The organism is Erwinia aphidicola, assembly GCF_024169515.1.
GTDB lineage: Bacteria > Pseudomonadota > Gammaproteobacteria > Enterobacterales > Enterobacteriaceae > Erwinia > Erwinia aphidicola.
Map to the genome: position 1 here is coordinate 1,489,762 of NZ_JAMKCQ010000001.1, position 461,373 is coordinate 1,951,134.

The 461,373-nt window shown below is 56.8% G+C and carries 404 protein-coding genes, 10 tRNA genes, 6 rRNA genes, 1 other RNA gene, 1 pseudogene and 1 riboswitch (1 of these 423 only partly in view); of the genes and pseudogenes, 217 read left to right on the plus strand and 205 right to left on the minus strand.

The features are described 5' to 3' along the window. The 5 genes from fhuE to J2Y91_RS06970 all read left to right on the plus strand — a co-directional run. Positions 1-481: the 3' end of a ferric-rhodotorulic acid/ferric-coprogen receptor FhuE gene (gene fhuE / locus J2Y91_RS06950; protein WP_253537703.1), read on the plus strand. Its footprint begins 1,694 nt before the window's first position; the window shows 481 of its 2,175 coding nt (coding positions 1,695-2,175); the start codon falls outside the window, past its left edge; its stop codon occupies positions 479-481. A gap of 124 nt (positions 482-605) precedes the next feature. Next, on the plus strand, positions 606-1,673 hold the full coding sequence (locus J2Y91_RS06955; RefSeq protein WP_133622491.1) for a diguanylate cyclase: 1,068 nt from the start codon (positions 606-608) through the stop codon (positions 1,671-1,673). A 134-nt stretch (positions 1,674-1,807) separates the two neighbouring features. Continuing rightward, entirely contained in the window at positions 1,808-2,773 is a 966-nt protein-coding gene (locus tag J2Y91_RS06960; protein ID WP_133622490.1) for a threonine/serine dehydratase, read from the plus strand. After that, entirely contained in the window at positions 2,770-3,711 is a 942-nt protein-coding gene (locus tag J2Y91_RS06965; RefSeq protein ID WP_133622489.1) for a Rossmann-fold NAD(P)-binding domain-containing protein, read from the plus strand. The genes J2Y91_RS06960 and J2Y91_RS06965 overlap by 4 nt, the downstream gene beginning before the upstream one ends. A gap of 1 nt (position 3,712) precedes the next feature. Then, a complete protein-coding gene (locus J2Y91_RS06970) occupies positions 3,713-4,339 on the plus strand; it encodes a helix-turn-helix transcriptional regulator (protein ID WP_133622488.1) in 627 nt (208 codons plus the stop codon). 201 nt (positions 4,340-4,540) lie between these two features. On the opposite strand, the gene J2Y91_RS06975 is transcribed toward J2Y91_RS06970, so the two are convergent. Both J2Y91_RS06975 and J2Y91_RS06980 read right to left on the minus strand, forming a co-directional pair. Continuing rightward, positions 4,541-4,930, minus strand: a complete 390-nt coding sequence (locus tag J2Y91_RS06975; protein ID WP_133622487.1) for a cupin domain-containing protein — start codon at positions 4,928-4,930, stop codon at positions 4,541-4,543. Between the two features lie 36 nt (positions 4,931-4,966). After that, positions 4,967-6,151 (minus strand): BaiN/RdsA family NAD(P)/FAD-dependent oxidoreductase, encoded by a 1,185-nt coding sequence (locus tag J2Y91_RS06980; protein WP_133622486.1) that lies wholly within the window; start codon positions 6,149-6,151, stop codon positions 4,967-4,969. 241 nt (positions 6,152-6,392) lie between these two features. Between J2Y91_RS06980 and pitA the strand changes: the two genes are divergently transcribed. After that, positions 6,393-7,892: an inorganic phosphate transporter PitA gene (pitA, locus tag J2Y91_RS06985; protein WP_133622485.1), complete on the plus strand. Its 1,500-nt coding sequence runs from the start codon at positions 6,393-6,395 to the stop codon at positions 7,890-7,892. Positions 7,893-7,998: 106 nt separating this feature from the next. Here pitA and uspB read toward each other — a convergent pair whose 3' ends face one another. Next, positions 7,999-8,334: a universal stress protein UspB gene (gene uspB / locus J2Y91_RS06990; RefSeq protein ID WP_048917778.1), complete on the minus strand. Its 336-nt coding sequence runs from the start codon at positions 8,332-8,334 to the stop codon at positions 7,999-8,001. A 79-nt stretch (positions 8,335-8,413) separates the two neighbouring features. After that, a complete protein-coding gene (locus J2Y91_RS06995; RefSeq protein WP_166643145.1) occupies positions 8,414-8,590 on the minus strand; it encodes a hypothetical protein in 177 nt (58 codons plus the stop codon). Between the two features lie 54 nt (positions 8,591-8,644). Between J2Y91_RS06995 and uspA the strand changes: the two genes are divergently transcribed. Next, positions 8,645-9,076: a universal stress protein UspA gene (uspA, locus tag J2Y91_RS07000; RefSeq protein WP_048917779.1), complete on the plus strand. Its 432-nt coding sequence runs from the start codon at positions 8,645-8,647 to the stop codon at positions 9,074-9,076. Between the two features lie 45 nt (positions 9,077-9,121). Here the strand turns inward: uspA and rsmJ are convergent, their stop codons facing one another. Both rsmJ and prlC read right to left on the minus strand, forming a co-directional pair. Beyond that, positions 9,122-9,880, minus strand: a complete 759-nt coding sequence (rsmJ, locus tag J2Y91_RS07005; protein ID WP_253537706.1) for a 16S rRNA (guanine(1516)-N(2))-methyltransferase RsmJ — start codon at positions 9,878-9,880, stop codon at positions 9,122-9,124. A gap of 5 nt (positions 9,881-9,885) precedes the next feature. Continuing rightward, entirely contained in the window at positions 9,886-11,934 is a 2,049-nt protein-coding gene (gene prlC, locus J2Y91_RS07010) for an oligopeptidase A (RefSeq protein ID WP_253537709.1), read from the minus strand. A 189-nt stretch (positions 11,935-12,123) separates the two neighbouring features. Between prlC and J2Y91_RS07015 the strand changes: the two genes are divergently transcribed. Together J2Y91_RS07015 and J2Y91_RS07020 are read left to right on the plus strand one after the other, a co-directional pair. Further along, complete coding sequence (locus J2Y91_RS07015) at positions 12,124-12,948, plus strand: CPBP family intramembrane glutamic endopeptidase (RefSeq protein ID WP_048917782.1); 825 nt, start codon at positions 12,124-12,126, stop codon at positions 12,946-12,948. Positions 12,949-13,042: 94 nt separating this feature from the next. Further along, positions 13,043-13,885 (plus strand): 23S rRNA (adenine(2030)-N(6))-methyltransferase RlmJ, encoded by an 843-nt coding sequence (locus J2Y91_RS07020; RefSeq protein WP_048917783.1) that lies wholly within the window; start codon positions 13,043-13,045, stop codon positions 13,883-13,885. 111 nt (positions 13,886-13,996) lie between these two features. On the opposite strand, the gene rnz is transcribed toward J2Y91_RS07020, so the two are convergent. Further along, the gene (gene rnz, locus J2Y91_RS07025; RefSeq protein WP_133622482.1) at positions 13,997-14,911 is read right to left on the minus strand and encodes a ribonuclease Z; all 915 of its coding nucleotides are present in this window, start codon (positions 14,909-14,911) and stop codon (positions 13,997-13,999) included. A 143-nt stretch (positions 14,912-15,054) separates the two neighbouring features. Here rnz and gorA point away from each other — a divergent pair, with 143 nt between their 5' ends. Further along, positions 15,055-16,407, plus strand: coding sequence for a glutathione-disulfide reductase (gene gorA, locus J2Y91_RS07030; RefSeq protein WP_133622481.1), 1,353 nt, complete (start codon positions 15,055-15,057; stop codon positions 16,405-16,407). Between the two features lie 67 nt (positions 16,408-16,474). On the opposite strand, the gene J2Y91_RS07035 is transcribed toward gorA, so the two are convergent. From J2Y91_RS07035 to J2Y91_RS07050, 4 genes are all read right to left on the minus strand, one after another. Continuing rightward, positions 16,475-16,717, minus strand: coding sequence for a hypothetical protein (locus J2Y91_RS07035; RefSeq protein WP_133622480.1), 243 nt, complete (start codon positions 16,715-16,717; stop codon positions 16,475-16,477). Positions 16,718-16,813: 96 nt separating this feature from the next. Beyond that, entirely contained in the window at positions 16,814-17,095 is a 282-nt protein-coding gene (locus J2Y91_RS07040) for a type II toxin-antitoxin system RelE/ParE family toxin (protein ID WP_133622479.1), read from the minus strand. Next, the gene (locus J2Y91_RS07045; protein WP_253537712.1) at positions 17,095-17,412 is read right to left on the minus strand and encodes a CopG family ribbon-helix-helix protein; all 318 of its coding nucleotides are present in this window, start codon (positions 17,410-17,412) and stop codon (positions 17,095-17,097) included. The genes J2Y91_RS07040 and J2Y91_RS07045 overlap by 1 nt, the downstream gene beginning before the upstream one ends. Before the next feature lie 157 nt (positions 17,413-17,569). After that, positions 17,570-17,761, minus strand: coding sequence for a hypothetical protein (locus J2Y91_RS07050; RefSeq protein WP_133622478.1), 192 nt, complete (start codon positions 17,759-17,761; stop codon positions 17,570-17,572). Positions 17,762-17,976: 215 nt separating this feature from the next. Here J2Y91_RS07050 and J2Y91_RS07055 point away from each other — a divergent pair, with 215 nt between their 5' ends. Next, complete coding sequence (locus J2Y91_RS07055; protein ID WP_166643144.1) at positions 17,977-18,147, plus strand: hypothetical protein; 171 nt, start codon at positions 17,977-17,979, stop codon at positions 18,145-18,147. Between the two features lie 48 nt (positions 18,148-18,195). On the opposite strand, the gene J2Y91_RS07060 is transcribed toward J2Y91_RS07055, so the two are convergent. Genes J2Y91_RS07060 through J2Y91_RS07070 form a run of 3 tightly spaced genes read right to left on the minus strand, consistent with a single transcriptional unit; the run spans position 18,196 to position 19,855 of the window. Then, the gene (locus tag J2Y91_RS07060; RefSeq protein ID WP_133622477.1) at positions 18,196-19,233 is read right to left on the minus strand and encodes a HipA domain-containing protein; all 1,038 of its coding nucleotides are present in this window, start codon (positions 19,231-19,233) and stop codon (positions 18,196-18,198) included. Further along, entirely contained in the window at positions 19,230-19,544 is a 315-nt protein-coding gene (locus tag J2Y91_RS07065; protein ID WP_133622476.1) for a HipA N-terminal domain-containing protein, read from the minus strand. Before J2Y91_RS07065 ends, J2Y91_RS07060 begins: the two co-directional genes overlap by 4 nt. Further along, positions 19,529-19,855: a helix-turn-helix domain-containing protein gene (locus J2Y91_RS07070; protein ID WP_133622475.1), complete on the minus strand. Its 327-nt coding sequence runs from the start codon at positions 19,853-19,855 to the stop codon at positions 19,529-19,531. Before J2Y91_RS07070 ends, J2Y91_RS07065 begins: the two co-directional genes overlap by 16 nt. Before the next feature lie 298 nt (positions 19,856-20,153). On the opposite strand from J2Y91_RS07070, the gene J2Y91_RS07075 reads away from it, so the two are divergent. Next, positions 20,154-20,975 (plus strand): alpha/beta fold hydrolase, encoded by an 822-nt coding sequence (locus J2Y91_RS07075; protein WP_133622474.1) that lies wholly within the window; start codon positions 20,154-20,156, stop codon positions 20,973-20,975. A gap of 73 nt (positions 20,976-21,048) precedes the next feature. Here the strand turns inward: J2Y91_RS07075 and J2Y91_RS07080 are convergent, their stop codons facing one another. From J2Y91_RS07080 to J2Y91_RS07095, 4 genes are all read right to left on the minus strand, one after another. Further along, the gene (locus J2Y91_RS07080; RefSeq protein WP_166643143.1) at positions 21,049-21,948 is read right to left on the minus strand and encodes an alpha/beta hydrolase; all 900 of its coding nucleotides are present in this window, start codon (positions 21,946-21,948) and stop codon (positions 21,049-21,051) included. Between the two features lie 188 nt (positions 21,949-22,136). Beyond that, on the minus strand, positions 22,137-23,060 hold the full coding sequence (locus tag J2Y91_RS07085; RefSeq protein ID WP_133624989.1) for a sugar ABC transporter substrate-binding protein: 924 nt from the start codon (positions 23,058-23,060) through the stop codon (positions 22,137-22,139). Positions 23,061-23,104: 44 nt separating this feature from the next. Then, on the minus strand, positions 23,105-23,887 hold the full coding sequence (locus J2Y91_RS07090) for a TIM barrel protein (RefSeq protein ID WP_133622473.1): 783 nt from the start codon (positions 23,885-23,887) through the stop codon (positions 23,105-23,107). A gap of 2 nt (positions 23,888-23,889) precedes the next feature. Continuing rightward, entirely contained in the window at positions 23,890-24,912 is a 1,023-nt protein-coding gene (locus J2Y91_RS07095) for a Gfo/Idh/MocA family oxidoreductase (RefSeq protein WP_133622472.1), read from the minus strand. Between the two features lie 188 nt (positions 24,913-25,100). Here J2Y91_RS07095 and J2Y91_RS07100 point away from each other — a divergent pair, with 188 nt between their 5' ends. Both J2Y91_RS07100 and J2Y91_RS07105 read left to right on the plus strand, forming a co-directional pair. Next, on the plus strand, positions 25,101-27,074 hold the full coding sequence (locus J2Y91_RS07100) for a sigma-54-dependent Fis family transcriptional regulator (RefSeq protein WP_133622471.1): 1,974 nt from the start codon (positions 25,101-25,103) through the stop codon (positions 27,072-27,074). 160 nt (positions 27,075-27,234) lie between these two features. After that, positions 27,235-27,906: a TerC family protein gene (locus J2Y91_RS07105; protein WP_048917795.1), complete on the plus strand. Its 672-nt coding sequence runs from the start codon at positions 27,235-27,237 to the stop codon at positions 27,904-27,906. A 132-nt stretch (positions 27,907-28,038) separates the two neighbouring features. Here the strand turns inward: J2Y91_RS07105 and J2Y91_RS07110 are convergent, their stop codons facing one another. From J2Y91_RS07110 to J2Y91_RS07120, 3 genes are all read right to left on the minus strand, one after another. Further along, on the minus strand, positions 28,039-28,536 hold the full coding sequence (locus J2Y91_RS07110; RefSeq protein WP_048917796.1) for a TIGR00645 family protein: 498 nt from the start codon (positions 28,534-28,536) through the stop codon (positions 28,039-28,041). A gap of 105 nt (positions 28,537-28,641) precedes the next feature. Continuing rightward, positions 28,642-28,851 (minus strand): hypothetical protein, encoded by a 210-nt coding sequence (locus J2Y91_RS07115; RefSeq protein ID WP_133622470.1) that lies wholly within the window; start codon positions 28,849-28,851, stop codon positions 28,642-28,644. Between the two features lie 13 nt (positions 28,852-28,864). Then, positions 28,865-29,197, minus strand: coding sequence for a helix-turn-helix domain-containing protein (locus tag J2Y91_RS07120; protein ID WP_048917798.1), 333 nt, complete (start codon positions 29,195-29,197; stop codon positions 28,865-28,867). A 279-nt stretch (positions 29,198-29,476) separates the two neighbouring features. Here J2Y91_RS07120 and J2Y91_RS07125 point away from each other — a divergent pair, with 279 nt between their 5' ends. Beyond that, a complete protein-coding gene (locus tag J2Y91_RS07125; RefSeq protein WP_099753337.1) occupies positions 29,477-30,385 on the plus strand; it encodes a LysR family transcriptional regulator in 909 nt (302 codons plus the stop codon). Here the strand turns inward: J2Y91_RS07125 and J2Y91_RS07130 are convergent. Next, positions 30,382-31,287, minus strand: coding sequence for a siderophore-interacting protein (locus tag J2Y91_RS07130; RefSeq protein ID WP_133622469.1), 906 nt, complete (start codon positions 31,285-31,287; stop codon positions 30,382-30,384). The two genes, J2Y91_RS07125 and J2Y91_RS07130, sit on opposite strands and share 4 nt — an antisense overlap. A 187-nt stretch (positions 31,288-31,474) precedes the next feature. Between J2Y91_RS07130 and J2Y91_RS07135 the strand changes: the two genes are divergently transcribed. The 3 genes from J2Y91_RS07135 (at position 31,475) to J2Y91_RS07145 (ending at position 36,792) form a co-directional block, all read left to right on the plus strand. Then, positions 31,475-32,602, plus strand: a complete 1,128-nt coding sequence (locus J2Y91_RS07135) for a GNAT family N-acetyltransferase (protein WP_133622468.1) — start codon at positions 31,475-31,477, stop codon at positions 32,600-32,602. Positions 32,603-32,780: 178 nt separating this feature from the next. Further along, the gene (locus J2Y91_RS07140; RefSeq protein WP_133622467.1) at positions 32,781-34,703 is read left to right on the plus strand and encodes a putative phage tail protein; all 1,923 of its coding nucleotides are present in this window, start codon (positions 32,781-32,783) and stop codon (positions 34,701-34,703) included. A 280-nt stretch (positions 34,704-34,983) separates the two neighbouring features. Continuing rightward, the gene (locus J2Y91_RS07145; protein WP_166643142.1) at positions 34,984-36,792 is read left to right on the plus strand and encodes a putative phage tail protein; all 1,809 of its coding nucleotides are present in this window, start codon (positions 34,984-34,986) and stop codon (positions 36,790-36,792) included. 189 nt (positions 36,793-36,981) lie between these two features. On the opposite strand, the gene J2Y91_RS07150 is transcribed toward J2Y91_RS07145, so the two are convergent. Then, positions 36,982-38,814: an ABC transporter ATP-binding protein gene (locus J2Y91_RS07150; protein WP_048916875.1), complete on the minus strand. Its 1,833-nt coding sequence runs from the start codon at positions 38,812-38,814 to the stop codon at positions 36,982-36,984. Between the two features lie 191 nt (positions 38,815-39,005). Further along, positions 39,006-39,782, minus strand: a complete 777-nt coding sequence (locus J2Y91_RS07155; RefSeq protein WP_133622466.1) for a DeoR/GlpR family DNA-binding transcription regulator — start codon at positions 39,780-39,782, stop codon at positions 39,006-39,008. 186 nt (positions 39,783-39,968) lie between these two features. Here J2Y91_RS07155 and J2Y91_RS07160 point away from each other — a divergent pair, with 186 nt between their 5' ends. The 9 genes from J2Y91_RS07160 (at position 39,969) to J2Y91_RS07200 (ending at position 49,160) form a co-directional block, all read left to right on the plus strand. After that, positions 39,969-40,991, plus strand: a complete 1,023-nt coding sequence (locus J2Y91_RS07160; RefSeq protein ID WP_133622465.1) for an SIS domain-containing protein — start codon at positions 39,969-39,971, stop codon at positions 40,989-40,991. Further along, on the plus strand, positions 40,988-41,926 hold the full coding sequence (locus J2Y91_RS07165) for an ROK family protein (protein ID WP_133622464.1): 939 nt from the start codon (positions 40,988-40,990) through the stop codon (positions 41,924-41,926). The genes J2Y91_RS07160 and J2Y91_RS07165 overlap by 4 nt, the downstream gene beginning before the upstream one ends. 188 nt (positions 41,927-42,114) lie before the next feature. Beyond that, complete coding sequence (locus tag J2Y91_RS07170) at positions 42,115-43,335, plus strand: extracellular solute-binding protein (protein ID WP_413449795.1); 1,221 nt, start codon at positions 42,115-42,117, stop codon at positions 43,333-43,335. 9 nt (positions 43,336-43,344) lie between these two features. Beyond that, a complete protein-coding gene (locus J2Y91_RS07175; protein ID WP_133622462.1) occupies positions 43,345-44,253 on the plus strand; it encodes a carbohydrate ABC transporter permease in 909 nt (302 codons plus the stop codon). Then, positions 44,243-45,082: a carbohydrate ABC transporter permease gene (locus tag J2Y91_RS07180; protein WP_133622461.1), complete on the plus strand. Its 840-nt coding sequence runs from the start codon at positions 44,243-44,245 to the stop codon at positions 45,080-45,082. The genes J2Y91_RS07175 and J2Y91_RS07180 overlap by 11 nt, the downstream gene beginning before the upstream one ends. Positions 45,083-45,410: 328 nt before the next feature. Continuing rightward, positions 45,411-46,490: an ABC transporter ATP-binding protein gene (locus J2Y91_RS07185; RefSeq protein WP_133622460.1), complete on the plus strand. Its 1,080-nt coding sequence runs from the start codon at positions 45,411-45,413 to the stop codon at positions 46,488-46,490. Between the two features lie 104 nt (positions 46,491-46,594). Continuing rightward, positions 46,595-47,497: a LysR family transcriptional regulator gene (locus J2Y91_RS07190; protein WP_133622459.1), complete on the plus strand. Its 903-nt coding sequence runs from the start codon at positions 46,595-46,597 to the stop codon at positions 47,495-47,497. 99 nt (positions 47,498-47,596) lie between these two features. Continuing rightward, positions 47,597-48,538, plus strand: a complete 942-nt coding sequence (locus J2Y91_RS07195) for a glutathione S-transferase family protein (RefSeq protein WP_133622458.1) — start codon at positions 47,597-47,599, stop codon at positions 48,536-48,538. Further along, positions 48,516-49,160: an alpha/beta hydrolase gene (locus J2Y91_RS07200; RefSeq protein ID WP_366521326.1), complete on the plus strand. Its 645-nt coding sequence runs from the start codon at positions 48,516-48,518 to the stop codon at positions 49,158-49,160. The genes J2Y91_RS07195 and J2Y91_RS07200 overlap by 23 nt, the downstream gene beginning before the upstream one ends. Positions 49,161-49,202: 42 nt before the next feature. Here the strand turns inward: J2Y91_RS07200 and J2Y91_RS07205 are convergent, their stop codons facing one another. From J2Y91_RS07205 to kdpF, 8 genes are all read right to left on the minus strand, one after another. Further along, entirely contained in the window at positions 49,203-50,105 is a 903-nt protein-coding gene (locus J2Y91_RS07205) for a DMT family transporter (RefSeq protein ID WP_224750557.1), read from the minus strand. A gap of 11 nt (positions 50,106-50,116) precedes the next feature. Continuing rightward, positions 50,117-51,265: a cysteine desulfurase family protein gene (locus tag J2Y91_RS07210; RefSeq protein WP_048918673.1), complete on the minus strand. Its 1,149-nt coding sequence runs from the start codon at positions 51,263-51,265 to the stop codon at positions 50,117-50,119. After that, positions 51,262-52,083, minus strand: coding sequence for a hypothetical protein (locus J2Y91_RS07215; RefSeq protein WP_133622456.1), 822 nt, complete (start codon positions 52,081-52,083; stop codon positions 51,262-51,264). Before J2Y91_RS07215 ends, J2Y91_RS07210 begins: the two co-directional genes overlap by 4 nt. A 357-nt stretch (positions 52,084-52,440) precedes the next feature. Next, a complete protein-coding gene (gene kdpD / locus J2Y91_RS07220) occupies positions 52,441-55,107 on the minus strand; it encodes a two-component system sensor histidine kinase KdpD (RefSeq protein WP_133622455.1) in 2,667 nt (888 codons plus the stop codon). A 91-nt stretch (positions 55,108-55,198) separates the two neighbouring features. Then, the gene (kdpC, locus tag J2Y91_RS07225) at positions 55,199-55,771 is read right to left on the minus strand and encodes a potassium-transporting ATPase subunit KdpC (RefSeq protein ID WP_133624987.1); all 573 of its coding nucleotides are present in this window, start codon (positions 55,769-55,771) and stop codon (positions 55,199-55,201) included. An 11-nt stretch (positions 55,772-55,782) separates the two neighbouring features. Continuing rightward, complete coding sequence (gene kdpB / locus J2Y91_RS07230) at positions 55,783-57,831, minus strand: potassium-transporting ATPase subunit KdpB (RefSeq protein WP_048917803.1); 2,049 nt, start codon at positions 57,829-57,831, stop codon at positions 55,783-55,785. An 88-nt stretch (positions 57,832-57,919) separates the two neighbouring features. Further along, the gene (kdpA, locus tag J2Y91_RS07235) at positions 57,920-59,593 is read right to left on the minus strand and encodes a potassium-transporting ATPase subunit KdpA (RefSeq protein ID WP_048917804.1); all 1,674 of its coding nucleotides are present in this window, start codon (positions 59,591-59,593) and stop codon (positions 57,920-57,922) included. Further along, positions 59,593-59,682, minus strand: a complete 90-nt coding sequence (gene kdpF, locus J2Y91_RS23045) for a K(+)-transporting ATPase subunit F (protein WP_099754023.1) — start codon at positions 59,680-59,682, stop codon at positions 59,593-59,595. Before kdpF ends, kdpA begins: the two co-directional genes overlap by 1 nt. A gap of 189 nt (positions 59,683-59,871) precedes the next feature. Here kdpF and J2Y91_RS07245 point away from each other — a divergent pair, with 189 nt between their 5' ends. Both J2Y91_RS07245 and J2Y91_RS07250 read left to right on the plus strand, forming a co-directional pair. Next, positions 59,872-60,156, plus strand: a complete 285-nt coding sequence (locus J2Y91_RS07245) for a damage-inducible protein J (RefSeq protein ID WP_133622454.1) — start codon at positions 59,872-59,874, stop codon at positions 60,154-60,156. Continuing rightward, positions 60,153-60,452 carry a type II toxin-antitoxin system RelE/ParE family toxin gene (locus J2Y91_RS07250; RefSeq protein WP_133622453.1) on the plus strand — a complete coding sequence of 100 codons (300 nt, stop codon included), beginning with the start codon at positions 60,153-60,155 and terminating at the stop codon, positions 60,450-60,452. Before J2Y91_RS07245 ends, J2Y91_RS07250 begins: the two co-directional genes overlap by 4 nt. A gap of 43 nt (positions 60,453-60,495) precedes the next feature. Here the strand turns inward: J2Y91_RS07250 and J2Y91_RS07255 are convergent, their stop codons facing one another. Beyond that, positions 60,496-61,968, minus strand: coding sequence for a UbiD family decarboxylase (locus J2Y91_RS07255; RefSeq protein WP_133622452.1), 1,473 nt, complete (start codon positions 61,966-61,968; stop codon positions 60,496-60,498). A 237-nt stretch (positions 61,969-62,205) separates the two neighbouring features. Here J2Y91_RS07255 and J2Y91_RS07260 point away from each other — a divergent pair, with 237 nt between their 5' ends. After that, on the plus strand, positions 62,206-63,234 hold the full coding sequence (locus J2Y91_RS07260) for an acyltransferase family protein (protein WP_133622451.1): 1,029 nt from the start codon (positions 62,206-62,208) through the stop codon (positions 63,232-63,234). Here the strand turns inward: J2Y91_RS07260 and J2Y91_RS07265 are convergent, their stop codons facing one another. Continuing rightward, entirely contained in the window at positions 63,235-64,152 is a 918-nt protein-coding gene (locus tag J2Y91_RS07265; protein WP_133622450.1) for a DMT family transporter, read from the minus strand. It lies immediately after the preceding gene. Positions 64,153-64,349: 197 nt separating this feature from the next. Between J2Y91_RS07265 and J2Y91_RS07270 the strand changes: the two genes are divergently transcribed. From J2Y91_RS07270 to J2Y91_RS07280, 3 genes are all read left to right on the plus strand, one after another. Continuing rightward, complete coding sequence (locus tag J2Y91_RS07270; RefSeq protein WP_133622449.1) at positions 64,350-64,745, plus strand: polyketide cyclase; 396 nt, start codon at positions 64,350-64,352, stop codon at positions 64,743-64,745. Between the two features lie 42 nt (positions 64,746-64,787). Then, positions 64,788-65,708, plus strand: coding sequence for a nucleoside hydrolase (locus J2Y91_RS07275; RefSeq protein WP_133622448.1), 921 nt, complete (start codon positions 64,788-64,790; stop codon positions 65,706-65,708). 209 nt (positions 65,709-65,917) lie between these two features. Continuing rightward, on the plus strand, positions 65,918-66,130 hold the full coding sequence (locus tag J2Y91_RS07280) for a YdgH/BhsA/McbA family protein (RefSeq protein WP_133622447.1): 213 nt from the start codon (positions 65,918-65,920) through the stop codon (positions 66,128-66,130). Positions 66,131-66,214: 84 nt separating this feature from the next. Here the strand turns inward: J2Y91_RS07280 and J2Y91_RS07285 are convergent, their stop codons facing one another. After that, positions 66,215-67,084, minus strand: a complete 870-nt coding sequence (locus tag J2Y91_RS07285; protein ID WP_166643141.1) for a helix-turn-helix domain-containing protein — start codon at positions 67,082-67,084, stop codon at positions 66,215-66,217. Then, on the minus strand, positions 67,081-67,695 hold the full coding sequence (locus tag J2Y91_RS07290; protein WP_166643140.1) for a TetR/AcrR family transcriptional regulator: 615 nt from the start codon (positions 67,693-67,695) through the stop codon (positions 67,081-67,083). The genes J2Y91_RS07285 and J2Y91_RS07290 overlap by 4 nt, the downstream gene beginning before the upstream one ends. 227 nt (positions 67,696-67,922) lie before the next feature. Between J2Y91_RS07290 and J2Y91_RS07295 the strand changes: the two genes are divergently transcribed. The 3 genes from J2Y91_RS07295 to J2Y91_RS07305 all read left to right on the plus strand — a co-directional run bounded on the left by J2Y91_RS07295 (position 67,923) and on the right by J2Y91_RS07305 (position 71,413). Next, positions 67,923-68,954 (plus strand): LacI family DNA-binding transcriptional regulator, encoded by a 1,032-nt coding sequence (locus J2Y91_RS07295; protein ID WP_133622444.1) that lies wholly within the window; start codon positions 67,923-67,925, stop codon positions 68,952-68,954. A gap of 351 nt (positions 68,955-69,305) precedes the next feature. Next, positions 69,306-70,226: a TIM barrel protein gene (locus J2Y91_RS07300; RefSeq protein WP_133622443.1), complete on the plus strand. Its 921-nt coding sequence runs from the start codon at positions 69,306-69,308 to the stop codon at positions 70,224-70,226. Between the two features lie 14 nt (positions 70,227-70,240). Continuing rightward, positions 70,241-71,413, plus strand: a complete 1,173-nt coding sequence (locus J2Y91_RS07305; protein ID WP_133622442.1) for a Gfo/Idh/MocA family protein — start codon at positions 70,241-70,243, stop codon at positions 71,411-71,413. A gap of 248 nt (positions 71,414-71,661) precedes the next feature. Here J2Y91_RS07305 and azuC read toward each other — a convergent pair whose 3' ends face one another. Then, the gene (gene azuC, locus J2Y91_RS23165; RefSeq protein ID WP_488175364.1) at positions 71,662-71,739 is read right to left on the minus strand and encodes a stress response protein AzuC; all 78 of its coding nucleotides are present in this window, start codon (positions 71,737-71,739) and stop codon (positions 71,662-71,664) included. Between the two features lie 266 nt (positions 71,740-72,005). Between azuC and J2Y91_RS07310 the strand changes: the two genes are divergently transcribed. After that, positions 72,006-72,641, plus strand: a complete 636-nt coding sequence (locus J2Y91_RS07310) for a LysE family translocator (RefSeq protein WP_133622441.1) — start codon at positions 72,006-72,008, stop codon at positions 72,639-72,641. On the opposite strand, the gene J2Y91_RS07315 is transcribed toward J2Y91_RS07310, so the two are convergent. The 3 genes from J2Y91_RS07315 to J2Y91_RS07325 all read right to left on the minus strand — a co-directional run bounded on the left by J2Y91_RS07315 (position 72,628) and on the right by J2Y91_RS07325 (position 74,921). After that, the gene (locus tag J2Y91_RS07315; RefSeq protein WP_133622440.1) at positions 72,628-73,398 is read right to left on the minus strand and encodes a helix-turn-helix transcriptional regulator; all 771 of its coding nucleotides are present in this window, start codon (positions 73,396-73,398) and stop codon (positions 72,628-72,630) included. The genes J2Y91_RS07310 and J2Y91_RS07315 overlap by 14 nt on opposite strands. A 33-nt stretch (positions 73,399-73,431) precedes the next feature. Next, positions 73,432-74,004, minus strand: a complete 573-nt coding sequence (mntP, locus tag J2Y91_RS07320) for a manganese efflux pump MntP (RefSeq protein WP_048917819.1) — start codon at positions 74,002-74,004, stop codon at positions 73,432-73,434. A 320-nt stretch (positions 74,005-74,324) separates the two neighbouring features. Continuing rightward, positions 74,325-74,921: a short chain dehydrogenase gene (locus J2Y91_RS07325; RefSeq protein WP_253537714.1), complete on the minus strand. Its 597-nt coding sequence runs from the start codon at positions 74,919-74,921 to the stop codon at positions 74,325-74,327. A 101-nt stretch (positions 74,922-75,022) separates the two neighbouring features. Between J2Y91_RS07325 and J2Y91_RS07330 the strand changes: the two genes are divergently transcribed. Continuing rightward, a complete protein-coding gene (locus tag J2Y91_RS07330) occupies positions 75,023-75,910 on the plus strand; it encodes a LysR family transcriptional regulator (RefSeq protein WP_253537717.1) in 888 nt (295 codons plus the stop codon). Between the two features lie 60 nt (positions 75,911-75,970). Beyond that, positions 75,971-76,213, plus strand: coding sequence for a DUF1158 family protein (locus tag J2Y91_RS07335; RefSeq protein ID WP_048917822.1), 243 nt, complete (start codon positions 75,971-75,973; stop codon positions 76,211-76,213). Positions 76,214-76,411: 198 nt separating this feature from the next. On the opposite strand, the gene mgtA is transcribed toward J2Y91_RS07335, so the two are convergent. Both mgtA and J2Y91_RS07345 read right to left on the minus strand, forming a co-directional pair. Next, positions 76,412-79,093, minus strand: a complete 2,682-nt coding sequence (gene mgtA, locus J2Y91_RS07340; protein WP_253537719.1) for a magnesium-translocating P-type ATPase — start codon at positions 79,091-79,093, stop codon at positions 76,412-76,414. 192 nt (positions 79,094-79,285) lie between these two features. Then, the gene (locus J2Y91_RS07345; RefSeq protein WP_048917824.1) at positions 79,286-79,984 is read right to left on the minus strand and encodes an MgtC family protein; all 699 of its coding nucleotides are present in this window, start codon (positions 79,982-79,984) and stop codon (positions 79,286-79,288) included. Positions 79,985-80,742: 758 nt separating this feature from the next. Between J2Y91_RS07345 and J2Y91_RS07350 the strand changes: the two genes are divergently transcribed. Continuing rightward, the gene (locus J2Y91_RS07350; RefSeq protein ID WP_133622435.1) at positions 80,743-82,071 is read left to right on the plus strand and encodes an MFS transporter; all 1,329 of its coding nucleotides are present in this window, start codon (positions 80,743-80,745) and stop codon (positions 82,069-82,071) included. Positions 82,072-82,354: 283 nt separating this feature from the next. Here J2Y91_RS07350 and J2Y91_RS07355 read toward each other — a convergent pair whose 3' ends face one another. Together J2Y91_RS07355 and pdeH are read right to left on the minus strand one after the other, a co-directional pair. Then, positions 82,355-84,412: an AsmA family protein gene (locus tag J2Y91_RS07355; protein ID WP_133622434.1), complete on the minus strand. Its 2,058-nt coding sequence runs from the start codon at positions 84,410-84,412 to the stop codon at positions 82,355-82,357. Between the two features lie 61 nt (positions 84,413-84,473). Next, on the minus strand, positions 84,474-85,247 hold the full coding sequence (pdeH, locus tag J2Y91_RS07360; protein WP_133622433.1) for a cyclic-guanylate-specific phosphodiesterase: 774 nt from the start codon (positions 85,245-85,247) through the stop codon (positions 84,474-84,476). Between the two features lie 285 nt (positions 85,248-85,532). On the opposite strand from pdeH, the gene kdgK reads away from it, so the two are divergent. Both kdgK and J2Y91_RS07370 read left to right on the plus strand, forming a co-directional pair. Further along, the gene (kdgK, locus tag J2Y91_RS07365; RefSeq protein WP_133622432.1) at positions 85,533-86,465 is read left to right on the plus strand and encodes a 2-dehydro-3-deoxygluconokinase; all 933 of its coding nucleotides are present in this window, start codon (positions 85,533-85,535) and stop codon (positions 86,463-86,465) included. Between the two features lie 374 nt (positions 86,466-86,839). Further along, the gene (locus J2Y91_RS07370) at positions 86,840-87,715 is read left to right on the plus strand and encodes an alpha/beta hydrolase (protein ID WP_048917829.1); all 876 of its coding nucleotides are present in this window, start codon (positions 86,840-86,842) and stop codon (positions 87,713-87,715) included. 459 nt (positions 87,716-88,174) lie between these two features. Here J2Y91_RS07370 and J2Y91_RS07375 read toward each other — a convergent pair whose 3' ends face one another. The 10 genes from J2Y91_RS07375 to bcsR form a co-directional block, all read right to left on the minus strand. Next, positions 88,175-89,665, minus strand: a complete 1,491-nt coding sequence (locus J2Y91_RS07375; RefSeq protein ID WP_048917830.1) for a M16 family metallopeptidase — start codon at positions 89,663-89,665, stop codon at positions 88,175-88,177. A gap of 272 nt (positions 89,666-89,937) precedes the next feature. Then, on the minus strand, positions 89,938-91,212 hold the full coding sequence (locus J2Y91_RS07380) for a dicarboxylate/amino acid:cation symporter (protein WP_253537721.1): 1,275 nt from the start codon (positions 91,210-91,212) through the stop codon (positions 89,938-89,940). Between the two features lie 204 nt (positions 91,213-91,416). Further along, complete coding sequence (locus J2Y91_RS07385; protein ID WP_253537724.1) at positions 91,417-91,902, minus strand: hypothetical protein; 486 nt, start codon at positions 91,900-91,902, stop codon at positions 91,417-91,419. After that, entirely contained in the window at positions 91,883-92,056 is a 174-nt protein-coding gene (locus J2Y91_RS07390; RefSeq protein WP_166643139.1) for a hypothetical protein, read from the minus strand. The genes J2Y91_RS07385 and J2Y91_RS07390 overlap by 20 nt, the downstream gene beginning before the upstream one ends. A gap of 107 nt (positions 92,057-92,163) precedes the next feature. Continuing rightward, positions 92,164-93,660 (minus strand): EAL domain-containing protein, encoded by a 1,497-nt coding sequence (locus J2Y91_RS07395; RefSeq protein ID WP_048917832.1) that lies wholly within the window; start codon positions 93,658-93,660, stop codon positions 92,164-92,166. A gap of 131 nt (positions 93,661-93,791) precedes the next feature. Further along, on the minus strand, positions 93,792-96,452 hold the full coding sequence (locus J2Y91_RS07400) for a cellulose synthase subunit BcsC-related outer membrane protein (protein ID WP_253537727.1): 2,661 nt from the start codon (positions 96,450-96,452) through the stop codon (positions 93,792-93,794). Continuing rightward, complete coding sequence (gene bcsB / locus J2Y91_RS07405) at positions 96,449-98,698, minus strand: cellulose biosynthesis cyclic di-GMP-binding regulatory protein BcsB (RefSeq protein ID WP_253537730.1); 2,250 nt, start codon at positions 98,696-98,698, stop codon at positions 96,449-96,451. The genes J2Y91_RS07400 and bcsB (J2Y91_RS07405) overlap by 4 nt, the downstream gene beginning before the upstream one ends. Next, positions 98,695-101,313, minus strand: a complete 2,619-nt coding sequence (bcsA, locus tag J2Y91_RS07410) for a UDP-forming cellulose synthase catalytic subunit (RefSeq protein ID WP_253539475.1) — start codon at positions 101,311-101,313, stop codon at positions 98,695-98,697. Before bcsA (J2Y91_RS07410) ends, bcsB (J2Y91_RS07405) begins: the two co-directional genes overlap by 4 nt. Next, positions 101,310-102,041, minus strand: coding sequence for a cellulose biosynthesis protein BcsQ (bcsQ, locus tag J2Y91_RS07415; protein WP_133622429.1), 732 nt, complete (start codon positions 102,039-102,041; stop codon positions 101,310-101,312). The genes bcsA (J2Y91_RS07410) and bcsQ (J2Y91_RS07415) overlap by 4 nt, the downstream gene beginning before the upstream one ends. A gap of 2 nt (positions 102,042-102,043) precedes the next feature. Further along, complete coding sequence (bcsR, locus tag J2Y91_RS07420; protein ID WP_133622428.1) at positions 102,044-102,235, minus strand: cellulose biosynthesis protein BcsR; 192 nt, start codon at positions 102,233-102,235, stop codon at positions 102,044-102,046. 177 nt (positions 102,236-102,412) lie between these two features. On the opposite strand from bcsR, the gene bcsE reads away from it, so the two are divergent. The 3 genes from bcsE to bcsG are packed head-to-tail and all read left to right on the plus strand — an operon-like array spanning position 102,413 to position 105,791. Beyond that, the gene (bcsE, locus tag J2Y91_RS07425) at positions 102,413-103,960 is read left to right on the plus strand and encodes a cellulose biosynthesis protein BcsE (RefSeq protein WP_133622427.1); all 1,548 of its coding nucleotides are present in this window, start codon (positions 102,413-102,415) and stop codon (positions 103,958-103,960) included. Next, positions 103,957-104,148, plus strand: coding sequence for a cellulose biosynthesis protein BcsF (gene bcsF, locus J2Y91_RS07430; protein ID WP_133622426.1), 192 nt, complete (start codon positions 103,957-103,959; stop codon positions 104,146-104,148). Before bcsE ends, bcsF begins: the two co-directional genes overlap by 4 nt. Then, complete coding sequence (bcsG, locus tag J2Y91_RS07435; RefSeq protein WP_133622425.1) at positions 104,145-105,791, plus strand: cellulose biosynthesis protein BcsG; 1,647 nt, start codon at positions 104,145-104,147, stop codon at positions 105,789-105,791. Before bcsF ends, bcsG begins: the two co-directional genes overlap by 4 nt. A 240-nt stretch (positions 105,792-106,031) precedes the next feature. Here the strand turns inward: bcsG and J2Y91_RS07440 are convergent, their stop codons facing one another. The 16 genes from J2Y91_RS07440 to J2Y91_RS07515 form a co-directional block, all read right to left on the minus strand. After that, the gene (locus J2Y91_RS07440) at positions 106,032-106,718 is read right to left on the minus strand and encodes an NYN domain-containing protein (protein WP_133622424.1); all 687 of its coding nucleotides are present in this window, start codon (positions 106,716-106,718) and stop codon (positions 106,032-106,034) included. A gap of 295 nt (positions 106,719-107,013) precedes the next feature. Next, positions 107,014-108,015 carry a glycosyl hydrolase family 8 gene (locus J2Y91_RS07445; RefSeq protein WP_208864902.1) on the minus strand — a complete coding sequence of 334 codons (1,002 nt, stop codon included), beginning with the start codon at positions 108,013-108,015 and terminating at the stop codon, positions 107,014-107,016. An 8-nt stretch (positions 108,016-108,023) separates the two neighbouring features. After that, a complete protein-coding gene (gene bcsD, locus J2Y91_RS07450; protein WP_133622423.1) occupies positions 108,024-108,488 on the minus strand; it encodes a cellulose biosynthesis protein BcsD in 465 nt (154 codons plus the stop codon). Positions 108,489-108,490: 2 nt separating this feature from the next. After that, complete coding sequence (locus J2Y91_RS07455) at positions 108,491-112,534, minus strand: cellulose biosynthesis protein BcsC (protein WP_133624982.1); 4,044 nt, start codon at positions 112,532-112,534, stop codon at positions 108,491-108,493. Continuing rightward, positions 112,534-115,044 carry a cellulose biosynthesis cyclic di-GMP-binding regulatory protein BcsB gene (gene bcsB / locus J2Y91_RS07460; RefSeq protein WP_133622422.1) on the minus strand — a complete coding sequence of 837 codons (2,511 nt, stop codon included), beginning with the start codon at positions 115,042-115,044 and terminating at the stop codon, positions 112,534-112,536. Before bcsB (J2Y91_RS07460) ends, J2Y91_RS07455 begins: the two co-directional genes overlap by 1 nt. Next, the gene (bcsA, locus tag J2Y91_RS07465) at positions 115,041-117,140 is read right to left on the minus strand and encodes a UDP-forming cellulose synthase catalytic subunit (RefSeq protein WP_133622421.1); all 2,100 of its coding nucleotides are present in this window, start codon (positions 117,138-117,140) and stop codon (positions 115,041-115,043) included. Before bcsA (J2Y91_RS07465) ends, bcsB (J2Y91_RS07460) begins: the two co-directional genes overlap by 4 nt. A 209-nt stretch (positions 117,141-117,349) precedes the next feature. Further along, positions 117,350-118,147, minus strand: a complete 798-nt coding sequence (gene bcsQ, locus J2Y91_RS07470; RefSeq protein WP_048917845.1) for a cellulose biosynthesis protein BcsQ — start codon at positions 118,145-118,147, stop codon at positions 117,350-117,352. After that, positions 118,138-118,839 carry a cellulose biosynthesis protein BcsO gene (gene bcsO / locus J2Y91_RS07475; protein WP_133622420.1) on the minus strand — a complete coding sequence of 234 codons (702 nt, stop codon included), beginning with the start codon at positions 118,837-118,839 and terminating at the stop codon, positions 118,138-118,140. Before bcsO ends, bcsQ (J2Y91_RS07470) begins: the two co-directional genes overlap by 10 nt. A 606-nt stretch (positions 118,840-119,445) precedes the next feature. Continuing rightward, the gene (gene dppF, locus J2Y91_RS07480) at positions 119,446-120,447 is read right to left on the minus strand and encodes a dipeptide ABC transporter ATP-binding subunit DppF (RefSeq protein WP_133622419.1); all 1,002 of its coding nucleotides are present in this window, start codon (positions 120,445-120,447) and stop codon (positions 119,446-119,448) included. Then, the gene (gene dppD / locus J2Y91_RS07485; protein WP_048917851.1) at positions 120,437-121,423 is read right to left on the minus strand and encodes a dipeptide ABC transporter ATP-binding protein; all 987 of its coding nucleotides are present in this window, start codon (positions 121,421-121,423) and stop codon (positions 120,437-120,439) included. Before dppD ends, dppF begins: the two co-directional genes overlap by 11 nt. Positions 121,424-121,431: 8 nt before the next feature. Continuing rightward, positions 121,432-122,334 (minus strand): dipeptide ABC transporter permease DppC, encoded by a 903-nt coding sequence (gene dppC, locus J2Y91_RS07490; RefSeq protein ID WP_099754325.1) that lies wholly within the window; start codon positions 122,332-122,334, stop codon positions 121,432-121,434. A gap of 9 nt (positions 122,335-122,343) precedes the next feature. Then, entirely contained in the window at positions 122,344-123,363 is a 1,020-nt protein-coding gene (gene dppB, locus J2Y91_RS07495; protein ID WP_253537733.1) for a dipeptide ABC transporter permease DppB, read from the minus strand. A 133-nt stretch (positions 123,364-123,496) separates the two neighbouring features. Further along, positions 123,497-125,107 (minus strand): dipeptide ABC transporter periplasmic-binding protein DppA, encoded by a 1,611-nt coding sequence (dppA, locus tag J2Y91_RS07500; RefSeq protein ID WP_253537736.1) that lies wholly within the window; start codon positions 125,105-125,107, stop codon positions 123,497-123,499. 889 nt (positions 125,108-125,996) lie between these two features. Next, positions 125,997-127,664, minus strand: a complete 1,668-nt coding sequence (gene eptB, locus J2Y91_RS07505; protein WP_253537739.1) for a kdo(2)-lipid A phosphoethanolamine 7''-transferase — start codon at positions 127,662-127,664, stop codon at positions 125,997-125,999. 327 nt (positions 127,665-127,991) lie between these two features. Continuing rightward, positions 127,992-128,423 (minus strand): organic hydroperoxide resistance protein, encoded by a 432-nt coding sequence (locus J2Y91_RS07510; RefSeq protein ID WP_048917856.1) that lies wholly within the window; start codon positions 128,421-128,423, stop codon positions 127,992-127,994. A 93-nt stretch (positions 128,424-128,516) separates the two neighbouring features. Further along, positions 128,517-128,975: a MarR family winged helix-turn-helix transcriptional regulator gene (locus J2Y91_RS07515; RefSeq protein WP_253537742.1), complete on the minus strand. Its 459-nt coding sequence runs from the start codon at positions 128,973-128,975 to the stop codon at positions 128,517-128,519. A gap of 64 nt (positions 128,976-129,039) precedes the next feature. Between J2Y91_RS07515 and J2Y91_RS07520 the strand changes: the two genes are divergently transcribed. Both J2Y91_RS07520 and J2Y91_RS07525 read left to right on the plus strand, forming a co-directional pair. Continuing rightward, complete coding sequence (locus J2Y91_RS07520; protein WP_253539477.1) at positions 129,040-129,630, plus strand: HD domain-containing protein; 591 nt, start codon at positions 129,040-129,042, stop codon at positions 129,628-129,630. Between the two features lie 131 nt (positions 129,631-129,761). Continuing rightward, the gene (locus tag J2Y91_RS07525; RefSeq protein WP_253537745.1) at positions 129,762-130,433 is read left to right on the plus strand and encodes a hypothetical protein; all 672 of its coding nucleotides are present in this window, start codon (positions 129,762-129,764) and stop codon (positions 130,431-130,433) included. Here J2Y91_RS07525 and J2Y91_RS07530 read toward each other — a convergent pair. Both J2Y91_RS07530 and J2Y91_RS07535 read right to left on the minus strand, forming a co-directional pair. Continuing rightward, complete coding sequence (locus J2Y91_RS07530; protein ID WP_253537748.1) at positions 130,401-130,859, minus strand: CaiF/GrlA family transcriptional regulator; 459 nt, start codon at positions 130,857-130,859, stop codon at positions 130,401-130,403. The two genes, J2Y91_RS07525 and J2Y91_RS07530, sit on opposite strands and share 33 nt — an antisense overlap. A gap of 72 nt (positions 130,860-130,931) precedes the next feature. Continuing rightward, positions 130,932-134,138, minus strand: coding sequence for an autotransporter outer membrane beta-barrel domain-containing protein (locus tag J2Y91_RS07535; RefSeq protein WP_253537751.1), 3,207 nt, complete (start codon positions 134,136-134,138; stop codon positions 130,932-130,934). A gap of 684 nt (positions 134,139-134,822) precedes the next feature. On the opposite strand from J2Y91_RS07535, the gene J2Y91_RS07540 reads away from it, so the two are divergent. Beyond that, complete coding sequence (locus J2Y91_RS07540) at positions 134,823-135,791, plus strand: metallophosphoesterase (protein WP_253537753.1); 969 nt, start codon at positions 134,823-134,825, stop codon at positions 135,789-135,791. Positions 135,792-135,806: 15 nt separating this feature from the next. On the opposite strand, the gene J2Y91_RS07545 is transcribed toward J2Y91_RS07540, so the two are convergent. Together J2Y91_RS07545 and J2Y91_RS07550 are read right to left on the minus strand one after the other, a co-directional pair. Beyond that, positions 135,807-136,832, minus strand: coding sequence for an alpha/beta hydrolase (locus tag J2Y91_RS07545; RefSeq protein WP_133622411.1), 1,026 nt, complete (start codon positions 136,830-136,832; stop codon positions 135,807-135,809). 19 nt (positions 136,833-136,851) lie between these two features. After that, the gene (locus J2Y91_RS07550; RefSeq protein WP_253537755.1) at positions 136,852-138,030 is read right to left on the minus strand and encodes an MFS transporter; all 1,179 of its coding nucleotides are present in this window, start codon (positions 138,028-138,030) and stop codon (positions 136,852-136,854) included. Between the two features lie 148 nt (positions 138,031-138,178). Here J2Y91_RS07550 and J2Y91_RS07555 point away from each other — a divergent pair, with 148 nt between their 5' ends. Continuing rightward, complete coding sequence (locus tag J2Y91_RS07555; RefSeq protein ID WP_133622410.1) at positions 138,179-139,063, plus strand: LysR family transcriptional regulator; 885 nt, start codon at positions 138,179-138,181, stop codon at positions 139,061-139,063. A 242-nt stretch (positions 139,064-139,305) separates the two neighbouring features. Here J2Y91_RS07555 and J2Y91_RS07560 read toward each other — a convergent pair whose 3' ends face one another. The 3 genes from J2Y91_RS07560 to J2Y91_RS07570 all read right to left on the minus strand — a co-directional run bounded on the left by J2Y91_RS07560 (position 139,306) and on the right by J2Y91_RS07570 (position 141,572). Beyond that, a complete protein-coding gene (locus tag J2Y91_RS07560; RefSeq protein WP_133622409.1) occupies positions 139,306-139,518 on the minus strand; it encodes a KTSC domain-containing protein in 213 nt (70 codons plus the stop codon). Between the two features lie 579 nt (positions 139,519-140,097). Next, entirely contained in the window at positions 140,098-140,310 is a 213-nt protein-coding gene (cspG, locus tag J2Y91_RS07565; RefSeq protein ID WP_048918687.1) for a cold shock protein CspG, read from the minus strand. 1,167 nt (positions 140,311-141,477) lie between these two features. After that, positions 141,478-141,572: transfer RNA gene (locus tag J2Y91_RS07570), tRNA-Sec, on the minus strand. A gap of 168 nt (positions 141,573-141,740) precedes the next feature. On the opposite strand from J2Y91_RS07570, the gene J2Y91_RS07575 reads away from it, so the two are divergent. From J2Y91_RS07575 to J2Y91_RS07590, 4 genes are all read left to right on the plus strand, one after another. Beyond that, complete coding sequence (locus J2Y91_RS07575) at positions 141,741-142,283, plus strand: cysteine hydrolase family protein (RefSeq protein WP_253537757.1); 543 nt, start codon at positions 141,741-141,743, stop codon at positions 142,281-142,283. A 1-nt stretch (position 142,284) separates the two neighbouring features. After that, complete coding sequence (locus tag J2Y91_RS07580; protein ID WP_253537759.1) at positions 142,285-143,205, plus strand: GlxA family transcriptional regulator; 921 nt, start codon at positions 142,285-142,287, stop codon at positions 143,203-143,205. A gap of 89 nt (positions 143,206-143,294) precedes the next feature. Next, positions 143,295-144,698 carry a D-arabinitol 4-dehydrogenase gene (gene dalD / locus J2Y91_RS07585; protein ID WP_253537761.1) on the plus strand — a complete coding sequence of 468 codons (1,404 nt, stop codon included), beginning with the start codon at positions 143,295-143,297 and terminating at the stop codon, positions 144,696-144,698. Further along, positions 144,695-145,141, plus strand: coding sequence for a SemiSWEET family sugar transporter (locus J2Y91_RS07590; RefSeq protein WP_253537763.1), 447 nt, complete (start codon positions 144,695-144,697; stop codon positions 145,139-145,141). Before dalD ends, J2Y91_RS07590 begins: the two co-directional genes overlap by 4 nt. On the opposite strand, the gene J2Y91_RS07595 is transcribed toward J2Y91_RS07590, so the two are convergent. Further along, complete coding sequence (locus J2Y91_RS07595) at positions 145,126-146,121, minus strand: acyltransferase (RefSeq protein ID WP_253537765.1); 996 nt, start codon at positions 146,119-146,121, stop codon at positions 145,126-145,128. The genes J2Y91_RS07590 and J2Y91_RS07595 overlap by 16 nt on opposite strands. 230 nt (positions 146,122-146,351) lie before the next feature. Here J2Y91_RS07595 and glyQ point away from each other — a divergent pair, with 230 nt between their 5' ends. From glyQ to J2Y91_RS07610, 3 genes are all read left to right on the plus strand, one after another. Next, positions 146,352-147,263 (plus strand): glycine--tRNA ligase subunit alpha, encoded by a 912-nt coding sequence (glyQ, locus tag J2Y91_RS07600; protein WP_012443081.1) that lies wholly within the window; start codon positions 146,352-146,354, stop codon positions 147,261-147,263. A gap of 9 nt (positions 147,264-147,272) precedes the next feature. Continuing rightward, positions 147,273-149,342 carry a glycine--tRNA ligase subunit beta gene (glyS, locus tag J2Y91_RS07605; RefSeq protein ID WP_048917864.1) on the plus strand — a complete coding sequence of 690 codons (2,070 nt, stop codon included), beginning with the start codon at positions 147,273-147,275 and terminating at the stop codon, positions 149,340-149,342. A 285-nt stretch (positions 149,343-149,627) separates the two neighbouring features. Beyond that, a complete protein-coding gene (locus J2Y91_RS07610) occupies positions 149,628-150,674 on the plus strand; it encodes an NAD(P)-dependent alcohol dehydrogenase (protein ID WP_253537768.1) in 1,047 nt (348 codons plus the stop codon). Between the two features lie 42 nt (positions 150,675-150,716). Here the strand turns inward: J2Y91_RS07610 and J2Y91_RS07615 are convergent, their stop codons facing one another. Then, complete coding sequence (locus tag J2Y91_RS07615) at positions 150,717-151,013, minus strand: HTH-type transcriptional regulator (protein WP_048917866.1); 297 nt, start codon at positions 151,011-151,013, stop codon at positions 150,717-150,719. Positions 151,014-151,343: 330 nt separating this feature from the next. Here J2Y91_RS07615 and J2Y91_RS07620 point away from each other — a divergent pair, with 330 nt between their 5' ends. The 8 genes from J2Y91_RS07620 to J2Y91_RS07655 all read left to right on the plus strand — a co-directional run bounded on the left by J2Y91_RS07620 (position 151,344) and on the right by J2Y91_RS07655 (position 160,002). Then, positions 151,344-152,060, plus strand: a complete 717-nt coding sequence (locus J2Y91_RS07620) for a DUF3053 domain-containing protein (protein WP_048917867.1) — start codon at positions 151,344-151,346, stop codon at positions 152,058-152,060. Positions 152,061-152,534: 474 nt separating this feature from the next. Further along, a complete protein-coding gene (locus tag J2Y91_RS07625) occupies positions 152,535-154,466 on the plus strand; it encodes a PTS mannitol transporter subunit IICBA (RefSeq protein WP_048917868.1) in 1,932 nt (643 codons plus the stop codon). 97 nt (positions 154,467-154,563) lie between these two features. Continuing rightward, positions 154,564-155,712, plus strand: a complete 1,149-nt coding sequence (mtlD, locus tag J2Y91_RS07630) for a mannitol-1-phosphate 5-dehydrogenase (RefSeq protein ID WP_133622403.1) — start codon at positions 154,564-154,566, stop codon at positions 155,710-155,712. Between the two features lie 74 nt (positions 155,713-155,786). Next, positions 155,787-156,332, plus strand: a complete 546-nt coding sequence (mtlR, locus tag J2Y91_RS07635) for a mannitol operon repressor MtlR (protein WP_048917874.1) — start codon at positions 155,787-155,789, stop codon at positions 156,330-156,332. A 72-nt stretch (positions 156,333-156,404) separates the two neighbouring features. Next, positions 156,405-156,767, plus strand: coding sequence for a YibL family ribosome-associated protein (locus tag J2Y91_RS07640; protein WP_048917870.1), 363 nt, complete (start codon positions 156,405-156,407; stop codon positions 156,765-156,767). Between the two features lie 307 nt (positions 156,768-157,074). Next, positions 157,075-157,722, plus strand: a complete 648-nt coding sequence (locus J2Y91_RS07645) for a response regulator transcription factor (RefSeq protein WP_133622402.1) — start codon at positions 157,075-157,077, stop codon at positions 157,720-157,722. Positions 157,723-157,792: 70 nt separating this feature from the next. After that, positions 157,793-158,272: a YuaE family lipoprotein gene (locus J2Y91_RS07650; protein ID WP_133622401.1), complete on the plus strand. Its 480-nt coding sequence runs from the start codon at positions 157,793-157,795 to the stop codon at positions 158,270-158,272. Further along, the gene (locus J2Y91_RS07655; RefSeq protein WP_253537771.1) at positions 158,269-160,002 is read left to right on the plus strand and encodes an FKBP-type peptidyl-prolyl cis-trans isomerase N-terminal domain-containing protein; all 1,734 of its coding nucleotides are present in this window, start codon (positions 158,269-158,271) and stop codon (positions 160,000-160,002) included. The genes J2Y91_RS07650 and J2Y91_RS07655 overlap by 4 nt, the downstream gene beginning before the upstream one ends. Before the next feature lie 69 nt (positions 160,003-160,071). Here the strand turns inward: J2Y91_RS07655 and J2Y91_RS07660 are convergent, their stop codons facing one another. Then, positions 160,072-160,323, minus strand: a complete 252-nt coding sequence (locus tag J2Y91_RS07660; protein ID WP_048917873.1) for a FaeA/PapI family transcriptional regulator — start codon at positions 160,321-160,323, stop codon at positions 160,072-160,074. 367 nt (positions 160,324-160,690) lie between these two features. Between J2Y91_RS07660 and J2Y91_RS07665 the strand changes: the two genes are divergently transcribed. Then, positions 160,691-161,443, plus strand: a complete 753-nt coding sequence (locus tag J2Y91_RS07665) for a winged helix-turn-helix domain-containing protein (protein ID WP_253537774.1) — start codon at positions 160,691-160,693, stop codon at positions 161,441-161,443. 8 nt (positions 161,444-161,451) lie between these two features. Further along, a complete protein-coding gene (locus J2Y91_RS07670) occupies positions 161,452-161,922 on the plus strand; it encodes a FidL-like protein (protein WP_166643138.1) in 471 nt (156 codons plus the stop codon). 57 nt (positions 161,923-161,979) lie between these two features. On the opposite strand, the gene J2Y91_RS07675 is transcribed toward J2Y91_RS07670, so the two are convergent. The 5 genes from J2Y91_RS07675 to J2Y91_RS07695 form a co-directional block, all read right to left on the minus strand. Beyond that, positions 161,980-163,041: a sugar ABC transporter substrate-binding protein gene (locus J2Y91_RS07675; RefSeq protein ID WP_048917877.1), complete on the minus strand. Its 1,062-nt coding sequence runs from the start codon at positions 163,039-163,041 to the stop codon at positions 161,980-161,982. 31 nt (positions 163,042-163,072) lie between these two features. Next, entirely contained in the window at positions 163,073-164,071 is a 999-nt protein-coding gene (locus J2Y91_RS07680) for an ABC transporter permease (RefSeq protein WP_253537776.1), read from the minus strand. Further along, positions 164,068-165,573 carry a sugar ABC transporter ATP-binding protein gene (locus J2Y91_RS07685; RefSeq protein ID WP_253537779.1) on the minus strand — a complete coding sequence of 502 codons (1,506 nt, stop codon included), beginning with the start codon at positions 165,571-165,573 and terminating at the stop codon, positions 164,068-164,070. Before J2Y91_RS07685 ends, J2Y91_RS07680 begins: the two co-directional genes overlap by 4 nt. Before the next feature lie 382 nt (positions 165,574-165,955). Beyond that, on the minus strand, positions 165,956-166,573 hold the full coding sequence (gene sodA, locus J2Y91_RS07690) for a superoxide dismutase [Mn] (RefSeq protein ID WP_062818519.1): 618 nt from the start codon (positions 166,571-166,573) through the stop codon (positions 165,956-165,958). Between the two features lie 291 nt (positions 166,574-166,864). Next, on the minus strand, positions 166,865-168,205 hold the full coding sequence (locus J2Y91_RS07695; RefSeq protein ID WP_253537782.1) for an aspartate aminotransferase family protein: 1,341 nt from the start codon (positions 168,203-168,205) through the stop codon (positions 166,865-166,867). A 180-nt stretch (positions 168,206-168,385) separates the two neighbouring features. On the opposite strand from J2Y91_RS07695, the gene J2Y91_RS07700 reads away from it, so the two are divergent. Further along, positions 168,386-169,162, plus strand: coding sequence for a DeoR/GlpR family DNA-binding transcription regulator (locus tag J2Y91_RS07700; RefSeq protein ID WP_133622396.1), 777 nt, complete (start codon positions 168,386-168,388; stop codon positions 169,160-169,162). Here the strand turns inward: J2Y91_RS07700 and fdhD are convergent. Then, a complete protein-coding gene (gene fdhD / locus J2Y91_RS07705; protein WP_413449796.1) occupies positions 169,159-169,962 on the minus strand; it encodes a formate dehydrogenase accessory sulfurtransferase FdhD in 804 nt (267 codons plus the stop codon). The genes J2Y91_RS07700 and fdhD overlap by 4 nt on opposite strands. Positions 169,963-170,132: 170 nt before the next feature. On the opposite strand from fdhD, the gene fdnG reads away from it, so the two are divergent. The 15 genes from fdnG to ghrB all read left to right on the plus strand — a co-directional run bounded on the left by fdnG (position 170,133) and on the right by ghrB (position 187,359). Then, on the plus strand, positions 170,133-173,180 hold the full coding sequence (gene fdnG / locus J2Y91_RS07710; RefSeq protein ID WP_166643137.1) for a formate dehydrogenase-N subunit alpha: 3,048 nt from the start codon (positions 170,133-170,135) through the stop codon (positions 173,178-173,180). A 3-nt stretch (positions 173,181-173,183) separates the two neighbouring features. Continuing rightward, the gene (gene fdxH, locus J2Y91_RS07715) at positions 173,184-174,074 is read left to right on the plus strand and encodes a formate dehydrogenase subunit beta (protein ID WP_133622393.1); all 891 of its coding nucleotides are present in this window, start codon (positions 173,184-173,186) and stop codon (positions 174,072-174,074) included. Next, positions 174,071-174,721: a formate dehydrogenase cytochrome b556 subunit gene (gene fdoI / locus J2Y91_RS07720; RefSeq protein WP_133622392.1), complete on the plus strand. Its 651-nt coding sequence runs from the start codon at positions 174,071-174,073 to the stop codon at positions 174,719-174,721. Before fdxH ends, fdoI begins: the two co-directional genes overlap by 4 nt. Next, complete coding sequence (gene fdhE, locus J2Y91_RS07725) at positions 174,721-175,647, plus strand: formate dehydrogenase accessory protein FdhE (RefSeq protein WP_133622391.1); 927 nt, start codon at positions 174,721-174,723, stop codon at positions 175,645-175,647. The genes fdoI and fdhE overlap by 1 nt, the downstream gene beginning before the upstream one ends. Before the next feature lie 2 nt (positions 175,648-175,649). Beyond that, entirely contained in the window at positions 175,650-176,261 is a 612-nt protein-coding gene (locus J2Y91_RS07730; RefSeq protein WP_133622390.1) for a glutathione S-transferase, read from the plus strand. Between the two features lie 3 nt (positions 176,262-176,264). Continuing rightward, positions 176,265-177,644, plus strand: a complete 1,380-nt coding sequence (selA, locus tag J2Y91_RS07735) for an L-seryl-tRNA(Sec) selenium transferase (RefSeq protein WP_133622389.1) — start codon at positions 176,265-176,267, stop codon at positions 177,642-177,644. Beyond that, complete coding sequence (gene selB / locus J2Y91_RS07740) at positions 177,641-179,479, plus strand: selenocysteine-specific translation elongation factor (RefSeq protein ID WP_133622388.1); 1,839 nt, start codon at positions 177,641-177,643, stop codon at positions 179,477-179,479. The genes selA and selB overlap by 4 nt, the downstream gene beginning before the upstream one ends. Positions 179,480-179,516: 37 nt before the next feature. After that, positions 179,517-180,098 carry a DNA-3-methyladenine glycosylase I gene (locus tag J2Y91_RS07745; protein ID WP_133622387.1) on the plus strand — a complete coding sequence of 194 codons (582 nt, stop codon included), beginning with the start codon at positions 179,517-179,519 and terminating at the stop codon, positions 180,096-180,098. Positions 180,099-180,204: 106 nt separating this feature from the next. Beyond that, positions 180,205-180,870: an OmpA family lipoprotein gene (locus J2Y91_RS07750; RefSeq protein ID WP_099754746.1), complete on the plus strand. Its 666-nt coding sequence runs from the start codon at positions 180,205-180,207 to the stop codon at positions 180,868-180,870. Positions 180,871-180,992: 122 nt separating this feature from the next. Further along, on the plus strand, positions 180,993-181,979 hold the full coding sequence (locus J2Y91_RS07755; protein ID WP_133622386.1) for a LacI family DNA-binding transcriptional regulator: 987 nt from the start codon (positions 180,993-180,995) through the stop codon (positions 181,977-181,979). 59 nt (positions 181,980-182,038) lie between these two features. Next, positions 182,039-183,073 carry a LacI family DNA-binding transcriptional regulator gene (locus tag J2Y91_RS07760; RefSeq protein ID WP_048917895.1) on the plus strand — a complete coding sequence of 345 codons (1,035 nt, stop codon included), beginning with the start codon at positions 182,039-182,041 and terminating at the stop codon, positions 183,071-183,073. 225 nt (positions 183,074-183,298) lie between these two features. Beyond that, on the plus strand, positions 183,299-184,048 hold the full coding sequence (locus J2Y91_RS07765) for a sugar phosphate isomerase/epimerase family protein (RefSeq protein ID WP_133622385.1): 750 nt from the start codon (positions 183,299-183,301) through the stop codon (positions 184,046-184,048). Positions 184,049-184,051: 3 nt separating this feature from the next. Continuing rightward, on the plus strand, positions 184,052-185,005 hold the full coding sequence (locus tag J2Y91_RS07770; protein WP_133622384.1) for a sugar kinase: 954 nt from the start codon (positions 184,052-184,054) through the stop codon (positions 185,003-185,005). A 72-nt stretch (positions 185,006-185,077) separates the two neighbouring features. Next, on the plus strand, positions 185,078-186,361 hold the full coding sequence (locus J2Y91_RS07775; protein WP_133622383.1) for an MFS transporter: 1,284 nt from the start codon (positions 185,078-185,080) through the stop codon (positions 186,359-186,361). A gap of 17 nt (positions 186,362-186,378) precedes the next feature. Next, positions 186,379-187,359: a glyoxylate/hydroxypyruvate reductase GhrB gene (ghrB, locus tag J2Y91_RS07780; protein ID WP_133622382.1), complete on the plus strand. Its 981-nt coding sequence runs from the start codon at positions 186,379-186,381 to the stop codon at positions 187,357-187,359. A gap of 48 nt (positions 187,360-187,407) precedes the next feature. On the opposite strand, the gene J2Y91_RS07785 is transcribed toward ghrB, so the two are convergent. Beyond that, entirely contained in the window at positions 187,408-188,616 is a 1,209-nt protein-coding gene (locus tag J2Y91_RS07785; protein ID WP_133622381.1) for an aldose 1-epimerase family protein, read from the minus strand. A 404-nt stretch (positions 188,617-189,020) separates the two neighbouring features. On the opposite strand from J2Y91_RS07785, the gene J2Y91_RS07790 reads away from it, so the two are divergent. Beyond that, positions 189,021-190,271: a valine--pyruvate transaminase gene (locus tag J2Y91_RS07790; protein ID WP_133622380.1), complete on the plus strand. Its 1,251-nt coding sequence runs from the start codon at positions 189,021-189,023 to the stop codon at positions 190,269-190,271. Between the two features lie 52 nt (positions 190,272-190,323). Here J2Y91_RS07790 and ibpA read toward each other — a convergent pair whose 3' ends face one another. After that, a complete protein-coding gene (gene ibpA / locus J2Y91_RS07795) occupies positions 190,324-190,746 on the minus strand; it encodes a small heat shock chaperone IbpA (protein WP_048917901.1) in 423 nt (140 codons plus the stop codon). A 304-nt stretch (positions 190,747-191,050) separates the two neighbouring features. Between ibpA and J2Y91_RS07800 the strand changes: the two genes are divergently transcribed. Next, positions 191,051-191,461: a YceK/YidQ family lipoprotein gene (locus J2Y91_RS07800; protein ID WP_133624980.1), complete on the plus strand. Its 411-nt coding sequence runs from the start codon at positions 191,051-191,053 to the stop codon at positions 191,459-191,461. Here J2Y91_RS07800 and J2Y91_RS07805 read toward each other — a convergent pair. The 10 genes from J2Y91_RS07805 to dnaA all read right to left on the minus strand — a co-directional run bounded on the left by J2Y91_RS07805 (position 191,439) and on the right by dnaA (position 204,287). Continuing rightward, positions 191,439-192,698 carry a YidR family protein gene (locus J2Y91_RS07805; RefSeq protein WP_133622379.1) on the minus strand — a complete coding sequence of 420 codons (1,260 nt, stop codon included), beginning with the start codon at positions 192,696-192,698 and terminating at the stop codon, positions 191,439-191,441. The genes J2Y91_RS07800 and J2Y91_RS07805 overlap by 23 nt on opposite strands. 108 nt (positions 192,699-192,806) lie before the next feature. Next, positions 192,807-193,616, minus strand: coding sequence for a sugar-phosphatase (gene yidA / locus J2Y91_RS07810; protein ID WP_133622378.1), 810 nt, complete (start codon positions 193,614-193,616; stop codon positions 192,807-192,809). A 91-nt stretch (positions 193,617-193,707) separates the two neighbouring features. Then, positions 193,708-195,012 (minus strand): MFS transporter, encoded by a 1,305-nt coding sequence (locus J2Y91_RS07815; RefSeq protein ID WP_133622377.1) that lies wholly within the window; start codon positions 195,010-195,012, stop codon positions 193,708-193,710. Then, on the minus strand, positions 195,009-195,500 hold the full coding sequence (locus J2Y91_RS07820) for a NanQ anomerase/TabA/YiaL family protein (RefSeq protein ID WP_133622376.1): 492 nt from the start codon (positions 195,498-195,500) through the stop codon (positions 195,009-195,011). The genes J2Y91_RS07815 and J2Y91_RS07820 overlap by 4 nt, the downstream gene beginning before the upstream one ends. 81 nt (positions 195,501-195,581) lie before the next feature. Next, complete coding sequence (locus J2Y91_RS07825) at positions 195,582-196,505, minus strand: dihydrodipicolinate synthase family protein (protein ID WP_133622375.1); 924 nt, start codon at positions 196,503-196,505, stop codon at positions 195,582-195,584. A gap of 43 nt (positions 196,506-196,548) precedes the next feature. Continuing rightward, on the minus strand, positions 196,549-197,754 hold the full coding sequence (gene rbsK / locus J2Y91_RS07830; protein ID WP_133622374.1) for a ribokinase: 1,206 nt from the start codon (positions 197,752-197,754) through the stop codon (positions 196,549-196,551). Between the two features lie 356 nt (positions 197,755-198,110). Then, positions 198,111-200,519, minus strand: coding sequence for a DNA topoisomerase (ATP-hydrolyzing) subunit B (gyrB, locus tag J2Y91_RS07835; protein WP_133622373.1), 2,409 nt, complete (start codon positions 200,517-200,519; stop codon positions 198,111-198,113). A gap of 17 nt (positions 200,520-200,536) precedes the next feature. Further along, positions 200,537-201,622 (minus strand): DNA replication/repair protein RecF, encoded by a 1,086-nt coding sequence (gene recF / locus J2Y91_RS07840; RefSeq protein ID WP_133622372.1) that lies wholly within the window; start codon positions 201,620-201,622, stop codon positions 200,537-200,539. A gap of 170 nt (positions 201,623-201,792) precedes the next feature. Further along, positions 201,793-202,893, minus strand: a complete 1,101-nt coding sequence (gene dnaN / locus J2Y91_RS07845) for a DNA polymerase III subunit beta (protein WP_253537785.1) — start codon at positions 202,891-202,893, stop codon at positions 201,793-201,795. Between the two features lie 2 nt (positions 202,894-202,895). After that, positions 202,896-204,287, minus strand: coding sequence for a chromosomal replication initiator protein DnaA (gene dnaA / locus J2Y91_RS07850; RefSeq protein ID WP_048917911.1), 1,392 nt, complete (start codon positions 204,285-204,287; stop codon positions 202,896-202,898). 629 nt (positions 204,288-204,916) lie between these two features. Between dnaA and rpmH the strand changes: the two genes are divergently transcribed. The 17 genes and pseudogenes from rpmH (at position 204,917) to J2Y91_RS07935 (ending at position 220,095) form a co-directional block, all read left to right on the plus strand. After that, the gene (gene rpmH, locus J2Y91_RS07855) at positions 204,917-205,057 is read left to right on the plus strand and encodes a 50S ribosomal protein L34 (protein ID WP_003023858.1); all 141 of its coding nucleotides are present in this window, start codon (positions 204,917-204,919) and stop codon (positions 205,055-205,057) included. Between the two features lie 17 nt (positions 205,058-205,074). Then, a complete protein-coding gene (gene rnpA, locus J2Y91_RS07860) occupies positions 205,075-205,434 on the plus strand; it encodes a ribonuclease P protein component (RefSeq protein ID WP_048917912.1) in 360 nt (119 codons plus the stop codon). After that, positions 205,398-205,656: pseudogene (gene yidD, locus J2Y91_RS07865) on the plus strand (membrane protein insertion efficiency factor YidD). The gene rnpA and the pseudogene yidD overlap by 37 nt, the downstream one beginning before the upstream one ends. A gap of 2 nt (positions 205,657-205,658) precedes the next feature. Then, positions 205,659-207,305, plus strand: a complete 1,647-nt coding sequence (gene yidC, locus J2Y91_RS07870; protein ID WP_253537788.1) for a membrane protein insertase YidC — start codon at positions 205,659-205,661, stop codon at positions 207,303-207,305. Positions 207,306-207,415: 110 nt separating this feature from the next. Beyond that, on the plus strand, positions 207,416-208,780 hold the full coding sequence (gene mnmE / locus J2Y91_RS07875) for a tRNA uridine-5-carboxymethylaminomethyl(34) synthesis GTPase MnmE (protein ID WP_048917914.1): 1,365 nt from the start codon (positions 207,416-207,418) through the stop codon (positions 208,778-208,780). 550 nt (positions 208,781-209,330) lie between these two features. After that, complete coding sequence (locus J2Y91_RS07880; protein ID WP_133622369.1) at positions 209,331-209,888, plus strand: fimbrial protein; 558 nt, start codon at positions 209,331-209,333, stop codon at positions 209,886-209,888. A 67-nt stretch (positions 209,889-209,955) separates the two neighbouring features. Beyond that, positions 209,956-210,489 (plus strand): fimbrial protein, encoded by a 534-nt coding sequence (locus J2Y91_RS07885; RefSeq protein ID WP_133622368.1) that lies wholly within the window; start codon positions 209,956-209,958, stop codon positions 210,487-210,489. Between the two features lie 46 nt (positions 210,490-210,535). Beyond that, the gene (locus tag J2Y91_RS07890) at positions 210,536-213,055 is read left to right on the plus strand and encodes an outer membrane usher protein (protein WP_253537791.1); all 2,520 of its coding nucleotides are present in this window, start codon (positions 210,536-210,538) and stop codon (positions 213,053-213,055) included. A gap of 45 nt (positions 213,056-213,100) precedes the next feature. Beyond that, on the plus strand, positions 213,101-213,853 hold the full coding sequence (locus J2Y91_RS07895) for a fimbria/pilus periplasmic chaperone (RefSeq protein WP_253537794.1): 753 nt from the start codon (positions 213,101-213,103) through the stop codon (positions 213,851-213,853). Positions 213,854-213,889: 36 nt separating this feature from the next. Then, positions 213,890-214,513 carry a fimbrial protein gene (locus tag J2Y91_RS07900; protein WP_253537798.1) on the plus strand — a complete coding sequence of 208 codons (624 nt, stop codon included), beginning with the start codon at positions 213,890-213,892 and terminating at the stop codon, positions 214,511-214,513. After that, positions 214,506-215,000: a fimbrial protein gene (locus J2Y91_RS07905; RefSeq protein ID WP_253537800.1), complete on the plus strand. Its 495-nt coding sequence runs from the start codon at positions 214,506-214,508 to the stop codon at positions 214,998-215,000. The genes J2Y91_RS07900 and J2Y91_RS07905 overlap by 8 nt, the downstream gene beginning before the upstream one ends. Then, on the plus strand, positions 215,000-215,497 hold the full coding sequence (locus J2Y91_RS07910) for a fimbrial protein (protein ID WP_253537804.1): 498 nt from the start codon (positions 215,000-215,002) through the stop codon (positions 215,495-215,497). Before J2Y91_RS07905 ends, J2Y91_RS07910 begins: the two co-directional genes overlap by 1 nt. Before the next feature lie 7 nt (positions 215,498-215,504). Further along, the gene (locus J2Y91_RS07915; RefSeq protein WP_253537807.1) at positions 215,505-216,047 is read left to right on the plus strand and encodes a fimbrial protein; all 543 of its coding nucleotides are present in this window, start codon (positions 215,505-215,507) and stop codon (positions 216,045-216,047) included. A gap of 95 nt (positions 216,048-216,142) precedes the next feature. Then, complete coding sequence (locus tag J2Y91_RS07920; RefSeq protein WP_253537810.1) at positions 216,143-216,913, plus strand: hypothetical protein; 771 nt, start codon at positions 216,143-216,145, stop codon at positions 216,911-216,913. A gap of 455 nt (positions 216,914-217,368) precedes the next feature. Then, complete coding sequence (locus J2Y91_RS07925) at positions 217,369-218,124, plus strand: hypothetical protein (RefSeq protein WP_253537812.1); 756 nt, start codon at positions 217,369-217,371, stop codon at positions 218,122-218,124. A gap of 204 nt (positions 218,125-218,328) precedes the next feature. Next, complete coding sequence (locus J2Y91_RS07930; protein WP_253537815.1) at positions 218,329-219,153, plus strand: hypothetical protein; 825 nt, start codon at positions 218,329-218,331, stop codon at positions 219,151-219,153. A gap of 198 nt (positions 219,154-219,351) precedes the next feature. After that, positions 219,352-220,095 carry a 4'-phosphopantetheinyl transferase family protein gene (locus tag J2Y91_RS07935; protein WP_253537818.1) on the plus strand — a complete coding sequence of 248 codons (744 nt, stop codon included), beginning with the start codon at positions 219,352-219,354 and terminating at the stop codon, positions 220,093-220,095. A 38-nt stretch (positions 220,096-220,133) separates the two neighbouring features. On the opposite strand, the gene J2Y91_RS07940 is transcribed toward J2Y91_RS07935, so the two are convergent. From J2Y91_RS07940 to J2Y91_RS07950, 3 genes are all read right to left on the minus strand, one after another. Further along, positions 220,134-221,447, minus strand: a complete 1,314-nt coding sequence (locus tag J2Y91_RS07940; RefSeq protein ID WP_062818525.1) for an NCS2 family permease — start codon at positions 221,445-221,447, stop codon at positions 220,134-220,136. 323 nt (positions 221,448-221,770) lie between these two features. Then, positions 221,771-224,137 carry a glycoside hydrolase family 31 protein gene (locus tag J2Y91_RS07945; RefSeq protein ID WP_253537821.1) on the minus strand — a complete coding sequence of 789 codons (2,367 nt, stop codon included), beginning with the start codon at positions 224,135-224,137 and terminating at the stop codon, positions 221,771-221,773. 6 nt (positions 224,138-224,143) lie between these two features. Beyond that, positions 224,144-225,457 carry an MFS transporter gene (locus J2Y91_RS07950; RefSeq protein ID WP_253537824.1) on the minus strand — a complete coding sequence of 438 codons (1,314 nt, stop codon included), beginning with the start codon at positions 225,455-225,457 and terminating at the stop codon, positions 224,144-224,146. A gap of 189 nt (positions 225,458-225,646) precedes the next feature. Between J2Y91_RS07950 and J2Y91_RS07955 the strand changes: the two genes are divergently transcribed. Further along, positions 225,647-226,732, plus strand: coding sequence for a LacI family DNA-binding transcriptional regulator (locus tag J2Y91_RS07955; protein ID WP_253537826.1), 1,086 nt, complete (start codon positions 225,647-225,649; stop codon positions 226,730-226,732). Positions 226,733-226,792: 60 nt separating this feature from the next. Then, positions 226,793-227,458 (plus strand): 6-phosphogluconate phosphatase, encoded by a 666-nt coding sequence (gene yieH / locus J2Y91_RS07960; protein ID WP_253537829.1) that lies wholly within the window; start codon positions 226,793-226,795, stop codon positions 227,456-227,458. A 166-nt stretch (positions 227,459-227,624) separates the two neighbouring features. Here the strand turns inward: yieH and J2Y91_RS07965 are convergent, their stop codons facing one another. The 6 genes from J2Y91_RS07965 to pstS all read right to left on the minus strand — a co-directional run bounded on the left by J2Y91_RS07965 (position 227,625) and on the right by pstS (position 233,546). Further along, on the minus strand, positions 227,625-228,866 hold the full coding sequence (locus J2Y91_RS07965; protein ID WP_253537832.1) for an MFS transporter: 1,242 nt from the start codon (positions 228,864-228,866) through the stop codon (positions 227,625-227,627). Between the two features lie 133 nt (positions 228,867-228,999). Then, positions 229,000-229,737: a phosphate signaling complex protein PhoU gene (phoU, locus tag J2Y91_RS07970; RefSeq protein ID WP_048917930.1), complete on the minus strand. Its 738-nt coding sequence runs from the start codon at positions 229,735-229,737 to the stop codon at positions 229,000-229,002. Positions 229,738-229,754: 17 nt separating this feature from the next. Then, on the minus strand, positions 229,755-230,522 hold the full coding sequence (gene pstB, locus J2Y91_RS07975) for a phosphate ABC transporter ATP-binding protein PstB (RefSeq protein ID WP_048917931.1): 768 nt from the start codon (positions 230,520-230,522) through the stop codon (positions 229,755-229,757). Positions 230,523-230,567: 45 nt separating this feature from the next. Then, the gene (gene pstA, locus J2Y91_RS07980) at positions 230,568-231,455 is read right to left on the minus strand and encodes a phosphate ABC transporter permease PstA (RefSeq protein WP_048917932.1); all 888 of its coding nucleotides are present in this window, start codon (positions 231,453-231,455) and stop codon (positions 230,568-230,570) included. Beyond that, positions 231,452-232,414, minus strand: coding sequence for a phosphate ABC transporter permease PstC (pstC, locus tag J2Y91_RS07985; RefSeq protein WP_048917933.1), 963 nt, complete (start codon positions 232,412-232,414; stop codon positions 231,452-231,454). The genes pstA and pstC overlap by 4 nt, the downstream gene beginning before the upstream one ends. A 91-nt stretch (positions 232,415-232,505) precedes the next feature. Further along, positions 232,506-233,546 (minus strand): phosphate ABC transporter substrate-binding protein PstS, encoded by a 1,041-nt coding sequence (gene pstS, locus J2Y91_RS07990; protein ID WP_048917934.1) that lies wholly within the window; start codon positions 233,544-233,546, stop codon positions 232,506-232,508. 263 nt (positions 233,547-233,809) lie between these two features. Here pstS and J2Y91_RS07995 point away from each other — a divergent pair, with 263 nt between their 5' ends. Further along, positions 233,810-234,925 (plus strand): NAD(P)-dependent alcohol dehydrogenase, encoded by a 1,116-nt coding sequence (locus J2Y91_RS07995; protein ID WP_253537835.1) that lies wholly within the window; start codon positions 233,810-233,812, stop codon positions 234,923-234,925. A 15-nt stretch (positions 234,926-234,940) separates the two neighbouring features. Beyond that, positions 234,941-236,251, plus strand: a complete 1,311-nt coding sequence (mdlD, locus tag J2Y91_RS08000; RefSeq protein WP_253537838.1) for an NAD(P)-dependent benzaldehyde dehydrogenase MdlD — start codon at positions 234,941-234,943, stop codon at positions 236,249-236,251. 42 nt (positions 236,252-236,293) lie between these two features. Here mdlD and J2Y91_RS08005 read toward each other — a convergent pair whose 3' ends face one another. Next, a complete protein-coding gene (locus tag J2Y91_RS08005; RefSeq protein ID WP_133622350.1) occupies positions 236,294-237,601 on the minus strand; it encodes a serine hydrolase domain-containing protein in 1,308 nt (435 codons plus the stop codon). A gap of 97 nt (positions 237,602-237,698) precedes the next feature. Further along, entirely contained in the window at positions 237,699-238,601 is a 903-nt protein-coding gene (locus tag J2Y91_RS08010; RefSeq protein WP_253537841.1) for a LysR family transcriptional regulator, read from the minus strand. A 109-nt stretch (positions 238,602-238,710) separates the two neighbouring features. On the opposite strand from J2Y91_RS08010, the gene J2Y91_RS08015 reads away from it, so the two are divergent. Together J2Y91_RS08015 and J2Y91_RS08020 are read left to right on the plus strand one after the other, a co-directional pair. Beyond that, on the plus strand, positions 238,711-240,093 hold the full coding sequence (locus J2Y91_RS08015; RefSeq protein WP_253537844.1) for an MFS transporter: 1,383 nt from the start codon (positions 238,711-238,713) through the stop codon (positions 240,091-240,093). Continuing rightward, on the plus strand, positions 240,090-240,467 hold the full coding sequence (locus tag J2Y91_RS08020; protein ID WP_253537847.1) for a DUF4440 domain-containing protein: 378 nt from the start codon (positions 240,090-240,092) through the stop codon (positions 240,465-240,467). Before J2Y91_RS08015 ends, J2Y91_RS08020 begins: the two co-directional genes overlap by 4 nt. Positions 240,468-240,527: 60 nt before the next feature. On the opposite strand, the gene glmS is transcribed toward J2Y91_RS08020, so the two are convergent. The 18 genes from glmS to ravA all read right to left on the minus strand — a co-directional run bounded on the left by glmS (position 240,528) and on the right by ravA (position 261,460). Further along, a complete protein-coding gene (glmS, locus tag J2Y91_RS08025) occupies positions 240,528-242,360 on the minus strand; it encodes a glutamine--fructose-6-phosphate transaminase (isomerizing) (RefSeq protein WP_133622348.1) in 1,833 nt (610 codons plus the stop codon). Positions 242,361-242,651: 291 nt separating this feature from the next. After that, complete coding sequence (gene glmU, locus J2Y91_RS08030) at positions 242,652-244,022, minus strand: bifunctional UDP-N-acetylglucosamine diphosphorylase/glucosamine-1-phosphate N-acetyltransferase GlmU (RefSeq protein WP_048917941.1); 1,371 nt, start codon at positions 244,020-244,022, stop codon at positions 242,652-242,654. Between the two features lie 166 nt (positions 244,023-244,188). Then, positions 244,189-244,608 (minus strand): F0F1 ATP synthase subunit epsilon, encoded by a 420-nt coding sequence (locus tag J2Y91_RS08035; RefSeq protein ID WP_048917942.1) that lies wholly within the window; start codon positions 244,606-244,608, stop codon positions 244,189-244,191. Between the two features lie 24 nt (positions 244,609-244,632). Further along, entirely contained in the window at positions 244,633-246,015 is a 1,383-nt protein-coding gene (gene atpD, locus J2Y91_RS08040; RefSeq protein ID WP_048917943.1) for a F0F1 ATP synthase subunit beta, read from the minus strand. 32 nt (positions 246,016-246,047) lie between these two features. Further along, positions 246,048-246,917 (minus strand): F0F1 ATP synthase subunit gamma, encoded by an 870-nt coding sequence (gene atpG, locus J2Y91_RS08045; protein WP_048917944.1) that lies wholly within the window; start codon positions 246,915-246,917, stop codon positions 246,048-246,050. A 54-nt stretch (positions 246,918-246,971) separates the two neighbouring features. Continuing rightward, positions 246,972-248,513, minus strand: coding sequence for a F0F1 ATP synthase subunit alpha (gene atpA, locus J2Y91_RS08050; protein WP_048917945.1), 1,542 nt, complete (start codon positions 248,511-248,513; stop codon positions 246,972-246,974). 16 nt (positions 248,514-248,529) lie between these two features. Beyond that, on the minus strand, positions 248,530-249,063 hold the full coding sequence (gene atpH, locus J2Y91_RS08055) for a F0F1 ATP synthase subunit delta (RefSeq protein WP_048917946.1): 534 nt from the start codon (positions 249,061-249,063) through the stop codon (positions 248,530-248,532). An 11-nt stretch (positions 249,064-249,074) separates the two neighbouring features. Next, positions 249,075-249,545 carry a F0F1 ATP synthase subunit B gene (gene atpF / locus J2Y91_RS08060; protein WP_048917947.1) on the minus strand — a complete coding sequence of 157 codons (471 nt, stop codon included), beginning with the start codon at positions 249,543-249,545 and terminating at the stop codon, positions 249,075-249,077. 100 nt (positions 249,546-249,645) lie between these two features. Continuing rightward, the gene (gene atpE, locus J2Y91_RS08065; protein WP_003849523.1) at positions 249,646-249,885 is read right to left on the minus strand and encodes a F0F1 ATP synthase subunit C; all 240 of its coding nucleotides are present in this window, start codon (positions 249,883-249,885) and stop codon (positions 249,646-249,648) included. 49 nt (positions 249,886-249,934) lie between these two features. Continuing rightward, complete coding sequence (gene atpB / locus J2Y91_RS08070) at positions 249,935-250,753, minus strand: F0F1 ATP synthase subunit A (protein WP_048917948.1); 819 nt, start codon at positions 250,751-250,753, stop codon at positions 249,935-249,937. A gap of 8 nt (positions 250,754-250,761) precedes the next feature. Next, a complete protein-coding gene (gene atpI / locus J2Y91_RS08075) occupies positions 250,762-251,145 on the minus strand; it encodes a F0F1 ATP synthase subunit I (protein WP_048917949.1) in 384 nt (127 codons plus the stop codon). Positions 251,146-251,972: 827 nt separating this feature from the next. Continuing rightward, positions 251,973-252,593 (minus strand): 16S rRNA (guanine(527)-N(7))-methyltransferase RsmG, encoded by a 621-nt coding sequence (gene rsmG, locus J2Y91_RS08080; RefSeq protein ID WP_133622347.1) that lies wholly within the window; start codon positions 252,591-252,593, stop codon positions 251,973-251,975. Positions 252,594-252,638: 45 nt separating this feature from the next. Then, positions 252,639-254,528: a tRNA uridine-5-carboxymethylaminomethyl(34) synthesis enzyme MnmG gene (mnmG, locus tag J2Y91_RS08085; protein ID WP_099754528.1), complete on the minus strand. Its 1,890-nt coding sequence runs from the start codon at positions 254,526-254,528 to the stop codon at positions 252,639-252,641. A gap of 466 nt (positions 254,529-254,994) precedes the next feature. Next, positions 254,995-255,435: an FMN-binding protein MioC gene (gene mioC, locus J2Y91_RS08090; protein ID WP_048914171.1), complete on the minus strand. Its 441-nt coding sequence runs from the start codon at positions 255,433-255,435 to the stop codon at positions 254,995-254,997. A gap of 258 nt (positions 255,436-255,693) precedes the next feature. After that, positions 255,694-256,155, minus strand: coding sequence for a transcriptional regulator AsnC (asnC, locus tag J2Y91_RS08095; protein WP_048914172.1), 462 nt, complete (start codon positions 256,153-256,155; stop codon positions 255,694-255,696). Between the two features lie 120 nt (positions 256,156-256,275). Further along, the gene (gene ovoA, locus J2Y91_RS08100) at positions 256,276-258,414 is read right to left on the minus strand and encodes a 5-histidylcysteine sulfoxide synthase (protein ID WP_253537851.1); all 2,139 of its coding nucleotides are present in this window, start codon (positions 258,412-258,414) and stop codon (positions 256,276-256,278) included. 95 nt (positions 258,415-258,509) lie between these two features. Further along, positions 258,510-259,970 carry an ATPase RavA stimulator ViaA gene (gene viaA / locus J2Y91_RS08105; RefSeq protein ID WP_133622345.1) on the minus strand — a complete coding sequence of 487 codons (1,461 nt, stop codon included), beginning with the start codon at positions 259,968-259,970 and terminating at the stop codon, positions 258,510-258,512. Continuing rightward, positions 259,967-261,460, minus strand: coding sequence for an ATPase RavA (gene ravA, locus J2Y91_RS08110; protein WP_253537854.1), 1,494 nt, complete (start codon positions 261,458-261,460; stop codon positions 259,967-259,969). Before ravA ends, viaA begins: the two co-directional genes overlap by 4 nt. Before the next feature lie 270 nt (positions 261,461-261,730). Here ravA and kup point away from each other — a divergent pair, with 270 nt between their 5' ends. Beyond that, a complete protein-coding gene (kup, locus tag J2Y91_RS08115; protein WP_253537858.1) occupies positions 261,731-263,599 on the plus strand; it encodes a low affinity potassium transporter Kup in 1,869 nt (622 codons plus the stop codon). 90 nt (positions 263,600-263,689) lie between these two features. On the opposite strand, the gene qseC is transcribed toward kup, so the two are convergent. Beyond that, a complete protein-coding gene (gene qseC, locus J2Y91_RS08120) occupies positions 263,690-265,036 on the minus strand; it encodes a quorum sensing histidine kinase QseC (RefSeq protein WP_253537861.1) in 1,347 nt (448 codons plus the stop codon). Continuing rightward, entirely contained in the window at positions 265,033-265,695 is a 663-nt protein-coding gene (gene qseB / locus J2Y91_RS08125; RefSeq protein ID WP_133622343.1) for a quorum sensing response regulator transcription factor QseB, read from the minus strand. The genes qseC and qseB overlap by 4 nt, the downstream gene beginning before the upstream one ends. A gap of 218 nt (positions 265,696-265,913) precedes the next feature. Between qseB and J2Y91_RS08130 the strand changes: the two genes are divergently transcribed. Beyond that, complete coding sequence (locus J2Y91_RS08130; protein WP_048914186.1) at positions 265,914-266,312, plus strand: YgiW/YdeI family stress tolerance OB fold protein; 399 nt, start codon at positions 265,914-265,916, stop codon at positions 266,310-266,312. Here the strand turns inward: J2Y91_RS08130 and J2Y91_RS08135 are convergent, their stop codons facing one another. Then, entirely contained in the window at positions 266,313-267,191 is an 879-nt protein-coding gene (locus tag J2Y91_RS08135) for a LysR family transcriptional regulator (RefSeq protein ID WP_253537864.1), read from the minus strand. 104 nt (positions 267,192-267,295) lie between these two features. Here J2Y91_RS08135 and budA point away from each other — a divergent pair, with 104 nt between their 5' ends. The 8 genes from budA (at position 267,296) to rbsR (ending at position 275,763) form a co-directional block, all read left to right on the plus strand. Continuing rightward, entirely contained in the window at positions 267,296-268,078 is a 783-nt protein-coding gene (gene budA / locus J2Y91_RS08140) for an acetolactate decarboxylase (RefSeq protein ID WP_133622341.1), read from the plus strand. A gap of 14 nt (positions 268,079-268,092) precedes the next feature. Beyond that, complete coding sequence (gene alsS / locus J2Y91_RS08145) at positions 268,093-269,772, plus strand: acetolactate synthase AlsS (protein ID WP_133622340.1); 1,680 nt, start codon at positions 268,093-268,095, stop codon at positions 269,770-269,772. Between the two features lie 184 nt (positions 269,773-269,956). Then, positions 269,957-270,376, plus strand: a complete 420-nt coding sequence (gene rbsD, locus J2Y91_RS08150) for a D-ribose pyranase (RefSeq protein ID WP_133622339.1) — start codon at positions 269,957-269,959, stop codon at positions 270,374-270,376. A gap of 7 nt (positions 270,377-270,383) precedes the next feature. Then, entirely contained in the window at positions 270,384-271,895 is a 1,512-nt protein-coding gene (rbsA, locus tag J2Y91_RS08155; RefSeq protein WP_253537867.1) for a ribose ABC transporter ATP-binding protein RbsA, read from the plus strand. Beyond that, positions 271,892-272,860 (plus strand): ribose ABC transporter permease, encoded by a 969-nt coding sequence (gene rbsC, locus J2Y91_RS08160; protein WP_133622337.1) that lies wholly within the window; start codon positions 271,892-271,894, stop codon positions 272,858-272,860. Before rbsA ends, rbsC begins: the two co-directional genes overlap by 4 nt. A 26-nt stretch (positions 272,861-272,886) precedes the next feature. Next, positions 272,887-273,768 (plus strand): ribose ABC transporter substrate-binding protein RbsB, encoded by an 882-nt coding sequence (gene rbsB, locus J2Y91_RS08165; RefSeq protein WP_224750575.1) that lies wholly within the window; start codon positions 272,887-272,889, stop codon positions 273,766-273,768. Between the two features lie 61 nt (positions 273,769-273,829). Continuing rightward, positions 273,830-274,759, plus strand: coding sequence for a ribokinase (rbsK, locus tag J2Y91_RS08170; RefSeq protein WP_048914188.1), 930 nt, complete (start codon positions 273,830-273,832; stop codon positions 274,757-274,759). 2 nt (positions 274,760-274,761) lie between these two features. Beyond that, complete coding sequence (gene rbsR / locus J2Y91_RS08175; RefSeq protein WP_208864864.1) at positions 274,762-275,763, plus strand: ribose operon transcriptional repressor RbsR; 1,002 nt, start codon at positions 274,762-274,764, stop codon at positions 275,761-275,763. Here the strand turns inward: rbsR and mdtD are convergent. Beyond that, positions 275,760-277,163, minus strand: coding sequence for a multidrug transporter subunit MdtD (gene mdtD / locus J2Y91_RS08180; RefSeq protein ID WP_048914184.1), 1,404 nt, complete (start codon positions 277,161-277,163; stop codon positions 275,760-275,762). The two genes, rbsR and mdtD, sit on opposite strands and share 4 nt — an antisense overlap. Before the next feature lie 547 nt (positions 277,164-277,710). Here mdtD and J2Y91_RS08185 point away from each other — a divergent pair. The 4 genes from J2Y91_RS08185 to rrf (J2Y91_RS08200) all read left to right on the plus strand — a co-directional run bounded on the left by J2Y91_RS08185 (position 277,711) and on the right by rrf (J2Y91_RS08200) (position 282,848). Next, a 16S ribosomal RNA gene (locus J2Y91_RS08185) occupies positions 277,711-279,251 on the plus strand. A gap of 73 nt (positions 279,252-279,324) precedes the next feature. Next, a tRNA-Glu gene (locus J2Y91_RS08190) sits at positions 279,325-279,400 on the plus strand. A 217-nt stretch (positions 279,401-279,617) separates the two neighbouring features. After that, positions 279,618-282,524: ribosomal RNA gene (locus tag J2Y91_RS08195) — 23S ribosomal RNA — on the plus strand. A gap of 208 nt (positions 282,525-282,732) precedes the next feature. Beyond that, positions 282,733-282,848, plus strand: a 5S ribosomal RNA gene (gene rrf / locus J2Y91_RS08200). The 16S, 23S and 5S rRNA genes sit together here with 1 tRNA gene alongside, the layout of an rRNA operon. Before the next feature lie 108 nt (positions 282,849-282,956). Here the strand turns inward: rrf (J2Y91_RS08200) and mobA are convergent. Continuing rightward, positions 282,957-283,532, minus strand: coding sequence for a molybdenum cofactor guanylyltransferase MobA (gene mobA / locus J2Y91_RS08205; RefSeq protein ID WP_133624976.1), 576 nt, complete (start codon positions 283,530-283,532; stop codon positions 282,957-282,959). Between the two features lie 57 nt (positions 283,533-283,589). Between mobA and J2Y91_RS08210 the strand changes: the two genes are divergently transcribed. The 5 genes from J2Y91_RS08210 (at position 283,590) to spfP (ending at position 289,142) form a co-directional block, all read left to right on the plus strand. Then, entirely contained in the window at positions 283,590-283,859 is a 270-nt protein-coding gene (locus J2Y91_RS08210; RefSeq protein WP_048914190.1) for a YihD family protein, read from the plus strand. A gap of 79 nt (positions 283,860-283,938) precedes the next feature. Beyond that, entirely contained in the window at positions 283,939-284,931 is a 993-nt protein-coding gene (locus J2Y91_RS08215) for a serine/threonine protein kinase (protein WP_253537869.1), read from the plus strand. A 45-nt stretch (positions 284,932-284,976) separates the two neighbouring features. Continuing rightward, positions 284,977-285,606: a thiol:disulfide interchange protein DsbA gene (gene dsbA, locus J2Y91_RS08220; protein ID WP_253537872.1), complete on the plus strand. Its 630-nt coding sequence runs from the start codon at positions 284,977-284,979 to the stop codon at positions 285,604-285,606. A gap of 408 nt (positions 285,607-286,014) precedes the next feature. Continuing rightward, entirely contained in the window at positions 286,015-288,804 is a 2,790-nt protein-coding gene (polA, locus tag J2Y91_RS08225; protein WP_048914193.1) for a DNA polymerase I, read from the plus strand. Positions 288,805-289,094: 290 nt separating this feature from the next. Beyond that, positions 289,095-289,142 carry a small protein SpfP gene (gene spfP / locus J2Y91_RS23170; RefSeq protein ID WP_071892919.1) on the plus strand — a complete coding sequence of 16 codons (48 nt, stop codon included), beginning with the start codon at positions 289,095-289,097 and terminating at the stop codon, positions 289,140-289,142. Between the two features lie 124 nt (positions 289,143-289,266). Here spfP and yihA read toward each other — a convergent pair whose 3' ends face one another. Further along, positions 289,267-289,902 carry a ribosome biogenesis GTP-binding protein YihA/YsxC gene (yihA, locus tag J2Y91_RS08230; RefSeq protein WP_048914194.1) on the minus strand — a complete coding sequence of 212 codons (636 nt, stop codon included), beginning with the start codon at positions 289,900-289,902 and terminating at the stop codon, positions 289,267-289,269. A 555-nt stretch (positions 289,903-290,457) separates the two neighbouring features. Between yihA and yihI the strand changes: the two genes are divergently transcribed. Together yihI and hemN are read left to right on the plus strand one after the other, a co-directional pair. Then, on the plus strand, positions 290,458-290,985 hold the full coding sequence (yihI, locus tag J2Y91_RS08235) for a Der GTPase-activating protein YihI (protein WP_133622333.1): 528 nt from the start codon (positions 290,458-290,460) through the stop codon (positions 290,983-290,985). A gap of 250 nt (positions 290,986-291,235) precedes the next feature. Next, positions 291,236-292,609 (plus strand): oxygen-independent coproporphyrinogen III oxidase, encoded by a 1,374-nt coding sequence (gene hemN, locus J2Y91_RS08240; RefSeq protein ID WP_253537875.1) that lies wholly within the window; start codon positions 291,236-291,238, stop codon positions 292,607-292,609. A 75-nt stretch (positions 292,610-292,684) separates the two neighbouring features. On the opposite strand, the gene glnG is transcribed toward hemN, so the two are convergent. The 3 genes from glnG to glnA form a co-directional block, all read right to left on the minus strand. Then, positions 292,685-294,094 carry a nitrogen regulation protein NR(I) gene (glnG, locus tag J2Y91_RS08245; protein WP_048914197.1) on the minus strand — a complete coding sequence of 470 codons (1,410 nt, stop codon included), beginning with the start codon at positions 294,092-294,094 and terminating at the stop codon, positions 292,685-292,687. Positions 294,095-294,101: 7 nt separating this feature from the next. Then, a complete protein-coding gene (gene glnL / locus J2Y91_RS08250) occupies positions 294,102-295,151 on the minus strand; it encodes a nitrogen regulation protein NR(II) (RefSeq protein ID WP_048914198.1) in 1,050 nt (349 codons plus the stop codon). A gap of 149 nt (positions 295,152-295,300) precedes the next feature. After that, positions 295,301-296,710: a glutamate--ammonia ligase gene (glnA, locus tag J2Y91_RS08255; RefSeq protein ID WP_133622330.1), complete on the minus strand. Its 1,410-nt coding sequence runs from the start codon at positions 296,708-296,710 to the stop codon at positions 295,301-295,303. Between the two features lie 434 nt (positions 296,711-297,144). Here glnA and typA point away from each other — a divergent pair, with 434 nt between their 5' ends. From typA to fabY, 5 genes are all read left to right on the plus strand, one after another. After that, positions 297,145-298,968, plus strand: a complete 1,824-nt coding sequence (gene typA / locus J2Y91_RS08260) for a ribosome-dependent GTPase TypA (protein ID WP_048914200.1) — start codon at positions 297,145-297,147, stop codon at positions 298,966-298,968. Between the two features lie 146 nt (positions 298,969-299,114). After that, positions 299,115-299,717, plus strand: a complete 603-nt coding sequence (yihX, locus tag J2Y91_RS08265; protein ID WP_133622329.1) for a glucose-1-phosphatase — start codon at positions 299,115-299,117, stop codon at positions 299,715-299,717. Then, positions 299,714-300,586, plus strand: coding sequence for a virulence factor BrkB family protein (locus tag J2Y91_RS08270; RefSeq protein WP_048914202.1), 873 nt, complete (start codon positions 299,714-299,716; stop codon positions 300,584-300,586). Before yihX ends, J2Y91_RS08270 begins: the two co-directional genes overlap by 4 nt. Then, positions 300,583-301,020 (plus strand): D-aminoacyl-tRNA deacylase, encoded by a 438-nt coding sequence (dtd, locus tag J2Y91_RS08275; protein WP_133622328.1) that lies wholly within the window; start codon positions 300,583-300,585, stop codon positions 301,018-301,020. The genes J2Y91_RS08270 and dtd overlap by 4 nt, the downstream gene beginning before the upstream one ends. Positions 301,021-301,079: 59 nt before the next feature. Beyond that, positions 301,080-302,018: a fatty acid biosynthesis protein FabY gene (gene fabY / locus J2Y91_RS08280; RefSeq protein WP_099754591.1), complete on the plus strand. Its 939-nt coding sequence runs from the start codon at positions 301,080-301,082 to the stop codon at positions 302,016-302,018. On the opposite strand, the gene rluF is transcribed toward fabY, so the two are convergent. The 8 genes from rluF to gmk all read right to left on the minus strand — a co-directional run bounded on the left by rluF (position 302,015) and on the right by gmk (position 312,496). Continuing rightward, a complete protein-coding gene (rluF, locus tag J2Y91_RS08285) occupies positions 302,015-302,887 on the minus strand; it encodes a 23S rRNA pseudouridine(2604) synthase RluF (protein ID WP_048914205.1) in 873 nt (290 codons plus the stop codon). The two genes, fabY and rluF, sit on opposite strands and share 4 nt — an antisense overlap. Positions 302,888-303,233: 346 nt before the next feature. Beyond that, entirely contained in the window at positions 303,234-304,913 is a 1,680-nt protein-coding gene (locus J2Y91_RS08290) for an AsmA family protein (protein ID WP_133622327.1), read from the minus strand. A 128-nt stretch (positions 304,914-305,041) separates the two neighbouring features. After that, entirely contained in the window at positions 305,042-306,430 is a 1,389-nt protein-coding gene (locus tag J2Y91_RS08295) for a nucleobase:cation symporter-2 family protein (RefSeq protein WP_062818041.1), read from the minus strand. 101 nt (positions 306,431-306,531) lie between these two features. Further along, complete coding sequence (recG, locus tag J2Y91_RS08300) at positions 306,532-308,613, minus strand: ATP-dependent DNA helicase RecG (RefSeq protein WP_133624975.1); 2,082 nt, start codon at positions 308,611-308,613, stop codon at positions 306,532-306,534. After that, on the minus strand, positions 308,613-309,308 hold the full coding sequence (trmH, locus tag J2Y91_RS08305) for a tRNA (guanosine(18)-2'-O)-methyltransferase TrmH (RefSeq protein WP_133622326.1): 696 nt from the start codon (positions 309,306-309,308) through the stop codon (positions 308,613-308,615). The genes recG and trmH overlap by 1 nt, the downstream gene beginning before the upstream one ends. 83 nt (positions 309,309-309,391) lie before the next feature. Further along, positions 309,392-311,521 carry a bifunctional GTP diphosphokinase/guanosine-3',5'-bis pyrophosphate 3'-pyrophosphohydrolase gene (spoT, locus tag J2Y91_RS08310; RefSeq protein ID WP_048914209.1) on the minus strand — a complete coding sequence of 710 codons (2,130 nt, stop codon included), beginning with the start codon at positions 311,519-311,521 and terminating at the stop codon, positions 309,392-309,394. Positions 311,522-311,540: 19 nt separating this feature from the next. Continuing rightward, positions 311,541-311,816 carry a DNA-directed RNA polymerase subunit omega gene (gene rpoZ / locus J2Y91_RS08315; RefSeq protein ID WP_016191359.1) on the minus strand — a complete coding sequence of 92 codons (276 nt, stop codon included), beginning with the start codon at positions 311,814-311,816 and terminating at the stop codon, positions 311,541-311,543. A gap of 56 nt (positions 311,817-311,872) precedes the next feature. After that, on the minus strand, positions 311,873-312,496 hold the full coding sequence (gene gmk / locus J2Y91_RS08320) for a guanylate kinase (protein ID WP_048914210.1): 624 nt from the start codon (positions 312,494-312,496) through the stop codon (positions 311,873-311,875). A gap of 260 nt (positions 312,497-312,756) precedes the next feature. On the opposite strand from gmk, the gene ligB reads away from it, so the two are divergent. Beyond that, the gene (ligB, locus tag J2Y91_RS08325; protein WP_133622325.1) at positions 312,757-314,421 is read left to right on the plus strand and encodes an NAD-dependent DNA ligase LigB; all 1,665 of its coding nucleotides are present in this window, start codon (positions 312,757-312,759) and stop codon (positions 314,419-314,421) included. Here the strand turns inward: ligB and J2Y91_RS08330 are convergent. After that, complete coding sequence (locus tag J2Y91_RS08330; RefSeq protein ID WP_048914212.1) at positions 314,418-315,035, minus strand: trimeric intracellular cation channel family protein; 618 nt, start codon at positions 315,033-315,035, stop codon at positions 314,418-314,420. The two genes, ligB and J2Y91_RS08330, sit on opposite strands and share 4 nt — an antisense overlap. Positions 315,036-315,477: 442 nt before the next feature. On the opposite strand from J2Y91_RS08330, the gene J2Y91_RS08335 reads away from it, so the two are divergent. Beyond that, positions 315,478-316,122, plus strand: coding sequence for a response regulator (locus J2Y91_RS08335; RefSeq protein WP_048914217.1), 645 nt, complete (start codon positions 315,478-315,480; stop codon positions 316,120-316,122). A gap of 230 nt (positions 316,123-316,352) precedes the next feature. Here J2Y91_RS08335 and J2Y91_RS08340 read toward each other — a convergent pair whose 3' ends face one another. From J2Y91_RS08340 to J2Y91_RS08350, 3 genes are all read right to left on the minus strand, one after another. Further along, positions 316,353-317,717, minus strand: a complete 1,365-nt coding sequence (locus J2Y91_RS08340; RefSeq protein WP_048914218.1) for an MFS transporter — start codon at positions 317,715-317,717, stop codon at positions 316,353-316,355. A 149-nt stretch (positions 317,718-317,866) separates the two neighbouring features. Then, the gene (locus J2Y91_RS08345) at positions 317,867-318,205 is read right to left on the minus strand and encodes a zinc ribbon domain-containing protein YjdM (protein ID WP_048914219.1); all 339 of its coding nucleotides are present in this window, start codon (positions 318,203-318,205) and stop codon (positions 317,867-317,869) included. Positions 318,206-318,375: 170 nt separating this feature from the next. After that, positions 318,376-319,239, minus strand: coding sequence for a YicC/YloC family endoribonuclease (locus J2Y91_RS08350; protein WP_048914220.1), 864 nt, complete (start codon positions 319,237-319,239; stop codon positions 318,376-318,378). A 155-nt stretch (positions 319,240-319,394) separates the two neighbouring features. Here J2Y91_RS08350 and J2Y91_RS08355 point away from each other — a divergent pair, with 155 nt between their 5' ends. Beyond that, positions 319,395-319,823: a DUF3574 domain-containing protein gene (locus J2Y91_RS08355; protein ID WP_133622324.1), complete on the plus strand. Its 429-nt coding sequence runs from the start codon at positions 319,395-319,397 to the stop codon at positions 319,821-319,823. Positions 319,824-319,874: 51 nt separating this feature from the next. On the opposite strand, the gene J2Y91_RS08360 is transcribed toward J2Y91_RS08355, so the two are convergent. After that, the gene (locus J2Y91_RS08360) at positions 319,875-321,059 is read right to left on the minus strand and encodes a NupC/NupG family nucleoside CNT transporter (protein WP_133622323.1); all 1,185 of its coding nucleotides are present in this window, start codon (positions 321,057-321,059) and stop codon (positions 319,875-319,877) included. Between the two features lie 209 nt (positions 321,060-321,268). Between J2Y91_RS08360 and rph the strand changes: the two genes are divergently transcribed. Together rph and pyrE are read left to right on the plus strand one after the other, a co-directional pair. After that, complete coding sequence (gene rph / locus J2Y91_RS08365; protein WP_048914223.1) at positions 321,269-321,985, plus strand: ribonuclease PH; 717 nt, start codon at positions 321,269-321,271, stop codon at positions 321,983-321,985. A 57-nt stretch (positions 321,986-322,042) separates the two neighbouring features. Continuing rightward, a complete protein-coding gene (pyrE, locus tag J2Y91_RS08370; RefSeq protein ID WP_133622322.1) occupies positions 322,043-322,684 on the plus strand; it encodes an orotate phosphoribosyltransferase in 642 nt (213 codons plus the stop codon). A gap of 58 nt (positions 322,685-322,742) precedes the next feature. Here pyrE and slmA read toward each other — a convergent pair whose 3' ends face one another. From slmA to coaBC, 3 genes are all read right to left on the minus strand, one after another. Further along, entirely contained in the window at positions 322,743-323,339 is a 597-nt protein-coding gene (slmA, locus tag J2Y91_RS08375) for a nucleoid occlusion factor SlmA (protein WP_099755044.1), read from the minus strand. 118 nt (positions 323,340-323,457) lie between these two features. Further along, positions 323,458-323,916, minus strand: coding sequence for a dUTP diphosphatase (gene dut, locus J2Y91_RS08380; protein ID WP_133622321.1), 459 nt, complete (start codon positions 323,914-323,916; stop codon positions 323,458-323,460). After that, complete coding sequence (coaBC, locus tag J2Y91_RS08385) at positions 323,894-325,108, minus strand: bifunctional phosphopantothenoylcysteine decarboxylase/phosphopantothenate--cysteine ligase CoaBC (protein ID WP_253537878.1); 1,215 nt, start codon at positions 325,106-325,108, stop codon at positions 323,894-323,896. Before coaBC ends, dut begins: the two co-directional genes overlap by 23 nt. A gap of 191 nt (positions 325,109-325,299) precedes the next feature. Here coaBC and radC point away from each other — a divergent pair, with 191 nt between their 5' ends. From radC to mutM, 4 genes are all read left to right on the plus strand, one after another. Beyond that, positions 325,300-325,983: a RadC family protein gene (gene radC, locus J2Y91_RS08390; protein ID WP_133622319.1), complete on the plus strand. Its 684-nt coding sequence runs from the start codon at positions 325,300-325,302 to the stop codon at positions 325,981-325,983. Between the two features lie 298 nt (positions 325,984-326,281). Then, positions 326,282-326,518, plus strand: coding sequence for a 50S ribosomal protein L28 (gene rpmB / locus J2Y91_RS08395; protein WP_034888493.1), 237 nt, complete (start codon positions 326,282-326,284; stop codon positions 326,516-326,518). A gap of 17 nt (positions 326,519-326,535) precedes the next feature. Then, entirely contained in the window at positions 326,536-326,703 is a 168-nt protein-coding gene (rpmG, locus tag J2Y91_RS08400) for a 50S ribosomal protein L33 (protein WP_001051798.1), read from the plus strand. Between the two features lie 107 nt (positions 326,704-326,810). Further along, positions 326,811-327,620 carry a bifunctional DNA-formamidopyrimidine glycosylase/DNA-(apurinic or apyrimidinic site) lyase gene (gene mutM, locus J2Y91_RS08405; protein WP_133622318.1) on the plus strand — a complete coding sequence of 270 codons (810 nt, stop codon included), beginning with the start codon at positions 326,811-326,813 and terminating at the stop codon, positions 327,618-327,620. A 2-nt stretch (positions 327,621-327,622) separates the two neighbouring features. Here the strand turns inward: mutM and coaD are convergent, their stop codons facing one another. From coaD to waaA, 3 genes are read right to left on the minus strand one after another with little or no spacing between them, the layout of a single operon-like run. Further along, entirely contained in the window at positions 327,623-328,099 is a 477-nt protein-coding gene (gene coaD, locus J2Y91_RS08410) for a pantetheine-phosphate adenylyltransferase (protein ID WP_099754955.1), read from the minus strand. Further along, positions 328,096-328,872 carry a glycosyltransferase family 2 protein gene (locus J2Y91_RS08415; protein WP_048914231.1) on the minus strand — a complete coding sequence of 259 codons (777 nt, stop codon included), beginning with the start codon at positions 328,870-328,872 and terminating at the stop codon, positions 328,096-328,098. Before J2Y91_RS08415 ends, coaD begins: the two co-directional genes overlap by 4 nt. Further along, complete coding sequence (gene waaA, locus J2Y91_RS08420) at positions 328,873-330,147, minus strand: lipid IV(A) 3-deoxy-D-manno-octulosonic acid transferase (RefSeq protein ID WP_048914232.1); 1,275 nt, start codon at positions 330,145-330,147, stop codon at positions 328,873-328,875. 398 nt (positions 330,148-330,545) lie between these two features. On the opposite strand from waaA, the gene J2Y91_RS08425 reads away from it, so the two are divergent. Next, a complete protein-coding gene (locus tag J2Y91_RS08425; protein WP_133622317.1) occupies positions 330,546-331,553 on the plus strand; it encodes a glycosyltransferase family 9 protein in 1,008 nt (335 codons plus the stop codon). A 39-nt stretch (positions 331,554-331,592) separates the two neighbouring features. On the opposite strand, the gene J2Y91_RS08430 is transcribed toward J2Y91_RS08425, so the two are convergent. From J2Y91_RS08430 to rfaQ, 3 genes are read right to left on the minus strand one after another with little or no spacing between them, the layout of a single operon-like run. Next, positions 331,593-332,702 (minus strand): glycosyltransferase, encoded by a 1,110-nt coding sequence (locus J2Y91_RS08430; protein WP_133622316.1) that lies wholly within the window; start codon positions 332,700-332,702, stop codon positions 331,593-331,595. After that, positions 332,699-333,829, minus strand: coding sequence for a glycosyltransferase family 4 protein (locus J2Y91_RS08435; RefSeq protein ID WP_133622315.1), 1,131 nt, complete (start codon positions 333,827-333,829; stop codon positions 332,699-332,701). The genes J2Y91_RS08430 and J2Y91_RS08435 overlap by 4 nt, the downstream gene beginning before the upstream one ends. Then, positions 333,826-334,893 (minus strand): putative lipopolysaccharide heptosyltransferase III, encoded by a 1,068-nt coding sequence (gene rfaQ / locus J2Y91_RS08440; RefSeq protein ID WP_133622314.1) that lies wholly within the window; start codon positions 334,891-334,893, stop codon positions 333,826-333,828. The genes J2Y91_RS08435 and rfaQ overlap by 4 nt, the downstream gene beginning before the upstream one ends. 176 nt (positions 334,894-335,069) lie before the next feature. Here rfaQ and J2Y91_RS08445 point away from each other — a divergent pair, with 176 nt between their 5' ends. Next, positions 335,070-336,032 carry a polysaccharide deacetylase family protein gene (locus tag J2Y91_RS08445; protein WP_133622313.1) on the plus strand — a complete coding sequence of 321 codons (963 nt, stop codon included), beginning with the start codon at positions 335,070-335,072 and terminating at the stop codon, positions 336,030-336,032. Continuing rightward, positions 336,029-337,114, plus strand: coding sequence for a glycosyltransferase family 9 protein (locus J2Y91_RS23050; protein WP_133622312.1), 1,086 nt, complete (start codon positions 336,029-336,031; stop codon positions 337,112-337,114). Before J2Y91_RS08445 ends, J2Y91_RS23050 begins: the two co-directional genes overlap by 4 nt. Positions 337,115-337,159: 45 nt before the next feature. Here J2Y91_RS23050 and galE read toward each other — a convergent pair whose 3' ends face one another. From galE to rfaD, 6 genes are read right to left on the minus strand one after another with little or no spacing between them, the layout of a single operon-like run. Further along, positions 337,160-338,170 carry a UDP-glucose 4-epimerase GalE gene (gene galE, locus J2Y91_RS08455; protein WP_133622311.1) on the minus strand — a complete coding sequence of 337 codons (1,011 nt, stop codon included), beginning with the start codon at positions 338,168-338,170 and terminating at the stop codon, positions 337,160-337,162. A 1-nt stretch (position 338,171) separates the two neighbouring features. After that, a complete protein-coding gene (locus tag J2Y91_RS08460; RefSeq protein WP_133622310.1) occupies positions 338,172-339,413 on the minus strand; it encodes an O-antigen ligase family protein in 1,242 nt (413 codons plus the stop codon). Then, positions 339,413-340,603: a glycosyltransferase family 4 protein gene (locus J2Y91_RS08465; protein ID WP_133622309.1), complete on the minus strand. Its 1,191-nt coding sequence runs from the start codon at positions 340,601-340,603 to the stop codon at positions 339,413-339,415. The genes J2Y91_RS08460 and J2Y91_RS08465 overlap by 1 nt, the downstream gene beginning before the upstream one ends. Then, entirely contained in the window at positions 340,600-341,568 is a 969-nt protein-coding gene (gene rfaC, locus J2Y91_RS08470) for a lipopolysaccharide heptosyltransferase RfaC (protein ID WP_133622308.1), read from the minus strand. Before rfaC ends, J2Y91_RS08465 begins: the two co-directional genes overlap by 4 nt. Next, positions 341,569-342,615, minus strand: coding sequence for an ADP-heptose--LPS heptosyltransferase RfaF (gene rfaF / locus J2Y91_RS08475; protein WP_133622307.1), 1,047 nt, complete (start codon positions 342,613-342,615; stop codon positions 341,569-341,571). It lies immediately after the preceding gene. A gap of 14 nt (positions 342,616-342,629) precedes the next feature. Continuing rightward, positions 342,630-343,562, minus strand: a complete 933-nt coding sequence (rfaD, locus tag J2Y91_RS08480; protein WP_099754394.1) for an ADP-glyceromanno-heptose 6-epimerase — start codon at positions 343,560-343,562, stop codon at positions 342,630-342,632. A gap of 230 nt (positions 343,563-343,792) precedes the next feature. On the opposite strand from rfaD, the gene kbl reads away from it, so the two are divergent. Together kbl and tdh are read left to right on the plus strand one after the other, a co-directional pair. Further along, a complete protein-coding gene (gene kbl / locus J2Y91_RS08485; RefSeq protein WP_133622306.1) occupies positions 343,793-345,001 on the plus strand; it encodes a glycine C-acetyltransferase in 1,209 nt (402 codons plus the stop codon). Then, a complete protein-coding gene (gene tdh / locus J2Y91_RS08490; RefSeq protein ID WP_099754404.1) occupies positions 345,001-346,029 on the plus strand; it encodes an L-threonine 3-dehydrogenase in 1,029 nt (342 codons plus the stop codon). Before kbl ends, tdh begins: the two co-directional genes overlap by 1 nt. Positions 346,030-346,160: 131 nt before the next feature. Here tdh and J2Y91_RS08495 read toward each other — a convergent pair whose 3' ends face one another. Next, positions 346,161-347,066 carry a divergent polysaccharide deacetylase family protein gene (locus J2Y91_RS08495; RefSeq protein ID WP_133622305.1) on the minus strand — a complete coding sequence of 302 codons (906 nt, stop codon included), beginning with the start codon at positions 347,064-347,066 and terminating at the stop codon, positions 346,161-346,163. Between the two features lie 2 nt (positions 347,067-347,068). Beyond that, entirely contained in the window at positions 347,069-348,376 is a 1,308-nt protein-coding gene (gene envC / locus J2Y91_RS08500; protein WP_048914246.1) for a murein hydrolase activator EnvC, read from the minus strand. 305 nt (positions 348,377-348,681) lie between these two features. Here envC and J2Y91_RS08505 point away from each other — a divergent pair, with 305 nt between their 5' ends. The 5 genes from J2Y91_RS08505 (at position 348,682) to cysE (ending at position 351,853) form a co-directional block, all read left to right on the plus strand. Then, the gene (locus tag J2Y91_RS08505) at positions 348,682-349,113 is read left to right on the plus strand and encodes a rhodanese-like domain-containing protein (protein WP_048914247.1); all 432 of its coding nucleotides are present in this window, start codon (positions 348,682-348,684) and stop codon (positions 349,111-349,113) included. Between the two features lie 33 nt (positions 349,114-349,146). Beyond that, positions 349,147-349,398, plus strand: a complete 252-nt coding sequence (gene grxC / locus J2Y91_RS08510; protein ID WP_048914248.1) for a glutaredoxin 3 — start codon at positions 349,147-349,149, stop codon at positions 349,396-349,398. Between the two features lie 82 nt (positions 349,399-349,480). Continuing rightward, entirely contained in the window at positions 349,481-349,948 is a 468-nt protein-coding gene (gene secB / locus J2Y91_RS08515) for a protein-export chaperone SecB (protein ID WP_048914249.1), read from the plus strand. Continuing rightward, positions 349,948-350,967, plus strand: a complete 1,020-nt coding sequence (gene gpsA, locus J2Y91_RS08520; protein WP_133622304.1) for an NAD(P)H-dependent glycerol-3-phosphate dehydrogenase — start codon at positions 349,948-349,950, stop codon at positions 350,965-350,967. Before secB ends, gpsA begins: the two co-directional genes overlap by 1 nt. 64 nt (positions 350,968-351,031) lie before the next feature. Then, positions 351,032-351,853 (plus strand): serine O-acetyltransferase, encoded by an 822-nt coding sequence (gene cysE / locus J2Y91_RS08525; RefSeq protein ID WP_048914251.1) that lies wholly within the window; start codon positions 351,032-351,034, stop codon positions 351,851-351,853. A gap of 37 nt (positions 351,854-351,890) precedes the next feature. Here the strand turns inward: cysE and trmL are convergent, their stop codons facing one another. From trmL to cpxR, 3 genes are read right to left on the minus strand one after another with little or no spacing between them, the layout of a single operon-like run. Beyond that, entirely contained in the window at positions 351,891-352,364 is a 474-nt protein-coding gene (trmL, locus tag J2Y91_RS08530; protein WP_133622303.1) for a tRNA (uridine(34)/cytosine(34)/5-carboxymethylaminomethyluridine(34)-2'-O)-methyltransferase TrmL, read from the minus strand. A 39-nt stretch (positions 352,365-352,403) separates the two neighbouring features. Then, complete coding sequence (gene cpxA, locus J2Y91_RS08535) at positions 352,404-353,783, minus strand: envelope stress sensor histidine kinase CpxA (RefSeq protein WP_048914253.1); 1,380 nt, start codon at positions 353,781-353,783, stop codon at positions 352,404-352,406. After that, on the minus strand, positions 353,780-354,478 hold the full coding sequence (gene cpxR, locus J2Y91_RS08540) for an envelope stress response regulator transcription factor CpxR (protein WP_048914254.1): 699 nt from the start codon (positions 354,476-354,478) through the stop codon (positions 353,780-353,782). The genes cpxA and cpxR overlap by 4 nt, the downstream gene beginning before the upstream one ends. 152 nt (positions 354,479-354,630) lie before the next feature. Here cpxR and cpxP point away from each other — a divergent pair, with 152 nt between their 5' ends. From cpxP to J2Y91_RS08565, 5 genes are all read left to right on the plus strand, one after another. Next, a complete protein-coding gene (gene cpxP, locus J2Y91_RS08545) occupies positions 354,631-355,143 on the plus strand; it encodes a cell-envelope stress modulator CpxP (RefSeq protein WP_048914255.1) in 513 nt (170 codons plus the stop codon). A 130-nt stretch (positions 355,144-355,273) separates the two neighbouring features. Beyond that, a complete protein-coding gene (gene fieF / locus J2Y91_RS08550; protein ID WP_133622302.1) occupies positions 355,274-356,176 on the plus strand; it encodes a CDF family cation-efflux transporter FieF in 903 nt (300 codons plus the stop codon). 210 nt (positions 356,177-356,386) lie between these two features. Next, positions 356,387-357,349 (plus strand): 6-phosphofructokinase, encoded by a 963-nt coding sequence (gene pfkA / locus J2Y91_RS08555; protein WP_133622301.1) that lies wholly within the window; start codon positions 356,387-356,389, stop codon positions 357,347-357,349. 153 nt (positions 357,350-357,502) lie between these two features. Continuing rightward, positions 357,503-358,492 carry a sulfate ABC transporter substrate-binding protein gene (locus J2Y91_RS08560; protein ID WP_133622300.1) on the plus strand — a complete coding sequence of 330 codons (990 nt, stop codon included), beginning with the start codon at positions 357,503-357,505 and terminating at the stop codon, positions 358,490-358,492. Positions 358,493-358,675: 183 nt separating this feature from the next. After that, complete coding sequence (locus J2Y91_RS08565; RefSeq protein ID WP_133622299.1) at positions 358,676-359,431, plus strand: CDP-diacylglycerol diphosphatase; 756 nt, start codon at positions 358,676-358,678, stop codon at positions 359,429-359,431. Positions 359,432-359,492: 61 nt separating this feature from the next. Here the strand turns inward: J2Y91_RS08565 and yhjD are convergent, their stop codons facing one another. Continuing rightward, complete coding sequence (gene yhjD, locus J2Y91_RS08570) at positions 359,493-360,506, minus strand: inner membrane protein YhjD (RefSeq protein WP_048914260.1); 1,014 nt, start codon at positions 360,504-360,506, stop codon at positions 359,493-359,495. 53 nt (positions 360,507-360,559) lie between these two features. Then, positions 360,560-361,459 (minus strand): LysR family transcriptional regulator, encoded by a 900-nt coding sequence (locus J2Y91_RS08575; RefSeq protein WP_048914261.1) that lies wholly within the window; start codon positions 361,457-361,459, stop codon positions 360,560-360,562. A gap of 115 nt (positions 361,460-361,574) precedes the next feature. On the opposite strand from J2Y91_RS08575, the gene J2Y91_RS08580 reads away from it, so the two are divergent. Continuing rightward, on the plus strand, positions 361,575-362,333 hold the full coding sequence (locus J2Y91_RS08580) for an SDR family NAD(P)-dependent oxidoreductase (RefSeq protein ID WP_133622297.1): 759 nt from the start codon (positions 361,575-361,577) through the stop codon (positions 362,331-362,333). A 161-nt stretch (positions 362,334-362,494) separates the two neighbouring features. Here the strand turns inward: J2Y91_RS08580 and J2Y91_RS08585 are convergent, their stop codons facing one another. Beyond that, positions 362,495-363,346, minus strand: a complete 852-nt coding sequence (locus J2Y91_RS08585; RefSeq protein ID WP_133622296.1) for a PhzF family phenazine biosynthesis protein — start codon at positions 363,344-363,346, stop codon at positions 362,495-362,497. A gap of 111 nt (positions 363,347-363,457) precedes the next feature. Here J2Y91_RS08585 and J2Y91_RS08590 point away from each other — a divergent pair, with 111 nt between their 5' ends. Beyond that, on the plus strand, positions 363,458-364,081 hold the full coding sequence (locus J2Y91_RS08590; RefSeq protein WP_048914264.1) for a glutathione S-transferase family protein: 624 nt from the start codon (positions 363,458-363,460) through the stop codon (positions 364,079-364,081). Between the two features lie 54 nt (positions 364,082-364,135). On the opposite strand, the gene J2Y91_RS08595 is transcribed toward J2Y91_RS08590, so the two are convergent. After that, the gene (locus J2Y91_RS08595) at positions 364,136-365,587 is read right to left on the minus strand and encodes an aminotransferase-like domain-containing protein (RefSeq protein WP_048914265.1); all 1,452 of its coding nucleotides are present in this window, start codon (positions 365,585-365,587) and stop codon (positions 364,136-364,138) included. A 136-nt stretch (positions 365,588-365,723) separates the two neighbouring features. Between J2Y91_RS08595 and J2Y91_RS08600 the strand changes: the two genes are divergently transcribed. From J2Y91_RS08600 to J2Y91_RS08615, 4 genes are all read left to right on the plus strand, one after another. Further along, complete coding sequence (locus tag J2Y91_RS08600) at positions 365,724-366,314, plus strand: LysE family translocator (protein WP_133622294.1); 591 nt, start codon at positions 365,724-365,726, stop codon at positions 366,312-366,314. 282 nt (positions 366,315-366,596) lie between these two features. Beyond that, on the plus strand, positions 366,597-367,319 hold the full coding sequence (locus J2Y91_RS08605; protein ID WP_133622293.1) for a hypothetical protein: 723 nt from the start codon (positions 366,597-366,599) through the stop codon (positions 367,317-367,319). Positions 367,320-367,355: 36 nt separating this feature from the next. Next, positions 367,356-368,546, plus strand: coding sequence for a cysteine desulfurase family protein (locus tag J2Y91_RS08610; RefSeq protein WP_133622292.1), 1,191 nt, complete (start codon positions 367,356-367,358; stop codon positions 368,544-368,546). Between the two features lie 3 nt (positions 368,547-368,549). Next, a complete protein-coding gene (locus tag J2Y91_RS08615) occupies positions 368,550-369,707 on the plus strand; it encodes an MFS transporter (RefSeq protein ID WP_133622291.1) in 1,158 nt (385 codons plus the stop codon). Positions 369,708-369,757: 50 nt separating this feature from the next. Here the strand turns inward: J2Y91_RS08615 and mqo are convergent, their stop codons facing one another. Together mqo and J2Y91_RS08625 are read right to left on the minus strand one after the other, a co-directional pair. Then, positions 369,758-371,353: a malate dehydrogenase (quinone) gene (mqo, locus tag J2Y91_RS08620; RefSeq protein ID WP_133622290.1), complete on the minus strand. Its 1,596-nt coding sequence runs from the start codon at positions 371,351-371,353 to the stop codon at positions 369,758-369,760. Positions 371,354-371,639: 286 nt separating this feature from the next. Then, complete coding sequence (locus J2Y91_RS08625; RefSeq protein WP_099753989.1) at positions 371,640-372,095, minus strand: carboxymuconolactone decarboxylase family protein; 456 nt, start codon at positions 372,093-372,095, stop codon at positions 371,640-371,642. A gap of 59 nt (positions 372,096-372,154) precedes the next feature. Between J2Y91_RS08625 and pdxR the strand changes: the two genes are divergently transcribed. Further along, positions 372,155-373,591 (plus strand): MocR-like pyridoxine biosynthesis transcription factor PdxR, encoded by a 1,437-nt coding sequence (pdxR, locus tag J2Y91_RS08630; RefSeq protein ID WP_133622289.1) that lies wholly within the window; start codon positions 372,155-372,157, stop codon positions 373,589-373,591. Between the two features lie 31 nt (positions 373,592-373,622). Here the strand turns inward: pdxR and tpiA are convergent, their stop codons facing one another. Together tpiA and J2Y91_RS08640 are read right to left on the minus strand one after the other, a co-directional pair. Further along, entirely contained in the window at positions 373,623-374,390 is a 768-nt protein-coding gene (gene tpiA, locus J2Y91_RS08635; protein WP_048914271.1) for a triose-phosphate isomerase, read from the minus strand. Between the two features lie 118 nt (positions 374,391-374,508). Then, a complete protein-coding gene (locus J2Y91_RS08640; RefSeq protein ID WP_133622288.1) occupies positions 374,509-375,102 on the minus strand; it encodes a DUF1454 family protein in 594 nt (197 codons plus the stop codon). 91 nt (positions 375,103-375,193) lie between these two features. On the opposite strand from J2Y91_RS08640, the gene J2Y91_RS08645 reads away from it, so the two are divergent. Further along, on the plus strand, positions 375,194-375,637 hold the full coding sequence (locus J2Y91_RS08645) for a DUF805 domain-containing protein (protein WP_048914297.1): 444 nt from the start codon (positions 375,194-375,196) through the stop codon (positions 375,635-375,637). Here the strand turns inward: J2Y91_RS08645 and fpr are convergent. Continuing rightward, positions 375,628-376,374 carry a ferredoxin--NADP(+) reductase gene (gene fpr, locus J2Y91_RS08650; RefSeq protein ID WP_048914272.1) on the minus strand — a complete coding sequence of 249 codons (747 nt, stop codon included), beginning with the start codon at positions 376,372-376,374 and terminating at the stop codon, positions 375,628-375,630. The two genes, J2Y91_RS08645 and fpr, sit on opposite strands and share 10 nt — an antisense overlap. A 310-nt stretch (positions 376,375-376,684) precedes the next feature. Between fpr and emrD the strand changes: the two genes are divergently transcribed. After that, the gene (gene emrD, locus J2Y91_RS08655) at positions 376,685-377,863 is read left to right on the plus strand and encodes a multidrug efflux MFS transporter EmrD (RefSeq protein WP_048914273.1); all 1,179 of its coding nucleotides are present in this window, start codon (positions 376,685-376,687) and stop codon (positions 377,861-377,863) included. Between the two features lie 67 nt (positions 377,864-377,930). On the opposite strand, the gene glpX is transcribed toward emrD, so the two are convergent. From glpX to J2Y91_RS08670, 3 genes are all read right to left on the minus strand, one after another. Further along, complete coding sequence (gene glpX, locus J2Y91_RS08660; protein WP_133622287.1) at positions 377,931-378,941, minus strand: class II fructose-bisphosphatase; 1,011 nt, start codon at positions 378,939-378,941, stop codon at positions 377,931-377,933. 98 nt (positions 378,942-379,039) lie between these two features. After that, positions 379,040-380,554 (minus strand): glycerol kinase GlpK, encoded by a 1,515-nt coding sequence (gene glpK, locus J2Y91_RS08665; protein WP_048914275.1) that lies wholly within the window; start codon positions 380,552-380,554, stop codon positions 379,040-379,042. A gap of 34 nt (positions 380,555-380,588) precedes the next feature. Continuing rightward, entirely contained in the window at positions 380,589-381,428 is an 840-nt protein-coding gene (locus tag J2Y91_RS08670; protein ID WP_133622286.1) for an MIP/aquaporin family protein, read from the minus strand. Between the two features lie 445 nt (positions 381,429-381,873). Between J2Y91_RS08670 and zapB the strand changes: the two genes are divergently transcribed. After that, positions 381,874-382,113, plus strand: a complete 240-nt coding sequence (gene zapB, locus J2Y91_RS08675) for a cell division protein ZapB (RefSeq protein WP_048914277.1) — start codon at positions 381,874-381,876, stop codon at positions 382,111-382,113. A 65-nt stretch (positions 382,114-382,178) separates the two neighbouring features. On the opposite strand, the gene rraA is transcribed toward zapB, so the two are convergent. The 7 genes from rraA to priA all read right to left on the minus strand — a co-directional run bounded on the left by rraA (position 382,179) and on the right by priA (position 390,346). Continuing rightward, positions 382,179-382,664, minus strand: a complete 486-nt coding sequence (gene rraA / locus J2Y91_RS08680) for a ribonuclease E activity regulator RraA (RefSeq protein WP_048914278.1) — start codon at positions 382,662-382,664, stop codon at positions 382,179-382,181. A 106-nt stretch (positions 382,665-382,770) separates the two neighbouring features. Next, entirely contained in the window at positions 382,771-383,697 is a 927-nt protein-coding gene (locus J2Y91_RS08685; protein WP_133622285.1) for a 1,4-dihydroxy-2-naphthoate polyprenyltransferase, read from the minus strand. A 161-nt stretch (positions 383,698-383,858) separates the two neighbouring features. Beyond that, positions 383,859-385,193, minus strand: coding sequence for an ATP-dependent protease ATPase subunit HslU (hslU, locus tag J2Y91_RS08690; RefSeq protein WP_048914280.1), 1,335 nt, complete (start codon positions 385,191-385,193; stop codon positions 383,859-383,861). A gap of 12 nt (positions 385,194-385,205) precedes the next feature. After that, positions 385,206-385,736: an ATP-dependent protease subunit HslV gene (hslV, locus tag J2Y91_RS08695; protein ID WP_048914281.1), complete on the minus strand. Its 531-nt coding sequence runs from the start codon at positions 385,734-385,736 to the stop codon at positions 385,206-385,208. A 90-nt stretch (positions 385,737-385,826) separates the two neighbouring features. Then, positions 385,827-386,744 (minus strand): cell division protein FtsN, encoded by a 918-nt coding sequence (ftsN, locus tag J2Y91_RS08700; protein ID WP_133622284.1) that lies wholly within the window; start codon positions 386,742-386,744, stop codon positions 385,827-385,829. Between the two features lie 154 nt (positions 386,745-386,898). After that, positions 386,899-387,936, minus strand: coding sequence for a DNA-binding transcriptional regulator CytR (gene cytR / locus J2Y91_RS08705; RefSeq protein ID WP_099753994.1), 1,038 nt, complete (start codon positions 387,934-387,936; stop codon positions 386,899-386,901). A gap of 208 nt (positions 387,937-388,144) precedes the next feature. Continuing rightward, a complete protein-coding gene (gene priA, locus J2Y91_RS08710) occupies positions 388,145-390,346 on the minus strand; it encodes a primosomal protein N' (RefSeq protein WP_048914284.1) in 2,202 nt (733 codons plus the stop codon). Positions 390,347-390,563: 217 nt separating this feature from the next. On the opposite strand from priA, the gene rpmE reads away from it, so the two are divergent. Next, complete coding sequence (gene rpmE / locus J2Y91_RS08715) at positions 390,564-390,776, plus strand: 50S ribosomal protein L31 (RefSeq protein ID WP_048914285.1); 213 nt, start codon at positions 390,564-390,566, stop codon at positions 390,774-390,776. Positions 390,777-391,802: 1,026 nt separating this feature from the next. On the opposite strand, the gene metJ is transcribed toward rpmE, so the two are convergent. Next, positions 391,803-392,120, minus strand: coding sequence for a met regulon transcriptional regulator MetJ (metJ, locus tag J2Y91_RS08720; protein ID WP_013200201.1), 318 nt, complete (start codon positions 392,118-392,120; stop codon positions 391,803-391,805). Between the two features lie 241 nt (positions 392,121-392,361). Here metJ and metB point away from each other — a divergent pair, with 241 nt between their 5' ends. The 3 genes from metB (at position 392,362) to metF (ending at position 397,139) form a co-directional block, all read left to right on the plus strand. Continuing rightward, complete coding sequence (gene metB / locus J2Y91_RS08725) at positions 392,362-393,522, plus strand: cystathionine gamma-synthase (RefSeq protein ID WP_133622283.1); 1,161 nt, start codon at positions 392,362-392,364, stop codon at positions 393,520-393,522. Between the two features lie 2 nt (positions 393,523-393,524). Next, the gene (locus tag J2Y91_RS08730) at positions 393,525-395,960 is read left to right on the plus strand and encodes a bifunctional aspartate kinase/homoserine dehydrogenase II (protein ID WP_133622282.1); all 2,436 of its coding nucleotides are present in this window, start codon (positions 393,525-393,527) and stop codon (positions 395,958-395,960) included. A gap of 276 nt (positions 395,961-396,236) precedes the next feature. Beyond that, on the plus strand, positions 396,237-397,139 hold the full coding sequence (metF, locus tag J2Y91_RS08735) for a methylenetetrahydrofolate reductase (RefSeq protein ID WP_048914288.1): 903 nt from the start codon (positions 396,237-396,239) through the stop codon (positions 397,137-397,139). Positions 397,140-397,389: 250 nt separating this feature from the next. Here metF and ppc read toward each other — a convergent pair whose 3' ends face one another. Both ppc and argE read right to left on the minus strand, forming a co-directional pair. Further along, positions 397,390-400,041, minus strand: a complete 2,652-nt coding sequence (gene ppc, locus J2Y91_RS08740; RefSeq protein WP_133622281.1) for a phosphoenolpyruvate carboxylase — start codon at positions 400,039-400,041, stop codon at positions 397,390-397,392. Between the two features lie 245 nt (positions 400,042-400,286). Continuing rightward, complete coding sequence (gene argE / locus J2Y91_RS08745) at positions 400,287-401,438, minus strand: acetylornithine deacetylase (protein ID WP_133622280.1); 1,152 nt, start codon at positions 401,436-401,438, stop codon at positions 400,287-400,289. Between the two features lie 122 nt (positions 401,439-401,560). On the opposite strand from argE, the gene argB reads away from it, so the two are divergent. The 3 genes from argB (at position 401,561) to argH (ending at position 405,042) form a co-directional block, all read left to right on the plus strand. Continuing rightward, positions 401,561-402,337, plus strand: a complete 777-nt coding sequence (argB, locus tag J2Y91_RS08750; RefSeq protein ID WP_133622279.1) for an acetylglutamate kinase — start codon at positions 401,561-401,563, stop codon at positions 402,335-402,337. 26 nt (positions 402,338-402,363) lie between these two features. Beyond that, positions 402,364-403,578 carry an argininosuccinate synthase gene (locus tag J2Y91_RS08755; protein WP_048914291.1) on the plus strand — a complete coding sequence of 405 codons (1,215 nt, stop codon included), beginning with the start codon at positions 402,364-402,366 and terminating at the stop codon, positions 403,576-403,578. A gap of 90 nt (positions 403,579-403,668) precedes the next feature. Beyond that, the gene (gene argH, locus J2Y91_RS08760) at positions 403,669-405,042 is read left to right on the plus strand and encodes an argininosuccinate lyase (RefSeq protein WP_048914292.1); all 1,374 of its coding nucleotides are present in this window, start codon (positions 403,669-403,671) and stop codon (positions 405,040-405,042) included. Between the two features lie 73 nt (positions 405,043-405,115). On the opposite strand, the gene J2Y91_RS08765 is transcribed toward argH, so the two are convergent. Then, positions 405,116-405,847, minus strand: coding sequence for a glutathione peroxidase (locus tag J2Y91_RS08765; RefSeq protein ID WP_048914293.1), 732 nt, complete (start codon positions 405,845-405,847; stop codon positions 405,116-405,118). Between the two features lie 135 nt (positions 405,848-405,982). Here J2Y91_RS08765 and oxyR point away from each other — a divergent pair, with 135 nt between their 5' ends. Next, the gene (gene oxyR / locus J2Y91_RS08770) at positions 405,983-406,903 is read left to right on the plus strand and encodes a DNA-binding transcriptional regulator OxyR (protein WP_048914294.1); all 921 of its coding nucleotides are present in this window, start codon (positions 405,983-405,985) and stop codon (positions 406,901-406,903) included. Here oxyR and sthA read toward each other — a convergent pair. After that, entirely contained in the window at positions 406,886-408,286 is a 1,401-nt protein-coding gene (sthA, locus tag J2Y91_RS08775; RefSeq protein ID WP_048914295.1) for a Si-specific NAD(P)(+) transhydrogenase, read from the minus strand. The two genes, oxyR and sthA, sit on opposite strands and share 18 nt — an antisense overlap. 191 nt (positions 408,287-408,477) lie before the next feature. Here sthA and fabR point away from each other — a divergent pair, with 191 nt between their 5' ends. Then, complete coding sequence (gene fabR / locus J2Y91_RS08780; RefSeq protein WP_048914299.1) at positions 408,478-409,119, plus strand: HTH-type transcriptional repressor FabR; 642 nt, start codon at positions 408,478-408,480, stop codon at positions 409,117-409,119. Positions 409,120-409,131: 12 nt separating this feature from the next. After that, positions 409,132-409,485, plus strand: coding sequence for a YijD family membrane protein (locus J2Y91_RS08785; RefSeq protein ID WP_048914300.1), 354 nt, complete (start codon positions 409,132-409,134; stop codon positions 409,483-409,485). A gap of 38 nt (positions 409,486-409,523) precedes the next feature. Here the strand turns inward: J2Y91_RS08785 and trmA are convergent, their stop codons facing one another. Further along, positions 409,524-410,624, minus strand: coding sequence for a tRNA (uridine(54)-C5)-methyltransferase TrmA (trmA, locus tag J2Y91_RS08790; protein WP_253537886.1), 1,101 nt, complete (start codon positions 410,622-410,624; stop codon positions 409,524-409,526). Between the two features lie 123 nt (positions 410,625-410,747). Continuing rightward, positions 410,748-410,929: riboswitch (cobalamin riboswitch) on the plus strand. Between the two features lie 67 nt (positions 410,930-410,996). Here trmA and btuB point away from each other — a divergent pair. The 8 genes from btuB to J2Y91_RS08830 all read left to right on the plus strand — a co-directional run bounded on the left by btuB (position 410,997) and on the right by J2Y91_RS08830 (position 419,477). Next, positions 410,997-412,880: a TonB-dependent vitamin B12 receptor BtuB gene (gene btuB, locus J2Y91_RS08795; RefSeq protein ID WP_253537889.1), complete on the plus strand. Its 1,884-nt coding sequence runs from the start codon at positions 410,997-410,999 to the stop codon at positions 412,878-412,880. Continuing rightward, positions 412,825-413,676: a glutamate racemase gene (gene murI / locus J2Y91_RS08800; RefSeq protein ID WP_048914303.1), complete on the plus strand. Its 852-nt coding sequence runs from the start codon at positions 412,825-412,827 to the stop codon at positions 413,674-413,676. The genes btuB and murI overlap by 56 nt, the downstream gene beginning before the upstream one ends. A 404-nt stretch (positions 413,677-414,080) precedes the next feature. Next, a 16S ribosomal RNA gene (locus tag J2Y91_RS08805) occupies positions 414,081-415,621 on the plus strand. A 73-nt stretch (positions 415,622-415,694) separates the two neighbouring features. Continuing rightward, a tRNA-Glu gene (locus J2Y91_RS08810) sits at positions 415,695-415,770 on the plus strand. Positions 415,771-415,987: 217 nt separating this feature from the next. Next, positions 415,988-418,893: ribosomal RNA gene (locus J2Y91_RS08815) — 23S ribosomal RNA — on the plus strand. A 208-nt stretch (positions 418,894-419,101) separates the two neighbouring features. Then, positions 419,102-419,217: ribosomal RNA gene (gene rrf / locus J2Y91_RS08820) — 5S ribosomal RNA — on the plus strand. A gap of 100 nt (positions 419,218-419,317) precedes the next feature. After that, positions 419,318-419,394 (plus strand) — tRNA-Asp (locus J2Y91_RS08825). A gap of 7 nt (positions 419,395-419,401) precedes the next feature. Next, positions 419,402-419,477 (plus strand) — tRNA-Trp (locus tag J2Y91_RS08830). 129 nt (positions 419,478-419,606) lie between these two features. On the opposite strand, the gene hdfR is transcribed toward J2Y91_RS08830, so the two are convergent. Then, positions 419,607-420,434, minus strand: a complete 828-nt coding sequence (gene hdfR / locus J2Y91_RS08835) for an HTH-type transcriptional regulator HdfR (protein ID WP_133622275.1) — start codon at positions 420,432-420,434, stop codon at positions 419,607-419,609. Between the two features lie 121 nt (positions 420,435-420,555). On the opposite strand from hdfR, the gene J2Y91_RS08840 reads away from it, so the two are divergent. Continuing rightward, positions 420,556-420,894, plus strand: a complete 339-nt coding sequence (locus J2Y91_RS08840) for a MaoP family protein (protein ID WP_048914333.1) — start codon at positions 420,556-420,558, stop codon at positions 420,892-420,894. Positions 420,895-420,928: 34 nt separating this feature from the next. Here J2Y91_RS08840 and J2Y91_RS08845 read toward each other — a convergent pair whose 3' ends face one another. Then, complete coding sequence (locus J2Y91_RS08845) at positions 420,929-422,449, minus strand: YifB family Mg chelatase-like AAA ATPase (RefSeq protein WP_133622274.1); 1,521 nt, start codon at positions 422,447-422,449, stop codon at positions 420,929-420,931. 340 nt (positions 422,450-422,789) lie between these two features. On the opposite strand from J2Y91_RS08845, the gene ilvL reads away from it, so the two are divergent. The 6 genes from ilvL to ilvA all read left to right on the plus strand — a co-directional run bounded on the left by ilvL (position 422,790) and on the right by ilvA (position 429,341). Further along, a complete protein-coding gene (gene ilvL / locus J2Y91_RS08850) occupies positions 422,790-422,888 on the plus strand; it encodes an ilv operon leader peptide (protein WP_071822090.1) in 99 nt (32 codons plus the stop codon). A 140-nt stretch (positions 422,889-423,028) separates the two neighbouring features. Beyond that, positions 423,029-424,675 carry an acetolactate synthase 2 catalytic subunit gene (gene ilvG / locus J2Y91_RS08855; RefSeq protein ID WP_048914344.1) on the plus strand — a complete coding sequence of 549 codons (1,647 nt, stop codon included), beginning with the start codon at positions 423,029-423,031 and terminating at the stop codon, positions 424,673-424,675. Then, entirely contained in the window at positions 424,672-424,929 is a 258-nt protein-coding gene (gene ilvM / locus J2Y91_RS08860) for an acetolactate synthase 2 small subunit (RefSeq protein WP_048914335.1), read from the plus strand. Before ilvG ends, ilvM begins: the two co-directional genes overlap by 4 nt. An 18-nt stretch (positions 424,930-424,947) precedes the next feature. After that, on the plus strand, positions 424,948-425,874 hold the full coding sequence (locus J2Y91_RS08865) for a branched-chain amino acid transaminase (protein ID WP_048914336.1): 927 nt from the start codon (positions 424,948-424,950) through the stop codon (positions 425,872-425,874). Between the two features lie 66 nt (positions 425,875-425,940). Further along, positions 425,941-427,791 carry a dihydroxy-acid dehydratase gene (ilvD, locus tag J2Y91_RS08870; protein ID WP_048914337.1) on the plus strand — a complete coding sequence of 617 codons (1,851 nt, stop codon included), beginning with the start codon at positions 425,941-425,943 and terminating at the stop codon, positions 427,789-427,791. Positions 427,792-427,796: 5 nt separating this feature from the next. Continuing rightward, positions 427,797-429,341: a threonine ammonia-lyase, biosynthetic gene (ilvA, locus tag J2Y91_RS08875; protein WP_048914338.1), complete on the plus strand. Its 1,545-nt coding sequence runs from the start codon at positions 427,797-427,799 to the stop codon at positions 429,339-429,341. On the opposite strand, the gene ilvY is transcribed toward ilvA, so the two are convergent. Further along, positions 429,338-430,219 carry an HTH-type transcriptional activator IlvY gene (gene ilvY, locus J2Y91_RS08880; protein WP_048914339.1) on the minus strand — a complete coding sequence of 294 codons (882 nt, stop codon included), beginning with the start codon at positions 430,217-430,219 and terminating at the stop codon, positions 429,338-429,340. The two genes, ilvA and ilvY, sit on opposite strands and share 4 nt — an antisense overlap. Before the next feature lie 160 nt (positions 430,220-430,379). Between ilvY and ilvC the strand changes: the two genes are divergently transcribed. Further along, positions 430,380-431,858, plus strand: a complete 1,479-nt coding sequence (gene ilvC / locus J2Y91_RS08885) for a ketol-acid reductoisomerase (RefSeq protein ID WP_048914340.1) — start codon at positions 430,380-430,382, stop codon at positions 431,856-431,858. A gap of 67 nt (positions 431,859-431,925) precedes the next feature. On the opposite strand, the gene ppiC is transcribed toward ilvC, so the two are convergent. Then, positions 431,926-432,207, minus strand: coding sequence for a peptidylprolyl isomerase PpiC (gene ppiC, locus J2Y91_RS08890; protein ID WP_048914341.1), 282 nt, complete (start codon positions 432,205-432,207; stop codon positions 431,926-431,928). Between the two features lie 285 nt (positions 432,208-432,492). Here ppiC and rep point away from each other — a divergent pair, with 285 nt between their 5' ends. Next, positions 432,493-434,511 carry a DNA helicase Rep gene (gene rep / locus J2Y91_RS08895; RefSeq protein ID WP_048914342.1) on the plus strand — a complete coding sequence of 673 codons (2,019 nt, stop codon included), beginning with the start codon at positions 432,493-432,495 and terminating at the stop codon, positions 434,509-434,511. Positions 434,512-434,548: 37 nt separating this feature from the next. Here the strand turns inward: rep and ppx are convergent, their stop codons facing one another. Both ppx and rhlB read right to left on the minus strand, forming a co-directional pair. Then, positions 434,549-436,033: an exopolyphosphatase gene (gene ppx, locus J2Y91_RS08900; RefSeq protein ID WP_253537892.1), complete on the minus strand. Its 1,485-nt coding sequence runs from the start codon at positions 436,031-436,033 to the stop codon at positions 434,549-434,551. 6 nt (positions 436,034-436,039) lie between these two features. Next, the gene (rhlB, locus tag J2Y91_RS08905; RefSeq protein ID WP_048914346.1) at positions 436,040-437,332 is read right to left on the minus strand and encodes an ATP-dependent RNA helicase RhlB; all 1,293 of its coding nucleotides are present in this window, start codon (positions 437,330-437,332) and stop codon (positions 436,040-436,042) included. A gap of 129 nt (positions 437,333-437,461) precedes the next feature. Between rhlB and trxA the strand changes: the two genes are divergently transcribed. The 18 genes from trxA to J2Y91_RS08995 all read left to right on the plus strand — a co-directional run bounded on the left by trxA (position 437,462) and on the right by J2Y91_RS08995 (position 451,536). Next, positions 437,462-437,791: a thioredoxin TrxA gene (trxA, locus tag J2Y91_RS08910; RefSeq protein ID WP_048914347.1), complete on the plus strand. Its 330-nt coding sequence runs from the start codon at positions 437,462-437,464 to the stop codon at positions 437,789-437,791. 364 nt (positions 437,792-438,155) lie between these two features. Then, a complete protein-coding gene (gene rho, locus J2Y91_RS08915) occupies positions 438,156-439,415 on the plus strand; it encodes a transcription termination factor Rho (RefSeq protein WP_048914348.1) in 1,260 nt (419 codons plus the stop codon). A gap of 288 nt (positions 439,416-439,703) precedes the next feature. Then, entirely contained in the window at positions 439,704-440,807 is a 1,104-nt protein-coding gene (wecA, locus tag J2Y91_RS08920; RefSeq protein WP_133622268.1) for a UDP-N-acetylglucosamine--undecaprenyl-phosphate N-acetylglucosaminephosphotransferase, read from the plus strand. Between the two features lie 28 nt (positions 440,808-440,835). Further along, a complete protein-coding gene (gene wzzE / locus J2Y91_RS08925; RefSeq protein WP_253537895.1) occupies positions 440,836-441,867 on the plus strand; it encodes an ECA polysaccharide chain length modulation protein in 1,032 nt (343 codons plus the stop codon). Between the two features lie 30 nt (positions 441,868-441,897). Then, positions 441,898-443,028: a non-hydrolyzing UDP-N-acetylglucosamine 2-epimerase gene (gene wecB / locus J2Y91_RS08930; RefSeq protein WP_253537898.1), complete on the plus strand. Its 1,131-nt coding sequence runs from the start codon at positions 441,898-441,900 to the stop codon at positions 443,026-443,028. Further along, the gene (gene wecC / locus J2Y91_RS08935; RefSeq protein ID WP_133622266.1) at positions 443,025-444,287 is read left to right on the plus strand and encodes a UDP-N-acetyl-D-mannosamine dehydrogenase; all 1,263 of its coding nucleotides are present in this window, start codon (positions 443,025-443,027) and stop codon (positions 444,285-444,287) included. The genes wecB and wecC overlap by 4 nt, the downstream gene beginning before the upstream one ends. A 12-nt stretch (positions 444,288-444,299) precedes the next feature. Beyond that, positions 444,300-444,995 carry a dTDP-4-amino-4,6-dideoxy-D-galactose acyltransferase gene (gene rffC, locus J2Y91_RS08940; protein ID WP_413449788.1) on the plus strand — a complete coding sequence of 232 codons (696 nt, stop codon included), beginning with the start codon at positions 444,300-444,302 and terminating at the stop codon, positions 444,993-444,995. Then, the gene (gene rffA, locus J2Y91_RS08945) at positions 444,992-446,122 is read left to right on the plus strand and encodes a dTDP-4-amino-4,6-dideoxygalactose transaminase (RefSeq protein WP_253537901.1); all 1,131 of its coding nucleotides are present in this window, start codon (positions 444,992-444,994) and stop codon (positions 446,120-446,122) included. The genes rffC and rffA overlap by 4 nt, the downstream gene beginning before the upstream one ends. Before the next feature lies 1 nt (position 446,123). Continuing rightward, the gene (gene wzxE, locus J2Y91_RS08950; protein ID WP_253537904.1) at positions 446,124-447,374 is read left to right on the plus strand and encodes a lipid III flippase WzxE; all 1,251 of its coding nucleotides are present in this window, start codon (positions 446,124-446,126) and stop codon (positions 447,372-447,374) included. Then, positions 447,371-448,447: a TDP-N-acetylfucosamine:lipid II N-acetylfucosaminyltransferase gene (gene wecF / locus J2Y91_RS08955; protein WP_253537907.1), complete on the plus strand. Its 1,077-nt coding sequence runs from the start codon at positions 447,371-447,373 to the stop codon at positions 448,445-448,447. The genes wzxE and wecF overlap by 4 nt, the downstream gene beginning before the upstream one ends. Beyond that, complete coding sequence (gene wzyE / locus J2Y91_RS08960; protein ID WP_253537909.1) at positions 448,444-449,790, plus strand: ECA oligosaccharide polymerase; 1,347 nt, start codon at positions 448,444-448,446, stop codon at positions 449,788-449,790. Before wecF ends, wzyE begins: the two co-directional genes overlap by 4 nt. Positions 449,791-449,824: 34 nt before the next feature. Next, the gene (gene wecG, locus J2Y91_RS08965) at positions 449,825-450,565 is read left to right on the plus strand and encodes a lipopolysaccharide N-acetylmannosaminouronosyltransferase (RefSeq protein ID WP_253537912.1); all 741 of its coding nucleotides are present in this window, start codon (positions 449,825-449,827) and stop codon (positions 450,563-450,565) included. Positions 450,566-450,743: 178 nt separating this feature from the next. Next, positions 450,744-450,820 (plus strand) — tRNA-Arg (locus J2Y91_RS08970). Positions 450,821-450,912: 92 nt separating this feature from the next. Then, positions 450,913-450,988, plus strand: a tRNA-His gene (locus J2Y91_RS08975). A gap of 26 nt (positions 450,989-451,014) precedes the next feature. Beyond that, a tRNA-Leu gene (locus J2Y91_RS08980) sits at positions 451,015-451,101 on the plus strand. 33 nt (positions 451,102-451,134) lie between these two features. Next, positions 451,135-451,211 (plus strand) — tRNA-Pro (locus J2Y91_RS08985). 89 nt (positions 451,212-451,300) lie between these two features. After that, positions 451,301-451,377: transfer RNA gene (locus tag J2Y91_RS08990), tRNA-Pro, on the plus strand. A 33-nt stretch (positions 451,378-451,410) separates the two neighbouring features. After that, positions 451,411-451,536, plus strand: a non-coding RNA gene (locus tag J2Y91_RS08995) — RtT sRNA. A 732-nt stretch (positions 451,537-452,268) separates the two neighbouring features. Here J2Y91_RS08995 and J2Y91_RS09000 read toward each other — a convergent pair. After that, positions 452,269-453,006, minus strand: coding sequence for an ApeI family dehydratase (locus tag J2Y91_RS09000; protein WP_253537915.1), 738 nt, complete (start codon positions 453,004-453,006; stop codon positions 452,269-452,271). Positions 453,007-453,124: 118 nt separating this feature from the next. Between J2Y91_RS09000 and J2Y91_RS09005 the strand changes: the two genes are divergently transcribed. The 5 genes from J2Y91_RS09005 to J2Y91_RS09025 are packed head-to-tail and all read left to right on the plus strand — an operon-like array spanning position 453,125 to position 457,146. Further along, on the plus strand, positions 453,125-453,877 hold the full coding sequence (locus J2Y91_RS09005) for an SDR family oxidoreductase (RefSeq protein WP_253537917.1): 753 nt from the start codon (positions 453,125-453,127) through the stop codon (positions 453,875-453,877). Further along, positions 453,874-454,257, plus strand: coding sequence for an acyl carrier protein (locus J2Y91_RS09010; RefSeq protein ID WP_253537920.1), 384 nt, complete (start codon positions 453,874-453,876; stop codon positions 454,255-454,257). Before J2Y91_RS09005 ends, J2Y91_RS09010 begins: the two co-directional genes overlap by 4 nt. Beyond that, positions 454,254-455,234 (plus strand): hypothetical protein, encoded by a 981-nt coding sequence (locus tag J2Y91_RS09015; protein WP_253537922.1) that lies wholly within the window; start codon positions 454,254-454,256, stop codon positions 455,232-455,234. The genes J2Y91_RS09010 and J2Y91_RS09015 overlap by 4 nt, the downstream gene beginning before the upstream one ends. 1 nt (position 455,235) lies before the next feature. After that, positions 455,236-456,519, plus strand: coding sequence for a beta-ketoacyl-[acyl-carrier-protein] synthase family protein (locus J2Y91_RS09020; protein ID WP_166643135.1), 1,284 nt, complete (start codon positions 455,236-455,238; stop codon positions 456,517-456,519). 3 nt (positions 456,520-456,522) lie between these two features. Then, positions 456,523-457,146: a 4'-phosphopantetheinyl transferase family protein gene (locus J2Y91_RS09025; RefSeq protein WP_133622256.1), complete on the plus strand. Its 624-nt coding sequence runs from the start codon at positions 456,523-456,525 to the stop codon at positions 457,144-457,146. Positions 457,147-457,277: 131 nt separating this feature from the next. Here J2Y91_RS09025 and hemY read toward each other — a convergent pair whose 3' ends face one another. The 4 genes from hemY to hemC are packed head-to-tail and all read right to left on the minus strand — an operon-like array spanning position 457,278 to position 461,301. After that, positions 457,278-458,468 (minus strand): protoheme IX biogenesis protein HemY, encoded by a 1,191-nt coding sequence (hemY, locus tag J2Y91_RS09030; RefSeq protein ID WP_048914360.1) that lies wholly within the window; start codon positions 458,466-458,468, stop codon positions 457,278-457,280. Positions 458,469-458,470: 2 nt separating this feature from the next. Next, a complete protein-coding gene (gene hemX / locus J2Y91_RS09035) occupies positions 458,471-459,610 on the minus strand; it encodes a uroporphyrinogen-III C-methyltransferase (RefSeq protein ID WP_133622255.1) in 1,140 nt (379 codons plus the stop codon). Positions 459,611-459,616: 6 nt separating this feature from the next. Then, positions 459,617-460,363, minus strand: coding sequence for a uroporphyrinogen-III synthase (hemD, locus tag J2Y91_RS09040; RefSeq protein ID WP_048914362.1), 747 nt, complete (start codon positions 460,361-460,363; stop codon positions 459,617-459,619). Next, the gene (hemC, locus tag J2Y91_RS09045; RefSeq protein ID WP_048914363.1) at positions 460,360-461,301 is read right to left on the minus strand and encodes a hydroxymethylbilane synthase; all 942 of its coding nucleotides are present in this window, start codon (positions 461,299-461,301) and stop codon (positions 460,360-460,362) included. Before hemC ends, hemD begins: the two co-directional genes overlap by 4 nt. Between the last annotated feature and the right edge of the window lie 72 nt (positions 461,302-461,373).

Here is a 461,373-nt window from a genome sequence, read left to right on the forward strand (position 1 = left end):
CACCTACATCCCGGGCAGCACCGAATACGCTTACGACGCTGTCGATGCGGTCAGCCGCGGCGTGGAATTTGAAGTTAACGGTGCCCTGACCGACAACTGGCAGATGACTTTCGGCGCCTCGCGCTATATTGCCGAGCAGCGCGATGGCACCGCCGTGATGCCGGAGATCCCGCGCACTACCGCCAAACTGTTCACCCGCTATCGCCTGCCGATGCTGCAGGACCTGACCGTGGGCGGCGGCGTCAACTGGCAGAACAAGACCTTTAATAACGTCGCCGGTGGCCCGGCTGGCAGCGACTACATCGATCAAAGCCCGGTGACGCTGGTCAATCTGTTCGGTCGCTACCAGGTGACGAAACAGGTTTCCGTACAGGCCAACGTCAACAACCTGTTCGACAAAGAGTACTACGACTATATGGGCACCTATGTGGTGTATGGCGCGCCGCGTAACTTCTCCGTTTCCGCTCATTACGCGTTTTAATCTGCGTTAAAAATCGGCCAGCCGCGCCCCTGCGGCTGGTTTTTTTTTACATATTAAGAAAAGTCCGATACGTTCTGATAATTTCCGATACACTGCTTTATCGACCCGCCCACATTGCTGATTCATGCACTACTACTCACCCGATGACAGCCAGTTAAAACTGCGCTCAACGCGTTTTATTCGTCGCATGTTCGCCATGCGTCAGCTGGGCACCTTTTTGTGTTTTTTCCCCTTTCAGTCGGTGCTTTCGGAACTGGATCGCAGCACGTGGTTCACTATTTTGCTGTTTATTAATGCCTTTATCTGGCCGTCGGTCGCCTGGCTACTGGCGCACTCCTCACCTGACCCGACTAATACTGAGCGCCACAACTTAACCATTGATGCCGCGTTTGGCGGCGCATGGGTGGCGCTGATGGCCGTCAGCCCGATGCCTTCGCTGATTATCATCGCTGTGCTGGCCTCTGACCGCTATGCGGCCGGCGGCTGGCCCCAGCTTAAACCGGCGATCGTGGCATTTATGCTGACCTTTATCCCACTCTGGGCAGTGCTCGGCCTGCCGCTGCAGCCGACCTTTAGCACGCGTACGGTGTGGCTGACGCTGCCACTGGCAACCTGCTATATGCTGGTGCTGAGTGCGGTGTCGTATCAGCTCACGCTTAGCCTGCGGCGGAAAAACCGCGAGCTGGAACGCATCTCGCTGATGGACCCGAGCCTGAAGATCCCCAACCGCCGCCTGTTTGACCGCCGTCTGGAGAGCGAATACCTGCGCACCCAGCGTGGCGAAGGCCGCGCCTGGCTGATGCTGATCGACGTGGATAATTTCAAGCAGGTCAATGACCGTTTTGGCCACGAAGCGGGGGATTATCTGCTGGCGGAGATCTCACGCCTGCTGCGCAGCGAAGTGGGCACCCGCGATATTCCGGCGCGCTTCGGTGGCGATGAGTTAGGGGTGATTGTGCGCGATGCCGACGATATCACTATCGTGATGCTGGCCGCGGCGCTGAAAGAGAAAATCGCCCGGATCCGCCTGCCCGCCTCTGCTGAATTCCAGTTCTCCGTCAGCATCGGTATTGCCCCGGCCAGTAACGCCGACTCCATCCACCAGTGGCTGCGCCATGCAGACCAGGCGCTGTACAGCGTTAAACGCACCGGCCGCGACGGCATTCACCTGTGGCAGGCTGCAGAAGTGTGATTTCCCTGCATTACACAATAAGCCGATATCCCTTGCCCCCTTACAGCCAGAGGCGCCTGACGCGCGGATAAATGCTGGATCGATGTGTACTAAATGTCTATAGTAGACTTTAAATACACTTACTGGATGCCATCATGCTGACCCTCTCTCAACTCTGCGCCAGCAGCCAGCAGGCGCACACCGCACTGCGTCCTCAGGTAAAAGTGACGCCGCTCGACCGCAGCCACGCGCTCTCCGCGCAGTATCATTGCGAGCTGTTTCTGAAGGGCGAGCATCTGCAGCACACCGGTTCGTTCAAGTTCAGAGGGGCGAGCAATAAGATGCGGCTGCTCTCGCCGCAGCAGTGCGTGCAGGGGGTGATCACCGCGTCATCCGGCAACCACGGCCAGGGCATGGCGCTGGCCGGGGCGATGGCGGGCATACCGGTGACGGTGTTTGCGGCGGCGACCGCCTCTCCGCTCAAGCTGGAAGCCATTGCCTCCTATGGCGCTAAGGTGGTGACGCTGGAGGGCGACGCGCTCAGCGTGGAGCTGGCCGCTGCCAGCAAAGCCGCCGCTGAGGGCATCACCTTTGTCTCCCCGTATAACGACGCACAGGTGATTGCCGGACAGGGCACTATCGCGCTGGAAATGCTCGAGCAGGAAGCGCCGCTGGATGCCGTTTTTGTCGCGGTGGGCGGCGGCGGGCTGATCTCCGGGATTGGCGCGGTGATGAAAACGCTGTCGCCAGAGACGCGCATTATCGGCTGCTGGCCTGCGGCCTCCGTCGCCATGTGCGCCTCCCTCGCGGCGGGCGAAATCGTGGAGCCGCCCGAGCACGACACGCTGTCCGACGGCACCGCCGGTGGCCTGGAGCCTGGCACCATCACCTTCCCGATCTGTCAGCAGGTGGTCGATGAGTGCGTGCAGGTCAGCGAGGAGGAGATCAAAGCCGCGATGAAGACGCTGGCGCGCTATGAGCGCTGGATGGTCGAAGGTGCGGCGGGCGTGGCGATGGCGGCGTTTATGCAGCAGGCAGAAAAATGGCGCGGCAAGCGCGTTGCGGTGATCCTGTGCGGCAAAAACATCACCCTGGAGAAGTTCTGCGGGGCGGTGAAATGAGGATTATTGAGCAGGCGGTGATTGAGGCGCATTACTTTGAGGCCGATGCGCTGGAAAAGCTCAAAGAGGGGTTTCGCGCTTTTTCAGCCGGCCGCGTGCAGCTGCCGCCAGCGCAGCAGTTTCTGTTTGCGCAGGCGGGTGGCGACTGCTGCATTAAATCCGCGTGGGTGGAGGGTTCAGAGAGCTTCTGCGTCAAAGTCTCCAGCGGCTTTTACCGCAACGGCGACCTCGGCCTGCCGGGCAACGACGGGCTGAATATGCTGTTTAGCGCGCAAACCGGGCAGCCGCTGGCCCTGCTAAACGACCACGGCTGGCTGACCGGGATGCGCACCGCGCTGGCCGGAAGGATTGCCGCCGAACTGCTGCTGCCGGAACGGGTTGAGCAGATCGCCATCTTCGGCACCGGGCTACAGGCCGAACTGCAGCTGCGCCAGCTGCTGGACCTGACCGCCTGCCGCGAGGTAATTATCTGGGGGCGCAGTGAGGATGCGCTGGTGCGCATGCGCCAGCAGCTGGCAGACTGCGACATCAACCTCATTACCACGCTGGAAGCCGAACAAGCGGCGCGCGCGGCCTCGATTATCGTCACCGCCACCCCCTCCTCCGTGCCGCTGCTGCGCCGGGAGTGGATCCGGCCGGGGACGCATATTACCGCCGTGGGTGCCGACTCGCCGGGCAAACAGGAGCTGGATGCCGCCATCATTGGCGCTGCCGCCTGCGTGCTGGTCGACTCGCTTACCCAGTGCAGCAGCTATGGCGAGCTCAGCCATCTGCCCGCTGCACAGCGCACGGGAAAAATCATTGAGATTGGCAGCCTGCTGAGCGATAGCACGCAGTATCAGCGTGCAGCGGATGCGATCACCGTCGCCGATCTGACCGGGCTGGGCGTGCAGGACGCGCAGATCTCCGCCAGTATTCTCGCGCAGATGGGGGCCTGAGATGAACCAGCAAAGTACAGCAGCAAGCCAGCAGTTCGCCACGCTGACAGCGATAGCGGACGGTATTGCCGCGCTGTTTTTCCCCATGGTGGAAGTGGCCATCCACGATGTCACCAGCAGTAAAATTGCTTACCTGGCGAATAACCTGTCGAAGCGCAGCATCGGCGACGATGCCGGGCTGGAGCAGCTGACGCTCAACGAGCTCGACACGCTGACCGGGCCTTACGAGCAGCTGAACTGGGACGGGAAGAAGATGCGCTCCGTCAGCATTCGCGCCAGCGTGCCGGGCAGTGCGGGCTACATTTTCTGCATCAACTTCAGTACCGCGATGCTGGAAGATGCGCGCAATGCGCTGGAGACGTTCCTGTCAATGAGCCCGCTGCAGCCCCAGCCTGCGCTGCTGTTTGCGCACGACTGGCGGGAAAAAATTAACACCGCCGTGCATCAGTGGCTGGCCGAGAACCACAGCTCGCTGACGATTCTGACGCGCAGCGACAAGAAAGCGCTGGTGACGGCGCTTTACGCTCAGGGAATATTTAACGTGCGCCACTCGGCCGACTATGTGGCGAACGTGCTGTCGCTGGGAAGGGCAACGGTGTTTAAATATTTGAAGGAGATTAAGGGTTGAGGGGGCGACGATTCTGTTCCTACTCTCAACCGTATCAGGATGGTCTTTCACTGCCCATGGGAAATAAAAAAAGCAGGGCTGATGAAGTTTGGTTTATATGCGGCCCCTCATTACAAAAATCTCACAAACCCAGCGCTGTGGGAGTTTATAGCTTACTCCCACAAAGAGCCGGAGGTCCACAGACTGTGTCAGCTGAACCTGTTAATACTCAGATTCCTCTCCCGGCAGTGGTACAGACAGCGCCATCCCTTTTGCACCTGCATAGAAGATGATGACATCGGTGCTTTGGTCGGTGGTGAATCCCCGGTGGGCAATATCGATGGACTCGTTGAAAGCCTCACCCGCGCTGAATGTCCTGGTATCCCCCGTCGCTTTATCCTCAATGGTCAGGGAACCTGACAGAATATACGCCGTGTTAGGAATGGGGTGGGTATGCCAGGGCAGCTCTGAATGCGCGGGGATGGTCATTTTCATCACCGTAATTTCAAGCTCACCCGAAGGGTAATTTTGCAAAGTCTGGCCATTCCACGCCTGGCCACTTTGAAGCAAGGTTTCGGTAGTGTTTTTATATCCGCTGGAAGAATTTTGCATTTTACCGCCTGAGAAACAGTTAAATCAGATTTCTCATTATAGCGCCTGCGCACACGCCCAGGCTGAGCTCCACGCCCACTGGAAGTTATAGCCGCCTAACCAACCGGTGACGTCAACCACTTCGCCAATAAAGTACAGCCCCGGTACATCACGCGCTTCCATGGTTTTCGACGACAGCTGGCTGGTATCGACGCCGCCGAGCGTGACTTCGGCGGTGCGGTAGCCCTCGGTGCCGTTGGGCTGGATTTTCCACTGGTGCAGCGCGCTGGCCAGTTCCGCCTGCTGGCGGCTATTGAGCTGCTTCAGCGTGCATTCCGGCACCCTCCCCAGCAGCTGCAGGCACTCGACCAGGCGCTTCGGCAGCAGTTTGGCAAGGGTGTTTTTCAGGCTCTGATTGGGGTGCTGCTGGCGCTCTTCATGAATAAAGGCATCGATATTCTGCGCCGGTGAGAGATCAACGCTGACAAATTCGCCCGGCAGCCAGTAGCTGGAGAGCTGCAACACCGCCGGGCCGGAGAGGCCGCGGTGGGTAAACAGCAGCGCTTCTTTAAATACCGTGCCGTCTTCGGCGGTCAGTACCGACGGCACCGAGACGCCGGACAGCGTCTGTAGCTGCTCCAGCAGCGGCTTATGCAGGGTGAACGGCACCAGCCCGGCGCGGGTCGGGAACACCTTCAGGCCAAACTGTTCGGCAATCTTATAGCCAAACGGCGATGCGCCAAGCCCTGGCATCGACAGCCCGCCGCTGGCGATCACCAGCTTTTCCGCCTGCACCTCTGCGCCGTTGAGCTGCAGCGTGTAGCCGCTGTCATCACGCGCGACCGCAAGCACTTCACTACGCAGGCGCAGCGTGACGCTGCCGGCTTCGCACTCTTTCAGCAGCATGTCGACCACCTGCTGCGCTGAGTCGTCGCAGAACAGCTGTCCGAGCGTCTTCTCGTGCCAGGCAATGCCGTGACGGTTAATCAGATCGATAAAATCCCACTGGGTATAGCGCGCCAGAGCGGATTTACAGAAATGCGGGTTATGCGACAGATAGGCCGCTGGCTCGGTATAGAGGTTGGTGAAATTGCAGCGCCCGCCGCCGGACATCAGGATTTTACGCCCGGCTTTTTTGCCGTTATCGATCAGCAGCACGCGCCGCCCGTTCGCGCCCGCCTGAGCCGCGCAGAACAGGCCAGCTGCACCCGCACCAATTACGATAACGTCAAATTTTTCCACCACAGACTCCGCGCCAAACCACAAAAACGCTGATTGTAGAGAGTTGGCGCCTGGGATACCAGCCTGACGCCAAATCGTAGCTGAAACATTTTGTAACCTTATGATTTCACGGTGGTTTCAGGGGTAACAGTCACTCAAATGACACATTAATGTCAAAAAAAGTCTATATTTCCCTTTCCCCAGGCGCGGTTTGTCGCTGATAATGCGCCGCGTTCATGTCCTCCAAAATGGCGTAACGCTTATGCTGCATCTGTTTGCTGGTCTTGATTTACATACCGGCCTGTTCCTGGTTCTTGCTCTGTTGTTCGTACTGGTTTACGAAGCAATCAATGGCTTCCACGATACGGCCAACGCGGTAGCTACCGTGATTTATACCCGTGCAATGCGATCGCAGTTAGCGGTGGTCATGGCCGGGGTATTCAACTTCTTTGGTGTACTGTTGGGCGGCTTAAGCGTGGCTTACGCGATTGTCCATCTGCTACCCACCGACCTCCTGCTTAATGTCGGGTCGGCTCACGGCCTGGCCATGGTCTTCTCCATGCTGCTGGCTGCGATTATCTGGAACCTCGGCACCTGGTATTTCGGGTTACCGGCCTCCAGCTCCCATACCCTGATCGGTGCCATTATTGGTATTGGCCTGACTAACGCGTTGCTGACTGGCACCTCGGTAGTGGATGCGCTCAATATTCCCAAAATGATCGGCATCTTTATGTCGTTGATTATCTCGCCGATCGTTGGCCTGGTGATTGCCGGCGGTCTGGTATTTATCCTGCGCCGTTACTGGAGCGGGAATAAAAAGCGCCAGCGTATCCATATGACTCCGGCAGAGCGCGAGAAGATCGACGGCAAGAAAAAGCCGCCGTTCTGGACGCGTATCGCGCTGATTGTCTCGGCGATTGGCGTCAGCTATTCGCACGGTGCCAATGACGGCCAGAAAGGTATTGGCCTGATTATGCTGGTGCTGATCGGCGTGGCGCCGGCGGGCTTTGTGGTGAATATGAACTCCAGCGGCTATGACATTACGCGTACGCGTGATGCCGTGAACCACCTGGAGCAGTATTATCAGCAGCACGCGGCCTCGCTGACGCACATCATCCAGATGGCGCCGCCAGCGTTACCGACGCCGGAACAGGTGCCTTCCGGCCCGCATGATTTCCACTGCGACGCTGCCCGTGCGCTGCCGGCTATCGAGCGTGTGCAGGGCCTGCTGAACAATCTCAGCAGCTACGATGCGCTGAACGTTGAGCAACGCAGCCAGCTGCGCCGCCTGCTGATGTGCATCTCGGATACCGCTGAGAAAACCGCCAAGCTGCCGGAAACCAAGCCTGACGACAAACGTTTCCTTAATAAGCTGAAGAGCGACCTGCTGAATACCGTTGAGTACGCGCCGGTATGGATCATCCTGGCCGTGGCGCTCGCGCTGTCGCTGGGGACCATGTTCGGCTGGCGTCGCGTTGCCACCACGATCGGTGAGAAGATCGGTAAGAAGGGCATGACTTACGCTCAGGGGATGTCGGCGCAGATGACGGCGGCGGTCTCTATTGGCGTGGCGAGCTATACCGGAATGCCGGTTTCAACCACGCACGTGCTCTCCTCTTCCGTGGCGGGCACCATGCTGGTTGACGGCGGTGGCGTTCAGGGCCGAACCATCAAGAACATCCTGCTGGCGTGGGTGTTCACCCTGCCGGTCTCGATTGTGCTGTCAGGTGGGTTGTACTGGATTGCGCTGAAGCTGATTTGATCGTGTTGCGGGCGGACCGAAAAAGAGGGTCCGCCCCTACAGTAAGAGTCGATGATTTTTTCCGATCGACCCGAAAAGGGCGACCATGTTTAATGGTCGCCCTTTTTTAATGCCAGATGGCCAGGCCAATCAGGCTAATCACCACCAGCCCACACAGGGCGCTGGTCAAAATAAACTGCCCGCGCAGGCGCTGACAGCGACGAATAAACTCATCATCGTGGTGGTCAAGGTAGCGCTGATACCAGATATAGCCAATCAGCCGCACCTGCTTGCCCGGCTGCCCGTGAGACGTGAAGAACCCCGCCCCATCCACATACTGATACAGCAGCGGATCGCAGCCGCGCAGCACCACTAACAGCGCACGCAGCGAAGAGAAATAGCGCGCCATATTCACCACACAAACGACACAAAGAGCCCAGAAAAGCGCGATGGTGCTGATCATGATCCCCTCCCGGACTTTCATCAGGAAATGCGATACGCGACGAGAACGGGATCAACTCCCGCTGGTTCGCCAACCCTTATTATTGAGATGATTGCTGCAGCAGGACGGCGTAACAGCGCTGCTTTCGTTGCCGTCTTTTATCAGTGTAGGAGATCTGCTTAAATTTTTTCCAGCGATGTTTTATTTCGCCGGGGCATTCAGACAAAATTTCATGTTGATCGCCCAGCCAAACCACGTCGGCTGCCACAACATTCATTAACAATTTTCGCTATACTCTGGGACAGGCACTTACGCGAAAAGGAGTATTCATATGGCTTACAAACACATTTTGATTGCTGTCGATCTGTCCCCCGAAAGCAAACTGCTGGTCGACAGAGCGGTATCCATGGCTCGCCCTTACGACGCCAAAGTTTCACTTATCCACGTTGATGTGAATTACTCTGACCTGTATACCGGGCTGATCGACGTCAATCTGGGTGATATGCAGAAGCGTATCTCTGAAGAGACGCACAGCGCGCTGACCGAGCTGTCAAACGGGGCTGGCTACCCGATTGCCGAAACCCTGAGCGGCAGCGGTGACCTCGGCCAGGTGCTGGTCGACGCGATTAAGCAGTATCAGGTGGATTTAGTGGTTTGCGGCCATCATCAGGATTTCTGGAGCAAGCTGATGTCGTCAGCGCGCCAGCTGATCAACACCGTGCACATCGATATGCTGATTGTGCCGCTGCGCGACGAAGAGTAACGCCGGGTGGTAGGGGTCGACCTTCTGTTTCGGTCGACCCGTTGTTTATCCCCCTGGGATGAGGGGGGCATAAATATCGAAACGGTGCCCCTTGGTCACCACCGCGTTCGGCGTGGCGACGTCCGCCAGCGGCGGCGCGTAATCCGGGCGCTTCACCACCACGCGCTTAGTCGCCAGCATCCGCGCCGGCTCCAGCAGGCCATCGGCATCGAGGTCCGGCCCCACCAGCGACTGAAACACCCGCATCTCTTTCTTGACCAGCGCGCTTTTCTGCTTGTGCGGAAACATCGGGTCGAGGTACACCACCTGCGGGCGCGGGGTAATATCGGTTAGCACCGTCAGGCTCGAGGCGTGCAGCAGCGTCAGCCGCTCGCGCAGCCATGGGCCAATCTCCGCATCGGCATAGCCGCGCGCCAGGCCATCATCCAGCAGGGCAGCCACAACCGGATTACGCTCCAGCATGCGCACGCGGCAGCCCACGGCGGCCAGCACAAACGCATCGCGCCCCAGCCCCGCCGTGGCATCCACCACCTCCGGCAGATAGCCGCTCTTGATGCCGACGGCTTTCGCTACCGCTTCACCACGCCCGCCGCCAAACTTACGGCGGTGCGCCATCGCCCCGCCAACGAAATCAACAAAGATGCCGCCGAGCTTTGGCTCATCGCGCTTGCGCAGCTCCAGATGCCCGGCCGTCATCACCAGCGCCATCAGCGCGTTTTCATCATGCACCAGCTGCCAGCGGGCAGCTAAAACAGATAAGGCGCCGTCTCCGGCGCCCGTTTCATCTAACAAACAGATGTTCACTAATCTCAGCCCTGCTCGGTAATACCGTAGTGTGCCAGCATCGCATCCAGCTGCGGCTCGCGGCCGCGGAAGCGGCGGAACAGCGCCATTGGCTCTTCGGAACCGCCGCGCGTCAGAATGTTGTCGAGGAACGACTGGCCGGTTTCACGGTTGAAGATCCCCTCCTCTTCGAAGCGTGAATAGGCGTCTGCCGCCAGCACGTCGGCCCACAGATAGCTGTAGTAACCCGCCGCGTAGCCGCCGGCGAAGATATGGCTGAAGGCGTGCGGGAAGCGGCCCCACTCTGGCCCAGGCATCACCGCCACCCGCTTTTTGATCTCTTTCAGCATCGGCAGGATCTGCGCGCCTTTCGCCGGGTCAAACTCGGCGTGCAGGCGGAAGTCGAACAGGCCAAACTCCAGCTGACGCAGGATAAACAGCGCCGCCTGGTAGTTCTTCGCCGCCAGCATTTTGTCCAGCAGCTCGCGCGGCAGCGGCTCGTTAGTCTCGTAATGGCCGGAGATAAACGCCAGCGCTTCCGGCTCCCAGCACCAGTTTTCCATAAACTGGCTTGGCAGCTCGACCGCATCCCACGGCACGCCGCTGATGCCGGAGACGCCCGGCGTTTCAATGCGCGTCAGCATATGGTGCAGACCGTGGCCAAACTCGTGGAACAGCGTGGTCACTTCGTTGTGGGTAAACAGCGCAGGCTTGCCGCTCACCGGACGGTTAAAGTTACAGGTCAGGTAGGCAACCGGCTTCTGCAAGGTACCGTCGGCTTTACGCATCTGGCCCACGCAGTCATCCATCCACGCCCCGCCGCGCTTGTTCTCGCGCGCATACAGGTCGAGGTAGAAGCTGCCGCGCAGCTCGCCGCTTTCGTCAAACAGGTCGAAGAAGCGCACGTCCGGGTGATAAACGTCCACATCGCTGCGCTCTTTAGCGGTAATGCCGTAGATGCGCTTCACCACTTCAAACAGGCCGTTCAGCGCGCGCTGTGCCGGGAAGTACGGGCGCAGCTGCTCGTCGCTGATGGAGTAGAGATGCTGCTTCTGCTTCTCGCCGTAATAGGTCAGGTCCCACGGCTGCAGGTCGTCGACGCCGTGCTCTTTTTTGGCAAAGGCGCGCAGCTGGGCCAGCTCCTGCTCCGCCTGCGGGCGGGCGCGCTTTGCCAGATCGGTCAGGAAGTCGGTGACCTGCGCCGGGCTTTCGGCCATTTTGGTCGCCAGCGATTTATCGGCATAGGAGTCGAAGCCCAGCAGCTGGGCGAGTTCGTGGCGCAGCGCCAGCTCTTCCGCCATCACCTCGCTGTTGTCCCACTTCCCGGCGTTTGGCCCCTGGTCGGAGGCGCGGGTTGAGTAGGCGCGATACATCTCTTCGCGCAGCGCCTGGTTATCGCAGTAGGTCATCACCGGCAGGTAGCTCGGGATATCCAGCGTCAGCAGCCAGCCCTCCTGCTCTTTCGCTTCGGCCTGCGCTTTGGCCGCGGCCAGCGCGCTTTCCGGCATGCCGGACAGTTCGCTCTCATCGGTAATCAACTTGCTCCAGCCCATGGTGGCGTCGAGCACGTTGTTGCTGTAGGTCGAACCCAGTTCGGACAGGCGCGCGGCGATCTCACCGTAGCGCTGCTGCTTCTCTTTCGACAGGCCAATGCCGGACAGCTCGAAGTCGCGCAGCGCGTTATCCACCGCTTTCTTTTGCGCAGTATCCAGCGCGGCAAAGTTTGCGCCCGCTTTCAGGTCGCGATACGCCTGATACAGCCCTTCATGCTGGCCAACCCAGGTGCTGTACTCGGACAGCAGCGGCAGCGTCTGCTCATAGGCCTGACGCAGTTCCGGGCTGTTTTTCACCGAGTTCAGGTGGCTGACCGGGGAGAACAGGCGGCTTAAACGGTCGTCGACTTCCGCCAGCGGCTGCACCAGATTATCCCAGCTGTACGGCGCGCCCTGCGCCACCACTTTTTCCACCGCGGCGCGGCACTCATCCAGCGCCTGAGTCACGGCGGGCACCACATGTTCAGGTTTGATGGCGGAGAAAGGGGGGAGCATAAAGGCAGAGAGTAACGGATTGGTCATAGCGCAGTCCTTTAATCGTTGTATGGGCAATCTGGTTAACATGAGGGTAACGGGTGAGAAAATCAATGGCGGGCCACGCAGACGCCCTGTTTCTGACCGCACTTTCCGCTTTGCCTCACTGCGTGACACATTGCATACTCCCCGGCGTTAATACGCCGTATTACTTCGTTACAAACAGGGAGTGTCTCTATGTGGTACGTACTGGCAGCATCGCTACTGTTCCTGCCGTTTTATCATCGCAGCGCACTGGTGCTGCTGGCCATCGCGCTGGGCCTTGCCATCTTTGAACAGGTGTTAATGCCACCGGCTATTGTGGCGCTGATCGTCATTGGCTTTGTTGCTGTCTATTCCGGTACGCACAAGCAGCCTTCTGCGTTCTCCCTACCGGGGGAGATTATTCTGGTGGTCAGCGCCTTTGCGCTGATGCTGCATACGATTCCGGGCTTCAACAATCAGCTGATCGAATCCGGGGTGCGCGCCGGGCCACAGAGCGCACCGTTTACCTTCTATTACAACCTCGACAAGGCGCTGGTGCCGTTTATCCTGCTGGCCTGCCTGCCGACCCTGCTTAAGCGGCCTTCGAAGCCACCTGCCAACGGGCTGTGGTGGCTGGTGCTGTTAATGTCAATGCCGCTGCTGCTGCTGCTGGCCACCTTTGCCGGGGGACTGAAGGTGGAACCGCACCTGCCCGAGTGGCTGGGTTCTTTTATGCTGGCCAATCTGTTTTTTGTCTCACTGGCGGAAGAAGCGCTGTTTCGCGGTTATATCCAGCAGCGGCTAAGCCAGCTGCTGGGCGACAAGCGTGCGCTGTTTATCGCCGCGCTGCTGTTCGGTTCGGTGCACTTCTCCGGCGGGCTGCTGCTGGTGTTCTTCGCCACGCTGGCCGGGCTGATCTACGGGCTGGCCTGGCTGTGGAGCGGGCGGCTGTGGGTCTCTACCCTGGTGCATTTCAGCTTTAATCTGCTGCACCTGCTGTTCTTTACTTACCCAATGTGGCAACGAATCCCTGCCTGATCGCGCTTTTTTAACCCGTTTTCGCTATAATCACCGCAACCTGTGCCGCCCACTGGCGGCACGCTCGCTTTTACCTTCCCGGATTTCCTAATACATGCTCAGTTATCGCCACAGTTTCCATGCAGGCAACCATGCCGACGTTCTCAAACACACCGTGCAGAGCCTGATCCTCAGCTCACTGAATGAGAAGGATAAACCCTATCTCTACCTCGACACCCACGCCGGTGCCGGGCGCTATCTGCTGAGCGGCGAGCACGCTGAACGTACCGGAGAGTATCTGGAGGGCATTGCGCGTATCTGGCAGCAGGACGACCTGCCGACCGAGCTGGAGCCGTATATCAGCGTGGTGAAAAACTACAACCCGGGCGGCAAGCTGCGTTATTACCCTGGCTCACCGCTGATCGCCCGCCATCTGCTGCGCGAGTACGACCAGCTGCAGCTGACCGAGCTGCACTCCAGCGACTTCCCAATGCTGCGCAATGAGTTCCAGAAGGATGACCGGGCGCGCCTGGCGCGTGCCGACGGCTATCAGCAGTTGAAATCCAAGCTGCCACCGCTGTCGCGCCGTGGTCTGATCCTGATCGACCCACCGTACGAAATGAAAAGTGACTATCAGGCCGTGGTGCAGGGGATTCAGGAAGGCTATAAGCGTTTCGGCACGGGTGTCTATGCGCTGTGGTATCCGGTGGTGCTGCGCCAGCAGATCAAACGTATGTTTAACGAGCTGCAGGCCACCGGCATTCGCCGTATTTTGCAGATCGAGCTGGGCGTGCGTCCGGACAGCGACCGTTTCGGCATGACCGCATCGGGGATGGTGGTGATTAACCCACCGTGGAAGCTGGAGCAGCAGATGAACAACGTGCTGCCGTGGCTGCAGAAAGTGCTGGTACCGTCAGGCACCGGCCACCATAAAGTCAGCTGGATTGTGCCGGAATAACGTTATCGCCCGCGGTTAATCTCCCACCCGATCGCGTAGGGGCGAGGCATGCCTCGCCCAGGGTCGGGCATGCCCGCCCCCTACAGCTGAAGTGCGAGGCATGCCCGCCCCCTACAGCGGAAATATCGCGAAATCATGCGCCATCTCGGTGGCGGCAAATACCGCCCGACACTCTGCCAGCAGGCGCTCGCAGTCATGGCGTAAATAGCGCGAGCTAAGGTGCGTGATAATCAGCCGCTTTGCGCCACTCTCCTGCGCCACTTTCGCCGCCTGTGCGGTGGTGGAGTGCCCACGGCTGTTGGCTTTCTCTTCCATTGCAATTTCCAGCGTCGCCTCATGCACCATCACATCGACATCCGCCGCCAGCTGCTGCGCCGCCGCCGTGGGTGCCGTATCACCGAAAATCGCCAGGCTGCGCCCCCTGATCGGCTCACCGACATAATCCCAGCCGTTTATCGTGCGGCCATCGTCCAGCGTTACGCTGCGGCCATGCTTCAGGTCATAGAAGTATGGCCCGGCAGGCACGCCGTGCGCCGCCAGCCTGGCCGCATCCAGCGCGCCCGGCTTGTCGTGCTCGTCGATACGGTAGCCGTAGCACTCCACCGGATGCGTCATCGGGTAAGCCGTCACGCGAAAATGCGCGTCATTGCACACCTCCCCCGCACCTATTTCCACGATCTCCAGCGGGAAGGTGACCCACGAACCGCTTAATGACAGAGTGGTTTCAACAAAGGTTTTCATCCCCACCGGGCCGTATAGGGTCAGCGGTTCGAGTGAGCCATTCATCGATCGGCTGGTCAGCAGTCCCGGCAGGCCGAAGATGTGATCGCCGTGCAGATGAGTAATGAAGATCTTCTCGATCCTGCCGGGCTTGATTGGCGTACGCAGGATCTGATGCTGGGTGCCCTCGCCACAGTCAAATAGCCAGGTGGCGTTACGCACCCCCTGTAAATCCAGCGCGATGCTGGTGACGTTGCGCTCGCGGCTCGGCGTGCCGGCCCCGGTGCCTAAAAACTGCAAATGCATAACTGTCATCCTTAAGCGAAAAGTGACAATGATAATCGGTATGAGGCTATCACAATCATAGACGCAACCTTTGCGGCTTTTCACCTTGTAGCGTTACACTCTACGCCAGCTGATTTAACTCACTTACTGAACTGGAAGACTCGATGACCAAACATTATGACTACCTTGCCATCGGCGGCGGCAGCGGCGGTATCGCCTCCATTAACCGTGCGGCCATGTACGGACAGAAGTGTGCACTGATTGAAGCAAAAGAGCTCGGCGGCACCTGCGTGAACGTCGGTTGCGTTCCGAAGAAAGTCATGTGGCACGCGGCGCAGATCGCCGAAGCTATCCACAACTACGGCCCGGACTACGGCTTTGATACCACCGTAAACCAGTTCAACTGGGACGTGCTGGTGAAAAACCGCAGCGCCTATATCGACCGTATCCACAGCTCGTACGACAATGTGCTGGGCAAAAATAACGTCGACGTGATCAAAGGCTACGCGCGCTTTGTCGATGCGCACACCGTCGAAGTGAACGGCGAGAAGATTACCGCCGACCATATTCTGATCGCCACCGGCGGCCGCCCGAGCCAGCCGACCATTCCCGGCGCGGAATACGGCATTAACTCTGACGGCTTCTTTGAGCTGCAGGCGCTGCCAAAACGTACCGCCGTCGTCGGTGCAGGCTATATCGCCGTCGAAATTGCTGGCGTGGTCAACGCGCTGGGGTCTGAAACGCACCTGTTCGTGCGCAAACACGCGCCGCTGCGCAGCTTCGATCCGCTGATCGTCGACACGCTGGTGGAAGTCATGAATACCGAAGGTCCGACGCTGCACACCGAATCGATCCCGAAAGCGGTAGTGAAAAATGCCGACGGCAGCCTGACCTTACAGCTGGAAAACGGTAAAGAGCAGACCGTGGACTGCCTGGTGTGGGCGATTGGCCGTGAGCCGATGACCGACAATCTGAACCTTGATGTGACCGGCGTGAAACTGAACGAAAAGGGTTACATCAGCGTCGATAAATACCAGAACACCAATGTAAAAGGGATTTACGCGGTGGGTGATAACACCGGCGCCGTCGAGCTGACCCCGGTGGCGGTCGCCGCCGGTCGTCGCCTCTCCGAGCGCCTGTTTAACAACAAGCCGGACGAGCATCTGGACTACAGCAACGTGCCCACCGTGGTGTTCAGCCACCCGCCAATCGGCACGGTCGGCCTGAGCGAGCCGGAAGCGCGTGAGAAGTTTGGTGATGACCAGGTGAAAGTGTACAAATCGGCGTTTACCGCCATGTACACCGCCGTTACCCAGCATCGCCAGCCGTGCCGCATGAAGCTGGTGTGCGTCGGTGCCGATGAGAAGATTGTCGGCATCCACGGCATCGGCTACGGCATGGACGAGATGCTGCAGGGCTTCGCGGTGGCGCTGAAGATGGGCGCTACCAAGAAGGACTTCGACAACACCGTGGCGATCCACCCGACCGGTGCCGAAGAGTTCGTGACGATGCGCTAAGTAGACGCTGAAATACTAAAAGCCAGCAGGGTCCTGCTGGCTTTTTTGATCGCGACCCAGCGCCTCTTCAGCTGCGGCTGGCACAGCCGCATTTATGCAGCGCACCGTGGGCCACGCGGCTGAGGTGCGAGTGGCGAACCTGGAGCTCGCCCTGACTCCATGCGCCATTTTCATCGGCGCGATCGTCCAGCAGGCGGTTCAGCGCCTCGGCGATTTGTAGTTCGCAGCGCGCGTACGTTTCAGATAGGTCATCATCGCCTGGTACGCCAGCTCGCGGTCGTAGCGCGTGCTGGCGGATGTGTGATCGCACAGCGGGCGGACCGAAAAAGAGGGTCCGCCCCTACATAGACTACGATAGCTGGTCCAGGGGTCGACTTGTGTTCAGGTCGACCCGATAGCGAGCACATCATCGAAACGTTAACGCTGCTCCCTGCCAGAACCGCAAAATCAGGATCGTGCTGCCCTGTATTTCATAGCGCAATTCATAATGTCCCAGAATTAAATGCCGTACTTCTCTTGGCTCATAGTCCGTCAACGCCGCACCGCTACGCGGCCAGGTAATGAGGTTTACAGGCGCAGCGACCAGGGTTTGTATCGCGGCGGCGGCAGCTACCGGGTCAACCTTTGCCAGAAAGCGATAAACGCGTTCTACATCTTCGATGGCTGGTTCCGTCCAGACAAAATGCATTACTTACGTCCAGCTTTTGGCAGCGCCAGCGGCGAGTCCGTACTTAAGCTATTTGCCCATTTCATCACGTCATCATGGGCAACGACACGCCCCTCATCTACCGCAGCCAGCGCTTCCAGCGTCATCTGATGGCGCCGCTCTTCCTGATCGATCATGGCTTGTATTGCCTGCTTCACCACCCCCCCCCTGGAACGATCATAGCTCGTCGCCAGCAGGTCCAGCTTTTCTGCCATTTCAATCGATAGATGCGCAGTAACGACGCGTGTGTTTGATTGCCCCATAACAGATGCCTCATAAAACGATTCAATTTTAATCATCCTGATTTAGTTAGCCAGTCAAGCCCCAAAAGCGACGGCTGGGTTTATGTCGTGTCTTATAGGCCACAGACGCTGTTTGAACTCCGTTCTGCCATTGAGTTAAACGAGGCAGCTCGCAAATAAGCGTAGGGGTCAGGCACGCCTGACCCGCCTGGTCTTACCCTTCCAGCCGACTTAACCGCACATCATTGAAACGGCTATTTAGCACCTGCAAACGCTCAAGCAGGATCCAGTTGAGCGTATCGCGTACGATGGGATCTACCAGTTCACTGATTGCCCAGGTCAATGCATAACACTGATCGCACAGCTCCGGCGTTTCAATTTCATTGATATCAAGCTGTTCAAACATGCGAGATCTCCTGTGCTGATGAAAAGGGGATCTGCAATTCAAAACGAGTTTGGGTACACTTGTTCACAGCCATAGCGTTAGCTCCTTAACGTATTGGTCAGACGCCTCGTCAGTGTTAGCGCACTGCCGGGGCGTTGTTTTTACAACTCCGGTTGTAATCAGGTATTACATACGTTGTAATTACAACACCTCCATGATGAAATTATGTAATTACAATGTCAACCGAGAAACCAAAAACCGATCAGTACCAAATCCGCATATCGCACGAATTGCGCCGTCAGCTTGAGGATGAGATGAAGAAGGATGGGGATACATCGCTGGCAACGTGGATTAAACGCGTGTTGCGCAAGGAACTTCAGGCCCGTGGGATCGAGCCAAAAGCCTGAAGAGTATTGAGTAAGGTGTGTAGGGGTCAGGCACGCCTGACCCGCTACTTACAGCGCTGGCTCATCCACTATTTGCAGGCGGCTCAGGCGTTGGCGATAACACTGCAACACGGCGGCCACCGCTTCTGGCTGCATAAATGATTGGTTATAGGTCGTTTCCACCTGCTGCTGCTCTTTCAGCAAGTTAGCGAGCAGTGCAACCACCAGCTTGCGGCTCAGCCCCATAATCAGCCCGAGCGTCAGGAAATCCATCCCGAGATACTCTCCATACTGGGTGGTGAATCCAGCCGCCAGCTCTCTGCCGCCCTCTTCACAGGCCAACAGAGGCAGTGCCAGATAGCTGCTTTGAAAATAAGCAGAGAAAGGCGCCACCGAGACAAAATCATAAAGAGGCGACAACTGTGGCGCAGCGCCACGCGGATGCAGCAGGCCAAAGTTGCGCAGATGCATATCGTTATTGCCCAGTAGATAAGCATAAATAATGCGCCGCAGCAGGTCGATTTTAAACGCCAGGTTATCGTTGACGTGCTGAATGAGGAACTGCGCGATCTGCTGATAGCTTACCCACGGAAGACCGTCATCGCGGTATTTCCCGTACTTTTCACCGACGTTCATCGCCGCATCCAGCGGCTCCTGATGCAGTGCATGACCCTCTCTGTCGCGATCAAAACGACGGATAACGAAAGCATATTCAATATCATAATCCGGGTGTTCAGGCCGGAAGGGCAGCAGTCCGTGCGCAGGTACGTCGAATCCGAGGCGTGCCATCAAGGTCATGGTGGCATGCTCATTTTCAGCCAGATGGGGAAACTCAACGGGTGATGGCTTAAGGATGTAGTCGCCCTGATAGCCCACCACGGCAAAGTCGCGCTGCCGCAATACCAGCTGCAGTTTCGGCTGGTAACCCGAGATACTCATACCCCGCTGCTGCTGCGGCAACTGCTGTACGAACTGCGTCCGGGTAAAGCCCAGATAGGGCTCAACGCGCGCGCTCCCTGTCAGTTTTTTCATCCCCCTGGTTGAATAGCCTGAGGTCTGTTCTGCCTCCGACTCCAGCCGGGTCAGCAGGATTCGACACCGATTCATGATGTTTCCTCAGCGCTGATGCGTACCGCGCCAATCAGGTTCTCACCGTTATGCAGCAGCATGCCGAGCAGATCCTGCTCATCAATTTTTTGTAGCTGGCTGTAGCGCATTTTCAGCCAGCCCTCCGGGGCCAAAGAAACAAAAAACGGGTGCAGCGTGGCGCTGGGGAATCTTCCTTTACTTACCGGCAGGCTGAGTGACAGTGCCGGGCCAAAATAATCCGGACGATAGGCAAACAGGTAGCCGTTGTCTTCCTGAGAAAGCACGCCGACGGCCTCATCGTACAGCCACACCGTTAAACGACGGCGCACAGTGACACTCCCAGCGCAGCAGCTACCGCATAGACACTGCCAAACTTCACTTGCTCAGGATCTTTGAACAGGCGCTTGAGAGTCGAGGCTGAGATCCCGGTTTGCAACTCCAGCGTAGCAATATCCAGGCCCAGCGCTTTACGCCTCTCATTCAGCTGCGCTCCCAGCGCCGCAAGCGATGTAATTTTATGCTGAGCCAGCTGCGAAAGCTGATCCTGCTCTGCCTGCTGCAACTCCTGTTTAAGCTCATTGAGCTGCGTGGCGATGGTTTGCAGCTTCAAGGAGATAACAAAGGGTTTCTCATGGCTCATATTTGACCCTTAAAAATTGAAGACTTAATAATATATCTCAATATTAGTCTATCGCGCGTGCCATATGTCACTTATGAGCTTTAAATGTATAAATAGATAAAAAAAAGGCCTTATACGAACGCATAAAGCCAGTAGTTAACTCCTGTGACCGCCGGGGCTTTGTGCACCAGCCTGTAGGCATAATTGGCGGCCATGCCGTGTGGCCGGCTGTGCTTCAAAATTGTTGCCTTGTCACTATACTTTTTAGGGGAGTCACGATAGCGACTACTTCACCACATTCACCCTTTGAGGAGTCAGAATGAGCACATTTAACACGGCTGACGGCACGCAAATTTATTTCAAAGACTGGGGCACGGGCCAGCCGGTCCTGTTCAGCCACGGCTGGCCGCTGGATGCCGATATGTGGGACAGCCAGATGAATTTCCTTGCCGAGCGCGGCTACCGCGTTATCGCCTTTGACCGCCGTGGCTTTGGCCGTTCGGATCAGCCGTGGAAAGGCTATGACTACGATACCTTTGCTTCGGATATCAACGACCTGATCACCCACCTCGACCTGCACGACGTCACGCTGGTCGGTTTCTCAATGGGCGGCGGCGACGTGTCGCGCTATATCGGCAACTACGGCAGCGAACGCATTGCCGCGCTGGTGCTGCTGGGGGCGGTCACGCCGATCTTCGGTAAAACCGCCGATCATCCGGAAGGGGTGGAAAAGGCCGTATTTGACGGTATTCGCGACGGGTTACGGCAGGATCGGGCGCAGTTTATCAAAGATTTCGCCACGCCGTTTTACGGCATTAATGCCGGGCAAACCGTCTCCGATGGCGTGCTAACGCAGACGCTGAATATCGCGCTGCTGGCCTCGTTGAAAGGCACCATCGACTGCGTGACCGCCTTTGCCGAGACCGATTTCCGCGCGGATATCGCAAAAGTGAACGTGCCGACGCTGGTGATCCACGGCAGCAACGACCAGATTGTGCCGTTCGAAGCCACCGGCAAGCTGGCCGCAGAGATGATCACAGGCGCCGAGCTGAAAGTGTATGACAACGCCCCGCACGGCTTCGCCGTTACCCACCAGGAGCAGTTGAATCAGGACCTGCTGGCGTTCCTGCAACAGATCTAATCTGACGTCACGGGGCGACCGGAAAAAAGGGTCGCCCCCTACGGGATTTGTAGGGGTTGACCCTCTTTTTCGGTCAACCCGCACGCGCCGCCAGCCACACCGCGTAGGCTTCATCCCAGATCGCCGCCGGAGTGCCCGCTTTACCCAAACCGAAACCGTGCCCGCCCTGTGAAATACGGATCATCTGCACCGGAACCCCGGCCTTGCGGCAGGTATCGTGCATGATCACGCTATTTTCCGGGTTCGAGGTGCGGTCATCCTCCGCCTGGGCGAGAAAAGTGGGGGGATAGGCGCGCGTAACGTAGTTTTGCACCGACCAGTTTGCTTCTTCCGCCGGGGACGGATTTTTGCCCACCATCGACAGATGCGTATTGGTATGGGTATAGGGCGGTTCGAGGGTGATCACCGGATAGATAAGCCCGACGCTGTCGACCTTCGGCACGATCTGGTCGAGGCTGTCCTGCGGCGCATAGGACGCGAAATCAGGCCGCGCGGCCGCCATGCCGAACAGATGCCCGCCGGCAGAAAAGCCGAGCAGATGCACGTGCGGCTCCATTGAGCGCACCAGGCGGATCGCACGCTGCGCATCCTGCAACGGTGCCAGATTACCGGCCTGCCAGTGTTCGCCGGGCAGCCGATAGCTCAGCACATAAGCAGTAAAGCCTTTGCTGGTGAGCCAGCGCGCCACCGGCCAGCCCTCGCGCCCCATGCCAATCCAGCGATAGCCGCCGCCCGCGGCAATCAGTACCGCTTTGCCATTGGGGTTCTCCGGCAGAAAGCGCTGGATCCCCGGGCTGACGATATTGGACCACGAGCCGTTAGCGGAAATACGCAATGCTCCGCTCGGACCGCCACCGCCCGGGGGTTCATCGGGCCACAGCGGATAGAAGTCCTGGCGGGCAAACAATTTATCGGTGCTCATGGCAAGCATAAACGCGCCACTCCCCAGCAATAACCGGCGGCGACTAATCATCGGGCATGTCCAGAATTCTCAACAGAAAACAGGGTAATGGATGTTGAGCGGCAAGCAGGCGCACTCAGTGGCGAAATAATATGCACTACGCCTAAAAATTGCTACAGGCGTCACACTTTTTTCAGCTGTTACGGGAAGAAAAAACGGAATGCGAGAGTTGCGGGTCCTGGGATCGGGACCCGCAGGCGTTACTTAACGTTTTTGGCACTAAACTCGGCGTAGTTTTCTTGCGTGACCACCTGATAGGGGATCCACATAAACTTATCGGCGTTTTTACCGTCCAGCACCTGCTTCGCCATCGTCACCGCCCCTTTGCCCTGCCCGGCGGCATCCTGGAATACGGTTAACGCCAGCTTGCCGCTCTTAATAAACTGCAGCGCATCCGGGGTGCCGTCGATACCGGCGACAAGAATATCTTTTTTACCGCTCTGGTTAAGCGCCATAATCGCGCCGATGGCCATTTCGTCGTTATTGGCGGCTATCGCGTCAATTTTATCGCCGGACAGCAGCCAGCTGGAGGTGACATCAACGGCTTCGTTACGCATCCACTGGGCGGACTGCTTTTCCACCACTTTCATCTCTTTGTATTTGGCAATGACCTCTTCGGTCGCCTTAGTACGCTGGCGCGCCTCTTCCGCCGACAGCGCGCCCATCAGAATTGCGACATTGCCCTTGTAGTTCATTCTTTTTGCCAGCGCTTCCATCTCCATGCGCCCGCCGAGCAGCGAGTCCGAGCCGACGTAGGCCATTTTACCGCTCAGTTCGACTTCCGGCTTGCGGTTGACGAAGATCAGCGGAATATTGGCGCGTTTTGCCGCGTCCATCATTGGCTTAACGCCCTGGGTATCCACCGGATTAAGGATAATCGCGTCCACGCCCTGGTTGATGAAGTTTTCGACCTGCTGCACCTGCACGGCCACATCGCCTTTGGCATCCTCAAACTGCCCCTGAATCTGCTCTTTCTCCATCTCTTTCGCCATCTGGGTACGCAGGATGGAGATAAAGTTAAGGTCAAAGTTGGCCAGCGCCACGCCGATACGCAGATCTTTCGCCTGGGTAGCAGGGGCGACGGCAAGCGCCAGAATCAACAATCCGCTCTTTTTTATATTCATCATATAACTCCTGTAGCTAGAGGTAAGTTATTATTTTTTATGCATTAACCGACATCAAAGTGAGCTTTAAAACGTGCCAGGGCCTCTTCACTCTCCCCGGATGCCCATCCCTCCAGCGCAATCACCCCCCGATAGTTCATCGCCCGTAGCGCTTTGGCGATGGCACGATAGTTAATCTCGCCGCTGCCCGGCTCACAGCGCCCCGGCACGTCCGCCACCTGAATTTCGCCAATGGAGTGGCCGCTGCGCTGTATCAGCGCGATCAGATTGCCTTCGCCGATCTGCGCGTGATACAGGTCGAGATTCATCTTCAGATACGGGCTGTTGACCGCTTCCACCAGCGCCAGCGTGTCGGCGGCGCGGGCAAACGGCGTGCCCGGGTGGTCGACGGCAAGATTGAGGTTCTCCAGCGTGAACACCCTGCCCGCTTTCTCGCCGAGTGCCGCCAGCTTCTCCAGCGTGCGCACCGCTTTTACCCACATCTCCCCGGTCACCACCGCCACCGGCTTGACCGGCAGGCCCCGGTTATCCAGCCCGGTGCCGTGCAGGTTGAGGCTCGGGCAGTTGAGCCGCGCCGCCACCGCCAGCGACGCTTCAGCGCTGCTCAGCAGTGCCTCGATCTCTGCATCGTCCGTCAGGTTGCCCGTCAGGTAACCGGTCATCGAGGTAAAGGTCGCGCCCGTTGCCGCCAGCGCGTCAATGTCTTTGTTGTTCCAGTGCCAGATCTCCACGGCGAAACCCAGCTGGTGAATGCGCTGCACGCGTTCAATAAACGGCAAATTAAGAAAAACCATTTCGGCCGAAACTGACAGACGATAATCCGCCATTGTCATACCCCTCTTAGCTGCACAGGTTTACCCTGCTGGACTGAAGCGATGCAGGCCAGCGCCACTTGCAGCGCGTTACGCGCGTCTTCACCGCTGGCACGCGGGGTCTCACCCGTGGCGGCACAGCGCACAAACTCGGTCAGCTCGGCGATATAGGCCTCGGCCAGCAGGTCGGTATCCTGGCGCGAGGTGTCGATGGAGATCCCCGCGGCGCCGTAGCGCACGCAGTTATTCACGTTGATATTGCCCATCTGCAGCATGCCGCTGCTGCCGAACACCTCGGCGCGTACGTCATAGCCGTAAACCGCCTGGAAGCTGGCGTCGGCCACCGCGATGGCCCCGTTATCAAAGCGGATGGTGACCACGGAGGTATCCAGCAGCCCCTTATCTTTAAAATCCGGGCGCACCAGCGCGTCGGCGATGGCGTAAACTTCCACCGCTTTCGCGCCGGGGTTGCAGTGCAGCAGCATGTCAAAATCGTGGATCAGCGTTTCCAGATAAATGGTCCAGGGCGGGATGCCGCTGGGGTCGCGCAGCGGGGCCGGGTCGCGGGTCAGCGAGCGGATCAGCTGCGGGGAGCCGATATCTCCGGCCTTGATCTCGGCCAGCGCCGCAGCAAATCCGCGGGCAAAACGGCGGTTAAAGCCGACCTGCAGCACCACACCTGCCTGTTTTGCCGCATTGATGCCGTGGTCAGCCTCTTCCAGCGTGATAGCCATCGGCTTTTCGCAGAACACATGTTTACCGGCGCGCGCTGCCGCCGCGACCAGCTGCGCGTGGGTCCGTGCCGGAGTGGCAATCAGAACCGCATCAATCTCCGGGTCGTCGAGCATCGCCTGCGGTTCACTGTAATACTTGCCCGCGCCAAGCTGCTCTGCCAGGCGTTGAGCCGCCCCCGTAACCGGGTCCGCCACCGCCGCCAGTACCGCTCCCGGCACCTTCTGCGCCAGCGAAGCGGCATGGAAGCTCCCCATGCGCCCGGCGCCAATTAATCCCACTCGTACGCTGTTATCTGTTGCTGACATCGTGATTTCCCTCTGGTTGATTCGCCTGCTGATGCGGCTTTAACAGACATAAGCAAACGCTATGCCAGAGTGCAGAGTCCCGCGCTGCGCGCGTTTCTCTGTCTGCCTCGCTCACAGAATGAACATAAAAAAAACATGTCAACTTTACATGTCGATAAAATGGACATTCCAATAGCGGGGAGAACACGATGAATCGACCAGAACTCGCCGGCGTCATTCAGGCTGAATATGATGGCAAGATGAGCCTGCCGGAAGGAAAGGAGGCCAGCCGCTGGGACAGCCTGCTGGAGCAGGCATGGCAGGATTTTAATCACGGTGAGCAGCCGGAATTCCTGCGCCCTGAGGTGCTGCGCTCCTGGCAGAGCAGCCGCGCCGCTGGAATTCATCCCGCGCACTTCGCCTACCGCTCTCCCCCGGAGGCGAAGCTGAAGCAGATCCTGGCGGAGAACGGGGAACTGATCGCGGTGGCGGGCAGCATTATGGAAAATCTGCTGGCGTATAACCCGGACGGCCACATTAATCTGACCGATGCGCAGGGCGTGACGCTCTCCTGCTGCGGGCGCGATCTCACCCCGGTCGGCAGCATCCTGCGCGAGTCTGAGCTTGGCACTAACTGCACCGGCCGCTGCCTGGAGCAGCAGCGGTTGGTCTATCTGCTGAGCGGCGAAAACTGGAAAATCGCCCTGCGCGAGCGCCATCTGCAGTGCGCCGCCGCCCCGATCCGCGATGCCGAAGGCCGCATGATCGGAGTGCTGACGCTGACCGCCAGCCAGGATAACTTTCACTATCACACCCTCGGCACCGTGCAGGCCGCCGCCGAAGCGGTTGGACAGCAGCTGATCCTGCGCGCGCTGCTGGCGGAGCAGAAGTCGATCCTCGAAACGCTTAACGAAGGGGTGATCGTGCTGGATCGGCGCGGGACGATCAAAACCATTAACCGCTATGCGCGCCAGATCTTCCACCGCGGGGTGCGCGCCGGGCAGCCGGTGGATGAGGTGCTTAACCCGGAGAACGCCCGCCTCGCCAGCATGACCTTCTGCAATGACCGCGAGGTGGTGTTTGTGCCGGCAGACAATCAGCGCGTCTCCTGCCTGGTGTCGGTGATGCCTGCACCGGGCGGCGGCAGGGTGATCGCCCTGCGGGAGAACCAGCGCATCCGGGCAATTACCCGCCGGGTGATGGGCACCAGCGCCAGCTACACCTTCGAGATGCTGTGCGGCAGCGCCCCGGCGCTACAGGCGGCGATGGATAAAGCGCGCAGCTGCTGCCGCAGCGACAGCACGGTACTGCTGACCGGCGAAAGCGGCACCGGCAAAGAGCTGTTTGCTCAGGCTATCCACAACGACAGCCCGCGCAGCGGTGAGTCGTTCATCGCCGTTAACTGCGGCGCGCTGCCGCGGGACCTGGTGCAGAGCGAGCTGTTTGGCTATGCCGACGGTGCATTTACCGGCTCGCGCCGCGGCGGTGCCGCCGGCAAGTTTGAACTGGCGGAGGGCGGGACGCTGTTCCTCGATGAGATTGGCGATATGCCGCTGGAGGCTCAGACCAGCCTGCTGCGCGTGCTGCAGGAGAGTGAAGTGGTGCGCATCGGCGCGTCGCAGCCGATCGGGGTCAACGTGCGTATTATTGCCGCCACCAACTGCAACCTGATCAACGCGGTGGAGAGCGGCGCGTTCCGCCGCGACCTTTACTATCGGCTGAATGTGATTTCGATTGCGATCCCGGCCCTGCGCGAGCGCAGCAGCGATATTCCGGCGCTGACCGAGTGGTTCCGCGAGAAGGTCTGCACCCAGCTGAAAAAGGTCAACGTGCAGTTCACCGCCGGGGCGATGGACGCCCTGACCCGCTACGACTGGCCAGGCAACGTGCGCGAGCTGGAAAATATTGTTGAGCGGGTGATCAATATGAACAATGGGCTGTTTATTGACGTGCAGGACCTGCCGGATGAGGTGACGCAGCGCGCGCAGCCGGGCAGTGCCAGCCGTCATGAACCGCAGCCGGCGGCCAGGCTCGACGCCCACGAGCGGGCGCATATCATCACCATGCTCGACTCGCTGAACGGCAACCTGCGCCAGGCGGCTCAGTTAATGGGGCTGTCACGTGCCGGATTATATAATAAACTCAAGAAGTACCAGATTAGCGCCGATGAGTTCCGCCGCTGACCTTTATCATACCCAAAATAATTCAGGTTGCAGGAAGGCGGCAAAGCTGTGAGTCCCCAGGAGCATAGATAGCTATGTGACTGGGGTGAACGGCTGTAGCCAACGCACCTGCAGCTTGAAGTATGAAGGGTATATTTCCCTGTAAATTGACTGAGTGCTTATGTGGTTTGAACATTTCGATATTGCCATCATCCTGCTGCAAATCGTGCTAATTGACCTGCTGCTGGGCGGCGATAATGCCGTGGTGATTGCCATGGCCTGCCGCAAGCTGCCGCCGCAGATGCAAAAGAAGGCGATTATCCTCGGCACGCTGGGGGCGATTGTTGCCAGGGTGATTCTGCTAGTGATTGCCGTGCAGCTGCTGGCGGTGCCGTGGCTGAAGATTGTCGGCGCGCTGCTGCTGCTGTGGATTGGCTTTAAGCTGGTGGCGAACGAAGAAGAGGAAGCGCACGTCGCCAGCGACAGCCGCCTGTGGAAAACCGTGCTGACCATTACCATGGCCGATGTGGTGATGTCGCTGGATAACGTGCTGGCGGTGGCCGCAGCGGGTAAGGGCAATGTCTGGCTGGTGTCGTTCGGCGTGCTGATCAGCATCCCGATTATCGTGATGGGCAGTAAGCTGGTGCTGACGCTGCTGGGGCGCTTCCCGTTTATCGTCATCGTCGGCGGCGCGCTGATTGGCTGGATAGCCGGCACCATGCTGGTGAGTGACCCGGCGGCGCTACGCTATACTGCGGCTATCCCTTATATCCACTGGATTGCCGGTGCGGTGGGCGCCCTGCTGGTTGTGGCGTTCGGCGCCGTCAGCAACCGACGCCGGGCAATGTCGTAGGGGGCGACCCGTGCCGATGGTTGGCACTGTGCTAGCGGGCTGACCGAAACAGAGGGTCAGCCCCTACAAATGCCAGGGCAACCCGTGCCGATCCCAAATGCCGGGGCGACCGGTGCCGATCGGCGAATAGCGTTAAATTTTCTCTTTGCGCGACATACTGTCCAGGTAACCCATCACAAACGCCGACAGCACGAAGGTCAGGTGGATAATCACATACCACATCAGCTTGTTATCCGGGATATTCTTCGCATCCATAAACACCCGCAGCAGGTGAATGGATGAGATCGCCACAATCGAGGCCGCCACTTTGTTCTTCAGCGAGCCGGAGTCCATCTTGCCCAGCCAGTTAAGCTTCTCTTTGTGCTCGCCAATATCCAGCTTCGAGACAAAGTTCTCATAGCCGGACAGCATCACCATCACCAGCAGGCCGCCGACCAGCGTCATGTCGATCATCGAAAGCAGCACCAGCACCATGTCATTTTCCGACATCTCCAGCACGTGCGGCAGCAGGTGGAACAGCTCCTGGAAAAACTTAATGGCGAGCGCCACCAATCCCAGCGACAGCCCGAGGTAAATCGGTGCCAGCAGCCAGCGCGCAGAGTAAATCAGGTTTTCGACGAAACGTTCCATAGCATCCAGTTCGCAATTCAACAGGGCGCACAGTATAGCCGATGCAGTATGAACTTTTTCAAGACGCGCGCTGATAAACAGCGGAATTTAAGCGATTTTACGTTCTCAGGAGCGTGACTCCTGCCCTTCCTGCACGTCGTCAGGGGGCAGCAGGTCGTTAATCGGGCGCATCACCTTTTGCAGCTGGCGCTCGTAGCTGAAAGGCGTGTCGGCCTGGGTGCTGGCCGCTGAGTGGTTGATCCCTTCGGCGGCCTGAGCGGTGGCACAAGCGCTGAACAGCGCGACGACGATGGCTGATTTAACAAGCTGTTGCATGATTTTCCCGAACTTAATGGTACTGACGGTGCTGGATACGGTAATCGCGCGGGGTCACGTTGAAGTGCTTTTTAAACACCCGCTGGAAACACTGCTGGGATGAGAAACCGAGATCCATCGAAATGGTCATAATGCTTTTGGTCGAGCTGACCAGACACTGCGCGGCCTGGTCGAGGCGGCGGCTGCGAATAAACGTCGCCAGGGTAATGCCTTTCTGCTCTTTAAATGCCCGCTGCAAATGCCACTTTGAGTAGCCAGATTTCGCCGCGACCGCCTCAATGTTGAGGCCCTCTTCCAGGTGATCGTCAATCCAGTCAACGATGACGTCGACAATTTCATGTTTCATTATGGATACTCCGCGATGATAGGCGACAGAAAGCGCCCACTCCTGCCTTACCCCTCATACTTCAAGCCGCAGGTGCGTTGGCTACAGCCGCCTGCCTGCACGCGAATTGTTTTGGGTAAAACGGAACAACAAGTTAGTTATTTTATTGATTTAGATAGTTTTTATAGCGATATGAAAAAAATGAAAGAACATATCAAATAATTATGGAAGGGATATTAGGTGAAGGATTAAAATAGTTCAAATAGATAATATGAATCTCCAATTATAGGATTCAACTATATGTCAGCCATGATGGATCTCAACCTGGTGCGGGTGTTTATCGCCATCTTTGAAACGCAAAGCGTCAGCGCCGCCGCTAACAGACTGTTTATCACCCAGCCCTCGGCCAGCTACGCGCTAGCCCGGCTGCGGGATGAAACGGGAAATGAGCTGTTTAAGCGCAGCCGCAAGGGGATGCTGCCCACCCCGGTCGCCAGCCAGCTCTATGCGGTATTTAAGAAGTCGCTAAGCGGGATAGAAAAAGCGGTGGCGGATACCCGTAGCTTCACCCCGGAAACATCTTTTCACAAATTCACCCTCGCGCTGTCCGATCTCGGGGAGCTGCTGCTGCTGCCACGGCTGGTAAAGCACCTGCGTGAAATTGCGCCCAACGTGCGCCTTGAAGTGATCCCCGTCGAGATGCGTAAGCTGGATGAGTGGCTGCTAACCGGGAAAATCGACGCGGCGCTGTGCAGCCGCAACGAGACGATTTCGCTGGCGCAGCGCGACCGCATTATGGATGAGCGCTATGTCTGCCTGCTCAACACGGCGCATCCGCGCATCGGCAACACGCTCTCCCTGCAGCGCTATCTGGAAGAACAGCACATTATCGTGTCAACCATCAGCGGGCATTACATGGTGGAGGAGCGCATCCGCGAGTACGGTTTTGAACGCAAAATCGCGCTGGAAGTGCCGCATTTTGCGGCGTTAGGCGAAGTGATTGCCGCCACCGAGCTGCTGGTGACGCTGCCGACCAGCGCGGCGAAGATTTACGTCGCGCGCGGCAACGGGCGCATTATCGAGCTGCCGTTTGAGCTGCCAAATCTGGAAGTTTACCTGTATGGCCATACCGAGATTGGCGATATCACCGCCAAAACCTGGTTCTACGACCTGCTGAAAAACGTCAGCCCGCAGCTGATGGTGCGTTAATCGTGGCGCATCGGGCCACGGCTCCAGTAAGCCATAAAGCTAATGCACTCCGGTGACAGGCCGCGTTCGCCAATCAGATAGCGACGCAGCTGCTTAACGGCGCTGGATTCGGCGGCCACCCAGCCGTGGAAGCGCTTGTCGCCGCTGTCGGCGCGATCCCAGAGGATATCGCCATCCTGCTCCTCATGCAGTTCGCCGCGCACCAGCGCACTTTCCGGCAGCTTAACCTGCTGCTTTACCGCGCTCAGCAGCGCTTCGCCGTGCGATGCCCCACTCTCTTCACGCGGCAGCCAGTGGACCTCGGCAAACCGATAGTGGCTGAGATCGACGCAGTCGCCGCGTTTCGGCATTTCAAGGAACAGCTGCAGCTGCGGCGGGTTCTGCCACCCGGCAAGCTGTTCGAGGATCGCCCTGGCCGCCGGCAGCGCGGTTTCATCCGCCACCACCAGCGCGCGCTCCACCTCCGGATGCGGGTCCCACTCATAGCCGCCGCTGCTGGTTGGACAAGCGCGGTTGGGCGCCACCAATTGCAGCGCCGCGCCCGGCTCGGCGTTTAGCGCCCAGGCAGACGCCGGGCCTTCGGTGCCGTGCATCACAAACTCCACCTCAACTTCACCCGCCCCGGCATTGAGGTGACGAAGGGTGTAGGTACGGGCAATCGGGCGCGTCTCCTGCGGCATCGCGCGCACTTTTTCCCACCAGGTCTTCTCGCCCTCATCGGTCAGCGTGGCAGGCGTGCCGTTGATCGACGGGAACAGCAGCTTGATGCGCTGGTCCGGCGCGTCCAACTTCATCTGGCGCACCTCGTCACCGCTGAACACACAGCGCAGCATCGAAGGAGAGAGTACCTGCTTGCGTGCCAGTACTACATTGAACAAGCGATAACCCTGAACATCCGCCATAAATCCGCCCTTAAACCGGTAAGCCGTGCGCGGCACAGCGCGCATAAGTTGCCCAAGAATAGCAAAGCCAAATGATAATGAGAATGAGTATGAGGTTCTTTACATGCAGCAGAAGCAGAGAAGCGATTGATCCGCGCAGGAAAAAGCGTCAGTTTAGGGGTTTGAGTTCTGCACGCGGAGTACGCCGATGTCCCTGACCCTTCTGACGCAGCTGGCCGATATCCCGGCCAGTCAGTGGGATGCCCTGACCCCGAATGCCCAGCCGTTTATGCGCCACGCCTTTTTATCGGCGCTGGAGGAGAGCGGCTCGGTCAGCCGTGCCACGGGATGGCAGCCGCAGCATCTGCTGTGGTGCGAGGGGGATAAGGTGCTGGCGGCGATGCCCGGCTATGCCAAAACCCATTCGATGGGCGAATACGTCTTCGACCACGCGTGGGCCGAAGCCAGCCAGCGGGCGCGTATTCCTTATTATCCCAAGTGGCTGTCGGCGGTGCCGTTCAGCCCGGTCAGCGGCGCGCGCCTGCTGGGGAATGAGCACGCGGGCGCCCTTCTGCTGCAGGCGCTGCCGCAGTTTCTTGAACAGCAGGCGCTGTTCAGCGCGCATATCAACTTTAGCGATGCGCGCGTGCATCAGCATTTAGCCGGTGATGAACGCTGGCTGCCGCGCCTGGGCTGCCAGTACCACTGGCACAACCGCGGTTTTCGCGACTTTCAGGACTTCCTCGATCTGCTGACCTCACGCAAGCGCAAACAGCTGCGCAAAGAGCGCGAGCTGGTCGCCAGCCAGGGCGTGGAGTTTGCCTGGTATGAGGGCGCGCAGCTGAGCGAGGCGCAGTGGGATTTTATCTACGACTGCTACGCCAACACCTACCTCGTACGCGGTCGCCAGCCCTATCTCACGCGGCTGTTCTTCAGCCTGCTGGCGCAAAGCATGCCCGCGGCCATCCGCGTCATCATTGCCAGCCAGCACGGCGACCCGGTGGCGATGGCCTTCAGCCTGGTGGATGGCGATACCTTCTACGGCCGCTACTGGGGCTGTCTGGAGGAGTTCAACCGCCTGCACTTTGAAACCTGCTTCTGGCAGGGGATGGAGTACGCCATCGCCCACGGTTTGCAGCGCTTTGATGCCGGGGCGCAGGGCGAGCATAAGCTGATCCGCGGGTTTGAACCGGTCCTGACCGAGTCGTGGCATCGGCTGCGCCACCCCGGCCTGCACGATGCGGTAGCCGACTTTCTTCAGCAGGAGCGCGACGGCGTGCGCGCCTGGGCGGAAGAAGCGCGTTCAGCGCTGCCGTGGCGTCAGTCCCTGGCGTAAATAGAATCGTACTAAGGATAATCTGGTAATATTTTTTGCAGAATAAGAATAACGCCAGACTGGTGTCTTATTCTGCTGATTTATTTTATTAACGCTGGCCCTGCCATGATGCAAAAAACTTCCCGGAATATACTTTAGTGGATTGTATCCATTCACGTTATATTCACTGGGAAATAAGATGCCAGCTAAAAAACCTGCCAGTCCTGCCAGTAATGAAGCCGTCACTGCTGCCACCAGCGGAAACAGTCTGAAGGTTTATGACACCAGCGGCAAAGCGATAGAGTTTGGCAAAGTGGTGATGGAACTCACTTCAGCCACCGGCGGCAATAGTGCCGTCACCACCTGCCGCACCGTGGCCGACCTGCGCCAGACCGAACCTACCGCCGTCGGTGAGCTCGCGGTGGTTCTGGAGTACAGCGAAAATCATAAAATGGGCGGCGGGGTGTTTGTTTATGATATCAGCGATACCACCACGCCCGATGATAACGGCGTGAATTTCGTCACGGCCAAAGGGGCGCGCTGGAAGCGTGCACTGACCGATCACAACGCCCTGACCGTGGTGGATTTTGGCGCGCTGGCGGACGGTAAAACTGACTGTATCGATGCTGTAAAATATATGTGGGCCTGGTCAAAAAAATATAACCCGGAAATCGGCATTAAATTCCCTGCCGGGAAATTTATGATGTCAAAATTCGATATTTCTGACGTCACCCCGGAAACGCCTAAATTCCGCGTATCGGGCCAGACCGTGACCTTTGGCTATCTGCCTGCCACCACGCTGCTGTCAGATAGAAAAGATGGCGAGGTGATGTTTAAGGTTAAAGCGCGCTATACCGAGATCTCCAGCCTGATTATCGACGGCGAAAATAACAAAGCTAAAAATACTAAGGGGTTCTATCAGAATATCGTCGAAGCCGGCCAGTTCGTCCGCGTCTCCTGCGTGATGTTCTATAACATGGGCGGCAAATCCATCAGCATGCTCGACACGCTCGACTGTAAGATCGACCAGTGGTACGCCCGCGACTGCTATGACTCGGTGATCCACGCCACCTGGTCTGATAATCCCCAGGGGAAATGGGATCACATCACTGCCATTGAGCTGACCAACTTCAATATTCAGCGCAGTAAAGAAAAACCGGCGATCGACCTGCAGCGCTCCGGGCAGTCATTTATCTGGAATGGCTGGATTGAGCACTCGGACGATCCGGGCACCATTGCCAACGGCCACTGGACGATTAACGGGCTGAACATTGAAACCTGTAAAGCGCCGCTGAAGTGCCATTACAGCCGCATTATCAACCTGCAGCACAATGAACAAAATAATAAGGATGCCGAGGGCAAGGCCTTCACCGCTATGGATTTTTCTCAGAGCGGAGATCGTTGGGAGGCAATATCGCTCTATGAGCAGGGTGATGTGCGTATTGAAAACCACGGCGTCAGAATTAACGGCTCGCTGAATTATCAGTATCTGACCTCGCCCGACCGGATGTTTAACAGCGGCAACGATGAGAAATGGTTTTATGTCGGCGAGCTGCTGCTGACGCAAAACTCCTTCCAGGCGCATCTGCGCGTCATCGGCTCTGCCACCTTTACCAAGCAGGATGTCCCGCAGCTTGGCTTCAGTGAAAACACCGCCGAGGGCGCTGCGGATATCTTTATCCAAAAGGTCACGCGCGGGTTTATCTCCAGCTGGTCCGGTCAGGGAGCCAGCCCGGTGAAGCGGGTGATGTTGCAGGCGGGCAGCAGCAGCTCGCACACGAAGCTGTATGTGAAGCTGGCCAAGCTCTCTAACGTGGTCGCTCTGTTGGATACCAACGCCAACGACCGCTATACCGGTGGCGTGCACTTTATGTTTAACAAAGGCTACCGCGCCGCCACCCCGGAGGAGAGCGCCACGCTGGAAGCGGCGCTGACCGACACCAATGTCTATCACCAGCACTGGGTGGGTAATAACAGCGTGGGCTTTGGTTTTAATCATGACAACGAGCTGCTGCTGCAGGGCAAGACGCTGGCGAGCACCCAGACGGGTACGGCTAATAAGGTGCTGAAGGTCTACGTTAACGGCGTGGCTTACGGCCTTGAGCTGAAACCGTTGATATAGACGGATAAATCGTAGGGGTCGGGCATGCCCGATCCCTTTTCACTCTACTCCAACCCTTCCCGGCAGTCCCTGCTATGAGCAGAATCGTACTAAGGTTATTCTGGTAAATATTCCAGCCCCAACAAAAATAATGAAACACAACAGTCTCATTTTAAGACATAAGGCAAATATACAGATTTTACCACTGCATTAACCCTGGCCCTGACGTATCGGTGACATTTTCTACGAATATACTTTAAAGGTTTTTACCTGTTCACCTTCCACTTTGCCGGGGTACCTTATGTCAGAGAATACGACCCGCTCTAACGATACGAATGGCACCATTCCTACCTCTATCATCACCTGTAAAACCATGGAAGATCTGCGCACCACTGAGCCCACCGATATGGGCCAGATGGCGATGGTACTGGAGTATAAACAAGGCTATAAAATGGGCGGCGGGCTGTTTGTTTACGATATGGTTGATACCACCACCCCGCACGATCACGGCGTCAATATTAAGACGCCGAAGGGAAAAATCTGGAAGCGCGTACTCACCGATCACAACGAAGTGACCGTAGTCCATTTCGGCGCGCTGGCGGATGGTAAGACCGACTGTAAACAGGCGGTAGAGTGGATGTGGGCTTGGTCGAAGCGCGTCAACCCGACCCTCGGCATCAAATTCCCAGCCGGCAAGTTTATGCTGTCGAAATTCGATATCTCTGCCGCAGAGGTACCAAAGTTTCGCGTGGCGGGCGAACACGTAAACTTCGGTTATTACCCCTCCACTGAATTAGTCTCAGATAAAAAAGATGACGTGATGTTTACCGTCAAAGCGCGCTATATGGAAGTCTCCAGCCTGATTATCGACGGCGAAAGTAAAGACGGCGCACGTAACACCAAAGGCTTCTTTAAAAACATTATTCCCGGCGGCCAGTTTGTGCGCGTCACCAGCGTGATGTTTTACAACATGGGCGGCCGCTCGCTCGATCTGGTCGACACCCTCGACTGTAAAATCGACCAGTGGTACGCCCGCGACTGTACCGGCACCGTGGTTTACGGCCACTGGTCCGGGCAGGTGCAGGGCAAATGGGACCATATCACCGCCATTGAGCTGTGCAACTTCAATATCCAGCGCAGCACCGGCCCGAATCCCGCCATCGATCTGCAGCGTGCCGGGCAGTCGGCAATCTATAACGGCTGGATCGAGCACACCGAATATCCCGGTAATATCTCCTACGGCCAGTGGAGCATCGAAGCTTTTAACCTGGAGACGTGCCCGAACCCGATGCGCTGCTACCGCGCGCGCATCGTCAATCAGCAGTTCAACGTGCAGGCAGGCAAGGGCTTCGATTTTGACGATGCCACCGGTATCGAAGAGTGGCCGGAGATGTCCGTTTATGAGCAGGGTCATGTCGACATTGAAAACCACGGAATTAAAATCACCGGCTCGCTAAATTACGATTATCTCACCACGCCGGGCACCGAGCGTATGGATAACCGCAGTGACAAGGAGAAGTGGTTCTACGTTGGGGAGCTGTTCTTCTCCCATAACACCACCCAGGCACGCATTCGTATTATCGGCTCGGCGTTTTACAGCGCGATGCCTACCACCCAGATTGACGCCACGGAACGCACCGCCGAAGGGGCAGCCGATATCTTCCTGCAAAAAACCGGGGATAAAAGCTACATTGCCACCTGGTCCGGTCAGGGCTCCTGCCCGGTGACGCGCGTGCTGTTACAGCCCGGAACCTCGGGTGAAAAAACTAAGCTGTTCGTCAAGATTGCGGTGTATACCGGGTTCTGTAGCGCCATTCTGGAGACCAACTCCCTCGACCGCTTCAGCGCCGGGGTACACTTTATGTTTGATAAAGCCTATCGTGCCGCAACTGCCGAAGAGATTGCGCTGCTGGATGCCGCACCGGACACGGCGTTCCACCAGCACTGGCAGGGCCGCCCGGCAGTGGGCTACGGCTTTAATAACGACAATGAGCTGCTGATGCGCGGCAAGGTGCTGAATAATGACCAGTTTAATGCATCGACTAAGCATCTGAAGGTCTACGTCAACGGCGTGGCTTACGGGCTGGAACTGAAACCTTACAAAGGCTGATGGCCAGGGGCGAGGCATGCCTCGCCCCTACCGGTTGAATAAACATCGTAGGGGTCAGGCATGCCTGACCCGCGGTGACGGTATCAATCCGATGCTACAGCACCTTCGCCACGAAACGCCGGGTGCGTGGGCGAGGCATGCCTCGCCCCTACGGGCTGATGTGCGGGTCGAGTGTAAAAAGGTTGCTCCTTACTCCTCGCCGACAAATCCGCCGGTCTGGTGCCGCCACAGGCGCGCATACAGGCCACCTTTCGCCAGCAGCTCGCTGTGGCTGCCGATCTCAACAATCCGTCCCTGCTCCAGCACCACCAGCCTGTCCATACGGGCAATGGTCGACAGACGGTGGGCAATGGCGATCACCGTTTTACCGCCCATCAGCGTTTCCAAGCTCTCCTGAATCGCCGCTTCCACTTCGGAATCCAGCGCCGAGGTAGCCTCATCCATAATCAGGATCGGTGCATCCTTCAGCAGCACGCGTGCGATGGCGATACGCTGTCGCTGGCCGCCGGAGAGCTTCACGCCGCGCTCGCCAACGTGCGCGTCCAGCCCGGTGCGCCCCAGCGAATCCGACAGCAGCGGAATAAATTCGTCGGCTTTCGCCTGATGGATCGCCTGCATCAGCTCCTGCTGGGTCGCATTTGGGCGGCCGTACAGCAGGTTGTCGCGAATGGAGCGGTGCAGCAGCGAGGTATCCTGGGTGATCATGCCGATCTGCGCGCGCAGGCTCTCCTGGCTGACGTCGGCAATATTCTGGCCGTCAATCACAATGCGCCCGCCGTTGAGGTCATACAGGCGCAGCAGCAGGTTGACCAGCGTCGACTTCCCGGCGCCGGATGGGCCAATCAGACCGATTTTCTCACCGGGGCGAATGGTCAGCTGCAGATCATCAATCACCCGGCGCTCGCCGCCGTAGTTAAAGCGGATAGCGTCAAAGTGGATCTCGCCCTGATTGACCTTGAGCGCCGCGGCGTTGGCTTTATCGCGCACCTTGACCGGCTGCGCGATGGTCGACAGCCCGTCCTGCACCATGCCGATATTCTCGAAGATGCCGTTCACCACCCACATAATCCAGCCGGACATATTGACGATGCGGATCACCAGCCCGGTCGCCAGCGCAATCGCCCCGACGCTAAGCAGCGACTGCGTCCACAGCCACAGCGCCAGCCCGGTGGTACTGACGATCAGCAGGCCGTTCAGCGTGGTGATCACCACGTCCATATTGGTCACCATGCGTCCCTGGCTGCGGGTTTTCATCGTCTGGTCGTCAATCGCCTCGCGCGCGTGCTGGCGCTCCAGGTCGCTGTGGGCGAACAGCTTTAGCGTGGTGATATTGGTGTAGCCGTCGACGATGCAGCCCATCAGGCGCGAGCGCGAATCACTCGACGCCACCGAGCGCGCTTTAACGCGCGGCACAAAATAGCGCAGACACAGAACGTAGCCGATAATCCAGATAATCAGCGGAATCGTCAGCCGCCAGTCGGCTTCGGCAAACAGCACCAGCGTGGTGACGGCGTAGATCACCACGTGCCACAGAGCATCCACCGCCTGCACTGCCGAATCGCGCAGCGCGTTACCGGTCTGCATAATGCGCTGGGCGATGCGCCCGGCGAAGTCACTCTGGAAGAAGTTGAGGCTCTGACGCAGCACGTAGTTATGATGCTGCCAGCGGATCATACTGGTCATGCCGGGGTTGATGGTCTGGTGTACCAGCAGGTCGTGCAGGCCGATAAACAGCGGGCGGAAGATGAGGGCCACCACCACCATCCACAGCAGCTCGCCGCCGTGGTCGCTGAAGAAGGTGGCTGCCGGTCCGGCATTGACCAGGTCGATAATGCGGCTGAGGTAGCGGAACAGCGCCACTTCAATCAGTGACGCCACCAGGCCAATCACCAGCAGCAGCGCGAAGCTTTGCCACACCTGGCGCAGATAAAAGCGATAGAACGCCCACAGACTATCCGGCGGCGTGTCGGCGGGGGCATCCCTGAAGATGTCGATCATCCTTTCAAAACGGCGATACAGCATAAAGCAGGCTCACTTATACGGCAGAAAACCTTCAGCTTAGTGCATTCCTGTGACGCGGGTCGACCGGAACAAATGGTCGACCCCTACGATTCGTGGCAACTTCAGCATCAATACGCGCTGACCGGACCAAATTGTCGCCCCCTACCGTTCGTGGCAACCTCGCCTTTGTAGGGGCTGACCCTCTTTTTCGGTCAGCCCTCTGTCGACGCCACCACCACTAAACGCTCGCCGTACTTCGCCCGATGCTTCAGCGCCGGGGAGGCCTCGGTAATAATCATCTCGATATCCGACAGCGGGCAGACGTGCGCCAGTGCGCGATAGCCCATTTTGCTGCTGTCGACCAGCACCACGGTCTTTTCCGCCGCCTGGATCATCGCCTTCTTCACCGGGATTTCGACGGTGTTGATATTGGTCACGCCACTGTCGAAATGCACCCCTTCGGCGCCGAGGAACGCCCAGTCAACGTGCAGGCTGTTGATCTTATCCACCGTCTCCTGGCCGATCAGCGTATAGACGTTGTTCAGCATCATGCCGCCGGCGACGTGAATGGTGATGCCCGGGCAGGAACTGAGCGCCACCGCCGTCAGCACATCATTGGTCACTACCGTCAGGTTGCGTTTATCGCGCAGCGCCAGCGCCAGCTCGTATACGCTGGAGCCATTATCCAGAATCAGCGACTGGCCGTCGCGCACCAGGCTGGCGGCATGGCGGGCTATCGCCACCTTCGCCGGGTTGTTCATCTGGTGACGCACGCTCCACGGGGTATCGAGATTGCTTTCCGCAACCGCCATCGACGGCAGCAGCCCGCCGTGGGTGCGCATCACCTGGCCGGTCTTCTCCAGCTGCGCGAGGTCGCGGCGGATGGTGGAGCTGTCAACGCCAAACTGCTCCGACAGCTCGGCGGCGTTCAGATAACCTTTTTCCCTGATCATCTCAACAATCTGTAATCGTCTTTGTGACGCGCTCATGTGTCCTTCCCGTTACGATAATTGCACGCTTTCATGCACATACTGTACGAACAATGCGCAAATGTCAGTATAGCAGACAAATTTACGGCAAAAAAATAAGCAATTGCGCGAAAATTGCACATTGACTGCACGAATTCGTGCAGCTATGTTTAATTCATCAGCAACATTAACGGGGAGTGAGTATCAATGACCGCAACAGTGCTCAGCGAATACGAAAAAGATATTGAGCAGCAGGTTGATGCGCTGCGCGATCAGCTGGCCAGCCAGCTGCCTGCGCAGCTCAACAGCCTGGATCTGAATAGCTACGATCGTATCGTTCTGGCGGGCATGGGATCCTCGGATTATGCGCTGATCCCCGTCGAGCGCGAACTGATCGCGCGCGGTTACCCGGTGTGGCGCATTGACGCCGGGCGGCTGCTGGATATGCCGCAGCTGGTCACCGCCGACAGCCTGCTGTGGGTAACCTCACAGTCGGGGATGAGCGGTGAAGTGGTGGCGCTGCTGGAGAACGTCAGCGCAGCGAAAACGCTGATTGGCGTGACCAACGATGCCGCCAGCGCCCTGGCGCAAAAAGCCGATGTGCAGGTGCTGCTGCACAGCGGGCCGGAGGCCACCGTCAGCGCCAAAAGTTATCTCAATACGCTGGTCGCCAGCTACCGCGTGCTGTACGCCCTGACCGGGCGCGACGAAAAAGATCTGCTGGCCGCGGTGCAGGCTGTTTTGCCCGCTATCGCCCACATTATCGGCCAGCGTGACGGGGTGCAGCAGCTGAGTGATGCTCTGCTGAAAGATGACAACCCGCGCGTGGCGATGGTCGGCATCGGTGCCGATGCGGCCACCGCGCTGACCGGCGCGCTGATCACCAAAGAAGCGTCCAAAGTGGCGGCAGAGGGCTTTATCGGCGGGCAGTTCCGCCACGGCCCGATGGAAACCTCGGGCGCCGGTATGCTGGCCCTGCTGTTTGGTGACGGCAGCGACAGCACGCTGAATACTCTGGCGGCTGACCTGCGCCAGAACGGCACGCTGGTGACCAGCGTCGGGCCGGTAGCCTATGGCGACAGCGTGCATCTGCCCACCCCCGCTGAACCGCTGCCGCGCTTACTCTGTGCAATGCTGTGGGTCCAGCATCTGACCGTCACGCTGGCGCGTGGCAACGGTCGGGTGCCGGGTGAGTTCCTCTACGGCCAGAAAATAACGGTAAAAATATGACAACTTCTGACGCGACTTCTCTCAAAGCAGGCATTGATATCGGCGGTACCGGTACGCGCATTATTATGCTGGCCGGAAAGCGTGAAATCGCGTCAGAAACCGTACCGACCGCATGGTTCGCCACCCTGCCCGCCTGGCAACGCGCCGGAGCGCTGGCGGATAAAGTGCGCCAGCTGGTGCCGGCGGGCCAGCGTATAGCCAGCCTCGGCATTGGCGCCAGCGGCCCGGTGAATATGCGTACTGAAGTGATTGAAAATCAGGATACGCTGGCCTGCTTCTCCGGCTTTCCGCTGGTGGCCCAGCTGCGCGAGCTGCTCGCGGTTCAGGTCGCCATTGATAACGATGCGGTAGCGGCGGCGCTCGGCGAGTTTCATCTCGGCGCCGGCCAGGGCAGCGGGCGCATGTTAATGGTGACGCTCGGCACCGGCATTGGCGTGGCGATGCTGGAGGGCGGAACGCCGTTTCGCAACGTCGACGGCAGCCACCCGGAAGCCGGCCATATCCCGGTATCGGACGATCCGGTCGTCTGCTACTGCGGCCTGCAGGGCTGCTGGGAAATGCTGGCCTCGCGCGGCTGGCTGCAGCAGGCACTGACGGCGGCACTCCCCGATCTGCGCTGGGACGCCACCCTCAGTGAGCGCATCGCCACGCTGTGCGCGGAGAACGCGCGCGTCAGCGGCATTCTGTATCAGTACGGTCAGATTGTGGGCCGCGGGTTAAATACCCTGCTGGCGCTGTACGGCCCGGATGTCACGGTGCTCAGCGGCAGCGCAGCCACGCTGTTTCCGCATTTTCAGGGAGGAATGGAGAAAGCGCTGGCGCGCGCCAGTGGTTATGCGGTTAACAAGCATATTATTCCATCTTCTCTGGGCGATGCGGCGGGCGCGCTCGGGGCGGCGATACTGCCAACACTTAGGGGAACCCGCCAACCATAATAAGCAAGACCTATAAGACACACTGATAATTAAGTATTTTAATTGAGTTATTTACGATAATAATAAATGTCTGAGCCGCTGACGTTTTACGGCTCAGCCATTTCATTGTTCCAGGCGAATAAGACCGTATATCTGACGCTTCCTTATCAAGGTTAAATGGAGAGTAAGTAATGAATAGCCGTTCTGCCATGTGTGTAATGACTCTGCTTGCTCTGAGCGCCTCCGGTGCCGTCTCAGCAAAAACGCAACTCAATGCCCTGTTTATGTCGCAGGCCGCCTACAGCGAAAGCGACGTGCGCGCCATGACCAGCGATTTCGAAAAAGCCCACCCTGACGTCAGCGTTAACCTCGAATTTGTGCCGTATGAAGCCCTGCACGATAAAATCATCGCGGCACGCGGGGCGGGCAGTAACGGCTATGACGTGGTGCTGTTCGACGATATGTGGCCCGCTGAATTTGCCAAATTTGGCCTGCTGAAAGATATCACCAGCACGGTCAGCGCCGACGAGAAAGGCAAAGTGTTTGACGGGGCCTGGAGCACGGTAAGCTGGGATAAAAAACTGTGGGGCATGCCGTGGATCCTCGATACCAAATACCTGTTCTATAACAAAGCAATGCTGGCTAAGGCCGGGATTGCCAACCCGCCCACCAGCTGGGCGCAGGTGATGGAGCAGTCGAAAATCCTGCAGGATAAAGGCATCGTCAAATATCCGCTGGTGTGGAGCTGGTCGCAGGCCGAAGCGCTAGTGTGCGACTACACCACGCTGGTTTCCGCATTCGGCGGCCAGTTCTATCAGAACGGCAAGCTCAACTTCAGCGATCCCGGCTCGGTGAAAGCCGTCACCTTTATGAAAGAGTCGCTGGATAAAGGCGTGACGAACCCGAACTCACGTGAATATCTGGAAGAGGACGTGCGCAAAGTGTTCTCCAACGGCGATGCCGCTTTCGCGCTGAACTGGACCTATATGTACAACATGGCCAACGATGCGAAGCAGAGCAAAGTCGCGGGCGAGGTCGGGATCGTTCCGGCGCCATCGGAAATGCCGGGCAAGGTAGCAGCGATGAACGGCTCGATGGGGCTGGGCGTGACGCAGGCCAGCGCGCATCAGGGTGAGGCGCTGGCGTTTGTGCGCTACCTGACCTCGCAGCCGGTGCAGGATAAATACGCCAAACTCAGCCTGCCTATCTGGAAGTCTTCATACGACGACCCGGCGGTGCAGAAAGGCCAGGAGCCGCTGATTGCCGCGGCGAAAAAATCCCTTGATGTGATGCTGATGCGGCCGATTACCGCGGACTATTCACGCCTGTCTAACGGCCTGCAGCAGCAGCTGCAGCAGGTATTACAGGGCCAGCAGACGCCGCAGTCGGCGATGGATGCCGTTACCAAAAGCGCGTCACGTCTACATTAAGAGGTCTTGATGCTCAGTCTGCAACACCGTGAGCAACGTCAGGCGTGGGTGCTGCTGGCACCCATGCTGATCGTCATGGGCCTGCTGACCGCCTGGCCGCTGCTGCGCACTATCTGGCTCAGCTTTACCGATGCTGAGCTGATTGGCAGCGGCGGCCAGACCGGTTATATCGGGCTGGACAACTACCTCTACGCTCTCACCGACCCGGATTTTCTGGCGTCTATCGGCCGCACGCTCTACTTCACCGTGCTGTCAGTGGCGCTGGAGGGCATTATCGGCGTGCTGGTGGCGCTGCTGCTTAATCAAAAATTCCGCGGTCGCAGCGTGCTGCGCGTGCTGGTGATCCTGCCGTGGGCGCTGCCTACCATCGTCAACGCCATGATGTGGCGGCTCAACTTCAACCCCGATTACGGCAGCATCAATGCCCTGCTGACCCAGCTGCATATTATCGACAGCTATCGCAGCTGGCTGGGTTCGCCGGATTCGGCGCTGAATGCGGTGATGCTGGCGGACGTATGGAAAAACTACCCGCTGGTGACGCTGCTGGTGCTGGCCTCCATGCAGTCGATCCCCGGGGACCTGTATGAAGCGGCGCGGCTTGACGGCGCTTCCGCGTGGCGGCGTTTTCGTGCCATCACTTTTCCGGCCATCGTCGGCGCGCTGAGCGTGGCGCTGATCCTGCGCACCATCGACGCGTTTAAAATCTTCGACATTATCTACGTGATGACGCGCGGCGGCCCGGTCGACAGCACCAAAACCCTCAGCTTCTATGTCTATCAGGAGTCGTTCAGCTACCTGCGCGCGGGCAGCGGCGCGGCTTACGCCATTCTGATGACCCTGATGTGCAGCGTACTGATCGCCATTTACATGGCGCTGCTTTATCGCCAGCGCCGCAGGAGCTTCGCCGATGAAACGTAAACTGCGCCGTATTGGGCTGTATGCCGCCGCCGTGCTGCTGGGGGTGTCGATCCTCGGGCCGATGCTGTGGCTGTTTCTGATGAGCGTCAGTTCCAACAGTGACCTGGCGCGCATTCCGCTGGCGTGGCTGCCGCGCCAGTGGGACTTCAGCCGCTACGCCGCGCTGCTGTCGCTGCAGCCGGGGCAGCCCGGCGAACTGTTCTTGCATGCGCTCGGCAACAGCCTGCTGGTGGCCTGTTTTGCCACGCTGATTTCGCTACTGCTGGCGATCCCGGCGGCGTTCAGCTTCTCGCGCTACCCGGGGCGCGACGGCTGGCTGATGGCGTCGCTGGCGATTTACATGGTGCCGCCGGTCGCCTTCGTCCTGCCGCTCTACTTCGTGCTGCAACAGCTCGGCCTGCTGAACACCCACCTCGGGCTGGTGCTGGTTTACTGCTCGCTGATCCTGCCGTTCCTCACCTGGATGCTAAAAAACCAGTTTGATGCGCTGCCGCGTGATATCGAACAGGCGGCGCGCCTCGACGGGCTGCGCTTTTGGCAAGTGCTGCTGCGCATTACGCTGCCGCTGGCGAAGCCGGTGCTGGGCGCCTCGGCGCTGTTCGGCTGGCTGCTGGCGTGGGATGAGTTTTTCTATGCGCTGCTGTTCACCAGCAATATCAGCGCGCAGACGCTGCCGGTGACCATCGCCGGATTTACCGCCGGGCGCGCCACCGATGACGGACTGATCGCCGCCGTCGGTATTCTCGCCTCGCTGCCGCCGCTGCTGATCGCCATCTGGCTGCAAAAAAGCCTGGTCGGCGGCCTGGCCAACGGCGGCAGTAAAGGTTAACGACAAACACCCGGTTGCGCAGGGGTCGGGCATGCCCGATCCGTACTAAAGGTTAACGACAGACACCCGGTTGCGCAGGGGTCGGGCATGCCCGACCCGTACTAAAGGTTAACGACAGACACCCGGTTGCGTAGGGGTCGGGCATGCCCGACCCCTACTAAAGGTTAACGACAGACACCCGGTTGCGTAGGGGTCGGGCATGCCCGACCCGTACTAAAGGTTAACGACAGACACCCGGTTGCGTAGGGGTCGGGCATGCCCGACCCGTACAGGGCCAAACAACCCGTACAGGGGCAAGGTGGCACAATTATCATGACGGGAACAGACTATGGCACGCGTTGAACTGGTGAAAGTCGCCAAACATTACGGCAAACAGACCGTATTACAGCCGCTCGATCTGACCATCGAAGACGGCAGTTTTACCGTGCTGGTTGGTCCCTCCGGCTGTGGGAAATCGACGCTGCTGCGCCTGCTGGCCGGGCTGGACACGCTGTCTGACGGCGCGATCCTGCTGGATAACCGTCAGATCAACGATCTCGATCCGGCGGATCGCGACATTGCGATGGTGTTTCAGAGCTACGCGCTCTATCCGCATCTGACGGTGGCCGAGAACCTGGCGTTTCATATGCAGGTCAAGCGGGTAAAACGCGACGAGCAGCAGAGCCGCATCGCGCGCATCGCTGGCATTCTCGGTATCGACAAGCTGCTGAACCGCTACCCGCGTGCGCTCTCCGGCGGCCAGCGTCAGCGCGTGGCGATGGGGCGGGCGATGGTGCGTAATCCGCAGGTGTTTCTGTTCGATGAACCACTGTCGAATCTGGATGCCCAGCTGCGTATGGAGCTGCGCGCCGAAATTAAATCGCTGCATCAGCGCTTTAAAACCACCATGGTCTACGTCACCCACGATCAGGTCGAGGCGATGACGCTGGCAGACCAGATCGTGGTGATGCGCGACGGCGTGATTGTGCAGCAGGGTAAACCGCTGGAGATTTACGACCGCCCGGTAAATACCTTTGTCGCGCGCTTTATCGGTTCGCCGCCGATGAACCTGCTGCCCGGCGAGCTGGAAACGCGTGGCGGCCAGCCCGGCGTGCACTGCAACGGGCTGTGGTTTGCGCTGCCGCAGCGCTGGCACGCGGCCGCGGAACGTCAGGGCGCTCAGCCGGTGATCGTCGGGCTGCGCGCCCACGATTTTGCGCTGGCCGCCGATTCTCCGTATCCTGCACGCCTTAAAGTGCTGGAAGTTACCGGTGAAGCCAGCCTGCTGCACGTTGACTGGCAGGGTTTTCCGCTGCACGTCCAGCTCAATGGCCGCGTCGATTTGCAGCCGGGCGACTCCCCGCATCTCGCCATCAACCCCGATAAAATTCATCTGTTTGATGCACAAAGCGGTGCGCGGCTGGTTTAAGCATCGCCATTAACCCGGGCGAGGCATGCCTCGCCCCTACGGGATAGGTGGCATCGTGTAGGGGTCGGGCATGCCCGACCCGTTTTTATTTAATGGGGTAAAACATGGAACGTCTGGAATGCGATCGGATGTTTGTCGCGGTGCTGGAGCTGGGCAGCTTTGCCAGGGCCGCCGCCCGCCTGGGCACCAGCAGCGGACAGGCATCAAAACTGGTTTCACGCCTGGAGAGCGAGCTGGGGGTGCAGCTGCTGAAGCGCAGCACGCGCGCACTGTCACCGACCGAAGTCGGCCAGGCGTATTATTCCCAGGTGAAAAACCTGCTCGACGAGTGGGATGCGCTCGACGCCTCGGTGCGCCATGCGGCGGGCAAACCCTCGGGCCGCATCAAGCTCAGCGCGCCGATCACCTTCGGTGCCAGCCAGCTTGCTCCGCAGCTTGTTGCCTTTGCGCAGGAGTTCGCCGATATCGAACTGGACGTCAGCTTCTCCGACCGGGTGGTGAATATCGTCGATGAAGGCTTTGACGTGGCGCTGCGCATCGGCAGGCTGAGCGACAGCAGCCTGATAGCCCGCCGCCTGTGTGATATGCGCGTGGTTATCGCCGCCAGCCCTGCCTATCTGCAGCAGCACGGCACGCCGGACGACCCTCAGCAGTTAAGCAATCATCACTGCATTATCGACACCAACTTTCGCGATCCGCACAACTGGCCATTTGGCAGCGGCGGCGCGACGGTGGCGGTCAGCGGTCGCCTGTACTTCTCCAACGCCGAAGCCTGCCTGACGGCGGCCGTTAGCGGGCTGGGCATTGCCAGGCTACCGACCTTTATCGCCGGCCCGGCCCTGAGCGCAGGCACCCTGCTGCCGCTGCTGCCCGCCAGCGAAATCCCGCCACTCGGCCTGTATGCTGTCTATCCGCCCGCCCGCCACCTTGCCCATAAAGTACGGGCGCTGATCGACTTTCTGGTCAGCCGTTACGCCGGGCAGCCGACGTGGGATCGGGACTGGTGATTCCTTCCATATCGGAAGGAATATTTGCAATTTTGACGGGATAATCGGCATAACGGAATGCGTGTAGAGTGTTCCTTAACAACTAATGAGGAACAAAACATGCTGGTAAACGGTAAATGGACGGCGGAATGGCACCCGGTGCAGGCCACTGATGAGAAAGGCGGCTTTGTGCGCCAGACTTCAAGCTTCCGCCACTGGGTCAGCGCGGACGGCAGCACGGCGTTTGCCGCCGAGCCGGATCGCTATCATCTGTACGTTGCGCTCATCTGCCCGTGGGCGTCGCGCACGCTGATAGCTCGCAGGTTAAAGGGGCTGGAAGCGGTCGTCAGCGTGTCGGTGGTTGAACCGCAGCTGACCGATGAAGGCTGGCACTTTGGCGACTTCCCCGGCGCCGACCGCGACACGCTAAATCACGCCGACTATCTGCACCAGCTCTATACCTGCGCCGACGACAGCTTTACCGGGCGCGCCACCGTGCCGGTGCTGTGGGACAAGAAAACCGCCACCATCGTCAGCAATGAATCGGCAGATATCGTGCGCATGTTTAACAGCGGCTTTGGTGCGCTGGCAACGGGCATTATTGACCTTTATCCTGCTGCACTGCGCAGCGAGATAGACCTGCTGAACGCCGAAATCTACCCGCGCCTGAACAACGGAGTTTATCGCGCCGGGTTCGCGACGACTCAGGAGAGTTACCTTGAGGCGTATCACGACGTGTTCGGCATGCTCGACGAACTTGAATCACGCCTGCAGCACGGCGGCCCTTATCTGCTCGGCAGCGCGCTGACCGAAGCGGATATCCGCCTGTTCGTCACGCTGATCCGTTTTGACGTGGCCTACCACGGTTTGTTTAAGTGTAATCAGCGCCAGCTGCGCAGCTATCCGGCGCTGGACGGCTATTTACAGCGCATGCTGGCCCTGCCCGGCGTGCGCGACACGGTGAATATTGACCATATCAAACACGGCTATTATTCGATTAAAGCCCTGAACCCGAACGGTATTGTTCCCGCCGGGCCGGATATGCAGGCTTACGGTTTTTAACGTTTACAGGAGGCCGCAAATGGCCGACAAATTAGTCATTTTACTCCACGGCGTTGGCAGCAGCGGCGACGATCTGGCAGGACTGGGCGACCACTGGTCAGCAGCCTTGCCCGACGTCAGCTTCGCCAGCCCCAATGCGCCGTTTCATTTTCCGCACGGTGCGGGCTGGCAGTGGTTCAGCCTCGACGGCATTACACCGCAGAATCGTCCGGCGCGGGTCGCTGCCGCGCGTGAAGCGTTTGACCAGACTTTGCAGGCGATACTCGACCAGCATCAGATGGGCGATCGGCTGCATAACGTGGTGCTGGTTGGCTTCTCGCAGGGGTCGATTATGGCGCTCGATGCGCTGGTCTCCGGGCGCTGGCCGGTCGCTGGGCTGGTAGCCTTTTCTGGCCGCCTCTCCTCGCCTGAGCCGTTTAGCCCCGCGCTGAACACGCCGGTACTGGTGATCCACGGTATGGCCGACGGAGTGATCCCGGTGCAGGAGAGCGAATCGGCCGCCCAGCGCCTGCGGGCTCATGGCGTCACGGTCGACAGCCAGTTTGAACCCGGCGTCGGCCACACCATTTCCGCGCAGGGCGCGCAGAAAGCGGCGGCGTTTATTGCGGCACGGTTAGCGTAAATCGGGCGAGGCATGCCTCGCCCCTACCCATGCCCAGCATCCTTATAACGCTGATGGCGTTTCCTGCTCCTTACGATGGCGGCCTGTCACCGTCGCGATCAGACCTGGAAGGCACATCCCCAGCAGGATAAGTCCTCCACCCAGTAGTACATTTCCAGACAAGTTCTCACGCAGCAGCCAGACGGCAAAAAGCGCCGAAAAGACGGGTTCGAGGTTATAAATCAGTACGGCACGTGTTGGCGTGGTATAGCGTTGATAATGTGTCTGCACCCAGAAAGCGATAACGGTAGAAAATAGAGCCGTTACTATCAGGGCAATCACCAGCGTGCTATCCCACACCTGCGGAAACCACTGTCCGCCCCTGATATGCTGAATAAACATAATCACCAGCGCCATGGTGGCAATTTGTAAAAAAGTGAGTGCCGTGTTGTCGTGTCGGGCACTTAATTTATCCAGTGCAAGGATATGCAACGCGGTAAACACCGAACCAATGACGACCAGGGAATCTCCCCACTGCAACTGCCAGCCGTGAATATCTGACATCAAAAATAACCCTGCCACGCCAAACAGCGTTGCCAGAATAGCGTCGATAGAGGGTAATTTTCCCGCCAGCGGTCCGGAAAGTAATAGCACCCAAATGACGGCCAGCCCGGCGAGAAAACCGGTATTCGATGCCGTGGTCATTTGCAATCCGAGGATCAGAAAGACAAAAGCGGCACCCAGCAGCAAGCCCAGCGCTACGCCAGCAGCCAATGTCCGGCGCCCAATGGCGACCAGGTTTCTGGCACTCAACGGCAACATCACCAGAGCAGAAAGCAGAAAACGTAATCCCAGCACCATCAGTACCGGATGCATATCCACGGCCTGCTTCATTACCGGAAAACCAATTCCCCACCCAGCCGCTACGCATACCAACAACAGCTCAGCCACCCAGCGTTTGCGCATTGATAATCTGTTCATGATGTGCCCCTCAAGCGGTGAGCAGTACTGGTTATTAGCTCAAGTGCGTGGCCAAGCTCATCAGCATTTGTCGTGTTGCTAAAGCTCAAGCGAATAGCAGACTCCAGGGACATTTCGCTTAACCCCATAGCGGTCAAAACGTGACTGAATTTCTGTTCTGCTGAATGGCAGGCAGATGCACTGCTTAATGCCACCTTCATCTTAAGCTTTTTCAATAAGGTGCTGGCTTTGATGCCGGGCAGGGAAAAATTAATCGTATTGGGCAGGCTTTTGTCGCGACAACCGTTAATGCTGGCGTCAGGAAATTGCGACAGCAGTTGCTCGATTGCTTTCTGCTTCATGTCACGGTGTCGGGCAAGGACAGCAACATGGTTGGAGATAAATAACTCTGCGGCCTTAGCCATTCCCGCCACACCCGGCAAATTAACAGTTCCGCTACGCACGCCCCACTCTTGACCGCCGCCATGAATGAGTGGCGAACCGAGGAGGAGTTCAGGCTTTGAACAATAGAGTGCACCGATCCCTTTGGGTCCGTAAAACTTATGTGCTGAGAAGCTGACAAAATCAGGCTGATATTCTCGTACGGAAAAAGGCAGTTTTCCAACAAACTGCGCAGCATCAGTGTGAAACAAAATACCGTGCTGTCTGGCAATCTCTCCAATCTCTCGCAGCGGTTGCAACGCACCCGTTTCATTGTTTGCTGCCATGATACTGATCAAACGGGTTTCTGGCCGGATGGCAGCAATTAGCCGATCAATCCTGATAACGCCCTGGAAGTCGACGGGCAAATAGGTCACTTCGCACCCCCGCTTTTCCAGATACTCGCAGGATTTAAGCAGGCACTTATGCTCAATGGCGCTGGTAATGATGTGTACTTTCCCCCGCTGGGAAAAAGAGTCAGCGACGGATTTGATCACCATATTGTTGGCTTCGGTCGCCCCGGAATTAAAGAACAGGTTTTCGGGTGCGGCTTCAATCATCTGTGCAACGACTGCGCGACACTCTTCAAGGTAAGTATTGGCCTTGATGCCCTCAAAATGATTGAGAGAGGCGGAGTTTGCATAATATTCCTCCATGCAATAAAAAACCGTCTCTCTGACTGCCGCAGCCGGGGCTGTTGTCGCGTTATTATCAAGGTAAATCATAACAGCGGACCCTTTTGACCATCGATACGGCAGATTTCACCCTCATCATCACCAAAGAATACATTTGTGATATCAACAGTAACTTTCTCCCTACTTAATCCACCCTGCAGAACTTGCAGCGCAATCTTTCCTTGTGAAATTTTATTTCTGTCTGCGAGATCGGACCAATCAACAATGAGAAAATGATCGCATTCAAAAAAACGTTGTCTTAATTTTAATAACACGTCCTTGTAATGCTGGGAGATAATTGCCGGGCACTTAGCGATAAAGGTACTCCCTTGCCTTTTGGCAAGCAGGAACTCACTGTCATCAGGTGCACGTACTTTAATCTCATCATAATTGCCATTTTCTGTCAGCATTAATCCATCACATCCATTTTTAATGGATTTTTTTATGGTATCAATGGCACGGTTTTTACTGGTGCGTTCCGAGAAAATCATAAGCTTATCGCGCTTTATTAACTTACTGGCCCCAATAAAAGCTTCCAGCTCTTCCGGCAGCGAGGCCACACTCTGCTGGCTGATAACAGGTGTGATAGTACATTGTTCGTCTGCGCACGAAAGGCCTAAATCATCTGCCAGAATGCCATAAACTAATTTAATATTTTTATTGTATTTCTTGATGAGTATTGAACCGATATGGACTGCATCTTTTAATGAATTGAGACAGAAATCGTCCACCCCGAATCCTGTATTGAAATGCCCAGCCTCAAGATAAACAACTAATTTACCCTCTGAATTTTTATAATTATCATCTATTGATGATAACAGCGGTTCAATATATGAAGATACAGCATGGTCGATACAAGATAATGACATGACTCGTCCTTGATTGACTAAATTATAATTTCAGCGGAAGATTAAATCGAGTAATTATTAATAATCTGGCAGGAAGGAAAAAATTAAAATCGGCTCCATGATTTTACAACTCCTTGAATTAGCTTATGCGTTTATTTAATAACTTTGTGCAAATTTCAGAAATAGTAAAACATGTTGGTTAAGCAGGTACAACCAAAACATGCAGATTTATTGACTAAAAAAAGGCACTTCCATTGCCATTTCAATCGCACAAATCAATAAAAACCCAATAAAACAACAAGTTGAAAAAACATAGTTTTCATCAAAAATTAATAAGCATTCACTTTTTTTAACTATTCAGTCAGCGTGTACGCTGCATTATTCGGCATAATCCGCAATCACCGGCGGCGGCGTCAGCGGCAGGTGGAGGATAAAACGCGCACCGCCCTGCGGGTGGTTCTCAACGTGAATCTCGCCGCCGTGCAGGGTGACAATCGCCTGGCAGATTGCCAGCCCCAGCCCGACGCCCGGCACCGCCGACTCTTTATTGCCGCGCGAAAACTTCTCAAAAATCAGCTGCTCCTGCCCGCCCGTAATGCCCGGTCCGCGATCCCACACTTCCAGCTGGAGCTGCCGTTCGGCGGCGCGGGCGCGGATACCGATCTCGGCCTGCCCGGCGTACTTGAGGGCGTTCTCCAGCAGATTGGTCAGCACCCGCTCCATCAGCGGGCCGTCAACGTCAATCAGCAGCAGCTCGCCCGGCAGATCGAGCTGCACCTCGCGCCCGGCCAGCGACGGAGCCATCTGGCGCAGCGTGCTGCCGATCAGCTCATCCAGCGCCATCCATTCGCGCTTCAGGTTGAAGCCGCCGGACTGCAGACGCGCCATATCCAGCAGGTTATTCACCAGCCGCACGGTGTTCAGCGTCTGCTCGCGCATCGCGCTGGCCTGCGGAGCATACGGTGAATTCTCGGCGGCGAGATCGAGGGTCAGGATTTCCGCCTGGCCGAACAGCACCGTCAGCGGAGTGCGCAGATCGTGGGAGAGCGCCGACAGCAGCGCGTTACGCAGCTGCTCGCGCTCGGCGGCCAGCCGTGATACCGCTTCGCGCTGGCTCAGGTTCATGCGCTCCAGCGCGTTGGCGATCAGCACGGTAAAGGTCTCTACCAGCCGCTGCTGTTCAGGGATCATCAGCTGGCGCAGGTTGCGCGGTTCGAGGATCAGCAGCCCAAGCGTCTCGCTACCGCTTTTTAGCGGCAGCATCTGCCACGGCACGCCGGGCAGCGTATCGGTGCCCGCGCCCGCGGGCTGGCCCTTATCGAAGCTCCAGCGCGCAATGGCACGGTCCGGCACCGCGCTGAGATGGGTTTCACCCACGGCCACCAGCTCGCCGTTTTCATCCGGCAGATAGAGCTCGCAGCTGGCCTGCAGGGTGCTTTCAACGCTGTGCTGGAGCGTAGCGGCAATATCGCGCTGGCTCAGCGCCCGGCTCAGGGATTTCGCCATCTCATACAGATGGTGCGCCCGCTGTTCGCGATAGCGCGCCACCCGCGCCTGATAGCGCACCCCGGCGGTGAGATTACCGACGATCATCCCCACCGCCAGCATCACGCCGAAGGTCACCAGATACTGCACGTCGGAGACCGCCATGGTGCCGGTCGGCGCAACAAACACCAGATCGAAGGCGACGATATTCAGCAGCGTGGCCACCACCGACGGCCAGCGCCCGTAGCGTAGCGCGACAATCACTACCGCCAGCAGATAGACCATCACCAGGTTGACTGAATCGACGGCGGGCAGCAGCCAGCGCCCGGCCACGGTCACCAGAGTACACAGCAGCAGCGCCGCCGCACAGCCGCGCAGCTGAGCCTGCCATTTGTGTTCACTGCTGCGCGGGGCCAGCGGGCTGGCGGCTTCCGGCGGCGGGTCATCCAGCGCGACAATCAGAATATCGAGGTCAGGCCCGAGTTCACCAAGCCGGTCGGCAAAACGTTCACGCCACCAGCGCCTGGTCGGGCGGCGGCCAATAATGATTTTGCCGAGGTTGTGCTGGCGGGCATAGCGCAGCACCGCGCTGGCTTCGCTCGGATCGGAAAGCGTTGCCGTCTCCGCGCCGAGATCGGCCGCCAGCTGCAGGGTGCGCAGGATGCCGCGCCGCCGCGCTTCGGACAGGCGATACAGCCGCGGGGTTTCGACATACACCGCGTGCCAGGCGCTGTCGAGCCGCGCCGCCAGCCGCGCCGCGCTGCGCACCAGCTTTTCGCTGCCGCTGTTGTCGCCGATGCACAGCAGAATAGCATCGCGCGTGTGCCACACTTTCTCCCGCCCCTGGGTGTCACGCCAGGCACGCATCTGGTCGTCGACGCGGTCGGCAGTACGGCGCAGGGCCAGTTCGCGCAGAGCGATCAGGTTGCCCTTGCGGAAAAAGTTTTCGATGGCGCGTTCGGCCCCTTCGCCAATGTAAACCTTGCCCTCTTTCAGCCGCTGACGCAGGTCGTCCGGCGGCAGGTCCACCAGCACCACTTCATCGGCGGCATCGAAAAACGGGTCCGGCACGGTTTCGCGCACGCGCACGCCGGTCACGCCGCCAACCACGTCGTTGAGGCTTTCCAGATGCTGCACGTTGACGGTGGTCATCACGTCGATGCCGGCATCCAGCAGCTCCTCAATATCCTGCCAGCGTTTGGGATGGCGCGAGCCACGGGCGTTACTGTGCGCCAGCTCATCCATCAGGATCACCGCCGGATGACGGGCCAGGGCAGTATCAAGGTCGAACTCCGGGTGGCGATGCTGGCCGGTGGCGCGGCGCGGCAGCAGCGTCAGGCCGTCGAGCAGCTCCGCCGTTTCGGCGCGGTTGTGGGTCTCCACCACGCCGACCAGCACCTCCAGCCCCTGCGCGCGCAGGCGCCGTGCCTCCTGCAGCATCGCGAAGGTTTTGCCCACCCCGGCGCAGGCGCCAAAGTAGATTTTCAGCTTGCCGCGCCCGCTGTGCGCCGTCTGGCGCAGCAGCGCATCCGGGTCAGGCCGCTGGAGTTCGTCGTTCATTGGTTTCCTTAAGGTATAAAACCTCGGGCGAGGCATGCCTCACCCCTACCAGATCGGCGTAGGGGGTCGGACATGTCCGACCCGATGTTATTTATCGCTGTAATTCATCCAGCGCCATATTCAGTGCCAGCACATTGACCCCCGGCTCGCCGAGAAACGCCGGGCGCGGCGTGACGGTGTTATCGGCGATCAGGCGCTGCACTTCCTCAATGGGCAGATGGCGCGCCGAGGCCACGCGAGCCGCCTGAAACGCCGCCGCCTGCGGCGAAATCTGCGGGTCCAGCCCGCTGCCGCTGGCGGTCACCAGGTCGACCGGCACCTGTTGCCCGCCCTGTGGATTTTCCGCGCGCAGTGCCATAACCCGCTGTGCCACCGCCTGGTCCAGTGCCGGGTTGCTGCCCGCCAGATTGCTGCCGGAAGAGGCCAGCGCATTATACGGCGCATCACCCGCCGCTGAAGGGCGCCCGTGAAAATAGTCGGCGCGGGTAAAGTTCTGGCCGATCAGCGCCGAGCCGCGAACGGTGCCCTGTTCGCGCAGCAGCGAGCCGTTAGCCTGCTGCGGAAACCACCACTGCGCAAGGCCAGTGGTTAACAGAGGATAGAGCAGCCCGGTGACCAGCGTAAGCAGGATCAGTAAAAACAGTGCGGGACGTAACTGACTCATCATTATTCTCCTTATGCCAGGCCGGTGACGGTCAACAGCATATCAATTAGTTTGATGCCTACAAACGGCACCAGCAGCCCGCCCACGCCGTACAGCCACAGGTTGCGGCGCAGCAGCGCGGCGGCACTCAGCGGGCGATAGCTCACGCCCTTCAGTGCCAGCGGGATGAGAAACACAATCACCAGCGCGTTAAAGATCACCGCCGAGAGAATGGCTGAATTGGGCGAGTGCAGCTGCATCACGTTTAGCCTGTCCAGCTGCGGATAGGTCGCGGCGAAGGCGGCCGGGATAATCGCAAAGTATTTCGCCACGTCGTTGGCGATACTGAAGGTGGTCAGCGAGCCGCGCGTCATCAGCATCTGTTTGCCGATGTGCACCACCTCCAGCAGCTTGGTCGGGTTAGAGTCGAGATCGACCATGTTGCCCGCCTCTTTCGCCGCCTGGGTACCCGAGTTCATCGCCACCGCCACGTCGGCCTGCGCCAGCGCCGGGGCATCGTTGGTGCCATCGCCGGTCATCGCGACCAGACGCCCTTCGGCCTGATACTGGCGGATCAGCGCCAGCTTGGCTTCCGGGGTCGCTTCCGAGAGGAAGTCATCCACCCCGGCTTCAGCGGCGATCGCGGCGGCGGTCAGCGGGTTGTCCCCGGTGATCATCACGGTTTTGATGCCCATTTTGCGCAGCTCGGCGAAGCGCTCTTTAATACCGCCTTTCACGATGTCCTTCAGCTCGACCACGCCCAGCACGGTCGGCCCGTCGCACACCACCAGCGGCGTACCGCCCGCGCGCGCGACCTGCTCCACCAGGCCGTTCACTTCCGGCGGGAACTGGCCGCCGTTGCTGTCTATATGGCGGCGCACTGCGTCCACCGCCCCTTTGCGGATCGCCCGCTGCTGCACGTTGACGCCGCTCATGCGCGTCTGCGCCGAGAATGGAATAAAGGTGGCGTCCATGCTGGCGAGGTCGCGTTCGCGCAGGTTAAATTTCTGCTTCGCCAGCACCACGATGCTGCGCCCTTCCGGGGTTTCATCCGCCAGCGAGGCCAGCTGTGCCGCATCGGCCAGCCGTTCTTCACTGACTCCCGCCGCGGGCAGGAACTGCGTGGCCTGGCGGTTGCCGAGGGTGATGGTGCCGGTTTTGTCCAGCATCAGCACGTCGACATCGCCCGCCGCTTCCACCGCGCGACCACTGGTGGCAATCACGTTGGCCCCCAGCATGCGGCTCATGCCCGCCACGCCAATCGCCGACAGCAGCCCGCCGATGGTGGTGGGGATCAGGCAGACCAGCAGCGCCACCAGTACCGTGACGCTCACCGCGCTGCCGCCCCAGGCGGAGAACGGATAGAGCGTGGCGGTCGCCAGCAGGAAGACGATAGTCAGCGCCACCAGCAGAATGGTCAGCGCGATCTCGTTGGGGGTTTTGCGCCGCGTAGCCCCTTCCACCATCGCGATCATGCGGTCGAGGAAGGTTTCGCCCGGGTTGGCGCTGCACTGGATAACCAGCCAGTCGGAGAGCACGCGCGTGCCGCCGGTCACCGAAGAGAAGTCGCCGCCGGACTCGCGGATCACCGGGGCAGATTCGCCGGTGATGGCGCTCTCATCCACCGATGCGCCCCCCTCCAGCACTTCGCCGTCGCAGGGGATAGTATCGCCCGCTTCCACCAGCAGCCAGTCGCCTTTGCGCAGGGATTCTGCTGCCACCGGCTGATGGCTGGCGCCATATTTCGCCTCCGCCAGCTTCTTGGCCATAATGGTTTTGGTCACGCCCTTCAGGCTGTTGGCCTGCGCCTTGCTGCGCCCTTCCGCCAGCGCTTCGGCGAAGTTGGCAAACAGTACGGTAAACCACAGCCAGACGGCAATCGCGCTGGTAAAACCGGTCTCGCCGGGGGTTTTGCCGCTGGCAATGGCGATCGCCAGCAGCGTGGTCACCACGCTGCCCAGCCACACCACAAACATCACCGGGTTGCGCCACTGGGTGCGCGGGTCGAGCTTTTTCAGCGCATCGACCAGTGCAGTGCGCAGCAGCGCGCCGTCAAACAGTGCCTGTTGATTACGACTCATGACTCATTCCGTCCTTACGACAATAACCAGGGGCGCGGCATGCCTCGCCCAATGGTCGCTAGCGGGTCGGGCATGCCCGACCCCCACGTTAACTCAGGTGTTCCGCCACCGGCCCTAAGGCCAGCGCCGGGATAAAGGTCAGCGCACCCACCAGCAGCACAGTGCCAATCAGCAGGGCAATAAACAGCACGCCGTGCGTTGGCAGCGTGCCCTGACCTGCGGGCTGAACCTTTTTCAGCGCGAGGGAACCCGCAATCGCCAGCACCGGAATGATGATGCCGAAGCGGCCAACCAGCATGCAGAACGCCAGCAGCAGGTTCCAGAACGGGGTGTTGGCGCTCAGGCCCGCAAAGGCGCTGCCGTTGTTGTTCGCCGCTGACGACACCGCGTACAGCACCTCGGAGAAACCATGGGTGCCTGGGTTCGCCATGCCGCTGCGCCCGGCCTCGGTCATCATTGCCAGCGCGGTGCCGAGCAGCACCAGGCAAGGCGTGACGAGGATCGCCAGGGCGGTCATTTTCATCTCCCAGACGTCGATTTTTTTCCCGAGGTACTCCGGTGAGCGACCGATCATCAGCCCGGCGATAAACACCGCCAGCAGCACAAACAGCAGCATGCCGTACAGCCCGGCCCCGACGCCGCCGAATACCACCTCACCAATCTGCATCAGCCACATCGGTACCATGCCGCCAAGCGCGGTAAACGAGTCATGCATGGCGTTCACCGCCCCGCACGAGGCCGCGGTGGTGATCACTGCAAACAGGCTGGAGTTGAGAATGCCGAAGCGCGTCTCTTTACCTTCCATATTGATGGCGCTATCGGCGCCGAGCGTGAGGAAATGCGGATTGCCATTTAGCTCGGCCCACATCACCACCACCACCGCCCCCAGGAACATCAGCGACATTGCCCACAGCAGCGTGTGCCCCTGACGGCGATCGCGCAGCACGTCGCCAAAGGCAAAGCACAGCGCGGCCGGGATCAGGAAGATCGCCAGCATCTGCACAAAGTTGCTATACACGGTCGGGTTTTCAAACGGGTGCGCGGAGTTGGCGTTAAAGAAACCGCCGCCGTTGGTACCGATCATCTTGATCGCTTCCTGCGAGGCCACCGGCCCCATCGGCAGCGTCTGCTTGACCCCTTCCAGCGTGGTCAGGCTCAGGTAGCCGTCGGTGTTTTGCAGCACGCCCTGGCTGACGAGGAACAGCGCCATCAGCAGCGACAGCGGCAGCAGCACGTAGAGCGTGATGCGGGTGATATCGCGCCAGGCGTTACCGAGGTCGCCCACTGCGCGGTTAACGAAGCCGCGCATCAGCGCAAAGGCCACGGCGATCCCGGTGGCGGCAGAGAGGAAGTTCTGCACCGTCAGTCCAACCATCTGGCTGAAATAGCTCAGGGTGCTCTCCCCGGCGTACGCCTGCCAGTTGGTATTCGTGACAAAGCTAACGGCGGTATTCAGCGCCAGGTGCCAGCTGAGGTTGGGCAGCTGCTGCGGGTTAAGCGGCAGCGACGCCTGGTTCATCAGCAGGATAAACAGCAGCAGCAGGCCGCAGGCGTTAAACAGCAGGATAGCCACAAGGTAGCGCTGCCAGTTCATGCCCGCCGGGCGCACGCCGCTTACGCGCCATAGCACACGTTCAAACGCGCCAAGGCCCGCTAACGGGCGATCCTCCACCAGCCGCGCCAGCCCTTTGCCCAGCGGGCGGGCCAGCAGCATCAGCAGCGCCAGATAGCTGGCAATCAGTAAGAATGCAGGGGCAGCCATCAGAACGCCTCCGCATTGATCAGGGCATACACCAGGTACGCCAACAGCATAAAGACCAGCACAATTCCGCTTATTACGGCAACGCTCACAACACACCTCCAGAGGCGTTTCAGGTTGCAGCTATTGTTGCGAGCGGCGTGCAAAGTTGATGTAAAAATAGGGGGGCGAGGTGTAAAAAAAGTATAAAAATGCGCAGGATTAGCACGAAATTTAATCTGACTGCACCAGGGAGTTCAGGCACAATGACAACACAAACGACACCACAAAGGATTCACCCCATGCCCACCATCCATTTCCGAATTGATGATGAGACGAAGCGTCTGGCGATGCAGGCCGCTGAACGCCGTAAGGTCAGCCTGACGGAACTGATGCGCCAGCGCGCAGAGGAACTTGCTGCCGAGGAGCGGGAATATCAAAACGACAGCCACGATCGCTGGCTGGAAATGCAAATTGCACAGGCGTTTAACCGCTTTGATGCGGGGGAAAGCGAATTTGTCAGCGATGAACAGGCGAATGCCCATATGGACAATCTCAAAGTGCTGGCGGCTAAAGGTGAGTTATGAAATATCAGGTCCGGTGGGCAACGGCCGCGCTCGCTGACAGGGAAGCAATCTTTCGCTATCTGTACCGTGAAGCCGGTTGCCCCGTTGCCACACAAACAGATGAGAAATTTGTCGCGATGAGTCGCCTGCTGGCTGAGCAGCCTCAAAGCGGTGTCGTTATCAGCGGCAATGACAAGCGCCGCAGGCTGACCCTGTCCCATCTGCCTTTTATCATGGTTTACGCCATCAGCGCGCAGCAGATATCGATTCTGCGCCTACTGCATACCTCACGCAAAGTGAGCGCCCTTTACCGCTGAACCAGCCAGCCAGCCAGGGGGTCGGGCATGCCCGACCTGCGGCTTATTCAAAATCTGGCAGAAACCGCTGAATGTCGACTTCCTGAAACTGGCAGCGCTGGAAGCGATCTTTCAGCGCATAGGGCACGGTACAGTCGAAAATGGTTTTGCAGGAGATACCCTTCGCGCTGATCGACGGGCTGAATTCCGGCACCTGCGACGGGTCCAGCGGGTGGCAGCGCACGCCGGGGATAAACAGGGTATCGACATCGCCCTGATAGCGGGTCTGCATCGCCCACAGCACGTCGTTGCTGTCGAAAATATCCACGTCCTCATCCACCAGCATCACGTGCTTCAGCTCGGGGAAGGCGGAGAATGCCAGCAGCGCCGCCTGCCGCTGTCGCCCCTCATCCATCGGTCCGGCTTTTTTAAACTGCATCACCGCGAGGAATTTCCCGCCGCCGGATGAGTGGGCAAACACGTTCAGCAAACGCCCCGGCATCGCCCGTTCCACCATGCCGAGTATGCTCGCCTCGGTTGGGATACCCGCCATATTGACATGCTCTTCGCTGCAACCGAGGGTGTGCTGCAGGATGGGGTGGCGGCGATGGGTGACCGCTTTCACCTTGATCAGCGGCAGGGAGGCGTTTGCCGCGCCGGTATAGCCCGGGAACTCCGGCATCGCCTTACCCGTATTCGTGTTCTGGTCCTCGCGCACGCGCACATTGGGGAGCAGCTCGCCCTCAATCACCACCTCGGCATGGGCAATCGCCCGCGCATCCACCGACACCGCCTGCGCCAGCTCTACCGCTTGCCCGCGCAGCGCGCCGGCCACGCATAACTCGTCGAAGCCGAGCGGTGTGGTTGGCGGTTCGAAGCAGGCACCGATATAAATCGCCGGATCAACGCCGATGCTGATGGTGATCGGCAGGGCTTTCCCGGCGGCTTCGGCCTTCTGGCGAAACGCATCAATATGACGGCCGGGAACAAAATAGATCGACAGTTCATCGCGCCCCTGTATGCACAGGCGGTGAATGGTGATGTCCGATTCGCCGGTTTGCGGGTCGCTGGCGTAGCACAACCCCATGGTAAAGTAGGGGCCGGCGTCCTCTTCAGTATTAGTGGGCGCAGGCAGCAGCGTGCGGATATCAAAACCCTCATCGCTGGCGAGATGTATCACCTGCTGGCAGGGGATGTCGGTGGCTTTGGTCAGCACCGGCGGGATCGGGTTGTTCACCGAATTCATCAATAAATGCCCAAGCCGCGCAGGCTCGCAGCCGAGCAGTTGCCCGACGCGGCGGCGTGATGCCAGCACTCCGGTCACGACGCGAAAATCGTCAAAGCCTCTGACTTTGTTGAATAACATTGCCGGCCCCGCGCGCGTCGGGCGCAGCGTGGTGCCGCCGGCCCCGACATAGCGATAGACGCCGGAAAGCTCAGCGTGCGGGTTCACTTCAGTATCGGTGCTGACCAGCTCACCCGGCGTCTGCGCCAGCAGCGCCAGCGCGGATCGCAGGTCATAAACGCTATTTGCCATGTTTTCCTCCTCATCAGGCGGTCTGTTGCCGTCATTAAGCCGCCTGTTACGCAGCCTGTGACGAAAAAGCGTAACCAACATACCTTTTCACTCGCGCTTAAGACGTCCAGTTAATGCTGGACCGCGGCTTCACCAGGCTAATCTGAAAGTCGCTACCTGCGCTGATTATTCGTTTCCGCCAGCAACTTTGGCTGATTTATAGTCGCTGAAAAGTGTTCAGCGCGCCGGGGTGCCATCATGCAGATCTCCAGACAACAAACAGCCTGGCTTAAGGGCATCGCGATTGCCTTTATGGTCGGGCATCATCTGTTTGCCTTCCCGGAACGCATCGACCCAGCGGTGACGGTCCAGCACCTGCTGCCGTGGGTCAACCTGGAGCGGGCTATCGCCGGGTTTGAAAAAATCTGCGTGCCGATGTTCCTGTTTCTCTCCGGCTACGGCTTTGCCATGAGCAAAGCGCGCGGCTGGCGCGACCTGCTGAAAAAGAGCTGGGGGATTTACAGTCAGTTCTGGCTGGTGTGCCTGATCTTCGTGCCGCTCGGGGTAGTGTGGTTTAACGGCAGCGGAAATTACTCGCTGGAGCCGGCGAATGTGCTGCTTAACCTCAGCGGGCTGTCGACGACGTGGAACGGTGAGTGGTGGTTCCTGGTGCTCTATATCGCTTATCTGTTTACCCTGCCGCTGATGCGTAACCTGTCTTCCGGCCTGCTGCTGGGCGTGGGGCTGCTGCTGCTGGTGGCGGGCAATCTGTCGTTCCGCTATTTCCACAGCAGCTGGATTGAGCGTGATATCGGGCTTTACGGCATGTGGCTGCTGCCGTTCATCTGCGGTTTTCTGGCCGGACGGCACAAAGAGGATATTGATTCACTGGTGCATCAGGCGCTGCAACGCCGCCTGTTCTGGCCGCTGTCGGTGCTGTTTATCGTCGCAGTTTATGGCGCAACCCGCCTGCCGGGCTTCGCCAATCTCGGGCTGGCACTGGTCACGCCACTGTTTATTGTGCTGTGTCTGGATGTCTGTCAGCGCCTGCCCGGCTGGAGCAAAGCCGTGCTGGCGGAGCTGGGCCAGCGCTCAACCTTTATCTGGCTGACCCACACCTTCTACTGCTACTACTTCTTCCAGCAGATGATCTATGCGCCGCGCTTTACGCCGCTGATCTATCTGCTGCTGCTGGTCGTCTCCTGGCTGACCAGCGTGGTGCTGGGCTGGATCTACCAACAGCTGTTCACCCGCCCCAAAATGCCGGACAACCGCATCCCAACCTGATCAGGATTTGGCAGCCACTTCGGTGACCTGCGCCTTGGGTTTTGCACTGCCGGTCACCAGCCACACCGCGACGATAATCACCAGCGCCCCGGCGATAAAGCCTTCGGAGAGGGTTTCATCGAGGAAAAGATAGCCCCACAGCACGCCAAACGGCGGGATCAGGAAGGTCACGGTCAGGGTGCGCAGCGGGCCAATATCGGCAATCAGGCGGAAGAACAGAATATAAGCCCAGGCGGTACACACCAGCCCGAGCGCCAGCACGCACAGCCAGACGCCAGGGTGATTCCACTGCACCGCCGGCTGGGTCGCCACCGATCCGATAAACACCGGCAGCATAAACAGCGTCGCGCCGATCTGGCTGCCGAGCGCCACCAGTTTGGCATCCATTCCGCCGCGATCGCCAATCCACTTTTTCGTCAGGAACCCGGCCAGCGCATAGCAGGCGGTTGCCACCAGGCAGGCGGCAATGCCCATCAGCACCAGATGCGACAGCGCCAGGCTGCCGGTGGTGGTCAGCAGCACAATCCCCAGCAGCCCGATAAACACCCCCAGCACTTTGCGCACGGTGAAGGTTTCAGAGAATAGCAGCCCACCAATCAGCACGCCCATCAGTGGCGTGGTGGCATTCAGGATCGCCGAGTAACCCGCCGGCAACCACTTCGCCGCCAGACAGTACATGACAAAGGGCACCGCTGAGTTGATCACCCCCAGCAGCATCGCCGGCAGCGCTTTACCGCTAAAATTTATCCTGACGCGCAGCACCAGCAGCAGTGCCAGCAGGCCAAGGCAGCCGAACAGCACGCGCAGAAATGCGGTATTCAGCGAGCCGAAAACCGGCGTGGCCACGCGCATAAATAAAAAGCTGGCACCCCAAATCGCCGCCAGCAGTAAGAGTCGCCCAATATCCTGTTGCTTCACCCTGCTCTCCTGCCCGTATTGTTAAGCCTCATTTATAGGCGGACCGGCCGGTCGAAACAAGCCGTTATCGGTCATTGAAATCGTTTACATTTATTTGCGAGCTGCGTCGTGGTATCAAGATAACGGGCGCTGCAGGGGTTCTCATCCGCCGCCCCCGGTGTTTAAATCCGCTAATCATCATCGACCGGAGGTTTTTAATGCTGTCCTCACACACCCTTAGCCTTGCCATTCATCGTAACTGGGTCGATCTCTATGAAACGATCTGGAAACCCGAGTTCTTCCCGAAGTGGGCTTCCGGCCTTAGCCAGGGTCCGCTGGAGCAGGAAGGCAGCGTCTGGAAAGGCCATGGACCACAGGGTCCGGTCAAGGTGCGCTTCACCGATCACAACCCGTTCTGCATTATGGACCACTACATCGACAGCGGTTACAGCAAGGAAATTTTTGTGCCGATGCGTATCGTCGCCAATGAAGAAGGGGCGCAGGTACTGATTACCCTGTTCCGCCAGCCGCTGCTGTCGGACGAAAAGTTTGCCCAGGAACTGGAATGGGTGAAAAACGATCTCCAGGCGCTGCATAATCTGCTGACCCGCTGATGTTCAGGCAGGGATGCGCGCTCAACGGATAAGGAGCTTCTGATGGAAAAAGTGATCTTTGATACCGATATTGGCGTCGATGACGCTTTTGCGCTGGCGTATGCGGCGCAAAGCGTCGATATCCTCGGCATTACCACCGTTTTTGGCAATGTTCCCGTCGCGCAGGCGGTCAGCAATGCCCGGCTGTTCAGCCAGAAAATCAACCTCGACGTGCCGATCTATCGCGGCTGCTCGCGCCCGCTGGCGCATCAACCCACCGTGCCAGCCTGGGCCGTACACGGTAAAGACGGCCTCGGCGGCGTATTTGATAACCCGTGGAGCGGAGCGGCGGAAAATGCCATTGAATTTATTATCCGCAGCGTGCGCGCGCATCCTGACGCGCTGACGATTGTCGCCATCGGTCCGCTGACCAATATCGCCACGGCGATTAACCAGGCACCGGATATTATTCCGCAGATTAAACAGCTGGTGATGATGGGCGGCGCGTTCGGCAGCCACGGCCACGCCGGCAACGTCACGCCGTTTGCGGAGTTTAATATCTGGAAGGACCCGCACGCCGCCGATCAGGTGCTGTGCAGCGGTATTCCGGTGGTGATGCTGCCGCTGGACGTCACGCTGGAGGTGCAGCTCAGCAGCGACGAGATCCGCTCCCTCAACCATCCGGTACTCAGCGCAATCTCGCAGGGCTATATGGAGTACGCCCTGCAAAAAGAGGGCATCGCCGGCATGGCGCTGCACGATACCCTGACCATCGCTTACCTTAATCACCCGCAGTGGTTTGGCGTGACTGAATCCCCGGTGCGCGTGGTGACCGACCGCGTTTCCCGGGGTCAGACGCTGCGCCAGCTGCAAAGCCCGGCGTCCATGGACGATCCCTTTGCTGGCTGCCCGCGCCATAAGCTGTGCCTGACGGTAGCAGCAGAGAAAGTGAAAGCACATTTCCTCACTACGCTGCGGCGTTAATTCAGGTTCCAATTGGGCTGGTCAAATGTCACAAACTGTCCACTGTGTCAGGCCAGCTTTATAAGCGTAAAACAGCGTCAATTGTTGAACAATAATTTTGAACAACTTCTGCAAAACCCTCCGCTATCAGATTTCCTTCAGCAGGCGTAACATTGTTTTCAACGGGGCACAACGCCCCAGCCAATCAAACTTAATGAAGGAATTACCCAATGAAATCTATCAAAACTTTTGCTGCTGTTATCGTTCTCTCCACCGTCTCTTTCGCCAGCTTCGCGCAGAGCGTGAGCGCTACCGGTTCAACACTGGACGGCGCTGAAGCGAAAATCGCCGCTCAGGCAGAGCAGGCTGGTGCTTCTTCATACAAAATCACCGGTGCTAACTCCAACAACGGTGTCTACATGACCGCTGAGCTGATTAAGTAACTCTGCACCACCGGCAATGCCCGAACTCTGCATCCCAGGGGGCGGGCATGCCCGTTTTACCCCCCCTGCTTTCCCCACTTCACGTCAAACCATCACCGGCACGAAATAATCAATCTGGGCCTGCTTGCCAGCCACAGCGGCAAAGCTTTGCGCATCAATGCGTTCAATGTCGTAGCCGTCACGACGCACCGCACCGGCGGTCGGCAGGGCATGTTCATAAATCAGCTTGATAAAATCCGCGTAGTGACGCACATCCCCGCGAAAGGTGAAGTGCAGGTAAGGCTGCCTGACGATTTCAAGCTTAAGCGGCGCGACCGCTGAGGGCGCGTCATTATCCAGACAGGTCAGATACTGCAAGGTGCCGCAGTCATCTTCGCGCGGGCCGCCCTTAACCACGTTAGTCAGGCCGTACAGCGTGCCGGGGTTTGCGGCCCTGCCCGCCAGCCGCGCCTGCCAGAACCGCTCACGCGCCGCCCAGTCAAAGTCACTGATGGTCGCCAGCGTAAAGGCATACTCGTTCAGCGCGCCCGTCAGCTGCAGTCCATCCAGCTCTACCTGCTCTCCCTGCGGGACTGATTGCGCGCTGAGGTTGATTGGCGGGCACAGCCCTTTGCACGACCAGTGCAGCGCATCACGATACTGCGCGGGCGTGACGTTGAAGTGGCGCTTAAAGGTTTTGTGATAGACATTGTGGCTGGAGAAGCCGTGCTCGCTGCCCACCGAATCGATCTGGCGGTCAAACAGCCGCAGCATAAAGGCGCTGGATGTCAGCCGCCGCTGACGGCAGTAGGACGCCAGCTTCTGCCCGGTCACTTCTTTAAAAATGCGCTGCAAATGCCATTTCGAATAGCCCGACTTTTCCACAAAATCGTTTATCGTCAGCGGCGTATGGATATTCCCTTCCAGCCAGTGCAGCAGTTGATGAACAACTTCCTGTTTGAAGGTCGATTTCACGATGGTTCACTCTCTCGGGTCAGGGCCAGTAAATGGTTTTTCAGGATCTGCGCATCGCGCACGGCGCTGTGCACTTCCAGCGAGCCGGACAGCCAGGCGCCGTCCGTCGCCAGCCGCGCCACCTCATGCAGCGGATGACTGTCGGTCAGCTGGTGCTGCTGTAAACGCCCCGCCAGCCATGCATTCCAGCGCTGGCACAGGGCGGGGGATGCCATCATCGACAGCGAGAGGGGAATATGAATATTCTCTCCGCGCTGGGACATCTCCTCAAACGCCGTGGTGATATACGCCCGCGTAAAGCGGCCGCCAGGATGGGGATCGGCTGCCATCAGCGCGTCTATCTCCTGCTCGCGCTCTGCCATAAAGGCATCAAACACCGCATCCAGCAGCGCCTGCTTGTGGGGAAAATGGTGAAAAAATCCGCCTTTTGTCACGCCTGCGGCGTCAGAAACGGCCTGCACGGTTACGCCGCTCAGCCCCTGGCGGGCGGCCAGCTCGGCCGCACACTGGATAAGTGCGGCGCGCACCTGCTCAGGCTGCTTTTTACGATGCCAGCCGCGCTGACAGGAGGGCGTTTCGCCAGCTGAGCTGCCGGATTGGGAGGATTTCATCAACATTCTCTTCACAAAAGATACCGGGCGGTATGTTTGCACAAGATAGCATGAAATTTGTGCTTTCCGCACCTTATCCTCACAGCAAAATGAAACGTTCAGACCTTAATACTCAAATAATAAAAAAAATAATCTGACTCGCGTCATATCCCGCAGATTTATCCACGCCATCGACTGACCGGACGTGATAGTTTTTTCGCATTACGCATGCCAGGGAGCCGTAGCCGATGAAAAAAACCACGCTGACAGACATTGCCCACGAGGCCGGAGTGGGTGTTGCCACCGTTGACCGGGTGCTGAACCGCCGCGCCCCGGTCAGGCCCGACACGGAAAAACGGGTGGTGCAGGCCGCGACGCGCCTCGGTTACCGCTTCGACCCCGAGTTTCTGCCGCAGGGTGCTCCACTTCATCGTAGCGGCACGCTGCGCATCGGGGTGATCCTGCTGTCGCGCGACTACTCCTTTTACGACACCTTCTCCCGCGCGCTGGAGAAGCAGGCCGCGCCCTACCTGCAGGAGGGCACCGGGATTGAATTCGCCTTTCACGGTATTCATGCCATTGAACAGACCGCCGCCGCGATTGAGCAGTTAAGTAATAGGGTCAATATGCTGGCGTTAATCGCGCTGGATAACGCGCTGATACGCCGGGCAGTGGAGCAGGCGGTGAAGAAAGGGGTGAAGGTCTTCACCATCCTGTCGGACCTTTCGCCATGCGGCCATGCGGGTTACATCGGGCTGGATAACCGCAAGGCGGGAAGAACCGCCGCCTGGGCCGTTCAGCGCCTGAGCGGGCCGCCTGGGAAAGTAGGGGTGATCGTCGGCGATAACCGCTTTCTCTGCCAGGAGACCTGTGAGATCAGCTTCCGCTCCTACCTGCGTGAATACGCCACCGGGCACAGGGTGCTGGAGCCGGTAAAAAGTTTTGAAAACGTCGAGCGCGGCTACCAGGTCACGGCGGAACTGATCCGCAATCATCCTGAACTGTCGGTAATCTATGCGCCGTGCGGCGGCGTCGAAGGGGTGGTCAATGCCCTGCGCGACAGCAGCAGGCGGCAGGAGATCACGCTGATCTGCCATGGCCCGTTGCAGGATGCGCAGCTGGCGCTGATCGACGGTACGCTGGATATCATGATCGCCCACCGGCTTGATGAGCTGGCCGCACGGGTGATTGAGGCGATGCAGCTGGCACACAGCCAGGAGTCGGGCAGCTTTATCGCACTGACCAGCGGCTTTGAGCTGATGACTAAAGAGAATTACTGATCCCTGCCCCCTCCGCGCGCGGCGCTGGGCGCCGGATAACATCCTGAAATGGCGATAATGATAGAATTTTATCATTTAAAACTATCAAAAATAGTGAGATCGCCATCAAAAAATAAACATTCCATCATTGATGGTAATGGAACATTCATTTGATACTCCCTGCAAATAACCGTTGCAGGAGTATCCCGTGCCCTCATTTCCCGCGCCAACAAACCCCTCAGCCAGCACTCCCGGCTCCCCCGGCTGGGCCGTCGCCAACGTCATTACCGGCTGCCTGGTGCCGCAGGAACATGCCGCTCGTCCCAACTTGAAAGCAAAACCGCGCCTCATTAATTCACAAAGGAGAGCGTGATGACGATTCATATTGCTAACGCGCCCTGCAGCTGGGGGGTGGACGACCCGAAAAACCCGCATCTGCCGCCGTATGAGAAAGTGCTAAAAGAAGCGGCGCAGGCGGGCTATCCGGCCATCGAACTTGGCCCGTGGAGCTACCTGCCCACCGACCCGGCGCGGCTGACGCAGGAGCTGAACCAGTACGGTCTGACGATTGTTGCGGGTACGATTTTCGATGACCTGGTGAGCGCAGCTAACTTCCCGGCGATGATCGCCCTGACCCACACTCTGTGCGGCAGCCTGGCCAAAGTCCCGACCGCCAGCAAAAAGCACGGCGATAACCTTGCGGCGCCTTATCTGGTAATTATCGACTTCGGTAACGCCGGGCGCGCGCGCCTTGCCGGTCAATACCACAAGGCAGAACGCCTGTCCGACAGCGACTGGCAGCGCATGATAAGCCACATCAACGAGATCTGCCGCATCGCTCAAGGGTACGGCGTGCGCCCGGTGATCCACCCGCATGCCGGGGGCTGCATCGAGTTTGCCGACGAGCTGGAAAAGCTGGTGCGGGATATTCCGCACAGCGTGGCGGGCCTGTGCCTCGACACCGGGCACCTCTACTACGCGGGCATGGACCCGATCGCGGCGCTGGCGCACTACTTCGACCGCATCGACTACCTGCATTTCAAAGACGTCAACGATGCGGTGTTCAGCGATGCGATCGCCCGCGAGCTGGACTTTTTCACCGCCTGCGCCCAAGGGGTGATGTGCCCACTTGGTCAGGGGGCGATTGACTACCCGGCGGTGCGTGCCCTCCTCGCAGAGCGCCACTATCAGGGCTGGATCACCATCGAGCAGGAGCGCGACCCGCGCAATGCCGATGGCAGCCTGCACGACGTCACCGAAAGCCTGCGCTACCTGAACAGCGTCGGATTTTAATTAAGGAACATCACATGATTAACGGCATTAAACCTCTCGACCGCTCCCTGCGCTGGGGCATGGTCGGCGGCGGCGGCACCAGCCAGATTGGCTATATCCACCGTTCCGCTGCGCTGCGCGACGGCACTTTTACCCTGATTGCGGGCGCGTTTGATATTGATGCGGCGCGCGGCCGGGCCTTTGGCGAGAGCCTGGGCGTCGACGGCGAGCGCTGCTACCCGGACTATCAGACGCTGTTCCAGCAGGAAGCGCAGCGCGCTGACGGCATTGAGGCGGTTTCGATCGCCACGCCGAACAACACCCACTTTGCTATCTGTAAGGCGGCGCTGGAAGCCGGGCTGCACGTGGTGTGCGAGAAGCCGCTGTGCTTCACCACGGCGGAAGCCAAACAGCTGGCCGAACTGAGTCAGCAGAACAACAAAATCATCGGCGTTACCTACGGCTACTCCGGCCATCAGCTGATCCAGCAGGCGCGCAGCATGATTGCTGAAGGGCTGCTGGGCGATATCCGCATTGTGAATATGTCGTTCTCACACGGCTTCCACCACCAGGCGGTGGAGCTGGATAACCCGAGCACCCGCTGGCGCGTCGATCCGAAATTTGTCGGGCCAAGCTACGTGCTGGGCGACCTGGCGACGCACCCGCTGTTCCTGGCGGAAACCCTGCTGCCGCAGCTGAAAATCAAGCGTCTGATGTGTTCGCGCCAGAGCTTTGTTAAAAGCCGGGCGCCGCTGGAGGACAACGCCTTTGTGCTGATGGAGTACGATAACGGCGCGGTGGGATCGCTGTGGTGCTCGGCGGTGAACTGCGGATCGATGCACGGGCAGAAGATCCGCGTGATCGGATCGAAAGCCAGCCTGGAGTGGTGGGACGAGCAGCCCAACCAGCTGCGCTATGAGATTCAGGGCGAGCCGGTGCGCATTCTGGAGCGCGGCATGGGCTACCTCGCCGCACGCGCGCTGGAAGAGGACCGCATCGGCGGCGGCCACCCGGAAGGGCTGTTTGAAGCCTGGTCGAATCTTTACCGCCGTTTTGCCGTGGCGATGGATGCCACCGATCGCGGCGACACGCAGCTGCTGGCCGATTTCTGGTACCCGGACGTGCATGCCGGCGTTGCGGGCGTGCAGTGGGTTGAGCGCTGCGTCGAGTCGGCGGATGCCGGGGCGACGTGGGTGGATTTCGCGTAAAATGAGAGGGTCAGGCATGCCTGTCCCGCGTGAAATCCCTCCAACGATCGGGCGGCCCAACCGTACGGGTCGACCATTTTTTTCGGTCGACCCGTAAAATGCGCTAATAGCGCTCTGTCAGAACGTCACCTCTTCTCAGCATGGAGTCGTAAGGAATTTTTTTGTCGTGCGCGGAGGAAGCGGTGGAGGTGATAAGCCCCGGTCAATCCGTGACCGAAGTTATCGAGGGTTTTCGGTTGCTGCCGGGCTTAGAGTACGGCGCCTGGCGGTACGTGTTTGAAGGTATCGACATAGATGCGAAACACGTATTTAAAGAATTTTTTCATGGGGTCCGCTTGTAACTTTTGTTGAATTACGCAAAAAAATTATACAACCAGCGCGTTTTTCAGGCAATAAATTTTGAAGCAGATCACACTTTAGACTTTTAGTATGTCAGGAAAAAGTTAAACCTTCCCTAAACGAGCCGCTGCGCTTAGCGATTTCTCCGCTTGATTAGCGGCGCAGTTTACTACCCGCCTGCGCAATTTTTTCCAATATTTTCCCATCGGCAGCGGTGATAATCTGCCTATCTTTCATGCCGGATTGGACGCCAATGCCCTTCTCTAACGGTTTTTTACTCAGTCTTTCTCTCTGCCTCGACATTGGCATCGCCAATATCGCGATGATCACTCTGGCGATGCAGCGCGGTTTTTTTCACGGCCTGTGGCTGGGGATCGGCACCTGCATTGGCGATCTGATCTACGCGATCCTCGCCATGGCCGGAATGGCGGTGCTGTTGCAGTTCACCCCGGTGCGCTGGGTGCTGTGGATTGGCGGTTCGCTGATCCTGCTGTGGTTTGCCTGGAAGATGGTGCAGAGCGCGCTCAAGCCTGCTACGTCACTCAGCGTCGGTGATATTGGCGAAGCGCTGAGCATCCGCCAGAACTTTTTGCGCGGCATCTTCCTGGCGATGTCATCACCAACGGCGATCCTGTGGTTTGCCGCCGTGGGCGGCGCGCTGATTTCGCGCATGGGCAGCGGCAGCACGGCGGATTCCGGCTGGTTTTTAAGCGGCTTCTTTCTGGCGGGCGTCAGCTGGTCAGTGATGCTGTGCGCGGTCGGCAGTATTGGCGGGCGCATGCTCGGGGCGAAAATGCTGCGCTGGTCGTATATCGCTTCGGCAGCGATCTTCTGCTACTTCGCGGGTTATGTGATTGTTTCCGGCTATCGCGAGTTTATCGGCGGATAAGGCGCAGGTATTGATGCGGCGTGATGCCCATCATTTTACGGAAGCTGTTAATAAAGTGGCTCTGATCGTAGAAGCCCAGCCGGTGCGCCACCTCCAGCGTGCCGTGCTGATGGCGCAGCAGATTGCGCGCCGCCAGCAAGCGCAGCTGCATATGGTACTGCAGCGGCGCAATGCCCATCTGCTGACGAAACTGCCGCACGAAGTGGAATTTGCTCAGCCCGGCAGCGGCGGCCAGCTGGTCCAGCGTCAGTTTGCTGGTCAGGTTATCACGCATACACTCCAGCGCCTGGCCCAGCGACTCGGGGGCCGATGACAGCGCTTCATCCCGGCTATATTTCAGCAGCTGGCTGGTCAGCCACAGCAGGTTTTGCTGCTGCACCTCCTGCTCCTGCGGCGACTGCGCAAAGCCACAGATTGCGGCAAACAGCTGGGGATCGCGCAGCACCCCTTCCCGCAGGATCGGCGGCGCACGATCGGCGAGATCGGCAAACACCTGCTGCGGCAGGTGCACGCTGAAAAACTCGACCGGACGATCGCCAAACTGCGAGGCCTGTAAAGTTTCGGGGTTGTAGAGGGTGATTTCCCCGGCGTGGACCGTCAGGGTTTGCTGATGCAGGCTGAGCTGTTCAACGCCGCTGAGATTGGCACTGATTACATACTCTTCGTGCGTGTGCAGCGGGAAAGCCGCATTGCGGGCGGTGAGGTGCGCGCACTCTATCTGATTGTGGCTGTTCCAGTTAACGACCGATAACGCCATATCCGCTCCGCTGCGCGCTGAAAGGGCGGAGGATTAACTCATCAGCCCAAGGTGTTCAACCAGAATACTCGAACCGATACCGATCAGCACCACGCCGCCGAAAATTTCTGCCCATTTGCCCATCACCGGGCCAAGGAAGCGGCCGAGCAGGATACCCGCGGTCGCCATAATCATGGTCGAGGCGCCAATCGCCAACGCGGTAGTGACGATATTGACCTGCAGGAACGCCAGACCAACGCCCACCGCCATCGCATCAAGACTGGTGGCGACTGCGGTACAGACCAGCAGCCAGAAACCGTGACGGGTTGGCGCTTCTTCCGGCTCCTGTTCTTTTTTACGCAAGCCTTCAACGATCATACGGCTGCCTAAAATAAACAGCAGGCCGAATGCGACCCAGTGATCCCACGCCATCACGTATTGACTGGCGGCAAGGCCAATAGCCCAGCCAATCAGCGGCGTCAGCGCTTCAATCACGCCGAAAATCAGACCGGTGCGCAGTGCTTCTTTCAGGGTCGGACGATGCAGGCTGGCACCTTTGCCAATTGCCGCTGCGAAAGCGTCCATCGACATGCCGAAAGCGAGAATCAGGGTGGCGTATAGGTTCATTGTATTTATCCCGGTCTGAAGCGACGGGTGCGTTCCAAATCGTTAAAACATCAGCTTATGTCGGAAAAATAGCCACAAGCCAGCTCAAGTGAAACGCATCCTAGCACGCAAATGGCCAGAAAAAAAGACAGTAAAATCAGGGATTTGAGTATAGCCTCGGCTATACTTTTTAACAGCGGCTATTTTAGACAGGGATTTTAAAGCGGAAACTGTAAAAGAATTACCGTCTTACAAAAAGAGTAGGGATATACACCCCTGAAGGCGTTGGGGGATATTTCGCCCGTTTAAGACGCCAGTATCCCCCACTATTTCCGGCGGCATTACCAGACGCGGTAAACGCGCCCCGTCTCATTGCCATCGACGCTGCGGCGATAGGCTAATGCCACGCGGCTGGCCGGGGCACTTTCAAATCCGGGGAAGAACGGACCGTAGCTCTCCAGCGATTCGGTTAATACCGTCGGGCTGACGGCGTTGATGCGCAGGCCGTTTAGCTCATTGGCCGCTGCCAGCACGAAGCCTTCCAGCGCCGCATTGACCGCGGTGGCATTGACGCCGGTACGGATCGGCTGCTGCGCCAGGATGCCGCTGGTCAGGGTAAAGGAGCCGCCCGGGTTAACGAACGCTTTGCCGATCAGCACCAGGCGCACCTGGCCCATCAGCTTATCCTGCAGCCCTCTGTCGAACTGCGCGCTGGTCATTTCGCCCAGCGGACCGAAGTGCACGCCGCCGGTGGCGGAAATCACCGCATCGACCTTCCCCGTGCTGGCAAACAGCGCTTTCACACTCTCTTCACGGGTCAGGTCGACCTGGAAATCGCCCTGGGTTTTTCCCACGCGGATCACCTGATGGTCACGGCTCAGTTCGTTCACGATGCTCTGGCCGACGGTACCGGATGCGCCAATCACTAAAATTTTCATCTGTTCTCTCCTCATAGGTGCGGTTGATGGATTGTCGCGCAGTGCAGAGCCGGGATAAATGCGCGATACTTTCGGGAACTCCTAACCCAGGGTTTGTAATCATGGATAAATTACGCAGTATTGAAGCCTTTATCTGCGCGGTCGACAGCGGCAACTTCAGCGAGGCAGCGCGGCGGCTGGATATCACCGCCGTGATGGTCGGCAAGCATGTGCGCCAGCTGGAGAGCGCGCTCGATACCCGCCTGCTGCAGCGCAATACCCGGCGCCAGAGCCTGACGGAAGCGGGCGAGAGCTACTACCGGCAGTGCAAACAGGCGCTGCTGCAGCTGCGAGTGGCGGAAGAGAGCGTGGAGAATATGAAGCGCACGCCGTCCGGGCTGCTGCGCATCAGCGCGCCGCTCAACCTTGGGGCCAGTGCGGTGGCTGCAGTGGTCGCCCGCTACCAGGCGCGTTACCCGCAGGTGAAGATCGAGCTGGATCTCAACGACAACTTCGTCGATCTGATCGCCGAAGGGTTTGATTTCGCCCTGCGCGTGGGCAGCCTGAAAAATGCCGAACCGCTGGTTGCCCAGAAGCTCGGGGATTATCAGATGGTGGTGTGCGCCGCGCCGGAATATCTGGCGCAGCACGGTACGCCGCAAACGCCAGAGGCGCTTTATCAGCACCGCTGCCTGTGCAATATGGCGTGGAATAAGGGCAATGCCTGGCGGCTGGGTGAGGTGCAGTGGCCGACCGACGGCAGCTTTATCTGTAACGATGGCCAGGCGCTGCGCCAGGCAGCGCTGGCCGGGGCCGGATTGATTCTGCAGCCGCATATTCTGCTGGCGGAAGATATTGCAGCGGGCCGGCTGGTGCCGCTGCTGCGCGAGTGGCAGCAGAGCAGCCGCCCAATCCATCTGCTGTGGCGCCAGGATCTCAGCCCGTCAGAGAAGCGCAGCAGCTTTGTCAGCTGGATGCGCGAACAGCTGCCGCTGGCGCTGGCCGTTTAAAGGTTGAACCGCGGGCATCGATGGCTGAAAATAGCCGCAACTCGCTGACACGGAACCGTGATGAAAAATCCATTTTTAACTTTTTTGATGCCGATGAGTACGCTGATGCTCGGCTTTCTTTCGGCGCTGCTGCTGCCTGCACCGGCATTTGGCCTGACGCTGACGCGTAAACTGGTGGAGATGTTCCATCTGGCGGATATCAGCCAGCTGTATACGCTGGTGTACTGCCTGTGGTTTTTACTGCTGGGCGCGCTGGAGTATTATGTGATTCGTTTTATATATCTGCGGTTTATCCGCCCTTAACGTCAAGGGTCGGGCATGCCCGCCCCCTACGCTTAGGTTCACTGGATTGCTGTAGGGGCGGACCTCATTTTCGGTCCGCCCGCTCGGGCGCCTCAGCCGCTAAAAATCATTGCCATACCGCTGGAAAAAATCAGCAGGCCGATAAAAAACAGCACGATAGCGGTGACTGCATTGTCTTTTTTCACCATTATTTCCCCCTCAGAACCACTGGCCGAAACGGCGGATATACAGGCGCTTCATGCCCTGCGTCAGCAGGCAGTAGCCGAGCAGCGTGGCCAGCAGCCATGGGAAGTAGTTCCACGGTAGTGGCACCAGCCCAACGGCGTGACCCAGCGGTGAGAACGGGATCATGATGCCGAGAATCATCACCAGCCCGGTGGCCAGCATCACCGGCAGCGCAGCGCGGCTCTGGATAAACGGGATCTTCTGGGTGCGCAGCATATGCACCACCAGCGTCTGCGACAGCAGCCCTTCAACAAACCAGCCGGACTGGAACAATGCCTGCATTTCGACGCTGTTGGCCGCAAAGACATACCACATCAGGCAGAAAGTCGAGATATCAAAGATCGACGACGTCGGTCCCATCCACAGCATAAAGCGCCCGATGTTCTTCGCATCCCACTTACGCGGCTTGCGCAGGAACTCTTTATCCATTTTGTCCCACGGCAGCGCCAGCTGTGACAGGTCGTACATCAGGTTCTGCAGCAGCAGATGGATTGCCAGCATCGGCAGGAACGGAATAAACGCGCTGGCAACCAGCACCGAGAACACGTTGCCGAAGTTAGAGCTGGCGGTCATGTTCAGGTACTTGATGATATTACCGAAGGTCTCGCGCCCCTTAATCACCCCCTGTTCCAGCACCATCAGGCTTTTTTCCAGCAGGATGATATCCGCTGACTCTTTGGCGATATCGGTGGCGCTGTCAACGGAGATCCCGATGTCCGCCGCACGCAGCGCGGGCGCATCGTTGATGCCGTCGCCGAGGAAGCCGACGGTGTGGCCGTTGCTCTGCAAAGCCTGCAGAACGCGGGTTTTCTGCTGCGGGCTGAGGCGGCAGAACAGCGTTCTCTGCTCCACCAGCCGCGCCAGCTCGGCATCGCTGATGCGTGAGATTTCACTGCCGCACAGCGGGGCGCCCGGCTCCAGCCCGACCTCCCGGCAGATCTTACTGGTGATAATCGCGTTATCTCCGGTCAGAATCTTCACCGTGACGCCATTTTCATGCAGCGCAGCAATCGCCGCGGCCGCGCTCTCTTTCGGCGGGTCGAGGAACGTCAGCAGGCCAGTGATGACCAGATCACGTTCATCGGCCGCGCACAGCGGCTGAGTTAGTGCATGCTCACTTACATTGCGCGACGCGACCAGCAGCACGCGGAAGCCCTGCTGATTATACTCTTCCGCCAGCAGCTGCACCTTCAGACGCGCGGCATCATCCAGCGGACGCACTTCACCCGCATCCAGCCAGAAAGAGGAGACTGCCAGCATCTCATCCACTGCACCTTTGCAGATCAGCAGCTGCTTTTGCTCGTCGGCCACCAGCACCGACAGGCGGCGGCGTTCGAAATCAAACGGCAGCTCGTCGACTTTTCGATAGCGCCACAGCCCGCTAACCGCCTGATTTCCCTGGCTGAAGCCGAGAATCGCCTTATCCATCAGATTTTTAACACCGGTCTGATGGCGGCTGTTAAGCCACGCCTGTTGCAGCACGCGCTCATCGCGCTGCCCCTGAAGGTTAAGGTGCTGGGCCAGAATAATCCGGTCCTGAGTCAGGGTGCCGGTTTTATCGCTGCACAGCACGTCCATCGCCCCAAAGTTCTGGATAGCATTCAGTCGCTTAACCACCACTTTGCGTTTTGACAGCGCAATCGCCCCCTTCGCCAGGTTTGAACTGACGATCATCGGCAGCATTTCCGGCGTCAGGCCGACCGCCACCGCCAGTGCAAACAGCAGCGCATCGCTCCAGTCGCCTTTGGTGTAGCCGTTGATCAGCAGAACAATTGGCACCATTACCAGCATAAAGCGGATCAGCAGCCAGCTGACACTGTTGACGCCTCTGTCGAAGGAGGTTTGTGGGCGCTCACCTACTAATGACTTCGCCAGCGAACCAAACCAGGTCTGGCTGCCGGTCGCAACCACCACCGCCGTGGCGCTGCCGCTGGCGACGTTGGTGCCCATCAGGCAGATCCCCGGCTGGCTCAGCAGCTCCTGCTCGTCAATCTCTGCCGCCTGATTGGCCGCCAGCGACTGGCTGTGGGTGTCGTACTTTTCAATCGGCAGGGCTTCGCCGCTCAGCGCCGCCTGGCTGACGAACAGATCGCGGGAGGCCAGCAGCCGCACATCAGCGGGGATCATATCCCCGGCGGAGAGCATCACGATATCGCCCGGTACTACCTGCTGCAGCGGCACTTCCATGCTGACCGCTTCGCTGTCGGCGTGGCTGCGGCGCAGCACCGTGGCGGTGGTGCTGACCAGCGATTTCAGCGCTTCCGCCGCTTTGTTGGTGCGGTACTCCTGCCAGAAACGCAGCAGCCCGCTCAGGCTGACCATGATCAGCATGATGATCACGCCGGTCAGGTCAGTCTCTTCCCCTTTACGCGCGGGTAGCAGGTAGTCGGTAAAGAAGCTGATGGCAGCCAGCACCATCAGAACCCAGATAAATGGGTTGTTAAACGCCTGCAGCAGCTGCACCAGCGCCGCCGGGGCCTTATCGCTGGCAACCTGGTTCGGGCCATAATGTTGCAGACGGGCTTCTGCATCTTCCTGGGTCAGTCCCTGACGCTGGGTATTAAGACGAGCCAGGGTGTTATCCAGGCTCTGGGTGGCCGCGCTGGCAATCGCCAGGTCACGCGCCATTTTCAGGTTGGCTTTATGCATTTTCATAGGCCAGCTCCCTTGAATGAGGTGTTTTTTACGCGCAGGAAACCGCTCCTGCGAACGAGGATTTTTTTCATTATTCAGAGGGGGCGGAGCTGACAGGTGGGAGGGAACGCGCCTTAGTTGCCGTTATGCCTCCTCAGTTGCCACCGCCGCCTTTCTCGGGATGGAGGTTCTTTCATCGTGATGCTCCTTTAGTTAAGCCGTGATGGCCGGGGCGATTTGCCAGTGCACCGCACTGACGCTCTTTTCCAGGCTGATGCGACAGACGATATTTTCGATTTCCCGCTGTGCGGCGGGGAATGCCATCACTTCGGCGCTCACTTCCAGATGCCCGGGCCGGGCAATATCTGCGCTGTACAGCGACTGCAGGCGCAGCGCCATGCCGTTCAGTGCCTGGAGGATCAGCGTGCGCACCATAATTTCATCTTCGCTGCCGCAGACAATCTGAATGCGGTAGCGCTGTTCGGTTTCGTTATCCACCGCGCGCGGCTGCTTATTGATGCGCTGGGCCGCCTCGCGCAGCAGGATATTGGCGCACAGCAGCACCAGCGTGGCGGCCACCGCGTTGGTGAACTGACCGAGCCCGCACAGTACGCCGACCGCAGCGGAGCACCACAGCGTGGCGGCGGTATTAAGGCCGGAGATATTCACGCCCTGGCGCATAATTACCCCGGCACCGAGAAAGCCGATGCCGGAGACAATCTGTGCGGCAATACGCCCCGGGCTGTCCGGGGAAGTGCTGATTGAACTCAGAATAAAAATTGCTGCACCGGTCGCCACCAGCGCATTGGTGCGCAGGCCGGCCATGCGCTGACGCCACTGGCGTTCAGCACCGATAATCGCGCCCAGCGTTACCGCCAGGGCCAGATGCAGGATAAAAGGGGTCCATGTCATTTTCTCGTCCTCATTATCGTCTCACGACGGGAGTTGAGGTGCGCGCAGGCGCACCGGTTACGGGCTAATCAGCGCGTGAAACCGGGAGGAAACAGATGATGACGTTGTGGCGTAATCAGTAAACGGCGCATAAGCAATCCCTGTCCGGCAGTAAGCCTGGACGATGTTCAGTATCAGATTACGGGATGCAACAGCTCTGGGGAGAGGTGGAACATGGCCCGCCGGTAAACGGCAGGCGCACAATAGGAGTGGGCCTGCCTTTATAACGTGTCAGTTACAGGGTGACTGTCCAATTGTGTGCTCCTGAGAAGAAAGTGGGCGAATTCTAAACCGCACAAGCAAAGTTGTAAACCTTGATAACTGTTTCCTGTATAAACCTTTTATCAACGAGCGATGAATCTTCCCGGGCGGCTTGGCGAAACATCCCGTCATATCAGGCTACATCCTGATAATAAAATGGCGAAATAGCGGAATATGGGAAAACTCAGCCTGAAAACCAGTTGAAAATCGCGACCTCTGGCGATAATTCGCGCAAAAGACAGCATTTATCGCTGGGGGCTAACTTTTATTTAGCCTTTTTGCAGTGATTCCCGCCAGAAATAGTCGATTTCACCCTGCCATCTACGTGCAATTATCGCGTATTGAAAATTATCCACTTTTTGCCCGCCAGGCCCGGCGCGGCGGGGTTTTTTCACCATTGAATGCACCTTATGCTGTGCGTAAGATTCTGTGTTCACTTCTACTTATAAGAAACAATTATGCCAGCCTCAATCGCACCCGCTATCGCCACCGATCCCGACGCCACGCCCGTAAACTCACGCGGAAAAGTAGTGATTGCGTCGCTGGTCGGTACGGCTATCGAATTCTTCGATTTCTATATTTATGCCACTGCGGCAGTGATCGTCTTCCCGCATATCTTCTTCCCACAGGGCGATGCCACCGTGGCGACGCTACAGTCGCTGGCCACCTTTGCTATTGCCTTTGTTGCCCGCCCGATTGGCTCGGCGCTGTTTGGCCACTTTGGTGACCGCGTCGGGCGCAAAGTGACGCTGGTCGCATCCCTGCTGACCATGGGTATCTCCACCGTGGTGATCGGCCTGCTGCCGGGCTACGAGACGATTGGCGTCTTTGCCCCGCTGCTGCTGGCGCTGGCGCGCTTTGGTCAGGGTCTCGGACTTGGCGGTGAATGGGGCGGCGCGGCGCTGCTGGCGACGGAAAATGCCCCGGCGAAAAAGCGTGCGCTGTATGGCTCGTTCCCCCAGCTCGGTGCACCGATTGGCTTCTTCTTCGCCAACGGTACTTTCCTGCTGCTCTCCTGGCTGCTGACCGACGAGCAGTTTATGACCTGGGGCTGGCGCGTGCCGTTTATCCTTTCTGCGGTGCTGGTGCTGATTGGCCTGTATGTGCGCGTCTCGCTGCATGAGTCGCCGGTATTTGCCAAAGCGCAAAAAGAGAAGAAGCAGGTAAAAGTCCCGATCGGCACCCTGCTGACCAAACATCTGGGCACCACGGTGATCGGCACGTTTATCATGCTGGCAACCTATACGCTGTTCTACATTATGACAGTGTACTCAATGACCTACGGCACCACGCCAGCGCCGAACGGGCTGGGGATCCCACGGAATTCCTTCCTGTGGATGCTGATGGTGGCGGTAATTGGCTTTGGCGTGATGGTGCCGATTGCCGGGATGCTGGCGGACCGCTTTGGCCGTCGCAAAACCATGATCGTGATTACGCTGCTGATTATCGCCTTCTCGCTGATCTTCCCGTCGATGCTGGGTTCTGGTAACCAGGCGCTGATTATGGCCTTCCTGCTGTGCGGGCTGAGCATTATGGGGCTGACCTTCGGCCCGATGGGCGCGCTGCTGCCGGAGCTGTTCCCGACCGAAGTGCGGTATACCGGGGCGTCGTTCTCTTACAATCTGTCGTCGATTCTCGGGGCGTCAGTCGCGCCTTATATTGCCACCTGGCTGGCGCACACTTACGGCCTGTTCTACGTCGGCATTTACCTGGCCGCCATGGCCTGCCTGACGCTGATTGCGCTGATCCTGTGTAAAGAGACGCGCCACGAATCGCTGTTTGATTGATCCTGCCCCACGCACGGGTCGACCGGAAAAAATGGTCGACCCCTACAAAACTGTAAATACGGGTCGACCGGTAAAAAAAGGTCGACCCCTACAAAACTGCAAATACGGGTCGACCGGAAAAAATGGTCGACCCCTACAAAACTGCAAATACGGGTCGACCGGAAAAAATGGTCGACCCCTACAAACTGCAAATACGGGTCGACCGGAAAAATGGTCGACCCGTACAAAATCATCAGACTGCTGTCGGGGCTGACCCTCTTTTGCGGTCAGCCCGCTTCCCGGGTTATTTCCTTTTCATCTGCTGCAACACACGGGTGCACTGATTATCATCGTTATCGCTCGGTGAGATCAGCGCCAGCAGCGCGGCGGCCGGCGCCACCACGGCACCCAGCGCCACAGCGGCGGCACCACGGGCGATCAGCGGGCCAGCTTTTACCCCGGCATCCGGGTTTTTAAAGGTGCCGCGCACGTACAGCGGCGAGCGCAGGGTAATAATCCTGATGCCCTTGCTGTCCGGGTTGATCGACAGATCCAGCCGCTCGTTGGCGAAGTTAGTGGTACCGGTAATATTGATAATCGCGTTTTCGGTATCAAAGATAAACAGCCGTGAGGACGCCAGGCCGTTGTTCACCTGCAGGTTAGCGGCGGCGCAGTTGATTTTCACCTCATCGTCGCCAAATAGCTTGCCGACCACGTAGTTCCCGACGTTCAGGCCGACAATCTCCATCAGGCTGCGGCTGATCAGGCCATCGTTCATCAGCAGCTTGAGCTCGCCGTTGCTGGTTGCCAGCAGGTCGGCCACCGAGTTACCCCGCCCGCTCAGCGTAGCGTCACCGTTCATCTGGCCGAGGGCGCTCTGCATCGCCTCGACGTCCGGGAACAGCTGGCGCAGCTTCAGATTGCGCGCGTGCAGATCGATGCGCCCGCGCATCGGCGATTTATCCCCTTCCAGATGCAGCGTGGCATTGAGATTACCGCCCGCCATGCCGAAGCGCAGCGGGTCGAGCAGCAGGTCGCCGTTTTTCAGGGTGAGATGAGTGGAAAGATCGCTGATCGGCAGCGAACTGCTGTGTTCTATGCGCTTGCCGCTGAACTTCACATCGGCATCCATCACGTCCCAGCTTTTGGTATCAAACTTGTCGTGCGGCAGCACGCGGTCGGCAGGCTGGCTGGTGGCCTCGCCGCGCTTCGCCTTGGCCTGCTCGGTTTTCTCGCTGCCCTTGCCTGATTTGACGCCAATCAGCGGACCAAGGTCAGCCATGCGCAGCTGGCGGGATTCCAGCGCCCCTGCCAGTTTCGGGCGAGGTTTGCCCTGGGTGTAAGTGAGCGAGCCGTGAATATCGCTGTCGCCGATATGACCGTTAAAGTTCTGATAGCGGAACACCGGGCCGCCCTTCTGCTGGAAGCGCGCCGTCAGATGGCCGTCGGTCTCATACGGTGGCGTATCGGGCAGCAGAATGCCGGTCAGCCCATACAGGTTGGCCAGCGTATCGCCGGAGAAGCGCAGGCGGATATCCACGCCGCCGAGATTCATCGGATCCTGAATGGTGCCCGCGACGCGCACGCGGGTCGTGCCGTTACGCAGGTCGGCCTGGATCGGGAACGGCGTGGTCTGGCTGCGCAGCGACAGCATGCCGCCAATCTTGCCGTCTCCATTCAGCTTCTCGTTGTTATAGGTGCCGCTGGCGTGCCAGCCAAAGACGAAATCGGCGGCGCCCTGCTGCTTATCATCGCCGCCTGCCAGCTGCGCATACGGCACCGGTTTGCCCAGTGGATCCACCGTCACCTGCACATCAGCTTTGTTGATCGCATCGCGATAGCCAATCTGCCCCTGGTCAAACGCGATATTATCGAGGCGGAAGGACCACGCTGACGGCGCGGCATCATCCTGCTTCTGGTCACTGCCAGCGAGGTTAAAGGTCCAGTTGTTTTTCTTATCGGCGGTCTGCACCAGCTTCGCTACCGGCTGCTGCAGCTTGATCCACGGCAGGTAAACCTGCTTGCCGAGCAGGGCCAGCGGGGAGATAGTGGCATCGACGCGCTGCAGATGCACCATCGTCACATCGGGGATTTCCGGCGGGTTGCCCAGCATAATATCCTGAGCATGAATGTGCGGCCACGGCACCCAGGAGCGCCAGCCCGGCTCGCTGCGGTTACGCTCCCACGCCACGCCAAGGTCGCCGCGAATGGCGAATGGGCGGTTGATCTCCGCCGACACTTTCTGGTTGATGGTCGGCTTCAGGCGATTCCAGTCAAAGGTGGCTATCACCACCACAATCACCACCACCAGCAACAACAAAATCCCGGCTATCCAGCTAATTATTTTCCCCGTACGCGACATTCGTCGTCTCCTTGTCGGCTTCCATCTCCTGTAAAGATAGTCCAGACGACGGCAGAAGGCATCAGACAAGGTTTAGCGGCAGGCTCTCCAGCTGGTCAAACGGCAGCGGGCGGGCGAAGAAATAGCCTTGTGCGGCGCTGGCGGGGGAGTTACGCACCTGCTCCCACTCCTCTTCGGTCTCCACCCCTTCAACAATCACCCCTTTGCAGTAGCGATTGATCAGCGCCAGCAGCATGCCGAACAGGTTGCGCCCCTCTTCGCTCGCGCGCAGCAGGATAAACAGCTCGCGAGCCAGCTTAATGTAGTCGTACTTCAGCTCGGTCAGCGCCGAGAAGTTCGCCATGCCGCAGCCGAAATCGTCCAGCCACAGCGGGCCAAGCTCCGGCATCTGCGCGAAGATCGCATCCTGCGGCAGCACGTGGTGCTCGACCAGCTCAAAGCGCACCCACGGACAGCGCGCAATCAGCTGGCGAATCGTGCGGTTGTGCTGGATCTCCAGCAGCGTCGGGCCGTCGATATTGACCGAGGCCACAATCCTGGCGCTGACAAACTTATCTTCCCATTGCGCCAGCAGGTCGAGCTGCTCGGCGACGATTTGCAGGCGCTGGCTGATTTCCAGCGTGGCAAAATAAAGCTCCGGCGACACTCTCTGGCTCGGCGCGGTGGGGTGAAACACCGCAGTGAGCAACTCAATTGCCATCAGGCTGCCGTCAACCCGGTAAATCGGTTGGAAGTTATAGGAACGCTGACACTGCTGCCAGTACCCCGGTTCTTTAAGCTGCTCTTGAACAACAATTGCGTTTGGTAGCCGGTGACTGAGGCTATTCAGCACCATTATTGTGACCCTTTATCTGTGAGACCGCCTTCATATGGCATCCCGTGTTGCAAGTATCGGCCACGGCCCTGAGAACTTTATCGGCATTACGGTCACGCCTCTGCGTTAAGTGTCACCGATATTCTGCCGCTTCAATCGCCAAAACAGGTGCCTTTTGGGGCGTTTTATCAGCAGTTGGTCACGGCTAAACCGCCATCACAATAAAAATAAAACGACGTTTTAAATCATTGACTGTTGCCCCGCGCCCGGCGAGACTGTGAGCAGATTTTTTATCGGGCGAAGACTATGACGCAGCAGAAACTGGCCGTGATCGGCGAATGTATGATTGAACTCTCCCAGCAGGGCCGCGAGATGAGCCGGGGTTTTGGCGGGGATACGCTTAATACGGCGGTGTATGTTGCCCGCCAGGTGGCCCGGCAGGCGCTGCGGGTGGATTACGTCACCGCACTCGGCACCGACAGCTTCAGCCGCGAGATGATCGCCGCCTGGCAGGCGGAAGCGCTGCACACCGGCCTTATCCAGCAGATGGACAACAAGCTACCGGGCCTGTACGTGATTGAAACCGATGCCCGCGGCGAGCGCACCTTTTACTACTGGCGCAATGACGCCGCCGCCCGCTACTGGCTGGACGGCGAACGTGCAGACGCCATCTGCCAGCAGCTGGCGCATTACGACTACCTCTACCTCAGCGGCATTAGCCTGGCTATCCTCAGCCCGTCAGCGCGCGAAAAACTGTTCGCGCTGCTCGCCGATTGCCGCGCCAACGGCGGCAAAATCATCTTCGACAATAACTATCGTCCGCGCCTGTGGCCGAGCCGGGAAGAGGCGCAGGCCGCCTACCGGGCGATGCTGACCGTTACCGATATCGCCTTCCTGACGCTGGATGATGAAACCCTGCTGTGGGGCGATGCGCCAGCATCCGCCGTGATTGCACGCACGCAGCAGGCCGGCGTGAGCGAAGTGGTGATCAAACGTGGAGCCGATGCCTGCCTGGTGGCCGTGGGTGATGAGCCGCTGCTGGAGGTGCCGGCGGTGCACCTGCCGCCGCAGGCGGTGGTGGATACCACGGCCGCCGGTGACTCCTTCAGCGCCGGCTATCTGGCGCTGCGGCTGACCGGAGGCAGCGCTGCCGATGCGGCCAAACGCGGTCACCTGACCGCCAGCACCGTGATCCAGCATCGCGGCGCCATCATTCCGCGCGCGGCGATGCCGGAATAATATTGCCAGGCGGCACACTCTGCCGCCTGACTTATTTACGCTGATTAACTCAAATTAATACTCCTCACAAACTCCTCTTCAACGCCTATTATTTACAACGTTTATTTATGGCTAAATAAACAGTTTGAGTTTAGAGAAATCTTGCAAAAAAACTAATGTAAGCGCGCGCTGAACCCAGGCGCGCTGCTGCCTGAGCGCCTGCAGCCCTGAAAATTGAGCATATTCTGAAACTGCCTGAAACGTGCGCGAAATAGTGGACGAAAGCGACTGCAATCGGCAATGCTTCTGCTAATTACGCCGTGACGGATATCCCGTTTATTTCTATTACGGCATCTACACTCTTATTTAAATGATAACAATAATCAGGAGCGCCCATGAAAGCTGAAATATTTAATCTCTGGCCCAACGGCGATGCGCCAGGGGCCAGCGACTCACGGGCGGAGCCAAAAATTATCGATCTGGCCACACAGTATGAACCATTTGATCGCGCCGCCAGCGGCGTGCGCTGCCCGGAGCTGGCAATCTGGTATCCCGAGCAGTCGAACGGTGTAACCCTGCTGGTGGCCCCCGGCGGTGGCTATGAGCGCATCATGATCGACAAAGAGGGCAGCGCGCTGGCGATGTTCTTTAATGCGATGGGCTACACGCTGGCAGTGATGACCTATCGCCTGCCCGCGGACGGCCACCATGAAGGTGCCGATGCGCCGCTGGCCGATGCCCAGCGCGCCGTGCGCGTGCTGCGTGAGCGCGCGCTGCGCGGGCGCAACGGCGAGCGGATCGTGATGATGGGCTTCTCCGCCGGGGGCCACGTTGCCGCCAGCGCCGGGACGCGCTTTAACGAGAAGCTCTACCCGGTGCAGGATGCCGCCGATGCCCGCTCGCCGCGCCCGGATGCGCTGGTACTGATCTATCCGGTGATCAGCATGCGCGATGGCCTGGCGCACCGCGGCTCACGCCAGCAGCTGCTGGGGGAAAATCCGGGGCAGCAGGAGATTGATGCATACTCGATGGAGACGCGGGTCAGCGACAGGACGCCGCAAACGCTGCTGATCCACGCAGTGGATGATGAGTCGGTGCCGGTGAATAACAGCATGGTGATGTTCAGCGCGCTGCGCGAGCACAAGGTGCCGTGCGAGCTGCATTTCTATGAGAAAGGCGGCCACGGCTTCGGCATCCGCAACGTCGCCGACCTGCCGCTCGCCAGCTGGCCCATGCTGGTCAACGAATGGCTGCGCGCCCGTATCTGGTGATACAAACGGCAGAGCAACAGGTACGGGTCGACCCGTGGCGGTGATTCGCAATAACGGGCTGACCGAAAAAGAGGGTCAGCCCCTACAAATACGAGGTTGCCCCTGCCGATAGTATTGGGTGACAGAAACGGCAGAGTGATCTGCAATAACGGGCTGACCGAAAAAGAGGGTCAGCCCCTACAGATACGAGGTTGCCGCTGCCGATAGTATTGGGTGACAGAAACGGCAGAGTGATCTGCAATAACGGGCTGACCGAAAAAGAGGGTCAGCCCCTACAAATACGAGGTTGCCCCTGCCGATACAACGCATGGCTGGGCGCCCGGATTGGATAATACAGACGGCAGAGTAACAGGCAGGTAGGGGTCGACCCTTTTTTTCGGTCGACCCGTGGCGGTGATTCACAATAACGGGCTGACCGAAAAAGAGGGTCAGCCCCTACAGGGTATTGGCCCGCGATGATTACTGCGGTGGCGTGGTGCTGTCGCCGGACGGAGCGGCTGCGGCATCGGATGCTGCAGCGGGCGCAGGCTCTGGCGTCATAATCTTCTGCCAGCTCTCCTGCAGCGCCTTGACGTTAGTTTCCGGCTCGCCCGGCGGCTGCATCAGCACCATCGTCATATCCTGCGTCAGCTGCTGGCGCAGCTCCTGGTTCAGCATATCCAGCGTCAGACCTGACAGGAACTGCTGACGCAGCTTCTGATACTGCTCCGGCGCGATATCCACCACCGCATTCTGCTGAGAACGCAGACGCTGGCTCATCAGGACATCGGTATCGGTGCGCGCGTAGGTGGCGAACAGCTTGTTCAGCTCGCTGTTCTTCTGCCCAATCAGCGCATCAAACTCCTGCTGAGACAGACCCTTATCACGAATGTTGACCATCTCTTTGGCTATCAGCGTCAGGTTACTGTTCAGCGAGGCATTGTCGGCATCCAGGTTGATGGCGCACTGCGCACGCTGGTACAGCACGCGGCAGTCAAAGCCCACCTGCATGCCCTGGGTTTTGTTATCGCTCAGCACCTTCTGCACATGCCAGAACAGCGCCTCACGCGCCAGATCGCTCTGCCAGTAACGCAGCAGGTTTTGCGACTCGCGGATCGGCTGCCATGGCGTATCCCACACCAGCGACAGGCGGTCCTGGCTGAGGGTGCTGTTTGCCAGGTTGATCGGCTGCGGCAGCAGCGGGGAGAGCGTTGGCATCGCGGAAGGCTGTTCGCGCTTGCCTTCCAGCGGCGAAAACACTTTGTTGATCTGTTCAGACAGGCTGCGGCTGTCGACGTTGCCGACGACAAACAGCGTCATGGCATCCGGGGTGTACCACTGCTTATAGAAGGCATTGAGCGCGGCGAGATCCACCGGCACTTTTACCGGGGAAGCGGGGTCGTGGGCCAGCATGGAGGAGCCTTTCAGCCGGTAGCGCCACCAGGTATCCTGCGGATTGCCCGGCCAGGTGGCAATCGGATCATCCGCATTATTGGCGGTATTGACCACTTCTTCATTAATGGTCATTTTACCCGCCGTTGCCGCCAGCCAGGTCAGCGCTTCTTTCACTAATTCCGGGCGGTTGTTCGGCAGGCTGAGGTTGTAGAGCGTGTAGTCGTAGGAGGTGATGGCCGGCGGCATCGGGTGCTGCGGGTCCATACTCTGCTGCCACAGCGAGCGCTGCTGCGCGGGATCGAGCGCGGCATTATGCACCAGCGCAAGGCGCGGCAGTAAATGGCTGTAGCCGGCCTGCTGGGCGCTCTCCACCAGCGAACCGGTGTTGACCATCAGGCGAATCTCAACGCGATCGCTTGGGCGCTGAGGGGTTGTGAGTAGCTGCCAGCTGAAACCGTTATCCAGCTTGCCCTGCTGCCAGGCAGGATCGGGTTGGAGAGTTTCGGCCTGCACAGTCAGGCTGGCCGCAGCCAGCAATATTCCACCAACTAATAAACGAATTCTGGTGCCCTGCATGTGAACCCCTACTCAATCACAAACCAAAAAATTATCACTGGCGATCTACTGCCTGCCGTTATCGCGCGTACGCACGTTCAGGAAGCGACTGTTCTTAATATAAATAGCGAATGGAACAGTTTGTTAGACCACACATCGGCGGGGATGTCACACCGCAGAATGAAAAATCATAAAAATAGCTTGGGGGTTATTATGCAAATGCCCGTCGTGAGGGCAAGTCACGACGGGCATTTGGGGCAATATTTAATGAATTAAGCACTTATGCCGTGATATCAGGCCGTTTTTTCAGCTTTTTTTCCCGCGTTCAACGTCTCTTTCATCTGCGTCTCATCCAGCTGGCCAACCCATTTCGCCACAAACACCGTCGCCACACCGTTACCGATCAGGTTAGTCAGCGCACGCGCTTCGGACATAAAGCGGTCGATACCAAGGATCAGCGCCAGCCCGGCCACCGGCAGGTGCCCGACTGCGGACAGCGTAGCCGCCAGGACGATAAAGCCACTCCCCGTCACGCCCGCGGCGCCTTTCGAGGAGAGCAGCAGCACCACCAGCAGGGTGATCTGATGCCAGATATCCATATGGCTGTTGGTCGCCTGGGCGATAAACACCGCCGCCATGGTCAGATAAATCGAGGTGCCATCAAGGTTGAATGAGTAGCCGGTAGGAATAACCAGCCCCACCACCGATTTTTTACAGCCGAGCTTTTCCATCTTATCCAGCATGCGCGGCAGCGCGGATTCGGAAGAGGAAGTCCCCAGCACAATCAGCAGCTCTTCTCTGATGTAGGCGATAAATTTGAAGATGTTAAAGCCGACCATACGGGCAATCAGCCCCAGCACCACCACCACAAACAGCGCGCAGGTAATATAGAAGCAGATAATCAGCTGGCCGAGCTGCACCAGCGAGCCAACGCCATATTTACCGATGGTGAAGGCCATGGCACCAAATGCCCCGATCGGCGCCAGGCGCATGATCATGTTGATGATGCCGAAAATCACCTTGGAGAAGCTGTCGATAAAGTTAAACACCAGCGTGCCTTTGTCGCCCAGGCGGTGCAGCGCGAAGCCGAACATGATGGCGAACAGCAGCACCTGCAGGATGTTGCCGCTGGCGAAGGCGCCAATCACGCTGCTGGGGATGACATCCAGCAGGAAGGCGATCACGCCCTGCTGCTCTGCCTGCTGGGCATACATCGCCACCGCTTTGGCATCCAGCGTCGACGGGTCAACGTTCATCCCTACGCCCGGCTGCAGCACGTTAACCACCACCAGGCCGATAATCAGGGCAATGGTGCTGACGATTTCAAAGTAGAGCAGCGCGACCGCACCGGTACGGCCGACCGCTTTCATGCTCTCCATTCCGGCGATGCCGGTCACCACGGTACAGAAGATCACCGGGGCAATAATCATTTTGATCAGCTTGACGAAGGCATCGCCCAGCGGCTTCATCTGCGCGCCCAGCTCAGGATAGAAATGGCCCAGAAGCACGCCAATGGCGATGGCAGTCAGCACCTGGAAATAGAGACTTTTGAACAGGGATTTTTTCATAAGGTATCCGTTAACGGCTGAATTGCTGTTGTTATAATCAGTGACAGCGCGAAAGTAACATCCAGTTAACAGGATTAATATAGCCCGACCAGGCCCGGCGGCTTCCATAACCTGGTTTTATGAGCTGAATCACTTCAGCCCCGACTTGTATAACTAAAGAAAGTGAAATGGCGCCTAATCAATTCAATATGACGCTTTTAGCAACTAACTGGCGTTTTCGTCGCTGGAGTCCAGGTTATGACGAACCCATTCACGCTGCTTTTTCTTGTTCTGCGGTGTCTTCTGACCCATGGGCAAAAACATCAGGTCGTGATAGATCAACGCTTCTATAACTGCCCGTTCATATCTTTGCTGGTCAACGATCATGCCCTGAAATGTCACGATCACCAACGGATCGACTTCACCCGTTTTGAGTAAGCGAGCATGGTACAGGCCCGTATAGTCGGGGGATGAGCCAGCGACAGAATTACTGTCTTTGGCCAGAGGGTAGTGAGCGGAATAGCCGTGCGAGGATGGGTCGTAGATTTCAATATAGCCCTGCTGCTCCCAGACATCCTGGAGATCGAGCAAAGCATCTTCATAATATTGCTGGTCTTCTGCGTCATAACCGAACTTCGCACTGGTCGACGCAAATTTTACCGCAATCTCGAGACGTGCAAAATAAAAGCGCTTAGGTTGATGTTTGCCCAATGCGATATCCTTCCTGGATAAAATCTTTACGGCGCATCTCACGAAGCTGCTCGCGGCGCTCTTCCCTTGTTCCTGTCAGCTGAACAGATCCAGCTTTTTGTGCATCAGACAGAGCTTGAATAATCTCTTTCTGAGTCAGATTTTTTGCAGGCATATCACCTCCTGATGCAAGTTGCTGAATAATTGTACACCAGCCATCCTCGCTTTGTCATTGGCGTTGCATCTTTTATATGCAAAATCAGTGAGTGAAATAGCAGGATTTTACAGGTACTGCTGTTGGAACTGCGCCAGCGGCAGCGCTTCGGAGTAGAGGTAACCCTGGCCGATATGGATGCCGCGTGCCAGCAGCCAGTCGCGCTGCGCTTCGGTTTCCACCCCTTCGGCCACCACGTCGAGCGTGATGATCTCGGCAATAGCCGCGACGATGCGCACCATGGTGTCATCTTCGGGCAGCGCCACCACAAAGCTGCGGTCCATCTTCAGCTTGGCGATCGGCAGGGCTTTGAACTGATTCAGCCAGTTGAGGTTGGCGTAGCCCATGCCAAAATCGTCGAGCGCGACCGATACGCCCACCTGGCGCAGCTGCTGCAACAGGCTGAGCGCCTGCTGCGGCTCGCCAATCTGCGCGGTTTCGGTGATCTCCAGCACCAGGCTGCCGGGGCAGATCTGATGCTGCGTAATCAAATTCTGTAAATGGCTGACCATTGATGGATCGCTGAGCTGCACGGCGGAGAGATTGACGCTCAGCGGCAGCGTAATGCCCTGCTGCTGCCAGCCCGCCAGCACCCGGCAGGACTCTTCAAACACCCAGCGGCCCAGCGCGGTAATCACCCCTTTTTCCTCCGCGCACGGGATCAAATCGTCCGGCAGCGACCAGCTGCCGTCGGCCTGGCGCATGCGCAGCAGCGCTTCGGCCCCCACCAGCTGACCATTGCGCATATCGATCTGCGGCTGCAGCCACAGGGCAAACTGCTGCTGCTGCAGCGCGCGCACAATATCCTGCTCGCACACCGTGCGCGGCTTTGCCGCACTGCTCTGGTCAGCAGGGCGCTCGGCATACAGCGCCGCCTGCGCCAGCTGGTTGCGATTGTAGTTGCGGATAAGCATGCCTATTTCATCGTTACGATGGTATTTCGGCAGCGGCAGCTGATGGCCGATACTCTGCTGCGGGCTAAGGTCCTGCAGCTCGGCAGCGATGGTGCGCAGCGGCCTGACCATCAGGCGGTTGATACACCAGCTGATCGACACCGAGAGGATCAGCGCCAGCAGCAGATAGGTGGTCACCATGGTGGAAACCGCGCTGAGGATAAACTGATATACGCGCCATGAATCGGCCTGCAGCACCAGCAGCGCCAGCGGTTTCGGGTTGGCCGGCTCTACCGAATAGAGCGGCACGGTGATCTGCACCGGCAGTTCAAACAGCCGGGCGATAAACTGCGGCACCGGCTTTTCGGGTTCAAAATCGGTATGCAGCGCCTGCAAGCCGTTGGGCAGCACCACTTCCGCCCGCGCCAGAATACCGGCCGGGCGCAGCGAGTTGAGGATAAATTCAGCCTGAGGAATGTCCGCCTTCAGCACCGCCTGCGACAGCGGCTGACGCACGGTATGCGCCACGTTCTCCATCTGCTGGGCGTAGTCAATCCTGCGCTGCTGCACAAAATGGAAAAGCTGTATGACGATAAAAATACAAATCGTGACCACCGCAACGCTGGAAATGGTCGCCATCTGCTTGATCGTTAATGAACGACTAACTCGCAAGCCTGCTCTCCGAAGAACTCTGCTGAAAGGACTAAAATCGCCCTGAGTATATCCTATGACTGCGGGTTGTTAAGCTATCACGCTTTGCAGGGCGAGGTTTAGGTGTTTTCCTGGGAGAACAGTCACGCAGCTTACTTCAGGCTGGCGTACGGCGCCAGCGGCTGCGGCGGCATATCAAGGTCGCCCTGCCAGCCAGCCATCGAGTAGCGCAGAAAGAGTAGTCCGTGGCTCGGGGTGTAATCTTTGGCCTGCTGGATATCCACGCCGAGGCCCAGCGTCCAGTTTGAGGTTAAGCGCCGCTCGACCAGCGCCTGCAAGGTATAGCCAAAGCCGGAGCCGCCGCCATCACTGCCCGGGGCGTTATCAGCGGTGATGGCGCCGAAATTCAGCGGATAGCGCGGCGTGGCGTCGCTATGGGCGTGCGACAGCGAAACCGAGCCGCCAAGGTCAAACGACCAGTTGGCCGTGCGCTGGCGCCAGGTGACCGGCAGCGACAGCGAGGCATAGCGCTGCGGGCTGTAGTAGCCGCCCTGGCCGAGGGAATAGTCGCTCAGATCCTGCGCGTAGTGCCACAGCATGCCGTTAATACCAACGGTTGCCCGACGGTTATCGTCGTTGATGAGCTTGTAGTAGTAGCCGCTCATCAGGCGCTCGCGGGAGTTATCCGCCACGTTTTTACCCGTTAGCTGATGTGCGCTGAGATCGGCCCATACGCCGTGCGCGCCGCCGCGATCCCAGCTCAGACCGACTGCGCCACCGGTCGCCACCACGCCGCCCCAGCGTTTGCCGCTAGCCTGATTGGGGTCGCGCGCGCCGGCAAACGCCAGCAGCGAGCTGGCAATCGGGCGGCGCGAGGCGCTCAGCGTCACGCCGAGATCGTCAATATCGCTGTTCCAGCTCAGGCCGCCGACCCAGTTGGTGACCTCAAAGCCGAGCGGCGTGGTGCCGAGGTCGGCAGACCAGCGCTCGCTGCGGAAGCCCGCGCCAATGCTGGTGCCGTTCTGATGCTGGCGGAAGTCGCGGTTGCACAGCGCATCCGCGCTGGCGCAGGTGCCAAAATTCTCCCTGATAGTGCCATTGGCGCTGCGGGTAAAGCTGCCTGCCGAGACGTCTACATTATCCAGCTGCAGCCAGCCACGCCCGTCAGACAGCGGAGTCTCCGCCTGCATCATGGTGGTGTGCGCGCTAAAATCGGAAACGCCGCCGCTGCCTTTATTACGCGAATAGTCCTCGGCCAGCGTCAGCTGCGTCTCCTGCTGGCGATACAGGCTGGCGCTGTCGCGGCGGATGCCGCGCTGCTGCCAGTCGTCCTGCGCGTCGCTGCGCATCAGGCGGGTAAAGGTCTCGTTGTCGCCGGGTGCGGTGGCGCTAATCCCCACCGCCTGCATTGCCTGGCGATAGTCGCTCAGCGCCGTGGCATACTCCTGCTTCGCCACCCTGCGGTCAATGCGCGCCAGCAGCTCGCTGCGCGCCAGGCGCTGCGCCAGCGCCCGCATATCCGCCGTCCATCTGCTGCGTGGCAGGGTGTTGAGACGCGCCAGCGCGGCCGCATCGTCACCGTTGCCAGAGAGCCACAGCCCGTAAGCATAAACCTGCGCCGGCTGCTGCGGCTGGCGCGCCGCCATCGCCGCCATCAGCCTGTCGCCCGCCGCGCGCTGACCGCTCTCACGCAGCGCGCGCGCGCTGTGATAGTTGAGCCAGACATCATCCGGCGCCTCGCGCTGCGCCAGGCGATACTTCTCTGCCGCCTGCGCCCATCTGCCCTGCGCCGCCAGCTGCTCTGCTTCAGCAGTCAGCGCGTCCAGCCGCAGCGTCATCAGGCGACGTGCGGCGGTACGGTTTTGCGGCTCAAGCCGCAGCGCCTGGCGGTAGTACTGCTCCGCCCCGGCGCGATCTTTACCGGCCAGCGCCACATCGCCAAAGCCGATACGGGCCCAGGCATCACGCGGATCGAAACCCGCGGCCTGCCGATAGTGGCTCTGCGCCGCGCTGAGTTCGCCTGCCGCCAGCGCCTTATCGCCCTGCTCAATGCTGAGCCAGTAATGGTTCGAGCGCAGCAGACTGCGCCATTTATTGGCGTCGTCACCGCCTGGATCGGCGGCAATCGCCTGGCGGAACAGCGCAATAGCGGCCGCCCGGTGGTTGGCCGCTGCCAGCGCCTGCCCGCGAGCGCCCAGCGCGGCGGCCTGGCTATCGGCTTTGACCCGCTGCACATTCTGCTGCATCAGCAGCAGCGACTGCTGCAGTTCGGCATTACCCGGCGTGATGCGGTCCAGCGCCTGCATCTGCGCCAGCGCGCGCGCCTGCTGGCCGGGCAGCCGGGCCACCAGCCGCCAGTACTCCAGCGCCATGTCAGCGGAGGGAAACGCGCCGTGGAACAGGCGATCCCACGCGGCCTGCGCCTCCACCAGCTGCCCGGAAGCGCCGAGCAGCCGCGCCTGCTGCAGCTGCTGCCGGCCTTCCGGCGTGATGAGCAGCATATTGGCCGCCGCCTCACGCGTGGCCTGCGCATCCGGTGCGCTGCGCCGCAGCTGCGCCATCAGCTGTGCGGCGCGGGCCTGGTCGCCCTGGCGCAGCGCCAGCCGCAGTTTGGCCGCTACAACCTGCGGATTATCCGGGTCGATTTTATCCAGCCGGTAGAGCGACTGCGTCACCAGCTCGTATTTATGGTTGGCTTCGCCGACCCGCACCTGCTGGAGCAGCCAGTCAATCGGCGCCACCTGCGCCCGCACGCCGGGGCTGCCGGGCAGCAGCAGCAGCGGCAGTAACAGCCCGGTTAGCCGCCGTATCACGCGTCGTCATCCTCGTCATCCAGGCGGCGACGGCTGACGCCGCGCATCAGGCGCCACACCAGCACCGCAAACAGGATCACCACCACCCCGGCCAGCAGCGCCAGCCACAGCGGATGATTCGCCAGCGCATTCCACAGGCGCTCCCACCACGGCAGGTGGCCGACGTAATAGGTTTCGCCGACGCGCAGGCTGCTGACGCCGGACTCGCGAATAATCGAGGCGGAGCCAAACATGGCGGCGCGTTTACCGCTGTCGTTCATCGCCTCATTCAGCAGCTGCCAGCCGCGCGGGCTGTCGGCTAACAGTGCCACCACGCTGCGCTGCGGGTCATACGGCGACTGGAAGCCGACCACCGCCGCCATCGGCCCGTCTGACGTTATCGTGGTCTGGCTCTCCGCCTGACGGTCGCTGGCCGGGCCGTCCACGCTGCTCAGCGCTGGCTGGCGCAGCGGCTTATTGATGCGGCTTTTCGCCGCATCGACCAGCAGGCTGATATTGCTGTCCTGCTTCAGCCCGGCGGGCAGGCTGCCAATGGTCAGAATATCGGCATTGCTGCTCTGCGCCTGCGCCCAGCTGTCGGCAATCTGCACCTTGAGCGCCGGATAGCCGGTCTGCGCGCTGACGTTCGCCAGCACATTGAGCATGGCGCTGATGTTCTCCGGCTGCGGCTGCGGGTCCATCAGGACCAGAGTTTGCGCCAGATCGGCCTGGCGGCTGAACGGGAAGCCGGCGGTGGCGAAGGCGCGCAGCGACGGCATCTCGATAAAGTGGCGATAGCCGGAGAAGTCGACGGTGGAGTTGCCGTCGATCACCACGTGATTGCTGACCGGCACCACGGTTTCGCAGCGGTCGCTGGTACCACCGATAAAGGTCAGCACATAGTCGAAGCTAAAGCGCAGCTGGTTCACCACGTCGAGGCGCAGCGCCGGGATGGTCAGGCTGGTGCTACCATCCTGCAGCCCCTGCAGCAGCGGAATACGCAGCAGCTGTTTGCTGCGGTCCTGCTTCACGGTCAGCGGGTAATCCTGCACAAACTGGTCGTTAAGGTGTATTGCCAGCCGCGAACCATCCTCCTGCAGCGGCGAGGTGTAGCGGTAGCGCAGATCCATGTCGATGCCGCGTGCGCGGATCAAAAACAGGTCCGGCGGCAGGTTGAGGGTAAACGCCAGCGGCGCAGGCTGCAGCCCATCCGACTGCAGCTGGCCCGCATACTGCTGCAGCTCGGCAAAGGTGGTCGGGCGGTCGGTGCGCACCCAGTTCGGCGCGTCGTAGGGCTGGCGGTCGGCGAGGGTTTTCACCCCTTCCACATGGGCGGTCTGACCGCGCAGCAGCAGCTCACCCTGCGCGATACCCTGCACCGCCGCGATCAGATCGTTGTCGTCACGCCCGAGCACCAGCAGCATTTTCTGGTACGGATTTCCCGGCTGATCGACGATCTCCACCGTCGGCTTATCCACCGGGGGCAGCGCTTTGAGGAAGTCAGGCCGCTGGGCATTGGTAGCGAACACCACCGCGTGCTGCTGCGCGGGCAGCTGGTTCAACAGCACCGGGAAGTTTTGCCCACGCCACTGGGCTTTGCTGCCAAACCACGACGCGAGTATGGCAGCGGCGCGCTGCTGGCCCAGATCCGGCGTGGCGGCAAACACCACCGGCAGGCTCATCGGGCGGCCGTCGCGCGCGTCAAAGAACGGTTCCGGGAAGTGCGAAAGGTCATTTTTCAGCGGCAGCTTTTGCAGCGTCAGCTGCAGCCCGCTCTGCTTACCGATATCCAGCCAGATCGCGCTGTTAGCCGGGTTTTCGCAGATATTGGTGTAATGCCCGATCAGTTCGAGGCGGATGCGGTTGAAATCGCCGATAAAGCGCGGGTCGATCGCCACCTGCGTCTGGTTCTCTTTCCCCAGCTGATCCGCCGTGATGGTTACCAGCCCGACCAGCTCGTCGTTGAGGGTGATTTTCAGCTGCGACAGCGTGGGGATCAGCGCCGGGGACGGGCGATAGCTGAGGTTGAGCAGCGCGTTAGTCACCACTTCGTCACTGCGCACCCCGAACTCAATCTGCCCCTGCGGCTGGGTGCCGCGCAGCGCAAAGTTGCCCGGCGGCGGTGCCAGCTGGGCAAAGTTGAGCGCCGACTGGCGTACCGGGGCGGCGGGCAGCACCTGCGCCTCTGCTGCCGGGGTTTCTGCGGGGGCGGCCTGGGTGACGAATGCCAGCAGGAGTGCGGCCAGGCCGCGGCGTGTTTTTCTCATGATTCTGCGATTACCGAGCGGGCACCGGGCCGTGGCCCGCGCGCTTTAGGGAAAAATGAAGCTAGCCACGCCATCAGCGCGGTTAAGCCAATAAACAGCTGGCGCAGGCGCGGCGGCCCGTACTCCGCCAGGCGCAGGTAGCCTTTAAAGCCGAGGATGACGATATCCACCAGGCTGTGGATCGGTTTGTCTTCCGGGAAACTGTCCTGCCACAGCGCCCAGGTATCGGCGCGGGCGAAGGTGCACTGAAGAAATTCGACGTGCTGTTCGGTACTGAGGTTGTGCAGGCGAATGCCCGCCCGGCGTCCAAAGGTGCGCTGCACCACGCAGGGGAAGCTGAACTCCTGCTGGCCGCGCTTGAGCAGCAGCCAGACCTCTTCGTCTGCGTTGAGCGCGTGCGCTTCACGCAGCTCCAGCCCGACGCCGCCGTCCGAATAGTCGCGCAGGGTGCAGGGCAGCAGATGGCCGTCGGCGCGCGCGATGGCCGCAGGCATGGCGATCTCCACGCGGTGCGCTTCGCGGATCTGGCGCGCCTCGACCGACACCGACACCGCGCCGCCGAGAATAATCATGTTGTAAAACACCCACAGCAGGCTGACCAGCACCGTCAGGATCTCGTGCGTCGGGCCGCTGTACAGGCGCCAGATGGCCGCTGCCACCCCCGCCAGGTTGAGCAGCACCAGGAAGATATAGGGCTTGGTGATCACCCAGTCGAGATGCTCCTCCTGCACCAGCCCGCCCTTAGCGGTGACGTTAAACTTGCCCTTATGCGGGTTGAACAGCGCTACCGTGGTCGGCCGGGCGATATACCAGGCGAGCACGGTTTCATACACTTCGCTCCAGAACGAGTGGCGCCAGCGCCCCTGAATTTTCGAGTTAGTCAGGCTGGTGTGCAGCATATGCGGCAGTACATAGATGGCGATGGCCAGCGCCGGGGCGTAGATGATAAAGGCGTGGCACAGCAGGAACGCCAGCGGGGCCAGCAGGAAGATCAGCCGGGGAATACCCGCCAGGAAGTGCAGCATGGCGTTGGCGTAGCACAACCGCTGCACCAGCCTTAGCCCTTTGCCGAGCAGCGGATTGTCGAGGCGGAAAATCTGCACCATGCCGCGCGCCCAGCGGATGCGCTGCCCGATATGCCCCGATAAACTCTCGGTGGCCAGCCCGGCGGCCTGCGGGATGCGGATGTAGGCCGAGGTCCAGCCAGCGCGGTGCAGGCGCAGCGAGGTGTGCGCATCTTCGGTAACGGTTTCCACCGCGATACCGCCGATCTCCTCCAGCGCGCTGCGCCGCAGCACCGCGCACGAGCCGCAGAAGAAGGTGGCATCCCAGACGTCATTACCATCCTGCACCAGCCCATAAAACAGCGTGCCTTCGTTCGGCGTGCGGCGAAAACGCCCGAGGTTGCGCTCAAAGGGGTCCGGCGAGAAGAAGTGGTGCGGGGTCTGCAACATCGCCAGTCGCGGGTCTTTGATAAACCAGCCGAGGGTCATCTGCAGGAACGAGCGCGTCGGCACGTGGTCGCAGTCAAAAATCGCCACAAATTCGCCGCGGCAGGTGGTGCGCAGCGCGTGGTTGATATTGCCCGCCTTGGCGTGCTCGTTACTGGGGCGGGCGATGTAGTGGATGCCCACGCTCTCGGCAAAGGCGCGAAACTCCGGCCGCCGGCCGTCATCCAGCAGATAAATATTGAGCTTTTCACGCGGCCAGTCGAGGCCAAGCGCAGCGTAGATCGTCGGCTTCACCACGCTGAGCGGCTCGTTCCAGGTTGGCACCAGCAGATCGATCGCGGGCCAGCTGCTGACATCTTCCGGCATTGATAGCGGCTTGCGCTGCAGCGGCCACAGGCTCTGGAAATAACCCAGCAGCAGGACCACCCACGAGTAGGTTTCAGCGGCGATCAACAGCACGCCAAAGGTCAGACTGAGCGGATCGTTCCAGTTTAGCGTGGCCGTATAGCGCCACCACAGATAGCGGCAGGAGATGGTCAGCGACAGCACGATCATCATCATGATTGGCAGCCTGCCGGGGATGCGCCGCACCACCATCGCCACCGCCCACAGCACCATCACGAAGATAAATTGCGTCCAGATATCGAACGGCTGCGAGATGCACAACAGCGCCAGCACCGTCGCAAGCAGCACCGCCACGGTGAACAGCGCGCGGCGCAGCAAAGGGGGAAGCTGGCTTAACCAGCGCTCGCCGCGTTTTTCCAGCTTCGCCTGCGCGGCGCGCTGCGGCAGGCGGTTGAGCCAGCGGTAAAAACCCCGGCGCCAGCGGGCCAGCGCGCTAAAGGCATTCAGCCGCTGGCGTTCGCTGCGCGCCGAGGCATCCAGCGGCAGCACCAGCAGCAGCCACAGGCTCTGGATCAGATAGCGCAGCGCATCGGCCGGGCGCGGGCGCTCGGGGGAGATATGCGGGTAAAGCTGGCGCTGGCGGGCGCTGACCTGCTGCCACTGCGCGCTTTCAAAGCGCAGCAGCGCCCAGCCGAGCGCCACCAGCAGGCAGTGCAGCGCCGCCGTCAGGGGCGGCGTGCGCTGGCGGCGATAGCCGCGGTAACGCTGGCTCAGCGCCTTTAGGGCGGCGGGCATCAGCAGCGCGCGCAGCGGGTTCATGCTGGCGCGCCCGTCAGGTTGATCAGGCACCAGCTCGCCAGCGTGGCAATCTCCTCCGCCGCCAGGCTCAGCGGGCGATACTCTCCGAGAGGCTGCTTATTCAGCAGCGCTTCAGCCAGCGCCTCGTCGCGATGCACCAGCAGCGGCAGGCGCTGATTGAGCGAGCCGATCCACAGCTGGTGCAGATCCTGCTGTGCCTTGCTCACCGGATTAAACTGGTTAATAAGGTACCGGGTATTTTCTGCGACCTCTGCCTGATGCAGGCGCAGATGGCAGTTGCCGTCGGGGACAATCACCCCGATCCGGTGGTCCGCCTGCGGCAACAGCTGCCGCGCCAGCTGCGGCATATCCGCCGGGATATCCAACAGCACCCAGCGATAGTCGCCCCGCAGCGCGTGCAGCCGCCCGGCCCACGGCGCCAGCAGCGCTTCAGGATTGCGCAGATACGCTTCGCTTTCAGCCGCTTGCAGCTGGCCGAAGGGAATAAAATCGAGCAATGGCGTGTAGCGCATGGCGCTCTGCTGCCAGGGCTGCTGCCGTAGCGCGCTGTGCGCCCAGCCGCGCGGCTGTTGGTAAGGGGTGTTGAAATGCATCCGCAGCTGGTTAAACGGGGAAAAATCGATGGCGAGCGTACGTTCGCCAAGGCTATTCAGTGCCCAGGCCAGCGCCGCTGTTATGGAAGTGGTGCCCACTCCCCCGCGTAAACCGCAAAATGCCACCACCGGCATAACTACCCCTTTTTTTGCAATGCGCCCAATTCGGTCAGTAATGGCCAGCGCTGATAAATTGCGGCCAGCCTTTCCTGACGGGCAATATCGATATAGCGAAACGCGGTTAACGCAAAAGCCTCACCCAGTGCGCTAATGTCATCGGGCGGTTCGTGGCCAGGGATTTTCCCAGATTGCTGATTTTTATTCGGCATGGCGGTCATTATGTCGGATTATCCGCACGGATTAATAGGATTTCATCACATAACGATTCCATCAATGATTCACTGGAATGGTTTACGATGTAATGTATATTTACGGGATTAGAATTGGTACGGAAATCTTTATCCGACCTGCCATTATGCTGGATTACCCCTGGTGCGAAAAATCTTATGACGATTTCATTTAGCTTAGGGCTGGGTCAGGTCCAAAATGAATTAGTGCTGATGCAACCGCCAGGCTGCTACTGGGTAACGGTAAACCGTCAGGAAGATGCACGCACTCTGGCACGTCAGACTATCGCGACTCAGACGGCCGTGACGCTGATCGCCACCCCTGAGAAACCCCAGTCTCTGCTGGTTCCAGACCCTGCCAGCGGCCCGAACACCATCCCGCTGTTTTCCCTGCCCGCTACTCAGCAAGCCCTGCTTAATTTGGGCGAAGATTTATCGCGCGCTTTAGCCAACAAGCCACGATTCTTGTTATTTTTTACCGCATTTAGCAGCTGGGAAAAAATAACACCTGAAGAATTAAACAGCTGGCTGAAGGGAATGCAAAAGTGGTTAGCCTCGCGACAGTCAACAATGTTGATTATCACTTACGGTTCCGGCGTTAATCACCTGCGAAATGATTTACAAACCCGCTATCGTCATTTAGACGGACTTTCACATCTGGAATGGCAGCAGGATAGCTGGAATTACCGAATTAACTGGTGGTGTAATAAAAGTGGCATGCTGGCCGACCGCGCATTACGCCTTGAATTACAGCAGGATTGCTTCACTCAGATTAGCGATTCGGAGCAAAATAGCCCGTTAACCTTAAATGATGAGCATCTGTACCTGGCCGAAAAAGGGGTGCTGGAGGGCGCGCCGCCGCTCTCCAGCGCCTGGACGCTGTTCGACGATAACGGCCAGCTGGCCAGCCGCGCTCAGCAGGCCAGCGCCGCCACGGTGATCTTTAACCTGCACCACAGTGACCAGATCGCCCAGCTTGCCGCAGACATTCATAACCTGCGGCGCACGCGCGGCAGCGGGCTGAAAATCGTGGTGCGCGAGATGCACACCGCGCTGCGCAACAGCGATGAGCGCCTGCTGCTGGCCTGCGGCGTAAACGCGATTGTGCCGCTAAACGCCGCGATGTCGCGCTTTCTCACCACGCTGGAAGGCTTGCAGGGGCAGCGCTATAACCGCCACGTGCCGGCCGACCTGAGCGTACTGCTGAAATCGATGCAGCCATTGCAGGAGAAAGGCTACCTGCCGCTGGAGCACTTCTGCCGCTCGGTAACGCGCCTGATCGGCAACACCGTGCTGCCGCAGGACGGCAAAGGGCTACTGGTGGCGCTGCGCCCGGTGCCGGAGCTGAACCCGGAGCAGGCGCTGACGCTGTGCAAGCCGCGCCGCTTCGGTGACCTGGTGACGCGCATCGGCGACCGCCTGTACCTGTTCCTCTCCTCGTGCCGCTACAACGACCTGGATACCGCGCTGAAATTTATCTTCCGCCTGCCGCCCGACGAGATCTTCACCAATCGCCTGGTGTGGTTTGAAGATCTGCAGATCCTGTCGGAAGTGCGGCAGATGGCCGGCACCACGCCCGGCGCCTGGCGCGATGCCCCTGCTGTGCAAGCCCCCCCTTCTGCTGCGGAACCGCAGGCCGCACCGCTGCGCCTGGTGCCGGAAGAGGTGACGCTTAACACCCCGGTGGACAAGGGCGATGCGCCATGACGCTGATGGACTGGGTGCAGATTGTCACTCTGCTGCTGCTGATCCTGCTGCTGCTCAAACCGCTATACGGCCGCTGGCTGCCGAAAAAATGGCGCGGGCTGCGGCACCGCGTGCTGCCGCCGCGCGCGTTGAAATATGAAGGCACGTGGCGGCGTAAAACTTCCGGGACGGACAGTAAAAAATCATGACCCTGCGTGACCCTTCTTCTGAGACTTCCCCTGGCCTGTGGCGCAACTGGCGCGGGCTGGGCGGCTGGAACCTCTATTTCCTGCTGAAATTTGCCCTGCTGTGGTTTGGCTACCTCAACTTCCACGCGCTGGCTAATCTGGTGTTTCTGGCGTGGCTGCTGCTGCCCTCGCCGAAGCTGCACCGTCTGCGCCACTGGGTCTCCGTGCCCCTCGGCATCGCGCTGCTGTGGCACGACACCTGGCTGCCGGGGCTTTCCAGCCTGCTCAGCCAGGGCAGCCAGCTGGCGGGCTTCTCCCCGGCTTATCTGCTCGACCTGCTGCAGCGCTTTATCAACTGGCAGATGATCGGCAGCGGCTTCGTGCTGATGGTGCTCTACCTGTTTGTTGCCCAGTGGCTGCGGGTGACGGTGCTGGTGTCACTGGCGCTGGTGTGGCTCAACGTGGTGAACCTGGCCGGGCCTTCCTTCGCCCTGCTGCCGGATAAAGCGGCTGCGCCGGTTGCCGTCGCAAGCAGTACGCCGGGGAATAATACCGTGGCCGCCAGCGGGCTGGATCAGTCCGCTGCCCCCACCAGCGCCAGCCTGACGGCGTACCTGAACAGGTTTTATGAAACAGAGAAGCAGCGCGTCACCGCCTTCCCGGCGGCGCTGCCTGCCGATGCCGCGCCGTTCGATATTCTGGTGATCAACATCTGCTCGCTGGCCTGGTCGGATATTGATTACGCCCGGCTGCGTAATCACCCGCTGTGGAAACATTTCGACCTGCTGCTGGATAACTACAATTCTGCCACCGGCTACAGCGGCCCGGCGGGCATCCGCCTGCTGCGCGCCAGCTGCGGGCAAAGCTCGCACAGCGATCTGTACAAGCCGGTAGATGCCCGCTGCTACCTGTTTGATAACCTGGCGCAGCTCGGCTTTAAGCCGCAGCTGATGCTGGACCATCAGGGGATTTTTGGCGGCTATTTGCAGGAGCTGCGCGAAGAGGGCAATTTACAGGCACCGCTGATGTCGCAGGCCGGTATCTCGCACGAACTGACCTCCTTCGACGGCTCGCCGGTGTTTAACGATGCGCAGCTGATGCAGCGCTGGCTCGACGAACGCCAGAAAAGCGCCGACGCCCGCAGCGCCACCTTCTATAACCTGATCCCGCTGCACGACGGCACGCGCACGCTGGGCAGCAGCAAAACCGCGCCGTGGCAGCCACGGGCCAACACGCTGTTTGACCAGCTGGACGGCTTCCTGACTAACCTCGACAAGTCTGGCCGCCGGGTGATGGTGATTGTGGTGCCGGAGCACGGCGCAGCGCTGGAGGGTGACCGCATGCAGATGTCCGGCCTGCGCGACATCCCAAGCAGCAGCATTACCCACGTGCCGGTCGGGATTAAGTTTGCCGGGATGAAAGCGCCGCACCAGGCGACGCTAAACGTCAGCACCCCCACCAGCCTGCAGGCGATCTCCGAACTGGTCTCCCGCGTGGTCGACGGCCAGGTGTTCAACGCGCCGAACGTGAATATGGCCGCGCTGAGCGATAACCTGCCGCAGACGCCGGTAGTCTCGGAAAATGATAACGCGGTGGTGGTGATGTATCAGGGCAAGCCGTGGATTAGGTTGAACGGCGGCGACTGGGTGGCGTATCCGCAGTGATCGGCGTGGGGTTTGTCGGGGTGGGTTCAGGGCCGACCGCAAAAGAAGGTCGGCCCCTACCCAGGCAGGTAGCCCTACCCGGGGTGAGACGGTATTCAGTACCGGCGAGGCATATAGCACCAAACGGGATTTGCGTAGGGGTCGGGCATGCCCGACCCGGGGTGAGCACGGAGCTCAGTACGGGCGAGGCATGCCTTCGCCCCCCAGGTTTAGCCTGATGCCACGTCTTTAACTATCGTGCTACCAATAATCAGGCTTATCGGCTGGTTTTTTTCTTGTCGGTACGCGAGGAGGAAATTGATGGGCTATCAGCTCATCAATTTTTACATGCCGCCTTATCCAGTCACTGTGGTTTTTTAGAGAGCCAGGAACTCCACGATCTATACCTTCCCTGTGCGGCAGAATAATACCAACAGTAACCGCTGGGAAATCTTCTCTGATCGCTTTCAGTGCGGGTGTCATATCAGTATCCGCTGAGACAAGGACGATCTGTTCAGTGCATTGTGCGACATTCTTATTTCTCTGGCATGCGAGAAGTCGGTACATGCTTATGGCAATATTTACATCCGTTTCTTTCTCCTCAAGATCCCACACATCTACCTTATCGGTTCGGGATGCCTGAACTCCTTCTATATAGCGTGGAGCTTTACCGCGATTAAGTCTGTGCCTGCCCAGGTTGACTATCACACCCTGCGCTTTCAGGGCACGGATATAAACATCTTGTGCCTCGGCTGACTGCTTCCCCCTGCTTGCAAGAGGGGGCAAAACGGGAGAGGTAAAGTAATTCACCTGCTGGGTTACAGAGGCTGGATTTTGTATCTTGCAGATATGAGCCAGCAGAGCGGGCAAATCTAGCCACTTGTAGGGTGTTCCGGCCAGCATACCGTAGAAGAGGTTGTATCCATCAACAAAAAAGGAGGTGCGCATTTTTTCTTATCCTTAAGAAACGAAAAAACCGGCGCGATGGCCGGTTCCTTCACCCCAACGGCCAGTGAACTTAATCGCTGCGTTCAGGGTTGAGTGGAATTTATTCTACTCAAATATGGACCACAGTCAATGACAGTACATCATCGTCTTCGAAGATCTAACCATGCGGGCGAGGCATGCCGTGGCCCCTACAATAACCAGGTAACCTGAATCGTAGGGGTCGGGCATGCCCGACTCGGGTGAGCACGGGGCTCAGTACGGGCGAGGCAAGCCTTCGCCCCTACGAAAACCCGATCTACCGGTCTTTCAGCGCCAGCCAGGTGAGCAGGTGCAGGCTGGAGGAGTAGTAATCTTCGCTGCTGTTAAGCTGGTCGTTGAGATAGCCGGTATCATCCAGCGTCAAATCACGCACTGCCAGCAGGCCGCCGGCCATATTGTACGGCGCTTTTTCGTTGCTCATCACATCAATCCACGCCGGGGTTTGCAGGCGCTGGAAGCTCATCCAGAAATGCTGGAACGGCACCAGCTGCAGCGACTGCGGATCGTACCAGTGCAGATAGAGCGGAATGCGGATGGCATCGTAGCTGAAGCGCGGCGGCCAGGCGGTGGCCGGAGCCATGCTGCCGTCGGCGTTCAGCGCCACCCAGTCGAGCGGCAGGCCGCTGTCGCCGAAGCGCATCTCGGACAGCAGCTGCTGCCCGTCGCTGATGAGTTTGTTCCACACTTGCAGATGACTGCGCGCGGCAAAATCACGCCACGCCGGGAAGATAAAGTAGGACGGATTGAGGATCACATAGCTGGTCTTGTTAAAGCCCTGCGCCCCAGGCAGCATAATGGTGCGCCCGGCATAGACGATCACATTGCGTTTGATAATCTCTTTTTGCAGGCGGTCGGAGGCCTGTAAGTAGCCGTTATCGCCCCACTTATTGCCCGCCTTCAGCAGCGCCCAGGCGATCAGCACATCGCCATCGGAGGCGTTGTTGCGGTCGCTGACCGGGTCGCTGGCGTCGGGGATGTACTTCCAGTAGAACAGGCCGTTAGCCGGGTTGCTGAGGTTATTCTGCGTCCAGCGCCACAGGCTGTCGAAGCCGCTGCGGTCGTTGTACCAGACGGCCATCAGCATCGCGAAGCCCTGGCCCTCGGTGTGGCTGACGTTTTTGTTACCGGTGTCCTGAATGCGGCCATCGGCGGTCATAAAACGGGTTTTAAAGGTGCTCCAGCCGTCCGCTGCACCGGCCTGGGATACGCCCAGCGCCAGTGCCAGCAGCAGCACGCTGGCCCTGAATATGGCAATCATAGTCATCCTCATGCCTGATAGCGGAAGCGCAGCGAGCTGTCGCCCGTCTCTTCCACACTCAGCGATACGCTATCGCTGCCACCCTGCCCGCGCAGCCAGCGGGCATACAGCCCCACCAGCACCGCGCCGAGCGCCAGGCGCCACTGGCGATCGCTCATCACGCCGTCGCCCGGCGGCAGCGCCAGATGATCGATAACGATCGCGCTGTCGCTCGGTTGCAGATCGACAAAGCCCCAGTTGAACTGTGCCAGTACGCGGTTGATCTGCCTTTCCAGGTCCGCCACGGTTGCCACCTCGCCCAGCGGGTAGCGGCTGGCAAGGTTGTCACCCATCTGGCGCAGAAACGCCTGGCTCTCCTGCTCGCCCGCATTGTTCAACATGCCGTTAATCATCACGCTCAGCAGATCAAACCAGCCGGGCTGATACTGCTGCTGACGATAATATTGCAGGGTACGATCCTGTAACTGACTCATGCTTATTTGCCCCCCAGCATGTAGCGGAAGTAGAGTTGCGCGGTACTTTCGTTGTAGTCACCGAAGGTATCGTAGCCCACCTGGCCGCCGATGGTGACATCCTTGTTGATCTTGTAATCCGCACCCGCGTGCAGGTTGTACCCGATGCCGCTCTTGCTGCCGCCGCTGAAGTACGCTTCTTTGGCGTAGCCGGCGGTGACCGCATCTTCCAGCAGGGACTGATAGTCCGGGTTGTTCGGGAAGTAGGCGCTCTTATCCTGGGTATAAGACTGGTAACCGGCCGAGCCGCCCACTTTTACACTCAGGTCATCATAGGTCTGCGAGAAGTCCACCGGGAACGACACGCTGATGTAGTTCTGCGGGCTGAAGTAGCCGCCCTGACCATAGGTGAAGTTGCTGAGGTTCTTCGAGAAGTCCATCCAGCTGATATTGATACCGGTTTTCAGCTCGCGGTCACTGTAGTGGAACGGACGCACGTAGGCTCCCGCACTCCCCATCAGCGCGCTGTTGCTGGCAACGTTTTCGCCGATATAGCTGTAGCCGCCCCCGCCGAAGTAGAAGCCCGCATCGCCGTCGTCGTAGCTTAACAGCGCGTTACCGCCGTTTTTGGTCACCTGGCCCCAGCTCTTGCCGGAGTAGCTGTCTTTCACGCCCACGTAGGAGAGCAGGCTGTCGGTGACGGCGCGGCGCTCCCCGGTGAGGATCAGCGTCAGGTAATCCGTCAGCTTCGGCGCCCACTTCACGCCCCCCACCATGGTGCTGAGATCCTGCCCCAGCGGGGTGCTGCCGAGGTCGATTTTGTAGCTGTCACCACTTAATGCCAGGTTCAGCTCAACACCGTTGGCGGTCTGCGAATCGGACGCGCTGTCGCTGGCGGTATCAACGTTAACCTTACGCGAGGAGGCCGCAAGGTATTTCGCCAGCGTGCTGTTGTTATTCAACGTTTGCAGATTGCTCTGGCCGCCGTTGGTGAACGGGTTGTAGTCCGCGCTGTCGATGCCGCTGAGGTTGGTCAGCGCGGCGCCGACGCCCGGGTTAGCGGCATCAAACACGGTTTTTTCCGCGGCGGTTAAGCCGCTGTAGTAAGCCTGCTCGTTCTTGATGTTCTGGATCAGGTTGCTGGTCGCCACGCTGGCCGCGCCGGTGCCGAGACGGCGGAAGGCGTCGCCGCTGGCGCTGCCCGCGCTGAGCGTCATTGGCGTCACGGTGAAGTCAAAGCGCGCATCGCCAAGCGGTGAGCTTGACCAGGTGAGCGGCGCTTTGGCTTCGGTCAGCTTGCTCAGGCCATTTTCGCCATCGCGACCGCGGATCTGGATCCCGCCCTGCACCCAGGTGCCGGTATCCTTTTGCAGTTCGTCCATCATGGTGTCGATCTGGTGCAGCGTCTGGCTCTGCTGGGTGGCGACCTGCGTGCCGCCGCCCACCACGCTAACGCCGTCGATATCACGGTAGTCGCGCGCATCCGGCGACTGCTGCCACGGCATGGTATTGCCATACACCGATGGCGATTTACGTACCGACAGCGTGGTGCGGTTGATAAACGGGTTGTCGGCCAGCGTCAGGCCACCAATGCCCGCGCTGCTGCCCACCGTGCTGCCGTCGAGGCCAATCATCTTGCCCTTGGCGGTGCGCAGGTAGCTTAGCGCCTGGTTGTGGTCGCCTTCTGCTTCCGCGACGCGCGCCAGTAACAGCAGGCGTTGCGGGGAAGGTTCGCCCTGCAGACCGCTGGCGAGCGCACGCGCTTTTGGCACGTCGTTCAGCGCCAGCGCGCTGTTGATCGCCCCTTCGCGCGCATCCTGGGTCGGCGTGTCGCGCGTCATCAGGTAGTCGTAGACCACCGCCGCTTCTTTGTTCATTTTTCCGGACTGATAGAGGCGCGCCATGGCGAACATCAGGTCGCTATTCTGCGGGTCTTTCTGCAATGCGCCGATCAGCTTGTCGTAGGCCGCCGCATACTGCTTACGCTCACGCAGGTCGTCGACTTCGTTGATCAGGCCGCCGTTGCGGATCCCCGCCAGCTGGGTGCTGGTGCTGCGCGCCTGCAGTTCCGGGTTGCTGAGGAAGGTTTGCGCCTCGGCATTCAGTCCGGCCTGGTTAAGCACCGCTACCTGGGCGGCGTAGTCGCCCGCGTTGCCCTGCACGCCGCGCTGCATATTGTTACGCACCACGGCTACCGCGCTGGTCATATCACCCGCCTGCGCCAGCCCTTTCGCCAGGTTACCGGCATCGGCCGGGTTCGCTGGCGGATTAACCGCCAGCGCCTTCAGGGTATTCGCCGCGGCGGCATTGGCACCCTGCGCCAGATACTGCTGGGCCACCGACATCTGCTGATTGAAATTAACGCGCTGGGCGAGGGTGCGCATCTCCGCATTCTGGCTGCGTGGCGGAATGCGCGACAGCAGGCTCTGCGCCTGCGCCCAGGCCCCGCTTTCGCTGGCAAACAGCGCCGCAGCGTAGACTTCGTTGCTGCTGGCGCCGTTGCGGAAGGCGGGCTGCATCACGCCAGCGGCCGCCGCGCTATCGCCCTGCTGCTGGTAGATACGCGCCAGGTCGAGGCGCAGCCAGCCATCGTTCGGGAAGCGCTGCATGCCCTGATGCAGAATGCTGATGGCGCGCTGCGGATTGCCCGCCGCCAGCGCCTGTTTGGCATCACGACGCACGGGATCGCTGGTCGCCACCGGGCGCGGCGTCACCGCTTCGCGCACGCTGGCTGGCAGGGAGGCCAACAGCGTATTGGCTTCGGCGGTGTTGCCCTTCTGGCGCAGCACGTAGAACAGCCCCTCTTTCGCCGGGCGGTTATTGGCGTCGCTCGCCAGCACGTCGCGGTAGGTCTGTTCAGCCTGATCGAGCTGGTTATTGCGGCGCAGCACGTCGGCACGGAACAGCTTCGCCGCCACGCCTTTCTCGCCTGCGGCCTGGGTTAGCGGCGCGCTGAGGCTCAGCGCCTGAGCGCTGTCACCGGATTTCAGTGCCTGCTGGGCAGACGCCAGCTGGCCGTAAAAGCGCGCATCGGCGGCCTGCTGCTGGCGCTGCTGGCTGTCGCTGCCGCCCAGCTTAGCGGCGCGGTCGAGGTAGTCCGCCGCTTTCGCGTAGTCGCCGCTGCGCTGCGCTACATAACCGAGCCCGGCCAGCGCATCCGCATCTTCCGGGTTGGTTTGCAGCACCTGGTCGAAGGCGCTCTGCGCACCGGAGACATCACCGCTGTTGAGGGCGGTAAAGCCCTGGCCTTTCGCGGCACCGCCCACGTTCTTACGGTAATAGTCCAGCACCGTTTTATCCTGCGGATGGCGCTGCTGGTAGTTCTGATACAGCGGCGCATCCCCCGGCTGTGGACCGAGCCACAGCAGCCCCTGGCGCAGGGAGCGGTCAGCATCGGCGTTACCGTCGGCCAGGCTCTCCAGGGTTTGTAGCCCTTCGCGGCGCGTCGACTCCTGATACGTCAGCGCTTTGCCGAGCGCCAGCTTCGCGCCGGTATCCTGCGGATGCTGTGCCGCGAACTGGCGCAGGTTATCCACCGCCTGCGGCAGCAGCGCGCGGTCGCCAGCCATGGTCAGGTAGTATTCTGCCGCCACGCTGGCCGGCGGCTCATTACCGCTAAAGGTGTTGCGCCAGGTTTGCAGCGCGGCGGCGGTGTTGCCGCTGCGCGCCTGCTGGCGGGCCAGCGACAGCTGCGCGGCCGGAATGGTTTGCAGCTGGCGCGCGTTATCCAGCTCCACCAGGCGCGCGTCCTGCGGGGAGACCTGGCTTAAACGCGCGCGCCATTTGGCGGCAGCGGCGCCGTCGCCGCTCTGCTGCGACCACAGCGCCATCAGGTACAGCGCCTGGGTGTTATTGCCGTCAACCATCAGCACTTTGTTCAGCGCATCACGCGCCAGCTCGTCATGGGCTTTCTGGTGCCAGTAGTTGGCCTGGTCAAACAGCGCCTGAATCGCCGGGTTGCTCTCCGCCGCCATCAGCGGGCCGGCGAGCATCGACAGGGCAAAGCCGCCGGCGATCGCCCAGCGCTGGCGAATTCTGGCGGTAATCGGGGTGAGCCTGGTTTTCATCATTCTTTCTTCTCGCCAGAGGAACGGGGATCGCTTTTCGGGTGCAGACGACGCCATGAGTGGCGCTTCAGCAGCACATACACGCTCAGGCCAACCACGGTGGAACAGAACAGCGCCAGCAGGGCCAGCAGCACCGCATGCTGATTGGCATACCACACCACCATCCTGTACCACGGCATCTGCCCGCTCGGGAACATCGCGCCGACGCGGAAGCTGCGGATACCGTTCTCATCGGTGATGATGGCGGTATCGCCGCGGATCCCCGCGTTAATCCGTGCCGAGGTCATGTCGCCGTGCAGGCGCGACAGCTGGTTATCGTCAGTGGCGACGGTCATCACCACCAGGCGACTGCTGTTCCACGGCGAGCGATAGCTGACAAAACCGCGCCAGTCTTCGTTGGAGGAGAAGTAACGGTCGGCGTCCAGCGTCTGACGATACCAGTCGCCGGTCAGCCAGCCGCGCAGGTTATCCAGCGTGTTTGGCACTTTGACGCCGAGCGTGCGGTTGTTCACCTTATAAGGGGAAGCCGCCAGCATCTCGCGGTTAAAATGGGTTTGCGCCAGGGTGGAGACCGACAGCACGTCGCTGTTTTCCAGACGCCCGCGCAGCGAACCGCTGGCCGGAATACCAAACATCACGCTGTTATGGCTCAGCGCCACGCCGGTGGCATTACCCGAGCGGCCAGCCATATCCAGCAGGGTGCTGATCTCCGCATTGCTCGGCTGCTCTGGCAGCATTAGCACGGTCTGCGAGTAGTCGGCCAGGCGCGAGAACGGGAACGAGGCGCCGACGAAGTAAGAGAGGTTCGGCAGCAGCGTAAAGTGACGGGTATGGCTCAGATCGATAAACGAATCATCCTCAATCCGGCTCTTGATGTTGTTGTTGGTCAGCACGCTGCACGGCGCGCTGGCCTTCGGCTTGATGTTGAAATAGAGCTGCATCTGGTTGTCGCCGTAAATCAGGTACGGGTCCAGCTTCAGCGTGTATTTCTCCTGGCGCGCATCGCCGCCCAGACGGTGCCAGATGTTCTCCAGCAGGCCGACTTTATTGACGGTCAGGTTGCGCAGGAAGGTGCCGTTCAGCGTCACGTTGAGCAGCGAGTTATCTTCATCAATCCAGCTTTCCGACGGGAAGCGATAGTTGAGCTGCACCGGAATTGTGTCGCCGTCCCACAGGAACAGGTCCGGCGCGGCGCGGAAATTGACGCGCAGCGCATCATGCCAGATGCCGGTGGTGGTCAGGCTCTGGTCTTTGCGCAGCAGCTCGCTCAGGCGCACCGGGCGATCGGTGTTGATCCAGCGCGGCGCGTCGTATGGCTTGCTTAATGGCATAGTCTGGTTGGCGACGTTCAGCGCAGCGTCGTCGAGGTTGAGCGGCTGCAGCAGGCGCCAGCTGGCCTGACGCAGCTGGTCGTCATCTTTCCCGACCACCAGCAGCAGCTTGTACACCGGATTATCCGGGTTGTCGACGATCTGCACAGACGGGCCTGCGCTATCCGGTAAGGTCAGGCTGCCAATCTTCTCGCCGGGATGGCCGAACACCACGCCGTTTTTCTCCGGCAGCTGGCCGCGCAGCACCGGGAAGCTGATGCCGCGATAGTCGGCCTGAATCCCCATCCAGGAAGCGAGGATCGCCGCCGCGCTAACTTCACCCGGGGAAACGTTGTCGCCGAACACCATCGCCACTGTCGCCGGGCTCATGCGCAGCGGGTCGATAAACGGACGCGGGAAGTTGCGCAGGCTGGTACCGATATTCAGCTGCTGGCCTTCCAGCGCCAGCGAGGTTTTCGGCAGAATGGTGACCTGATACTGCTGGGCGCTGTCGCGCTCGCACAGCAGCCGATCGGCATCGTTAATTTTAAAGCTCAGGTTGTTGCTGGAGACCACCATCGCCGCCGGAATATCCAGCTGGTAATCTTCGCTGGCACGATCGGAAGCGCTAAGCGGCAGCGTACCCAGCGGCTGGCCGTTTAGCATCAGCTGCAGGGAAGTATTGCGCGCCGCCAGCGCCTGCGACACTTTCAGCGACAGGTTAAGACGGGCGTTGGTGACCACCTCATCCGTTGGCAGGGTGAAGACAATACCGGACTGCAGCTGACCGCCTGTCAGGGTGATACCCTGCTTCTGCCCCATCTGCGCCACGCTGACGGTGCTGGTCAGCGGCTGATTGAGCACCGCAACCGCAGCGGGAGGGGTTTCATCGCTTATGGCAGGCAGCGGCGGTAAACCGGCAGGCATCGCGCTGGTGCCCGGCGGCAGTGCCGCTTCATCACCGGCCGGTAAGTTCTCTTCGGCCGCAGCCGCAGGCCGATCGTTCTCCACCGCCGGGGCGGTCATGGTCGACATCTCCGGGCTGGTGCTCTGCGCTGGGGTTGCCGCGCCGACGTCCGCCGGCGGCGGGATATCGGACAGCGCGCTGCTGTCCTGCGTCACGCTGGTCGGGTCGGCCTGCACGCTGCTCAGGGTCAGCATGCTACTCAGGCAGAGTGCTCGCAGTAATAATGGCTTCATACTGCGCTATCCTCTTCCACGTGCGCCTGCTGTTTCTTTCTGGCGCGGCTGTCTTTCCAGCTCAGCCAGAACAGTTCAAATACGGTACGGATGATATTCAGCAGCGAGCGCAGCGGATTATCTTTCGGGCCTTCCGGCTGGATCCACGCATCGGCGCGCGCCAGCACCACGCGCACCAGTTCACGGCGGCGCGACAGCGGCATTTCGTGGAACTGCAGGCGGATAACGCCATCTTCTGCGCCAATGATCTGCACCGGAATGGAGATGGTGCCGGACTCCAGCATCACGTCAATCGCTTCGATTTCATCATTTTCATGGCGCTGGTCCGGGGCGCTTATCTGCGCGCCGCCCATCGACAGGTTGATGGTGCTGCTGCGCGACGAAATGCCGCTGGCGTAGTGGATCACCACCGGCAGGTGGACATCGATACGGATGGTTTTACGCACCTGCTTAGTTTCACGCGCCACGGCAATGGCCGCCATCAGGATGATCAGGCTGAAGGTCGCCCAGCCGACGTTGAGCGCAATCACGTACGGGTCAACGCCAAAATAGTTATGGCCGACGGCGCGAACCACGCCGCTCACCACGCCAATCAGCAGCAGCAGGGCGCAGATCACGTGCGGGCGCACGATGTTAAAGTCGAAGAAGCCGACATCCAGCAGGCCGCCCTTATCCGTCACGTTGAACTTGCCGTGCTTGGGCGAAATCATCGTCAGGAGGGTCGGGATCACCAGGTGGAACGCCATCACCGTTTCGTAAATCTCGCCCCAGAAGGTGGCGCGGAAGCGGCCATTCATCCGCGAGTTGACGTACAGCGACATCACCAGGTGCGGCAGCACGTAGGCGAAGATCAGGCTGGCGGACGAGTGAATGATATTCAGGTTAAACAGCAGGTAGGCCAGCGGCGCGGTCAGGAAGATGACGCGCGGCAGGCCGAACTGGAAGTGCAGCATGGCGTTGAGGTAGCACAGGCGCTGCTGCCACTTCAGACCGCGGCCAAACAGCGGATTATCCACGCGGAAGATCTGCGTCATACCGCGCGCCCAACGGGTACGCTGTACGATATGCAGACCCAGGCGTTCGGTCGCGAGGCCCGCCGCCAGCGGGATCGCCAGGAAGGCTGAGCCCCAGCCGAGGCGCTGCATCTTCAGCGCGGTGTGCGCATCTTCGGTCACGGTTTCCACCGCGAAGCCGCCAATCTCTTCCAGCGCTGAGCGACGGATCACGGCACAGGAGCCGCAGAAAAAGGTGGCGTTCCAGTTGTCGTTACCCTGCTGGACCGGGCCGTAGAACAGTGCGCCCTCGTTCGGGATTTCTCGCGCCGCTTTCAGGTTGCGCTCGAACGGGTCCGGCGAGTAGAAGTAGTGCGGGGTCTGCAACAGCGCCAGCTTCTTATCCTTCAGGAAGGCACCAACGGTGGCCTGCAGGAAGGTGCGGGTGGCGACGTGGTCGCAGTCAAATACGCAGATCAGCTCACCCTTGGTGATTTTCATCGCGTGGTTGAGGTTACCGGCTTTGGCGTGGCGGTTGTCATCACGGGTGATATAGCCGACGCCAACGTCTGCGGCGAAGCGGGCGAATTCGCTGCGCTTGCCATCGTCCAGCAGGTAGATCTTGATCTTGTCGCGCGGGTAGTCGATGCACTGCGCGGCCAGAACGGTGTCGCGCACCACGTCGAGGCTTTCGTTGTAGCTCGGTACGTAGACATCGACGGTCGGCCACAGGCTGACATCGTCCGGCAGCGGCTCAATGGTTCGCTTAAGCGGCCATGAAGTTTGCAGGTAGCCGAGGATTAAAATAAGCCAGACATAGAGCTCGGCAATAAATAAGCCGATGCCGAGGATCGCTTCCACCTCGGAATTAAAATGCAGCGTTTCGGTTGCGCGCCAAAAAATATAACGCGTCGACATCATTGCCGAGAGAACCACCATCACCAGCGAGACTTTTTTGCTCTTGCTAAAGCCCAATAAAAACACGATAGCAATAGAGATTAAGCCAAAGATATATTGCTTCTGGCTGTCCATTGGGGTGATAACGATGACCGCAGCGATGGGGAATAATATCAGCAGCAGCAGATAGAACAGGACTTTGTTCATAAGTCATCCTGAATACGTATAGTTATAATCGTGGCGCTGGCGCCACGCGTCTTCAGGCTTCCGTGCCCGGCGTTATACTCTTCATACTTCAAGCTGCATGTGCGTTGGCTGCTCTCGTTCACCCGAATCACTTACTTCAGTAAGCTCATCGGGATTCGCTCATTTGCCGCCTTCCTGCAACTCGAATTATTTTGGGTATAGGCCTAAAGTTAACGAGAGTTCAGCGGGGCGTGCATTTCGCCGTCACCGACTTTGATGTTAAGCAGCGCCGCAAGACGCTTGCCGACCAGCTCAATATCAAAGGCCGCGGCTGAGACCGGGCTAAAATCAAAAATCGACTGCTGGGAAGCGTTGGCCTCCGCCACGCTCTCATCGCGGTTGACCACGCCCAGCAGCCTGTCGCCAAGGCGCTGCTGCATAAAGGCGGTCACGTCGCGGCTGATATTGCGGCGGTTGTCGCTCTGGTTGAGCACAAAATAGTGACCGCTGCGATGGTTAAGCGCGCCGCCGATCATTTTTTCGTTCTCAATCTGCGGCAGCAGCGACAGAGAGGCGGTATCCGCCAGCATCACCACTAAATGCATATCGGCAAGTGCGGTCATAGCTTTAAGCGCCGGGCCTGGGCCTGGCGGGAAATCCGCGATAATCGCCAGGCCAGGATAGTTGAGGACGCTGTGCAGCCCGCGCGCGAGGAAGTTGGGGTCACGTGTCAGATTGTTTTCAAACTCAACGCGTTGCTCTTCGCTGACCTCCCCGTAAGGCAGGACAAAAATATTGCCGCCGGTGGTGAGGATCGACTGACTCCAGTCGGAAGATTCAGCTGATTTCGCCACAAAGCCACGTCCGTCGGCCAGCGGCACGCCAAAGTGCAGGCGCAGGGCGTTCTGCACGTCAAAATCGATAGCCAGCACCTTGCTGCCGCCGCGTGCGAGGGCATGAGCAAGGTTGGCCGCCATGGTGGTTTTACCCACACCGCCTTTAGGGGAGCAGACGCAAACTAACGGCATGAGGCAATTTTCTCCAGCAGGGGTTGTAACAACACATCCTTCGACAGCGCCTGAGGAGCAGGGGCCGCAGCCGGACTAAACAACTGTTTGAAGCTCGCGTTAACCGGGGCCGGAGCCGCCGTAACGGGCTGTGGGGCGGCCGCGGCCGCAACGGGCTGAGGCGCCTGAGCCACAGGGGCCGGGGCGCTTTGCACGACCGGTTTAACCGGCGTGCTGGCTGACAGCTGTTCGAGCAGGGAAGAGCCAGCCATGGCAGTCTGGCGGGCAAGCGGCATGGCGCGCAGCGGCGCAGCATCCGCTACCGGTGTCGCCGCAGCGACGGGCTGCGCTGTTGCGACTTCAGGCGATCCCGCCTGCAGCGAGGCGGAAATACTGTCGAGCAGCGAGGCGCCGATCTTATCGTTAGCCATTGGCGCGGCCGCAACATAAGCGTGGACCGGTAAATGTGGTGCCACCGCAGGCATTTCCGCTGGCGGGGGGCTAAAGGCAGCGGAATCGATCGGCTGCGGTGCCGCCAGATCGATACGCTGACGGTTATCCAGCACCGACCCTGCGCCCTCATTCAGCAACTGTTTGATTATCGCCCAGTTGGTGCTGTCAGAATTGATCGCCTGCTCAGACATGTCTTTGAATTCAATATGGTTTGTTTGCGTTTTTTCTTTAAAACGCTGCAGGTCATCATAACTTTTCATGAGAATGATCGCGCAAGGTGGATGTTTTCGCGGCAATATAACATATAAATTTTAAATCACTCAGACTAATCTCATATCACAGATAAGGGGATTTGAAAGAATAAATAACGTGAAATAAGTAAAATAATTAATTGCAGGGGTTATATATCAGCACAGTGATTATTTGCCTTAGGTGATTATTTCGCGTATTTCCTGACGACCATTTCATTTAAATGAAATACCTTCCCCATATTTACGCTTTCCCGATGCGACGTTTTCCTTTTAATTATTAAGGCTATCCCATAATCCTCTGCTACCCAAAGAAAATTTGACATAAGTCACTGCGAAAGCCCTGTCCAACCTCCTGTTTCTTCGACCTGCCCTGATTGGGCTTAGGGAGGATAGATTAGGATGGTTTTTTATACAGCATAGCAGCGCCAGAGAAATCATCCGTTTGGCTTAAGAATTTTGTGCGGTTGGGAAGAGAGGGCCGACCGGAAAAAAGGGTCGGCCCCTACAAACGTCTGTGCGGCAACGTAGGGGTCGACCTTTCGTTTTGGTCGACCCGCAGAATTGAAAGGCCGACCGGAATAGATGGTCGGCCTCTACAGGATTGCCGCAGTCAGGTCAGGCCGCCGGGTTCTCGTCCTGATCGACAGCGAAGCAGGCAACCTGCTGACCGCCGTAGGACTTCAGCTGCGGCTGAAGCTGCACGCAGGTGCCGAACTGGCGGCGGCAGCGGGCGTTAAAGGCGCAGCCCGGTGGCGGGTTGAGCGGGCTTGGCAGCTCGCCGGTCAGCTTGATGCGCTCGCGGCGCTCGTCCGGGTTGAGGCGTGGGGTAGCCGACAGCAGCGCCTGGGTGTAAGGGTGGCGCGGATTGGCAAAAATCTCCTCTTTGCTGCCCTTCTCCACGCAGCGGCCCAGGTACATCACCATCACTTCATCGGCGATATGCTCAACCACCGACAGGTCGTGCGAGATAAACACGTACGACAGCCCCAGATCCTGCTGCAGGTCCATCATCAGGTTCAGCACCTGCGCACGCACCGACACGTCGAGCGCGGAAACCGGCTCGTCGGCAATCAGCACGTCCGGGTCGAGCATCAGGCCGCGTGCAATGGCGATACGCTGACGCTGGCCGCCGGAGAACATATGCGGATAGCGGTCGTAATGCTCGGTTTTCAGGCCAACCTTGGCCATCATCTCCAGGGTTTTCTCGCGGCGCTCCGCTTTGCTCAGGCTGGTGTTAATCAGCAGCGGCTCTTCAAGGATCTGGCTGACCTTTTTACGCGGGTTCAGAGAACCGTACGGGTTCTGGAAGACGATCTGGATTTTCTGACGGCGCAGCTTCTGCGCTTCCGGGTCGTGCTTCAGCAGGTCCTGCCCCTGATAGAACAGCTGCCCCTCGGTCGGGGTTTCGATCATCGTCAGCAGGCGGCCCAGCGTGGACTTGCCGCAGCCGGACTCGCCGACCACCGCCAGGGTTTTGCCGCGCTCAAGATCGAACGACACGCCGTCCAGCGCTTTGACCAGTCGCTCCTGGCCAAACAGCCCCTTTTTCACCGGGTAGTGTTTTTTCAGGTCGATGGCCTGCATCAGCAGCGTGGCTTTATCGTGTTCAGGCTTCATAAGTGGGTCTCCCGGCATCATCCAGTGGGAAATGACATTTGGACTGGCGCCCGGCAATATCATGCAGTGAAGGCTCTTCGCTGCGGCAGCGATCCTGCGCATACGGGCAGCGCGGGTTGAGCAGGCAGCCGTTCGGGCGGTCGTATTTGCCCGGCACCACACCCGGCAGCGACGCCAGACGCGCTTTATCCGCCGCAAACTCCGGCAGCGCACGCAGCAGCGCCTGAGTGTACGGATGGCGCGGCGCTTTAAAGATGTCCACCGCTTTACCGGTTTCCACCACCTGCCCGGCGTACATCACGATAATGTGCTGGGCGGCTTCCGCCACCAGCGCCAGATCGTGGGTAATCAGGATCAGCGCCATATTCTCCTGGCGCTGCAGATCGAGCAGCAGCTCGATGATCTGCGCCTGAATCGTCACGTCGAGCGCCGTGGTGGGCTCATCGGCGATCAGCAGCTTCGGCCGACAAGCGATCGCCATGGCGATCATCACGCGCTGACTCATCCCGCCGGAGAGCTGGTGCGGGTAAACGTCAAGGCGCGAAGCCGGGTCAGGGATACCGACCTGGTTTAGCAGGTCGATAGCGCGCTGGCGACGGGTGCGCTTGTTGCCGCCCTGATGCACCTTTATCGCTTCCATAATCTGGAAGCCCACGGTGTAGCACGGGTTGAGGCTGGTCATCGGGTCCTGGAAAATCATCGCCACTTCCGAGCCCACCAGCTGGCGGCGCTCTTTTTCGGAGATGCGTTTCAGGTCGCGCTGGTTAAACACCAGGTTGTCGGCCATCACTTTGCCGGGGTAATCAATCAGCCCCATAATCGCCAGCGAGCTGACCGATTTACCGGAGCCGGATTCACCGACGATCCCGACAACCTGCCCCTGCTCTACCTGATAGCTGATGCGGTCGACGGCGCGGAACGGTGCTTTTTCGTCACCGAAATGCACCGAGAGTTTATCTACTGTTAAGAGTGCCATCTCGCTGCCTACTGTTTGAGTTTCGGGTCAAGAGCGTCGCGTAAGCCGTCGCCCATCAGGTTAAATGCCAGTACCGTCAGCAGAATGGCAACACCCGGGAAGGTGACCACCCACCAGGCACTTTGCGCGAACTGCAGCACGTCGGAGAGCATCGTGCCCCACTCCGGCGTTGGCGGCTGCGCACCCATACCCAGGAAACCCAGCGCGGCCATATCGAGGATCGCGTTGGAAAAACCGAGAGACGCCTGCACAATCAGCGGTGCCAGGCAGTTTGGTAAAATATTGACGAACATCTGACGCACCGCACCGGCGCCGGCCACGCGGGAAGCGGTGACGTAATCACGCGTCACTTCCACCAGCACCGCAGCACGGGTCAGACGGATGTAGTGCGGCAGGGCGACAAAGGTCAACGCTATCGAGGCGTTAACAATCGACGGGCCGAAGATAGCCACCAGCACCAGCGCCAGCAGCAGGCTTGGCAGCGCCAGCATGATATCGACCAGGCGCATAATCGCCGCGTCGACCGCCCCGCCGACATAACCGGCAATCAGGCCGAAGATCACCCCGAAAATCAGCGACAGCACCACCACCAGGCAGCCGACCAGCAGCGACAGGCGCGCACCGTACATCAGACGCGACAGCACATCGCGGCCCACGTCATCAGTACCGAAGAGATATTGCCAGCTGCCGCCTTCCTGCCAGGCTGGCGGCTTCAGCAGCGCATCGCGGAACTGTTCGGCGGGCGCGTGCGGGGCCAGTACGTTGGCAAACACCGCGATAATGATCATCAGAACCACGTAAACCAGGCCGATCACCGCGCCTTTGTTACGCTTAAAGTAGTGCCAGAATTCCTGTATCGGGGTCATCGGCTTGGGTGCAGCGCTGACGCTGCCTGGATCCACAACAGACATGTTGGCCCCTTATTTCTTGTGACGGATGCGCGGGTTAACCACGCCGTAAAGCACGTCGACCAGCAGGTTGACGAAGATAATCAGCGTCGCCACCATCAGCACGCCCCCCTGAACCACCGGGTAGTCACGGCGCTGTAGTGCGTCGATTAACCAGCGCCCCAGGCCCGGCCAGGAGAAGATGGTTTCCGTGAGGATGGCCCCGGCCAGCAGCGTGCCGACCTGAAGACCGATCACCGTGACCACCGGCAGCATGGCGTTGCGCAGCGCGTGGACCACAATCACCCGCATCGGCGTCAGCCCCTTGGCGCGCGCGGTGCGAATGTAGTCTTCGCCCAGCACTTCCAGCATTGCCGAGCGCGTCATACGCACGATCACCGCCAGCGGGATGGTGCCCAGCACGATGGCCGGCAGGATCATATGCATCACGGCGTCTTTAAAGTCGCCCGGCTCGCCCCAAATCAGCGTGTCGATCAGCATAAAGCCGGTCAGCGGCATGCTGTCATCGAGGAACACCGTATCGCCCACGCGCCCGGATACCGGGGTGAGGTTAAGCTGCACCGACACCAGCATGATCAGCATCATGCCCCACCAGAAGATAGGCATGGAGTAACCGGTCAGGGAGATGCCCACGGCGGTGTGGTCGAAGATCGAGCCGCGTTTTACCGCTGCCAGCACGCCCACCGGAATACCAACGGCAACGGCAAACAGCATCGCGCAGATGCCCAGTTCCAGCGTGGCCTTGAAGCGCGGCACGAACTCGTCCCACACCGGCACGCGGCTTTTCAGAGACAGGCCCAAATCGCCATGCATCACACCGTTGATATAGGTGATGTACTGCTGCCAGAGTGGCTTATCCAGACCAAGCTGGGCCATCAGCTGCGCGTGACGTTCCGGGGAGATCCCGCGCTCGCCCACCATAATCATCACCGGGTCACCGGGGATCATATGAACAAACGCGAAGGTTAACAGGGTGATACCGATAAACGTCGGGATGACAAGTCCCAGACGTCGGAGTATGAACTGCAGCATAATCCGTGTTCTCTTTTATTTCCTGCAGCCGTAACCGACAGGATTATTATTGCTCACATCTTGCGAAAGAAGGGCCAGGCATGCCTGGCCCCTTCGCAATTTACGGGGAGTTGTAGCTCTCCAACCCGCCGTATTATTCCTGGATATCAACCTGCGCGAAGTAGTGACCGCCCAGTGGATCCACTTTGTAATCTTTCACTTTCTTACTCACTGGCTCATACACGGTAGAGTGGGCGATGATCAGCGCTGGAGCCTGATCGTGCATCACCACCTGAGCCTGCTTGTAGTACTCAATACGTTTGTTGTGATCGTCAGTGGCACGTGCCGGCTGGATCTGATCTTCAAACGGCTTGTAGCACCAGCGTGAATAGTTAGAACCGTCTTTCGCTGCGGCACAGCTGAACAGGGTGGCGAAGAAGTTATCCGGGTCCCCATTGTCGCCGGTCCAGCCCATCATCACGGTCTGGTGTTCACCCGCTTTGGCACGCTTCAGGTACTCGCCCCACTCGTAGGTAACGATCTTGGCTTTCACGCCCACTTTCGCCCAGTCGCTCTGGATCATCTCGGCCATACGGCGCGCGTTCGGGTTGTAAGGGCGCTGTACCGGCATCGCCCACAGGTCGATGGAGAAACCATCCGCCATACCCGCTTCTTTCAGCAGCGCTTTGGCTTTCTCCGGGTCATAGCCATAGTCCTGAATCGCGTCGTTGTAGCCCCACATTGTTGGTGGGATCAGGTTCTTCGCTTCCTGGCCTGCGCCCTGGTAGACCGCTTCGATAATCGCTTTCTTATTCACCGCCATGGTCAGTGCCTGACGCACTTTCAGGTTATCCAGCGGCTTTTTCTCAACGTTGAACGACAGGTAGCCAACGTTCAGGCCAGGCTGTTCCATCAGGTTGATATTTTTATCTTCTTTCATGCGCGCGATATCAGCCGGGTTCGGGTACGGCATCACCTGGCACTCGCCCTTCTGCATTTTGGCATAGCGCACGGAAGCATCCGGGGTGATGGAGAACACCAGACGATCAATCTTCGGCTTGGTGCCCCAGTAGTCAGCGTTGGCTTTGTACAGAATGCGTGAATCTTTCTGGTACTGCAGCAGCTGGAACGGGCCGGTACCGACCGGGTTCAGGTCGAGTTTGTCCGGCGTGCCGGCTTTCAGCATGTTGTCAGCGTATTCGGCAGACAGGATAGACGCGAAGTCCATACCGAGGTCAGCCAGGAACGGTGATTCCGGGCGCGTCAGTTCGAAACGCACGGTGTAATCGTCAACCTTAACGATTTTGCTAATCAGGTTAGGCATATCCATGCCTTCGAAGTATTCGTAGCTGCCGCCGGAAACGCCGTGATATTTGTTGTTTTTATCCAGCTGGCGTTCGAACGAGAACACCACATCATCCGCGTTAAAATCACGCGTTGGCTTGAAATCTTTGGTGGTCTGCCACTTCACGCCTTTACGCAGGTGGAAGGTATAGGTTTTGCCGTCTGCGCTGACATCCCATTTCTCTGCCAGTGCCGGGTGTAATTCAGTGGTCCCGATGGTGAACTCGACCAGACGGTTGTAGATCTGACGCGAGCTGGCGTCATAAGTGGTGCCGGAGGTGAATAACTGTGGGTTAAAACCTTCAGGCGAACCTTCAGAACAATAAACCAGGGTTTTTGCCTGAACACCTGTGGCGATCAGCAGTGCAATGGCGCTGAGACCGACTTTCAGCATCCCGGATTTAGCCAGGGAAATACTCATGCTTTAGCTCCAATAAGTGATGTGATGTTGTGTGCTCTACCCTTCATTCTTCAGGCCGCTGGTGCGTTGGCTGCTCTCGCTCACCCGAATCACTTACTCAAGTAAGCTCATCGGGATTTACTCGCTTGCCGCCTTCCCGCAGCCCGAATTATTTGGGTATAACGCCGACCGATAATTTTTGTGGGTGGTCTGTGCGTGGTGCCTTGCGGCTACAGTTAATCTGGCGGGGTTTGTGGGTTTCTGAAGCCGTGGACACTATCAGACAAATCCCCTTACCTTTTGTACTGAGGGTCCAATTTGTCAATAGTTTCAAGGAACGTCAATACAAGCGTCGGGTTTTTACTCAGAGTGTGAGAAACAGCAAGCAAATATTAAAAAAACAATTCAATAACATTTTCAGTTTAAAAACGCACCGCATCCATTTAACCTGGAATGAATCACTGCCTGACAGCCTGCATGACAGAACATCACGCCGAAAAAAAACTTGTAAAATAGTCCATGAAACGCTGCATTTTGCGTCATAAAAATGTCTATATGACGTACTTATAGGTAAAAATGCTGCAACGCAGGTATAAGAAACGATCAACAAGTCAGGAGCGGTCATAAGCGCAACGCGACGCGAATTAAGTGAGCGATCGCAGGTGGGATAAGGAATTTATGCGGGTAATAAGGAATTTTTTTGGCAGGGAAAGTAGGCGGGTAAAAACGCGGGAGTAGCAGAATATTCGGCAATCCACCGCCTGTGGGTGTCGACCCTTTTTTTCCGGTCGGCCCGTGTCCAACGCAAGGTGACATGAACCGTAGGGCCGATCTTCTGTTTCGATCGGCCCGGTTAAAATGGCTGACCGGAAAAGAGGGTCAGCCACTACGGGGAAGAGGTTGCCCCGCGTTACGGTTTCGCACACCAGTTGTTGGCCTGCTTGATGCCGCCATCCGGCGAGGTGTAGCCCAGGCAGCCGAGAATGGTGTCGAACAGCTCAACGTGACGGTGGGTTTTACCCGCCTTCTGCTCGGCCTGCAGGCGCTCAAAGGCGCTTTTGTTATTCGGGTCTTCAAGATACTTATCCGACGCCCACACCATCATCGGCACGCGGAACTGCTCCGGTGGTGCCATGTTGCGCGGCGTGCCGTGCAGGTGCATGTTCTCGTCGATCGACTCGCCGTGGTCCGCAGCATAGAACACGATGGCTTTCTTATCGCGCAGCTGGTCAAACACGCTGTCGAGCATGCTGTCGACATACAGAATCGAGTTGTCATAGGCGTTAATCAACATCTCTTTACTGCAGGTATCGTCCACGCCCATACATTCCGGCTGGTAGCGGGCGAAACTGCGCGGATAGCGCTGAGAATACAGGTAGTGCGAGCCTTTGGTGTGCAGGATAACCAGGTGCTTGCCCTTAGGATGGTCATCAATCGAGGTTTTCAGCTCCGGGATCAGCAGCATATCGTCAACCGATTTACCCTGATTACGCTGCTCTGAACCGATCTGCTCGCGGAAGGCATAGCTGTCCGCGTTAGTGTTGTTGTAGAACCACACTTCGCTCTGCATCGCGTACAGATCTGAGCTGAAGCCCAGCTCTTTCAGCACCGAGAAGACGTTCTGCTCTTTCAGCGTGCGCGCCGGGCCTTCCTCTGTCCCGCCTTCACGCACGAACATGCAGCGCAGGGAGAGCTTAGTTGAGGTGTCGCAGGATTCACCGCGGAATGCCACCAGGTTCTTCTCTTTCGACAGCTTCGGCGTGTTATCGCGACTGTAACCCAGCATTCCCATATGGTCCCAGCGCGTGGTTTCACCAATCACAAACACCACATAGGTATCGTCCAGTCCCGCCGGGGCGTTATAGGTAAACTTTTTTGCCGGGTCGAACAGGCCTTTGCTGTCCATCTCTTCGTCATAGCTGGTGTAGGCAAACAGCCCCAGCGCCGTCACCCAGTTAGACGGCAGATAGGAGTGTGCAACAACCCCGCCATAGCTAGGCAGGTCAACGTTGGTCTGCTTCTCATTGGCACTTTGCTGCTTGTCGAGGTAGCGGATAGGCCCCCAGACCAGCAGCAGGGAGAGTAACAGCGTCAGCAGCGGCTTTATGCGCTGCCCCGGGGTTTTCATCTGTGCCAGCAGCGTGCCGGGCAGGCGGTTACACCAGATCAGTACCAGCGGGATGATGCTGACCAGCACCATCCACAGGATAAAGTGGTAGCCCACCACTTCTTTAGACAGGTCGGTATCGGTGGTCATCACTGAGGCAATAATGCCGTAGCCGATCACCACGTTGAAGAAGGTCATATAGTAGCTGGCTGAAACGGAGATCACCGTCAGCAGACTGACGGTAATGCGCCAGAACCATTTTCCGCCCAGCGAGAGCAGGCGCAGCAGGAAGAAGGAGAGCAGGAATGCCGCCATCACTTCGGCCAGCATCGAGAACGCCTTGAGGGCGTCAAATTTCGCCAATAGGGGTTCGAAACGACGATAAAATACCGGGATATTCAGTAAAATCCCGATATACAAAGCCAGCAATAACGACAATTTCTGCTGGGTAAGCATTTTAAAATAATTCATTCGACCTTAATCCTGGCTTTAACCAAACAATTACTAAACACGTTCTGAACGCTAATCAGACCCTGGCACTGCGTCAGAGTTCGACGACAAAGCCAATAATCCTTAATGCCGCCAATAACCAGAGAAGTCTGATGGTGGGTAAGGGGCGATCTCACAGGAGGGGCGTTAGTAAAACACACTTGCGGGGGGTTAGTCTGCGCAACGGCGATATTTTCGGCAATGTAGCGATAAAACGGTCACGTGGTTGTCTGGTAAAACAGCAAACGGGGCGAGAAACTGCCCCGTTGCGGCAGCGATACCTGGCGGTATCGCTGCAAAAGTAAGGTGTTAGTCGTTGATAATATTCAGCGTGACGTCGATATTGCCGCGCGTGGCGTTAGAGTAAGGGCAGACGATATGTGCCGCGTCCACCAGCTTCTGCGCTTCAGCGCTGTCCATGCCCGGCAGATGAATATTCAGCGTCGCTTCAATGCCAAAACCGGTCGGCAGCGGGCCAATACCCACTTCGCCTTCGATAAATGCCTCTTTCGGCATGGAGAACTTGTCACGGCCGGCAACAAACTTCATCGCGCCGAGGAAGCAGGCAGAGTAACCTGCGGCGAACAGCTGCTCCGGGTTGGTCACTTCACCGCCTGCCCCGCCCATCTCTTTCGGCACGCCCAGTTTAATATCCAGCACGCCGTCGGAGGAAGTGGCACGGCCATCACGACCACCGGTGGCTTTGGCTTTTGCGCGGTAAACAACTTTTTCTAAAGACATGGTAAGGCTCCTCAGTTTATTTATTCGCGATTAAATCGCGTGCTATTTAAGTGGCTCTATAGGGTTAATGTGACTTTTATCTTCGCCACGCGATCAGCCGTTAAGGTTATCGCGCAGCGTTTCCAGTTCGCCTTTCAACGCCTGTAATTTTTCGACTTCGCAGGCAGAGGCGCAGTGCACCGACTCGGGTATATTCAGCGCCTTCTGGCGCAGCTGTTCACCCTGCTGCGTTAAGGTCACTACCACCTGACGCTCATCCTTGCGCGAGCGCCGACGGTGCAGCAGCCCCGCCGTTTCCAGCCGTTTCAGCAGCGGGGTTAAGGTTGCCGAATCGAGAAACAGGCGTTCGCCAATCTCAGAGACCGTGACATCATCCCGCTCCCACAGCACCATCATCACCAGATATTGCGGATAGGTGATCTCCAGTGGGGCCAGCAGCTGGCGGTAGAGCTTATGCAGCGCCAGGTTGGCAGAATAAAGTGCGAAGCACAGCTGCTGGTCGAGCAGCAGTGGCGCATCCTTCACTTTTTTGTCATCTTTATCTGTAGTCATGACAAACAATATAAATAGTGCGCTATATAATTGCAAGCGACTTTATTCCCGGGAGAAAATCATGCTGCAAACACTGGAAGAGCAGGCGCGTCGCTATGCCACCAAAGCCCATGCCGACGCGGGCCAGCGCCGCAAATATACCGATGAGCCCTATATTGTCCATCCGGCGGCGGTGGTTGAACTGGTGCGCAGCGTCTGTGACGACGAAGAGATGCTGGCCGCCGCATGGCTGCACGATACCGTTGAAGACACGCCGAACACCTTAAATGATATCCGCAACGACTTCGGCGAGCGGGTGGCTTCGCTGGTTGAGATGCTGACCAATCGCGGTGCCACAGCCGGACAGAACCGGGCGGCGCGCAAACTCGCTCATTTCCGCCACACTCAACAGGCCAGCCCCGATGCACAAACCATCAAGCTGGCCGACATTATCGACAACACGCGTTCAATTGTTCATTTCGATCCGCATTTTGCCAGGGTCTACCTGATTGAAAAACGCGTGCAGATCCAGCTTCTTACCGCCGGAAACCGGACGCTGTGGCAGCAGGCAGAACAGGTTATCGAGCAGGGAATTAGTCAGCTCAGCCAGCCGCCGCATAACGTCCCGGAAAGCTGGTTTACTCAGCAGGAAGCAAAATATCGCCTAAAAGAGTAGCGCTGCGGCGCGCTGGTTTGTGACGCACTGACTTAGCTTTTTGTGTCGCAAATTTCAGTAAAGCATAAAAGGAGTAGTTTCCAAAAAAACGCTCCCTATAATTGCCGACCCTTGTAACACCGGGAGGCAACATGTCTGCAGATTTACGAATAATTATAAATAAAGCACTCTCTTTTATCGGCCTGGCGGCCTTTCTCAGCCTGATGATGGGCCTGATCTTTATCGACGTGGTTTGGATGAATAACGCCGTCCATGAGGCCTCTTTCACCGAGTGTGCTCAGGAGATCATGCTGGGACTGATGGCGCTACTGTTTTTCTGGCGCGCCTGGCGTTCGCCAGCGGAGCGGTCGATGATGGTGCTGGCCGGTGGCTTCTTCTGCTGCATGCTGATCCGCGAGATGGATTTCCTGTTCGATGAGTGGCGCCACGGCAGCTGGTTCTGGTTTGCGCTGGCCGTTGCGCTGAGCTGTCTGGCTATCGCTCTGCGTAAACCCGCCACCCTCATCAGCGGTCTGGCGACCTTTATGCGCCACCCGGCATGGAACATGATGGCGGCAGGGATGATCACCATTCTGGTCTTTTCACGACTGTTTGGCATGCATGAGCTTTGGCAGCATCTGATGCTGGATGGCTACAATCGGACCGTGAAGAATATGGCAGAAGAGGGCAGCGAACTGTTGGGTTATTCACTCTGTCTGTTCGCTACCTTCAGCTATTTATGGCAAAGCGCCGGCCATGCTGTAGAGCAGGAAGAGAGGACTGGCTCAACCTTACAGCTTGCCCGTGCATCTTCGGCTCAGTAGCCAGCGCATCTCGCTTTGGTCGGTATTTTCACGCTCGCGGCAGTGGTAGGCGAGATCGATTCGGTGACTTTTTTCTTTTTTTTCTGGCAGTAAGAAAACATGCTCGATAAAGATTTCGTGGCACCGATGGCGTGAACCTTCCGCTTTGGTTTTACGCGTCTGGCTGCGAATAATCGCCGTTTTTCGCAGTATGTAGGATATCTGGAAGGAGGCCCGCCGTTCCGTAATCGCAAACGCGGCGGAGATCTGCTTGCGGCCGACCCAGCTCTTCTGGCGGCAGCACCACAGGGCGATAAGAATATATAACGGTCTGTCGGCATATTCACTCAGTTCGTCAGGCACGCGGCCACCGTCATGATTGCTTTGCCTGACAATTTTGCTGGTCCCATTTTGTTTTTTTTCTGCACACACTGCGATATTTTTCATTATATGCTCGCTATCCTTAGCCGGAAAAATATCCCCATCCCAGGACGAGATGGGGATAGTGTTAACAGGCAATCACCATGAGTAACTTAACCCTACGTTCGCCTGCCATGGGCGAGAGATATCATCGCCTTTGGTGTAGTTGAAGCTGGCGTAACCCCCGACATCCTTCATCAGTTTCACCTCGGCACCGGCCCCCACCTGAACCGCAGCGCCATCGATACTGTTGTTCATGCTTACGTTGTTCAGCTTCATCTCATTGCTGTCGGCAAATTCGTTGATGCCTGCCAGATGAAAGTAAGGCTTTACGTAACCCTGATTGATATCGAAGGTGTAACCCACATCAGCACCTATCTCGCCCTGCAGTGATTTGTAGTCGTCACCATTCACCACCATGCCGTTGTTCATGGTGTAGTGCACACCATCAAAGGTACGGCCGGTCGCTTTGATATAGGGTTCAGCGAAGTAGCCCCGATCGGTCCAGGTGTAACCCAACTTCATGCCCAGACCATAGCCGTTGCCGGAGAAGTCAGAACGTGAACGCTGGCCGTCCAGCATATGGGCGTCGCCGCTGTTGCTGAAGTGGTCAAACTGCGCGTGAGTATCAACAAAGATGCCATTATCGAAGTGACGCGACAGATAGAACTGCGCACCGTAGCTGTCCAGATCGCCGCTGCTGTTCATCACATTCATATCTGAACGTGCAGAAGAGAAGGCCAGACCGGCTAACCAGCTGCCACCATTCCTGGCATCAAACAGGTTATCCACACCCAACATCACACCGTTGGTGTTCAGCTTATATTTAGCCCCGGCATTGGTGGTGTTTTTGCTCTTGCCGCCGAAGTAGGAAACCCACACGCCGCCCTCATCACCCGCGTGACGCGAAGCCGTCATATGCTGGGCCAGTGCATCCGTCTCCATACTGGCAACGTTGACCTGTGAGGCAGCCATGCTCAGCGCTGTGGCAGCGCTGTTGGAGAGGTGACCGTTGTTTTTAAAGTACACGTTGTGTTCGTCATGAACGTTATCGTTGTACTGATCAACCGCCTCATACTGCCAGACACCCATCTCAGTGCGGCCATAGAAGTGTGCATCGCTGCCCTGGCCCAGATAGTTGACAAAGCTGTGCGGGTTATAGCTGCTGGCGCCATTCTTATTGCCACGGTCAGCGATATAGCCCTCTTTGACGTATGGCTCAGCGCCTGAGTTAGCTATCGCCAGCTGATACAAGCCCTGTGCTGAACCTTTCACCTGCATGGAGCCGTAGGTATATTTACCGCCCAGATTCAGCAACGGCTCAGCCACGGCTTTCCCGATGTTAACCCGTGAGGTCAGGTAGTGACCTTTGCCATCTTTATCCTGCGACAGGTTACCGTGCACCACCACGCGGGCGGCGCCGAGGTCTTCATAACGACCGCGATCGCCAAGGGTTGAGCCGTCGGTATCCACATTGATCATATTCAGGGTGGAAGCAGACAGATTCAGGTCATGCACATCACTCACGGCCAGATAATTATTGGCAGTGGCTGCGGCATTCCATACGGCACCGTTTTTCACATTGAGGTCCGGGTTCCAGGAGAGCACATCAGTGCCGCCCACAATAAAGTCCGGCTGGGCTAGCGAAGTGTTGCCCGCGACGCGACCATTCAGCGTGCTGTGGTCGAGATTAACCGTGACGGGAGTCCAGGCGCCGCCGGCGTTTGCCAGCAGAGTCTGGTTTGCGCTGCTCACGGCATTTCTATAGATTGCGCTGGCGGAATGTGAGCCGAGGATATCGCTTTGTGCCAGCGGGACGGGGGCATCTGTCGCCGTCACATCCACCAGCTGCACCTCATAACCGCTCTGACCTGATGCGGTAATATCACCCTTCACTACGCTGTTATTGGCGATGTTCATAGTGGTGCCGTTGTGCTGACGGTCCAGCAGATTGGTGTTGCCAATCGCTGCGCCGTTAGCCACATAGTCACCGGTTTTGCTGTCGCGCACCACGGATACGGTGATAACCGGGCGGTAGCCGTCATGGTTCAGCTGCACGCTGCCGTTCAGCGTCGAATTGTTCACGTCAACGCGGTTAGCGTGGCCCGACACGCTCAGCGCATTACCGGCATTGTTGACACCGCCAGTCAGGGTAGATTGGTTACCGATCGAGACAAACAGGCCAGAACCAGCGATGGCGACTGCCGTTGAGCCTTTGTCGGCGTAACGGCCATAATCGATGCCGTGACTGAGGGCATCACCATTATCATCCCTGCGCACCGCGGCAAGGTTCTTCGCCACGATCTGCGCGTTATCCAACACCACGTTGGCGCTTTTTGCCACCTGATGAGTCAGCACGCCGCTGTTGAGCTTATGGCCCTCTTTATCAAACTGATAGTCAACGCTGCTGCTGTTGATGCTCAGGCCGGTGGCGGATGGACGTTCGCTATGCGCGTACTCATCATTGCCGCCCCCGCCGACATTACCGGCAGCACCCACGCGTACCGAGTCCTGGTCCAGCGTGTTATCGATAGTGGTATTTTTTACGATCAGCACGTCGCGCGCGCGCTGGCTAGCGCTGTTTTCCTGCAGGTTACCGTTAACGGCAACGGCGGCGGTGATATCGTTTTTCAGGCTAACGACTTTGGTGTAGATCGCCGCATTTTGCAGACCGAAGCTACCGCCGTTGGTGGTCACCGGTTTGATATAGACATCAGAGTTACGCTCCAGTACCAGGGTTTTGCTGACGGTCACAGGTATCTGATTGCCCGCAGTATCCAGCTTAACGCTACCGTCGGCGTTCTTTTGGTACTGGATAGCGCCTGATGCATCACGCTGATAGAGCGTAACGGTCTGGGTTTTTTGATAGCGCCCCTCGGCAGTGCCCATTTTCAGGCCGTCAACCACGCCAACGGGCACGGAATAACTCTCTTTACCCTGTGAGTGGGCCAGACGTTCGCCGTGAACGGCACGCTGGTCGTCTTCACCGATTGGAGAGTGAGCATCTCCGGCGAGGGATGGCGCATTGGCATCCATGTAGGCTTTGTAGCCGCTGCTATTCACCAGTGCGGCAAATCCGGGGGTGTTTGGGTTGATACCGACCCAGCGGGAGCCGGTCACGGCATCATTAACGACTGAGAGGTTGTCACCGCCAATAAATACCGACCCGCCGCCAGTATATTGTCCCGGGCCGTTATGACTGAGTGCCGTGGTGTCTTTTACTGCTGGCGTTGCGCCTGCAGTACCGCTAAAACCGACGAAAATGGCAACGGTTAATGTACTCAGCCTGAAGCTATTTTTTTTCATCACTGCAATTCCTTTTTTTATAAAAAATGATTAAACAACCGGCCTGCTGGCAGCTGTTTTCACTTATCCTTTTATTTCTAAAAAAGCCCTCCACACCAGAATAAGATTTATTCCAGCGAAAGGGTTTGAGCAACTTAAATTATCAAAAAAGATTAATGCGGACGCTTAATACCCTCTTTTAAATAGATAGAGTACTAGTGAGTCTGTTGATTGCAGCTAATAAGTGTAAAGTAAGAATAAATGATCATAAGGATCAATTTATTTTATTGATACACTAACACTTAACGACAGAAGCCCAGAGCGCTAAAAAAACCTATCACCATGATTTTTAATCATAAAAAACCTTAAATGCTCATTATCAGCTGATTATAAATGCAACATAAATGCCGATTTAACAGCTATAAATGTCGCTATGAATTTTTTAAGAGATGACCAGCCCATTATTTCCATGTTTAAAATAAATCGCCCGGTCTATCTGTAGCACATTTAATCAAAGGCAGTAAAAAGGCGTGCGGGAATATATTTTCAACCCTTCAAATAATTAAAATACTCCAGAAAAAAATCGCAATTCATCCAGCAAAGTTATTCTTTTTGAAAATTTCACAAAGAATTAATAAAAGGTTCATTCAGCTTCGCTAGCTTAGTTCACCTTTAGGGAACCAGGCACAGAAGCGGCATCACCACATGAACTCATTTGAAGCCCACCCTCACCCACTCTCGGCGCTGCAGCAGCAGGCGCTCGGCTGCGTCGCGGCGCTCTACCGCCCGCCGCAGCTGAATGCGGTTACGCCGCTGGACGCCACGCTGCGCTTTGGCCTGATCGCCGACCCGCAGTACGCCGACGTCGATGCCGACGTGCCGAAGAACCTCTATTACCGCCACGCGCTGCACAAGCTGCCGCAGGCGATAGATGCGCTGAACCAGCAGCCGCTCGATTTCGTCGTGACGCTCGGTGACCTGGTGGACCGCCACTGGCCCAGCTACCAGGCGATTCTGCCGCTGTATGAAACGCTGCGCCCTCCGCATGCGATGGTGATTGGCAATCATGATGCGCGCGTCATCTCCGACCGCCTGAGCGGAGCGCATACGCCGCCCGCCGGGCTGCCGAAAAGCTACTATCAGTTCCGCCTCGCCGGGTTCCGCTTTATCGTCTTTGATGGCAATGACATCAGCCTGTACTGCAATCAGGGCAACGGCGACGAGCGGCATCAGGCCGAAGCGCAGCTCGCCGATCTGCTGGCGCGCAACCAGCCGCAGGCTAAACCGTGGAACGGCGCGGTGGGTGCGCAGCAGATGGCGTGGATTGAGCAGCAGCTGATTGCTGCTGAGCAGCGTGCAGAAACGGTGGTGGTATTCGGCCACTATCCGCTGGCGCCACACAACAGCCATAACCTGTGGAACGGCGGCGAACTTGCCGCGCTGCTGTGCCGCTACCGGGTGCGCGCCTGCTTTAGCGGCCACGACCATCGCGGCAGCTATGCGCGCATCGGCAATACCGATTTTATCACCCTGAAAGGGATGCTCGACGGCGCCGATAGCGTGCCGTACGCGGTGGTGGAGCTGCTGGATGGCGTGCTGCGGGTGAAGGGGTACGGCGGGGAAGTGAGCCGGATTCTGGCGGCGGATTCAATCACATCGGGTCAGACATCCTGACCCGATGGGGGGTTGTTACAAACGATCTTTAAAGAAGGCTGCCAGCTTAGCGAACGGGATCAGATCGGTACGATCGTAGAGATCGACATGCCCGGCATTCGGCACGATCACCAGCTCTTTCGGCTGGCCCGCCAGTTGGTAAGCCCGCTCACTGAACTCCTTCGAATGCGCCGCATCGCCGGTGATAAACAGCATCGGACGCGGAGAGATGGTTTCGATATCGTTGAGCGGATAGAAATTCATAAACTTCACGTTGCTGGTCAGCGTTGGATGCGTGGTCAGCAATGGGGAAGAACCTTTCGGGGTAAACTCCCCGCGCGGCGTGCGGTAGAAATCATAAAACTCTTTTTCAATCGCGGACGAGTTTGCATCAATTTTATGCACGGTGCCGCTGGTGTATTTTGTTTCACCGCCGGCGAACTCCACGTCGCGCTGGGCGGCCGCTTCGGCGATAATTTTTTTACGCTGCTCCAGCGTTAGCGAGTGATTAAGCCCGCTGCGGTTCGCGGCACCCATATCGTACATGCTGACGGTGGCGATCGCTTTCATGCGCGGGTCGATCTTCGCGGCGCTGATCGCGAAGCTGCCGCTGCCGCAAATCCCCAGCACGCCAATACGCCGGCGGTCAACGAAGGAACGCGTGCCCAGATAGTCCACTGCCGCGCTGAAAGACTCGGCGTAGATATCCGGCGCCACTGCATTACGCGGCTGGCCGGCGCTCTCGCCCCAGAAAGAGACATCAATCGCCAGCGTGACAAATCCCTGCTCCGCCAGCTTCTGCGCATACAGGCTGGCGCTCTGCTCTTTCACCGCGCCCATCGGGTGGCCGACAATTATCGCCGCATGCTTATCATTCTGATCCATGCCTTTCGGCGTAAACAGATAGCCGGTGACGTCCATCTGATACTGATTTTTGAACGTGACTTTCTGCCGGGTGAGCTCTTTACTCTGATAAAAATTATCCGCGCCGCGCGACATATCGGCGGAGCTGGCGGCAAACGCGCTAATTAACAGCCCTAACAGCATGGCAAATCTTCTCATGGTCAGTCCTCAGTGGGGTTTAGTTATCTTTGCGCGAGGCCAGCAGGGCCAGCAGGGCTGCCGCCAGCAGCAGCAGCGCGCTAATCGTGAAGGTGCTGTGGTAGCCGCGGTGGTCAAAGGCCAGCCCGCCGACCGTGGAACCCAGCGCGATAGAGAGCTGCACCACGGCGACCATCAGCCCGCCACCCGCTTCCGCATCCTCGGGTAACGTGCGGGCGACCCAGGTCCACCACCCGGTCGGTGCGGCGGTAGCAACCAGCCCCCAGAACCCCAGCAGCGCGGCAACTGTCCACAGCTGGTGGGCGAAGAGCATCAGCGCTATCGCGGTTGCGGCCATCAGCAGGGGAATGGCGATCAGCGTGGGATACAGTCCCAGGGTTAACAACCTGGCGATCGCCAGCGTTCCCACCAGCCCCATCACGCCAATAGCCAGCAGGATCAGCGACAGCGTGGAGACCTCAACTTTGGTGACGGTTTCAAGGAACGGACGCAGGTAGGTAAACAGCGCGAACTGCCCCATAAAGAACAGGCCGCATGCCGCTATCCCCAACGCCACTAGCGGGTTCGCCAGCAGGCGAAAGACGTTGCCGCTGCGCGCGGCGCGGCTGTCGGTATGCATTGCCGGCAGCGTGAACCACTGCCAGATAAAGGCAATCACCGCCACCGGCACCAGGCTGAGGAACGCGCCGCGCCAGCCGATCACCGCGCCCAGATAGCTGCCTAGCGGGGCGGCAATCACCGTGGCCAGCGCGTTGCCGCCGTTAAAAATCGCCAGCGCGCGCGGCACCTGCTGCGCGGGCACCAGGCGGATGGCGGTAGCGGCAGAGAGTGACCAGAAGCCGCCGATAGCCACGCCAATCAGCGCCCGGCCCGCCATATAGCCCGGATAGCTGGCCGCCAGCGCGATGGTCGCGCCGGAAATCGCCATCAGCGCGGTCATCGCCAGCAGGAGCGTTTTACGGTTGAGATTACCCGCCAGCGCCGGGATCAGCAGGCTGGCCAGCAGGGCAAAAGCCCCGGAGATAGCAATACCCTGCCCTGCCAGCCCTTCACTGACGCCGAGGTCACGCGCTACCGGCGTCAGCAGGCTGACCGGCATAAATTCGGACGCCACCAGGGCAAACACGCACAGCGTCATCGCCAGTACCCCGCCCCAGTGGGCGGCAGCCTGCTGTGCCCTGCTATCGCTCATGGTCATCACACTGTTTCCTTTTCATTGCGCCGCGCGTGGCTGCGCTAGCGCCAGTTTCTGGGTGAAAATTCTACACGCGTGAAGTATGCTGACTAGCTAATCAATACTTAATGGCTTAATAAGCTGAGCTAATTAATCAGGGCGAAACAGGGCGATGAAGCGTAACCTCAATGATTTAATCTCGTTCGTCAGCGTAGCGCGCGAGGGCAGCTTTACCCGTGCGGCTGCCCACCTTGGCGTCACGCAGTCGGCGCTGAGCCAGGCCATTTCCGGGCTGGAGAACCGCATGCAGATCCGCCTGCTGACGCGCACCACGCGCAGCGTCTCGCTGACCGCTGCCGGTGAACGACTACTGCTGGCGATTGGCAACCGCTTTGACGAAATTGAAGCCGAGCTGGATATGCTGACCGAGCTGCGTGATAAGCCCGCCGGTACGGTGCGCATCACCTGCGGCCCCAACGTGCTGCACACCACGCTGCTGCCGAAGCTGACGCCCCTGCTGCTGGAATACCCTGATATCAAACTGGAATTTGATGCCAACCACGGCTTTCGCAACATCGTGACCGACCGTTATGACGCGGGCGTGCGGCTGGGGGATACCATCGATAAGGATATGATCGCCGTGCCGATTGGCCCGCAGCTGCGCATGGCAGCGGTGGCTGCGCCGCACTATTTTGCCCGCCACGCCCCGCCGCAGTCGCCGCAGGACCTGGTGCGCCATAACTGCATCAATATGCGCATGACCAGCTCGGGCGGCCTGTACGTCTGGGAGTTTGATGATGCAGAGGGACCGGTCAACGTGCGCGTGGAGGGCCAGCTGACGTTTAATACTTCAGCGCATATGGTCGACGCCGCGCTCGCCGGGCTGGGCATCGCCTTTCTGCCGGAGGAGGAGTTTGCGCCGCATATTGCCGAAGGCCGCTTAGTGCGCGTGCTGGAAGAGTGGTGCCACCCTTTTCCCGGCTATTACCTCTACTACCCCAGCAGAAAGCAGCCCTCCCCGGCCTTTAAGCTGGTGTTAGAGGCGCTGCGGGAGTAGCGGCATGCTGGTTTTGCCGGAAAAACAGCCTTTTAGCGCAATAGGTTCAGGCTGGGGGATATGTTTGAATCCAGGAATTGGATTTATCGGCGAGGCGCCGCAGTTGTTCGGTTAAACCGAACAGCTGAATGCCCGTACAGGGCATGCAGTAAGCCTTACGTTGAAGTTTTAAATAGGACTTACAGGCTGCTTGTCGTGGTCAACAAAACTGGCCACGGCTTTAGATTTTTGCGTTTAAAGACTCATTCTTTTTTTCGGCAAAGGTATTTACCTTTAATTACACCATCAAAAAAACGGCCTTTGGATTTTGCCGTTATGAAGTCATTATGAGTTTTTTCAGACACTTTAATGAACTGATAGGTCAATGAATCAACAAAAGCCACCTCCAGCACTTTTTCTAATGAAAAATAACTGATGGATGTGATTCTTGATGATATGACTGTCTGAAAGTGCATATTATTCCCTCGTTGTTAACCCACAGCACACCCATAGATGTCTTTAAGGTTTGTTTCACAAAATTATGTTATTTTTTTGACGAAGCGATTTTCAGTACGCCATGTCGCAGACATTGTGTATCCGGGTCGAAACAGCTTAAATGGAGCCCTATTATTCACTCTGACCACAAAGTCATGTGAGACGCTGCGGCCACTATACCACTGGCGATTTTAGCCTGGTCGGGCACAGAAAGACTTACTGTGAACGTTACTGATAACTGCTTATTCTGAAAAACATGCGCACCGGTTGACCTGTGAATCATGAATATTATTATCTCTCAGGCATATTAAAAATACTAAGGGAGGGCAGGTGTTGGGCTGGAAATTACTCATCGGCGTTCTTACTGTCGCCATTGTTGGTTTTGCACTATTTGGTTTCGCTCTTTCACTCCAGCAGCTGAAGTAAAACGACGGCCATCCTCTGAGCTACCCTGCCTGAAACGTAAAAAACCCGCTCAGGGCGGGTTTTTATCACGTTCACTTATCTGCTCAGGCTGATGCCGTCATCGCTGTCGTAAGTGTTCATGTCATTATCAGCTATTACAGCGTGATAACGTTAGCAGCTGCCGGACCTTTGGCACCATTCTCAATCGAGAACTCAACCTTCTGCCCTTCGTCCAGCGTTTTGTAATCGTTACTCTGGATAGCTGAGAAATGTACGAATACATCTTTGCTGCCATCTGCTGGCGTAATGAAGCCGAAGCCTTTTTCAGAGTTAAACCATTTTACTAAACCAGTCATTTTATTAGACATAGATACTTCCTTAAATTTCTTGAGCCACATAAGGTGGCGAACATGGCCTGCTTGCAGATGAGGACTTATTGGGCACTTAGGAGGAGGCTCATGCAGAAGGGTATCTAAGGATAACGCTTGAAATGAGGACTGCTTTACTAAAACTGCTTTCATAAGGTCTGTATGACAAACCGATGAGGCATAGTGGACTCTTATGGGGAAACAATCAAGATTAGTTTTGTCAATGATTTGCCGGGAAAGCTTACAATTCAACGGAGGGAGTGATCTTAAAAGCCCTGCCCGTTGCAGCCAGGGCTTTTAAGGTACTACAGACTTCAAATTTAACATTAATGGACTTATTAAAGTGATACTACTATTAGTACTGCTTTTAAATGTACCCGTTAATTACAGATAATACAGGGTGTTAATACGAAAGGCCCCCCTCTGTTTATCCCGTTATACGCCTGTCTGCGCTTTTAAAATCCCAGCGTGACAATGCAAACAAGCACATCCCCCATCGCGACATAAACTCTTTGATGCGCTGCCCTTTGCCGGCATGGTTACGATAAATACACAAAACCACCCGCATGAACTCAAAAACAAGGCCTTACATCGTCGCGCTAACACTACCATTTTGCGCACCAGCACAAACACTACAAGGCCTGAAAGCGAACTACATCCCAAACAACAAACTTCGTGGCCTGTAAAGCAAAATGGGTTTTAAAATACTTGTTACTATTTAATAACTTACTAACAACGTTTATCGTGCTGATGGATACTAATTTACTCATTTAAGACTTGAGGTCAATGCTGTTTTTTAAAACATGTTTTTATTTACAGCGATAGTGACAGTGCTGCCTCACGCTACTCATTGTAACAACCTGCCAGCGGGATGGTGCTGGCGCCACAGAGGTTACAAAGACTCCCCATATCATGACGAATCGACCGGAAAAAATGGTCGCCCCCTACAGGAAAGGCATTAACGGTAGGGGCTGGGCATGCCCAGCCCGGTTCAGGCATGCCTGAACCCTACGAAGGGCGGCTCATAGGGTTGTGCTTATTACCCAATTCCTAAAGAGAGAGGTTTTGTGGCTGACTTTCCAGACGTCTTAAGTCTGAACTTGTAAGCGTAACTTACAGGCTGCTCTGGCTGGCTGTTCGATTGCTCGTTGAGCCTGGGAGAAAATTTGGCGGAAGATCACAGGAGTCGAACCTGCCCGGGACCGCTGGCGGCCCCAACTGGATTTGAAGTCCAGCCGCCTCACCGGAGACGACGATCTTCCCTTTTGCAGAGGCGGCGAGTATATCACTGCCTTTGCCCCTGTGAAAACTACGGCTTTAGCCATCACACCTTATGTCCCTCCGCGACGGCGATCTGTCCTTTTTTGGCCTTCTTTCCTTGCTAATCCCCATTCATCATAGCGTTAATCCCCTTTAGCAGGAGTCCAGAAATGACTGATACCGTACTGTTAGTGATTGACGCGCAGCAATCCTTCTATCATCGTGGCTACAACGAGGCAGCAGAAACGCCGGCGTTTGAGCAGGCGCTAAGCACGCTGATTGCCGGCTGTCAGGCGAAAGGCATTCCGGTGGTGGATGTGTTCCATGTCGAAGACGAGGGCCCGTTCTCGTTGGCTTCGGGCCTGGTGACGCGCCTGCCATTTATCACCCATGAAGCGACGGGCACCGTGCAGAAGCGCATCCATAACGCCCTGACCGACTCCGGCCTGATGACCTGGCTGGTGCAGAACCAGGTAAAGCACGTGATTATCAGCGGCCTGCGCACCGAGCAGTGCTGTGAAACCACGGCGCGCGTCGCCTCGGACTTCGGCTATCGCGTCACCTTCGTCACCGAAGCGACGCTGACTTTCCCCATTACCCATGACGGCATTACCCTGAGCATTGCGGATTTACGCCACCGCACCGAAAGCGTGCTGATCAACCGCTTTGCGCAAATCCGCACCGTTGAGGGCTGCCTGCAGGAGCTTGCATAACATGACTATCCCGGTGTGGTTTATCACCCTGCCCGGCGTGATGGCGCTGGATCTCACCGGCCCGGCGGAGACGCTGAAGCTGGCGCGAAATGCCTTTTCCCTGCGCTATATCGGCCCCGATGAAAGCGTGCTGATGTCGACGGATATGCTGGTCAGCCGTATTGAACCGCTGCCGGAGTCGCTGCCGGACGGCAGCCTGCTGGTGCTGCCCGGCGTGAGCGACTCAAAGGTGTGGTTTGATACGCCGCAGGCGATGGCGGTGCGCAACTGGCTGATGCGCATGCAGCCCGCGATCCACGCGCGTAAAATCACCCTGGTGTGCGTCTGTTCCGGGGCGCTGCTGGCGGCGAAAGCCGGATTGATGAAAGGGGTGAGCTGCACCACGCATCACGAGGTGATCGAGCGTCTGAAAGCGGCAGAACCCGCTGCATTGGTGAAAGAAAACCGTATTTTCGTTGAAGATCGCGGCATCTGGACCAGCGCGGGCATTACCGCGGGCATCGATTTATGCCTGCATCTGATCGGTCATCTGTGCGGTTCGCAGGTGGCGCTGGATGTGGCGCGGGAAATGGTGGTCTATTTTCGTCGTTCGGGCGAGGATCCGCAGCTGTCACCGTGGCTACGCCACCGCAACCATATCCACCCGGCGATCCACCGCGTGCAGGATCTGCTGACGCTGCAGCCGGAGCAGGAGTGGCCGCTGGAGGAGATTGCCGCCCGGGTCCACGTCAGCTCGCGCCACCTGACGCGCCTGTTCCGCCAGCATCTTGGCATTAGCGTGCGCGACTACCACGAGCAGCTGCGCCTGACGATTGCCCGGCAGCGGCTGCACAGCGGGGAAAACAGCGAACGCGCCGCCCTCTCCGCTGGCTTCTCCTCATCACGCCAGCTGCGCCGCGCTTTGCAGCGCTGGCAGGAGTGAAGTCACTCCCCGCGATTTCAATTTGCTGAATTACTGTGCTAGTGTTACCTGTAACATTGTCACAGTCTGTTTCAGATTAAGGATAAGGTTTGCCGATAAAAAACGATGAACAATTATACTGGCTGCACCTCGGGGCGGGGGCTTTTCACCGCGCACATCAGAGCTGGTATCTTAATCAACTTCACCAGCAGGGCGACCGCAGCTGGGCCCTCTCCCTCGCCAATATTCGCAACAGCAGCACTCAGCAAACCCTGCAACAGCTTTCCCGTCAGCAGGGGCGTTACACGCTGGAAATTATCTCACCGGATGGGGAAAAACAGTATCAGCCGATAGAGGCCATCGGCGAGGTGATTTTATGGGATAGCGAGCTTAAGTCGCTGGTTGCCCGCGGTGCCGACCCCCGCACCAGAATCATCTCTTTCACCGTCACCGAGGGCGGCTATTTCCTCAATGAGGACGGTCATCTTGACCTGACACACCCGGCGATTGCCGCCGATCTCGCGCAGCAGCAAGAGACCAGCACGCTGTATGGTGCGTTAGTCAAAATCCTGCAGCAGCGTATGGACGATAACAGCGGTGCCGTCACCCTGCTGAACTGCGATAACCTGCGCAATAACGGCGACAGCGTGGCGCGTGGACTGCGCGAATTCGTCGCCGCACAGGGTAATCAAGCGCTGCTGGCGTGGATTGAGCGCAATACCTCCGCACCTAATGGCATGGTGGACCGCATTACGCCAAAATTTGATGAGGCGATCTTCACGCGGCTGGCACAGCAGGGTATTACTGACGACCGTGCGCCGCTCTCCTGCGAGTCCTTTAGCCAGTGGGTGCTGGAAGATAACTTTATAGCCGGGCGCCCCGCGCTGGAGCGTGCAGGGGTGGAGTTTGTCAGCTGCGTCACGCCGTATGAAGAGGCAAAAATCCGCGTGCTCAATGCCAGCCACAGCGGCATTGCCTGGGCAGGGGCGCTGTTGGGTAAACAGTACATTGATCAGAGCCTGCAGCCGGTTATCAGCCAGTGGATGCGCGATTATGTGCAGCAGGATGTCGCCGCCGCGCTGGGCGAGACTCAGGTCGATCTGGCGCTTTATTGTGATACCACGCTAAACCGCTTTAGCAACCAGTGGGTGCGCGATACGACCCAGCGCGTTTCGTCGGACAGCATCGCTAAACTGCAGCAGTTTATCGTGCCGACGCTGAAAGCCCGCTATCAGCAGCAGAGCTCGCCGCACGCCGCGCTGATCCTGCCGGCGCTGCTGTTCCGCTTTATGCAGCTGCGCCAGCGCGGCGAGCTGCCGTTCGAGTATCAGGATCGCGCCCTTAATGAGGTGCCGTTTGATGCGATCTTCGCCAGCGACGATCCGCTACAGGCATTTATCCAGGAGAAAACGCTGTTTGGTTCACTGGCCGCTATCCCACAGTTCGCGCAGGATATGCGCCGGGCGCTGGAGCGGGTCGACAGTGGCTTACAGCAGACACGAGGTCAGTCATGAAAAATCTGTTAATTGTTGCCGCCACTATTGCGCTGGCGCTGTTATCCATCATCTTTCTGTCGCCGTGGCCGGTCTGGCTCGGCACGCTGGCCGCGTGGGTGACCACCGGCTCGTTCTGCCTGCAGGTGATGCATATCGTCAAAAATAAAGACACCAGCGGCCTGTCGCTGGGGATGTGGGCGGCGCTGTTCTTCGGCGTCTCCTGCTGGACCTGGTACGGTCACCGTATGCACGATGTGCCGGTGATGGCCGCCAACGGCATTACCGCCCTGCTGGCGCTGACGGTGATCCTGCTCAAGCTGTGGCACGAGCGCCCGATGCCCAACCCTAACCGCCGCAGGCTGGTGCGCATGCCGGGGGTGATCCTCAACCCGCGTATCCGCCGCCTGCGCCCGTTAAAAGTGGCGCGCAGCGAGCGGAAAAAGGCTCAGCTCACCAAGTGACGCTGATCGATGCGCCGCAGGCCGATAGCCAGCAGCAGGCTACCGGCCAGGGTAACACCGAACACCAGCGGGATGTCGATCAGCGGGTGGTCGGTGTTATCGAGATGATGGGTGCGCATAAAGTGGATAAACAGCGCATGGAAGCCGTAGATCGGTAGCGAATTACGCGCAATCAGCGCAAAGAACGGATTGACGCGCTGGTTCATGGTGTTTTTAAACAGCACCAGCAGGCTGACGGCGGCGATAAACACCGCCGGGCCGCAGTAGAGATACCAGGTATCGGCAAAGGCGCCGTTAATCGCGAACTGCCGTTTAGTGCCGAAGGCAATCAGCGCCACGCAGGCGATAAAACTCCCCCCCGCCAGCCAGCTGACGCCGCGCTTTTGCGTGTCCATGGTGCCGATCGCCCGGCCAAGCAGCGCGTAAAGCAGGTAATAAATCGTATCGCCATTGATATACAGATTGATCGGCAGCCAGTGGAAGCGGGCGATCGAGCTGTCGACGGTGTTCGGGTTCGCCAGCAGCGCCAGCACCAGCGTGGCAATAGCCAGATAGCGGGCGCTGACCGCTTTAACCTGAATCAGAGGGGAAAACAGGTAGATAGCGATGATCGCGAAGAAGAACCACAGGTGGTAGAACACCGGCTTCTGCAGCAGATGTTTCACCGACATCGCTTCATTGATCGGCGTCAGCAGCGTGACATAAACCAGCGCCACCGCGCTGTAAAACAGCAGGCACAGCACAATGCGCAGAAAGTGGCGCCGCTCGGCGCTGCGCTCGCCGAAGAACAGGTAGCCGGAGATCATAAAGAAGATCGGCACGCACACGCGCGACGCGGAGTTGAGCAGGTTGGAGAGGTCCCAGCTGTGTTCTCCTACCGACATCCCGGTGGTGACGTACCAGGTGGTGGTGTGGATCATAATCACCATCAGGCAGGCAACCGCGCGTAAATTATCTATCCAGCCAATCTTTTGCGACATTTCGTCCTCATTTCCCGGCAAAGTCTGCATCAATGCGAGATTGAGGGTAGCCAGGTGGCTGCGCTTCAACAACCCGGCCAAAGGAAAATTCAGAACAGGATGAACCGATTTATGGCGCAGCGGTGAAATATCCCTGAATGAATCCTTCTGTGCCTTTTGGTAATAGGCCCGGTCAAAGGGTATACTGGCGCCCACTTTTTATCACCACTCGTATCGCGTGCGAAATCATCATGCAAAAGTTTGATACCAAGACCTTTCAGGGCCTGATCCTGACCTTACAGGATTACTGGGCGCGCCAGGGCTGCACCATCATCCAGCCGCTGGATATGGAAGTGGGCGCGGGCACCTCTCACCCCATGACCTGCCTGCGTGCGCTCGGTCCCGAGCCGACGGCGGTTGCCTACGTGCAGCCTTCACGCCGCCCGACCGATGGCCGCTACGGCGAAAACCCGAACCGCCTGCAGCACTACTACCAGTTCCAGGTGATCATCAAGCCATCGCCGGACAACATTCAGGAGCTGTACCTCGGTTCGTTAAAAGAGCTGGGTATGGATCCGACCATTCACGATATTCGCTTCGTGGAAGACAACTGGGAAAACCCCACCCTGGGCGCCTGGGGTCTGGGCTGGGAAGTGTGGCTGAACGGCATGGAAGTGACGCAGTTCACCTACTTCCAGCAGGTTGGCGGCCTGGAGTGTAAGCCGGTAACCGGCGAGATCACTTACGGTCTGGAGCGCCTGGCGATGTATATCCAGGGCGTCGACAGCGTGTACGATCTGGTATGGAGCGACGGTCCGCTGGGTAAAACCACCTACGGCGACGTGTTCCATCAGAATGAAGTGGAGCAGTCCACGTACAACTTCGAATACGCCGATGTCGACTTCCTGTTTACCTGCTTCGAGCAGTACGAGAAAGAGGCGCAGAGCCTGCTGGCGCTGGAAAAACCGCTGCCGCTGCCAGCCTACGAACGTATTCTGAAAGCCGCACACAGCTTTAACCTGCTGGATGCGCGTAAAGCGATCTCCGTCACCGAGCGCCAGCGCTATATTCTGCGCATCCGCACCCTGACGAAAGCCGTGGCTGAAGCCTATTATGCCTCCCGCGAGGCACTCGGCTTCCCGATGTGCAATAACAAGAAATAAGAGGCAGCCATGACTGATAAAACTTTTCTGGTGGAAATTGGCACCGAAGAACTGCCTCCGAAAGCGCTGCGCAGCCTTGCCGAGTCCTTCGCTGCCAACGTGACCGCCGAGCTGGATGCTGCGGGCCTGGCCCACGGTGAAGTGAGCTGGTTCGCGGCCCCGCGCCGTCTGGCGCTGAAAGTCGCCAGGCTGAGCGCCGCACAGCCGGATCGCGAAGTTGAAAAACGTGGCCCGGCAATCCAGGCGGCATTCGACGCCAACGGCGTGGCAACCAAAGCGGCCGAAGGCTGGGCGCGCGGCTGCGGCATCACCGTTGACCAGGCCGAGCGCCTGAGCACCGATAAAGGCGAGTGGCTGATGTACCGCGCACAGGTGACGGGCGAAAGCGCCCAGGCTCTGCTGCCGGCGATGATTGCCACCTCCCTCGCTAAGCTGCCGATCCCGAAACTGATGCGCTGGGGTGCTTCCGAGGTGCAGTTCGTGCGCCCGGTCCACACCGTCACGCTGCTGCTGGGCGATGAGCTGATCCCGGCGAAAATCCTCGGTATCGACTCTGCCCGCACTATTCGCGGCCACCGCTTTATGGGCGAGCCGGAGTTCACCATCGATAATGCCGATCAGTATCCGCAGATCCTGGTCGAGCGCGGCAAGGTCCAGCCGGACTTCGAAGCGCGTAAAGCGATGATCAAAGCCGGTGCGGAACAAGCCGCCGCGCAGATTGGCGGCGTCGCCGACCTGAGCGAAAGCCTGCTGGAAGAGGTGACCTCGCTGGTTGAGTGGCCGGTCGTGCTGACGGCGAAGTTTGAAGAGAAGTTCCTCGCGGTTCCGGCGGAAGCGCTGGTCTACACCATGAAGGGCGACCAGAAGTACTTCCCGGTGTACGACAATGCGGGCAAGCTGCTGCCGAACTTTATCTTCGTCACCAACATCGAGTCGAAAGACCCGCAGCAGATTATCTCCGGTAACGAGAAAGTGGTGCGCCCGCGCCTCGCCGACGCCGAGTTCTTCTTCAACAGCGACCGTAAGCGCCGCCTGGAGGATAACCTGCCGCGTCTGGAGACCGTGCTGTTCCAGAAAGAGCTGGGTACGCTGCGCGATAAGACCGATCGTATTCAGGCGCTGGCGGGCTGGATTGCCGCACAGATTGGTGCAGATGTGAATCACGCCACCCGTGCTGGCCTGCTCTCCAAGTGCGACCTGATGACCAACATGGTGTTTGAGTTCACCGACACTCAGGGCGTGATGGGCATGCACTACGCGCGTCACGACGGCGAAGCCGAAGACGTGGCGGTGGCGCTGAACGAGCAGTATCAGCCGCGCTTTGCCGGTGACGATCTGCCGTCTAACCCGGTAGCCTGTGCGCTGGCGATTGCCGATAAGATGGATACCCTGGCAGGCATCTTTGGTATTGGTCAGCATCCGAAAGGCGATAAAGACCCGTTCGCACTGCGCCGCGCCGCGCTGGGCGTGCTGCGTATTATCGTTGAGAAGAACCTGCCTCTCGACCTGCAGACCCTGACGGAAGAAGCCGTGCGCCTGTACGGCAGCAAGCTGTCGAACGCCAAAGCGGTGGATGAAGTGATCGACTTTATGCTCGGTCGTTTCCGCACCTGGTATCAGGAAGAGGGCCACAGCGTGGATACTATCCAGGCCGTGCTGGCTCGTCGCCCGACCCGCCCTGCTGACTTTAATGCCCGCATGCGAGCGGTGTCTCACTTCCGCACGCTGGATGAAGCAGCCAGCCTGGCGGCCGCCAACAAGCGCGTCTCCAACATTCTGGCGAAGGCAACCGAGCCGCTGAACGACAGCGTGCAGGCGTCGCTGCTGAAAGAGAATGAAGAGATTAAGCTGGCGACCTACGTCTCCGCGCTGAGCAGCAAACTGGCACCGTTCTTCGCCGAAGGCCGTTACCAGGATGCGCTGATCGAGCTGGCCCAGCTGCGTGAAGCGGTGGATAACTTCTTTGATAAGGTGATGGTGAATGCCGAAGAGAAAGAAGTGCGTATCAACCGTCTGACGCTGCTGGCGAAACTGCGCGAGCTGTTCCTGCAGGTGGCGGATATCTCGCTGCTGCAGTAACCTTTGCGGGCGGACCGGAAAAGAGGGTCCGCCCCTACATGATTGAGGTTGCCCCGAACCGTAGGGGGCGACCTTCTTTTTCGGTCGCCCCGTGTTGAGGGTTTGTACCCGCCGTCATGAAGACCATTTTTTCCGGTCGCCCCGCGTTGAGGGTTTGCACCCGCCGTCATGAAGACCATTTTTTCCGGTCGCCCCGTATTCCGTTCATCCTGTTTTACAATTCCTCCTTGCCCCTGGCGCCTCATTTCCCTACCCTGTGCGGTTTTTGCCAACCAGGTAGACACTATGCACTCCTCTGGATTCGCTGCCAAAGCAGCTAACACCCCGCTGGAACCTTTCGAATTTACCCGCCGCGATGTACAGCCAGGCGACGTGCTGATCGACATTCACTACTGCGGCGTCTGCCATTCTGACCTGCATATGGCGCGTAACGAGTGGGGCGTCAGCCAGTTCCCGCTGGTGCCTGGCCATGAAATTGTCGGGCGCGTCATCAGCACCGGCCACGCGGTCAGCCACGTGAAAGCGGGCGATCTGGTCGGCGTCGGCGTCATGGTCGACTCCTGCGGCCACTGCGCGCAGTGCCATAGCGGTGAGGAGCAGTATTGCGAAGCGGGCTTTACCGCGACCTATAACGGCGAAGAGAAAATCATCGGCGGCAAAACCTTCGGCGGCTATGCCGATAACATCGTCGTCGACGGCAAATTCGTGGTCAGCGTGCCGGAAAACCTCGAGCTGAGCGCCGTGGCGCCGCTGCTGTGCGCGGGCGTGACCACCTGGTCGCCGCTGAAGCACTGGAACATCCAGCCGGGCCAGCGTGTTGGGGTGATCGGTCTGGGTGGCCTGGGGCATATGGCGGTCAAGCTGGCGCATGCGCTGGGCGCGGAAGTGGTGCTGTTTACCACCTCCCCCGCGAAGGGGGCAGATGCGCTGCGCCTCGGGGCGACGCAGGTTGTGGTCTCCAAAGACGCGGAGCAGATGGCGAGCGTGGCGAACAGCCTGGATATGATCCTCGACTGCGTGGCCGCCCCGCACGACCTCGACCCTTACCTCAATGCGCTGAGAACCAACGGTCATCTGGTGCTGGTCGGCATTCCTGACGCACCGCACAAATCGCCGAACGTCACCCCTGTGGTATTTAAGCGCCTGAGCATTTCCGGCACTTCAATCGGCAGCATCAAAGAGACGCAGGAGATGCTCGATTTTTGCGGCCAGCATAATATCGTGTCCGAGGTGGAAGTGATCCGTCTTGATCAGGTCGAGCAGGCGTTTGAGCGCATGCTGAAGGGCGATGTGAAGTACCGTTTTGTCATTGATATGAAAGCCGGGAAGTAAGCCTTAAAAACCAAAAACCCGCCTCGGGGCGGGTTTCTTCTGCTAGCCCAGCAGCTGTCTGCCAAGGCAAGGATTCGAATGTAATAACTTCATTAATTTCTGTGCACTGCCTGATGGCCTGGTGCGGTTTGCCTCCCAGCTTTTCACCGACGAAACGCTCACGCCTAATGCCTGGGCAAACTCACCTATCTGCATGCCGGTAATTTCCCGAACGCGCTTAGGCTCGGGGAGATTCACCTCGCTTTTCGCTACGGGTGCGGCCTGCATCATCACTTCACGCGTTAACACTATCTGCTCCAGACTGGACAGCAGCTCCGACATAGGATCTTTCAACTCCATAAGCACTCCTCAAAAACTCACATCACGTGAACAACCAGAGGGGGGAGAACCTGATTCTCAGGTTCTGAATGCTGGCATACAACAGCCGCTGGGGAGCTTTTAAGGCAGCACAGGGAAATGCCAGAGACTTAAGTATGGGATCAATTCTGTGAAGCGGAGCCATATTTTATGCTTATTTTTCAAACTTGCTTAAAATCAGCTAACTGGGGTCACAACAATCAGAAGAATCGCGCTATCCGCTATCCATCAAAAGTGAATTGGACTATTCTTTACCCAGAATTTATCTGTCAGCCAATTCGGTAAGTACTTGTTAACAGGAGTTAATTTTTTATGACTACAGGAACATCACGCATCTGGACGCGTCTGCTGGTGCCATTTATGGCACTGTTTCTGGTGTTGCAGCTAACCGGCTGTGGCGACAAAGAAGCCGATCAGCGTAAAGCCTTCATCGATTTTCTGCAAAATACCGCAATGCGCAGCGGTGAACACCTGCCGAGCCTGAGTGAAGATCAGAAGCAGAAATTTGGCGCTTACGTCAGCGACTACGCGATTATTTACGGCTTCTCCCAGCAGGTGAATAAAGCGGTCGATTCCGGCCTGAAGCCGGTGGTGGACGAACTGTCTGCTATCCGTACTCCGCAAGATTACCTGACGCGCCGCGACTCGCTGCGCCAGGCGAGCGGTTCACTGGGCGTGCTGGCCCAGCAGATCCAGGCCGCGAAGACGCAGGCCGACAGCAGCAAGGGTGCCCTTAAGCAGCCGGAAGAGCTGAAGACGGTGTATGACAACGTCTATAACAAAGTGGTGACTCAGCCTGCTGCTTCGCTGGCCCCGCTGTTACCGGCGCTGCAGACGCTGAGCCAGGACGCGGTACAGACGGGTGATTTCCTGCAGCAGCAGGGGACTCGCGTCAGCTTCAACGGCTCGACGGTACAGTTCCCGACGCAGGAGCAGGCCACGCAGTACAACACGTTGATGAGCAACCTGAGCGCGAATGCTCAGGCGCTGCCGCAGGCACAAAGTGCATTGCAGGGTGGTTTCCAGTAAGTCATTCGTCAGGGCCGGAGATCTTCGGCCCTTTCTCTCTCTTTCACGCCAATAATTAATTTCCTGCCGTAATTTTATTACATCAGAGTCGACCGGCAGATTGATCGGCCAATGAAGTGTGATCTGGCGCGTTTTGCCTCAAAATATTTTGTGACTTGAATCACAAAAAGGCTACAAAGCCACAACGTTAATTTGTGATTCATGTCACATCAATACGCTACAATTGATTAATTTTCAGGCTAAGTCCTTTTGCTACAGTGAATAAATGTGATCTTAGTCACTAAAAAACCCCATCTACCCCACCCTTCATAGTGATCTGTATCACACTTTAGCCCGCCGCTACGCAGCACCATATCCGCGTGATAAAGTCCGCCTGCATACAGTGATACTGACGGTTTAACCCGCTGTCACGTCTAAAACAAAAATCAACGCGCTCTCTTATTGTCAGCGCGTACCAATAAGGGGTGTTTGTTTATGTCCTCATCAGATATCAAGATCAAGGTTCAGAACTTTGGTCGCTTTCTGAGCAACATGGTAATGCCGAATATCGGGGCGTTTATCGCCTGGGGTATTATCACCGCGCTGTTTATTCCAACCGGATGGCTGCCAAACGAAACCATGGCGAAGCTGGTTGGTCCGATGATTACCTATCTGCTGCCGCTGCTGATCGGTTATACCGGTGGCCGCCTGGTTGGCGGCGATCGCGGTGGCGTGGTCGGTGCGATTACCACCATGGGTGTGATTGTCGGTGCCGACATGCCAATGTTCCTCGGCTCGATGATTGCCGGTCCACTGGGCGGCTGGGCAATTAAAACCTTCGACCGTCAGATTGATGGCAAGATCAAATCTGGCTTCGAGATGCTGGTGAACAACTTCTCTGCCGGTATCATTGGCATGCTGCTGGCCATCCTCGCTTTCCTGGCGATTGGTCCACTGGTTGAAGGTCTGTCGCATATTCTCGCCGCGGGCGTGAATCTGATGGTGCAGAACAACCTGCTGCCGCTGACCTCTATCTTCGTTGAGCCGGCTAAAATTCTGTTCCTGAATAACGCCATCAACCACGGTATCTTCTCGCCGCTGGGTATCCAGCAGGCCAGCGAAGCCGGTAAGTCGATCTTCTTCCTGATCGAAGCGAACCCAGGCCCGGGTATGGGCGTGCTGATGGCGTATATGTTCTTCGGCCGCGGCAATGCCAAACAGTCCGCCGGTGGCGCGGCAATCATCCACTTCTTCGGTGGTATCCACGAAATCTACTTCCCGTACGTGCTGATGAACCCGCGCCTGATTCTGGCGGTTATCCTCGGTGGTATGACCGGCGTGTTCACGCTGACTCTGCTGAACGGCGGCCTGGTGTCCCCGGCTTCTCCGGGCTCTATCCTGGCGGTGCTGGCAATGACGCCAAAAGGCGCCTACTTCGCGAACATCGCCGCGATTGTCGCTGCTTTTGCTGTCTCCTTCGTGGTCTCTGCCATCCTGCTGAAAACCAGCAAAGTGAAAGAAGATGACGATATTGAAGCCGCGGCTCGCCGTGTGCAGGAGATGAAAGCCCAGTCTAAAGGTCAGAGTGCGGCCGGCGTTGCCGCTGCTGATGGCCTGCACGGTGACCTGAGCCACGTGCGCAAAATCATCGTAGCCTGTGATGCCGGTATGGGCTCCAGCGCCATGGGTGCAGGCGTGCTGCGTAAGAAAGTGAACGATGCTGGTCTGACTGCGGTTTCCGTTACCAACATGGCGATTAACAGCCTGCCGGGCGACGTTGACCTGGTGATCACCCACCGCGACCTGACCGAACGTGCGATGCGCCAGGCCCCTCATGCCCAGCACATCTCGCTGACTAACTTCCTCGACAGCGGCCTGTACACCGACCTGACTGCACGCCTGGTGGAAGCCGGACGCAGCGCCGACCATCGTGAGAAAGTCAGCGCGACGCTGAACGACAGCTTCGATGATGGCCAGGACCACCTGTTCAAACTGAGCGCCAGTAACATCTTCCTCGGCAACGTTGCGACGGATAAAGAGCAGGCGATCCGCTTTGCCGGTGAGCAGCTGGTGAAAGGCGGCTACGTTGAGCCGGAATATGTGGAGGCGATGCTGGCGCGTGAAAAACTGACGCCAACCTACCTAGGCGAATCCATTGCCGTGCCGCACGGCACCGTGGAAGCGAAAGACCGCGTGCTGAAAACCGGCGTCGTGTTCTGTCAGTATCCGCAGGGCGTTCACTTCGGTGAAGAGCCGGAAGATATTGCCCGCCTGGTGATCGGTATTGCCGCGCGCAATAACGAACACATCCAGGTGATTACCAGCCTGACTAACGCGCTCGACGATGACAGCGTGATTGCCCGCCTGGCCAGCACCACCGACGTGCAGGAAGTTCTCGACCTGCTGTCAGGTAAAACCAGCGCCTGAGCCGGTTGAAGTCAATACCTCCCTGGGGGCTGGGCATGCCCGGCCCTTTTTTGCTTTGGGCATGCCCGACCTTTCCATTTTTGATACGGGAATAATTATGAAAGCATTACATTTTGGCGCCGGAAATATCGGCCGTGGCTTTATCGGTAAACTGCTGGCGGATGCCGGTATACAGCTCACCTTCGCGGATGTGAATCAGGTGGTACTGGATGCCCTCAACGCGCGCGGAGAATATCCGGTTCACGTCGTCGGTGAGCAGGCGCAGGTTGAGATCGTTAAAGGGGTAAACGCGGTTAACAGCACCAGCGATGACATTATCACGCTGGTCGCAGAGGTTGATATCGTTACCACGGCAGTTGGCCCACAGATCCTTGAGCGCATTGCCGCTGGCATTGCCAAAGGGCTGGCCAAACGCAGTGATAGCGCTAATTCCCGTCCGCTCAATATCATCGCCTGTGAAAATATGGTGCGCGGCACCACGCAGCTGAAAGGCCACGTGCTGAAGGCGCTGCCAGAGCAGTATCACGCCTGGGTTGAAGAGCATGTCGGCTTTGTTGACTCTGCCGTTGACCGCATCGTGCCGCCGTCAGAAGCAGGCAACAGCGACCCGCTGGAAGTCACCGTGGAGACCTTCAGCGAGTGGATTGTCGATAAGACCCAGTTCAAAGGCGCGCTGCCTGATATTCCCGGCATGGAGCTGACGGACAATCTGATGGCGTTCGTCGAACGTAAGCTGTTCACGCTGAACACTGGCCATGCCATTACCGCTTACCTTGGCCAGCTGGCCGGGCATAACACCATCCGCGAAGCGATTCTCGATGAGAAAGTGCGGAAAGTGGTGCAGGGCGCGATGGAAGAGAGCGGTGCCGTGCTGATTAAGCGCTATGGCTTTGACGCGGCAAAACACGCGGCGTACATCCAGAAAATCCTCGCTCGTTTCGAGAATCCCTACCTGAAAGATGATGTGGAACGCGTCGGCCGCCAGCCGCTGCGTAAACTGAGCGCGGGCGACCGTCTGATCAAGCCAACGCTCGGCACGCTGGAATATAACCTGCCGCACGATAATCTGGTGACCGGTATCGCCGCTGCTCTGCACTACCGCAGCGATCAGGACCCGCAGGCGCAGGAACTCGCCGGGTTGCTGGCGCAGCAGGATGTTGCCAGCGTGCTGGCGCAGATCTCTGGCCTGCCTGCCGACAGCGATGTCGTCAAGGCGGTAGTGAAGGCCTGGAACGCTATGGCATAATGGTGCAAGCGCTCCTCACGGACGAACAACCAGGGCACAGCACTGCTGTGCCCGCGCAGGCGTCCTTACGCCATATGAAAGATATGCAGGCACTCATGGAACAACCACAGGCTTTTGAAAATCGGGTGCTCGAACGCCTGAACGCCGGACGATCGGTAAGAAGTTTTCTGATCGCCGCCGTTGAACTGCTGGCTGAGGCCGTGAACATTCTGGTGGTGCAGGTGTTCCGTAAGGATGATTACGCCGTTAAGTATGCCGTAGAACCGCTGCTGCTCGGCGATGGCCCGCTGGGGGAACTCTCGGTGCGCCTGAAGCTGATTTATGGCCTCGGGATGATTAACCGCAACGAGTATGAAGACTGCGAGCTGCTGATGGCGCTGCGTGAAGAGCTGAATCATGACGGCAGCGAGTATCGCTTTACCGATGATGAAATTCTCGGGCCCTTTGGCGAGCTGCACTGCGTTAGCGCGCTGCCGCCGCGCCCTGATTTTGCCAGTGACGATAGCGAGCTGCGCGCCATGCAGCAGCAGCGTTATCAGCAGGTGGTGCGCTCGACGATGGTGCTGTCCCTGACGACGTTAATCTCAGTGATCAGTCTTAAGCAGGCTTTTAAAAAGTAACCCGCCCTTTCCCCCTTTGCCCCGCTTTCGTGTATCCTTTGCAGCAATGAATCAATTTAACGGTCAATCGCGATGAAAGAACAAGTTAAGGCAGAAATCAAAGAGCTCAGCGACAAGCTGGATGCCCTTAATCACAAAGAACCCGGGCTGCTGGCCTCTGGCGAGAGCGAAAAGCTCGGCGAACTGCTGAAAGAGAAAGACAAGCTGGAAGCGGAAATCGAACGTCTGCGCGGCGTGCGTGCGGAAAACCTGAGTAAAGAAGCTCAGCAGCTGCAGCAGCTGCCGTTCAGCCGTGAAATCACCAAGAAAGAGCAGGCTAACATGGGCGCGCTGAAGAAGAGCGTGCGCGGCCTGATCGTGGTTCACCCAACGACTGCCCTGGGTCGAGAAATGGGCCTGAAAGTCATGACTGGCTACGCTAAAACCCCATTCTAAGTGCCCAAAGCTGTACGGGGAGCAGATTGCTGCTGTTCCCCAGCCCTCTTGTACTCGTTCGTCTTACTCCCCCCTCCAGAATAAATATCGAAAAACATCAATAACGCGATAGTCGCGACTTTACTACTCGCTATTTTTTTATAAACAGAATTAAATATCGCAATTATCAAATGAGAAAAAACTAACTACCGACAAAATAAACACGACGATATAATAGCCTACTCAGGATTAAATTAAGATTCGTAAGGATGCTTGTTTCGACTCAGGTAAGCGTCTTCTGTTAAGGACAATACAGGTGAGTGGCCATATGAGACAAAGTACAATAACCATTGTGGTAAACGATCCCAATCGCTTTTTCCAGGAAGGATTGAAGCTCTCTCTCTCTGCGAAATTAGCCACCGCCGAAACACATGCTGAGTTTACCGATTGCATCTTTAATACGCGGGCAAAAATGGTTTTTCTTGCTGAAGATGCCTTGTCTATCGCCAATATCCACTATCTTAATCACCGCCTGCAAACACGCCCCTCCAGCGTGTTTATTATTCGTGATGGCGATGGTACGCAACAGGCAACATCAGAGACAATGAAGAGCGACATTACTAATTATGTGCCCATTTATCGTGACTGGTCCGTCGAAAGCATTCTTGCCGTGGTGAGCGAAAAGCTCGATCAACAACAAGATATCCGCAATATTTTCATCCCTACATGTTCTATACGCAGTGAAAATAATTTGACCAGAAGGGAAACCGAGATTCTGCGCTACCTGGCGCGAGGTATCAGTAACGGTGGCGTAGCGCGTTTTCTTCAAATTAGTGAGAAAACAGTGAGCGCTCATAAAAGAAATATTATGTCGAAGCTCAATATGATCCGCCCGGCTGAACTTAACTATTGGCTCATTCAGGAAGGGTGGTGTGAAGCCCGCTTTTCGAGTGAGTTAATGAGTAGCATTCAATAAGCGGATGCAATTCTTCTGTACAGCATGGGGTTATTTTCGCGCTGTAAATGATTCAAAACAGAGTTTTTTCATGATAACTATTCGCCGATTTTCATTCAGTAAAAACATAACCAGAATCACTCTATTATTAGCTTTTTTTCTTTCAGGCTGCCAGATTCTGCACCATCGTGATAAACCAGCCGCCTCTTCGGTGCCGGTAATACCCCCTATCCAGTCTGAAATATCGCAGAATCCAACTGCAATGAGTCAGAACAGGCCAGCTCCGCTGCACAATGAAAAATATGATGCGGAAAGTGAAAAGCTAAAGCAGTGCCAGTCTCAGCTTGACGCCCTTAAAACGATGAATCCCGATAAGTATAAGCGTTTGCATACCTCGTTTGATTACCTGATGAACGGGGCTGCGCAATATACCGGGATACGTCAGAACACCAATGTGGATACCCAGGATACGGTTGATGCACTGTATCGCTACCGGGCAAACTTGTTATGTTCTCAGATTGCGCAAGCGCTGCTGGATAGTCTGACCAGTAGGGGTGAGGCGCGTCCATGATCGGCAAACGCTTCGTTCCTTTCGCATTTTCTCGCATTGCACTGCTTATCTGCTGTTTGACCGCCGCTAGCCAGTATGCCTGTGCCGCAGAGGGTGAAGCCCCCGCCATCCTGCAATTTGCGCGAAAGTATCAGCAGCAACAGCAGCAGTTAAACCCACCGGTTTATCCCCCAAGGAACAAACCTCGGGTGGTTGAACATGTGGCAAAAAAACGCGCTGAGCAAGTCACCCTGCCTGTCGATAACCTTAAGTTAAAGCAGCTACAGCAGGAGCTAAAGTTAAAAGATCAGCAGCTTTCGGCGAAAAGCTCGACCATCAATCAGCTGCAGCAGAGTCGCGCTGAACTGCAAAAAACGATCGAAGCCGGACAGAAAAAATTAGCTCAGCAGGCCGCCAGCCAGGCGTTGCTGTCACTTAAAAATGCGGCATCGCTGTTACCCACGCCTGAAACCCTGGCAGAAAAACTGAGGCAGGCTAACCAGCAGCTGAACGTTGCACGCCAGAGTGAAAGCAGCTTGCAGAGCAAGCTTAAATTGTTAAACCTGGAACTGGTTGAACTGCGTAGTAAAGTCCGATCTCAGGCAGCGACAGCCGACCGGCAGAGGGAGAGCGGGCAAAAAAATGACGCCATGGCTCAGCAGATTGACGCACTCACGCAGTCACAGACGCACTCAAAAATCGATTTAGCACAGAGCCGCCAGCAGGTAGATCAGGCCAGAGCACAGCAGCAGAAGATTGAGCAACAGATGAAAATGTTGTCAGCTAAAATGGAGGCTGAGCGACAGAAGTTTGCCGCAGAGAAGCAGCAGCTGCTGGAGCAAGTTTCTGCTGGCCCTAACTCAGGCGAACAGCTAGCTGCCAGCCAGCTTCAGGTTAAATCTCTGCAAGCTCAGTTAGACAGCCTCAAGCTGACCTCAACCAAAAGTAGTGATGCCCGCATCGCGGCCCTGACGGCCGACAAGCAGGCCAGCGACGAAAAAGCCAAAGAACTACAGACGAAACTGGATGCAGCATTGGCCAACAAACCGGTAGCGATGGTTACTAACCCATTAGAAGTGACTAAAGAGCAGTTAAAACAAAAAGCGTCACGAGAAGCCTATGCCATTGGTATGTCTCTTGGAGCGGAGATCTTACAGATGCAGGCTGAAAATGCGATTAATGACTTACCAAAGGATCAGCATATTGTTTTAGGCGGGATCATTGATGCTTTTCAGAACCAGGCAAAACTCTCTTCCGATGTATTACGTACAACGCTAACTGAACTTAACGGCCGATTAAAAAAGCAACGCGACAAAATCCATAACAACCTGGATATGGCAACGAAAAGCTACCTGGCTAAGTTTACTAAACGGAAAGGCACCATCAAATCTGCGGCCGGTTTTTGGTACAATATAGATTACCCTGGTGATTCAGCCATTCCTAAAAATGCCACTCTTGATGTCGTGGTGAAAGAGAGCCTGACTAATGGTACCGTCATTACGGATATGGATGCCAGCGGGACGATGCTGACACAACCTGTCTCTGCATTCCCACCCGTTTTTCGTGAAGCGTTAATTAAACTCAGAAACCACGGCTCTGCCATATTGGTAGTACCGCCTGAGCTGGCCTATGGCAGTAAGGGCTATCCTCCCAAGATTCCGCCCAATGCGACCATGGTATATCAACTTCGCATTTCAGATATATATCCAGAAAATCAGAAAAAAAATGAAGTGAAAAACGGGAATGGATGATTAAAAATCATCAAGCATAAACGGTTTGGCAAAAAAAAACGCAACCTGTGCGGTTGCGCCATAAGAGCCTTAAGCCCTGAAAAGATCTGTCTTATCCCAAAATAAACTTTTACGGTTTTCTCTCTTCACTGAAGTGACAACCCCTTCCTGCTCCAGCTTTATAAGAACATGACGTGTGTTATAAATGCTTAGTTCGGAACGGTTAGCAATGTCTCTGGTGGTTGCGTAAACGGAGGAGGTTCCATCATGGCCATTCTCCTCAAAAAATGCTTTCAAAGCATGAATAACTTTATCTACTGCTGTTTTTCTTTGAGTGCTCATTATACCTCTCCTTTTCTCTATTCCGGCTCCTGCCGCATAATGAAAAATGATAAAAAACCTGCTTAACCGCAGGTGAACAATGATAGTACGAGCACAATCCAAACAAAACTTAATATCAATTATTAATGAATATTAAAATATATCACCTTTAATAATTAATTTTGCAGTACAAATCACTAAATAGTCCAAAATACGCTGATTCATTAAAAGGAATAACTGACACAATTAATCTCAACTTAAAATTAATAATCAGACAAGAAAATATTTTTCAATCATAAGTAAAAACCCGGAAAAGTGAGTTTCATTGACATCTCAAACGGTTATCCGGATAATCACCACGCTAATGACGGATTATATTGATAAAACAATGGAATATTTTATTAATCAAAAGTTTCATTTTGATGGCATAAATGAAACGATCAAACCCATCGACCGCGACACGCCACTGATTAAACTCTCCAAACCCAGCAGCCGATTATTAGAGGAACTGTTAACTCAACCTGGCATCACTCTCTCCCGGGAAGAACTGTTACAAACCGTATGGGAAAATCATGGATTAACCCCCTCTACCAGCAATCTAAGCAACCATATTAGCTTCTTAAGAAAGGTATTCTCTCAGCTAGGCGAGCATGAAAGAACCATTATTACCGTGCCAAAGGAGGGGTTTAAAATTGAGGCAAACGTCACTTGTAAAGAATCAGAGCATACGCACGATATAAAAAACAATGAAGATAAAACCAAAATAAACCAACACAGCAAAACAGATAAATTATATTTATCAGTTTTTTTTATCATCGCTGTCTCGATCGTGGTGATTCTTTTGTTACTTCACTACTGCCGCCCGGCATCAATCAACGTAGAAAAATGCCAAATCAGAGAGATATCACATGAAAGTCATGAATTCAGAAAAAACAACATAAAAACGTTAAAAAGATTCATCAGGAAATACAGCATTGACTGCGAAAGCAGAGATAGCGTTATTTTTTATAAGTTTTCAAATACCAAAACCACTAATAACAAAGATCCGGATCTTACCTTTATATCTCAGTGCGAAGTAACAGCAAATGACACCCTTTCTCACTGCGAGAATTATTTTTCAATTTTACTAAAAAAACCATGAGAAATATTATGCTGGCCATCGGGTTTTCGGCCCTGGTTATCATCGGCCAGAGTATCTACTTCCTTTGTGCCAGACCTGATGATAATCGACATCCGCTGGTTTTGTCATGCCGGGCTGAGGTCCAGTTCGACATTCAACTGCCGGACTCAACCACCCTGATGAACGGCAGCCTGAGCCTGACAACGCTGGGTAGAGAGCGTTTGGCGCTGCAATATTCAGGGCAGCTAATCGCTAATCAACAGCACACCACGCTTAGCAGGACGCTGATAATGCACTATCGCTATTATCCAGAAAATCATGCCCTTGAGCTGGAATATATCCGTAGTCACGTCAGCGACGTGGATACCACGCCAGATGATGTCTTCTATCGTGCATTGCTAAAGAAAGATGCTTTTATCCTCACCCTGAAGCAAATTGCCAACAATGCGCGCCTTGTTTCACTGCCGGGCATCCCGCTGTACGTTTGCATCGACCAGTAAAAAGATAAAAAAAAGGGCTTACTCACCTGAGTGAATAAGCCCTGAATTCAGAGATAATTACTTCTTGGCGTATTTCGCTTCGAGCGTGGCGAACCAGGGCGCAACGAAGTCCTGAGAGGTTCCCCAGCCTGGGATAATTTTGTTCAGATTCGCCACGTTCACCGCACCGCCGCTTAGCTGTGACTGTGAAATAGCGGAAGCCTTAAACTGGTAGCTGGCCGGAGTCGCTTCCCCGCCAATTTTATTTGCCACCAGGCGCATGTTTGTCGCACCAATCAGCTTGCTGTCGACGGCCACCGTCTGCTTCCAGGGGCTGTTTTTCTCACTCATCAGCTGCAGATCCTGGTTGGATACGTCAATGCTGTAGAGTTTGATTTCGCTACGGCCATTCTCCTGCAGGGCTTTATAGGCACCCTGAGCGAAGGCGTCCCACGATCCCCAGATAGCGTCAATTTGTCCTTTCGGGTACTTCGCCAGGATCGCACCAATTTTGTTTGCCGTGTCGCCCTGCACATCTGACGATACGGCACCAATCGACTCCAGCTGATGAATGCCTGGGTTGGCTTTCAGCACTTTTTCATACACTACCTGGCGACGTTCCATTGCCGGGAAGCCCGCCACCCATAGCTTGACGATATTCGCTTTGCCATTAGTGTCTTTCAGCAGCTGGTCGAGGGAGAGCTGCGCCAGTGACGCATCATCCTGCGCGGTAACCGTTACGCCGTCGATCGGCTTATTCACCGGAGTATCAAACACCGAGACTTTAATCCCGGCGTCAGTAATGCGTTTCACCAGATCGGTGGAGTACGGGTCTTTACCGTGGGACAGAATAATGCCGTCATATTTCTGGCTGATAGCCTGGTTGACGAAATCCTGGAAGCGCGCATCGTCGCCGTTACTGAGGAAGGTGCTGACTTTAAAGCCCAGCTTGCGCCCTTCCTGAATCGCACCGGCCACAAACTGCGTGGTGTTATCGTCGGAGCCGAGGTTGCGGATCACCGCAATGCGTACCGGACCTTCATGGTTAGCGATAGCAGCGGGTACCGCCGTATCGGCGGCGAACGCGGGCAGTGCGCTGAGCAGGCTGATAGCCAGCAGTGAACCCGTGAATTTTTTCATTATAGTAATCCCTGTCTGAGAGTCATGCGCCTTAACGGCGCTGCACGTAAGTGATCGCCAGCGCTACCGCCAGCACCAGGCCTTTAATAATGTCCATCGCGTAATAGGGTACGGAAAGCATCACCAGACCATTTTGTAATACACCGAGGATCACCGCCCCCAGCAGCGTACCGAGCGCGTTGGGCTTGCCTGCACCAGCCAGTGAAAGGCCGATCCACGCAGCAGCCACCGCATCCATCAGATAACCGCCACCGGCGTTGACCTGCGAAGAGCCAATACGCGACGCCAGCAGAATACCGCCCAGCCCCGCCAGCAGTGACGAGATAACATAAGCCAGCACGCGATAGCGCGTGGTGCGAATGCCGGACAGGCGCGCCGCTTCCGGATTACCGCCAATCGCATACATGCGGCGGCCGTGTTTAGTCAGCGACAGCAGCAGCTGCGCCACCACCGTCACGGCGATCATGACAATCACAATAATCGGTACCTGACCCAGCAGCGAAAACACGGCCGGAATAGTGCCTTCCGCCATGTCACCGCTCGGCAGCACCATATTCTCGGTAATCGACCCACCAAAGCTGTAGGTCATTGCCACACCCTGTACCACAAACAGGCTGGCCAGCGTCGCCAGCATGTCGGGAATTTTCAGCACCACGATCATAAAGGCATTAAACAGGCCGACCAGCGTACACAGCAGCAGGGTCAGGGCGATAGCCTGGGTCGGGCCTAAGCCGTACCAGACGAACATCGAGATCACCAGCGAGTTGGCCAGCGAGGCCGTGGCGCCAACGGAAAGGTCGAAGCCGCCAATCGTCAGAGAAACAGACACCCCGATGGCGATAACCGTCACAATGGCGATCGAGCGCAGGATGTTGATGATATTGGTCGGCTCAAGGAAGCTGTCCGACGCCACGCCAAAGCCGGCGATCAGCGCTACCACGGTTAGCAACATTCCCCACTTATAGAGAAAATCGAACAGCTGGTGTCGTGCGGACGGTGCCGCCTTCAGGGAAAGTTCTTTGCTGCTCACGCAGGCGTTCCTCCGGTGGAGTAAAGTAAAAGTGTCTCTTCGTCGACCTCATCCGCCGCCATTTCAGCGACGATGCGCCCGTCCCACAGCACGCAGATACGGTCACACAGGCCAACCAGTTCGGAAAATTCGCCCGAGGCATAAATCACCCCTTTTCCCTGGCGCGCCAGCCCGTCGATCAGGGTGAACAGATCGGTTTTGGCTTTGATATCCACGCCTTTGGTCGGTTCGTCAAAAATCAGCACATCGGCGTCATTGCGCAGCCACTTGCCGATCGCCACCTTCTGCTGATTGCCGCCTGACAGGCGGCGCAGCGTCTGCTTCGGCCCGGTGGTGCGCACCCCGAGTCGCGCGATCACCTCTTCCGCCCAGCGCCAGGCCTGACGGTGGCCGAACAAACTCCAGCGTGAGAAGCTGTTATCGGCGCTGATACTGAGGTTCATCACCACCGATTCATCAATGAAGATGCCCTCTTTGCGTCGCTCTTCCGGGATCAGCGCCATGCGATTCTCGACTGCCGCATGCGGGGAAGAGGGTTTCCACGCTTTACCGTGCAGCTCGCCGCGCTCAACCCGGCTGCGGCTGGCACCAAACAGCGCCTTGCACAGTTCGGTTTTACCCGCCCCGGCCAGCCCGGCGATGCCGAGGATTTCGCCTTTGCGCAGCGTCAGGCTGATATCCTTCAGCAGCTGTTCGTCGTGCAGCCCGCTGATATGCAGCAGCGTTTCATCACTGAATGGCGGGCGCTTGGGTGGGTAGATATCATCCAGCTGGTGACCGAGCATCTTCTCAACGATCTGCTCGCCGCTCAGCCCCTGCATCGGGCCGCTTTCAATCAGCTCACCGTCGCGCAGCACCGTCAGCCGGTCGCAAATCGCCTTCAGCTCATTGATACGGTGCGAGATAAATACCACGCCGATGCCCTGGCCTTGCAGCTGACGCACCACTGCGAACAGCTTTGCGCTTTCGTGCTGGTCCAGCGGGGCGGTGGGCTCGTCAAGAATCAGGAAGCGGCAGTGATGCGACAGCGCGCGCGCCAGCAGGATTTGCTGCTTTTCCGCCAGCGAGCACTGCTCCACTTTGCGCGTCACATCGATGCTGACATCCAGCCTTGCCAGCAGCGCCCGCGCCTGGCGGCGCATTTCGCCCCAGCGGTACAGCTGCCCGCCTTCTGCCAGGCGGTCCAACATAATGTTTTCCGCCACGCTCAGCCCGGCCACCAGCGCCACGTCGACTTCCTGCTGCACCAGGTGAATACCCAGCTGCCTGGCGTCGCGCGGGGTACGAATCGTCACCGGATGCCCGTCCAGCAGGATTTCGCCGCTGTAGCGATCGTATGCGCCCGACAGCACCGCCATCAGCGTCGATTTCCCGGCGCCGTTAGCCCCCGTCAGCGCGTGGATGGAGTGCCCTTCCAGCGTGAGGTCCACGGATTTAAGCGCCGCAAAACCGCCAAAAGCGATGGAGATCTGGCGCATTTCAAGGCGATTTATCGCGGTCATGGGCGTGTTTTCTCTGGCTATAAATGTTGAGGCGTGCCGCATTTTTTATTGGATTGTCACGGCAGGCAACGAACGAAAGAGCATAAGCTAACACAAAATATTATTAGCCATCCAGATGTCCAGACACTACAGCGCTAAACGCTGGTGCAAGAGTGCTAATTAGTGGAAATAATTGGAATGATTGCCAGTAACAGCGCAGTTATGCTGCCTGACATCGCTGACCTGTTGCGTCGCTGACGGTGGATTACTGCAGAGAAATGTTCGAAGGTGAAAAGCAGGCACAAAAAAACCGGCGAACGTAGCGCCGGTTTTTTTATACAGGGATATTTGTAGGGGCGGGCCTCTTTTTCGGTCCGCCCGTCAGGTCGACAACTCCTGAATATTACTTAGCCGCTTTGAAGTTCTCTGCAGCCACATCCCAGTTAACCACGTCCCAGAACGCCTTGATGTAGTCAGGGCGTTTGTTCTGGTACTTCAGGTAGTAGGCGTGTTCCCACACATCCAGGCCAATGATTGGGGTGCCGGATGCGCCAGAAATCGCTTCGCCCATCAGCGGGCTATCCTGGTTAGCAGTAGAAACCACTGCCAGCTTATCGCCTTTCTTAACCAGCCACGCCCAGCCAGAACCGAAACGGGTGGTGGCCGCTTTTTCGAATTCCGCTTTGAACGCGTCAACGCTGCCGAAATCTTTCTCGATGGCTGCTTTCAGATCGCCGCCCAGAGTGGTACCGGTTTTCAGACCTTTCCAGAAGAAGCTGTGGTTAGCGTGGCCACCCGCGTTGTTACGCAGTGGGCCTTTTTTGTCGGCTGGCAGCTGGTCCAGTTTGGCAATCAGCTCTTCAACCGGCAGATTAGCGAACTCGGTGCCTTCCAGCGCCGCGTTCGCGTTATTCACGTAGGCCTGGTGGTGTTTAGTGTGATGGATTTCCATCGTCTGCTTGTCAAAGTGTGGTTCCAGTGCATCGTATGCGTAAGGCAGGGATGGCAGTGTATAGCTCATATTCATCGTCTCCATTAATGGTAGTCGGCGCTGCAAGTCACTGTTCAGCACCACGTAAGCAGTGGGATCATTATAGTTAAATAAACCATTGGGAAAAGGGTTATCAATGCCCCGACGTTGGTAAGGGTATCGTTAACAGCAGGCGGGGCGGCGCAGTTATAGCTAATCGCGACCAGGTTACAACCAAATGATCTAACGGATTATTTCTCTAAACGTCCGGTAAAACTGCCTGTAAGGGCCGATCATCTTTTCCGATCGGCCCTCCGGGGCGGGCCTGCCCGACCCGCGATATCAATGCCCCAGTGCAGCCAGCGACTTATCCAGCGCGCCGACCAGCCAGTCGATATCGCTCTCCTGGAAAGCTAACGGCGGGCGCAGTTTCAGTACGTTGCCATAAGGGCCGGCGACCGACGTCAGCACGCGGTTATCACGCAGCATTTCGGTAATATCCAGCGCCAACTGCTTATCCGGCGTTTTGCTGGCTTTATCTTTTACCAGCTCAAAGCCGATAAACAGACCCGCGCCGCGCACGTCACCGACGCACTCATACTTCTCTTTCAGCGTGGACAGCTCCGCCAGCAGCTTCGCACCCACCACGCGGCTGTGCTCCTGTAGCCCCTCTTCTTTAATCACGTTCAGCACCGCCTGCGCCGCAGCCATCGCTACCGGGTTGCCGCCAAAGGTGTTGAAGTACGGGATATCGTCGCTGAAAGCCGCCAGCACCTCGCTTTTAGCCAGCAGGCCGGAAACCGGAATGCCATTACCCATCGGCTTGCCGGTGGTGATCACATCCGGCACCACGTCATGGCGGTCAAAGCCCCAGAATGCCTCACCGGTGCGGGCAAAGCCGGGCTGCACCTCATCCGCAATAAAGATCCCACCGTTTTTATGCACCACGTCGATAGCCTGCCTGAGGAAGCCTTTCGGCCCTGGCAGCACGCCGTCAGAGGAGAAGATCGAATCGGCAAGGAAGCCGGCGAACTTAATGCCGTGGGCGGCCATGTCGTCAATCTGCTTCTGAATCTCAGCGGCAAACCAGGCGCCAAGATCCGGGGCATCAACGCGGTAGCGATCTGGCGGTAGTACCAGGCGCGTGGTCGCGGCCAGCGGTTGCCCGCTGCCCAATGCCGGGGAGACGCCGGAAGTGAGGTCGCTGGTGCCGTGATAGGACTCCTGAGTCACAATAATGCCACTGCCGCCGCTGTAAGCGCGCGCCACGCGGATCGCCAGGTCGTTGGCCTCGGACCCGGTGCACATGTACATGGCGCGGTCGATTTCCGCCGGGGCAGTAGCGAGCAGCTGTTCAGAGTAGTCGAGAATGGCTTCGTGCAGGTAGCGGGTGTGGGTGTTCAGCTGCTGCATCTGCTGATACACCGCATCAATTACCGCCGGATGGCAGTGCCCGATGCTGGCAACGTTGTTATACACGTCGAGATATTTATCCCCGGCGGCATCCCACAGATACTGGCCCTGACCGCGCACCAGATGCACCGGCTTACGGTAGAACAGGCGGTAAGACTCGCCCAGGACCCTGCTGCGTTTATCGGTCAGCTTGCGCACATCCGCGCTCAGGCCGTCGGCATGCTCGGCACGAAAGCTGTTGGTATCCATAATGGTTGAACGTGTAGCCATGATCACTCCCGTTGCAAAATTAAGGTTTGCCTGGCGCAGGCAGTCAGCGGTTTCTGCCTCTCATCATGGCAACTTTTTTGTAAAATGCAATCAAATACACAAATACAATAAAATACACATGCAGCGTGGCAAATTGTCGGTTAGGCTATGTCGCAGAGAGAAACCCAGGGAGTCAAAATTATGCTGCAGGAAACACGCCACCACCGCATCCGCGCCCTGCTCAGTACGCTGGGCCAGGTGAGCACTGAACGGATCGTTAAAGAGCTGGGGATTTCTCGCGAAACCGCCCGCCGCGACATTATCGAACTGGAAGCGCAGGGGCTGGCACGCCGCGTCCACGGTGGTCTGGTGGCGCTGGATGCCACGCCGGAGCCGCCGTTGACGGTGCGCAGTTCGGTGATGGCGAAAGAGAAGCGGGCGATTGCCAACGCCGCTGCCCAACTGCTGCAGCCCGGCCAGACGGTATTTCTGGATGCCGGCAGTACCACCACGATGTTGGCGGAGGAGCTGCGCTCGATGTCGGGCCTGACGATTATCACCAACAGCCTTAATGCCGCCCTGAAGCTGTGCGCGGCGGAAGAGCATGAGGCATTGAATAATCAGGTGATCCTGCTGGGTGGCAGCATGCTGGCCGGCGCGCAGGAGACGCGGGGGGAACTGACAGTCGGCGAGATTTATCGCTACCGTGCCGATGTGGCGCTGCTCTCCCCGGTGGCGCTGGATGCGAAGCAGGGGGCGAGCAGCTTCCATCCGCACGAGGCTGCCATCGCCCGCGCCATGACCCAGCAGGCCGGGCGGCTGATTCTGCTGGCCGATCGCAGCAAGCTCGGCCTCAGCAGCCGGATGAACTATGCCAGCATTGCGCAGATCGCCACGCTGGTCACCGACGGCGGCGCGGAGAGTCTCCCGGCGCTAAACGCGCTAAAAGCCGTGCTGCCGCAGGTGATTCTGGCTTAAAACAGTCTTTCCGGATGGGTATACACCGTCGCCCTGCCCGGTTTGCTGAAGCCCACCAGCGTCAGATTACAGCGCTGCGCCACTTCGACCGCCAGCTGCGTAGCGGCGGAGACGGCAAACAAGATCTCGACGCCGCACATTGCTGATTTCTGCACCATCTCATAGCTGGCGCGGCTGGAGACCAGCACCGCGCCGCCGGCCGCAGCCCACTCCGCCTGGCTGCGCTGCCCCAGCAGCTTATCCAGCGCCACGTGACGGCCAACGTCTTCACATCCGGCACTCAGCTGCCCATCAGGGGTAATCCATGCTGCGGCGTGGGTGCAGCCGGTCAGCTGGCCGACCGGCTGGAACGCTTTCAGCTGGCGCAGTGCGCCGTCCAGGCGCGCCAGTTCAAAACGCTGGGTAAACGGCAGCGGCTGAATCGGTTTGCCGATCTCGCTCAACTGCTCCACGCCACACACCCCGCAGCCGGTGCGCCCGGCCATCGCGCGGCGCTGCGCTTTCAGCGCCATAAAGCGGCGGCTGGAAAGCTCAACCTGCACCTCAATGCCGTTGCAGCCCGCGACAACATCGATGCCGTAAATATCAGCCGGGCCAGCAATGATCCCTTCCGACAAAGAGAAACCCACGGCGAAAGCTTCCAGGTCTTTTGGCGTGGCCATCATCACCACGTGCGAGATGCCGTTATACACCAGCGCCACCGGCACTTCCTCCGCCAGCCAGTCGGGCTCAGGCTGATCCAGCGCATCACGCTGCCACACCGTTACCTGACCGGCACCAATCGGCCCCGATGATTTAATTTCATTTTTGTGCTGTTGGTCATTCACTGCGCGTTTCTCGCCCCGTTCATCCACATTTTTATTGTGGTAATATTGTCAGTCTGTGCGCTAAAAAACATCAGCGCCCATTGTGAGCTTGTTAATTCAGTGCCGTAAAGGGTTTTGCACCCGGTCAAAACAGGAATGACACTATGAATGTCAGCAGAAGACGTTTCTTCAAAATCTGTGCGGGGGGCATGGCGGGAACCACCGCGGCTGCTCTGGGCTTTATGCCCGCTACCGCACTGGCGGAAACCCGCCAGTACAAGCTGCTGCGCGCGAGAGAGACGCGCAACACCTGCACCTACTGTTCCGTCGGCTGCGGGCTGTTGATGTACAGCATGGGTGACGGCGCGAAAAACGCCAGAGAGAATATTTTCCATATCGAAGGGGATCCGGACCATCCGGTAAGCCGCGGCGCGCTCTGCCCTAAAGGCGCGGGCCTGCTCGACTTTATTCACAGCGAAAGCCGCCTGAAAAGCCCGTCGTATCGTGCCCCAGGCTCCGACACATGGCAGCCCATCAGCTGGGACGAGGCACTGACCCGTATCGCCAGACTGATGAAGGCCGACCGTGACGCCAACTTTATTGCCAAAAATAACCAGGGCGTGACGGTTAACCGCTGGCTGAGCACCGGCATGCTGTGCGCCTCGGCGGCCAGCAATGAAACCGGCTATCTCACCCAGAAAATGACCCGTTCGCTCGGCATGCTTGCCGTCGACAACCAGGCGCGCGTTTGACACGGACCTACGGTAGCAAGTCTTGCTCCAACGTTCGGTCGCGGTGCGATGACCAATCACTGGGTCGACATCCGCAATGCGAATCTGATTGTGGTTATGGGTGGCAACGCCGCTGAAGCGCATCCGGTAGGATTCCGCTGGGCGATGGAAGCCAAAATCCATAACAACGCCAAACTGATTGTCATCGATCCGCGCTTCACGCGTACCGCATCGGTGGCTGACTTCTATACGCCAATCCGCTCCGGCACCGACATTACTTTCCTGTCGGGCGTACTGCGCTATCTGCTGGAAGAAGATCGCATTCAGCACCAATATGTCTCGGCTTACACCAATGCCAGCCTGATAGTGCGTGAAGATTACCGCTTCGACGACGGCCTGTTCAGCGGCTACGATCCGCAGACGCGCAGCTATGACAAAACCAGCTGGTACTACGAGCTGGACGAGCAGGGCTTCGCCAAACGCGACCCAACGCTGGCTCACCCGCGCTGCGTCTACAATCTGCTATTAAAACACGTCAGCCGCTACACGCCGGAAGTGGTTGAAAACATCTGCGGCACGCCAAAAGGCGACTTCCTGAAAGTGTGTGAAATGCTGGCTGAAACCAGTGCGCCAAACCTCACCACCTCCTTCCTGTATGCGCTAGGCTGGACCCAGCACTCGGTGGGGGCGCAGAACATCCGCACCATGGCGATGATCCAGCTGCTGCTCGGCAATATGGGGATGGCAGGCGGCGGCATTAACGCCCTGCGCGGCCACTCAAATATTCAGGGGCTGACCGACCTTGGCCTGCTCTCTCAGAGCCTGCCGGGCTATATGACGCTGCCGTCGGAGAAACAGGCAGATCTGCAAACTTACCTTACCGCCAACACGCCAAAACCGCTGCTGCCGGAGCAGGTGAACTACTGGGGCAACTATCCGAAGTTCTTCATCAGCATGATGAAAGCGTTTTACGGCGACAAAGCCCAGGCGGAAAACAGCTGGGGCTTCGACTGGCTGCCGAAGTGGGACAAAGGCTACGACGTGCTGCAGTATTTCGACATGATGCATCGCGGCGAAGTGAACGGCTATCTCTGCCAGGGCTTTAACCCGCTGGCCTCCTTCCCGAATAAGCAGAAGGTGGGCGAGTCGCTGGCGAAGCTGAAGTTCCTTGTCACTATCGACCCGCTCGATACCGAGACCTCCAACTTCTGGCAGAACCACGGCGAGTATAACGACGCCGATCCGTCGCAGATCCAGACCGAAGTGTTCCGCCTGCCTTCTACCTGCTTTGCGGAAGAGAACGGCTCGATCGTTAACTCTGCGCGCTGGCTGCAGTGGCACTGGAAGGGTGCCGATGGCCCGGGCGAAGCGCGCAACGATGGCGAAATTCTGGCCGGCATTTATCAGCGCCTGCGCCAGATGTATGCCGAAGAGGGTGGCGCACAGCCGGAACCGGTGCTGAATATGAGCTGGAACTATCTGACGCCGGATTCACCGGCCTCGGAAGAAGTTGCCATGGAGAGCAACGGGCGCGCGCTGGCCGATCTGCTCGACGATAAGGGCACGCTGCTGGTGAAAAAAGGGCAGCAGCTCGGCAGCTTTGCCCAGCTGCGCGCCGACGGCTCAACCTCCAGCGGCTGCTGGATCTTCGCCGGTAGCTGGACCGCAGACGGTAACCAGATGGCGCGGCGCGACAACAGCGATGCGCACGGCTTAGGCAATACGCCGGGCTGGAGCTGGGCCTGGCCGCTGAACCGCCGCATCCTGTATAACCGCGCCTCTGCCGACCCGATGGGCAATCCGTGGGACCCGAAACGCCAGCTTATCAAGTGGGACGGTGCGAAATGGGCCGGGGACGATATTCCTGACTACAGCACCGCGCCGCCGGGTAGCGATGTCGGGCCGTTCATCATGCAGCAGGAAGGCATGGGGCGCCTGTTCGCGCTGGATAAAATGGCCGAAGGCCCGTTCCCGGAACACTATGAGCCGTTTGAAACGCCGATTAGCACCAACCCGCTGCACCCGAAGGTGATCTCCAACCCGGCGGCACGCGTGTTCCCGGCTGACCTGAAAGCGATGGGTAACGCGGCGCAGTTCCCCTATGTCGGCACCACCTATCGCCTGACGGAGCACTTCCACTTCTGGACCAAGCACGCGCTGCTCAACGCCATTGCACAGCCGCAGCAGTTTGTCGAAATCGGCGAGCGGCTGGCGGGCCAGCTGGGCATTAAGCAGGGCGACACGGTGAAAGTCAGCTCCAGCCGTGGCTACATCAAAGCGGTGGCAGTGGTGACCAAACGCCTGCGCACGCTGGCGGTAGACGGTAAGGAGGTCGATACCATCGGCATTCCGATTCACTGGGGCTTTATGGGCGTGGCGAAGAAAGGCTTCCTCGCCAACAACCTGACGCCGTTCGTTGGCGATGCCAATACGCAAACGCCGGAGTTTAAGGCGTTCCTGGTTAACGTGGAGAAGGTGTAAACGATGGCTTATCAATCTCAGGACATCATCCGTCGCTCGGCCACCAACGCTGCGACCCCGGCTCCGCGCGCGCGCGACCACCAGCAGGAGGTGGCGAAGCTGATCGACGTCACCACCTGTATTGGCTGTAAAGCCTGCCAGGTGGCCTGCTCCGAGTGGAACGACATCCGTGATGAGGTCGGTCATAACGTCGGGGTGTACGATAACCCGGCGGATCTGACCGCCAAATCATGGACGGTGATGCGTTTTTCCGAAGTGGAAGAGCACGGCAAGCTGGAGTGGCTGATCCGCAAGGATGGCTGTATGCACTGCGCCGATCCGGGCTGCCTGAAGGCCTGCCCGTCGGAAGGGGCGATCATCCAGTACGCTAACGGCATCGTCGACTTCCAGTCTGAGCAGTGTATCGGCTGCGGTTACTGCATCGCTGGCTGCCCGTTCGACGTTCCGCGCCTGAACCCCGAGGACAATAAGGTGTACAAATGCACCCTGTGCGTCGATCGGGTGACCGTCGGTCAGGAACCTGCCTGCGTGAAAACCTGCCCGACCGGTGCCATTCACTTCGGCAGCAAAGAGGCGATGAAGGAGGTCGCCGCCGGGCGCGTCAGCGAGCTGAACAGCCGCGGTTACCGCAATGCCGGTCTGTACGATCCGCCAGGCGTGGGCGGTACGCACGTGATGTACGTGCTGCACCATGCCGACCGACCCACGCTGTATCACGGACTGCCGGATGCACCGGCGATCAGCCCGGCAGTGACCTTCTGGAAAGGAATATGGAAACCGCTGGCCGCGATTGGCTTCGCGGCCACCTTCGCCGCGTCAATATTTCACTATGTCGGCGTCGGTCCGAACCGGGTGGAAGATGAGGATGAAGAAGAGAAGGAGGAACGCCCATGAAGTCACGTCAACGCATTCAGCGCTACAGCGCGCCTGAGCGCATCAACCACTGGCTGGTGGCATTCTGCTTTATTCTCGCCGCCGTCAGCGGGCTGGGGTTTTTCTTTCCCTCTTTTAACTGGCTGCTGCAAATCCTCGGCACGCCGCAGCTGGCGCGCATCCTACATCCGTTCGTTGGCGTGGTGATGTTTGCCTGCTTCCTGCTGATGTTTTTCCGCTACTGGCGCCACAACCTGATTGACCGCGAAGACCTGGTCTGGGCAAAAAACATCCATAAAATTGCTTTAAACGAGGAGGTGGGAGATACCGGGCGCTATAATTTTGGTCAGAAGTGCGTATTCTGGGCTGCAATAATCAGTTTAATTCTGCTGCTGGCCAGCGGGATAGTGATCTGGCGGCCTTATCTTGCGGCGCTGTTTAGCATTCCGCTGATCCGCATTGCGCTGCTGGTGCACTCGGTCTCTGCGGTGGTGCTGATCGTGGTGATTATGGTGCATATCTACGCTGCCCTGTGGGTCAAAGGCACCATCACCGCGATGGTGGAGGGCTGGGTCACGCCCGCCTGGGCGAAAAAGCATCACCCGCGCTGGTATCGTAACCTGCGCCAGCAGCAGGCCAGTTCAAAACAACCGGAAAAAGGTCCCTGATGACAATTCGCATTATCCCCCAGGACCAGTTGGAGAAGAGCGATCCGATGACGGCAGCGACCATCCCGCCGTTACTTTTCCCCCGACTGAAGCAGTTATACAGCCGTCGCGCTGCCCGTTTGCGGCAGCTGGCGGAGAAAAACCCGCTGGGTGATTATTTGCGCTTTGCCGCGGTGATTGCCACCGCTCAGGAGATCGTGCTGTACGACCATCCGCTGGAGAGGGATCTGCGCACTCGTCTGGAAGAGAGCGCCCGCCTCGGCAAGCCACCGCTGGATATCAGCACGCTGCCGCGCGATCCCCACTGGCAGCGCCTGCTGCACTCGCTGATCGCCGAGCTTAAGCCGGAGATGAGCGGTCAGGCACTGTCGGTGCTGGAGAATCTGGAAAAGGCGTCATCCAGTGAACTTGAAGCGATGGCCAGCGCGCTGTTTGCCAACGATTTTGCCCAGGTGAGCAGCGACAAATCGCCGTTTATCTGGGCGGCCCTGTCGGTCTACTGGGCGCAGATGGCGGCACTGATCCCCGGCAAGGCGCGCGCCGAAGCGGGCGAGCAGCGCCAGTTCTGCCCGGTGTGTGCCAGCGTACCGGTCGCCAGCGTAGTGCATATGGGCAGCGGCAAAAGCGGCCTGCGCTATCTGCACTGCAACCTGTGTGAAAGCGAGTGGTACGTGGTGCGTGCCAAATGCAGCAACTGCGAACAGACGGGCGACCTGCACTACTGGTCGCTCGACAGCGAAGTGGCCGCGATTAAAGCGGAAAGCTGCGGCGACTGCGGAACCTACATGAAGATGCTGTATCAGGAAAAAGACCCGGCGGTGGAGCCGGTAGCCGATGACCTGGCTTCGCTTATCCTCGACGCGCGTATGGAGCAAGAGGGCTTTGCCCGCAGCAGTCTGAATCCATTTTTATTTCCCGGGGAGTAGCCATGAAGCTGATCGGCAATTACACCAGCCCGTTTGTGCGTAAAATTTCGGTGATGCTGCTGGAGAAAGGCATCACCTTCGAATTTATTAACGAGTCGCCGTGGCACGACAGCAGCCACGTCAAAGACTACACGCCGCTGGGTAAAGTCCCGGCGCTGATCGTCGATGAGCATGAAACCTGGTACAACTCGTCGATTATTGCTGCCTTTCTGGAACTTCAGCATCAGGCGCCCGCTTTTCTGCCGGTCGACCCGCGCGACCAGCTCGAAGTGCGCCTGCTGGAAACGCTGGCCGATGGCATCTGCGATGCCGGCCTGCTGATCGTGCGCGAGCTGCAAAAAGATCCGGCCCAGCAGTCGGAAAGCGAAATGCTGCGCCAGCGCGATAAGATCCGCCGCGGGCTGGACGCGCTGGAAGCCGCCGCCGCAGAGGGGAAGTGGCTGAACGGCCCGGACATCACGCTGGCCGATATCGCTACCGCCTGTACGCTCGGCTACCTCAACTTCCGCCGCGTGGCGCCAGACTGGTGCGTCAACCGCCCGCAGCTGGTGAAGCTGGCCGAAACGCTGTTCAAACGCGACAGCTTTGCCCGCACGGAGCCGCCAGCAAACTAGCCGATGAAAACATTGTTCAGTCAACTTCCCGCCATCGACAGCCTGTTACGCCAGCCGGCGTTTCAGGCACTCAGTGACAGATGGGGTCACCGTCAGCTGGTCGATCTGCTGCGCCAGCTGCAACAGCAGGCACGCGACGCGATCCAACAACATCAACAGCTCCCCGCCTGGTGCAGCGACTGGGCGCAGCATGCCGCACAGCAGCTGCAGCAGACGCACGCCAGCGGCCTGCAGCCGGTGCTGAATCTTAGCGGTACGCTCCTGCATACCAACCTCGGGCGCGCCCAGCTGGCAGAAGCGGCAGTGAGTGCCGTCTGCCGGGCGATGCGCTCTCCGGTCACGCTGGAGTACGCGCTGGATGAAGCGCAGCGCGGCCATCGCGATCGGGCAGTGGCCGACCTGCTGTGCCGCCTGACCGGGGCGGAAGACGCCTGCATTGTGAATAACAATGCGGCAGCGGTACTGCTGATACTGGCCGCGCTCGCCACAGATAAAGAGGTGGTGGTATCGCGCGGTGAGCTGGTGGAGATTGGTGGATCGTTTCGCATTCCCGATGTGATGACTCAGGCAGGCTGCACGCTGCATGAAGTCGGCACCACCAACCGCACCCATCTGAAAGACTACCGCCAGGCCGTCAGCGCAGAGAGCGCACTGCTGATGAAAGTGCACACCAGCAACTATCAGGTGCAGGGGTTCACCAAAGCGGTCAGCGAAGCCGAACTGGTGCCGCTGGGCAATGAGCTGGGCCTGCCGGTCATCAGCGATCTCGGCAGCGGCTCGCTGATCGACCTCGACGCCTATGGGCTGCCGCCCGAGCCGATGCCGCAGCAGCTGATTGCCGCGGGCGTCAGCCTGGTGAGCTTCTCCGGTGACAAGCTGCTGGGCGGCCCGCAGGCCGGAATTATCGTCGGGAAAAAAGCGCTGATTGCACGCCTGCAGCAGCACCCGCTGAAGCGCGCGTTGCGCGTGGATAAAATGACCCTGGCGGCGCTGGAAGCCACGCTGCAGCTCTACCTGCATCCCGAAACGCTGACGCGCGAGCTGCCGACGCTGCGGCTGCTGACGCGCACGGCGCAGGAGATTGCCGCCCAGGCCGCACGCCTGCTGCCCGCCGTGAACAGCGCGCTCGGGGCACATTTTGTCGTGGCGGCCGAGCCGTGCCATTCGCAGCCCGGCAGCGGTTCACTGCCGGTGGAGCGCCTGCCGAGCAGCGCGCTGACGCTGACCCCGCGCGACGGCAGCGGCAGCACTCTGCTGGCGCTGGCGGCGCGCTTACGTGCGGGCGAGGTACCGCTGATTGGGCGGATTTATCAGGGGCGCCTGTGGTTTGACCTGCGCGCGCTGGAAGATGAGGCGCTGTTTATCAGGATGGTATCCGCATGATTATTGCCACCGCTGGCCATGTCGATCATGGCAAGACGTCGCTGTTACAGGCGATTACCGGCATCAACGCCGATCGCCTGCCGGAAGAGAAAGTGCGCGGTATGACTATCGACCTCGGCTACGCCTACTGGCCGCAGCCCGACGGGCAGGTTATTGGCTTTATTGACGTACCGGGCCATGAAAAATTCCTCGCCAATATGCTGAGCGGCATTGGTGGTATCGATCGCGCCCTGCTGGTGGTCGCCGCCGACGATGGCGTGATGCCGCAAACCCGCGAGCATCTGGCTATTTTGCAGCTCAGCGGCCAGCCTGCGCTGACCGTCGCCATTACCAAGTGTGACAGCGTTGATGATGCCCGGCGCGCCGGGGTGGAGCAGCAGATCCGCCAGCTGACGCAGGAGCTTGGCTGGCAGCAGATTGATCTGTTCAGCACCAGCATTCACAGCCAGGCTGGGATAAGCGAACTCAGCGACCATCTGCGCCAGCTACCCGCACGCGCGCTGGAAACAGGCCGCCGCTTCCGCCTCGCCATCGACCGGGTTTTCAACGTTAAAGGCGCGGGCGTGGTGGTGACCGGCACCGCCCTCTGCGGCAGCGTCAGCGTCGGTGACGCGCTGTGGCTAAGCGGGATGAACAAAGCTGTGCGGGTGCGCGGGCTGCACGCTCAGAACCAGCCCACCGAACGGGCGCATGGGGGCCAGCGCATCGCGCTCAATCTCAGCGGCGGCGTTGAAAAAGAGCGCGTCACCCGCGGCGACTGGCTGCTGAGCGACGCGCCCGCGCAGCCGTGCGATCGGCTACTGGTCGCCCTGACGCTGCATCATGCTCTGCGTCAGGGGCAGCCGCTGCACCTGCATCACGCCGCCAGCCACATCACCGGCCGCATCTCGCTGCTGCAGGATAACCTCGCCGAGCTGCTGCTCGACAAGCCGCTGTGGCTGACCGACAACGACCGGCTGATCCTGCGCGATATCAGCGCCCGCGAAACGCTTGGGGCAGCAAGAGTGCTGCTGCTGACGCCGCCAAAACGCGGTAAACGACAGCCGGCGTTTATCAGCTGGCTAAAACAGCTGGAAAACGCCGATAGCGCGGTGGAAAAAGTCACCCTGCTGCTGGAGCAGCGCCCGCGCACGGCGGAAGAGCTTGAATGGCTGCTGCAGCTCTCCCCCGGCGCCCTCTCTGAGGTGCTGACTGCTGTGGCGCCTGAAATTGCCGGGGACTATCTGCTGCCGCAAAAAGATGCACGCGAATGGCAGACCGAGCTGCTGGTCGCGCTGGAAAACTACCATAACGAGCACGACGACCGCCCCGGTATCGGCCGCGACCGCCTGCGGCGCATTGCGCTACCCAACCTGCCGGAATCGCTGGTGCTGGCGCTTATTGCTACGCTGCTGGATAAGCAGGCGCTGCGCAACAATCATGGCTGGCTGCACCTGCCTGATTTCGAGATAGGTTTTGATGACCGGGAGGACGCGCTCTGGCAGCAGGTGCGGCCACTGTTTGGCGACCAGGCCTGGTGGGTGCGCGACCTTGCGGCCCAGGCTGGCTGTGAGGAAGCGCCGATGCGCCAGCTGCTGCGCAAGGCCGCACAGGGCGGGGAGATCGTCGCCATTGTTAAAGACCGCTACTTCGCCCAGCCGCAGATTGTGCGCTTTGCCGATATCATCCGCGAACGTGCGGCATCCGCTCTGAGCACCAGCGCCGGGGACTTCCGCGACAGGCTCGGCGTAGGGCGCAAGCTGGCAGTACAGATTCTGGAGTTTTTTGACCGCTGCGGTTTTACCCGGCGCAAAGGCAACGAACACCTGTTGCGCGACGGCCAGATGTTTCGCTAATATACTGTTTAAATAAACAGCAAAAGGGATGAGGGTTATGCAACGCTGTGGCTGGGTATCTGAGGATCCGTTATACATCGCCTATCACGACAGTGAATGGGGCGTGCCGCTGACGCACACCCGGGAGCTGTTCGAGATGATCTGTCTTGAGGGCCAGGTCGCCGGGCTGTCGTGGTTTACCGTGCTGAAAAAACGCGAAAACTATCGCCGCCTGTTTCACCATTTTGACGTTGAGCGCGTGGCGCAGATGGATGAGGACGATATTGAACGGCTGATGCAGGAGAGCGGCATTATCCGCCATCGCGGTAAAATCAACGCAATTATCGCTAACGCCCGCGCCGTACAGGCGATGGAAGCCAACGGCGAGCCGTTTAATACCTTTATCTGGAACTTCGTCGAACATCAGCCGCAAATAACGCGTTTCAGTAACTACCGCAGCGCCCCCACCACCAGCCCGACCTCAGATGCCATGTCAAAAGCGCTAAAAAAACGCGGCTTTAAATTCGTTGGTACGACCACCTGTTACTCATTTATGCAGGCCTGTGGGCTGATTAATGAACATATGACCGACTGTTTCTGCCACCCTGACCACAAAAAGTCGCCTTGCGTTACAAATTGAGAATAAGCCTACGTATTTCCCTCACATTTCAGCGGCATAATCGCCCTGTTTAGGTATTCATTTCAGGCAAGATTTTGTCTGACCGCTGCAATGAGAGGGAACCCCCATGAATAAGAAAAGTGTAGTCACTATCGCCCTGGTGCTGAGCGGCACTCTTGCCCTGGCCGGCTGTACCACCAATCCTTACACTGGCGAGCGCGAAGCGGGTAAATCCGGTATCGGCGCAGGCCTTGGTGCGGCTCTGGGTGCCGGTGTTGGCATGATCTCCTCTTCGAAGAAAGATCGCGGTAAGGGCGCGCTCATTGGCGCGGCAGCCGGTGCGGCGCTGGGTGGCGGAGCCGGTTACTACATGGACGTGCAGGAAGCCAAACTGCGCGACAAAATGAAGGGCACGGGGGTCAGCGTGACGCGCAACGGTGACAATATCGTGCTCAACATGCCGAATAACGTTACCTTTGACTCCAGCAGCAGCACGCTGAAACCGGCCGGGGCCAATACCCTGAGCGGCGTGGCGATGGTGCTGAAAGAGTATCCAAAAACGGCGGTTAATGTGATCGGTTATACCGACAGCAGCGGCAGCCGCCAGCTGAACATGACCCTGTCTCAGCAGCGCGCCGACGGCGTGGGCAGCGCCCTGATCACCCAGGGCGTCGCCGCTAACCGCGTGCGCACCAGCGGAATGGGGCCGGACAACCCGATTGCCTCAAACAGCAGCGCAGAAGGGAAAGCGCAAAACCGCCGCGTTGAGATCACCCTCAGCCCGCTGCAGTAATCTTCCTGGCCCCGCCTTACTCTGGCGGGGCGATCAAGTCTCACCCGCAATTATTACGCCGTGCGATAGTGAGCTACAGCAAATTGTGCTACCCTGCGCAAAAATTGATCACACCTGCAAACATGTCCCTGAAAGCGATCGCTCACGCGCTGGGCCTCTCCGTCACCACCGTCAGCCGAGCCCTCAACGGCTATGACGACGTCGCGGAAGAGACCCGGCTGCGCATTCAACAGGAAGCCAGACGGCGTGGATATCGCCCCAATGCCGTCGCGCGGCGCCTGAAAACCGGGCGCAGCAACGCGGTCGGTTTGCTGTTTCCCGTCGCTCCGCTGCCGTTTAACGATGCCAGCTTTGTCGAGATGATGGGGGCGATAGCCCAGTCGCTGGCCCGCGCCGATATCGACCTGTTAATCATCGCCGATGATACCCATGACGACCATCGCGGCATGCAGCGTATGCTGCGCACGCACTGCGTTGACGCCCTGATTGTCGCGCACACCACCCGCCATGACAGCCGTCTGGTGAAGCTACAGCAGCTGCACTTTCCCTTTCTTGCGCTTGGCCGCAGCCAGCTCGACACCCCCTATGCCTGGTTCGATTTTGATAATTACGCCGGCCCGCAGCTGGCCGTGGCGCACTATGCCGCGCAGGGGCTACAACGGCTTGCATGGCTCGGCAGCCACCACGATCAAACCTTCGTCAGCCAGCGCCGCCAGGGGTTTCTCGACGCGCTGGAGCAGCACGGGCTGGCGCGCGATAGCTGCTGGCAGGCCGAGCCTAACCGCCGTGAAGGCTATCGCCTGACTCAAACGCTGCTGGCACAGTCAGAGCCGCCGCAGGCGATCGTCGCCGACTGTAATATGCTGGGCGACGGCGCGGCGATTGCACTGCGTGAAGCCGGGCGGCTGACCGGCCCGCAGCGCATTGAGCTGATGGTGTATGACGGGCTGCCCGGCGATTCGGTGATTGCCGAACCGGTTGCCAGCATTGCGCAGGCTACACGCCTCGACGTCGGTCAGCAGGTGGCGGAAATGGTGCTGCGGCTGATGCAGGGCGAAGAGGTGGCAACGCTTCAGGTGCTGTGGCAGCCCGAACTGAAATTGCCCTGATGCTGGCGTAACGCGGCAGGTGTGATAGTCTCGCGCAATATTCACCGCCAGGGACCATCATGAACCGTAAGGCCGCCAAAGCCACCATCAGCGATGTCGCCAAAGCCGCGAACGTCGGCAAAACCAGCGTTTCCCGCTATCTCAACGGCGAGCTAAACGCGCTGTCCGCCGAGCTGAAAACCCGTATCGAAACGGCCATCGCCGAGCTTAACTATCGCCCCAGCCAGATGGCACGCGGCCTGAAGCGCGGGCGCACGCGGCTGATTGGCCTGATCATTGCGGATATCACCAACCCCTACTCGGTTAACGTGCTGAGCGGCATCGAAGCCGCCTGCCGCGCGCACGGCTTTACCCTGCTGATGTGTAATACCAACAACGAAGTGGACCTGGAACAGCACTACCTCAACCTGCTCAGCAGCTATCAGGTAGAGGGGGTGGTGGTGAACGCCGTCGGCATGCGCGAAGAGGCGCTCAATCAGCTGCAGCAGTCGCTGCTGCCCATGGTACTGATTGACCGTAAAATCCCCGATTTCGACTGCGATGTGATCGGGCTGGATAACCCGGCGGCGGCACTTCAGGCCACCGACCACTTGCTGACGCAGGGCTATCGCGCCCTGCTGTTTATCAGCGAACCGCTGGGGCTGGTAAATACCCGCCTCGAGCGCGTGCATGCATTCCATCAGCGCATGGCGCAGCAGCCGGAGCGGGTCGCGGAACATGCCGAGGTGCCGCTTGGCGACGGTGAAAAGCTGGAACAGGTGCTGAGCGACTTTTACCAGCGCCATCAGCACGCCCCGTGCGCAGTGATGGTGGTCAATGGCGCACTGACGCTGCAGGTAGCCCGCGCCCTGCGCCGGCTCAATCTCAACTGGGGTCAGCAGCTTGGCCTGCTGGGCTTTGACGAACTGGAGTGGGCAGAGCTGGCCGGCGTCGGCATCACTACCCTCAAGCAGCCCACCTGGCAAATGGGCTACGCCGCGCTGGAGCAGGTGCTGAAACGCATTGAGGGCGATGAAGCACCGATGCACGAGCAGGTATTTAGCGGTGAACTGATTGTGCGCGGGTCGACGCAGAAGCTGGCCGTTTCAGGATAAACAGCGTTACAGGCTTGCCTGTTCCCTATAGCGGGAACAGGATTTTTTGTTCATTGCCTGCACCTCCTGCGACCTGCCATTTTTAAGAGCTTTCCCCGCCAGAAATTGTTCACATCGTGAGCGCGATCATAAATTCCACTTCTGTCGCTATCTTTTGGAACCGGTTCCAACTAACGTTTTTTCATCAAGTCGGGCGCAAAGGTCCGCAGAATTGCCGGAGGGAAGATGAAAAGAGAAGTGATAGTGGTTACCGCCGCCTACGGCCGCGAGAAAATAGCCGAGCTGGGCGGGCAGCAGGCGCTGCTGCCGATCATTGCCGCCGCCGGAGCCAATGGTGTGGAGATCCGCCGCGAGCTGTTCAGCGCGCAGCAGCTGTCAGCGCTGCCTGAGTTAGCCGACGCGATAGCGGACAGCCGCCTGATGGCGTTCTATTCGGTGCCGGAAGCGCTGTTTATGGCAGACGGTTCGCTTAATCCCAACCTCGATCGGCATTTCAACGAGGCGGAACAGCTTAACGCGCAGCTACTTAAATATTCTCTGGGCCACTATCAGCCCAGCTTTGACTGCAGCGTCCTGCGCGGCAAGCTGGCAGGGAAAAAGGTCCATCTGGTGGTGGAGAACGACCAAACCGCCTGCGGTAAACTGAGCGCGCTTGACCCGTTCTTCCACGCCTGTGGTGAGAGCCGCACCTGTAACGGCATGACTTTCGATATGGGCAACTGGCTGTGGGTTGGCGACCAGCCGCTGCTGGCAGCCGAACGCCTGAGCCGCTTTGTCAGCTATATCCACGTTAAGGCCGCCGTCCCCCACGGAGACAGCTGGCGCGCGGTGGCGCTGGATGATGCCGATAATCTGTGGCGCGAGACGCTGGCTCTTTTACCTGCCGACGTGCCGCGGGCCATTGAGTTTCCGCTGGAAGGGGCCGACCTGGTGGCCGTTACCCGCCACTACGTTGACCTGCTGCGCGAGGAGTAAATCATGACCGTTCAAACCTACCCAACGCTGGATGCCGTGACCATCGGTGAGGCCATGGCGATGTTTGTCGCCAGCGAATGCGGCGATTTGGCCAGCGTGTCGCAGTTCAGCAAACGCATTGCCGGCGCCGAACTCAACGTGGCTATTGGCCTGGCGCGTCTCGGCCTGAACGTCGGCTGGGTCAGCCGCGTGGGTGACGACTCGTTTGGCCGCTTCACCTGTCAGCAGCTCGATCTGGAAGGCGTCGACCGCCGTCAGGTCACCTGTGACCCGCGTTATCCTACGGGTTTCCAGATGAAATCCCGCGTGGATGATGGCTCCGATCCGCTGGTCGAATACTTCCGTAAAGGCTCAGCTGCCAGCCATCTCTCGCCCGCCGATTTTGATCGCGACTACTTTGCCAACGCACGCCACCTGCATCTGAGCGGCGTGGCGGCGGCCATTTCTGACAGCTCGCTGGCGCTGTCTCTGCATGCGGCCCGTGAAATGAAGGCGCTGGGGAAAACCATCTCCTTCGACCCGAACCTACGCCCGGTGCTGTGGTCGAGCGAAGCCGAAATGATTAAACAGCTGAACGGTCTGGCGCAGTACGCCGACTGGGTGCTGCCGGGTATCAAAGAGGGCCAGATCCTGACCGGCTATCAGCAGCCGGAAGCGATTGCCGATTTCTATCTGGCGATGGGCGTGCAGGCGGTGGCGATCAAAACCGGCAGCGACGGCGCCTGGTATAAAACGGCGGCAGGGGAAAAAGGGCAGATTGCGGCGGTGCTCACGGATAACGTGGTGGATACCGTCGGCGCTGGCGATGGCTTTGCCGTCGGAGTGATCAGTGCCCTGCTGGAAGGAAAATCGTTACCCGCAGCGATCCTGCGCGGTAACAAAATCGGTTCTCTGGCAATCCAGGTATCGGGCGACAGCGAAGGGTTACCCACGCGCGCCACGCTGGGTGATTTCTAGCTGTTGCCACTGACCGGAACATAACAAAACCGCATCGCCCTACCACAGAATGCGGACATCGAGGACAGAACTATGAGCAATCAGACAATCGCGCCAAAACGCTGGTGGTACATCATGCCCATCGTGTTTATCACCTACAGCCTGGCGTATCTGGACCGTGCAAACTTTAGCTTTGCTTCCGCTGCGGGGATCAACGAAGACCTCGGCATCACCAAAGGGGTGTCATCCCTGCTCGGTGCGCTGTTCTTCCTCGGCTACTTCTTCTTCCAGATCCCCGGTGCCATCTATGCCGAGCGGCGCAGCGTGAAGAAGCTGGTGTTCTGGTGCCTGATCCTGTGGGGAACCTGCGCCACGCTGACCGGGCTGGTGAGCAACATTCCGATGCTGGCGGCGATCCGCTTTACGCTGGGTGTCGTAGAGGCGGCGGTGATGCCGGCAATGCTGATCTACATCAGCAACTGGTTTACTAAATCCGAACGCTCACGCGCCAATACCTTCCTGATCCTCGGTAACCCGGTTACCGTACTGTGGATGTCGGTCGTGTCTGGCTATCTGATTGAAGCCTTTGGCTGGCGCGAGATGTTTATTATCGAAGGCTTCCCGGCGGTGATCTGGGCAGTCGCCTGGTGGTTCCTGGTGCAGGATAAACCGGCGCAGGCCAAATGGCTGAGCGATGCGGAGAAAGCCGCGCTGCAGGCGCAGCTGCAAAAGGAGCAGGAGGGCCTGAAGGCGGTACGCAACTACGCCGAAGCCTTTAAGTCGCGCAACGTTATCATCCTGTGCGCCCAGTACTTTACCTGGAGCATCGGCGTGTACGGCTTTGTGCTGTGGCTGCCATCTATCCTGCGTAACGGTACCGGGATGGGCATGGTCGAAGCTGGCTGGCTGTCGGCGGTCCCCTATCTGGCCGCAACCATTGCGATGATCGTTGTCTCCTGGGCCTCTGATAAGTTACAAAACCGCAAACTGTTTGTCTGGCCATTGCTGCTGATTGGTGCGCTGGCGTTTTTAGGTTCATATTTGGTGGGGCCAGGCAACTTCTGGCTCTCATATGCCCTGCTGGTGATTGCCGGGGCGGCAATGTACGCACCTTATGGCCCGTTCTTTGCCATTATCCCGGAGATGCTGCCGCGTAATGTCGCCGGCGGCGCGATGGCCCTGATCAATGCGATGGGCGCCCTGGGATCGTTTCTTGGCTCGTGGGTGGTCGGTTACCTGAACGGCGCCACCGGCAGCCCGTCCGCGTCCTATATCTTTATGGGTGGGGCATTACTGATTTCCGTCGGACTGACGCTGGCCGTAAAACCGGCGCGTAACAAGCAACAGCCGCTGCCCGACTGCGCTAAACACGCTTAATGCTTTTGGAGAAATGAATGAAACCTTCTGTGGTGCTGTATAAATCGTTGCCTGAAGACCTGCGTGCAAAGCTGGATGACCATTTCAGCGTGACTGAAATCAACGGCTTAACCCCGAAAACCGTCGCGCAACATGCTGACGCCTTCCGTCATGCCGAGGGGATCCTCGGCTCCGGCGGCAAAGTGGATGCGGAGTTTCTACAGCACGCGCCGAAGCTGCGCGCCGCCTCTAGCGTCTCGGTCGGTTACGACAACTTTGACGTCGCCGCGCTCAACGACCGCAAAGTGCTGCTGATGCACACCCCGACGGTGCTGACCGAAACGGTGGCCGATACCATGATGGCGCTGGTGCTCAGCTCCGCACGCCGCGTGGTCGAAATGGCGGAACGCGTGAAGGCGGGCGAATGGCAGGGCAGTTTCGGGGCGGAGTGGTTCGGCATTGATGTCCACCACAAGAAGCTCGGCATTCTGGGCATGGGCCGCATCGGTCTGGCGCTGGCGCAGCGTGCGCACCTCGGTTTCGGCATGCCGATCCTGTATAACGCGCGTAAGCATCATGAAGAGGCCGAGCAGCGCTTTGACGCGCAGTACTGCGACCTGGATACCCTGCTGGCCGAGTCAGACTTCCTCTGCATCAGCCTGCCGCTGACCGAGCAGACCCATCACCTGATCGGGCGTGAGCAGCTGGCGAAGATGAAGAAAAGCGCGGTGCTGATTAACGCCGGGCGCGGCCCGGTGGTCGATGAGCAGGCGCTGATCGACGCATTGAAAGATGGCACGATTCACGCTGCCGGGCTGGACGTGTTTGAGCGGGAGCCGCTGCCGGTCAGCTCAGAGCTGCTGCAGCTGCGCAACGTGGTGGCGCTGCCGCATATCGGCTCCGCGACCCATGAGACCCGCTACGGTATGGCGAAGGACGCGGTAGATAACCTGATTGCCGCGTTAACCGGTAAGGTGGAGAAGAACTGCGTTAATCCACAGATATTGTCCCAGGACTGAGGCACGCCAAAACGGGCGGGGCATGCCCCGCCCCTACCGCGGGGAGGGTTACTCCGTCGCGATCGGCGTTTGGTTAATCTCTACCGTGTCATCCCCCTGGATCTGCTTCACGCGCTGTTCAACCTTCTGCACCGCGCTGGCGTCCTTCAGTAGGGAATAGGTCAGCGTAAATTCGGTGCTCTGCCCCGGCTGCAGCTGTTTCACTCTTCCCTGCTCTTTCTCGATTGTCACCGGATAAGCATAGTTGGTGCCCGGCTCAATCCCGGTGACATAACCCTGCTTCAGGGTGTCGGTGTTCTTCCACATGGTCAGCAGCGGCAGCTGGCGGGTATCAAACTCAATCGCGGCCCCCTTGTCGCCCTTGCTGTTAATCACCGCCGCCACGGTTTTGCCATTGCTGTCCGCTTTGGGCTGCAGGTTAAACACCATCTCGTCGAAATCTTTGGTCGGCGCGCCATAAACGTTCCAGCCATCCAGCCCTTTTTTGGCGTAGTCGTTAAAAGGCGATACTGATTTCAGCGGGGCGATAAAGCGCGCGTCTTTTTCCAGGATCGGCGTGCCGAAGTTACTGTGGTAGATAATCTGGTAGTCGTGCGGATAGTCTGCCTCATTGGTCAGCACATCATGCACGGTGAACGAGTCCGAGCCCGGCACGTAACGCAGCTCGGTCCAGGTTTCGAGTTTCGCCTTCTTAAAGGTGACCTCTTTCAGCAGCCCGCGAATGCGAATTTCATGCGGGGCTTGATCATCAACAATCACTTCCACCTTCGACGCTGGCGTGTTGCCCGCCTTGCCGTGCAGGGTGTAGATCATCCCGTCTTTGGTCACCGGGTGCCCGGTCCACTCAAAGCCGCAGCGCACCATCATCTCGTTGAATCCTTCCAGCCAGCCCAGCCCGTTACGGCTCTCCAGGTTGATATAGGCCGGGTTGACCACTTCCTGCACCGGAGAATCCCAGCCCAGGCGCACGCCGTGACCGCTGACGTGCAGCAGATCCATACCGCGCGTCGGGCTGAGCGCGATGGTGAGCCCATTTTTGCTGGTCAGCGTCAGCACTTTGGAGCCCTCCTGCTTGCCGCCGTGCAACACCTTTTGCTCAATGCTGAAACTCTCGCCTGGCAACTTCAGCTGCTGGCTGCTAATTTGCCAGTTGCCCTTTTCTGTCCCGCTTTCAGCATCCGTCAGCAGCCAACTTTGCGCCGCAGCCTGACCGCTAAGAATCGCCAACACACACCCTGACAGAACTGTTTTTCTCATCTCTTTATCCCTTTAGCTGAATTGATTTAGCTTTATGCGGGTCCAGACTACAAATCACCGGCAGATAAAAACGTGACAACCATCACCGCCTGACTTTTAAGCTGTTTTTGCTCCATTAAACGCGATGTTGGTCACGTAAAAATGATGAGTCAGGATTAATTACATAAATAAATGTGATGTTTAGCGGAAGATTGAGCGGGATGTAAAAAACGATTCAGCTATGGGGTGCTGCTCGCCCTCTGCAAGTAAGGGCTGCCCCGATCCTACACCGCTCGCCCTCCTGCTTAGGGGCCAGGCAGGCTGGCACAATCAGACAAATGCGATTCTGCCGCCGCAGCATTGCATTCATCCGTCTGCTGACGTTAAGGTGGTCCTCCTGAGGACTAACAAGTGATTAACAGGGTATGAGCTTTTCGGCATTTGGTGACAAATTTACGCGCCACTCGGGCATCTCTCGTCTGATGGAAGATATGGGCGAAGGCTTACGCACGCCGGGGACGGTGATGCTCGGCGGCGGTAATCCCGCGCAGATCCCGGCGATGAACGACTATTTCCAGCAGCTGCTGCAGCAGATGCACGACGAAGGCAAGCTGGCGGAAGCGCTGTGTAACTACGATGGCCCACGCGGTAAAAGCACCCTGCTGGATTCACTCTCCCGGCTGCTGCGCGATGAGCTGGGCTGGCAGATCGCCCCCGAAAATATCGCCCTGACCAACGGTAGCCAGAGCGCCTTCTTCTATCTGTTTAACCTGTACGCTGGCCGCCGCGCCGACGGCAGTATGAAACGCGTGCTGTTCCCTCTGGCCCCGGAATACCTTGGCTATGCCGATGCCGGACTGGATGAAGATCTGTTTGTCTCAACGCGCCCGAATATCGAACTGCTGCCGGAAGGCCAGTTCAAGTATCACGTCGATTTTGAGCACCTGCATATCGGCGACGATACCGGGCTGATCTGCGTATCGCGCCCGACCAACCCGACCGGCAATGTCATCACCGATGAGGAGCTGCTGAAGCTGGATGCGCTGGCGCAGCAGCATCAGATCCCGCTGCTGATCGATAACGCTTATGGCGTGCCGTTCCCCGGTATTATCTTCAGCGAGGCGCGCCCGCTGTGGAACCCTAACATTATTCTGTGCATGAGCCTGTCCAAGCTCGGCCTGCCGGGCTCGCGCTGCGGCATCATTATTGCCGATGAGAAAGTGATCTCCGCCATCAGCAATATGAACGGCATTATCAGCCTGGCACCCGGCAGCATTGGCCCGGCGATCGCTAATGAGATGATCCAGCGCGGCGATCTGCTGCGGCTCTCTGAAGAGGTAATTAAGCCGTTCTACCAGCAGCGGGTTAACCAGACAATCGCCGTTATTCGCCGCTATTTATCCCCCGAACGCTGCCTGATCCATAAACCGGAAGGGGCGATTTTCCTCTGGCTGTGGTTTAAAGACCTGCCGATCACCACCGAAGTGCTGTACCAGCGCTTAAAACAGCGCGGCGTGCTGATGGTGCCGGGGCACTTCTTCTTCCCGGGGCTGGAGCAGGCGTGGCCGCATACGCATCAGTGCATGCGCATGAACTATGTGCCGGACAGCGAGAAGATTGAGCGCGGAATTGCGATTCTGACGGAAGAGGTCGAGCGGGCGCATTGCGAAGGCTAACGCCGCAAGAGCGGATAGAACAAGGGCCGCCAGCTGGCGGCCCGTAAGCATGTTATTTCATGATTTCGATACGGCGCGGTTTATTGGCTTCAGGCACCACGCGCTCAAGGTCGATATACAGCAGGCCATTTTCCAGTTTGGCATCACGCACGTGTACGTGCTCGGCCAGCTGGAATTTACGCTCGAAGTTGCGCTCGGCAATGCCCTGATAGAGATAGGTGCGTTCCTGCTGCTCTTCCGGGTGCGAACCGCGCACGCTGAGCAGGTTGTCGTGGGAGGTGATCTCCAGTTCGCTTTCCGCGAAGCCCGCCACGGCAATGGTAATTCGGTAGTTGTTTTCTGCCACCAGCTCCACATTGTACGGAGGGTAGCCGCCATTGTTGTTGCTCTGACCCTGGCTGGATTCCAGCAGGTTGATCAGACGGTCAAAGCCAATGGATGAACGATACAGTGGGGCAAGGTCAAAATTACGCATGTTGCAGCTCCTGATAGTCAGCGAGATGTGATTAACAAAGTCGATCCTCCACATTGGACGGACCGCCGGTTCAGTAAACGCTGCCCTGTCGGCGCAGGCTTCACTGACCGTAAGAGTAAAATGGTGACAGACGCGATGCTTTCAAGGGGAAAATGCGATTTTTTTAACCGGAAAGCAGTGAATGTCATACACTCAGGGATGAGTTTGCCGGAACACGATGCCAGCCACCACAGAGTGGACTACGCTTTTTTGCGCACACCGGCGACAAGTCTCAGCAGGCTTGCCATAACAAGGGATATTGATGATGAACGCATTAAAGAAGTGCCATATTGCCGGTTTTATTGCCTGCGTTTCGCTGGTCAGCACCAGCGGCTGCTCCAGCGTGATGATGCACTCCGCGCCTTACGAGGGTTACTACCCCGGCACGCGCGCCAGCGCAGAGACGATCGTCGATAAAAACAGCGGCTGGGTGATGAAACCGCTGGCCGCTATCGATCTGCCGTTCTCGGCGGTGCTGGATACCCTGCTGCTGCCGATGGACTATTACCGCTCCGGCGACAAAGGGGAAGATGACTCCCCGCGCGCGCGCGTGCTGCGCAGCGAGCAGGCCAATCATACCGATGCCATCATGAATGAAACCATGGCCCCGATGTCGCCCACCCGCGATGCCGCACCTTCACCCGCCAGTGGCGCTAGCCACGCACCCGCGCGATAAATATCTGCCGCCACGGGTCGCCGTCCCGCAAATAGGCGACTGACTCACCGTCCGGCGAGAACACCACCGCATCCGCTACCGGCGGGATTGCGCTGCGTGCGGTAATGCGCCGCACAGCTCCGCTGGCAAGCTGACAAATCATCACGCTGTTATCGCAGACGAACACCAGCTGCTGCCCGTTCGGGTGCCAGCTGAACGCCGACTGAATGCTGTGCTGGCCGTGCGTTACCTGCCGCGGCTCGCCCCCCAGTGGGGAAACGGTCCACAGCTGCACCACCTCCGCCTCGTCCGCCATCAGAAAAGCAATCGCGCTGCCGTCCGGCGAGCTACGCAGCCAGTGGCGCGGGGTTCTGGCCAGGCCACGGCGGGTAAAGGTCAGGCGCCGCTGTTTTACGCCGCGCGGTGGCGCTGGCAGGCTGTGTGCGGTGCCTTCCAGCGGCGCGTCCCCGGCCAGCGCATAGTCGGCACTGTTTTCCGGCAGATCGACAATAAACACCTCGGCCACTTTCTCGCCGCCTGGCGCGACGGTATCGCCAATAAAGGCCAGCGCCCAGCGCTGACGGCTACCGTCGGCGCGCTGATACCCCCGATTTCCTACCCAGCCCTCTTCATAGGCGCGGTTGATTTCATCGCTGCCCGGCAGCGGCTGAACGGTGGTGCGGCTCACCAGCACGCAGTAGTGGCTGCCGTCATATTCACGCGGATGGTTTTTTGGCGGGCAGACCGCATGCAGCGGCACCGCCACGCCCACATTGCGCAGGTCCTGCTTCACGTCCAGCTCATGCATCACGTGGTCGTTATAGGTAAAGCTCAGGCGTGAACCGTCCGGGCTGAACACGTGCACGTGCGAGCCGCCGCGCAGCGCCCCGGCGGTAAACGGCGGGGTGATATCGCAGGCATCAAGATTTTCCGCCACCCCGTGCTGAACGATCACCCCGCGCCGATGATGGAAATCATACTTCCACTGGCTGTCCGGGTGCTCGGGGCCGTGAATGCAGACGTAGCGCGGGGGCAGGTCCGGGCTGGCGGTTACCACGCCAACGTGCGCACCGTCGCGCGCCTGATAGAGCACCTCGGTGTCACCGCTGCTGGCGTTCACCCGCTCAATGGTCAGGCCGGTAAAGGAGGCGCCGGAAGGGCGCACGTCGTACACCAGCCACTGGCTGTCCGCGGTCCAGACATTGATATTGGTCAGCTGGTGGTGGCGCGGGGCGAAGGTGAGTTGCTTTTCTTTCATAGAAGGCCGTTGAAAAGGGGGGCGGGGAGGATCCCCGCCACCGATGACTAAGGATAGTGGTGGATACGGCGGATGCAGAATATCCGCCGTCTGACGCGGTCAGGCAGGTTACAGCACGAACTTCTCAATCGCGTGGGCGACGCCATCTTCAAAGTTCGGCCGGGTGACAAACTGCGCCATCGCCTTCACTTTCTCAATGCCGTTGCCCATCGCCACGCCGGTTCCGGCATATTCCAGCATTGCCAGGTCATTCTCCTGGTCGCCGATAGCCATCACCTCTTCACGCTTCAGCCCCAGCAGATCCGCCAGCGCTTTAACGCCCGCTCCTTTATTGACGCTTTTATCGAGGATTTCGAGGTAGTAAGGCGAACTTTTCATGATGGTGTAGCGATCGTACGCTTCCTGCGGGATCTGTTTAATCGCCGCATCCAACTGTTCTGGCGGGTCGATCATCATCACTTTCGGGAAGCTCAGGCTGCGGTCCATTTCAGCGACGTCGCGCTGGCGCAGCGGAATACCGGTCAGCCACGCCTCATGGACGGTATATTCACTGATATCCTTATTCGGCGTGAACAGCTCGGTTTTGGTCAGCGCCTGGAAATGCACGCCCAGCTCGCGCGCCAGCTTTTCGAAGTAGAGATAATCATCGAAATGCAGCGCCACTTCCGCCACGCACTCACCGCTTTCCGCCTTTTGAACCAGTGCGCCGTTGTTGGTGATGCAGTACTGCCCCGGCTGCTGTAAATCCAGCTCCCTCAGGTAGTTCTGGACGCCGACAAACGGGCGCCCGGTCGCCAGGACAATCGCCACGCCGTTATCGCGCGCCGCCTGAATGGCCTGCTTCACGCCTGGGGTGATCTGGTGCTGTGGATTCAGTAACGTGCCGTCCATATCAATCGCAATCAGTTTTATCGCCATACCATCCTCGTTAGCCAACAGTTTGTTCCCATGCTAGCGCGATTCAGCTCATGATCACCAGCCTGATTACGCGCTGAACGGCACGCATCCATCAGCGCTGCGCTGCCAGCGGTTTATTAACAAAGAAACCGTAGCTGATCGCACCCAGCATCAGCAGCCCGGCCCCGAGCAGGAACACGTTGGTGAATTTTCCGGTCATATCCAGAATCACCCCGGTAACAATCGGTGCCATTGCGGCGCCAAGGAAGCCGCCAAAGTTCTGAATCGCCCCGAGTGACGCCACCTGATCCTTCGGCGCGATGTCGGTCGCCAGCGTCCAGATAGCCCCCTGTGGCATCTGCGAGCAGAAGTAGCCCAGCGACAGCAGGGTAATCGCCAGCGGGGTACTGTCGACGAACGGGATCGGGGCGACAAAGCAGGCTGCCAGCGCCGCCCCCGCAACGATGGGGATCTTACGCGCGTGAATGGCCTTCATGCCGCCTCGCACCAGCTTATCGGACAGCATCCCGCCCACCAGCACGCCGAGGATCCCGGCAAAGAAGGGAATCGAGGCAATCCAGCCGGTCTGCTTCAGGCTAAAGCCGAGCGATTTTTCCAGATAGCTTGGCAGCCAGGTGAGATACACCCAGATGGTAAACATGATGGAGAAGTTACCGATCACCATAAACCACGTGGTGCGGTGCTTAAACAGCGCGCCCCAGCTGGTTTTGACCACGTTTTCCCCGGCGGCCGTGACGCTGCGGTGCCCGGCATGGATCAGCGCATCTTCACGCGCATCCGGATCGCGGTAAAACTTCCACCACGCCAGCAGCAGTGGGAGCCCCATCAGGCCGATTGCCATAAACATCCCGCGCCAGCCAAAGCTCAGCAGCAGCACGGTCAGGATTGGCGGGGCGATGGCGTTAGCGATCTGCGAACCGGTATTGATGATTGAGGTTGGCAGGCCGCGCTCTTTATCGCCAAACCAGCGGTGGGTGATTTTAATGCCGGAGGTAAAGAACGGCGATTCGGAAATACCCAGCAGCATACGCAGGCCGTAAAACACCGAGTAGCTGTTGACAAAAGCGGCGAGGAAAGTGAAGCCGGACCACAGCCCCAGCGCCCAGGAGAACATGCGTTTCGGGCCGAACTTATCCACCAGCCAGCCCGCCGGCAGGTTGGCCAGCGCATACGGCCAGAGGAAGGCCGACAGCAGCAGCCCCATTTCGGTCTGCGAGAAGCCAAACTCGGCGGCAATGGTGGTGTTGGCGATGCTGAGATTGGCGCGATCCAGATAGTTAACCACCGCTGCCAGCAGCAGGATAAAGATAATGCCCCAGCGCAGGCGAGAGATCGGCGGCCGGTTGGCGGCCAGCGGCTGCACGGAGGAGGTTGCGGCTACAGAGGTCTCTTTCATGATGATGTCTCGTCAGTAAACAGGCTCAGGTGAATTTTGATTACCGCTTTGCGGATGCGGGAAACACCGTGGGTCTGGCAACAGGGGCGATGAACATCATGGGGAAACAGCACCACAAAGGTATCCGCTTCCAGCGCAATCATCGATTCATTGTGGGTCTGATGGTAGAACACGATATCGCGCTGTTCGGCGTCGTCTTCGACTACCACATGGCTTGGGTGCGCGCGCGCCACGCCGATGCTCTCTTCACCGGACAGCAGATACTGAATATCAACATAGTTAACATGTGACTCGGCGCGGCGGGCGCTGGCCGGTTCGGTTGCCATGGTCTGATAGAGGCAGAACATCTTATTATCCGGCAGGATGTCGAATTTTCCCGGTTCCAGCGCGGCAAAATCCGTGGCGGCAATCCATTCCAAAGCCTGATTAATCACCGGGTGCAGGGTGTGACGTTCCCTCGCCCAGTCGTTGCGATCGCAAAAAATCATCGTCGTTGTCCCGTATTGTTATTTGTTTGGCGGGTGTGGGTACAGCGGGCAGCCCCTGGTAGCGCTGCCCGGCGCGAACAGCTAGCCCGCGATTTTCTTCTGCCACAGCGTGGTGCCCTGCTGGATTTGATCCAGCAGCACGCCGAGGCCCCAGAATTTTTCCAGCACGTTATCTTTGTTCACGCGGCAGAACTCGCTGCTGAACGTGCCCAGATGCTGATGATAAATTTTGGCATTTTTCGGGTAGCCCAGCGTCTCCGTGACCGCGGACAGCGACAGGAACAGCGACAGCTCCTGGGCTTTTTCCGGCTGCTCTGCCCCGTGGTGATACAGCCAGTGATACAGCTCCGGGTGGAAGTTGGTAAACACACCGCTGAAGCCTTTCGAGCCTGCCTGGATAGCGGGCCAGGCGATCGCCGCGTTGGCGTTGATGATATTGAACGGCGTGCCCTCTGCCAGCTTCACGCGGCGCTGCACGGTCGGCAGGTCGCAGCTGACATCTTTCAGCACCACGAAGCGGCCGCTTTTGGCGCAGAAGCTGAACTCTTCGTCGCTCAGCAGGCGGCGATACGGGGCCGGGCACTCGTAAAGGCCAAGCGGCATGCTGGCTGGCAGGGCTTCCAGCAGCGCGTTCAGCGTGGAGAAGAACACCTCGCTACCCTCGTTTTTCGGGTCAAGATGGTTGGTCACCAGCACCAGCGCATCGATGCCGGTGGCGGCCATCGCGCTCAGCTCTTCGATCTGCGCGTCAAGCGCATCGCTGATATGTCCGGAGGCAATCACCGGTACGCGGCCCTGCACTTTGCCGACCACAAATTCCGCAAGCGATACGCGCTCCTGCAGCGACAGGAACTGCATTTCGCTCGACTGACAGACGGCAAACAGCGCATCCACGCCCTGCGTCAGATACCAGTCAATTAAACGTTCGAGGCCCGGATAGTCGATCTGGTTATCAGGGGTAAACGGCGTCAACATCACCGGGACAATGCCTTCAATCTTCTTCATCTTGTTCTCCTGATGGCAGCGTACTGCCTGAAAATGGGGCGGTTCAGCGCTGCGCCAGTCGCGCAACCACCTGGGGGTGATCGGGCATATTGCTGGCCCCTTCACGCTCCACCGCCAGTGAAGCAAACGCCGCGGCATAGGTCGCCGCCTGCGCAATGGTCTGTCCGCTTGCCAGCGCGGCGGCGAAGGCGCCGTTAAAGGCATCGCCCGCGCCGGTGGTATCAACGCTGAGCGCCGGAAATGCCGGAATATGCTGGAACTGGCCGTTATCGAGGATCAGCGCGCCGCGCGAGCTCATGGTGATAATCACCCGCTTCGCGCCCTGGCGCACGATGGCCTGCGCCGCTTCTCTGGCGCTCTCCAGATCCGTCACCTCAACCCCCGAGAGCAGCGACGCCTCGGTCTCATTGGGGGTGATCACGTCGACATACTGCAGGCATTTGAGTACATCGTCCGAGAACGGTGCCGGATTCATAATCACCCGCACGCCCAGCGTATTGGCCAGCTTCATGGCGTTGAGCGTGGCGGAGAAGTTGTTCTCCAGCTGTAGCAGCAAGACGTCAGCGCCGGACAGCTCGTGCGTCATCTCCGCCACTTCGCCATCGGTGAGCGTCTGATTGGCGCCGGAGTAGATGGCGATCATGTTTTCGCCATCCTGCTGCGACACATAGATAATCGCATTGCCGGTCGGCTCGCTTTCACTCTGATAGAGCTTGAAGGAGTGAATATCCGATGCCGAAAGGTGATCGAAAGCAAACTGGCTGAACTGGTCTTTACCCACTTTAGAGACAAAGTGCACCCGCGCCCCGGTACGGCTGGCGGCCATTGCCTGATTGGCCCCTTTGCCACCCGGACCCAGCGTGCTGCCAAGCGCCAGCAGCGATTCACCGCCTCTGGGAAAGCGCGCGACCTTCGCCACGATATCGACGTTAAACGAGCCAAGGATACACACCCGCCCCTGAGTTTTACGCTTGCCGCGCTGCCCGCTCAGGCGCTGGCTCTCCAGCCGCTGCAGCAGCACCTCAAAGTTGCCGCCGGTCTCTGAAATCAGCCTGGCCTGCAGATTGCGGCGTAACACCATCGCCCCGCCGTGGCAGCGCTGAATCAATCCCAGCCCCGCCAGCGCCGCCAGATCGCTGCGAATCGTCTCTTTCGATACGGCAAAGGTCCCGGCCAGCCAGGCGACGCTCAGCGTTTCATGGCGATCGAGATACTCAAGAATGTGGTTACGCCGCTGTTCCAGATACATAGTCACCTCTTTGTATTAAGAGACTAAGGGAGCACGATACGTTTAAAAGTGATAGCGGTCATAGCGCGCGGGGAAAAACGGAAGCAAACGGAAGGGAAACCAAAGGGTGGAATGGTAGGCTGCTATTTTAAGCTAAGCCTGTAGTTAAAATAACCATCGGCACTCATTTAACTTAACCACGGGTCAGTGATATGTCGATGCGCTTAACATGACGAGCAGACGTGTCGAAATTATGCTCTTTTTTCGACATGAGAAAAATAACGCGCAGAGTGCAGGCGAAAAAAAAGCAGACCCGAAAGTCTGCTTTCTACTGTGGGGCGACCGGAAAAGAAGGTCGCCCGAAGGAGGTTTATCAATCAGATATCGATGTTCGCCGCGCGCAGGGCGTTCTCTTCGATAAAGGCGCGGCGCGGTTCTACCGCATCGCCCATCAGGGTGGTGAACAGCTGGTCGGCCGCCACGGCGTCTTTGATGGTCACGCGCAGCATACGGCGGCTATCCGGATCCATGGTGGTTTCCCACAGCTGCTCCGGGTTCATTTCGCCCAGACCTTTATAACGCTGTACCGACAGGCCACGGCGCGACTCTTTCACCAGCCAGTCCATCGCCTGCTCGAAGCTGGCAATCGGCTGACGGCGCTCGCCGCGCTCGATAAAGGCATCTTCTTCGATCAAGCCGCGCAGTTTCTCACCGAGGGCGCAGATTTTGCGATATTCGCCGCCGAGCATAAACTCGGTATCCAGCGGATAATCGGTATCAACCCCGTGCGTTTTAATACGCAGCACCGGCTCGAAGATATGCAGCTCACGGTTTTCGCGTACCAAGCCGCTAAAGGTGCTGCCGTGCTGGTCGTTATCGTTAAGGTACTTAACCAGCCCGTCCAGCCAGCCCTGCACCGGCGCTTCCGCCGCCAGATCGCTCAGCGTCGCATGGTAGATCAGCGCATTGAGCAGGGCAACCGGATAGCGGCGCTCCATACGTTTGATCATCTTGCGCGTGCTGTTGAACTCAGACACCAGATCTTCCAGCGGCTTGCCGCCCAGCGCTGGCGCACTGGCGTTAGCGTGCAGCGTCGCCCCGTCCAGCGCGATAGCGATCTGATACTGGTCCATCGCCTCATCGTCTTTAATGTACTGTTCCTGCTTGCCTTTTTTCACCTTGTACAGCGGTGGCTGAGCGATATACACGTGGCCACGCTCGATGATTTCCGGCATCTGGCGGTAGAAGAAGGTCAGCAGCAGCGTACGGATGTGAGAACCATCGACGTCCGCATCGGTCATGATGATGATGCTGTGATAGCGCAGCTTGTCCGGGTTGTACTCGTCACGACCAATGCCGCAGCCCAGCGCGGTGATCAGCGTTGCCACTTCCTGAGAAGCCAGCATCTTGTCGAAGCGGGCTTTCTCAACGTTGAGGATTTTACCCTTCAGCGGCAGGATGGCCTGGTTCTTACGGTTACGCCCCTGCTTGGCAGAGCCGCCCGCAGAGTCCCCTTCCACCAGGTAGATTTCGGACAGCGCCGGATCACGCTCCTGGCAGTCGGCCAGTTTGCCCGGCAGGCCAGCCAGGTCGAGCGCGCCTTTACGGCGGGTCATCTCACGCGCGCGGCGTGCAGCTTCACGCGCGCGCGCGGCGTCAATAATTTTACCCACGACGATTTTGGCATCGCCCGGGTTTTCCAGCAGGTATTCAGACAGCAGTTCGTTCATCTGCTGCTCAACCGCCGATTTCACTTCGGAAGAGACCAGTTTATCTTTGGTCTGAGAGGAGAATTTCGGGTCCGGCACTTTCACCGAAACCACGGCAATCAGCCCTTCACGCGCATCGTCACCGGTGGCGCTCACTTTGGCCTTCTTGCTGTAGCCTTCTTTATCCATGTAGGCGTTAAGGGTACGGGTCATGGCGGCGCGGAAGCCAGCCAGGTGCGTACCGCCGTCGCGCTGCGGGATGTTGTTGGTAAAGCAGTAGATGTTTTCCTGGAAACCGTCGTTCCACTGCAGCGCCACTTCCACACCAATGCCGTCTTTCTCGGTGGAGAAATAGAACACATTCGGGTGGATCGGGGTTTTGTTCTTATTCAGATACTCAACGAACGCCTTGATACCACCTTCGTAGTGGTAATGGTCGTTCTTGCCGTCACGCTTGTCTTCCAGCTTGATTGATACGCCGGAGTTCAGGAACGACAGCTCACGCAGACGCTTAGCCAGAATTTCGTATTCGAACTCGACCACGTTGGTAAAGGTCTGATGGCTTGGCCAGAAACGCACGCGCGTCCCGGTCAGATCGGTTTCACCGGTCACGCTCAGCGGGGCCTGCGGCACGCCGTGCACGTAGATCTGCTGATGGACTTTGCCTTCGCGGCGGATGGTCAGCTCCAGTTTTTCCGACAGGGCGTTAACCACGGAAACCCCTACGCCGTGCAGGCCGCCGGAAACTTTGTATGAGTTATCATCGAACTTACCGCCCGCGTGCAGCACGGTCATGATCACTTCAGCGGCAGAGATACCCTCTTCTTCGTGAATGCCGGTCGGAATACCACGGCCATCATCGACAACGGAGACAGAGTTATCCGCATGAATGGTAACCAGAATGTCTTTACAGTGACCGGCGAGCGCTTCGTCAATGGCGTTATCCACGACCTCAAATACCATGTGATGCAGACCGGTGCCGTCATCCGTATCGCCGATATACATACCCGGGCGCTTGCGTACCGCATCGAGCCCTTTTAGAACTTTGATACTGGAGGAGTCATAAGAATTCGACATCAACTTTTCTCGCTCGTTTAATCTTCAGGTTGAACCGCTATTTTACCCTGTTCTACGTTGAACATCTTGCCCTTTTCATCAGTCATATCGAAGACATGCTCGGCCGCAATGGCACTGACAAAAACCTGGGCCTGAGTGGCTTTTAAGCGCGCTGCCAGCAGGTGGCGGCGCGTTTCGTCCAGCTCAGAGGCAAAATCATCTATCAGATACAGGCAACGTCGCCCGTTCTGTCGGGTGAGAAACTCACCCTGCGCCAGTCTCAGGGCGCACATCAGCAGCTTTAACTGGCCGCGAGACAGTAAATCTTCCACCGGCGTCCCCTCAGCGCGAATACGAAAATCCGCCTTATGAGGGCCGCTGGCCGTGTAGGTCAATGCCCGATCGCGCTCAAAATTGCGTTCGAGCAGGTCGGCGTAATCACTCTCTTTGTCCCAGCCGCGCTGAAAGGAGAAGCTCAGCTGAAACTCCGGCAGGAACTGCGCGCAGGTGGCGTTGATATCCGCCGCTATCGCTTCGCTGTAGGCGGCACGCCAGGTGCTTATCTGCTCTGCCAGCGGTGCCAGCTCCTGGTCCCAGGCGCGGATCTGCTGGTAGCGCGACACCTGGCGCAGCGCGGCGTTGCGCTGCTTCAGCAGGCGACGCAGGTTGCTCCAGGCGTTAAAAAATCCCGGCTCGTTATGAAAACAGCCCCAGTCGATATAGGCACGACGGTACTTGGGGCCGCCGTTTAACAGCGTGAAGCCCTCCGGGGTGATCAGCTGCATAGGCAGCATCTGCGCCAGCTCGGCCACTTTATGGCCGTCGCTGCCGTCAATGCGCACCTTGCTGTCACCGGCGCGGTTTTTCGTCAAGCCCACGGAAACTTCACGCTCATTGCCGGCAATACGCCCGTGCAGCACAAACGCATCCTGCTCGTGGCGGATCACGCGGCCCGCCTGCAGGCTGCGAAACGCCCGGCCATGCCCCAGGGTGTAAATCGCTTCCAGCACGCTGGTTTTACCGCTGCCGTTTGGCCCCACCAGGAAATTAAATCCGGGAGCCAGCGCCAGGTCCGCGTTTTCGATATTACGGAAGTCTTTGATAAGAAGGCGGGTTAAAGCCATAACGAATCCAGCGTGAAGGGGATTTTACCTGACATATGCGATCCAGGCCGTCGGCGGCGCAGCCAGTCTGGTTACGGCCAGCGCACAGAACTTGGGAGCATACTGAAGTATGTGACCAAGGGCGAGCACTGCCCGGGACCAGAATGGCAAGTAAGCCAGGCCGATATTCTCTACAATCTCATCGGCATGACAACGTAGGCTGCAGACTGACTGGCCGCATCTTCGATCTGCACGCTGGACACGGAGTCGGTCAGCAGCAGACGCACGTTCTCGCACTTCAGCGCGTTAAGCACATCCAGCACGTAGCTGACGTTAAAGCCAATTTCGAGATCGGTGCCGCCGTAGGTGACATCCAGCATCTCTTCCGCTTCTTCCTGCTCCGGGTTATTCGCGGTAATTTTCAGCTGATTTTCGCTGATATACAGGCGAACGCCGCGGAACTTCTCGTTGGAGAGAATGGCGGCACGCGAGAAGGCCTGCTTCAGCAGATCGCAGCTGGCATCCAGCGTTTTGTCCGGATTCTTCGGCAATACGCGGCGATAGTCCGGGAAACGGCCATCAACCAGCTTCGAGGTAAAGATAAAGTCACCCACGTGCGCACGAATATTGTTGCTGCCGATCTGCACCTGCAGTGGCGTGTCGCCACCATCCAGCAGACGCACCAGCTCAATCACCCCTTTACGCGGCACGATCACCGAATGGCTCGGCAGCGTTTGGCCGACCGGCATCGAGCAGACTGCCAGACGGTGCCCGTCGGTTGCCACGGTGCGCAGCTCTTCGCCTTCGGTTTCAAACAGCATCCCGTTGAGGTAGTAGCGCACGTCCTGATGAGCCATAGAGAACTGCGTGGCTTCGATCAGGCGCTTCATCGTCGCCTGCGGCAGAGTGAATTCAACTTCACTCTGCCAGTCGTCGAGGTTCGGGAAGTCGCTGGCGGGCAGGGTGGAGAGCGAGAAGCGGCTGCGGCCGGAGCGCACCAGCATTCTTTCGCCGTCCAGAATCACCGCGATCTCCGCACCTTCCGGCAGGCCACGGCAGATATCAAAGAATTTGCGCGCCGGCACGGTAGTCGCGCCCGGTTCGTGGTCCTGCGTCAGCGCAACGCGGGCCACCATCTCCATTTCTAAATCGGTACCGGTCAGCAGCAGGGTGCCTTCATTAACCTGCAGCAGCAGGTTACCGAGGATAGGCAGCGTCGGGCGGCCGCCTAACGGGCTGCTGACCTGCTGTAATGGCTTGAGTAAATGCTCGCGTTCTACAATAAATTTCATAGTCAGGAAGATAGTGTTCTGATGAGATTTGAGAAATCTTCTTTAATGTCGTGACTCTCTTCGCGCAGCTGCTCAATTTTTCGGCAGGCATGTAGCACGGTGGTATGGTCACGACCCCCGAAAGCATCACCGATTTCCGGCAGACTGTGGTTGGTCAGTTCTTTTGCCATCGCCATCGCCATCTGGCGCGGGCGGGCTACCGAGCGCGAACGGCGCTTCGACAGTAAATCGGCCACTTTGATTTTATAATACTCGGCGACGGTCTTCTGAATATTATCAATGGTGACCAGCTTCTCCTGCAAGGCCAGCAGATCGCGCAGCGCTTCGCGCACGAAATCGATGGTAATGGCCCGGCCGGTAAAGTTGGCGTTAGCGATCACGCGGTTCAGCGCCCCTTCCAGCTCGCGCACGTTAGAGCGCAGGCGCTTGGCAATAAAGAAGGCCACTTCGCCCGGCAGACGAATGTCGTTTTCGTCAGCCTTTTTCATCAGGATCGCCACGCGGGTTTCCAGTTCTGGCGGTTCGATCGCGACCGTCAGCCCCCAGCCGAAGCGGGATTTCAGTCGATCCTCAACGCCGTTGATCTCTTTCGGATAACGATCTGAGGTCAGAATGATCTGCTGATTACCTTCCAGCAGGGCATTAAAGGTGTGGAAAAACTCTTCCTGCGATCGCTCTTTATTCGCAAAGAACTGAATGTCATCGATCAGCAGCGCATCAACCGAACGGTAGTAGCGCTTAAACTCTTCAATGGCGTTGTTCTGCAGCGCTTTGACCATGTCCTGTACAAAACGCTCGGAGTGCATGTACACCACTTTGGCATTCGGCTTGCGCGCCATAATGCCGTTACCCACCGCGTGCAGCAGGTGCGTTTTACCCAGACCGGTGCCGCCATAAAGGAACAGCGGGTTATAGGCTCCGCCAGGGTTATCCGCCACCTGGCGTGCCGCCGCACGTGCCAGCTGGTTCGATTTACCCTCAACGAAGTTGTCAAAGTTGTGTTTAGTATTGACGTTGGAGCGGTAGGAGAGCTCGGCCGGAGCCGGCATATTGTCCCAGCTTGGCCGCATCGGCGCCGGGCGGCTGATAATGCCTGGAGAGCTGGCATTGGCGCTGGCTAACACGGGCTGGCTGATGGCCTGCGCCACTGGCTTACTGCCGACTTCAAAACGCAGCAATGGCACATTGCTGCCGCAGAAGTCATTCAGCAAGGCATTAATATTATTCAGGTATTTATCCCGAACCCAGTCGAGTACAAAACGGTTTGGTGCATACAAGGCCAGCGTATTGTCATTCAGTTCGGCCTGCAAGGGGCGTATCCACATGCTGAATTCTGTGGCAGGTAGCTCATCCTGTAAACGGGCAAGACACTGTTGCCAAAGCGTTAGTGACACGGCGGACTCCACTCGAAAAAGTTCGATAAGAAATAAAGGCGCTGAAGCGATAATTTCATCATTGTTGACGCATGCCGATGATACGCATGCGAACCGCTATCCGCGGTTACTCCGCCCGTCCCCGACATTGATACTACTTTCGGGTTAGGATCCGACCCGGGGATCGTTAGCGGAAGGGCGGATCATAGCGTAAAGCGCAGCAGAGATCTTCACTTTCTACACAGTTTTGATCCAATTTATCCACAGGGGCGGATAGCGGGGATAAGTTTACGCCACCCTGCACAAAAGGCATTCAGGATCGTCTGCATTCGTTGAAATTTAATGGTGCCGTCACGTTATTGCCGCAAATGTCATGTAACCGGATCGCGAGAAGATCCTGCGCGATCCTTGCGCTTTTTACTGGACACCGTATAATTTGTGCCCCGGCGTGTGCGCCATGGCCGTTTTGGCTGTTTTTCGGTCACTACGGGCAATCAGGATGCGCTTTTCACGCGAAGTAAATTGACTCTGGACTGTACAATTATTACAATCCCGCCTCTTTATTAAAGACACACTGAGGCGTCGGTCGTTTTTTCGGGCCAGATAACGCGTCACCAAGTGAAATTTTTCAAGTTTAGGTAGAAATCGCCATGAAACGCACTTTTCAACCGTCCGTACTGAAGCGCAACCGTTCACACGGTTTCCGTGCTCGTATGGCAAATAAAAATGGTCGTCAGGTTCTGGCACGTCGTCGTGCTAAAGGCCGTTCTCGTCTGACCGTTTCTAAGTAATAAAAGCTAACCGCTGAGTGGTTAAGCTCGCATTTCCCAGGGAGTTACGTTTGTTAACTCCCACTCATTTCACTTTCGTCTTCCAGCAGCCACAACGGGCTGGCACGCCGCAAATCACTATACTCGGCCGCCTGAACACGCTGGGGCATCCCCGCATCGGTCTCACCGTCGCCAAAAAACATGTTAAACGTGCGCATGAACGCAACCGGATCAAGCGATTGACCCGCGAAAGCTTTCGTCTACGTCAGCATGAATTACCGGCAATGGATTTTGTGATTGTGGCGAAAAAGGGTGTCGCGGATCTGGATAACCAGGCACTGACGGAAGCGTTGGAGAAACTATGGCGTCGTCACTGTCGCCTGGCTCGCGGCTCTTAATCGGGCTGATTCGCGTTTATCAGCGCGTGATCAGCCCGCTTTTAGGTCCCCATTGCCGTTTCCATCCCACCTGTTCTCAATACGGTATTGAGGCATTGCGCAGGTTCGGATTGGTAAAAGGGTGTTGGTTGACGCTAAGACGCATATTAAAATGCCACCCTTTAAACCAGGGTGGCGACGACCCGGTGCCGCCACATAACCATTGATCTCAGAGAACATTAACGATGGATTCGCAACGCAATCTTTTTCTCATCGCTTTTCTGTTCGTGTCCTTTATGATCTGGCAAGCCTGGCAGACGGACCACGCTCCGCAGCCATTGCAGACCCAGACCACGCAGAACACGACCAGCGCTGCCGGTGATGCCGCTAATCAGGGTGTACCTGCCAGCGGACAGGGCAAAACGATCACCGTTAAGACCGATGTCCTGTCTTTAAACATCAATACCCGCGGTGGCGATATTGATCAGGCACAGCTGCTGACTTACCCGGACAAACTGGGTTCAGACCAGCCTTTCCAGCTGCTGGAAACCACACCAGGCTTCCTGTATCAGGCACAAAGTGGCCTGACCGGTCGTAATGGCCCGGATAACCCGGCCAATGGTGCGCGCCCTCTGTACACCAGCAGCCAGGATCACTTCGAACTGGCAGAAGGCCAGAGCGAACTGCGTATCCCGCTGACCTTCACCGCTGAAAACGGCGCGACCTACACCAAGACCTTCGTCCTGAAGCGCGGCGAGTACGCGATCAATGTCGATTATCAGGTCAACAACGCCACCCAGCAGCCGCTGGAAGTGTCGATGTTTGGTCAGCTGAAGCAGACCATTGATCTGCCGAAGCATCGCGACACCGGCAGCAACAACTTTGCGTTGCATACTTTCCGCGGTGCGGCTTACTCCAGCAGTGAGACCAACTACGAGAAGTACAAATTCGACAAGATCAGCGATAACGAAAACCTGAGCACCACCACCAACAACGGTTGGGTGGCGATGATGCAGCAGTATTTCGCTACCGCCTGGGTTCCGCAGACTGCGGGCAGCAACACCCTTTACACCAGCAACCTGGGTAATGGTATTGCCGCTATCGGCTACAAATCTGCGCCAGTGACCATCGCGCCGGGTTCCCAGCAGCAGCTGGCCGCGACCCTGTGGGTTGGCCCGGAAATTCAGGACAAAATGGCGGCGGTTGCCCCACACCTGGATCTGACCGTGGATTACGGCTGGCTGTGGTTTATCTCCCAGCCGCTGTTTAAGCTGCTGAAGTTCCTGCACAGCTTTATCGGTAACTGGGGCTTCTCAATTATCGTTATCACCTTCATCGTGCGCGGCATCATGTACCCGCTGACCAAAGCGCAGTACACCTCGATGGCCAAAATGCGCATGCTGCAGCCGAAGATTCAGGCAATGCGTGAGCGTTTAGGTGAAGACAAGCAGAAGATGAGCCAGGAGATGATGGCGCTGTACAAAGCGGAGAAAGTGAACCCGCTTGGCGGCTGTCTGCCACTGGTTATCCAGATGCCTATCTTCCTGGCACTGTACTACATGCTGATGGGCTCGGTGGAACTGCGCCATGCGCCGTTTGCACTGTGGATCCATGACCTGTCCGCACAGGACCCGTACTACATCCTGCCGATCCTGATGGGTATCACGATGTTCTTCATTCAGAAGATGTCGCCAACCACCGTGACCGACCCGATGCAGCAGAAGATCATGACCTTTATGCCTGTCATCTTCACCGTGTTCTTCCTGTGGTTCCCGTCTGGTCTGGTGCTGTACTACATCGTCAGTAACCTGGTGACCATTCTCCAGCAGCAGCTGATTTATCGCGGGCTGGAAAAACGGGGTCTGCACAGCCGCGACAAGAAAAAAGCGTAATTTGTCCGTAGGGGCGAGGCATGCCTCGCCCGTGCTAAATTTCGGCACAATGCTTACACTAAGGCGGTCATCATGACCGCCTTTTTTTATCTTAAAAAAGAGAGTTCAACATGAGCCATAGCGATACTATCGTCGCCCAGGCGACCCCACCAGGCCGCGGCGGCGTCGGCATCCTGCGCATTTCCGGCAGCAAAGCCCGCGACGTGGCGCAGCTGCTGCTGGGCAAACTGCCAAAGCCGCGCTACGCCGACTATCTGCCCTTTACCGATGCGGATGGCAGCACGCTCGACCAGGGCATTGCGCTGTGGTTCCCCGGCCCGAACTCCTTTACCGGTGAGGACGTACTGGAGCTGCAGGGCCACGGCGGCCCGGTGATCCTCGACCTGCTGCTGAAGCGCATTGTCGCGCTGCCGGGGCTGCGCATTGCTAATCCGGGGGAGTTCTCCGAGCGCGCCTTTCTCAATGACAAGCTCGACCTCGCCCAGGCCGAGGCGATAGCCGACCTGATCGACGCCAGCTCCGAGCAGGCCGCGCGCTCGGCGGTCAACTCACTACAGGGGGTTTTCTCCACCCGCGTTAATGCCCTGGTGGAAGCACTCACTCACCTGCGCATCTACGTGGAGGCTGCGATTGATTTCCCTGATGAGGAGATCGACTTCCTCTCCGACGGTAAAATTGAGGCCCAGCTTAATCAGGTTATCGGCGATCTGGATGGCGTGCGCGCTGAAGCCCGTCAGGGCAGCCTGCTGCGTGAAGGGATGAAGGTGGTGATCGCTGGCCGCCCTAACGCCGGAAAATCCAGCCTGCTCAACGCGCTGGCCGGGCGCGAAGCGGCGATTGTCACCGATATTGCCGGCACCACGCGCGACGTGCTGCGCGAGCATATCCACATTGACGGCATGCCGCTGCACATCATTGATACCGCTGGCCTGCGTGAAGCCAGTGACGAAGTGGAACGCATCGGTATTGAACGCGCATGGAAAGAGATAGAACAGGCCGATCGCGTGCTGTTTATGGTGGATGGCACCACCACCGGCGCCACCGAACCCGCTGAGATCTGGCCGGACTTTATTGCCCGCCTGCCGCAAACTCTGCCGATCACCGTGGTAAGGAATAAAGCGGATATCACTGGCGAAGCAGAGGGTCTGAGCGAAGTGAACGGTCACTCACTTATTCGCCTGTCGGCGCGCACCGGGGACGGTATCGATATCCTGCGCGACCATCTGAAAGCCAGCATGGGCTTTGCCGGCAATATGGAGGGCGGCTTCCTCGCCCGCCGGCGCCATCTTCAGGCGCTGGAGTTAGCAGCCACTCACCTGCAGCAGGGTAAACATCAGCTGCTGGGTGCATGGGCTGGGGAACTGCTGGCGGAAGAGCTGCGCCTGGCCCAGCAGGCGCTGAGTGAGATCACCGGCGAATTCAGCTCCGACGATCTGCTGGGACGGATCTTCTCCAGTTTCTGCATCGGCAAATAACTCTTTTCGCACTTCCGTTGTAACACGCCGTCCCGCTGTACAAACGTATGGCGGGATGGCCTGGTTTAAAAAACCCCTCCTTGTCAGTAAAAATAAACTAACACCTTGAATTTAATCATATAATAATCCCAGGCGAAATAATGTTTCATCGTACTGCGGCTAGTATTTAATTTCTTATAATTGGATTATGCGATATTTTTTTCTATCAATTAACTTCAAATTCAAATTTGCGACATAAATAATATTATGGGAAATGATATTAACTAAATAATATCGCATTTATTATAAAGAGGCATTTTGTGAATGTTCGGTGATTGTATTGGAAAATTAGCTATGTAAGAATCCACGTCGTTGTCAGCTAAGGCAACATGTGACTAAAACAAGCAGGCTCACTCTGCATTCAATTAATAAGACAATTAATCCTTATTACCCACTTATATAATAAGCCGAAGGGTTATCTTATTATCGAGTCACTAAATCTGTTGGTTTAATCCCGCCCGGATTAAGTTAAGTCGGAATTTGTTATTAATCACCGTAAGGATACATTTATATGAAAATGAATAAAATTATGCTGGCTGCGGCCATGACTTTTGCCGCTGTTTCCCTGGCGCATGCTGCAGACGCCACGCCAGGTGCAGCGGCTGGCTCTCAGGGTAGTGGGCAGTTGTCGTTCAGCGGGTCTATCGTTGATGCACCTTGCTCAATCAAGAGTGAGTCCACCAAGCAGGATATCAACCTGGGTGCTATCTCTAAAGCTCTGCTGGCTAAGGCAGACGGGCACTCAACGCCTACGCAGGTGAACATCAAACTGGAAAACTGCGAGCTGGCGAAAGACAAAAATGGCGTAACCATTACCTTTAGCGGCGCGGCAAACGATACCGACGACTCCATGCTGGGTCTGGCAGGTAATGCTTCCGATGCCGGGATTGTGTTTGTTGATAACAAGGGCCAGAAAATCAAACTGGGTGAAGCAAGCCAGCCAACCAAACTGGTCGGTAGCGACTCCACTCTGAGCTTCAGCGCCTACGTTCAGCAGACTAAAGCCACGCCATCCATTGTGCCTGGTGACTTTACCGCTGTGGCTAATTTCCAGCTGGCTTACCAGTAAGCTTTAGCGCATGCCGTCAACGTGCGGCGCATAGCCGCACGTTTTTTCCATGCAGCAGGAGTCGGTGATGTTAGTAACAGAAACAAGCCTGCGGGCCTTTCCCACTCTGATACTGGCGCTGTTTTTTCTTTCTACTGTTAGCCAGGCAGCGCAACAGGGTAAGGGAGAAGTCTCCATGAGGGGTGCCATCGTCGATACCGCCTGCACTATTGCGACCCGTGATGCTCAACAGAGCATTGATTTGGGTTCTCTGCCGGTATCCACCCTTGCGCGCGAGGGTAAAGGGCCCGCCTTCCCCCTCACTATTCGTCTGACAGACTGCGTGCTTGGGCGCGCACACAATAACAAAACATTTAACATCACGTTTGATGGTCCTGCCGAAGGATCAACGTTTAATTTACAGGGTAAGGCCTCTGGCGTCGCCCTGCGTATCAGCGATGCCACCGGGCGTATAGCCAAAGCCGGTGTCGCGCTCCCACCGCAGGATATTACCCCTGGTGATATGCGTCTGGAATACTTTCTCACCCTGGTGAGCGATCAAAAGCCGCTAATGGCCGGAGCCTATTTTATCACCGTCCGTTTCAAGCTGGACTATTTCTGATGATGAAAAGTCAGGGATAATAAATTAACGGAAAAGCGGATTAACCATGAAACACTACGCAGCACGGAAGCTGTTCAATCTAAAATTACTATCAGCCTTAATTGTTCTGACGCTGGGTCATTCCGGGCGGGTTTTTTCCTCTGACGATATCCAGTTCAATATGGATGTGCTGGATGTTAACGACCGTAAGCATGTTGACCTGAGCCAGTTTTCACGTCAGGGATATATTATGCCCGGTGATTACAGCCTGACGGTGCGTATTAACAAAACCGAGCTCTCCGAGCGCACTGTCACCTTTATGGCCGATGAAAACGATGCAAAATCGAGCGTAGCCTGCCTTACCCCCGACCTGGTTAAGCAATTCGGCCTCAAGCCGCAGCCGTTAGCCGCTCTGAAATGGCATCAGCAGGGGAAGTGCCTCGACATAAGTAGCCTTAAAGGGCTGCAGGCCCGTGGCGATCTCTCCACTTCCTCGCTCTATATCACTATCCCGCAGGCCTGGCTGGAATATACCGCCGACGACTGGGACCCGCCTTCCCGCTGGGACAACGGCATCCCTGGGATTTTGCTCGACTACAGCCTGAATGCCCAGCAGCAGCGCAGCCATAACAGCGGCGACAGGCTTAACCTCAGCGGTAACGGTACCGCAGGTGTAAACCTGGGTGCATGGCGGCTGCGTGCTGACTGGCAGGGCCGGGCAGAACGCCAGAGCGGTGAGCACGCGCAGACCAGCCGCGAGTTTGACTGGAGCCGCTTCTACGCCTGGCGTGCACTGAGCTGGCTTGGCGCCAAACTGATGATCGGTGAGAACTATCTCGACTCCTCCATCTTCGACAGCTTCCGTTTTACCGGCGCCAGCCTGACATCGGATGACAGCATGCTGCCGCCTAATCTGCGCGGCTACGCGCCGGAAGTGACGGGTATCGCCAGAACCGATGCCAAAGTGACCGTCAGCCAGCAGGGGCGAGTACTGTATGAAACTCAGGTCGCCGCAGGCCCGTTCCGTATTCAGGATCTGAGCGATGCGGTCACCGGCCAGCTGGACGTGCGCGTTGAAGAGCAGGACGGCAGCGTGCAGACCTTTACCATTAATACCGCCAGTATTCCCTATCTGACCCGCCCGGGCACCATTCGCTTTAAGGTCTCATCGGGGAAACCCTCAGACTGGAAGCACCGCACCAATGGCGCGCTGTTCAGCGCCGGTGAATTGACCTGGGGGATCAGCAACGGCTGGTCAATGTACGGCGGCGCTATCGGCGGTGATAAGTATCAGGCACTCTCCATCGGTATTGGCCGTGACCTGCTGGCGCTGGGCGCCATCTCGCTGGATGCCACCCAGTCGCGCGCGCGTTTGTCGAGTGAGGATAACACCCTGAGCGGCGGCTCATACCGGGTGAGCTATGCGAAAAGTTTTGAGAGCTACGACAGTCAGATTACCTTCGCCGGCTATCGCTTCTCGCAGGAGAACTTTATGAGCATGTCAGAGTATCTGGATGCCAAAGAAGATAGCAGCCGCATGGGTAAAAGTAAGCAGATGTATACCGTGACCTTCAATAAACAGTTCCGCGATGTCGGTCTGTCAACGTACATGACCTACACGCATCAGACTTACTGGAACCGGCCGACCAATGACCGCTACAGCCTGATGCTGTCGCGCTACTTCGACTGGTGGAAGATCCGCTCAGCCAGCGTATCACTTTCCGCCTACCGTAACCGCGTCGACCAGCGTAATGACGATGGTATGTATCTCTCCCTCTCTATCCCGTGGGGAGATCGCGGCAGCATTGGCTACAGCATGTCAGCGGCAGGAAAAGAGCGCAGCAATAGCCTGACGTGGAACGATCGCATCAACGCCAGTGATAACTACTCGCTCAGCGCCGGTAACAGCCGCAGCGGCGGCAGGGTGAGCGGCTACTACAACCATGACGGTGATATCGCCCGCGTCAGCGCCAACGCCAGCTATGACCAGGGGCATTACCGCTCGCTGGGATTGAATGCTCAGGGTGGCATGACGCTGACTGCGGAGGGCGGGGCCCTGCATCGTAACAATACCAACGGCGGTACCCGACTGTTAGTGGATACCGACGGCGTGCCGAATGTACCCGTGAAGGGCTACGGCAGCAACCTCCATACCAACTACTTTGGTAAAGCGGTGATTGCCGATGTTAGCAACTACTATCGCAACAGCGCCCGCATCGACCTTGACAAGCTTGGCGATGATGCGGAGGCCCTGACCTCAGTGGTGCAGGCCACGCTGACCGAAGGGGCGATTGGCTACCGTCGGTTTAATGTCATTTCCGGTGCGAAAGCGATGGCGATCATCAAGCTGGCAGACGGCAGCACGCCACCGTTTGGTGCCAAAGTGATCAACTCGCGTAAGCAGGTAACCGGGCTGGTTAACGATGATGGCACTCTCTACCTGAGCGGCATCCGGGCCGGCGAAATCATGAGCGTAGAGTGGGACGATAAAGCGCAGTGTGAAGTGCGCCTGCCCACGCCGCTACCCGCAGATATGATCAGTCATTCTCTACTGCTGCCGTGTGAAGTCTCTGACGCGCGCAGCTGAAAACGGATAGTCAATTATCAACTTGATGAATTTTAAGGTAACCACATGTTTTCAAATAAAATTATTCCTTTTTTACTGCTGAGCACCACGCTGGCGACACAGCAGGCTTCTGCCGCCATTTCACTCGACCGCACCCGGGTTATTTTTGACGGCAAGGCAAAGTCAGCCAGTCTCAGCATCAGTAATCAGAATACCCAGCTGCCCTATCTGGCCCAGACGTGGATTGAAGATGAGAAGGGTAACAAAATCAACTCGCCGCTGACGGCGCTGCCGCCCTTGCAGCGCGTGGAGCCGGGGAAAAAAAGCCAGGTGAAAGTGCAGGCGCTGCCGGCAGCCAACGCGCTGGCGCAGGATCGTGAGACGCTTTACTACTTCAACCTGCGCGAGATCCCGCCTAAGAGTGATAAGGCCAATACGTTACAGATTGCCCTTCAAACCCGTATCAAGCTGTTATACCGCCCTGCGGCGCTCTACATTGCGCAAAATAGCGCACCCCCGCAGGAGCAGCTGACGCTGACGCGTAAGGGCGACCGCTATCTGGTTAATAATCCCACAGGCTACTACATCACGCTGATCGACGGGGGTGCCAGCAAGCAGGGAACCCCGCTGGCAGATTTTCAGCCACTGATGGTGGCCCCCAAAACCAGCGGCGAGCTGAACGTTACCGCAGCCCAGCTCGGCACCAGCCCGGTGTTGAAATATATCGATGACTACGGTGGCCGCCCGTCGCTCAGCTTTAGCTGTTCCGGCAATCAGTGTCAGGTCGTGCCAGGCAATAGCCAGGGCCTGACAGACTGAGTATTAAAGATAATCCAGCCAGGGAATGACAACGATATGAAGCAGAAGGAATTAGCGGGCGAACCGCGACGGTCAACGGGAAAAAACGGTATTGCAGGCGTGCTGATCTGCACCTGTGGGCTGTTCGCGGCTGCTGCGCTGGCCGGGGAACATCGCCCCGTCACCTTCGGTGAAGGTAGCCTGACCCTCTCCGGCTCACTAACCGAAAGCGCCTGCCGGCTGGAGATGACCAGCCTGCACCAGGTGGTATGGCTCGGCAATACCGATACTGCCTCGCTGCGGCGGCCGGGGGACCGCGCTGCGCCGGTGAGCTTTCAGCTGAAGCTGGAGGACTGCGGGCGTGGCCCAACATCATTACGCGACAGCAAAAGCGGCAATGTCAGCTGGAGCACAATGCAACCCGCAGTGTCAGTCTGGTTTTATGGTACCCGCGATGACGATATGCCCGATTATCTGAAAATAAACGGCACCAGCGGGCTGGCGCTGGCGCTGGCCGACAGCCAGGGAGAGCCTCTGCCGCTTAACCAGCGCGCCGCGCCGCTCTTTCTCTCACCCGGCCGAAACACGTTAACCTACACCGTCACGCCGGTGCGCACGCCTGCGCCACTGCGTGCAGGTGGCTGGAACGCCAACCTTGATTTCAGGATGATTTATGACTAGCCGTAATGCCCTACGCTGGCTGCCGATGGTGCTGTCGGCGGGCTGGGTTTCGCTTGCGGTCGCCGGTACCGCGCAAAGCACCATCACGATATCCATGACCGTGCTGAATCCGCCCCCCTGCACCATTAACGATGGCAAGGCGATTGAGGTGGATTTTGGTGAGTTAATTGCAGATGACCTTGACGGCATTCAATTCGGTCGTGCGGTAAACATTGACCTCTCCTGCAGCGGCCAGAGAAAAAATCAGCTGCGGCTGCAGTTCCAGGGCACGCCAGATAAGGCCATTGCAAACTATCTGCAGACTAACCACGAGGGGCTGGCGATAAAATTCTTTAGAAATGGCCAGCTATTACCGCTTAACAGCTGGCTTAACTTTAACTGGCCGGATGTACCTGAGCTGCGCGCAGCACCTGTGATTAGCAATAAAAAGGTGCTGACCGGCGGTACCTTCAGCGCCAGCGCTACGCTGCGCGTGGAGTATCAATAATGAAACATAGCATACTGCTAGCGCTGGCATTGGTCCTGCCAGCCATCGAGGCCAGCGCCGGTGTCGCCACCGTCTCGTTTACCGGGACGCTGCTTCTGACGCCTTCCTGTAAGGTCACTTCACCCGAGAGCGGCCGGATAGAGGTTAATTTTGGCGATAACGTCGGCATAACGCAGGTTGATGGCGTGCACTACCGTCAGCCGCTTAACTACCGCATCACCTGCAACAACGATAAGCCAGCCGGGACGGGCCTGAACCTGACGATGCGAGGGGAAATTGCCAACTTTGATGCCAGCAAAGCCGCGCTGCAGACCAGCGTGAAAGGGCTGGGGATCCGCATTCTGCAGAACGGCAGCCCGATGGTGATTAATCAGCCGATCAAGGTCACCCCGACAGCGCTACCCGCGCTGGAGGCAGTGCTGGTCAAACAGAGCGACGTGACGCTGCAAGAGGGCCCGTTCGACGCCGTCGCTACCCTGATGGCCGACTATCAATAGGAAAATTATGCCGATAAAACACCTGAAGTCGCCCACGCTGGCAGTATGTTTCACTCTCTGCATGGTTTCACCGCCATCCAGCGCCATACCCTATGGTGATAACGTTCATCTTTCCGGCACGCTGGTGGCTGAACCCTGCGCACTGCGGCCCGGCGACGAGAATATTCGCGTGGACTTCGGCGGAATTGTCGATAAATACCTCTATATTAACGGCCGTAGCCCGTCACAGGCTTTTCAGCTACATCTGCAGGGGTGCGATCTCAGTATTGGAAAGCAGCTCAACGTTTCCTTCAGCGGGAATGAGAGCAGCGTATTACCGGGGCTGCTGGCGGTACAGCAGACTAACAGCGGTATTGCTGTCGGTATTGAAGATGCCGGGGGAAAAGCGATTGCGCTTAACAGCGGCAGCAAAGAGGTCACGCTGGAAAAGGGCGATATGACGCTGAAGTTTGCCGCCTGGATCCAGGGCGAGCCGCAGGCGATTAAGGCACATACCATTGCGCGCGGGGAATTTAGCGCTGTGGCAACGTTCCGGCTGGATTATCGCTAAAGGACTAAATCGGCTTTGAAAAGATCGTGCTGTTGGACGGTAATTTTATTTGCCAATCAAACTAAATAAAAACCCAATAGATATCAAAATAATAAATGAAAAACTCCATAAAAAAATCAAAAAAAACACTTTTCAAAAAAACAGTTTTTTTATTAATGCTTGCATCTCCATTCAGCGCCATCGGCGAAATTCGTTATGGTGAAGTAAACGGCAATTACAGAATCTACGGTCATGTAGAAAACCCGACTTTTAAAAAAGAATCCGGGTGGAAAACTATAGGTTTTTTCATGTATATGTCCAGAAATAAAATCCTCCGGAATGATACTGCTGAATATTGCCCAGATGAGAAAAAAGCCGCTGAAATATTAAACAAGATGTTATCCGGATTAGGAACTAATGTAACTTCAGCTTTTACTGACAGTACTTCTACTGACTATTATTTTATATTTCGTTGCAAAAAATCAAAGGAAGAATTTTTGGATATGTGGAGTTATGTCGTACACACTCAATTTTCCCCCCCGACCGACTGCAAACTAGACATCCCGACTAACGTAGAGTTTGGAGAAGTTCCGATGAGTACTAACGGAATTCAGCGCAGGCTGGAAGGTAGCCTGACCTGTGATTATAAAACATCGGTTAATCTGTCACTCACCGGAACGGCTATCAGTGGCACCGCTGATAACAAGCAGATTAAGGTCGGTGACGCGATAGTGAGCTATGCCTTTGATAACGGCAAAGCCACCACCAGCGTCAGTACCGAAAAAGGCGTGAAGTCATCATTTAGCCTGGATTTTATCCTTAAAGACAGCGGAAAGAGTGCCGGTAACAAACAGGCTAGCGTGGTGATGACAGCCAGCTGGTATTAATGCACAACCACCGTTATAAAATTTACAATAAAGCGTGCTGAAGATATCGGGGTTGCCATCAACCTGCGTGGATTTTTTATCCAGAGATAATGGTTGTTTCCACATTACCCCCTTCATATAAACAACCCATCCTACCTTGATTTTAACTTTAGCTGAAAATGGATAAAAACAAAGAACAAAATATCGCACATTAACAAAAGATGATATTCCACTGGAAAAAACAATGGCGAAAATACATTATTGATCAACGATAAGATTATACAATTTCAGGCTGTATCTTTTACTCTTACAGGGGCTACTAGCGGTCAACCCTGCCCGCTGCCGGACTGTAATAGGCAAGGACGTAGCGACCTTCCGGTTGGATAATGACCAGCCACTCTCGGTAGAGGCTGATTATACCCCTGTGAATAGCATAATATTTTCTTTACACTCATGGCATAAAGTAGGGATCTGAAATGTTTAACGTATTGATAAAAATCAATAATTTAAGAATGCTAATCTTTTTTTGTTTAATACTCTCTTTCGCAACCTGTGCCACTACTAACGTTCACTATAGCAAAGAAAATGGAATATACAGAGTTTATGGTCACGTAGAAGGAAGGATGTCTTTAGTTAACATTAACCTTATAAACGAATTATATTTAATTATACCTGGAGACAAATCACTCGGAGTCAATGTTGGCAAGGAATACTGCAAAACAGAGGAAGATGCACTTAAAAAGGTGAACGAACTCCTTTCAGGCCAGGGAAGCATCGCGTATCTAGGCTCAGTAGGCGCATTAAGCTCTACATTCAGTTTTTATTGCCGGAGGGAGAAAGGCTCAATGACTATGTGGTCTTATACTAAAAATTTTCCTCAGGAGCCACCTACCCCCTATGTCAGCTGTAATATCGATATTCCTGGCGCCGTAGATTTTGGTGAAGTCTCGATGGGCGGCGGGGCGATTCTGCGCACGCTAAAAGGCAGTGCAACCTGCGATGCGAAAACCTCAGTAGCGCTGACGCTTAGCGGCAAGGATATCATTAACCAGCAGATTAAGGTCGGTGATGCCGTTGTCGAGTATGCCTTTGAAAATGGCAAAGCCACCACTAACGTCAGCGCTGAGAAAGCGGTAATGTCATCTTTTGACCTGAATTTCATTCTTAAAAATACCGGTAAGACTGCCGGTAACAAACAGGCTAGCGTGGTGATGACAGCCAGCTGGTATTAATTATAGCCGCACGGTATTAATGTGCAGTTACGGCGATAATAGCTGGTAATAAGCCACCTTTAGAGGATCACGGAGTTTGAAAAGAAGGAAAGTCTTTCTTATGGAATGCACACCACTGAGTACATAGGCTTTTTATCGTTAGCTTTGTAATTTAACCAAGCGAATTCGATAAAGTCAGTGATATTATCAGAAAACCCAAACTCAATGAAATATCGAGTTCTGGCAGGTTTATTTATAAGAAAAACCTTAATCACCCATGAAAAAAATAAAAACCAAGGTCGAAAAATGAAATTAAAACCTAGAAGCATCGCATCAACACTATTGCTGTTTGCTTTATTATTACCAAAAGAATCTTTCTGCTATAACTTGTGGGTAGATATATCTCAAAAAATGCCTGTCGTTTACGGTACAGTAGATGAAAATGACTTTGACATAAAAACCACTAAGGGAACCGGAAAAGTTATTTTCGATTATTCTACCGCCGGTATATCACCCTCCATGTACGTGAGAAATGGTGTTTATTGCTATTCAAAAAAAGACGCTGCGGAAAAAATAAACAGCATATTATCTGGCGGAGCACAATTACATCGGCAGAGTGTGTACGGGGCATATAGGGATAAAGTATTAATTTCCTGCCCTAATAATAATACAACCCCAATATCTCAATATGTTCTGCTGACGGAAAAAATACCCAGACCTGCGCCGAAGTGTCAGGTTAATATTCCAGATACGGTAAATTTTGGAACAGTGGAATGGGGAAGATCAGGAAAAAAAATTGAACTGAGCGGATATGTTATGTGCAATAGTGCCACCTCAGGCCAGTTACGTCTGTTAAGCCCAATCGTGAGCAACATTTTAGTCAAAGATGCTTTGGTCTCTTATGCATTTAACGAGGGTAAAAACAGTCAACGGTTCTATACGACACCGTATGAAAAAGAGCCTTTCTCGTTGATTTTCGCCCTGGATGACACTGGGGCAACATCAGGATATAAGGAAGCCTCCGTGGTATTCGAAACGACCTGGGACTGAATTTTTTCTGTTCACACGTGCCTGCGCTCCCTGTCATTTTTGCTGCCCGGATTGAACACCACTTTGACCGGTATGGTCAGTCTCTGGCCTGCCATAAATCTGATTTATGTCGCGAATTGCGTTTGCGTGATGCAAATAGCTAAGAAAATTCTTACAATAGGAGGTGATGATTATCCGACCATTTTCACGGAGCGACAGATGGCAAGTCATTTTGCACGTTGGGCACTCGCCCAGACCCGAACCCCGGTACACCGACTCCCACTTCAGCTGGTTGAGCGCGCCGCCCGCTTTGGTGAGAAACGCCGCAGCCGCTATCTGGCCGCCCGCACGCTGCTGGCCGAGCTGTTGCTGCGCGTTTATGGGCTGCCGTCGCTGCCTGAGATGGTTATCAACAGTAATGGACGCCCCTGCTTTAGCAACCCAGATCTGCCCGATTTCAGCTTCGCCTACGCCGGTAATATGGTCGGCGTGCTGCTGGCGGAAGAGGGTGGCCACGCCGGGCTGGATATGGAGATCGTGCGCGCCCACAGCCGACAGACGCTGGAACACCACTTTGAGTGCCTCTCCTCCGGGGAGAAGGCGTGGATCAACGCACAGAATGACGTCATGGAAGCCTCAACCCAGCTGTGGACGCTGCGCCAGAGCATTCTTAAGCTGACGGGAGAAGGGGAAAAGGGGATGGATTCGCTGCGCCTGCACCCGGCATCCGGGCGTCTGCGTTCGGCGAGCTGGCCGGATATTCATGCCCTGTGCGACGTCGAACCGCTGCTGGTCTGGTCCTGTGCGCTGTCACCCGGCACCGATCGGCTGCATCTGTGGGAGTATGACGGGGAGAAAGGCTGGGAGTCGCTGCGCGAGATTAATCTCTATGCGCAAAATATGGCAACCAGCACGCTGCGTCTGACCAGTCTGCCGACGGAAAAACTCCAGCCTCACTGCTGATAAAGCGGGTGGCAGCGCCTGCCACCCTCGTCAATCGATTAATGCGCGTCGATAAAGGCGATTTTCAGCACGAACAGCAGCGCCACCACCACCACGCACGGGCTGATTTCACGCCAGCGGCCGGTGCCCAGCTTCATCACGCAGTAGGAGATAAAGCCCAGCGCAATCCCTTCGGTAATCGAGAAGCTGAACGGCATCATCGCCGCGGTGACAAACGCCGGTACCGCTTCGGTCAGGTCGTCCCACTTCACGCGGGCCAGGCTGGAGGTCATCAACACCCCCACATAAATCAGCGCGCCGGCAGCGGCATAAGCCGGAACCATGCCCGCCAGCGGTGACAGGAACATCACCAGCAGGAACAGCACGCCCGTCACCACCGCCATCAGGCCGGTGCGGCCTCCGACAGAGACCCCGGAAGAGCTTTCGATGTAGGCAGTGACCGAAGAGGTGCCGATAAAAGAGCCGGCCACGGAGCTGATACTGTCTACGTACAGCGCCTGCTTCATGCGCGGGAACTTGCCTTTCTCATCGGTCAGCCCGGCCTTGTCGGTCACGCCAATCAGCGTGCCGGAGGAGTCAAACAGGTTAACCAGCATAAAGGAGAAGATGATCCCGGCCATGCCCACGTTGAGCGAGTCCTTCAGGTTGACCTGACCCAGAACGGAAGTCACCGGCGGGGGGGCTGAGAACACCCCGGTGAATTTCACATCGCCAATCGCCAGGCCAATCGCCGTGGTGACCACAATCGAGACCAGCACCGCCGCGTGAATATTGCGCGAGGCGAGAATGGCAATAATAAAGAAGCCCAGCGCCCCCAGCAGCACGCTGTGCGAGGTCAGATTGCCGACGGTTACCAGGGTCGCTTCATTGGCAACGATAATGCCGGCATTTTTCAGCCCCATCAGCGCGATAAACAGCCCGATGCCGGCGGTGATCCCCACGCGCAGGCTCAACGGAATATTGGCAATCATCCAGTAACGCACGCGGAAGATGGTCAGCAGCAGCAGGCCCACCGCGCCCCAGAAAATGGCCCCCATCCCGACCTGCCAGGAGATACCCATCGCGCCCACCACCACAAAGGCAAAGAAGGCATTAAGGCCCATCGCCGGAGCCAGCGCCACCGGCAGGTTAGCCACCAGGCCCATCAGGATACTGCCGAAAGCGGCAATCAGGCAGGTAGTGACAAATACCGCCTGGGTATCCATCCCGGCAACGCCCAGAATCTGTGGATTAACGAAAACGATATACACCATCGTCAGGAAAGTGGTGAAACCGGCAATCACCTCGGTACGGACAGTGGTGCCATGCTCCTGCAGTTTAAAAATCCGTTGTAACAGGCCGGGAGTAGTCATTATGTGATTCCAGAGCGGAGAAAAAATTGTCGGTGGCTATCCTACCCCATAATTTTGCATTTGGGATGCGGGGAGGCGGGTTTTTTCGCAACCGATTGCGCTGTTTTCACCGGCTAATCACCGCCATTAACAGTAATTGACTATACCCGTCATACTTCAAGCTGCAGGTGCGTTGGCTACATTCGTTCACCCGAATCACTTACCAGCGTAAGCTCATCGGGACTCACTCATTTGCCGCCTTCCTGCAGCTCGAATTATTTAGGGTATCTCTACCCGCGCAAACGCGGGGGATATTCCACAAGCTGTCGGTTAACCGGAATAAATCATTCCAGCTCGAAGCGCTGCGTGCGCTCGCCGTTGAGCCAGATTTCGCGCTGCTCACCCGCCGGTAAGCTCAGCGTCAGCGACCGCCACGCCGGGCGGAACTGACCGCGGGTGGTGAGGGTAACGTCGATGCGCTGCGCACTGGTTTTCATCTGCCAGTTCAGCCACAGGGCATCATCGCGCTGCCAGCCGTGGCTGACGCCATCATCCTCGAAAATCATCCCTTCTGACTGCCCGTCACCGCGCAGCGGGAACAGTTTTAACTCCCGGCTCTGGTCCTGTGCGCTGTCGGCATAGGCAAGACGTGAGGAGAGCGGTAAACCGGCACCGGCGCGCACCAGCAGCGGCAGGCGTTCCAGCGGGGCGTTCAGGGTAATGGTCTGCCCGCCGCCGAACCAGACGCCGCTCCAGAAGCAGTACCAACCTTCACCGTTGTCCGGCAGCCACACCTCGCGCTGACGCTGGCCCTGTTCCACCACGCTGGCTACCAGCAGATCGCGGCCAATCATAAAGTCGTCGTTTTCACGCCAGGTATTGGCGTCATGCTCGTGGTCGAGGAAGGTCGGGCGCAGCATCGGCTCATCTTCGCTGCTGGCCTGCCACAGCAGGGTATAGAAGTAGGGCAGCAGCCGGTAACGCAGCTGGATGGCTTCGCGGATCATCGGGGTCACCTGCGGATACATCCAGGGCTCATTGACCGTGCCGTCATCGTTCCACGAGTGGATGGTAAAGCGCGGATGCATGACGCCGTTTTGCACCCAGCGCACCAGCAGCTCGGGATCGGGCCGGTCGCCAGAGAAGCCGCCGACGTCGTGACCCATGTTATACAGCCCGGACAGGCTCATCCCCAGCCCCATGCGCGTGTTATAGCGCAGGGTTTGCCAGCTGGTGCGGTTATCGCCGCTCCAGGTCTGCACGTAGCGCTGCATTCCGGCACAGCCGGAGCGCGAGATCAGATACGGGCGCAGATCCGGGGCAAAGCGCTGCTGCGCTTCCAGCGAGGCACGCATCATCAGCAGCGGCATCACCGGGCGGATATGCTTGATGGCTATCGGCTGACCGAAGCCGTGACAGCGCGCTTCGCCGTCCCACACCTCATATTCGTTGTTATCGTTCCAGGTCGCGTCGATGCCCTTTGCCAGCAGCTGGGTAGTGACGCCCTCCTGCCACCAGCGCACGGTCGCCGGGTTAGTGAAGTCGAGGTGCGAACCTTCGTCGTCCCAGAAGCTGGAGCGTTCCGGCCTGTCGCTTTCCGAATCGCGGATAAACAGCCCCTGCTGCGCCACCTGCTGATACTGCGGATGGTCATGCAGCAGGCAGGGCTTGATATTGGCGGCCAGCTTCAGCCCGGCGTCGTGGAACGCGGCGCTCAGCTGCTCCGGCTCCGGCACCTTGTCGTAGTTCCAGTTGAACACGTAGCGCTTGTTGTTGATCGAGGTATAACCGGATGACAGCTGGAATGAGTCACAGGGGATCGCCTGCTCGCGGCACAGGCGAATAAACTGCTGGAGCTGCTCCTGTGCGTCATCCGCATCGGTGTAGTGCATGGTGGAACCACTGTAGCCGAGACTCCATTTTGGCCCGAATAGCGTTTTGCCGGTCAGGCGCACAAAGGCTTTGGTCACGTCGATCACCTGCGGCCCGAGCATCAGATAGTAATCCACGTCCCCCGCTTCTGCCTGCCAGCGGCGATAGGCCAGATGGTAGTTATCCAGCTCGTTGCCCAGGTCCAGCCAGCAGCTGCTGAGGTTGTCGTAAAACAGCCCGAAGCTGACGCCGGGGCGCCGGGTGATGGTAAACGGGATATGTTTATACAGCGGATCGGTGCTGGCGGCGTTGTAGCCCATCGCGTCGAGGTTGCGCATCTCAAAGCGGCGGCCGGTACGCTCCAGATCGCCGGACTTCTCCCCCAGCCCGTAGTAATGGTCATCCGCGAAGCGGCGCTGATAGTGCGCCACGCCGTCGCCGTGCGCATTCAGCAGATAAGCACCGGTCGGGCGGTCGGCGGCCAGCGGCTGCCACTCGCCCGCTGCATCACGGTATTCCCACGTCAGGCACAGCGGCTGATGTACGGTGACGCGCAGCTTATCGGTGCTCAGCACCAGCCGGTCATCATCATGGTCCAGCCGGTAGCCCGGCAGGCTGAAGCCTTGCGTACTCAGGCGATCGCGCCCCTGCCACGGCACATCCTGATCCGGCGCGATGCTCCAGCTACGCTCCAGGCGCAGCGCATGATGCTGCTTGATCAGCACGCGGCACAGGTGCGGCTCCAGCACGTAAAGGCAGAAACTGTGCTGCTCATCCACCGTGAGCTCGATGCGGTCAGGATGCTGGCCAGCCAGCGTCCAGTTTTTTAAGGTTTTCATAAAAACTTATTCTCCAGCCTGGGGGATTTTTTTCCTGCTGCGCTCGGCGACCAACGCAATCAGGAACAGCGCGCCGATCAGGTCAAAAAAGCCCATGGCGACAAACAGTGGGTTAAAACCAACGGTGTCGGATATCGCACCGATCAGTAAGGTAAACAGGAAGCTGGCGACCCACGCGCAGCTGCCGCGCAGGCCGTTGACCGTAGCCATCTGATTTTTATCGAAGGATTCGACCACCAGCGCGCTGAGCATGCAGGAGATCACCTGGTGGCCGAAGCCGCCAACGGAGATCAGCGCGATCGCCACCAGCGGATCTTTGGTCAGCGCCACCAGCGCCAGCGACACCATCAGAAATGCGCCGGTGACCGAGCTGGCGACCACCGAGTTAACCAGCGTGCAGCCAAACCACCTGCGGTACAGGCGGGTGAGGTAGCCGCTGGCAACACTGCCCAGGTCGGCGGCGAGGAACGGCAGCCAGGCGAACATCGCGATCTGCTTGAGGTCCATCCCGCGTTCGGTCGCGAGGTAGAGCGGCACCCAGAAGCTGAACACCGCCCACGCTGGTTCCGCGAGGAAGGCCGGAATCGCGATGCCGTAGAACTTGCGGTTTTTACTGAGGATTTTCAGCGATGTCCAGAATGGCAGAGCGGGCAACATCGGCTCATTATCCTGGTGGATCAGCGCGTACTCCTGCTGGCTGAGGTTGGGGTGCTGCTGCGGCGAGTGGTAGAAGCGCCACCACAGCAGCACCCACACCAGCGCCAGTCCGCCCGAGAACAGAAAAGCACCCTGCCAGCCCATGGTGGCGTGCGCCAGCACGATCACCGGCGGGGCCAGCATCGCGCCGATGGAGAAGCCGACGCCCGCCCAGCCCGCCGCAACCGGGCGCTCTTTTTTCGGGAACCAGTCACCGATCGCTTTGGCATTCGCCGGGGTAGCTGCCGCTTCGGCACCGCCCATAAAGAAGCGCAAAATAGCCAGATGCAGCCAGCTTCCGGCCCCGGCATGCAGCATGCAGACAATCGCCCAGACGCTGGCGCACAGCAGGAAACCGAGCTTCAGGCCAACCACGTCGATCAGCCAGCCGCAGATCGGCTGAAACAGGGTGTAGGCCAGCTGGAACGCCGCCACCACCCAGGAGTACTGTTCGGTGCTCATGTTCAGGCTGGTTTTCAGCTCCGGCGCCAGGATCCCCAGCGAGTTACGCGTCAGATAGTTGACGGTAATTCCCAGTAAAAACAGCGCCAGCATCCACCAGCGCAGGGACTTAATTTTACGTCGGTTGCTTTGTACCGCAGTGCGGTTGATTTCCACGCTCATTCATTTCTCCTGGCGACAAAAGTGCCTGAATCGAAACTAGCCAGCGCACGACTTCAGCGAAACCGGCATTTTTGCAAGGATTTGCATGGAATGGCGCACGACTCACACTAATCACGATTAATCTCAGGCACAGTGCGGCTATCCGGCCATGAAAAAATTCTCATGGCGCAATTTGAAGGAGATCACAGATTGAACGGAAAGCTGAAAATCGCCGAAATTGCCCGACAAACCGGGCTGTCGATCAGCACGGTTTCACGCGTGCTGGCGGGCAAGATGAATACCAGCCCGGCGGCACGCCAGCAGGTGATGGCCTGCGCCCGCAGCAACGGCATTTTGCAGACGATCTCCTGCGGGCGGCTGATGCTGAACAATATTGTGGTGTTTGCCCCGCAGCGTGCGTTCGACGTGCGCAGCGATATCTTCTACTACAAGGTGATTCAGGGAATTACCGCAGCGCTGGCCAGCCATGAAGTGCGCCTGCGCTACTGCGGCCTGGAGGAGACCGACAGCGACCGCAGCCTGTTTCTCAGCAAGATGAGCGAGCCGGAAAGCGAAGCGGCGCTGATTATTGGTATTGATGATGACGTGATCCACCAGCTGGCCGCCGAGCTGCATAAACCCTGCGTGCTGATCAACTGCAGCGATCGCCAGATGCGCCTCGACAGCGTTTCTCCCGATCATCAGCGCATCGGCGAGTTCGCCGCCAGCTACCTGATCGAGCAGGGCCACACCCGCATTCTCAACCTGCAGTGCCTGCGTCGCGCCACCATGGAGCTGCGCCTGAGCGGTATTCGCCAGGCCTGGGCGCGGCATCATATGGCGTTTGACGAGCAGCAGCATCTGATCACCACCGCCGGCTTTGGCAGCGAAGAGGCGGAGCAGGCGCTGGGTGCCTGGCTGCGTGGGCTGCCCGCCAGCGAACGGCCCACCGCCATCCTCGCCGGTGGCGACTATATGGCTGCTGGCGCGCTCAGGGCGCTGCAAAAACAGCAGATTGCGGTGCCGGGGGAGATCTCGGTGATGAGCACCGACGGCTTTAACCTGGCGGAGATCGAAGATGTGCCGCTAACCTCGGTGCAGGTGCCGCGCGACGAGCTGGGCTTTGAGGCGCTGCAGCTGCTACAGCGCCGCATCCTGCAGCCTGACTCGCCGGCCTGCGCCATGCTGCTGCAGGGAAAGCTGGCGCTGCGCGACTCGGTGAAACGCCTCGGCGCCTCACGCATCATGCCCGCTTACAGCAGCGGCAAGCACGGTTTATACGATCAGACATCGTAGATCAGCCCATATTCACGCTACTATCTGACCTCAGCCCTGCAAAAAATTGAAGGAAGCGGTATGTCGGTGGAGTGTATTTTTTTTGATTGCGACGGCACGCTGGTGGACAGTGAAATGCTCTGTACCCAGGCCTATGTGAACACCTTTGCGAAGTTCGGCGCGCAGCTGTCGCTGCAGGAGATGTTCGAGAAATACAAAGGCGTGAAGCTGTACGACATTATCGCCGATGTCTGCCAGCAGCACCGTCTTGATACCCCGGTCGAGGTACTGGAACCGGCCTATCGCCAGGAGGTTGCGCGGCTGTTTGATCTTGAGCTGCAGCCCATCCGCGGGGCAAAAGCGCTGCTGGAACAGATCGGCGTGCCGATGTGCGTGGTGTCCAACGGCACGGTGCCCAAAATGCAGCACTCGCTCGGCCTGACGGAAATGCTGCCGTTCTTCGGTGACCGTCTCTATAGCGGCTACGATATCCAGCACTGGAAACCGGAACCGGAACTGATGTACCACGCGGCCGAACGGATGGGCGTGGCGATTGAGCGCTGCATTCTGGTGGATGATTCAGAAGCGGGGGCCAGAGCGGGCATCGCCGCCGGGATCCCGGTATTCTACTACTGCGTGGATGCGCACAATCCGCCGCTCGATCATCCGCTGGTGACGGTATTTGACGATATGGCCCAGCTGCCCGATCTGTGGCGCGCCAGGGGCTGGCAGCTGACTCGCGGATAAAATAACGGGAACGGTATCGGGGCGGACCTTCTTTTTCGCTCCGCCCTCTTGCTGACCGGAGTGCATTGGTCACAGGCCGGCCGACCAGGAAAAGCGGTCGGCCCCTACGCGACCGCCGGCAGATAAATCATCGTCATCAGGCCTGCGTGCCCTATCCGCTAATTTCTCAACCAATCGCCCCCAGCGTATCCTCATCCTGCCCCTGCTTTTTCGGCAGCAGGAACAGCGTGGCGAAGATATCCAGCAGGTAGATCAGCGCCAGCAGGGTGATGGCGGCGGTAAATGACCACTGGCTGACCAGCAGGCCAATCACCAGCGGACCAAAGCCCCCCACGCCACGGCCGAGGTTAAACAATACGTTCTGCGCGGTCGCACGCACTTTCACCGGGTAGGTATCAGAAATTAGCGCGCCGTAGCCGCCAATCATGCCGTTGACGAACATCCCCATCAGCGCGCCGGTAAACAGCATCACCGTCGGGTCACGCAGCTGCGCATAAACCACCACCATCACCACCGCACCGACCTGATAAATCAGGAAGATCTTCCAGCGCGCGAAGCGATCCGCCAGCAGGCCAAACAGCCAGATGCCGAAGGTCATGCCGACCACGGTTACCGCCGTCCACAGGCCGGATTTGGTCAGCGAGAAGCCAAACTGCGTGGAGAGGTAGCTTGGCATCCAGATCATCAGGCCGTAATAGCCGAAGTTCTGCACCGAGCAGAGAATAAAGATGCCAATACTGGCTTTGGTGGTGGCGGCATCGGCAAACAGCAGCCTGATGCGCGCCGGGAACGACAGTCCCTGATTGACATCCACATGCTGGGTGAAGGCTTCCGGCTCACCCATGCCGCGGCGAATGGCGAACGAGGCCAGCGCGGGCAGCAGCCCAACGAGGAACATGCCGCGCCAGCCGATAATATCCAGCAGGAAAGGGGTGATAAACGCCGCCAGCAGCACACCCAGCTGCCAGCCCATGCCAACCCACGCCGAGGCGCGATTGCGCTTGTTAGCAGGCCAGGCTTCGGCAATCAGCGCCATGCCAATGCCAAACTCACCGCCCAGCCCCATTCCCGCCAGAGTACGGTAGGCCAGCAGATCCCAGTAGCCCTGCGCCACGGCGCACAGCCCGGTGAACAGAGAAAACATCAGAATGGTAAAAGTCAGCACGCGAATACGCCCAAGGCGATCGCTGAGGTGGCCGAAGATAATCCCGCCCAGCACCGCGCCTATCAGCGTCCAGGTCACCAGTGAACCCGCCTGTGAGGAGGTCAGCACCAGCGCCGCGCTAATCGCCGGCAGCATAAACCCGAGGATCAGCAGATCGAAGCCGTCCATTGCATAGCCGCTGACGGCGGCGATCATCGCTTTACCCGGCGTGACGCCGCGCTTGTCCGGTGGGGAGACTGACATGCTTTTAACCTTCTGGTTTGAATTTTGCCGCAAGTATAAGTTTCAACGCGGCGACAAGCCAAAGGAAAAACGGTGCACAGTTCATAGACAAAAAAAAGGCCAGACGTGCTGGCCTCTATTTTTCTCCGGCTGCTTAGCCCGGACTGTTTTCGCCGCTGTCGTCGCCGGTCAGCAGCTTATCCAGCTGGTCGCCCCCCACGTGGCGGAAATCCTGGCCTTTGACGAAGTAGAAGATAATTTCGCAGATGTTCTGGCAGCGGTCACCGATACGCTCGATGGCGCGGGCGCAAAACAGCGCGGTCAGCACGCTGGGGATGGTGCGCGGGTCTTCCATCATATAGGTCATCAGCTGACGCACGATGCCCTCATACTCCTGGTCCACTTTCTTATCTTCGCGGTAGATCTCAATCGCCGCGTTCAGGTCCATACGCGCGAAAGCATCCAGCACGTCGTGCAGCATCTCAATGGTGTGGTGTCCCATCGACTCCAGGCTCACCAGCAGCGGCTGATGCTGCTGGGTAAATTTTTCCAGCGCGGTGCGGCAGATCTTCTCGGCCACGTCACCAATGCGTTCCAGCTCGGAGATGGTTTTGATGATCGCCATCACCAGCCGCAGGTCGCTGGCGGTCGGCTGACGTTTGGCGATGATGCGCACGCAGGCTTCATCAATCTCCACTTCCATCATGTTGACCTTGTGATCGCCTTCGATCACCTTATTCGCCAGCTCACCGTCCTGATTGTGCATCGCGGTGATCGCGTCGGTCAGCTGCTGTTCAACCATGCCGCCCATGGTCATCACCTGGGTGCGGATGTGCTCCAGCTCGGCGTTGAACTGGCCGGAGATGTGTTTATTCAGGTTCAGGCTATCCATTGTGTTCTCCAGTCAAATCAACCGTAACGGCCGGTAATGTAATCTTCAGTCTGCTTCTGATGCGGCTTGGTGAACAGCGTATCCGTGTCGCTGAACTCGATCAGTTCGCCGAGGTACATAAATGCCGTGTGGTCGGAGCAACGCGCAGCCTGCTGCATGTTGTGGGTCACGATCACCACGGTGTAATCCTGTTTCAGTTCGGTAATCAGCTCTTCAATACGCCCGGTCGAGATCGGGTCGAGCGCCGAACATGGCTCATCCAGCAGCAGCACTTCCGGGCGGATAGCGATGCCGCGCGCAATGCACAGACGCTGCTGCTGCCCGCCGGAGAGACTGTAGCCGCTCTGATGCAGCTTGTCTTTGGTTTCTGTCCACAGCGCGGCTTTAGTCAGCGCCCACTGCACGCGCTCGTCCATATCGGCACGCGACAGTTTTTCGAACAGGCGCACGCCAAACGCGATGTTGTCGTAGATCGACATCGGGAACGGGGTTGGCTTCTGAAACACCATGCCAACGCGCGCGCGCAGCAGGGCGATATCCTGGTTTGCGGTGAGAATGTTTTCACCATCCAGCAGGATTTCGCCTTCAGCACGCTGCTCAGGGTAGAGCGAAAACATCTTGTTAAAGGTGCGCAGCAGGGTGGATTTACCGCAGCCTGACGGACCGATAAACGCCGTCACCTGGTTTTTCGCGATATCCAGATTGATGTTTTTTAGCGCATGGAATTTTCCGTAATAGAAGTTCAAATCACGAACCTGAATCATCTTGGCGGAATTACTCATCATTTTTATCTCACTTAGTCCGCACCGCTTAAGCCGTGCGGCACAGTATTAATGTTTGCTCTTGGCGAAAATCACGCGGGCCAGGATGTTCAGTAACAGTACGCACAGCGTAATAATCAGCACGCCCGCCCAGGCCAGGCTCTGCCAGTCGGCAAACGGGCTCATGGCGAACTTAAAGATGGTGACCGGCAGGTTCGCCAGCGGCTGCATCATGTCGGTGCTCCAGAACTGGTTCGACAGTGAGGTAAACAGCAGCGGAGCGGTCTCACCGGCAATACGGGCAATCGCCAGCAGTACGCCGGTGAGGATGCCGGAAACCGAGGCTTTCAGGGTGATTGCCGAAATCATCTTCCATTTCGGGGTACCCAGCGCGTAGGCCGCTTCACGCAGGCTGTCCGGCACCAGTTTCAGCATGTTCTCGGTGGTGCGGATCACAATCGGGATCTGCAACAGCGCCAGCGCCACCACGCCAGCCCAGCCGGAGAAGTGCTGCATCTGCGCCACCACGATGGTGTAAACGAACAGACCGACGACGATAGACGGCGCGGAGAGCAGGATATCGTTGATAAAACGGGTGATCTCGGCCAGCCAGGATTTACGCCCGTACTCGGCAAGGTAGATACCCGCCATAATGCCCAGCGGCGTGCCAAACACCGTGGACCAGAGGATCAGCAGGCCGCTGCCCGCGAGGGCGTTAGCCAGCCCGCCACCCGCCGTGTTCGGCGGTGGGGTGTTTTCAGTAAACAGCGATAGCGACATGCCGTCGATACCGCGTGTCACCGTAGCGAACAGGATCCACACCAGCCAGAACAGGCCAAAGGCCATGGTCAGCAGCGACAGGGTGAGGGCAATGCGGTTCTTCATGCGGCGCCACGCCTGCATTTTGCGGCGTGAGGCTAGCAGCTCGGCGCGAGCCTGCATTTCCATGGTGGTCATGAGCGCGCTCCTTCACTTTTCGCCAGGCGCATAATCATCAGTTTTGAACAGGCCAGCACGATAAAGGTAATCACAAACAGGATCAGGCCCAGCTCCATCAGCGCAGCGGTGTGCACGCCGGATTCGGCTTCGGCAAACTCGTTGGCCAGCGCGGAGGTAATGCTGTTGCCCGGCATAAACAGCGACGCGCTGTCGAGCTGGTAGGTGTTACCGATGATAAAGGTCACCGCCATGGTTTCACCCAGTGCGCGCCCAAGGCCGAGCATCACGCCGCCGATCACCCCGTTCTTGGTGAACGGCAGCACCACGCGCCAGATCACTTCCCAGGTGGTACAGCCGATGCCATAAGCGGACTCTTTCATCATCACCGGCGTCTGCTCGAATACGTCACGCATTACCGAGGCAATGTAAGGAATGATCATGATCGCGAGGATAATTCCGGCGGCCAGGATACCGATACCAAATGCCGGACCGGAGAACAGCGCACCGACGATCGGGATGTTCGCCATCACATCGCCCACCGGCTGCTGGAAATAAGTGGCGAACAGCGGGGCGAAGATAAACAGCCCCCACATGCCGTAGACAATGCTGGGAATCGCCGCCAGCAGTTCAATCGCCACCCCTAACGGGCGACGCAGCCAGGCGGGTGCCAGTTCAGTCAGGAACAGGGCGATGCCGAAACTGACCGGGACAGCGATCAGCAGGGCGATAATCGAGGTCACGACGGTTCCGTAAATCGGCACCAGCGCACCAAATTGTTCGTTTGGCGCATCCCACTCTTTGGTCCACAGGAAGGAGAAACCAAATTTCTGGATGCTCGGCCATGAGGAGAACAGCAGGGAAACGATAATACCGCCAAGCAGCAACAGCACAATCAGCGCAGCCAGTTTGACCAGTGCGCCGAAGATGATGTCACCTTGCTTGCCGGGAGCTTTGAATGTCGGCTTGGTTGCAGCCATAGCAGTCTCGATAGTGAAATTGTCGGGGCGGCATCGCTGCCGCCCGGAGTACAGGCCGGGGGTTCCCGGCCCCTACAAATACTGACTTCGCTTAGTACAGTGCTTTACCTGAGCTGTCTTTTACGTTGGCTTTCCAGGCAGCACGGATCTGCTCAACCACGGAATCCGGCAGCGTGGCGTAGTCGAGGCTGGTCGTGGTTTTGCCACCGTTTTTGTAGGCCCAGTCAAAGAACTTCAGCACGGTTGCGCCTTTCTCAGCGTTAGCCTGCTCTTTGTGAACCAGAATGAAAGTGGTTGAGGTGATTGGCCAGGCGTTGTCGCCCTTCTGGAAAGTCAGATCCTGAGCAAACGATTTGCTCCAGTCAGCGCCTTTAGCCGCATCGCTGAAGCTCTGCTCGCTTGGCTCAACCGCTTTACCATCGGCATCCATCAGCTTGGTGTACGCCAGGCTATTCTGCTTGGCGTAGGCATACTCAACGTAACCGATTGAGCCTGGCAGACGCTGAACAAACGCGGCCACGCCGTCGTTGCCCTTGCCGCCCAGACCGACTGGCCAGTTAACGGTGCTGCCTGCGCCAATTTTGCCTTTCCAGTCGCTGTTCACTTTTGACAGGTAGCTGGTGAAGACGAATGAGGTGCCTGAACCGTCAGCGCGGCGCACCACGTTGATGTTGGAGTCTGGCAGCTTCACGCCCGGGTTCAGCTTGGTGATAGCCGGATCGTTCCACTTTTTGATGGTGCCAAGGTAGATGTCGCCAACGGTTTTGCCGTCCAGCGTCAGCTGGCCAGATTTGATACCAGGAATATTAACCGCCAGTACCACGCCGCCAATAACTGTCGGAAACTGGAACAGGCCATTTTTGGCTAAATCTTCGTCTTTCATCGGCGCATCTGACGCACCGAAATCGACGGTTTTCGCAATGATCTGCTTCACGCCGCCGGATGAACCAATCCCCTGATAGTTAACCTGGCTGCCCGTTTCTTTGTTGTACTCCGCAGCCCATTTGTTATACACAGGGGCAGGGAAAGTCCCGCCAGCACCGGTCAGATTCGTCGCTGCCATGGCAGAAACAGCGCTCAGAGAAAGGGTTACTGCGACGAATTTAGCCAGGGTTTTGTGCATCAGTGTCATGTTCCCTCCACGGGATTGAAAAGTCAGGTCAGTTGCCGTGTTTGTCTAATTAATGATTGCTGCTGGAGGCAAAATAGGACAGTTTGGTGACAGTAAAATGTACGTTATATGACACTTTTGTGACGACCTTCGAAATCCTGCCGTGCTGTATTCATCAGCACCTTGATGCTAAAACCCGCTTTAAGTGCGATCGCTCTCCATGCCGCTGCGCTGCTTTTTCACGGTGCTATTTTTGACTCTCCATTGGACAGGAGATAAACATCATGAAAATTACCGCCGCAGTGGTTAATCAGGTCAATGCCCCCTATCAGCTGGAAACGCTGGAGCTGGCGCCATTACGCGAAGATGAGGTGCGGGTGAAACTCGTTGCCTCCGGTATCTGCCACTCTGATGAAGCGCTGCGCGTCGGTGATGAGCAGCATTTTTTCCCCGGCGTGCTCGGTCACGAGGGCGCAGGTATCGTTGAAGAGGTGGGCAAAGCGGTCAAAGGCCTTCAGCCCGGCGATCACGTGGTGATGTCCTACGCATACTGCGGCCACTGTGCTCAGTGCCGCCAGGGACATCCCTCTCACTGCCACGACTGGGGGATGATGAATAACTCAGGATTTCGCGCCGATGGCAGCGCCATCCACCTTAAGCCTGACGGCAGTAAAGTCTCCAATATGTTTTTCCAGTCCTCTTTCGCTACCTACAGCCACACTTCCTTCAACAATCTGATCGTGGTGGATAAGCGCACCGATCTGCGTCTGGTCGCGCCGCTCGGCTGTGGCCTGCTGACCGGGGCAAGCACGGTGCTCAACGGACTGAAGCCTCAACCCGGTTCGACCATGGCGATTTATGGCACCGGCGCGGTCGGGCTGGCCGCGATGATGGCGGCAAAAATTGCCGGCTGCCGGAAAGTGATCGCCATTGATATCCATGATTCACGCCTGGCGCTGGCGCGCGAGCTTGGCGCGACGGATTCGATCAACAGCGGCAGAGAAAACGTGGCGGCAACGATTGCCAGCCATACGCAGGGCCTTGGGGTGAATTATGCGATCGACACCACCGGCCTGTCGGAGGTGATGAAAAGCGCGCTGGAGGCGCTGGCAACCGGCGGTACGCTGGCTCCGGTTGCCGTGACGCGCCACGACCTGACCTTCAACCCCATGCGCAGCCTGGTGGCCTCCAGCAAGAAGGTGATCGGCGTACTGATGGGCGATGCCATTCCGCAAATCGCCATTCCCCAGCTCATTGACTGGCACCAGCGCGGCCTGTTTCCGTACGAGAAACTGGTGAAGTTCTACGACTTTGCCGATATCAATCAGGCCAGAGAAGACTCCGCCAGCGGCGTCACTATCAAGCCGGTGCTGATCATTGATAAAACCTACCAGCTTTAAAAAGGAGACTGTGCGATGGACGCAACATGGCAAGGTCGGCTGCTGGATATTTTCCACAGCCAGAAAAAAGTGTTTTTATCCGGCATCACCCGCGATAACCCGTTCAAAAAGGCCCAGCTCACTAAACTGCGCCATGCGCTGTTGTTGCATAAGGAAGCCGTCTGCGAGGCGATGTGGTCCGATCTTGGCCGCAGTCATCACGCAGTAGAACAGGCTGAGCTCGCGCCGCTGCTGAATGAAATCAGCTTCGCACTCGAGCATCTCGATGAATGGTCGATAGAGAAAAAAGTGCCGACCCCGCCCCTGCTCGGCAACAGCGAAAGTTACATCACGCGTGAGGGCTACGGGGTTAACTACATTATCGGGCCGTTTAACTACCCGCTCTACCTGAGCTGCTGCCCGCTGATCGGCGCCATTATCGGCGGCAACACCGCCATTATTAAACCCTCGGAGGCCACGCCAGCCACCTCTGCCGTCATAGAGAAGATCATCAACAGCACCTTTGACTCTGACTACATCCACGTCTGTCAGGGGGCAAAAGAGGAGAATGCGTACCTGCTCACCCTGCCGTTCAACCTGATTTTCTTCACCGGCAGCCCGCAGGTGGGGAAAATTGTGATGGCCGCTGCGGCGAAAAACCTCACCCCGGTGCTGCTGGAGCTGGGCGGTAAATGCCCGGCGATTATTCTGGATGATGCCGATCCTGACGTCGTGGTAGAGGAGCTGCTTGCCAGCAAAATGATCAACAGCGGGCAGACCTGCGTGGCTGCAGATTACCTTTATATCGATCGGCGCATTAAAGCCGTGGTGCTGGCAAAGCTCAGCGCCGCGCTGAGCGAACATTTTCAGCGGGCGGGCAGCAACGGTAAAATAGTCTCCCATGCCGCTTACGCCAGACTGGAGCAGATCCTCGCCACCAGCCAGGGGGAGATTATCTGGCGCGGTGAGTCTGACCCGGCGCAGCGGTTTTTTGCCCCGGCAATCGTGGATAACGTCAGATTTGATGACAGCACCATGCAGAGTGAGCTATTCGGCCCAATCTTTCCGGTGCTGACCTTTGACAGCGAGCAGGAGGTGGCGATAAACGTCAATAAGCACCATCCCCAACCGCTGGCGGCGTACGTTTTCTCACGCAGCCTGCAGCGGGCGCGCACCCTCATTGATGCTATTCCCGCCGGGGATGCCGGTATCAACGCGCTGATGCTGCACGCGGCTTCGCACTACCTGCCGTTTGGCGGGGTCGGCTCGTCAGGGATGGGCTGCTATCATGGCGAGTTTTCTTATCAGGCCTTTACGCATCCGAAGTCGCTGCGCGTGAGAAAATAACCTTAACTCCGCCGGCGTGTTTTTCGCCGGCGGAGCGTTGCGTTAGCGATCCAGCTTATTGGCTATCGCATTAAACATCAGCGAGGCTTCGCGCGGCTGAGCGCCCGCTGCGGGTTCCGCCAGCGGCCAGCTCGACCACTGCACAATCACCAGCTTATGCAGCGGATCAACCACTATCATCTGGCCGAAGATCCCCTCTGCCGACAGCGTTTTGCCGCGGGTAAGCCCCTCTTTTGGCCCATCCTCGCTGCTGGCAGGTACTGCGATATTCCACCACTGCAGTCCGTAAACGCCGTCTGGATTGTCCGCGCTGACCGAGTTGCTGGCTTTGGTCCAATCGGTGGCCTGCTGTAGCCAGTCGTCAGGCAGGGTTTTCGTACCGTCAGGCAGCACGCCGTTGTTCATGACAAACAGGCCAAACTTGCCCCAGTCCTCCAGCGTGGCGTTAAAACCGTGTGCGCCAACGTCATGTTGACCCGGCTGATAGCTGTGCCAGACGCCGTCGTGCACCATGCCAAACGGCTGCCAGATATGCTCCTGCAGATACTGAGCCAGGGTTTTACCCGTGGCTTTTTCCAGCGTGTCCCCCAACAGCCACGCGCCGCCGGAGTCGTATGACCAAACCTCTCCCGGTTTGGCCAGCGCCTGGCGCTGCGGGTTGAGCACCAGCTGGCTGACGCAGGCATAGGTATCCTTACCTGCCTCACACTGGGTCAGCTTGCTGAAGTCAGAGTTTGGATCGGTGTAGTCTTCATTCCAGCGAATGCCGGAAGTGTGCTGTAGCAGATTACGCAGCGTCACCTTTTCCCACGCGCTGCCGCGCACCGCCGGATTGTATTTCACCAGTTCATCATCCAGCGAGGTGATTTTCCCTTCGCGCAGCGCAATACCCACCAGCGTGGAGACCACCGACTTACCCACCGAGCGCGAGGTCCACAGGGTAGTCGGCATATTGCCGTGCGCGTAATAGTCCCAGACGTCCTTACCATCCTTAATCACCATCATGCCGGTGACGTTATTGCGCCGCAGATAATCATCCAGCCGGTAGCGGTGCCCCTGATACTGATAGCTGACGGTCGACAACTCCCGGTAGGCTTTCGGGATCGGCACGGGGTTCGCGGCATGGAAGATATCACCCGGATATGAGCGGTAGTCGTTGCGAAAACCGATCGTCCGCTGCTGCGGGCTCCAGGTGAGCATATCTTTGACATCGGGCAGCTGTTTATCCAGCGGTGCCGGGCAGGTGGTGAGCGGGAGCGGGCAGGTGGTCACAGGTGCATTGGCATTCGCCTGAAATGCGGTAACGAGATATAGCGAGAACAGACAAATTCCACTTTTTATCTTTTTCATAGCAATCCCTTCAGATGTCATCAAGTGAGAGATGATTGTAAGAAAGGAGGAGCGCGGTGTTTGGTTAAAAAAGGCCCCACGGGCACCAGAACCTGTGTTAATCGCCCTCGCCGTAGCCAGTTTGCAGCCTCAGAAAATCTATCAGAGCACGCACTTTCGCCGGAACATGTCGTGTGTTGGGATAAACGGCATAGATACCCTGCTGTGGGAAGGCGTATTGCGGCAGTAAATGCGTCAATTTTCCACTGGCCAGCATCGGCCGGACCAGCCATTCAGGTAGCAACCCCACACCACAATCCTGCAGGACAAAGCTCATTAATGATGAAGCACTGTCAGTTGAGTACCGCACAGACCGGGTTATCTCAAAATCAATCTGCTGCCCCTGTGAGTGGACGATCTGCCAGTTAAAAGGGGATTTAAGCCGATTATGAATAATCCATGGCGCCTTCCCCAGATCTTCAAGTGAATGGATTGGGTTAGCGGCTAACCATTTTGGCGTGGCGACGGGGAGTATTGAAAAGCGATCGATGAGCGCTGCGTGATAACTTGAGTCTGCCAGCTTACCCAGCCTGATGGCGATATCAAAACGTTCTGAGACCAGATCGGCATGTGAAGAAGAAGAGACATGGCGCACGCTGAGCTCGGGATGGAGCTGACCAAATGCAACCAGGGCAGGGATCACCTTCTCAGAACCATATTCCGCGGTGCTGGTGATACAAAGTTCACCGCGGAACCCATGATGGCTGAGTCGCACATCATTGGCTATCTGTTCGGCGTCCTTTAATAGCTGAAGACTACGTTGATAAAAAGCCGCCCCTGCCTGCGTCAGAGTCAGACGTCGCGTCGTTCGCAGCAATAGCGCTACGCCAAGCTCTGATTCCAGCCGCTGAATACTCGCACTAATTGCCGCTTTCGTTTGGCCTGAGGAAGCCGCTGCGGAGGTAAAGCTACCTGCATCGGCGACCGCAACGAACATCGCCACCCGCTGTAAATTGAGCATAAACGACTCACACACTGTCAAAAATTATTTGACAGTGTATCACCCCGCGGGCGGTTTATCTGCTGCAGGATTCTCCCTATATTAGCCACTCTCAACAGGGAGTGATGGTATGAGTTATCGCAAAAAAGTGGCTATGGTTTACCTTCTTGGTTTTTTCCTCGACTTAATCAATATGTTTATCTCTACCGTTGCTTACCCGGCGATTGGTCTGGCGATGCAAACCTCTGTCGCTCAACTGGCCTGGATCAGTAATGGTTATATTTGTGGGCTGACGCTGATCGTTCCTCTCGGCGCATGGCTGACACAACGTGTGGGAGCACGGCGCGTGTTTTTAACATCGCTAGTTTTATTTGTTGTTGGTACAGCGCTATCCGGCTTATCCCGTTCTATTGAAGGGCTGATTTTCTGGCGCGTAGTGCAGGGGCTCGGTGGCGGATTATTGATCCCGATAGGCCAGGCGTTAACCTGGCAGCTGTATGCCAGCCATGAACGCGCCAGGCTCTCGTCCGCTGTGATGCTGGTGGCACTTCTCGCCCCGGCACTCTCACCGGCTTTGGGGGGGTGGCTGATTCAGGCACTGAACTGGCGCTGGGTATTCTTCGCCAGTCTGCCGCTGGCAGTGCTGACATTGATCATGGCTTTCGCCTGGCTGAAAGATGGGGTCCGATCGCCTAAAGAGGGAAAGCTCGACCTTACAGGCCTGATCATCGGCTGCGCGGGGCTTTTTCTGGTTTTAACCGGCATGACGGAACTTGCTGAGAATGGCGGAGTTATCAGGGGAGGCGGTTTTTTACTGCCGGGGATCCTGCTACTCATATTTTTCATCATCCACAACCGCCGGGTTTCCTCCCCGCTGTTCAGCTTTGACCTGCTTTCCGATCCGTTAATGCGCTACTCAATGATGGTATATCAGTGTGTGCCAGGACTGTTTATGGGGGTGAGCCTGGTCAGCATGTTATATCTCCAGGCCTCTCTGAGTCTGTCCCCTGCTGCCACGGGTGCCTTGATGCTCCCCTGGTCAGCCGCATCATTTTTTGCGCTGTTGATAACAGGTAAGACATTTAATCAGCTGGGGCCGCGCCCTTTGATTATTGCTGGTTGCCTGCTGCAGGCAACGGGGATTGTGATACTTTCCCTGGTTTCTCACGGCGCCCAGTACTCCCTGCTGACGATCGCCTTTGCGCTGATGGGGCTGGGAGGGAGCCTGTGTAGTAGCACCGCCCAAAACAGCGCTTTTCTTAACATCGCCGCCTCTGACATGCATGAAGCCAGCGCGTTATGGAATATCAATCGTCAACTCAGCTTCTGTTTTGGCGTGGCGTTGTTAAGCCTGTTACTGAACCTGCTTATCAGCCACATGTCCTTACGTCAGGCCTATCTGTGGACATTTTATGCTGCGGCTACAGGTACGCTGATCCCGGCATTGCTGAGTTTGAAACTCAACAACCGCACTATCAAAGAGAACATCAAATCTGAGGGAAAACCCGAATGAATATTTATGTTAATGAAGTACTGGCAGCGCACGTTGCAATTGAGAACTGGTTGAGCAAAGGGGAAGGTGAGCTGCCGTTACTGCTTGAGCGCTTCAGTGCGCGCTACTCGATGATCGCCCTGTCAGGCGCGAGACTCGATCGCGAAGCATTACGCCATTTTTTCCTTCAGCAGCGTGCCAGCCGTCCGGGGCTGAAAATTGTCGTGGATAAGGTCTCTGTTCTGCATGAAGGGAAGGATGGGGCGGTATTGTTATACCAGGAAACGCAGACGCAGCCAGATAAAGAGAGGACGATTCGCTGGTCAACCGTGCTGTTTAACGTCCAGGAAGGGAAGCCAGTCTGGTTACATTTACACGAAACGTTACAGCCCTGAGGTGATAAAAAAGTCCGGCAGCCAAAGGCATACCGGACTGTTAAGCAACGGCGTGAAGGCTTATTCCACCGTAACGGACTTCGCCAGGTTACGCGGCTGATCCACATCGGTGCCTTTAATCAGGGCGACGTGGTACGAGAGCAGCTGCAGCGGCACGGTGTAGAAGATTGGCGCAATCACCTCTTCAACGTGCGGCAGTGGGATAATGCGCATCCCTTCGCTGTCGGCAAAACCGGCATCAACATCGGCGAAGACATACAGCAGGCCGCCGCGGGCGCGCACTTCTTCGATGTTCGACTTCAGCTTCTCCAGCAGTTCATTGTTCGGCGCGACCACAATCACCGGCATATCAGCATCGATTAGCGCCAGCGGGCCATGCTTCAGCTCGCCGGCGGCGTAGGCTTCTGCGTGAATGTAGGAGATCTCTTTCAGCTTCAGCGCCCCTTCCATCGCGATAGGGTACTGATCGCCACGGCCAAGGAATAGCGCATGATGCTTGTCGGAGAAGTCTTCCGCCAGCGCGGCGATCTTCTCATCCTGCGACAGCATCTGCTCAATGCGGCTCGGCAGCGCCTGCAGAGAGTGCACGATGTCGTGTTCTACCTGCGGGTTCACCCCTTTCAGCCGGCCAATTTTCGCCACCAGCATCAGCAGCACGGTCAGCTGGGTGGTGAAGGCTTTGGTCGAGGCCACGCCAATTTCGGTTCCGGCTTTGGTCATCAGCGCCAGGTCAGATTCACGCACCAGTGAGGAACCCGCCACGTTGCAGATTGCCAGCGAGCCGAGGTAGCCCAGCTCTTTTGACAGGCGCAGCGCTGCCAGGGTGTCGGCGGTTTCACCGGACTGGGACAGGGTGATCAGCAGGCTGTTATTGCGCACCGCGGATTTGCGATAGCGGAACTCAGAGGCGATCTCCACGTCGCACGGCACGTTCGCCAGCGACTCAAACCAGTAGCGCGAAACCATCCCGGAGTTATAGGAGGTACCGCAGGCCACGATCTGGATATGCTCAACGTTGGCCAGCAGCGCATCCGCGTTCGGGCCCAGCTCGGAGAGGTCGACTTCGCCATGGCTGAAACGCCCGCTGAGGGTGTTTTTGATCGCGACCGGCTGCTCGTAAATCTCTTTCTGCATGTAGTGACGGTAAACGCCTTTATCACCGGCGTCGTACTGCGCCGTGGATTCGATCTCTGCGCGCTTCACCTGAGCGCCGCTGCGATCGAAAATCGTGACGTCACGACGGGTCATTTCCGCGATGTCACCCTCTTCCAGGTAAACAAAGCGGCGCGTCACCGGCAGCAGGGCCAGCTGGTCGGAGGCGATAAAGTTTTCGCCCACGCCACGGCCAATCACCAGCGGGCTGCCGGAACGGGCGGCCACCAGCACGGACGGGTCACGGCTGTCGACGATCACCATGCCGTAGGCGCCGCGCAGCTGAGGGATAACGCGCTGCACCACTTCACGCAGCGAGCCGCCAGCCTGTTTCTGCTCCCAATGCACCAGATGCGCCACCACTTCGGTGTCGGTTTCTGACGCAAAGGTGTAGCCACGGGCGATCAGCTGCTCGCGCAGCGGTTCGTGGTTCTCAATAATACCGTTGTGAACAATGATGATATGTTCAGAGATATGCGGGTGCGCATTGGCTTCCGACGGCTCGCCGTGGGTTGCCCAGCGCGTGTGCGCGATACCGGTTCCGCCAATCAGCGCGGTGCTCTCTGCCGCTTCAGCAAGGTTCTGAACCTTACCCAGGCGGCGCAGGCGGGTGGCATTTCCCTGCTGATCGACCACGGCCAGACCCGCAGAGTCATAACCACGGTACTCCAGACGGCGCAGCCCTTCGAGCAGGATCTCTGCAATATCACGCTGCGCTACAGCTCCAACAATTCCACACATAGTAAATTTTCCTGACAGGATGACGTTCAGCGTCATCTGCGTTGTCTTCTGACCTGATTATTCCGGTGCATACTCTAAATAATTCACGTTGCAGGAAGGCGGCAAGCCCGTGAATCCCCGGGAGCATAGACAACTATGTGACCGGGGTGAACGGGTGCAGCCAACGCACCTGCAATGTGAAGAATGACGAGTATTTTTCGGTTCCCCGAGCCTTGTAGAGTGGGGATTATTTTTATGTTTACTGCTTTAAAACAAAACACAGGGCCAGGCGAGCCTGGCCCCTGGAATGGATTATTTTTTCTTTTCCGGACGCTGCCAGCTGGCGTTCAGCTGCTGCTCTTTGCGGTTATACACCAGGCCCGCCGCCGGAACGTTTTTCATAATGGTGGTACCGGCCGCGATGGTGGCCCCCGCCGCGACGCTCACCGGGGCGATCAGCTGGGTATCGGAACCCACAAACACGTCGTCGCCGATGATGGTCTTCGATTTATTCACGCCGTCGTAGTTGCAGGTGATGGTGCCCGCGCCGATATTGACGTGACTGCCAATCTCGGCATCGCCCAGGTAGCTGAGATGCCCGGCTTTCGAGCCTTTGCCCAACCGTGCCTTTTTCATCTCAACAAAATTACCGACGTGCGCGCCTTCGGCCAGTTCGCTACCGGGACGCAGGCGGGCGAAAGGCCCGACGCTGCAGCCGGTGTCCAGCCGTGCGTCTTCAATCACGCTGTACGGGCTGATGACGCTGTCGTCGGCAATCACGCTGTTTTTAATCACGCAGCCGCTGCCGATTTTCACCCGGTTACCCAGGGTAACGTGACCCTCAATGATCACATTGGTATCGATCACCACATCGCGACCGTGCTCCAGCGTGCCGCGCAGATCGAAACGTGCCGGATCCAGCAGCATCACCCCGGCCAGCAGCAGTTTTTCTGCCTGCTCCGCCTGGTAAACACGCTCCAGCGTCGCCAGCTGTAAACGGTTGTTCACGCCGTCGGTTTCGGTGGAGCGGGACGGATGTACCGCCGCAATCTGGCGGCCTTCCTGATGGGCGAGGGCGATGATATCGGTAATGTAATACTCGCCCTGCGCGTTGTTGTTGGTCAGCTTGCCGAGCCAGCGCTTCAGATCCGCGCCGTTCGCCAGCAGGATGCCGGTATTGATCTCATTAATCAGCAGCTGCTCAGGGGCGGCATCTTTCTGTTCGATAATGCCGACCACCTGGCCGTTTTCACGAATGATGCGCCCGTAACCGGTTGGGTTATCGAGCATCACCGTCAGCAGGCCAATGCCGCCCGCCGGTTTAGCCGACTGCAGGCGGCGCAGCGTCTCGACCGAGATCAGCGGCACATCGCCGTACAGCATCAGAATGTCTTCGTCATCAGCAAAGCAGGGGGCGGCCTGCTGCATCGCGTGGCCCGTGCCCAGCTGCTCCGCCTGCAGCACCCAGTTCAGTGAGGCATCGTTTAGGGTGCTTTTCAGCAGGTCACCACCGTGGCCATAAACCAGATTAACGCGCTGCGCGTTCAGCGCCTTCGCCGCATCAATCACATGCTGAACCATCGGTTTTCCTGCCAGTAAGTGCAGCACTTTCGGCAGTTCGGAGTACATGCGCGTACCTTTACCAGCGGCAAGGATAACGACGCTCATCGGGCTCTCAGACATAGACATCCTGACTCTTTATTTGATGTTGAAAGTAAAACGGTTTAACACTAAGAATACTACATTTTTCTCAGCCCGAAATTAGCCTGAAGCGCAGCGGGTGGCGGGATTGGGGCAAAAAAAATGCCAGTCAGTTTCCTGACTGGCACTCGAACAACTTAAACCTGAGTTACATCGCGTTCTTGGTCAACTCGATCACGCGCAGTTTGGCGATCGCTTTAGCCAGTTCCGCAGACGCCATAGCGAAGTCAACATCACCGTGCGAGCTGTTCATATGCTCTTCGGCTTTGCGTTTCGCTTCCAGCGCGCGAGCTTCATCAAGATCGCTGCCGCGGATCGCCGTGTCAGCCAGCACGGTAACCGCGCCAGGCTGCACTTCCAGCACGCCGCCGGAGAGGTAAATCACCTCTTCTTCGCCGTGCTGCTTAACGATGCGAACCATACCAGGCTTAATGGCGGTCAGGAGCGGGGCGTGGTTTGGGCGAATACCCAGCTCACCTTCGCTACCTGATACCTGGATGCTCTGTACAGTACCGGAGAACATCTGCTGCTCCGCGCTGACAACGTCCAGGTGAAAAGTCATAGCCATTGTTAACCTCCAGGGAAACTGAAATTACAGTTTCTTCGCTTTTTCCACGGCTTCTTCGATGGAACCTACCATGTAGAAAGCCTGCTCTGGCATATGGTCGAACTCGCCTTCCATGATGCCTTTAAAGCCACGGATGGTATCTTTCAGGGACACGTATTTACCCGGAGAACCGGTGAATACTTCTGCCACGAAGAACGGCTGGGACAGGAAGCGCTGCATCTTACGCGAGCGTGCTACCACCAGTTTGTCTTCTTCTGACAGTTCGTCCATACCCAGGATGGCGATGATGTCTTTCAGTTCCTGATAACGCTGCAGCAGTGACTGAACGCCACGCGCAGTGTCATAGTGTTCCTGACCAACAACCAGTGGATCCAGCTGACGGCTGGTAGAATCCAGTGGGTCAACCGCCGGGTAGATACCCAGTGAAGCGATCTGACGGCTCAGTACCACGGTTGCGTCTAAGTGCGCAAAGGTGGTGGCTGGTGACGGGTCAGTCAAGTCATCCGCAGGGACGTAAACGGCCTGAACGGAAGTGATTGAACCGGTTTTGGTCGAGGTGATACGTTCCTGCAGAACGCCCATCTCTTCCGCCAGCGTTGGCTGATAACCTACCGCAGAAGGCATACGACCCAGCAGTGCTGATACTTCAGTACCGGCCAGGGTGTAACGGTAGATGTTATCGATGAACAGCAGTACGTCACGACCTTCGTCACGGAACTTCTCAGCCATGGTCAGACCGGTCAGCGCGACGCGCAGACGGTTTCCTGGTGGCTCGTTCATCTGGCCATAAACCAGGGACACTTTGTCGATAACGTTAGAGTCGGTCATCTCGTGGTAGAAGTCGTTACCCTCACGAGTACGTTCGCCCACACCGGCAAATACCGAGAAACCTGAGTGCTCAGCCGCGATGTTACGGATCAGCTCCATCATGTTTACGGTTTTACCTACACCCGCACCACCGAACAGACCGACTTTACCGCCCTTAGCGAACGGACACATCAGGTCGATAACCTTGATGCCGGTTTCCAGCAGTTCCTGCGAGTTTGACTGATCTTCGTAAGAAGGTGCTGAACGGTGAATCGCCCAACGCTCTTCTTCGCCGATGTCGCCTTTCATATCGATTGGCTCACCCAGCACGTTCATGATACGGCCAAGCGTTGCAACACCAACAGGTACTTCGATCGGATGCTCAAGGTCGACAGTTTCCAGACCGCGCTTCAGGCCGTCTGAAGAACCCATGGCGATGGTACGAACCACGCCGCCACCCAGCTGCTGCTGAACTTCCAGCACCAGACGAGCATCACCATTTTTAACCTCAAGGGCGCTGTACACTTGTGGTACTGCGTCCTGAGGGAACTCGACGTCAACCACGGCGCCGATTACCTGGACAATCTTTCCAGTAGCCATCTTGAATCCTCTACCTAATTCATTAAACCTGGTTAAACCGCGGAGGCCCCACCGACAATCTCGGTAAGTTCCTGGGTGATGCTGGCCTGACGAGCCTTGTTGTATACCAACTGCAGCTCTTTGATCAGGTTTCCGCCGTTATCGGTTGCGGCTTTCATCGCCACCATTCGCGCGGCCTGCTCGCTGGCCAGGTTTTCAACAACACCCTGGTAAACCTGAGACTCGACATAGCGGCGCAGTAACGTGTCCAGCAGCGCTTTCGGATCCGGTTCATACAGATAGTCCCAGGTACTCTTCTTCACAACGCCTTCCGCATCATCTGCTGGCGGTAATGGCAGCAGCTGTACGATCTGTGGAGTCTGAGACATGGTGTTGATAAATTTGTTGCTGACGATAAACAGCTTGTCGAGACGGCCTTCATCGTATGCCTGAAGCATCACTTTGACCGGGCCAATCAGGTCGGACAGGGCAGGTTTATCACCCATCCCGGTAACCTGAGCAACCACGTTGCCGCCAACAGAGCTGAAGAATGACAGACCTTTGGAACCGATAATCGCCATATCACTTTCGACGCCTTTATCAGCCCAGGCCTTCATATCAGCCAGCACTCGTTTGAACAGGTTAATGTTCAAACCACCACAAAGCCCGCGGTCGGTAGACACGACCAGATAGCCGACGCGTTTAACGTCACGCTCTTCCAGGTAAGGGTGCTTGTATTCCAGATTACCTAACGCAATGTGACCAATCACTTTGCGCATGGTCTCTGCATAAGGACGGCTGGCCGCCATGCGTTCCTGCGATTTACGCATTTTGGAGGCGGCGACCATTTCCATCGCTTTGGTGATCTTCTGCGTGTTTTGCACGCTGCCGATCTTACTACGTATCTCTTTTGCGCCGGCCATAAGCTTCTCCTCAAAGCCTTGCAGCCTGCCCCCGAAGGAACAAGCCGCCAGACATTACCAGGACTGGGTTGCTTTAAACGTTTCGAGGAGGCCTTTCAGCTTCTCTTCGATTTCGCCGTTATAGTTACCAGACTGGTTGATATCAGCCATCAGCTCTGCGTGATCGCGATCCGCGTAAGCCAGCAGTGCCGCTTCGAAGCTACCGATTTTCGCCAGTTCGACGTCATTCAGGAAGCCACGCTCGGCGGCAAACAGCACCAGACCCTGCTGCGCGACAGACATCGGCGCATACTGTTTCTGTTTCAGGAGCTCGGTCACTTTCTGACCGTGGCTCAGCTGTTTGCGGGTTGCTTCATCCAGATCGGAGGCGAACTGAGAGAACGCAGCCAGTTCACGATACTGTGCCAGCGCGGTACGAATACCACCGGACAGTTTCTTGATGATCTTGGTCTGAGCAGCACCACCTACACGAGATACTGAGATACCCGGGTTAACTGCCGGACGAATACCGGAGTTAAACAGGTTGGTTTCCAGGAAGATCTGACCATCGGTAATCGAGATTACGTTGGTTGGAACGAACGCAGAAACGTCACCCGCCTGGGTTTCGATGATTGGCAGCGCAGTCAGTGAACCGGTTTTACCTTTCACTTCACCGTTGGTGAAACGCTCAACATAGTCGGCGCTCACGCGGGAAGCACGCTCCAGCAGACGGGAGTGGAGGTAGAACACGTCGCCAGGGAACGCTTCGCGGCCTGGTGGACGGCGCAGCAGCAGAGAAACCTGACGGTAAGCAACAGCTTGTTTAGACAGGTCATCGTACACGATCAGTGCATCTTCACCGCGGTCACGGAAGTATTCGCCCATCGCACAACCGGCATACGGTGCCAGGTATTGCAGAGCAGCAGACTCAGATGCGGTTGCCACCACAACGATGGTGTTAGCCAGCGCGTTGTGCTCTTCCAGTTTACGTACCACGTTAGCGATGGTAGAGGCTTTCTGGCCGATAGCTACGTACACACATTTGATGCCGGAATCGCGCTGGTTGATGATCGCATCGATCGCCATTGCGGTTTTACCGGTCTGACGGTCACCGATGATCAGCTCACGCTGGCCACGACCGATTGGAATCATCGCATCGACAGACTTGTAACCAGTCTGTACAGGCTGGTCAACGGACTGACGGTCGATAACGCCTGGTGCAATCACTTCGATCGGTGAGAAACCGTCGTTGTCGATAGCGCCTTTACCATCGATAGGAGCACCCAGGGTGTTCACTACGCGGCCCAGCAGGCCACGGCCGACCGGTACTTCTAAGATACGGCCAGTACACTTAACCTTCATGCCTTCGGCGAGGTCAGCGTATGGGCCCATGACTACAGCACCAACAGAGTCGCGCTCCAGGTTCAGTGCGATAGCGTAACGGTTACCCGGCAGGGCAATCATCTCACCCTGCATCACATCGGCCAGGCCGTTGACGCGGATGATACCGTCACTTACAGAAACAATAGTACCTTCGTTGTGAGCTTCGCTCACTACATTGAACTGAGCAATGCGCTGCTTGATCAGTTCGCTGATTTCGGTGGAATTCAGTTGCATATATGCTCCAGTCCCCTTAAGACTGCAAGACGTCTGCGAGGCGTTCGAGACGACCGCGTACGCTTCCGTCAATGACCATATCACCCGCACGGATGATTACGCCTGCCATTACAGACTTATCAATTTTGCAATTCAGCTTAACTTTGCGTGACAGACGTTTTTCCATCGCGCTGCTGATTTTGGTCAGCTGTTCATCGCTCAATGTCGTGGAAGAGATAACTTCAACCTCAGCGGTCGCATCATGTGCGGCACGCAGTTGGATGAACTGTTCCAGAACAGCGGTAAGCGCTGGCAAACGTTTGTTTTCAGCCATCACCTTAATCAGGTTCTGACCGGCTTCGTCGAGTTGGTCACCACAGATCGCGATGAACGCTCCAGACAACGCTTCCGGCGCCAGAGCGCCGGAAAGAAGTTCTGATACCTGTTCATTGCCAGCCACTTCGGCGGCAAACGCCAGCATCTGCTGCCAGCGATCGATACTTTGATGTTCAACCGCAAAGTCAAAAGCGGCTTTAGCGTAGGGGCGAGCTACGGTAGTAAATTCAGACATCAGCCCCTCCCTTACAGTTCAGCGACCAGTTTATCAACGATGTCGCTGTTAGCAGCTTCATCCACGGAACGTTCAATGATTTTCTCGGCGCCGGCAACAGCCAGCATCGCGACCTGCTTGCGCAGCTCTTCACGTGCACGTTTGCGTTCGGCATCAATTTCTGCCTGCGCTTGGGTGACGATCTTGCTACGTTCCTGCTCAGCCTCAGCTTTCGCTTCGTCCAGGATCTGCGCGCGGCGTTTGTTCGCCTGCTCGATGATTACCTGAGCGTCTTCTTTCGCTTTCTTCAGCTGGTCGGTCGCATTAGCCTGCGCGAGATCCAAATCTTTCTTGGCACGTTCAGCGGAAGCAAGGCCTTCGGCAACTTCTTTCTGGCGCTTTTCGATAGCAGCCATAAGCGGCGGCCACACGTACTTCATGCAGAACAGGACAAACAGGATGAACGCGATAGCCTGGCCGAGGATTGTTGCGTTAATGTTCACAGCACAATGCCTCTTGTTAAGTTAACTTTTTCTGCCGCTGCCGAAGCAGCGGCCAGAAGCCGTTCATCGCCCACAAACGCTGGCGATGAACTATCGGTTTTTACGCGACAGCAAACATCACGTACAGACCCAGACCAACAGCGATCATTGGGATTGCATCCACCAGACCCATTACAACAAAGAACTGCGTACGCAGCAGAGGAATCAGATCCGGTTGGCGTGCGGCGCCTTCCAGGAATTTGCCTCCGAGGATGCCGATACCGATCGCAGCACCGATTGCCGCCAGGCCCATCATCACAGCGGCAGCCATGTACAGCAGATCCATATTCAGGTTTTCCATGACAGTCTCCAGTTTGTTTCAGTTAAAACGCAGTAGTGTTGAGAAAAAATCAATGTTCTTCAGATGCCATCGACAGATAGACAATCGTTAAGACCATGAAAATGAAAGCCTGCAGCGAAATGATCAGGATGTGGAAAATGGCCCATGGCACATTCAGAATCCACTGTGACCACCACGGCAACAGACCGGCAATCAGGATAAAAATCAATTCCCCCGCATACATGTTTCCGAACAGTCGCAGACCCAGAGATACCGGTTTGGACAGCAGGCTCACACCTTCCAGAATCAGGTTGATCGGAATGAATACAGGGTGGTTGAAGGGTTGCAGAGTCAGCTCTTTAGTAAAGCCGCCAATGCCTTTCATCTTGATGCTGTAGAACAGAATCAAAATAAATACGCCAAGGGCCATCGACAGCGTGACGTTCACGTCAGCAGAAGGCACCACACGCAACGCTGGCAGACCAAAGACATGCTCGCCGATGTACGGCAGCAGATCGATTGGCAGCAGGTCCATGAAGTTCATCAGGAACACCCAGACGAAAATCGTCAGGGCCAGTGGAGCGATGAGTTTGCTTTTACCGTGGTACATGTCGCGCACGTTGTCGTCAACGAAGCCAACAACTAGCTCAACAGCGGCCTGTAATTTACCCGGCACGCCGCTGGTCGCTGATTTCGCGACTTTGCGAAACAGCACCAGGAACACCAGTCCCAGCACCACAGAGAAAAACATGGAGTCGATATTTAGTACCCAGAACGTCGCCGGAGCGTCGTGCGGATTCACTAGCTCGAAGGTACGCAGGTCAAGCTGAAGGTTATTCAGATGATGACCTATGTATTCTTGCGGCGTAGAGATTTCTCCTGCAGCCATGATGCCTCTTACCCTTTGTTGTTAATTACAGCCGGTGCGACAATTTGCACAATCAGCACCGATAACCAGGCCAGTCCCAGCGGCGTAAACACCGCCTTAAACACTCCCAGCGCCACGATAATCACGAGAACAGTAACGAACACCTTTAGCACTTCGCCTAACGCAAAAGTCCAGGCGAGCCGCCCTGTTACTTCATGCCCCGCCCGGTGGCGCCAGGCAAAAATCATAAACAACACGTTCGGCAGCCAGGCTGCCAGTCCACCCGCTAAGGCGGACACGCCCCACGTCAGATCTTTCAGGGCAAAAAACAGTGCGCCGATTACGACAAAGGTCACCAGCTGCAAAAGCAACACGGTCCGGGCAAATTTTACTCTGTAAAGGGACACTGACATGACGCTGAAACTCTCCTGCCCCGATGGGGGTATGTCGCGTGTCGTATAAAACTGCCTTTGCTCTTTTGAGTCAAGCAGCAAAAAACGTGCAAATTATACGGTGCGCACCTGTGATTTCAATCGATAAGTAGAGAAAAGGTGAACAATTATTTAAATTTCTTTCCAGCGCTCCGTTTTCCCAAACTGCTGGCGGCGGCAATTGGCTGGTTTTTTTCTGCAATACACGACATTGCTTGCTCACAAAGCGTGCGACAGATCACAATTCAGCAATGTAATACCGGACAAACAAGCTGGCTTTATCCTAATAATACGCAACAGTATGAATTTTAATTGTTTAATATCAATATATTAGATATTGGTTTTTTAAAAACGCCCTGTTGCTTCGATTAAAAGGTCTTATTGACATCTGTAGCAATTATTTAACATTGCTCAAGCCATTACTCACGCCGATTTATTGCGTGGATATATTTTCATGCGTGACTATCGGCACCCTTAAATATCGGGCCAAAGGTGATCAAAGTGATAATAAAATGTGAACTTAAGGTTAAATGTAACTGAGATTGTCAGATCATTTCCGTCGGCTGATTTAACCTGATGGTAACAGCTCCGTCCAGGCAAATTTTCGCAAAAAAAAGCCCTCCCCTCTCCCCGCTCACCACGATTCAGGCTTAAGGCCGGGACTGGAGATAAAAAAGTCATATAATTTCAGGGGTTAACTATTTCTTAAAAACCCCGAATGCGGATAAAAATAAGGGTTTTCCTGGCTAAAAAAAAGCCCGTTAATGCGGGTTAAACACACTAACGGGCCTGTTTTTTGGCTCAATCGGTTAGACAGATGGCGAAATAATCACCAAATGACGCTCGCCGGTCAGCGTTGGCACCGACAGCGGGCACACCTTCTCCACGCTAAAACCGGCCGGTAAAGCGGCGATTTCATCGTGCGGAAGGATGCCTTTCAGGGCATAGAATCGGCCATTCCCGCCAGGCAGATGGTGGCACCAGCTGACCATATCCGTCAGTGAAGCGAATGCCCGGCTGATCACCCCGTCAAACGGAGGCTCGGCAGGGAAGTCTTCAACGCGGCTCTGCACGGGGGTGACGTTCTCCAGCTTCAGTTCATGCTGTACCTGCTTCAGGAAGCGCACACGCTTGCCGAGGCTATCTAACAGGGTGAAATGCGCCTGCGGCCGCACAATCGCCAGCGGGATGCCCGGCAAGCCGGGCCCGGTGCCAACATCGATAAAGCGTTCACCCACCAGGTGGGGTTCCACCACGATGCTGTCGAGAATATGACGCACCAGCATCTGTTCCGGGTCACGCACCGAGGTCAGGTTATAGGCTTTGTTCCATTTGTGGAGCAGCTCCACATAGCCCACCAGCTGCTGTTTCTGCTGATCGGACAGGGAAATTTGGGCGCTTTTCAGCAGGGCGGAGAGTTTATTAATCACGAAGAGGTCCTGTAGGGTCGGGGCAAGCCCGACCCGTATTTCAGGTCAGGCGCTTTTGCGCAGCAGGCCCTGTTTTTTAAGGTAAATAAGGAGAATTGAGATCGCCGCCGGGGTGATCCCGGAGATACGTGAGGCCTGGCCAATCGATCCCGGTTTGTGATCGTTCAGCTTGGCAATGACCTCATTGGAGAGGCCACTCACCTGCTGGTAGTTCAGATCGACCGGCAGCACGGTGTTTTCATTGCGCAGCTGGCGATCGATCTCTTCCTGCTGGCGAGCAATGTAGCCTTCGTACTTCACCTGGATCTCAACCTGCTCGGCAGCCTGCGGGTCGCTAAGCGACGGGCCGAAGGTGCTGAGGGTCATCAGCTGAGGGTAAGTCATTTCCGGGCGGCGCAGCAGATCTTCACCGCTGGCTTCCTTGGTCAGGGCAGCGCTCAGCAGCGTGTTCACTTCGCTAACGTTTTCTGATTTCGGATGCACCCAGATATCACGCAGACGCTGACGTTCCAGCTCGATGCTTTCCAGCTTCTCGTTGAAGCGCGCCCAGCGGGCATCATCGACCAGCCCCAGTTCACGGCCGGCAGCGGTCAGACGCAGGTCGGCGTTATCTTCACGCAGCATCAGGCGATATTCCGCGCGCGAGGTGAACATGCGGTACGGCTCTTTGGTGCCGAGGGTGCAGAGATCGTCGACCAGCACGCCAAGGTAAGCCTGGTCACGACGCGGTGCCCAGCTCTCTTTGTCAGCAGACTGGCGACCTGCATTCAGACCCGCCAGCAGACCCTGGGCTGCCGCTTCTTCGTAGCCGGTGGTGCCGTTGATCTGTCCGGCAAAGAACAGACCCTGAATATATTTACTCTCCAGCGTCGGTTTCAGATCGCGTGGATCGAAGAAATCGTACTCGATGGCGTAGCCAGGACGAACGATTTTGGCATTTTCCATCCCGTGCATCGAGCGCACGATCTGCATCTGCACATCAAACGGCAGGCTGGTGGAGATGCCGTTCGGATAAATTTCATTGCTGGTCAGCCCTTCCGGTTCGAGGAAGATCTGGTGCGCATTGCGGTCGGCAAAACGCATCACCTTGTCTTCAATTGACGGGCAGTAGCGTGGACCAATGCCTTCAATCACCCCGGCATACATCGGGCTGCGATCGAGGTTATTGCGGATCACCTCATGGGTTTTCTCATTGGTGTAGGTGATGTAGCACGGCACCTGCTGAGGGTGCTGGCTGACATTGCCCATGAACGAGAATACCGGCATTGGCGTATCACCATGCTGCGGAGCCAGCACGCTGAAGTCGATGGTGCGTGCATCAATGCGCGGTGGGGTACCGGTTTTCAGGCGGCCAACGCGCAGCGGCAGTTCACGCAGGCGGCGTGACAGCGGAATGGATGGCGGATCGCCAGCACGGCCACCGCTGTAGTTATCCATGCCGATATGAATTTTGCCATCGAGGAAAGTCCCCACGGTCAGCACCACGGCTTTTGCGCGGAACTTGAGGCCCATCTGGGTCACAGCACCGACGACGCGATCGTTCTCGACGATCAGATCTTCAACCGCCTGCTGGAAGATCATCAGGTTTGGCTGGTTCTCCAGCGCGGTGCGTACCGCCTGACGATACAGCACGCGGTCAGCCTGAGCACGGGTGGCGCGTACCGCCGGACCTTTGCTGGCGTTTAGTATCCTAAACTGGATACCGGCCTGGTCTATTGCGTGAGCCATCAACCCACCCAGTGCATCCACTTCTTTAACCAGATGTCCTTTCCCGATACCGCCAATCGCCGGGTTGCAGGACATCTGTCCCAGCGTGTCGATGTTATGGGTTAATAACAGGGTTTGTTGACCCATACGGGCAGCGGCCATAGCGGCTTCTGTCCCTGCATGACCACCACCGATTACGATGACGTCAAAAGGATCTGGATAAAACATGGTACTGCACCTCGCGGCTTGTGCGATTGAAGAGAGTGTTGCTGAGGGCGTGGATTCTACTCAACTTTAGACGATGGCGAAAGCGCCGGGATCTTCGTGTATTAAAAAGAAGATCTTTTTTATTTAGAGATCTCTTTATTAGATCTTCTATTAGGATCGACGATCTCTGTGGATAAGCCATTTTTGCTGATAAGGATCAGGCAATTAGGCAGGATCATTAACTGTGAATGATCGGTGATCCCACGCCGTATAAGCTGGGATCTAAATGGCATGTTATGCACAGGCTCCGGCAGGTGCCCGAGTTGTTCTTGGGATAAACACCGGTTATCAGACGGAATTGAGCATGGTTATCCACAGATAAACGCGGTAAAACCAGGCGAAAAAGAGCAACATTTACAAAAGTCGGGATCGAAAACCCGTTTTTATACGGATCGAACCGACGATCGCGGCCCGATCCACAGCGGTTTTAGATCAGTTCTTTCCAGCTTTCTACCCAGACACCGGCAGGATCTTCCGGAATCTCATGTTCCAGCACGTCAATATCGAGACGATCGCCAATGCGCTGAGCGCCGAGCGAGGTCAGCAGCTCATCAAACTGCACGATCGCGCCACAGAACAGATCGTATTCGCGGTTGCCAATACCGACCGCGCCATAGCGCAGGTTGCTGAGATCGGGCTGCTCTTCCTTTATAGCGTCAAACAGCGGCTGGATATTATCCGGCAGCTCACCGGCACCGTGGGTCGATGAGACCACAATCCAGATGCCAGACGTTTTCAGCTCTTCAAGCTCAGGTCCGTGCAGCGTCTCGGTGGTGTGCCCGGCCTCATCCAGCTTTTCTGCCAGATGATCGGCAACATATTCTGCGCTGCCTAAGGTGCTGCCACTGATTAAAGTAATGTCGGCCATGATGGGATCCCTGAATGATAATGGCGGGCATTGTACGCTGTGATCAGGCTGGGATCTACCTGTGGAAAACCAGGGTTTTTATGAAAGGTACCTGGCTCGCTTGTCATTTACGATCCGGGCAGTGCTCGCGGTCCTCCCGTACTACAGTACGCTGCGGGCGTTGTGCGCTGGCCGAATCACAACTGACTGCGCCGCCGACGGTACGCATTGTTGCAAGATCCGCAAGCCGTACAGGTTGTGGATAATTTTGTGCACAGATCAGGGCGTAATAGTGCGCATGATCGGGTTCTGCAACGAGATCAGGGTTTCGGTCGACTGGATTTCATCAATGGTCTGGATCTTGTTGATCAACACCTGCTGCAGGGCGTCGATCGAGCGGCACATCACCTTAATAAAGATGCTGTAGTGGCCGGTGGTGTACCAGGCTTCCACCACTTCTTCAAGCTGCTCCAGTTTCGCTACGGCGGCAGGATAGTCCCTGGCGCTTTTCAGGATGATGCCGATAAAGCAGCAGACGTCATAGCCCAGCATCTTCGGGTCAATTTCTACCCGCGTGCCTTTAATAATCCCCGCCTGCTTCATCTTCTCAACGCGCACGTGAATGGTCCCCGGGCTGACGTTGAACTGTTTTGCCAGTTCGGCGTAGGCGACACGGGCGTTATCCATCAGGGCATTCAGGATGCCGCGATCGAGATTATCTGGCTGCATATTATCTGCCATGGGGGCTCCGGAATTATCGAATAATAAGTTGGACAGACGATAATGTGCGCGATCGTGAACAGAATGGCAATCGGAGTGATGATATGACAGCGGGCGCCGGAGTGGCGCCCGCGGGTGGGATTAGCGTTTACGCCACAGGGTGAGCTGCGCCACGGTGTGCTGATATTTGCGCGCCGTCTCGCGAATAACAAATGGCACATCCTGCGCCGGGGCGATCTCTTCAAAATCGGCCGCCAGCAGGCGTTGCAGCGCCTGATAGGTTGACAGCGCCTCGCCGTTTTCACGGATACCGCCCAGCCAGTTCTCCTTCGGCGTAAACTCTTCCAGCCAGGTATAAGGCGAGGAGAGCATCAGCACGCCGCCGGAGCGGATCATGCGGGTGATATCGTGCAGGAAGCGCTGCGGCTGGCGCAGGCGATCAATCAGGTTGGAGGCCAGCACCAGGTCAAACCCTTCCGGCTGCGGCTTGAGGTTACAGGCATCGCCCTGCACAAACTGGATGCGCTGCGCCTGCTCTGCGCCCAAACCAACGTCTTTCAGCCGCACCTGACGGTACTCAACCAGGTCACCCTCTTCTTGGGTGACATAGCGGAAGTCTTCGCCGCTGGTCAGCTGAAGTGCCACGTCGATAAAGCGCGCCGAGTAGTCCATACCGACGACCTGCTCAAAGTGGCGCGCCAGTTCAAAGCTGGCGCGCCCGGTGGCGCAGCCGATATCCAACGCGCGCTGGCGTTTATCGGTAAGGGTGCAGGCGATCTCCGCCAGCGCTTTACCGTAGTTCGCCACGCCGAAGTATTCCGGGCCGTACTGGAAGTCGAGATACTGTGACACCATGCTGTCGGTTTCATACGGGTTTTGCACCATGGTTTCCTGATGCTCAGAGACGACGTAGCGGAAACCGGCGTGCTGGAAGAAGTGGCGGCGAAATGCGTAGCGCGCTGACTTTAGTGCTTCATTGCCGGTTGAGATCCAGCTGCCGCCTTTGATCAGTGAGTGCTTGCCGTCAAAGGTCGGCGTGGAGAAGTCGTCATACAGCGGATGCACGCGGAAGCCTTCGAAGCCGTTGATCGGCGTGGTGGTCCACTGCCAGACGTTGCCGATCAGATCGAAGAAATCGCCCTGTGCAAACTGGTCCACCGGGCAGGAAGAGGCCCAGTAAGCGAGGTTAATATTGCCCGGCGCTTCCTGCCAGTCTGGCTGATCGCCTGGCACCTGCTCGCGCAGCAGCATCCACTCGCTCTCTGCCGGTAGCTGTACCGACTGCCCGGTTCGATCGGCTTTCCAGCGGCAGAAGGCGGCGGCTTCCAGCTGATTGACCTCCGCCGGCCAGTCCCACGGCATAGCGATCTCTTCAGCCAGCAGGCGCAGCTTCAGCGCATCCGGCTGGTCAGCGCTGCCAACCCAGAAGGTCGGCATGGTGGCTGCGGCGAACTCGCGCCAGCCCCAGCCTTCATCATCCCACCAGCTTTGGGTCTGGTAGCCGCCATCGGCAATAAACGCGAAGAACTCGGCGTTGCTGACCAGCATTTTGCTGGCCTGGAATGGCTGCACGCTGCTGGTCAGCGAGCCGTACTCATTGTCCCAGCCGTAGGTATCATCGGTTTTGCCCTGGGTGATGCGCCCGGCGGCGACGTCGACCAGACTGTTTTGCGGCACGGACAGGCGATCGTGGCGCGCGTCCGGGCAGGCGGGCCAGTGCGGCTGAGGTTTGACCCACGCCAGCGGCAGCTGACGCATCAGCACGCTGGAGGTTTCCAGGTGGATGCGTTCGTGCTCAATGCCCATCAGTATCACCCACGCCGGGCTCTCCCAGCCAATCGGCAGGGTTAGCGGCATCTCGCGGATAAACTTTTCGACGCGCGCGCGCACTTTGCCGCGATAGTCGCGCAGCTCGGCCACTGATGGCCAGCTGTAGTGGCTGTTATCCAGATCGTCCCAGCTCATTTCATCAACGCCGATCGCCAGCATCGCTTCGATCTTATCGTCGATACGGCTATCGATCAGACGGCCCGCCATCAGCTTATTAATATAGAAAGTGGCGGTGTGGCCATAATAGAAGATCAGCGGATGGCGCAGCGAAATGGCTTTGGTGTAGTAAGCGCGCTCGTCAGCGAGGCAGTCGAACAGGCTCTCATACAGCTCCCACGTCTGACGGAAGTAGCTGAGCAGCTGCTGACGTTTCTGTTCGGGGTCGTTGCCGCTTAAGGTCAGCGTGCGGGTCGGTGCAGGTAATCCTGTCTGGTGTTGTTGCGAAGTCACGTCATGCTCCCGTCTTGCCTGATATGCCAAATGGCTAAAGCGTAGATATCACTATAGCAAATAAGCATAGACGGAATGTTTCTTAGGGTAGGGCGTTAACGCTGCCAGCGGCGCAGCAGGCGGCTTTTCAGCCCGGTATCGAAGCGCCAGATATGGTCAAAGATGCGCATGATGCCGGGTTTTCCATGATCGGACATGGCAACCGCATGAAAACGTTGCAGCTGCTGCTGCTGGTGGTCGCGCACGCGCTTAACAATGGGGTCGGGCAGGCGCTGGGCGATAAAGTCAGAGAGGATCACCGCATCGGCATCGGCCCACAGCGGGCCGGACATCTTTTGCAGCACGGCATCGAGGCAGGCGGCCAGGTCGGTACCGCCGCGAAAACGCTGGCTGAGAAAGCGGATCGCCTGGCTGATGCCGTCGGCGGCGGTCAGCTCGTAGCCGATCACCTCATGGGCGAACAGCATAATGTAGCAGCGGCGGTTATCGGCCAGCGCCACCTTTAACAGGGCGAGGCAGAAAGCCTTGGCGCAGCGTTCGTTAAAGCCGCCCATCGAGCCGGAGGTGTCCACGCAGACGATAAACGGCCCGCGCGGCTGTTCGTCATGCTGCTGGTGGCTGACCGGGCGCAGCGATACCTTATCGTGCCAGCTTTCGCCCTGAAGGCGGTAGGTGAGCAGGCGTTTCTCCACCAGCCGGCGGTAAAACTCCATCTCCAGCTCGCTGATGCCAAGCGTGGCCAGCTCCGGCGGCAGCAGGCGCAGAATATCATCGCTCTGGTGCAGGCCGCTGACCTCTTCCGGCACGCTTTCCGGCTCGCGCACCAGCTGGTGAAAAGTTTCCAGCGGCGCATCGTACGACAGCACCGCTTTGGCCTCACGGCTGCGTCCCAGCTGCTCTGCCAGCTTCAGCAGCTCCGGCTGACTGGCGAGGAAATCCCCGTACTGCACCATGAGCTGATAGTCGCCGCGCTGCAATGAACTGCGCGTCAGGTCCCACAGCCGGCCGGCAGCAGCGTCATCGTCACCGGCCAGCACCGGAGCCAGCTGGCCGCTCATCGCCAGCCGTTGCTGCAGCTCCGCCAGCAGCTTGTCGCGTTCCCGCTCCAGCAGCTGCTGGTTCAGCGTCAGGGTTTGCAGCGTCAGGCTCAGCCGCCAGCGCTGCAGAAACAGCGTCTGCTGGGCATTGCTGAGCTGCAGCGCATCATTATTTGCTACCAGCGCCTGGGCTTTTTCGGCAAACGGTGAGTGCTGCTGCGCCAGCCAGCTCAGCAGTTCCGGCAGCTGTGCGCTGAAGTCGTGCTGGCTCATCAGCTGGCTCTGCTGGAAGCGGCTAAACTCCGCCGCCAGATCTTCCGGCACCGGGGTATTTTTCAGCTGCTGCACGATCTCTGCTTTCCAGTGCGGGAGATCGCGCGTTAGGGCGTTCTTCAGCCTGGGGAATTTTTCAAAAAAGGCGGCAAGCTGCGGGGAGGCGAGTAGCGTGATCACCAGCTCTTCAATGAGATCGTTTTCATTGACCGCCAGGAACAGGCTCAGGGTGTCAAGCGAGATCACTGGCGCGCCTGTTTCAGCCGATCGGCCACCTGTTGCAGGCTCTCCTCCACGCGCGCCAGCCAGTCATCGCTGATAAACAGGCAGCGGTGGTGCTGGCTGAACAGCGTGCGCTGGCCGCGCAGCTGGGTCTCCAGCTCGTCGAGCGCCAGCACGATCTCTTCCGGTAGCCCCTGCTGCGGTTTGCCCGGCAGCATCAGGCGCGTGGCCTGCAGGCTGACGTCGCGCAGCGTCAGGCAGTCATTGCCGTCAACGTGCAGGTCGAGCGTCTGGGCAAAGCCGATGCCGTTCAGCTTGCCGCGCACGTCGCCGCCTTTTTGCAGCCAGTGGTGCAGCGCTTCGCGCGCAAGGGTGATGTGGGTGACCTGCATTTCGTGCAGCGTCAGCGGCTTTTGCAGCATCAGCGTCAGAGCATCGTTAGCCAGCGACTCGGGCAGCTCGTAGTGCGGCTTGCGGCTGAACATGCCACCGTGCTTCTCCAGCCGGATCGCCTGCTCAACGCTCTGCTGCTGCTGTAACGCCAGGCGGCGGGCGTTGATCTGCTGAAGTTTGAACAGCATCGGCTGCTGCTGCCAGGCCTGCTGAGTGATCAGGTTATCCAGCTCGTGGTCCAGCAGCTTCATTGAGCCAACGTCATGCCACAGGCAGTCTTTCAGCAGGATCAGGTCAATCGGCGCAATGGCGTTACGCCCGCTGTAAAAGGCGCTGGCCTGCAGCAGATGAATGGCCTTTTTCCAGCGGCGGTCAGAAATATAGGGCGCTTCAGGCTGGTTTTCTAACTGCTGACGCAGCTGGAAAATCAGCTCGAAAACATCATCGGGCAGGCTGACTTTGCTGATACCCTGCTGCCACTCCAGATACTCCTCATCGGTGATGCACAGCGACTCCGCCACCGGGTTCTGGTTCTCGTCCTGCTGGTGGGTCAGCAGGCTGCGGAAGTTCTGCTTTTCATGCACGTTATCCAGCCACAGGCGAATCAGCATACGGTCATATAGCGCTTCCAGCCCGCTGTCCGCTTCCGGCAGTTCGTTGGAGGCGGTGACCAGAAGGCGCATCGGGATTTTTTCTTCGCTGTCGCCATTGCGGAAGCGGCGCTCGTTGATCGCCGTCAGCAGGGTATTGAGGATGGCCGGACCGGCTTTCCAGATCTCATCCAGAAATACGATCTCGGCATCGGGCAGATAGCCTTTGATCAGGCGCTGATAACGCCCCTCATCCTTCAGCGCCTGAATCGATAGCGGGCCGAAAACTTCCTCGGGGGTGGAGAAGCGCGTCATCAGATACTCAAAGGCGCGGGCATGCTGGAAGGCGAACTTCAATCGGCGGGCAATCAGGCTTTTAGCAATGCCGGGAGGGCCGAGTAAAAACACGCTTTCGCCGCACAGGGCAGCGAGCAGGCAAAGGCGAATCGCATGATGGCGTTCGTAAAGTCCTTTCTCTAAAGCATTGCTGAGGCGGGCGATGCGTTCCGCCAGTAATTGAGAGTGGGCCATAATCAAACAGTCATCCTTTTTCTACGGACAGGCCAGCTTGTTGCTGGCGAGCGCAAACACTACTGGCTATGATGCTTGAAAGAGTTGATAGCAGTCAGCTTTTTTATTATCAAACGGTGACATCAGGCGATGTCTTGCCTTTAAGAGTTGTCGTTAAACGGGTAATTAGGGGTAGGCATTCACTATGAATCATGCATACTGTGCGCGTTTTGATGGTTTGATGAGCTGTGCGCAATCCCGCGTAGGTCGGCTCCAACAAAAGATATCTCTATGAGTTCTGAAAAGAAGCAGTCCCTTGGTGCCGTTACGCTGGCAGCGATTGGTGTGGTGTATGGCGACATTGGTACCAGCCCACTCTATACCCTGCGCGAATGTCTCTCCGGTCAGTTTGGTTTTGGTGTTGAACGCGATGCCGTTTTCGGCTTTTTATCGCTCATTTTCTGGCTGCTGGTGCTGACCGTATCGCTGAAATATATCAGCTACGTGATGCGCGCGGATAACGCCGGTGAAGGCGGTATCCTGACGCTGATGTCGCTGGCCGGGAGAAACACCGGGGCAAGGTCCACCGCCGTGCTGGTGATTATGGGCCTGATTGGCGGCAGCTTCTTCTACGGTGAGGTGGTGATCACCCCTGCGGTTTCGGTCCTTTCGGCGATTGAAGGCCTGGAGATCGCCGCACCTTCCCTCGACCGCTACATCGTGCCGATGGCGATTGCCGTGTTGACGCTGCTGTTCGTGATTCAGAAACACGGCACCGGTATCGTCGGCAAGCTGTTCGCACCGGTAATGCTGCTGTGGTTTATCGTGCTGGCGGTGCTGGGCGCGCGCGGGATTATCGCCAACCCGGACGTGCTGCATGCCATGAACCCGTACTGGGCCGTGCACTTCTTTATTGAGTACAAAACCGTCTCCTTCTTTGCGCTGGGCGCCGTGGTGCTGGCGATTACCGGCGTGGAAGCCCTGTACGCGGATATGGGCCACTTTGGCAAATTCCCGATCCGCCTCGCATGGTTTAGCGTGGTGCTGCCGTCGCTGGTGCTGAACTATTTCGGCCAGGGCGCGCTGCTGCTGAAAAACCCGGAGGCGATTAAAAACCCGTTCTTCCTGCTGGCCCCGGACTGGGCGCTGATCCCGATGCTGATTCTGGCTACCCTGGCGACGGTGATAGCCTCTCAGGCGGTGATCTCGGGCGTCTTCTCTTTGACGCGCCAGGCCGTGCGCCTCGGCTATCTGCCACCAATGCGTATTGTGCACACCTCGGAGCAGGAGTCCGGCCAGATCTATATTCCGGTGATCAACTGGCTGCTCTACTTTGCCGTGGTGATTGTCATCGTCGGCTTCGAGCACTCCAGTAACCTGGCGGCGGCTTACGGCATTGCGGTAACCGGCACCATGGTGCTGACCGCGATCCTGTGCAGCACCGTGGCCATTAAGAACTGGCACTGGAACCGCTATCTGGTGATCGCCATCCTGATTGGCATGCTGTGCATCGACGTGTCGCTGTTCTCTGCCAACCTGGTGAAAGTGTTTGCCGGTGGCTGGCTGCCGCTGACGCTGGCGCTGGTGATGTTTATCGTGATGACCACCTGGAAAAGCGAGCGCTTCCGCCTGCTGCGCCGTATGCACGAGCACGGTAATTCGCTGGAGGCGATGATCGCCTCGCTGGAGAAATCCCCGCCGGTACGCGTGCCGGGCACCGCGGTCTATATGTCGCGTGCGCTCAACGTCATTCCGTTTGCCATGCTGCATAACCTCAAGCACAACAAGGTGCTGCACGAACGCGTGGTGCTGCTGACGCTGCGCACTGAAGATGCGCCCTATGTGCACAACGTGAAGCGTGTGACCATTGAACAGCTGTCGCCAACCTTCTGGCGCGTGGTGGCAAGCTACGGCTGGCGCGAAACGCCGAACGTGGAGGAGATCTTCCACCGCTGCGGTCTGGAAGGGTTGAGCTGCCGCATGATGGAGACGTCATTCTTTATGTCGCACGAGTCGCTGATCATCGGCAAACGTCCGTGGTATCTGCGCCTGCGCGGCAAGCTGTTCCTGATGCTGCAGAAGAATGCGCTGCGTGCGCCGGACCAGTTTGAAATCCCGCCGAACCGCGTGATTGAGCTGGGCACCCAGGTCGAGATTTAAATCGGCATGGATGGCGTAGGGGTCGACCGCTTTTCCTGGTCGACCCTTGCCGATGCCTGTCGCGGGCGGACCGAAAAAAAGGTCCGCCCCCTACAACTGCACCGTCACCGCAAACCCGCCTTCCTGACGATTGCTCATCGTGACCTTCATGCCGTGCAGCTGGGCAATTTGATGAACGATCGACAAGCCTAATCCGCTGCCGGACTGTTCCTGACCCGGCGGGCGATAGAAGCGTTCACCGATACGCGTCAGGACTTCAGGGCTGACGCCCGGCCCGTTATCCAGCACCTGCAAACGTCCCGCTGCCAGCGTGATGCGCACCTCGCTGCCCGCCGGGCTGTAGCGGATGGCGTTATCCAGCAGGTTGCGCACCAGCAGCGCCAGCAGTAGCGGGTTGCCCAGCTGGATAACCGGTTCTGTCGGGGCATCAAGCGCCAGCTCCACGCCGGCAGCCTGGGCGCGGGAATAGTGCTCAACCACCGCCTGCTGGATGATGCTCTGCCAGTCGAGACGCTGTTTTTCCAGCTGCTGGCCGGCGTCCAGCCTTGAAAGGGTTAGCAGCTGATCCACCAGCCGGGTGGCGCGGTCGATACCCGCATCCAGGCTGGTAAGCGCATGGTGGCGCATGGCGCTGTCGTCGTGCGCCAGCTGGGCAACCTCGGTCTGCACCTTCAGCGCCGCCAGCGGGCTGCGCAGTTCGTGGGCGGCATCGGAGGTAAAGCGCCGTTCACGCTGCAGCATCTCCCCGATACGGCTGAACAGCTGGTTCAGCTCGCTCAGCAGCGGGCGCACCTCCTGCGGCAGTCGTTTTACCTCGACCGGGGCGGTATCATCCGCTTTACGCTGGCGCAGCTGGTGGGCGATATGCTTCAGCGGGCGCAGTTCCCACGTCACCAGCCACAGCATCAGCAGCAGCATCACCGGCAGCGCCACCAGCCACGGCGTCAGATTGGTCTGCACCAGGTCACGCGTCAGGTCGTCGCGGTAGTCCCACTCCTGGCCGACCACCACCACGTATTTGTCATCCAGAGTGTGCAGCCACACCATGCGCCAGCGGTCGTCATCGTCTTTCAACTGGCCGTCACGAAAACCATCTCGCTGATAGTCAAAGATAAAATCTTTACCCTTATCGCCATCATTCAGCACCATTTTGCCATCGCGGGTAAAGACGGCGAAGGCCAGCGCGTCATCGTCCTGATCGCCGCGATGGTGGCGCAGCAGTTTTTTGCTTTTGGGCAGGGCGGCTAAATCGGCGCTGAACTGGTCGGGGTTGAGGCGCAGCAGGCGCTTAGCGAACAGCATCTGCTGGGTATCAAACAGTTCATTGATGTTGTGGCGCGTCTGCCACCAGGAACCCAGCGCCGCTGCGCCCCAGCACAGCAGGCTGAGCAGCAGGAAGCCCAGCATCAGGCGCACGCGCAGGCTGCGCTGTATCACGACTTCGCCCCCAGGGTGTAGCCGACGCCGTGTACGGTGCGAATAAACTCGCTGCCGAGCTTTTTACGCAGGTGGTGAATATGCACCTCAACGGCGTTGCTGGAGACGTCGTCGTCCCAGCCATACAGCTTCTCTTCCAGCTGCGCGCGCGTCAGCACCCGCCCGGCGTTGAGCAGGAACAGCTCCAGCAGCGCCAGCTCGCGCGCTTTCAGCACCAGCGGCTCGCCGTTGAGGGTCACGGTGTGCGAACCCGGCTCCATCACCACACCCGCATGTTGCAGCGTTGGCTGCAGCTGGCCGTGACGGCGGCGGATCAGCGCCTGCAGGCGTGCGGCGACCTCCGTCAGGGCGAAGGGTTTGCACAGATAGTCATCCGCGCCCTGCTGTAGCCCGCTGACGCGCTGCTCCAGCGCATCGCGGGCGGTGAGGATCAGCACCGGCTCATCGCGCCCCTGCCGCCGCCACTGGCGCAGGATCTCCAGCCCGTCGATCTCCGGCAGGCTGAGGTCCAGCACCACCGCATCATAGGGCGCCGCCGCTAATGCGCGCAGGCCTTCACTGCCTTTATTAAACCAGTCCACGCTGAAACCCAGCTTGCCCAGCCCGGCTTTGATGCCGTCGCCAATCAGGCGGTCATCTTCAATTAGTAAAATTCTCATCACGGTTCCCTTTGCGGTTTTAGCGATTTATACGGAAAGAGGATAGGGGTTGTACAGCTGAGATCGGCGAATTTCGCGACTTTTCGTCAATTTAAAACAATAAAGTCGTTTCGCTGATCTCCTTAAGATCTCGTTAAGAACTTTTTGCTGTAATACTTACCGAACAGAGATGACCGGGCAGTGTTGACTGCTCACTTTCATAAGGAAAAGCGAAAATGATGAAGAAGACAGCTGCATTACTGGCGATTAGCGCCCTGATGTCGACTCCGGTACTGGCTGCACAGACTGGCGGATTTGTTGACCCGAATGCACCCACCGCGCAGGTACAGAAAGGCGGTTTTAGCGGCCCGAACGGCACGGTTGCTACCGTCAAGCAGGCGCAGGATATGAAGGATGATGCCTGGGTCACGATGCGCGGCAATATTGAAAAGCGCATCGGTGATGAAGACTACCAGTTCCGTGACGCCACCGGCACCATGACGGTGGAGATCGACCACAAGCGCTGGGAAGGGCAAACCGTCGGTCCGAACGATAAAGTTGAGCTGCAGGGCAAACTGGATAAAGACTTCAACTCCATGGAGCTGGACGTGAAGCAGGTGCGTAAAATCGCTAACTGATCATCCGCTCAGGCTCTCCGCCAGATGATGGACGGCCGGAGAGCGATCCCAGCGCCGCCAGGCGAGCGCAATATCACTGCTCAGCGCAGCATCCTCAATCTGATGGAAGCTGACGCCGGGCAGCTGGATACTGCGCAGGGAGTCAGGAATGATGGTGATGCCAAACCCGGCGGCCACCATGTTAATCGCCGATGAAATCTGCGGCGACTGCTGCACGCTATCCGGCTGAAACCCGGCGCGCAGGCAGGCACTGATAATCACTTCATACAGGCTTGGTGCCACCTCTCGCGGGAACAGCACCAGCGGCTCCGCGCGCAGCGCCGCCAGCGACAGGCGCGGCGTGTCCGCCAGCCGATGCCCCTGCGGCAGTACCAGCGCCATCTTCTCACTGGCAATCATCTTCAGATTAAAGGCTTTGCTGCTCTCACAGGGCAGGCGCACGAACGCCGCATCCAGCAGCCCTTCCTGTAACTCATGCATCAGAGTGGCCATATTTTCTTCGCGCGGCAGCAGCGTGATGGCCGGAAAACTGTCCTGAAAGCGGCGCAGCAGGCGGAATATCTGCGGATGAAAGGCGGTGGAGCTGGCAAAGCCAATCGACAGCTGGCCGCTGATGCCGCGCGCGATGCCTTTCGCTTTCTCCAGCGCATGGGCCGACAGTTCGAGGATCTGACGGGCATCCTGATAAAACGCTTCCCCGGCATCGGTCAGCTCCACACCACGCGTTAGCCGTTTCAATAAAGGCGTGCCGATCTCCTCTTCCAGCTTTTTGATCTGCTGGCTGAGCGGCGGCTGCGAGATGTTCAGCAGCTCTGCCGCTTTAGTGAAGTGCCGGGTTTCGGCAACGGCCACGAAATAGCGAAGATACCGGAGTTCCATATCGAAAACGTCTCAAAGAGGGGGGAGCTTTATATTGGAGCCGTCGACTGAATCGAGTCAACATTGATTCAATACTTCTTAACAGTTTAATCGGGAAGGCGGTTATGACAGATTCTGTAACGGGTTGTTCATGTGAAGAACAGCTCACCAGCACCGTCAGGGAGCTGCAGAAGGAAAGGCCAGAAAGTGTTATCTATCAGACCTCACTGATGAGCGCACTGCTCAGCGGCGTCTACGACGGCACCACCACCGTGGCGGATCTGCTCAGGAAGGGCGATTTTGGCCTTGGAACCTTTAACCAGCTGGATGGTGAACTGATCGCTTTTAACAGCGAGGTGTATCAGCTGCGTTCGGACGGCAGCGCCCGCACCGCCAGCCCGCAGCAGCAATCGCCGTTTGCGGTGATGACCTTCTTCCGCCCGCAGTATCAGCACCACTTCAGCGGCCCGGCGACCCGTGCTGAAGTGCATCACGTCATCGACCAGTGCGTCACGTCCGATAACCAGTTCTGCGCGCTGCGTATCGACGGGCAGTTCCGCGTGGCGGAAACCCGCACCGTACCCTGCCAGCACCGGCCGTATAAATCGATGCCGGAGGTGCTCGGCAAGCAGCCTACCTTCCATTTTCATCAGCGAAGCGGCGTGCTGATCGGTTTCCGCACCCCGCAATACATGCAGGGTATTAACGTAGCGGGATACCACGAACACTTTATTACCGACGATCGCCAGGGCGGCGGCCATCTGCTCGACTACCAGCTGGAGCACGGCACGCTGAGCTTTGGTGAGATCAGCAAGCTGGTGATCGACCTGCCTGGCGACAGCGACTTTCTGCACGCCAATCTCAACCCGGAAAATCTGGATTCTGCCATTCGCGCAGTCGAAAGCTGATAAGAGGCCAATAGATGAAAAATGTAACCGAGGTTCAACAGTGGGCGCACGGCGCCGATTTAGTGGTGGCGCAGCTGGAAGCGCAGGGCGTGAAGCAGGTGTTTGGCATCCCCGGCGCGAAAATCGATAAGGTGTTTGATTCGCTGCTGGATACCACCATTCAGACTATCCCGGTACGTCACGAGGCCAATGCGGCGTTTATGGCAGCGGCGGTGGGCAGGCTGACCGGCAAAGCGGGCGTGGCGCTGGTGACCTCCGGCCCCGGCTGCTCCAATCTGATCACCGGCATGGCCACGGCCACCAGTGAAGGCGACCCGCTGGTGGCGCTGGGCGGTGCGGTAAAACGCGCCGACAGCGCCAAGCAGGTGCATCAGAGCATGGATACGGTGGCGATGTTCCGACCGGTGAGTAAATTCGCCGTTGAGGTGAGCTCCGGGAATGCGATTGCCGAAGTGCTGTCGAACGCCTTTCGCAGCGCGGAACAGGGGCGGCCAGGCGGGGCATTTGTCAGCCTGCCGCAGGATATCGTTAACGAACCGGTGCGGGCCAATTTGCTGACGGCAAACGGCCAGCTACTGATGGGCCCGGCGCCGGATGCGGCTATCGCTGCCGTGGCTCGCCAGGTCGCCCAGGCGAAAAATCCGGTGCTGCTGCTTGGCTTGATGGCCAGCCAGCCGGAGAACAGCGCGGCGCTGCACCAGCTGCTGACGCGCAGCCATATTCCGGTCACCAGCACTTATCAGGCCGCGGGCGCGGTGCATCAGGATCACTTCTCACGCTTTGCCGGCCGCGTCGGGCTGTTTAACAATCAGGCCGGAGATCGCCTGCTGAAAGAGGCGGATCTGATTATCACCATTGGCTACAGCCCGGTGGAGTATGAACCGGCGATGTGGAACAACGGCACGGCGACGCTGGTGCATATTGATGTGCTGCCAGCCGACAGCGATAGCTGCTATCTGCCGGACGCCGAGCTGGTGGGGGATATTGCCGCCACGCTGAACAAGCTGACGGCGCAGATTAGCCACCCGCTCACCCTCAGCCCGCAGGCGGCGGCGATCCTGCAGGATCGCCAGCAGCAGCGCGAACTGCTGTCGCTGCGCGGCCATCAGCTGGATCAGTTTGCCCTGCACCCGCTGCGCATCGTGCGCGCCATGCAGGACATTATTAACAGCGACGTCACCCTGACGGTGGATATGGGCAGTTTCCATATCTGGATTGCCCGCTATCTTTACAGCTTCCGCGCACGCCAGATTATGATCTCCAACGGTCAGCAGACGATGGGCGTGGCGCTGCCGTGGGCGATCGGTGCCTGGCTGGTGGACCCGAGCCGCAAAGTGGTGTCCGTTTCCGGCGACGGTGGCTTCCTGCAGTCGAGCATGGAGCTGGAAACCGCCGTGCGGCTGGGCGCCAACCTGCTGCATATTATCTGGGTCGACCAGGAGTACAATATGGTCGCGATGCAGGAAGAGAAGAAATACCAGCGTGTTTCAGGCGTGAAATTCGGCCCGATTGATTTTAAAGCCTATGCCGAATCGTTTGGCGCCGCCGGATTCGCGGTGGAGAGCGCAGCGATGCTGGAGCCGACGCTGCGCAAGGCGATGGATGTGAATGGCCCGGCGGTGGTCGCCATTCCGGTGGATTATGCCGACAATCACCTGCTGATGGGCCAGCTGCACCTTAGCCAGCTCCTGTAGTTCTCCGGCAGCGCGTGGCCCTTTATCGCAGACATAAAGGGCCCTTTTTTGCCTTAAACCAAATCCTTTCACGGCGTCAGCGAAACGTTTCGATGGCGATCACATTTCCAGCATCTGATGATTGTTTTCCCTTCGCCTTCTCATAAACTGCCAGTCAGCGAAACGTTTCGCTCTGGAGTGGAAAATGAAAAAAGGCACCTTACTGAATTCTGATATCTCATCCGTGATCTCCCGTCTGGGTCATACCGACAGCATCGTGATTGGTGATGCCGGCCTGCCGATCCCGCAAGGGCCGCAGCGCATTGACCTGGCGTTAACCCACGGCACCCCTGGCTTTTTGCAGGTGGTCGATGTGGTCACGCGTGAGATGCAGGTCGAGAGTGCCATCATCGCGGAGGAGATTAAGCAGCATAATCCGCAGCTCCATAGCGAACTGGTCGCCCTGCTCGAATCCTTGCAACAACTCCAGGGAAACACCATCAGTATCCGTTATGTCAGTCACGAACAGTTCAAACAACAAACCCAGTGCAGCCAGGCGGTGATTCGCAGCGGGGAGTGTTCCCCGTATGCGAATATCATCCTTGGCGCTGGCGTGACCTTCTGAGGCTGTTATGCAACCTTTACTGCAACTGAAAGGCATTGATAAATCCTTCCCCGGCGTGAAAGCGCTGTCGGGGGCGGCGCTGTCTGTCTATCCGGGCCGCGTGATGGCGCTGGTCGGCGAAAACGGCGCGGGCAAGTCCACCATGATGAAAGTGCTGACCGGGATTTATGCCCGTGATGCCGGAACCTTTACCTGGCTGGGCAAAGAGACCACCTTCAGCGGGCCGAAAGAGTCGCAGGAAGCGGGGATCGGCATTATCCACCAGGAGCTGAACCTGATCCCGCAGCTGAGCATCGCCGAGAATATCTTTCTTGGCCGCGAATTCGTTAACCGCTTCGGCCGCATCCAGTGGAAAAAGATGCATGCCGAGGCGGATGCGCTGTTAAAGCGCCTCAATCTGCGCTTCAGCAGCCACAAGCTGGTGGGCGACCTGTCGATTGGCGATCAGCAGATGGTGGAGATTGCCAAAGTGCTGAGCTTCGAGTCGAAAGTGATCGTGATGGATGAACCCACCGATGCGCTGACCGATACCGAAACCGTCTCGCTGTTCCGGGTGATTAACGAGCTGAAAGCCCAGGGCTGCGGCATCGTGTATATCTCCCACCGCATGAAAGAGATTTTCGAGATCTGCGACGACGTCACCATTTTCCGCGACGGGCAGTTTATTGCCGAGCGCGAAGTGGCGACGCTGACCGAAGAGTCGCTGATTGAAATGATGGTTGGCCGCAAGCTGGAAGAGCAGTATCCACGCCTGGATAAAGCGCCGGGCGCGGTGCGCCTGACGGTTGAGCACCTCAGCGGTTCCGGCGTGGAGGATGTCAGCTTCACGCTGCGCAAGGGTGAAATCCTCGGCGTGGCCGGGCTGATGGGCGCAGGTCGTACCGAGCTGATGAAAGTGCTGTACGGCGCGCTGGCGCGCAGCGGTGGCACCGTGACGCTGGATGGCAAAACCGTGGTATCGCGCTCGCCGGAAGAGGGGCTGGCCAACGGCATCGTCTATATCTCTGAAGACCGCAAGCGTGATGGCCTGGTGCTGGGCATGTCGGTGAAAGAGAACATGTCGCTCACCGCGCTTAACTACTTCAGCTATGGCGGAGGCCGCCTGAAGCATGCCGAAGAAGAGATGGCGGTCGGCGACTTTATCAAACTGTTCAATGTCAAAACTCCGTCGATGAACCAGCCTATCGGCCTGCTGTCCGGCGGCAATCAGCAAAAAGTGGCGATTGCCCGCGGGCTGATGACCCGGCCTAAAGTGCTGATCCTCGATGAGCCAACGCGCGGCGTCGACGTTGGGGCGAAAAAAGAGATCTATCAGCTGATCAACCAATTTAAGCAGGAGGGGCTGAGCATCATTCTCGTCTCTTCTGAAATGCCGGAAGTACTGGGCATGAGCGACCGCGTGCTGGTGATGCACGAAGGGCGTCTGAGCGGTGACTTCCCGATTGAACAAGCCTCGCAGGAAATTTTGATGGCGGCGGCGGTAGGCAAACAACACAGCGCGGAGCTGGCAACACTATGAGTACGCAAACAATCCCTTCACGCCGCCTGACCGTTAAGGCATGGCTGGTTGAGCAGAAATCGCTGATTGCGCTGGTGGTGCTGATTGCCATCGTTTCCAGCATGAGCCCGAACTTTTTCACCGTGGCAAACCTGTTCAACATTCTGCAACAGACCTCGGTAAACGCCATTATGGCGGTCGGGATGACGCTGGTGATCCTCACCTCCGGCATCGACCTTTCCGTGGGTTCGCTGCTGGCGCTGACCGGGGCGGTGGCGGCTTCGATTGTCGGGCTGGAGGTCAATGCGCTGGTGGCGGTGGCGGCTTCGCTGGCGCTCGGTGCCTTTATTGGCGCGATCACCGGCACCATTGTGGCCAGGGGCAAAGTGCAGGCGTTTATCGCCACGCTGGTGATGATGCTGCTGCTGCGCGGGGTGACCATGGTTTACACCAACGGCAGCCCGATCAATACCGGCTTTAATGACAACGCGGATCTGTTTGGCTGGTTTGGCATTGGCCGCCCGCTGGGCATCCCGACGCCGGTCTGGATTATGGCTATCGTGTTCCTTGCGGCCTGGTACATGCTGCATCACACCCGGCTGGGCCGCTATATCTATGCACTGGGCGGCAATGAAGCGGCAACGCGCCTGTCCGGTATCAGCGTTAACCGCGTCAAAATTATCGTCTATGCGCTGTGCGGCATGCTGGCGGCGCTGGCGGGCACCATTGAAGTGGCGCGCCTCTCCTCGGCACAGCCCACGGCGGGTACCGGTTACGAGCTGGATGCCATTGCGGCCGTGGTGCTGGGCGGTACCAGCCTGGCAGGCGGTAAAGGCCGGATTATGGGCACGCTGATTGGCGCCCTGATCTTAGGCTTCCTGAATAACGGCCTGAACCTGCTCGGCGTCTCCTCTTACTACCAAATGATCGTCAAAGCTGTGGTGATTTTGCTGGCGGTTCTGGTGGATAACAAAAGCAGTAAATAACTCTTTACCCTTACAGGATATAAAAAATGAAGATGAGAAAACTGACTGCACTCGCCGTACTGTTAGGCGCCACCCTGAGCGCTAACGCGCTGGCAAAAGATACCATTGCGCTGGTGGTCTCAACCCTGAATAACCCGTTCTTCGTCTCGTTGAAAGATGGCGCGCAGAAAGAAGCGGACAAGCTGGGCTACAACCTGGTGGTGCTGGATTCGCAGAACAACCCGGCGAAAGAGCTGGCAAACGTGCAGGACCTGACCGTGCGTGGCACCAAGCTGCTGCTGATTAACCCGACCGATTCTGACGCGGTGGGTAACGCAGTGAAAATGGCAAACCAGGCCAAAATCCCGGTGATCACGCTGGACCGCGTGGCGTCACAGGGCGAAGTGGTTAGCCACGTTGCCTCTGATAACCGCTTCGGTGGCAAAATGGCCGGTGACTTTATGGCGAAGAAAGTTGGCGAAGGTGCGAAAATCATCGAGCTGCAGGGTATTGCCGGAACGTCCGCCGCGCGTGAGCGTGGTGAAGGCTTTAAGCAGGCTGCCGATGCCCACAAGTTCAATATCCTCGCCAGCCAGCCGGCTGACTTTGACCGTACTAAGGGCCTGAACGTGATGCAGAACCTGCTGACCGCTCACCCGGACGTGCAGGCGGTGTTCGCGCAGAACGATGAAATGGCGCTGGGCGCGCTGCGCGCATTGCAAACCGCAGGTAAATCTGATGTGGTCGTTGTGGGCTTCGACGGCACCCCAGACGGGATTAAGGCTGTTGAAGGCGGCAAACTGGCTGCGACCGTGGCTCAGCTGCCGGAGCAGATTGGCGTGATTGGCGTCCAGACTGCGGATAAAGTGTTGAAAGGCCAGAAAGTACAGGCTATCAACCCGGTTGACCTGAAGCTGGTCACCAAATAAATCAAAGAAAAGCATGGCACGCGCCACCTCCGGGTGGCGCACTTATCTGGACGAACCCCTTATGATGAAAACCGGTAAACTGGCTGTCCTTGGCAGCATTAATGCAGATCACATCCTTAACCTGGCGCACTTTCCGCGCCCTGGCGAAACGGTGATCGGGAAGCAGTATCAGGTCGCATTTGGTGGGAAGGGTGCAAACCAGGCCGTTGCCGCCGGGCGCAGCGGCGCGGATATTGCCTTTATTGCCTGCGTGGGTGACGACGACATCGGCGAACGTATTCGCCAGCAGCTGGCCACCGACCGTATCGATATCGCGCCGGTGGAAGCGGTGGCGGGTGAGTCGACCGGCGTGGCGCTGATCTTTGTCAACGGCGAAGGTGAAAACACCATCGGCATCCACGCAGGGGCGAATGCCGCCGTGACGCCTGAGCGGGTGGAGAAACACCGGCAGGTGATTGCCGGGGCGGATGCGCTGCTGATGCAGCTTGAATCTCCGCTGGAGAGCGTGCTGGCCGCCGCGCGTATTGCGCATCAAAATCAGACCAAAGTGATCCTTAACCCGGCACCGGCTACCGAGCTTTCCGACGAGCTGCTGTCGCTGGTGGATATGATCACCCCGAATGAAACCGAAGCGCAGATCCTTACCGGCGTGGCGGTCAACAGCGATGAAGACGCGGCGCAAGCGGCAGCTGTACTGCACGACAAAGGTATTGCCAGCGTGCTGATCACCCTGGGCAGCCGCGGCGTGTGGCTGAGCGAGCAGGGCAGCGGCCAGCGCGTGGCCGGTTTCCGTGTGGAGGCGGTAGATACCATCGCGGCGGGCGATACCTTTAACGGTGCGCTGATCGCCGCGCTGCTGGAACAGCGCCCGATGGCGGAAGCGGTGCGATTCGCCCATGCGGCCGCGGCGATTGCCGTTACGCGACGCGGCGCGCAGCCTTCCGTACCCTGGCGTGAAGAGATCGACAGCTTCTTGCAACAGCAGGGGTAAACGTGGCGACCATGAAAGATGTCGCCCGCCTGGCGGGTGTCTCAACCTCTACCGTGTCACACGTTATCAATAACAACCGCTTCGTCAGTGAAGCGGTGCGTGAAAAGGTGACCTCAGCGGTTAACCAGCTGAACTACGCCCCTTCCGCCCTGGCGCGCAGCCTCAAGCTCAACCAGACGCGCACCATCGGCATGCTGCTGACCGCCAGCAGCAACCCCTTCTATTCAGAGGTGGTGCGCGGCGTAGAACGCAGCTGTTACGAACGCGGCTACAGCCTGGTGCTGTGTAATACCGAAGGGGATGAGGATCGCATGAACCGCAGCCTGGAAACCCTGCTGCAAAAGCGCGTTGATGGCCTGCTGATCATGTGTACCGAAAGCCACCTCCCTTCCGCCGAGCTGCTCAATCGCTATCCTTCTATTCCCTCCGTCATGATGGACTGGGCACCGTTTGAAGGCAGCAGCGATATCATTCAGGATAACTCGCTGCTGGGTGGGGAGATGGCCACGCGGCATCTGATCGCCCGCGGCTACACGCGCATTGCCTGTATCGCAGGCCCGCAGGATAAAACCCCGGCTCGACTGCGCCTTGAAGGCTATCGGCAGGCAATGGCCAGCGCCGGGCTGCCGGTGCCGGAAGGCTATATCGTTAGCAGTGACTTTGAGTTTCAGGGCGGGTTTAACGCCATGAACACCTTGCTCAGCCTTAACCCGCTGCCGCAGGCGGTGTTTACCTGTAACGATGCAATGGCGGTCGGGGTTTATCATGCGCTTTATCAGGCGGGGATGAGCATTCCCGGGGATATGGCGGTGATGGGTTACGATGATATTGAACTGGCGCGCTATATGACGCCGCCGCTCAGCACCATTCATCAGCCGAAAGATGAGCTGGGCGAGCTGGCGATCGACACGCTGCTGCACCGCCTTGCCGCACCCGGTGGCAGCCAGCAGCTGCTGGTACTGACACCGGAATTAATGGAGCGGGCTTCGGTCGCTGAGATTTAAGCTCTCTTCTTCTTTTTATCGCGGTCGCTGATCAGGTTGCGGCCATCCCCGGGCTTCAGCAGCAGGAACACCGCAGACGACAGCACGGTTATCGCACCCATCGTCAGGAAGGTGGCGTGGAAGTGCTGCAGCGTGGTGCCGTCAAAGTTTTCATAAAAGCGCAGCACCGCCGCGCTAACCGCCACGCCAAAACCGATCGCCAGCTGCTGCGTCACCGCCAGCATACTGTTACCGCTGCTGGCGTTGGCATCCGTCAAGTCAGCCAGCGTGATGGTGTTCATCGCGGTGAACTGCGTCGACATCGCCATGCCGAGAATAAACAGTGGAATGAGCAGCGCCAGCATATTCCAGCCCGGCAGCTGCAGGGCAAAGGTCGCAATCAGCACGCCAATAATGATGCTGATGCCAACCAGCGTTTTACGGTAGCCAAACCAGCGCAGAACGCCCGTCACCGTCGACTTCGCCAGTATGGAACCCAGTGCCGTTGGCGCCACCATACAACCGGCCAGCAGCGCAGTGTAGCCAAAACCGACCTGTAACATCAGTGGCATCAGAAAGGGGATGCAGCCGGTGCCGAGGCGCGAGGCGATATTGCCAATGATGCCGACCGAGAAGGTGCGCGTCTTAAACATCGGCAGCGGCAGCAGCGGAGAAGGGTGGCGGCGCGCGTGGACTATATAGAGAAGCAGCAGCACTATCCCGGCGACCAACACCCCCAGCGCAATCAGGCTGGAGACCACCCGCTCGCCAAACAGCTCGATACCGCTGGAAATACCGACCAGGCCCAGACCAAACAGCAGGAAGCCTAACAGGTCAAAGCGGCGCTTGGGCGTGGTGAAGTCGGGCATGTATTTGCGCGCATAGATAATGCCGAGAATGCCGATGGGTATGTTGATCAGGAAAATCCAGTGCCAGGTCGCCCAGGTGACCAGCACACCGCCCAGCAGTGGGCCAAGCACCGGACCAATCAATCCAGGCATGGTGACAAAATTAAGCACGGGCAGCAGCTCGCTGCGCGGGTAGGCACGCAGCAGCGCAAGGCGTGCCACCGGCATCATCATCGCACCGCCGATGCCCTGTATCACGCGTGAGACAACCAGCATTGACAGTGAACCGGAAAGCGCGCACGCCAGTGAACCCAGCGAGAACAGGAATACCGCGCTGATGAAAACCTTGCGCGTGCCAAAACGGTCAGCCAGCCAGCCGCTAACCGGGATGAGCATGGCAACGGTTAAGGTATAGCTGATAACGGCAGACTGCATTGCCAGTGGGGAGCGTTCAAGGCTGTGGGCGATAGCGGGCAGGGCGGTGTTAAGAATGGTGGCATCCAGCGCCTGCATAAAGAAAGCCATGGCGGCAATCCACGGGAGTCCGGCCATACTGCGCGCGGATTTTATCATTGGTGGTCCTTTCTTTTGACTTGAGCGGGGAGGAAATCCCTGTGATGCAGAAAGAATAGCATCTCCTTTTTATCAGTAACGGAGTTGTTTCGCCTTTCCTCGGCAGAAAACGCTGATTAATTGCCCCGAAAACGTCTGTTTTTAACCCTCTTGATGAAAAATTCTACGCTCGGTCATTTTTTTGCAATAAACACTTGTCACCTGCCAGAAAATCCCTATACTGCGCCTCCACTGACACGGAACAACGGCTTACAGGCCAGCGTGTTGAGAGGTTCAGGAAGTTCTGAACCGCCGGAAAAACTTCTCAAAAAGAAGTTGACTCCGAAGGAGGAAAGCGTAATATACGCCACCTCGCGACAGGATGCTTCGGCACTGCTCGCAACGCTCTTTAACAATTTATCAGACAATCTGTGTGGGCACTCGCAGGATTGATATCAACGTCTCCGGACGTAAAAAATATCAAGCCTCACGAGTGAACACATAATGAAATTCATTATGACGTTTTACAGATGAGCACCGCTGAACTTGTTTCAGCAAATCGAACTTTTAATTGAAGAGTTTGATCATGGCTCAGATTGAACGCTGGCGGCAGGCCTAACACATGCAAGTCGAACGGTAGCACAGAGAGCTTGCTCTTGGGTGACGAGTGGCGGACGGGTGAGTAATGTCTGGGAAACTGCCCGATGGAGGGGGATAACTACTGGAAACGGTAGCTAATACCGCATAACGTCTTCGGACCAAAGTGGGGGACCTTCGGGCCTCACACCATCGGATGTGCCCAGATGGGATTAGCTAGTAGGTGGGGTAACGGCTCACCTAGGCGACGATCCCTAGCTGGTCTGAGAGGATGACCAGCCACACTGGAACTGAGACACGGTCCAGACTCCTACGGGAGGCAGCAGTGGGGAATATTGCACAATGGGCGCAAGCCTGATGCAGCCATGCCGCGTGTATGAAGAAGGCCTTCGGGTTGTAAAGTACTTTCAGTGGGGAGGAAGGCGAAGAGGTTAATAACCTTTTCGATTGACGTTACCCGCAGAAGAAGCACCGGCTAACTCCGTGCCAGCAGCCGCGGTAATACGGAGGGTGCAAGCGTTAATCGGAATTACTGGGCGTAAAGCGCACGCAGGCGGTCTGTCAAGTCGGATGTGAAATCCCCGGGCTCAACCTGGGAACTGCATTCGAAACTGGCAGGCTAGAGTCTTGTAGAGGGGGGTAGAATTCCAGGTGTAGCGGTGAAATGCGTAGAGATCTGGAGGAATACCGGTGGCGAAGGCGGCCCCCTGGACAAAGACTGACGCTCAGGTGCGAAAGCGTGGGGAGCAAACAGGATTAGATACCCTGGTAGTCCACGCCGTAAACGATGTCGACTTGGAGGTTGTGCCCTTGAGGCGTGGCTTCCGGAGCTAACGCGTTAAGTCGACCGCCTGGGGAGTACGGCCGCAAGGTTAAAACTCAAATGAATTGACGGGGGCCCGCACAAGCGGTGGAGCATGTGGTTTAATTCGATGCAACGCGAAGAACCTTACCTGGCCTTGACATCCACGGAATTTGGCAGAGATGCCTTAGTGCCTTCGGGAACCGTGAGACAGGTGCTGCATGGCTGTCGTCAGCTCGTGTTGTGAAATGTTGGGTTAAGTCCCGCAACGAGCGCAACCCTTATCCTTTGTTGCCAGCGAGTAATGTCGGGAACTCAAAGGAGACTGCCGGTGATAAACCGGAGGAAGGTGGGGATGACGTCAAGTCATCATGGCCCTTACGGCCAGGGCTACACACGTGCTACAATGGCGCATACAAAGAGAAGCGACCTCGCGAGAGCAAGCGGACCTCATAAAGTGCGTCGTAGTCCGGATCGGAGTCTGCAACTCGACTCCGTGAAGTCGGAATCGCTAGTAATCGTAGATCAGAATGCTACGGTGAATACGTTCCCGGGCCTTGTACACACCGCCCGTCACACCATGGGAGTGGGTTGCAAAAGAAGTAGGTAGCTTAACCTTCGGGAGGGCGCTTACCACTTTGTGATTCATGACTGGGGTGAAGTCGTAACAAGGTAACCGTAGGGGAACCTGCGGTTGGATCACCTCCTTACCTGAAGATACCTTCCCGCGTAGTGCTCACACAGATTGTCTGATGAACGTAACGAGCAAAATGTAGTATCAGAGTCCCCATCGTCTAGAGGCCCAGGACACTGCCCTTTCACGGCTGTAACAGGGGTTCGAATCCCCTTGGGGACGCCATACCGGTAACGAAGTGAAAGTCGTTATCACCGTATCTCAAAACTGACTTTTTGGAGTCACGTTTGAGATATTTGCTCTTTAACAATCCGGAACAAGCTGAAAATTGAAACGACGCGTCGTATTCATTCTCCGTAATAAGAATGAAGTTAACGATGCGTTCGAGTCTCTCAAATGCTCACGACAGCATGCTGTCCTTCGGGACGCTTGTGGGTTGTGAGGTTAAGCGACTAAGCGTACACGGTGGATGCCTAGGCAGTCAGAGGCGATGAAGGGCGTGCTAATCTGCGATAAGCGTCGGTAAGGTGATATGAACCGCAACAACCGACGATACCCGAATGGGGAAACCCAGTGTGATACGTCACACTATCATGTCATGAATACATAGTGGCATGAGGCGAACCGGGGGAACTGAAACATCTAAGTACCCCGAGGAAAAGAAATCAACCGAGATTCCCCCAGTAGCGGCGAGCGAACGGGGAACAGCCCAGAACCTGAATCAGCTTGTGCATTAGTGGAAGCGTCTGGAAAGTCGCAGGGTACAGGGTGATACTCCCGTACACAAAAATGCACTCGCTGTGAGTTCGATGAGTAGGGCGGGACACGTGACATCCTGTCTGAATATGGGGGGACCATCCTCCAAGGCTAAATACTCCTGACTGACCGATAGTGAACCAGTACCGTGAGGGAAAGGCGAAAAGAACCCCGGCGAGGGGAGTGAAACAGAACCTGAAACCGTGTACGTACAAGCAGTGGGAGCACCTTCGTGGTGTGACTGCGTACCTTTTGTATAATGGGTCAGCGACTTATATTCTGTAGCAAGGTTAACCGTATAGGGGAGCCGCAGGGAAACCGAGTCTTAACTGGGCGTTAAGTTGCAGGGTATAGACCCGAAACCCGGTGATCTAGCCATGGGCAGGTTGAAGGTTGGGTAACACTAACTGGAGGACCGAACCGACTAATGTTGAAAAATTAGCGGATGACTTGTGGCTGGGGGTGAAAGGCCAATCAAACCGGGAGATAGCTGGTTCTCCCCGAAAGCTATTTAGGTAGCGCCTCGTGAACTCATCTTCGGGGGTAGAGCACTGTTTCGGCTAGGGGGCCATCCCGGCTTACCAACCCGATGCAAACTGCGAATACCGAAGAATGTTATCACGGGAGACACACGGCGGGTGCTAACGTCCGTCGTGAAGAGGGAAACAACCCAGACCGCCAGCTAAGGTCCCAAAGTCATGGTTAAGTGGGAAACGATGTGGGAAGGCACAGACAGCCAGGATGTTGGCTTAGAAGCAGCCATCATTTAAAGAAAGCGTAATAGCTCACTGGTCGAGTCGGCCTGCGCGGAAGATGTAACGGGGCTAAACCATGCACCGAAGCTGCGGCAGCGGCGCGTAAGCGCTGTTGGGTAGGGGAGCGTTCTGTAAGCCGTTGAAGGTGTGCTGTGAGGCATGCTGGAGGTATCAGAAGTGCGAATGCTGACATAAGTAACGATAAAGCGGGTGAAAAGCCCGCTCGCCGGAAGACCAAGGGTTCCTGTCCAACGTTAATCGGGGCAGGGTGAGTCGACCCCTAAGGCGAGGCCGAAAGGCGTAGTCGATGGGAAACGGGTTAATATTCCCGTACTCGGTGTTACTGCGAAGGGGGGACGGAGAAGGCTATGTTAGCCGGGCGACGGTTGTCCCGGTTTAAGCATGTAGGCGGAGAGTTTAGGTAAATCCGGACTCTTACTAACGCTGAGGTGTGATGACGAGGCACTACGGTGCTGAAGTAACAAATGCCCTGCTTCCAGGAAAAGCCTCTAAGCATCAGGTAACATCGAATCGTACCCCAAACCGACACAGGTGGTCAGGTAGAGAATACCAAGGCGCTTGAGAGAACTCGGGTGAAGGAACTAGGCAAAATGGTGCCGTAACTTCGGGAGAAGGCACGCTGTCGCTAGGTGAAGTCACTTGCTGACGGAGCTGAAGGCAGTCGAAGATACCAGCTGGCTGCAACTGTTTATTAAAAACACAGCACTGTGCAAACACGAAAGTGGACGTATACGGTGTGACGCCTGCCCGGTGCCGGAAGGTTAATTGATGGGGTTATCCGCAAGGAGAAGCTCTTGATCGAAGCCCCGGTAAACGGCGGCCGTAACTATAACGGTCCTAAGGTAGCGAAATTCCTTGTCGGGTAAGTTCCGACCTGCACGAATGGCGTAATGATGGCCAGGCTGTCTCCACCCGAGACTCAGTGAAATTGAACTCGCTGTGAAGATGCAGTGTACCCGCGGCAAGACGGAAAGACCCCGTGAACCTTTACTACAGCTTGACACTGAACATTGAGCCTTGATGTGTAGGATAGGTGGGAGGCTTTGAAGCGTGGACGCCAGTCTGCGTGGAGCCAACCTTGAAATACCACCCTTTAACGTTTGATGTTCTAACCTGGCGCCGTGATCCGGCGTGGGGACAGTGTCTGGTGGGTAGTTTGACTGGGGCGGTCTCCTCCTAAAGAGTAACGGAGGAGCACGAAGGTTAGCTAATCACGGTCGGACATCGTGAGGTTAGTGCAATGGCATAAGCTAGCTTGACTGCGAGAGTGACGGCTCGAGCAGGTGCGAAAGCAGGTCATAGTGATCCGGTGGTTCTGAATGGAAGGGCCATCGCTCAACGGATAAAAGGTACTCCGGGGATAACAGGCTGATACCGCCCAAGAGTTCATATCGACGGCGGTGTTTGGCACCTCGATGTCGGCTCATCACATCCTGGGGCTGAAGTAGGTCCCAAGGGTACGGCTGTTCGCCGTTTAAAGTGGTACGCGAGCTGGGTTTAGAACGTCGTGAGACAGTTCGGTCCCTATCTGCCGTGGGCGCTGGAGAATTGAGAGGGGTTGCTCCTAGTACGAGAGGACCGGAGTGAACGCACCACTGGTGTTCGGGTTGTCATGCCAATGGCATTGCCCGGTAGCTAAGTGCGGAAAAGATAAGCGCTGAAAGCATCTAAGCGCGAAACTTGCCTCGAGATGAATTCTCCCTGACTCCTTGAGAGTCCTGAAGGGACGTTGAAGACTACGACGTTGATAGGCCGGGTGTGTAAGCGCAGCGATGCGTTGAGCTAACCGGTACTAATGACCCGTGAGGCTTAACCTTACAACGCCAGAAGCGTTCTGGTGCGCGTTATGAGAGACGCAAAGAGATTTTCAGCCTGTTTACCGGAATTAAGTCCGAAGTATTTTGCGCTGAGGCAAGGCGGCAAGCGAAGGAAAGGAGGGAGCATACTGAAGTATGTGACTGACTTTACGAGCGCGGCCAACGCAGCATCAGCACAAAAGACACAGGACAGAGCACAAAGAATTTGCCTGGCGGCTTTAGCGCGGTGGTCCCACCTGACCCCATGCCGAACTCAGAAGTGAAACGCCGTAGCGCCGATGGTAGTGTGGGGCCTCCCCATGCGAGAGTAGGGAACTGCCAGGCATCAAATAAAGCAATAACCCCGACCGAAAGGCCGGGGTTTTTTGCGTTTACAGGGCTGAGAAATAAGTTTCATATGCTCTTATCAGAGCAAAATCCCCCTTCTTCACGCTATAAAAGATCTTCCGGCCGATTAATATTGCGAAATGCGGCTTCCGCCTGGGTAAATAATACGCTGTGCCCACCAACCTGTTGGAGAAACAGCATCAGTTTGCGCTCGCCTCGCACCAGATAATCTTGCAACGGCGCCGCCAGACTGCGATGCAGCAACGCCAACGTGGGATGATCGCGCTGTTCCGTGCGCGGCCACACTGCCAGCGCTTGTCCCCGATTCTTCCATAGCTCGCTCACCAGATTGGACGGCACGCAGGGCGTATCGCAAGAGCAGAAGGCAACCCATTCGCTTTCTGCCTGCTGCAGTGCAGCTAACATCCCCGCCAGCGGCCCGGGAAAGTCGCTCAGCGTATCGGCGATCGTCGGCACGCCGCTCTGTTGATATACCTCAATATTCCGGTTGGCATTAATCCATACAGTAGTGACCTGCGGCGCAAAGCGTTGCAGCACGTGCTGATACAGCGGCTTGTTCTGATACAGCACCAGCCCCTTATCTTTACCGCCCATGCGGCTGCCACGGCCACCTGCCAGGATCACCCCGGTGATCCCGGGTCCTGCCACGGCACTCGTCATACTCATTGGTTTATGCCCTATGCTTAACGTTGGGTTTCTTTATACAGGGACAACAGCATGAAATGCCATCGCCTGAATGAATTAATCAGCCTGCTGCAACCCGCCTGGCAGCAAGATCCCGATCTGAATTTAGTCGAGTTTTTACAGAAGTTAGCCGATGAAGCCGGCTTTAAACAGCCTTTTACTCAATTAACCGATGATGTGCTGATCTACCATCTCAAAATGCGTGGCAGTGACAAGCACGCTGAAATTCCCGGTCTGAAAAAAGACTATGAGGATGATTTCAAGACTGCACTGCTGCGGGCGCGGGGCGTGATCAAGGATTAAATCAGCCGCTGGCCCATGACGGCGGCCAATTAATGATATTCTTGCAGGTATCTCATGTCATGATCAACGGGCTCGCCGGATGAAAGAACCTGCTTTTAACTTCCACACTTTAACGCCTGATACCATCCTTGATGCACTGTGGGAGACCGGGCTACGCGTGGAGTCTGGACTGACGGCGCTGAACAGCTATGAGAACCGCGTCTATCAGTTTTCCGATGATGATAAACGCCGTTACGTCGCTAAGTTCTATCGCCCACAGCGCTGGTCTCAGGGGCAGATAGAGGAAGAGCATCAGTTTGCCAGCGAACTGTTTGCCGATGAAATCCCCATCGCCGCGCCGTTGGAACTCAATGGCTCGATGCTCCATCAGCACCAGGGCTTCTGGTATGCGGTATTTCCCAGCCTGGGCGGCCGCCAGTATGAGACGGACAATTACGATCATCTGGAATGGGTAGGGCGTTTCCTCGGACGCATTCATCAGGTGGGGCGGCGCAAGCTCTTCAGCCAGCGGCCAACGATTGGTTTGCAGGAGTACATCGAGGAACCGCTGCAGATTTTTGCCGACAGCACGCTGGTGCCGTCGAAGCTGAAAGCGGATTTACTCGCCAGTATTGAACGCCTGCGCACAACTTTACAAAACTGCTGGCATACTCAGTGGCAGCCTTTGCGCCTGCACGGTGACTGCCACCCCGGCAATATTTTATGGCGCGATGGCCCGTTATTTGTCGATCTCGACGATGCCCGTAATGGCCCGGCCGTGCAGGATCTGTGGATGCTGGTAAGCGGCGACCGTCAGGAACAGCGCCTGCAGTGGGATATCCTGCTGGAAGCATACGCTGAGTTCTGCGACTTCGACGCTCATGAATTGTCACTGATTGAGCCTTTACGTGCTATGCGGATGGTTTATTATCTGGCGTGGGTTGTACGCCGCTGGCAGGATCCGGCCTTCCCAGGCAGTTTTCCGTGGATGACGGATGAGGATTTCTGGCGCCGACAGATTTCCACTTTTAACGAACAGGACAAGCTGTTGCAGGAGCCTCCGCTGCAGCTGACACCTGTATTCCAGGTGTGATCGCCTTTGGTTCGCCTATTAAGTTGTTATGGAGAGAGTTTCGCGATGAAAAAGATTTGGTTTGCGCTCGTCGGTATGGTTCTGGCATTCAGCGCTTCAGCTGCACAATTTACCGATGGTCAGCAATACGTGACTATGGATAAGCCTGTAACCGGTGAGCCACAGGTTCTCGAGTTCTTCTCGTTCTTCTGCCCACACTGCTATGAGTTCGAGCATGTCTGGCATGTCAGCGATGCGGTGAAGAAAGTCCTGCCGGCGAACGCCAAAGTGACCAAGTACCACGTTGAATTCCTCGGCGGCGAGATGGGTAAAACCGTTACCCAGGCATGGGCTGTCGCTATGGCGCTGGGCGTGGAAGATAAAGTGACTGCACCTATTTTCGACGGTATCCAGAAAAGCCAGACCATTACCGATCCGGCCAGCCTGAAGGACGTCTTCGTCAAGGCTGCAGGTATCACACCAGAAGCCTATGATGCTGCCTGGAACAGCTTCGTAGTGAAATCGCTGGTTGCACAGCAGGAGAAGGCGGCAGCCGATGTTAACCTGCGCGGCGTGCCTGCGATGTTTGTTAACGGCAAATATATGGTTAACAACGGTGGCCTGGATACCAGCTCCATGGATAACTATGTTCAGCAGTATGCCAACGTGGTGAAATTCCTGATTACTCAGAAGTAAATCCGCGAAGAGTGCCACTAAACGCCGGCTCGCCCGGCGTTTTTTCTTCCCGCCTTGCAAAATATTTGTCGTAAAAGTGCCCTTTCCTCAGACGGAGATCGTGCGTCGTTGCCTGGTGTTGCCAACTTATATCCACATCTCGCTAACGCCGTAAAATCTAAAGATAATCCTAATGAGATAAACTAACTAAATGATTTTAAAGGTGACTTTAATTTATTCATTGCGCGCTTATCTGCCATTAATTAATCGTTATTAAATTTACGCACAAACTTATCCACAGAAAATCACTGCGAGGCGCTGCGCAAAAACAGCACTATCTGATGATTATTCGCCGTTGTGATTTCATCTTTTATAGTGAGCTGTGGCATCCTTACCCTCAATCGAAACCCAAGAAGAACGTGACGACTTATGGCTCAAATTGCAGAAAACCCGCTGATTCTGGTAGATGGATCTTCCTACCTGTACCGTGCTTATCACGCGTTCCCTCCGCTGACCAATAGCGCGGGCGAACCCACCGGTGCAATGTACGGCGTATTAAATATGCTGCGCAGCCTGCTGCTGCAATATAAGCCTAGTCATGTGGCCGTGGTATTTGATGCCAAGGGTAAAACCTTCCGCGACGAATTATTTGAAGCATACAAATCGCATCGCCCGCCGATGCCGGACGATCTACGTGCGCAGATTGAACCGCTGCATACCATGGTCAAAGCGATGGGCTTGCCGCTGCTGGCTATTTCCGGCGTAGAGGCTGATGACGTCATCGGTACGCTGGCGCTGGCGGCAGAGAAGATGGGCAAACCTGTGCTGATCAGCACGGGCGATAAAGACATGGCCCAGCTGGTATCGCCGAACATCACGCTGATTAACACCATGAATAATGCCATCCTTGGGCCGGATGAAGTGGAAGAGAAATATGGTATTCCGCCGTCGCTGATTATTGATTTTCTCGCCCTGATGGGCGACTCCTCGGATAACATTCCAGGCGTTGCGGGCGTGGGCGAAAAAACGGCGCAGGCGCTGCTGCAGGGATTAGGCGGCGTAAAAGATATCTATGACAATCTGGATAAAGTCGCGACCCTGACCTTCCGCGGGGCAAAAACCATGGCGGCCAAGCTGGAGCAAAATAAGGAGATGGCTTTCCTCTCCTATCAGCTGGCGACGATTAAAACCGATGTTGAGCTGGAATTGACCTGCGATAAGCTGACGGTTGAAGAACCCGCCGTTGAAGAGCTGCTGGGGTTATTTAAGCATTACGAATTCAAGCGCTGGATTGTTGACCTCGAAGAGGGCAAATGGCTGCAGGGTAATAAAGGCAATCCCTCTGCGAAAAAAGTGGCAGCGGCGGAAAGCGAGCCCGCAGCAGAAGAGACGACCAGCGTGCTCTCCTCTGATGGCTACGTCACCATTCTTGATGACGAGACCTTCACGCGCTGGCTGAAAAAATTACAGGACAGCAAGCTGTTCGCCTTCGATTTGGAAACGGACTCGCTGGACACCCTCAGTGCCAATATCATCGGCCTGTCATTTGCCACCGCACCGGGCGAGGCCGCCTATCTCCCGGTAGCGCACGACTATCTTGATGCGCCAGAGCAGCTGGATCGTCAAGCCGTGCTGGATCGTCTGAAACCGCTGCTGGAAGACCCGAAAGCGCTGAAGGTTGGGCAGAACCTGAAGTATGACCGTGGCGTGCTGGATAACTACGGTATCCAGCTGCAGGGCATTCAGTTCGATACCATGCTGGAGTCTTATGCGCTTAACAGCGTGGCGGGCCGCCATGATATGGACAGCCTGGCCGCGCGCTGGCTGAGCCATAAAACGGTGACCTTTGAGGAGATCGCCGGCAAAGGCAAAAATCAGCTGACCTTTAACCAGATCGCGCTTGAGCAGGCCGCACACTACGCCGCGGAAGATGCCGACGTTACGCTGCAGCTGCATTTGAAAATGTGGCCGGAGCTTGAAAAAGAGCAGGGGCCAAAAAACGTCTTTGAGCAGGTCGAGATGCCGCTGGTGCCGGTTATTTCGCGTATTGAGCGCAACGGCGTGCTGATCGATCAGAACATCCTGGCCGCGCACTCGCAGGAGCTGGGAGCGCGTCTGGCCGAACTGGAACTGAAAGCACACGAACTGGCGGGAGAGCCGTTCAACCTCTCCTCTCCGAAACAGCTGCAGACCATCCTGTTTGAAAAGCAGGGAATTAAACCCACCAAGAAAACCCCGGGTGGGGCGCCGTCGACCAGTGAGGAAGTCTTAGCCGAGCTGGCGCTGGACTACCCGCTGCCGAAGGTGATTCTGGAGCATCGTGGGCTTTCAAAGCTGAAGTCGACCTATACCGACAAGCTGCCGCTGATGATTAATCCGCACAGTGGCCGCGTGCACACCTCCTATCACCAGACGGTGACGGCGACCGGGCGTCTCTCGTCCAGCGATCCAAATCTGCAAAACATACCGGTGCGCAATGATGAAGGGCGCCGTATCCGTCAGGCTTTTATTGCTCCGAAGGGCAGCCGCATCGTCGCAGCCGACTACTCGCAGATTGAGCTGCGTATTATGGCGCACCTGTCACAGGATAAAGGGCTGCTGAGCGCCTTTGCCAGCGAGCAGGATATTCACCGTGCCACCGCCGCTGAAGTCTTTGGCGTGGCGCTGGATAAAGTCAGCGGCGAACAGCGCCGCAGCGCCAAGGCGATTAACTTTGGTCTGATCTACGGTATGAGCGCATTCGGGCTGTCGCGCCAGCTGAATATTGGCGCCGGTGAAGCGAAGAAATACATGGACCTCTATTTCGAACGCTATCCGGGCGTATTGCAGTATATGGAAAGCACCCGCGAACTGGCGGCAGAGAAGGGCTATGTCGAGACGTTGGATGGGCGCCGCCTCTATCTGCCCGACATTAAAGCCAGCAACGCGATGCGCCGCAAAGCTGCGGAGCGTGCGGCAATCAACGCCCCGATGCAGGGAACCGCTGCGGATATCATTAAACGCGCAATGATTGCGGTCGATGAATGGCTGTCCGCGCAGGAAACCCCGCAGATTAAAATGATCATGCAGGTACACGATGAACTGGTGTTTGAAGTGGAGGCCGATCTGGTCGAAGCGGCTTCAGCGAAAATTCGTGAGCTAATGGAAGGCAGTATGAAACTGGATGTGCCGCTGCGCGTCGATATCGGCGTGGGCGACAACTGGGATCAGGCGCACTAAGTTATTCCCAACTGCATGCTGCTGTTTTTTTCTGCAAATCAGCAGCGTGCAGTATCCATAAGAAATTCGTAGCTTTAATCGGTTCAGCGCCCCATTTCTGTGCTCAGCGTTCAGAAAATCACCTAAGCTTCTCAGCTAAAACACTTTTTTCGTAATTAAGCTACAGCATGAGCCTCAGAATGTGACCTGAGTTGGATTACTGCTGTCGTTTTCTGAAAATTAACTACAAAAAACCCTTTTGAGCGCTCAGAAAATCATGTAAAGTTCGAGTTGTAGGGTACAGAGGTAAGATGTTCTATCTTTCAGACCTTTTACTTCACGTAATCGGATTTGGCTGAATATTTAGCCGCCCCAGTCAGTAATGACTGGGGCGTTTTTTATTGGGCGCTACCTGGGATTTCGTGCGGTGTTTATACCGATTGCGTAGGGGCCAGGCGTGCCCGGCCCGGTGAAGCGGGGAGCTTATTCAGCAGGAATATCATCTTCCGTAGCCGGTGGCAGATCGCGATACCAGCTGTCGAGCTTCTGGCTCAGCTTATCTACGCCGATTCTCTTCAGCGATGAGAATGCTTCAACTTCCACGGTACCGAGGAAGGTCTTAGCCTCTTCACGCACGGCATTGAGCTGCGCTTTGCGCGCACCGGAGGCCAGCTTATCGGCTTTGGTCAGCAGTATCAGCACTTCAATGCCGCTCTGGACCGCCCACATCACCATCTGGCGATCGAGGTCTTTCAGCGGGTGACGAATATCCATCAGCACCACCAGCCCTTTCAGACAGACGCGCTCGCGCAGATACTCAGCCAGCGAACGCTGCCATTTCAGTTTCATCTCTTCCGGAACCTGCGCATAGCCATAGCCTGGCAGGTCGACCAGGCGATAGCCCTCGGCCACCTGGAACAGGTTAATCAGCTGCGTACGACCCGGCGTTTTACTGGTACGCGCGAGGGCTTTCTGGTTCGTCAGCGTATTCAGTGCGCTGGATTTACCCGCGTTAGAACGCCCGGCAAAAGCCACTTCGATGCCGGTATCGGCAGGCAGGTGACGGATATCGGGGGCGCTGGTGACAAAATGGGTGACGTGATAATTCCAGCCAGACAAAATAGATACTCCAGGATAAAAAGGGCAATTGCGCTGATTATACCCTGTATGGTGCTAAAGCGCCCGGTAAGACGCGGTCTCGATTTCGTCTGTAAGACATTGACCATTGCTGCTGGCAGCACTCTCTGCATTTGACACTCAATGAAAATAGATTTCTTAATATTTATCAAAAAGTTATAAAAATATGAAAAAAAAACAGAGTAAAAATTACGTTCCTCACCTTGTGAGACGGACTGATTAGTCTACATTTGTAGTCGGAAACAGGATGTTTCACTTCAGGATGAAGCGCTCAGGGAGTATCAGGAAGGTCGTGAGCGGGGATGGATTAGCGCACAGGTGTGCTCGGCAGGGACTCAGGATGCTTACCAGGATGGGGGCAAAGGCAAAGGGAAAACAGGGACGCTAGCTGCTAAAATGGATGCTGACATTGTCAGTCCTTCTGCGGAAGGTGTGAAAAAAGGCGACAGGGTGACCTGGCGCCTTTTTTCTTGCTCTGCTTTCTGCTAGATTCCGCCGCAATTCTATACTGAAGATAAACGTCTGAGAGCAGAAACCATGAAGCAACCTGCACGCACACCCCAGGATAAAAAACCGGGCGCACGAGTAAAACGCAAATCGCGTGAAGAGATCGACCAGGAAGCGCGCGCCCGTAAGCGCGACAAGAAGCACAGCGGCAACAGTTCCGGCAGCCGTGCCAACCCGGCGACCACCAGTCAGAAAAGTTCTGACAGCAAGCCGGCCAAAGATCCGCGTATTGGCAGCAAAAAGCCTGTTGCGCTGGGTGCCGATGTGGCGGCCAGCAAACCCGTGAAGCCGGCGAAAGCCGCCAAGCCGGTTGAGAAAAAGCCCCGCCTGACGCCAGAAGAAGAACTGGCACAGCTGGAAAATGACGAGCGCCTGGATGCGCTGCTCGATCGTCTGGAAAATGGCGAGAGCCTGTCAGCGGAAGAGCAGGCATGGCTGGACCAGTCGCTGGACCGCATCGACGTGCTGATGGAGCAGCTTGGCATCACGCTGGACGATGATGCTGATGACGAGCAGGCCGAAGAAGATATGTATCGCCTACTTAAGGGCGGCAATTGATCTTCAGTGAACCCGCGTTTCTCTGACGTAATCTGAAGCAGCGCAATCTGGCGCTGCTTTTTCATTTTGGGTATCTGGCGATGATTTGGCCTGGATCAATTATTGCGCTGATTCTGCTGTGCTGGCTGGGGTGGTTATTCGTTAAACTACAGCGGCTATCGCGGCTGAAGACCCGGCTGCGCAGTCGGATCGTCAGCCAGCAGCTTCCTGTTTCGCGGCGGTCAAAGCCCAGAAGACGAGGACCGTGAAGATGCTGCAACAGACAACCGAATGGGACCTGCCGCTCATTCAGAAATACAACACCGCCGGACCCCGCTACACCTCCTATCCGACCGCGCTGGAATTTAATCAGGATTACGACGAGCAGGCCTTTCTCCAGGCTGCGGCGCGTTACCCCCAGCGGCCGCTGTCGCTCTATCTGCATATCCCGTTCTGCCACAAGCTGTGCTACTTCTGCGGCTGCAACAAGCAGGTCACACGCCAGCAGCACAAAGCCGATGAATATCTCGATGCGCTGGTGCTGGAGATAGCAGCCCGCGCGCCGCTGTTTTCGCAGCGCACCGTCAGCCAGATGCACTGGGGCGGCGGCACGCCGACCTTTCTTAATAAAGCGCAAATCAGCCGCCTGATGGACTGCCTGCATCAGCACTTCGCTTTCAGCCCACAGGCTGAGATCTCGATAGAGATCGACCCGCGCGAAATTGAGCTGGACGTGCTGGACCACCTGCGCCTCAAAGGCTTTAATCGCCTGAGCATGGGGGTACAGGACTTCAACAAGGAGGTGCAGGAGAAGGTCAATCGCGTGCAGGATGAAGCGATGATCTTCGCCCTGATGGCGCGTGCGCGCCAGCTGGGATTTGCCTCTACCAACATTGACCTGATCTACGGCCTGCCGAAGCAGACGCCGGAGAGTTTTGCCTTCACGCTGCAAAAAGTCGCCGAGCTGAATCCCGACCGCCTCAGCGTGTTCAACTATGCCCACATGCCTGCACTGTTTGCCGCCCAGCGTAAGATCCGCGAGGATGAGCTGCCGGATGCCGCGCAGAAGCTGGAGATACTGCAGCAAACCATTGCCACGCTCACTTCGCAGGGCTACCAGTTTATCGGCATGGACCACTTTGCCCGTCACGATGATGAGCTGGCGGTGGCGCAGCGCAGCGGCAAACTGCACCGCAACTTCCAGGGATATACCACGCAGGGCGACAGCGACCTGCTGGGAATGGGCGTATCGGCAATCAGTATGATCGGCGACAGCTATGCACAGAATCACAAAGCGCTAAAAGAGTACTACGCGCAGGTTAAGCAGCAGGATACGGCCCTGTGGCGCGGGCTGCGGCTGAGTGAGGATGACTGCCTGCGCCGCGATGTAATCAAAAGCCTGATCTGCAACTTCGCGCTGTCGTTTAGTGAGATTGAACAGCGCTACGGCATCGACTTCCGCGACTATTTTGCCGAGGACCTCAGCGCCATGCTGCCGCTGATCGGCGACGGGCTGGTGGAATACCACGCCAACGGGCTTGTAGTGAGCGCTAAGGGACGATTGCTGATTAGGAATATCTGCATGTGCTTCGACCGCTACCTGCGGGAGAAAGCGTCTGGCGCACGATTCTCAAGGGTGATCTGATCGGGCGGCTAGAGAAGTGCAGGATGATGTAGGGGCGGACCTTTTTTCGGTCCGCCCGGATGGCTTAACCGCCGGTTATTCCATTCCCAACTCTTTCAGCTTGCGGGTCAGGGTATTACGCCCCCAGCCGAGCAAACGAGCGGCTTCCTGCTTATGCCCCTGCGTGTGACGCAGCGCGGTGGTCAGCAGCGTGCGCTCCATCTCCGGCTGAGCTTCCGACAGCAGGTTTTGATGACCGGAACGCAGCGCGCGGTCGGCCCACTGTGCCAGCAGCGTGGCCCAGCTGTCCGGCAGCGACTGTACCGGGTTTTCCGGCGTCGAGGTCTCAAACAGCTCCGGCGGCAGATCCTGAATCAACACTTCCTGACCGGCAGCCATCACCGTCAGCCAGCGGCAGGTGTTCTCCAGCTGGCGCACGTTACCGGACCAGTGCAGGCGGGTCAGCGCCGTTTCGGTTTCCGGATGCAGAATTTTCGCCTCCACGCCCAGTTCACGAGCGGCAACCTGCAGGAAGTAACGTGCCAGGCGCGGAATATCTTCACGACGTTCACGCAGCGGCGGCAGGTGTACGCGGATCACGTTCAGGCGGTGGAATAAGTCCTCACGGAATTTCCCCTCCTGCACGCGCAGCTCCAGGTTCTGGTGGGTTGCGGCAATAATACGCACGTCCACTTTCACCGGCGCATAGCCGCCCACGCGATAGAACTGACCATCGGCCAGCACGCGCAGCAGACGAGTCTGTACATCCAGCGGCATATCACCGATTTCATCGAGGAACAGCGTGCCGCCGTCGGCCTGCTCAAAACGGCCCTGACGGATCTGATTCGCGCCGGTAAATGCGCCTTTCTCATGGCCAAACAGTTCGGATTCAATCAGATCTTTGGGAATGGCCGCCATATTCAGCGCAATAAACGGCGCCTTGGCGCGCGGGCTGTGGCGGTGCAGGGCATGAGCGACCAGTTCTTTACCCGTACCGGACTCGCCGTTAATCAACACGCTGATCGATGAGCGCGACAGCCGGCCGATAATACGGAACACATCCTGCATCGCCGGGGCTTCACCGATAATATCGGTGGTCGGCCCGCTGACCGGCTGGTTACGCGGCTGCTGCTGCTCCTGATAGTGGCTGATGGCACGCTCAACCAGCGCCACCGCTTCATCGATATCAAACGGTTTAGGCAGGTAGTCAAACGCGCCCTGCTGGTAAGCGCTCACCGCCGCGTCCAGATCTGAGTGCGCGGTCATAATGATCACCGGCAGCATCGGGTGGCGTTGTTTAATCTGCTTCAGTAGCGCCAGTCCGTCCATGCCGGGCATACGAATGTCTGACAGTAATACATCTGGGGTCTTAGTGGCGAGGGCTTCCAGCACCTCGTTCGCGCTGTCAAAAGTCGCGCAGCTCAAACCGGCTCCAGTGAGCGCACGTTCGAGCACCCAGCGGATGGAGCTATCGTCATCGACGATCCAAACTATCCCTCGTTGCATAGAAACCTCACTGGCGAATAGGCAGGTAAACCGAGAATTCAGTATGTCCGGGCCAGCTGTTGAACTCTATTTTTCCCGAATGCTGGTCGATCAGGCTGCGGGCGATGGATAACCCCAGCCCGGTGCCGCCTTCGCGGCCGCTCACCATTGGGTAAAACAGCGTGTCCTGTAGCTGCGCCGGAATGCCCGGGCCGTCATCTTCAATATCGATGCGTGCCACCAGGCGATAGCGCGTACCGTGCAGGGTTAACTGAAACGCCGTGCGGGTACGTAAAGTAATGGTGCCGCCTTCTTCACCCAACGCCTGTAACGCGTTGCGGACGACATTCAAAAGGACTTGTTCTATCTGATCCGGGTCGTGCGGCAGCTCCGGCAGGCTTGGGTCGTAATCACGGATTAACGACACATTGTCCGGCAGCTCCATCGACACCAGATTGACCACGCGTTCAGCGACCTGATGGATGCTCTGGGTGACGTGCATCCCCGGCTGTTGCGGGCCAAGCAGACGGTCAACCAGATTGCGCAGGCGATCGGCCTGTTCAATGATGACCTTGGTATATTCGGTTAACGACGGGTCGGGCAGGGCTTTGGCCAGCAGCTGTGCTGCGCCGCGCAGTCCCCCCAGCGGGTTTTTAATTTCGTGTGCCAGACCGCGGACTAAATCCCGTGCTGCCACCTGTTGTGCATGCTGCAGCTGTTCCTGGCTGAGCCTGCGCTGGTTATCCATCGGAGCCATTTCCAGCAGAATCAAACCTTCGGGCAGACGTTGCGCGGTGAGCGACATAATGTGCGCACGGCTGTCGACCACCAGGGTCACTTCGCTATCGGTAAAGCCCTGTCCGGCATCCAGACTTTCGAGCATCACCTCAATATTCAGGGAAAAATAACCCATCAGTTCCGGCAGGGGCGTACCAAACAGCTTGCGGGAACTCTGTGCCAGCAGTTGCTGAGCCGCAGGGTTGGCGTAATGAACCACCAACTCGTTATCAACCAGTAAAATACTGTTGATCAGTGAATTGAGAATCTGCCCAGCATCGGGCAGCGTGCCAGTTGCCATTACAGCGTTCTCCTGAGTAATTTATCTGCACCAGATTGGTGCATTATAGTCATGCAACCCGGAAATCGTCGTCCTGACGTTGAATTCGTGGAGAAAAAAGCCCATCCGAAGATGGGCTGAAAAGTTTCCACGGCAACAAATAAAACCAATTAAACGCTGTAGTACAGTTCGAACTCAACCGGGTGCGGAGTCATACGAATGCGGTCAATTTCTGCCTTACGCAGTTCGATGTACGCTTCGATGGCATCGTCAGTGAACACGCCACCACGGGTCAGGAACTCGCGGTCTTCGTTCAGTGCAGCCAGAGCTTCGTCCAGAGAACCTGCAACTTTTGGAATCTCAGCTTCTTCTTCCGGTGGCAGGTCGTACAGGTTTTTGTCCATAGCATCGCCAGGGTGGATCTTGTTGATGATGCCGTCCAGGCCAGCCATCAGCAGTGCAGCGAAGCACAGGTATGGGTTAGCCGCTGGATCCGGGAAGCGCGCTTCGATACGACGTGCTTTCGGGCTGGCAACCACAGGGATACGGATAGAAGCAGAACGGTTACGGGCAGAGTAAGCCAGCATAACTGGCGCTTCGTAGCCTGGGACCAGACGCTTGTAAGAGTTGGTAGTCGGGTTCGCCAGGGCGTTGATCGCTTTAGCGTGCTTGATCACACCGCCGATGTAGAACAGTGCCATTTCAGACAGGCCGCCGTATTTGTCGCCAGCGAACAGGTTGGTGCCGCCTTTCGACAGAGACATGTGGCAGTGCATACCAGAACCGTTATCACCGAACATTGGCTTAGGCATGAAGGTCGCGGTTTTGCCGTAGGCGTGAGCGACGTTGTGAACCACATATTTGTAGATCTGAATTTCGTCAGCTTTTTTGGTCATGGTGTTGAAGCGGGTTGCCACTTCGTTCTGACCCGCGGTCGCCACTTCGTGGTGGTGAGCTTCAACCACCAGGCCCATCTGCTCCATGGTCAGACACATAGCAGAGCGGATATCCTGTGATGAGTCGACCGGTGGCACTGGGAAGTAACCGCCTTTCAGACCTGGACGGTGGCCTTTGTTGCCGCCTTCATAGGCTTTACCGGAGTTCCAGTAAGCTTCAACGTCGTCGATAGCGACATGGGAACCGGAAGTGCTGCTGCCGAAACGGATATCGTCAAACAGGAAGAACTCGGGTTCTGGTCCAAACAGCACGGTGTCCGCGATGCCGGAAGAGCGCAGGAAATCTTCAGCGCGTTTAGCGATAGAGCGTGGGTCACGATCGTAGCCCTGCATGGTGCCTGGCTCGAGGATGTCACAACGGATGATCAGAGTGGAATCTTCGAAGAACGGGTCAAGGACAGCGGTGGTTGCGTCAGGCATCAGAACCATGTCTGATTCGTTGATACCTTTCCAGCCACCAATCGAGGAGCCGTCAAACATTTTGCCTTCTTCGAAGAAGTCAGCATTAACCTGATGAGCGGGGATAGTCACGTGCTGCTCTTTACCTTTGGTATCGGTAAAACGCAGATCAACAAATTTGACTTCGTGCTCGTTCATCATCGACAGAACGTGTTCAGCGGACATACTTAACTCTCCTGGATTTGTCATTGTCGTCGTGGTTAGAGATCTTCACGGTGCGCTTTGCGTTTCGCCGCGCTTACTCCGATAATAAAGATCTCTGACAAGCTTACAACCGTTGTGGAAACTGGCATTTTTTGCTTGTTAGAGTAATTGCGAAATCTATGCCAACTTTTTTATTTTCCGAAAAAAGCGCTATGATGCGCCCTCTCGTGAGACGAGGACTGCACCACGATGGAAGTCGCGCACCATTTTGGTGCCATTGGCTGATAAATGGGCACTGTTTTGGTGCAATTTTTCGTCACAGTGCAAGCTTTGCACTGAAAATGGCTATAAAAGCAATCCGAACAGTTATCTTTATATGAAATTTGTGATCCTGTTCAGTCCTTCGATTAATCCGTGTACAATAGCGCGCTATTTCTAATGCCTGAGGCAAAGCTGTGATCGAAAATTTGCGTAACATCGCCATTATTGCCCACGTTGACCATGGTAAAACTACCCTGGTTGATAAGTTGCTACAGCAGTCCGGGACCTTTGATGCCCGCACCGAAGCGACCGAACGCGTAATGGACTCCAACGATTTGGAGAAAGAGCGTGGGATTACCATCCTCGCAAAAAACACCGCCATTAAATGGAACGACTATCGCATCAACATCGTTGATACCCCAGGACACGCCGACTTCGGCGGTGAGGTAGAGCGTGTAATGTCGATGGTTGACTCGGTGCTGCTGGTTGTGGATGCAATGGATGGCCCAATGCCGCAAACCCGCTTCGTGACCAAAAAAGCCTTCGCTAATGGTCTGAAGCCGATCGTGGTAATCAACAAAGTTGACCGCCCTGGCGCACGTCCTGACTGGGTTGTTGATCAGGTCTTTGACCTGTTCGTTAACCTGGATGCGACCGACGAGCAGCTCGACTTCCCGATTATCTATGCTTCAGCCCTGAACGGTATTGCAGGTCTGGATCACGCGGATATGGCGGAAGATATGACCCCGCTGTACGAAGCGATCGTGAAACACGTTTCTCCACCACAGGTTGAGCTGGAAGCCCCGCTGCAGATGCAAATCTCCCAGCTGGACTACAACAACTACCTGGGTGTTATCGGTATCGGCCGCATCAAACGCGGTAAAGTGCGTCCTAACCAGCAGGTTACGATCATCGATAGCGAAGGCAAAACCCGTAACGGTAAAGTCGGTAAAGTGCTGGGCCACATGGGTCTGGAGCGTATCGAATCTGCTGAAGCGGAAGCGGGCGACATCATCGCCATCACCGGTCTGGGCGAGCTGAACATCTCTGACACCATCTGCGACACGCAGAATGTGGAAGCGCTGCCAGCCCTGAGCGTTGATGAACCAACCGTAACCATGTTCTTCTGCGTTAACACCTCTCCGTTCTGCGGTAAAGAAGGTAAGTATGTGACTTCACGTCAGATCCTTGACCGTCTGAACAAGGAGCTGGTGCATAACGTGGCACTGCGTGTTGAAGAAACCCCGGACGCCGACGCCTTCCGCGTTTCAGGCCGTGGTGAACTTCACCTGTCAGTTCTGATCGAAAACATGCGTCGTGAAGGTTTCGAACTGGCGGTATCCCGTCCGAAAGTTATCTTCCGTGAATTCGAAGGCCGCAAGCAGGAGCCATTCGAAAACGTGACCCTCGACATCGAAGAACAGCACCAGGGTTCTGTGATGCAGGCGATGGGTGAGCGTAAAGGCGACATGAAAAACATGGACCCGGATGGCAAAGGCCGTGTGCGTCTTGATTATGTTATTCCAAGCCGTGGCCTGATCGGCTTCCGTAACGAATTCATGACCATGACTTCCGGTACCGGTCTGCTGTACTCCACCTTCAGCCACTACGACGACGTTCGTCCGGGCGAAGTGGGCCAGCGTCAGAACGGCGTGCTGATCTCTAACGGTCAGGGTAAAGCGGTAGCCTTCGCCCTGTTCGGTCTGCAGGACCGCGGCAAGCTGTTCCTCGGTCATGGTGCTGAAGTGTATGAAGGCCAGATCATCGGTATTCACTCACGTTCAAACGACCTGACCGTTAACTGCCTGACCGGTAAGAAGCTGACCAACATGCGTGCTTCCGGTACTGACGAAGCCACCACGCTGGTTCCGGCACAGAAGATGTCCCTTGAGCAGGCGCTTGAGTTCATCGATGATGACGAACTGGTAGAAGTGACTCCACAGTCTGTGCGTATTCGTAAACGTCACCTGACTGAAAACGACCGTAAACGCGCAACCCGCGGTCCTAAAGAAGCGTAATTCTTCTTTAGTCTTGTTATGGGCCGGAGCTCTTCCGGCCCATCGTTTTACCTGCTACTTCCCCGCAGTTTTTCAATTTCCCCTCCTGTTCAGCCTCCCGTTTTACGGCTAGAGTGAATACCTCACCGGAACAAAAGGAGATGGCCATGCTGTATATCTTTGATTTGGGTAACGTCATTGTTGATATTGATTTCAACCGGGTTCTTGGTGTCTGGAGCGATTTAAGCCGCGTGCCGCTGGCCGAACTGCGAAATCGTTTCCACATGGGCGAGAGCTTTCACCAGCACGAACGCGGTGAAATCAGCGATGAAGTCTTCGCGCAAAAAATGTCTGACGAGTTAGGCTTGTCGCTAAGTTTTGAACAGTTCGCGGTCGGCTGGCAGGAAGTGTTTGTCGGCGTGCGCCCGGAAGTGATCGCCATTATGAATAAACTGCGTGAGCAGGGCGATCGCGTGGTGATCCTGTCGAACACTAATCGCCTGCACTGTAATTTTTGGCCGTCGCAGTACCCGGAAGTGCAGCAAGCCGCTGATAAAGTCTACCTTTCCCAGGAGATGGGGCTACGCAAGCCGGACAAGAAAATTTATGAGCGCTTGCTAAATGAGGAAGAGACCTCAGCTCAGGAGGCTATCTTCTTTGATGATAATCTGGAAAACATCGAAGGAGCGCGTGCTGTCGGCATTCACAGCCTGCATATTACCGATGCCAACGTTATCCCGGCATTCTTCGCCGACCGTATTAAAACATGAGTTTACTCAATCACTATCGCCACCGCGGGCGGGCATTCTGGTCGTGGATCAAACTGCTGTGGCAGCGCATTGACGAAGATGGCATGACGATACTGGCCGGGCACCTGGCCTATGTTTCGCTGCTGTCGCTGGTGCCGTTAATTGCCGTGGTCTTTGCGCTGTTCGCCGCATTCCCGATGTTTTCGGACGTCAGCGTGCAGCTCAAGAACTTCGTGTTTAACAACTTTGTCCCGGCCGCCGGGGCGACTATCCAGAACTATCTGGAGCAGTTCGTCGCCAACGTCAGCAAAATGACGGCGGTCGGCGTGGGCGGCCTGGTGTTCACCGCGCTGCTGTTGATGTACTCCATCGACACCGCGCTCAACGTTATCTGGCGCAGCAAACGCAAACGGCCGCTGGTTTACTCCTTCGCGGTGTACTGGATGATCCTGACGCTCGGACCCCTGCTGGCCGGTGCCAGTCTGGCAATCAGCTCCTATCTGCTGTCGCTGCACTGGGCAACGGTCAGCGGCGTCAGCGGGCTGGTGGATATGGGGCTGCGCATCTTCCCTCTGCTGCTGTCGATCCTCTCCTTCTGGCTGCTGTACAGCATTGTACCGACCATTCAGGTGGCAGGGCGCGATGCGCTTATCGGCGCGGTGGTGGCCGGATTGCTCTTCGAGTTGGGGAAAAAGGGCTTTGCGCTGTATGTTACGATGTTCCCCTCGTACCAGTTAATTTACGGCGTGCTTGCCGTTATTCCCATCCTGTTCCTGTGGGTGTACTGGACGTGGTGTATCGTTCTATTAGGGGCGGAAATTACCGCCACGCTGGGTGATTACCGCCAGCTGAAACAAGAAGAACAAGAAAGAGAAAACGAGGAATCATGATTGCATTAATTCAACGGGCACTTTCTGCCAGCGTCACGGTAGCGGGCGAAACTGTTGGTGAGATTGGGCCGGGATTACTGATCCTGCTCGGGGTGGAAAAAGAAGATAGCCGGGAGAGCGCGCGCAAACTGGTCGATAAAGTGCTGGGTTACCGTATTTTTGGCGACGAAAATGACAAAATGAATCTGAACGTACAGCAGGCCGGGGGCAGCGTGCTGGTGGTGTCGCAGTTCACGCTAGCAGCAGACACCAAAAAAGGGATGCGCCCGAGCTTCTCCGGCGGGGCCGCCCCGGAGGTTGCCGAAGAGCTGTATGACTACTTCACCGCCTGCTGTCGTGAAAAAGGGATTGCCACGCAAACCGGGCGTTTTGCCGCCGACATGAAAGTGGCGCTGGTCAACGATGGTCCCGTCACCTTCTGGCTGCAGGTTTGACGCAGCTGGCCGAGCGGCAAAGGAATGGCCTGACGGGCTCAGACAGAGAGAACCATTTTATGTATCACCTCCGCGTACCTGAAACCGCAGAAGAGCTAGATACCTACTACCAGTTCCGCTGGGAGATGCTGCGTAAGCCGCTGCACCAGCCGCTGGGGTCCGAGCGTGACGCCTGGGATGCGCTGGCGCATCATCAGATGGTGGTGGATGAACACGGCGACCCGGTTGCCGTTGGCCGCCTCTATATCAATGCCGATAACGAAGCCGCAATCCGCTTCCTCGCCGTTCATCCCTCGGTGCAGGGCAAAGGGCTGGGTACGCTGGTGGCGATGACGCTGGAGTCTGTCGCGCGCCAGGAAGGGGTAAAGCGCGTGGTGTGCAGCGCGCGCGAAGATGCAGTGGAGTTCTTCTCCAAGCTGGGCTACCTCAATCAGGGGGAGATCACCGCGCCGCAAACCACGCCAGTACGGCACTTCCTGATGATCAAACCGGTAGTGACGCTGGACGACATCCTGCACCGTGCCGACTGGTGCGGGCAGCTGCAGCAGGCGTGGTACGAACATATCCCACTGAGCGAAAAGATGGGCGTGCGTATTCTGCAATATACCGGGCAGAAGTTTATTACCACCATGCCGGAAACCGGCAATCAGAACCCGCACCATACGCTGTTTGCCGGTAGCCTGTTCTCGCTGGCGACGCTGACCGGCTGGGGCTTAATCTGGCTGCTGCTGCGCGAGCGTCATCTCGGCGGCACCATTATCCTCGCCGATGCGCATATTCGCTACAGCAAGCCGATTACCGGCAAGCCGGGGGCGATTGCCGACCTTGGCTCGCTGAGCGGCGACCTTGACCGCCTGGCGCGCGGGCGTAAAGCCCGCGTGCAGCTGGAGGTGGAGCTGTTCGGCAATGATGAATCCGGTGCGGTATTTGAAGGGGTGTATATGGTGCTGCCCGCCGATCCCGACGGGCCACTGGAGGAAGGGGGCTGCGGCGTTTAACGCCCCTTTTTCTTGCGACCCGGCTGGACGAAACGCTTGCGTCCGGCCGGGGTGGCAGCCGGTTTATCGGCGGCTTTGGCGGCCGGTTTTTTTGCCGCTGCGGGCTTCGCCTTCTGCGCCGGTCTCTTCGCTTTGCTATTGTCCTCGGAAGAGGAGTTCTCAATCAGCTTAAACAGCTCGATGAGCTCGTCATCAGTCAGGTCGCGCCACTCGCCCGGCGGCACCCCTTTCAGGGAAATGTTCATAATGCGGATGCGTTCGAGCCTGGTCACCTCGTAGCCAAAGTGCTCGGCCATGCGACGGATCTGACGGTTCAGCCCCTGCACCAGCGTAATGCGGAAGACGAACGTCGACTCTTTCTTCACCTTACACTTTTTGGTTACCGTGCCCATCATCGGCACGCCCGCGCCCAGCCCGCGGATAAACTCTTCGGTGACCGGCTTGTTCACGGTGACCAGATACTCTTTTTCGTGGTCGTTGCCGGCGCGCAGGATCTTATTCACCAGATCACCGTGGTTAGTCAACAGGATCAGCCCCTGCGAATCTTTATCCAGGCGGCCAATCGGGAACACGCGCTTGCTGTGGTTAACGAAATCAACGATGTTGTCGCGCTCGCTATTTTCCGTGGTGCTGACGATGCCCACGGGCTTATTCAGCGCAATCAGCACCAGATCTTCTTCGTTACGCGGCTCGATTAGCTGACCGTTAACTTTTACCACATCGCCGGCAAATACCTGGTCGCCCACAGAGGCGCGCTTACCGTTAATAAAAACATTTCCCTGTTCGATAAAGCGATCGGCATCGCGACGCGAGCAGATCCCGCTCTCGGCGATGTATTTGTTCAGACGAATAGATGAGTTGGTCAGCATAGTTCCCCCGTAAAAAAAACGGACTATACCTTACCCGTGACACGTTGCGAAGGGCCGACCTGGCCCTTTTTACCCGTCATACTTCAAGCTGCAGGTGCGTTGGCTGCATGACTCGGCCCATCCGTGGGCCTCGCCCCTTCGGGTCCGCTGTGGACAGCGTTCAAATCTGCTCCAGGCAGATTTGTCGTTCACCCGAATCACTTACGGAAGTCAAGCTCATCGGGATTAGTGAGCCTCATCCCTGAGGCTCAGCCTCCGGCCAGCGCGAGCGCTGCTCAAATCGGTTCCCGACCGATTTGTCGCTCATTTGCCGCCTTCCTGCACCTCGAATTATTTAGGGTATACCTTACTGTGAGCCGCTCAGCTGGCCCCCGCGCAGAGTTTGCTGCACCGACTGCTCGCCGTTGCTGACCGCCAGCGTGGCGTTGACGGAGGGTTTCAGCGGCTGGCTGGCCTGCAGGCTGCCCTGCATTTTCAGCTGCATCGTGGCGTTGCCGTTCAGCGGGATCGTTGGCCAGCCCCAGTTCTGCAGCAGAGTGGCGTTAACCTGGCGGCCATTCAGCGTCAGCGACAGTGTCCGCTGCGGCTGCTGGCTCAGCGTTGCCAGCCCTTCCAGCATGCCGTCGGCACTGAAGGCGCTCATTTCTGACACATTGATAGCGTTGTCATCTGCGCTGAGGGCAATCGACGGATGGCGCAGATCGACGCGATTAAAGGTTGCGGCGGCGGCGTTGAAACTCAGATTGCCTGACCAGATGCCCCACTGATGATTGCGCGCCATCAGCAGGTTGCTGCCATTGCCATCCAGCGCCGTCATCTGGAACGGGAAGTCCGGATTGATATCGATAATCAGGTTACGGCTGGCGCTGAGTTTGGTCACCTGCACGCTCTCCAGCCACGATGGCAGCGTCTCCATCCAGCGCTCGCGCCAGTTGAGCGGCAGGGTGTATTCCAGCCCGGCCACCACCAGTTCATCCAGCGTCAGTTTCTTGTCGCTGCGCGTCCAGCTGCCCTGCGCACGCACCAGGCCATTGACCCAGCGCGAACTGAACTGCGTCAGCTGCACGCCCTGCGCGGAGAAGTCCATATTGGCGATCGGGTCGTCCAGCTGCATGCTGCCATTCACAAAGCTGCTGGCGTTCATCGACAGCGAACCGTTGTCGCTCTGCCAGTCGCCGTTGCTCAGCGTCAGGTCTTTCAATGTCAGGTCCAGGTCGGTCACCGCCCAGTCCTGCCCCTGCAGGCGGGCATCGGTCATATCAATGCGGTCAAAATGCATCGTCGGCAGCGTGCGCAGCGGTTGCAGGAACTCAGCCAGCGTTTTATCACTCTGCAGGCGAATGCTGTTCAGGCGCAGGCTGTTCACCTGCCAGCCCTGCGCATCACGCTGCGCGCTGGCGGTCACCGAGCCGAGCGCCACGTCAGCCCCGAAATTGCTTAACACCAGCTGCGGTCCGTGAATACTGCCCTGCACCAGCACATTCGCCGCAGGAATACCGTCCAGCGTCAGGGAACCGGCGCTCATCTGGAACCTGGCCTCTTTGCCCAGCACGTTGCCCGCTTCAGGCTTCCACGGGGTGACGCCTCCGTCGACGCGCTGTGCCTGCAGCGGCCAGTCGCCCTGATTGCGGTTAAGCGCCATCTGGCTAAGCTGTAAACGGTCTGCCTGTAAGGAGAGGGGGGCACTTTTATCGCTGAGGTTTAGCGTACCCTGATCGAGTCGAATGCTGGCAAAATGCAGCGGGCTGCTGAACTGCATCAGGCTGAGGCCAAGGTCAACGCGCCTGGCCACCAGCGTGGCGGGCTGGTCTTTACGGCCAAAGGCGACATCGTTAAGCAGCAGATGGCTGGGATCGGAAAAATTGTGCTCCATTTTGCTGAGCGACAGCTGGTAATCACTGCTGGCGCTGACCTGGCGGCTAATCCATCCCGCGCCCCACTGGGTTTGCAGCAGCACGTAGATAGCGACCAGGGCCAGCAGCAGAATGAGCAGCAGGGTAAGCAAAACTTTTCCGAAAAACTTCATCACAACCATCCCTATGAATATCGGGTAATGGCTTGTTATGCCTGATTTATCGTCACTTCTCAACCCACAGCGCAGCGGCCGGAGCAAATATCGCACCCGGGCCGCTGTTTTCAGAATGAGCGTAGTCGCTACTTCTCCTGCGGGAACACCAGATTCAGCACGATAGCGGTGATACCGCCGGCAGCGATCCCGGAGGAAAGCAGCGTTTTCAGCCAGTCAGGGGCAAACTGCAGGATCAGCGGCTGCTGGGAGACGCCAAGGCCGACCGCCAGCGAGAGCGCGATAATCATAATCGCCCGGCGGTTGAGCGGCTCGCGCGACACGATACGCACGCCTGAGGCGGCAATAGTGCCAAACATCACCAGCGTGGCACCGCCGAGTACCGGCTCGGGGATGTGCTGCACAAAGCCGCTGACCGCCGGGAACAGCCCGAGCACAATCAGCATCAGGGCCACGACAAAACCGACGTAGCGACTGGCCACGCCGGTTAACTGGATCACGCCGTTGTTCTGACCGAAGCAGGAGTTGGGGAAGGTGTTAAACAGCGCAGAAACGCAGGAGTTCAGTCCGTTCGCCAGCACGCCGCCTTTCAGGCGCTTCATATACAGCGGGCCGCTGACCGGCTGCTCGGAGACATCCGAGGTGGCGGTGATATCGCCAATGGTTTCCAGCGAGGTCACCATAAACACCAGCATCAGCGGGATCAGCAGATTCCAGTCGATACCCAGCCCGTAATAGAGCGGGGTGGGAATGGCGATCAGCGCACTGTTCGCCGCGGCACTATTTTCCGGCAGCATCCCCAGCGCCCAGGCCAGCAGATAGCCTACCGCCATCGCGATCACCAGCGAAGCGACGCGCAGATAGGCATTGCGCTGGCGGTTGAGCAGAATGATCACCGCCAGTACCACACCGGCCAGCAGCAGGTTTTTCGGTGCGCCAAAGGTGTGATCGTTCATTGCGGCAAAACCGCCGCCGATGGAGGTCAGGCCAACCTGGATCAGCGACAGACCGATAATCATCACCACAATGCCGGAAACCAGCGGGGTGATCACCCGGCGCGCCAGATGCAGCACGCGTGACAGCACCATCTCGGTACAGGATGCCAGCATCAGCGTGCCGAACAGTGCCGCCATCATGGTTTTCACGTCGGCCCCGCCGGTTTTCAGCGCCAGGCCACCCATAATCAGCGGGGTGACAAAGTTAAAGCTGGTACCCTGGATCGACAGCAGCCCGGAACCGACCGGCCCCCAGGTTTTAATCTGCAGCAGCGACGCCACGCCGGAGGCGAACAGCGACATGCTGATGATGTGCTGCGTATCCTGCGCGGGCAGGCCCAGCGCCTGGCAGATTAGCAGAGCGGGCGTGATCACCGCCACAAACATCGCCAGCAGATGCTGACAGGCGGCGAACAGCGTTTGCGCCAGCGGCGGACGGTCTTCAAGGCGGTAAATCAGCTCACTTTTTCCCGCCGCGACCGGAGTACGATCGGCGGCAGTATGTTGGCTTTCAACGGACATGTCAGGCTTCCCAGCGGCAATAAAGTGGCGATTTTAATCTTCTTCAGAGTAAAAGCAATCGTTTGCCACCCTATCGACGGTGAAGACAGTCATTGAGGGGGTTACGCGTTGGTATAGCGTTCGGTTTCCGGCAGCCAGCGTTCAATCAGAGCCGAAGCCTGCTCCGGATAGTGCTGGTGGATATGGCGCGCCACGCGCTGCACTTCCGGGATCATCGCCTGGTCGCGCAGCAGGTCAGCAACCTTAAACTCGGCGTTACCGGTTTGTCGCGTGCCCAGCATTTCGCCGGGGCCGCGAATTTCGAGGTCACACTGGGCAATCACAAAGCCGTCGTTGCTGTCGCGCAGCACCTGTAAACGCTTCTGCGCGGTTTTACTCAGCGGCGCCTTATACAGCAGCACGCAGTGGGAAGCGACCGCGCCACGGCCAACGCGACCGCGCAGCTGATGCAGCTGCGCCAGCCCGAGGCGTTCCGGGTTTTCGATAATCATCAGGCTGGCATTGGGTACATCCACGCCGACCTCTATCACCGTGGTGGCAATCAGCAGATGGATTTCACCCTGCTTGAACGCCTGCATTACCGCCTGTTTCTCCTGCGGCTTCATCCGGCCGTGTACCAGGCCGATAGTCAGCTCCGGCAGCGCCAGCTTCAGCTCTTCCCAGGTGGCTTCCGCCGCCTGGGCTTCCAGCAGCTCCGACTCCTCAATCAGGGTACAGACCCAGTAGGCCTGGCGGCCTTCGCTGCCGCAGGCGCTTTTCACCCGGGCAATAATCTCAGCGCGGCGCGTGTCAGGGATCGCGACGGTGGTCACCGGGGTACGTCCCGGCGGCAGTTCGTCGATGGTTGAGGTGTCGAGATCGGCATAGGCGGTCATCGCCAGGGTGCGCGGGATCGGTGTGGCAGTCATAATCAGCTGGTGCGGGTGGAAACCCTGCTCTTCGCCTTTCTCCCACAGCGCCAGACGCTGGTGGACGCCAAAGCGGTGCTGCTCATCGATGATCACCAGCGCCAGCCCGTTGAACTGCACCTGCTCCTGGAAGATGGCGTGGGTGCCAACAATCATCGACACCTGCCCGCTGGCGATCGCTTCCTGCTGGGCGATGCGCGCTTTGCCTTTCTGCTTCCCTGCCAGCCAGCCCACTTCCAGCCCGAGCGGCGCAAACCACTGGCGGAAATTACTGGCGTGCTGCTCGGCCAGCAGCTCGGTCGGCGCCATCAGCGCCACCTGCTTACCGTAAGCAATCACCTGCAGTGCCGCCAGCGCGGCGACCAGCGTTTTACCGGAGCCCACATCGCCCTGCACCAGACGCATCATTGGATAGTCGTGGGCGAGGTCAGTTTCGATCTCACGCACCACACGCTCTTGCGCATGAGTCGGTTTAAACGGCAGCGCGGCCAGCAGCTTATCGCTCAGGTCGTGGCGGGCAGCCATCGGCAGCGCATGATAACGCTGCGCGCCGGCGCGCACTGCCAGCATGCTGAGGTTGTGCGCCAGCAGCTCTTCCATAATCAGGCGGCGCTGCGCCGGGTGGCGGCCGCTGTCGAGATCGGCCAGTGCCATATCCGGCGGCGGGCGGTGCAGCGTGCGCAGCGCTTCCGGCAGGCTGATCATTCCCTGGCTCAGCTCCGGCGGCAGCAGTTCGCTAATCGCGCAGGTTTCCAGCAGGGTTAGCGCCTGATCGGTCAGGTTGCGCAGCGTCGCCTGGCGCACGCCCTCAGTCGTGGAATAGACCGGGGTCAGCGTCTCCTGCAGCTCGGTGACGCTGCTTTCACCCTGTACTTTGTACTCCGGGTGGATGATCTCCGCCCCGCGCTGACCGCGTTTAATCTCACCGTAAGCGGTGACGCGGCGGCCAGTGGCGAGGCTGTTCTTCATTCCGGCATTGAAATTGAAAAAGCGCAGGGTGAGGATGCCGCTGCCGTCGCTGATCTGGCAGGTCAGCATGCGGCGGCGGCCAAACGAAATATCGCTGTGCAGCACTTCGCCCTCTACCGTGGCATAGATGCCCGGCAGCAGGTCGTTGATGGCGTAAAGCTGGGTGCGGTCTTCATAGCGCATCGGCAGATGCAGCAGCAGATCCTGTACGGTCAGCAGGCCAAGTTTGGCCAGCTTTGCCGCCTGGCTGGCGCCCACGCCGGACAGCGTGTTGAGCGGAACGGCATCCAGCAGGCGGCCCTGCATTATTTCCGCGCCTTCGACTGCATGGTGGCCCACCATTCCGGCTCCGCCACCACTTCACCGCGATCGTTGATCTCAGGGTAGGGCAGCCCTTTATGCTTCGCCACGCGGGCCAGCACTGGGTAACCCCCTTCGAACAGCAGACGCTGCTGCTCGGCGTACTCCAGCGTGCTCTCTGCACGCAGATACATACCGGCATTCTGCCGCTGGCGCTGTGCTTCGTAGAGGATCAGGGCGGATGCGACGGAGACGTTCAGCGACTGCACCATACCGATCATCGGGATAATAATATCCTGGTCGGCAAGGTCGAGGGCTTCCTGGGTAATCCCGGTTTTTTCCTGGCCCATCAGGATGCAGGTCGGACGGGTATAGTCGATCTCGCGGAAATCGACCGCTTTAGCGGAGAGGTGCGTCGCCAGAATCTGCATCTTCCGATCCTTAAGATGGCTGACGGCATCACGGATGGTCGGATGGGTTTTCACCTGCACCCAGCTGTTGCTGCCCGCAGCGGAAGAGACCATGGTGCGCATGCGGCTTCCCGGCCATACGGCGTGAACTTCATGCACGCCAACGGCGTCGGCGGTGCGGATCACCGCAGAGACGTTATGAGGTTTATGCACCTGTTCCATACACACCGTCAGGTCGTGCTGGCGGGCGGCAAGCATTGCGCGGATACGGGCATAACGTTGGGCATTCATGCGAAAGTGGACTCCCTAAAATCAGTCATCCCGTCTGCGGTGAGAGGGGAAAGTCAAAGACGGAGGCGGGCCCCGTCTTTGACTTAATTGCGGTTGCGATGGACCTTGATGACATCCGGCATCACGCGGATTTTACGCATGATATTGGCCAGATGAACGCGATCGCGTGCCGTCAGACGGATAAAGGCGCTGTAAACACGGCCATCTTTTTCTTCAGTGTTCAGGCTCTGGATATTGGAGCCGGCGGTGTTAATGGCCGCCGTCAGGTTTGCCAGCGCGCCCTGGTGGTTAAACATATCCACCTTAATCTCGGCGACAAACTCCTGCTCGGTGGCAATATCCCACTCCACCGCCATGTATTTCTCTGGCTCTTTCTGATAGCCACGAATATTACGGCAGGATTCATGGTGCACCACCAGGCCTTTACCGGGGCTGACGTGCGCCACAATCGGGTCACCGGGGATCGGGCGGCAGCACTTGGCGAAGGTGATCAACACCCCATCGGCGCCCTTAATTGGCAGCTTGCTGCGAGCGCCGCTGATGCTACTGCTGCTGCCGGTGTTGGCGGGAACATTCTGCTCGCTCTGCTGCAGATTTTTCGCCACCACCACGCTCATGGCGTTACCGAGACCGATTTCAGCCAGCAGGTCATCCAGCGAGGTCAGCTTCATGCGCTCCAGCTCGTGCTGGACATTGGCTTCCGGGATCTCAGCCAGCTTGCGGCTGCCACCCAGGGCATGATTGAGCAGGCGTCGGCCAAGGCTGACCGAGTCATCACGCTTGAGGTTTTTCAACAGCTGGCGGATCTTGGCGCGCGCTTTCGAGCTCACGACAAAGTTCAGCCACGCAGCGTTCGGGCGCGCACCCGGTGCGGTAATAATTTCGACGGTCTGGCCGCTGGTGAGCGGCTGCGACAGCGGATAAGGCTGGCGGTCAACGCGTGCGCCCACGCAGGCATGGCCGATATCGGTATGCACGGCGTAGGCAAAGTCGACCGGCGTGGCACCGGCTGGCAGTTCAACAATGCGGCCTTCCGGAGTGAATACGTAAATCTCATCCGGGAACAGATCGGATTTTACGCTTTCGATAAATTCAAATGAGCTTCCGGCGCTCTGCTGCAGCTCCAGCAGGCTTTGCAGCCAGCGCTGCGCGCGGATCTGTGCGGTAGTGCTGCTCTCGCCCTGTTCTTTATAAGCCCAGTGCGCTGCTACCCCCATCTCTGCCATCTGATCCATATCTTCGGTGCGGATCTGCACCTCAACCGGCACGCCGTGCGGACCGATCATTGATGTATGCAGCGACTGATAGCCGTTGGCTTTTGGGATAGCAATATAATCTTTCACCCGGCCCGGGCGCGGCTTATACAAGCTGTGCATCTGGCCCAGTACGCGATAACAGGTATCGACATCACGCACGATGACGCGGAAGGCATAGATATCCATAATCGAATGGAATCGCTGCTCTTTCAGGTGCATTTTGCAGTAGATGGAATAGAGGTGTTTTTCGCGACCGCTGACGCGGCGGGTAATACCGGCTTCTTCCAGACGACCGTCAATTTCCGAGAGGATTTTCTGGATCATCTCTTTACGGTTGCCGCGTGCCGCTTTGACCACTTCCTTAATCACGCGGAAACGGTTCGGATACAGGGCTTCAAAGCCCAGCTCTTCCAGTTCGGTTTTCAGGTGGTGAATACCCAGGCGATGAGCCAGTGGGCTATAGATTTCCAGCGTTTCCAACGCGATACGCCGTTTTTTATCCGGTCGCAGCGCGCCGAGGGTACGCATGTTGTGCGTACGGTCGGCCAGCTTGATCAGAATGACGCGGATATCCTGCACCATCGCCATGATCATCTTGCGGAAGTTTTCAGCCTGGGCTTCTTTCTTGTCGCGGAATTTCAGCTTGTCGAGTTTAGAAACCCCTTCAACCAGCTCGGCGACGGTCTGGCCGAACAGCTGTTCCATATCCTTATAGGTGGCGGGGGTGTCTTCAATAACGTCGTGCAGAAGCGCGGCCATCAGTGTTTCATGGTCGAGTTTCATTTCCGCCAGGATGCAGGCCACGGCTACCGGATGGGTGATATAAGGCTCACCGCTGGAGCGTGTCTGTCCCTCGTGAGCATCACGTGCGACAAGATAAGCTTGCTTGAGGCGCTTGATTTGCTCCTCAGGCAAGTATTTTTCAATCAGCTGATTGAGGCTTTCGAACAGATACAAGGCAGGCCTTTAGTGCTGATTAACGACGACCTTCAGCGATAGCAGTCACAGCCTGTAATTCTGCGGCTTCCTGCTCTTGCTGCTCCTGGCGATCGCGCACGTCGAGGATCTGATTGGTGATCAGGCCTTCTTCGATTTCGCGCAGCGCGATAACGGTAGATTTGTCGTTCTCTTCCGGGACCAGTGGATCTTTACCACCAACCTGCATCTGACGAGCGCGGCGTGCTGCTACCAGAACCAGATCAAAACGGTTACCAATTTTTTCTACTGCGTCCTGTACGGTTACGCGTGCCATAAGTGTGATACTCCACGGGTGGTGACGAAATGACTGGGCATCATACTGAGTTACCCTCAGTCTGCCAATAGTTTGCTGATTAATGCATCATGGCGGGCTTTTTGACGGCCCATACGCAGACGCTCAGCGCGAATAATGGTTTTCAGATCGGACAATGCCAGGTCGAAATCATCATTCACGATTAAATAATCGTATTCGGCGTAGTGGCTCATCTCAGCAACAGCCTGGGCCATACGTTTAGTAATCACTTCTTCGCTGTCCTGACCACGGCCACGAAGGCGGCGGTCCAGTTCGTCTTTCGACGGCGGCAGCACGAAAATGCTGCGTGCTGCCGGCATTTTCTCACGGATCTGTTTAGCACCCTGCCAGTCGATATCGAGAAACACATCAACGCCGGTTGCCAGCACCTGTTCAATGGCTTTACGCGAAGTGCCGTAATAGTTACCGAACACTTCGGCATGTTCTAAAAACGCCTCTTCCTCAATCATGGAACGAAACTCATCGTGGTTCACAAAGTAATAATGCTCACCATGATTTTCGCCCGGCCGTACCCCACGCGTGGTGTGGGAGATCGATACCTGGGTATCGTACAGCGGTTGCGTTTTTAACAGCGCCTGAATCAGGCTGGATTTACCCGCGCCGCTTGGGGCGGAAACAATAAAAAGCGTGCCTTGAGCCATGATTATTCTTGATATGCCAATAAAGCGGAGTCTACTTCCTGCACAGTATACACAGGTGCAGGGCGTGATGCAGCGTTTAGGCGATGATCCAGGGGATTTTCTGAGGAAATGGAAAGCGCTGCACGGCGTTTTGTAGCCCGATGTCGGCTGCATTGAATTGTTCCGGAGCGGCTTTCCATAATCTGACTATGCCACTCGCTAATCCCCGACCCGCACGCTTTACTGTTCAGCGGTATAAGTGGAAAGCAGGAGAGACAGGGATGCGCTACCTCATTTTAGCCATTGGGTTATACAGCGCGGTGCTGGCGGCACAGTGCCCGGTATGGTCGCCTGCGCGGGCCGATCTGGAGATGACCCGGCTGGCAGCACAGCTCACGCACTGGGATGACGCCTACTACCGTCAGGGTAAGAGTAGCGTGACCGATGAACGTTATGATGCATTGCAGGGCAAGCTACAGCAGTGGCAGCACTGCTTTCATCCCGCCAGCGATCGCCGTCAGCCTGTTTTGATGACCGATGGTAAAGTGCGCCATCCGGTTGCCCACGTCGGTGTAAAAAAACTGGCGGGCAAAGCCGAGGTGGCGCGCTGGATGGAGAACCGTCACGGCCTGTGGGTACAGCCTAAAGTCGACGGGGTGGCGGTAACCCTGGTCTATCGTCAGGGAAAACTGACCCGGATGGTTAGCCGCGGCAACGGTATGCAGGGGGAGGACTGGACGGCGAAAGCGCGCCTGATCCCCGCGATCCCACAATCTATTACGCTGAATGCCGGGCAGCAGGTATTCCAGGGCGAGCTTTACCTGAAGATGACCGATCACCAGCAGGGTCGTGACGGCGGGAAAAATGCCCGTTCGCAGGTGGCTGGAGCATTAATGGCAAAACAGCCCTCATCTTTACTGCAGCGCGTTGGGCTATTTGTCTGGGCATGGCCAGATGGCCCAGGGCTGCTGCAACAGAGGCTGGACGCTCTGGAAAGTGCGGGATTTCCTGCTATCCGCAGCTGGACGCGGCAGGTACAAGATGCTGATGAGGTTGAAGGCTGGCGCGAGCGCTGGTTCCACAGCGCGCTTCCGTTTGTGACGGACGGGGTGGTGGTACACAGCATGCCGGTGCTGGCGGGAAAAAGCTGGCTGCCCGAGCTGGGGGACTGGGCCATTGCCTGGAAATATCCGCCACCTGAAGTCACCAGCGAAGTGCGCTCAGTGGAATTCACCGTCGGGCGCAGCGGTAAAATCAGCACGGTACTCCACCTGCAACCCGTACAGCTGGATGATAAACGCGTCAGCCGGGTTAGCATCGGGCCCGTTGCGCGCTGGCGTGAGCGCGATGTGATTGCGGGGGATCAGGTCAGCCTCAGCCTGGCCGGGCAGGGGATCCCGCGCCTCAACAGTGTGGTATGGCGAGTGGCGCAGCGCGACTATCCGCAGCCCCCCGATGCCGGGCGCTTTTCTATGGTCAGCTGTTTTCACCTCAGCCCGGCGTGCCGTCAGCAGTTTCTGGCACGGCTGGAGTGGTTAAGCAGCAGCACGGCCCTGAACCTGACGGGGATGGGGCGGCAAAACTGGCAGCGGCTGATCCAGTCCGGGCACCTCACCCATCTGCTCTCCTGGCTGGCCTTGTCGCAGCAGCAGCTTGAAGACATACCCGGCATCGGTCAGCCCAAAGCGCGCTTCTTCTGGCAGCAGTTCCGGCTCAGCCGCCAGCTGCCGTTTAAACGCTGGGTGCGGGCGCTGGGCGTTCCGATCCCGGAAGGGGCGCTGCGTGCGCTACCTGATGACAGCTGGCAGCAGTTACTGTCGCATAGCGTGGAAGAGTGGCAGCAGCTGCCCGGGGTTGGTACTAAACTGGCCCATACTATTCGCGCCTTTTTGCAGCAGCGCGAAGTGCAGCAGCTCATTGAAGGTCTTAATCTGCGTGGGGATTAGTGGTCGTCATGGGGATAGTTAAATACCGGCAGACCAAGGCGGAAGCGCAGTGCACCCAGGCGCGCGATAAAGCCAGCCAGGAGGGTAATGATGATCACCGTCTCCATCGACAGGGCCGTTTTGAGCAGCAGGATATAGAGCCATCCGGAGGCAAAAGCGATACCTGCATATAACTCTTTCTGAAATACCAGCGGGATGCGGTTGCAGAACATGTCGCGCAGCACGCCGCCAAAGACGCCGGTGACCACGGCACTGATCGCGGCGATAATGCCAGCGTGGCCCATATCCAACGCCACCTGCGCTCCGATAATTGAAAACACCACTAATCCCAGTGCATCCAGCACCAGAAAGACTTTGCGCAGGTGCGGCATCAGCGGCGCCGCCAGGGTCGTCACCACCGCTGCGGCGGCGACTATCATGATGTATTCAGGATGCTTCACCCAGCCAAGCGGATAGTGGCCGAGCAGCATATCGCGCACAGAACCACCGCCTATCGCCGTCACGGAAGCAATAATAATCACGCCAAACATATCCATCTTGCGGCGGCCAGCGGCCAGCGCTCCGGTCATGGATTCTGCTGTAATACCGATGATGTAAAGGACAGTGAGTAACATAGCCAGCTCCTGAAAACAGGCGGCAAGCCTAAGGGATCGCCTGTCAAACGGCAAGATGCTTAAGGGGCTTGCTTTTATCTGAGTAAAACGTCCTGGCGCAATAGGGCTTCACTCTCATTTGCATGTACAGCGTACGCAGGATGTTAATTAGCAATAATAGGCAAGAAATATATTATTTATTCATTATTCCGTCCATTGATTTTAAACCCTGCCTGCCCTTTTCAGTACAGGGATTTTAGAGAGTGCTGCACCTAACCCATTTCACTTTATAAAATAATGCCGCTATTAAATTTCCTGAATTTTCTATTATGTTCTAAATAAATTTTATGTCACTTTCTTACAAGCTCTAACTTTAAGGAGAAAAAAGAATATTTTGTTTTCTTAGTCTGTTAATCGATCGTATATTAGCCCTGTTTGTATTTGTGAAAATCAAGGAGGGCACATGCATCACAGGCACACGGTATCCATATCTGACGATCATCCGCATATATTGCATTCGTTAAAGATGTTGTTTGCTAACGACTCTCGCTATCAGGTTACCAATGAGTCTCTGTGTGGCAAAGAGCTATTAGCTTCGCTGGCCAACAATCGAACGGATATCGTCATTACTGATTTTTCTCTGGGAAACGAAAACTCGACGCTGGATGGATTTTCCAAACTGCGTGCTCTGAGTGGCCGCTTTCCTGATGTGAAGGTGGTTTTGCTGACCTCTCTGGGAAATACTGCGATTCTGAGGAAGGCATGTGATTATGGTGTAAGATCAATAGTCAGTAAGTCAGATGATATCGAAGAGACGCTCACTGCCTGCCACCATGTGATGATGCAGAGTGGGCTCTACTTTTCATCTTCGCTGGATTATCTCAAAGCTGAACCGGGTAAAAATCACGATCGGGGTACTACCCTCACGCCTAAGGAGTTAGAAGTCGTGCGGTTATTCTCTTCAGGCTATTCGCTGGCAGAAATTGCCCGGCGGCAGAACAGAACAATCAGCACTATATCTACGCAGAAGTATAATGCTATGCGGCGGCTTGGTATTTCTTCAAATATTGAACTGATACGCTTTGCCTATGCGCAAGGTTTAATCTGAGGCCGTTTTTTTAATCGCGCTAAAATTTACTGGAAAATAACGTTAGTAAGTTGCCATTTGATACAGAATAAAATTAAAGGTTTATCAGTTTTTTCCGACATTATTCGTTGTTGGATATCGGTTATCCGCAGCGGTAAAAGAGTGCAAAACGCAGGAGATGAAATGGTTGATGAGGGGTAGCAGGTCTGCACCCCCCATCACTCTGCCTGAAAAAACCAAAATTGGCTGACTCAAAGCTTCTCAAAGGCTTTCTTCAGCCCGGTTTCTTCATCGGGATCGGCCCCCTGCTGGGTTTCGCTCTCCGTTGCTACCTCTTCAACCGGTTCGCTGTCGATCGCGGGCATAGTTTCTTCAATCATCTGTTCGTCAAAGGCCGGATTAAGAGCCGGTGACAGTGGAGAACTTACCAGGCTATCCGCCATCACGATATGCGGCACCGGTGCATCCTCGACAAACTGGGCTTCATCCTGTTTCACCGTCCTGCTCAGAGCAACAATCAACAGGCCGCACAGGGCGAAGAAGGCATACAGCGTATTGGCCCCCAGCGGCTCAATCAGTAAGCCCACCACCAGCGGACCAATGCTGGCACCCACGCCAAAGGCCATCAGCAAACAGGCGGCCAGCGACACGCGGCGCTCTGGTTCAATCAGGTCATTGGCCAGCGCGACCGCCAGCGGATAAAGGGAAAACTGCAGCATGCTGACCACAAACCCCAGCACCAGCAGCAGCGGGAAGGTGATATGTGGCAGTACTGCCAGCGGCAGCGCGGCGATGATCAGCACAACGGCATTGAGGCGCATCAGGCGGGTGCGGTTATAGCGGTCGGACAGCCAGCTGAGCGGGAACTGCGCCACCAGCCCGGCGAAAATCGCGATGGCCATAAACAGGCCGGTCTGGCTGGTGGTCAGCTGCTGCTGGCTGGCATACACCGGCGCCAGACCGTAGAACGATCCGACCACCATACCAATCGCCAGCGTGGTGAACAGCACCTTAGGAATGGCGCCGATAAAATAGCGTAATTCCATCGGAGCCGGCGACAGCTGGCGAGCATGAGTACGGGTGGTCAGTGCAATCGGCACCAGGCAGAGCGAGAAACAGAGCGCAATCAGCAGCAGCGTGCTTAGGCCAAGATCGGTCTGCAACATCAGCACGACCTGGCCGAGCGACATGCCGAGATAGGTTGCCACCATATAGCAGCCAAACACCTTGCCGCGCTGGTCGGATTCCGATTGATCGTTCAGCCAGCTCTCCAGCACCATATACTGGCACATCATGCACATGCCGATGATCAGACGCAGACCTACCCAGGCTGGGATAAACTCCGTCAGACCGTGGGCCAGTACCGCCGCGGTAATAATCCCGGCACAGGAGACATAAGTACGAATGTGCCCGACACGGGAGATAAAAAAGTGCCCAACCTTACCGCCAATCACCAGGCCGATATAGTTCGCAGCGATAATCGCCCCGATCAGGCCGCCGGAGACATGGATAGAGGTCAGTCGCAGAGAAACATAGGTGGTCAGCAGCCCGGAACCGAGCAGCATTAATAGTGTGGTGGTATACAGCGGAAAGAACACGCCTATCGTCTTATTCACTCTTCCCCCTGGGGTGTCCTGAGTCGGTCCGTTGAGCGCCGTACGCCCTTAACGCAAACTTATGATGCGTTTTGATACTAGCAGCTTCGCAGGCTTTGAGGAAACCGGGCAGGGGAAAGAGGCCAGTAGCGCGGGGCTACCGGCAGGGATCAGTTCTTTTTGACAAACTCGGACTTCAGCTTCATCTGGCCAAAGCCATCGATTTTGCAGTCGATATTGTGGTCGCCTTCCACCAGACGGATACCTTTCACTTTGGTGCCAATCTTCAGCGGCGTGGAACTGCCTTTCACCTTCAGATCTTTAATCACCGTGACGCTATCGCCGTCGGCCAGCAGGTTGCCATTGGCATCTTTCACCACCAGGCTCTCTTCCGCCGCGTCCTGCGCGCCTTCAGCCCAGACGTGGCCGCACTCCGGACAGTTCAACATGGCGCCATCCTGCCAGCTATATTCTGAGTGGCACTTTGGGCAGGGAGGTAATGTTTGCATGGGTTAGCCTCAATTAAATCCATAATAAAATAAGGGGATAGTTTACCTTGTGGCGCGCTGGGTGCCTACCGCTAAAAGGAAAAGCGCTAAACGCGGTCCCCATCTTCTGAAAAAAAAAGCCCGCCAGTTGGCGAGCTTAGTGATATTTCACCGTCAATCGTGTCGGCAAATTACTCGATATTCTGAATCTGTTCGCGCATCTGCTCAATCAGCACTTTCAGCTCAATCGCCGACGCGGTGATCTCGGCATTGATCGATTTAGACCCCAGGGTGTTCGACTCGCGGTTGAACTCCTGCATCATAAAGTCGAGGCGCCGACCTACGGCCTCCTTCTTCTTCAGGATGTTATAGGTCTCTTTCACGTGCGCTTCCAGGCGGTCCAGCTCTTCAGCCACATCAACGCGCTGGGCCAGCATCACCAGCTCCTGCTCAAGACGATTATTTTCCAGCTGTACCTGGGCCTCTTCCAGACGAGTCAGCAGGCGTTCACGCTGCCATTTCAGTACGTCAGGCATATGGGCGCGCACCTTCAGCACCTCGGCGCTGACGCCTTCCAGACGCTGCTCAATCAGCGCTTTCAGCGCCGAACCTTCGCTTTCGCGGGCGGTAATGAACTCATCGATAGCGGTGTCCAGCGCGCTGAGCAGCTGGGCAGAGATCGCATCCAGATCCTGCTCTTCAGCGGACATCACGCCCGGCCAGCGCAGAATATCAACCGGGTTGATTTCACCCTCGTCGCTCTGCATTTTCACCCAGTTAGCCGCCTGCACCAGCTGCACGGCCAGCTTCTCGTTCAGCACCAGCGAGCTTTGCGCGCTTGGATCAGCATCAAAACGCAGGTTAACTTCGATTTTGCCACGCGTCAGACGGTTGCGGATGCGTTCACGGATAACCGGCTCCAGCCCGCGGAACTGCTCCGGCAGACGGATGTAGGTTTCAAGATAGCGCTGGTTGACGGAACGCAGCTCCCAGGCTGCGCTGCCCCATTCGCCTTTGGTTTCGCGCCGGGCGTAAGCGGTCATACTGCGGATCATTTTGCGTACCGTTATAGAGATAAAAGATGCAGGGATTATAGCGGCGCAGGCGCTGCCTTAACAGGCATTCGCTCAAATGACGGTGTTTTGGCTGACGTTTTGCCGCTCACAGCTTAAGATGATGACAACTCAGACAATAAAAAGCAGGAGCACCCATGGCACCGCGTCTTATCCTCTCTTCCCTGATACTGCTGGCGCTTACCGGCTGTAGTACTCCGGCACGTCAGGCCGTCATGCCGCCCGCCGCCGCCTGCGCGCTGGGTGATGTCATGACGCAGACCACACTTTACTTTGGCCTCAACCGCCCGCAGGGTGCCGCAATCTCAGAGGCAGAATGGCAGGGTTTTGTTGACGGCGAAGTGACGCCACGCTTCAAAGACGGGCTGACGGTATTTGCGGCGCAAGGGCAGTGGCTGGGCAATGATGGCAAGCTGGCGCGCGAAAGCAGCAAAGCGCTGATGCTGATCCACAGCCCGGATAAGGCCAGTGAGCAGAGTATTGAAGCGCTGCGGGCGATCTATAAACAGCGCTTCGCGCAGGAGTCGGTAATGCGGGTGGATGCTCCGGCCTGCGTGGCATTTTAAATCCCCTTCACTCTTCACGCTGCGGGCGCGTTGGCTGCGCCCGGATAGCGCTTACAGAACCAGACCGGCGAAGGCTGCCGACAGCAGGCTGACCAGCGTCGAGCCGTAGATCAGCTTCAGGCCGAAGCGCGACACCACGTTGCCCTGCTGCTCGTTCAGCCCCTTAATGGCTCCGGCGACGATGCCGATAGAGGCAAAGTTGGCGAAGGAGACCAGGAACACCGACAGGATCCCCAGCCCGCGCGGAGACAGCTCAGCCGCAATCTTCTTCAGCTCAATCATCGCCACGAATTCGTTGGTCACCAGCTTGGTGGCCATAATGCTGGCGGCCGGCAGCGCATCCGCCGCCGGGATGCCAATCAGCCAGGCGAACGGCCAGAAGACATAGCCAAGGATCTGCTGGAAGCTGATGCCGAACAGCGTGGAGAACAGTGCATTCACCGCCGCAATCAGCGCAATAAAGCCGATCAGCATCGCCAAAATAATCATCGCCACTTTGAAACCGGCAAGAATATATTCGCCGAGCATCTCGAAGAAGCTCTGATCTTCGTGCAGCTTCTCCAGGCGGATTTCCGGCTCGTCGCCAACCGGCGTCGGGTTGATAATCGACAGAATAATGAAGGTGCTGAACATGTTGAGGATCAGCGCCGCCACCACATAGCGCGGTTCAATCATCGACATATACGCGCCAACAATCGACAGCGAAACGGTGGACATTGCCGCCGCCGCCATAGAGTAAAGGCGGCGCTGTGAAATCTCTGCCAGGATACCTTTGTAAGCGATAAAGTTTTCCGACTGGCCAAGGATTAGCGTGCTGACCGCGTTGAACGACTCCAGCTTGCCCATGCCATTGATTTTAGACAGTGCAGTGCCGACCACTTTAATCAGCACCGGCAGGATTTTCACATGCTGCAAAATACCGATCAGCGCAGAGATAAAAACAATCGGGCACAGCACGCCGAGGAAGATAAACGCCATGCCCTGCGCTGCCATGCCGCCGAAAACAAAATCGGTGCCCTGAGCCGCGTACTTCAGCAGCACTTCGAAGAAGCCGGAAAAGGCGGTGACGATGCTCAACCCGGCGGAGGCGTGCAGGAAGAACCAGGCCAGTAGCGCTTCAATGACCACCAGCTGTAGCAGCACGCGCGGGCGGATTTTACGACGATCGTTGCTGAACAGCAGCGCCAGGCAGCCAATGACCACCAGCGCTAAAATAAAATGGAAAACAGAGGTCATACAAAAGTCCGGTATGCGGGAGAAGAAAAGAGACGTATTTAGCCACATTTACGGCGTTTTTACATCCTGCCGCCGACTATCTTGCTGTTTTAGTGCTTAAATAGCGGCGTTTTGCATAACCCGCGCGGTCATTTCCAGCGCGTTAGGCATTCCCCTGCGAAATCCGTATAATGCGCGGTCAATAATGTTTAGCTAGCCGGAGAGATACTATGCGTCCATCAGGCCGTAGCGCACAGCAGGTGCGCCCTGTCACCCTGACCCGTCATTACACCAAACATGCAGAAGGCTCTGTGCTGGTTGAATTCGGTGATACCAAAGTGCTGTGTACTGCCACCATTGATGAAGGCGTGCCGCGCTTTCTGAAAGGTCAGGGCCAGGGTTGGGTCACCGCCGAATACGGCATGCTGCCACGCGCGACCCACAGCCGTAACGCGCGTGAAGCGGCTAAAGGTAAGCAGGGCGGACGTACGCTGGAGATCCAGCGTCTGATCGCCCGCTCGCTGCGTGCAGCCATTGACCTGAAAGCGCTGGGTGAATTTACCATTACCCTCGACTGCGATGTGCTGCAGGCCGATGGCGGTACCCGTACCGCATCCATCACCGGCGCCTGTGTGGCGCTGGCCGATGCCCTGAATCATCTGGTCGCCATCGGTAAGCTGAAAGCCAACCCGATGAAAGGCATGGTCGCGGCGATTTCCGTCGGTATCGTTAATGGCGAAGCGCTGTGCGACCTCGAGTACGTGGAAGACTCCGCGGCGGAAACCGATATGAACGTGGTGATGACCGAAGATGGCCGCATGATTGAGGTGCAGGGCACCGCAGAAGGCGAACCGTTCAGCCACGACGAGCTGCTCAAGCTGCTGGCGCTGGCGCGAGGCGGTATTGATACCCTGGTCGCGGCGCAGAAAGCGGCGTTATCCAACTAAATTTTTCAGGCGACTTCGCAGTCGCCTTTTTCTTGCCTGAAAATTGAGGAACACGACATGAAAGCCTGGCAGCGCCAATTTATCGAATTCGCCATCAACAAGCAGGTGCTGAAGTTTGGTGAGTTCACGCTGAAATCAGGGCGCAAAAGCCCTTATTTCTTTAACGCAGGCCTGTTCAATACCGGGCGCGATCTTGCCCTGCTGGGCCGTTTCTACGCTCAGGCGCTGGTCGATTCCGGTATTGATTTCGACCTGGTGTTTGGCCCGGCCTACAAAGGTATTCCGATTGCTACCACCACCGTGGTGGCGCTGGCCGATCACCACGACCGCGATGTCCCTTACTGCTTTAACCGTAAGGAAGCCAAAGATCACGGCGAAGGCGGCACGCTGGTGGGTAGCCCGCTGCAGGGAAAAATTATGCTGGTGGATGACGTGATCACCGCGGGAACGGCCATCCGTGAGTCGATGGAGATCATCGCGGCAAACAGTGCCACGCTGGCAGGCGTACTGATCTCGTTAGACCGCCAGGAACGCGGGCGCGGGGCGATTTCTGCGATTCAGGAAGTAGAGCGCGATTACGGCTGCAAGGTGATTTCAATTATTACGCTGAAAGAGCTGATTGCCTATCTGGAAGAGAAGCCGGAACTGGCCGACCACCTGGTGGCGGTGCGCGAGTACCGCAGCGAGTTTGGTATTTAAGTGTTTCTGTAGGGGCCGATCTTCTTTTTCGATCGGCCCTTATGATCAACCCACAATGTCACACCAGCTGAGCGGCCAGTAGCGGCCAGCGCACGTCGAAGTCAACGGTCGGACGATAACGGAACTCTGAACGCACAAAGCGCGACAGCAGCCCTTCGCAGAACGCCAGCAGCTGGCTGGCCAGCAGTGCTTCATCGGTGGCAAAACCTTCACCCTCACGAATTTTCTTTTCGCGCATCACCAGGCGCAGCTGCACCTCGATACGTTCAAACAGCTGATTAATCCGCCCCTGCAAACGATCCTGTTCGAACATCAGCGCATGACCGGTCAGAATGCGCGTTAAACCTGGATTACGCTCACCAAAGCCCAAGATTAACTGGGTAATCAGACGCAGACGCGGCAGCGTCTCTTTCTCGTCTTTTAGTATCAGATTGATGCGCGTAATCAGGCTGTCTTCAATAAATTCGATCAGGCTGTCAAACATCTTGGTTTTGCTGGGAAAATGCCGGTAAAGGGCCGCTTCAGATACCCCAACATTCGCCGCCAGCTTGGCGGTCGTGATGCGCTGGCTGCCATCGCTGGATTCCAGCATCTGCGCCAGTGCCTGCAGGATTTCTTCGCGACGATTCCTTTTCGCACTCTTTTTTTCTGCCATGCCTTAAAAGACCCCTGAGAACATCACCATAAACGGGCAAATGCCCACGCAACGTCCGTGAGCAAAGGCTCACGGAAGAAAAAAATCAGCTTATCGTTCGTTACGGAGCGTTGGAGAGCTACTGGCGGCCGGAATGACCGAAACCACCTTCGCCACGCACGCTGGCGTCGAAGTCGTTCACCAGATTGAACTCTGCCTGTACTACCGGCACGAACACCATCTGAGCGATACGCTCGCCAGGCTCGATAGTAAAGGAGTCCTGCCCACGGTTCCAGACGGAAACCATCAGCTGTCCCTGATAATCAGAATCAATCAGGCCAACCAGGTTGCCCAGAACCACGCCGTGTTTGTGGCCAAGGCCTGAGCGCGGCAGGATCACCGCAGCCAGTTCAGGGTCCGCGATATGAATAGCCAGGCCGGTAGGTACCAGCGTGGTCGCGCCAGGGGTCAGCACGAATGCTTCCTCCAGGCAGGCACGCAGATCCAGCCCGGCGGAACCGGAGGTGGCATAGGTAGGTAACGGGAAATCGCTCCCTACGCGCGCATCCAGGATTTTAACGTCGATTTTTTTCATCATAACGGCTGACAATCTCGTCTAGTAACAGTTGGCCAAGGAGTGACTTATCGCTGAGCGGTAAGACTTTTTCTCCCTCCTGCCAAAAAAGGTGAAGAGCATTGGTATCGCTTTTGAAACCCTGCCCGGCTTTGGCAACATCGTTGGCGCAGATCATGTCCAGATTCTTGCGCACGCGTTTTTGTTGCGCGTATTCTTCCACATTCTGGGTTTCAGCGGCAAATCCTACGACAAAGGGGCGGTGTTGCTGCATCGCCGCCACGCCGGCGACAATATCAGGGTTTTTCACCATCTTCAGGGTAATTTCGTCACCCTGTTTTTTAATTTTTTCCTCAGCAATCGCCACCGCGCGGTAGTCGCCCACGGCGGCACAGCCAATAAAGATTTGCTGGCTTGCTACCTTGCCCATCACCGCCTGCTGCATCTCCAGCGCGCTGACCACATCAACCCGCGTGACGCCCGCCGGTGTCTGCAGCTCTACCGGCCCGGCAACCAGCGTGACGCGGGCACCGCGTTTTGCTGCCGCAGCGGCAATGGCAAAGCCCATTTTGCCCGAGCTGTGATTACTGATAAAACGCACCGGGTCGAGCGCTTCCCGCGTCGGGCCGGCGGTGATCATAAGGTTGAGATGTTGCAAATCGTTGACGGGGGCCGCCCAGTTCACCGCATAGTCAACAATCGCCAGCGGGTCGAGCATACGCCCCGGCCCGATATCACCACAGGCCTGGCTGCCGCTGTCCGGCCCCCAGATCATCACCCCACGCTGGGCCAGCAGCTGCAAATTGTGCTGGGTAGGCAGGGCGCGGTACATCTGCTGATTCATCGCCGGTACCACGGCCAGCGGTGCCGCAGAGGCCAGGCAAATGGTGGTCACCAGGTCGTTGGCCATCCCTGCCGCCACGCGGGCAATCAGGTCAGCGGTGGCGGGTGCCAGAATCACCAGCTCGGCCCACTTGCCCAACTCGATATGGCCCATTGCCGCTTCTGCCGCCGGGTCGAGCAGATCGTCAGAGACCGGATAACCGGAAACGGCCTGCAGGCTGAGCGGAGTAATAAACGCTTTTGCTGCGTCGGTCATGACTACGCGCACTTCCGCGCCACGGTCGCGCAGGCGGCGCACCAGCTCGGGGGCTTTATACGCGGCAATACCCCCGCTGACGCCCAGAACAATACGTTTCCCGGTTAATCCCATCATTTTCTGTCGCCTTCTGTTAAGCCTGCTGGCGGTATTCGCGCCACAAGAGAAACATTTTACCACACTCCGTCTGGCTGACTATTTCGCACCTCGCCACCTTTGCGAGCCGTCTCGTAAAGTCAGCACATCACCATAGAAAACTACTGTATATAATGCCATGCTTTCTGCACTTCAGGAAGAGGGAGCAAGCGATGAGCAAAACTAACGGGTGGCAGGAGCCGGGAATGCCTCCGCGCGAAAAACTGGAAAACTTTGGGGTGGCGACGCTCAGTGACAGCGAACTGTTAGCGATTTTTCTGCGCATCGGTACCCGGGATATGTCTGTTATGGCGCTGGCACAGCGGCTGCTGGTGGAGTTCGGTTCTCTCTATCAGCTGATGAATGCGCCCGCGAAAAAATTGCAGGCCGTCCATGGCATCGGATTAGCGAAATATTCCCAGCTCAAGGCGATAGCGGAGCTGGCAAAGCGCTGCCATGCCTGCCGGGAATCGGTGGAAAACCGTGTGGTTGATAGTTCTACCGAGGTGCTGGATTTCTTACGCAGTTCGCTTGGGGATAAAGAAAGGGAGATTTTTCAGGTGATCTTTCTGGATAATCAGCACCGGGTGATTTACACCAGCGAAATGTTCAGCGGCACCCTGAACAGCGTGGAGGTTCACCCGCGGGAAATTGTGCGTGAAGCGTTGAAACGCAATGCAGGCGCAGTGATTCTGGCACATAATCACCCGTCCGGCGTGGCTGAGCCCAGCCGGGCCGACCGCAATATTACGCAGCAAATAGTGAGTGCCTGCACTCTTATGCACATTCGGGTGCTCGACCACTTTGTGCTCGGCCGGGAGGAGTACGTCTCATTTGCCGAACGCGGATGGCTGTGAGCGCCAGCCTGTAATTTAGCCTTTTTTTGCTTTACCTGAGGTTTTACAGCAGCTAAAGCGAACAAATCCCGTGCAGATAAGACAATTGTACGCGATCCAGAGGGATCTTTATCTGTACGGGGCTTGAGCACTCGCGCCACAGGGCGTATACTACGCCACCTTTGAGAATCTCGGGTTTGGCGTTTTGGGCCTGCTCAGCGGGTTCACATAGAACTCGCCTGGATGGGCTATAAGCCTGACGAGGCGGCTAAAACCTTATTTTTAAAGCTCGAGCTGATTTGATTTTTGGAGAATAGACATGTCACGAGTCTGCCAAGTAACTGGCAAGCGTCCGGTGACGGGTAACAACCGTTCCCACGCAATGAACGCGACGAAACGCCGTTTCCTGCCGAACCTGCACTCTCACCGTTTTTGGGTTGAGAGCGAAAAGCGCTTCGTTACACTGCGCGTAACTGCCAAAGGCATGCGCGTAATTGATAAAAAGGGTATTGAGACGGTTCTGGCCGATCTGCGTACCCGTGGTGAGAAGTACTAAGGTAAAGGAACTGAATCATGGCTAAAGGTATTCGCGAGAAGATCAAGCTGGTTTCTTCTGCTGGGACAGGTCACTTCTATACCACCACGAAGAACAAGCGTACTAAGCCGGAAAAACTGGAACTGAAGAAATTCGATCCGGTTGTCCGCCAGCACGTGATCTATAAAGAAGCTAAGATTAAGTAATTAATCTCAGTGGATAAAAACCCGGCTTCGGCCGGGTTTTTTTGTTTCTGCGGGTCTGTAATACTGTGCGGCATCGCAGGTGACCAAACAGCAACGGAGGCGAGAATATGCCAGAGTTACCCGAGGTTGAAACCAGCCGACGCGGGATCGAACCGCACCTGGTTGGCGCCACTATTCTGCATGCGGTGGTGCGAAATTCACGCCTGCGCTGGCCGGTGTCACAGGAGATCCACGCGCTAAGCGACCAGCCGGTGCTCAGCGTTCAGCGCCGGGCGAAATATCTGCTGCTGGAGCTGCCGACGGGCTGGATCATCATCCACCTGGGTATGTCGGGCAGCCTGCGCGTGCTGCCGGAGGAGCTACCTGCGGCGAAGCATGACCACGTCGACCTGGTGATGAGCAATGGCAAAGTGCTGCGTTATACCGACCCGCGTCGCTTTGGCGCCTGGCTGTGGAGCCCGGATCTGACGGCCAGCTCGGTACTCTCCCATCTCGGGCCAGAACCGTTGAGCGATGACTTTTCCGCGCAGTATCTGTTTGAAAAATCACGCGGTAAACGCACGGCGGTAAAACCCTGGCTGATGGACAACAAAATAGTGGTGGGGGTGGGCAACATCTACGCCAGCGAATCGCTGTTTGTCGCCGGGATCCTGCCCGATCGTCCGGCAATGGAACTGAGCGAAGCCGATACCGCGCTGCTGGTCCGCACCATCAAGGCGGTGCTGCTGCGTTCGATTGAGCAGGGCGGCACCACGCTGCGCGACTTTTTACAAAGCGACGGCAAGCCGGGCTATTTTGCTCAGGAGCTGCAGGTTTATGGTCGGGCAGGGGAGCCGTGCAGAGCGTGCGGTACGCCGATTGAAATCAGCAAGCACGGGCAGCGCAGCACCTTCTTCTGCCGCCGCTGCCAGAAGTAATCTCAGAGTTTGGCTTTCAGCGCCTGATATACCGGCGCTGGCAGGAACGCCTGCACTTCACCACCGTGGCGCGCCACCTCTTTCATCAGGGACGATGAGATAAACGAGTACTGTTCGGAAGGCATCAGGAAAACGCTTTCCAGCGTCGGCAGCAGGTGGCGGTTCATATGCGCCAGCTGCAGCTCGTATTCGAAGTCGGAGACGGCGCGCAGGCCGCGCACCAGTACATTAGCCTGCTGCGCTTTAGCAAAGTTCGCCATCAGGTCGCTAAACCCCACCACTGCCACATTTGGCAGATGCGCGACCACCTCGGTCGCCAGCGCCACGCGTTCCTCAAGGGAAAACAGCGGTTTTTTGCTCGGACTGGCGGCAACGGCCAGCACGATGCTGTCAAACATCAGGGCCGCGCGGGACACGATATCAAGGTGGCCGTTAGTCATCGGATCAAAGGTGCCGGGGTAGATGGCTTTGGTGCTCATAGTCTGCCCTTCCTGGATGCGTGATTCAGAGCCCAGAGGGCCGCGTATTTGTTAAAAGTATACTGTGCGTTGACCACCGCCAACAGCCATCCCTGCTTACCGTCAAGAAAACCTGCGCGCAGCACAAGCGTTTTGAAAAATGCCCCGAAGGTATGGCCGAAAATGGCGGCAATCCCACAGCGCTTACCCTGCTGGTGACGCTGTTTAGCCCAGGCTTCCGCGTAGGCAAACTGCTTCCACTGGAAGGCAGAAAAATCCCGGCAGGTCAGATGCAGCAGGTCGCCCTTGAGCGGCGTGGCGCGCTTGCCGGATGTTTCCAGCGACTCATGCACCTGGTTGTCGTTGTAACGGTAGTGGCGTGGATAGAGGCGGGTGACGCGGTCGGGGTACCAGCCGCTGTGGCGCATAAAGCGCCCGAGGAACAGGTTGCGCCGGGCGATGCTGTAGACGCTGTCTGAAGCGGGCTGCTGCAGCACTTGTTCGATGGCGTGCTGCAGTTCAGGCGTGACGCGCTCATCGCTGTCGAGGGTTAAAATCATCGGATGGCTGGCGTAGCTCTGTGCCAGCTGGCGCTGTTTGCCGTAGCCGTGCCACTCGCTGGAGTGATAAACCCGCGCGCCGTGCCGTTCGGCAATGGCCGCGGTGGCGTCGCTGCTGCCGGAGTCGAGTACGATGATTTCATCCGCCCAGCTGACGGACTCAAGACATTCAGGCAGCAGCTCGGCCGCGTTTTTGGCTATCATCACTACCGACAGTTTCTGACGTACGCTCATTTAATGATTCCGCTGTGGCAGATGAGGTTCCAGTAAATGTAGCAGGCGCTGCAGAGCACCCTGGTTCTGATGCAGCACATCAACGGCATGACGGCCGTAGTAGAGGCGGTAGTCCTCATCGGTCAGCAGATTGCCAATCTCTTTATCCAGCGACTCCGCATCCGTAACGGTGATCAGACCATCTGCCTGCTGCAGGCGGGCGCAGATATCTTTAAAATTAAAGGTATGTGGCCCCATCAGTACCGGAATAGCGTGGGCGGCAGGCTCCAGTGGATTGTGGCCACCGCGCTCGACCAGGCTGCCGCCAACAAAGGCGAGATCGGCAATGCCGTACAGCAGCATCAGCTCGCCCATGGTATCGCCAATCACCACCTCAGTGCTGCCGGACGGGATCTCACCGCTGCTGCGCAGGATATAGCTGAAGCCATTTTTTTGCGTCAGCGCGCGCGCCGTCTCGAAACGTTCCGGGTGGCGCGGCACCAGGATCAGCAGCAGATTAGGGAATCGCGCCAGTAATTTGCGGTGCGCGTCCAGAATAATACTCTCTTCCCCTTCATGGGTACTGGTGGCAATCCACACCGGGCGGCGTGGCGCCCACTGGCGGCGCAGGGTGATCGCGCGGGCAGCCAGCTCTGGCGTCACGGAAATATCAAATTTCAGGCTGCCGGTGACCGCCAGATGAGAGCGCTTCAGACCAAGGCTGATAAAGCGCTCCCCGTCTTCGGCATTCTGCGCGGCGATAAGCGTAATACGTTGCAGCAATCGCTTCATAAATTTGCCGATTTTCTGGTAACCCCTGGCGGAGCGTTCTGACAGCCGGGCGTTGGCAATCACCAGCGGGATTTTGCGCTCGTGCAGCTGAGTGATCATGTTCGGCCAGAGCTCGGTTTCCATGATGATCACCAGGCGTGGGCGCACGGTATCGAAGAAGCGGTTCATCGCCCCGGGCAGGTCGTAAGGCAGATAGACGTGATGCACATCTTTGCCGAAGGCAGAGCTGGCACGTTCAGACCCGGTGGGGGTCATGGTGGTGACCACGATAGGCAGATCGGGGTAGCGATGGCGCAGCGCCCGCACCAGCGGAATGGCGGCCAGCGTTTCGCCCACCGAAACTGAATGCAACAGAATACCGTCAGGCTTTACTTTGCCTGCGCAAAAGCCATAGCGTTCCGCCCAGCGTTTGCGATAGGCGGGGGCTTTCCGGCCGCGGAGCCAGAGACGAAGCCAGATTAACGGCTGAATGAGATACAGCAGAGCGGTATAAATGGTAATCATCACATTGCTTTTCAGGTGAACAGAGACTTACGCCCGGAGGTAGCCAAAAAATGAGAAATAATACGGCATGTTAGCAGATAAGTTGGGCGGGCTCACACTACTTCATAAGGGTGAACCTGCGGCCGGAGCACTGGAGTTATCCCCTCATTGGAGAAAATAACAATCCATACAAATTTGAATGGGTTAAAAACGGCTAAGGATTATCTGGATTTTTTTTGACTTTCCGTGTGCAATTCCAGTCCGAGGGGTGTCAAATAGCTAAAGCACCACCCGTTGCCGCTGGCGGGAAGGAGGCAATATTCAATGGATGGGGGTACTCAGGGGATGGTAACGCGCTAATCGCGCCTTAAATTGATTATGTACATCTGGCGCACCTGTGCGCTGCAGGTTAATGAGTAATGAAGAATATTTTAGTGATACGCCGGGACAATATCGGCGATTTGGTTTGTACAACACCGCTGATCGAAGGGATAAAAACGGCTTATCCTGAGGCTAACGTCTATCTGCTGATCAACACTGTTAGTCAGGACGTGGTGAAAAATAATCCGCATATTACCCGCACCTTCATTTACCGCAAGGCGAAGCACGCTGCGGGGAGATCCGCCAAGCTGGGGGTCTATTTTGAACGCCTGAAAATGTTTATGCAGCTGCGCCGCATTCATTTTGACGCCACCATTCTTGCGAATCCCGTTCCTTGTAAATACAGCCTGCGTCTGGCGAAAATGGCCGGTGCAAAGCATATTATTGGCGCCGATACCGGTGACAAAAGCATCACTGTGCCTTACCGCCGTGCGGATTTTCGCGGTGAGCATCAGGTTGAGCAGACCTTCAGCTATCTGTCAGCGATCACTGACCAACAGATTGCCATTCCGCCCGTGCGCATTTGGCTCACCGAGCAGGAGCGCCAGCATGCCCGGCAACGTATTGAACAGCTTCAGCCAGGGCAACCGATTGGGCTGGCTGTGCACATCAGCAGCCGCAGTCCGAAACGGCGTTGGCCGCTGGAGCGCTATGTCGCCATTATTCAGCAGTATCTGCAGGAAAACAGCGGAAGTGTACTGATCTTCTGGTCGCCGCAGGGCACGCTGGCGCCGGATGATGTTGGCGATCGGCACCGCGCCGAGCAGGTACTGGCGGCATGTCATAGCCCGCGTGTTTCACTCTATCCTACCGCTTCCGTGCGTGAGCTGGTTGCAGCGTACGAGCAGTGTGCGCAGGTGTTATGCAGTGATGGTGGGCAGATGCATCTGGCCGCAGCGATGCATAAAAAGCAGGTGGTGTTCTTTGGTGATACCAATAAAAATGAGTGGCACCCGTGGTCAGGTGGTTACGATATTCTGCAAACAGTGTCTGGTGACTGCATTGATGTTCAAGTCAATGAAGTTTGGGAAAAAATACGCGCGTAATTATACATGCCCCGACCTGATGGCTGGGGCGCTTACACTTCAGTACTGAGCTTTTTGCAAAGCTAGATATTTATCCAGAATAATGTCATAGCTAAAACGCTGATACATCTCCTCCACAATCATCGGGGGGGAATGCCAGGCTTTCTGCATTTTCTCTGCTAACGATTCGCTGGTTAATTCCGCCAGAAACGGCCGTAACTCTCCACTCATAATCTCTGCAGCTCCACCTGGACAGTTCGTACTGATTACCGGTGTATGGCACATCAACGCTTCAATCAACACCGAAGGTAGCCCTTCGCTGTCTGAACTGAGCGCAACCATTCTCGCCCCTTTGATAATCGGCAAGGGGTTTTGGGTAAAACCCGCAAGAATAACTTTGTCCTGCAGCTCCAGGCTGGAGATTTTATCCTTAATCTGCTGCGCGACAGATTCTTCGCCCTGACCGACCAGAATTAATTTACCGGGAAGATCGGCGAGAGCAAATGCTTCCAGCAAGCGATCATGGCGCTTCACCTGATGAAAGCGCCCGACATGCGCAATATAGCTTTCTGCCGCATAGGGGTTTTCCCCAGCGGCGCGCTGTATGATTTCGCTGATATTAAACGGGTTGTAGATAGTTTGGATGGTTTTGGGCTTGATACCCACTTTCTGTAAGAGGTCTTTGCCCACAGCATCGGAGACGGTGATCATCTGCTGATTTTTATAAACTTTTTTCAGCTTTAGCTTTTTAAACCACAGGCTGAATCCCCTTTTATTGCCAAGATATGAGCGCGAAAACATGCCGTGCACGCAGAACCACAAATTGCATGAGCGCAGTAATTTTGAGCGCACAACAATCCTGTCTGTTTTATGCAAACTGCTGATAACCAGAGATGGAAGACCATACTTGTCAAAGAGCCCAGGCAACAAGCGATCCAGCGAAGCAGAACGCCTCGCTAATTCAGATAGCTTGCGGAAAGCGCCTTTCCCGTTGTCATGATCTACAAAGTAGTTGATGCAGTCAGGTATCTCGTAGTCGCGACGTTTATCCAGGGCAAGCAAGGTCACAACACATCCGCGCTCGGCGAGTCCCTTTGCCAGCGTCAGAGTAACATTTTCTGCCCCTCCGCCCGGAAGTCCATCGATGATAAACAGGATATGGCTTTTCATTTTGCTAAAACTCGCTGATAAAGATCGATCAGTTGCGCCGACAGACTGGCTGGGCTGTACGGTAAAATTTTTGCCCGTGCAGCTTCTGCCATTGTCGAGCCCAGCGTCTGATGAGGCAATTGCTCAATCGCTGAGGTGAGTGCGGCAACATCCAGTGCATCCGTAACGAAACCATTCACACCCTGAGTAATAAATTCGGCACCACCACAGTTTTTACTGGCGATTACCGGAAGGCCGCAGGCCATCGCTTCGAGGATCACGTTAGGGAAGGGATCGTACAGGGTGGGTAACAGCAAGCCGTCTGCCGCCTGATAAAAAGGCAGAGTCTCTTTCTGAATCCCCATAAAATGGATGCGATCGCTGCAGCCCGATGAAACCGCTAACGCCCGGTATTTTTTTTCATCTTTATCCTGGCCAATAACCATCAGATGGTTGTTGGTTGGGGCCACTGCCTTAATAGCAGCTGCCAACCCTTTCCTTTCAAAACCAGAACCAACAAAAATCAGGCAGCGTACCTGCTGTGGTAGCTGCAGCTTTTGGCGAAGTTGCTGTCTGACTTCTTCATTTGCAGGAAGAAACTTTTGGCTATCAATCGCGTTATAAATGACGGTAATTTTTTCCGGAGTAACGTCAAATCTTTCAATGATTTCCTGTTTAATCATCGCGGCATTGCAAATCACTGCTTTAAGCTCAGGCGCGGCATACATGGCCGCCTCCGCCTGCATGACGTAACGATGATAGGGATTGCCAAATAATAAAGGTTGACGCCATTTCGGCAAAAGGCGTGCACGCTGTTGTAGCCAGTTGTGATGAACGCCATCGCCGGCGCGATAAATATCACAGCCGGCGATACGCTCATGGCTTTGCACCAAGTCAAAGTTCTCGCGTTGCCACAGGGCTCTGGCAGCTGAGGCAAAACCGCGTTCGCGGCTGATGCGCCCAAACTTAAGTGGGTTACAGCGGTGAATATGCCAGTCGGGATGATTTTCCCCCTGCCACTCGCGGGTGATGACATTGAGTTCAAGGTTTTGCTGCTCAAGGGCTGAGAGTGCCCGCGAAATAAAGCGTTCCGCTCCACCGTCCGGGCGATATTTTTGGCGTACAAGCGCCAGGCGAAAAGGCTTCATACCAGCCACTCCTTTGTGGCAGCGATGACGGCGTCGACAGGGATGATATCGAGATAGCGTTGGTTGGTTTTCGTATCCACCTCATCGGGGTCAGGAAGAGGGCCATAGTCGCCAGCCCAAATTGTGGTGCCCCGGCCCTGCCAAGGGTGCCAGAATGTCAGTTTGCTTGGGCCAAATAGGGCTACAAATGGGGTATCTAATGCCGCTGCCATGTGCATAGGAACGGAATCCACCCCAATGAACAACCTCGCATGATCAATGAGTGCAGCAAGCTGACGCAAACTGAGCTGTCCGGACAGGGAAACGATGCGTTCAGCAGGACAGTTGGCCAAAATTTTGGTCACCATCTCCTGCTCGCGTTTGTCAGGGCCTGAAGTGATCACCAGCGTGTGGCCCTTTACTTGTAGCGCAGTGATGGCTGCCGCCATTTTCTCTTCCGTCCAGCATTTGAAAAACCAGCGAGAAGTCGGTTGTACCAGAATATAGGGTTGATTAACTTGATGCTGGTGGAGGAGTTCTTCGGCTCGTTGCCAGTCTACAGCATCATAGCCCATGGTGACCTGAGTAACATGGGTAGCCAGTTTGAGTGGCTCAAGCAATGACAGATTCTGTTCAACGGTGTGCAGTTTATGATGGTGGGTAACCGGGATCAGCTGGGTATGGCACTTACGCCAGAATGCTCCGCGCCGTTTAGGAAAATCGAAACCTAATCTTATCGGTGCTCCTGTCCAGCGCGCTGCAATGGCACTTCGCCACTGATCGGCAAGATTGAGCACCACATCATACTTTTTGCCACGAAGCTGCTGCAGCAACCGCCATTCATAGCCCAGATGCGCTTTTGCACCCTGTTTCTTCCACTGCCTGTCTATAGTAATCAATTCGCCTATCGCAGGATTAGCCGACAGCATTTCCCGTGTTTCATGATAAAGCAGGACATCAATTTCTGCCTGTGGCCAGCACTGTTTCAAACTATTGATCACCGGGGTCAGCAGTAGCATATCGCCGTGATGACGGAGTTTGATAACCAGAATGCGTTGTGGAGTGGAAGTCGAGTCTGAATTCATTATCTGTGGCTTTCCGATGAACAAGTCTGGGATTCTAATGGACCTGAGGCAGCGTGGCTAGCCTTGGCAGATTTTCAGACTCTCACCAGCAGTTAAACATTGTCTGCAAAGTCGTTTGCGCGGGCGTAACGCCCTGCGTAACATATGCAGTAAGGCTTATTTCAGGTTCAACACTCATGTCTAAACCGGCGTTTATCATTACCATTGACACCGAGGGCGATAATTTGTGGCAAAATCACGATCGCATCTCGACAAAAAATACGCACTATCTCCCTCGCTTTCAGGCTTTGTGTGAAAAATATGCCTTTAAGCCGGTTTATTTAACCAACTATGAGATGGCAATTGACCCGGATTATGTCGCTTTTGCCCGTGATGTGATTTCCCGTGATACAGGTGAAATTGGCATGCATCTTCATGCGTGGAATAGTCCTCCGCTAGAACCACTGACGGATGATGACTGGCGGCATAAACCCTACCTGATTGAGTATCCTGCCGAACAAATTCGCAGCAAAGTCGAGTTCATGACCCATCTGCTGGAAGAGACTTTCCAAACCAAGATGCTGAGTCATCGTGCCGGGCGTTGGGCGTTTAATGAATATTATGCTGCCTTACTGATAGAGTTTGGTTATGTGGTTGATTGCTCAGTGACGCCAAAGGTCAACTGGCAATACTCGCCAGGCAATCCTAAAGGCAACGGTGGAACAAACTATACGGATTTCCCCGAGCAGGCCTATTTCATTGATGAGAGAAACATTGCACAAAAAGGGGATTCGCCGCTGTTAGAAGTCCCCATGACGATCCAGTACAAGCACTCTGGCGTAATGAATGCTTTTAAGCAGGGATACGATCGTCTGCGAGGTAAACGGCGTTCACCCTCTGTTCACTGGCTACGTCCATCCGGTGGCAATGTCGAAATGATGAAGCGCGTAGCGCAAAAATCGCTGGATGAAGGTCATGACTACGTTGAATTCATGCTGCACTCCTCGGAGTTCATGCCAGGAGGCAGCCCAACATTCTCGACTGAGCAGCATATTGAGACGCTGTATCAGGACCTGGAGCAGCTTTTTAGCTGGCTTTCAAAAAGGACGGTGGGGAAAACCCTGGCAGAGTATTATCGAGATAAGGTTGCCAAAAAGTGAGAGAGTCTAAAAAAGTTAAAATTGCGCTGTGTAACCTTGTTATGAAACTCTTTTGCCGGCGATCCAAGGTTACGACCGAGAAGCGTCAGCTTTTGGCAACCCAGCAGTTTACCAGCATCCTTGTATATTCTACTACGGCGCTTGGAGACTATATGTTTAACTCTCCAGGAATACATGCAATTCGTTTGCGTTATCCGCAAGCAAAAATTACATTGGTTGCTCATCCTAAATATGCCAATTTGCTGACCCGCCGTGACGATTATGATGATGTGTTGTTTTGGAATAATAAAGTCAGTGATATGTTTAAGTTGGTAGAAGAGGCAAAGCGCATTAGACCCCAACTCGCAGTGCTTTTACATTCACACATGCCCTATGACATCCTCAGCGCTGGTCTTGCCGGGTGCCAGTATATCGTGCGCGATAATTATGCTAAACCTATTGGGAAAATGGCATCCTGGCTGGTTTACGGTTTGGACTATTTTGATGAGCATGTAATTGCCAGGAAAATGAAGCTTGTTTCTGTTCTCGGGTGCTCAACCGATAATGTTGATATGGTGTTACCTTGTGAGTTTCAGCGCCTCGAAAAAAATGCGAGTGTACGGCGGATAGGCTTCCAGTTGGGGGCCTCCTCAAAAGTACGCTGTTGGCCCCCAGAATACTTTGCAATATTAGCAGAAAAGTTAATTGATAAGCATGGTGATATAGAAATCGTCCTTATTGGTTCTGAAATAGAAACTCATTTAGCTACTGATTTTTTGAAGCAACTTGATCCTGTTTTTGCTAAAAAAGTTATCAATTATGTTGGAAAAACGACCTTACCGCAGCTATTGGGAGTGATTGATTCAATGGATTTGCTGATAACCGGTGATACAGGTCCTTTTCATCTTGCTATAGCGCTACATGTATCAACATTAAGCCTGTTTGTTACTGAAGACCCCCGGCGCAGTGGTCCATATCAAGATCCAAAATTGCATAAGCAGATCTATTTGCCTGTAACGGATCCCCGCGTTACTAATTTACAAGAACCTTTAAGAGCTATCTCACCAGAATATGTCTATGAGCGATTAGAACATATGATCTAACGCAATATCACGGGGCGGGGAGATTTTCATCACTCGCCCATTTATCTAATCTTTAAAACCGTGTGGGTTTTTCTCTTGCCAGTTCCAGGTATCCCGCATCATTTGTTCTAAGCCACGTTTTGCCTTCCAACCTAATTGATCTTCGGCCAGATGAGTATCCGCCCAGCACTCTGCAATATCTCCTTCGCGGCGAGGCATAATGTTGTATGGGATACTTTTGCCGGAAATTTTTTCAAAGGCTTTCAGCATCTGCAAAACTGAATAGCCAACACCAGTACCTAAATTATAAGTATTGATGCCTGGAGCAATGTGTTCAAGAGCTTTCAAATGCCCCTCTGCCAAGTCCATGACATGGATATAGTCACGAACACCTGTACCATCGACTGTTGGATAATCATCACCAAAAATGGCCAGTTGAGGCAGTTTGCCACTGGCAACCTGGGAAATAAAAGGCATAAGGTTGTTAGGGATGCCGCCAGGGTCTTCACCTATTAAGCCTGATTCATGAGCACCCACAGGATTAAAATAACGCAATATAGTGACTGCAAATTCTGGGCTGGACTTAACAACATCACGTAAAATTTGCTCTACCATAAATTTTGATGTGCCATAGGGATTTGTTGTACCCCCTGTGCCTGAGTTTTCCGTTAAAGGAATTGCTTCGGGCGTGCCGTAAACTGTTGCTGAAGAGCTAAATATCAGGTTATATACTTGCGCCCTTCGCATCTCCTCAAGCAATGTTAATGTGCCAGTGACATTATTTTGGTAATACTCAAGCGGTTTTTTAACAGACTCACCCACTGACTTGAGTCCAGCGAAATGGATTACCGATGAAATTTTATGCTTTCCAAAAATTTCTTTAATAATACGGCGATCGTTAATATCACCTTGATAAAAAACGGCGCTACGACCAGTTATACAACTCACACGATCCAAAGCGACACTAGAAGAGTTTGTCAAATTATCAAGCACAATAACTTCTTTACTTTTTTCCAGTAGTGCTAGCGTTGTATGGGAGCCAATATATCCAGCTCCGCCAGTGATTAAAATAGTCAATTTAGCCACCTTGTTTATTGTTTAAGTTAATGATTTTTCTATTATTTATAGTGCTGTCAATGCATAGATAAAATGGAAGCAAAAGGATTAATGTCGTGACATAACGATGATCGATTAGTAGTGAATCAGTACTTCCATATAGCAAAGTAGGTGCCATTAACAGTAATGTTATAGTTGTGGAGCCTGTAAATCTGTATGAGGCATATATGGTGAAAATATAAAAAGCGAGTAGGATTATAACACCAAGTATCCCACGCAGTGTAATCGCTTCCAGCAGGTCATTGTGATAATGATATTTAATGACACGTAGTGCCTCGTGATTACCATTCTCATGATTATCAATGTATTGACGGGCAAGTGCATCTCGTCTATCGGCACTTTCCCCTAACATACTGCTACTAATAATTGAAAAGCCAGCTTTCCACATACTGAATCTTGAACCTAGCGAAGTGCTCTCATCATTATTTTTATACTCATTGTACTCGATAAATGAACGCTCTAATCTTTCCGTCGCAGTATGGATTCGTGGAAGAAATAAAGATATCGCACAAACAGTCATTACGGCCAATAAAACAAGGTTCTGTTTGTTAAAGAATTTTTCTTTCAATAATAGTAATAGTAAAATTAGTGGGTAAGTCAGCAAGACCGATCGTGTCTGTGTAAGTAATACAATATAACTACTTATCATCACAACGAAAATCACCGATATGCTTCTGTACCAACCATTGAGCTTTAAAGTGATATAAGTAGCTGCTAGTGAAATAATCACAAAAACATAGGCTGTCATAGTTGCGACTGTTTTCAATTCTAAGCGTCTATTAGGTACTGAAAGTTTAAAAGCAATTAATGTGGTATAAATAAATCCAATTGTTACCCAACTGTAAGCACCAAGCCATCCTTTATCAGATATCTTATCTCTATGAGAGATTAAATATATTGAAATTATTGTACCTAAAAACATCCTTTTCGCCGCTTCTCTATAATTCAGATCTATCTCATGTAACATTGTTGAACTAAAAATAACCGTCTGTAAATAGAGAGAGAAACTTAGTAGAAGGACAATGAATACTATAAATGTTGCATAATTCAATTGCGGTTTGGTTTTCTTTATAAAAAAATCTATCAATGCTATAGCTGCTGCAAGATAAAGCGCATTGCGGCATATTGTCGATGCTACTAAAGATGATGAGAGTGAAATACAGCTAAGCCATAAAACCAGTGTTGTTGTTTTAGAATGTTTCATTAGTTTATACTTCTATCTGATAATTCATTTTTTACATAATAGCTTAGCTTAGTATTAAATTCTGACATGAAGTCATTATAATCAAAATTTTCAGATGTATAGCGTTGCGCATTAGCGCTAAACTTAGCATAGGATTCCTGAAAAAGGAGTCGCTCTACAGCATCAGCACATGCTTTATGAGATAAAACCTGAGGTTCTATCAAAAAGTCATTAACAGGATCATACACCTTATGTGGAAAATCTATACTTACTCCGGATAATTTTTTATGTTCCTCTATGCTGACGGATGGTTTTACACCAATACCACAGTATTCATCACGGATGGCTTCAGGTTGTCCATCAATTAAAGGGAATACTACAGGTACTGAAAAATATAACGCTTCCATTGATGAAAGGCCAAATGGTTCTGTAACGGGTGTACTTAAATAAATGTCGATTCGATTAAAAAAATCTTTAGTGTTGTCTTGGAATCCGCTAAAAATTACTTTTTTTTCTAAATTTAACTTACTCGCTAGTTCCTCAAACGTCACTTGATCTGGACCTTTCCCTGCAATTTCAAGCATGACGTTATGACCGCGATTGATAAGCTCCTGCAGGGTCAGCAACATCACGCTAATTCCTTTTAAAGAAACAAGTCGTGATGCAGTCCCTAATTTCACACACTGTGAAAGTAATCTTGGAGAGGTATCTATACCGGAAGGTGTTTGGATTCGATTTAATACCACATCAACATTACATTTTAAGTTAAATCTTAGCTCCATTACTCTTTTTGATGCATGAGACACTGCAATAATTCCATCCAGCATGGAAAAGAAATTCAGTGTTTTTTTGTTTTTCGCATAACGCCATGAACATCCGTGGTCATAATATATTAACTTACCACGCTTAGGCTTACTTATGAGTCCTGGTACAAGATCCCAGACAATGATTACATCAGCACCAGTGCGTTCTATTTTCCACTGCAATAAATATTTGCGAAAAATTTGAGGGCAGCGTAGTGACAGTGCGTTAAAAATACGATTTGCGAAAGTAATTTTTGTCTTCGGCAGTTGTTTTTTAATTTCTTCACCGATGCTATTACTTATACAAATCACATTGTCATTATTGTCTTTATTTCCGTTGATGTACTGCAGAAAAAGGCGCTCTACGCCACCCATCTTCTCCAGGTTAATAATGTGAAGTTTTTTCATGACGCTACCTGCTGTAATGTATTCCATACCTGACTGGCACTAATCCCCGCCATCTCCTTCCCCGTTTCCGGGCGCAGTACATACTGATTCTTGCCATAACCGCCAATCAACCCCGGGTCCGTCGGGCCATAAAGGGTAATATTCGGTCGATCGAGGGCGGCGGTCAAGTGGCTAAGGCCGGTATCAACCGATACCACTGCACGCGCACCCGCCAGCGTGCGGGCAACCTGTTCCAGCGTCAGCTTAGGCAGGACCTCAACAAAGTCGAAGCCCTCGGCCAGCCTGAGTGCGCGCTGATGCTCATGCTCGGCACCCCAGGGCAATTTAATCTTTAGGCCTGAAGGCTGCATTAATCCGATCAGCTCACGCCAGTGGCTTTCCGGCCAGTGCTTATTATCGCGGGTGGTGGCGTGTAAAAACACCAGGTACTGGTTGGCATCAGCGGGCAGTTCGGCGGTGAAGTGCCGGGCAATGGCGTAGTCACCGGTAGTGGTGGGCAGGTCGTAACCAAGACTTTTGGCGAACAGTTCGCGGGTACGCTGCACCGCGTGCTGCTGCTTACTGATTTCGTAACGCTTATCGTACCACCAGCTGGCAAATGGCTCGCGTGCGCTATTTCTGTCTGCGCCGTGTTTGATACCTTTCGCCAGGCGCGTCACCAGCGCGGCGCTTTTAATCAGCCCCTGGGCGTCAATCACCGCGTCATATTCCCGCGACTGCAGTTCGCGTTTGAATGCGACCCGCTCTTCACGCACCTGGCTACCGAACCAGTGCTTACGCCAGCGGCGGATGGCAACAGGTAACACGCGGTCGACCGCCGGGTGCCAGGAAGGGATCTGGGCAAAGCCCTCTTCCACCACCCAGTCAAAGCGAATACCGGGAATGGCGTGCATGGCGTCAGTTAACGCCGGCAAAGAGTGAAGCACATCCCCCATGGAGGAGGTTTTAATTATCAGAACCCGCATTCAGACTCCAGGCCGGGGGCAAAGCGTTTCCAGCTCGGTCAGGACGCGTTCTGGAGTAATATCAATCAGGCTCTGGTGATAGCCTTCGGCGGCATCACCTTTACGCACTTTATGGTAACCCGTAATCAGGCGGATCACGCGTGCTTTATCGGAAAGTGGTGGGGTGAAATCCGGGCTGCTTGGGCCATACAGCGCGATCAGCGGGCGGTCGAGCGCGGCGGCGATGTGCATCAGCCCCGAGTCATTGCTGATCACGGCATGGCAGGCAGCCAGCAGGATGACTGCCTGCTCCAGCTGGGTTTTCCCGGCCAGATTACAGCAGTGCTGGCGTGACTCTTCAGCCAGCGAGGCGAGGATCGCTTCGCCGGTCTCAGCGTCTTTCGCCGAACCAAACAGCACCACCTGGTAGCCCTGATCGATCAGGCGCTGCGCTAGCGTGGCGTAGTGGTAGTGTGGCCAGCGTTTAGCCGGACCGAACTCAGCGCCGGGGCAAAAACCAACGATCGGGCGCTGCGGGTTAAGGCTGAATGCGGCAACGGTCGCCTGCTTCTCATCTTCCCCTACCGCCAGCTTAGGCCACAGCAGCGGCTGCGGTAGATCTTGCGCGCGCTGAATACGCGCCTTGTCATAGCCAAGCGCGACATAGCGCTGCACCATCAGCGGAAAAGCCGCTTTATCCAGCACGCGGACATCATTCAGCAGCCCGTAACGCATCTCACCGCGCCAGCCGGTACGGCGGGGGATGGCGGCGAAGAAGGGCACCAGCGCAGATTTAAATGAGTTTGGCAGTACGTAAGCACGCTCATAGCCGGCGGCACGCAGCGACTTGCCCAGACGACGGCGCTCGCCAATTTCCAGCGCGCCGTGGCCGAGCGGCATGGACAGCGCCTCGTGCACTTCCGGCATGCGTGATAGCAGAGGACGGCACCACGCGGGTGCCATCACATCGATTACGGCGTCAGGATTTTCGGCCTTCAGGGTGCGATAGAGACTTTGCGACATCATCATATCGCCGACCCATGACGGGCCGATTACCAGAGTTTTCATCGCCGGAAGGCCTCTTACGCGTTACGGTTCAGCCAGGCCATATACTCTGCCACGCCTTCGGCGACGGTTTTAAACGGCTTGTCATAGCCTGCCGCACGCAGTTTGGTCTGGTCCGCCAGGGTAAACGCCTGGTAGCGGCCTTTCAGCTTTTCCGGGAATGGAATGTATTCGATCTCGCCGCTCTGATGATATTTCAGGGCGGCATCGGCCACTTCCTGGAAAGATTCGGCGCGGCCGGTACCGCAGTTAAAGATGCCGGAGACCCCATTTTCCCAGAACCACAGGTTTACGGAGGCCACGTCTTCCACGTAGATGAAGTCGCGCTTAAAGCCGTCGCTGCCTTCAAACAGCTTCGGGTTCTCGCCGTTGTTCAGCTGGGTATTGAGGTGGAAGGCGACGCTCGCCATGCTGCCTTTATGGCCTTCACGCGGCCCGTACACGTTGAAGTAGCGGAATCCGCACACCTGAGACTGCGCCTCCGGCAGGATGTTACGTACGTAGTGGTCGAACAACATTTTCGAGTAGCCGTAGACGTTCAGCGGCTCTTCATACTGGCGCTCTTCGATAAAGTCAGCGTTGCGGCCGCCGTAAGTGGCGGCGGAAGAGGCGTACAGGAATGGAACCTGATGCTCCAGGCACCAGTGCAGCAGCTCTTTCGAGTACTGGTAGTTGTTATCCATCATGTATTTGCCATCCCACTCGGTGGTGGAAGAGCAGGCGCCTTCATGGAAAATGGCTTCCACATCACCGAAGTCTTCATCGGCGAGCAGTGAAATCAGAAAATCTTCTTTATCCATGTAGTCGGCAATATTGAGATCCGTCAGGTTGGCGAATTTAGTGCCATCTTTCAGATTGTCGACCACCAGAATGTCGGTGTGACCCTTATCATTCAGCGCTTTAATGATGTTGCTGCCAATAAATCCAGCGCCGCCGGTAACGATAATCATGAGCTTTAACCCTAATACAGTGGGGTGAAACAGGAGGTTTCACACGCTAATGGCTCTTATCATAACATCTCATTGCGCCCTCGACAGCCAGAGGAGTCCGTAACCCCCGCTGCTCAGCGTTATTTTCCGTGAGTTATGCTGCAAAATTCACATTCCCCCGCGTGGTTGTTCAAGCCTGTGCTTCACTTTCAGTAATCTGTATCGCAAAAAATGATTTCTGGAGGATAAAGGTGAGTCAGGATTTCTATCAACAGCTTAAAGGAGAGTTGGCCCGCGCGGAACAGGAAGGGTTGTTCAAGCGTGAGCGGCAGATTATCAGCGAGCAGCAGGCGGAGATCGTGCTGGCGGATGGCAGCAGGCTGCTGAACTTCTGTGCCAATAACTATCTTGGCCTGGCGAATCATCCCGCCTTAATCGCCGCGGCGAAAACAGGCATGGATACCCACGGTTTTGGCATGGCCTCGGTGCGTTTTATCTGCGGTACGCAGGACAGCCATCGTCAGCTGGAGCAGCAGCTGGCGGCGTTTCTCGGCATGGAAGATGCCATCCTCTACTCCTCCTGCTTTGACGCCAACGGTGGGCTGTTTGAGACGCTGTTAAGCAAGCAGGATGCGGTGATTTCCGATGCGTTGAATCACGCTTCAATCATTGATGGTATCCGCCTGTGTAAAGCGCAGCGCTACCGCTATGCCAACAACGACATGGCGGAGCTGGAAGCGTGCCTGCAGCAGGCGCAGGCGGCCGGAGCGCGCCATATTTTGATCGCCACCGACGGAGTGTTCTCCATGGATGGCGCGATCGCCAACCTGCGCGGCGTCTGTGACCTGGCGGAACACTACAAGGCGCTGGTGATGGTAGACGACTCGCATGCCGTCGGCTTTGTCGGCGAGCAGGGGCGCGGCAGCCATGAACACTGCGACGTAATGGGGCGGGTAGATATTATCACCGGCACGCTGGGTAAAGCGCTTGGGGGCGCCTCAGGTGGCTACACGGCGGCTAAAAAAGAGGTGGTGGAGTGGCTGCGCCAGCGCTCGCGGCCTTACCTGTTCTCTAACTCGCTGGCGCCCTCAATTGTTGCGGCCTCGATTCAGGTGCTGAATATGCTGGCGGACGGGCAGGGCTTGCGCCAGCGCCTGTGGGACAACGTGCGCTATTTCCGCAGTGCGATGAGCGCGGCGGGCTTTACCCTGGCCGGGGCCGATCATGCCATTATCCCGGTGATGCTGGGCGAAGCGCGGCTGGCGCAGGAGTTTGCCAGCCGCCTGCAGCATGAAGGGATTTACGTTACCGGCTTCTTTTATCCGGTGGTGCCAAAAGGAGAGGCGCGTATTCGCACCCAGATCTCCGCCGCGCACAGTCAGGCGCAGCTGGAACGTGCCGTAGCGGCCTTTGTGAAGGTGGGCCAGGAACTGGGCGTGATTGCCCAGCGGGAGGCATGATGAAGGCCTTAGCCAAGCTGCACGCTGAGCCGGGGATCTGGATGATTGAGGATGCGGCAATTCCGGAGCCGGGCCATAACGACGTGCTGATTAAAATCCGCAAAACGGCGATTTGCGGCACCGACGTGCATATCTACAACTGGGATGAGTGGTCGCAGAAGACTATTCCGGTGCCGATGATTACGGGCCATGAATATGTTGGTGAAATTGTTGCGCTGGGCCAGGAAGTGGCTGGCTTTCGCATTGGCGACCGCGTGTCCGGTGAAGGGCATATCACCTGCGGGCACTGCCGCAACTGTCGCGGTGGCCGCACGCATCTGTGCCGCAATGCGATTGGCGTCGGCGTCAACCGACAGGGCTGCTTTGCCGAGTATCTGGTCATCCCGGCGGTGAACGCCTTCAAAATCCCCGATAACATTCCTGACGATCTGGCGGCGATTTTTGACCCGTTTGGGAATGCGGTGCATACCGCGCTCTCCTTTGACCTGGTCGGCGAAGACGTGCTGATCACCGGTGCCGGGCCGATCGGGATAATGGCGGCGGCTATCTGTCGTCACGTTGGCGCCCGGCACGTGGTGATCACCGACGTTAACCAGTATCGGCTGGATCTGGCGCGCAAGATGGGCGTCACGCGGGCGGTGAATGTCAGCCATGAAAATCTGCCGCAGGTGATGGCGGAACTCGGCATGACGGAAGGGTTTGACGTCGGGCTGGAGATGTCCGGCGTACCGGACGGGTTTCGCGCCATGCTCGACGTGATGAACCACGGCGGGCGCATCGCTATGCTCGGTATCCCCCCTGCCTCAATGGCAATCGACTGGAATCAGGTGATTTTCAAAGGGCTGTTTATCAAAGGGATCTATGGCCGGGAGATGTTTGAAACCTGGTATAAAATGGCCGCACTGCTGCAGTCCGGGCTGGATCTGACCCCGGTGATCACCCACCGCTATCCGATTGCTGCCTTCCAGCAGGGCTTTGATGAGATGCGCTCCGGGCATTCAGGGAAAGTGATCCTCGACTGGAGCTAATTCAGACAGGGTCGACCAGAAAAGCGGGCGACCCCTATATTATTATGCATATCAGTGAGTTGTAGAGGCTGGTCCTCATTTTCGGTCAGCCCGGGTGGGTCTGACGGAAAAAAGGTCGGCCTCTACAGCGGCTATTTCCCGAAAAGGTTTTTCTTCAGGCTCTGCACCAGCGGATTGTTGCTGATGCTGTCAGCGATCACGCTCAGCGCACGCGTGGCCGGCACCGGTTTAACCGTCACCTTGCACACGTCTGCGCCGCGGAACGGATTACGCGGCTGCGGTTTTTCTGCCGGCAGCGGGCGATTGCTGCCGCGCTGCGGCTCGTTCAGCAGCTGGCTCGGGCGCACCAGGGTAATATCGGCGGGCAGCGTCGGCAGCATCTGCTGCAGCACGCGCACCGTGGTCGGATGCGGATGGCCGATGGCGATCGCGGAGCCATCGCGCTGCGCCAGGCGTACTGCTCGGGTAAACTGCTGGCGAATATCGGCCTCGTTCTGCGTATCGTCAAGGAATACGCGGCGCTTGATCACCTTCACGCTGGTGCCTGCGGCGGCGCGGGTTGACTGGCTGTTGCCGATGGTCATGCTGTCGAGGAAGTAGAAGTTGTAGCGATCCAGCACCTGCATCACTTTCTGCATTCCCGGCAGGCTGGAGGTCATCGCGCTACCCATATGATTGTTTAGCCCAACGGCAAACGGCACATCGGCGACGGCTTCACGCACGATGCGCGCAATCTCCTCGCTCGACATATCCGGGCGCAGCGTGTCTTTTTCCAGCGGCTGTTTGCTAAGCGGGGCCATCGGCAGGTGGATCAGCACCTCGTGGCCGCGCTGGTGGGCTTTGGTCGCCATCTCACGGGCGTGCGGGGCGTTGGGCAGCACCGCGACGGAGATGGCTGCAGGCATCTGTAATACCTGATTTTCCTGCGCGGGGCGATAGCCGAAATCGTCAATGACAATCGAAAGCTTACCGGCGTACACCGGGCTGACCATCACGATGGCGACCAGCAGACCGCTGAGTTTTCGGAGTTGAAACAAAACTATCTTCCTAACCACGGTAGTGGATTGACTGCCTGTCCCTGACGGCGGATTTCAAAATAGAGTGACGGCGTGCCGCGCCCACCGCTGGTGCCGACCAGCGCGATAGGCTGTCCTGCGCGGACCTGGGTACCTACGCTCACCAGCGCACTCTGGTTATAACCATACAGACTCATATCGCCTTTGCCGTGCTCGACCACGACCACCAGGCCGTAGCCCTGCAGCCAGTCGGCCATCAGCACGCGGCCATCGGCAATCGCTTTGACTTCGGTACCTTCCGGCGCGTCGATGACCAGTCCTTTCCAGCGCAGTTCCCCCTGCAGCTGCTCACCGAAGCGGTGTTCAATGCTGCCGCGGATCGGCCAGACCATCTGACCGCCCGGCCGACCAAGGCCGCCGGTGCGCGACATCAGCGACCGCTCGCTGTCGGTCGGTTTGTAGGTGGTGCCTTTGCTCTTCGCCTGCGCCTCACGCTGGCGAACTTTTTCAGCCTCGCGCGCTTCACGTTCCGCCCGCGCCTTAGCTTCACGTTCGGCCCTGGCGATTTTATCCTGCAGGCGGCTTTCGTTCTGACGCAGCTCAACCAGCTGGGCCTGATCTTTCTCCAGCGAGGATTCGAGCGTGGTGATGGTTTTCTTGCGCGCCTGGCGAGCGCTTTCCAGCTTCGCCTGCTGCGACTGCTGCTGTGCTAATAGCGACTTCTGCTGGGCCTGCTTATCCACCAGGCTGGCTTTCTGCGCAGAGAGATCGCTGCGCGTTTGCTTGAGGTCTTCAATCGATTTCTGGCGCGCCTCATTGAGGTAGCCGAAATAGGCCAGCATACGTTCGCTGCGCTGGCTCTCTTCATTGCTGAGGATCAGCTGCAGCCCGCTGTGCTGGCCCTGGCGGAAAGCGGCATCCAGCTGCTCAGCCAGAATCGATTCCTGCTGGGTCTGCTGCTGCTGGAGTTGAGTAATGGAGGCATTAAGCGCGGAAATCTCTTTATTCAGCGTGGTGAGGCTGCTCTGCGTGTCGCGCAGCTGGCGGCTGGCCTGGGCAATGACCTTCTCCTGGCTCTGCAGCTGGTCAAGGAGCTGGCTGCGCTGCTGCTTTTGCAGCCTGACGCTTTTCTCTTTTGCCGCGATATCCTGTTGAATACTTTGCAGCTGAGACTTGTTGTCTTCTGCCGCGAGAGCGGAAAAAGAGAACAGCAGGGCGCTGGTACAGAGTACCCCGACTGCCAGATTGGACATGCTTACGCGCAGTGGCAGGGCAGCAGCCTGCTGTTTACGCGGGGTCCATGAATGTAACACTGTCGCTTTTTCCCTCATAGCCCCGGATTATTCCACGATGAACAGCAGCTTACCAGCCATCTCGCGCTGGTTTTCTATTACTGACGGTAACATTTCCGCCAGATCCGATGCCACAAAAAGCCCTGATTGCACAACAATTCGCCGCTTAAGAACGCAGCGTCGCCATCACAGGATAGCTGCTTTCACTTAAGGCAACTTTTTTTTGTAATCTGTCGCAGAAAACATCACTCTGAGGCTCTACGCGACTGTACATGGCACTCCTGGCAGGTATACTCAGAAGCCTTGTTTTAGCTTATTAACCCTTTCGGGAGTTGTTACCCCTCATGCAAGATATTATGCAGTTCGCAGGCAATCACACCATTTTAGCTCTGGCGTGGGTTGTTCTGCTGGTTTTGGTGATCGTGACCACCGTTAAGGGCATGTTCTCCAAGGTAAAAGTAATTAGCCGTGGTGAAGCAACCCGTTTAATTAACAAAGAAGAAGCCGTGGTAGTGGACGTGCGTGGGCGCGATGATTACCGCAAGGGCCATATTTCTAATGCGATTAATGTGCTGGCCGCAGATATCAAGAAAGGTAGCTTCGGCGAGCTGGAAAAATATAAAGCCCAACCGCTGATCGTGGTGTGTGCTACCGGCACCTCCGCATCCGATTCTGCGGCGCAGCTGAATGCTGCAGGCTATGAGCAGGTTTACGTGCTGAAAGAAGGCGTATCCGGCTGGAGCGGCGATAATCTGCCGCTGGTGCGCGGTAAATAAACCGCGCGCAATAACGATTACTGGAGGGCCACCATGGCTAACGTTGAGATCTACACCAAAGCAACCTGTCCTTTCTGCCATCGGGCGAAAGCACTACTGAGCCAGAAAGGCGTGAATTTCAAAGAAATTCCAATTGACGGGAATGCTGACCTGCGTGAAAAAATGATTGAACGTAGCGGCCGGACCACGGTGCCTCAGATTTTTATTGATGCACAGCACATCGGCGGCTGTGACGACCTGTTTGCACTCGACGGTCGTGATGGCCTTGAACCGCTGTTAAAATAAGGGAAGGCTGCGCATCTGGCGCACATTGCCTGACTATTGCTGCAGCGCAATAACGGATTATTAACCAATAGGATTACGTACCATGTCAGAACAGAACAACACCGATATGTCTTTCCAGATCCAGCGTATCTACACCAAAGATATCTCTTTCGAAGCGCCTAACGCGCCACAGGTTTTCCAGAAAGAGTGGGAGCCGGAAGTGAAACTGGACCTCGACACCGCGTCAAGCCAGCTGGCTGACGATGTGTATGAAGTGGTACTGCGCGTCACCGTGACCGCAACCGTCGGCGAAGACTCTGCGTTCCTGTGTGAAGTACAGCAGGCAGGTATCTTCTCTATCGGTGGTATCGAAGGCACGCAGATGGCACATTGCCTGGGCGCTTACTGCCCTAATATTCTGTTCCCGTATGCACGTGAGTGCATCACCAGCCTGGTATCACGCGGTACTTTCCCGCAGCTGAACCTTGCACCGGTTAACTTTGACGCGCTGTTCATGAACTATCTGCAGCAGTCTGAAGGTGAAGGTGCAGCACAGCAGCAGGACGCTTAATGCGTAGCCTTCATGCTTCTATGAGCGTCATCGGTGCCGGCTCGTACGGCACCGCTTTGGCGATTACGCTGGCGCGTAACGGCCATGACGTGGTGCTGTGGGGCCATAACCCGCAGCACCAGGCGCAACTGCAGGCCGACCGCTGTAACACCGCTTTCCTTCCCGATGTCCCTTTCCCCGCTACGCTCCACCTTGAAACCGACCTCGCTGCGGCGATTGCGGCCAGCCGCGACCTGCTGGTGGTGGTGCCAAGCCACGTGTTTGGTGACGTGCTGCAACAGATTAAGCCGCATCTGCGCGCTGATTCGCGCATTGTGTGGGCTACGAAAGGTCTGGAAAAGGAGACGGGCCGCTTGTTGCAAGACGTGGCGCGTGAGATCCTCGGTGACGCTATTCCGCTGGCGGTGATTTCCGGCCCGACTTTCGCCAAAGAGCTGGCCGCTGGCCTGCCAACGGCGATTGCGCTGGCAGCGACGGACACGCAGTTTGCCGAAGAGCTGCAGCAGCTGCTGCACTGCGGTAAAAGCTTCCGCGTGTATAACAACCCTGATTTTATCGGCGTGCAGCTGGGCGGAGCGGTGAAAAACGTGATCGCTATCGGCGCTGGCATGTCGGACGGTATTGGCTTTGGCGCCAATGCCCGCACCGCGCTGATTACCCGCGGGCTGGCCGAAATGAGCCGCCTGGGTGCCGCGCTGGGCGCAGATGCCACGACGTTTATGGGCATGGCCGGGCTGGGCGATCTGGTACTCACCTGTACCGATAATCAGTCGCGTAACCGCCGCTTCGGCATGATGCTGGGGCAGGGTGCCGATGTTGAAGGCGCACAGGCCACGATTGGGCAGGTGGTGGAAGGATTCCGCAATACCAAAGAAGTGAAGGCGCTGGCTGCGCGGTTCGGCGTGGAAATGCCCATTACCGAGCAGATTTATCAGGTGCTTTACTGTGGTAAGAATGCGCGTGAGGCGGCAACCAGCCTGCTCGGGCGCACAAGGAAGGACGAAAACAGCGGGAGCTGACCGGGTTCATCGTGTTGTGATGCTGGCGCCCAGACGGGCGCTATTTTTTAATGGGGAGTGAGCCATGCCGTGTGTAGAGCCTGAACTGATCTGGGAGAACATCAAAACGGAAGCGCGTGCGCTGGCCGATTGTGAACCGATGCTGGCCAGCTTTTACCACGCCACTCTGCTCAAGCATGATGACCTGGGCAGCGCGCTGAGCTATATGCTCGCCAACAAGCTGGCTAATCCGATCATGCCGGCAATCGCCATTCGTGAGGTGATTCAGGATGCTTATCGTCAGGACCCGTCGATGATCATCTCTGCCGCCTGCGATATTCAGGCGGTACGCCAGCGTGACCCGGCGGTGGATAAATACTCCACGCCGCTGCTCTACCTGAAAGGCTTCCACGCCCTGCAGGCCTATCGCATTGGCCACTGGCTGTGGAATGAGGGCCGCCGTGCGCTGGCGGTTTACCTGCAGAACGAAATCTCCGTCTCCTTCGCGGTGGATATCCACCCGGCAGCGACCATTGGTCGCGGCATCATGCTGGACCACGCCACGGGCATCGTGGTGGGTGAAACGGCGATCATCGAGGATGATGTTTCGATTCTGCAGTCGGTCACCCTGGGCGGGACCGGCAAAACCAGCGGCGACCGTCATCCAAAGATCCGCGAAGGGGTGATGATCGGCGCCGGTGCGAAGATCCTCGGCAATATCGAAGTGGGGCGCGGCGCGAAGATCGGCGCCGGATCCGTGGTGCTGCAGCCGGTGCCGCCGCACACCACCGCGGCGGGCGTACCGGCGCGTATTGTCGGCAAGCCGGGCAGCGATAAGCCATCCATGGATATGGATCAGCATTTTAATGGCATGGTGCCGGGCTTTGAATTTGGTGACGGGATTTGATTTTGCGGGTCGATCGCCGATCGACCCCTACAGTTTATCAGCCTTTCAGTAACGCCCCTGCGTAATCTAACTGCCGCCACGCCTCATATACCACCACTGACACCGCGTTCGACAAATTCATGCTGCGGCTGTCCGCCATCATCGGAATGCGGATTTTTTGCTGTGCCGGCAGCGCATCGAGAATGCTGGCGGGCAGGCCGCGCGTCTCCGGGCCAAACAGCAGGTAATCGCCCGGCTGGAAGCTGACAGCGCTGTGGGCAGGGGTTCCCTTGGTGGTGAGTGCAAAAAGCCGCTGTGGGGCCTCTGAGGCGGCGAAAGCGTCATAGCTATCGTGATGCTTAATCGCGGTGAATTCATGGTAGTCCAGCCCGGCGCGGCGCAGCCGTTTATCATCCCACGCGAAACCGAGCGGTTTGATTAAGTGCAGTTGAAAGCCGGTATTGGCGCACAGGCGAATGATATTGCCGGTGTTCGGCGGGATTTCGGGTTCAAACAAGACGATATTAAGCATGAAAGCGGCCCTCAGGAACGAGGGCCGAAGGATAGCAAATTATTCGCTGTGGGTGGTATACAGCGGCAGCCATATCGTCAGGCGCAGGCCACCGAGCGGGCTGTCATCAGCTTTTGCCCAGCCGCGGTGCTGCTGAATGGCGTTATCGACAATCGCCAGCCCCAGCCCCGTGCCGCCGGACTCCCTGTCGCGCGCCTCATCGGTGCGGTAGAACGGGCGGAAAATTTGCTCACGATCTTCCGCGCTGACGCCCGGGCCATCGTCATCAACGTGGATAGTGATGCCTTTTTTATCAACCGCGAAGCTGACGGCAATCTTGCTGTGGGAGTAGCGCAGGGCATTACGCACGATGTTCTCAAAGGCACTTTCCAGCGCGTTCGGGTTGCCGTAAAGCGGCCACGGTCCCGGTGGGTAAGGCACTTCCAGCGTTTTGCCCATCTGCTCGGCTTCAAAGCGCGCATCTTCCAGTACGTCGGACCACAGATGATTGGCCTTAATCGCTTCGCTCACCAGCGCGTTCTTATGCTGAGTGCGCGACAGCACCAGCAGATCGTTGATCATGCCGTCCAGCCGCTGTGCTTCCATCTCAATACGCCCCAGCTCTTTACCTTCTCCGTGACGGCGGCGCATCAGCGCGGTCGCCAGCTGCAGGCGCGTCAGCGGGGTGCGCAACTCGTGGGAGATGTCGGACAGCAGTCGTTGCTGACCGGTCATCATTCGTTCCAGCGCACTGACCATCTGGTTAAAGCTGGCCCCGGCGGCAAGAAACTCCTGCGGCCCCGATTCCAGCTCCGGCCGCTGGCGAAGATTACCGGCCGCCACGTCATCCGCCGCATGTTTCAGCTTGCGCGCCGGTTTTGCCAGGCTCCACGCCAGCCACAGCAGCAGCGGTGAGCTGATTAGCATGGTAACAATCAGCAGCAGCAGCGGGCGGTCAAACAGCAGGTTGATAAAATCGAGCTGGGAACTGCCCGCAGGACGGATCAGATACAGCTGATAGTTATCTTCGCCATCGCGCACCGAAAATGGGCCAACCATCTCCAGCCGACCGTACTTTTTCTTCTGCGGATGATCGGAGTTATCGGACTGGCCGATAAAGTTACGGATCACCTGCATTTCATTATGCTGCGCGCCAATCACGCGCCCTTCGCTGGTCACCAGCAGCAGGCGTTGACCGGGCGGCGCCCATTTATCGATGGCGCGGAACAGCCTGCGCCACCACATTAAATCATTGGGCGGGTCCTGACTCAGCTCCGCCTCAACGTGCTGCTCAATCATCGTTCCCTGCCGCTGCTCGTTATCCAGCAGCGGCGTCATCTGACGGGAATCAAGCTTGGGCAGCATTAACACCAGCATCAGTACCAGTGCCAGGGTCAGCCAGAAAATGGCAAAGATGCGGGTGGTCAGGCTGGATATCATGTCGCGGACACCATCAGATAGCCGCGCCCACGCAGGGTTTTAAACCACGGATGGCCGTCCTTGCGCTCCGGCAGCTTGCGCCGCAGGTTGGAGATATGCATATCAATTGCCCGGTCAAACGGCGTCAGACGCTTGCCAAGCACTTCCTGGCTCAGGTGCTCACGCGATACCACCTGGCCGAGATGCTGGGCCAGCAGATACAGCAGCGTAAATTCCGTGCCGGTCAGATCCAGCGTGATATCTTCAAAGCTGGCCTCCTGGCGGCCTGGGTTCAGGCGCAGCATATCCACTTCCAGCGTCGGTGAGCTGTTGTCGTGCTGTTGCTGCTGTTCGCTCCAGTTGGAACGACGCAGGATGGCGCGAATACGTGCCACCAGTTCGCGGTCGTTAAAGGGTTTCGGCAGATAATCATCAGCACCCAGTTCGAGGCCCAGAACACGGTCCAGCTCGCTACCGCGTGCGGTTAACATGATTACCGGCGTCTGATGTTGTTGACGCAGCTCCTTCAGAGTATCGATGCCATTTTTCTTCGGCATCATCACATCGAGTAATAACAGATCCACAGAGCTGTCCAGTAGCGCCAGTGCCTGCTCGCCGTCACCGGCAACCAGCACGTTGAATCCTTCCATTTCAAGCAATTCTTTCAGCAGCGAAGTCAATTCGCGGTCATCGTCAACCAACAGGATTTTATTCATTTTTTATTGCCCTCCGCAGGCAAAATACCGTGAACTTATGCGCTCATTCCATGGCTTTACGTAGTTTTACACCCCCTGACGCATGTTTGCAGCTGTCCCCGTAGACTCAATCTCGTTGAATCGAAATACGGAAACCAACACGGGAGTAAACGATGCGCAAAGTTACCGCCGTCGTTGTCGTTCCGGCACTGATGCTTAGCCTCTCAGCTGCCTGGTCTGTCAACGCCACGACGACTGACGAGATGCATCAGGATGACCAGGCTAACCGCCCAGTGAGGCAGGTTCCACAAAGTCACATGTTTGATGGCATCAACTTGACGGAGCAGCAGCGCCAGCAACTGCGCGATCTGATGCAGCAAGCGCGTCACGATCGTTCTCCCATAAGTATTAACGATTTAGAGCAACTGCACGAACTGATTATTGCAGAAAAATTTGACGAAGCGGCTTACCAGGCTCAGGCGGAAAAGATTGCACAGGCGGAAGTGGCGCGCCAGGTCGAGATGGCCCGGATACGCAATCAGATGTACCACCTGTTAACGCCACAGCAGCAGGCCGTTTTGCAACAGAAACATCAGCAGCGCCTGCAAGAATTGCGCAGGCTAACGAATATGCAGCTGTCATCACCGCTGCAGGCAGCAAGCAGTACCGGTAGTAACCCGCAGTAACCAGTAACATAGTATCCCTGTTTTTCCTTGCCATAGACAATATCCCTGTCTTCCCCCACCATGATGGTGGGGGTTTTTTTTGCCCGAAAACCAGTATACTCAAAGGCACTGAATCGGGTGGGTAAACGCTATGAATGCAAACTATGCGCGCTTAGTTAACTCGGCAGCGCTGGCAGCCACGGCGTTGGCTTCGCTGCTGCTGCTGATTAAAATCTTCGCCTGGTGGTACACCGGATCGGTCAGCTTATTGGCCGCGCTGGTGGACTCGCTGGTGGATATCGCCGCCTCGCTCACCAATCTTCTGGTGGTGCGCTATTCGCTCCAGCCTGCCGATGCGGAGCATACCTTCGGGCACGGCAAAGCTGAATCCCTCGCGGCGCTGGCGCAAAGCATGTTTATCTCCGGTTCAGCCCTGTTCCTTTTTCTCACCGGTCTGCAACATCTCGCTTCCCCTGAACCGATGAAAGCCCCGCTTATCGGCATCATTGTGACGCTTATTGCCCTGTTTTCGACGCTGGTGCTGGTCACTTTCCAGCGCTGGGTGGTGCGTCGTACCCGCAGCCAGGCGATCCGTGCCGATATGCTGCACTATCAGTCTGACGTGGTGATGAATGGCGCGATCCTGCTGGCGCTAGGATTGAGCTGGTACGGCTTCCACCGCGCCGATGCGCTATTTGCGTTAGGGATTGGCGTATGGATTTTGTATAGTGCTCTGCGCATGGGTTATGAAGCCGTGCAGGCCCTGCTCGATCGCGCGCTGCCCGAGGAAGAGCATCAGGCGATTATTGATATCGTTGCCGCGTGGCCTGGCGTACAGGGCGCCCACGATATCCGCACGCGTCAGTCTGGCCCCACCCGTTTTATTCAGCTGCATTTGGAAATGGACGATCACCTGCCGCTGTACCAGGCTCATCAGGTAGCCGAACAGGTTGAACAGGCGATTTTACAAAAGTTTCCAGGTTCTGACGTGATTATTCATCAGGATCCCTGCTCCGTGGTGCCCGAGGGGCGTCAGGGGAATTTTCAGCTGTAAAACTTTTTAATTGAAATAGTGACTGCTTACACTGCGTAAAACGTGATGTAACGCAAAAAAAATAGCCGAATGTTGCCTGACCTGAATCAATTCAGCTGGCAGGGTTTGGTATACTATTGCCATTAATTGAGTCGCTTATCTCGCTCACGCACGTCGTTATGCTCCGGCGTCCAGAATTTAACATTTGCATCTACAAGTTCAGAGGTTGTCATGATTAAGAAAATCGGTGTACTGACAAGCGGCGGTGACGCCCCAGGGATGAACGCTGCAATCCGCGGTGTGGTTCGCGCTGCGCTCAGTGAAGGACTGGAAGTTTGTGGCATTTATGACGGCTACCTGGGCTTGTATGAAGACCGCATGATTAATCTCGACCGCTACAGCGTGTCCGATATGATCAACCGCGGCGGCACTTTCCTCGGCTCTGCACGCTTCCCGGAATTCCGTAATGAAGACGTGCGTACCGTGGCAATTGAGAACATGAAAAAGCGCGGTATTGATGCGCTGGTGGTGATCGGCGGCGATGGTTCCTACATGGGTGCCAAGCGCCTGACAGAGATGGGCTTCCCGTGCATCGGTCTGCCGGGCACCATCGACAATGACGTTGCCGGTACCGACTACACCATCGGTTACTTCACCGCGCTGGAAACCGTGGTTGAGGCGATTGACCGCCTGCGCGATACCTCCTCATCACACCAGCGCATCTCTATCGTTGAAGTCATGGGCCGCTACTGTGGTGACCTGACGCTGGCGGCGGCGATTGCCGGTGGCTGTGAGTTCATCGTGCTGCCGGAATATCCGTACACCCGTGAAGAGCTGGTGAACGAGATTAAAGCCGGCATCGCTAAAGGTAAAAAACACGCTATCGTCGCGATTACCGAGCACATCTGCGATATCGATGAACTGGCGAAATATATCGAAGAAGAGACCAAGCGCGAAACCCGTGCCACGGTGCTGGGCCACATTCAGCGCGGCGGTGCGCCGGTTGCCTATGACCGCATTCTGGCTTCCCGCATGGGCGCTTACTCTATCGAGCTGCTGCTGCAGGGCTACGGTGGCCGCTGCGTCGGTATTCAGAATGAGAAGATGGTGCATCACGACATTATCGATGCGATTGAGAATATGAAGCGTCCGTTTAAAGGCGACTGGCTGGAAACCGCCAAGAAGCTCTACTGATTTTCCCGTATCAAAGCAGGGCGCTGCAGGTCAGCGCCTTTCTTATGCGTAGCGTTATTCGATAAAGTTATTACAGCTAATTTTTAATTCTTTAATACATACTTCGCTTTGTGTCACGCTTCACGCAGATAAAAACCTTTGGGAGTGCGTGCAATGAATAAGTGGAGTGTGGGAATTACCCTGTTACTGGCCTCAACCAGCGTGCTGGCAAAGGATATTCAGCTGCTAAACGTGTCGTACGATCCGACCCGTGAGCTTTACGAGCAGTACAACAAAGCCTTTAGCGCGCACTACAAGCAGGAAACCGGCGATAATGTGGTGATCCGCCAGTCGCACGGCGGTTCAGGTAAGCAGGCGACCTCGGTCATCAACGGGATTAAGGCCGATGTGGTGACGCTGGCGCTGGCCTCCGACGTAGATGCCATTGCCGAACGCGGCCGCATTGATAAAAACTGGATCAAACGCCTGCCGGATAACTCCGCGCCTTACACTTCCACCATTGTTTTCCTGGTGCGCAAAGGTAACCCAAAACAAATTCACGACTGGCCAGATTTAATCAAACCTGGCGTGTCGGTGATCACCCCGAACCCGAAAACGTCCGGCGGTGCGCGCTGGAACTATCTGGCGGCCTGGGGCTGGGCGCTGGATCAGAACAAAGGCGACCAGGCAAAAGCCCAGGATTACGTCAAAGCGCTGTTCAAAAACGTCGAAGTTCAGGATTCCGGCGCGCGCGGCGCGACCAATACCTTCGTGGAACGCGGCATTGGCGATGTGCTGATTGCGTGGGAAAACGAAGCCTATCTGGCCGTCAACAAGCTGGGCAAAGACCAGTTTGAGATTGTCACGCCAGGCGAATCGATCCTCGCCGAGCCGACCGTTTCCGTGGTCGATAAGGTGGTGGATGAGCGCGATACGCGTAAAGTGGCCGATGAATACCTGAAGTACCTCTACTCCACGGAGGGCCAGGATATCGCCGCGCAGAACTTCTACCGTCCGCGCGATGCCGCCGTGGCGAAGAAATATGCCAGCACCTTCCAGCCGGTGAAACTGTTCACCATTGATAATAAGTTTGGTGGCTGGGCGCAGGCACAGAAGACCCACTTCGCTGAAGGTGGGACTTATGACCAGGTGATGAAGCGCTAAGCGTAATAAGCGCAATTCACTGAGGGCCGACATTGTCGGCCCTTTTTGTTTTCTCTATTTGATTTAAGTAATTAACGGTATTAAATAATTTCCGTTAACCGGTGCTCTACAGTTAAATTCGCATGATTTCCTGCCCCGCTTAGAATACATTGTGAGCGATACGAAGTCAGAGGTGTGAAAGAGATGTCGGGACGAAGGCGGTTTGTTATTGTGCTGGTGGTTTTAGGGGTACTGATAACCGTCGGATGTGCTTCTATGGCGCTGAATTTTCATAAAAATTCGGATGCGTTATGGAAAATCGTCAGCCAGCAGTGTATCCCCGGCCAGCAACAAAAAAATAATCCAGCTCCCTGCCGCCAGGTCAATATTCAGGACGGTTATGTGGTGCTGAAAGACCGCAACGGCCCGCTGCAATTTTTGCTGATACCGGTGGCGAAAGTGAGCGGAATAGAGAGCCAGAAATTACTCAACCCCGCCACGCCAAACTATTTAGCTGAGGCCTGGCGGTCGCGGCATTTTATGGAAGAGAAGCGCGGCGCGATGATTGATGACCGTAATTATGCGCTGACGGTCAACTCTCGCTGGGGCCGCACGCAGAATCAGCTGCATATTCATATCTCCTGCCTGCGCCCGGATATCCGGCAGCAGCTGGATGCGCTGGGCAAAACGCTCACCAGCCAGTGGCAGAGCCGGCAGCTGGGAGAGCACCAATACCAGGTGCGCAGCATCACGCGCGATGAATTTAAGCGTACCAGCCCGTTTATCCGTATTGCTAACGAGCTGCCTGGTGCCCGGGAAGAGATGGGCAGCTACGGCGTAGCGATTGCTGCACTGGGCGATGGCAAGAGGGTGCTGATGGTGGTGAAGCGCAATCTGCTGCTGCTGAATCGCGCTTCTGCCGAAGAGCTGCAGGATCACAGCTGCGCGATATTGAAATAACTTCTGGCGATTTTCTGTAGGGGTCGACCTTTTTTTCGGTCGACCCGCTATCAGCTCCGATTTAGGCTACCCGCTTATTCTGCTCCGGTTCCGGGTCATTTTTATACTGCGCGGTGGCAATCCACGCGGCGCAGAACAGCGTCAGGCGTGCAAAGAAATAGAAGAACGCCATCAGCCCCAGCACCGAACCGAACGCCGCACCGGAAGGTGAGGATGCCAGCTTCGGCAGCGTCAGGGTCATAATGAATTTAATCACCTCAAACCCGATCGCCGCCAGCAGCGTGCCGCGAAACAGCGCTTTTTTACGCGGCTTATGGCGCGGCAGTATCCAGAAAATCCACAAAAACAGCAGATAGTTGGCGAAGATAGAGATCGACAGGGCGATCAGCGTCATCGCCGGACGCAGCCACTCGATACCTTCCAGCCCCAGCGCCCGCACAATCGACGCCTGCGCTGAACCGGCAATTGAGGTCAGCGACAGCGTGATAATCAGCGCAAACACCAGCCCGGTCAGCGAGATAAAGTCACGGGTATATTTAAACCAGATTTTCTCCTGATCCTGTGGCGTACGTTCCCAGACGTCACGCGACTGCGCGCGGATCGCTTCACGCAGATTGCCCATCCAGCTAATCCCGGAGTAGAGCGCCACCAGTAAACCCGTCAGTCCGACGGTGGTGCGCTGCTGAATGGCGGTATTAACGGTACTTTTCAGCGTGGCGGCCAGCGCGGGATCGCTGATGCTGCCGACGATCTTGTTGATCAGCCCGGTCAGCAGATCCGGGTTTGAGGCCAGCACGAAACCGACGGCGGCAAATGACACCATCAGGATCGGGATCAGCGAGAGAAAGGAAAAATAGGTGATTGCCGCGCCAAACTGACTGCCGAGACGATCGTTAAAGCGCTCACCGGCGCGAATAAAGTGCGCCACCGCCGGAATAGCCTGGAACCAGCTAACCAGTCTTGAAACGTGGGAAATGGATTTATCGACCGTGTGATTGCCGGTTTTAATGTTGATCAGCGGCTTTTGTGCAGGCTGCTCTGGCTTCCGGGGATCGCGTTGTTGATTATCCGTCATAACTTCTTCTCTATCCTTTTAATGAACTGACGTGGTGAATTATAGCCTGCTGGTCAGGCAACGTAGCGTTTCAGGACCTGACTGAGCCATTCAATGAAAACCTGTACGCGGCGCGCCAGGTTGCGGCGATGCGGGTAAAGCAGCGACAGCGGCATGGGCCTTGCCGGAAAATAGGGCAGGATTTCGACCAGCTTTTTCTCCTTCAGCGCCTGAGTCACCCCCACGCGCGGCACCTGAATGATCCCCAGCCCGGCAATGCAGGCCGAACGGTAGGTTTCGGTGCTGTTAACGGTGATTACCCCGCCGGTCTTAATCAGCCTGGCGGTTTTGCCGTCGAAATACTCAAAGCCTTCCGGCTGGCTGCCCAGCTGTTGACTGTAGTGCACCATGGCGTGTTGGGATAGCGCCTCCAGCGTATTTGGCGTGCCGAAACGTGCCAGGTAATCCGGGCTGGCGCAGTTAATCAGCGGCAGATGCCCCAGCTGGCGTGCTATCAGGCCGGAGTCCTCCAGCGTCCCGACGCGTACCACGCAGTCAAATCCCTCGCGGATCACATCCACCCGGCGGTCGCTGCTGCTCAGCTCCAGCTCAATGCCTGGATAGTGCTGCAAAAACTCAGGCAACAGTGGGATCAGGTAATTACTGGCAAGGCTGACCGGCATATCCACGCGCAGGCGGCCGCTCAGAGTCGCTGGATCGTGCTGAAACAGGGAATCCATCTCCTCCAGCGTTGCCAGCACGTCGCGACAGCGCTCGAAATAGACCTGGCCATCCTGCGTCAGCTGCACCCGGCGCGTGGTGCGGTGCAGCAGGCGTGAACCGAGGCTGTTTTCCAGCGCCTGGATCTGGCGCGACAGGCTGCCTTTCGGCAAGCCCAGGCTGTCGGCAGCGCGGGTAAAACTCTGCATCTCTGCAACTCTGACAAACACCTGCATTGCGTGAATTTTATCCATTGTGGCGCTCATTGTTGTTAGTAATGGAACAGTGAAGCGTATCTCAGGACATTTATAGATCAGCCAGCAGGTAATATCCTCTTTTTTGTCCACAGCCAACTCCCTGGAGAAGAAAATGAGCCATAAAATTGCATTGATCACCGGCGGTAGCCGCGGTTTAGGCCAAAATGCGGCGCTGAAACTGGCGGAAAAAGGTGTTGATATCATTCTGACGTATCGTAACCAGCAGCAGGAGGCGCAGGGGGTGGTTGAGCGCATCAGCGCGCTGGGAGCGCGTGCGGTGGCGCTGCCGCTGGACGTGGGCGACAGCGCGACGTTCGTTACTTTTGCAGCAGAAGTGGAAAAACAGCTGGCAACGGTGTGGCAGCGTAAAAATTTTGATTATTTATTAAACAACGCCGGAACGGCGCTCTACCAGCCGTTTGTCGACACCACGGAACAGCAGTTTGACCAGCTGGTGGATATCCACTTTAAAGGACCGTTCTTCCTGACGCAGAAGCTGCTGCCGCTGATCGCCGACGGCGGGCGCATTCTCAATGTGTCGAGCGGCCTGGCGCGCTTTACCCATCCGGGATCCGCTGCTTATGCGGCGGTGAAAGGGGCGATTGAGGTGCTGACGCGCTACCAGGCAAAAGAGCTGGGTGCACGCGGCATTGCCGTTAATGTGCTGGCACCGGGAGCGATTGAAACCGACTTCGGCGGCGGCCGGGTACGGGATAACGCGGAGATTAACGCCTTGATCGCCTCGCAAACCGCACTGGGCCGCGCCGGGCTGCCGGATGATATCGGTTACGCCGTTGCCGCGCTGTTCAGCGAAGAGTGCCGCTGGATTAACGGCCAGCGTATTGAAGCGTCGGGCGGGATGTACCTGTAATAGCTGAAATGGCTGGCTGAGCGAAACGCCATCTGGCTGACCGAAAAAGAGGGTCAGCCACTACGGGGTGTGCAGTGATGCACGGATCGCTCTGCTAAACTGGCTGACCAAAAAAGAAGGTCAGCCACTACGGGGTTTGCAGTGATGCACTGGTCGTTCCGTTATATGCGGATGGTGCCATCAATCACCGTGACGGTCTGGCCACCAATCCAGATGCCATCGGCGCCGTAGCTGACGCTCAGGCGGCCAGCACGCTGCATCGCCGTCCCCTGGCGCACGCGGTAGTCCAGCTCCACGCCGCGCTGCTGGAAATAGCGGGCAAGGCAGGCGTTGGCGCTGCCGGTAACCGGGTCTTCCGTCACTGCACCCTGTTCAATCAGCAGGCCGCGCACCTCATACTGCTCTTCTGCTCCCTGAATTGGGCCAAACGGCATCACGCCATTGACCCGCGCCTTTTTTATCAGGCGGGCAAGCTCCACCGCATCCGGTTTAATCGCCAGCACCGCGTCTGCCGAGGTCATCGGCACCAGCAGCCAGCGAATACCCATATCGGCGATGGTGACCGGCAGCTGCTCCTCCAGGCTGTCGCTGTTCAGCGCGCTGCTGATGGGCGCATCGCTGAACGGGGTAAGAATGGCTTCCGGGGCGGCAAAGGCCAGCGCGCCGTCATCGCTAATCTTTACCTTCACCCGCCCAATCCCGCACTGCTGCACAATCTCACCCGCATTTTTTAGCGTGATGCCGGCTTCCAGCAGCGCGTGAGCCGTACCCAGCGTAGGGTGCCCGGCAAACGGCAGTTCGTAATCCGGGGTAAAAATTCGCACCCGATAGTCGGCAGCCGGGTCGGTGGCCGGCAGGACAAAGGTGGTTTCGGAGAGATGAGTCCAGCGGGCGATGGTTTGCATCTGCTCATCGCTGAGATCGCTGGCTTCCATGATCACCGCCAGCGGGTTGCCGTTATAGGGAGAGGAAGTAAAAACATCAACCTGTTTAAAAGCGCGTAATTGCGTCATAACTGTACCTGTTCAAGTTCTCAGACCGTGCGTCTGCGATTCGGGTGGCGGTTGTCAGTGCCGGTTATTATGGTATTAATAAAGCACGCTGGCTAAAAAAGTGACCATTTTATGCTTAAAATACTGGGACGTGCCTCATCGATTAACGTCAGAAAAGTGCTGTGGGTTTGCGACGAGCTGGGTATCAGTTTTCGCCGCGAAGAGTGGGGCGAAGGCTTCAAGTCGCCACAGGAGGCCGAATTTAAGGCGCTTAACCCTAACGCGCTGATCCCGGTGGTGATGGACGGAGACTTTATCCTGTGGGAGTCCAACACCATTATCCGCTACCTGGCGAATGCCTACGGTGGCGAAGCGCTTTACCCGACGCATCCGCAGCAGCGCGCCCGCGTTGACCAGTGGATTGACTGGCAGGCCACCGAGCTGAATACCGCCTGGCGCTACGCATTTATGTCGCTGGTACGCCACTCTGCGGCGCATCAGGACCCGCGCCTGCTGGCCGCCGCCTGTAAAGGCTGGTCGTACACCATGGGCATCCTTAACCAGCAGCTGGAGCGCACCGGCGCCTATGTTGCCGGGGAGTCATTCTCGCTGGCTGATATCCCCATTGGGCTGTCGGTCAACCGCTGGTATGAAACCCCGCTCGAACACGCCGAGCTGCCTGCGGTGCGTGCCTACTACGAACGGCTGACGGCGCGCAAAGGCTATGCCACCTGGGGCCGCAACGGTACGCCATAGGCAGCACCGTCCTTATCCTGCAGGGGTCGACCTTCTTCTTCGGTCGACCCGCGGTTAAATCCCGGCGGCAATCCCGCTCATCTCACAGGCCAGCGCACCGGTACGTTTCAGAGCCCAGGTATAACGCTCGTCAAACGGATAGCAGCAGGAGAGGCGCAGCGCGTGGTTACAGCGCTCGGACAGCGTGTAGAGCGCGCCTGGCGTCAGGCAGATCTTCTCCTGCAGCAGGCGGTGGAACAGCTCCACGCTGTCGACATTGCCCGGTAACTCTACCCAGAAAACAAACCCGCCGCTGGGCCGCGTGGCGCGGGTGCCCTGGGGGAAATGGCGGGCGATAATGCCACGCGCCTCTTCCAGCTGCGCAGCATAGCGGCGGCGCAGCGAGCGCAGATGATGGTCGTAGCCACCCGATTCCAGAAAGTGCCCCAGCGTTTCCGACAGCAGGCGCGATTCGGCCAGCGACGAGACCGCCTTCAGGCGCGCCAGCTGCTGAGCAAAGCGCCCGGCGGCAATCCAGCCGAGGTGGAAGTCCGGCGCGACGGTTTTAGTAAAGCTGGTGCAGTACATCACCCAGCCGCCTTCGTCGAAGGCTTTTACCGCCGGGGTTAGCGGCCAGCAGAACTGCAGCTCCGCATACAGCCCGTCTTCCAGCAGCGGCACCTGATACTGATTCACCAGCCGCGCCAGGCGTTTTTTCCCGGCCAGCGTCATGCTGCTGCCGAGCGGGTTCTGCGCATTCGGCATGGCAATCAGCGCCTTTATCCGCTTCTCCTGCAGCAGCAGCTCCAGCGCATCGAGCGACAGCCCGTACTGCGGGTCGGTGGGGATCTCCAGCACCTTCAGCCCGAGGCTGGCCAGCAGTGGAAACAGATAAAAATAGGTGGGTGTTTCCACCCCGACGCAGTCGCCCGGCTGAGTCACGGCACGCAGGCCGAGCTGCAGCGCCTCCATACAGCCATGCGTCAGCGTGACGTCTTCCGCGCTGATGGTGATGCCGAGGTCCATCGAGCGCCGGGCTATCTCACGGCGCAGGCGCACGCTGCCGGGCGGCAGGGCATAGCGGCCAATCAGCTGCGGCTCCCGGCGCAGCAGCGAGGCCATAATGCGGCTGATTTTCGCCGTCGGGAAGAAATCGCCGCTCTGCGGGCAGGCCAGCGAAATATTGGTGTAGTCACTGTGATTCTGCGCGGCAAACACGGCATCGATCAGATCGAGCTTCTCACGGCCTGGCGAACGCACGCTGCTGTGCTGAAAGGATTGCCGCGTCAGGGCCGGTAGCGCATCGCGCACGTAGTAGCCGGACTGGGGGCGCGCTTCAATCAGACCGCGATCTTCGAGGATGCCATAAGCGGTGAGTACGGTATTGACGCTGACCTGATGGATGCTGGCGCAGCGGCGAATGGCAGGCAGGCGGCTGCCCGGCATAAAGGTGCCCTGACGAATCGCCTCGGCAAGCGTTTCCGCCAGCTGATGGTACAGCGTGGCCTGCGGCTCGATAATGGACACAGTGTGCTCCTCGCGGAATGGGTACAGTTGCAAATATTGTAATTTGTACTCATTACAATAGCGGGTTTCTGCATCTGTTACCATTGCCAGGCGCTGATTACACTGGTCTCCTCATCTGAACAGCAGGATACCTAACATGCTCGATCCTTCATTTATCAGCTACGTCACCGTGATGTCGATTACGCCAGGCCCGAACAATATGCTGCTGGCGACTTCCGGGGTTAACTTCGGCATGCGCCGCACGCTGCCAATGGTCAGCGGCATTCTGGTCGGCTGTGCGCTGCAAACGGCGCTGGCCGGAGGGCTACTGGAGGTACTGTTGCAGTGGATGTCGGCGATTCGCCTGCCGCTGACGCTGGTCGGCTGCGTCTACCTGCTGTGGCTGTCGTGGAAAATCTACCGCTCCGGCGCGCCGGAGATGCGTGAGAAAGCGCGGCCGATGACGTTTATTGGCGGGGTGTTATTTCAGGCAGTGAACCCGAAAGCGTGGCTGATGGCGATAAATGTGGCGCTGATGTACACCGTAAACAGCACCATCCTGACGGTAATGCTCGGCTTTATGGCGCTGAACCTGCCGTGCATTTTACTGTGGGCAGCGATGGGCGATCGCCTGGGCAAGCATTTGCAGGTAGCGTGGAAATTGCAGCTGTTTAACAGCCTGATGGCGCTGTCGCTGCTGGTGACGACCCTGTGGATGCTGGTCGAAGCGTTTCAGATGGCGGCGTAATGTAGGGGCCGATGGTTTTTCCGATCGGCCCTTTGGAAATTACTTACCGACCACCGAATTCTGTGGTCGTATATTTAAATTGACTATTTACGTTTTTTTTCATGCTCATTGAGAACTTATCGGTATAAGTTTTTTTAAGAATGGCACGTTAAGGTAATGATGAATATTCCCGTTTAATATAGGTTAAATAGTTATCATCAATGTTATTGAAAGAGTGCTTGTTATTTCTGATGGTGTTTTATTATTTTCCGCTGATAAATCAATTATTATGGAGAAGATAGAATGGATAGGGAAGAGTCAAATATCAGTATTCTGGCAGGAAATTCACGCGTTTTCTTAGATGATGATCAAGTGATTAACGTTGAGGCACAGTTAAAAGCCTTTGAGGCAGCATTGCTGCTTGCGTCAAAGTGCCGTGAACTCAGCAGTAAGCGAATATTGCCAAAACTGTCAGTGGCTTTCGATCATCAAGGTATTTTTCGTATGCAGTTTCTGACAGAAAATCTTACCAACTCACAAAAGCGCCGACCCCGACTCAGTCACCTTCATCCTGATATACAAAAAGTCTTTCAACCCGTAGCGGAAAATTATCAAATTTCGCTGAGCGAGATTCAGGCCATTCATGAGGATTCGGCCCGGCAACATCTGGCGCATACACTGGCAACTGAAACGTTACCTGAAATACTTATTCAGCGAATGTTATCGGAGAGTAATTCCGAAAGTTTATTATCCCCTTCTGTTATCGACCAAAAAGCGTCAGCGCAACGGTTAACTTGTGCTGCCATCACGAAGGAATATTTCGAGCGGGCGTCTGGTCATGATAATACTCAGGGAGACTTCCTTGAGGTTTTTTTTGAGGATTCGCCCTGGTCAAGAAGTCTGGCTTATGTGCGCGGTCTCCAGTTAAGTCATCAATTAGGTATCTCATCGGCTATTCGTCTCAATCTGGTCAGTGATACGGGAGAGATCAGCCAGGGGGATATCATTTCTGCACCAAATGCATAAAGAAGATTATTATTTTTATAACTAAGGATAATCATTATGAATTGCAAGGACCGAGCAATATACCTGGATAATAATGCCACTACCCCTCTGGATCCCGTAGTATTGCAGGCAATGATGCCTTATCTGACGACTGATTATGGTAACGCAGCAAGCCACAGCCATGCATTTGGCTGGGAGGCGAAAAAGGCAGTCGAAAAGGCGAGAAAAGTCATAGCGGCAGCGATCAATGCGCCAAACCCTGCTGACATTATCTTTACCTCTGGTGCAACAGAGTCTATTAACCTGGCATTGTCTCTGCCAGAAAATAGCGGGCATGTCATTACTTCAACGATTGAACATAAAGCCGGGTTGGATAGCTGTGCCAGGCTCAATTCCCGAGGGATTGATGTTAGCTTGCTGGCGCCTCAGCTTGATGGCGTTGTCTCTCCTGAAGCTGTCTCCCGAGCTATCCGGGATGATACACGTCTGGTTTCGATAATGTCCGCCAATAACGAAATCGGTACTTTGCAGAAAATCGAAGAGATAGGTGAAATTTGTCAGCGGTGCAATATCCCTTTTCACACCGATGCCACGCAGGCGCTGGGTAAAGTCGCCTTCGATGTACAAAAGGGTCGTATTAGTCTGGCTTCATTCTCTGCCCACAAAGTTTATGGTCCAAAAGGTGTTGGTGCCCTGTATATCAACTCGAGTAATCCCACTATCAGGCTTTCACCCCTGCTTGTCGGTGGAGGTCATGAACGCGGCCTACGATCCGGCACGCTTAATGTTCCGGGTATCGTTGGTTTTGGACGAGCCGTCGAGCTAGCGGTTGATAACATGCCCGAAGAGACGGCGAGGATACGCGCGTTGCGCGATATGCTTTGCCAGTACATCCTCAACGAGATCCCTGAAGTAAAGTTCAACGGTAACCAGCACGAGTCTCTTCCTGGCCTGTTAAATGTCTCATTCGCGGGTATTGATGCTGACTCGCTCCTGCTTGAACTCTCGGAGTTTGCGCTCTCTTCCGGCTCCGCATGTACTTCTGCGCAGCGTGCACCGTCACACGTATTGCAGGCGATTGGGGTGAGTGATTCACTCTCACAGGCCAGCATACGATTTGGCCTTGGCCGTTTTAATCACGAGGATGAGATACGTTACCTCTGCCAGCGCCTGGGCGAGGCGGTAAAAAGCCTGAGAGCGATGACTCCTGCCTCATTTCACATCCCTAAAACCTACCAGGAGCGCTGAACTATGCGAAGTACATCGGCGCTTTATTTGTTTTTTGGTACGTTATTAATGGCAGGAGGCTATGGGGCCACCTTCCTGATCTCCGCCTGGTTTCGGTCCCACGGAGGCACTGATATTGAGGCTGGGGCCACACTCAGCATGGCTTTAGTCGGAACTCTGTTGGGCGTGCCGCTGGTCGGCTGGTTTGCCGGGCGCCTGGATGCCTCCCGACTGGCGGCACTCGCTGCTTTGGCGATGTCCGGTGGCTATCTGCTGCTGGGCAGCAGCGATCAACGCAATATTTTTCCTTCTATTGCCGCACTGCTGATTGGCCTTGGGTGGGGGATGTTTTATATCGGCGGACCAATGGCGCTTTCCGAACGCATTACTGATGCTGAGCGTGGGCACTGGTTTACCCGCTTCAGCGCGTTTCAGATGGCAGGAATTTGTGGGGGGCCAGTGGTACTGACCATACTGGTTGAGCAGCTGCAGGTGTCTCTGCAGTACGCATTTTTGCTGGTAGGAGCAACGGGGATTCTTGCTGCGCTCCTGCTGGCAATTTTTGGCAACAAAGAACCCGGCCCGCAAAGGGAGGTCAGGCTTCGGACATGGTTCAGAAAAATAACACGGCTTGCCGCCAGCAGTGCCGGCAGGCCTATTGTAATGGTCGGACTGGGAGGCTGTGTATTCTCTGGCATGATGTCTTTTCAGGGATCGCTGGTTGATGGAACCCGAGCCAGTGCCAGCACCTTCTTCATGGTACATGCGGTGACCGTGGTGATCGCCCGCTTATTACTCGCCCGCCGCTTATCTGTGCTGCCGCGCACTCCTCTGGTCAGTGTGCTGCTGTGTTGTATGACGTGTGGGCTGGTCTGCCTGCTGGGCATTCCACTTCACCCCGGTTTTCAGATAGCAGCAGCAGTGTTAACGGGAATTGGCTATGGGCTGGTGTATCCGGTGATACAGACCTGGGCGGTCAACGACTCGGCTCCTGCCGACAGACATGCGGCTCTGACCTGGTTCGTGGTGAGCTATTTTATTGGCATTTTTGGCTTTCCGCTGTTCGGGGGATGGCTGTTAGTGGAAGCTGGGAAGGTATGGTTTATCACGGCGCTGGCACTGATTGCGCTGCTTGAACTGGCGGCTGCGTTAATGGGCAGGCAACCTCTGGCGTCACGCTGAAAAATACCTCAAGGTCTGACGAAAGACCTTGAGGGTGGCTTATGCCGAATTTACTTACCGACCACCGAATCCACCGCAGTGACCGGCTCGTCGTTAGCGGCTGGCGCCATTGGCGTGTAGTCCAGCTGCAGAATGCGGCTGGTTTCGGCCAGCTCTTTCTCGGTCGCCGCGACGTTACCGTTCAGGCGCTGCCCATAGAAAGGAATAATCGCCTTCAGCTTGCTCTGCCATTCAGGCGTTGCCATCTGCTGCTTAAACGCTTTGCTCATCAAATCCAGCATGATCGGCGCTGCCGTTGAGGCGCCAGGAGATGCGCCCAGCAGGGCAGAGATGGTGCCATCCTCGGAGGTGACCACTTCAGTACCCAGCTTCAGCACGCCGCCTTTATCGGCATCTTTCTGAATGATCTGCACGCGCTGCCCGGCTTTCACCAGGCGCCAGTCGGCTTTCTCTGCCTCCGGGAAGTATTCGCGCAGTGCGCTGATGCGGTCGTCCGCGCTCAGCATCACCTGGCCGACCAGGTATTTCACCAGGTCAAAGTTATCCAGCCCCACGCGCATCATCGGCAAAAGATTCGACGGGGTGATTGAGCCGAACATATCCCACAGCGAGCCCTGCTTGAGGAATTTGGTGGAGAAGGTGGCGAACGGCCCGAACAGCAGCACCTGCTTGCCGTCCAGCGTGCGGCTGTCGAGGTGTGGCACCGACATCGGTGGCGCGCCCACGGAAGCTTTGCCGTAAACCTTCGCCTGATGACGGGCGACAATTTCCGGATTGTCGGTGACGAGAAACTCGCCGCCCACCGGGAAACCCGCGTAGTTTTTCGCTTCCGGAATCCCGGATTCCTGCAGCAGCGTCAGGGCTGCGCCGCCGGCACCGATAAACACGTATTTTGCATGGATCGTCTGCTGCTCACCGCTTTTCAGGTCGTAGACGCTGACCGTCCAGCTACCGTCGGCGGCGCGTTTGATCGCCCGCACTTCATGGCTGGTCTGGCGCTCGAAGCGCTCGCTTTTTTGCAGTGAGGCGATCAGCTGGCGGGTAATCTCGCCGAAGTTGACGTCGGTACCGGTCGGGATGCGCGTAGCCGCCACTTTCTGGCTGACGTCGCGCCCTTCCATCACCAGCGGCACCCACTGGCGGATCAGATCCGGGTCCTCAGAAAATTCCATGCCGCGGAACAGCGTGCTGTTTTGCAGGGCGCTGTAGCGGTTTTTCAGGAACTTTACGTTCTCTTCGCCCCAGACGAAGCTCATATGCGAGACGCTGGTGACAAAGCTTTTTGGGTTGCGCAGCACGTTACGCTGCACCTGGTGTGCCCAGAAACGGCGGGAAATCTGGAAGGCTTCGTTAATTTCCACCGCTTTTTTAATCTCGACCGAACCGTCGGCATTTTCTGGCGTGTAATTCAGCTCCATCAGCGCGGAGTGCCCGGTACCGGCATTGTTCCAGCCGTTCGAGCTCTCTTCCGCCACACTGTCCAGACGCTCTACCATGCTGATATGCCACTGTGGCTCCAGCTCTTGCAGGTAGGTACCTAACGTGGCGCTCATGACGCCACCACCGATTAGTAATACATCGACGTGTTTCTCTACTGCCAGTTTGCGCATGAGACGACATCTCCGTGTATTGAAGGAAATCAACATGTTAAGTAGAGTAACAGCGCTGAATCTTCTGGAATCAGTCGGACTGCCTCGCCCTTTCAGGATTGCAGATAGCGAAAAACCACCGATCTGATGCAGGTTTAATCGCGATGCAAAAGCGTCAGAAATATACCATTGTTACGGGCTAATTAAAAAAGTGTTTAAAGATTAAAAATGAGAATGATAGGGAAAATAAAATAAGTAACATTTATACGGGCCGTTGAACGGCCCGCTGCAATGTTGAAAATTCCACAGGAATTTGAGGGGTAACTCTCTGAACAGGAAGGGGTTAGTCGCGTGGGGCGCTGTCAGGTAATTTGCGCAGGCTGATGGCCAGCCGGTTGTAAGCATTCATCAAACCTATGGCAATCACCATGTCGCTAATTTCTTTGTCGCTAAATTCCGCTTGCACTGCGGCAAAAACCGCATCCGGCGCGTGAGTGGTGGCAATCAGCGTCAGAGATTCGGCCCAGGCCAGCGCGGCACCTTCACGCTTAGAGAACCAGTTCCCCGCCTCTTCCCACACCTGAGTGAGCACAATTTTGTCCCACGGCATGCCCGCTTTATGTAACGCTTTGGTGTGCATATCGATACAGTAAGCGCAGCCGTTAATCTGCGAGACGCGCAGGAAGATAAGCTCGATCAGTTCTTGTGAAAGGCCGCTCTGTGCGACGTAGCCGTAGACGCCGGCCAGCGCTTTCATTCCTGCAGGTGATGTGGCATTAAAGTCGATACGTTCACTCATTGTCTTTTCCTCTTAGCGGGTCAGGGCGTCATTTTTACCGGTTTTATGGGTAGCCGAAAGTGCCAGGAATTGACAAAAACAGTGGTCCATCGGGGCTGGATATTGCGTTAACACGCGATTCTACCCACTCGCTCAGCGAGCAGATCCGCAATGCGATCGGCCAGGCGGTGGAAGAGGGGCGGCTGACGCCCGGCGCACGGGTGCCTTCCTGTCGTGACCTGGCGGCGCAGCTCGGCGTGGCGCGCGGCACCGTGCGTGCGGCGTATGACATGCTGGTCGACAGCCAGCTGCTGGTGGCGAAAGGCGCCGCGGGCACCTGGGTGGCGGAGGTCACGCGCCCGCTGGCAACCCGTAGCCCGCAGCCTGAATCGGCGGTGCTGCCGCCGCTGGCGGATATCGTGCATGCCTTCGACAGCGTGCCGCTGACCTTTCAGATGGGCGTGCCGGCCGATGATGCGTTTCCGGCCAAGGTCTGGTCGCGCATTGTGACGCGCCACGCGCGTGAAATGGCGAGTAAGCCGACAGGCTATGCGGATCCGCGCGGTAGCCTGGCGCTGCGCCAGCAGCTGGTCAGCTATCTGTCGATGGCGCGCGGCATCCGCTGCGATACGGCGCAAATCATTATCACCAATGGCTATGCCGGGGCGCTCGGGCTGATTTTTCTCGCCCTCGGGCTGCGCGGGCAGCGCGTGTGGACGGAAGATCCGGGCTATCTGCTGGCGCGTAAGGCGCTGACGCTGGCCGGGGTCGAGAACGTGCCGTTGCCGGTGGATGAACAGGGGATCTTAGTGGCGGAGGGGCTGCGGCTGGCACCCGATGCCGCGGCGGCGCTGGTGACGGCCGGACAGCAGGCGCCGCTGGGAATGACGCTGTCGCTGGCGCGCCGCAGCGCGCTGCTGAGCTGGGCGCAGCAGTATAACAGCTGGATTATCGAGGATGACTACCTTGGCGAGTTACAGCTGCAGGGGCGTGCTGCCCCCGCGCTGGCTGCGCTGGACGGCGGCCGGGTGCTGCATATTGGCACCTTCAGTAAAAACCTTAGCCCGGCGCTGCGGCTGGGCTATCTGGTGGTGCCGGCAGCGCAAGCGGCGCATTTCTCTGAGGCGGCGGCGCTGATGGCGCCGGCATCCTCGTTCGTGCTGCACAATGCCGTTGCGGAGTTTATGCACGAAGGTCACTTTATGCGCCATCTGCGCCGCATGAAGCGGCTCTACAGCGAGCGGCTGGCGCTGATGCTGGCGGCACTGCTGCCGCTGTTCCCGCAGGTGCAGCGAGCGGGGCTGGCCGTGGTGATTGTACTGCCGCCGGGCAGCCGGGATACGCGCATCGCCCGCGAGGCGCTGGCATACGGTATGGCTCCCTCACCGCTGTCGGTGTGGTATCAGGCAGGTTCGCGCTGTCAAAACGGACTGGTGCTGAGCGTGACCAATATGCCACGAGAGGGGTTTGTACAGAGTGCAGAGCGGCTGAAAGCGCTGGTTGACGCGTTTGCTTAAACCCTGCCCCGGGAGGGGCAGGGGGAGATCATCAGGCTTTTTTCGCAGCGGCAGCTGCTTTAACGATCACCGCGAAAGCATCAGCTTTCAGTGATGCGCCGCCCACCAGGGCACCGTCGATATCTGGCTGAGCAAACAGCTCTGCCGCGTTTTTGTCGTTGACGGAACCGCCGTACTGGATGATGACCTGAGCGGCCACAGCAGCATCTTTCTTCGCGATATGGTCACGGATAAACTTGTGCACGGCCTGAGCCTGCGCTGGAGTCGCTGATTTACCGGTTCCGATGGCCCAGACTGGCTCGTAAGCCACAACCACGCCGTTGAACGCCTCAGCGCCCTGGCTGTTCAGCACGGCGTCGATCTGACGTGCGCAAACTTCTTCGGTTTTGCCCGCTTCGTTTTCAGCTTCGGTTTCGCCGATGCACAGCACCGGGGTCAGGCCAGCCGCTTTCAGCACGGCGAATTTTTTGGCGATCAGCTCGTCGCTTTCCGCGTGGTAGGTACGGCGCTCAGAGTGACCAATGATGATGTACTCTGCGCCAAGATCTTTCAGCATGTCAGCAGAAACTTCACCGGTGAAGGCGCCAGACAGGTTAACGTCGACGTTCTGCGCACCCAGAGTGATGTGGCTACCGGAAATGGCGTGTTTAGCCTGATCCAGATACATCACAGGCGGAGCAATCGCTACGCCACAACCATCAACGCCGCTCAGCTCGGTACGCAGACCGGCGATCAGCTCGTTGACCATCTGTTTGTTACCGTTCAGTTTCCAGTTACCCATAACTAATGGATGTCGCATTCTATCCTCCACGCTTTGAGAGTATTAAAGCTGCCAACGGGCAGCATTGTCTGCCAGACAGTATAGAGATCAAACATCGCAAAGGCTTTGCTTTTCGTCATCCTTTGCGCATCCGCTCTCAGGGGGCAGCCAGCGCCAGTTTCAGCGGCTCGACGGCAAACGTCAGCCCTTTTTCGCCATTATCAGCAACGATATAGCGCAATGCGCCTTCGGTTTGCTGGAAATATCGGGAGCCTTTACCCTTTGCCAGCAGGTCATTGACGCGCTTCAGGGACTGTTCATTGCTCAACATCGGTTCAAAATAGCGCACAAACGCGGCCATATACGCCAGGGCTTTATCGCGCGAGGCTTTTTGCTCCGGCCCGGGGATCGGTAGCCAGGTGATCTGCAGCGTTTTGACTTTGCCGGTGCCGTGCTCCAGTGCCGTTGAGGAGTAAAGATTTTCGTTGATCTTGCTGGCAGCACGCGTCAAATTGCTTTTGTCGCCGCTACTGTCAATGGCGCGATATTCACTTAACGGTAACGTTGTGTTGGCAGCATTATACTTTTCGCGAAACTGGCCGATAGTCATATCAAAGGTGGGAGAACCCGCCCGCAAATACGGGGCTGCCGGCAGATGTTCGGTTCGCGCCTGGGGCTCAGGCGCTGCGTGAGCCACCGCGAAGCTCATGGTGGTTAGCAGTGCAATCCCTGCCCATCGTGCATTCTTCATTTCATCGGCCCTAACCAGTAAACTCAGCTCAAGATTAAAACGGACAATGACCGGTAAAGTCAAAGGCACCTGGAACTCTGAGATAAAAATAATGACCTTACAACAGTGGTGTTTCTCTTTTCGTGGCCGGCTGGGGCGGCGCGACTTCTGGATATGGCAGGCCACCTGGCTGCTGCTTCTGGTATTGCTGTTTACGATTGCCGGTCAAGGCCTGGTCGACACGCAGACCGCCGCGTTCTGCGTGGTGGCGCTGCTGTGGCCGAGCAGTGCGGTGCTGGTCAAGCGGCTGCATGACCGCAACAAAGGCGGGCAGTGGGCGCTGCTGCTGGTGCTGGGCTGGATGCTGATGGCCGGGCACTGGGCCATGCTGCCCGGTGAGGCGCAGTGGCTGGTGGGGCGCTTTATCCCGACGCTGATCCTCGTCAGTATGCTGGTGGAGCTGGGAGCCCTTGCCGGCACGCCCGGCGATAACCGCTTTGGCAAACCGGCGCAGTCGGTGGCATTTCTGCGCCGGCGGGCGGTTGATTACCAGTAGTGCTCGCTGGTCATATGGCCCGGCTTGCGCTTGAGATGTTTACGCATGCCGCGCGTCTCCTTCAGCACCAGCTGAGTGTCGCGCACCATTTGCGGGTTGCCGCACAGCATGACGTGGCAGGTTTCGGCATCAATGGTCAGCCCGGTAGCGGCTTCCAGCTGGCCGCTCTCAATCAGGGCCGGGACGCGGCCGGTCAGTGAGCCCGGGCTCTCCTCGCGGCTGACCACGGTCTGGATCTGCAGCTGGCCGTTGTAGCGCTGCTGCAGCTCCTGCATCTGCGGCAGATAGCTCAGATCCTGCGCATAGCGTGCCGCGTGCAGCAGCACAATATTCTCGAAGCGCTCAAGCCCTTTACCTTCCTCCAGAATCGACAGATACGGGCCGATAGCGGTGCCGGTTGCCAGCATCCACAGGTTCTTACACTCGGGAATTTCGTCGATGACGAAGAAGCCCTGTGCGTCCTGGGTAATCATCACTTCATCGCCCGGTTTCAGCGCGTGCAGACGCGGGCTGAGCTTTCCTTCCGGCACCGTCACCAGGTAGAACTCCAGGTTCTCATTGCTGGGAGCATTGACGAAGGAGTAAGCGCGCACCACGCGTTCACCGTCAATCTCCAGCGACAGTTTTGCGTACTGACCGGCGGTGAAGGGGTCGATGGGGGCGTTGACGATCAGGCTAAATAAACTGTCGGTCCAGTCGATCACTTTACTGACGCGGGCATTGACCCAAACGGCCATAAAAAACTCCTTAATTCATTTGCGACATCATTGGCATCTCTGCGGCTATCTTCGCCAGCTGTCGCGACTTTTTCCAGCCGCTGGCCGATGCGAAAGCTCGTATCGACAAAGTATGAGCACTCTATAAACGTAGCGTAAAAAATGATTTACAGCTGCGCCTGCTTTTGCTGACAGCGCGGCGTGCGCTATTTTCTGCCGACCCCTCGCTTTGTCACGCAATCCTGATATTTTCAGCGCCATTATGCCGGGATATCTGGCAGATCACTCTTCACTGAGTGAACTTTCCCCCTCTTTATAATGACGCTAAGCGATGAAAAAATTAGAAAACGGGCATCTGTTAGTGATGCTGATAGCGCTGCTGGCCGTGGGACAGATGGCGCAAACCATCTACGTTCCGGCGATGTCGACCATTGCCGAGGCGTTTCACGTGGGCGACGGCGCGGTGCAGCGAGTGATGGCGGCTTACCTGATGACCTACGGCGCGTCCCAGCTGTTTTACGGGCCGCTGTCGGATAATATCGGCCGCCGTCCGGTGATCCTGTTTGGCATGGCGGTATTTATTGCCGGTTCGCTGACCGCGCTGCTGGCGCACAGCCTGAACGGACTGGTGCTGGGGGCGGCGATCCAGGGCATGGGCACCGGCGTGGCGGGCGTGATGGCGCGTACTATGCCGCGCGACCTCTATTCGGGCAGCGCGCTACGCCATGCCAACAGCCTGCTCAACATGGGCATTCTGGTCAGCCCGCTCATTGCGCCGGTAATCGGGGCCGGGCTGACGCACCTGTTTGGCTGGCAGGCCTGCTTTGCTTTCCTGCTGCTGCTGTGCCTGATGGTCGCTGCCGTCATGCTGCGCTGGCTGCCGGAAACCCGCCCGAGTGGCCTACCGCCTCGCCCGTTCTTCTCGCGCTACCGGCCCTTGCTCGGTGACAGCAGCTTTGTGCGCTATCTGCTGATCCTGATCGGTGCTCTGTCTGGGATTGCGGTATTTGAGGCCAGCTGCGGCGTGCTGATGGGCGGCGTACTGGGTTACAGCAGCCTGGCGGTGAGCGTTCTGTTTATTCTGCCGCTGCCCGCTGCCTTTTTCGGCGCGTGGTTTGCCGGGCGCAGCGAGCGTTCGTTTACCACCGTGATGTGGTACGCGGTGAATAGCTGCCTGCTGGCGGGGGTGATGATGTGGATCCCGGGCTGGCTCGGGGTGATGAATCTGTGGACGCTGATCGTGCCGGCATCGCTGTTCTTCTTTGGTGCCGGGATGCTGTTTCCGCTGGCGACCACCGGTGCGATGGAGCCGTGGCCCTATATGGCAGGTACCGCCGGGGCGCTGGTGGGGGGGTTACAGAATCTGGGGTCCGGCATCACCGCCTGGCTGTCGGCGCTGCTGCCGCAGAACGGTCAGTTCAGCCTGGGGATGCTGATGTTTGGCACCGCGCTGCTGATCCTGCTGTGCTGGCTGCCGCTGTCGAAGCATCCGCAGCCGCATGCGGCGTAAATACAGGGCGAGGCATGCCATCGCCCCTACAGGATCGTGTAGGGGGCGGGCATGCCCGCCCCAGGTTTTACAAAATATACTGATGCAAACTTTCGTCTTTCAGGTCGAGGTAATGAATCGACTGGATGCGGCGAATGGTGCGTGATTTACCGCGGATCAGCAGGGTTTCAGTGGTTGCCATATTGCCGTTGCGCGTGATGCCTTTTAGCAGATCGCCGCTGGTGATGCCGGTGGCGGAAAACACCACGTTATCGTTGCGCGCCATCTGGTCCAGCGCCAGCACCTGGCCTGCTTCAATCCCCATCGCACGGCAGCGCTCCAGCTCCTCTTCACCCAGGCGGCGGTTCTCTGGCGTGTCACCCTTAACGTCGTGACGTGCCAGCAGGCGGCCCTGCATATCGCCGTCCAGTGCGCGGATCACCGCGGCTGAGACCACACCCTCCGGCGCGCCGCCGATGCCGTACATCACATCCACTTCGCTGTCCGGCATACAGGTCAGAATCGACGCGGCGACATCGCCATCCGGGAAGGTAAACACGCGCACGCCAAGCTGCTGCAGACGGGCAATCACCGCATCGTGGCGCGGCTTCGCCAGCAGCGTAACGGTCAGCTCTGCCAGCGGTTTCTTCAGAGCCTGCGCAATGCGCCGCAGGTTCTCTTCCAGCGGCAGATCGAGGTTGATAGCACCTTTGGCGCCGGGACCGACCACCAGTTTCTCCATGTACATATCCGGGGCGTGCAGGAAGGTGCCTTTGTCACCCACCGCCATCACCGCCAGCGCGTTGGCCTGGCCAAGCGCGGTCATGCGGGTACCTTCAATGGGATCGACGGCGATATCCACCGCATCGCCACGGCCAGTACCGACTTTCTCACCGATGTAGAGCATCGGCGCTTCATCTATTTCCCCTTCGCCAATCACGATCTGACCATCGATATCGACTTTATTGAGCATAATGCGCATCGCGTGTACCGCAGCGCCATCGGCTGCGTTCTTGTCGCCGCGCCCCAGCCACTTATAGCCAGCCAGTGCTGCCGCTTCGGTGACGCGGGAAAATTCAATCGCCAGTTCTCGTTTCATGACATGCCTTAAGGAAACAAATGAGGCGGGAAGTTTATCACAGGGAAGAGGGAGGGGAAGGAGGATGCCCGCGATCTGGCGACCGCGGGCAGGGGGAGTTACTTATCGTCAGCCTCTTCCCATGCCTGCGCACGGGCGACCGCTTTCTTCCAGCCTGCGTACAGCACGTTACGCTGGGTGGTTTCGATACTTGGGCGGAACTCACGTTCGATCACTGACTTGGCGCGCACTTCGTCCAGATCCTTCCAGAACCCGACCGCCAGGCCGGCCAGGTAAGCCGAGCCGAGCGCGGTGACTTCGCGCACTTCCGGGCGCTCAACGCGCGCGCCGAGAATATCGGACTGGAACTGCATCAGGAAGTTGTTGGCTACGGCACCCCCATCGACGCGCAGCGACTGCAGGCGGGTGTTGGCGTCGTTCTGCATCGCTTCCAGTACATCACGGGTCTGATAGGCAATCGACTCCAGGGTTGCGCGGATAATGTGGTTAGCGTTGGCACCGCGCGTCAGGCCGAAGATCGCACCACGGGCATACGGGTCCCAGTAGGGCGCGCCCAGACCGGTAAATGCAGGCACCATATACACGCCGTTGGTGTCGTTTACCTTGGTGGCGAAGTATTCGGAGTCGGTGGAGTCGTTAATCAGCTTCATCTCATCGCGCAGCCACTGAATGGATGCGCCACCGATAAACACGGCGCCTTCCAGCGCGTAGTTAACCTCGCCGCGCGGGCCGCAGGCGATGGTGGTCAGCAGGCCGTGGGTAGAGGTCACCGCTTCGGTACCGGTGTTCATCAGCATAAAGCAGCCGGTGCCGTAGGTGTTTTTCGCCATGCCCGGCTGTACGCACAGCTGGCCGTACAGTGCTGCCTGCTGGTCACCGGCGATACCGGCGATAGGAATACGCGTACCGCCTTTACCACCAATGTTGGTCTGGCCGTAAACTTCGGAGGAGGACTTCACTTCCGGCAGCATCTCACGCGGGATATCGAGGATCTCCAGCATGCGCTGATCCCACTCCAGCTTGTGAATGTTGAACATCATGGTGCGTGAGGCGTTGGTGTAGTCGGTAATGTGAACCCGTCCCTGCGTCATTTTCCATACCAGCCAGGAGTCGACGGTACCGAACAGCAGTTCGCCACGGCGCGCGCGCTCGCGTGAGCCCTCTACGTGGTCGAGGATCCACTTCACTTTGGTCCCGGAGAAGTACGGGTTAATCACCAGGCCCGTGGTATGACGGATGTACTCTTCCAGACCTTCGCGTTTCAGTTTGGCGCAGTAGTCGGCGGTACGCGGGTCCTGCCAGACGATAGCGTTGTAGATCGGCTTGCCGGTCTCTTTTTCCCAGACGATGGTGGTTTCGCGCTGGTTGGTGATACCAATGGCGGCAATCTCATCGGAGTTAATGTCTGCGTGTGCCAGCACTTCAACCAGCGTAGAGCTCTGCGATGCCCAGATATCCATTGGGTCATGCTCAACCCAGCCCGCTTTCGGGTAAATTTGCTGGAATTCACGCTGCGACACGGCGACGATGTTGGAATCGTGGTCCAGAATCACGGCACGGGAACTGGTGGTTCCCTGATCGAGCGCGACAATGTATTTTTTTTCTACGGTCATAATAATTTCCTGATGGTGTAGGCAGTTAGCAGGATTATGCTTTACGCTGTGCAGCGCGTGGCACCGGTTTTTCCTGTTTTTCAGCAACCTTGCCTGGCAGGTTGTTGGCAATCAGGGCGCGGTAACCAAAGGCACCGAGACTTGCGCCGACCAGTGGGCCAAAGATCGGAACAAGGAAATAAGGGATATCACGGGCGCCGGTTAAGGCAACATTACCCCAGCCAGCAACCCAGGCGAACAGTTTTGGTCCGAAATCACGTGCCGGGTTCAGTGCAAATCCGGTCAGTGGACCCATCGCACCACCGATAACGGCGATCAGCAGGCCAATCAGCAGCGGCGCCATTGGGCCACGCGGCAGGCCGTTGCCATCATCGGTCAGCGCCATAATCAGCCCCATCATCACCGCGGTGATCACCATCTCAACCAGGAAGGCCTGGCCGACGCCAATATGCGGGTTGGGATAGGTGGAGAAGATGCCCGCGAGGTCGAGGCTTTCAACGCTGCCGCGTACCATCTGATGCGTCTGTTCGTAGTCGAGGAATAAATTGTAGTAAAGACCGTAAACCAGTGCAGCAGAGCAAAACGCTCCGGCGACCTGCGCAAGGGTGTAGGGAATGACTTTACGGCCTTCGAAATTGGCGAATAACCACAGTGCGACGGTGACGGCAGGGTTGAGGTGCGCCCCGGAGATACCGGCGCTAAGGTAGACCGCCATTGAAACGGCAATACCCCAGATGATGCTGATTTCCCACTGGCCAAAACTGGCACCGGCGAGTTTCATAGCTGCGACACAGCCAGCACCAAAGAAGATGATCGTAGCAGTACCAAGGAACTCGGCGATGCACTGCCCTTTAAGTGTGCTTGTATGACTCATGATGAAATTCCTGAAGGCGAGGTTAAATGTTTACCATCTTAGTTTTGCTTCATCCGTGAACCACCCAAATCTTATGTAGGGCTGTTGTGAATTTATCGTTAACGAGCATAAACGAGAAATAGCGAAATCAAAAATTGTGTAGCGCGTCATAAAAATGAGCGTTTTCGCGTCTTTTTCCTTTCCAGAAACGCCTGGATGCGCGTTTGATCGCGCGTGAAATGCGCAAATTATTAACCCTGACCTTACATTTTCCCCGGTGAGTTGTTGCATAAACCAGGTCTAGACCGAAAATTGTTACAGACTGCGCCCCGTGCGGGTTCGCTGCTGGACTTGGGGTGCCGCTCTACTTACAATCGGGGCATCGTTGTTATCCGCGGAATGCCGGTTCATTCCTCACCCCTGCGGCTAGCATCATCAACGCCCTGCGAATAGGAGAGGTTAAGAAATGTCATTTGAAGTGTTTGAGAAACTGGAAGCGAAAGTGCAGCAGGCGATTGATACCATCACGCTGTTGCAGATGGAAATCGAAGAGCTTAAAGAGCAGAACGGTAATCTGAACCAGCAGGTTCAGCAGGCGTCGGGTAATACTGATGCGCTGGTGCGCGAAAACCAGCACCTGAAGGAAGAGCAGCATGTGTGGCAGGAACGTCTGCGTGCACTGCTGGGAAAAATGGAAGAGGTGTAATGCTGCTCCCTCGTTAAAACAGAGAGCTGTAGAGAGAAACGGGTGCCGCAGGCACCCGTTTTCGCTTATTCGATATCGAGCGGGTCTTCCGAGAGGATCATACCGGTATTATCAGCGTACAGATGGTCACCGGAGAAGAAGGTGACGCCGCCGAAGTTAACCCGCACGTCGCTTTCACCAATGCCTTCACCCGCTGCACCCGCCGGGATCGCCGCAATCGCCTGAATGCCGATATCCAGCTCTTCCAGATCGTCTACCTGGCGCACTGAGCCGTACACCACGATGCCTTCCCACTCGTTTTCCACTGCCAGCCTTGCGAGAGCGGCATCAACCAGCGCCCGGCGTACCGAGCCGCCGCCATCAACCAGCAGAATGCGGCCACGACCGTTTTCCTCCAGCAAATCATAGAGCAGACCGTTGTCCTCGAAACATTTTACCGTGATGATTTGCCCGCCAAACGAGGTGCGCCCACCAAAGTTTGAGAAGAGCGGTTCAACGACATTCACGTCCTCGTGATAGATGTCGCACAGTTCTGAAGTATCGTATTTCATAGGGTTTTCGTCTGTTTGCTACAGGGGGGGTAAGTATATCGCTTAAACCCGGCTGTTGGCAAAATCATCAATTGTTAAAAATTGCGATGGGTCAAGCACATCGCAATTAGCTGAGCAGCAATCCAACGGCAAACAGCACGTTCACCAGCAGGGCCATTTTCACCGTTTTTTCCAGCATCGGGCGCATCGCTGCGGGGCTGGTTTCGCGCAGCACCCTGCTGCCCTGCTGCCACAACAGCGGGACGCTCAGCAGGAACAGCCAGCCGGCGGGATGGGGATTATATCGCAGCGTGAAGCATGCCAGGCAGAGTGAGGCTGCGGCGAGCAGTAGCCGGTGGTAGTGCCGCGCCCGCAGCGGGCCCAGGCGCACGGCCAGGGTGAATTTACCGTTCAGCCGGTCGCTGTCAATATCGCGCAGGTTGTTGATATTCAGCACTGCGGTCGCCAGCAGCCCGCAGGCGCTGGCAGGCAGCAGCGGCAGCATGCTGAGCTGGTGGGTTTGCAGATACCAGCTACCGATCACCCCCAGCCAGCCAAAAAATATCATCACGGAGAGATCGCCAAGGCCCAGGTAGCCATAAGGCTTGCGCCCGACGGTATAGGCGATCGCCGCAACGATCGCCAGCGCGCCCAGGGCAAGGAAGCCCAGCATATCGCTGAGCGAGCGGCAGGCGCGTGACAGCAGTACGATGCCGCTCGCCATCGTCAGCAGCACGGTGAAGACCAGCGCAATACGCATCTGGTAGCGGCTAATGGCCCCTTTCTGCATCCCGCGCAGCGGCCCAATGCGATCGGCACTGTCACTGCCTTTCCCGGTATCCCCGTAATCATTGGCGAGATTAGAGAGGGTCTGCAGCAGTACGGTGGTCAGCAGCGCCAGCAGCGCGGTGGTGAGGTCGAAGTGCCCCTGCCACCACGCCAGCGCACTGCCAGTAATGATGGAGGCGCAGGCCAGCGGCAGCGTGCGCAGGCGCAAACTCTCCAGCCAGGCCTGTGGCTGACTGATTAAGGGGGCCAGTTGGCTGTTTTCCATAGGGGGTTGCGCCTCCGATCCGCGACAGGTCGAGTCCGGCGAATGCCAGAGCGGGTTCAGCGAGCAGTTTACGCGCGACGGCGCCGGGAAGTGTTAATCCAGGTCAAGGCGCAGGCAGGATAAAAAAATCCCGGCAGGTGCCGGGATGAGGGGAGCAGGGATTACAGGATAAAGCGGCTGAGGTCTTCGTCGGCCACCAGTTCATCCAGGTGCTTGCTGACGTACTCGGCATCGATAGTGAACGATTGCCCGGTCAGGTCGCTGGCGTCATAGGAGATCTCCTCCATCAGACGCTCCAGCACGGTGTGCAGGCGGCGCGCACCGATGTTCTCAGCGGTTTCATTAACCTGCCACGCGGCGGCGGCGATTTTGCTGATGCCGTCTTCGGTGAAGTTAATCTCTACACCTTCGGTATTCATCAGCGCTTTATACTGCACGGTGATTGAGGCGCTTGGCTCGGTGAGGATACGCTCGAAATCGTGCGTGGTCAGCGCCTGCAGCTCAACGCGGATTGGCAGACGGCCCTGCAGCTCAGGGATCAGGTCAGACGGGCTGGCCACCTGGAATGCGCCGGAGGCGATAAACAGAATATGGTCAGTTTTCACCATGCCGTGCTTGGTCGATACGGTACAGCCTTCTACCAGCGGCAGCAGGTCGCGCTGTACGCCTTCGCGAGAGACGTCCGGGCCGGAGGATTCGCCGCGCTTACAGACTTTATCGATCTCATCAATAAACACGATACCGTGCTGCTCGACCGCATCGATGGCTTCCTGCTTCAGCTCTTCCGGGTTGACCAGCTTCGCCGCTTCTTCTTCAATCAGCAGCTTCATCGCCTCTTTGATTTTCAGCTTGCGCGGTTTCTGCTTCTGGCCGCCGAGGTTCTGGAACATCGACTGCAGCTGGCTGGTCATCTCCTCCATACCAGGAGGCGCCATGATCTCCACGCCATTGGCGGAGACGGCGGCCAGGTCGATTTCAATCTCTTTGTCATCCAGCTGGCCTTCGCGCAGCTTTTTGCGGAATGACTGGCGAGCAGCAGACGGTTCCGCCGACGTTTCGTTCTGGCCCCAGTTGTTTTTAGCCGGTGGGATCAGCACGTCAAGAATACGCTCTTCCGCCATCTCTTCGGCGCGGTAGCGGTTTTTCTCAATAGCCTGAGAACGCACCATTTTCAGCGCAGAGTCAGTCAAATCGCGGATAATTGAATCCACTTCTTTACCGACATAGCCGACTTCAGTGAACTTGGTGGCTTCAACCTTGATGAACGGCGCGTTAGCCAGCTTCGCCAGGCGGCGGGCAATTTCGGTTTTACCGACGCCGGTCGGGCCGATCATCAGAATGTTTTTTGGGGTCACTTCATGACGCAGCTCTTCATCAAGCTGCATGCGGCGCCAGCGGTTACGCAGGGCGATAGCCACGGCACGCTTTGCGCCATCCTGGCCGATGATAAATCTGTTGAGTTCGCTGACAATCTCGCGCGGAGTCATAGCAGACATAAATTAGGATCCTTACGCTTTAGACGGTAGTGATTCGATGGTGAGATTGTGGTTGGTATAGATGCAGATATCGCCTGCAATACCGAGCGCTTTTTCCACAATATCCTGCGCGCCGATGTCGGTGTTTTCCAGCAGCGCACGGGCTGCTGCCTGAGCGTAAGGACCGCCCGAACCGATGGCAATGAGGTCGTTTTCTGGCTGGATAACGTCACCGTTGCCGGTAATGATCAGCGAGGCGTTTTCGTCGGCCACGGCCAGCAGCGCTTCGAGCTTGCGCAGCATACGGTCGGTGCGCCAGTCTTTTGCCAGCTCAACGGCCGCTTTCACCAGGTGACCCTGGTGCATTTCCAGTTTGCGTTCAAAAAGTTCAAACAGGGTGAAGGCATCTGCAGTACCGCCAGCAAAACCGGCAATGACTTTGTCATTGTAGAGACGACGCACTTTTTTGACGTTGCCTTTCATTACGGTATTGCCGAGGGTAGCCTGGCCATCACCGCCAATTACTACCTGGCCGTTGCGTCGTACACTTACTATTGTTGTCACGGGCAGACCCCTTGTTGCAGTCGGAAGATGACCCCGCACGCTTTGTGCGGGGCACTGATGCAATCAGATATGGGGCGAGATTAGAGGGTTTCAACCCCCCACAGAGAGAGGAATACAATTTGAGTGGCCGGAACCGCGCAGGCGTTTCAGGGTACTGTCGGCTCCGCTGCGGTTGTTATACGGACCAATCACCACGCGATTCCAGCCGCCGCCGGTAGTGATGCGGCTTTCAAAACCTTCGAAGGCCAGCTGGGCGCGGATGGATTCCGCCTGGTCGGTCCCTTTGAACGATCCACACTGCACCATCCAGCGCTGACCGTTGGTTTTTTCGGCCTCTTTCGGCTTAGTTTCCACTTTCGGCGCGGCGGCGGCAGTTTCCTGCTTCGGCTGCTGGCGCACCGGCTCACGCGTGACCGGCGTGATGGGTGCCGGGCGCGGCGTGGCGGGCTGCTGTGCCTGCTGCGGCTGAGTGCGCACCGGCTGCTGAGTTTGCTGTTGTGGCATGCGCGACTGCTGCTGCAGCTGGGTTTGCTGCTGCTGGCGCTGTAGCGTCTGCTGGCGCTGCGCCGGAGTTTGCTCATTCCACGGCACTTCGTTGAGCTGGGTTGGCTGCTGGCGCATATCGGCCTGCATCTGGTCCAGCAGCTGGCGCTGTTCGTCGGTTAACTGCGTTTGCGAGTGCGCTTCGCCGCCGGAGGTTGGCTCGGTCGGCGTCGGGACACCGAGCTGACGATTTTCCAGCTCTTTGATATAGCGCCAGCGCTCTTCCGGCTTCGGCGGCAGGCCGTTGCCGGTGGCTTTATGATCGGGGATCACCGGCACATCTTCTTTTTTATGATGTGCAATAAACCACAGCCCACCAATAAAGGTGACCAGAACGGCAACTGCCAGCACTACCATGATTTTTGATACACCGGATCCACTGCTGCGCTTCTTGCTGCGACTGTTGGTCTTTTTGCGACGCGTCCCTGTCGAACGCCCGCGGCCTACATAATCTTTTTGTGCCACTATCGTTCCGCTAATAATCAATGAAGGTAAGGCCGGGCAGAAAGCAGGGGGGTCGGGCGCCCGGTTATAGCCCGCCATGTTACTCAAGGGTCGGAAGTTTGACCAGCAGCGATATGTCTAAGAATATGCTGATTCTACTCCCGCCGCACCAGGGTTACGCCTCATCGCGCAGTGAGGGGGCGGTGCTGCCGCGAATTTTCAGCTCAAAATCCAGCAGGCGCGAGCCATTGCTCACCATTCTGCCCTGTAACTGCTCCAGCAATAGTAGCATTGCCTCACGACCAATGTTGAAGCGTGGCTGCGCGACGGTAGTGAGCTGCGGGTCGCTGTAGCGCGACAGTTCGATATCATCAAAGCCAATCAGAGAAATATCCTGCGGCACGCGCAGGCCCATCGTTTTCGCCTGCGCCATGGCGCCAAGCGCAATAATATCGCTGTGGCAGAACAGCGCGTCGGGCGGTTTCGGCAGGCTCATCAGATGTTTCATCGCCTGTGAACCCGCGTCGAAACTGAATTCACCGCGCACGATATATTGCGGATCGACCGGGATGCCGTGACGGCGCAGCGCCTGGATGTAGCCCTGCAGGCGATACTGGCAGAGCGGCATATCATCCGGCCCGGCTATGCAGGCGATACGGCGATGGCCAAGTTTTTGCAGATGGTTGACGGCTTCAAAGGCGGCGGTAAGGTTGTCGATATGTACCGTTGGCAGCTCCAGCTCCGGGGCGAACTCGTTGGCCATCACCATCGGCGGCAGGTTGCGCTGCTCCTCGACGCCCGTTTCAAACGGCACGTTGGAACCGAGCAGCACCATGCCGTCAATCTGCCGGGTCAGCATCAGGTTAAGGAAGGATTTTTCCTGCTGATTCTGGTGTGCGCAGTCGCCAATCAGCACCAGATAGCCTTCGGAAGCCGCCACGACTTCGATGCCGCGAATGATTTCACTAAAGAACGGGTCGCAGATGTCCGGTACGATCACCAGTACAGTACGTGACTCGCTACGTCGCGAACTGCGCGTCATTGAGTGGGGGGAGTAACCCACGGCGATCACTGCCTGTTCTACTTTATAACGCGTCGCCGCAGAGACCTTTTCCGGATTCATCAGCGCGCGGGAGACGGTTGCCGTCGATACGCCTGCGTGTTCAGCCACGTCCTTCATGGTCGCTGCTGTTGTCTCTTGATTGTGCCCCAACGCTTTTCTCCTCACGCCAGCCTGAGCTGACCTGACCAACTGATGACGATTTTTTATGGCAATAATGACGTTTACCGCGAGCCGAGCGGATAACTCCGCATTCTTAACAGATCTAACGACGTGCTGTTACTTAATTTGCATAAAAATTGTGACTTGTGCGACTTTTTTCGATCTGCCGCATAACTTTGCCACGCAACCGGTTACGTTCTCAGCTTTCGCTCGGGTCGATATCCAGCGTCCATTTGACTTTGCGCGCTTGCGGCAGGGTGTTAATCAGCGGCAGGCTGGATTTGATTAGCCGCTGCAATACGGCGCGGGAAGGGTGTTGTAACAGCAGCTGCCAGCGGTAGCGACCGCTGCGTTTTGCCTGCAGTGCCGGCACCGGACCCATGACCCAGAACGATTCATCATTCAGCGGGCTGGCTTCCAGCAGGTTACGCAGCTGCTGCAGGAACAGGCTGGCCTGCTGATTATCGTGGTCTTCAGCACGGAACAGCGCGTGGCTGGTAAATGGCGGCAGGAACACGCTGCTGCGCTCGCTCAGCGCCTGATGGGCAAAGGCATCGTAGCCCTGATGCAGCAGGGTTTGCAGCAGCGGGTGCTCAGGGTGGTGGGTCTGCAACAGCACCTCCCCCTGCTTGCCTGCGCGCCCGGCACGGCCAGCGACCTGCACGTAAAGCTGGGCGAAGCGCTCCGCCGAGCGGAAATCGGCGGAAAACAGCGCGCCGTCGACGTCAAGCAGCGACACCAGCGTAACGTCCGGGAAGTGGTGGCCTTTCGCCAGCATCTGGGTGCCGACCAGAATACGCGCACCGCCGCGGTGCACCTCCGCCAGCTGCTGCTCCAGCGCGCCTTTACGACTGGTGGTGTCGCGGTCGATACGCGTCAGCGGCACGTCGGGGAACAGCGCCCCGATATTATGCTCCAGCTGTTCCGTGCCTAATCCGACCGGCACCAGATGGGTGGAGCCGCACTGTGGGCACTGATGCGGCACCGGGCGCTGGCTGTCGCAGTGGTGGCAGCGCAGCTGGCGCTGATGCTGGTGAAGAGTGTAATAGCGATCGCAGCGCTGGCATTCAGCTATCCAGCCGCACTCGTGGCACAGCAGGGTGGGGGAAAAGCCGCGCCGGTTGAGGAACAGCAGCACCTGATTATCCGCTTTCAGATGCTGGCCGATTTTTTTGATCAGCATCGGTGACAGCCCACCCTGCAGCTTCACGCCCTTCAGGTCGACCAGTAGCTGAGTGGCTTTGGTGGCGTTCCCGGCGCGCTTGCTGAGGCTGAGCTGGCGATATTTCCCCAGCTGAACGTTATGCAGGGTTTCCAGTGCCGGGGTGGCGGAACCCATCACAATCGGAATATTTTCCTGACGCGCGCGAAATACCGCCAGGTCACGGGCATGGTAGCGCCAGCCCTCCTGCTGCTTATAGGAGCTGTCGTGCTCCTCATCAATAATGATTGCGCCGAGGCGGGCAAACGGCGTGAACAGCGATGAGCGGGTGCCGATGACGATCGCCGTTTCGCCGCTGCGCGCGCGCAGCCAGACGGCCAGGCGCTCGCTGTCATTTAAGCCGGAGTGCAGCACGTCGACCGGGGCATTAAAGCGCTCGCGAAAGCGGGCAATAGTCTGGGGCGTCAGGCCGATTTCCGGCACCATCACCAGCGCCTGGCGGCCGCTGGCCAGAATATTTTCCAGCATGCTGAGGTAGACTTCGGTTTTGCCGGAGCCGGTGATGCCTGCCAGCAGCCACGCGGAGAAGCAGTCGTCGGCGCTGCGAATCGCCCCGACCGCCGTGGCCTGCTCGGTATTCAGGCGCAGGCGCTCGCCATTGACGGCATAGCCGGTGCGCCAGTCCTCGCGGGCACGCTGCTGCGGACGCAGTTCACACAGCCCTTTGGCACGCAGCGCCTGTAGCGTTGCTTCGGTGATGTCGTGCTGGCTGACTTCGTGACGATACAGCGGGCGGTTGCGCAGGGCGGCCAGTGCCTGCTGCTGTTTTGGCGCGCGCTTCAGGCTTTCCGGCGCGGTGGCCTTGCCTTCTTCGGTCATCACCCACTGCCACAGCGGCGCTTCTTCCGCCGCTTTACCCTGGCGCAGCAGCACCGGCATGGCGTGGAACAGCACCTCTCCCAGCGGAAAGTGATAGTAGTCGGCCGCCCACAGCAGGATGCGCCACAGCGAAGCCGGGTAGAGCGATTCGCTGTCCAGCACCTCTATGACGTTCTTCATCTGGTCGAGCGGGAAGTCGCTCTGCTCGACAATCGCCACCACCACGCCGGTTGCTTTACGCTTGCCGAACGGCACGGTCACTCGCCCACCCACCACGGCGTGGCTGATAAGGTGAGGTGGCAACAGATAGTCAAAGTTGCGGGCAAGCGGAACGGGTAGCGCGACCTGAACAACGGGCATGAATTCATCCGGGTGAAAAATTAAGCCAGTTAGTGTACACTGAGTCTTCCTCAATGTGCGGATCCGATTGCGGTGTGTGGTTAATTTCTGTATAGTTCGCCGCCGTTGGTACGGCATTTTGGTATCAACTTCACTTGAAACATTAATCTTCGTGTGGTGCCGGTGCAGGAGTTATCCTGGCGCGGGAGAGCGACACGGCCTTAACTGAGGTTTTCCCATGAAAAAAGGTATTCACCCTAATTACGCTGAAGTTACTGCTAAATGTTCTTGCGGTAACGAAATCAAAACCCGCTCTACCGTGGGTCACGACCTGAACCTGGACGTGTGTGGTAACTGCCACCCGTTCTACACTGGCAAGCAGCGTGATGTTGCTACCGGTGGTCGTGTTGACCGCTTCAACAAGCGTTTCAGCATCCCAGGCGCTAAATAAGCACCCGGTAAGATGTAAGAAAAAACCCAGCTTCGGCTGGGTTTTTTTGTGCCTGAAGCTTGAGATTGATAATTTTATATCTTCATTTGGGAAATTATATAGACACCATTTTAAAAATAAATAATATAAATCAACGAACTGTAAAAGAATGTGAGCTTATAATAAAGTTCCCCTCGCAGTAATTTCCAGATATTTTGAAAACAAAATTTGCAAATTAAAATAGTGTGATGTATTTATTTCAGTGTGCCTGGAGGATGTTATTCAGGTGAAGCGGACGATCCCTGTAGCCGAAAACAGCTATCACTCGCTGCTAGTTTGGGCGGGTCATAAGGAGAATGAATTGAAACTCTTTTTTTTAAAAAACCTGATATTATTATTATCAATGATGACTGGATTTTTGTTTCTCAGCGGCGCGGGCATCTCTCCGCAATTTTTCGTCTATACACCCTCCGCTGAAGTTTCGGAATTCGTCATAACTATCAGTGTATTAGTGTCTTTTTCTTTGCTGGGTCGTAAAATAACTCACTTATTATTTAAATCTGAATAAATCAGCGGCTGGTGATTTGTTATACCTGAACAGGCATTGGCTCTTATCCTTTTTTTATGGTGGTGAAATTAACGCCCCTACGCTGACTGCTGAATTTACAAAACTATCTCATATTGTGCGGGCTCCTGTTTATAATGAAACTGCAATCAGGAGGGGCAGTTTGAATCACTAACGGTATTCTTTCGAGCCAGGCTTCGCGCAACAGTTTTAACCTCCGTGGTCATCTCCGTTTTATCTGCTCAGTATTCCGATTTTATACTCTACAGGCTTCAATGAACTGAGTTGCTATAAAGAGTAAACATTATCTTTGAGCAGGCGGAGCATACGGTAGCAAACGACAACGTGCCGTTAAGCGGATAGGGTCGAAGAGGGGTAAAGGGGGGTACAGACACCATCGTGGCTATCTGGCAATCCGGTTAAGCCGGGCACCCAATACTGAATCAGGTGCCCGACCGGATAACCGAATGACTTGCAGGCGCTTAGTATTCCCAGGTATCGGGATCGACGCCCATTTCCCGCATGATGGCTTTCGCTTCTTCGGGAATTTCGTCGCTGCGCTCTTTCCGCAGGTCGACATCATCCGGCAGTGGCTGTCCGGTAAACGCATGCAGAAACGCCTCGCACAGCAGTTCGCTGTTGGTGGCGTGACGCAAGTTATTAACCTGACGGCGCGTGCGCTCATCGGTCAAAATCTTCAGAACCTTCAGCGGGATGGATACCGTGATTTTTTTGACCTGCTCGCTCTTCTTACCGTGTTCAGCGTAAGGGCTGATATATTCGCCGTTCCACTCAGCCATGGGCTACCTTAATCAATTAAATTGGAAATGCCGAAATTCGGCTAATTATGCCCGAAGTTTGTCGCCATCACATAGAGATGGCACAACTTTCTCTGGGGGATATCGACATAATTCTAACGGTTATTGCCGCATTGCTCAATCTATACGCAAAGACATTTAGATGTCCAGATGTATTGACGTCTATACTCACCCGCTTTACTCTATAACACTTCTCTTATTATCCAGCAGGAACTTGTGCACCATGACGCGTAAACAGGCAACCATCGCAGTACGCAGCGGTTTGAATGATGACGAGCAATATGGCTGCGTTGTCCCCCCGATCCACCTTTCCAGCACCTATAACTTTACCGATTTCAACGAGCCGCGTGCGCATGACTACTCGCGGCGCGGCAACCCGACCCGCGATGTGGTGCAGCGTGCGCTGGCGGAGCTGGAAGGCGGTGCCGGGGCGGTGATGACCAATACCGGGATGTCGGCGATCCACCTGGTGTGTACCGTGTTCCTGAAGCCGGGTGACCTGCTGGTCGCTCCGCACGATTGCTACGGCGGCAGCTACCGCCTGTTCGACAGCCTGAGCAAGCGCGGCGCGTATCGCGTGAAGTTTGTCGACCAGGGTGACGAAGCGGCGCTGCAGGCGGCGCTGGATGAGAAGCCAAAGCTGGTGCTGATTGAAAGCCCTAGCAACCCGCTGCTGCGCGTGGTGGATATTGCCGCTATCTGTCAGGCTGCCTCTGCGGCGGGCGCGATTAGCGTGGTGGATAACACCTTCCTCAGCCCGGCATTGCAGAGCCCGCTGGCGCTGGGTGCGGATCTGGTGATCCACTCCTGTACCAAATACCTGAATGGCCACTCGGATGTGGTGGCAGGCGCGGTCATTGCGAAAGATCCGCAGCACGTGACCGAACTCGCCTGGTGGGCCAACAATATTGGCGTCACCGGAGCGGCTTTTGACAGCTATCTGCTGCTGCGCGGTCTGCGCACTCTGGCACCGCGCATGGCAGCCGCACAGCGTAATGCGCTGGCGATTGTTGATTATCTGAAGCAACAACCGCTGGTGAAAAAGTTGTATCATCCGTCACTGCCGGAAAATGCAGGCCATCAGTTTGCGGTACGTCAGCAAAAAGGTTTCGGCGCGATGTTAAGTTTTGAGTTTGACGGTGACGAAGCCACGCTGCGTCGTTTCCTGAAAGCGCTGGAATTATTTACCCTGGCGGAATCGCTGGGCGGCGTGGAAAGCTTGATTTCCCACACGGCTACCATGACCCATGCGGGCATGTCGGCAGAGGCGCGTGCGGCGGCAGGCATTTCCGAAACGCTGCTGCGTATCTCGGTGGGAATTGAAGATCACGAAGATTTAATCGCCGATCTGGATAATGCATTCCAGGTAGCGGCCAAGAGGTAAGCATGAGTTATTCAGCAGTGGCAGGGGCGTTGGGGACACGGCAGTTGCATAAATTTGGTGGCAGTAGTCTGGCCGATGCCAAATGCTACCAGCGCGTTGCCGGGATTATGGCGGAGTACAGCCAGCCGGGCGACCTGATGGTGGTCTCGGCAGCGGGCAGCACCACTAATCAGCTGATCAGCTGGCTGAAGCTTAGCCAGAGCGACCGGTTATCTGCGCATCAGGTGCAGCAGGCGCTGCGTCGCTATCAGAGCGAACTGATTAGCAGCCTGCTGCCGCCCGAGACGGCTGCCCCGATGATTGCTGAATTTATTCATGATCTGGAAAAACTGGCCGCGCTGCTGGACGGTCCCATCACCGAGGCGGTTTATGCTGAAGTGGTGGGGCACGGTGAGATCTGGTCGGCGCGCCTGATGGCTGCCGTCCTTGCCCGGCGTGATATCGACGCCAGCTGGCTGGATGCACGCCAGTTCCTGCGCGCTGAACGTGGCGCACAGCCGCAGGTGGATGAAGAGAAATCCGCCCCGCTGCTGCAACAGCTGATGGCGCCACGCGCAGCGCAGCGCCTGGTCGTTACCGGATTTATCTGCGCCAATGACGCCGGAGAAACGGTGCTGTTGGGGCGCAACGGCAGTGACTACTCCGCCACGCAGATCGGTGCGCTGGCGGGCGTGTCGCGCGTCACCATCTGGAGCGATGTCGCCGGGGTTTACAGCGCGGACCCACGCAAAGTGAAAGATGCCTGCCTGCTGCCGCTGCTGCGCCTGGATGAAGCCAGCGAGCTGGCGCGCCTTGCTGCCCCGGTGCTGCACACCCGCACGCTGCAGCCGGTTTCCGGCAGCGATATCGATCTACAGCTGCGCTGCAGCTATACGCCAGACGAAGGCTCTACCCGCATTGAACGCGTGCTGGCTTCCGGCACCGGCGCACGTATTGTTACCAGCCACGATGATGTCTGCCTGATTGAGTTCCAGGTCCCGGCGCAGCATGATTTTGCCGCGATGCACAAAGAGATCGACCATTTACTGAAGCGCGCGCAGATGCGCCCGCTGGCAACCGGCGTGCATCCTGACCGTAATCTGCTGCAGCTCTGCTACACCTCGGAAGTGGTGAACAGCGCGCTGACCCTGCTGGAGGATTCGGCGCTGCCGGGTCGTTTACAGCTGCGCGATGGCATGGCAATGGTGGCGATGGTCGGCGCAGGCGTCTGCCGTAACCCGCTGCACAGCCACCGTTTCTGGCAGCAGATGAAAGATCAGCCGGTGGAGTTTATCTGCCAGTCGCAGGAGGGCATCAGCCTGGTGGCGGTGCTGCGCGTGGGGCCAACCGAACATCTGATCCGTGGTCTGCACCAGACGCTGTTCCGCGCTGAGAAGCAGATTGGCCTGGTGCTGTTTGGCAAAGGCAATATCGGTTCACGCTGGCTGGAGCTGTTCGCGCGCGAGCAGAAGACCCTTTCTGCGCGCACCGGTTTTGAATATATCCTGGCCGGGGTGGTCGACAGCCGCCGCAGCCTGCTGAGCTATGACGGTCTGGATGCCAGCCGCGCGCTGGCGTTCTTCGAGGATGAAGCGGTTGAGCAGGATCAGGAATCGCTGTTCCTGTGGATGCGCGAGCACCCGTTTGATGACCTGGTGGTGCTGGATGTGACCGCCAGCGAAACCCTTGCCGCGCAGTACCTCGATTTCGCCAGCTACGGTTTCCACGTGATTGGCGCGAACAAAGTGGCGGGGGCGGCAACCAGCGGCAGCTATCGCCAGATCCGTGATGCCTTCGCTAAAACCGGGCGTCACTGGCTGTATAACGCGACCGTCGGTGCCGGACTGCCGGTTAACCACACCGTGCGCGACCTGCGCGAAAGCGGCGACAGCATTCTGTCGATCAGCGGCGTCTTCTCCGGAACGCTCTCCTGGCTGTTTCTGCAGTTTGACGGCACCGTGCCGTTTACCGAGCTGGTGGATCAGGCCTGGCAGCAGGGGTTGACGGAACCCGATCCGCGCGTCGATCTCTCCGGCCAGGACGTGATGCGCAAGCTGGTGATCCTCGCGCGTGAAGCGGGCTATGACATCGAACCCGATCAGGTGCGCGTCGAGTCGCTGGTGCCTGCCAGCTATCAGTCCGGCTCGGTGGATGACTTCTTTGAGAATGCCGATGAGCTGAATGAGCAGATGGTGCAGCGCTTTGAAGCGGCGCAGGAGCTGGGGCTGGTGCTGCGCCACGTGGCGCGTTTCGATGCCAACGGTAAAGCGCGTGTCGGCGTGGAAGCGGTGCGCCCCGATCATCCGCTGGCGGCGCTGCTGCCGTGCGATAACGTCTTCGCCATTGAGAGCCGCTGGTATCGCGATAATCCGCTGGTGATCCGCGGCCCGGGCGCCGGGCGCGATGTTACTGCCGGGGCAATCCAGTCTGACCTGAATCGCCTGGCACAGCTGCTGTAATCCCTTCCTGATTTGGGCCAGGCATGCCTGGCCCCTACACCATCTCTGCTGATTTGGGCCAGACATGCCAGGCACCTACACCTTCTCTGCATGCCTGGCCCCTGCACAATCTCTGTATGAATTTCCCTCACCTTTATTGCGTATCTGTCAGCGCAGGTCGTGATTTTTCTGTTGACTGACCAGGCAAATTCCGTCATTTTGAATGTCTGGACGTCTAAACGGATAGACGTGTGACGGCGAAGAAATAAGCCAAAGCGATCGATGAGGTAAGCGGGTATGAGTTTTTTCCATGCAAATCAGCGCGAAGCACTGAATCAGAGTCTGGCCGAGATTAACGGGCAGATTAATGTCTCATTCGAGTTCTTTCCGCCGCGCACCAGTGAAATGGAAGAGACCCTGTGGAGCTCTATCGATCGCCTCAGCAGCCTGAAGCCGAAATTCGTTTCGGTGACTTATGGGGCCAATTCCGGCGAGCGCGACCGAACGCACAGCATCATTAAAGGCATTAAAGACCGCACCGGTCTGGAAGCCGCCCCGCACCTGACCTGCATCGATGCCAGCCGCGATGAGCTGCGCAATATTGCTCAGGATTACTGGAACAATGGGATTCGCCATATCGTCGCGCTGCGCGGTGACCTGCCGCCTGGCGCTGGCAAGCCCGAAATGTACGGGGCGGATCTGGTTGCGCTGCTGAAAGAGGTGGGTGATTTCGATATTTCCGTGGCGGCTTACCCGGAGGTGCATCCGGAGGCGAAAAGCGCCCAGGCGGATCTGATTAACCTCAAGCGTAAAATCGATGCGGGCGCCAACCGTGCCATCACCCAGTTCTTCTTCGATGTGGAGAGCTATCTGCGCTTTCGCGACCGCTGCGTGTCGACCGGCATTGATGTCGAGATCGTGCCTGGCATCCTGCCGGTATCGAACTTCAGGCAGCTGCAGCGTTTCGCCGCCATGACGAACGTGCGCGTACCGGGCTGGATGACCAGCATGTTTGAAGGGCTGGATAACGACCCGGAAACCCGCAAAATGGTCGGTGCCAACGTGGCGATGGATATGGTGAAGATCCTCAGCCGCGAAGGGGTGAAAGACTTCCATTTCTATACCCTGAACCGCGCCGAACTGAGCTACGCCATCTGCCACACGCTGGGCGTGCGCCCGGAAACGGTGGTAAATGCCTGAGGTTTAAACGTTTCAGGGCGGACCGAAAAAGAAGGTCCGCCCCTACGGTTTTGTAGGGGCCGATCATTTTTTCCGATCGGCCCGTGCCGACGATTTCCACAGGTCGTGATGACGATCATTTTTTCCGATCGGCCCGTGCCGACGATTTCCACAGGTCGTGATGACGATCATTTTTTCCGATCGGCCCGTGCCGATGATTTCCACCGGCCACGATGACGATGATTTTTTTCGATCGGCCCGCGTTACCGGATTAACCGGTATTGCGCATCCCCGCCGCCACCCCGGCGATAGTGACCATCAGCGCCTGCTCGACGCGGGCATCCGGCTCGCCGCCTTCTGCTTCCTGCTGGCGTGAACGGTGCAGCAGCTCTGCCTGCAGCACGTTCAGCGGGTCGGTATAGACGTTACGCAGCGCAATCGACTCGGCAATCCACGGCTGGTCGGCCATCAGATGCGAGTCATTGGCGATGGTCAGCACCGCTTTAATATCGGAATCCAGCTGGTCGCGCAGCTGTTTACCCAGCGACCACAGGGATTTGTCGACCAGGCGCTGATCGTAATATTCCGCCAGCCACAGGTCAGCCTTCGAGAACACCATTTCCAGCATCCCGAGGCGAGTAGAGAAGAACGGCCAGTCGCGACACATGGCTTCCAGCGTTGCCTGGTGGCCATCTTCCATTGCTTTCTGCAGGCCGGCACCGGCACCCAGCCAGGCGGGCAGCATCAGGCGGTTCTGCGTCCAGGCGAAGATCCACGGGATAGCACGCAGCGACTCGACGCCGCCGGTCGGACGGCGCTTGGCAGGGCGTGAACCCAGCGGCAGCTTGGCCAGCTCCAGCTCCGGCGTTGCCGAGCGGAAGTACGGCACGAAGTCCGCATGCTCGCGCACGTAGCCGCGGTACATGTTGCAGGAGACATCGGACAGCTGGTCCATGATCTCGCGCCACTCCGCTTTTGGCTCCGGCGGCGGCAGCAGGTTGGCTTCGAGGATCGCCCCGGTGTAGAGCGACAGGCTGCTGATGGTCACTTCCGGCAGGCCGTACTTAAAGCGGATCATCTCGCCCTGCTCGGTGACGCGCAGGCCGCCCTTCAGGCTGCCCGGAGGCTGTGACAGCAGCGCGGCGTGTGCCGGTGCGCCGCCACGGCCGATAGAACCGCCGCGCCCGTGGAACAGCGTCAGGGTGATACCGGCCTTCTCGCAGGTTTTGATCAGCGCATCCTGAGCCTGATACTGCGCCCAGCTGGCTGCCATCACCCCGGCATCTTTCGCCGAGTCGGAATAGCCAATCATCACCATCTGTTTGCCCTGAATCAGGCCGCGATACCAGTCGATATTCAGCAGCTGGCTCATCACGTCGTTGGCGTTGTTCAGGTCATCGAGGGTTTCAAACAGCGGCGCTACCGGCATCGCGTAATTTATCCCGGACTCTTTCAGCAGCAGGTGAACCGCCAGCACGTCCGACGGCGTTTTCGCCATGGAGATCACGTAGGCCGCGATCGAGCCTTTTGGCACTTCTGCCGCCACGCGGCAGGTTTCCAGCACCTCTTTGGTGTCGGCGCTTGGCTCCCACTGGCGCGGCAGCAGCGGACGTTTAGAGCTTAGCTCGCGGATCAGGAAGGCCTGTTTGTCGGCTTCTGACCAGCTCTCATAATCACCAAGGCCAAGGTAGCGGGTAATTTCGGCAATGGCTTCGGTGTGGCGGGTGCTCTCCTGACGGATATCGATACGCACCAGCGGTACGCCGAAGCACTTCACGCGGCGCAGGGTATCGAGCAGCTGGCCGTTGGCGATAATGCCCATGCCACAGGCTTGCAGTGACTGATAGCAGGTATAGAGCGGGTCCCACAGCTGGTCGTTGGAGATCAGCAGGTTGGCCGGGCGCGGCAGGCGCTCGCCCTTCAGACGGCGCTCCAGATAGGCCTGGGTGCTCATCAGCTGGCCGCGCAGGTTTTTCATGATCTCGCGGTACGGCTCCAGCGCTTCCGGGTTGCCGCACAGCTCGCGCACTTCTGGCGTACATTCCGACATCGACAGCTCAGAGACCAGCACGGCGATATCACGCAGGAACAGATCGGTGGCTTTCCAGCGGCTGAGCTGCAGCACATGGCGGGTTATGTCGGCGGTGACGTTCGGGTTGCCGTCACGGTCGCCGCCCATCCACGAGGTGAACTGTACCGGGACAAAATCGACCGGCAGCTGATAGCCAAAGGACTCTTCAACCTGCTCGTTCAGCTCGCGCAGGAAGTTAGGCACCCCTTCCCACAGGCTGTTTTCAACCACAGCAAAGCCCCATTTGGCTTCATCAATCGGGGAAGGGCGGTATTTGCGAATTTCATCGGTGTGCCAGGCCTGGGCGACCAGCTGGCGCAGGCGGCGCATGATCTGCCCACGGTCATAGTCGGACAGGTCGTTGTGATCCAACTGCTTAAGGCAGCTGTTCACTTCCACCAGTTTGTGGATCAGGGTACGGCGGGTAATTTCAGTCGGGTGCGCGGTAAGAACAAGTTCCAGCGACAGGGATTCAATGGCCTCACGAACGGCGGCTTCGGTCAGGTCCGGCTGCTGCTTCAGGCGTTCAAAGGTGTTCGCCAGCAGCTCTGTCTGATTCGGGCCTTCGCCCTTTGGTGAAATGGTGTGGTACTGCTCGGCCACGTTGGTCAGATTGAGGAACTGACTGAACGCGCGGGCGACCGGCAGCAGTTCATCGTTGGACAAATTTTGCAGCGTGGTCAGCAGTTCCTGACGGTGGGCATCATTTCCCGCACGTGATGACTTGGAGAGCTTACGGATTGTTTCAACCCGATCGAGAATGTTCTCTCCCAGAGCATCCTTAATTGTATCCCCGAGCAGTTTGCCGAGCATACTGACATTACTTCGCATTGCGGAATATTGTTCGTTCATATGACCCCTGACACCCTTCTTGTATTTGTTACTTTATTTCACCCTTATGGGCATAACGCAGCCTTTTATCTAGCCACGTTAAGAACCATTCGTCAATTGACTTAAATCTGCCCCATTGTGGTGCTAACTTGCGGGAATTTATGAAATTTAATGGCGACGGAGTGAGATAAGTTATTCTTATCATCCCGAATAATTGAAATCAGGGGCAAACGGCTGTTTTCACAGTCAATTGCCCCGATTTTCACTTAGTGATAGCAAAAATGATGCACCACCTGGGCGATCAGTTCGCGAGTCGGCTTAATAAATGCGGTATCGATAAATTCATCCGGCTGGTGTGCCTGATTGATCGATCCCGGGCCTAAAACCAGCGTCGGGCAGATTTCCTGAATAAACGGTGCTTCGGTGCAGTAGTTCACCACTTCGGTTTCGGTCCCCAGCAGTTTCTCCACCACCTGCACCAGCTGGTGCTCACGCGGGCATTCGTAGCCCGGGATTGGCGGGTGCAGTTCACCCACGGTCAGTCGACCCGGCCAGCGCGCACTGACCGGGGCCAGCGCGTCATTCAGCAGCTCATCGAGATCGCTTAACGTCAGCCCCGGCAGCGGGCGGATATCCATATGCAGCTCGCAGCAGGCGCAGATACGGTTGGCCGCATCACCGCCGCTGATGTGGCCGAAGTTCATGGTCGGATAAGGAATGGCGAAGCCGTCGTGGTGGAAGCGTGTCTTCAGCGTGTTGCGCAGCGCCATCAGCTGGGTGATTGACTCATGCATCAGCTCAATGGCATTGACGCCGCGCCCCGGATCGCTGGAGTGGCCGGACTGGCCCTGAATGCGGATCACGTTAGACAGATGGCCTTTGTGCGCCCGCACCGGTTTCAGCGAGGTAGGCTCACCGATTATCGCGCAGTCCGGGCGTAGCGTGGTGGATTCAGAAAAGAATTTCGCCCCGGCCATGGTGGTCTCTTCATCGGCGGTGGCGAGGATATACAGCGGCTTTTTCAGCGCTGACACGTCAATATCACGCAGGGTGTCTAAAATAAAGGCGAAGAAACCTTTCATGTCGGCGGTGCCGAGGCCGTAAAGCTTGTTGTCGTGCTCGGTCAGAGTGAACGGGTCGCGCGTCCAGCGGCCATCGTCAAACGGCACCGTGTCGGTGTGACCGGCCAACAGCAGGCCACCTGCGCCTTCGCCGCTCTTCGCCAGCATATTGAATTTGTTGCGCGTGCCGGGCACCGGCTGCACTTCCACGCTGAAGCCCAGATCGCGGAACCAGCCGGCCAGCAAACTGATTAAAGTTTCATTACTCTGGTCGAGCGCGCTGTCGGTGGCGCTGATTGATGGCGTTGCAATCAGTTGGCGGTAAATCTCAATAAAAGGGGGTAATTTTGTCTTCACTGTTGACAGTCCTTGGGTTAGGATAGTATCAATATTCATGCACTAATAGTGAATAAAAATACAATATCAGCGACCAGATGGAAACCGATAATTCTATCTATCACAGAGAGCGAGTTGAGTTGATGACCAATCCGTTAATTATCAAGTTAGGCGGTGTGCTGCTGGACAGCGAAGAGGCGCTTGAGCGTCTGTTTACTGCACTGGTTAGCTACCGTACCACGCATCAGCGACCGCTGCTGATCGTTCACGGTGGCGGCTGCCTGGTCGATGAACTGATGAGCAAGCTGGCGCTGCCGGTGAAGAAGAAAAACGGTTTGCGCGTCACTCCCGCCGATCAGATCGACATTATCACCGGGGCGCTGGCGGGTACAGCGAACAAAACCCTGCTGGCCTGGTCGAAAAAACATGGCATTGATGCTGTTGGCCTGTGTCTCGGCGACGGCGGCAGTGTTGAGGTGGCACAGTTTGATGATGAACTGGGTCACGTGGGGCTGGCAACGCCGGGTTCCCCACGCCTGATTACTACGCTGCTGGGCGCGGGCTATCTGCCCGTGGTCAGCTCAATCGGCATCACCGCTGATGGCCTGCTGATGAACGTCAACGCTGACCAGGCGGCGACGGCACTGGCCGCGACGCTGGGTGCCGATCTGGTCCTGCTCTCGGACGTTAGCGGTATTCTCGATGCTAACAAGCAGCGCATCGAAGAGATGACGGCGGAAAAAGCCGGGCAGCTGATCGCTGACGGGGTGATTACCGACGGTATGATCGTTAAAGTAAATGCCGCACTGGAAGCCGCCCGTACTCTGGGCCGCCCGGTGGATATCGCCAGCTGGCGCCATGCCGAACAGCTGCCGACCCTATTTAACGGCGTGTCCATCGGCACCCGTATCCTCGCTTAAACAGAAACGTTTTCAAGGAAAAGACAATGCAAGACAAAAGCATCAAAAAAATCGTACTGGCTTACTCCGGCGGTCTGGACACTTCGGCCATCATTCCATGGCTGAAAGAGAACTACGGCGGGTGTGAAGTGGTGGCGTTCGTGGCGGATATCGGTCAGGAACGTGGCGATCTGGAAGGCGTTGAGCAGAAAGCGTTACAGTCCGGTGCGTCAGAATGTCACGTGGTGGACCTGCGTGAAGAGTTCATCAGCGAGTACGTTTATCCGGTGCTGCAGACCGGTGCGCTGTATGAAGGCACTTACCTGCTGGGGACGTCGATGGCGCGCCCAATCATTGCTAAAGCGCAGGTTGAGCTGGCGCTGAAAGTGGGGGCTGATGCCCTGTGCCACGGCGCAACCGGTAAAGGTAACGACCAGGTACGTTTCGAAACCACCTACACTGCGCTGGCTCCACAGCTGAAAGTGGTCGCGCCATGGCGTGAGTGGAACCTGCGTTCCCGTGAAGCGCTGCTGGACTATCTGAAAGAGCGTAATATCCCGACCACCGCGTCGCTGGAGAAAATCTACAGCCGTGACGAAAATGCGTGGCACATCTCTACCGAAGGCGGCGTGCTGGAAAGCCCGTGGAATGCCCCGAACAAAGATTGCTGGGTGTGGACCGTCGATCCGCTGGAAGCACCGGATCAGCCTGAGCAGGTTACCGTTTCCGTAGAGAAAGGCCGCGTGGTTGCCGTCAATGGTGAAGCGCTTAGCCCGTTCGGCTGCCTGGACAAACTGAATGCCATTGGTGCGCGTCACGGCGTGGGCCGTATCGACATCGTGGAAAACCGTCTGGTGGGCATCAAGTCCCGCGGCTGCTACGAAACGCCTGGCGGCACCATCATGGTTAACGCGCTGCGCGCGGTTGAGCAGCTGGTTCTGGACCGTGACAGCTTCAAATGGCGTGAGCAGCTGGGCCTGGAAATGTCCTATGTCGTTTATGACGGTCGCTGGTTCGCACCGCTGCGTAAATCCATTCAGGCTTCTGCCGCTGCACTGGCGGAAGATGTGAACGGCGAAGTGGTGCTGCAGCTGTACAAAGGCCAGGTGACCGCTATCCAGAAGAAATCGGCCAACAGCCTCTATTCTGAAGAGTTCGCCACCTTCGGCGAAGACGAAGTGTACGATCACCGTCACGCGGGCGGCTTTATCCGTCTGTTCTCGCTCTCTTCACGCATCCGCGCGCTGAACGAGAAGAAGTAATATTTCGGGCGAGGTAACTCGCCCCTACAGGCATTCGTAGGGGCGGCACATGTGCCGCCCTTATTACATTATTTGAAGGGAGTACGCATCATGGCACTTTGGGGTGGACGGTTTACGCAGGCTGCAGATCAACGTTTCAAGTTATTCAATGACTCACTGCGCTTCGACTATCGTCTGGCAGAGCAGGACATCACCGGTTCCGTTGCCTGGTCCAAAGCGCTGGTGACCGTCAATGTTTTAACCTCCGATGAGCAGCAGCAGCTGGAAGGCGCGCTGAATGTTCTTTTGGAAGAAGTGCGCGCGAATCCACAGCAGATTCTGGAAAGTGACGCCGAAGATATTCACAGCTGGGTGGAAGGCAAGCTGATCGACAAAGTCGGTTCGCTGGGCAAAAAGCTCCATACCGGCCGTAGCCGTAACGATCAGGTCGCGACCGACCTGAAACTGTGGTGTAAGGCGCAGGTCAGCGAGCTGCTGATCGCCACACGTCAGTTCCAGCAGGCGCTGATCGCCACCGCGGAAGCCAATCAGGACGCGGTGATGCCGGGTTATACCCACCTGCAGCGCGCCCAGCCGGTGACGTTTGCACACTGGTGCCTTGCCTATGTTGAGATGCTGGCGCGCGACGAAAGCCGCCTGCAGGACACGCTGAAGCGCCTTGACGTCAGCCCGCTGGGCTGTGGCGCACTGGCAGGAACCGCCTATGAAATCGACCGCGAGCAGCTGGCCGGCTGGTTAGGCTTTGCCTCTGCCACCCGCAACAGCCTTGATACCGTTTCTGACCGCGATCATGTGCTGGAGCTGCTGTCCGATGCGTCTATCGGTATGGTGCACCTGTCGCGCTTTGCCGAAGATCTGATCTTCTTCAATACCGGTGAGGCGGGCTTTGTTGAGCTGTCTGATAAAGTGACTTCCGGCTCTTCCCTGATGCCGCAGAAGAAAAACCCGGACGCGCTGGAGTTGATCCGTGGCAAAGTGGGCCGCGTACAGGGTGCCCTGACCGCGATGAGCATGACGCTGAAAGGCCTGCCGCTGGCGTACAACAAAGATATGCAGGAAGACAAAGAAGGGCTGTTCGACGCGCTCGATACCTGGTCTGACTGTCTGCATATGGCGGCACTGGTGCTGGATGGCATTCAGGTGAAACGTCCGCGCTGCCAGGAAGCGGCCGAGCAGGGCTATGCTAACTCCACCGAGCTGGCGGATTATCTGGTCGCCAAAGGCGTACCGTTCCGTGAAGCGCACCATATTGTTGGTGAAACCGTGGTGGAAGCGATCAAGCAGGGCGTGGCGCTGGAAGCACTGAAGTTATCTGATTTGCAGAAGTTCAGCAGCGTGATTGGCGAGGATGTTTACCCGATCCTGTCGCTGCAATCCTGCCTCGACAAGCGTAATGCGCAAGGCGGCGTCTCACCGCATCAGGTATCGAAAGCGATTACCGCAGCGAAGCAGCGTCTGGCGTAATCACGCTGTGGGTCGGCAAGTCCGACCCCAGGGTAAAGTTGTAGGGGATGGGCATACCCATCCCCTTTTTGTTTTACGCCGCGAAGAACTGCTCTAAATCATCGCTGCCGCCGATGTGGCGCCCGCCGATAAACACCTGCGGCACGGTGGAGCGGCCGCTAACGGCACGCAGGCTGACGGTGGTCGCATCCTGGCCCAGCACGATCTCTTCAAACTGAATCCCACGGTCAATCAGCATCTGTTTTGCCTTGGCGCAGAACGGGCAGCCCGGCTTGCTGAACAGGGAAACGGACTCCTGCACCTTATATTCCGGCGCAACATAGCGCAGCATGGTATCCGCATCGGACACTTCAAACGGGTCGCCCGGCTTGTTTGGTTCGACAAACATTTTCTCTACCACGCCGTTGCGCACCAGCATTGAGTAGCGCCATGAGCGCGGACCAAAGCCAAGGTCGGCTTTCTCAACCAGCATCTCCATACCGCGGGTGAAATCCCCGTTGCCATCGGGAATAAAGGTGATATTCCCGGCGCGCTGATCGGCTTTCCAGGCGTTCATCACAAAGGTGTCATTGACCGACACGCACAGGATGCTGTCCACGCCATGTTTTTTGAACACGTCGGACAGCTCGTTATAGCGCGGCAGATGGCTGGAGGAGCAGGTTGGGGTAAATGCGCCCGGCAGTGAAAAGACGATCACCGTTTTATCTTTAAACAGCTCATCAGTGGTGACGTCGACCCAGCTATCGCCCTGACGCGTGTGAAAAGTGACCTGCGGGATTGATTTACCTTCCTGACTTGCAAACATAAAAGACCTCTTAATAAACGGATAAGGCTGCTGTATTTCTGCAGGGGCACATTATTGTCATTCAGGCTTGATAGGGATAATCGTTGGTTGCTATGCTATCTATCGTCACGGGCTATCGTGGAATAGAGGATTGAGATGAACATTCGTGATCTGGAGTATCTGGTTTCGCTGGCGGAACATCGCCATTTTCGCCGTGCCGCCGATGCCTGCCATGTCAGCCAGCCAACGCTGAGCGGGCAGATCCGCAAGCTGGAAGATGAGCTGGGCGTGATGCTGCTGGAGCGCACCAGCCGCAAAGTGTTATTCACCCAGGCCGGGCTGCTGCTGGTGGATCAGGCGCGTACCGTGCTGCGCGAAGTGAAAGTGCTGAAAGAGATGGCCAGCCAGCAGGGCGAGGCGATGTCCGGCCCGCTGCATATCGGCCTGATCCCAACTGTTGGCCCGTATCTGCTGCCGCAGATTATTCCTTCGCTGCATCGGACCTTCCCGAAGCTGGAGATGTATCTGCACGAAGCGCAGACTCAGCAGCTGCTGGCGCAGCTCGATAGCGGCAAGCTGGACTGTGCCATTCTGGCGCTGGTGAAAGAGTCGGAAGCGTTTATTGAAGTCCCGCTGTTTGACGAACCGATGAAGCTGGCAATCTATGCCGATCATCCATGGCATGAGCGCGATCGCGTGCCGATGTCGGATCTGGCCGGTGAGAAGCTGCTGATGCTGGAAGACGGACACTGTCTGCGCGATCAGGCGATGGGCTTCTGCTTCCAGGCGGGTGCCGATGAAGATACGCACTTCCGCGCAACCAGTCTGGAAACGCTGCGTAATATGGTGGCGGCAGGCAGCGGGATTACGCTGTTGCCATCGCTGGCGGTGCCTAAGGAGAGAGTACGCGATGGGGTGTGTTATCTCGACTGTTATAAGCCGGTTCCACAGCGCACCATCGCGTTAGTGTATCGCCCCGGTTCACCTCTGCGCGGCCGCTATGAGCAGCTGGCTGAGGCGATCCGTGAACATATGCAGGGCGTGATGAGCAGCGGCGCGTTAAAACAGGCGGTTTAAGCCGTTTAGCGCCGCCACCCGGTAGGCTTCCGCCATTGTCGGGTAGTTAAAGGTGGTATTCACGAAGTACTCAATCGTGTTGCCACCGTTTTTCTGCTCCATAATCGCCTGACCGATGTGAATGATCTCCGCAGCACGCTCGCCGAAGCAGTGAATGCCGAGGATCTCTTTGGTCTCGCGGTGGAACAGGATTTTCAGGCTACCGACGTTCATGCCAACGATCTGCGCACGCGCCAGGTGTTTAAACTGCGCACGGCCCACTTCGTAAGGCACCTTCATCGCCGTCAGCTGCTGCTCGGTTTTACCAACGGAGCTGATTTCCGGGATGGTATAGATACCGGTTGGGATATCTTCAATCAGGTGTGCGGTCGCTTCACCTTTTACCATTGCCTGGGCAGCAATACGGCCCTGATCGTAGGCGGCAGACGCCAGGCTTGGGTAACCAATCACATCCCCCACCGCGTAGATATGCGGCTGCGCCGTCTGGTACATGCTGTTAACCTTCAACAGACCACGACCATCCGCCTCCAGACCGACGTTTTCCAGCGACAGTGAGTCGGTGTTACCGGTACGGCCATTGGCGTAAAGCAGGCAGTCGGCTTTCAATTTTTTGCCGGATTTCAGATGCATAATCACGCCATCTGCCACCCCTTCAATTTTCTCAAACTCTTCGTTATGACGAATAACGACGCCATTGTTCCAGAAGTGGTAGGAAAGCGAGTCTGACATTTCCTGATCGAGGAACGCCAGCAGGCGGTCGCGGGTGTTGATCAGGTCAACCTTGACCGACAGGCCACGGAAAATTGACGCGTACTCACAGCCGATCACCCCGGCGCCATAGATAATCACATGGTCCGGTTCGTGGTGCAGGTTGAGGATAGAGTCGCTGTCGTAGATGCGTGGATGGGCAAAGTCGACATCCGGCGGATGATAAGGGCGTGAACCGCAGGCGATAACGAATTTGCTGGCGGTCAGGCGTTCAATCGTGCCGTCATGGCTTTCAACTTCGATGGTGTTGGCATCAACAAAACGTGCATCACCCTGGAACAGCTCACAGTGATTACGCTCGTAGAAACCCTGACGCATGCGGGTTTGCTGGCTGATAACGTTTTCGGTGTGATTCAGAATGTCGGCAAAAGAAGAACGCAGAAGACGTGTGTGGTCGCTATACAGTGGGTTCTGGTTAAACTCGATAATGCGGCTGACGGCGTGGCGCAGCGCTTTCGAAGGGATGGTTCCCCAGTGTGTACACCCGCCGCCGATATTGTGGTAGCGCTCGATAACGGCAATGCGCGCTCCCTGTTTCACCAGCCCCATTGCGGCACCTTCACCGCCCGGACCGGAACCAATAACAATGGCGTCGTAATCATAAGACTGTTGCATACCAATACGTCCTATTTCTTATACAATTTTACAACGAGATTCTAACATCTCAGCGCGCAGTTCCCAATTGTAACCGTATTTTTTGCCATCAATTGCCAAATTACAGGGTTAACAGGCGTTCACAAAGTTTGGCCCACTGTACGCTGAAATTTTTGCTATAGTGCCCCCTTGCAGGCAAAACAGGCACTAATATGGGCGTCAGAGCGCAGCAAAAAGAACGTACACGGCGTACACTTATCGAAGCGGCGTTTAGTCAATTAAGCGCCGAGCGGAGTTTCGCCAGCCTTAGCCTGAGGGAAGTTGCCCGCGAAGCCGGTATCGCCCCAACGTCATTTTATCGTCACTTTCGTGATGTAGATGAATTAGGGCTGACCATGGTGGATGAGAGCGGCCTGATGCTGCGTCAGTTGATGCGCCAGGCGCGTCAGCGTATTGCCAAAGGTGGCAGCGTGATCCGCACTTCCGTCTCCACCTTTATGGAATTTATCGGCGATAACCCAAATGCCTTTCGCCTGTTACTGCGTGAACGTTCAGGAACCTCCGCTGCATTTCGTGCTGCGGTGGCGCGTGAAATTCAGCACTTTATCGCCGAACTGGCCGACTATCTGGAAATAGAAAACCGCATGCCGCGCAGCTTTACTGAAGCGCAGGCGGAAGCGATGGTCATTATTGTGTTTAATGCCGGTGCGGAAGCGCTGGATATTGACGCTGAACAGCGCCGCCAGCTGGAAGAACGACTGGTGCTGCAGCTGCGGATGATCTCGAAAGGGGCGTACTACTGGTATCGTCGTGAACAGGAGAGGCTGGCGGTGACGCTGGAATCCAAAGACTAAAAGGGTGGTGACATGAATTTAGCTACGAGCCGGGACAAGGGAACGCTACTGCTGACCTTTATTGCCGGGCTTTCACTCAACGGTTCATTTTCGGTACTGTTCAGTTCACTGGTACCATTTTCTATCTTCCCGCTCATCACGCTGTGCCTTGCTGCCTGGTGCCTGCATCAGCGCTATCTGAACCGTGCAATGCCGGACGGGATGCCTTCGCTGGCCGCTGCGTTTTTCCTGCTTGGTATTCTGCTGTATAGCGCAATGGTGCGGGCGGAATACCCTGATATCGGTTCGAATTTTGTGCCGACCGTGCTGATGGTGGTAGTGGTGTTCTGGATCGCGATGAAGTGGCGAGCACGTAAAGTTAGCTGAATACAGCCGGGCGACAGGCGTCGCCCGACAATCATTTATCAGCGGCGAGTCAATAGCACGCCGCACTCCATATGATGGGTATACGGGAACTGGTCGAACAGCGCCAGGCGCGTCACCTCATGCGTAGCCGACAGCGTGGCGAGGTTATCACACAGCGTCTGCGGGTTGCAGGAGATATACAGGATGCGTGGATAAGCCTGCACCATCTTCACCGTTTCCTCATCCAGACCGCTGCGCGGTGGGTCGACGAAGATGGTTTCGCACTCGTAGCTGGTCAGATCGATCCCTTCCAACCTTCTGAAGCTCCTTTCGCCGTTCATCGCCTGGGTAAACTCTTCTGCCGCCATGCGAATGATCTGCACGTTATCGATCTGGTTCACCGCGATATTGTACTGCGCAGAGGCGACGGAAGGCTTGGCGATCTCGGTCGCCAGCACCCGACGGAAGTTGCGCGCCAGCGCCAGTGAGAAGTTGCCATTGCCGCAGTACAGCTCCAGCAGGTCACCGCTTGAATTGCGCGTGGTATCCAGCGCCCACTCCAGCATCTGCACATTCATTGCCGCATTCGGCTGAGTGAAGCTGTTCTCCACCTGGCGGTAGATCATCTCGCGCCCGTCGATAGTCAGACGCTCGTCGACATAGTCGCGGTCGAGGCAGATTTTAGTCTTGGTGGCGCGGCCAATCAGATGCAGATCAAACCCTTCGGCACGCAGCGCGTCGCGCAGAGCGCTGGCGGCCTGCTGCCACTCTTCATCCAGTTTGCGGTGATACAGCAGGGAGACCACGATCTGGCCGCTGACCGTTGACAGATAGTCAATCTGGAACAGCTTAAAGCGCAGAACGTGCTGCTCTCGGGCAGCGGCAATCAGGCGCGGCATCAGGCGGTTAATCAGCTCGCTGGCTGCCGGGAAGCTGTCGACGCGGATGCGATCGCGCGTCTCCTGATCGAAAATGATGTGGTAGAGGTCATCACCGTCATGCCAGACGCGGAATTCGGCGCGCATCCGATAGTGGCTCACCGGTGAACGGAAGACTTCGACCTCGGGAGCGTTAAACACGGACATCATCGACGTCAGACGTGTCACTTTCTCGGCGAGTTGGTCATCGTATTGTTCAATAGGCAGCTGTTCGGGCGTCATGGTTATTCCTGAATATTTGGCGGTGATAGCCGGGCGATTGTAGGGATTCTTTAACTCATGTCCAGTATTGTGCAAAAATCGTCATTTATGGATGTCTGGATATCTGGATTTCTAATTTTATTGAACTTAAACTGCGGCTCCGGCCTCCCCGCGAGTTAAAAGGGAATCCAGTGCAAATCTGGAGCTGACGCGCAGCGGTAAAGAATGTCGTGACAATAGCGTAACGCAGACACTGTCTCAGGACGGGAAGTCATTGCCACCTAACGATTCTGAGCCCGAAGACCTGCCGGGTTAACGTCGCATTTCTTACGATCATCGCGTGCTATCGATCGTATGCCTGCGGCATCCTGCACTTCTATTGGATGCTTGGTCATGATAACAACAAAAAACACGCTGCTGGCGTTTAGCGCTACGGCGATTTCCCTCTGGGCGCAAAACGGCTTTGCACAAGTCAGTAATGAAGAGACGCAGGTGGTGACAGCGAATCGTTTTGCACAACCCGTCTCTTCCGTGCTGGCACCCACGACGGTCGTCATAAAAGAGCAGATCGACCGCTGGCAGTCGAAAACGCTGACGGATGTGATGCGCCGCTTGCCCGGCGTCAATATCGCTCAGAACGGCGGAATGGGCCAGCAAAGCTCGCTGTTTATCCGCGGAACCAACTCTAACCACGTGCTGGTGCTGATTGATGGTATTCGCCTGAATCAGGCGGGCATTAGCGGTGCGTCCGATCTCAGCCAGATCCCGGTTTCTCTGGTTCAGCGCATTGAATATGTGCGCGGGGCGCGCTCAGCCGTCTATGGCTCTGACGCGATTGGTGGCGTGATTAACATCATTACCGGACGTGATAAGCCGGGTACCACGCTGAACGCCGGTATCGGTTCAAATGGCTATCAGTCCTATGACGGTTCCACGCAGCAGCGCCTGGGGGAAAATACCCTGGTGACGCTGGCCGGCAGCTACACCTATACCAAAGGCTACGATGTGGTGGCTGGATACCCGAATGCATTCGGTGACCCTGCCCAGCCGGATCGCGATGGCTTTATGAGTAAATCCCTGTACGGGAACGTGGAGCATCAGTTTAATGATGAGTTCAGCGGATTTTTCCGTGGTTATGGCTTTGACAACCGCTCTGACTATGATGGTTCACTGGTCTACGACAGTTCCTCCTTCGCTTTATTGGGCATGCCGGATACCCGCCAGCTCTATAGCCAAAGCTGGGATACCGGGCTGCGTTTCAACCGCGGGATTTACTCCTCACAGCTGATTGCCAGCTACAGCCACACGAAAGATCTCAACTTTGACCCGTCAAAAGGGCGCTATGGCCCGGCCTCGACGTTAGATGATGTGCAGCAATACAACTTGCAGTGGGGTAATACGCTGGCGGCCGGTTATGGTACGGTTAGCGGCGGCGTTGACTGGCAGAAGCAGACATCAGAACCTGGCACTAATTATGTTGCGGCGGGCCAGGAGCAGCGTAACACCGGCATCTACGCCACCACACAGCAGAAACTGGGTAGCGTGACGCTGGAAGGCGCGGTGCGCGGCGATGACAATAATGCTTTTGGCTGGCATAACACCTGGCAGAGCAGCGCGGCCTGGGAGTTTGTCGATGGCTACAGCGTGTTTGCTTCCTACGGTACTGCTTTTAAGGCTCCTAACCTCAATCAGGTTTACAGCGAAAGCTACGGTAATCGCGATCTGCAGCCTGAGAAAAGCAAGCAGTGGGAAGGGGGCTTTGAAGGGTTAACCGGGCCGGTAAACTGGCGTTTTTCCGGCTATCGTAACGATATCGATGATTTGATCGATTTCGATTCCACCTCGCATTACAGCAATATTAAGAAAGCGCGTATTAAAGGTGTGGAGGCGACGGCGTCCTTTGATACCGGTCCACTGGCGCATACCCTATCTTACGACTATCTTGACCCGCGTAATGCCGTGACCAATGAAGTGCTGGCGCGCCGTGCTAAACAGCAGGTTAAATATCAGCTGGACTGGGCCGTGGCGGAGTTTGACTGGTCCCTGAGCTATCAGTATCTCGGTCAGCGCTATGATACCGACTACAGCGTTTATCCAAGCCCGCGTGTAAAAATGGGCGGCGTAAGCCTGTGGGATCTTGCAGTTTCGTATCCGGTCACATCCCATCTCACCGTTCGTGGTAGAATTGCCAACCTGTTCGATAAAGATTACGAGACAGCGTATGGTTATGAAACCCCTGGACGGGAATACTACCTCAGCGGCAGCTACAACTTCTAAAGAACGCCCCACCGTGCTGGTGTTTGACTCCGGCGTCGGTGGGCTTTCAGTCTATGATGAGATCCGCAAATTGCTGCCGGACCTCCATTATCTCTACGCTTTCGACAACGTTGCCTTTCCTTATGGCGAGAAGTCGGAAGAGTTTATCGTTGAGCGCGTGCTCGCTATCGTTGAAGCGGTCACCCGCCTCTATCCTCTTGCGTTAGTGGTTATCGCCTGTAACTCGGCAAGTACCGTGACGCTGCCGGCCCTGCGCGCACGCTTTGAATTTCCGGTGGTGGGCGTCGTACCTGCCATTAAACCTGCCGCACGCCTGACGCGTAACGGTGTCGTTGGCCTGCTGGCAACGCGCGGCACCGTGAAACGCCCTTATACTCATGAGCTGGTTGCGCGCTTCGGTAGCGAATGCAAAACGGAGATGATCGGTTCGTCAGAACTGGTGGCGCTGGCGGAAGCAAAACTGCATGGGCAACCGGTAGCAATAGAAGAAGTGAAGCGCGTTCTGCAGCCGTGGCTGCGGATGCAGGAGCCACCGGATACGGTGGTGCTGGGCTGTACCCACTTCCCTCTTATTAGCGAAGAGCTGCAACAGGTGCTGCCGGAAGGGACGCGTTTAATAGATTCTGGCGCGGCGATTGCGCGACGCACCGTCTGGTTACTGGAAAATGTATCCCCGCATGCCGTTTCCGCGGATGCCAATATCGCTTTCTGTATGGATATTACTGAACAAGCTGTGCAATTAATGCCCGTTTTACAGCGTTATGGCTTCGAAAAGCTCGAAAAACTGGCTGTTTAAGGGTGTTTAGAGCAAAAAAACAGCACTCAAAAAGTTTTTTGCGATTTGCCCTTGTCAGCCTCCAGAAATTCCCTATAATGCGCCTCCACTGACACGGAACAACGGCTTACAGGCCAGCGTGTTGAGAGGTTCAGGAAGTTCTGAACCGCCGGAAAAACTTCTCAAAAAGAAGTTGACTCCGAAGGAGGAAAGCGTAATATACGCCACCTCGCGACAGGATGCTTCGGCACTGCTCGCAACGCTCTTTAACAATTTATCAGACAATCTGTGTGGGCACTCGCAGGATTGATATCAACGTCTCCGGACGTAAAAAATATCAAGCCTCACGAGTGAACACATAATGAAATTCATTATGACGTTTTACAGATGAGCACAGCTGAACTTGTTTCAGCAAATCGAACTTTTAATTGAAGAGTTTGATCATGGCTCAGATTGAACGCTGGCGGCAGGCCTAACACATGCAAGTCGAACGGTAGCACAGAGAGCTTGCTCTTGGGTGACGAGTGGCGGACGGGTGAGTAATGTCTGGGAAACTGCCCGATGGAGGGGGATAACTACTGGAAACGGTAGCTAATACCGCATAACGTCTTCGGACCAAAGTGGGGGACCTTCGGGCCTCACACCATCGGATGTGCCCAGATGGGATTAGCTAGTAGGTGGGGTAACGGCTCACCTAGGCGACGATCCCTAGCTGGTCTGAGAGGATGACCAGCCACACTGGAACTGAGACACGGTCCAGACTCCTACGGGAGGCAGCAGTGGGGAATATTGCACAATGGGCGCAAGCCTGATGCAGCCATGCCGCGTGTATGAAGAAGGCCTTCGGGTTGTAAAGTACTTTCAGTGGGGAGGAAGGCGATGGAGTTAATAGCTTCGTCGATTGACGTTACCCGCAGAAGAAGCACCGGCTAACTCCGTGCCAGCAGCCGCGGTAATACGGAGGGTGCAAGCGTTAATCGGAATTACTGGGCGTAAAGCGCACGCAGGCGGTCTGTCAAGTCGGATGTGAAATCCCCGGGCTCAACCTGGGAACTGCATTCGAAACTGGCAGGCTAGAGTCTTGTAGAGGGGGGTAGAATTCCAGGTGTAGCGGTGAAATGCGTAGAGATCTGGAGGAATACCGGTGGCGAAGGCGGCCCCCTGGACAAAGACTGACGCTCAGGTGCGAAAGCGTGGGGAGCAAACAGGATTAGATACCCTGGTAGTCCACGCCGTAAACGATGTCGACTTGGAGGTTGTGCCCTTGAGGCGTGGCTTCCGGAGCTAACGCGTTAAGTCGACCGCCTGGGGAGTACGGCCGCAAGGTTAAAACTCAAATGAATTGACGGGGGCCCGCACAAGCGGTGGAGCATGTGGTTTAATTCGATGCAACGCGAAGAACCTTACCTGGCCTTGACATCCACGGAATTTGGCAGAGATGCCTTAGTGCCTTCGGGAACCGTGAGACAGGTGCTGCATGGCTGTCGTCAGCTCGTGTTGTGAAATGTTGGGTTAAGTCCCGCAACGAGCGCAACCCTTATCCTTTGTTGCCAGCGAGTAATGTCGGGAACTCAAAGGAGACTGCCGGTGATAAACCGGAGGAAGGTGGGGATGACGTCAAGTCATCATGGCCCTTACGGCCAGGGCTACACACGTGCTACAATGGCGCATACAAAGAGAAGCGACCTCGCGAGAGCAAGCGGACCTCATAAAGTGCGTCGTAGTCCGGATCGGAGTCTGCAACTCGACTCCGTGAAGTCGGAATCGCTAGTAATCGTAGATCAGAATGCTACGGTGAATACGTTCCCGGGCCTTGTACACACCGCCCGTCACACCATGGGAGTGGGTTGCAAAAGAAGTAGGTAGCTTAACCTTCGGGAGGGCGCTTACCACTTTGTGATTCATGACTGGGGTGAAGTCGTAACAAGGTAACCGTAGGGGAACCTGCGGTTGGATCACCTCCTTACCTGAAGATACCTTCCCGCGTAGTGCTCACACAGATTGTCTGATGAACGTAACGAGCAAAATGTAGTATCAGAGTCCCCATCGTCTAGAGGCCCAGGACACTGCCCTTTCACGGCTGTAACAGGGGTTCGAATCCCCTTGGGGACGCCATACCGGTAACGAAGTGAAAGTCGTTATCACCGTATCTCAAAACTGACTTTTTGGAGTCACGTTTGAGATATTTGCTCTTTAACAATCCGGAACAAGCTGAAAATTGAAACGACGCGTCGTATTCATTCTCCGTAATAAGAATGAAGTTAACGATGCGTTCGAGTCTCTCAAATGCTCACGACAGCATGCCGTCCTTCGGGACGCTTGTGGGTTGTGAGGTTAAGCGACTAAGCGTACACGGTGGATGCCTAGGCAGTCAGAGGCGATGAAGGGCGTGCTAATCTGCGATAAGCGTCGGTAAGGTGATATGAACCGCAATAACCGACGATACCCGAATGGGGAAACCCAGTGTGATACGTCACACTATCATGTCATGAATACATAGTGGCATGAGGCGAACCGGGGGAACTGAAACATCTAAGTACCCCGAGGAAAAGAAATCAACCGAGATTCCCCCAGTAGCGGCGAGCGAACGGGGAACAGCCCAGAACCTGAATCAGCTTGTGCATTAGTGGAAGCGTCTGGAAAGTCGCAGGGTACAGGGTGATACTCCCGTACACAAAAATGCACTCGCTGTGAGTTCGATGAGTAGGGCGGGACACGTGACATCCTGTCTGAATATGGGGGGACCATCCTCCAAGGCTAAATACTCCTGACTGACCGATAGTGAACCAGTACCGTGAGGGAAAGGCGAAAAGAACCCCGGCGAGGGGAGTGAAACAGAACCTGAAACCGTGTACGTACAAGCAGTGGGAGCACCTTCGTGGTGTGACTGCGTACCTTTTGTATAATGGGTCAGCGACTTATATTCTGTAGCAAGGTTAACCGTATAGGGGAGCCGCAGGGAAACCGAGTCTTAACTGGGCGTTAAGTTGCAGGGTATAGACCCGAAACCCGGTGATCTAGCCATGGGCAGGTTGAAGGTTGGGTAACACTAACTGGAGGACCGAACCGACTAATGTTGAAAAATTAGCGGATGACTTGTGGCTGGGGGTGAAAGGCCAATCAAACCGGGAGATAGCTGGTTCTCCCCGAAAGCTATTTAGGTAGCGCCTCGTGAACTCATCTTCGGGGGTAGAGCACTGTTTCGGCTAGGGGGCCATCCCGGCTTACCAACCCGATGCAAACTGCGAATACCGAAGAATGTTATCACGGGAGACACACGGCGGGTGCTAACGTCCGTCGTGAAGAGGGAAACAACCCAGACCGCCAGCTAAGGTCCCAAAGTCATGGTTAAGTGGGAAACGATGTGGGAAGGCACAGACAGCCAGGATGTTGGCTTAGAAGCAGCCATCATTTAAAGAAAGCGTAATAGCTCACTGGTCGAGTCGGCCTGCGCGGAAGATGTAACGGGGCTAAACCATGCACCGAAGCTGCGGCAGCGGCGCGTAAGCGTTGTTGGGTAGGGGAGCGTTCTGTAAGCCGTTGAAGGTGTGCTGTGAGGCATGCTGGAGGTATCAGAAGTGCGAATGCTGACATAAGTAACGATAAAGCGGGTGAAAAGCCCGCTCGCCGGAAGACCAAGGGTTCCTGTCCAACGTTAATCGGGGCAGGGTGAGTCGACCCCTAAGGCGAGGCCGAAAGGCGTAGTCGATGGGAAACGGGTTAATATTCCCGTACTCGGTGTTACTGCGAAGGGGGGACGGAGAAGGCTATGTTGGCCGGGCGACGGTTGTCCCGGTTTAAGCGTGTAGGCTTGAGTTCCAGGCAAATCCGGAACTCTCTAAGGCTGAGGCGTGATGACGAGGCACTACGGTGCTGAAGTAACAAATGCCCTGCTTCCAGGAAAAGCCTCTAAGCATCAGGTAACATCGAATCGTACCCCAAACCGACACAGGTGGTCAGGTAGAGAATACCAAGGCGCTTGAGAGAACTCGGGTGAAGGAACTAGGCAAAATGGTGCCGTAACTTCGGGAGAAGGCACGCTGTCGGTAGGTGAAACCCCTCGCGGGTGGAGCTGAAGGCAGTCGAAGATACCAGCTGGCTGCAACTGTTTATTAAAAACACAGCACTGTGCAAACACGAAAGTGGACGTATACGGTGTGACGCCTGCCCGGTGCCGGAAGGTTAATTGATGGGGTTATCCGCAAGGAGAAGCTCTTGATCGAAGCCCCGGTAAACGGCGGCCGTAACTATAACGGTCCTAAGGTAGCGAAATTCCTTGTCGGGTAAGTTCCGACCTGCACGAATGGCGTAATGATGGCCAGGCTGTCTCCACCCGAGACTCAGTGAAATTGAACTCGCTGTGAAGATGCAGTGTACCCGCGGCAAGACGGAAAGACCCCGTGAACCTTTACTACAGCTTGACACTGAACATTGAGCCTTGATGTGTAGGATAGGTGGGAGGCTTTGAAGCGTGGACGCCAGTCTGCGTGGAGCCAACCTTGAAATACCACCCTTTAACGTTTGATGTTCTAACCTGGCGCCGTGATCCGGCGTGGGGACAGTGTCTGGTGGGTAGTTTGACTGGGGCGGTCTCCTCCTAAAGAGTAACGGAGGAGCACGAAGGTTAGCTAATCACGGTCGGACATCGTGAGGTTAGTGCAATGGCATAAGCTAGCTTGACTGCGAGAGTGACGGCTCGAGCAGGTGCGAAAGCAGGTCATAGTGATCCGGTGGTTCTGAATGGAAGGGCCATCGCTCAACGGATAAAAGGTACTCCGGGGATAACAGGCTGATACCGCCCAAGAGTTCATATCGACGGCGGTGTTTGGCACCTCGATGTCGGCTCATCACATCCTGGGGCTGAAGTAGGTCCCAAGGGTACGGCTGTTCGCCGTTTAAAGTGGTACGCGAGCTGGGTTTAGAACGTCGTGAGACAGTTCGGTCCCTATCTGCCGTGGGCGCTGGAGAATTGAGAGGGGTTGCTCCTAGTACGAGAGGACCGGAGTGAACGCACCACTGGTGTTCGGGTTGTCATGCCAATGGCATTGCCCGGTAGCTAAGTGCGGAAAAGATAAGCGCTGAAAGCATCTAAGCGCGAAACTTGCCTCGAGATGAATTCTCCCTGACTCCTTGAGAGTCCTGAAGGGACGTTGAAGACTACGACGTTGATAGGCCGGGTGTGTAAGCGCAGCGATGCGTTGAGCTAACCGGTACTAATGACCCGTGAGGCTTAACCTTACAACGCCAGAAGCGTTCTGGTGTGCGTTATGAGAGACGCAAAAGAGATTTTCAGCCTGTTACCGGAATCAAGTCCGAAGGATTTTGCGCTGAGGCAAGGCGGCAAGCGAAGGAAAGGAGGGAGCATACTGAAGTATGTGACTGACTTTGCGAGCGCGGCCAACGCAGCATCAGCACAAAAGACACAGGACAGAGCACAAAGAATTTGCCTGGCGGCTTTAGCGCGGTGGTCCCACCTGACCCCATGCCGAACTCAGAAGTGAAACGCCGTAGCGCCGATGGTAGTGTGGGGCCTCCCCATGCGAGAGTAGGGAACTGCCAGGCATCAATTTAAGACCCGTTTTCGGGTCGTGACCTTACCCCTGACAAGGTAAGGGCGAAACACCTGAAGTCAGACGCCGTCTGAATTCAGTACAGAATCGGTGGAGCGGTAGTTCAGTTGGTTAGAATACCTGCCTGTCACGCAGGGGGTCGCGGGTTCGAGCCCCGTCCGTTCCGCCACCCTTTTAGGGGCGTAGTTCAATTGGTAGAGCACCGGTCTCCAAAACCGGGTGTTGGGAGTTCGAGTCTCTCCGCCCCTGCCAAATAAAAACAATCCTTTGCTTCGGCAAAGGATTTTTTTTGTCTAAAATTCCTGCCCTGTCCGTTATTCACCCAATTTCCCCATAAAAAAAGGCCAGCAAACTGACCCTTTTGTGCGTTTTAACAACGATTTATGCTTTAATATTCACCGGGAATTTTATCAGCTGGCGAATATAGGCCTGCTGATCGCTGTTTTCTAACCACACCGCATACAGCGGTCGGGAGACAACAGCCGTGTCCGGGATCACCACTAAATCGCTGTACTCTTTACCCCATACCTCAGGTAAAAATGCGCAGGCTCCGGTAGTGTGCAGCAGTTGACGGGTTAAATGTGCAGAAGTTGTCGTCAGCACAGGCACGTCGTCTGCCCCTGCCAGATAGCTTTCATGCTGATGGAAATCAGCACCCCACTCCAGCTTAATATAGTCATATTTCTCTTTTTTCTCCGATTTTCGCGACCGGAACAAAGTCAGAGAAATATGGCCAATCTGCTGGCTGGTCAGCTCGTCCATTTTCGGTGCTTCAGTAGTAATTAACAGGTCCAGCTGCCGCTCGTGCAGTTGCTTGACCAGTAAATGGCGCTGAGCGACTCGTGCCTCTAAATGCAGGCTCTCACGGTTCTCATACAGGGTTTGTAGCCACGGCGTCAGGTAGGCTTCCCACATGGAAGCACTTGCCCCTATCGACAGCTCGTGATGCTGCTGTGTATGCGCCACCTCTTTCTTGGCCATCAGCCAGGTGCTCATCAGGCTTTCTGCATAGGGGAGGAGTCGCTCGCCTGCAGACGTCAGCCTGATGTTATTGCGGTGGCGGGTAAACAGGTTTACACCCAGCTGGTTTTCAAGCTGTCTGATGCGAAAACTTACAGCAGATTGCGTGAGATAGAGTGCTTCAGCGGCACGTCCAAAGTGGCGAGTTCTGCTCACTTCAAGAAAGGTCTTCAGTAATTCCGTATCCACATCCATCTCCTAAAAAACATTTGTCGTTATGATTTAAATGTTTTGTTTTACACTCTGTCAAGCCTATCTAATACTCCGCGCCATAAATAGCACGGCCATAAAAGAGTTAGGAGCGTGTAAAATGGCGGAAAGCTTCGCAACAACGAATCGTTTTTTTGATAACAAACATTACCCTCGCGGGTTCTCCCGTCACGGCGATTTCACCATCAAAGAAGCCCAACTTCTTGAGCGTTATGGTTACGCTTTTAACGAGTTGGACCTGGCAAAGCGTGAGCCAACGACGGAAGAAGAGCGTCTGTTTATTGAGGTGTGCCGTGGTGTGCGTGAGCCGCACACTGAGGCAGAGAAAGTCTGGTCAAAGTATATGACTCGAATCAAACGTCCTAAACGTTTCCACACCCTTTCAGGCGGCAAGCCGCAGATGGAAGGTGTTGAAGACTATACAGATAGTGACGATTAAGAGAAAAGGGGCTTCGGCCCCTTTTTCGTTGCCATCATTCCAGGTTATTTTGCAGGTATATCATTAAACGATCGATCCCACGGTAGCTTACAGCTTCAGTCAGATGTTCCCGGTTAATCTCCTGCTCGCCTGCCAGATCGGCAATAGTCCGCGCCACTTTCAGTATGCGCTGCCACGCCCGCACCGACAGCCCCAAATGATTCAGCACCTGTTCCAGCCATTCGGCATCCTCTCGGGTAAGTGTACAGTAATGCTGGATTTCTGGGTTATTCATTAGGGCATTCACTTTACCGCAGCGTGCGTACTGACAATTTCGTGCGGCCAGCACGCGCTCTCTTACCTGCTGGCTTGACTCACTGTCAGTACGTTGATGACTCAATGTTCCCGGAGGCAGAAGGGGCACCTCCAGCGATAAATCAAAACGGTCAAGGAAAGGGCCAGACAGGCGACTGAGATAGCGCAGCGTCTGCTGTGGAGAGCAGCGGTTGTGCGAACCAAGATAGTGTCCGGTCGGGCTTGGGTTCATGGCGGCTATCAATTGAAAACGTGCCGGATAGGTAATCTTTGCTTTGGCCCGGGAGATACTGATCTCCCCTGACTCCAGCGGCTCACGTAATGCATCCAGCGCGCGCCGCTCAAATTCCGGTAGCTCATCCAGAAACAGCACGCCGTTATGCGCCAGCGAGATCTCCCCGGGCTTCGGCAAAGAGCCACCGCCCACTAACGCATACAGCGAAGCGCTGTGATGAGGGGAGCGGAAAGGCCTCTGGCGCCACTGACGGCGTAGATCGCCGCTATTCACGAGACTAGCTACACTTGCACTCTCAAGGGCCTCACGATCGCTTAGAGGCGGCATCAGACCACTAAGCCGCGATGCCAGCATTGTTTTTCCCGTCCCCGGCGGTCCAATCAGCAGCAGATTATGGCCGCCAGACGCTGTGACCTCCAGCGCTCGCTTGGCCTGCTCCTGGCCAATAATTTCATTCAGGTCGCGCGTTTCGGCTGGGGAGGGTTGATGCTCGCAGCGGGCGTGCTCCAACTTACCTTTATCGTGCAAAAAAGCACAAACCTCCAGCAGGTGAGTCGCAATCAGGCTCTCGCCATGCTGGATCAGGCCGACATCATTTTCATTATAGGCCGAGAGGATCAGCTGTCGCCGGGCATCCAGCGCGGCCACTGCGGCGGGAATCGCACCCTGTATGCCGCGTAGCGCGCCTGTCAGGGCCAGTTCGCCGAGGAACTCATAGCGGGTGAGCTTTTCCGCAGGGATCTGCTCAGAAGCGGCGAGAATAGCGATAGCGATGGGAAGATCGTAACGCCCCCCCTCTTTTGGCAGGTCAGCAGGCGCCAGATTGACGGTGATACGCTTAGCCGGGAAGGTGAACCCGCTATTAAGGATTGCGCTGCGTACCCGATCGCGCGCTTCCTTGACGGTGGTTTCTGGCAGCCCGACCAGCGACAGCGCAGGCAACCCATTGCTGATGTGGACTTCTACAGTGACCAGCGGCGCCTGAATGCCGATTGCAGCGCGGGTGTAGGCAACAGATAACGACATAAACTCTCCTTGTTGCGGCTATTTTGCGCCCCCGGCTTTTTTGCGGCGACGGGCAAAGACGGAATTTGCGCGCCGCGCCGTAAAGTTTTTGCCCGGCTCCACTGCCAGAAACATTGCCTTGCGATCGGACTCGACTATTTTCTCAGCAGCGAGATGGAGCCATCGCGCCCGGTGATTAATGAAAAACATTCAGCTTTTGCTTATTGACTGAAAAACCATAATTTTTTCTGAATCTGTGGCTGCCCGCATAAAATTAAATGATGAAAAAAGTTGAATCAGAACCGAAAACTGTGATAACTCTGTAGGCATTACTTCGAACAAGCGAATTTTAAGTATCCAAATGAAAGCCCTTCTACGAGTCGTCAGCCTAGTCATTATTAACGTCGTCGTGATTATTATCACGCCGTGCGGGGCTACGCTCGGAGAAAGAAAGGCTTAAAAATCAAGCCTGATTTCGAAAGAACCCCCGCACCGAAAGGTCCGGGGGTTTTTTTTTTGCAGGGCATTAACGAGAGAGGAACAGAAGATGAACAGTAGAATAATATGCTGTTGTTCCAAGCAGAGGGCGGGGAAATAACTATGAATGGTGCTCAGTGGGTGGTTCAAGCTTTGCGTGCACAGGGTGTCGAAACAGTTTTCGGCTACCCGGGTGGTGCAATCATGCCGGTCTATGACGCGCTCTATGACGGCGGTGTCGAACACCTACTGTGCCGCCACGAGCAGGGTGCGGCGATGGCGGCGATCGGATTCGCTCGCGCGACTGGCAAAGTCGGCGTCTGTATCGCCACTTCCGGACCGGGGGCCACCAACCTGATCACCGGCCTGGCTGATGCCATGCTGGACTCGGTGCCGATTGTCGCCATCACCGGGCAGGTCTCCTCCGCGGTGATGGGCACCGATGCCTTCCAGGAGATCGACGTGCTCGGCCTGTCACTGGCCTGTACCAAGCACAGTTTCCTCGTTGAATCTCTCGAAGAGTTACCGATCGTGATGGCAGAGGCCTTCGCCATCGCCAAATCGGGCCGCCCTGGCCCGGTACTGGTCGATATCCCTAAGGATATCCAGCTGGCATGCGGTGAGCTGAGCGCGCATCTGCTGCCGGTAGAGCAGGAGCTGGCGCACCCGCACGCTGAATTGCAGCAGGCGCGTAACCTGCTGGCTCAGTCAAAAAAACCGATCCTGTACGTGGGTGGCGGTGTCGGGATGGCGGATGCCGTTCACGCCCTGCGCGCTTTCGCTAAAGAGACCGGTATTCCGACCGTTGCCACGCTGAAAGGTTTGGGCACGCCGGATGCTGAAGACGCCTGCTACCTCGGCATGCTGGGCATGCACGGTACTAAAGCCGCCAATATTGCCGTTCAGCAGTGTGACCTGCTGATTGCCGTAGGCGCGCGCTTTGACGATCGCGTAACCGGTAAGCTGGACACCTTCGCGCCGCATGCCAGCGTGATCCATCTGGATATCGACCCGGCTGAGCTTCACAAACTGCGCCGCGCGCACGTTGGCCTGCAGGGCGACCTGAATAAGCTGCTGCCAGACCTGTATCAGCCGGTTGAGATTCAGGCGTGGCGTGAAGAAGTGAAGGCGCTGAAAGCCGAAAGCGGCTGGCGCTACGACCATCCGGGCGAGGCGATTTTTGCTCCGCTGTTCTTGAAACAGTTGTCAGACCGTAAACCGCAAAGTGCAGTAGTGACCACCGATGTGGGTCAGCACCAGATGTGGGCCGCGCAGCATATGAGCTTTAACCGCCCGGAAAACTTCATCACCTCCAGCGGTCTGGGCACCATGGGCTTTGGTCTGCCAGCCGCAGTGGGTGCACAGGTTGCCCGCCCGGACGACACCGTTATCTGCGTCTCCGGCGACGGTTCCTTCATGATGAACGTGCAGGAGCTTGGCACCATTAAGCGTAAACAGCTGCCGGTTAAAATTGTGCTGCTTGATAACCAGCGCCTTGGCATGGTTCGCCAGTGGCAGCAGCTGTTCTTCGCCGAGCGTTACAGCGAAACCAATCTGTCCGATAACCCGGACTTCCTGATGCTGGCCCGCGCTTTTGATATCCCGGGCCAGCGCATTACCCGTAAAGACCAGGTCGACGCCGCATTAGACGCTTTGCTGCACAGTGAAGGGCCATACATGCTCCACGTCGCCATCGATGAGCTTGAGAACGTCTGGCCTCTGGTACCGCCTGGTGCCAGCAACGAACAAATGATGGAGAAAACCTCATGATGCAGCATCAATTGTCTATCGAAGCGCGCTTTCGCCCGGAAATACTGGAGCGCATTTTGCGCGTCGTGCGTCACCGCGGCTTTCAGGTCTGCGCGATGAACATGGCGTCGTTGGTCAACAGTGACAATATTAATATTGAGATGACCGTTGCCAGCCAGCGCTCTGTCGATTTACTGTCAACGCAGTTGAGTAAACTGATGGACGTTGCATGCGTTCAGACCCAACAATTAACAACACAACAAATCCGCGCATAAGCGCGCAAGGAAACAAGAATGACGAAGAAAGCAGACTTTATCTGGTTCAATGGCGAGATGGTTAAATGGGAAGACGCTAAGGTCAGCGTCATGTCCCACGCACTGCACTACGGCACCTCTGTGTTTGAAGGCGTCCGCTGCTATGACTCTCACAAAGGACCAGTAGTCTTCCGCCATCGTGAACATATGCAGCGCCTGCGTGATTCTGCAAAGATCTATCGTTTCCCTGTCAGCCTGAGCGTTGATGAGTTGATGGAAGCCTGCCGCGCTACCCTGCGTAAAAACAACCTGAAAAGCGCCTATATTCGTCCGCTGGTATTTGTTGGTGACGTGGGCCTGGGCGTTAACCCGCCGGACGGTTATGAAACTGATGTGATCATCGCTGCATTCCCATGGGGCGCCTACCTCGGTGCCGAAGCGCTGGAGCAGGGGATCGATGCGATGGTCTCTTCCTGGAACCGCGTGGCGCCAAACACCCTGCCGACGGCGGCCAAAGCCGGTGGTAACTATCTCTCCTCTCTGCTGGTGGGTAGCGAAGCGCGCCGCCACGGCTACCAGGAAGGGATCGCGCTGGATACCCAGGGCTATATCTCAGAAGGTGCCGGTGAGAACCTGTTTGAAGTGAAAGACGGCATTCTGTTCACTCCGCCGTTCACCTCTTCTGCGCTGCCGGGTATTACTCGTGACGCCATCATCAAACTGGCGCAGGATATGGGAATCGAAGTGCGTGAGCAGGTGCTGTCACGTGAATCGCTGTATCTGGCTGACGAAGTGTTTATGTCCGGTACTGCCGCGGAGATCACTCCGGTGCGTAGCGTTGACGGTATCCAGGTTGGCGCGGGTAAACGCGGCCCGGTCACCGAGCGCATCCAGTCTGCCTTCTTCGGCCTGTTCACCGGCGAAACGGAAGACAAATGGGGCTGGTTGGATCCGGTTAACCCATAACAATAATGTTTTTTTCGCAGGCGTCAGTTGACGCCTGCGCACTATCTGATTTCTGGAGTATAGAGCATGCCTAAGTACCGTTCCGCCACCACCACCCACGGGCGCAATATGGCCGGTGCCCGTGCCCTCTGGCGCGCCACAGGAATGACCGATGATGATTTCGGTAAGCCGATCATCGCCGTGGTTAACTCCTTTACGCAATTTGTACCGGGCCACGTTCACCTGCGCGACCTGGGTAAGCTGGTTGCTGAGGAAATTGAAGCCTCAGGCGGCGTGGCGAAAGAGTTCAACACCATCGCAGTGGATGATGGTATCGCCATGGGCCACGGCGGAATGCTCTATTCTCTGCCATCCCGTGAGCTGATCGCCGACTCCGTGGAGTACATGGTAAACGCCCACTGTGCCGATGCCATGGTGTGTATCTCTAACTGTGACAAAATCACCCCGGGCATGCTGATGGCGTCACTGCGCCTGAACATTCCGGTGATCTTCGTTTCCGGCGGCCCGATGGAAGCCGGTAAAACCAAACTGTCTGATAAAATCATCAAGCTCGACCTCGTCGATGCCATGATCCAGGGTGCGAACCCGAACGTCAGCGATGCAGAGAGCGATCAGATTGAGCGTTCGGCCTGCCCGACCTGTGGCTCCTGTTCAGGGATGTTTACCGCGAACTCAATGAACTGCCTGACCGAAGCGCTGGGTCTGTCGCAGCCGGGTAACGGCTCGCTGCTGGCGACGCACGCTGACCGTAAAGAGCTGTTCCTCAATGCTGGCCGCCGCATCGTCGAGCTGACCAAACGTTACTACGAGCAGGATGACGAAACGGCGCTGCCGCGCAGCATCGCCAGCAGAGCCGCATTTGAAAACGCCATCACCCTGGATATCGCCATGGGCGGTTCCACTAACACCGTTCTGCACCTGCTGGCTGCCGCGCAGGAAGGCGAAATCGACTTCGATATCTCCGACATCGACCGCTTGTCGCGCCTGGTTCCGCACCTGTGCAAAGTGGCGCCAAGCACGCAGAAATACCATATGGAAGACGTTCACCGTGCCGGTGGGGTACTCGGTATCCTCGGCGAGCTGGACCGCGCCGGACTGCTGGACAACAGCGTGCGCAACATCCTCGGCCTGAGCCTGCGTGAAACGCTGGATCAGTACGACATCATGCTGACCAAAGATGAAGCGGTGAAGAAAATGTTCCGCGCTGGCCCGGCGGGCATTCGTACCACTCAGGCATTCTCGCAGGATACCCGTTGGGACACGCTGGATGACGACCGTCAGGAAGGCTGCATTCGTTCACGCGAATTCGCCTTCAGTCAGGACGGCGGCCTGGCGGTGCTGTACGGCAACATCGCTGAAAACGGCTGTATCGTTAAAACCGCGGGCGTCGATGAAGGCAGCCTGGTGTTTAGCGGCCCGGCGAAAGTCTATGAAAGCCAGGATGATGCGGTTGCTGCGATCCTCGGCGGTAAAGTGGTGGCTGGTGACGTTGTCGTTATCCGCTACGAAGGGCCAAAAGGCGGCCCGGGTATGCAGGAAATGCTCTATCCGACCACCTATCTGAAATCAATGGGCCTTGGTAAAGCCTGTGCGCTGATCACCGATGGTCGTTTCTCCGGTGGGACTTCCGGTCTGTCAATCGGCCATGCTTCGCCGGAAGCGGCGAGCGGCGGCACCATCGCGCTGGTCAAAGATGGCGACATCATCAACATCGATATTCCACAGCGTGGTATCCAGCTGGCCGTGCCGGACAATGAACTGGCCGCCCGTCGTCTGGAAGAAGAAGCACGTGGGGATGAAGCCTATACGCCACACGGTCGTGAGCGTCAGGTTTCCTTTGCTCTGCGTGCTTATGCCACCCTGGCAACCAGCGCCGACAAAGGTGCCGTCCGCGATAAGAGTAAGCTGGGAGGCTAACAAACATGGCTGAGTCGCAACCGCTATCCGACCAACCGAGTGGCGCAGAGTATCTGCGTGCGGTGCTGCGTGCGCCGGTGTACGAGGCGGCCCAGGTCACCCCGTTGCAAAAGATGGAGAAGATCTCTGCCCGCCTCGGCAATACCATCCTGGTAAAGCGCGAAGATCGCCAGCCGGTACACAGCTTTAAGCTGCGTGGCGCCTACGCGATGATTGCCGGGCTGAGCGCAGAGCAGCGCGCGCGCGGCGTGGTTACCGCTTCGGCGGGCAATCATGCCCAGGGCGTAGCGTTATCGGCCAGCAAGTTAGGAATTAAATCCCTGATTGTGATGCCGGTCGCCACTGCAGATATCAAGGTTGATGCAGTGCGGGCGTTTGGCGGTGAGGCTTTCCTGTTTGGCGCCAACTTTGATGAAGCGAAAGCGAAAGCCATCGAGCTGTCCGAGCAGCAGGGTTACACCTTTGTGCCGCCCTTCGATCATCCGATGGTGATTGCCGGGCAGGGCACACTGGCGATGGAGCTGCTGCAGCAAGATGCGCATCTTGACCGCGTGTTCGTACCGGTTGGCGGCGGCGGTCTGGCCGCAGGCGTGGCGGTGTTGATCAAACAGCTGATGCCGCAAATCAAAGTGATTGCGGTCGAGGCGGCGGACTCAGCCTGCCTGAAGGCGGCGCTGGATGCCGGGCATCCGGTCGATCTACCACGCGTCGGGCTGTTTGCCGAAGGCGTGGCGGTGAAGCGCATCGGCAGCGAGACCTTCCGGCTGTGCCAGGAGTATCTTGACGACATCATCACCGTCGACAGCGATGCCATTTGCGCGGCGATGAAGGATCTGTTCGATGATGTGCGTGCGGTGGCGGAGCCTTCCGGCGCGCTGGCGCTGGCGGGGATGAAGAAGTATATCCAGCAGCATCAGATCCAGGGTGAACGGCTGGCGCACGTGCTGTCCGGTGCTAACGTCAACTTCCACGGCCTGCGCTACGTTTCCGAGCGTTGTGAACTGGGCGAGCAGCGTGAAGCGCTACTGGCCGTAACAATTCCCGAGCAGCAGGGCAGCTTCCTGCGCTTCTGCCAGCTGCTGGGCGGGCGTTCGGTGACCGAGTTCAACTATCGCTATGCCAACGCTGACGAGGCCTGCATCTTTGTTGGCGTACGCCTGACGCGCGGCATGGAGGAGCGCCACGAGATCCTGCAGCTGCTGTCAGAAGGCGGTTATCAAGTCGTGGATCTCTCCGATGACGAAATGGCGAAGCTTCACGTGCGCTATATGGTCGGCGGGCGACCGTCGAAACCGCTGCGCGAGCGGCTGTTCAGCTTTGAATTCCCGGAGGCGCCCGGTGCGCTGCTGCGCTTCCTGCAGACGCTGGGCACCCACTGGAATATCTCATTGTTTCACTACCGCAGCCACGGTACTGACTACGGTCGCGTTCTGGCGGCGTTTGAGCTGAGCGACAGCGAGCCGCAGTTTGAAGAGCACCTGGCGGCGCTGGGTTATGATTTCCACGATGAAACCAATAATCCGGCCTTCCGTTTCTTCCTCGCGGGCTAAAGCAGTTTCCAGAAAGCATCAATAAGCGGCTCAGTGAGCCGCTTTTTTTGTACGCATACGCCGAGTTCAAACGGTGCCACCATCTCGACATCTTCCAGCTCCAGAATACGGTTACGGATTGGCTCCGGACTGTTCTCCAGCACCACATCCGGCAGCAGTGCGATGCCGCACCCCAGCGCCACCATCGAGACAATCGCCTCATGTCCGGAAACCGTAGCGTAAATCAGTGGGTTCGCGATATGGCGATGGCGGAACCATAAATCAATGCGCCGCCGCGACGGCCCCTGCGCGGGCAGAATAAATGGGATTTGCGCCCAGTCGGGATGTGGCTGCGTTGCCTGGCTACGCACCGGGCACGGCAGCGCGGGGGCGATCAGCACCAGCGGGATCAGCCCGAGTGGCATAAAACCAATGCTGCCGGGCAGCGTTTCTGGCCGCCCGGCGATGGCAATATCGGCCTCATTGGTCTGGACTTTCTCCACCGCGTCGGCGGCGTCCCCGGTGGTCAGTTTGATTTCTACCAGCGGATGCTCGGCGCGGAAGCGATCAAGGATGGGCGGCAGATGGCTGTAAGCGGCGGTCACCGAGCAGAACAGACGCAGTTCACCACTCAGTGACGGGCCATTCTGCCCGATGGCGTGGCGCATCTGCTGATACTGCAACAGCGTTTGCTGAGCGAACTGGCGCAGGCGCTCACCGGCATCGGTCAGGGTTACCGTGCGGTTATCGCGTAAAAACAGTGTCTGCCCGAGGTCCTCCTCCAGCCGCTGGATCTGCCGTGACAGCGTAGAGGGGCTGACGTGCATCGCCCTTGCGCTGCGGCCAAAATGGCGGCTATCGGCGAGATGGAGAAACAATTTCAGGTCACGCAGATCCATACAGTTTGGGCCTCAAAGCTATGTTGCAAAAAGTGCAACGTCACGTTGTTAATATATCAATTTCAGCAATGCATTTCCTGTCATATGATAGGGTTTATACAGGGTCGGAAAGAGAGACCCGATAACAGACAAACGCATCACAACCTCATACGGAGTACCCATGGCTAACTATTTCAACACTTTGAACCTGCGCAACCAGCTGGCGCAATTAGGTAAATGCCGCTTTATGGCGCGTGAAGAATTTGCTGATGAAGCGAGCTACCTGAAAGGTAAAAAAGTCGTCATCGTTGGCTGTGGTGCTCAGGGCCTGAACCAGGGCCTGAACATGCGTGATTCTGGCCTCGACATTGCTTACGCTCTGCGTGCAGAAGCGATTGCCGAGAAGCGTGCTTCATGGCGTAAAGCGACAGAAAATGGCTTCAAAGTGGGCACTTACGAAGATCTGATCCCACAGGCCGACCTGGTGGTTAACCTGACGCCAGACAAGCAGCACTCGGCTGTGGTACAGGCGGTGCAGCCGTTGATGAAAGAGGGCGCAGCGCTGGGTTACTCACACGGTTTCAACATCGTTGAAGTGGGCGAGCAGGTTCGTAAAGACATTACCGTGGTGATGGTTGCGCCGAAATGCCCGGGTACTGAAGTACGTGAAGAGTATAAACGTGGTTTCGGCGTACCAACGCTGATCGCGGTTCACCCGGAAAACGATCCAAAAGGCGAAGGCATGGCGATTGCTAAAGCCTGGGCAGCAGCAACCGGCGGTCACCGCGCGGGCGTGCTGGAGTCCTCCTTCGTTGCTGAAGTGAAGTCCGATCTGATGGGTGAGCAGACCATCCTGTGCGGTATGCTGCAGGCGGGTTCGCTGCTGTGCTTCGACAAGCTGGTGGCTGAAGGTACGGATGCAGCCTACGCAGAAAAACTGATTCAGTTCGGCTGGGAAACCATCACCGAAGCCCTGAAGCAGGGTGGCATTACGCTGATGATGGACCGCCTGTCTAACCCGGCTAAACTGCGTGCTTACGCACTGTCCGAGCAGCTGAAAACCATCATGGCCCCGCTGTTCCAGAAGCACATGGACGATATCATCTCCGGTGAGTTCTCCTCCGGGATGATGGCTGACTGGGCAAACGATGACAAAAAATTGCTGGGCTGGCGTGAAGAGACCGGTAAAACCGCGTTCGAAAACGCTGCACAGTTCGAAGGTAAAATTGCCGAGCAGGACTACTTCGACCAGGGCGTTGTGATGATCGCCATGGTGAAAGCGGGCGTTGAGCTGGCATTCGAAACCATGGTTGCTGCCGGTATCATCGAAGAGTCTGCTTACTACGAATCACTGCACGAGCTGCCGCTGATTGCTAACACTATCGCCCGTAAGCGCCTGTACGAAATGAACGTGGTTATCTCTGATACTGCGGAATACGGTAACTACCTGTTCTCTTACGCGGCAGTACCGCTGCTGAAAGAGTTCATGACCACGCTGCAGGCAGGCGATCTGGGCAAAGCCGTCAACACGGCGACCACCGTAGATAACGCTCAGCTGCGTGACGTGAACGAAGCGATTCGTCATCACGAAATCGAAGCGGTTGGCCGTAAGCTGCGTGGCTACATGACCGATATGAAACGTATCGCCGTAGCGGGTTAATTCTGCGTAAATCGATGTAGGGGCGGATCGCTGATCCGCCCGAAAAAAGCGCCGTCTGGCGCTTTTTTTAATTGCGGTACAACACTTTAATGATGTGGTAACCGAACTGGGTGTGCAGCGGGCCCTGTGGCTCGATCAGCGGGCAGGAGAACACCACTTTATCGAATGCCGGCACCATTGCGCCCTGTTTGAACTCACCGAGGTGGCCGCCTTTCTTACCTGACGGACAGGTAGAGTGCTTCTTCGCCAGCTTCTCAAAATCTGCGCCGTCAGCCAGCTGTGCTAACAGGTCCTGAGCCAGTTTCTCTTCTTTTACCAGAATGTGCAGTGCTGCTGCCATTTTTGCCATGATTGTTACCTTGAGTAAGAGTTATTTCGCGGGCAATACCCGTCATACTTCAAGCTGCCTGTGCGTTAGCTGCCCTCGTTCACCCGAATCACTGACTTCAGTCAGCTCATCGGGATTAGTGAGCCTCATCCCTGAGGCTCAGCCCTCGGCCAGCGCGAGCGCTGCTCAAATCGGTTTCCGACCGATTTGTCACTCTTTTGCTGCCTTCATGCAACTCGAATTATTTTGGGTATATACTACCACGCTGTTTTCTCCTCCCTCGCAATTTCATTGAGTGATTTATCTATGCGTCTTAATCCTGGTCAGCAACACGCCGTCGAATTTGTTACCGGACCCTGTCTGGTACTGGCTGGTGCCGGTTCGGGAAAAACACGCGTCATTACCAATAAAATTGCCCACTTGATCCGCGAATGCGGCTATCAGGCGCGCCATATCGCCGCGGTGACCTTTACCAACAAGGCATCGCGTGAGATGAAAGAGCGCGTGGCGCAGACGCTGGGGCGCAAAGAAGCGCGCGGGTTGATGATCTCCACCTTCCATACGCTGGGGCTGGAAATTATTAAGCGCGAATACGCCGCGCTGGGGATGAAATCGAACTTCTCTCTGTTTGACGACCAGGATCAGCTGGCGCTGTTAAAAGACCTGACCGAGGAGTGGCTGGAAAACGATAAAACCCTGCTGCAGCAGCTGATATCAACGATCTCTAACTGGAAGAACGATCTGATGGATCCGCCGCGTGCGGCTGCGGGGGCGTTATCGGAGCGCGATAAGCTGTTCGCGCACTGCTACGCGCTGTATGACCGCCATCTGAAGTCCTGCAACGTGCTGGATTTCGACGATCTGATCCTGCTGCCGACCCTGCTGTTCCAGCGCAATCTGGAAGTGCGCGAACGCTGGCAGCAGAAAATCCGCTACCTGCTGGTGGATGAATATCAGGATACCAACACCAGCCAGTATGAGCTGGTAAAGCTGCTGGTGGGTAGCCGTGCTCGATTTACCGTGGTGGGGGATGACGATCAGTCGATCTACTCCTGGCGCGGTGCGCGGCCGCAGAACCTGGTGCTGCTTCAGGAAGATTTCCCGGCGCTGCAGGTGATCAAGCTGGAGCAGAACTACCGCTCTTCGGAACGCATTCTGAAAGCGGCGAATATCCTGATCGCCAATAACCCGCACGTGTTTGAAAAGCGTCTGTTCTCCGAGCTGGGCTACGGCGCGGAGCTGAAGGTGGTGACGGCCAACAACGAAGATCACGAAGCGGAACGCGTTACCGGCGAGCTGATTGCTCATCACTTTATCAATAAGACCGCTTATAAAGACTACGCCATTCTGTATCGCGGCAACCATCAGTCGCGGGTGTTTGAAAAAATGCTGATGCAGAACCGCATTCCCTACCGTATCTCCGGCGGCACCTCATTCTTCTCGCGTCCGGAAATCAAGGATCTGCTGGCCTACCTGCGCGTACTGACCAACGCCGACGACGACAGCGCCTTTATGCGCATTGTGAATACGCCACGGCGTGAAATCGGTTCGGCTACGCTGCAAAAACTGGGCGAGTGGGCGATGCAGCGCAATAAAAGCCTGTTTAGCGCCAGCTTTGATATGGGGCTCGGCCAGACTCTGACCGGGCGCGGTCTGGAATCTCTGCAGCGCTTTACCCACTGGCTGCGGGAGGTAGCGCAGCTGGCGGAGCGCGAGCCGGTGGCTGCGGTACGCGATCTGATCCGCGGTATCGATTACGAGAGCTGGCTGTTCGAAACTTCCGGCAGCCCGAAAGCGGCTGAAATGCGCATGAAAAACGTCAATACCCTGTTCCAGTGGATGACGGAAATGCTGGAGGGCAGCGATATCGACGAACCGATGACGCTGACTCAGGTCGTTACGCGCTTCACGCTGCGCGACATGATGGAGCGCGGTGAAAGTGATGAAGAGTCAGATCAGGTTCAGTTAATGACGCTGCACGCCTCGAAAGGTCTGGAGTTCCCCTACGTGTTCCTGGTGGGCATGGAGGAGGGATTACTGCCGCATCAGAGCAGCATTGACGAAAATAACGTTGAAGAGGAGCGTCGTCTGGCTTACGTGGGTATCACGCGTGCGCAGAAGGAGCTGACGTTTACTCTGTGCCGCGAGCGCCGTCAGTATGGTGAATCAATCCGTCCGGAGCCAAGCCGCTTCCTGCTGGAGCTACCGCAGGATGATCTGAAATGGGAGTCGGAGCGGAAAGTCGTCAGCGCAGAAGAGCGCATGCAAACCGGCCAGAGTCGTGTGGCCGGGTTGCGGGCGATGCTGGATAAAGCGAAGAAATAGAAGCGGATTAACGCCGCATTACCGAGCGTAGTAGATTTTAATTAATGACTAATGACCAGTGCACATAGCTCTGCCAGTGTGCTTCCTGCTCCAGCAGCTCAGCGCGCAGAGGATGGGCATCCAGCCAGCCCTGCGGCAGCGTCAGCGTCAGGTTGTCCTCATCTGCCTGCAAACGGACCGCAGGCAGCGTGTCATCGCGGCGGCGGCTGGCAAAAATGATCGCCAGACGCAGCAGGCGGCTCAGCCGTTCAGCCACGCGCGGCGGCACGGCATTCTGCTGGCTTAACAGCGCCAGATCGATGCTGTTGACCTGATTTTGCAGCAGCGTTGCCAGCAGCTTTTTCTGCGCGGGGGTAAAGCCTGGCAGATCGAGATGGCGCACCAGATATGCGGAGTGCTGCGGAGCCTGGCGGAAATCCACGCTTAAACCAATTTCATGGATCAGGCAGGCGCTATCCAACAGTTCACGGCTGCGATCGTCCAGCTTCCAGCTCTGCCCCACCTGGCGGGCGAAGGTATCGGCTAACTGACGCACGCGCTCAGCCTGCTCGGGATCGATAGCAAAACGGCGCTGGATATTATGCAGCGTGCGGTTGCGAATATCGCGATCCACCGGCAGGTGCAGCATGCCGTAAACCAATCCTTCGCGCAGTGCGCCGCCGGCCAGCGTCATGCTGGTAATATTCAGTTCATTAAAGATGGCGATGAGAATGGATAAGCCGCTCGGGAAAACCAGCGCGCGCTCAAGGGTCAGCCCCTCAATCTCCAGCTCTTCCAGTTTGCCGCACTGGATGGCGCGCTGTTTGAGCTGCTGAAGCTTACTCAGCGTAATACGCTCATCCATGCCCTGCGCCATCATAATTTCCTGCAGCGCCTGAACGGTGCCGGAAGCCCCGACGCAAACCTGCCAGCCCTGTTCGCGCAGCGCACCGGCCACCGGCCGGATCATCGCCCGCGCGGCCTGTTCGGCCTGTTCGAAATTCTCTTTACCGAGATGACGATCGGTAAAATAGCGCTCCAGCCAGGTCACGCAGCCCATCGACAGGCTGAACAGCGTAGTGGCCTGCGAACCCTTGCCGGTGACCAGCTCGGTGCTGCCGCCGCCGATATCCACCACCAGGCGCTTATCCGAACCGCCGGTGGTATGCGCGACGCCCTGATAAATCAGGCGAGCTTCTTCCTCACCGCTGATCACATTGACCGGGCAACCCAGAATTTTCTCAGCTTTTACGAGGAATTCACCGGCGTTTGAGGCAATACGCAGGGTGGCGGTGGCGACGACGCGGATCTGCTGCGGTGGGATATCCTGCAGCTGCTCGGAGAACAGCCGCAGGCACTGCCAGCCACGCTCCATCGCCTCTTCCGAGAGATGGTGGCTGGCATCAAGCCCGGCAGCCAGGCGAACCTTACGCTTGATGCGGGCAATGGTCTGGATACTGCCAGCCACTTCACGCACCACCAACATATGAAAGCTGTTCGATCCTAAATCGATGGCAGCATAGAGTGATGATGCGCTCAGCATGGCGTTTTAACCTGAACGTTTACGGTTAGGGCTACGCGGCGCGCTGCTGCGGCGGTTGTTATTTCCCCCACGGCGCGGACCATTTCCAGAACGCGTTCGGGTTAAGCGTTTTGGCGGCGGCAGATCGCTCATCAGCGCATCGCTGTTATAGCGGCTGACGGCAATGCTATGGCCAATATAGTCTTCAATCGCCGGCAGGTTGAGAGCGTACTCTTCACAGGCCAGGCTGATTGAGTGACCGTTGGCACCGGCACGACCGGTACGGCCAATGCGGTGAACATAGTCTTCACGGTCATCAGGCAGATCGTAGTTGAAGACGTGGGTCACGGCTGGAATGTGCAGACCACGTGCCGCAACATCGGTAGCGACCAGGATATCAACATCACCTTTGGTGAAATCATCCAGAATACGCAGGCGTTTCTTCTGTGCCACATCGCCGGTCAGCAGGCCCACGCGGTGACCATCGGCAGCCAGATGGCCCCAGATATCTTCACAGCGGTGCTTGGTATTCGCGAAGATGATCGCGCGATCGGGCCACTCTTCTTCCAGCAGCGTTTGCAGTAAACGCATTTTCTCTTCGTTGGAAGGGTAGAACAGCTCTTCTTTAATGCGGTGTCCGGTTTTCTGTTCCGGTTCAACTTCAACGTATTCAGCGTTGTTCATATTCTCAAAGGCCAGTTCACGCACGCGGAAGGAGAGGGTGGCGGAGAACAGCATATTGAGGCGCTGGTTAGCGGCAGGCATGCGGCGGAACAACCAGCGAATGTCTTTAATGAAGCCGAGGTCAAACATCCGGTCAGCTTCGTCGAGTACCACCACCTGGATGGCGCCTAAATTCACATGATTCTGTTTAGCGTAATCGATTAAACGACCCGTGGTGGCGATCAGCACATCGACGCCGCTTTCGAGCACTTTCAGCTGTTTATCGTAGCCATCGCCGCCGTAAGCCAGGCCCAGTTTCAGCCCGGTAACCTGCGCCAGCGGTTCTGCATCCGCATGGATCTGCACCGCCAGTTCGCGCGTCGGTGCCAGGATCAGCGCGCGCGGTTGGTTAACCTGGCGACCTTCCGGGGCGGGGTGAGAAAGAAGATGATGGAACGTTGACGTCAGGAACGCCATCGTTTTGCCGGTACCGGTTTGCGCCTGACCTGCTACATCACGCCCGGAGAGCGTAAACGGTAATGCCAGCGCCTGAATAGGCGTGCAATTATGAAACCCTTTAGTTTCAAGGGCTTCAATCACCTGAGGGTGCAGGGCGAAGTCGGAAAACTTCTGTTCTGTTAAGTGTGTTTTGCTCATAGTGTGGTAGAATATCAGCTTACTATTGCTTTACGAAAGCATATCCGGTGAAATAAAAGCAGTGCAATAAACTCAGCCTGATGCTGCTTAATGCTACATCAAAGGTAAAGATAATCCCTTGGAGTAAACATGAGCGATAAAATTACCCACGTGACCGATGACAGCTTTGACGCCGACGTTCTGAAAGCAGAAGATTTGGTACTGGTCGACTTCTGGGCAGAATGGTGCGGTCCTTGTAAGATGATCGCCCCTATTCTCGATGAAGTGGCTGCCGAATATGAAGGCAAGCTGAAAATCGCTAAGTTGAACATTGATGAGAACCCAGCAACGGCGCCTAAGTACGGCATCCGTGGTATCCCAACCCTGCTGCTGTTCAAAAATGGCGAAGTGGCTGCGACCAAAGTCGGCGCACTCTCTAAAGGCCAGCTCAAAGAGTTCCTGAACGCGAACCTGGGCTAATCATGCCTTGCCGGCGTTTTGCGGTTTGATTTTTCATCTATCCGCTAGACGCCCGGCATTAAGCGTGCTAAGTTAAATCCACTGCACGACGAACTTACCTTGTAGTTTGCACCTTATAGAATGACTCCTTGTTGAACGCTGTATTCATCAGAATCTTACAGACATTCAGCAATCTGACGGTTAGTATCTACTGAATTTCCGGCTTCTTGTCCTCACCGTCTCCTCGTTTCAGATCTGCGTTTTCCTGCACGTGATCATCGAGCGGACTTCGGAACCAAGAGCCAATTAAACAGGCATGGATCTTTCGCCATACCATTTACGACAAACAATTCAAGTTTTACCCCGAGTTTAAGAACCCACCATTATGAATCTTACCGAATTAAAAAATACGCCGGTTTCAGACCTGATTACCCTCGGCGAAAATATGGGGCTGGAAAACCTGGCGCGCTTGCGCAAACAGGACATCATTTTCGCCATCCTCAAGCAGCATGCTAAAAGTGGCGAAGACATCTTCGGCGATGGCGTACTCGAGATATTGCAGGATGGATTTGGTTTCCTCCGCTCTGGAGACAGTTCCTACCTCGCCGGTCCCGATGATATCTACGTTTCCCCTAGTCAAATCCGCCGCTTTAACCTCCGCACTGGTGACTCCATCTCTGGCAAGATCCGTCCGCCAAAAGAGGGTGAGCGTTACTTTGCGCTGCTGAAAGTTAACGAAGTTAACTACGACAAACCGGAAAATGCCCGTAACAAAATCCTGTTTGAGAACTTAACGCCGCTGCATGCTAACTCACGTCTGCGCATGGAGCGTGGTAACGGCTCCACCGAAGATTTGACCGCTCGCGTACTGGATCTGGCTTCGCCGATCGGTCGTGGCCAGCGTGGTCTGATTGTGGCACCGCCGAAAGCCGGTAAAACCATGCTGCTGCAGAACATTGCGCAGAGCATCGCCTACAACCATCCAGACTGCGTGCTGATGGTGCTGCTGATTGACGAACGTCCGGAAGAAGTTACCGAGATGCAGCGTCTGGTTAAAGGTGAAGTGATCGCTTCTACCTTTGACGAACCGGCATCACGCCACGTTCAGGTTGCTGAGATGGTGATCGAGAAGGCCAAGCGCCTGGTCGAACACAAAAAAGACGTGATCATCCTGCTCGACTCCATTACCCGTCTGGCGCGTGCCTATAACACCGTGGTTCCTGCTTCTGGCAAGGTACTGACCGGTGGTGTGGATGCCAACGCCCTGCATCGTCCGAAGCGTTTCTTCGGTGCTGCGCGTAACGTGGAAGAGGGTGGAAGCCTGACCATCATCGCCACCGCACTGGTTGATACCGGTTCGAAGATGGATGAAGTGATCTACGAAGAATTTAAAGGTACCGGCAACATGGAACTGCATCTGGCGCGTAAAATCGCTGAGAAGCGCGTGTTCCCTGCTATCGATTACAACCGTTCAGGTACCCGTAAAGAAGAGTTGCTGACCACGTCAGAAGAGCTGCAGAAAATGTGGATCCTGCGCAAGATTATTCACCCAATGGGCGAAATCGACGCAATGGAGTTCCTCATCAACAAGCTGGCGATGACGAAAACCAACGATGAATTCTTCGATATGATGAAGCGTTCATAACTGGCTGGTTGCCGGGGGCTAAACGGTCGAATTGCCGTTTTACAACACTACCCCCGTCAATAAACAGATGAAAACTCGGGTAACGCCACGCATAGTCGTGGCGTTTTTTGTTTTTGGCCTATAGGCTATTCTGATTATGGAGAATTAGACCTAATGTGCGGTACAGGGCGAAGTTATATGGTGCATTGATGATGCGCGCCCTGGTGAATAAAATCAGAATTATACGGGTGCTAATGGCATGAAAATTGCTTATAACACTGCGCAATTCTTATCAGAGAGCTGGTTAATGTGAATTTACTCAATACGAGTACGGAGCTTGCCCTAACTTTTTTATTTTCATTGGCATTTCTTTTTTTCGCGCGTAAAGCCGCTATTAAAGTTGGTCTGGTGGATAAACCCAACTACCGCAAACGACATCAGGGCGCGATTCCGCTGGTTGGTGGCATCTCCGTGTTTGCTGGCAGCTGTTTCGCTTTTGCATTGACGAATTTCTATGTGCCTAACGTCCTGCTGTATCTCAGCTGTGCCGGCTGTCTGGTATTCGTCGGCGCGCTCGATGATCGTTTCGACATCAGTGTAAAACTGCGCGCGGTGGTTCAGGCCGGCGTGGCGGTTGTCATGATGATGAAAGCTAAACTCTATCTGCTAAGCCTTGGCTACATCTTCGGCCCCTGGGAGCTGGTGGTCGGACCGTTTGGCTATGTTCTGACGCTATTTGCCGTCTGGGCCGCGATCAACGCCTTCAACATGGTTGACGGCATTGATGGTCTGTTGGGGGGATTGTCCTGCGTCACCTTCCTCGCCATTGGCGTTATCCTGCTGCTGGATGGCCAGAGCAGCCTGGCGATGTGGTGCTTCATTATGATGGCCGCCATCATTCCCTATATTTTGCTCAACCTCGGCGTGTTTGGTCGCCGCTACAAAGTTTTCATGGGAGATGCCGGCAGCACGCTGATTGGCTTTACCATTATCTGGATCCTGCTGGAGGCCACCCAGGGTCCGAGCCATCCTATTACCCCGGTCACCGCGCTATGGCTGATTGCTATTCCGTTAATGGATATGGTGGCGATTATGTATCGCCGCCTGAGCAAGGGGATGAGTCCCTTCTCGGCAGATCGGCAGCACATTCACCACCTGATCATGCGTGCGGGCTTCACCTCCCGCCAGGCGTTTGTCCTGATCACCGCTGCCGCTGCGCTGCTGGCTGCGGTGGGTGTGCTCGGCGAATACCTGACCTTTGTCCCGGAATGGGCGATGTTGGTACTTTTCTTGCTGGCTTTCATGCTGTACGGCTACTGCATCAAGCGGGCATGGCGCGTTGCGCGCATGATTAAAAGATGGAAGCGCCGACTGCGTAATCACCATAACGAGAAGAAAACCTCTACTGACTAAGTCAGCCTGACAACAAGGAACCTGAAGTATGACCTATCCTGACGCGGCGGATAACGAGCTGGATATTCGTGGTCTTTGCTGCACGCTGTGGCGCGGTAAATTCTGGATTGTCGCCGGTGGCGCACTGTTTGCCGCCCTGGCCTTTATTTACTCGCTGCTGGTTACGCCGAAATGGAGTACTACCGCGATTGTCGATCGTCCAACGGTGAACATGCTTTCCGGCTATTACTCGCAGCAGCAGTTTTTAAATAATCTGGATGTCCGTTCGGGCAGCCTGACCGTGGCCCCACCTACAGTGATGGATGAGGCGTATCAGGAGTTCATCATGCAGCTGTTTGCCTGGGATACCCGGCGTGATTTCTGGCTGCAGACCGACTATTACAAACAGCGGAAAACCGGTAATGCCATGGAAGACGCAGCCCTGTTGGATGAGCTGATTGCCAATATTCAGCTGCAGCCCGCCGACAGCGCGAAGAATATCAAGGATAGCGTGACGCTGGTGGCTGAGACCGCCGCCGACGCCAACACTCTGCTGCGCCAGTACGTGGCTTTCGCCAATGCGCGCGCCACCGTACATCTGAATGAAGAGCTGGCGGCCGACTGGGCAGCCCGCAGCATTCAGTTGAAAGCGCAGATAAAGCGCCAGGAAGCGGTAGCAAAAGCGATTTACGACCGTCAGGTGAACAGCGTACAGCAGGCGTTAAAAATTGCTCAGCAGCAGGGCTTAGAGCAGTCGAAAACTCAGACGCCATCCGAACAGCTGCCGGATTCCGAACTGTTCCTGCTGGGGCGCCCGCTGCTGCAGGGGCGTCTGGAAAACCTTCAGGCCAGCGGTCCGTCTTACGATCTGGACTACGACCAGAACCGGGCTATGCAGGCGACGCTGAGTGTCGGGCCAACGCTGGTGCCGTCTTTCCACACCTGGCGCTACCTGCGCACCCCGGAGGAGCCGGTCAAGCGTGACAGCCCGCGCCGCGTGCTGCTGATGGTGATGTGGGGCGCTGTAGGGGTTCTGCTGGGTGCCGGAACGGCTCTGGTCCGTCGCAGAAAGTGTCACTAAGTTAAATACGAGCGAATTAAGAGAGTCACGGTGAAAGTATTAACAGTTTTTGGCACGCGCCCCGAAGCGATTAAAATGGCGCCGCTGGTGCATGCGCTGGCGCAGGAAGAGGGTATCGAGTCACGCTTATGCGTGACGGCACAGCATCGCGAAATGCTCGATCAGGTGCTGCAGCTGTTTTCAATCGTGCCGGACTACGATCTTAATATTATGCAGCCGGGACAGGGGTTAACCGAGATCACCAGCCGTATTCTGGAAGGGCTGAAAACGGTATTTAGCGACTTCACTCCTGATGTGGTGCTGGTACACGGTGACACCACCACCACTTTTGCCGCCAGCCTTGCGGCTTTCTACCACCGTATTCCCGTAGGGCACGTGGAGGCCGGGCTGCGTACCGGCGATCTGTGGTCACCGTGGCCGGAAGAAGCCAACCGTACGCTGACCGGGCACCTGGCGAGCTACCACTTCACGCCCACCACCACTTCGCAGCAAAATCTGCTGCGCGAGAATCTGCCTGCCCAGCGCATTTTCGTCACCGGTAATACGGTGATCGACGCGCTGTTCTGGGTGCGTGACCGCGTGCTGAGTGATGATGCATTGCGTAACAGTCTTGCGGCGCGCTATCCATTCCTGGCTGCGGACAAGAAGATGATTCTGGTCACGGGGCACCGCCGTGAGAGCTTCGGCGACGGATTTGAGCGTATCTGTAATGCGCTGGCGGAAATTGCCCGCCTGCATCCCGATACGCAGATTGTTTACCCGGTGCATCTCAACCCCAACGTCAGCGAGCCGGTTAACCGCATTTTGAGTGGGATCGACAACATTATCCTGATCGAGCCGCAGGAGTACCTGCCGTTTGTCTGGCTGATGGACCGCGCCTGGCTGATCCTCACCGATTCCGGTGGCATTCAGGAAGAAGCGCCGTCGCTGGGCAAACCGGTGCTGGTGATGCGCGATACCACCGAGCGCCCGGAAGCGATTGCTGCCGGTACGGTGATGCTGGTCGGCACCGATGGTGCAAAAATTGTTAGCGAAGTCAACCGTTTACTTACCGATGAGGAAGCGTGGCACACCATGAGTCGCGCACATAATCCTTACGGAGACGGACTGGCCTGCCAGCGTATTGTGCAGGCGCTTAAACACAACCGGATTACATTATGAGTTTCAACACCATTTCTGTTATCGGGCTGGGCTACATCGGCCTGCCCACTGCCGCGGCCTTTGCTTCCTGCCAGAAGCAGGTGATCGGCATCGATATTAATGCGCACGCGGTGGAGACCATCAATCGTGGCGACATTCATATCGTTGAGCCGGACCTCGACCGCGTGGTGAAAACCGCCGTCGAGGGCGGCTATTTGCGTGCTGCCACTCAGCCACAGGCTGCAGATGCATTTCTGATCGCCGTTCCCACGCCGTTTAAAGGCGAGCATCAGCCGGATATGGCCTTTGTCCGGGCGGCGGCAGAGTCCCTTGCGCCAGTGCTGAAGAAGGGCGATCTGGTGATCCTCGAATCCACCTCTCCGGTGGGGGCTACCGAGCAGATGGCCGCGTGGCTGGCGGCAGCGCGCCCGGACCTGAGCTTCCCGCAGCAGGCGGGTGAGCAGGCGGACATTCAGGTTGCCTACTGCCCGGAGCGCGTCTTGCCGGGTCAGGTGATGGTTGAGCTGTTTAAAAATGACCGTGTGATAGGCGGTATGACGGCCGTCTGCTCGCAGCGCGCCTGCGATCTGTACAATATCTTTCTCGAAGGTGAGTGCGTGGTCACCAATTCGCGCACCGCTGAAATGTGTAAGCTCACCGAGAACAGCTTCCGCGACGTCAATATTGCCTTCGCTAACGAGCTGTCGTTGATCTGCGCCGAGCAGGATATCAACGTCTGGGAGCTGATCCGTCTCGCCAACCGCCATCCGCGCGTGAACATTCTGCAACCCGGCCCGGGCGTTGGCGGGCACTGCATCGCCGTCGATCCGTGGTTTATCGTGGCGCAAAATCCCGAGCAGGCGCGGTTGATCCGCACCGCGCGCGAAGTGAATGACGGTAAACCGCACTGGGTGCTGGAGCAGGTGCAGCGCCGGGTTGCCGACTGCCTGATGAGCAGCAACAAGCGCGCCAGCGAGCTGAAAATTGCCTGCCTGGGCCTGGCGTTCAAGCCCGATATTGACGACCTGCGTGAAAGCCCGGCCGTTCAGGTAACGAAGCTGATCGCCGACTGGCATCAGGGCAGCACGCTGGTGGTCGAACCTAACGTGCAGCAGCTGCCCGCGAAGCTGCAGCAAAGCGTCACGCTGGTGGCGCTGGATGACGCCCTGCAGCAGGCTGATGTACTGGTGCTGCTGGTCGATCACCGTCAGTTTAAAGCCATCGATCCCGCCAGTGTAAACCAGCCGTGGGTTGTGGATACCAAAGGAGTATGGCGATGAGAGATTCGAGCTGTGAACGGCACGCTTAAACCCCTCCTCTGGGAGAACAGTTTCTTTAACCGGCAGAGTGCGCTGCTGGAGCTGGGCGGTGAGCATCAGCTGGATAGCGTTCAGCTCGACGACTGGCCGCTGGTGCAGGTCAAGGTGCTGGCGCAGCAGAGCGCAGAGCTGGATGCGCTCAGCGCGCTCGGTTTTCGCCTGGTGGAAGGGGAAGCGGACTGCGTGCTGGGCATCACGCCGGTGGATCGCCCAACCGGCGTGCGTATTGCGCGCGCGGAACATATCCCGGCGCTGCGCCAGGCCGCGGAAGAAGCATTCACCTTTAGCCGTTTTCGTGCCCCGTGGTATGCATCCGGCGACAGCGGACGCTTCTATGCGCAGTGGGTGGAAAACGCGGTGCGCGGCACCTTTGATCATCAGTGCCTGTTGGCGGTGGATGAGCAGGGTATTATGCAGGGCTTTGTCTCCCTGCGTGAGCTGGATGACGGCACCGCGCGCATTGGCCTGCTGGCGGTATTACCTGCGGCTCAGGGGCTGGGCATCGGCCAGCGGTTGATGAATGCGGCTAACGACTGGTGCCGCGCACGCCGCCTGACACGACTTCACGTCGCCACGCAGCTGGGCAACCTCGCTGCGCTGCGTCTTTATCTTCGCTGCGGCGGCGTGATTGAACGCACCGCATACTGGTTATACAGGGAAACACCATGATTCCGTTTAATGCGCCGCCGGTGGTGGGAACTGAACTTGAATATATGCAGTCGGCCATGGGTAGCGGCAAGCTGTGCGGCGATGGCGGTTTTACCCGTCGCTGCCAGCAGTGGATGGAGCAGCGCTTCGCCAGTCGTAAAGTACTGCTTACCCCTTCCTGCACCGCTTCGCTCGAAATGGCGGCGATCCTGATTGATATTCAGCCCGGTGATGAAGTGATCATGCCGAGCTACACCTTTGTCTCGACGGCCAATGCCTTTGTGCTGCGTGGGGCGACCATCGTCTTTGTCGACGTGCGCCCGGATACCATGAATATCGATGAGACGCTGATTGAGGCGGCGATCACCGATAAGACTAAAGCGATTGTGCCGGTGCACTATGCGGGCGTGGCCTGCGAGATGGACACCATTATGGCGCTGGCGAAAAAGCACCAGCTGTGGGTGGTGGAGGATGCTGCGCAGGGCGTGATGTCGACCTACAAAGGTCGCGCGCTTGGCAGCATTGGGCATATCGGCTGCTTCAGCTTTCATGAAACCAAAAACTACACGGCCGGTGGCGAAGGTGGCGCGACGCTGGTCAACGATGCCTCGCTGGTCGAGCGCGCGGAGATCGTGCGCGAGAAAGGCACCAACCGCAGCCAGTTTTTCCGTGGTCAGGTGGATAAGTACACCTGGCGCGATATCGGCTCCAGCTATCTGATGGCTGATTTGCAGGCCGCGTATCTCTGGGCACAGCTGGAGGCGGCAGAGCGCATCAACCAGCAGCGCCTGCGGCTGTGGCAGAACTATCATGATGCCCTGCAGCCCCTGGCGGCACGCGGGCGCATCGAGCTGCCCGTCATCCCGGCAAACTGCGAACACAATGCGCATATGTTTTACCTCAAGCTGCGCGATCAGGATGACCGCAGCGCGCTGATCTCCTGGCTGAAAGAGGCCGAGATCCTTGCGGTCTTCCACTACATTCCGCTGCACAGCTCTCCTGCCGGTCTGCGTTTTGGCCGCTTCCACGGTACCGATCGCGCAACCCAGACCGAAAGTGAGCGCCTGCTGCGCCTGCCGCTGTTCTATAACCTCTCTGATAACAATCAGAAAACGGTGATCGGTTCGCTGCTGAGCTATTTCTCCTGATATGTCACTGGCAAAAGCGTCGGTGTGGACGGCCGTTTCCACACTGGTAAAGATTGCTGCCGGGCTGCTGGTGGTAAAAATGCTGGCAGTGACCTACGGACCTGCGGGGGTTGGGCAGGCGGGTAACTTCCGCCAGCTGATCACCGTGCTTGGCGTGCTGGCAGGGGCCGGAATTTTCAACGGCGTGACCAAATATGTCGCACAGACTCAGCAGCAGCCAGCAGAACTGCGCGGGGTTCTTGGCACGGCGTCGGCGATGGTGCTCGGATTCTCCCTGCTGCTGGCGGCCGTGTTCCTGCTGTTTGCTGCGCCAATAAGCCGGGCACTGTTTGGCCACGAGCAGTATCAGCAGGTGATCCGCATCGTCGCCTTCCTGCAGCTGGGCATCGCCTGGGCTAACCTCGCGCTGGCGATCATGAAAGGCTTCCGCGATGCCGCAGGCAACGCGCTGGCGCTGATTGTCGGCAGCGCGATCGGGGTGGCCGCGTGGTTTGTCTGCTACTGGCTCGGCGGCTATAGCGGCGCGCTGGTGGGTCTGGCCATGGTCCCGGCTCTGGTCGTGGTGCCTGCGGTGTGGCTACTGGCGCGGCGCGGCCATTTGCCGATGCGCTATCTGCTGCCGCAGTGGCGGCCGGAGTATGTGCGCAGCCTGGGTAAGTTTACGCTGATGGCGCTGATCACCGCAGTCACGCTGCCGGTGGCGTGGATGATGATGCGTAACCTGCTGGCGCAGCACGCGGGCTGGGAGCAGGTTGGTTTATGGCAGGGGGTGAGCAGTATTTCGGATGCCTACCTGCAGTTTATTACCGCCTCGTTCAGCGTCTATCTGCTACCTACGCTGGCCCGCCTGCAGACGAAGGCCGAGATTTCGCGTGAGATCCTCAAGTCGCTGCGCTTCGTCCTGCCCGCCGTCGCTGCGGTCAGCTTCAGCGTCTGGCTACTGCGCGACTTTGCCATCTGGCTGCTGTTCTCCAGCCAGTTCACCGGCATGCGTGACCTGTTTGTCTGGCAGCTGATTGGCGATGTGCTGAAAGTCGGCTGCTACGTATTTGGTTACCTGGTGATCGCCAAAGCGTCACTGCGTTTTTATATTCTTACCGAGGTCAGCCAGTTTGCGCTGCTGACCGGTTTTTCCCGCTGGCTGATCCCGCTGCACGGCGCAGCAGGCGCAGCTCAGGCGTATATGGCGACCTATGTCGCTTACTTTGCACTCTGTGCTGGCGTTTTTATTATCTATCGTAGACGAGTATGACCAGAGTAATTCATCTTTTAGGCTCAGATATTCCGCATCACAACGCGACGGTGCTGGGCTTTTTTAACCAGGTTTTACATGAAGTTGCCCCATCTTCAACGCCGCGTGAGTTTTGGGTGGTGAGCGGGCAGGCCACCCTGGCTGGGCAGTATCCGCAGCTGGCTATTCGCTTGTTCTCAAGCAAGGCGGAGCTGGCGCAGACGACGATTGCTACCGCCAGCCAGCAGCGCAGCACGCGCTTCTTCTGCCACGGGCAGTTCAATCCACGCCTGTGGCTGGCCCTGCTGGCGGGCAGGATCGCACGCCAGCAGTTTTACTGGCATATCTGGGGGGCCGATCTGTATGAAGATGCGGCCAGCCTGAAGTTTCGTCTGTTCTATATGCTGCGGCGCCAGGCGCAAAAACGCGTGGGGCATGTGTTTGCCACCCGTGGCGACATCAATCACTTTCACCAGCGCTGCCCGCGCGTGCCGGCATCGCTGCTCTACTTCCCGACCCGGCTGGCGGATAGCGTGCCGGAAAGCCAGGCTGCTGACGGCCCGCTGACCATCCTGCTCGGTAATTCCGGGGATGCCAGCAATCGTCATATTCAGGCGTTAGAGGAGATCCATCAGCAGTTCGGCAATGGGGTGCAGGTGCTGGTGCCGCTGGGCTACCCGGCCAACAATGACGTCTACATCGGGCGCGTGCGTGCGGCTGCGGATGCGCTTTTTGCACCGGGCCACGTGCAGCTGTTGACGGAGAAGCTGGCGTTCGATAACTATTTACAGCTGCTGTCTCGCTGTCACCTCGGCTATTTTATCTTCGAGCGCCAGCAGGGGATCGGCACGCTGTGTCTGCTGATGCAGGCCAACGTGCCGTTTGTGTTGAACCGCAAAAACCCGTTCTGGCAGGACCTGGCCGAGCAGCAGGTGCCGGTGCTGTTTAACGGCGATGCGCTGGATGCGGCGACTGTCGCGGAGGCGCGGCGTCAGCTGCAGAGCCTGGATAAAAGCCGCATCGCCTTTTTCGAGCCGGGCTATCTGGCGGGCTGGCAGCAGGCGCTGCAAATGGTGGAAGGGGAGAGCGCATGACCTTATTCGAGTTTGTCGGTCTGCTGGTGGTGTACCTGTGCTGCGGCGGATTTATCCTGACGCTGACATGGCGTGAGTTCAGGCGCGTGCGCTTCAACTTCAACGTCTTCTTCTCGCTGCTGTTTTTGCTGACCTTCTTCTTTGGTTTTCCGCTGACCTGCCTGCTGGTATTTGGCTTTGACGTGCAGGTGGTGCCGCCAGAGTATCTTTTACAGGCGCTGCTGTCGGCGGGCTGTTTCTATGCCATCTACTATGTCAGCTACAAGACCCGGCTGCGCGCGCGCAGCACGGCTCCTGCACGACAGATATTCACCATCAACCGTATTGAAGCCCACCTGAGCTGGGGACTGATGGCGCTGGTGGCGCTGGGCACCGTCAGCGTGTTCTTTATGCATAACGGCTTTCTGCTGTTTAAGCTGCACAGCTACAGCCAGATTTTCTCTGCGGATGTCTCCGGCGTGGCGCTCAAGCGCTTCTTCTACTTCTTTATTCCGGCGATGCTGGTGGTTTACTTCCTCAAGCAGGATTTACGCGGCTGGCTGTTCTTCCTCGTGGCCACCGTCGGCTTTGGTCTGCTGACCTACACCATCGTTGGCGGCACGCGCGCCAATATCATCATCGCTTTCGCCCTGTTTCTGTTTATCGGCATTATTCGCGGCTGGATCACGCTCTGGATGCTGGTGCTGGCGGGCGTGGGCGGTATTGTTGGCATGTTCTGGCTGGCGCTCAAGCGCTACAACCTCGACGTTAGCGGTCCGGAGGCGTTCTACACCTTCCTCTATCTGACGCGGGATACCTTCTCCCCCTGGGAGAATCTCGGCCTGCTGCTGCAAAACTACGACAAGATTGATTTTCAGGGGCTGGCCCCCATCTGGCGCGATTTCTACGTGTTTATCCCCAGCTGGCTGTGGCACGGGCGGCCAACCGAAGTGCTTAACAGCGCGAACTACTTTACCTGGGAAGTGCTGGATAACCACTCGGGCCTGGCGATTTCCCCCACGCTGATTGGCTCACTGGTGGTGATGGGCGGCGCGCTGTTTATCCCGCTGGGTGCGGTTGCCGTCGGCATGATTATCAAATGGTTTGACTGGCTGTACGACAAAGGGCGCCATGAACCCAACCGCTACAAAGCCGCAATTCTGCAAAGCTTCTGTTTTGGCGCGGTGTTTAACATGATCGTGCTGGCGCGTGAGGGGCTGGATGCGTTTGCTTCACGCGTGGTGTTCTTCTGTATTATTTTTGCTGCCTGCGTGGTGGCCGCTAAGCTGCTGTACTGGCTGCTGGATGTGGCCGGGGTAGTTCGTCCGCGCGCGGCCAGCCGCCCGCTGTCGCCACAGCTGTAGACTTTGTTTTGCTTATGACCTCAAGGAAATCCCGATGAATGCCCCTGTAACCGTGCCGCACTATCAGATTCGCGGCATTACGCTGTCAGGCTTTAGTGATATGGCGCAGTTTGTCGACTACCTCAATCACGACGGTAAGCTGAAAACCGGCACGCTGGTGGCGATCAACGCCGAGAAAGTGCTGACGGCTGAAGCAGATGCGGCAGTGGCTGAGCTGATTGCCGCGGCAGAATATAAGTATGCCGATGGCATCAGTATTGTACGTTCGATCCGCAAGAAGTATCCGCAGGCCGAGGTGTCACGTATTGCCGGCGCCGATCTGTGGGAAGCGTTGATGGAGCGCGCCGGGCGCGAAGGCACGCCGGTGTTTCTGATTGGCGGGCGGGAGTCGGTGCTGGCGCAGACTCAGGACCAGCTGCGCCGCCGCTGGAATGTGAATATCGTTGGCGCTCAGGACGGCTTCTTCACCCCCGCCGAGCGTGATGCGCTGTTTGCCCGCATTCAGGCCAGCGGCGCCAGGCTGGTAACCGTCGCGATGGGCTCGCCGCGCCAGGAGATCCTGATGCGCGACTGTAAAGCCGTTTACCCGGATGCGCTATATATGGGAGTAGGCGGTACCTACGACGTGTTTACCGGCCACGTGAAGCGTGCGCCAAAGATATGGCAGAAAATGGGTCTGGAGTGGCTTTACCGCCTTCTGTCGCAGCCTTCCCGCCTAAAGCGCCAGCTGCGACTGCTGAAATACCTTAAATATCACTGGCGCGGCGATCTTTAACGCCTGGGACAATTTTCTCTAACCCGGCTATTTAGTGGCTTTTTTGCCATAAAGAGGCAGAAAAACGCTGTGACTTTAGACGGAATGCACAAAGCGTAATCAAACGCGTTTTTTTGTGAAAAAAGCACTGGACAGGTAAGGCTCCCGTCCGTAGTATGCACATCCGCAACGGCGCTACGCGCCCGTAGCTCAGCTGGATAGAGCGCTGCCCTCCGGAGGCAGAGGTCTCAGGTTCGAATCCTGTCGGGCGCACCATGAATTTTGTGCGCAATGAGCGGCGGTGGTAACATTTACCGCGTTAGTAAGAAGTAAAGCAGTCGCAACAAGCAGTAAAGAAATCAGGTATGGTGGCTATAGCTCAGTTGGTAGAGCCCTGGATTGTGATTCCAGTTGTCGTGGGTTCGAGTCCCATTAGCCACCCCAGATTTTTAGTAAAGATTTTGTCGTATGCGAAGGTGGCGGAATTGGTAGACGCGCTAGCTTCAGGTGTTAGTGTCTTAACGGACGTGAGGGTTCAAGTCCCTCTCTTCGCACCACAAAATCTGTAGCAAAGAAGTGCCAGCAGTATTCGGCGAGTAGCGCAGCTTGGTAGCGCAACTGGTTTGGGACCAGTGGGTCGGAGGTTCGAATCCTCTCTCGCCGACCAATTTTAAGACCCTGCTGTACTGCGGGGTTTTTGCTTAAAACCTGAAGGTTTGGGCAACGATAAGAAAAGTAGTGGCAAAAAGAAGTATTCGGCGAGTAGCGCAGCTTGGTAGCGCAACTGGTTTGGGACCAGTGGGTCGGAGGTTCGAATCCTCTCTCGCCGACCAATTTAAGAAACCTGCTTGAAAAAGCAGGTTTTTTTTCGTCTGTAGCCAATGAGGATGAGAACCTCCGAAGGAGGTTTGAGCCGAGCGCAGCGAGACAGCGTTGCTTTAGCAACGGCCCGCAGGGCGGCTCGCAGAGCCGCAATCCTCTCTCGCCGACCAATTTAAGAAACCTGCTTGAAAAAGCAGGTTTTTTTTCGTCTGTAGAGATGACCTTCCCCTCCTTTCTTTCCGTGAAGAAGTGCCTGTGCAGCGGACCCGTCCCGATATTATCACTCCACGCATTATCAGTTCGTCTCTGTTCAGAGACATCTAACCACTTGTTTTAAAATGTGTTTACCTGACTTTGCTTTACTTGTCTCTAATCAGCGACGTAGGGAAGAGGGGGATGTGGGTTTTTAACGACACAACCCTGAGCGGTTATAGCAATCTTAAATTTTAAATATCGATAAATCATAGAGATAGAATATTGAGAAGCAGAGAAATACCATTCTGGCACGGCATATGCAATACTATCCCTGTAGATGCTCATTCCACCTCTTATGTTTGCTAACGCTTCATAAACCTGGGAATGATGCAGAGCCACATTACGGTACCTGTTGTCCAGCCAGCCAATATCGCTTACGCCTTATTGGATTTATCGGGCAAAACGTTGAGTCGGGTACCAATCGGTTGTCTTAACCGACCTGATATTCAGACCTGCCAGATGGCAGGTCTTTTTTTTTACCTGGTGCCCGTCATCGTTCAGGTTGCAGATACGTCGGGTCATAATAACTGGCGAAAAAACTCGCCGGACAATGAAAACATGTCTCCTATGGATTGTTCTTTTTGTATGCACTCTTAATGGATGTTTGACATCTCTAAAACAGTTTTTACATACTGTTGATTCAATTTTTACTGATAAATCAATTTACCAGCTGTAAGCCTGATCTGTTGCGGACCTGTGATAATGAATGAGACAGCTGATTCAGAAAGCTGCATTTCCAATTCATATTCATTGCAAGGTTGCAGGGGATTTAAGAATTTAGCATTGTGGACTTGAAAATGCGTATTGAATCCGTAATTTAATAAAATATCACTAATAAACTCAATGATTAAAGAGGCCGGACAAACAGGATAGCCAGAGAAATGATTTTTTAGTATGTGATGGAATTCATTTATTTTAAATCTAATAAGTAACCTATCCTTTAATTTTTCAACTTCAAGTATATTAAACAAATCAGAACCATAACTAAGCATATCAACTGATGTATCGCAGTTAGTGAGTGGTATCTTTATCAGAAAAACATCTGCACGTCCTGATATCTGATCTGAAACTATCTGCGTTGTTCTGACATGTATAAATTCACCAGATGAAATCATCTCTCCTTTGAGAACCACTTTTTCCAGATTTATCGGATCATAAATATCCATGTTTTTAATCATCACAGGAATATAAACGCTGTCCGGATGTTTACCAAATACACTTTCAGCTACAAGAGAAGAAAACTGATGGATTCCTTCAATTAGCAGCGCCTCATTTTTTCTAAGGTAAGACATAGTGTAATTTTTGATCAACAGGCGTCCAGTTGGAAATCCTTCAATTTGCTCGTGGTTTGAGTTTTTAATTTCGCATAGATCCAGAAAAGCCATTAAATATCCTTAATTAAGCCGAGTGAGTCAGGTAACGCTGCGGTTTGTGTGATCTTCATCACAAAAAATGCTGAGAATAAATTATATAAATTCGCACTTTCATGATTAGAGCAATTGTATGTCTAAAAAAGATAATGCTTCAACATCTAGAGTTTTAGTAGTCGGTGGAACCTCTGAAATAGGCAGGAAGGTAATATCCTCGCTTGCCGGTGATGGCTATTCTATCGATTTTACCTATTTTACTAATGTAGGATGTAAGGATGAGATCTTAGAAGAAGTTAAGTTCACTAACTCATTTAAAGTAAACCTAACCGATCTGGATGCAGTATCTGATTTTCTTAATGATATAGCTGAAGTCAATTACGATAGTGTAATCTACTGTCCAGGTGAGAATCCGTGTAAGTTGTGTCACGATCTTGCTCAGGATGATATTGTCAGAATAACAAACCTGAATTTCGTTTCCCCAACCTTAATTTTTAATCATTTAAGTAAAAAAATGGTTGAGTCAAAGGAAAAAGATAACCTGTTGGTTTATTTCAGCTCAATATCATCTGGCAAAGCATCAATTGGCGACTCTGTTTACGGTGCAACGAAAATTGCTACTGAAAGATATCTTGCCTCATTGAGTCTCGAACTGGCCAGGTTTAATGTCAGAACATTATGTATATCACCGGGTTTTGTCGATACGAAAATGATGCATAACTGTCGTGAAATATCGGGGGCATCATATAACGATATCTTAAGGTCTATACCAGCAAGAAAAATGCTACAAACAACTGACGTGGCGAAGGTTGCTGCATTTTTTATAAACAACAAAAATGTTACCACGGGTAATACCATCGTTATTGGGAATGGAGAAAAAGTATTTTGAACATTCAAGAAAGAATCAAAAATGTGTTTAAAAAAGTGATGTATCTCAGTGAAGATACCCACCTGGAGAATGATAAGTCTCTTTTTTTAATCTACGATATGTCTTCTGTTGATTTCATCGATTTTGCATTTGAAATCAGAAAGGAATTCAATGTGATTTCAAAGGATGAACATCTCTGGCCTGTTAAAAGTTTAATGGATAACCCTGATTATTACTCATCTGAAAATACATGGACGGATTTGGGTTTGAAAAAAATCAATGAATGCTTATTGCTCAGCGAGGAGTGTCTCATCATGAATAGAAAAATCACCGCGAAGGAATTGATGGAGTACTTCACTATTAACTATATTACCAAAAGGCTAAGTCAGGAGATAAAGTGAGTAAGGTGTATATTAATGGAATAGGAGTTAATGGTGGAAGATATGGTTCGCTGAGTGAGTTGCGGGCTATATTAAATAACAAAGCGACTACTCTGATTAACAAAAATGTATCTTTAACCAGCAGAGATATGATACAGCGCGAAGATCGTGCTGTTTTAAATTCAATAACATTGATGGCCGTGAATGCACTGCATGATTTACTATCACAAAATAGTTATGATGACAGGTCTGACTGGGACATATTTACAGCATGTGATTACGCTTTTGATGATAATTTACTGTGCGATGGTATCGCACATATCAAGGAGCGGGGGAAAGATAATTTTTGGCATTCACTGGCACTGTTTTCCGAAGTCGTTAATCCACTGGAGCTATTAAGAGGGCTCCCGACAAATACCTTATACCACATATCAAAAATTTTGAACAATAACGGAAAGGGATTGCCGGTAGATGCAGGTAATTTAAGTGAATTAGTTTCTTTGAATTTTATTCAGAACAACCGTCCAACGCTTATCGTCAGTGCAGGTGGACAAACCGGAACGAAAGATAGAGTTATTCAACGTAAAAATAAATTAGCAAACAGTTTTATTCAAAATATGACATGGGGAGGGTGTGCTCTGCTTACGGGGGACTACACACCTCAAAGTATTGGCAGCATTCAGGATGTTGTATTAACCAGCGATCAATCTGCAGACTTATCGATATATTTAGACAAATATTTACCTGCTACCGATGATGCCGTTTATTTTATTCCTTTTGGGGAACGATTGCATGAATGGGATGACGATGCGATCGCCAGGAGTTCCCTGAAGAAGATTGATTATGATGTGATTGGATATGCTGGCCGCCCAGATATGTTAACGAAACTTGCATGTTTCATGAACGATGATAATGTTCCGGATCAATCCATAGCTTATTTATCAGGATATGACTCGCAATATGGTTTCGGTTGCGCTGTTATACAAAAAGGAGTATGAAATGAACAAGGCTGAAGCATCCGTTTCTCCTCTGTGTATTAGCGTTTACAGTGCCATAACACCATTAGGAAACTCTATTGATGAGGTCTCTCCTTTTCTGAAGAATAAAGTTTCTGGTTTTTCTGAAATAAATAAATTTCATACTGAAGATTATAAGTGTAAGTTTGCCGGAATTCCCCAGGCGTACAATAGAAATCTCGCATGGCCAGCCAAAAATGAAAGTACCCCCTATGAGGTTCTCTATGCCAGAGATGCGGCCAGTCAATTAATTCGAAAAATTAATATCTTCAATTACTATGATCCGCATGAAGTAGGCTGTATTCTTGGTGTTGAGCAACCTATTTTAGATGTTAATATCTGCAAAGCTGTTCATGATAATTTATCCGGAGATATCACTAAAGAATCTGTATTCACCGCAGCGAGAGACAGTTTCGATGCAAAACTTTTCGAGGCTAGCACTCCCGGAGGCCTTATTAATGAAGTAAAAAAACATATACCATTCTCTGCATTTTCAATCACCTTGCCCGGTGTTTGTGCCGCATCTTTACAAAGTGTATCGATGGCTATAGAGAGTATAGAGTCAGGCACGGCAAGAGCGGTAATATGTGGTGGCATATCTGCTAAGGTCACCCCCTTCGATTTGGCCCTCTTTGAGGGGATGGGAGTCGTCAGTACCGATGTGCGCTTTAACGCCGATGAAATGTCAAGACCATTCGATAAAGACAGGGGCGGATTTGTACTGTCTGAAGGGGCAGTCCTGTTTTTGATTGAGAGAGAGTCCGAAGTCTTAAAGCGGGGCGACAGCCCTTTGCTGCGAATTTGTGGGCATGGGTTTTCGATGAGTGCACAACATATTGTCACACCCCATACTGATGAAACTGAAATGACCTCTGCCATGTTGAGAGCACTGGAGCGATCAAAACTGAATCCTGCAGATATAGATGCCATCAGTGCTCACGGAACATCAACGCAGCAGAATGATTTACATGAAGCTAATGCTATTGCTAAGATTTTTAAACAACATAAGCCGTATGTGACGGCAACGAAGTCCAACCACGGTCATATGATGGCCGCTGCGGGAGCGATGGAAATCCTATGCATCATTTCATATTTGAAGCATGGTTATATTCCCGGTATCGCCAATCTTAATAAGGTGGATAATAATATCCCTGAGATCAATCTGGTAAAAAACACCACTGAATTTAGGCCCAGATATATACTCAAAAATTCGTTTGGGATGGGAGGTGTAGCGTCTTCTGTTATCTTTGAATCTTATATGTGTTAGCCAATGCTATTATACACTCTTAATGGTGATGAAGGTTGTATTTATATTTTCAGGCAGCGCCATAATGGCGTTGTCAGATTGTTGTCTCAGCTATCGTGGCTATATGTACCCGGGTATATATTAAATTCCAGTAAGTTAACGAAAAATAAATATATCTCCTCTATTATTTTACGTGCATTTATCGGAGTGATTAACAAAGTTCAGCGGCGAAGAGGGAAGTGGTCTTTTAGTCATTCAGAAAATGAAACTCTTTGTGCGTATACTGCTACAAAATTAATTAAAAGTATTGGTGTTGATATTGAATGCGTCACTGGCAAACCACGAGAATCAATAATAACCTATCTGGGAAATAGCATTGGTAATAACCTAATAAAAACCACTTTAAATCCCCATGAGATGGCAATCATTGTTATGTCGTGCATGGAAAGTGCTTTTAAAGCACTCTCTTTTTCAATAAAAGAAGATTTTTCTTTAGATTTGTTTGATGTTCTATTGATAACTGAAAATACCTGTCGCCTCAGAATTAAACTCATTAAAAATGAATGCTTTATCGCTAATGTCCATTACGTCCTGAACGACAGGCGGGTCGTTTCTGTGTGCTGTGTCAGAAATACCGATTTAACCTGACCAGCCGGGAGTGATGCAGTAATTGAGTTATCACTTTCACGTCAGGTTGACGATCTGGATCCGACACTGATGCTAATGCGACAGAGTAAAAAAAAACCGGGCAGAGCCCGGTTAGTTGCACCATTTAATCATCAGGGATTATTCTTCAGCGTCAGCAGCAGGCCGTCGCGACGCATGCTGGCCGCTTCTTCCGGCTTGTGCTGGCGGTCCAGCGTATCGGCCAGCCAGGCATAGTCAAACGCGTCCGGGCGCTGCGCGAGCGCAGAACGGAAGGCTTCACTGGCCTGTTCCCACTCCCCGTGCTGCATCAGCAGTTGCCCCAGCGTGCTGTACAGCAGCGGCGTGGCGCCGTGCTGCTTAATCTGCTGGCGCAGTGCTTTTTCCAGCTGCTCCGGGTTACCGGTTTTCAGGCGCGGCATCAGCAGCACCAGGCGCTCATCATACTGGCGCTTGAGGCCATCCAGCACGATTTGCTGCGCGGTGTCATGGTCGTCACAGACGATCAGGTGATCGGCCATGGCGACCTGCAATGCAGTTTCATGACGCGTTTTACGGCTCTGATTCTGCCACCAGCGCTTCAGGCCATCGCTGCCCTGATCGGCCATTGCCTGGCTCATCAGACCCAGCCATGCCTGCTGCTGTAGCGCAACACGATGAGTTTCATCACCCACCTGCACTTTCTCCATCGCTGGCAGAATATCTAACAGCGCGCTCCATGCTTGAGTGCGCACGTAAGCCTGCTCGGCCAGGCGCAGCACTTCAGGATGACGCGGAGCAATCTCCAGCAGGCGGTCAACGCCGTGACGGGCGGCGTGATCTTCATTACGTGCCAGCTGGATGCGCACGCGGGTAATCTCAACCGGCAGCGGGTCGCCGTCGTTGAGCTCGGTGGCACGTTCCAGATGCTGATTGGCGCGGATTTCGTCACCGCGCTGCTGAGCGGCCTCAGCGGCCAGCAGATAGTTGACCATAGGCTGCTCAGCGTGATCGGCATGGCGCGACAGCAGTTTTTCCACCTGCTGGTAGTCACCTTCCGCCAGCTTCACCAGCGCAGCATTGGTCTGCTTGCGGGCGCTGCGGCGTTTACGACCGGTGAACCAGCCACGGGTGCGGGCGCCGGTGCGGAAAATGCGGCGCAGCAGCCATTCGATAGCGAGGATCGCCAGCAGCGCCAGCACCAGCATAATCACCAGGCCAGTCACGCTGGTTTCAATATTCCAGTTATCGGTCTGGATCAGCACATAGCCCTGATGGCCCGCTATCATTGGGCCAATCACCACGCCAGCGATTAACAGCAGGAAAAGAAGGAGAACTTTTAACATGGTTATTCTCCCTGCTGCGCGGGTTTAGCGGCATTCACAGAAGGTTGTGCCAACAGGTTACGTACGCGGGTCTGCATCAATTTATCCAGCAGTGGCTGGCTTTCCAGCGCGTCCGGCACGTCCATCGACACGCTCTGCTGGCTCAGTTCATCGAGCTGGCTGAGAAACGCCTTGGTGCTGGCATCGTTAGTATCGAACCAGGCACGCACCCAGGCGGAAACGGTATCGATCGACTGCTTATAGATTTCGTCCTGGTGGCGCGGTACGGCCTGGGCGGCAATCAACAGGCGCGAACGGATATTTTCACGCAGATAAACGTCCTGATTCGGTGCCAGCAGCGGCTCAGCGGTGGCATCGCGGCGGCGGATGGTGATGAAATCATCCATAAAGTTATGCCAGCTTTTCACCAGGTTCTGGCGCCATTCACGCAGGGATGAAGAGAGTTCGCCGCTGTCGGCATCCATTGGCTCATCATCGCTGTTGTTGTCGGCAAGGCGCAGATTATCCACGCCGTTAGACAGCTGGTTCAGCTTAAGGATGATGCCGTCATAGTCGACCTGGCTGAGGGTGGAAAGCGTGCTGATATCCTGCGCCAGGGCGCGACGTGCGTCGATCAGGCTGGGATCGTTCATATCGGCCAGGCTGGCGTCGGCGCTCTTCAGCAGCGCGGCGGCGGTGGTGACATCCTGATCGCTCCACAGCTTGCGCCCGGCCATTTTCACCAGATAATCAGACTGGGCCAGCAGCCAGGTTTGTGCATCGCTGCCGGAAATCGTCGCAACCTTCTCTTTCAGTTCGTCGAGCTGCTGGCTCATCGCCGTTTGCTGCTGACGCGCTGTATCCAGTGCGCTGGTCTGCGTTGCCAGCTGCTGAACCAGTGACTGCCGGTCGCTGACCGACTGCTGCTGCAGTTCAGAGAGCTGTGCGGCCAGTGCCTGGCTGGCAGCGGCCTGCTGTTGAGCCTGATGCTTCCCATACATATAGAGGCCACCGCCCACTGCCAGCGCAATCGCGATAGCGACAATGCTGAGCACGGTGGCGCTATTTTTCGCTTTACGCGCTGGCGTAGATTCAGGTGTTGAGGTTTCAACCGCTGGGGTGGTCTCTTCAACCATGGCGGAGGAATCTTTGTGTTCCGTCATAATGGCTCATCCCATATTAAGTGCGCGTAGTAACGCGTCATTATCGGCACCCCCGGCGACACAGATGTTCGCCCAGCCCAGTTCCCTGGCCAGGGTAGCCAAACGTTCACTGACGACAACAAGCCGACAGTGCAGAAGCCATTCATCCCGATCGACCTCGGGGAATAGCGAGTAAAGCTGTTGCAGCATCTCTCCGCTGGTGACCACCAGGGTGTCTATTCCCTGATTGCGCCAGCGCCGGCCCTGCTCCGCGCCGTGGTAATACTTTGCACACCGTTGATAGCACTCAATAAACTCTACCTGAGCGCCACGGTTAAGCAAAGTTTCCGCCAGTAATTCACGCCCGCCGTTGCCGCGCAGAATCAACGCCCGCTTGCCAGCGACCGCCTGCAGCGCCGGGAGTTGAATAAGAATTTCACTGGTTTCCTGCTCGTGCGGCCAGACAACGTCGTAACCGCTGACGGCATGCAGCGCCAGCGCGGTGCTGCGGCCTATAGCATAATAGTTCAGGCTGGCGGGCCATGTTGCTCCGGCGCGCATTAACGCGGGCTGAGCATAGTGAATGGCGTGCTGTGAGAGAATAAACACCAGATCCCCGTCCTGCAATGCGCTCAGGCGTGCGGGTAGAAGGTCCAGCTGAGTTCCGGGGGTAAATTCAATCAGCGGAAAGGCCCAGGCAACCTGGCCGCGTGCGCACAAACGGCTGACCAGCTCATCTGCGGCAGGTGACGGACGGGTTACCAGGATACTCATGTTGGTGGATTTCCCTGATAAACCTCGGCGAGAATTTCGCGCGCGCCGTTATCCAGCAGCTCTTCCGCCAGCGAAATGCCCATTTTCTCGGCATCCGCACGCGGGCCACGGCGTTCACCGCTGACCATTTGACTGCCGTCCGGTGAACCCACCAGACCGCGCAGCCACAGCTGCTCACCTTCCAGCAGCGCGAAGCTGCCGATAGGCACCTGACAGCCACCTTCCAGCCGGGTGTTCATCGCACGTTCAGCCAGCACGCGGCAGGCCGTGTCTGCATCATTCAGCGCTGCCAGTAGCCCGATGGTATAAGCGTCATCAAGGCGGCACTCAATGCCCACCGCGCCCTGGCCAACGGCAGGAAGCGACTCCTCAGCGGGCATGATCTGGCGAATGCGATCGCCAAGGCCCAGGCGCTTTAATCCGGCCACGGCCAAAATAATCGCGTCATACTCTCCGGCATCCAGCTTGCTTAAGCGGGTGCCGACGTTACCCCGCAGCGAGCGGATCACCAGATCCGGACGACGTGCGCTGATCTGGCACTGACGGCGCAGGCTGGAAGTGCCGACAATGGCGCCCTGCGGCAGCGCGTCAACCGAATCATAATGATGGGAGACAAACGCATCGTGCGGATCTTCTCGTTCACAGATCGTCACCAGCCCCAAACCCTCAGGAAAAGCGACCGGGACATCTTTCATCGAGTGCACGGCAATATCGGCGCGGCCTTCCAGCATCGCCTGTTCCAGCTCTTTGACGAACAGACCCTTGCCGCCCACCTTCGCCAGTGGCGTGTCAAGGATCACATCACCCTTGGTGACCATCGGCACCAGTTCGACGCGCAGCCCCGGATGGCTGGCGGTTAAACGCTGCTGTACGTACTCCGCCTGCCATAAGGCCAGCGGACTTTGCCTGGTGGCAATTCTTAAAATTTTGTCTAACATGCTTGATACCGTTTTGATCGTTCACTGATTATCCTATCATTGAACCGGGAAGGCTGTCAGTTAAACGGCGGC

Coding starts and splice junctions, on each gene's coding strand:
- bcsE (WP_133622427.1), top strand. CDS start 102,413: ATGACGATTTCATTTAGCTTAGGGCTGGGTCAGGTCCAAAATGAATTA.
- J2Y91_RS08005 (WP_133622350.1), bottom strand. CDS start 237,601: ATGAAAAAGATAAAAAGTGGAATTTGTCTGTTCTCGCTATATCTCGTT.
- J2Y91_RS07110 (WP_048917796.1), bottom strand. CDS start 28,536: ATGGAACGTTTCGTCGAAAACCTGATTTACTCTGCGCGCTGGCTGCTG.
- J2Y91_RS07595 (WP_253537765.1), bottom strand. CDS start 146,121: ATGTCGCAAAAGATTGGCTGGATAGATAATTTACGCGCGGTTGCCTGC.
- J2Y91_RS06970 (WP_133622488.1), top strand. CDS start 3,713: ATGAACCAGCAAAGTACAGCAGCAAGCCAGCAGTTCGCCACGCTGACA.
- J2Y91_RS07050 (WP_133622478.1), bottom strand. CDS start 17,761: ATGTTTGAACAGCTTGATATCAATGAAATTGAAACGCCGGAGCTGTGC.
- prlC (WP_253537709.1), bottom strand. CDS start 11,934: ATGACCAATCCGTTACTCTCTGCCTTTATGCTCCCCCCTTTCTCCGCC.
- atpB (WP_048917948.1), bottom strand. CDS start 250,753: ATGGCTGCAGGAGAAATCTCTACGCCGCAAGAATACATAGGTCATCAT.
- atpD (WP_048917943.1), bottom strand. CDS start 246,015: ATGGCTACTGGAAAGATTGTCCAGGTAATCGGCGCCGTGGTTGACGTC.
- J2Y91_RS07745 (WP_133622387.1), top strand. CDS start 179,517: ATGCAACGCTGTGGCTGGGTATCTGAGGATCCGTTATACATCGCCTAT.
- J2Y91_RS07885 (WP_133622368.1), top strand. CDS start 209,956: ATGTTAGTAACAGAAACAAGCCTGCGGGCCTTTCCCACTCTGATACTG.
- J2Y91_RS07250 (WP_133622453.1), top strand. CDS start 60,153: ATGAAATATCAGGTCCGGTGGGCAACGGCCGCGCTCGCTGACAGGGAA.
- rbsC (WP_133622337.1), top strand. CDS start 271,892: ATGAGTACGCAAACAATCCCTTCACGCCGCCTGACCGTTAAGGCATGG.
- J2Y91_RS07645 (WP_133622402.1), top strand. CDS start 157,075: ATGAGACAAAGTACAATAACCATTGTGGTAAACGATCCCAATCGCTTT.
- J2Y91_RS07075 (WP_133622474.1), top strand. CDS start 20,154: ATGAGCACATTTAACACGGCTGACGGCACGCAAATTTATTTCAAAGAC.
- J2Y91_RS07940 (WP_062818525.1), bottom strand. CDS start 221,447: ATGACTACTCCCGGCCTGTTACAACGGATTTTTAAACTGCAGGAGCAT.
- mnmE (WP_048917914.1), top strand. CDS start 207,416: ATGAGCCATAGCGATACTATCGTCGCCCAGGCGACCCCACCAGGCCGC.
- J2Y91_RS07160 (WP_133622465.1), top strand. CDS start 39,969: ATGACCGCAACAGTGCTCAGCGAATACGAAAAAGATATTGAGCAGCAG.
- dnaN (WP_253537785.1), bottom strand. CDS start 202,893: ATGAAATTTATTGTAGAACGCGAGCATTTACTCAAGCCATTACAGCAG.
- rbsD (WP_133622339.1), top strand. CDS start 269,957: ATGAAAAAAGGCACCTTACTGAATTCTGATATCTCATCCGTGATCTCC.
- J2Y91_RS07390 (WP_166643139.1), bottom strand. CDS start 92,056: ATGCCTGCAAAAAATCTGACTCAGAAAGAGATTATTCAAGCTCTGTCT.
- wzyE (WP_253537909.1), top strand. CDS start 448,444: ATGACCTTATTCGAGTTTGTCGGTCTGCTGGTGGTGTACCTGTGCTGC.
- J2Y91_RS08645 (WP_048914297.1), top strand. CDS start 375,194: ATGACCTTACAACAGTGGTGTTTCTCTTTTCGTGGCCGGCTGGGGCGG.
- atpA (WP_048917945.1), bottom strand. CDS start 248,513: ATGCAACTGAATTCCACCGAAATCAGCGAACTGATCAAGCAGCGCATT.
- J2Y91_RS08670 (WP_133622286.1), bottom strand. CDS start 381,428: ATGAGTCATACAAGCACACTTAAAGGGCAGTGCATCGCCGAGTTCCTT.
- J2Y91_RS07055 (WP_166643144.1), top strand. CDS start 17,977: ATGTCAACCGAGAAACCAAAAACCGATCAGTACCAAATCCGCATATCG.
- J2Y91_RS07575 (WP_253537757.1), top strand. CDS start 141,741: ATGACTGATACCGTACTGTTAGTGATTGACGCGCAGCAATCCTTCTAT.
- J2Y91_RS08840 (WP_048914333.1), top strand. CDS start 420,556: ATGGCGGAAAGCTTCGCAACAACGAATCGTTTTTTTGATAACAAACAT.
- J2Y91_RS07550 (WP_253537755.1), bottom strand. CDS start 138,030: ATGACCATGAGCGATAGCAGGGCACAGCAGGCTGCCGCCCACTGGGGC.
- J2Y91_RS07210 (WP_048918673.1), bottom strand. CDS start 51,265: ATGATTTACCTTGATAATAACGCGACAACAGCCCCGGCTGCGGCAGTC.
- rhlB (WP_048914346.1), bottom strand. CDS start 437,332: ATGAGCAAAACACACTTAACAGAACAGAAGTTTTCCGACTTCGCCCTG.
- J2Y91_RS07815 (WP_133622377.1), bottom strand. CDS start 195,012: ATGAAAGAGACCTCTGTAGCCGCAACCTCCTCCGTGCAGCCGCTGGCC.
- J2Y91_RS07700 (WP_133622396.1), top strand. CDS start 168,386: ATGCTGCAGGAAACACGCCACCACCGCATCCGCGCCCTGCTCAGTACG.
- ppx (WP_253537892.1), bottom strand. CDS start 436,033: ATGCTGAGCGCATCATCACTCTATGCTGCCATCGATTTAGGATCGAAC.
- rbsK (WP_048914188.1), top strand. CDS start 273,830: ATGATGAAAACCGGTAAACTGGCTGTCCTTGGCAGCATTAATGCAGAT.
- tdh (WP_099754404.1), top strand. CDS start 345,001: ATGAAGGCCTTAGCCAAGCTGCACGCTGAGCCGGGGATCTGGATGATT.
- J2Y91_RS07950 (WP_253537824.1), bottom strand. CDS start 225,457: ATGAGCGTGGAAATCAACCGCACTGCGGTACAAAGCAACCGACGTAAA.
- J2Y91_RS08350 (WP_048914220.1), bottom strand. CDS start 319,239: ATGATCCGCAGTATGACCGCTTACGCCCGGCGCGAAACCAAAGGCGAA.
- J2Y91_RS07155 (WP_133622466.1), bottom strand. CDS start 39,782: ATGAGCGCGTCACAAAGACGATTACAGATTGTTGAGATGATCAGGGAA.
- fdoI (WP_133622392.1), top strand. CDS start 174,071: ATGAAGTCACGTCAACGCATTCAGCGCTACAGCGCGCCTGAGCGCATC.
- dtd (WP_133622328.1), top strand. CDS start 300,583: ATGATTGCATTAATTCAACGGGCACTTTCTGCCAGCGTCACGGTAGCG.
- ilvM (WP_048914335.1), top strand. CDS start 424,672: ATGATGCAGCATCAATTGTCTATCGAAGCGCGCTTTCGCCCGGAAATA.
- J2Y91_RS07305 (WP_133622442.1), top strand. CDS start 70,241: ATGATTAACGGCATTAAACCTCTCGACCGCTCCCTGCGCTGGGGCATG.
- J2Y91_RS07790 (WP_133622380.1), top strand. CDS start 189,021: ATGAGCTTTTCGGCATTTGGTGACAAATTTACGCGCCACTCGGGCATC.
- glnL (WP_048914198.1), bottom strand. CDS start 295,151: ATGGCAACTGGCACGCTGCCCGATGCTGGGCAGATTCTCAATTCACTG.
- ilvL (WP_071822090.1), top strand. CDS start 422,790: ATGAAAGCCCTTCTACGAGTCGTCAGCCTAGTCATTATTAACGTCGTC.
- J2Y91_RS07560 (WP_133622409.1), bottom strand. CDS start 139,518: ATGCACTTTCAGACAGTCATATCATCAAGAATCACATCCATCAGTTAT.
- mdtD (WP_048914184.1), bottom strand. CDS start 277,163: ATGATAAAATCCGCGCGCAGTATGGCCGGACTCCCGTGGATTGCCGCC.
- J2Y91_RS07890 (WP_253537791.1), top strand. CDS start 210,536: ATGAAACACTACGCAGCACGGAAGCTGTTCAATCTAAAATTACTATCA.
- mtlD (WP_133622403.1), top strand. CDS start 154,564: ATGAAAGCATTACATTTTGGCGCCGGAAATATCGGCCGTGGCTTTATC.
- ilvD (WP_048914337.1), top strand. CDS start 425,941: ATGCCTAAGTACCGTTCCGCCACCACCACCCACGGGCGCAATATGGCC.
- rho (WP_048914348.1), top strand. CDS start 438,156: ATGAATCTTACCGAATTAAAAAATACGCCGGTTTCAGACCTGATTACC.
- J2Y91_RS07330 (WP_253537717.1), top strand. CDS start 75,023: ATGGATAAATTACGCAGTATTGAAGCCTTTATCTGCGCGGTCGACAGC.
- cpxR (WP_048914254.1), bottom strand. CDS start 354,478: ATGAATAAAATCCTGTTGGTTGACGATGACCGCGAATTGACTTCGCTG.
- wzzE (WP_253537895.1), top strand. CDS start 440,836: ATGACCTATCCTGACGCGGCGGATAACGAGCTGGATATTCGTGGTCTT.
- J2Y91_RS08730 (WP_133622282.1), top strand. CDS start 393,525: ATGAGTTATTCAGCAGTGGCAGGGGCGTTGGGGACACGGCAGTTGCAT.
- J2Y91_RS07670 (WP_166643138.1), top strand. CDS start 161,452: ATGCTGGCCATCGGGTTTTCGGCCCTGGTTATCATCGGCCAGAGTATC.
- btuB (WP_253537889.1), top strand. CDS start 410,997: ATGATAACAACAAAAAACACGCTGCTGGCGTTTAGCGCTACGGCGATT.
- rfaD (WP_099754394.1), bottom strand. CDS start 343,562: ATGATTATCGTTACCGGCGGCGCTGGATTTATTGGCAGCAACATCATT.
- J2Y91_RS07350 (WP_133622435.1), top strand. CDS start 80,743: ATGCCAGCCTCAATCGCACCCGCTATCGCCACCGATCCCGACGCCACG.
- J2Y91_RS08355 (WP_133622324.1), top strand. CDS start 319,395: ATGGCACCGCGTCTTATCCTCTCTTCCCTGATACTGCTGGCGCTTACC.
- J2Y91_RS08565 (WP_133622299.1), top strand. CDS start 358,676: ATGTCGGGACGAAGGCGGTTTGTTATTGTGCTGGTGGTTTTAGGGGTA.
- glyQ (WP_012443081.1), top strand. CDS start 146,352: ATGCAAAAGTTTGATACCAAGACCTTTCAGGGCCTGATCCTGACCTTA.
- J2Y91_RS07185 (WP_133622460.1), top strand. CDS start 45,411: ATGGCACGCGTTGAACTGGTGAAAGTCGCCAAACATTACGGCAAACAG.
- hemX (WP_133622255.1), bottom strand. CDS start 459,610: ATGACGGAACACAAAGATTCCTCCGCCATGGTTGAAGAGACCACCCCA.
- J2Y91_RS08465 (WP_133622309.1), bottom strand. CDS start 340,603: ATGAAAAAACTTCACATTATTAACCTGGAGAAGATGGGTGGCGTAGAG.
- rffA (WP_253537901.1), top strand. CDS start 444,992: ATGATTCCGTTTAATGCGCCGCCGGTGGTGGGAACTGAACTTGAATAT.
- bcsD (WP_133622423.1), bottom strand. CDS start 108,488: ATGAGTCAGTTACAGGATCGTACCCTGCAATATTATCGTCAGCAGCAG.
- sodA (WP_062818519.1), bottom strand. CDS start 166,573: ATGAGCTATACACTGCCATCCCTGCCTTACGCATACGATGCACTGGAA.
- J2Y91_RS07130 (WP_133622469.1), bottom strand. CDS start 31,287: ATGGCGGATGTTCAGGGTTATCGCTTGTTCAATGTAGTACTGGCACGC.
- glyS (WP_048917864.1), top strand. CDS start 147,273: ATGACTGATAAAACTTTTCTGGTGGAAATTGGCACCGAAGAACTGCCT.
- emrD (WP_048914273.1), top strand. CDS start 376,685: ATGAAAAAATTAGAAAACGGGCATCTGTTAGTGATGCTGATAGCGCTG.
- J2Y91_RS07315 (WP_133622440.1), bottom strand. CDS start 73,398: ATGGCGTTATCGGTCGTTAACTGGAACAGCCACAATCAGATAGAGTGC.
- pfkA (WP_133622301.1), top strand. CDS start 356,387: ATGATTAAGAAAATCGGTGTACTGACAAGCGGCGGTGACGCCCCAGGG.
- J2Y91_RS08640 (WP_133622288.1), bottom strand. CDS start 375,102: ATGAAGAATGCACGATGGGCAGGGATTGCACTGCTAACCACCATGAGC.
- J2Y91_RS08460 (WP_133622310.1), bottom strand. CDS start 339,413: ATGAAACATTCTAAAACAACAACACTGGTTTTATGGCTTAGCTGTATT.
- J2Y91_RS07090 (WP_133622473.1), bottom strand. CDS start 23,887: ATGGCGGATTATCGTCTGTCAGTTTCGGCCGAAATGGTTTTTCTTAAT.
- trmH (WP_133622326.1), bottom strand. CDS start 309,308: ATGAATGCCCAACGTTATGCCCGTATCCGCGCAATGCTTGCCGCCCGC.
- glmU (WP_048917941.1), bottom strand. CDS start 244,022: ATGTCTGAGAGCCCGATGAGCGTCGTTATCCTTGCCGCTGGTAAAGGT.
- gmk (WP_048914210.1), bottom strand. CDS start 312,496: ATGGCTCAAGGCACGCTTTTTATTGTTTCCGCCCCAAGCGGCGCGGGT.
- grxC (WP_048914248.1), top strand. CDS start 349,147: ATGGCTAACGTTGAGATCTACACCAAAGCAACCTGTCCTTTCTGCCAT.
- fieF (WP_133622302.1), top strand. CDS start 355,274: ATGAATGCAAACTATGCGCGCTTAGTTAACTCGGCAGCGCTGGCAGCC.
- J2Y91_RS08270 (WP_048914202.1), top strand. CDS start 299,714: ATGAGTTTACTCAATCACTATCGCCACCGCGGGCGGGCATTCTGGTCG.
- rnz (WP_133622482.1), bottom strand. CDS start 14,911: ATGCATTTGCAGTTTTTAGGCACCGGGGCCGGCACGCCGAGCCGCGAG.
- secB (WP_048914249.1), top strand. CDS start 349,481: ATGTCAGAACAGAACAACACCGATATGTCTTTCCAGATCCAGCGTATC.
- slmA (WP_099755044.1), bottom strand. CDS start 323,339: ATGGCAGAAAAAAAGAGTGCGAAAAGGAATCGTCGCGAAGAAATCCTG.
- ilvG (WP_048914344.1), top strand. CDS start 423,029: ATGAATGGTGCTCAGTGGGTGGTTCAAGCTTTGCGTGCACAGGGTGTC.
- ilvA (WP_048914338.1), top strand. CDS start 427,797: ATGGCTGAGTCGCAACCGCTATCCGACCAACCGAGTGGCGCAGAGTAT.
- rpmH (WP_003023858.1), top strand. CDS start 204,917: ATGAAACGCACTTTTCAACCGTCCGTACTGAAGCGCAACCGTTCACAC.
- J2Y91_RS07105 (WP_048917795.1), top strand. CDS start 27,235: ATGTGGTTTGAACATTTCGATATTGCCATCATCCTGCTGCAAATCGTG.
- J2Y91_RS08130 (WP_048914186.1), top strand. CDS start 265,914: ATGAAGAAGACAGCTGCATTACTGGCGATTAGCGCCCTGATGTCGACT.
- J2Y91_RS07535 (WP_253537751.1), bottom strand. CDS start 134,138: ATGAAAAAAAATAGCTTCAGGCTGAGTACATTAACCGTTGCCATTTTC.
- J2Y91_RS07135 (WP_133622468.1), top strand. CDS start 31,475: ATGTCCCTGACCCTTCTGACGCAGCTGGCCGATATCCCGGCCAGTCAG.
- J2Y91_RS08765 (WP_048914293.1), bottom strand. CDS start 405,847: ATGTTTGCAAGTCAGGAAGGTAAATCAATCCCGCAGGTCACTTTTCAC.
- phoU (WP_048917930.1), bottom strand. CDS start 229,737: ATGGATAGCCTGAACCTGAATAAACACATCTCCGGCCAGTTCAACGCC.
- J2Y91_RS07290 (WP_166643140.1), bottom strand. CDS start 67,695: ATGAAATCCTCCCAATCCGGCAGCTCAGCTGGCGAAACGCCCTCCTGT.
- J2Y91_RS08295 (WP_062818041.1), bottom strand. CDS start 306,430: ATGTCCGTTGAAAGCCAACATACTGCCGCCGATCGTACTCCGGTCGCG.
- J2Y91_RS07525 (WP_253537745.1), top strand. CDS start 129,762: ATGTCTGCAGATTTACGAATAATTATAAATAAAGCACTCTCTTTTATC.
- J2Y91_RS07325 (WP_253537714.1), bottom strand. CDS start 74,921: ATGAAAATTTTAGTGATTGGCGCATCCGGTACCGTCGGCCAGAGCATC.
- atpE (WP_003849523.1), bottom strand. CDS start 249,885: ATGGAAAACCTGAATATGGATCTGCTGTACATGGCTGCCGCTGTGATG.
- rpmG (WP_001051798.1), top strand. CDS start 326,536: ATGGCTAAAGGTATTCGCGAGAAGATCAAGCTGGTTTCTTCTGCTGGG.
- rfaC (WP_133622308.1), bottom strand. CDS start 341,568: ATGCGGGTTCTGATAATTAAAACCTCCTCCATGGGGGATGTGCTTCAC.
- J2Y91_RS07760 (WP_048917895.1), top strand. CDS start 182,039: ATGAACCGTAAGGCCGCCAAAGCCACCATCAGCGATGTCGCCAAAGCC.
- J2Y91_RS08445 (WP_133622313.1), top strand. CDS start 335,070: ATGTCTAAACCGGCGTTTATCATTACCATTGACACCGAGGGCGATAAT.
- zapB (WP_048914277.1), top strand. CDS start 381,874: ATGTCATTTGAAGTGTTTGAGAAACTGGAAGCGAAAGTGCAGCAGGCG.
- J2Y91_RS07655 (WP_253537771.1), top strand. CDS start 158,269: ATGATCGGCAAACGCTTCGTTCCTTTCGCATTTTCTCGCATTGCACTG.
- J2Y91_RS08035 (WP_048917942.1), bottom strand. CDS start 244,608: ATGGCTATGACTTTTCACCTGGACGTTGTCAGCGCGGAGCAGCAGATG.
- J2Y91_RS07375 (WP_048917830.1), bottom strand. CDS start 89,665: ATGCAGGGCACCAGAATTCGTTTATTAGTTGGTGGAATATTGCTGGCT.
- J2Y91_RS07685 (WP_253537779.1), bottom strand. CDS start 165,573: ATGACCGCGATAAATCGCCTTGAAATGCGCCAGATCTCCATCGCTTTT.
- tpiA (WP_048914271.1), bottom strand. CDS start 374,390: ATGCGACATCCATTAGTTATGGGTAACTGGAAACTGAACGGTAACAAA.
- rep (WP_048914342.1), top strand. CDS start 432,493: ATGCGTCTTAATCCTGGTCAGCAACACGCCGTCGAATTTGTTACCGGA.
- J2Y91_RS08020 (WP_253537847.1), top strand. CDS start 240,090: ATGAATATTTATGTTAATGAAGTACTGGCAGCGCACGTTGCAATTGAG.
- J2Y91_RS07295 (WP_133622444.1), top strand. CDS start 67,923: ATGAAAAAAACCACGCTGACAGACATTGCCCACGAGGCCGGAGTGGGT.
- J2Y91_RS07310 (WP_133622441.1), top strand. CDS start 72,006: ATGCCCTTCTCTAACGGTTTTTTACTCAGTCTTTCTCTCTGCCTCGAC.
- J2Y91_RS06965 (WP_133622489.1), top strand. CDS start 2,770: ATGAGGATTATTGAGCAGGCGGTGATTGAGGCGCATTACTTTGAGGCC.
- J2Y91_RS08785 (WP_048914300.1), top strand. CDS start 409,132: ATGAATTTAGCTACGAGCCGGGACAAGGGAACGCTACTGCTGACCTTT.
- J2Y91_RS07300 (WP_133622443.1), top strand. CDS start 69,306: ATGACGATTCATATTGCTAACGCGCCCTGCAGCTGGGGGGTGGACGAC.
- J2Y91_RS07935 (WP_253537818.1), top strand. CDS start 219,352: ATGGCAAGTCATTTTGCACGTTGGGCACTCGCCCAGACCCGAACCCCG.
- J2Y91_RS07335 (WP_048917822.1), top strand. CDS start 75,971: ATGAAAAATCCATTTTTAACTTTTTTGATGCCGATGAGTACGCTGATG.
- fabR (WP_048914299.1), top strand. CDS start 408,478: ATGGGCGTCAGAGCGCAGCAAAAAGAACGTACACGGCGTACACTTATC.
- trmL (WP_133622303.1), bottom strand. CDS start 352,364: ATGCTTAATATCGTCTTGTTTGAACCCGAAATCCCGCCGAACACCGGC.
- mdlD (WP_253537838.1), top strand. CDS start 234,941: ATGGACGCAACATGGCAAGGTCGGCTGCTGGATATTTTCCACAGCCAG.
- bcsQ (WP_048917845.1), bottom strand. CDS start 118,147: ATGCCGTTAGTTTGCGTCTGCTCCCCTAAAGGCGGTGTGGGTAAAACC.
- yidC (WP_253537788.1), top strand. CDS start 205,659: ATGGATTCGCAACGCAATCTTTTTCTCATCGCTTTTCTGTTCGTGTCC.
- J2Y91_RS08015 (WP_253537844.1), top strand. CDS start 238,711: ATGAGTTATCGCAAAAAAGTGGCTATGGTTTACCTTCTTGGTTTTTTC.
- radC (WP_133622319.1), top strand. CDS start 325,300: ATGAGCAAAACTAACGGGTGGCAGGAGCCGGGAATGCCTCCGCGCGAA.
- J2Y91_RS07665 (WP_253537774.1), top strand. CDS start 160,691: ATGGAATATTTTATTAATCAAAAGTTTCATTTTGATGGCATAAATGAA.
- J2Y91_RS08425 (WP_133622317.1), top strand. CDS start 330,546: ATGAAGAATATTTTAGTGATACGCCGGGACAATATCGGCGATTTGGTT.
- J2Y91_RS08605 (WP_133622293.1), top strand. CDS start 366,597: ATGGATAGGGAAGAGTCAAATATCAGTATTCTGGCAGGAAATTCACGC.
- fdxH (WP_133622393.1), top strand. CDS start 173,184: ATGGCTTATCAATCTCAGGACATCATCCGTCGCTCGGCCACCAACGCT.
- J2Y91_RS08845 (WP_133622274.1), bottom strand. CDS start 422,449: ATGTCGTTATCTGTTGCCTACACCCGCGCTGCAATCGGCATTCAGGCG.
- J2Y91_RS07120 (WP_048917798.1), bottom strand. CDS start 29,197: ATGAAACATGAAATTGTCGACGTCATCGTTGACTGGATTGACGATCAC.
- rluF (WP_048914205.1), bottom strand. CDS start 302,887: ATGCTGACCAACTCATCTATTCGTCTGAACAAATACATCGCCGAGAGC.
- J2Y91_RS09000 (WP_253537915.1), bottom strand. CDS start 453,006: ATGGCTTTTCTGGATCTATGCGAAATTAAAAACTCAAACCACGAGCAA.
- J2Y91_RS08625 (WP_099753989.1), bottom strand. CDS start 372,095: ATGAGTGAACGTATCGACTTTAATGCCACATCACCTGCAGGAATGAAA.
- fpr (WP_048914272.1), bottom strand. CDS start 376,374: ATGGCCGTTTGGGTCAATGCCCGCGTCAGTAAAGTGATCGACTGGACC.
- J2Y91_RS07545 (WP_133622411.1), bottom strand. CDS start 136,832: ATGAGAAGATTTGCCATGCTGTTAGGGCTGTTAATTAGCGCGTTTGCC.
- J2Y91_RS07625 (WP_048917868.1), top strand. CDS start 152,535: ATGTCCTCATCAGATATCAAGATCAAGGTTCAGAACTTTGGTCGCTTT.
- J2Y91_RS07555 (WP_133622410.1), top strand. CDS start 138,179: ATGAAGCGTAACCTCAATGATTTAATCTCGTTCGTCAGCGTAGCGCGC.
- J2Y91_RS07275 (WP_133622448.1), top strand. CDS start 64,788: ATGGAAAAAGTGATCTTTGATACCGATATTGGCGTCGATGACGCTTTT.
- argH (WP_048914292.1), top strand. CDS start 403,669: ATGGCACTTTGGGGTGGACGGTTTACGCAGGCTGCAGATCAACGTTTC.
- dppC (WP_099754325.1), bottom strand. CDS start 122,334: ATGTCTGTTGTGGATCCAGGCAGCGTCAGCGCTGCACCCAAGCCGATG.
- kdgK (WP_133622432.1), top strand. CDS start 85,533: ATGACGCAGCAGAAACTGGCCGTGATCGGCGAATGTATGATTGAACTC.
- atpI (WP_048917949.1), bottom strand. CDS start 251,145: ATGTCAGTGTCCCTTTACAGAGTAAAATTTGCCCGGACCGTGTTGCTT.
- rpmE (WP_048914285.1), top strand. CDS start 390,564: ATGAAAAAAGGTATTCACCCTAATTACGCTGAAGTTACTGCTAAATGT.
- J2Y91_RS07370 (WP_048917829.1), top strand. CDS start 86,840: ATGAAAGCTGAAATATTTAATCTCTGGCCCAACGGCGATGCGCCAGGG.
- J2Y91_RS07355 (WP_133622434.1), bottom strand. CDS start 84,412: ATGTCGCGTACGGGGAAAATAATTAGCTGGATAGCCGGGATTTTGTTG.
- mntP (WP_048917819.1), bottom strand. CDS start 74,004: ATGAACCTATACGCCACCCTGATTCTCGCTTTCGGCATGTCGATGGAC.
- dppF (WP_133622419.1), bottom strand. CDS start 120,447: ATGAAGCCTGAACACGATAAAGCCACGCTGCTGATGCAGGCCATCGAC.
- pdeH (WP_133622433.1), bottom strand. CDS start 85,247: ATGGTGCTGAATAGCCTCAGTCACCGGCTACCAAACGCAATTGTTGTT.
- dppD (WP_048917851.1), bottom strand. CDS start 121,423: ATGGCACTCTTAACAGTAGATAAACTCTCGGTGCATTTCGGTGACGAA.
- mtlR (WP_048917874.1), top strand. CDS start 155,787: ATGAAAGATATGCAGGCACTCATGGAACAACCACAGGCTTTTGAAAAT.
- ilvC (WP_048914340.1), top strand. CDS start 430,380: ATGGCTAACTATTTCAACACTTTGAACCTGCGCAACCAGCTGGCGCAA.
- bcsB (WP_253537730.1), bottom strand. CDS start 98,698: ATGAGAAAAACACGCCGCGGCCTGGCCGCACTCCTGCTGGCATTCGTC.
- J2Y91_RS07640 (WP_048917870.1), top strand. CDS start 156,405: ATGAAAGAACAAGTTAAGGCAGAAATCAAAGAGCTCAGCGACAAGCTG.
- J2Y91_RS07695 (WP_253537782.1), bottom strand. CDS start 168,205: ATGGCTACACGTTCAACCATTATGGATACCAACAGCTTTCGTGCCGAG.
- J2Y91_RS07080 (WP_166643143.1), bottom strand. CDS start 21,948: ATGATTAGTCGCCGCCGGTTATTGCTGGGGAGTGGCGCGTTTATGCTT.
- J2Y91_RS08360 (WP_133622323.1), bottom strand. CDS start 321,059: ATGACCTCTGTTTTCCATTTTATTTTAGCGCTGGTGGTCATTGGCTGC.
- mutM (WP_133622318.1), top strand. CDS start 326,811: ATGCCAGAGTTACCCGAGGTTGAAACCAGCCGACGCGGGATCGAACCG.
- J2Y91_RS07800 (WP_133624980.1), top strand. CDS start 191,051: ATGAACGCATTAAAGAAGTGCCATATTGCCGGTTTTATTGCCTGCGTT.
- coaBC (WP_253537878.1), bottom strand. CDS start 325,108: ATGATGGGATTAACCGGGAAACGTATTGTTCTGGGCGTCAGCGGGGGT.
- bcsA (WP_133622421.1), bottom strand. CDS start 117,140: ATGAACAAAGTCCTGTTCTATCTGCTGCTGCTGATATTATTCCCCATC.
- dsbA (WP_253537872.1), top strand. CDS start 284,977: ATGAAAAAGATTTGGTTTGCGCTCGTCGGTATGGTTCTGGCATTCAGC.
- J2Y91_RS06995 (WP_166643145.1), bottom strand. CDS start 8,590: ATGAATGTTGTGGCAGCCGACGTGGTTTGGCTGGGCGATCAACATGAA.
- J2Y91_RS07900 (WP_253537798.1), top strand. CDS start 213,890: ATGAAGCAGAAGGAATTAGCGGGCGAACCGCGACGGTCAACGGGAAAA.
- bcsB (WP_133622422.1), bottom strand. CDS start 115,044: ATGAAGCCATTATTACTGCGAGCACTCTGCCTGAGTAGCATGCTGACC.
- J2Y91_RS08610 (WP_133622292.1), top strand. CDS start 367,356: ATGAATTGCAAGGACCGAGCAATATACCTGGATAATAATGCCACTACC.
- J2Y91_RS07905 (WP_253537800.1), top strand. CDS start 214,506: ATGACTAGCCGTAATGCCCTACGCTGGCTGCCGATGGTGCTGTCGGCG.
- wecG (WP_253537912.1), top strand. CDS start 449,825: ATGAATGCCCCTGTAACCGTGCCGCACTATCAGATTCGCGGCATTACG.
- J2Y91_RS09020 (WP_166643135.1), top strand. CDS start 455,236: ATGAACAAGGCTGAAGCATCCGTTTCTCCTCTGTGTATTAGCGTTTAC.
- J2Y91_RS07930 (WP_253537815.1), top strand. CDS start 218,329: ATGAAATATCGAGTTCTGGCAGGTTTATTTATAAGAAAAACCTTAATC.
- J2Y91_RS07245 (WP_133622454.1), top strand. CDS start 59,872: ATGCCCACCATCCATTTCCGAATTGATGATGAGACGAAGCGTCTGGCG.
- J2Y91_RS07195 (WP_133622458.1), top strand. CDS start 47,597: ATGCTGGTAAACGGTAAATGGACGGCGGAATGGCACCCGGTGCAGGCC.
- dppA (WP_253537736.1), bottom strand. CDS start 125,107: ATGAGTATTTCCCTGGCTAAATCCGGGATGCTGAAAGTCGGTCTCAGC.
- cysE (WP_048914251.1), top strand. CDS start 351,032: ATGCCGTGTGTAGAGCCTGAACTGATCTGGGAGAACATCAAAACGGAA.
- J2Y91_RS08330 (WP_048914212.1), bottom strand. CDS start 315,035: ATGTTACTCACTGTCCTTTACATCATCGGTATTACAGCAGAATCCATG.
- rph (WP_048914223.1), top strand. CDS start 321,269: ATGCGTCCATCAGGCCGTAGCGCACAGCAGGTGCGCCCTGTCACCCTG.
- J2Y91_RS07765 (WP_133622385.1), top strand. CDS start 183,299: ATGAAAAGAGAAGTGATAGTGGTTACCGCCGCCTACGGCCGCGAGAAA.
- pstA (WP_048917932.1), bottom strand. CDS start 231,455: ATGACCACCATGGAAATGCAGGCTCGCGCCGAGCTGCTAGCCTCACGC.
- pstB (WP_048917931.1), bottom strand. CDS start 230,522: ATGATGAGTAATTCCGCCAAGATGATTCAGGTTCGTGATTTGAACTTC.
- J2Y91_RS07095 (WP_133622472.1), bottom strand. CDS start 24,912: ATGTCAGCAACAGATAACAGCGTACGAGTGGGATTAATTGGCGCCGGG.
- J2Y91_RS08430 (WP_133622316.1), bottom strand. CDS start 332,702: ATGAAAAGCCATATCCTGTTTATCATCGATGGACTTCCGGGCGGAGGG.
- J2Y91_RS08290 (WP_133622327.1), bottom strand. CDS start 304,913: ATGAAGTTTTTCGGAAAAGTTTTGCTTACCCTGCTGCTCATTCTGCTG.
- envC (WP_048914246.1), bottom strand. CDS start 348,376: ATGAGGGAAAAAGCGACAGTGTTACATTCATGGACCCCGCGTAAACAG.
- J2Y91_RS07260 (WP_133622451.1), top strand. CDS start 62,206: ATGCAGATCTCCAGACAACAAACAGCCTGGCTTAAGGGCATCGCGATT.
- J2Y91_RS08600 (WP_133622294.1), top strand. CDS start 365,724: ATGCTCGATCCTTCATTTATCAGCTACGTCACCGTGATGTCGATTACG.
- fabY (WP_099754591.1), top strand. CDS start 301,080: ATGTATCACCTCCGCGTACCTGAAACCGCAGAAGAGCTAGATACCTAC.
- J2Y91_RS07880 (WP_133622369.1), top strand. CDS start 209,331: ATGAAAATGAATAAAATTATGCTGGCTGCGGCCATGACTTTTGCCGCT.
- rbsB (WP_224750575.1), top strand. CDS start 272,887: ATGAAGATGAGAAAACTGACTGCACTCGCCGTACTGTTAGGCGCCACC.
- recF (WP_133622372.1), bottom strand. CDS start 201,622: ATGGCTTTAACCCGCCTTCTTATCAAAGACTTCCGTAATATCGAAAAC.
- J2Y91_RS07510 (WP_048917856.1), bottom strand. CDS start 128,423: ATGTCTTTAGAAAAAGTTGTTTACCGCGCAAAAGCCAAAGCCACCGGT.
- uspB (WP_048917778.1), bottom strand. CDS start 8,334: ATGATCAGCACCATCGCGCTTTTCTGGGCTCTTTGTGTCGTTTGTGTG.
- J2Y91_RS08585 (WP_133622296.1), bottom strand. CDS start 363,346: ATGACGCAATTACGCGCTTTTAAACAGGTTGATGTTTTTACTTCCTCT.
- J2Y91_RS07755 (WP_133622386.1), top strand. CDS start 180,993: ATGTCCCTGAAAGCGATCGCTCACGCGCTGGGCCTCTCCGTCACCACC.
- J2Y91_RS07750 (WP_099754746.1), top strand. CDS start 180,205: ATGAATAAGAAAAGTGTAGTCACTATCGCCCTGGTGCTGAGCGGCACT.
- J2Y91_RS08010 (WP_253537841.1), bottom strand. CDS start 238,601: ATGCTCAATTTACAGCGGGTGGCGATGTTCGTTGCGGTCGCCGATGCA.
- J2Y91_RS07115 (WP_133622470.1), bottom strand. CDS start 28,851: ATGCAACAGCTTGTTAAATCAGCCATCGTCGTCGCGCTGTTCAGCGCT.
- wzxE (WP_253537904.1), top strand. CDS start 446,124: ATGTCACTGGCAAAAGCGTCGGTGTGGACGGCCGTTTCCACACTGGTA.
- J2Y91_RS07045 (WP_253537712.1), bottom strand. CDS start 17,412: ATGATTAAAATTGAATCGTTTTATGAGGCATCTGTTATGGGGCAATCA.
- J2Y91_RS07165 (WP_133622464.1), top strand. CDS start 40,988: ATGACAACTTCTGACGCGACTTCTCTCAAAGCAGGCATTGATATCGGC.
- budA (WP_133622341.1), top strand. CDS start 267,296: ATGACAGATTCTGTAACGGGTTGTTCATGTGAAGAACAGCTCACCAGC.
- yhjD (WP_048914260.1), bottom strand. CDS start 360,506: ATGACGGATAATCAACAACGCGATCCCCGGAAGCCAGAGCAGCCTGCA.
- J2Y91_RS07915 (WP_253537807.1), top strand. CDS start 215,505: ATGCCGATAAAACACCTGAAGTCGCCCACGCTGGCAGTATGTTTCACT.
- J2Y91_RS07590 (WP_253537763.1), top strand. CDS start 144,695: ATGAAAAATCTGTTAATTGTTGCCGCCACTATTGCGCTGGCGCTGTTA.
- hemD (WP_048914362.1), bottom strand. CDS start 460,363: ATGAGTATCCTGGTAACCCGTCCGTCACCTGCCGCAGATGAGCTGGTC.
- rraA (WP_048914278.1), bottom strand. CDS start 382,664: ATGAAATACGATACTTCAGAACTGTGCGACATCTATCACGAGGACGTG.
- polA (WP_048914193.1), top strand. CDS start 286,015: ATGGCTCAAATTGCAGAAAACCCGCTGATTCTGGTAGATGGATCTTCC.
- bcsA (WP_253539475.1), bottom strand. CDS start 101,313: ATGAACCCGCTGCGCGCGCTGCTGATGCCCGCCGCCCTAAAGGCGCTG.
- J2Y91_RS07770 (WP_133622384.1), top strand. CDS start 184,052: ATGACCGTTCAAACCTACCCAACGCTGGATGCCGTGACCATCGGTGAG.
- pstS (WP_048917934.1), bottom strand. CDS start 233,546: ATGACACTGATGCACAAAACCCTGGCTAAATTCGTCGCAGTAACCCTT.
- J2Y91_RS06975 (WP_133622487.1), bottom strand. CDS start 4,930: ATGCAAAATTCTTCCAGCGGATATAAAAACACTACCGAAACCTTGCTT.
- bcsF (WP_133622426.1), top strand. CDS start 103,957: ATGACGCTGATGGACTGGGTGCAGATTGTCACTCTGCTGCTGCTGATC.
- J2Y91_RS07140 (WP_133622467.1), top strand. CDS start 32,781: ATGCCAGCTAAAAAACCTGCCAGTCCTGCCAGTAATGAAGCCGTCACT.
- J2Y91_RS07270 (WP_133622449.1), top strand. CDS start 64,350: ATGCTGTCCTCACACACCCTTAGCCTTGCCATTCATCGTAACTGGGTC.
- J2Y91_RS07175 (WP_133622462.1), top strand. CDS start 43,345: ATGCTCAGTCTGCAACACCGTGAGCAACGTCAGGCGTGGGTGCTGCTG.
- J2Y91_RS07580 (WP_253537759.1), top strand. CDS start 142,285: ATGACTATCCCGGTGTGGTTTATCACCCTGCCCGGCGTGATGGCGCTG.
- J2Y91_RS07965 (WP_253537832.1), bottom strand. CDS start 228,866: ATGTCAGTCTCCCCACCGGACAAGCGCGGCGTCACGCCGGGTAAAGCG.
- J2Y91_RS07070 (WP_133622475.1), bottom strand. CDS start 19,855: ATGAGCCATGAGAAACCCTTTGTTATCTCCTTGAAGCTGCAAACCATC.
- J2Y91_RS07650 (WP_133622401.1), top strand. CDS start 157,793: ATGATAACTATTCGCCGATTTTCATTCAGTAAAAACATAACCAGAATC.
- J2Y91_RS08575 (WP_048914261.1), bottom strand. CDS start 361,459: ATGGATAAAATTCACGCAATGCAGGTGTTTGTCAGAGTTGCAGAGATG.
- J2Y91_RS08210 (WP_048914190.1), top strand. CDS start 283,590: ATGAAATGCCATCGCCTGAATGAATTAATCAGCCTGCTGCAACCCGCC.
- J2Y91_RS07150 (WP_048916875.1), bottom strand. CDS start 38,814: ATGCTGTATCGCCGTTTTGAAAGGATGATCGACATCTTCAGGGATGCC.
- J2Y91_RS07205 (WP_224750557.1), bottom strand. CDS start 50,105: ATGCGCAAACGCTGGGTGGCTGAGCTGTTGTTGGTATGCGTAGCGGCT.
- J2Y91_RS07455 (WP_133624982.1), bottom strand. CDS start 112,534: ATGAAAACCAGGCTCACCCCGATTACCGCCAGAATTCGCCAGCGCTGG.
- dut (WP_133622321.1), bottom strand. CDS start 323,916: ATGATGAAAAAAATCGACGTTAAAATCCTGGATGCGCGCGTAGGGAGC.
- glnG (WP_048914197.1), bottom strand. CDS start 294,094: ATGCAACGAGGGATAGTTTGGATCGTCGATGACGATAGCTCCATCCGC.
- hslU (WP_048914280.1), bottom strand. CDS start 385,193: ATGTCTGCTATGACTCCGCGCGAGATTGTCAGCGAACTCAACAGATTT.
- J2Y91_RS07100 (WP_133622471.1), top strand. CDS start 25,101: ATGAATCGACCAGAACTCGCCGGCGTCATTCAGGCTGAATATGATGGC.
- J2Y91_RS08755 (WP_048914291.1), top strand. CDS start 402,364: ATGCAAGACAAAAGCATCAAAAAAATCGTACTGGCTTACTCCGGCGGT.
- uspA (WP_048917779.1), top strand. CDS start 8,645: ATGGCTTACAAACACATTTTGATTGCTGTCGATCTGTCCCCCGAAAGC.
- J2Y91_RS07540 (WP_253537753.1), top strand. CDS start 134,823: ATGAACTCATTTGAAGCCCACCCTCACCCACTCTCGGCGCTGCAGCAG.
- bcsO (WP_133622420.1), bottom strand. CDS start 118,839: ATGAAAAGTTATGATGACCTGCAGCGTTTTAAAGAAAAAACGCAAACA.
- pitA (WP_133622485.1), top strand. CDS start 6,393: ATGCTGCATCTGTTTGCTGGTCTTGATTTACATACCGGCCTGTTCCTG.
- J2Y91_RS07170 (WP_413449795.1), top strand. CDS start 42,115: ATGTGTGTAATGACTCTGCTTGCTCTGAGCGCCTCCGGTGCCGTCTCA.
- J2Y91_RS07040 (WP_133622479.1), bottom strand. CDS start 17,095: ATGCATTTTGTCTGGACGGAACCAGCCATCGAAGATGTAGAACGCGTT.
- yihX (WP_133622329.1), top strand. CDS start 299,115: ATGCTGTATATCTTTGATTTGGGTAACGTCATTGTTGATATTGATTTC.
- J2Y91_RS08505 (WP_048914247.1), top strand. CDS start 348,682: ATGCAAGATATTATGCAGTTCGCAGGCAATCACACCATTTTAGCTCTG.
- J2Y91_RS08335 (WP_048914217.1), top strand. CDS start 315,478: ATGCATCACAGGCACACGGTATCCATATCTGACGATCATCCGCATATA.
- kdpD (WP_133622455.1), bottom strand. CDS start 55,107: ATGAACGACGAACTCCAGCGGCCTGACCCGGATGCGCTGCTGCGCCAG.
- metJ (WP_013200201.1), bottom strand. CDS start 392,120: ATGGCTGAGTGGAACGGCGAATATATCAGCCCTTACGCTGAACACGGT.
- J2Y91_RS07180 (WP_133622461.1), top strand. CDS start 44,243: ATGAAACGTAAACTGCGCCGTATTGGGCTGTATGCCGCCGCCGTGCTG.
- J2Y91_RS07085 (WP_133624989.1), bottom strand. CDS start 23,060: ATGAATATAAAAAAGAGCGGATTGTTGATTCTGGCGCTTGCCGTCGCC.
- J2Y91_RS07805 (WP_133622379.1), bottom strand. CDS start 192,698: ATGAAAGAAAAGCAACTCACCTTCGCCCCGCGCCACCACCAGCTGACC.
- bcsR (WP_133622428.1), bottom strand. CDS start 102,235: ATGCCGAATAAAAATCAGCAATCTGGGAAAATCCCTGGCCACGAACCG.
- J2Y91_RS07615 (WP_048917866.1), bottom strand. CDS start 151,013: ATGGAGTTGAAAGATCCTATGTCGGAGCTGCTGTCCAGTCTGGAGCAG.
- metF (WP_048914288.1), top strand. CDS start 396,237: ATGAGTTTTTTCCATGCAAATCAGCGCGAAGCACTGAATCAGAGTCTG.
- J2Y91_RS08435 (WP_133622315.1), bottom strand. CDS start 333,829: ATGAAGCCTTTTCGCCTGGCGCTTGTACGCCAAAAATATCGCCCGGAC.
- gpsA (WP_133622304.1), top strand. CDS start 349,948: ATGCGTAGCCTTCATGCTTCTATGAGCGTCATCGGTGCCGGCTCGTAC.
- J2Y91_RS07515 (WP_253537742.1), bottom strand. CDS start 128,975: ATGACTACAGATAAAGATGACAAAAAAGTGAAGGATGCGCCACTGCTG.
- cpxA (WP_048914253.1), bottom strand. CDS start 353,783: ATGATATCCAGCCTGACCACCCGCATCTTTGCCATTTTCTGGCTGACC.
- mgtA (WP_253537719.1), bottom strand. CDS start 79,093: ATGAAAATGCATAAAGCCAACCTGAAAATGGCGCGTGACCTGGCGATT.
- pyrE (WP_133622322.1), top strand. CDS start 322,043: ATGAAAGCCTGGCAGCGCCAATTTATCGAATTCGCCATCAACAAGCAG.
- priA (WP_048914284.1), bottom strand. CDS start 390,346: ATGCCCGTTGTTCAGGTCGCGCTACCCGTTCCGCTTGCCCGCAACTTT.
- trxA (WP_048914347.1), top strand. CDS start 437,462: ATGAGCGATAAAATTACCCACGTGACCGATGACAGCTTTGACGCCGAC.
- ghrB (WP_133622382.1), top strand. CDS start 186,379: ATGAAACCTTCTGTGGTGCTGTATAAATCGTTGCCTGAAGACCTGCGT.
- glnA (WP_133622330.1), bottom strand. CDS start 296,710: ATGTCCGCTGAACACGTTCTGTCGATGATGAACGAGCACGAAGTCAAA.
- J2Y91_RS07530 (WP_253537748.1), bottom strand. CDS start 130,859: ATGAAAAATATCGCAGTGTGTGCAGAAAAAAAACAAAATGGGACCAGC.
- wecC (WP_133622266.1), top strand. CDS start 443,025: ATGAGTTTCAACACCATTTCTGTTATCGGGCTGGGCTACATCGGCCTG.
- coaD (WP_099754955.1), bottom strand. CDS start 328,099: ATGAGCACCAAAGCCATCTACCCCGGCACCTTTGATCCGATGACTAAC.
- gorA (WP_133622481.1), top strand. CDS start 15,055: ATGACCAAACATTATGACTACCTTGCCATCGGCGGCGGCAGCGGCGGT.
- J2Y91_RS08215 (WP_253537869.1), top strand. CDS start 283,939: ATGAAAGAACCTGCTTTTAACTTCCACACTTTAACGCCTGATACCATC.
- fdhE (WP_133622391.1), top strand. CDS start 174,721: ATGACAATTCGCATTATCCCCCAGGACCAGTTGGAGAAGAGCGATCCG.
- J2Y91_RS07730 (WP_133622390.1), top strand. CDS start 175,650: ATGAAGCTGATCGGCAATTACACCAGCCCGTTTGTGCGTAAAATTTCG.
- gyrB (WP_133622373.1), bottom strand. CDS start 200,519: ATGTCGAATTCTTATGACTCCTCCAGTATCAAAGTTCTAAAAGGGCTC.
- cspG (WP_048918687.1), bottom strand. CDS start 140,310: ATGTCTAATAAAATGACTGGTTTAGTAAAATGGTTTAACTCTGAAAAA.
- pstC (WP_048917933.1), bottom strand. CDS start 232,414: ATGGCTGCAACCAAGCCGACATTCAAAGCTCCCGGCAAGCAAGGTGAC.
- J2Y91_RS08135 (WP_253537864.1), bottom strand. CDS start 267,191: ATGGAACTCCGGTATCTTCGCTATTTCGTGGCCGTTGCCGAAACCCGG.
- J2Y91_RS06955 (WP_133622491.1), top strand. CDS start 606: ATGCACTACTACTCACCCGATGACAGCCAGTTAAAACTGCGCTCAACG.
- hemY (WP_048914360.1), bottom strand. CDS start 458,468: ATGTTAAAAGTTCTCCTTCTTTTCCTGCTGTTAATCGCTGGCGTGGTG.
- sthA (WP_048914295.1), bottom strand. CDS start 408,286: ATGCAACAGTCTTATGATTACGACGCCATTGTTATTGGTTCCGGTCCG.
- metB (WP_133622283.1), top strand. CDS start 392,362: ATGACGCGTAAACAGGCAACCATCGCAGTACGCAGCGGTTTGAATGAT.
- azuC (WP_488175364.1), bottom strand. CDS start 71,739: ATGAAAAAATTCTTTAAATACGTGTTTCGCATCTATGTCGATACCTTC.
- J2Y91_RS07775 (WP_133622383.1), top strand. CDS start 185,078: ATGAGCAATCAGACAATCGCGCCAAAACGCTGGTGGTACATCATGCCC.
- J2Y91_RS07060 (WP_133622477.1), bottom strand. CDS start 19,233: ATGAATCGGTGTCGAATCCTGCTGACCCGGCTGGAGTCGGAGGCAGAA.
- J2Y91_RS07995 (WP_253537835.1), top strand. CDS start 233,810: ATGAAAATTACCGCCGCAGTGGTTAATCAGGTCAATGCCCCCTATCAG.
- kdpA (WP_048917804.1), bottom strand. CDS start 59,593: ATGGCTGCCCCTGCATTCTTACTGATTGCCAGCTATCTGGCGCTGCTG.
- J2Y91_RS08560 (WP_133622300.1), top strand. CDS start 357,503: ATGAATAAGTGGAGTGTGGGAATTACCCTGTTACTGGCCTCAACCAGC.
- yidA (WP_133622378.1), bottom strand. CDS start 193,616: ATGGCGATAAAACTGATTGCGATTGATATGGACGGCACGTTACTGAAT.
- atpG (WP_048917944.1), bottom strand. CDS start 246,917: ATGGCCGGCGCAAAAGAGATACGTAGTAAGATCGGCAGCGTGCAAAAC.
- J2Y91_RS08865 (WP_048914336.1), top strand. CDS start 424,948: ATGACGAAGAAAGCAGACTTTATCTGGTTCAATGGCGAGATGGTTAAA.
- J2Y91_RS07280 (WP_133622447.1), top strand. CDS start 65,918: ATGAAATCTATCAAAACTTTTGCTGCTGTTATCGTTCTCTCCACCGTC.
- glpK (WP_048914275.1), bottom strand. CDS start 380,554: ATGACCGTAGAAAAAAAATACATTGTCGCGCTCGATCAGGGAACCACC.
- J2Y91_RS08415 (WP_048914231.1), bottom strand. CDS start 328,872: ATGAGCGTACGTCAGAAACTGTCGGTAGTGATGATAGCCAAAAACGCG.
- eptB (WP_253537739.1), bottom strand. CDS start 127,664: ATGAATTATTTTAAAATGCTTACCCAGCAGAAATTGTCGTTATTGCTG.
- dppB (WP_253537733.1), bottom strand. CDS start 123,363: ATGCTGCAGTTCATACTCCGACGTCTGGGACTTGTCATCCCGACGTTT.
- rpoZ (WP_016191359.1), bottom strand. CDS start 311,816: ATGGCACGCGTAACCGTACAGGACGCAGTAGAAAAAATTGGTAACCGT.
- wecF (WP_253537907.1), top strand. CDS start 447,371: ATGACCAGAGTAATTCATCTTTTAGGCTCAGATATTCCGCATCACAAC.
- argB (WP_133622279.1), top strand. CDS start 401,561: ATGACCAATCCGTTAATTATCAAGTTAGGCGGTGTGCTGCTGGACAGC.
- J2Y91_RS07255 (WP_133622452.1), bottom strand. CDS start 61,968: ATGGCAAATAGCGTTTATGACCTGCGATCCGCGCTGGCGCTGCTGGCG.
- ilvY (WP_048914339.1), bottom strand. CDS start 430,219: ATGGATCTGCGTGACCTGAAATTGTTTCTCCATCTCGCCGATAGCCGC.
- hemC (WP_048914363.1), bottom strand. CDS start 461,301: ATGTTAGACAAAATTTTAAGAATTGCCACCAGGCAAAGTCCGCTGGCC.
- alsS (WP_133622340.1), top strand. CDS start 268,093: ATGAAAAATGTAACCGAGGTTCAACAGTGGGCGCACGGCGCCGATTTA.
- bcsG (WP_133622425.1), top strand. CDS start 104,145: ATGACCCTGCGTGACCCTTCTTCTGAGACTTCCCCTGGCCTGTGGCGC.
- glpX (WP_133622287.1), bottom strand. CDS start 378,941: ATGAAACGAGAACTGGCGATTGAATTTTCCCGCGTCACCGAAGCGGCA.
- ppc (WP_133622281.1), bottom strand. CDS start 400,041: ATGAACGAACAATATTCCGCAATGCGAAGTAATGTCAGTATGCTCGGC.
- ligB (WP_133622325.1), top strand. CDS start 312,757: ATGCGCTACCTCATTTTAGCCATTGGGTTATACAGCGCGGTGCTGGCG.
- selB (WP_133622388.1), top strand. CDS start 177,641: ATGATTATTGCCACCGCTGGCCATGTCGATCATGGCAAGACGTCGCTG.
- glmS (WP_133622348.1), bottom strand. CDS start 242,360: ATGTGTGGAATTGTTGGAGCTGTAGCGCAGCGTGATATTGCAGAGATC.
- J2Y91_RS07015 (WP_048917782.1), top strand. CDS start 12,124: ATGTGGTACGTACTGGCAGCATCGCTACTGTTCCTGCCGTTTTATCAT.
- J2Y91_RS07145 (WP_166643142.1), top strand. CDS start 34,984: ATGTCAGAGAATACGACCCGCTCTAACGATACGAATGGCACCATTCCT.
- asnC (WP_048914172.1), bottom strand. CDS start 256,155: ATGGCAGATAATATGCAGCCAGATAATCTCGATCGCGGCATCCTGAAT.
- J2Y91_RS07910 (WP_253537804.1), top strand. CDS start 215,000: ATGAAACATAGCATACTGCTAGCGCTGGCATTGGTCCTGCCAGCCATC.
- J2Y91_RS08345 (WP_048914219.1), bottom strand. CDS start 318,205: ATGCAAACATTACCTCCCTGCCCAAAGTGCCACTCAGAATATAGCTGG.
- J2Y91_RS07125 (WP_099753337.1), top strand. CDS start 29,477: ATGTCAGCCATGATGGATCTCAACCTGGTGCGGGTGTTTATCGCCATC.
- J2Y91_RS09005 (WP_253537917.1), top strand. CDS start 453,125: ATGTCTAAAAAAGATAATGCTTCAACATCTAGAGTTTTAGTAGTCGGT.
- bcsQ (WP_133622429.1), bottom strand. CDS start 102,041: ATGCCGGTGGTGGCATTTTGCGGTTTACGCGGGGGAGTGGGCACCACT.
- mnmG (WP_099754528.1), bottom strand. CDS start 254,528: ATGTTTTATCCAGATCCTTTTGACGTCATCGTAATCGGTGGTGGTCAT.
- J2Y91_RS07620 (WP_048917867.1), top strand. CDS start 151,344: ATGACTACAGGAACATCACGCATCTGGACGCGTCTGCTGGTGCCATTT.
- J2Y91_RS07920 (WP_253537810.1), top strand. CDS start 216,143: ATGAAAAACTCCATAAAAAAATCAAAAAAAACACTTTTCAAAAAAACA.
- J2Y91_RS07825 (WP_133622375.1), bottom strand. CDS start 196,505: ATGAAGAAGATTGAAGGCATTGTCCCGGTGATGTTGACGCCGTTTACC.
- murI (WP_048914303.1), top strand. CDS start 412,825: ATGGTTATGAAACCCCTGGACGGGAATACTACCTCAGCGGCAGCTACA.
- mioC (WP_048914171.1), bottom strand. CDS start 255,435: ATGGCCGACATTACTTTAATCAGTGGCAGCACCTTAGGCAGCGCAGAA.
- trmA (WP_253537886.1), bottom strand. CDS start 410,624: ATGACGCCCGAACAGCTGCCTATTGAACAATACGATGACCAACTCGCC.
- rpmB (WP_034888493.1), top strand. CDS start 326,282: ATGTCACGAGTCTGCCAAGTAACTGGCAAGCGTCCGGTGACGGGTAAC.
- waaA (WP_048914232.1), bottom strand. CDS start 330,147: ATGATTACCATTTATACCGCTCTGCTGTATCTCATTCAGCCGTTAATC.
- rbsA (WP_253537867.1), top strand. CDS start 270,384: ATGCAACCTTTACTGCAACTGAAAGGCATTGATAAATCCTTCCCCGGC.
- oxyR (WP_048914294.1), top strand. CDS start 405,983: ATGAACATTCGTGATCTGGAGTATCTGGTTTCGCTGGCGGAACATCGC.
- J2Y91_RS07785 (WP_133622381.1), bottom strand. CDS start 188,616: ATGAGAAAAACAGTTCTGTCAGGGTGTGTGTTGGCGATTCTTAGCGGT.
- J2Y91_RS07215 (WP_133622456.1), bottom strand. CDS start 52,083: ATGTCATTATCTTGTATCGACCATGCTGTATCTTCATATATTGAACCG.
- atpH (WP_048917946.1), bottom strand. CDS start 249,063: ATGTCTGAATTTACTACCGTAGCTCGCCCCTACGCTAAAGCCGCTTTT.
- J2Y91_RS07895 (WP_253537794.1), top strand. CDS start 213,101: ATGTTTTCAAATAAAATTATTCCTTTTTTACTGCTGAGCACCACGCTG.
- J2Y91_RS08590 (WP_048914264.1), top strand. CDS start 363,458: ATGCTTAAAATACTGGGACGTGCCTCATCGATTAACGTCAGAAAAGTG.
- ppiC (WP_048914341.1), bottom strand. CDS start 432,207: ATGGCAAAAATGGCAGCAGCACTGCACATTCTGGTAAAAGAAGAGAAA.
- ravA (WP_253537854.1), bottom strand. CDS start 261,460: ATGGCCCACTCTCAATTACTGGCGGAACGCATCGCCCGCCTCAGCAAT.
- J2Y91_RS07190 (WP_133622459.1), top strand. CDS start 46,595: ATGGAACGTCTGGAATGCGATCGGATGTTTGTCGCGGTGCTGGAGCTG.
- cpxP (WP_048914255.1), top strand. CDS start 354,631: ATGCGCAAAGTTACCGCCGTCGTTGTCGTTCCGGCACTGATGCTTAGC.
- J2Y91_RS09025 (WP_133622256.1), top strand. CDS start 456,523: ATGCTATTATACACTCTTAATGGTGATGAAGGTTGTATTTATATTTTC.
- J2Y91_RS07945 (WP_253537821.1), bottom strand. CDS start 224,137: ATGAAAACCTTAAAAAACTGGACGCTGGCTGGCCAGCATCCTGACCGC.
- kdpB (WP_048917803.1), bottom strand. CDS start 57,831: ATGAGTCGTAATCAACAGGCACTGTTTGACGGCGCGCTGCTGCGCACT.
- selA (WP_133622389.1), top strand. CDS start 176,265: ATGAAAACATTGTTCAGTCAACTTCCCGCCATCGACAGCCTGTTACGC.
- J2Y91_RS07820 (WP_133622376.1), bottom strand. CDS start 195,500: ATGATTTTTTGCGATCGCAACGACTGGGCGAGGGAACGTCACACCCTG.
- J2Y91_RS06960 (WP_133622490.1), top strand. CDS start 1,808: ATGCTGACCCTCTCTCAACTCTGCGCCAGCAGCCAGCAGGCGCACACC.
- ibpA (WP_048917901.1), bottom strand. CDS start 190,746: ATGCGTAATTTTGACCTTGCCCCACTGTATCGTTCATCCATTGGCTTT.
- J2Y91_RS08615 (WP_133622291.1), top strand. CDS start 368,550: ATGCGAAGTACATCGGCGCTTTATTTGTTTTTTGGTACGTTATTAATG.
- J2Y91_RS07610 (WP_253537768.1), top strand. CDS start 149,628: ATGCACTCCTCTGGATTCGCTGCCAAAGCAGCTAACACCCCGCTGGAA.
- hemN (WP_253537875.1), top strand. CDS start 291,236: ATGCTGCAACAGACAACCGAATGGGACCTGCCGCTCATTCAGAAATAC.
- J2Y91_RS08685 (WP_133622285.1), bottom strand. CDS start 383,697: ATGGAAAACAGCCAACTGGCCCCCTTAATCAGTCAGCCACAGGCCTGG.
- kup (WP_253537858.1), top strand. CDS start 261,731: ATGAGTTCTGAAAAGAAGCAGTCCCTTGGTGCCGTTACGCTGGCAGCG.
- yieH (WP_253537829.1), top strand. CDS start 226,793: ATGTCGGTGGAGTGTATTTTTTTTGATTGCGACGGCACGCTGGTGGAC.
- recG (WP_133624975.1), bottom strand. CDS start 308,613: ATGCAGGGCCGCCTGCTGGATGCCGTTCCGCTCAACACGCTGTCCGGC.
- J2Y91_RS07020 (WP_048917783.1), top strand. CDS start 13,043: ATGCTCAGTTATCGCCACAGTTTCCATGCAGGCAACCATGCCGACGTT.
- rfaQ (WP_133622314.1), bottom strand. CDS start 334,893: ATGAATTCAGACTCGACTTCCACTCCACAACGCATTCTGGTTATCAAA.
- yihI (WP_133622333.1), top strand. CDS start 290,458: ATGAAGCAACCTGCACGCACACCCCAGGATAAAAAACCGGGCGCACGA.
- J2Y91_RS07440 (WP_133622424.1), bottom strand. CDS start 106,718: ATGCGCACCTCCTTTTTTGTTGATGGATACAACCTCTTCTACGGTATG.
- J2Y91_RS07380 (WP_253537721.1), bottom strand. CDS start 91,212: ATGAAAAAATCCCTGTTCAAAAGTCTCTATTTCCAGGTGCTGACTGCC.
- mqo (WP_133622290.1), bottom strand. CDS start 371,353: ATGTTGATTTCCTTCAATACACGGAGATGTCGTCTCATGCGCAAACTG.
- rfaF (WP_133622307.1), bottom strand. CDS start 342,615: ATGAAAACTCTGGTAATCGGCCCGTCATGGGTCGGCGATATGATGATG.
- qseB (WP_133622343.1), bottom strand. CDS start 265,695: ATGAGAATTTTACTAATTGAAGATGACCGCCTGATTGGCGACGGCATC.
- mobA (WP_133624976.1), bottom strand. CDS start 283,532: ATGACGAGTGCCGTGGCAGGACCCGGGATCACCGGGGTGATCCTGGCA.
- J2Y91_RS08580 (WP_133622297.1), top strand. CDS start 361,575: ATGAGCCATAAAATTGCATTGATCACCGGCGGTAGCCGCGGTTTAGGC.
- J2Y91_RS07345 (WP_048917824.1), bottom strand. CDS start 79,984: ATGACATGGACCCCTTTTATCCTGCATCTGGCCCTGGCGGTAACGCTG.
- J2Y91_RS07660 (WP_048917873.1), bottom strand. CDS start 160,323: ATGAGCACTCAAAGAAAAACAGCAGTAGATAAAGTTATTCATGCTTTG.
- kdpC (WP_133624987.1), bottom strand. CDS start 55,771: ATGAGTCAGTTACGTCCCGCACTGTTTTTACTGATCCTGCTTACGCTG.
- rbsK (WP_133622374.1), bottom strand. CDS start 197,754: ATGTATCTGGAACAGCGGCGTAACCACATTCTTGAGTATCTCGATCGC.
- J2Y91_RS07445 (WP_208864902.1), bottom strand. CDS start 108,015: ATGATTGCCATATTCAGGGCCAGCGTGCTGCTGCTGGCACTGGCGCTG.
- J2Y91_RS07925 (WP_253537812.1), top strand. CDS start 217,369: ATGTTTAACGTATTGATAAAAATCAATAATTTAAGAATGCTAATCTTT.
- J2Y91_RS07675 (WP_048917877.1), bottom strand. CDS start 163,041: ATGAAAAAATTCACGGGTTCACTGCTGGCTATCAGCCTGCTCAGCGCA.